The organism is Hydrogenophaga aromaticivorans (assembly GCF_013387465.1).
Lineage (GTDB): Bacteria > Pseudomonadota > Gammaproteobacteria > Burkholderiales > Burkholderiaceae_C > Hydrogenophaga > Hydrogenophaga aromaticivorans.
The window spans coordinates 146,579-604,018 of sequence record NZ_VYGV01000006.1 but is presented as its reverse complement, the minus strand read 5'-3'; the positions used below and the strand labels follow the sequence as shown (position 1 = coordinate 604,018).

Below are 457,440 nucleotides of genomic sequence, written 5' to 3'. Positions count from 1 at the left end.
AACGTGGTGCCGTGGCGTGGATCACGCTGAACCGGCCCGATGCGATGAATGCCCTGTCGGAGACAATGTGCGCCGAATTGCGCGATGTGACCGAACGTTGCGAGCGTGACCCGGCCATCCGCGTCATCGTGCTGACCGGTGCAGGCCGAGCCTTCTGCGCCGGCGCCGATCTCAAAGGCGTGTTCGAGAGCAGCGCTGGCGACCCCGGCCCGAGCGACCCGATGGGTGAGTTTCTCGATCTCGTCGGCGGCATGATGGATCGGCTGCGCGTGTGCCCCAAACCCACCATCGCCGCGCTGAATGGCCTGACGATGGCCGGCGGACTGGAGCTGGCCATGGCCTGCGACCTCATCATCGCCGCCGAAAGTGCCCGCATCGGCGATGCGCATGCCAACTTCGGCGTGTTTCCGGGCGCGGGCGGCGCGGCGATCCTGCCACGGCGCATCGGCGCCACCGCCGCCAAATACCTGCTGTTCACCGGCGACACCATGCCCGCACGCGAACTGGTTCCGTTGGGCCTGGTGAATCGCGTGGTGCCGGATGCCGAGCTGGTGTCCGAGGTCGAAAAAATCGCCTTGCGCATCGCCAGCAAGAGCCCGTTGGTGCTGCGCCGCATGAAACAGGTCGTGGCCGACGGGCTGGAGCAGCCACAGGCTTCGGCACTGCGGCTGGAGCGACTGGTGCTCGACGCGCACCGCCATTCGCACGACATACAAGAGGGCCTCGCGGCTTTCGTCGGCAAGCGCACGCCCGATTTCAAGGGCTACTGATTTCACACCGCTTCTTCTGAATGGACGCATTACCATGACCAACCCGCAAGCCGCCGTTTACATAGTCGGCGTCGGCATGACGCCGACCGGCAAGTTTCTTGACCGCGATATCAAGCAACTGACCGCCGCTGCCGTGAACGCCGCGCTGGCCGATGCCGGACTGTCCGTCAGCGACATCCAGTCGGCCTACTTTTCCAACGCAACACAGGGCGCACTCGAAGGCCAGACCATGATCCGCGGCCAGATTGCGTTGCGTTCGATGGGCTTCGAGTCCATCCCGATTTTCAACATCGAGAACGCCTGCGCCAGTGCCAGTTCGGCTTTCAACCTGGCGGTGCAGTATGTGCGCTCGGGGGCAGGAGAGATAGCGCTGGCCATTGGTGCCGAGAAAATGTTTTGCGCCGACAAAGCCAAAATGTTCAGCGTTTTCGATGGTGCCTGGGACGTGGCCACGGTCGAGGATAACAAACGCAGGCTGCTGCAAATGGGGCACGGTATTGAGCCACCGGAAGGGTCCATGTCCAAGGCGCCCTACAGCCTGTTCATGGACATCTACGCCGCCTTTGCTCGCTTTCACATGCGCGAGTTCGGCACCACGCAGCGACAAATTGCCGCCGTGTCCGCCAAGAACCACGGCCATTCGGTGCACAACCCGCTGGCGCAATACCGCAACGCCTACACCATTGAAGAGGTGCTGGCCGCGCCGCCGATCACCTACCCATTGACGCTTCCGATGTGCGCACCCATCAGCGACGGGGCTGCTGCGGTCGTCGTGTGTTCCGAAGCAGCATTGGCGCGTCTGGCCAACCGCGGGCGCGCCATCAAGGTGCTGGCATCAATCATTGCCACCGGCAGCAACCGCCTCCCTGAAAACCTGGATCAACACATCACCGTCAAGGCATCCAAACAAGCCTACGAACTCGCTGGCGTCGGCCCGCAAGACATTTCGCTGGCCGAAGTCCACGATGCCACGGCCATTGGCGAAATCGTACAGAGTGAGAACCTTGGCTTCTGTGCGTTCGGCGAAGGCGGGCCGCTCGCCGAGAGCGGCGGCACCACGATTGGTGGACGCATCCCGATCAACACCTCGGGTGGACTGGAGTCCAAAGGGCACCCGATCGGCGCCACCGGGCTGGGTCAGCTGCATGAACTGGTCGTGCAGTTGCGCGGCGAAGCGGGGGCTCGCCAGGTGCAAGGGGCCCGCCTTGCCATCGCAGAAAACGGTGGGGGCCTGTTCGGAATTGAAGAAGCCGTGGCCGCCATCACCATCCTCGGTCGCTGAAGGACAAAAATGATTCTGCATGACAAGGTGGCCATCATCACAGGTGGTGCTTCAGGCTTGGGGCGCGCGGTGGCTGATGCGCTCGCCGCAGGCGGCGCACGGGTGTCATTGTTCGACCGCGACAGCGAGCGTGGTGTACAGGCAGCCACCGAACTGGGTTCTGCCGCCATGTTCGAGCAGGTAGATGTCACCAGTGAGTCACAGGTGCAGGCGGGCATCGACGCAACCCTGGCCCGTTTTGGCGCCATTCACATTTGCATCAACTGCGCTGGCGTGCCCGACGCAGCCAAGACCGTGGCCGATGGAAAACCCTTTCCCCTGGCACTGTGGGACAAGGTGATTGCCGTCAACCTGACCGGCACGTTCAACGTGCTGCGCCTGGCCGCCGTGGCGATGGCGCGCAATGAGCCTGAGGGTGATGAGCGCGGCGTCATCATCAACCTGTCGTCCGGTGCCGCACAGGACGGCCAGATGGGACAGGCGGCCTACGCCGCCAGCAAGGCCGGGGTGATCGGCCTCACGCTGCCAGTGGCACGGGACCTGGCCGATCTGGGGATCCGCTGCGTAGCGGTTGCGCCTGGCTTGTTCGAAACGCCAATGGTCGCGGGCCTGCCAAAGAAAGTCGCGCAGGCCATTGTTGACCGCATGATTCTGTTCCCCCGCCGCATGGGCCAAGCCAGCGAGCTGGCCCACCTGGTGCGCTCCATCGTCGAGAACCCTTACATCAACGCCACCTGTCTCCACATTGATGCCGGCGCACGCATGAGCTCACGCTGAACGAAATCAACACCACACAAAGACCACAATCATGAACTTTCTCCCGACCGAAGAGCAACGCATGGCCGTCGAAGGCTTCACTCGCTTCCTCGAAACCGAGCTGCGCCCCATCGTTGAACGCTACCAGCCCGACAAGCTGATCGAAAAAGAGCTGATGCTGGAGATATTTCAAAAGATGCTGCCCTACGGCATGGGCGGCAACGGCATCATTGCCGAGGAATATGGCGGCATGGGCATGCCCTGGCTGACCTATGCACTGATGTACGAGCAGCTCGCGCGCATTTCCGGCGACGTGGCCATCTCGCTGCTGATCCAGCAGCTCGGCGCTTACTCGCTACAGGTGTGCACCAACACCGCCATGCGCGAAAAATACCTGCCGCGCATGGTCCGCGCCGAAATCATTGCCTGCAGCGGCATCAGTGAGCCCGGGGTCGGATCCAACGTGGCTGAAGTCACCTGCCGCGCCCAACGCGATGGTGACCACTACATTGTCACCGGTGAAAAAACCTGGATCTCCAACGGCCACTACTCCGACTTTTGCATGGTCATCGTGCGCACCTCACAAGAAGGTTCGGGCGCCATCTCGATGATCCTGGTGGACCGCGCCGAACACGGCTACGAAAGCCGCAACATCGACAAGCTGGGGCTCAACAGCACGTCAACCGCACAACTGTTCTTCGACGGCGCGCGCGTACCGGCCGAGAACATGATGATTGAACCCGGCACCGGTCTGAAGAACACCATGGTGCTGTTCGAGAAGGCGCGTCCCATGGTCGGCATGACTTCGATCGGTATCGCCCAGGCGGCACTCGACAAGGCGGTGGCCTATTCGAAGGAACGCCGCCAGCATGGCAAGCCGATCGGTGGTCATCAATTGATCCAGGGCATGCTGGCCGAGGCGGCCACCGAACTCGACGCCGCGCGATTGCTGGTCTACCGCGCGTTCAACCTGATCGACCATGGCGTGCGCAGCGAGGTGCAAAGCGCCATGGCCAAGTGGTACGCGACCGAGATGGCGGTCAACGTCGCGTCGAAAGCATTGCAGATTCATGGCGGCAACGGCATCACCAAAGACTTCGGCGTTGAACTGTTGTTCAGAAACGCCCGCATGATGCCGATTCCCGACGGCACCACCGAAATCCAGAAACTCATCATTGGCCGCGCCTTGACCGGTATCAACGCCTTCTCCTAACCCATGACCTCTAACTCCTTGAATAGCCCGTCCAGCGAGGCTTCGGTGCTGCAGGCGCGGGACATCACCTTGCGCTTTGGCGGTGTCACCGCGCTGGCCGAGGTCGCCATCGATGTGCGTGACAACGAGCTGCTGGCCATCATTGGACCCAACGGTGCAGGCAAGAGCTCGCTGATGAATGTGCTCAGCGGCTTTTACCTGCCGCAACAAGGCAGCGTGCACTACCGTGGTCAAAACATCAAAGGCCGCGCGGTGCATGAGATCGCGCGCGATGGTGTGGTGCGCACTTTTCAGGGCACCCATTTGTTCTCCAACATGAGCGTGATCGACAACATCCTGGTCGGCCGCTACAGCCAGATGCGATCAAATCTGGCACAGGCATTTCTCTACTTTCCCTGGACCCAGCGTGAAGAAACCCTGCACCGGGAAGCGGTCGAGGAAATCATCGACTTCCTTGAAATTGAAAACATCCGCCACCAGCCGGTAGGCGCACTCGGCTACGGTCTTCGCAAGCGCGTTGACCTGGGCCGTGCGTTGGCGATGGAACCCAAGGTGCTGCTAATGGATGAACCGATGGCCGGTATGAACACCGAAGAAAAAGAAGACCTGGCCCGCTTCATCATCGATGTGCGCGAGGCCAAGCGCATCCCAGTGGTGCTGGTGGAGCACGACATGGGGGTGGTCATGGATCTGGCTGACCGCGTGGCGGTGCTCGACTTCGGCCGCAAGATCGCCGACGGCACGCCGGCACAGGTGCAGGCCGACCCGGCCGTGATCCAGGCCTACCTGGGAGCTGCGGCATGAGCGCGACCTACCCCACCCCGGAAGTCGTCATGACCCTGCCGCAGAAGTTGTTCGCCCACGCCCGGGAACATCCGCAACTGCTGGCGCAGCGCGTCAAGCGCAAAGGTATGTGGCGCTGCCATACATGGGCCGACGTGTTTGATCGCACGCGCAGCATTGCGCTTGGCGCGGCGGCGCAGGGCCTGCAGCGCGGCGATACCGCGATCGTGATCGGCGAGAACGAACCCGAGCATTACTGGGCGCTGTTTGCGGCCCAGTCACTGGGCGCCAAAACCGTGTCGGTCTACCCAGATGCCACCGTCGACGAATTGCATTACCTGTGCGAGGATTCAAAGGCCCGTTTCATCTTCGCGCAGGATCAGGAGCAGGTTGACAAGGCGCTCGCGCTGCTGGAGCCGCTGCCTGATATCCAGGGCATCGCCTACTGGGACAACTCGGGCATGTGGTCGTACCGGCATCCGCTGCTGCAATCCTTTGATGACCTGACCGCTGAAGGTCGGCGTCAGCACGAGAAGCACCCGCTGCGTTTCGAACGTGAAGTCAACGCCGGCCAGGCGGACGATCTGGCGCTACTGACCTACACCTCCGGCACCACCAGCAAGCCCAAGGGCGTGATGATCAGCCACCGTTGGCTGATGGACAACGCGATGCGAATGAAGAGTTCGTTGCCGATACAACCCGGCATGGAATATTTGTCTTACACGCCGCTGGCCTGGATCACCGAGCAGTTGCTGGGCGTGACCCTCGGGCTGATCACGCCCCTGGTGGTCAACTTCCCGGAGGGCCCCGACCAGGTCTTGCCCAACCTGCGCGAACTTGCGCCACACATCGTGCTGTTCGGACCGCGTCAGTGGGAAAACATCGCCGCCACCATCGAGGCGCGCATGCTCGCCGCGAGCTGGATGGCACGGGGCATCTACCGCTGGGGCATTCGCATCGGCCACGACGTGCATGTGGCGCGGCTCGAAGGGCGCACGGCACCGTGGCTGTCGCGCCTGCTGCTGCCGGTGGCCGAAGCGCTGGCCCTGCGTCCGGTGCGCGATCAGTTCGGCTTTGTTCGCAGCGACGTCGCGGTTTCAGGCGGCACCGCCATGGCGCCCGACGTGTTTCGTTTGTTTCACGCCATGGGCGTCCATTTGCGCAATATTTATGGCTGCTCGGAGTTTGGTCTGATTGCTGGCCACCGCGGCGAGCGCTACGACCTCGAAACCGTGGGCCCGCTGCTGGATGTGGACCCAGCCTTCGGCGCGCCGCTGGAATCGCGCATCGAGGACAACGGCGAGCTGCTGCTGCGCGGCGGCACCGGCTTTCTCGGCTACTGGGGCAAGCCCGACAAAACCGCCAGCATCCAGCGCGATGGCTGGTACGTCAGCGGTGACGCAGTGCGCAAGACCGAGCGCGGAGAACTCGTGTACCTCGACCGCGTGGAACACCTGGTCAAACTCGCCAGCGGTCACTCGTATCCCCCGCAGTTCATCGAGACGCGTTTGCGCTTTTCGCCCTTCATCAAGGATGTGATGGTGCTGGGCGACACCACCCGGCCTTGGGTTGGAGCGCTGATCAACATCGACATGGCGGTGACCAGCCGCTGGGCCGAGGAGCGGCGCATTGCATTCTCCACCTTCACCGACCTGTCGCAGCGGCCCGAGGTGCGGCAACTGGTGCAGGGCGAAATCCGCCGCATCAACAAACTGCTGCCCGAGAGCTCGCGGGTGGTGCGTTTCGCCAATTTTCCGAAGGAGCTCGACCCCGACGAAGGCGAACTCACCCGCACGCGCAAGCTGCGCCGAGAGTTTCTCGAGGTGCGCTATGGAGCGCTGATTGACGGACTGTATGCAGGTGTCGCCGACATTGCCTGCGAAATAGCCGTGACCTACCAGGACGGCCGCCAAGGCGCGTTGCGCGCAACCGTGGTGGCCACCGACATTGAAGGAACACACACCCCATGATCATCGAATTCATCAACTACACCATCAACGGCGCGCTGCTCGGCCTGCTGTATTCGCTGGTGGCCATGGGCTTTGTCGTCATCTACCGCGCCAGCAAGGTCTTCAACATGGCGATCGGCGAGATGATCGTGCTGGGCGCCTTCCTGCTGTGGTGGGCGATCCAGTCGCGCGGCATGCATCCGGCGCTGGGCATCGCCGTTGCACTGGGCATTTCGGTGCTGATCGGGCTGGCGATTGAAAGGCTGCTGTTCAGGCGGCTGATTGGCGAGTCGGTGTTCTCGATGATCATGGTCACCATCGGGCTGCTGATCCTGATGCGCGGCCTGGTGCTGGTGATTTGGGGTCCGCAGGAGCGCCAGTTCCCCGCCATCTTTCCCCTCACGCCCATCATCTTGGGCGAGATGATCATCCCGCGCTCGCTCGCCATTGGTGGCCTCATCGCGGTGCTGGCGGCGGTGGCGCTGCACTGGTTTTTCAACCGCAGCCGCACCGGACTGGCGATGTCGGCGGTGGCCGAGGACCACCAGATCGCTCTGGCCATGGGCATCAGCGTGCGCCGCTCCATCGCCTTCGCCTGGGCGCTGGGCGGTGTGCTGTCGGTCATCACTTCGATGGTCTACCTGAGCGGCAAGTCGCTGACATTCCTGTCCTCCGAAATCGGCTTCGCCGCCCTGCCGGTGGCCCTGCTGGCAGGGCTCGAATCCATCGGCGGCCTGCTGCTGGCGGGCATCATCGTCGGGGTCGTGCAGGGACTGACCGCCGCCTACATCGACCCGCTGATCGGTGGCAGTGCCGCTGCCGTCGTCCCCTATAGCTTCATGCTGGTGGTGCTGGTTGTTCGTCCGACCGGCATGTTCGGCTGGAAACGCATTGAAAGAGTCTGACCCATGGATCCATCCGGCATTTTTTCCACCAGCTATGCGCGCGACCGCGCGCTGATCCGCACGCGCGCCCAGTGGGTCACCCTGGCGCTGTTCATTGTCATTCTGCTGATCCTCCCCTGGTTCGCCTCGGAGCGTCTGGTAGCCGTAGCCAACCTGATGCTGGTCACGTCCATCGTGGTGGTCGGGCTGCAAATCACCACCGGCTACGCCGGGCAGATCAACCTGGGCCAGGCTGCCTTCATGGGGGTCGGTGCCTACGCCGCCAGTGTGGTCGAGGTCAAGGCCGGGCTGCCGTTCTGGGTGGCGGTGCCGGTTGCCGGCCTGGTGGCTGCGCTGGCCGGTTGGCTGTTCGGCATGACAGCGAAACGCATCAAGGGTTTCTACCTCGCACTGACCACCATCGCGGCCCAGTTCATCTTTCACTTCGTTGTCCTGAACCTGCCCTCATCCTGGCTCGGCGGCGTCAATGGTTTCAGCCTGGAGCCTGCGAGGCTGGGCACATTTTTGTTCAACACCGACCGTTCTCTGTATTACCTGTTTCTTGTCGTCACCATGGTGATGGTATTCGGCGCTTTCGGCATCCTGCGCAGCCGCCACGGGCGCGCCTTCGTCGCCGTGCGCGACGACGATGTGGCCGCCGGCATGATGGGCATCGACGTGGCCGGCGCCAAGTCGCGCGCCTTTGTGCTCGGCGCTTTTTACGCTGGCATCGGCGGTGCCCTGTGGGCCTACCAGGTGCGCTTCGTCTCGGTCGACCAGTTCACGCTGTTCAACTCGATCTGGTTCATTGCCATGATGATCGTCGGCGGGCTCGGTTCGATCGTCGGGGCACTGATCGGCACCGTGCTCATCCGGGGCGTCCAAGAAGTCATCACCAGTCTGGGCCCCGACCTGGTCGAGCGAATTCCCAGCCTGAGCAGCGACCTGATCTTCGCCAGCATGAATGTGTTTCTCGGCCTCATCATCACGCTGTTCCTGCTGCTTGAACCGAAAGGCCTGATGCACCGCTGGAACATCCTGAAAGCCAACTACCGGCTCTGGCCGTTTCACCACTGAGCCCGCCCGGCACAGCGAGTCGCAATTCCCCCCGCCCCTTTTCCTCACCACCACCACCACTGGAGACAAGCATGCAACGCAAAACCTTTCTGAAACTCACGACCGCCCTGGCCACTGGCCTGCTGCTGAACGCGCCCGCCCACGCGCAAACGACGACGATCAACGTGGCCGCCTTTGCCGACTTCGCCGGCCCCTACGCCAACGTCATGCCACAGATGCAAGGCGGGCGACTCGCCGTGATCGAGTGGTGGAACAAGGAAGTCGGTAGCAAGCTCAACGTGCAGATCGTCGTCAAAACCTTCGACACGCGCTACGACGTGGCTCAAACCGCCAGCCTGTGGCCCGGCATCAAGGCCGAAGTCAAACCCGCGCTCCTGCTCGGCCTCGGCGGCCCGGATGCCGCCGCGCTGCAGCAGCGCTTGCCGGAAGACAAGATCCCCATGCTCATGAGCACCGCCACCTACGGCTTCGGATGGAAACCCAACCAATGGGCCCTGAACCTGCGCCCCACCTACGCCCATGAGGCGGGCGGATTCCTGGAATGGTTCCGCACCACCAAACTCGATGGCAAGCGCCCTGTCAAGGTGGCGATCATCACCTCCGAAGCCACACCCGCCTATGCCGACATGGCCAAGGGCCTGCAAAGCTTCACCAAAGCCAACCCCGACAAGGCCACCTTCGTCGAGGCGGTCTGGACCGAAGTGCAACCGGCCGACGTGACCCTGGCAGTGCGTCGCCTGGTCAACGCTGGCACCGACGTGATCGTGATCCAGACCAACACCGCGCAGGCCGTGGCCACCAAGCGTGCGCTGCAGGCGCTGGGTAAAAACGTCCCGATCATGCTCTCGCTGCACAACGGCTTGGTGGGATCATCCAAGGCACTGGGCGACCCGAACGGCTTTGCCGGTGATTTCGAGGTGGGTGCCATCGCCGATGCCAGCGAAAGTGACTCGACCGCACGCCAGTTCTACAGCATGTTGCAGGAAAAGCACGGCCTGAAATCGACCTGGAATGCCATGACCATCATGGGTCTTGGACAAACCATCGTGGCCGTGCGCGCGATTGAAGCCACCATCAAGGCCAAGGGCGCCGGCAAAGTCACCGGTGAATCCGTGCGCGAGACCTTGATGAACAGCCAGTTCACCAGCAACGACCTGATGGGCATACTGCCAGGCGCGGACTTCAGCAACGACAACCCCTTCCCCACCGGCACCGCCAAGGTCAACATCGTGACCATGAAGGACGGCAAGGTCGTTCGGGCGGCGGGCGATGTGGCCGTCCCAATGGTGCCCAAATGGTGAATTCAGCCCTTGCTGCAGCACCGGATCAACGGACCACGCCCCATGCGGCCGCCAATCCGGCGGTGCTGACGCTGTCCAACGTCGAGGTGCTGTATGCCGAGGTGATCCTGGCGCTCAAGGGCGTGTCGATGCAGGTCCCCGAAGGCGGATGTGTGGCGCTGCTGGGCGCCAACGGCGCAGGCAAGAGCACCACCCTCAAGGCCATCTCCGGCGTCATTGACTCGGAAGATGGCCGCGTCTCAGGGGGGGCGATCACCTTCGACGGCCGACCGATTCAGGGGCACAACCCGGCGACCGTGGTGCGCGGTGGTCTGGTTCATGTGATGGAAGGCCGGCGCGTGCTGCAGCACATGACGGTCGAGCAAAACCTCATCATCGGCGGCCACATGTTTCCATCGGCGCAGGCGATGCGCCGTGCGATGGACAGCGTGTACGAAGCGATTCCGCGCCTGGCCGACCTGCGAAAACGCACGGCCGGTTATCTGTCGGGCGGCGAGCAGCAAATGCTGGTGATCGGGCGCGCGATCATGGCCGAGCCGAAACTCATGCTGATCGACGAGCCGTCACTCGGGCTGGCGCCGCGCATGGTCGAGGAAGTCTTCAGCGTGCTGCGTCACCTGCGTGAGCAGGGGCTGTCGCTGCTCATCGTCGAACAAAACACACGCGTGGCCCTGGAGATCGCCGACTATGGTTATGTCATGGAGAGCGGTCGCATCGTGCTGGAGGGGCAGGCCCAGGAACTGCGCGACAACGAGGACGTGCGCGAGTTCTATCTCGGCCTCGATCGCGAGGGGGTGCGCAAGAGCTTTCGCGAGGTCAAGCACTACAAGCGGCGCAAGCGCTGGCTGGGGTAACAGACGGATGGCTGGTGGTTCTAATTCAGTTTCAGGAGTAACGACAAATGAGTGGTCCCTTGCAGGGGTTGAAAGTGATCGAGTTCGGCGGCATCGGCCCCGGACCGTTCTGCGCGATGATGCTGTCCGACATGGGTGCGGACGTGATCCGCCTGGACCGCAAGGCCGACAAGGGCAAAGACCGCGGGGAAGGCGCCTTCCTGGCCAGTGGTCGGCGCAGCGTGCTGCACCGCGGCCGGCGTTCGGTGGCGGTCGATCTGAAGTCGCCCGCAGACGTACAGCGGGTGCTGGAGCTGGTCGACGGGGCCGACGCGATCATCGAGGGTTTTCGCCCGGGCGTGATGGAGCGGCTGGGATTGGGCCCGGACGTGCTGCTGGCACGCCACCCGCGACTCGTCTACGGACGCATGACCGGCTGGGGTCAGGACGGCCCGCTCGCGCAGGCCGCCGGGCATGACATCAACTACATTGCGCTGTCGGGCGCGCTCAGCATGATTGGCCGCTCGGACGGCGGGCCAGTAGCGCCGCCGGCGATGGTTGGCGACCTGGGCGGCGGCGGCATGATTCTAGCCTTTGGCATCGTTTGCGCTTTGCTTGAAGCGCGCTCCTCTGGCCATGGTCAGGTGGTCGATGCTGCGATCACCGACGGCGCTGCGCTGCTGACCTCCATCGTCTGCGACCTCAAGGCGCTGGGAATGTGGAAGAATGAGCGGCAGGCCAACCTGTTGGATGGCGGATCGCATTTCTACGACACCTATGAGTGCGCTGACGGGAAATGGATCTCGATCGCATCACTGGAACCCCAATTCTATGTGCTGCTGCTGGAGAAGCTGGGCATCAGCGATCCCGAGTTTCAACGGCAACGCGATCCGGCCGTCTGGCCGACACTCAAACGCCAGGTCACCGACATCTTCCGCACCCAGCCGAGCACGCACTGGTGTGCGTTGCTGGAAGGGACCGACGTGTGCTTTGCGCCGGTGCTGACTCTGGAAGAGGCTGCACATCATCCACACAACAGCGCGCGCGGCACTTTCTTTGAGCGAGACGGCGTGCTCCAACCTTCGCCGGCACCAAGGTTCAGCCGGACGGTGACTGATCGCCCAGGCCCCGCACCGTTCATTGGCGAACACGACGACGAACTCTTGTAGTCGAAGAATGGTGGGGGCTGGGGAAAATGGACCACAGGCATTCGACGCAGTTTCAGCCCGACCAAATCGAACGCATCAACCGCGAGCTGAAAATCCTTCCGCCGCCCGATGATCATTTGCATTGAGCGGCAGTGCTTTGCCGGGCGGTCTCCGCCGAGCACCGATCAGACCGCTTTGACCAGTGACTTGGTGTAGATGCGGTAGGTGCCGATGCCGCGCGACACGATGTCTCCGTCGAGTGCGTCGAGCGTGACCTTCACCGACACATAGGCCAGCGTCTTGCCGATGTGGTCAGGCGTTGCCGATGCAAACAGGATTCCTGTGCCGACCGCACGGATGAAATCCACGGTGAGCGTGACCGTTACCGACGACTGGATGAGCTGGCCGCTGCCTGGGATCGGCCGGTCGATCAGGGTTCTGCCCCCGACCGCATCGAGCAAGGTCAGGGGCACGCCGCCGTGGAGCACGCCGTGGGGGTTGAGGTGGTCGCGCCGGATCGGCAGCCGGAAATACAGGCCGCGCTCGTTGGGCAGGATGTCGTACCCGACGAGCTGCTGAAAAGGCCCGTGGGAGTACGTTGCCGACGGAAGAGGGGGCTGTGAGGTCACTCTTGATCGACCTTGAAGTAGTCGGGTTTTCCGGCTGGCCAGAACTCGCCCCACAGCAGCATCCCGCCTTCGACGTTGAGCACCTCGCCGGTGATGAACTTGCCCGAGGGTGCGGCGAGGTAGACCACCGCCTCCGCGATGTCCTGCACGTCGCCGGCCCGTTTCATCGGATTGCACGAGTAGAAAGTGGAAACGTTTTCTTCGCGGTAGTTGTTGAAACCGTTGCTCTCGATGGCGCCGGCGCCAATGCAGTTCAGGCGGATGCCGTGCTCTGCCCACTCGATGGCCAGCGTGCGCGACAGCGCAATGACGCCCGCGCGCGAGGCGGTGGTGTGCGCCATGCCCGTGAGGCCGCGGTCGATGGCGGCGGTGATGTTGACGATGTTGCCGGGCCGGCCTTGCTCCACCCAGCGCCTGGCCGCGCCCTGCATCATGTACCAGCTGCCATTGAGGTTGGTGTCGATCACCGCGTTCCAGCCCTTGACGTTGAAGTCCATCGCATGGGCGGCAAACTGGCCGCCAGCGTTGTTGACCAGCACGTCGACGCCGCCCAAACGTTCCCACACGGCACTGAGCATGGCGTCCACCTGCTCGGGGTCGCGGATGGTCATCGGGTAGGTGATTACCTCACGGCCCGACAGCGCGCGCAGTTTTTCGGCGCAGTCCTCGAGTTTGTCGGCCTTGCGCCCGCAGATGGCGAGCGTGGCACCCAGCCGCGCGAACAGGAAGGCAATCGCCTTGCCGATGCCACTGCCGGCGCCCGACACCAGCACCACTTTGCCGGCGAAAAGGTCGTCGCGATAGACCGTCGGGAGTGCGGCCAGGGCCTCGTCGCCCGGGCCGAACTTGGGGTGTTGCGAGTCAGCCGAATTCATGTGTTCACCTTGAAGTAATCGGGTTTGGCGATGGTCCAGACTTCGCCCCAGAGCACGCCGCCGCCATCCACCGTGAGCAGTTCGCCGGTGACGAACTTGCCGCTGGGCGCGCTGAGGTAGACCGCGGCCTCGGCCACGTCCTGCACGTCACCGACATGTTTCATCGGGTTGGCTCCGGCGAAGGCCTTCACCGCCTCGGGGGAGTACTGACGGAAGCCGGTGCTGGCGATCGCTCCAGGCGCGATGCAATTGACGCGGATGCCGTATTGTGCCCATTCCACCGCGACCGTTTTGGACAGATAAGTCACCGCGGCGCGCGCAGCGCAGGTGTGCGCCACGCCCGGCATGCCCCGCTGGAAGGTGGCGACGATGTTGACGATGTTGCCCCGCGTGCCGGTGCCCTGCCAGCGGCGCGCCATCGCATGCATCATGTACCAGGTTCCGTTCAGGTTGGTGTCGATCACCGCCTTCCAGCCCTTGACGCTGTAGTCCAGCGCCCGCTGCGGGAATTGCCCGCCGGCGTTGTTGACGAGCACGTCGATGCGTCCGAAGTGCAGCCAGGCCACGTCGATCAACTGTTCCACCTGCTCGGGATCACGGATCGTCATGGGGTGCACCAGCACATCAGGGCTGCCGAGCCGGCGCAGCCATTCGGCGCAGCTCTCTAGCTTGGCTGGGTCGCGCCCGCAGATGACCAGCTTGGCGCCCAGGCGCGCGTACAGGAAGGCGATGGCTTTGCCGATGCCGCTGCCGGCGCCGCTGACCATCACCACCTGGCCTTCGAAGAGTCCGCTCTGGTAGACGGTGGGGCGGGTTGCGAGGGCTTCATCGTCGAAGCCGAAGGTGGTGTCTTCTGTCATGTTGTCCCTTCAGAATCGGAAAATTCCGTAGTGCGGGTCGGCGATCGGGGCGTGTGCGGCGGCTGAGAGCGCCATGCCCAGTGCGTTGCGGGTGTCAGTGGGCGCCAGCAGACCGTCGTCCCACAAGCGCGAGGTGGCAAAGTAGGCGTTGGATTCGCGCTCGGCCTTTTCGTACACGCGCTGGCGCAATTGCGCCATCTCGGCCTCATCGGGCGTGTGGCCCTTGCGGCGCAACTGCGCGATTTTCACGTCGGCGAGGGTGTTGGCGGCCTGATCGGGGCCCATCACCCCCATGTGCACGTTCGGCCAGGCCCAGATCATCCGTGGATCCCACGCCCGTCCGCACATGCCGTAGTAGCCCGCACCGAAAGCAGCGCTGGTGATGACGGTGAACTTGGGCACCTCGCTGCCAGCCTGCGCCATCAACATCTTGGCGCCGTCCTTGGTGATGCCTTCCATTTCGTAGTTGCGGCCGATCATGTAGCCGGTGGTGTTTTGCAGAAACACGAGCGGTGTACGGTTCTGGTTGCACAGCGAGATGAAGTGCGCCGCTTTCTTGGAACTGTCGCTGAACAACACGCCGTTGTTGGCGAGGATGCCCACGCGGTACCCCCAGATGTAGGCGTAGCCGCAGATCAGCGTGGTGCCATAAGCGGGTTGGTACTCGTGGAAGCGGCTGCCGTCGACGATGCGGGCAATGAGTTCGCGCTGGTCAAACTGCACCCGGTGGTCGGGCGAGACGATGCCCAGCATTTCGTCGGGATCGTAGTAGGGTGGCTCGGCATCGCGTTCGGGCAGGTAGCTTTTCGTCGCGGGCTTGAACTGCGCAACGATTTCTCGGCAAATAGCGATGGCATGGGCTTCGTTGTCGGCTGGATAATCGACCGTGCCGGATACCTGGGTGTGTAAATCACAGCCTCCGATCTCGTCGGCGGTGTGCTCCTCACCGGTGGCGGCCTTCACGAGCGGTGGCCCGCCGAGGAACACGCCGCCGGTGCCACGCACGATGATGCTGTAATCGCACAGCGCCGGGATGTAGGCACCGCCGGCGGTGCAGTGGCCGAACACCATCGCGACCTGCGGCACGCCGGCCTTGGACAGCAGGCATTGGTTGCGGAACACCCGGCCACCCTCGATGTACACGCCTGACAGTTCTTCAAGGAAGGCGCCGCCGCTGTCGCACAAATGCAGGACCGGCAACTGGTTCTCCAGCGCGATGTCCAGCAGTCGTGCCAGCTTGCGTGGCGTGAGCGTGTACCAGACACCGCCCTTGACGCTGGAATCGTCGGCGTGGATCAGCACCTCGCGGCCACTGACCACGCCCAGGCCAGTGACCACGTTGGCACCCGGGACCTCGCCGTTGTAGTCCTCGCAGGCAGCCAGCGCCGAGAACTCAAGAAAGGGCGTACCGGGATCTAGTAGCAGGTCCAGCCGTTCACGTACCAGTAATTTGCCCTGCGCGCGCACGCGCTTGATCTCATGCGGCGGACGTTGGTGGCGCGTGATTTTCATGCGCTCGCGAAAATTCGCGACGATGGCGCTCATGGCTTGATGGTTTCGCCGGAACGCTTCGGATGCGGTGTCGATGCGGGAGTCGATGCGTTTCATCAATCGGTTCTCAGGGGTCTTGCAGCGTCACGAGGGTGGACTTGAGAGCGAAGGTGTTGCCAACGGCAAAGTGCACAGTCTTGACCCGGGCGTCGCGCGGTGCCGTCAGCGTGGTTTCCAGCTTCATGCTTTCGATCACGATGAGCGGTTGGCCCGTGTGCACGGCATCGCCGGCTGCCACATGAACCGCGATCACCGTGCCGGGCATTGGCGCCTGCAGCAAGTCGGAAGCGGCACCGGCCCGGTCGCCGCCGGAGGCTGCGCTGAGATCGATCACCTCGACTTCAAGGGCACCGGTGGCCGCACTGTGCACGAATCGACTGTCGCCTTGCGCGGCGATCCAGACGGCTTGCGGGCGCTGATCCACGGTGACCCGCCAACGGCCATCAGGCAGCGTCTTCCCCTGCATCTCGAATTTGCGTTCGCCATGGCTGACGTGGAACACGCCATTCGCTCCACGTGTTACCACGAGGTCATGGGTCTGGCCATTGATGACATAGCGGCGGCGCATCGTCAATTCCTCCAGGGTCCCATGGCGGCGTGCATCGCGGGAATGGCGTGCACGGCGCGCAACAGTTCGCGGTCGGCGAGCACCGCCGATGCCAGTACCAGGTCGATGTCATCGGGGGTGAGAGACTCGCGCAGCTCGTCGGCACAGCGTGCCAGCATGCCGGTGTCGGCCTGCCCGGCACGGAACTCGGCATGGCGCAGTGCCCGCGTGAGGTAGCGTGCGTTGGTGGTCAGACCCAACAGCACCGATTGCTCAAGCGCCAGGATGGAGCGTTCGATAGCCTGTGCACGCGTGTTGCCATGGCAAATAATTTTGGCGATCATGGGGTCAAATGCGGCAGTTACCGCCTGTCCTTCGCGCACGCCGACATCAACCCGCACGCCGGGACCAGAGGGTGGTCGCCAGCACAGGATGTCACCGGTGGAGGGGCGAAAATCATGCTCGGAATCTTCGGCGTAAAGCCTGCATTCGATGGCGTGACCAAGCTGCGCAATGTCCGCCTGGGTGTAGCCGAGCGGCTCACCCTGGGCGACGCGTACCTGTTCGCGAACGAGGTCAAAGCCCGTCACCATTTCGGTGACCGGGTGTTCGACCTGCAGACGCGTGTTCATCTCAAGAAAGTAAAACTCGCCACCGGCGCCGTAGATGAACTCCACGGTGCCGGCGCCGCGATAGTTGGCGGCGCGGGCAATGCCGGCTGCGGCTTCGCAGATATCGTGGCGCTGCACCGGTGAAAGGGCCGGGGAGGGGGTTTCTTCAATGATTTTCTGGAAGCGTCGCTGCACTGAACATTCACGCTCCCAGAAATGCACCAACTGGCCATGCGCGTCGCCCATCACCTGCACCTCGATGTGTCGCGGGCGCTCCACATAGCGCTCGACAAACAGCCGACCGTCGCCAAAATAGCGCTCACCTTCGCGCCGTGCGGTCTCGATCTCGCGCTCCAACACGGCGAGGTCACGCACGATGCGCATGCCCTTGCCGCCACCGCCGGCTGAAGGCTTGATCAGCAGCGGCGTACCCACCTGGCGGGCGCGTTCGACGAAGGTCGCCGGGTCGTCGTCCTCGATCACGCCGGGGGCAACCGGAAAGCCGCGTTCGGCCACGAAGTTGCGGGCACGCACCTTGTCGCCCATCAACTCGATGGTGTCGGCGCGCGGGCCGATGAAGACGATGCCGGCTTCATCGAGCGCGCGGGCGAAACCGGCGTTCTCCGACAGAAAGCCGTAACCGGGATGCACCGCCTGTGCCCCGCTGTGCCGACACGCTTCGACCAACTGCGCGATATCGAGGTAGGCAGCCACGGGTGTCGAGCCGTGCAATTCGACCGACTCGTCAGCCTCCAGCACGGCCGGGCTATCGGCGTCCACCGCGTGGTGGGCCACCACGGTGGCGAGCCCCATGCCCTTGAGTGTGCGCAGGATCCGCAGCGCGATCTCGCCACGGTTGGCGATCAGAACTTTTTGAAACACGGGCAGGACCCAGTTGTACGGCGGGTGACGGTCAATGCATGCAACGGCGTCTGGTGTCAATCGAGCACGGGGATGGGGTCGGACACGCGCTCGAAGCGGGAGTTTTTGGCGTCCGAACGCAACACGAGCACGCTGCTCGGCGAGTGCCGGTCATTGGGGCCAAAACTGATTGGGGAAGCCAGCCCATCGGTGCTGAAGTTCTTGGTTGTTTCCAGCTTCTCGACGACACAGGCGCGGGTCAGTGCCTTGCCACAGCGGCGGATCGCGTCCTCCATCAGCAGCGCACCGACGTAGGCCGTGATCGAATAGCGGTTGAGCAACTTTTGCTCGTCGGCCGGCAAGTATTTTTGTGCCAGCCCCATGAACTTGGCCATGCCTGGCACGGACAGGTCGGTCAGAGGTGGGACATAGTCGGCGACGAAGTAGCCGTCGCCCGCGGCACCGGCGAGCGCCTGAACAGGGGTCAGGTGGGCCGAGTGGATTGCAAGGATGGTCAGTGGCATCTGATTCTTGGCGGCTTCCTTCATCAGCATCGAATGCTCGGCCACTACGCCGCCCGACGCGAGAAAGGTCGCACCCACCTGCTTCAGACTCAGCATCTCGGCTGAGAAGTCCTTGGTGCCACGTTTGAAGGAAATCTCGGACACGCTGTTAAGCCCCATATCCTTGATCGCCTTCTGGTAGCCGCAACGCACGTCGCTGCCAAACTCGTCATCCTGATAGACCAGTGCAAACTTCTCCTTTTGCAGCTTCTTGCTCGTCACCATGTACTTCATGGCGGAGCTCAACTCCTGACAATAGGTTGGCCCCACCACGAATACCGTTTTGTTCGGTGGCGTGAAGTGCGCCGCTGCCACGGCCATCGCGTTGATGGTTGGCAAGCCTTGCTCGTTGATGTAGGGCAGCATGGCTTGCAGCATGGCTGAACCCGAGGTGCCGATCAGGCCGAAGATGCCTTCCACGTCGACCAGCCGCTTGACGCCTTGCACAGCACGCTGGGGCACATAGCCGTCGTCGTCCTGGCGAATTTCCACCTTGCGGCCGTTGATGCCACCGCGGGCGTTGACATCCTGCTCCCATACCCGCAAGGCGGCCATATGGGCCTTGCCCAGCAGGCTAGGGGGGCCGCTGACGGGTGTTACCGAGCCGAGGATGATCTTGGTGTCGGTCACACCGGGGTCGGCAGCTGCGGCGGTCGTGGCCGTCAGGCCGATGACCATGCCGAGCAGGCTGGAGGCGGCGTATCGAAAGTATTTGCGTGTCATGAAAAGGCACTCCTGGTTGAGTAATGGGGGGTGGGGCTAATGGCGCGTCGTCAGGATCACTTGGCGCTCAGAAATTCAGAGGCTCGCTCGAATTTCCCGGCGCTGGCATTCGCCTTGAGCAAAATGGGGCGGGTCCCCGACTGTCGAATATTGGGCCCGAAGGTCAAGGGGGCCATGATGCCGTTGCTGGTGAAACTTTTGGTCTGCTCGAGCTTTTCGACCACGCAGGCACGCGTGAGGTTTTTGGCACAGGCGTTGAGCGCTGATTCGAGCAACTGGACACCCACATAGGCGGTCAATGAATACCGGTTCATGTCCTTGACCTCATTGGCTGAAAAATATTTGTAGGTCAGTGCGGTGAGTTTGCCAATGCCCTGTGTTTGTGTGTCGGTCACTGGAGGCACATACTCGGCGACGTACACGCCGTCTGCTGCCGGGCCGGCCAGGGCCAGTACCGCAGGCAGATGCGAAGGGTGAGCGGCCAGGCGCACGGCTTGCATCTGGTTCTTCGCGATCTCTTTGAGCATGGCGGCGGTTTCGGTGATGATGCCGCCGGTCAGCACGAAGGTGGCGCCGGCGCGCTGCACGCTCAACACCTCGGCGGAAAAATCCTTCGCCCCGCGTTTGTAGGCAACTTCGATGCTGCTTTTCAAGCCGAGCTCTTTCAGGGCCTGTTCGTAGCCGCATTTGACGTCGGTGCCGTAATCGTCTTCCTGGAAGATCAGGCCGAACTTCGATCCCTGCAGCTTCTGGGATGTGACCAGATGCTTCATGCTGGCAGAGACCTCCTGGCAGTAAGTTGCCCCGATATTGAACAGCGTCTTGTGCGGTGGGTTGAAGTGGGCGCTGTTGACGGCGATATGGTTGATGGCGGGAATTTTCTGCTCGTCGATGATGGGCAGCATGGCCAGCAACTGCGACGAGCCGGAGGTGCCGATCAATGCAAAGATCTGTTCGACATCAATCAGTTTTTTCAGACCCTGGACAGCGCGCTGCGGCACATAGCCGTCGTCCTCGATGCGAATGTCGACTTTGCGTCCGCCGATGCCGCCGCGCGAATTGACGTCCTGCTCCCAAACTTTCAGGGTCGTGGCAATGGCCTTGCCAATGATGCTGGGCGGGCCGCTCAGCGGGATGACCGCGCCAAGCACGAGTTTCTCGTTCGTGACCCCGGGATCTGCCGCCAGTGCGCTGCCGAAGGTCAGTGCGGCGAGGGCGCCGAGGCAAAAGCGCTGGGTCAGCTTCTGTAGTGTTCGCATCGCAGGTCTCCTATGGAATAAGCAGCGCGTGTGCTGCGGGGTCAGAATCGGAAGGGCCAATGGGTCCAGTAATGCTTGATGTCGCGCCATCGCCCCATCAGGCCATCGGGCTCAAAACGCAGGAACAACACAATCGCGAGTCCATAAATGACGCCTTTGATCTCATAGGCGGCAGTGGAGCCCGACCCGCCGAAGCTGGCGCCGATCATGCCGAACACGAAGCCCAGGCTTTCGTTGAGCAGGACGATGAAAGCCGTTCCGAGCAAGGCGCCGGCTACAGAACCCAGGCCGCCGACGATGAGCATGGAGAGCGCCTCGATCGAGATCAGCAGGCTGAAACTGTCGACATTCAGGTAGCGTGTGTAGTAGGCCAGCAAGCCCCCGGCGATGCCGGTGTAGAAGGCGCTGACCATGAACGCCAGCAACTTGTAGCGCACCAGGTTGACGCCCATGGCCTTGGCTGCGATGTCGTGCTCCCGAATCGCCAGGAACGCTCGGCCAATGCGGCTGCGCAGGATGTTCAGGGTGATGAAGGTGAACACCACCACAAAGCACAGCACCACGTAGTAGTAGCCACGTTCTGCCCCCAGCGCCTGGCCGAACAGCGAGGGTTGCGGCACCGTCAGTCCTTCCGAGCCTCCGGTCAGGTCGCCACCGTTGAGGATCAGGTGGTTGATGATCACGGCAAATGCCATCGTCGTGATGGCCAGGTACAGCCCTTTGAGACGCAGCGAGGGTATGCCCACGATGATCCCGGCGATGGCCGCGCTCACGCCACCGGCGAAGATGGACGCCAGCATTGGCCAACCAAGTTTGCTGGCCACGATGCCGGCCGTGTAGGCGCCGACCGCCAGAAACCCCGAGTGCCCGAGCGAGATCAGCCCGGTGGTCCCGGTCAGCAGGTTCAGGCCCAACACCCCCACCGCTGTGATCAGCAGCAGCAGAATGACGGAGACATAGTACTTGGCCAGCAGCAGTGGCGCGGCCGCCAGCAGCGCCACCAGCAGACACGACCAGACGATGACAGGAACCGAGTCGGTCAGTGCCAGCAGCTGACGATAGTTTTGTTTGAAGTTTCCGCTACGCATCAGACACGCTCGATTTCAGGTTTGCCGAACAGGCCATAGGGTCTGACCATAAGGACGACGAGGATCAAAACAAAACCGGCGATCTCCTTCATGCCGCGGCCGATATAGCCTTCCGACAGATTCTCGACCACCCCGATCAGGATGCCGCCGAGTGCGGCGCCGAACACCGAGTCCAGCCCGCCCAAGATGACCGCGGGAAAGCTGCGCAGACCTGTCGTCCACATGCCGGGATTGACGTCGTAGATCACGCCGATCAACACGCCCGCAATGGCGGCGAGCCCCGCCGACAGGGCCCAGGACAAGGCGAAAATGCGCTTGACATTGATGCCCATCAGCAGGGCTGCAGTTTGCACGTTGGCGGTGGCACGCATGGCGATACCGACCCGCGAATAGCGAAAGAAGGTCCACAGGCCGAGCAGTACGGCCGCCATCAGCCCAACGGAATACAGCTGCGCCGGGTACAGGCCGGCCGGGCCGATCTTGATGACCTCCGTTGGCAGGCCGGCATTGAGCGGCATGGGGTCTGCGCCCCAGATCAGCACCACCACCGAGCGCAGGATCACGGCCAGGCCAATGGTCACCATCACCGTGGAGAACACCGGCTGACCAAGCATCGGACGGATCAGCAAGACCTCGATCAGCAGGCCGATCAGCACCGAGGCCGCGACAGTTGCTGCCAGCATGAGCCAGAAGCCAAATTGGAAGGTGCCGGCCAGGGTGAAGGCGATGTAGGACACCAGCATCATCAGCTCGCCCTGGGCGAAGTTCACCACGCCGGTGGCGCGGTAGATCATGGCAAAGCCCATGCCGATGAAGCCGTAGACCAGGCCGACGGCGATGCCGGAAATGACCAGTTGCAAAAAATAGTCCATCAGCCCGCCCCTCCACCGTAGATGATCGCGATCTCTTTCGCGAAAGTTTTTTCAATGACGTTGCGGCGCACCTTCTGGGTGGCGGTGAGTTCGCCGTCGTCGTGGTCGAGTTCCTTCTCCAGAATCAGGAACTTGCGGATGTTCTCGACCCGGGCAAACAGCTTGTTCACACGCTTGACGTCCTCGTCGATCAGTTCGCGCACCTCGGGCAGCGCGGCCAGGCTCTTGTAGGTGGTGTAGGCCAGTTTGCGTTCTTGTGCCCACTTGCCGACTGTTTCGTAGTCGACCTGGATCAGCGCCGCCAAATAGTGGCGTCCGTCGCCCAGGATGATCGCCTCGCGCACATACAGGCTGTCCTTGAGCGCGTTTTCGATCTCCGAGGGCGCGATGTTCTTGCCGCCGCTGGTGATGATGATGGCCTTCTTGCGGTCAACGATCATCAGCTCGCCGTTGTCGGCCAGTGCCACGATGTCGCCGGTGTGCAGCCAGCCGTCCACCACGGTCTTGGCGGTGGCGCCTTCGTCGTGGATGTAGCCCTTGAACACGGCGGGGTGCTTGACGACGAGCTCGCCGTCCTCCGCGATCTTCCAGTTCAGGCCGTCGATGGGCAGGCCGGTGGCGCCCAGTTTGATCGCTTTTTCATGCTGGAAGAAGATCACCCCGCCGGACTCGGTCATGCCGTAGACCTGGTACACCGGAATGCCGAGGATGCGGAAGAACTTCAGTACCTCGGGCGAGACGCTGGCGCCGCCACAGAAGCCGCACTGCATGCGGTCCAGGCCGACGAATTTCTGCAGATTGCGAAACATCAGCAACCACAGAACGAAGAAGTGCAGGCGATCCGACAGACTGCGCTGGCCCCCTTGCGCCTCGACCTTTTCGAACAGACGGCGCCCGGCATCGAAGCAGCGCTGGAAAGCCCAGCGCTGAAAGCGCGAGGCGTCCTGCATGCGGATCAAAATGCCTTGCTGCAGCTTTTCCCAGATTCGCGGCACGCCCAAAAACACCGTGGGTGCGATCTCGCGCAGATTGACGGCCACTGTGTCGATCGATTCGGCGTAATTGACCACGCCACCGGTGAGCAGGTGCATGACCGTCGAGAAGGCACGCTCGGCCACGTGGCACAACGGCAGGTAGCAGACCACTTCGTAGTTGTGCCGGTCGAGCTTGAAATGCTCTTTCATCTTGTCCACGGAGATGATGAGGTTGCGGTGCGAGAGCATCGCGCCCTTGGGCGGACCCGTGGTGCCCGAGGTATAGACCAGCATGCAGGTGTCATCGGGCTGGGTGTCCTCGATGGCACGATCAAAGGCGCTCGCGTGCTGGGGCGATGCCGCGGCGTATTGGTCGCCAAGCTCAAGCACGTCCTCGAACGACATCAGCTTGTCGTGTTTGTAGCCGCGCATGCCCTTCATGTCGACGCAGATGATCTTCACCACATCGGGCAGGCCGGTGTCGTGCTTGGCCATGGCGTCGAGCACCTTGTCGACCTGTTCTTGATCGCCGCAGACCACGAACTTGCTGTTCGAATGATGCACGATGTATTGCAGTTCCGGCCACGGGTTGGTGGGGTAGATACCCACCACGACACCGCCGATGGCTTGCGTGGCCAAGTCGGTGAACATCCACTGCGGACTGTCCTCGCTGGCAATCGCCAGCCGGTCGCCCTTGTCGAAGCCCAGAGACTTGAGACCGAGTGCGAAGCGGCGCGCCGTTTCGAAATAGTGCTGCCAGGTCATCCGGTTCCAGATGCCGTAATCCTTCTCGCGAAACGCGAGCGCATCCGGAAAGCGCTGTGCCCAGTGCTGGAGCAGCTTGGGGAATGTGGTGTTGCCGTCGCGCAGCAACGCGTCCAGGTTGTCGATCACGCGGCCTCCTTGGTCTTGCTGCCCAGGTAGGCGTCGATCACCGCCGGGTTGGCCGATATCTCGGCCGGCGTGCCTTCGCCGATCTTGCGGCCGAAGTTGAGCACGCAGACGCGGTCGGAGATGTCCATCACGATGCCCATGTCATGCTCGACCATGAGGACCGAAATGCCGAGTTCGTCGCGGATGTCCAGCACGAAGCGGGCAATGTCTTCGGTCTCCTCGCTGTTCATGCCCGACACCATTTCGTCCAGCAGCAGCAACTTGGGCTCGGTGGCCAGTGCGCGCCCCAGCTCGACCCGCTTTTGCAGGCCATAGGACAGGGTGCCCACCGGCATGTCGCGAATTTCCTCGATTTCGAGAAAGTCGATGATCTCTTCCACCTTGCGACGGTGTTCGAGCTCCTCGCGCCGCGCCCGTCCGAAGAACCACGAGGCATCCAGCACGTTGGTGGCCATGTGGCAGTGGCGGCCGACCAGCAGGTTGTCCACCACGCTGGCATGTTTGAACACTGCCAGGTTCTGGAAGGTCCGACCGATGCCGATGGCGGCAAGGCGGTGCGCCGGCATGCCGGTGATGTCGTGGCCATCGAAATGCACGGTACCGCTGCTGGGCTTGACGACGCCGCTGATCATGTTGAAGGTGGTCGTCTTGCCGGCCCCGTTGGGGCCGATCAGGGAATAGATTTCGCCGCGCCGGACGTGAAAACTGACACTGGCAACGGCTTCGACGCCGCCGAAGCGCTTGGACAGGGTTTCGACCCTTAACAATGTGTCGTTCATGTTTTTTCTCAGGAGAGCCAGCGTTTGCGCCGCTTGTAGTGCTTCACGTCGCGCATGTTCTTGCGCGATCCGCCTTCGCCGAAGCCGAGGTAGAACTCGCGCACGTCGTCGTTGCGCAGCATCTTGTCGGCCTCACCGTCGAGCACCACGCGGCCGTTTTCCATGATGTAGCCATAGTCGGCAATGGCCAGCGCCATCTGTGCGTTCTGCTCCACCAGGAGAATGCCCATGCCTTCCTGGCGGCACAGGCGGGTGATGATGTCGAAAATCTCTTCGCTGATCTGTGGCGCCAGACCGAGCGTGGGCTCGTCGAGCATCAGCAGTTTCGGGGACGACATCAGCGCGCGGCCGATGGCCACCATCTGCTGTTCGCCGCCCGACAGGTAGCCTGACACCGTGCTGCGTTTTTGCACCAGACGCGGGAACAGCCCATACACCATCTCCATCTGGCGCCTGGCGTCGGTCACACTGCGCGTGTAGCCGCCCATCACGAGGTTTTCCTCGACCGTCAACTGGTCGAACAGGCGGCGCCCCTCGGGCACCATGACCACGCCGGCGCGCACGATTTCGTCCGGAGCCAGGCCGGTCAGCTGGCGGTTTTCAAACGTGATCTGGCCACCCTTGATCTCACCGTCTTCCGGATACAGCACGCCCGAAATGCCTTTGAGCGTGGTTGATTTCCCGGCCCCGTTGGAACCGAGCAGGGCGACTATGCGACCTTTGCCGACGGCCAATGAGGCCTCTCGCACCGCCTCGATGGTGTTGTCGTAAACGATCTGGACATTGGTGAGATTCAGCATGACAGGCCGTTACTTGCGCTGTGCTGCGGCGACTTAACCATTGAACGGGTATGCCGGTCGAGCGTAGTGGAGGGGTGCGCCAGGATGGCAGCCGCAGTCGTGCAGACCTTCGGCTCGGATGGGCCGGGTGCATGGGCGCGACCAGGGTCTCTGGTTGCCAGGGTGCCGGTCGAGGGGGCAGTTAATTTTCTCAAAGGTTGTCCCGTGTTGGCCGTGTTGGGCAGCGTGCCTGCCATGTGCCTTGCCGTTCGGTAGGCGCCATGCCTTGTTTGCATGGCGCTAATCTAACGGTAGTTAGGCTGGCGTCAACTCGGGAAATCCCTATGCAGGTGCCATCACGTCCGGGTGCAAGTGCGGGCGGCAACTTCTGGCCAGGCTCGCTACAGCATGAATGCCGGTGATTCACCGTCGGCGGATTCAAGACTGAAGTGCAACACCTGCCCCCGAGTACGGTCCGCAGATGCAAAGCAGCCCACCCAAGCGCAAACGACTACCTCGCAACAAAGGAAAAGGCCGAAGAGCTCAGATACTATTGCTCCGGCCCCATGAATTTTGAACTTTCGTGGATCGTTTGCCTGTGGCAGTCCGTCCACGACTCGCGACTTCAAAGTGCCGGATCAATAGATGGACATGGTGAGCATCCAGGTGCGTCCGCCCGAGATTGAAGACCGGCAGTTGCCCGGGCACGGGGAGGGTGACCTGATCAAGGGTGCTGCGAACGCCAGTGCGGTGGGCACCCTGGTGGAGTGCACCAGTCGGGCTGCTCATGCTCATCAAGCTGCACGGGTTCAAGCCCGCCAGCGCGGTCAATGTCCTGCAGGCCTTCTCTGACAAGCTGCTGAGGCTCGCTGAGCCTATGTGCCAGAGCATGACGTACGACCAGTGCCGGGAGAAGGCGATGCACAGGGAACTGAGCCGACGCACGGACATTGCGGTGTACTTCTGTTACCCCCACAGCCCTTGGCAGCGAGGCTCTAACGAGAACTCCAACGAGCTGGTGCGCCAGTACCAGCCCAAGGGCTCGGACCTCTCAGGGTACAGCCAGGAGCAGCTCGATGCGATTGCCGATCAGATCAACAACCCGCCCTGGAAGGGGTAGGGCGCACGATCCCCCTCTGGCAGTCTATCGGGACCTCCTGCTCAATAGCACGCAACACCCACCCTCGTTCATTGAAACCCAGGGTATTGCACTTTAGATTTGAATCACTCTCGGCTACATTCCCGCGTAGTTCGGCCCGCCGCCGCCTTCTGGCGTGACCCAGACGATGTTCTGCGTCGGATCCTTGATGTCGCAGGTCTTGCAGTGCACGCAGTTCTGCGCGTTGATCTGCAGCCGGTCCGAGCCGTCGTCGTTCTTTACGAATTCGTAAACGCCGGCCGGGCAGTAACGGCTCTCGGGGCCGGCGTATTTCGCCAGATTGATCTGCACCGGCACGCTGGCGTCCTTGAGCGTCAGGTGCGCGGGCTGGTTTTCTTCGTGGTTGGTGTTGCTGACGAACACGCTGGAGAGCCGGTCGAAGGTGAGCTTGCCGTCGGGCTTGGGGTAGCTGATCTGCGGCATCTCGGCGGCCGGGCGCAGGCTGGCGTGGTCGGCCTGGGTGCGGTGGATCGTCCAGGGCGGACGCTTGATGCCAAGCCTGGGCAGCAGCCACTGCTCAATGCCGGTCATCAGGGCTCCGACGAGGCTGCCCTTCTTGAACCACTGTTTGAAGTTGCGCGACTGGTCGAGTTCGGTGTGCAGCCAGCTGTTTTCGAACGCAGCGGGGTAGGCGCTGAGTTCGTCGCCGCTGCGTCCGGCGGCCAGGGCTTCAAACGCGGCTTCGGCGGCCAGCATGCCGCTCTTGATGGCGGCGTGGCTGCCTTTGATGCGTGCGGCGTTCAGGTAGCCGGCATCACAGCCGATCAGCGCGCCGCCCGGGAACACGGTCTTGGGCAGGCTGAGCAGGCCACCGGCGGTGATGGCGCGCGCGCCGTAGCCGATGCGCTTGCCGCCTTCGATGTGGGCGCGAATGGCGGGGTGGGCCTTCCAGCGCTGCATTTCCTCAAAGGGGCTGAGCCATGGGTTCTTGTAGTCGAGCCCGGTGACGAAGCCCAGCGTGACCTTGTTGCCTTCCAAGTGGTAGAGAAAACCGCCGCCGTAGGTCTGGCTGTCCATCGGCCAGCCGGCCGTGTGCACCACCCGACCAGGTTGGGCGCGGGCCGGGTCGATCTCCCACAGTTCCTTGATGCCGATGGCATGGCTTTGTGGATCGCGGCCTTCGTCGAGCTTGTATTTCGTGATGAGCTGTTTGCCCAGATGGCCGCGCGCGCCTTCGGCAAAGATGGTGTATTTGGCATGCAACTCCATGCCGAGCTGGAAGCCGTCGTGCGGCAGGCCGTCCTTGCCAATGCCAAGGTTGCCGGTGGCGACACCCTTTACCGAAGGTAAATTCCCGCTCTCCGAACCGTTGTCGTTGTACAGCACCTCGGCGGCTGTGAAGCCGGGGAAGATTTCCACGCCCAGGGCTTCCGCCTGCTCGCCCAGCCACTGGGTCAGGGCGCCCAGGCTGATGACGTAATTGCCCTCGTTGTCGAAGCAGTCGGGCACCAGGAAGTTGGGCGTGCGCCTGGAGCCGGTTTCGCTCAGGAAAAGCACGTCGTCACCGGTGACGGGTTGGTTCAGCGGTGCGCCCAGCTCCTTCCAGTTGGGGAAGAGTTCGTTCAGCGCGATGGGGTCCATGACCGCGCCGGAGAGGATGTGAGCACCGGGCGCGGCGCCTTTCTCCAGCAGCACCACGGAGACGTCCGCGCCCTTTGCTGCCGCGAGCTGCTTGAGACGGATGGCTGTGGCCAAACCGCCGGGGCCGGCACCCACCACCACCACGTCGTATTCCATCGCCTCGCGCGGGCCGTATTGTTCGAGCAGGGAGGTGGGCTTCATGCGGAGAGAGTCAAAAAGTTGGCGACCCTGGGGCCGAAGTTGACGAAAAAAAAGGGGGGGTCAGGGTCGGCTGTCGACCGGCAGCGGCGGTGCGGTGCGCGGTGCGCCGTCACGTTTGTAGACCATCACCGTGCGTTTGAAGGTGCAGACAATGACGCCGCTCTGGTTATAGCCTTCGGTGCGCACCGTGACGACGCCGACATTGGTTCGCGACCGCGACTCGCGCCTGTCCAGCACCGTGGTGCGGGAGTAAATCGTGTCGCCTTCAAACACCGGATGCGGAAGTCGAACTTCGTCCCACCCCAGGTTGGCCATGACGTTTTGCGAGACATCGCTCACCGTCTGCCCCGTCACGAGGGCCAGCGTGAGGCAGGAATTGATGAGCGGGCGGCCGAACTCCGTCTGCGCGGCGTAGTGGGCATCGAAGTGCAGCGGAGCCGTGTTTTGCGTCAGCAACGTGAACCAGATGTTGTCGTTCTGGGTCAGGGTGCGGCCGAGGGCATGCCGATACTCGTCGCCGACCTCGAAGTCTTCATAGAACCGGCCGCGCCACCCTTCCTTGACAGTCATTTTTTGATCCTTCGGTGTGTTGTTCAATTTGCGAGTTCCCAGATGCAGTCGGTTGGCGTGCCACTGAGCCACGTAGGCGACATGGGGACCATGGTTGTCCGTCTCTCGGCCCGGCCTATTGAAGTTGCCGGCAATGCATTGCGGCTATGCTTTGTCATGCATGAGAATTCCATCGAACACGATCGCTGTGATTTGGCGTGAGAAATCCTGAAAAGAGCCTCGTTGGGGGTTGTACCACTCGACGGTCCAGTTCAATGCCCCAATCACGAAAAGCCGAATCATGGCCGTGCTGGTGTCCTGGCGCAACTCGCCGCTGGCGAGCGCTGATTCGAACAGCCGATCCCAATAGTCTGCGTAAGCCCGCCGCACGATCCGGTGGCGATTTTTTGCGCTGGTCGGGATTTGGCCGTAGATGCGGATGTTGGCTGACGTAAAGTCGCCATAATGCAGCATTCCCCAGAGATGGCCTTCAATGCCAGCGGCGATTCGGTCTCGCCAGGGTGCACTTTCGGGAAGAGCCGCAACACGGGTGCGCACGGCATCGGCGACGATGGTGATGCCTTTGTCCAGTACCTCGCCCAGGATCTGCTCTTTCGATTCGAAGTGATAGTAGATGCTGCCGGCTTTGACGCCGGCAGCATCCGCAACCTCGCGCAAAGTAGTTGCCGCATAGCCATGATGCCTGAACAGCCGTGCAGCTTCGAGCAGCACCCGTTCACGTGTAGCGGGGCCATCTGCGTTATCTTTGCTGAGCTTTGCTTCTGTACTTGGCTTCATATTGACCGTTAGTTAGATCCAAAAAAAAGCAAATCGTATCAAACTTGGCTTTGGTCGAAGGGGCAGACTCGTGCATTGGCGCGTCGCAAGGGGTTGCTCACTTGCTCCCGTTGGTCCACTGCCTGAAATCAGGCCGGCGTTTTTCCAGGAAAGCGCTCACGCCTTCTTTGGACTCTGCCGTGTCGTAGTACAGGCTCAGCGCTTGAAGTCCCAGGCTGCCGATCCCGCGAATGTGCTCGGTGGATGCGTTGAAAGAGCGTTTCGCGATCGCCAGAGCGGTCGGGCTTTTTTCGACAATTTCCTTGCACCAGCGGACGACTTCGGCGTCGAGCTGGTCGTGGGGCACGACGGCGTTGCACAGCCCCATGGCCAGGGCTTCCTGCGCACTGTAGCGGCGGCACATGTACCAGATCTCGCGTGCTTTTTTTTCTCCAACCACATGGCTCAGGTACGCCGTGCCCCAGCCAGGATCGACCGAGCCAACCTTTGGGCCGACCTGGCCAAACACGGCCTTTTCCGAGGCAATGGTCATGTCGCACAAGGTGGCCAAGACATTGCCACCGCCAATGGCGTAGCCCTGCACGCGGGCGATCACGGGCTTGGGTACGTCACGAATGGCGCTGTGAAACTCTTCCACCGGGATGCCGATGGTGCCGCGGCCGTCGTACTGGCCGGCATGAGCCGACTGATCGCCGCCGGTGCAGAAAGCACGGTCACCCGTTCCCGTGAGCACAATGGCGGCGATTCGCTTGTCCCAGCCTGCTTTCATGAATGCCTGCAGCAGTTCCTCGACGGTCTGGCCGCGAAACGCATTCATCACTTCGGGGCGGTTGATCGCGATGTAGGCCACCGAGTCGAGTTCTTCGTAGAGGATGTCCTTGAATTCCATGGGTTTTCCTTTTTGTCTGCTATTTCAATGCCGCATGTCTTTCGACCGTGCCCGGGCATTTACCCAATCATGCTGTAACCGCCAGACACTGAAAGAACCTGTCCGGTGACATGGCCCGCAACCTTCGCTGAAGACAGGAAGACGACCGCATTGGCAATATCCTGTGGCCGCCCCACCTTGCGCAGTGGCAGCGCCTTGGCGACTTTTTCCAGTTGCTCCGGCGTGAACATGCTGCCGGCATCGATCCACATGCTGCTTCCGCCCACTTCGTCGGTGGTACTGGGGATAGTGACGCCGGGGCAGACCACGTTGCAGCGAATGCCATAACGACCGTTTTCCTTGGCGATCGTTTTCATGAAGCTGTTGATGGCGGCCTTGACGCCGCCATACACCGCTTCACGTGGCTCACCTTGCCGACTGGCGTCAGAGCTGATGGAGACGATGGAGCCGGCGTTGCGAGGAACCATGACTTCAAGCGCGGCCTTGGTGCAGTTGAGTACGCCGAGGTAGTTGATGTTGATGATCTTTTGCCACAGATCGGGGGTCGTCTGCGTGAAGAACATCAACTGGTCCCAGCCGACGTTGTTGACGAGGACATCGACGCCGCCGAACTTGTCCGTGGCCGCCTTGAACATGGCTTGCACCTGGTCAAGTTGGGTGACATCGGTCTTGACAACCTGCGCCGACGCCGCGCCGCTCGCCAGCGCAAGTTCTGCCGTCTTTTGCGCCTGCTTGTCGTCGATGTCGCCGATGGTGATGTTGGCGCCTTCCGCGGCGAAGCCGAGCACGATGCCGCGGCCAATGTTCGAGCCACCACCCGTGACGATGACCGATTTTCCTTTTAGTTCGAGATCCATACTGATTGCTCCTTGCGCTTTTGGCGCCACATTGGTGAGGATGAAATTATAACTATCTAACGATAGTTAGATCAGGGGGCGAGATTTCCTGTGTTGGATGGTGCGCCTGGCAGCTACCACTGCAATCCACTGTGGCATAGGCTGCCACCTGTCGATTCAAGAGAGGGATGAAAATCCGAGAAACAAGATGGGATGGTTCACGGTCAGTGCGCAACGCGCCTGACCGTGAACCATCCCAAGGGAAGGCAATTACTGTTTGTTCTTGGCGAACTCGCCAGATTCTTTCTTCACGATGTCCTGGATCACGTCGTCATATGCCGAGAACCAGTCAGTCTGAGGCACCCACTTGGCGCCATCCCACATGTCGATGCGGGTCTTGCCTCCGCCGCCATGGTCCTTGGTGGTCACCGTTACGGGGGCAAGCAGGCCTTCGGCGTCAAAGTTTTTCAAGCTTTCCAGACCGCGCTTCATTTTGTCAGGCGTGATGGGCCAGCCATTTTGTTTGATGGCCAGGCGAGCGCCCTCGAAAACGCTGGCATAGATGGCCAGACCAGTGTTGTAGTAAACATCGTTGAGATGCTTGCGGTCACCGCTGCCCTTGTTTTTCTCATACAGGTCCTTGATGATCTGCTGCATCAGCGGGTGGCTCTGTCCACCCGTCACGTTGGTGCCGCGCTTGAGGCCTTTTGCGTTTTCCAGACCAATGTTGGCAAGGTCAACTTCGTTGAGCCAATTGACGGAAAGGTACTTGTCCATCGGGATGCCGTTGCGCTTCATTTCGCGCGAGGCGACGACGTGCATGCCGGCCAGGTTCCAGCTGATCACCCAGTCGGGGTTGTTGCGGCGGATCTGGGACCAAGCGGCGGCCTGGTCATTGCCCGGCATCGGGTTGGGAACCAACTGCAGGTCAAAGCCCTCTTTGGCCGCGAGTGTCTTCAACACGCCGATCGGTTCCTGCCCGAACGGATAGTCGGGGTAGATGAACGAAATCTTCACGCCCTTGAGGTTGTTGTTGGACTTGGTTTTGATGTAGTGGATATTGTTGGCCATTTGACCCCAGTAGGTCGGCCCAATGGGGAAAATCCACTTGAACACATCACCATCGACCGCATCGCCACGACCTACAAAGGATTGCACCATCACATTGCCATCCGCCATGGCGCGCGGCAGAACGGCGCGGGAAACCGGCGTGGACAGGAAATCAAAGGCAATGGCGCCTTCGCGTTTCATCTTTTCGTAGCACTCGATGCCACGCTGCGGCTCGTTGCCATGGTCTTGAACCAGTATCTCGATGGGGTGGCCTTCAATGCCGCCTTTCTGGTTCAATATCTTGGCATAGTCATTCGCCGCCTGGGCGATTTGTGGCGTCACAAAGCCGTATGACTTGCTCAGGTCATAACACAGCGCGAATTTAACGGGCTGGGCTTGCGCCTGTGCAGACTGCAGACAGGCAAACGCCAATCCCAGACCTGCGACGATGGAAAGCAACTTGGATCTCATGTCTCTTCTCCTAATAATCGTACGGATAGAAAAAAAAGTCCAACGGGCACGCCGTACAGTACGGCCCATGACTGAACGTGAAATCAGGTATCGACGTGGACAAGGTAACCACGGGGGGTCAGGTCAGCCAACGTTTGCGCCGGCTATAGTGTTTGATGTCATGGAAACTGCGGCCTTCGGTGCCGCCGAGGTAAAATTCTTGGATGTCCGGATTTTTCTTCATGGCTTCTGCGCTGTCATGCATCACCACGCGTCCGTTCTCGATCATGTAGCCATGCGAGACGACCTCCAGAGCGGCGATTGCGTTTTGCTCCACCAGCAGAACGGACAGACCTTCTTCATTGTTGATGCGCCGGACAATGTCGAAAATCTCGGCCACCAGAAAAGGCGCGAGACCAAGACTCGGCTCGTCAAGCATCAGCAGCTTGGGTTGCGTCATCAAGGCACGGCCAATGGCGAGCATCTGCTGCTCGCCGCCTGACAGGTAGCCGGACTGCGCGGTGCGCCGCTGGTGCAAGCGCGGGAAGTAGCTGTAAACCATATCCTTGTTACGCAGCATGTCTTGGCGGGTGCCACGAACCGCCGAGGCCGCCACCAGGTTTTCGTCAGGCGTCATGTGTTCGAACACACGCCGCCCTTCCAGCACATGCACGATACCGAGCTTGACGCGCTCCTGCGGCGCCAGCGCATCGATGTTCTGACCCAGGAATTGCACCTCACCGCGGGTTACCAGGCCGCGCTCAGGGCGCAGCAGGCCGCTGATCGACTTCAGCGTCGTGCTTTTGCCAGCGCCGTTGGCGCCCAGCAGTGCCACCATGGCGCCTTGCGGCACATCGATCGAAACGCCCTTGATGGCGAGCGATACATGATCGTAGATGACCTCGACATTGTTCAGTGACAATATCAAGGCAGGTTCCGCAGTCTGGTTTTGCATCAGCGTTGGGGTGGAAGTCAAGTTGTCAGTCGCCATGATGTCGTTTTTACTTTCGGGCGTAGCCGAAGGGCCAGACCAGCAGGTAGTTGCGCAGATTGGTGTACATCTTGCCCAGCCCCATAGGCTCAACCAGCAGGAAAATAATGATCAGCGCGCCATAAACCGCATGTGGAATGTGGGCCAGCGTTTCGATCCCGAGCGAGATGCCCAGGAGCTGCGCCAGCCAGCCGATCAGACTGTTCATCAGGCCGGGCATCAACAGAATGAAGGCGGCCCCAAAATAGCTGCCGATGATGCTGCCCAGTCCGCCGACGATCACCATGGCCAGCAACTCGATGGAGACATTGACGGCAAACTGCTCCGGTGTGGCTGCTCGGTAGAAGGTGAAGATCAGGATGGCGCCGCTGATGCCGCCAATGAAGGACGAGGTGGCGAACGCCACCAGCTTGTAATACAGGCTGTGCACGCCAATGACCGCCGCAGCGAAGTCCTTTTCACGCACCGCAATGAGCGCGCGGCCAAGCCCGGTGCGGCGCAAGTTGAGCATGAACACGGTGACGATCAGGCACCAGCCCAGCGCCACGTAATAGAGTCCGGTATCCGAGGTGATGGCCTGGCCGAGCAGGCTGATGTCAGGTGCCTGCAGTGTGGCCTGGGTGCCGCCGCTGATGGCCGGCACGTGGGAGATCACCCAGTCCATCACGAACTGCAGGGCCAGCGTGCTGAGCGCCAGATACAGGCCTTTCACGCGCAGCGCCGCGAAAGCGAAAACGATGCCGATCACAGCGGCCATCACGCCGCCGAGCACCATCGCGATCTCCCAGGGAATGCCGTTGCGTACGCCGTGCACCGCCGTGTAGGCGCCGATGCCCATGATGGCGGCATAGCCGAAGTGGAACTGTCCGGTCCAGCCCAGAATCAGGTTCAAGCCGAGCACGGCCGCAGTCCACACCAGCCACGGTAACAGCTGGGTGCTGAGGACGAGCGTGCTCATGGTGAATGGCGCAGTTAACGCAAAGGCCAGCAACAAGCCGATCATCCAGCGATCCGCGGGGAGCGGAAAAAGCGAGCGCGCGTTGGCGTAATTGGTATGGAAAATTCCTGATTGACGAAATAGCATGACCTTCAGATCCTTTCAATGTCGTGGCGCCCGAACAGGCCATGCGGCCGAATCAGGATGGTCAGAATCAGTATTGTGGCAACCACCAGGTCGCGGCTGCCACCGCCAACCAAGGGGTCGAGATAGCCAGATGCAACGCCTTCAAGAAGGCCCAGCAGCAAGCCGGCCAGAATGGCGCCGCCGATGCTGTCAAGACCGCCCAAAACGGCGACGGTCAAGCCCTTGAGCAAAAGCAGCGCCAGCGCCTGGCTGACCCCTTGAACCGAGCCCCACAACACGCCGGCCGTGGTGGCCAGAACCGAGGACATGGCCCAGGAAAACGCCACCCCGCGTTCAACCGAAATACCGATCGACCACGACGCGATGTAATCGTCGGAGATGGCGCGCAGAACAATGCCCCTGCGCGTGCGAAAGAAGAACATCAAGACCAAAAACAGCGCGATGGCCACCACGGCGCCCACCACATAAGCCCGACTGAGCAGCACCGGCCCCAGAAACAGCGGGTCGTCGCTGATGCCAATGGACAGCGGAAGGCCAGAGCCGCCCCAGATGGCCATTGTTGTCGCGCGTATAAAAATGTCCAGCCCCAGTGTCATCATCAGGATCATGATGATGGGGCGGCCCGCCAGCCGGCGCAACGCCACCCGCTCGATGCCCATTCCGACAAAGAACATCGTTCCCATGGCCAGCGGGATGGCGACCCACATCGACACGCCCAATCCATTGGCGATGGCCAGCACGACATAGGCACCCAGCATGGTCATCGCACCTTGCGCCAGGTTGGGCACCGAGGATGACTTGTAGATGATCACGATGCCCATGGCGACCAGTGAATACATGAGCCCCGACAGCGCGCCATTGATGGCCAATTCGGCAAACAGTGAAAAATCCATAATTTAAATCTCCTGCACCGAGAGTTGGCGCTCGATGGTGCCGACTTCACCGGATTCATACGTGATCTGCGCCTTCATCGTGACCGTCTGCTGGCCGCCGTAGATCGCATCAATGATGGGCGCATAACGCTCCTCGACCACGTTGCGGCGCAGCTTGCGGGTTCGCGTGACCTCTCCGTCGTCGGGGTCGAACTCCTTGTGTAAGGACACGAAGTGATGCAGTTTCAACCCGTCTGGCAGGATGCTGTTGACGCGCTTGACCGCTGCCGTGACCAGTTCGATCACCTCGGGTTTTTGCGACAGGTCGGCATAGGACATGTAGGAAATGCCCCGTACCTCAGCCCAATGGCCCACCGGCTCCATGTCGATGCAGATGATGGCCGCCAGCGTGTCGCGGCCGCTCCCGAGCACGGCCACATCCTTGATGTACGGACTGAATTTGAGGCGGTTCTCAATGTAGTTCGGAATGTAGCGTTCGCCTTTGGAGGTATACACCACCTCCGACAACCGTCCGAGCACCACCATGTGTCCATCAGGCTCGATATAACCGGCATCGCCCGTGTGCAGCCAGCCGTCCTCAAGTGCTTCACGGGTGGCATTTTCAAGTTTGTAGTAACCGGAAAACACGCTCCCGGAGCGAATCAAGACCTCTCCGTTGTCGCCGATCTTGACTTCCACACCGGGCAGCGGTTTGCCGACCGTGTGCAGGCGTACTTCTTCGGTGTCCTGCAAGGCAGTGAAGGCGCTGCTTTCAGTTTGACCATAGAACTGTCGCAATTTCACGCCCAGTGCGCGGTAAAAAACAAAAGTGTCTTCGCCAATGGCCTCGCCGCCGGTGAAAGCACCTCGCAGGCGGGTGAGGCCCAACTGGTCCTTGATCGGTCCGAAAATCAACCACTCTCCCAGTTGCCGCATCAGACGCTCTGTCAGGCTGGGCTGTTTTCCCTCGAGCTTGCGTCGTTCGGACGCCAGCGCCGAGTTCATGAAAACATCGTAGAACCATTTCTTGAGCGGCGTCGAATCCTCCATGCGAACCTGGATGGTGGTCAGCATGTTGTCCCAGCTGCGGGGTGCCGCCAGATAGAAAGTGGGAGCCACCTCGCGCAGGTCGTGCAGCACCGTTTCCTGGCGTTCGGGGATATTGATGGTGAAGTGCAGCGCAACACCGGCGCCGACCGTGATGGCAAAGTCGCCCACCCAGGCCATGGGCAGATAGGCGAGGATGGTCTCGCCAAATGTGAAGGCGCCCCCGCGATGGGCGTTGCGCACCCCCGCGAGGAAATTGCGGTGGCTCAGTACCACGCCCTTCGGCTTGCCCGTGGTCCCCGACGAGTGCACGAACACCGCCGGTCCGTCGGGCAGCGCCCGTTCGATCAAGGAATTTCGCAGTTTCGGCTCGGCACGCAAGCGATCTGCACCGATGGCCTGCAACTTTTCCCACGAAATCAGTCCGGGATTCGAATAGTTGGTCAAGCCGCGTGGCTCGTCGTAAATGATGTTCTTGATCGTTGCACCCTGATCGCCCAGATCAAGCACCTTGTCGACTTGCTCCTGGTCTTCAGCCAGGACAAAGCGGACATGCGTCTCATGCATGAAGTGACGGATTTCGTCGGGTGTTGCAGTAGAGTAGACGGGCATCGCGTAGCCGCCCAGCACGCCGGCCGCGAGCATGCCCATGTAGAGCCGGGGTCGGTTGTCGCCCAGGACCAGCAAGGCATCCTCTGCGCCAAAACCCAGGCTTTCCATGCCGGCCGCGCAGGCGAGCGTGGTATCCAGCATCTGCGACCAGGTGGTCTCCTGCCATATTCCCAGGTGCTTTTCGCGCATGGCCACGCGATTGCCCAGCAACTCGGCGTTGCGAGCCAGAATGTGGATGAGGGTGGTGTCGGTGCCCATATCCCATGTGGTCTTGCTGCCCTTGGCAGTATTGGTTTCAGTGCTTTGCATGCGCACCCCCCAGGTAGGCCTTGATCACACGTTCATCCTTCATCACGTCGGCAGGAATACCGGTTCCGATGGTTTCACCATAGCTGAGCACCATCATGCGGTCGCAGATACCGGTGATCACATCCATGTGGTGCTCGATCAGCAGCACAGTGACATTGCGCTCGGCACGCGCATCGAGAATAAAACGGGCCATGTATTCCTTTTCCTCCTGGTTCATGCCAGCCATCGGTTCGTCAAGAACCAGAAAGCTGGGTTCGGCTACCAACGCGCGTGCCAGTTCGACGCGCTTTTTCAGTCCGATCGGAATGCTGTCCACCAGCTCGTCGCGCACGCTCTGAAGCTGCAGGAAATCGATAATCTCTTCGACCTTGAGCCGGCTCACCATCTCATCCTTACGACCCAGCCACCAGTAGAGGGCGGTTTTTGCCACGCCGGGCTTCATGTGGATGTGACGCCCCAGCAGGATGTTGTCAAGCACGCTCATGCCGTTGAAGAGCGCCAGGTTCTGGAACGTGCGCGCGACGCCCAGAGCTGCGACCTTGTGCGGCGCCATGCCGGTGATGTCGCGGCCATTGAGCCATATGCTGCCGACCTGGGGTGGAAAGAAGCCGGTGATGGCGTTGGTCATGGTCGTCTTGCCGCTGCCGTTGGGGCCGACCAAGCCGAAGATCTCCCCACGCTCAATGCGCAAATTGGCATCCTTCAACGCGACGAGGCCGCCGAATCGCCGCTCCAGCCCTCGGCATTCGAGGGCGGGCACTGCCGCCGCGTTGCTGGCTTTCATCGGAGTTGGCCGCTGCTCTTTGGTACTGATGGTGTTTATCACTGAGGGTGCCTATGACATAGCACGGTCGACCACCTGCCTGTGCGCAGCTTGCCGATCCGATTTTCTGTTCTGCATAAAAGTTTTCATTTTCGCACCTAACATTAGTTAGGTATATGGGGTTTCCCCTAATCTCTGGCAGGCAGAGTTCATGTTGCAACGTGTTCTACGATGCTTCCCCGTGCGATCAGGGCATCAATGGTGGCGGCGCCGTAGCCGTGCTCCGTCAGCAGCTCACGTGTGTGTTGGCCGAAGCGCGGCGGCGCGCTGTGGGCGCGCCCCGGTGTGCGTGACAGCTTGACCGGGATGCCGATGCCAGGCACACCCTCGACCTGCACCACCATGTCCCGATGCAGGGTGTGGGGGTCCGTCAATACCTGCGGAATGGCCCTGACGGCGCCGGCCGGAATACCGGCGGCCAGTAGGTCACGGCACAGCTGTTCGCCATCCACCTCTTGCAACTGCGCCTCTAGCAAGGCGCGCAGTTCGTCGCGATGGCGAAAACGCTCGGCGTTGGTGGCAAAGCGCGGCTCGCTGGCCATGTCGGGATGGCCGAGGAACTCGCACAGTTTTTTCCACTGCCCGTTGTTGCCGATGCCCAGGAAGACCTCGCAGGTCCGGGTCGGAAACTTGTCGTAGGGCACGATGTTGGAGTGCGCATTGCCGCTGAGCCTGGGTGTCTGGCCCGACTGCAACCAGTTTGCACTTTGCGGATGCAGCAGCGACACGGCGGTGTCGTACAGCGTGGCCTCGACGAACTGCCCGCGCCCGGAGCGCTGCCGCTCAATCACCGCCAGTAGCACGCCTATCACGGCCGACAGGCCGGTGGTGATGTCGACCACTGGGACACCGACCCGCAGCGGGCCGGTGTCCGGCGTGCCGTTGACGCTCATCAGGCCGCCCAGTGCCTGTGCCACCGCGTCGTAGCCAGGCGCGCCGCCGAGCGGCCCATCGGCGCCGAAGCCGCTGACCCGGCAGTGGATCAGGCGCGGGAAGCGCTCGCGCAGCGTCTGTTCATAGCCGATGCCCCAGCGCTCCAGCGTGCCGATCTTGAAGTTCTCGATCAGCACGTCGGCGTCCGCCAGCAGCTTGAGAACGATCTCGCGCCCTTCGGGCTTGGACAGGTCGATCACGATGTCGCGCTTGTTGCGGTTCAGGCCGTTGTAGTAGGCCGCCGTGCCGTCGTCGGCAAAGGGTGGGCCCCAGGCGCGGGTCTCGTCGCCAGCGGGTGGCTCGACCTTGATGACCTGCGCGCCGTGGTCGGCCAAAATCTGTCCGCAGTACGGGCCACCGAGCACGCGTGAGAGGTCAATCACCTTCAGGCCGGCCAGGGCACCAAAGGCGGGCAGGGGAGCGTTGTTACCCATGGTGGCCTGTCAATAGGAGCGCGGCAGGCCCATCACATGCTCCGCGATGTAGTTCAACACCAGCTCGCGGTTCAACGGAGCCGTGCGCAGCAGCCGCACCAGACCGTACAAGTCGTAAATGCCGTATTCCTTGGTGAAACCGTTGCCGCCATGGGTCTGGATGGCCGCGTCAACGGCATGGATGCCGGCTTCGGCACCCGCGTACTTGGCGATGTTGGCAAACTCCCCGGCAGGCAGACCCTGGTCGAAGGCCCAGGCGGCCTTGAGCGCCATCAGCGAGGCCATCTCGATCTCGCTACGGGCTATCGCGAGCGGGTGCTGAACGCCCTGGTAGGCGCCGATGGGGGTGTTGTTGAACACCTTGCGGTCGTTGGCGTAGGCCACCGCCTTCTTCAAGGCGAAGCGCCCGACACCGGTACACAAGCCAGAGAGGATGATGCGCTCGGGGTTGAGCGTGTCGAACAGGATGTTGAAGCCTTTGCCGACTTCGCCCAGCACATCGGCCTCGGTGAGCTCCACGTTGTCGAAGAACAGTTGCCATTGTGTTTCGGGCACCGGGAAGGCAACTTCAATCAGCGTCTTGCTGATGCCTTTTTTCTTCATGTCGACCATGAAGATGGTGAAGCCGTCGGTTTTCTTTTTCACGTCAGCGCGCGCTGTGGTGCGGGTCACGACCATGGCGTAGTCGGCGCAGTTGGCGTCGGTGATGAAGACCTTCTGGCCGTTGAGCTTGAAGCCGCCCTTGCCGTCGGACTTGGCGATGCTGGTGATCTCGATCGAGTTCGAGCCGGCGTTCGGTTCGGTGATGGCGAAGCAGAACTTGATGTCGCCGGTGCAGCCGCCCGGCAGAAAGCGGCGCTTCATGTCCTCGCTGGCGTGCTTGGCCAGCAGACCCATGGTCATGGTCGGTCCGACAACCAGGTTCAGCAGCGGAATGCCGTTGTTGGCCAGTCCCTCCATGAACAGCAGCATCTCGGTCATGCCCTGGCCGGCACCGCCATAGGCTTCGGGCACCATGATGCCGAGAAAACCGTCGTTGGTGATCTGCTCGTACAACTCGGTGGGGCGTTCGTTCTTGTTGGCGTAGCCGCGCCAGTAATTGTGGTCGAACTCCTTCGAGATACGGTCGCCGTACTCGTAGATCATCCGTTGTTCTTGGGTCAGCGCGAAATCCATGGGGTGTTCTCCTGTGTGTTGGGGCGTTCTGGCTCCTTCCCCCAGAGGGAGAAGGAGCGAACTCAATCAGTTCTGGGCCGAGGGGAACTTGGGCGCGCGCTTCTCGCGCACCGAGGCCACGCCCTCCTTGGCGTCTTCGCCCAGGAAGCACAGCATTTCCATCGCCAGCGAGCTCTCGAAGATCGGGCGTGCCATGTTCATCCAGCCGTTGAGCGAACGCTTGGTCAGGCGAATGGCTTGCTGGCTGCCATTGGCCAGCTTGTTGGCCACGGCCATGGCCTTGTCCATCAGCTCGGCGCGCGGCACGCACAGGCTGACCAGACCGATGCGCTCGGCTTCCTTGCCGTTCACGAACTCGGCCGTCATAAGGTAGTACTTGGCCTTGGCCATGCCGCACAGCAGCGGCCACAGAATGGCTGCGTGGTCGCCGGCGGCTACGCCGATCTTGACATGGCCGTCGGTAATTTTGGCCTCCTCGGCCATGATGCTGATGTCGGCCAGGAAGGCGACTGCCAGACCGGCACCGACGGCCACGCCGTTGATGGCCGAGATGATGGGCTTGTCGCAGGCCATCATGTTGTAGACCACGTCCGAAGCCTCGGTCATGGTGTTGGCGATTTCCTTCGGGTTGCCGACCATGCCGGCCACCCATTCCAGGTCGCCGCCGGCCGAGAAAGCCTGGTCGCCCGCGCCGGTGATGACCGCCACCTTGGTCTTGGCATCGTCAGTGACCACGCCCCAGATCTTGGTCAGCTCCCAGTGCAGCCGGCCATTGGTGGCATTCATGACCTCTGGGCGGTTGATGGTGATGACCAGCACGCCGTTGGGCTTGTGGTCGAACTTGAGGAATTGAAAGTCAGCGTAGTTCATGTTGAGGCTCCTTGAAAAAAATTGAAAACGAAAACGAAAATGAAAGGCAAAGGACGGTCAGCGCAGCTCGGCGCGTCCGTTGTTCAGCACGACGATGTCGCGTTCGACGGCGCGGGCGCGAAAGGAAACGACCTTGCCATCCACCCAGAGCTCGGTGCGTATCGTTTCACCGGGGTAAACGGGTGACGAAAAACGCACATCCAGCGACTGCAGGGCGCTCGGGTCGCCGCCGCAGACGCGCTGGGTGAGTGCCCAGCCGGCGATGCCGTAGGTGGCCAGGCCGTGCAGGATGGGCTGCTTGAAACCAGCGGCGCTTGCCACCGCGGGTTCGGCGTGCAGCGGGTTGTAGTCGCCCGAGAGGCGGTAGATCAGCGCGGCACGCGGTTGGGTGGCGAAATCGTCGCTGTGATCAGGCGCGCGCGTGGGCAGCTCATGCACGGTTTTGACTGGCCCGGTGGGGCCGCCAAAGCCACCGTCGGCGCGGCAGAAGGTGGTCGAGGTCAGCGTGGCCAGCAGTTCGCCGCTGGCGGCGTCCGTCACCGTGCGCTCGGTGTAGATCAGAGCCCCCTTGTCCGGCCCCTTGTCGATGATCTGGCTCACCCGCGTGCGCCCGATCACTTCACCCTCGGGCGGCACCGGCCGGTGCAGGCGCAAGCCCTGTTCGCCATGCACCAGCCGCACCCAGTCAACGCCGGTGGCCGGGTCCTTGAGCCACATGCCGGGATAGCCCAGCACCACCGGCAGCGTGGGCAGCGCCAGCAGGTTCTTTTCATAGACAAAGCGCAGCTCGGTCTCGTTGGTCGGGTCGGTGCCCAGGCCCACGCCCAGTGCGTAGAGCATGGTGTCGCGCTGGGTGTAGCGATGGCGAACGTCCTCGAACGGCCATGCCATCAGTTTCTCGTAGTTGATCGCCATGGCAGATGACGTCAGACGGGATCCCAGGAGAACACGATGTTTGAGCTCTCCAGCGGATAGAAGTTCTGCTTCATGGCGGGCAACACGCGCTCGGCGATGGTCTCGGGTGTCCAGCCCTCGGCGGTGTGCATGCCGCGGATCGGGCGCGACTGGCTCATGAGGAAGATCTCGTTGCCGCGCACGGCGAAGATCTGGGCCGTGACGTCGGCTGCGGCATTGCTGGCCAGGAAGGTGGCCATGGGCGCAATCTGCTCGGTACCGAGTTTTTTCAGTTTTTCCACGCGTGCCTGCTGCTCGGGTGTGTCGGTGGGGATGGCGCCGATCATGCGGCTCCAGGCGAACGGCGAGATGCAGTTGGAACGCACGTTGTAGCGTTGCATGTCGCCGGCGATGTGGCGCGACATGGCCACGATGCCCAGCTTGGCAGCGGCGTAGTTGGCCTGGCCCAGGTTGCCGATCAGGCCGGACGTGGAAGTCATGTGCACATAGGCACCCGACTTCTGCGTCTTGAAGTGCGGGGCGGCGGCGCGCGAAGTGAAGAAGCTGCCGTTGAGGTGCACGTCGATGACGGCGCTCCACTCCTCGGGCGACATGTTGAAGAACAGGCGGTCGCGCAGGATGCCGGCGTTGTTGACGACGATGTCGATGCGACCGAAGGTGTCGGCCGCGCATTCGATGATGCGGTTGGCCGTGGGCCAGGTCGAGACGCTGTCGGTGCTGAGAACGGCCTGGCCGCCAGCGGCCTTGATCTCGTTGACCACCTGCTGGCCGTGGCTGGCGTCATTGCCTTCGCCGCCGACCGAGGCGCCGATGTCGTTGACCACCACCTTGGCGCCTTGCGCCGCCATCATCAGTGCGATGTCGCGGCCGATACCCCGGCCCGCGCCGGTGACCACGGCGACTTTGTCTTGCAGCATGTTGCCCTTGTTCATGAAATGACTCCTGGTTGTTGATGTGAAAAATCAGACGGTGGCGGCCGTGCCCAGCAGGGCCGTCACCTGGCTGGAAAGAACGCCGCCGTTGCCGTGGCACAGGGCGATCTCCGCATTCGGCACCTGGCGGTCGCCGGCCTCGGCGCGCAGTTGCTGCACGGCCTCGATCAGCAGGAACATGCCGTACATGCCCGGGTGACAGCACGACAGGCCGCCGCCATTGGTGTTGACCGGCAACGCGCCCCCCGGTGCGATGCGCCCGTTGCGCACGAAAGCGCCGCCTTCGCCCTTGGCGCAAAAGCCCAGGTCTTCGAGGAACAGCAGCGTGTTGATGGTGAAGGCGTCGTACAACTCCAGCACGTCCACGTCCTTCGGGGCCAGCCCGGCCATGGCGAAGGCGCGCGGCCCGGACTCGGCGGCGGCGGTGACCGTCAGGTCGGGCATGGAGCCGATCTGGCGGTGCCAGGTGGCCGCGGCCGCGCCGAGCACATAGACCGGCGGTTTGGGAAAGTCGCGCGCCCGCTCGCTGCGCACCAGCACCAGGGCGCCGCCGCCGTCGGTGACCAGGCAGCAATCGAGCACCGACAGCGGGTCGCTCACCAGACGCGAAGCCAGCACCTGCTCGATGCTGAGCGGATCGCGTGCATGGGCCAGCGGATTGAGTTGCGCCCACTGGCGCGCCGCCACCGCGATGTGCGCCAGGTCCTCGCGCGTGGTGCCGTACTGGTGCATGTGGCGAGCGGCCGCCAGCGCGTAGCTGGAGATCGGGTAGCGCGGCTCGTAGGGGGCTTCGTACAAGGGCGTTTCGGCCATCGACTTGAGCTTGCCGAAGCCCGAGCCCTGGTTGCTGCCGTAGCAAATGAGCGCCACTTCGCACTGGCCGGTGTGCAGCGCCATGGCGGCGGTAAGCAGGTGGCTCACATAAGACGAGCCGCCAACCATCGTGGCTTCGCAGAACTTGGGATGGATGCCCAGGTATTCGGCCACCGATAGACCGGCGAGGAAGTGGTAGGACGAGCCGGTGAACAGGCCATCGACATCGGACAGCTTCAAGCCGGCATCGGCCAGCGCGCCGTGCACCGCTTCGCCCAGAATTTCGAGCGCGCTGCGACCGGGGGCCATGGGCACGCCGCCCAGGCTGGCACCCACGATGGCGGCCGCGCCGCGCAGGGGAGATGTGGTGCTCATGGAGGACCTTCGTGCTGCGCACTGCGGTGCGAGCTTGCTTGGGAACGGCCCGACGCGGCGCTCATGGTGTGGCGCCCTCGGGGATGAAGACCAGCAACTTGCCCTTGGCCGGATCGTCGATCACGCGCGCCTGCACGCGCATGCCGATGCGCACCTGGTCAGGCGCAATGCCATCGATGCGCGACATCAGCCGCGGCCCTTCGGCCAGGTCCACCAGCGCCACGTTGTAGTCGCCACCGGCTTGCGGCTTGCGGCGCACCGTGGTGCTGGAATAGACGCAGCCGACCCCGCTGGGTTCAATCCAGTCGAGCTGGGCCGAGCCGCAATGGGTGCACAGCGCGCGCGGATAAAACACATGCTGGCCGCAGGCCGTGCAGTGCTGGATCTGAAAGCGGCCTTGCGCCAGCGCCTGCACGAACTGAGCGTCCGGGCCGGGGCCGTCAAATGCCGGATAGCCCGATGCGCTCATGACGGCAGCTTCAGCACGCTGGCAGCCAAGATGTTGCGTTGCACCTCGTTGCTGCCGCCGTAGATGGTGGCTGGGCGCGCGTTGTAGAAGCTGGTCAACGCATCGGTTTTGCCACCGGGCAGGGCGGTGGATCCGGGCGTGCCACCACTCGATCCCATGACATCGACCAGCAGGTCGGCCAGGCGCGAATAGGTTTCGGTGCCGAACAGCTTGAGCATGGAGACATCGGGGCCCAGGGTTTCGCCGCGTTTGACCTGCTCGATGAAGCGGCCATAGAGCGCGCCCAGGTCGGCCACGTCCAGCGCCAGCTTGGTGTAGCGGTCCACGAAGCCGGTGTCTTCGAACAGGCCGAGCCGCTGCGCGGCTTCCTGCACGCGCGCCAGCGCGTACTGGCTTTGCTTGGGGCTGCCCAGGAAGATGCGTTCGAAGCCGAGCAGCGCCTTGGCGATGGTCCAGCCCTTGTTGAGCTCGCCCACGATGCTGCTGCGCGGCACGCGCACGTTTTCCAGGAAGACCTCGCAGAAGTCTTCGCTGCCCGCGATGTTGCGGATGGGGCGCACCGTGATGCCCGGCGTTTTCATGTCGGCCAGCAGGAAACTGATGCCTTCCTGCTTCTTGGCCGATTTGTCGGTGCGCACCAGCAGGAAGATGTGGGTGGCGTCCTGCGCCAGCGTGGTCCAGGTCTTTTGCCCGTTGACGATGAAATCGTCGCCATCGACCACCGCCTCGGTGCGCAGGCTGGCCAGGTCGGAGCCCGAATTGGGTTCCGAGTAACCCTGGCACCAGATGTGCTCGCCGGCAATGATTTTGGGCAGGTAGTAGGCGCGCTGGGCGTCGTTGCCGTGGTTGATCAGCAGCGGGCCGACCATGGTGATGCCCATGTCGGGCGCGCGCGCCACGCCCCAGCGCTCCTGCTCTTCGATGAAGATGATGAGTTTCTCGGGCGAGAGTCCCATGCCGCCGTGCTGCGTGGGCCAGCTCGGCGCGACCCAGCCTTTTTCCGAAAGCTTCAGGTACCAGTGACCGATTTCGGACCAGCGCAGGCGCCGCTGCGGGTAGCGCCATTCGCTGGGGAAATGCTTTTCAAAAAATTCGCGCACGGTGGCGCGAAAGCTGGCGTTGTCGAGTGCATTCCAGTCGGTGGCCGTGGAGGCGGTGGTGTTCATGCGTGCTCCTGCGCGGTGGCGTTTTGGGTGAGGTTGGCGTAGCGGCGGCGCTGCTGGGTGCCATTGCCCAGCCAGGCGGACAGCACCAGGGCGCGCTGCAGATACAGGCCGAGGTCGTATTCGTCGGTGACGCCAATGGCACCGTGCAGTTGCACCGCTTCGCGCGCCACTTGCAAGCCGGCGTCCGACGCGCGCGACTTGACGCGGCTGGCCATGGCCGAGCGCGCGTTGGCGTCGGCGTCCGGGTCGTCGAGCAGGGCCAGGGCCTGCTCCATCACGCTGACGGTCAGTTCCTGCTGAAGCAACAGGTCGACAGCGCGGTGCTGCAGTGACTGGAAAGTGCCAATCGGCTTGCCGAACTGAATGCGCGCGCGCAGGTAGCCTTGCGTCATGGACAGCATGCTGCGCACCAGAGCCAGCAGTTCAACACTGGTCAATACCAGGGTTTCATCGTAGGCGCGGGTCAGCGCGGCCTCGGCGGCGGCCCCTTCGGCCAGCAGGTGGCTGGCGGGCAGGCGAACGCTGTTCAAGTCGATCTGTGCCGCATAGCTGCCGTCGGCCAGCGGCTGGCCCGACAGGGTCAGGCCGGCCGCATCGGCCTGCACCCACACCAGGGCCAGACCTTGGGGGCCGGTGGCGCTGACGATGTAGCCGTCGGCCCCGGCGCCGGGGCGCACATGGCGCTTGCAGCCATTGAGCAGCAGGGCGTCGGCCTGGCGCTCCAGCCTGGTCGCCGCCTGGCCCGGCCGGTCTTTCGTGCCGGTGACGTCTTCCTGCCAGGCCACGGCGGGCAGGGTGCGACCCTCGGCGAGTTCGGTCAGCAGACGTGTTGAGAGCTCGTTGGCACCCGCATGGGCCAGCAGCCGACCGGCAAACACCAGCACCGGCACCACCGGTTCCGGCGCGACCTGCGTGGCGAGCGCGGCGACGACCTCGGCCATCTCAGTGAAGCCTTGCGCGTATCCGCCCAGTTGTTCGGGCACCAGCAGCCCGGTCCAACCCTGTTCGGCCAGGGCGCCCCAGAAGCGGCGGTCGTAGCCTGGCATCTGCTGGCGCAGGGCGCGGGCGCGGTTGAGTGGTGATTCTTTGGTGACGAAACTGAGCGCGCTTTCGCGCAGCATGGTCAGTTGTTCAGCGCGTTCGCTGTTGTGGGTGGTGGTCATGATGGGGTGGGTGCTGGTCGTGAATGTCAATAGGATTTGGGCAGCCCCAGCACCTTCTCGGCGATGAAGCACAGGATGAGTTGCGGGCTGATCGGCGCGATGCGCGGAATCATCATCTCGCGCAGGTAGCGTTCGACGTGGTATTCCTTGGCGTAGCCATAGCCGCCCAGCGTGGCCATGGCGCGCTGGCAGGCGTTGAAACCAGCCTCGGCCGCCATGTACTTGGCGGCATTGGCATCGGCGCCGCAGGGCAGGCCGTTGTCGTATTTCCAGGCCGCGCGCATCGCCATCATTTCGGCGGCTTCCAGCTCCATCCATGATTGCGCCAGCGGATGCTGGATCGACTGGTTCTGCCCGATAGGCCTGTCAAAGACCACGCGCTCGCGGGCGTAGTTGACGGCCACCTGCAGCGCCGCCCGACCCAGGCCGACGGCCTCGCCCGCGATCAGCACCCGCTCCGGGTTCATGCCATGCAGGATGTACTCAAAGCCGCGGCCCTCTTCGCCGATGCGGTCCTCCACCGGCACCCGCAGGCCGTCGATGAAGAGTTCGTTCGAGTCGACCGCCTTGCGCCCCATCTTTTCGATTTCGCGCACCTCGACAAAACGGCGGTCGAGGTCTGTGTAGAACAGGCTCAGGCCGAAGGTCGGTTTTTTGCATTCCTCAATCGGCGTGGTGCGCGCCAGAATGAGCATCTTCTCGGCCACCTGGGCGGTCGATATCCAGACCTTCTGGCCGAACAGCACATAGTGGTCGCCAACCCGTTCCGCACGGGTTTTCAAGCGGGTGGTGTTCAGGCCGGTGTTGGGCTCGGTGACGGCGAAACAGGCTTTCTCCTTGCCCTGGATCAGCGGAGGCAGCATGCGGCGTTTTTGCTCCTCGTTGCCAAACACGGCCACGGGCTGCAAACCGAAAATGTTCATGTGCACCGCCGATGCGCCAGACAGTCCGGCGCCCGACTGTGAGATGGTCTGCATCATCACGGTCGCTTCACTGATGCCCAGTCCGCCACCGCCATACTCCTGTGGCAGGCAAACGCCGAGCCAGCCGCCGTCGGCCAGAGCGCGGTGCAGCTCATGTGGAAAGCCACCGACCCGGTCACGTTCGAGCCAGTAGCTGTCGTCGAAGCGGGCGCAGATCTTGCCGATGGCTTCGCGGATGGTTTCGTGTTCCGGGTTGGGTGTGAAATTCATGGATGAGAACGCTGTTCAACGCCCGCTGAAACGTGGGGCGCGCTTTTCCAGAAAGGCCTGCACGCCTTCACTTGCATCGCTACTTCGGGCGCGAGCTTCAATCAGAGACTTCTCGAGCGCCATTTGCTCGTGCAGGTTGCGTCGCGCGGCGCCTTCGCACAGTTGCTTGATGCCAGCCATCGAGGCGGTGGGCGCACGGGCCAGTCGCTCGCACAGGGTTTGGGCGCGAGCGCCCAACTCGGCGTCAGGCACGACTTCGTCCACCAAGCCGAAGTCGAGGCATCGGCGAGCGTCGATGGGGTCACTGAGCATGAGAAGCTGACGCGCGCGCAGCGAGCCGATGCGTCGGGTGATGAAGTGGGATGCGCCCATGTCAGGGGACAAGCCGATGGCTGCGTACCCCGTGCGCAGCTTCATTGATGCTGCCGCCAGAGCGAAGTCGCCGCAAAGTGCCCAGCCGATGCCGCCACCGCCGACCGGGCCGTTGATGGCCGTCACCACCGGCACCGGCAGTTCCGACAGTCGCAGTAGCGCCGGGTGCGCGATGCCCACGAGCTCGTCAATATAGACGTCGAGCGTTCCAGCGTGTTGGCGCATCTCGGCGATATCCCCGCCGGCGCAGAATATCGTTCCGCTGCCGGTCAGCAATACGACCCGCGGCTTTGCTGCGGCAATCTCGGCAACTGCGCGGGCCAGTGCAGCAGTGGACGCGAGTGAGATCGTGTGAGGGCCGTCGCTGCGGTCGAGCACGATCCGGCCAATATCCCCGGCCACACTCCAACGTACGTTGTCAGCAGTTTGTTCTTCCATCAGTTGCTCCAGTTTTGAACCCGGCGCGAGAATGCGGTGTTGTCGCATTCGAAATGAAGTGGTTTCAGATGATCGCCAGACCGAGGCGTGTGCCCTGGTCAATGGCGCGCAAGGCGTCGAGTTCGGCGGCCAGCTCGGCACCGCCGATGACATCGGGCGCGAGGCCGAGCGCGCGCAGTTCGGCAACCAGTGCGTTCTCGCTGTCCTGGCCGGCGCACAGGACGATGGTGTCCACGGCCAGCGTTTGCGGCATGCCGTTGATGCTCAGGTGCAGGCCGGCATCGTCGATGCGTTCATAGGTGCAGCCCGAGAGCGTGCGCAGGCCGCGCCGCGCCAACTCGGCCTTGAGCGCCCAGCCGGTGGTCATGCCCAGGCTGCGTCCGGGTTTTTCCGGCTTGCGCTGCAACAGGGTAACTTCGCGTGGCGAGCTGACCGGCTGCATCGGTTTCAGGCCGCCAGCGGCTGAGGGCGAGGTGTCGACACCCCATTCAGCGTGAAACTGCTCGACCGTCTGGGGCGCGTTGGTCGCCTTACCCGCATGCTCGTCATGCAGCAGGAAGGTGGACACGTCGAAGCCGATGCCCCCGGCACCGATGACCGCGACCCGGTGGCCCGCCTGCGCCCGGCCCGACAGCAGGTCGGCATAGCTCACCACCTTGGGGTGGGTGACACCCGGGATTTGCGGCAGGCGCGGGCGCACGCCAGCGGCGATCACGATGCGGTCGTAGTGACCGGCAGCGAGAGAGGGGGCGTCCGCTCGGTTGTTGAGCTTGAGCGTCACACCGTGCCGCGCCACGCCCTGCTTGAAGTAGCGAAGCAGTTCATTGAACTCCTGCTTGCCTGGCACGGCCCGGGCCAGGTTCAACTGGCCGCCGATCTCGGGTCCGGCCTCGAACAGGGTGACCGCATGACCGCGTTCGGCAGCGGTCAGCGCGCAGGCCAGCCCGGCCGCGCCGGCGCCGATCACCGCCACCTTGCGCGGCACGGCCCGTGGCGGCAAGAGCGAAAACTCCAGCTCGCGGCCGGCGCGTGGATTGACAAGGCAGGTGGCGGGGCGGTCGGCGAAGATGTAGTCCAGACAGGCCTGGTTGCAGGCGATGCAGGTGTTGATCTCGTCGGCGCGCCCCTGCGCCGCCTTGCGCACGAAGTCGGCATCGGCCAGGAAGGGGCGCGCCATCGACACCATGTCGGCGTCACCGCTGGCCAAAATTTCTTCGGCCACTTCCGGGGTGTTGATGCGGTTGGAAACGATGACCGGAATCGTCACCGCTTTCTTGATGCGGGCCGCCGCAAAGCGCCAGGCGGCACGCGGCACCACGTAGGCAATGGTCGGGATTCGTGCTTCGTGCCAGCCGATGCCGGTGTTGAGGATGTCGGCGCCTGCGGCCTGCACCGCCTGGGCGAGCTGGATGATGTCGTCAGACGGGGCGCCGCCCTCGACCAGATCGAGCGCCGACACCCGATACATGAGCAGAAACGGCGGCCCCAGGCGCTCGCGCGTGCGCCGCACGATCTCCACCGGCAGGCGGTGGCGACTTTCCATGCTGCCGCCAAATTCGTCGCTGCGGTTGTTCGTGCGCGTGACGGTGAACTGGTTGAGCAGGTAGCCCTCCGAGCCCATGATCTCGACGCCATCGAAGCCGGCGCGTTGCGCGAGTTCGGCGCAGCGGACATAGTCCTCCACCGTTTGCCAGACTTCGGCCGTGCTCAAGGCGCGCGGCGCCCGCGGGTTGATCGGGGAGGGGATGTCGGAGGCGCCCACGGGTCTGGCGATTTTTGCGTAGCGCCCGGTGTGCAGGATTTGCAGAATGATCTTGCCGCCCTCGGCATGCACCGCCTGCGGGATCGGTCTGAGCGCATCGGCTTGTGCCGTCGTGACCAGCAGGGGACCGGTTTCATCCAGCAGGCCATCCTGGCAGGGGGCATAGCCGCCCGTGACGATCAGGCCAGCGCCACCGCGTGCGCGCTCGGCATAGAACAGGGACAGCCGGTCGATCGACCGGTCCAGCGACTCCAGGCGGGTGTGCATCGATCCCATCAGCGTCCGGTTGCCAAGGGTGTGCGCGCCGACCTTCAGCGCGGAGAGCAGCGTCGGAAAGAAAACGGTGGCTTCGGTGGACATGGAGAACGCCTTTTTAATAATCTAACTAACACCTGTTCGATGATATATCATACGGCGTCGACCAGCCATGCAATTGGCGAGCACCTCAAATTCTTCTTCCCGATTGACGGTGCGATGCAGGCGGCGACTTCGACTACAGACAACAGTCAATCAGGAGATTTCCCATGATGTTCGACGACGACCAGATGGCGCTGCGTGACGTGGCGCGCCGCTTTGCACGAGAGAAGCTCAGGCCCGATTACCAGAAGCGCGAATCGCAACCTGGCATCGACCGGGCCTTGTTCAAGGAAATGGGTTCGCTCGGTCTGATCGGTGTTGATCTGCCCGAGGAATATGGCGGCTTGGGCCTCAGTGGCGTCACGGCCGGCATGATCACCGAGGAAATTGCCTATGGTGACTTCAACGTCAGCTACATGCAGCTGCTCAGTTCGCTGATGGGCGCCATCATCCATGCCAATGCGTCCCCCGAGCTGGCGCGCACCTGGAACAGCCGGATCGTGGCGGGCGAGGCCATCGTCGCGCTGGGTCTGACCGAACCACGGGGCGGCTCGGATGCCGCCAATCTGCAACTCAAGGCGCGTCGCGTGGGCGACGAGTACGTGCTTTCCGGCGAGAAAACCTCCATCACTTTTGCCGACCAGGCCGATGCCATGGTGTTGTTCGCACGCACCGGCAAGCCCGAGGATGTCGCACGAGGCATCAGCGCCTTCCTGGTCGATCTGAATCAGCCCGGCGTGCAACGCACGCGCTTCAACGATGTTGGTAGCAAGATCATCGGCCGTGGTTCGGTGTTTTTCGACGATGTGCGGGTGCCGGTCGAGAACCGGCTGGGCGAGGAGGGCAAAGGCTTCACGCAGGTGATGCAGGGCTTTGACTTCAGCCGCATCCTGATCGCGCTGCAGTGCGTGGCCGCCGCGCAGGCCTCGATCGACGAAGCCTGGGAATACGTGAAGGAACGCCAGACCTTTGGCGCGCCGCTGGCGCAGTACCAGGGCGTGAGCTTTCCCCTTGTCGAGTTCGAGACCCTGATCGCCGCTTGCCGCCAGCTCTGCTACCACGGCCTGGCCCTGCGCGATGCCGGTCAGCCGCACACCGCGGAAGCGGCCATGGTCAAGTGGATGGGCCCCAAGACCGCTTTTGACGCGATTCACCAGTGCCTGCTGACCTTTGGGCACTATGGCTGGTCGATGGACCTGCCTCACCAGCAGCGCCTGCGCGACGTGATGGGCCTGGAAATCGGCGACGGAACGGCGCAAATCATGAAGCTGATCGTTGCCCGCGAGCGCGTGGGACGCGCCGCCGTGCAGTACGCCAAGGAGAGCAAGAAATGATTCAGACATCCCCAGTGGAGATCAGCCGTGCCGGCGCCGTTGGAATTATCGAGTTAGCCCGCCCCGAAAAATTCAATTGCCTGTCGATGTCCGTTCATGCGGCCATCGAGGCCGCCATCGACGGGTTCGAGAAATCCGACTCCGGTGTGCGCGCCATTCTGATCCGGGCGCAAGGCAAGCACTTCTGCACCGGCGCCGACCTGGATGAGGTGAAGTCGCTGCGTGGCGATCCAGCCAGGCTCAAGCACTTCATCAGCTATGGTCACAGCGTGCTCAAGCGCCTGGAACGCAGCGATTTGCCGGTGGTGGCGGCCTGCCAGGGTCTGACCCTGGCCGGTGGCTGCGAACTGATGCTGGCCTGCGACATCATCTTTGCGGCCAAGGACGCGCGCTTTGGCGACCAGCATGCCCAGTTCGGCCTGATTCCCGGCTGGGGCGGCAGCCAGCGCATGCCACGCATTGCGGGTCTGCGCCGTGGCCTGGACCTGTTCTTTTCGGCGCGCTGGATCGATGCCGCCATCGCCGAGCAGTGGGGGCTGGTGAACTATGTGGTCGAGCCTGAGCAGTTGGGTGAAGCGGCGCTGGCGTATTGCAGCAAGATCGCCACGCGCAGCCGCATCGGCATGGCCACCATGAAACGTTTGGCACGGCAAGGCATGGAGGGTTCGTCGGAGGTCGGTCTCCAGCTTGAGGAAGACCTGGCCAGCGCGGCTCTGCTCGATGACGACGTCAGCGAAGGTCTGGCGGCCTTCGAGGCACGCCGTACACCGGTGTTCAAGGCCTGAGCGGCTGAATGCTTTGTCTCGCGAATAGGCGCAATCACATATGACCATCCTTTCCTCCCGCATATCGACTTCCGACGACGAATTTCGGCTCAACCAAAAAGCCTACCAGGCCGTGATTGCGGACCTGCAAAGCCGTCGCCAACTGGCGCTGGCCGGTGGCCCCCCGAAAGCGCGGGAAAAACACCTGGCGCGCAACAAGATCCTGCCGCGCCATCGCGTCGAAGTGCTGCTCGATCCAGGTTCGCCTTTCCTAGAGGTCGGCATGCTTGCCGGCGAGGGCATGTACGACGGCGTGCCGCCGGGTGCCAGCATCATCACCGGGATCGGTCTGGTGCAGGGCCGTCCGTGCATGATCATTGCCAACGACGCCACCGTGAAGGGTGGCACTTACTACGGCATGACCTGCAAGAAGCATGTGCGGGCGCAGCAAATTGCTTGGGCACACCGCTTGCCCTGCATCACGCTGGTGGACAGCGGTGGCGCCTTCCTGCCGGAGATGGCCAACATTTTTCCCGACGTGGGGCAGTTCGGCAGCATTTTCAACAACCAGGTCCGCATGTCGGCCGAAGGCATCCAGCAGATTGCCGTGGTGATGGGGCCTTGCACGGCGGGTGGCGCCTACATCCCGGCGCTGTGCGACGAGGCGGTGATTGTCAAGGAGCAGGGCTATATGTACCTCGGCGGCCCCGAGCTGACCTTTGCCGCCACCGGCGAGACGGTGGATGCCGAGTCGCTGGGCGGTGCCAAGATGCATTGCAGCGTCAGCGGCGTCACCGATCACATTGCCGAAGATGACCGCCACGCGCTGGCCATCACGCGTGAAATCGTACGGGACTTGGGTGAGCAGCCCAAGCCACGCTGGACGCGTCAGCCGTCGGTGCCTCCGCGCTTCGATCCGCGCGAGATTTACGGCATCATCAGCCGCGACACCAAAATCCCGACCGACACGCGCGAGATTCTGGCGCGTTTCGTCGATGACAGCCGGTTCCAGGAATTCAAGCCGATGTACGGCGACACCCTGCTGACCGGCTTTGCTCGCATCCATGGCCACGAGGTTGGCATCCTGGCCAACCAGGGCGTGCTGTTCCCGGAAAGCGCGATGAAGGCGGCGCACTTCATCGATCTGTGCTGCCAGCGAGACATCCCTCTGCTGTTCATGGCCGACGTGACCGGCTTCATGGTCGGGCGCGCCGCCGAGCAGGCTGGCATTGCCAAAGCCGGGGCCAAGATGATCACGGCGATGGCCTCGGCCAACGTGCCCAAGTACACCATCATCATGGGCGCCTCTTACGGTGCAGGTTACCTTGCGATGTGTGGCCGCCCGTTCAACCCGACCGCGATGTTTGCTTGGCCGACCGGCCGCGCGGCCATCATGGGTCCGGATCAGGCCGCCACGGTGATGGCACTGGTGCGCAAACAGATCAACAAGACCGAGGGAAAAGAGTGGACGCCCGAGGAAGAAGAGGCGTTCAAGGCGCCGGTACGCAAGATTTACGAAGACTTCCAGCCTGCTGCGAACTTCTCCTCGAATTTGTGGGTGGACGGCATCATCGATCCGGTGGAAACACGCGACGCCATGGGACTGCTGCTCGACCTCGCCTCCCGTACTGCCGCCAAACCGACGCCGTTCGGTGTCTTCCGTTTTTAACCAGGACGCCAGCCATGCAACGCATCCACACCGTCTTGATGACCCACTTCGCCGCAGGAGTTGGGCATGCTTAAGAAAGTCCTCATTGCCAACCGCGGCGAGATCGCCTGCCGCATTGCCCGCACCTGCCGCAAGCTCGGCCTGGAAGTGGCCACCGTGCACTCCAGTGCCGACCGGTTTGCCCGCCATGTGCGTGAGATCGGTGAATCGGTCGAACTCGGGGGTGCAGCGCCCAGCGAGAGTTATCTGAACATCGATGCCATCATCGCGGCGGCCCGGCGCGTCGGCGCAGACGCCGTTCATCCGGGCTATGGTTTTGTCTCGGAGAACCCGGCCTTTGTGCGCGCACTGGATGCGGCTGGCTTGACCTTCATCGGCCCTCGGGCCGAGACCATCGAGCGCGTTGGCGGCAAAGCCAATGCCAAGCGCGAGGCAGCCCGCCTCGGCGTGCCGGTCATTCCCGGCAGCGAAAGCGGCATGACCGACCCAGCCGAGGTGTTGAATCTGGTGCGCGGTATGAAGCTGCCCGTGCTGCTCAAGGCCGTGGCGGGTGGCGGTGGCCGCGGCATGGCGGTGGTCGACACGCTGGACGGCCTGGAAGGGCGCATCGAGAGCGCCATGCGCGAGGCCGAAAAAGCCTTCGGCAACGGCGAACTGATCGTCGAGCGCTACCTGCCGCAGGTGCGCCACCTGGAGGTGCAGGTGGCCGGTGATGGCCAGGGCCACGCCATCCACCTGTTCGAGCGCGAGTGCACCTTGCAGCGGCGCCACCAAAAAGTGATCGAAGAAGCGCCGTCCAGCGGTCTCAGCCCGCGCCTACGCGCGGCCATCCTGGCCGACGCGGTCAAGCTGGCTTCTGGCGTGAACTACCGCGGCCTGGGCACGGTGGAGTTTGTCGTCACGGGCGAGGAACATTATTTCCTGGAAGTCAATCCGCGCCTGCAGGTCGAACACCCGGTGACCGAAGAAGTCACCGGCCTCGATCTGGTCGAGCTGCAATTGCGCATTGCCGCCACCGGCACCTTGCCGCTGGCGCAAACCGACGTGCAGTGCACCGGCCACGCCTTCGAGGCCAGGCTGTGCGCGGAAGACGCCGCCGCGGGCTTTTTGCCGGCCACCGGGCAGCTGCAGGTGGTCGATTTTTCGCGTGCTGGCGTGCGCATCGAGTCCGGGGTGGACAGCGGCGACGAAATCTCGCCGCACTACGACTCGATGATCGCCAAGCTCATCGCCCATGGTGCCGACCGCGAGTCGGCGCGCCGGGCGCTGGTGGCCGGATTGCGCGAAAGCACGGTGATCGGCCTGGTCACCAACCTGGCATTCCTGCATGAACTGCTGGAATGGCCGGAGACCCGCGATGCCACCTTTCACACCCGACTGATCGACGAGCGCCACGCGCAGCGCGGCGTGGTGGCGCCCACCGCGCCGCCGCTGGAGCACCTGGCTGCGGCCGCGCTGCACTGGCTGACGCAACGGCGTGCCGAGTCGCCCGCGCTGGGCTGCTGGACCCTGGGGGACGGTTTCACGGGCTGGCGCCTGCGCAGTGGGCCGATTCAGGCCGCACCCCAGCCGACACTGGTTTTGAAGGCCGGCGCGGCGGAGTGGCCCGTGCGGTTTTCGATGCGCGATGACCAGGGCAGCAGTGTGCTGGTCATAGGCGAGCAGCAGGTCAGCGCTGCGCTGCAGTCACTCGCGGCTGGGCGCTCCCTGTTGCAGTGCGGCGGGCGGGCGCTGGAGCTGACGATCCGGGGCGACGCGGGGCAAGTGGAACTGGCCAGCGCGCTGGGCAGCAGCGTGTTCACGGCGCAACCCTATCTGGGCGGAGACGCCGGTGACGCCGCCGCCAGCGGCCAGCTGGGCGCGCCGATGATGGGCAAGGTGGTGGCAGTCAAGGCCGCGGTCGGCGAGACGGTTGTCCTCGGCCAGACCGTGATCGTGCTCGAATCGATGAAGATGGAATTGCACGTCACGGCGCCGTTCGACGGCAGCCTGAGCGGCCTGCGCTGCCGGGTCGGCGACATGGTCGAGCGCCACCAGGTGCTGGCCGAAGTCAGTCCGGTTTGATCAAAGGAGATGTTAGCAATGAGCAACTTACCTACCTCCGTCGAGTTCCATGAGGAGGGCCCGCGCGAGGGCTTCCAGATGGAGCCAACAACCTATCCACTGGCTGATCGCGCCGCGCTGATTGATGCTTTGAGCGCCTCGGGCCTGAAGCAGATCCAGGTGGCGTCCTTCGTCAGTCCGCGCGCGGTGCCGCAGATGGCCGACGCATCCGAACTGTTTGCCGCCATCACCAAGCGCCCTGGCACCCGCTACACGGCGCTCTGGCTCAACGACAACGGTTTCGAGCGCGCGCGTGCCTGCGAACAGGTGGACCTGGACGGCAAGCTGATGTTCTACACCACCGAGCCGTTTTCGCAGCGCAACAACAACTGCAGCGTGGCCGAGATGCGTGAACGCCAGCTCGGTTGGCTGGACCGCTACATCGCCCTGGGCATTCCGGTGGAGAAGGCTTACGTGATCACGGCCTTTGGCTGCAATCTCGGTGGTGCCGTGCCGCTGTCGGCCGTGACCGATCAGGTGCGCTGGCTGGTCGATGCCTGCGCCGACCGGCGTGTGCCGCTGCCGGCGGTCTACCTGGCCGACACCATGGGCTGGGCCCATCCCGAGGAGATCAAGCGCCGCGTCGGCGCGGTGCGCGAGATCGTGCCGCAGGCGCAGATGGGCCTGCACCTGCACGACACGCGCGGCGTCGGCGGTGCCAACGTTTATGCCGCCTTGCAAATGGGCGTGCGGCTGTTCGACAGTTCGGTCGCCGGTCTGGGCGGTTGTCCGTTCGCGGGTCACACGCACGGTGGCGCGGCCGGCAACATCTGCACCGAAGACATGGTCTTCATGTGCCAGGAACTGGGCATCGAGGCCGGGATCGACCTGGAGGCGCTGATCGAGGCGGCGCGGCTGGCCGAACGCATCATCGGGCGCTCCCTGTCAGGCCATGTGATGCACAGCGGCTCGCTCGCTGCAACGAAAAGATGACACAGATGACATCCCTAGAAAGCCGTATCGACACCCGCAGCGATTCCTACCACCAGGCGCTGGCGCACGGCCGCACCCAGGTCGAGACCTTGCGCACACGCCTGTCCGGGGTGGCCACTGGCGGGCGTGATGCGCACATCGGGCGCCACCACGCGCGCGGCAAGCTGCTGGTGCGCGAGCGCATCGACTTCATCGTCGATGACGGCAGCGCCTTCTTGGAACTCTCGCCGCTGGCGGCCTGGGATCAGTATGGCAACGAGGTGCCGGGTGCGGGCATCGTCACCGGCGTCGGCATGGTGGCCGGGCGGCCGTGCATGTTCATCGCCAACGACGCCACCGTCAAGGGCGGCTCGTTCTTCCATGAAACCGTCAAGAAACACGTGCGGGCGCAGGAAATCGCCGAGCGCCTGCGACTGCCCTGCCTGTACCTGGTGGACTGCGGCGGTGCCTTTCTGCCGGAGCAGGACCGCGTGTTTCCCGACAAGGACCACTTCGGCAACAGCTTCCACCGCCAGTGCCGCATGTCGCAGGCCGGCCTGCCGCAGCTCTCGGCCGTGTTCGGCGGCTGCACCGCGGGCGGCGCCTACATTCCCGCGCTGTCGGACGAAGTGGTGATGGTGCGCGGTAACGCACGCATTCATCTGGGTGGCCCGTCCATCGTCAAGATCGCGATCAACGAAGTGGTCGACGGCGAAACCCTGGGCGGCGCGGAGATGCACAGCCGTGTCTCCGGTGTCAGCGACCACCTGGCCGAGGACGAGCATCAGGCGCTGGCCATGCTCCGTCAGATCGTCGCCAGCCTGCCGCCCGAGCCGCCCATGGTGCCGCCGCTGCCGCCCAGCGCACCACGTTACGACCCGATTGAGCTCGATGGCGTCGTACCGGTCGACCCCAAACAGCCCTACGACGCGCGCGAAATCATTGCGCGGCTGCTCGACGGCAGCGCTTTCCACGAGTTCAAACCGTTGTGGGGAGATACGCTGGTGACCGGCTTTGGCGCGATCCACGGCCAGCCGGTCGCCATCCTCGCCAACAACGGCGCGCTGCTGGCCGAGTCGGCCCTGAAGGGCGCGCATTTCATCGAACTGGCCAACCAGCGCGGCGTGCCGCTGCTGTTCCTGCAAAACATTCCCGGCTTCATGGTGGGCACCGAGGCCGAGCGTGGCGGTATTGCCAAGCACAGCGCCAAGATGGTGTATGCCATGGCCTGCGCGCGCGTGCCCAAGCTCACGTTGGTGGTTGGCGGCTCTTATGGCGCCGGCAACTACGGCATGTGCGGCCGCGGCTTTGAGCCCGAATTCCTGTTCGCCTGGCCCAGTGCCAGAGTGGCCACGATGAGCGCCGACATTGCCAGCAACGTGATGGTCGAGCTGGCGCGCTCTAACCTGCGCGGCCCGGCTGATGAGGCGCGGCTGCTGGATATCGAACGCAAGGTACGCGAGCAGTACGCGCGCCAGAGCGATCCCTATTACGCCACCTCCCGGCTGTGGGACGACGGTCTGATCGAACCCTCGGCCTCGCGCGACGTGCTGGGCCTGGCGCTGGCGCTGGCGGCGCGCCGTGCGTTGCCGAGTACGGCAACCCCTGTTTACCGCATGTAAGAGAACCTCTATGAACACCCCCACCTACGAGACCCTGCAACTGGTCGTCGACGCGCGCGGCGTGGCCCGCCTCACGCTCAACCGCCCCGACACTCATAACGCGCTCAACGCCACCCTGATCAGCGAGCTGCGTCGTGCCGTCGATTGGCTGGCCGCAGCGCCGGGCGTGCGCGCGGTGGTGCTCACCGGCACCGGCAAGACCTTTTGCGCCGGCGGCGACCTGGGCTGGATGCAGGACAACATGAAAAAGAGCCGGACCGAGCGCGTGGGCGAAAGCGGCGATCTGGCGCTCATGCTGCGCGCCCTGAACGAGCTGCCTATGCCTGTCATTGGCCGCATCAATGGCCCCGCGTATGGCGGCGGCGTCGGCATGATCTCGGTCTGCGACATCACGATCGCGGTCGATACCGGTGTCTATTCGCTGACCGAGGTGCGCCTGGGCCTGCTGCCGGCCAATATTGCGCCCTACGTGGTGGCGCGCATGGGCGAGGCCAACGCCCGGCGCACCTTCCTGACGGCGCGCCGCATGGGCGCGGCAGAGGCGCAGCGCCTGGGCCTGCTCTCAGAAGTGGTGGCCGCCGATCAGCTCGACGCTGCCATTGAACGCGAACTCGCCGACCTGCTGCAGTGCGCGCCCGGCGCGGTGGCGGCCACCAAGAAACTGGTGGCCTATGTGCAGGCGCACGACCTGCCCACCAACATGATCTACACCGCCGACAAACTGGCCGACGCCTGGGAAACCGAAGAAGGGCGCGACGGCATCGCCGCCTTCTTTGGCAAGCGTCTGCCGGCGTGGCGGCAGGCCTGAGGTCGAGCGCAAGGCGCCCAACAGAGACACATTGACTATGTTTGAAACTCTACTGATTGCCAACCGCGGCGAGATTGCCTGTCGCATCGCCCGCACCGCGCGCCGCATGGGCTTGCGCACGGTGGCAGTCTATTCCGACGCCGACCGCGAGGCGCTGCACGTGGCCCTGTGCGACACGGCCGTGCGCATCGGAGCGCCCGAGGCCGCGCGCAGCTACCTCGATGCCACGGCCATCGTGGCCGCGGCCCGTGCCGCCGGTGCGCAGGCCATTCATCCGGGTTACGGCTTTTTGTCGGAAAGCCTGGCCCTGATCGATGCCTGCGAAGCCGCCGGGCTCATTTTTGTCGGTCCCTCGCGCGACGCGATCCAGCGCATGGGCTCGAAGATCGAATCCAAGCGCATCGCGCTCGACGCCGGCGTGCCGGTGGTGCCGGGCTACCACGCCGACGACCAGGACCCTGCGGTCTTGCAGGCGGCGGCCGATGGCATTGGCTACCCGGTGCTGATCAAGGCCTCGGCCGGCGGCGGCGGCAAGGGCATGCGGGTGGTGCGTAGCGCGGCTGAATTCGCGGCCGCGCTGGCCACCGTGCGACGCGAAGCCAAGGCTTCGTTCGGCGACGACCGCGTGCTGCTGGAACGCTACCTGGACGAGCCGCGCCACCTCGAAGTGCAGTTGCTGGGCGACAAGCACGGGCACTTGGTGCATCTGTTCGAGCGCGAATGTTCGATCCAGCGCAACCACCAGAAAGTGATTGAGGAAGCACCCGCGCCGCACCTGCCGCCCGCCGTGCGCGAGACGCTGTTCGCGCACGCGCTGACGATGGGGCGCGCCATCGGCTACGACAGCACCGGCACCATCGAGTTCATCCACGACAGCCGCAGCGGAGACTCCTTCTTCCTGGAAATGAACACCCGGCTGCAGGTCGAGCACCCGGTGACCGAGTTGACGGTCGGCATCGACCTGGTCGAATGGCAACTGCGGGTGGCCGCAGGTGAGCCGCTCGGCTTTGCCCAGCCGGACCTGTCGCAGCGTGGCTGCGCGATCGAGGCGCGTGTTTGTGCGGAGAATCCGGCGGCCGGTTTTGCGCCCGAGATCGGCGCCCTGATCGGCTACCACGAGCCGCGCGGCGAGGGTGTCCGGGTGGACAGCGGCGTGCGCAGCGGCAGTCAGGTGACGCCCTACTACGACTCCATGCTGGCCAAGGTGATTGCCCATGCCGACGACCGACCAACCGCCGCACGGCGGCTCGCCGCGGCATTGGACGACACGGTGCTGCTCGGCGTGCACAGCAACCTCGGTTTTCTGGCCGATCTGCTGCGCCACGACCACTTCGCGCAAGTACTCAGCACCCACTACATCGAACGCGCCTTTCCCGCAGGCTGGCAGCCGCGCGCGGACGATGGGCTGGCCATCGCCGCTGCCGCCGTGCACGGCGTGCTGACCCAGCAGGCGGCGGCCGGGCGCTCGGCCTGGCAGTCGCTCGGGGCCTGGCGCGCGACCGGCGCCGGGAGTGGCACTGGCAGCACGCAGGTGCTGCTGGAAGACGAGCAGCGCTGCGTGCATGAAGTCAGCGTCTCGCCGCAGGGTGACAGCTGGCGCGTGCACGTCGGCGATCTGGAACTGAACCTGGCAGCGACGCTGGTTGGCGACACCCTGGCGCTGCAGCGCGACGGCCTGACGGTGCGCTTCACGGTGGCACTGGAACAGCACGCTACGCAGGGCGAACGCGTGTGGCTGGCCGGGCCGGGCAGCACGTGGGCCTGGCGCCGGCTCGACCGCTGGCAGCGCGCACTCAAGGGCGCGGCGGGCGCCGATGATGAGCGGGGCGGCAATCGCCTGCTCGCGCCCATGCCCGGTCTGGTGACGCAGGTGCAAATCAGTGTGGGCATGACGGTGAACGCGGGCGACACGCTGGTGCAGATGGAGGCGATGAAGATGGTGCACACGCTCAGCGCGCCCGCGGCGGGCCGGGTCAGCGAGTTGCGCTGCCGCGTCGGTGACGCGGTGCGCGGTGGCGATGTGTTGGTGATCATGGAAGCAATGGAATCTGAGGAAAAGCAATGAACGAGCCGATTTATTTTGACGAGCAACACCGGCAGTTCCGGGACAACCTGCGCCGCTTTGTCGAGCAGGAGGTGGTGCCACAGGCAGCGCCCTGGGAAGAGGAAGGCATGGTGCCGCGTGCGGTGCTGAGAAAAATGGGTGAGCTCGGCTACCTCGGCGTGCGTTACGCCGAGCAATACGGCGGCTCGAATCTTGACACGGTGTACAGCGCGATCCTGGCCGAAGAACTCGGTCGCTCCACGTACGGCGGCTTTGCCGTGACGGTGATGGTGCACACCGACATGGCCTCGCCGCACCTGGCCAACTTTGGCACGCCAGAGCAGCTCGCGCGCTACCTGCCCGCCATCATGCGCGGCGAGAAGATCTGTGCCGTGGCGGTCACTGAGCCCGATGCAGGCTCTGACGTGGCTGGCATCCGCACCCGCGCGGTGCGCGACGGAGACCACTGGGTTATCAATGGCAGCAAGATGTTCATCACCAACGGCGTGCATGGTGACGTGTACTTCGTCGCCGCCAAGACCGACCCGACGGCCAAGGGCTCGCGCGGTATCTCGATCTTCATCGTCGAGAAGGGTACGCCGGGCCTTCGAGTCGGGCGCGCGTTAAAGAAAAGCGGCTGGCTGTGCAGCGACACCGCCGAACTGGTGTTCGAAGACTGCCGCATCCCGGCCGCCAATCTGCTGGGCGAAGAGAACAAGGGCTTCTACCAGATCATGCGCAATTTCCAGAACGAGCGCATGGTGCTGGGTGCGCAGATGATGGGCGAAGCCGCGCGTGCGATCGAGCTGACGCTGGCCTATGTGCGCGAGCGCAAGGCCTTCGGCGCCACGCTGTGGGACAAGCAGGCGATCCGCCAGCGCCTGGCCATGCGGGCAGCGCAGGTCGAGGCGGCCCGTCAGTTGGTTTACCACGCTGCCTGGCTCGATGCGAAGGGGCGCGAGTGCGTCAAGGAAGTGTCGATGGTCAAGGCGCTGTGCGGCGAGCTGCTCAACGACGTGGTCTATGACTGTCAGCAGTTCCACGGTGGCGCTGGCTATATGCGCGAGACGCCGATCGAGCGCATGGTGCGCGACGCCCGTGTCCAGGCCATCGGTGGCGGTGCCACCGAGGTCATGCTCGAAGAAGTGGCGAAACGGTTGTGAACATGAGCACCTCTCAAGCTACTTCAGTCATGGAAGAGCCGGTCGAGCTGCCGCTGAAGGAGGTCTTGCCCGGCATCCTGATGTTCACGCTGCCGGTGGACTATGGCATCGACCACGTCAACATCTACCTAATTCGCGAAAGCGAGGGTTGGTGCCTATTCGACACGGGTGCCGACTGCGAAGCCGCCCGTGCGCTGTGGCTGCGCGCCCTGGAGGGACCACTAGCGGCCGGCCTGACGCGCATCATCGTCTCGCACCACCACCCCGACCACCTCGGGCTGGCAGTGTGGCTGCACGAGCGCACCGGCGCTACCATCCTGATGCGCGAGGAAGAACGGACGGTGGCGGGGCAGACGCACGTGCCCAGCGCCGACGACCGCGCCTACTGTATCGACTTCATGTGCCGCCATGGGGTGGCGCCGGAGGATGCGCAACAGGTGGTGGGCGGGGTCTTGCAAAGCAACATGGCCTGCGCCGTGCCGGCGCGCGTCGAGCCGCTCGAAGCCGGCCAGACGCTGCGCATCGGCGAGCATGTGTTCGAGGTGCTGGTGCTGGGCGGTCACAGCATTGCACAGATTTGCCTGTATGCGCCCAAGTTGAAGCTGCTGCTCACGGGCGACCAGTTGCTCGAACGCATCACGCCCAACATCGGCGTCTGGCCCTATGGCGAAACCGATCCGCTGCCGCGCTATCTGGACAGCCTGCGCACCATTGCCACGCTGGATATCGAGCACGTGCTGCCGGCCCATCACGACGTCTACCACGCCGGGGTCAAGCGCGCGCACGGACTGGTGGCGCACCATCAAAAAGCGTTGCGCAAGTTCATGGCGCGCCTGGGCGCGGGGGGCATGAATGCCACCGAACTCGGCTACGCCGTTTATGGCGCGCAGAGCGACCCGCTGCATGCTTACCTGGCCATGGGCGAAACCCTGGCGCACCTGCTGTGGCTGGAGCGCTCCGGCTACGTGCGCCATGAAGAAACGCCAGCCGCGACCCGCTGGTATCCGGTGACGGCGGCCGGCGAAGAGCCCACCCTCACCTTGTCTGGAGATATGTCGAGATGACAGAAACACACACCATCAACGAAGAAGAAATCGCCAAGCGATGGCAGAAGTTTGCCCATGTGTCTCCGTATAACCGCGAACTGGGCCTCCTGCCGCACGCGGTGCGAACCGACTGGTGCGTGCTCAAGGTCGAGTATCAGGAAGCGCTGGTGGGCGATCCGCAGACCAGGGTTTTGCATGGCGGCGTGATCACTGCGCTGCTCGACGCAGCGTTCGGATTCGCGATTTTCGTCAAGCTGCCGGAGATACGGCCGATGGCCACGCTGGACTTGCGCATCGACTACCTCAAGCCCGCCACGCCCGGGCGTGCGATTCTGGGAGGGGCCGTTTGCTACAAGCTGACTGCAGAACTGGCGTTCGTCCGAGGCGCTGCTTACCACGACACGCCGGACGACCCAATTGCCACCGCCGTCGGCATTTACATGTTTACTTCCGGGCGACCGGTATTGCGCAACGAGGATGTGCCACGATGAAATGGACCGAACAAATTGACCATGCGCGCGCCCAGGGTGACTGGAGCGAAGTGATCCGGGCGGTGCCCTTTGCGCGTTTTCTGGACTTGCGCATCGATGTCAAGGGCGAGGAGTTCACCTGCGTCCTGCCATTCCAGGAAAAACTGATAGGCAACCCCATCCTGCCGGCTCTGCATGGCGGAGCCACCGGGGGGTTTCTGGAGTGCGCCGGATTGTTCTACCTGCTGTGGCACATGGACAGCCGGGACTTGCCCAAGACCATCGATTTCAACATCGATTATCTGCGCTCGGGCCGTCCGCAGGACACCTATGCCAACGTCGTGATGGTCAAGCTGGGCCAGCGGGTGGCGAATCTGCGCATCCAGGCATGGCAATCCAGCCCCGATAAGCCCATTGCCCTTGGTCACGGCAATTTCATGCTGCGAGCCTGAGCTCATTACGAAGGAGACAAGTCCATGAGTCAATCTGTTTACAAATCCGTGTTTCGCCCCGGCCTCTTTGCCGGTCAGACGGTGATCGTCACCGGCGGCGGCAGCGGCATCGGCCGCTGCACCGCGCACGAGCTGTCCAACCTGGGCGCCAGCGTGGCGCTGGTGGGCCGCAAGATCGAGAAGCTGCAGGCGGTGCAGGCCGAGATCGAAGCGGCGGGCGGCAAAGTCAGCATCCATGTCTGCGACATCCGCGACGAGCCGGGCGTCAAGGCCCTGGTTGCCGACGTGATTGCGCAGCACGGCCGGATCGATGGCCTGGTCAACAACGCCGGCGGCCAGTACCCGCAGCCGGTCAAGGACATCAGCCTCAAGGGCTGGGAGGCGGTGGTGCGCAGCAACCTGACCGGAGGCTTTCTCGTCTCGCGTGAGGTCTACACGCAGTGGATGGAGGCGCACGGCGGCTCCATCGTCAACATCATCGCCGACATGTGGATGGGCATGCCCACCATGGGACACAGCGGCGCCGCGCGCGCCGGCATGCTGTCGTTCACCGAAACGGCTGCCTGCGAATGGGGCGAGTCGGGCGTGCGCGTCAACGCGGTGGCGCCGGGCTTTGTGGCCAGCAGCGGCTTTGACACCTACGAGCCCGAGATGCAGGCCAAGTTCAGCATTTTGATGAAGAGTGTGCCGCTGCAGCGCTACGGCACCGAGGCCGAAGTATCGGCGGCCATCGTGTTCCTGCTGTCCGAGGCGGCGGCCTACATCACCGGCTCCTTCATCCGCGTCGATGGCGGTGTGCCCAATGCCCGTCAGACCTGGAAGCTGAAGCCGACGGATCGCTCCAAACCCTTCAACGGCTTTGCCCTGGCCAAGCCGCCGAAGTGCCTGAGCGTCAAGGATGAATGACATGGACGCGACGATGCAAACCACAAACACGAACGATCCGTCGGCTTATCTCGCGCCCGGCCGCTACGTGGACAGCGATCACCCGGCGGTGATCGCGTTCGCGCGCCGGGTGGCCGACCCCGCGATGACGCCGCGCGAGATCGCTGTCAAGCTCTATTACGCCGTGCGCGACGAGTTTCTCTACGACCCCTACTACTTTGACATCACGGTCGAGGGCTTGAAGGGCAGCCGCGTGATCGAGGCCGGGCGTGGCTTTTGCGTGCCCAAGGCGGCGCTGCTGGCAGCGGCTGCCCGTGTGCTGGGCGTGCCGGCACGGCTGGGCTATGCCGACGTTCGCAACCACTTGAGCAGCAAGCGCCTGCAAGACATGATGGGCACCGATCTGTTCGTCTTTCACGGCTACACCGAGCTGTGGGTTGACGGGCAGTGGCTCAAAGCCACGCCCGCCTTCAACCGCTCCTTGTGCGAGAAGGCCGGCATCCATCCACTGGAATTCGATGGCCGTGCCGATTCGGTCTTTCATGAATTCGATGTCAGCGGCCGCAGGCACATGGAGTATGTGCACGACCACGGCACTTACGCCGACTTGCCGCGCGATGAGCTGCTGGCCTCGTGGCGCGCACATTACAAAACGTTCGCCGACTGGGGACAGATAGTGGACAGCGGGGCCGACTTCGCGCAGGAAGTGGGCGCGTCATCATGACGACGCGCCGGGAATTTCCCGGCTTCGCCGGCGGCTCCCTGGTGGCCGATGTCTATGGCCCGGTCGGGGCGCCCGCGGTGTTGCTGCTGCACGGTGGCGGACAAACCCGCCATGCCTGGGGCAAGGCGGCGCAGGTGCTGGGCGATGCCGGCTGGTACACCGTGGCGCTGGACTTGCCGGGCCACGGCGACAGTGCCTGGTCCAAGGATGGCGACTACCGCATCGAGACGCTGGCCGACACCATGTGCTGCATCTGGCGCGAACTGGGCACGCCGCTGGCGGTGGTCGGCGCTTCGCTGGGCGGCCTCATTAGCATGGCCGCAGTCGGCCGCGCCGATGCGCCGTCGATCAACGCGCTGGTGCTGGTGGACATTGCGCCGCGCATGGAAGAAGCCGGTGTCGATCGCATCGTCAGTTTCATGCGGGCGCGGCCCGATGGTTTTGCGTCGCTGGAAGAAGCCGCGCAACACATCGCTGACTACCGTGGGCGGCCAATGGAAGGACCGATCGAGGGCCTGAAGAAAAACCTGCGCATGAATGTGCAAGGCCGCTGGAATTGGCATTGGGACCCGCAACTGATGAGCGAGGCCAACCACAACCACCGGCGCGACGCGGATGGCTACGAGCGCGCCTTGCGCGGTCTGCAGGCGCCCACCCTGCTGCTGCGCGGCCAACGCAGCGACGTGATCAGCGAAGAAGATGCGCGCGCCCTGGTGCAAACCTTGCCGCGGGCGCGCTTTGTCGACCTCAAGGGCGCCGGCCACATGATCGCCGGTGATGCCAACGACGCCTTCGCCGCCAGCGTGGCGGCGTTTCTGCACGAAGTGATGCCGCCGGCGCCGCCTCCGGCGAGTCGAAGCTGAATCTGAACGAGGAGCATGGAATGAGTTTGCGATCTTTTACGCTGCACGATCTCATCAACCGTAACGCGAAATTGTACGGATCGAACACCGCCCTGCTGTTCGGCGATCAGCGGGTCACGCACGCCCAGTATGCCGAGCGCACGGCGCGCTTGGCGGCTGGTCTGGCGGCCGCAGGCGTAGGGCAGGGTGACCGGCTGGCGATACTGGCCCCCAACGGCCTGGAATACGTCGACCTGTTCGGCGCCGCCGCCCAGTTGGGCGCGATCGTGGTGCCGATCAACTGGCGGCTGTCGGCCGAGGAGGTGGCCTACGTCATCGAGGACGTGGCACCGCGGGTGCTGATCGTCGCCGATGAATTCCAGGCCCTGCTGCCGCAGAGCGGCCTGGACGACACGCTGCGCTACACGCTGGGCGCCGCGCCAGCGCCCTGGCAACCCGTCAGTGCGCTGTATCTCGATCGCACCGTGCCGCCCGCCGATCTGAATGACGATGAGGGGCTCGTCATCATCCACACCGCCGCCGTGGGCGGGCGGCCGCGCGGCGCGCTGCTCTCGCACCGCGGCCTGATCGCCGCCAGCCTGCAGACGCAACTGGCCTGGCGGTTGACCACGTCAGATGTCAATCTGGGCGTCTTGCCGCTGTTTCACGTGGCCGCCATCGGCTTCATGCTGGCCACGCATCAGGCGGGCGGGGCGACGCTGCTGCTGACACGTTTCGATCCGCCCAGCCTGGTCAAGCATATCGACGAGGACGGCGGCAGCCTGATCGGCACCTTCCCGCCGATGCTGGGCGCCCTGCTGGACGCCGCAGCGGCCCAGGGCTCGGCACTGGACAGCCTGCGCGTGGTGTCGGGAATCGACGTGCCCGAGACCATCGCGCGCTTGCGCACCACCTGCCCCCAGGCGACTTTCTGGAGTGCCTACGGCCAGACCGAGACCTCGGGCTCGGTCAGTCTGGCGCCATTTGACGAGCGCCCCGGCAGCGCCGGGCGGCCCACCGCGCTGAACACGGTCGCAGTGGTGGACGAACTGGACCGCCCGTTGCCCACCGGCGCCACCGGCGAGATCGTGGTGCGGGGTCCGATGGTGTTCCAGGGCTACTGGCGCTGCGAAGCAGACAACGCTTTCACGCTGCGCAACGGCTGGCACCACACGGGCGACATGGGGCGCATCGATGCCGAGGGCTACCTTTGGTACAGCGGGCGTTCACCGGCCAAGGAGTTGATCAAGCCGGGGGGCGAGAACGTCTATCCGGCTGAAGTCGAGCGGGCCATTCTGGAGCACCCGGCGCTGGCGCAGGTGGTGGTCCTCGGTGTGCCGGACGTTCAGTGGGGCGAGGCGGTCAAGGCGGTCTGCGTGCTGAAGGCAGGGTGCACGCTGAGTGCCGAGGAGTTGATCGAGTTTGTGGGCGGTCGCATCGCACGCTACAAAAAACCCAAGCACGTGGTGTTTGTACCGGCACTCCCCTTGGGCGGTGCCGATAGCATTGACCGCGCGGCCGTCAAGGCCGCGCACGGTGGCGCCTGATGGCCATGTCAGCCCGGTGTGCTCAAACCGCCGTTGACGCTCAGGGTCTGGCCGGTGATGGCATCGGACTCCGGTCCGGCCAAGAACGCCGCCGCGTTGGCGATGTCCTGGCAGAGCACGGGGAACAGCATGCGCTTGCGCAGGTTCTCGATCATGCCCTTGCCGTGACCGCCTTCGAGCGCTGGCGAGCCCGGGCCCCAGCGCGGCTCGGCATCCCAGATGTAGCTCATCGCCACCGCGTTGACCCGAATGCCGTCGCGCCCCAGTTCACGCGCCAGCACGCGGCACATCTGCATCATGCCGGCGGTGGCGCCGCCAATGAAGGATTCGCCGACCGTGGCCACGCGGCCCGCGTCGGTGCCCACCGCGACGATCTTGCCGCGGCCGTGCAGTGCCATGACGCGGGCGGCAGCCTGGATCGCAAATGCGCGGGTGAGCCAGTGGGCGCGGATGTAGTTGTCGAAGTCGCCGTTGCTCATTTCCTTGAAAAGGCGAAAGGACGGCGAGTCGGCACTGGCGCCTGCGCCGCTGGCCACCAGGATGTCAAGGCGACCGTGGCGCTCGGCAACTCGATCCACCATGGCACGAACCGCGTCGCTATGGGTCAGGTCGGCTTGTTCAAACGCGGCGCAGTAGCCGTTCGCAGCGATCTCGTTGATCACTGCCTGTCCGGCTTCGGGATTGCGGCCGTTGACGATCACGTGCGCGCCGCGCCGCGCCAACTCCAGCGCAATGGCACGACCGATGAAGGCCGTGGCACCGGTGACGAGGGCGATCTGGCCCTGAAGTTGACCGCCAGGCAAGGGTGCTGGGTTCATCCGCTGTTCTCCTGCGCTAGACGACATAAAAACCCAATTATGTCAAAACAGCGGGCCAGGCCGATAGAAGGATTGCCCGCAGAGAACCATTTTCATCCATCACCACCCATCAATCACCGGACTTCAAAATGGCCAACCTGACCGACAGCGCCAAGTCGCATCATTTCAAGACGCACCGACGCACCATCACCGAAACCGACATCGTCACCTTCGTCAATGTGGTCGGCTTGCATGAACCATTTTTTATCGACATGGAGTACATCCGGGAGAACATGACCGGATCGCATCGCAGCCGCTTTGCGCCCGGCCCGATGGTCATTTCGCTCGGCATGGGGCTGCTGGCAACCTATGTGTCCGACATCATCAAGCAGGTGCTGGAAGGGCGCGAGGTTGGCCCGTTCGGCGGTATGACCGGCGTACAGGCACGCCTGCGCGGTGCGCTGTTTCCGGGCGACACCATTCATGTCGAAGGGGAGGCCCGACTGCTCCCCACGACCTCGCGCGGCTATACCCTGATGGAGTTGCAACATTTGGTGATCAATCAGCGTGGCGAAACCATTGCCGACTTCACTGAAACCATTACTTTTTTGCCTGCTGCTCCGGCTCCATGAATTTTGAACTTTCGTGAGTCGTTTGCCTGTGGCAGCCCGTCCACGACTCGCGACGTCAAATGGCCGGATCAATAGTACAGACCGCACAGACCGGGATATCCAACACCAGGAGATTTCTACATATGACAAAACGAGAAGCTGTGATCGTCGGCGTTGCCGACCTGCCACTGAAGGACGGCAAGGTCCTTGCGCCCATGTCGGTCCTGCAGGCCCAGGCGCTGGTCGCCCGCGACGCCTTGAAGGACGCCGGCATCGCCATGCACGAAGTCGATGGGTTGCTGACCGCCGGTATGTGGGGGCTGCCCGGCCCGGGCCAGTTGCCGACCGTGACGCTGTCGGAGTACCTGGGGATTACGCCGCGCTTCGTCGACGGCACCAACATCGGCGGCTCGGCCTTCGAGGCGCATGTGGCGCATGCCGCCACCGCCATCGAGGCTGGCCGCTGCGAGGTGGCGCTGATCACTTACGGTAGCCTGCAGAAGAGCGAGATGAGCCGAAACCTCGCCGGGCGCCCGGCGGTGCTGACCATGCAGTACGAAACCCCCTGGGGCATGCCCACGCCGGTGGGCGGCTATGCGATGGCGGCCAAGCGCCACATGCACGAATATGGCACCACCTCCGAGCAGCTGGCCGAGATCGCGGTGGCCACGCGCAAGTGGGCGGCGCTCAATCCGGCGGCCACCATGCGCGAGCCGCTGTCGATCGAGGATGTGCTCCAGAGCACGATGATCTCCGACCCGCTGCACCTGCTCGATATCTGTCTGGTCACCGACGGCGGTGGCGCGGTGGTCATGACCACCGCCGAGCACGCCAAGGCGCTCGGTCGCAAGCCGGTGTTCGTGCGCGGTTACGGCGAATCACACACCCACTGGACCATCGCCGCCATGCCCGACCTAGCGCGCCTGACGGCCGCCGAAGTGGCCGGTCGGGACGCCTTTGCCATGGCGGGCATCCGGCATGACGCCATTGACGTGGTTGAGGTCTATGACTCGTTCACCATCACCGTGCTGCTGACGCTCGAAGCGCTGGGCTTTTGCAAGCGTGGCGAGGGTGGAGCCTTTGTCGCCAACCAGCGCACCGCGCCGGGCGGTGTATTCCCGCTTAACACCAACGGCGGCGGTCTGTCTTACGCACACCCCGGCATGTACGGCATCTTCCTGCTGATCGAGGCGGTGCGCCAGCTGCGCGGTGAATGCGGCCCGCGCCAGATCCAGGACGCCGTGACCGCGCTGGTCCACGGCACCGGCGGCACGCTCTCCAGCGGTGCCACTTGCATTCTCTCCACCCGGTGAACACCATGTACGACAAACCCCTGCCCGTCATCGATGGCGAGAGCCGCTCCTATTGGGACGCCCTGAAACAACATCGCCTGACACTCAAGCGCTGCCATGACTGTGGCAAGCACCATTTCTATCCGCGCGTCCTGTGCCCGCACTGCCATTCCGACGCCGTCGAATGGGTCGATGCGCGCGGCACCGGCACCATTTACAGCTACACCATCGCGCGTCGGCCGGCCGGTCCGGCCTTCAAGGCCGACACCCCCTACGTGGTGGCGGTGATCGACCTCGACGAGGGCGCGCGCATGATGACCAACATCGTCACCGACGATGTGGAGGCGGTGCGCATCGGCCAGCGTGTGACGGTGCAGTACGACGATGTGACCGACGAGGTCACGCTGCCGAAGTTCCGGCTGTTGTAGCGCCGAGGTTTCCCATATGGACTTCACCATCGATCCCGATACCGTGGCGATTGCCGAGGCAGTGCTGCGCTTCGTGGAGCGCGAAGTGCTGCCGCTGCAGCAGCGCCACCACGACCTGCTGGGCAGCGAACGCAGCTTGTTCGATGCCAGCGGTCGTTATGTGCCCGAGGCGCTGGCGCTGCGCCAGCAGGTGCGCAAGCGCTCGGCCGAGTTGGGTTTTTACACTCTGTTTGGCGACGAAACACTGGGCGGCGGCGGGCAGGGCGCGCAGGTCATGGCCCATGTGCAGGAGGTGCTCAACCACCGCGTGGGTCCGGCCCAGCCGCTGGTGCAGACGGTGGTGCTGCCCTCGCCCTTCACCAACGGTCTGTCGCCTGTGCTGCGGCATCTGAAGCCGGACATCTTCGCGCAGTACCGCGACGACATCGCCAGCGGCGACAAGACCCTGTGTTTTGGTCTGAGCGAGCCCGATGCGGGCTCCGATGTATTCGGCATGCAAACCCGCGCCGTGCGCGACGGTGACGAATGGGTGCTCACCGGCACCAAGCAGTGGATCACCAACTCGCCCTACGCCGATTACGCCATGGTGTTCGCGCTGACCGACCCCGAAGCCGCAGCGCGCCACAAGGGTGGTGTCACCGGTTTCTTCGTCGACACGCGCGCGTCAGGTTTTTCAGTGCCGCGCATCATCAACACCATGGGTCACCTAGGCGGCGACACCGGCGTCATCGTGCTCGACGGCGTGCGTGTGCGCGACGACCACCGGCTCGGCGACGTCGGGCACGGCTTGGCGGTGGCCATGGACGGCGTCAACGCCGGGCGCATGGGCATGGCTGCATCCTGCCTGGGCTTGGCCCGCTGGGCGCTGGACCAGGCGGTGGACTACGCCAAGGTGCGAAAAACCTTTGGCGTGCCCATTGCCGAGCACCAGGCCATCCAGCTCATGCTGGCCGACAGCGCGATGGACATCTACGCTGCCAAGACCATGATTCAGAACTGTGCCTGGCGCCTGGACAGCGGCCGCTCAGCCAACGCACAGGTCAGTATGGTCAAGGCATTTTCGACCGAGATGCTGGGGCGCGTGATGGACCGCAGCATCCAGATCCACGGCGGCATGGGCCTGACCAACGAACTGCGCCTGGAAGAGGGCTACCGCTTCGCCCGCGTGATGCGCATACCCGACGGTACGGGCGAAATCCAGCGCCGCACCGTCGCGCGCCAACTGCTGACTGGACAGGCCGACCTGTAGGCTGTGTGGATCCTCTGCAATGCCCAACCCGGAGGCAGATTGACATGATGAAAAAGAACGAAATGAAGGAACACGAACTGTTTGCGGGAGGCCATCGGCTGGCCGCCACCACCTGGGGTGATGTGGGCAACGGGCAGCCGACCATCGTGATGATGCATGGCGGTCTGGACTGCATCACCACCTGGAAAGACCTGCCTCAGGTGTTGGCCGAAGCCAGCGGCTGGCCGGTGCTGGCCTATGACCGGTATGGTTATGGGCGATCCGAGAGTCTGGTGGGTGGGCGCGAGCCCAGCTACCGGCGTGAAGAGGCTGGGCCGGTGCTTGGCGAGGTGTTGCGCCACTTTGGAATCCACAAGGCGTTGATGTTCGGCCACAGTGATGGAGGAGCCATGTCGGTGCTGGCTGCGGCGGCGCATCCTGAGCTGGTATGCGGCGTTTTTGCCTGCTCGCCAACCATGGCTGTGGATCAGTTCATGGTGGATGCCATGGCCGTCGCGCGGCGCGCGTTTGAGCAAGACGGCTTGCGCGAAAAACTTCGTCGCCACCATGGCGACAACACCGACACCATGTTCTGGGGCTGGTACGAGCCCTGGGCCAGCCCGCAGGCACTTCAATGGGACATGAGCGTCGAGCTTGCCGCAGTGCGTTGTCCGGTCTCCGTGTTGTTCGGCAATGACGATGAATATGGCTGGCGGCCCAGCGCGATTGCCTTGTTTCGCCACGGTCTGATGCCGCTTGAAGTGACGGCGCTGCCTGGAGTTGGTCACCATCCGCAGCAGCGGGCCCGTGGGGAGACCAGGAGCATGTTGCAGCGCTTGTTTTGCCGCATTGGGCGCAGCCCTTCCGCGGAGAGCAAAAACGCCGACCAATGAGGGGTATTGCACGTCTCTTTTTTTTCCGCACGCCAGCCTGCCCGCACCAATAAACGCTGTTAGTGTCGATCAGCGCACGCTTGGCGAGCCAGCATGCCTGCCAGCGGCGAGAGGTCGGTCAGTTCGTCGAGCCGTGCCACCAGGTCTATCAGCTCGTCGCACTCGTCAGGTATGAGCACAGACTTGACCAGCAGGCGAAACTTTTCCTCCAGGCGCTGCTGCTGCTCCAGCAGGTCGCTGGCTGGGCGCCCACTGTCGTAGCGTTGGCGCAGCACTGTGCCGCTCTGAGTCTCGATCACCACCTCGCTGAGGGTGAGGTCCGGGCATTGAGGTGCGAGCAAAACCTGCACCCGATCACGCAGCGCCACCACCTCGGGCGCGTATACGGCTTCGTCACTGAACGCGTCCAATCCGGCGGTGTCGACCCCGGCCAGCGCCATCGCTACCGTGTGACGGAGACTGAACTTGGCCTCCAGCCCGGTGCGCGGCTCCGCGATGTTGCATACACCCTCGCAGGCGGAACTGGCACGCACCGTCACGCGGCACACGTCATCAACCCGCAGTGCGTGTTGCAGGCGCAAGTGGCTCGCGGCCTCAATGGCGGCATGTGTGCCATAACAGGCGGCGTGGAACTTGAACAGGTTGTGGCGCAGATGCCAGCCGCCGTTCGGCGTGGCCACCGCAGCTCCCAGCGATGCGGTGCCACCGTGCGTGGCGATGAGGCCTTGCGGACATTCAATCGCATCGGCACTGCTGGTGAAGCCGCGCGCGGCCAACTGGGCCGCCTGCAACGGCTGCCTCACACGCTGCGCTGGCGCCGGACACAGCCAGATCGCTAACCGCACCTACCAACCGCCTTCCCGCGTAGCTGTCAAAAAAACGCTGCGACCGAGCAGACACCTAGGGTTTTCACTGGGCATATATGTCGAATGTCGATAATAATATCGACATTATGACGAGCCGCGTGCTACCGAATCCTGAGTCAGTCGGTTCAGGAATGTTGGGAAGTTTCTGTAATGACCATGTGAGAAATGCAATGAATGCGAGAACTCCAAACAGCCAGACCATGGGGGGCGACAAGTCATTTGGGGATGCGTCGCCAGCGCCTGGCGCGAGCGTGCGAAGCCTGATTGAGGCGACGTTTCAGCGGTTGCGGGCGGACATCGTGGAGGGGCGACTCGCTGCTGGCTCCAGACTCGCCATTGAAGATCTCAAGTCGCGCTATGAGGTGAGCGGCGGGACCGTGCGGGAGGCGCTTTCCCTGCTGGTGGCCAATAACCTGGTGCAGACGCAGGCCCAGCGTGGATTTCATGTGACCCCCATGTCTCTGGATGACATGCGTGATCTGGCAACCACGCGGATCGCGCTTGAGTGCGAAGCGCTGCGCCAAAGTGTGCTGAATGGCGACGCCGAATGGGAGGCGCGGGTCGTCAGTTCGTATCACCGGCTCTCGCTCCTCGACGAGCGCACCATGCGCGATCCAGTTCACTTGTTCAATCAGTGGGAGCAAGCTAACCGCGACTTTCACGAAGCCCTGATCTCAGCGTGTTCATCCGCCTGGACCCAGCGGTTCCTGTCCATCCTGTATTTGCAAATGGAGCGCTACCGCCGATTGACGGCAATGCACAACCAGCCTGCCAGAAACGTGCATGAGGAGCACTTGGCACTTCGTGACAGCGTACTCGCGCGTGATGTCGAGCGCTGTACTCAGTTGTTGCGGGCCCATATTGAGTCATCGATTTTGGTGGTTCGGCAATTCGGTTTGTTGCGGTGACGCCAACATCACAGGTATTTTTTTGGTGTGATGGAAAAGCTAGGTATTTTTTCAGCCCTGCCAAGGGTATTTCAACGGAGATATTAAGTCATGAGTTCAGCAATCAAAGAAGTGCAGGAGTCCCCAATGAAGTGGACGCGCAATTGGACGCCCGACGCGATCCGGGCGCTGGTCGATCAGGAAAAGGGGCTGCTTGACCCACGCATCTATGCCGATCAGGGTCTTTACGAGTTGGAGCTTGAGCGGGTTTTTGGCCGCTCCTGGCTGTTGCTCGGGCATGAGAGTCACATTCCTAAAACCGGGGACTTCCTGACCACCTACATGGGCGAGGACCCGGTCGTCATGGTGCGGCAGCAAGACAAAAGCATCAAGGTTTTCCTGAATCAGTGTCGGCATCGCGGCATGCGCATCTGCCGCACGGACGCTGGTAACGCCAAGGCGTTCACCTGCAGCTACCACGGCTGGGCCTACGACATCGCGGGCAATCTGGTGAACGTGCCGTTCGAGAAAGAGGCGTTTTGCGACAAGAAGGAGGGCGATTGCGGCTTTGACAAGGCCGACTGGGGTCCGCTGCAAGCGCGCGTGGCCACCTACAAGGGCCTGGTATTCGCCAACTGGGACGCCGAAGCGCCTGATCTGGAGACCTACCTTGGTGACGCGCGTCCCTACATGGACGTCATGCTGGACCGTACGCCGGCGGGAACCGAGGCCATTGGCGGCATACAAAAGTGGGTCATCCCGTGCAACTGGAAGTTTGCCGCCGAGCAGTTCTGCAGTGACATGTACCACGCCGGCACGATGTCGCACCTGTCCGGCATTCTGGCGGGCATGCCGCCAGAAATGGACTTGTCGAATGCTCAAGTGCCAACGAAAGGGAATCAGTTCCGGGCCAATTGGGGCGGGCACGGCACGGGATGGTTTGTTGACGAGCCGGGCATGCTCATGGCCGTGATGGGCCCCAAGGTCACCCAGTACTGGACTGAGGGTCCGGCCGCAGACCTTGCAGAAAAGCGTCTGGGTCAAACCATGCCGGTTCGACGCATGTTTGGCCAGCACATGAATATCTTCCCAACCTGTTCATTCCTGCCCGCCATCAACACCATCCGTAGCTGGCACCCGCGTGGCCCCAACGAAATCGAGGTGTGGGCTTTCACTCTGGTCGATGCCGACGCACCCGAAGAGATCAAGGAAGAGTATCGCCGGAACAACATTCGCACCTTCTCTGCAGGGGGCGTTTTTGAGCAGGACGATGGCGAGAACTGGGTCGAGATTCAGAAAGTGCTGCGCGGTCACAAAGCCAAGAGCCAGCCGCTCAATGCCCAGATGGGCCTGGGTCGGTCAAAGACCGGTCATCCTGATTTTCCCGGCAAGGTCGGCTACGTCTACGCCGAAGAAGCGGCGCGGGGCATGTACCACCACTGGGCTCGCGTGATGTCGGAGCCAAGCTGGGCCACGCTCAAACCCTGATCAGGGCGCAATCGTTAAGTCTTTCAATCGGATGAAAAGTTCATCATGGGGCGGACGTGCGTGTGTCGACAGCGCGCCGAGGTTTCGCTCCCTGATATTCACTAGGAGATAAGCAGTCATGACAAACCCATCCCCCCATTTTTTCAAAACATTTGAATGGCAAAGCAAGGCCGTTGGTCTCGAGTTGCAGAACGAGATTGAGCAGTTTTACTACCGCGAAGCGCAGTTGCTCGACCACCGGGCTTACGAGGCTTGGTTTGCCCTGCTTGAAAAAGACATCCGCTACTTCATGCCGCTGCGCACCAACCGCACGCTCCGGGAGAGCAAACTCGAGTATTCCGGCGACCAAGATTTCGCTCATTTCGACGAAACCTATGAAACCATGTACGGTCGCATCCGCAAGGTGACCTCGGAACTGGGCTGGGCGGAAAACCCACCGTCCCGCACGCGCCACTTGGTCTCCAATGTCCTCATCAATGAGGCGGCTGAGCCCAACAGCTTCGAAGTGAGTTCCGCCTTCATCCTCTACCGCAATCGCTTGGAGCGCCAGGTCGACATCTTCGCGGGCGAGCGGCGGGATGTGCTGCGCCGCGCCGACAACGGCCTTGGCTTCAAGATCGCCAAGCGTACCATCCTGCTAGACCAGAGCACGTTGTTGTCGAACAACCTGAGCATCTTCTTCTAAGCAAGCAACCTGCACCCGCCTGAACCGAGGAAGCTGCCATGACGAAAGTGCGTCTGTTTTTAATCGCCATCGGCCTTTTTTACATCATCAACCTCATTGGCACGCTTCCTTTTAGCACCTTGGGTTTGTTCGGCACGATGTACCCAGGCGTCGAACTGCACGTCGGTGAGCCTATCTTCACCTTGCTGCAAGATGCCTGGGCGGTTGTCGGTCTTCAGTTGGGTGCCATCGGGGCCGTCGCCTTGTGGGGCGCACGCGACCCGGGTCGCTATGAGGCCGTCATTCCCGTGGTCATTGCAACGGAAGTTGTCGATGGCCTGTGGGATTTTTACAGCATCGTGTGGAGTCACGAGGCCTTGTGGTTCGGGCTTGTCACGTTGGCGATCCATGTGATGTGGATTGGCTGGGGCCTGCTTGCCTGGCGTGCCGTGGCGTCGAATCGCTGAGGACATTGAATCACTCACCAGCTCCCCACCAACAGCCGACGAAGCGCCTGCTGGCCAGTGACTGTTCGCCCAAGGCGATTTGAATCTTTCGAACCAGTGACAAGAAGCGATATGAAATTTACCCGAGTTTGTGAGCGAAGCGATGTACCTGAAGGCGAAGCCCTGAAGGTCGAAAGTGGAGACACCTCCGTTGCGATTTTCAATGTGGATGGCGAGCTGTTCGCCACACAAGACCGCTGCACCCACGGCGACTGGTCCCTGTCTGAGGGCGGTTATCTGGATGGCGACGTCGTGGAATGCTCGTTGCATATGGGAAAGTTCTGTGTGCGCACGGGCAAGATCAAATCCCCGCCGCCCTGTCAGGCATTGAAAGTATTCCCGATCCGCGTCGAAGGCAATGAAGTGTTTGTCGACTTCGATGCTGGGTATCTGGCGCCATGATCGAAACAATAGAAACCATCGCCATCATCGGCGCCGGCTTGACCGGGGCGATGGCTGCGCACGCACTGCGCGCCCAGGGGTATGCCGGGCGCCTCCACCTGATCGGGGACGAGTCGCGGCAGGCCTATGACCGGACCACCCTGTCCAAGGCGGTGCTGATGGGCGAACCGCCCGAGCCGCCCGCGATCATGGACACATCCTGGTACGCATCGGCCCATGTGGATGTCCAGCTCGGACGGCGGGTGAGTTGCCTGGATGTGGCCAGTCGCCAGATTCAGTTCGAATCGGGCGCCCCGCTGGCTTACGACCGGCTGCTGCTGGCCACCGGCGCGCGCGCCCGGCGCGTGGCGATTTCGGGTTGCGAATTGGAAGGTATCCATACCTTGCGCGACCGCGCCGACAGCTTGGCACTGCGGCAGGCGCTGCAACCGGGCCAGTCGCTTGTCATCGTCGGCGGCGGCCTGATCGGTTGCGAGGTGGCGACCACCGCCCGCAAGGCTAGCGTCAATGTCACGATTCTGGAAGCCGGCGACGAGTTGCTGCTGCGCGTGCTGGGCCACCAAACAGGGGCGTGGTGCCGGGCTGAACTGGAACGCCTGGGCGTCCAGGTTGAGCGCAACGCGCAGGCCTCGTGTTTCGAAGGCGAAGAGCGTGTGCGTGCCGTCGTCTGCGCCGATGGCCGCAAGGTGGCGGCCGACCTGGTGCTGGTCAGCATTGGCGCCGATCCGGCAGACGAGCTGGCCCGGGCGGCTGGCATCGCCTGCGCGCGCGGCGTTCTGGTTGACGCCACGGGCGCAAGCTCGTGTCCGAGGGTGTTCGCCGCCGGTGACGTGGCCGCTTGGCCGCTGCGGGGCGGCGGCCAGCGCTCGCTGGAAACCTATCTGAACAGCCAGGCGCAAGCCGAAGCCGCCGCCAGCGCCATGTTGGGCAAGCCCGTGCCGGCGCTACAGGTGCCGACCTCGTGGACGGAGATTGCGGGCCACCGCATCCAGATGATTGGCAATGCCGAAGGACCAGGAGAAATCGTCTTGCGCGGCGAGGCGCAGACCGGACAGCCGCTGGTGTTGTTCAGGTTGTTTGATGGCTGCGTTGAGGCCGCGACGGCGATCAACGCTGCGAAAGAATTTTCCGTGGCGACCCGTCTGGTCGGCGCACGGGTTCCAGTTTCCGCCGGGCAGTTGCAGGACGCCGGCTTGAACCTGCGGGATTTGCTGAAAGCCAAACCGCAGTGATGATCTCGACCGGCGATTTGCCTTAACTTAACGACAAGGAGATTGAAAATGAAACTGACAGGTGAAGTGGTGTTGATTACAGGGGGCGCTGCCGGGCTGGGGCGCGCCTTGGTGGACCGGTTCGTGGCCGAAGGCGCCAACGTGGCAGTGCTCGACAAGTCGGCGGATCGTATCAAACAGCTGGAATCCGATCATGGCGACAACGTGGTGGGCATCGTCGGCGACGTGCGCTCACTGCGAGACCAGAAACAGGCCGCCGAGCGCTGCGTGGCCAAGTTCGGAAAAATCGACACCCTGATCCCCAACGCAGGCATTTGGGACTACTCGACGGCACTGATCGATCTTCCCGAAGACAGCATCGATGCCGCGTTCGACGAGGTCTTTCACATTAATGTCAAAGGCTATATCCACGCTGTCAAGGCTTGCCTGCCAGCCTTGGTCGCTAGCCGTGGCAGCGTGATCTTCACGATCTCGAATGCGGGTTTCTATCCCAATGGCGGAGGCCCCCTTTACACCGCAGCCAAGCACGCAGTCGTGGGCCTGGTGCGCGAGCTGGCGTTCGAACTGGCGCCATACGTGCGCGTCAACGGTGTGGCTCCAGGCGGCATGAATACGGATCTCAGAGGCCCTTCCTCGCTGGGAATGAGCGGGCAATCGATTTCGACCGTGCCGCTGGCCGACATGCTGAAGTCCGTGCTGCCGATTGGTCGCATGCCTGAGACCGAGGAGTACACCGGTGCTTATGTGTTTTTTGCCACACGAGGCGATGTGGCACCCGCGACCGGTGCCTTGCTGAACTACGACGGCGGCATGGGCGTCCGTGGATTCTTCTCGGCAGCCGGGGGCGCGGACTTGCTCGAAAAACTGAATATCAGTCATTGAACTTCGACGAAGGAGACAGAGATGAGTATCAAAAGCTTGGGGTACATGGGATTTGCTGTCAAGGATGTGTCCGCTTGGCGTTCGTTTCTGACGCAAAAACTGGGCCTGATGGAAGCGGGTGCCACCGATGACGGCAGCCTGTTCCGCATCGATTCGAGAGCCTGGCGGATTGCCGTTCAGCCGGGCGAAGTTGATGATTTGGCCTACGCGGGCTACGAGGTGGCCGATGCGGCTGGGCTGGCCCAGATGACCGAAAAACTCAAACAGGCCGGTATCGCAGTCACCTCGGGAGATGCCTCGATGGCCAGGCGCCGCGGTGTCATGGGATTGATCTCGTTTGCCGATCCTTTTGGCCTGCCCTTGGAGATTTATTACGGCGCCAGCGAGGTGTTCGAAAAGCCGTTCATGCCCGCTGCAGCGGTGTCGGGTTTCTTGACCGGGGAGCAAGGGCTGGGTCATTTCGTGCGCTGCGTTCCGGATTCGGACAAGGCGCTGGCGTTTTATACGCAGGTGCTCGGCTTCCAGTTGTCGGACGTCATCGACATGAAAATGGGACCGGACGTGACGGTTCCGGCGTATTTTTTGCACTGTAACGAACGCCACCACACTCTCGCGATCGCAGCTTTTCCGCTGCCCAAGCGCATTCACCACTTCATGCTCGAAGTCTCGTCGCTCAATGACGTCGGTTTTGCGTTTGACCGGGTTGACGCTGACGGCTTGATCACCTCCACGCTGGGGTGCCACACCAACGACCATATGGTGTCGTTCTATGCAGCGACCCCGTCCGGAGTCGAGGTCGAGTACGGCTGGGGCGCCCGCACCGTGGACCGCTCCTGGGTGGTGGCACGGCACGACAGTCCGAGCATGTGGGGCCACAAGTCGGTGCGCAACAAACCATGAACAGCAACCTGAACATCATGGGAGTCCCTGCATGAAGCTTTACTACAGTCCTGGCGCCTGCTCCCTGTCACCGCACATTGCGTTGCGCGAGGCGGGCCTGAACTTCGAGTTGGTACAGGTCGATCTGGCGAGCAAGAAGACTGCCTCCGGGCAGGACTACCTTGAAATCAACCCGTTCGGCTACGTGCCTTGTCTGCAGCTTGACGACGGCCGCATGCTGGCCGAAGGCCCCGCCATCCTGCAATACGTGGCCGATCAGGTGCCCGGCAAGCTACTGGCGCCGGCCAACGGCAGCTTTGAGCGCTACCACTTGCAGCAATGGTTGAACTTCATCTCGACCGAACTGCACAAGAGCTTCAGCCCGCTGTTCAACCCTGCCGCCAGCGAGGACTGGAAAAACGCGGTGCGGCAGACCCTGAACGCCCGGCTGGGGCAAGTGGCGCGGCAACTCGAGCGTGCGCCTTATCTGCTGGGCGATCAATTGAGCGTGGCTGACATCTATCTGTTGGTCGTGCTCGGTTGGGGCGCCTATGTCAACCTTGATCTTTCGCCCTGGCCCGCGCTGCAGGCCTTCATGGGCCGAGTCGGAGGCCGCGAAGCGGTGCAGGCAGCACTGCGAGCCGAAGGCTTGATCAAGGGCTGAACAGGCTCCCAAGGCCGCTGAAGCGGCCCGCTCGGCGCACTGCCGCCCAAAACATGCGCCAACTATTTCTGGAAAATCCGAACCGACATGACCCCTGAACTGATCGAAACCCTGGGCGACGAGCTCTACAGCGCCCTGTGCGCGCGCACCGTGGTCGAGCCGCTGACCAGCCGCCATCCCGACATCACCATCGAGCACGCCTACCACATCCAGCAGCGCATGATCTCGCGCCGCCTGCAGGCCGGCGAGCGCGTTGTCGGAAAGAAAATCGGCGTCACTAGCGCGGCCGTGATGAACATGCTGGGCGTCTACCAGCCCGACTTCGGCTACATGCTGGACGGCATGATCGTCAGCGACGGCGGCAGCATCGCCATGTCCTCCCTGATCCAACCCAAGGCCGAAGGGGAAATCGCCTTTGTCCTGAAAAAGGACCTCATGGGCCCCGGCGTCACCAACGCCGACGTGCTGGCTGCCACCGACTTTGTCATGCCCTGCTTCGAGATCGTTGACTCGCGCATCCGCGACTGGAAAATCAAGATCCAGGACACCGTGGCCGACAACGCCTCCTGCGGCATGTTCGTGCTCGGCAGCACCGCCGTCGACCCGCGCAAGATCGATCTGAAGACCTGCGGCATGGTGCTGGAGAAAAACGGCGAGATCATTGCCACCGGCGCCGGCGCCGCCGCGCTGGGTTCGCCGGTCAATGCCGTGGCCTGGCTGGCCAACACCCTGGGCCGCCTGGGCATCGGTCTGAAGGCCGGCGAGGTGATTCTCTCCGGCGCGCTGGCCGCCATGTTCCCGGCCCAGGCCGGCGACCACTTCCGCATCAGCATCGGCGGCATCGGCGACTGCTCGGTGCGTTTTCACTGACTTTTCCGGACATTCAGCACATGACAAAAAAAATCAAATGCGCCCTGATCGGCCCCGGCAACATCGGCACCGATCTGCTGGCCAAGCTGCAGCGCAGCGCGGTATTGGAGCCGGTCTGGATGGTCGGCATCGACCCGGAATCCGACGGCTTGAAGCGCGCCCGCGAGATGGGCATCAAGACCACCGCTGACGGTGTTGACGGTCTGATTCCCCACATGCAGGCCGACGGCGTGCAGATCGTCTTCGACGCCACCAGCGCCTACGTGCACGCCGAGAACTCGCGCAAGGTCAACGCCGAAGGTGCCCTCATGATCGACCTCACGCCCGCGGCCATCGGCCCGTTCTGCGTGCCGCCGGTCAACCTCAAGGAACATGTCGGCAAAGGCGAGATGAACGTCAACATGGTCACCTGCGGCGGCCAGGCCACCATCCCCATGGTCGCGGCCGTCAGCCGCGTGCAGCCGGTGGCCTACGGCGAAATTGTGGCCACGGTGTCGAGCAAGTCCGCCGGCCCGGGCACCCGCAAGAACATCGACGAATTCACCCGCACCACCGCCGGCGCTGTGGAAAAGGTGGGTGGCGCCAAAAAGGGCAAGGCCATCATCATCCTCAACCCGGCCGAGCCGCCGCTGATCATGCGCGACACCGTGCACTGCCTGCTGGAGAGCGAACCCGACCAGCCAAAGATCACCGAGTCCATCCACGCCATGATCAAAGAGGTGCAGAAGTACGTGCCCGGCTACAAGCTGGTCAACGGCCCGGTGTTCGACGGCAAGCGCGTCTCGGTCTACCTCGAAGTCGAAGGCCTGGGCGACTACCTGCCCAAGTACGCCGGCAACCTCGACATCATGACCGCCGCTGCGGCCCGCACCGCCGAGATGTTTGCCGAAGAAATCATCGCCGGTCGGCTCACGCTCAAGCCCGTCCACGCCTGAACCACTCAAGAGAACCACCATGAAGCTACAAGGCAAAAAAGTCAGCGTTCACGACATGACGCTGCGTGACGGCATGCACCCCAAGCGCCACCTGATGACGCTGGAGCAAATGAAGAGCATTGCCTGCGGCCTGGACGCCGCCGGCGTGCCGCTGATCGAAGTCACCCACGGCGACGGCCTGGGCGGCAGCTCCGTCAACTACGGCTTTCCGGCGCACAGCGACGAGGAATACCTGGGCGCCGTGATTCCGCTGATGAAGCAGGCCAAGGTCAGCGCACTGCTGATCCCCGGCATCGGCACCGTCGAGCACCTCCTGATGGCCAAAGACCTGGGCGTGGCCACCATCCGCGTCGCCACCCACTGCACCGAAGCCGACGTGTCGGAGCAGCACATCACCCAATCGCGCAAGCTGGGTCTGGACACCGTGGGCTTCTTGATGATGGCGCACATGGCCAGCCCGGAAAAACTGGTCAGCCAGGCACTCTTGATGCAAGGCTACGGCGCCAACTGCATCTACGTCACCGACTCGGCCGGCTACATGCTGCCCGACGACGTGAAAGCGCGCCTGAGTGCCGTGCGCGCCGCGCTCAAGCCCGAGACCGAACTGGGCTTTCACGGCCACCATAACCTGGCCATGGGCGTTGCCAACTCGATCGCCGCGATTGAGGCCGGAGCCACCCGCATCGATGCCGCCGCCGCTGGCCTGGGCGCCGGTGCCGGCAACACACCGATGGAGGTGTTCATCGCCGTGTGCGCGCGCATGGGGATCGAGACCGGGGTCGATGTGTTCAAGATCCAGGACGTGGCCGAAGACCTGGTGGTGCCGATCATGGACCACATCATCCGCATCGACCGCGACTCGCTCACGCTGGGCTATGCCGGGGTCTATTCGAGCTTCCTGCTGTTTGCCAAACGCGCCAGTGCGAAGTACGGCGTGCCGGCGCGCGACATCCTGGTCGAACTGGGACGGCGCGGCATGGTTGGCGGGCAGGAAGACATGATCGAAGACACCGCCATGACCATGGCGCGTGAACGTGGGCTGACCTTGACCGTCGCATGAATTCAAACCCGGCGCGGCATGAAGCGCGCCACCTGACTGGTTTTCACTCCATTCACTTAAAGGATAAAAAATGACAGCACTCACCGAAAGTTCCACCAGCAAGTTCGTGAAAATCAATGAAAAAGGTTTTTCCGATTTCAAGATTCACTACAACGAAGCGGGTAACGGCGAAACCGTCATCATGCTGCATGGCGGGGGCCCCGGCGCTGGCGGCTGGAGCAACTACTACCGCAACATCGGCCCCTTTGTCGACGCCGGCTACCGGGTGATCCTGAAGGACTCGCCCGGCTTCAACAAGTCGGACGCGGTGGTGATGGACGAGCAGCGCGGCCTGGTCAACGCCCGTGCCGTCAAAGGGCTGATGGATGCACTGGGCATCGACCAGGCGCACCTGATCGGCAACTCGATGGGGGGCGCCACGGCGCTGAACTTCGCTATCGAATACCCTGAGCGCATCGGCAAACTGATCCTCATGGGACCTGGCGGCCTTGGCCCCAGCATGTTCGCGCCGATGCCGATGGAAGGCATCAAGCTGCTGTTCAAACTGTACGCCGAGCCATCCTATGAAACCCTGAAACAGATGATTCAGGTGTTTTTGTACGACCAGTCCCTCATCACCGAAGAGTTGCTGCAGGGCCGCTGGGAAGCCATTCAGCGCCACCCGGAGCACCTGAAGAACTTCCTCATCAGCGCGCAAAAGGCACCGCTTTCAAGCTGGGATGTGTCTGCCAGGCTTGGAGAAATCAAGGCCAAGACATTCATTACTTGGGGGCGCGATGACCGCTTCGTTCCGCTGGACCACGGCTTGAAGCTGGTCTGGAACATTGATGACGCGCGTTTGCATGTGTTCTCCAAGTGCGGCCACTGGGCGCAGTGGGAGCATGCCGATGAATTCAACCGCTTGGTGATTGATTTCCTGCGACAGGCCTAAGGTGCAAGCCTTGCCCGTTCTATGGATGGGCGGGCCAATAGAGATGCTTGTTCGTTAAAGAGTTAATTATTTTTAAGGAGACAAAATGAAACATGGATTTATTGGCCCGATCACTGTGGGTGTATTGGCAATCACATCTCAGTCGGCACTGGCGGTCAGCGACGTTTTTCGGTTCGTTGGGCATGGCCCGGTGTCGGCGGCGATGGGCGGTGCTGCCACCGCGTTCGACGTGGGTGCTGCCGGCATGATGACCAATCCGGCGACACTGTCGCTGATGCCCCAAGGGTCGGAGTTCCATCTCGGCATGGATTTCATTTTTGCTGACCTTTTAATCAGGAACCCAGAGACAGGGGAGGTTGCCCGCTCCAAGACTCACTCCAACAACCGCGGCCCCTATGCCGCACCCCAATTGGCCTATACCCATCGCAGCGGCTCCTTGGCGCTTGGCGTCGGTCTCTTTCCGCAAGGTGGGGTTGGAACAGAATATGGAAACAGCAGTTTTCTTTCCCGCGCCACCGGTGGCCTGGCTACCGGGCTCGAGAACTCGAGTCGCCTGCTGACCTTGAACATTCCCTTTGCGGCGAGCTACGAAGTCGATGACAAGCTGACCGTGGGTGCAAGTCTCGATGTGATGTGGCAGGCCATGAACCTCGAGATGCTGCTTGGCGCGGATCAGGTTGGTTCGCTGATCGGATCGGGCCGCGCGAGCGGTAGCCTTGTGCCCGTGCTCGGGGGCTTGCCTGACTTGCGCGGTGCGCATTTAAGCTTTACCAAGAACCAGCCCGTGGCAAGTGGTGCTGATGCTTGGGGTATTGGCGGGCGCTTGGGGCTGACCTACAAGGCCTCCAAAGAGACGGTTCTGGGTGCTGCGTATTCCATGAAGAGCCGCATAGGTGACATGAAAGGTGATGCCACCCTGACTGCGATCGACGCCGTGGCCGGACAGGTTCCGCTCAAAGGCATGATCAGCGTGCGTGACTTTCAAACGCCGGCGCAATTGAATCTTGGCATAAGCCACCGGTTGAATGAGAAATGGATGATTGCTGCCGACGTCTCCCGGATCTTCTGGAAGGACGCCATGAAGAACATCAATGTCGGGTTTGTGGCGGATAGCGGCGCCAATATCGACATATTGTTGCCGTTAAATTTCAAGGATCAGACCGCCCTGTCGCTCGGAGCCGCTTACCAAACCGGCAAGTGGACGCTGCGAGGTGGCGCCCGTTTCACGACCCAGGCGCTGCGTTCCGAGACCATGCTGGCGGTCATGCCTGGCATTACGACGACGTTCGGCTCGGCTGGGTTTTCTTATCAGTTCTCGCCGGCAAGCAAGCTGGATTTTGCCTGGACCCATTCCTTCAAGAAGAAGATGACTAACGCCAGTTTGCCCAATACATCCGCGCCGATAAGGGCAGAGCATGCCCAAGACAGCATCGGTCTGGCCTATTCACACAGGTTCTGAAAAAGCCGTAAAAAACGGGGCTTATTCAAATCTGAAGTGCAACACCCTGGGTTTCAATGAACGAGGGTGGAATTTTGTGTGCTGTTGCGCCGGAGTTCCCGATAGACCGCCAGTGGGGATCGTACGCCCTGCCCATTCCGGGGCCAGGTTGTTGATCTGATCGACAATTGATTCGAGCAGCTCCTGGCTGTATCCTGAGAAGTGCGTGCCCTTCGGCAGGACGCACCTGGATGCTCACCATGTCAGGTATCTGAGCTCTTCGGCCTTTTCCTTTGTTGCGGTTTGTGTGGGCGTGACGCTGGGTGGCGGTCAGTTCGCGCTTGAGCTCGCCCACGGGCTGGGCGTAGATGCAGTTGTAGATTGCCTCGTGTGACACGCGCTGCTCATGGCCTTTGGGGAAGATGCGGAGCCGGTGTCAGGGCAATCTGTTCAGGCGACCAGAGAAGTGGCGCATCAAACCGAACAGGATGCCATCGCGATGGAGCTTGTTTGGCGGACGGCATTGTCGACGGCGCTGCGGGGCACAGGTACGAGCTGCAGTGTTGGCGTAGTCTGCGGGCTGTGCGTTGCTCCGCAGTTTCCGGCTGATGATGGTGCTCGGGGAACGTCCCAAGACTTGGACCATGGCGCGAACGCTGTACCTTTGCTGGACTTGGCTGGCCAGTGTCTCTCGGATGTTACTTGCTTCGCCTCAAATGTCCATAAGGTATCAGCACCGCGCAACTGAGCCAACAGTGTTTACGCGGGGAATTTCAACAGCCTGTTAGTGTCGATCAGCGCACGCTTGGCGAGCCAGCATGCCTGCCAGCGGCGAGAGGTCGGTCAGTTCGTCGAGCCGTGCCACCAGGTCTATCAGCTCGTCGCACTCGTCAGGTATGAGCACAGACTTGACCAGCAGGCGAAACTTTTCCTCCAGGCGCTGCTGCTGCTCCAGCAGGTCGCTGGCTGGGCGCCCACTGTCGTAGCGTTGGCGCAGCACTGTGCCGCTCTGAGTCTCGATCACCACCTCGCTGAGGGTGAGGTCCGGGCATTGAGGTGCGAGCAAAACCTGCACCCGATCACGCAGCGCCACCACCTCGGGCGCGTATACGGCTTCGTCACTGAACGCGTCCAATCCGGCGGTGTCGACCCCGGCCAGCGCCATCGCTACCGTGTGACGGAGACTGAACTTGGCCTCCAGCCCGGTGCGCGGCTCCGCGATGTTGCATACACCCTCGCAGGCGGAACTGGCACGCACCGTCACGCGGCACACGTCATCAACCCGCAGTGCGTGTTGCAGGCGCAAGTGGCTCGCGGCCTCAATGGCGGCATGTGTGCCATAACAGGCGGCGTGGAACTTGAACAGGTTGTGGCGCAGATGCCAGCCGCCGTTCGGCGTGGCCACCGCAGCTCCCAGCGACGCGGTACCACCGTGCGTGGCGATGAGGCCTTGCGGACATTCAATCGCATCGGCACGGCTGGTGAAGCCGCGTGCGGCCAACTGGGCCGCCTGCAGGCCGTCGGCACTGGCCCGCCCGGCATGCAAGGGTTTGCACATGGTGCCGAACATCGATTTCAGCCCAGCCGCCATGGTGCTGGCGATGCCCAGCGCGGTCGCGGTGTCGTCGGCATCGAGTTGCAGCAAGCGTGCGCAGGCGGCGGCCGCACCGAGCGTGCCTAGCGTGGCTGTGGTGTGGAAGCCGTTGGAATACTGTGCGTCGCCGCACACCAACCCCAACTGGCACATGGTTTCGTAGCCGGCGGCGAAGGCCGTCATGAAGTCGCGTCCGCTGGCGCCGCGCGATTCGGCCAGGGCGAGCAAGGCCGGGATCAGGACCACCGAGGGGTGGCCGGTGCAGGCCATGTTGACGTCGTCATAGTCGAGTGCGTGCGAGGCCGAGCCATTGATCAATGCCGCCTGCCGGCTGGAGGTCGTCATGGCGTGCCCGACGACGGTGGCCTGGGCATGCCCACCCTGTTCACGGGCTTCTTCGGCCAGCATGTGAACCAGTGGCTCGCACGCGCCAGCCAGCGTCACCCCGATCCAGTCGAGCAGGCATTGCCGGACCCGCAGGCGCACGTCCTCCGGGAGATCGGTGTAGCACAGGTCAGCGCAGCGCGCGGCCAGTTCCCGCGTGATGTCAGCGATTTGGATAGCGGACGACGGTGCGGGTTTTCTGGTTGTGGTCATGCTCATTTCAGTGCCCCTTCCAGACCGGTTTGCGCTTTTCCCGGAAAGATTGCGGGCCTTCCAGGGCATCTTCACTGAGGTAGACGGCATCAAACGCTCGGTTGGAGGCGCGCAGCGCGGCGGTGCGGCCCATCTCGGTGGACAGGCGCACCATTTCTTTGGCCGCGCGCACCGTCAGTGGCGCATTGGCCATGAGCCGGGTCGCCAGCTCTTTGGCCCCTTGCAATGCTTGCCCCTTGGGCATCAGGCGGTTGATGTAGCCGAGTTCGTAGGCGCGCTGCGCTGTCAGCGGGTCGCCGGTCATCGCGACTTCCATCAGAATGCGCTGCGGCAGCATGTGGATGACCGGCGAGGCCCACGGCATGCCGCGCCCGACCTTGGCCTCCGTGATGGCGAATTTGGCGGTTTCGTCGGCCACGCACAGGTCGCACATCTGCGAGAGCAGCCAACCGCCTGCATAGGCATAGCCCTGCACGGCAGCGATGACGGGCTTGGTGACCTCGATGTTGTCGCCGAGCACGGCGATGAAGCCCGCTGGCGGGATGCGCAGTTGAGTGTCTGCGGCTTCCACCAGGTCCATGCCGGCGCAGAAATTGTCACCGGCGCCGGTGAGGATGGCCACCTGCGCCTGCCCGTCAGCTTCGAAGCGGCGCCAGACCTCAAAAAAGCCTTCGCGCACGGCGCGATTCAGCGCATTGCGGCGCTCGGGCCGGTTGATGGTGATGACGGCAATGCCGTCGTTCACTTCGTAAAGCAGTTCATTGTTCATGGGGGTGTCTCCTTTTGAAGTTTGTGCCTGTTACCGCGAGCGGCGGGTCTGGGGCATTGGTCTGGCTTGATTCGTTGCCACCTCACGCGATTCCGGTCCCGCACGGTAGCCGAGTGCCCCCGAGATGCTTGCGGCGAGTTCCATCACCAGGTGCTGCAGCGCATCGGCGACGGCGCGACCGCGCTCGATCGGCGCGGCGATGATCAGCGCTGCGTTCACGCGCCCGTCAGGTTCGAAGATCGGGGCCGAAAAGCCGGCAACGTCAGGTGTCACTTCTCCGAATGTGACCGCCACCCCTCTCACCCGGGCTTCCTCGATGATCCGCGCCAGTTGCGCCGGGTCGGTGACCGAGTGCTCGGTCATGGCCCGCAGATCGGCCCGGCGCAGGTAGTCACGCCGCCATGCCTCTTCCTGGAACGCGAGCAGCACGCGCCCGGCGGACGAGGCAAACAGCGGCCGTGTCGTGCCGACTGGCACGGCGTATCGAATCGTCCGGGTGCTCTCGAAGATCGGGTTGTAGACGAGCCGATCTGCGGTGCGGTCGATTCTGGCGATCAGGGCGGTCTCGCCGGATCGCGCCACTGCCTCCCGCAGGAAGGGCAGGGCCACAACGTCGAGCGAGCGGGCCGACACCAGAGATGCCCCTAGTGAGAACGCCTCGGGGCCCAGTTCATACAGGTCATTGCTGCGCTGCAGGTAGCCATGCGCCGTGAGGCCGCGCAACAGCGAGAGTACGCTGGTTTTTGGTGCATTCAACGCCAAGCACAACGGGGTCAGGGCCAAGCCAGCAGGGCGGTCGGCCAGTATCCGCAGCAGCCGCAGCACGCGGGTCACGGCCATGGGAGAAGCCTCCGCGCGGGTATTGATGCCTGCGCATTCGCGCAAGCTGGCCGTGGGCATGTTCATAGAATCGAAGCCTCCTTATGTTCTGATATGAGAACATTTGTTTGGTAATCAGAATATCGTTAGGATGGACGGTCGTCAATCCGGTTTTTCCTCAGCACTCGGCGCTGAGGCAGCCTGGCATCGAGAAATCAGAGGAGACACAGATGACAAGCCAACACAAGCAGGCAGCACCCGCCGGGCCACTCGAGGGCGTGCGGGTGATCGACCTCAGCGCGGTGCTGATGGGGCCCTACGCCACCCAGATCTTTGGCGACCATGGCGCGGACGTGATCAAGATTGAATCCCCTGAGGGCGACTCGACACGCTGGATCGGCCCCGGACGCCATCCCGGCATGGGTCCGCTGTTCCTGCACCTGAACCGCAACAAGCGCAGCGTGGCGCTTGACCTCAAATCGCCGGAGGGCGCGGCTGCGATGCGGCGCCTGATCGAAGGCGCCGATGTCTTCGTGCACAACCTCCGCCCGGCCTCCATCGCCCGGCTCGGGCTGGACTACGAGAGCATCTCGATGATCAATCCACGCATCATCTGGTGCGGCGTGTACGGTTACGGCGAGGACGGTCCCTACGCCGGCCGCCCGGCCTATGACGACCTGATCCAGGGCGCGGTCGGCATCGCCGCCTTACAGCAGCAAAGCGGGGCGAGCGAGCCGCGCTACGTGCCGCTGACGATTGCCGACCGCATGGTCGGCCTGCATGCAGCGCACAGCGTGGCCATGGCGCTGTACGGGCGCGAGCGCAACGGACGCGGCTGCCGCATCGATGTGCCGATGTTCGAAACCATGGCCAGCGTGGTGCTTTCGGACCACCTATATGGGCGCACCTTCGAGCCGCCCAGTGGTGACGCTGGCTACGTGCGGCTGTTGTCGCCCGGGCGCCGGCCATACGAAACCAGCGACGGCTACATCTGCGCGCTGGTATACAACGACGGTCACTGGCAGCGTTTTCTGCATGCCATCGAGCGCGACGATTTGCGGGTCGATCCGCGCTTCGCCGACCTGGCCAGTCGAACCCGCCACATTGACGAGGTGTACGGCTTTCTGGGCCAGACGCTGCGCGTGCAAAGCACCGCGCACTGGCTGGCGCTGTTCGAACAAATCGATGTGCCGGCGGTGCCCCTGAACACCGTCGAATCACTGTTGGATGACCCGCACTTGGCGGCGGTGGGCTTCTTCCGCCAGGTCGAGCACCCGAGCGAAGGGGCGATGCGCACCTTTGGCGCGCCGGCGCGCTGGGTGGGTTACGACGTCAGCAAGCTGGCGCCCGCGCCGCGGCTGGGGGAGCACACCGAATCGGTACTGCGCGAATGCGGCTTTGATGCCAGCGCGCTGGCGTCCTTGCTGGGCAGTGGCGCAGCGGCTCCGTTCCTCACCGATGCGGAGGTGTCAGCATGAGTGCCCCGGCATTGACCGTGACCCGGCTGGCCGGCGCGCTGGGTGCGGAAATCTCCGGGCTCGACCTGTCCCGGTCGCTGCGCCAGGATGACCTGGCGGCGCTGCGTAGTGCGTGGCTGGCGCATGGCGTCATCTTTTTGCGCGACCAGCCGCTGACGCCCGGGCAGTTCCTGGCCTTCGCCCAGGCCATTGGCACGCCGGTGGAATACCCATTTGTCAGCGGCATCCCGGGCTTTCCGGTCATCATCGAAGTGAAGAAGCTGGCGCACGAAATAGTCAACTTTGGCGGTGTCTGGCACAGCGATACTGCCTACTTGGAGCAGCCTCCGATGGCCACGCTGCTGCTGGCGCGCGAAGCGCCGCCTTACGGCGGTGACACGCTGTTTGCCAACCAGGTGCTGGCCTATGAGGCCTTGTCGGAGGGGATGCAGCGGCTGCTCGACGGCTTGGTGGCGGTCAACACCTCGGCCAAGGCAGATGTGTCACGCACCCGCGAAGACCGTCTGGCCGAAGCCGGTCGCGCTGACCAGCACACCCATTACGAGGCCGAACATCCCGTGGTACGCACCCATCCGGAAACCGGTCGCAAGGCTTTGTATGTCAACTGCGCCCATACCGCGCGCTTCGCCGGCATGACCGAAGAGGAGAGCGCGCCGCTGCTGCAATTTTTATTCACGCACCAGAAGAAGGAAGAGTTCACCTGCCGCTTCCGCTGGCTGGTGGGTTCCCTGGCGCTCTGGGATAACCGCTGCACGCACCACTACCCGGTCAACGATTACCACGGCTTCCGCCGGGTCATGCACCGCATCACGTTAGCGGGTGACCGGCCTCGTCACTAGTACATTGACACGTAAGTAACGGAACATAAATACAATCTCGTCATCATTACTTGATTTACTTGATTTAGTCGTCCGAATAACCCCCAGAACCCGCATGAACACTGGGTTTGTGGGGTGATTGCAGATATCCAGAACTCCCAGTTTGAATTCCAATAGGGGCAGTTTTCTGGGAGTTCTGCAGTGGCGTTTGCCTGCCCCGCCACCGACGATTTTTTCCGTTCGCGCATCGACCACATGATCGACCTGCGCCTCCCGCTGGCCGTGCTGGCCTCGCGCATGCCCTGGCAGGAGATCGAAGCGCGGGTGGCCCAGGTCTTCTCTCACAAAGGCCGCGCCGGTGTGGCCATGCCCGACCTGGACCTCTTCGGTGAACAGGTACAGCGCGCTGCTGTTTCCAGCAACGCAGCGCGCCCTCGCGTGCCGCTGCGCATCATGATTGCGCTGCTTTACCTCAAACACGCCTTCAACGACTCCGACGAGGGCGTGGTGGCCCGCTGGGCCGATACGCCGCGCTGGCAGTTCTTCTCGGGCTGTGCTTATTACGAAGACCGCCAGCCCCGCGACGGCACCACCCTGGTCAAGTTCCGTCAGTTGTTGGGCGAGGAAGGTATGGAAGAACTGCTGGCGCAGACCATCAACGTGGCCGTCGAACTCAAACTGATCAAACCGCAGGAGCTCTCCCGCGTGATCGTGGACAGCACGGTGCAGCACAAGGCGATTGCCCATCCCACCGACAGCCGTTTGCTGGAGACCGCCCGGTTGAATTTGGTCCAGGCGGCCAAGGAGACGGGCATTGATCTGAAGCAGACCTTTGCCAAGGAAGGCAGGGACCTGAGCCGCTAGGCCGGGCGCTATGCCCATGCCCGGCAATTCAAGCGCATGCGCCGCACCATCAAACGCCAGAGAACCATCGTCGCTCGCCTGCAGCGCGAGATCGACCGCAAGGCCAGTGCCATCGGGGCGGCAGTGCGCGAAGCACTGGGCGAGACCTTGAACAAGGCCCATCGCATCGTGGCCCAGAGCGGCCAGCGCAAAGCGGTGGATGGACAGCCCAAGCTCTACGCCTGGCATGCGCCCGAGGTGGACTGCATCAGCAAGGGCAAGGCCCGAACGCCCTACGAGTTCGGGGTCAAGGTGGGCATTGCCAGCACGCTGCAGGGCAACCTGATCGTGGGCTCACGAGCCTTCCAAGGTAACCCTTACGACGGCCACACCCTCAACGAGCAACTGGAGCAGGCGAGCATCCTGATGCAAGACAGCCGGTCAAAGCCAGCGACGGCGTTCGTTGATCTGGGCTATCGGGGTGTGGACGCACAACCCGGATGTGCATATCGTGCACCGGGGCAAGGCCAAGCGGATCAGCGAGCAAGAGCGACGCGAGCTCAGGCGTCGTCAGGCCATTGAGCCGATCATCGGCCACCTCAAAGCCGATCACCGCATGGACCGTTGTCACCTCAAGGGAGAAACCGGCGACCGGCTGCATGCGGTGCTGTGTGCGGCGGGCTACAACATCCGCTGGCTGCTGCGCATGATCGCCCGCAAGGGCATCATCTTCTTGCAAAGCCTTTATTTGCGCCTGTGCTCGGTAGCGAGCTTGTCACTGAAATGGCAACACGCGTTGGACTCTTGGTCCACTCGAGCTCTCACCCGACCTGCACAGCGCCCTGTCTGGGATCGGATTTGAATAAATCAGGGCCGACGATTTACTTGATGCTTGGAGGTGTTGTCATGAGGCAGACGGAGTTGCATTTGACCGACGAGGATCGCTCGCTGGTGGACGAGATTCGCAGCAAAGGGGCGCACCAAGCGAGAGAGGTCAATCGGGCTCATGTTTTGGCCTCACAGGACAGGGGCGTGCCAGAGGCCCAGATCATGGCGGTACTGGGAATAGGGCGCACGGCTGTGTGGCATACGCGCGCAGCGTATCTGCAAGGCGGTGTGGAGTTGGCGGTCTTCGGCGTAGCACGCTCGGGGCGGCCACGCCAGTACGACACAGACGACGAAGCGCGAGTGACGGCGCTGGCGTGTTCGACGCCGCCTGCGGGCCGGCAGCGCTGGACGATGGTGGAACTCGAACGGGCGGCTCGGCAGGAAGTCGGCATGGCCAACGTGAGCCGAGAAACCGTGCGGCGCATGCTCAAAAAAACGATCTCAAGCCCTGGCGCAAGCTGATGTGGTGCATTGGCGCGTTGACTGAGGAGTACCGCAGTCGCATGTACGCCTTGCTTGAGCTGTACGCGCGGCCGATGTCGCGCGCAGAGCCGGTCATCTGCATCGACGAGAAGAGCTTGCAACTCATCGGTCACAGTCGTGCACCACTGCCGATGAACTCGCGCAGCCCCGAAAAAGTGGACTACGAGTACGCGCGTAACGGCACGACCAATCTGTTCGTGGCCGTAGAGCCCAAAGCCGGGCAGCGGACCGTCTCGGTCACAGAGCGACGGGGCAAGGCCGACTTCGTGGTCTTCGTCGGCGACTTGCTGACCCACACGTATGCCAAGGCTCGCCGCGTTCATCTGGTGCTCGACAACCTGAACATCCACTTCAGAAGATGTTTTGACGACGTGTTGGGCAAACGTGCAGCGAACAAGCTCTTGCGCCGAGTGCAGTTCCACTACACGCCCAAGCACGCGAGTTGGCTGAACTGGCGGAGATCGAGATCGGTATCCTCAGTCGTCAATGTCTGGACCGGCGAGTTGAAAGCCGAAACCGCCTGCAATGCGAGGTTGACGCCTGGCAGCAGGCCCGTGACGTCGCACAGCGAACCATCGGGTGGACGTTCACCCGTCAGGACGCAGATCAGAAGCTCAGTCGACATTACGTTCCGAAACTTGCGTGTTGATGCACTAGGGCCACCAACTGACCCATGAGCAACTCCCTGAGCACTTCAGGAAACCAGGTGGCCAGGGAGTCGGCATTCACCGCAATGGCCAGGGACACGGGCGCGTGTGGTTTGGCGGTTGGCCCAAGTTCTTGGAGTGCCGATCCTTCAAGGATGCGCAGCGCCTTCACATGGCGCAGCAGCACCTCACCGGCATGCTTGGCCGCTACCGGCCGTTCGCGCTTGACCAGTACCGTGGACAGCGATTCTTCCAGCGCCTTGATGCGTTGGGAGACAGCGCCCCGCGTGATGCTGAGCACGCTGGCCGCGCGGTCAAAGCTTTGCTGCTCGAGTCGCTGGGCCATCAATCGGCATACGCTGCCCGCATCTATGGTACACGCGCTGTGTCAACATGGCCCGATATGCCACACCAAACTGTCTGGAACCCACACATGAACGAGTCCCCCACCTAGATGCGTTTTCACGTCGAGTCCGAGCGCATCGATGCCCACCTGAGCCAGTCCTTGTGCAAATCGGTCCGGATCGGCCTGGACACCGACATGGCCGGCAACCCCGACGCCTTCAACCCGGCCGAGCTGCTGCTCGCGGCGCTGTCGGCCTGCATGATCAAAGGCATTGAGCGCGTGGTGCCCATCCTCAAGTTTGAGTTGCGTGGCGTGAAGGTGATCGTGGACGGTGTGCGCCAGGACGTGCCGCCCAAGATGGACAGCATCCGCTATCAGATCGTTGTGGACACCGACGAAACGGACCGCCGCATCGACCTGCTGCACGACAACGTCAAGAAGTACGGCACGGTGTACAACACGGTGGCGCCGGGGACCGATCTGGCGGGCGCGATGCGCCGCGCGTGAGAAAGGCCAAGCGATGAGTGCCGGACACGAGCACAGCCACACCCCCGCCAATTTCAACAAGGCCTTTGCCATCGGCATCGGTCTGAACATCACCTTCGTGGCGATCGAAGCCTTCTACGGCTGGAAGATCAACTCGCTGGCCTTGCATCGCGGATGCCGGGCACAACCTGAGCGACGTGGCTGGTCTGGTGCTGGCCTGGGGCGGTGCACTGGCAGGCAAGCTGCGACCCAACCCCCGTCACACCTACGGTTGGAAGAAGGGTAGCATCCTGGCGGCGTTCGCCAATGCCTTGCTGCTGCTGGTGGCGATGGGAGCGCTGGTCTGGGAGGCCGTCGGCCGCCTGCTCGCGCCCGAACCGATGGCGGGCAGTGAAGGTCTGACCATCATGGCCGTGGCGGGCGTCGGCATCGTGGTGAACACGGCGACGGCCCTGCTGTTCATGCGCGGACGCGAGCGCGACCTGAACATCCGGGGCGCGTTTCTGCACATGGCCGCCGATGCGGTTGTGTCGGCCGGCGTGGTGGTCGCCGGTGCGCTCACGCTGTGGATGGGCTGGTTCTGGCTCGACCCGGTGGTCAGTCTGCTGATTGCGGCGGTGATCCTGTGGGGCACCTGGAGCCTGTTCCGGCAATCCCTGCACCTGCTGTTTGACGGCGTGCCTGACGGCGTGGACCCGCAGGCGGTGCACGACTACCTGGCAGGTCTGCCAGGTGTGAGCCGCGTGCACGACCTGCACATCTGGGCCATGGACACCTCGCAGGTGGCCATAACAGCCCACCTGGTGATGCCCGGCAGCCATCCGGACGACGCATTCCTGCAGGCGGCTACCGATGGCTTGCATGACCGGTTCGAGATCACCCATGTGACGCTGCAGGTGGTGCAGGTGCCGTTCACCGAACCCTGTGGATCGTGGGCCGCCCCGGGTATGCTTGGGCAGCCGTAACACCCCTGCCTGCCCCGGCCCCCGTCCATGTCCCGCGCCACCGCTCCCGCCCCCGCTTGTCCCATCGCCCCGCCCGCCGAGGAGGCGCGTGCGCGCGCCGAGGCGCTGGATGGCCTGCTGCACGCACAGGCAGCGGAACTCTGGGGCGGTCTGTCGCCCATCACGCTGGCGCTGGCCGCCACCGACTGGGCGCTCCACCTGGCCACCCAGCCCGCACAGACGTCGCGGCTCGTCAGTGAGGCCCTGGGAATGGCCACCCATTCCGCCAGGGCCGCGTTGACGCAGAGCCACCTGCCGCGCGGCGCCAGCGAGCGGCCCGATGACCAGCGCTTCCAGGCCGACGCCTGGCAGGCGTGGCCCTATGCATGGATCGTGCGCAACTACCTGGACGCCGAGCGCTGGTGGCGCGACGCCACCCACCGGCGTGGCATGACGGCCCACCACCGCGACGTCGTCGCCATGTTCGCGCGCCAGTGGCTGGACATGCTTTCACCGGCCAACGCCGGCCTGGCCAACCCCGAGGTGCTGGCACGCACGCTGGAACGTCGCGGGGACAACCTGCTGGAGGGCTGGGCGCACGCCTTTGACGACTGGCGCCGCCGCCAGGGTCTGGCGCAAATGTTTGACCACGGCCAACGCTTTGAGCCCGGCGTGGACGTGGCAGTGAGCCCAGGCCGCGTCGTGCACCGCAACCACCTGGTAGAGCTCATCCAGTACCGCCCGACGACGCCCGCCGTGCACGCCGAGCCGGTGTTCATCGTGCCGAGCTGGATCATGAAGTACTACATCCTGGACCTTTCGCCGCACGACTCGATGGTGCGCTGGCTGGTCAATCAGGGGCACACCGTGTTCATGCTCTCCTGGCTCAACCCCGACGAGAGCGACGCGCTGCTGGACATGGACGACTACCTGCAACTCGGCGTGTTCGACGCGTTGGCGGCCATCGGGCGGCGTGTGCCCGGCGAAGCGGTGCATGCGGTGGGGTACTGCCTGGGCGGCACGCTGCTGGCCATCGCCTCGGCGGCGCTCGCGCGGCCCGGGCGGGTGGCCGACGTCGAAGCGCTGCCGCCACTGGCGTCCTTGAGTTTTCTCGCCGCAGAGACCGATTTCACCGAGCCCGGCGAGATGGGCGTGCTGATCGACGAAAGCCAGGTCGCGCTGCTGGAGGAGATGATGGCCGAGCGCGGCTACCTCACGGGCCGGCAGATGGCCGCGAGCTTCCAGTTCCTGCACTCGCGCGAGCTCATCTGGTCGGCCACGCTGCGAGAACTCTGGATGGGCGAGCCGCTGCGGCCGAACGACCTGATGGCCTGGAACGCCGACACCACGCGCATGCCGGCGGCGATGCACAGCCAGTACCTGCGGCGCCTGTACCTGCACAACGAATTGGCCGAGTCGCGTTACTGTGTAGAGAGCCGGCCGGTGTCGCTGGACGATGTCCACCAGCCGATGTTTGTGGTGGGCACGGAAAAGGATCACGTGGCGCCCTGGCGCTCGGTCTACAAACTGCACCAGCTGACGGACGCCGAGATCACGTTCGTGCTGACCAGCGGCGGCCACAACGCCGGCATCGTCAGCGAACCCGGCCATGCGGGCCGACGCTGGCGCGATGCGGTGCGCCGCCCAGGTGACCCGTGGCTGTCGCCGGACGAATGGGAAGCCGCAGCCAAGCTACACGAAGGCTCGTGGTGGACCGCCTGGGACACCTGGATCAAGGCCAAGGGCAGCGGCCGAGAGGTGTCGGCGCGCCAGCTGACTGGACGCGACGGCCTGTGTGGCGCACCGGGAGCCTACGTGCACCAACGGTGTGAGGACTGAGCGCCGGCCCCGGCGGCAGCGTTCTTCAGGCTTCCGGTACGCTGACCCGCACCTGCCCGGACTTCACGCTGACCTTGTAGGTCTGCAGCGCCTTTTCGCCGCGCACGACGTTCAGCAGTTGGATGCCCGGCGGGAAGTTCGCCCAGTCCAGCACCGCGCCGGTGCGGATGTCGAAGCGCGCGCGGTGCAGCGGGCATTGCACCTTGCAGTCTTCCAGCAGCTTGCCGCGCGCCAGCGGCGCGAAGGTGTGGGTGCAGCTGGCTTGTGTCGCGAAAAAGCCATCGCTGAGGTGGTACAGAACGATCTTGTGCTTGTCGACGATAAAGGACTTCATCTCGCCGACGGGCAGTTCGTCCGAACGGCAAAGGGTGTGCCATGTCATGCTGGGGCTCCGTTTGCAGGGAATGGTTGATTGTTGGGCCACGGTGCGCGTCTGGCTGCGATGCGGCCTCTCTTGCGCAGGGCGTGCGGCGGGGCAGTTAGACCGACTGTCACGATGCCATCAACCGCACCGGCATGGACGCCAGTCGGTCGAAGAGGCGCGCTTCGGCGCGGATCGGCCACCAGTCGTAGAGGAATAGTTCCATCGGCCGCCACATCGCGACCCAGCCGGCGATCGACAGGCTGGCGCGCACCACCTCGAGCATGCCGCCCGGATCGAGCCAGTTCTCGGCCAGCTTGCTCGCGGCGAGGGTGGCGGCCAGGAACGCCAGGCCGATCAACAGGCTGAGCCTGCCGCGGCGGAACAGTTCGCGCAGTCGCCGCCGCGCCGAGGCGCCCTGCAGGTGGAAATGCGCGTGGACCGCGTCGCTGACGGATGCCGTTTCGGAAGACGGGTGTTCGAGATGCACGACCAGGCCGAGCGCCTCATCGCGCGGCAGGTCCTTGGCCGCGTCGACGATGAAGCGCTCGGCGCGCGGATCGAGGTTGCGGGTCGCGAGCGGCGACGCGTCCATGTGGTCGAAGAACTGCTCCAGCTCGGCCACATGCACTTCGATCTCGTTCACCGCCCGGCCTCCCGCGACCGCAGCATGCGCACGGTCTCGCTCTCGCCAAGAGGTGCGGCGCGCTTGACCCTCATGCTGTCCTGCCACTCGCGCGCGAAGTCGCGGCGCAGGCGGGCGTTGATGAGCGCAGTCAGCAGCATGGCGATGAACGCGCCGAGACCGGCCAGCGACATGTCCTTGTGCGCATCCCAGACGTCGCCCTGGGTTCCGAGGTAGGCCACCCCCAGGCCGCCGCCGAAGATCTCGGCCGCGGCCCACTCGAACAGTTCGAAGAGTGCAGAGGTCGAGAGGGTCATGTCCAGAGGCAGGAAGTAGCCCCAGAAGCCGCGGGCGTCGGCCACGCGCAGGAACAGCTCGCGCATCGGATAGGCCAGCAGCAGCCCGTACATCAAGTGCACGAAGCGGTCGAAGTGATTGCGCTCCCAGCCCATCACTTCGTTGAGCGAGCGTCCAGTCAGCGCCTTGATCCATGCGTCGTATGGAACCTCGGCGTAGGTGTAGTGCGCACCCACCGTGTGCAGGCAGAGAAACAGGAAGATCAGCGTATAGGACAGGCGCGACATCACAAAGCGGCGACGCGACGCCGACAGCGCGACCGCGAACACGACGACCAGCACGTTCTCAAGCGCCCAGTCGTCCCGGTACCAGGGGTCGATGGCGAGCGCGACCCACACCACGGCGAACAGCGCAGCGAGGAGGGCGAGGTAGCGACCGTGGGAGATCATGCGGCACGATACTTGATTTCAAGGTGGCCGCTGGTATCGATCAAGCATCAGTTGCCGCGAAAAATGGCATTTCATCGGGCGGAGGCGCGAGCCAATGGCATACGCTCTCCCAACATGGGCGCGAGCACATTCTGCAGCCAATCCGCGCAGCTACTTGGCATCAAGCTTTCGCGCGATCGCGATGAACACCCAGACAAGTGCCAATGGAACGAGCACGACGAGCAAGTACGGCAGCGAAAGCGCCACCCAGACGAGCCCGACGAACATGGCGCCACCCACGACAAACACGCCGACTCCAGCAAACACAAAGAGCAGGAGGATTGCGACACAGAACAGAGCAACGAGGTCGGCGATCAAACCCGCCAGACCAACGCCACCTTTGAGCGGTCCGGTGATCTCCTGACCGTTGATGACGATCCGTGTCGATCCCGAATCGATGAAGAACCCCCAAACAACGATCGCCAGAATGGCTACTGCAAGGGCGATGGCTGCTTTCTAGGTCATTCGAACGCCTTCAATGATGATTTGCACCAAGGACCGTTTTGCGGCCACCGACCGCCCCGGCGAAACCGGGCACGGAAGGCCCAGGCAGTGGTGTCGGTTCTGGCGGCGGTAGTCATGGTGGGTCCGAATTGTTCTGGATAGATTGTCTTCGTTGGTGTCGGTAGCCGAAGATGATGTGCGTCGATTTCGATAGTGCGTCCCGGCGTACCGCCGTCGGGCTCTGCGGGCTGCGCCCCGCGCCCCGTGCTGGGTCGCGGCCATTCGGCTCCGATCCCTTGACGCCTCCGGCCGAGGGCATGCCCCCGGCCTGCGCGCTTCGCTTGCCTTCCTCACGCCTGCAGTTGTGGAGGGGCTGGCTTGCTGATCCCTTCATCCTTGCACACCGGTCTCGCCGTCAAGGTCTGCGCGCACTGCATGCGCTGGCGGCCGTTCGGCCGTCTTCGAACCTGTGACCGCTGCGCTGCGGCGTGCCGGTTCCGGTCTCGGGCAATCCCGCCCGATCACTGGAGTTGGTCATGCAGCACGATCTGTTTTCTTCCCTTGATTCCTTCCAGGCACTCTCGGTTGCCGCTTCCGCCTTGCTGGTGCGCGATGTCGCGGGCCAGTACCGTCCGGCCGAGGCCAACGAGGTGCTGCTGGCGGCGCAGCAGTTGCTGGCCGCCCAGGTGCGTGGCAGTGACCTGATGGACTCGCCCGCTGTGGTGAAGGATTTCCTGCGCTCGCGTCTGGGTCATCTGCCGCACGAGGTGTTTGCCGTGGTGCACCTGGACGCGCAGAACCGCGTGGTGGACTACGTGGAAATGTTCCGGGGCACGGTGAGCCAGACATCGGTGTACCCGCGTGAGGTGGTGCGTGATGCGCTGCTTCGAAACAGCTGCGCGCTGGTTCTGGTGCACAACCACCCTTTATGTTGATTTCAAGGTGTTCACCGAGGAAGCGTGTCAACGCGCCAGAGATGGATGGGGAACACAGCTTCGCTCCACTGCGCCGCGCGGAATCACGTCAATGGCGCCGCGCCAGCGAGATGAACCGAGGCGATCATTGGACAGCTCACCTTGCCCCGAACGGCGCGGCAGCGTCCGACCATCTCGTCGAGCACCGCCTCGATGCGTTGCAGGTCGCCGATCTTGCTTCGAATCTCACCGAGCTTGCGCTCGGCGAGCTGCCGCGCCTGGCTGCAATGGGTTCCGTCCTCCAGCCGCAGCAGTTCCTGCACGTCATCGAGACTGAAGCCCAGCCGCTGCGCAGCCTTGATGAAACGGATGCGCGCGGTGTCTGCATCCGAGTAGCGCCGGATGCCACCGGTGGGGCGATCGGGCTCTGACAGCAGAGCGCGGCGCTGGTAGAAACGCACCGTTTCGACGTTGACCCCCGCCGCGCGGGCGAGCTGGCCGATCGTCAATGCAACTTCGTTCGACATGGTTGACTCCGTACTCAGGTACGGAAATATTATTCCAGCCATGGAGCTTCGCACACGAACAGAAGGAAGTCGCATGTCCAGCCATGGATCCGGCCGATGGGCCTTGGTCAGCGGTGGGTTGGCCGCCGGCCTCGCATCGGCCTGTTGCCTCGGGCCGCTGGTGCTGGTCAGCGTGGGCCTGGGCGGTGCGTGGATCGCCAACCTCACCGCGCTGGAGCCGTACCGACCCGTGTTCATCACCGTCGCATTGGGGGCACTGGTGCTGGCCTATCGGCGCGTATATCGGCCAGTCGAACAGTGCCGGCCTGGCGAGGTGTGCGCGGTGCCGGCCGTGCGCCGCGGGTACCGCATCGTGTTCTGGGTGGTCGTCGTGCTGGTGGCGATTGCGCTGGGCTTCCCGTACGCGGCGCCGTTGTTCTACTGAAAGGGCTTGTCCATGAAACCTCGCCACATCGCCATCCTCCTTGCCGTGCTCGTCGCGCCGGCGTGGTCTGCGACGAAAACCGTGACACTGTCGGTGCCGGGCATGAACTGCGCAGCCTGCCCGATCACGGTGAAGAAAGCCCTCACCAGGGTCGCAGGCGTGGCCAAGGTCGACGTGAGCCTGGACAGGCGCGAAGCGGTGGTCACGTTCGACGACAGCCAGGCCGCTGTCGGGCAGCTCACTGGCGCGACGACCGACGCGGGCTACCCGTCGACGATCAAGGAGGCGGCACGGTGAGCGCCGTTGTGCCGCAGTCCACGCTGACCTGTCCGTCGTGCGGGCACTCGAAGGCCGAGACCATGCCAACCGACGCGTGCCAGTTCTTCTACGAATGCGAGCGCTGCCACGAGCTGCTTCGGCCGAAACCGGGCGACTGCTGCGTGTACTGCTCGTACGGCTCGGTGCCATGCCCGCCGGTGCAGCAGCAAGTGAAGTGCTGCGGTTGATCGTTCGCATGCACGGCTGCGCGCCCGCGTCAGCGCTCATGGCCTGCGCTGCCGGGCTCACTTGTGCTGGATCGAAACCAGCTTGGGTTTGACGTGGCGGCGCAGCTCAGCGAGCTCGCGCTCGCGACGTTCCAGCAAGGTTTGGCTCTCTTGCCAGGCACAGAAATAGTGATCGACCAAGGCGGCGATCATGGCCACTTGGTGGTGCAGGCTCCGGTTGTCGGCGCGCAGTTGCTCCAACGCCAGTGCGGAGGGGCCCGATGTTCGCCGTCGACGATGTTGCAGTCGGTGAAGCTCGATCAGGATGTCGGGGTGGTAGCGGTACAGCGCGTTGCGCGAGACGCCAGCGAGTTCGCACAGCGCCTTGGCCGTCGGCGCGGCACCCCCATCCGCCGCCGTCAACTGCGCGAGGGCATCGCGAAGCCGCTGCGCCGGTGCGACCTCGGTCGGATCATGGGGCGGTGTGTGGGCCATGACCGGTTCCCGGGTTGTCCGCGTCGATCGAGTGGATCAAGGCACGGGCCTCGTTGAGCCGCTCGCGCACGATGCGCAGCGTCTGCAACGGCAGCGCAGGCTCGTCGAGCAGCGCTTCGTGCCGACGGACCTGCTCGACCCAGTAGGCGCGATGCTGTTGCGACACCACGAAGTTCTTGCAACGCCCGCAGGTGGAGGGCTCACGGCGCGCCGGATTCGGTCCGGCGGCGTTGCCCAGGCAGGCGCTGTGTTCCTCGCGGTAGACACAAAATCCCCAGTCGCACACGCCGAGCACGAGGCCGGCGTCCACCAGCAGCCGGGCGTAGCTCTTGAGGTCCTGTTTGAGCCGGGCCCCCCGAAAGTGCGGGCGTTTGGCCACGATCTCGGCGCCGGCGCGCCCGCCCAGGCCGGGTGCGGCGAGCATGTGCTCCCAGGCCGCAGTCGATTGTTCGAGGATCTCGGTCTCGATCTCCTGGTTGAGCCGGTAGTCGGAGCCGGCGTAGCCACAGTCGGTGACGGCGCGCTCGCGATGGCCCAGGTGCTGCGCGAGAGCGAACAACGCCGATCCGTCGCGCAATGCCGCGAACCGTGCGAAGGTCTTGCGCCCCTGGTGCGTGGAAAGTTGCCAGGTTCTGCCCTCATGCTGCGGCAGCCCGAGCCACACCGCAAAGCGCTTGAGCAGCAGTCGCATGCGCCTGGTCGACACGATACCCAGCGTGCCGGGGCATGGGCGCTGCCACTCCGTGGCACCTGGGGTCTGGCCACGGCGCAGCCACAAATGGGGCCGCCCAGACTGAGCGCGATGCCCGGCCGACAAGGCTTCGAGGACGGCGATGGCGGTCGCGGCCACCGGCGGTGCAACCCATTCGTGTGGCCGCCCGGCGTACTCCGGTTGGCGCTTGAAAATCGCACCGACGATCACGGTGATCTCTTCGGCGGCGGCGCCGCCACGGCGCTGCACGCAGCCCGCCTGGAGGTGCAGGATCTCACTGGCCCGCGGTCCGACGAGGTACGAGATGACGACGAAGCATGCCGCGTAGAGCATGTCGATCGCCTGCGTGAGCGCACCGACCGTCAGGATCGGCTGCGGCTGGCCAGGCACCCGGACACGTGCGTGACGTAAAGCGCGCGTTGCCGCATTGGTGCAGGCGTCGGTGAGGTAACCCTGCTGTTTGGCGGCTCCTACGGCCTCGGCATAGACATCCCTGGCCTGCAGGATCGGCGTTGCACCACGTTTGACCAGATCGATGGCGCCCTGGACCAGCGCCACCGCAACGGCCTGCGGGGTGTACGGCCAGCGACGGACATCGGCGTCGTGCACGCCAGCGACATCGCCTTGGCTGCGCCCCGGAAAAGGGTCGATGCGCAACCCGTCGTCGAGTTCATCGCGAAAGCGATACAGATACGTGAGCAGGTAGAGGTACTTCTGCACCGTCGTGGGGGCGAGCGTGGGGCGCCGAGTTCCCGGTCTCAGGGCAAGCGCGCGCTGGAATTGCAGCAGTGCTGTCGCGTCGAGATCGGTGAAGCGAGAGAAGCCGGCCTGATCCATCCAGCGCACGAGTTCGCGCAGGTAGTTGAAGTAGCCTGCAGCCGTGCTCGCACGCTGCGGCAGGCCGGTGCCCAGCGAGCGACTGCGGATGAGCGCGATGAGCTGCTTGCTGCTGTGCAGCAGCGCTGCATACCGATGTCCCACGAAAACTTGCCCGCCCGGGAGCTTGAAGCGCCAGTCAACGCGCACCGGCTTGGCCTCTTCGAGCGCGTTCGTCGGTTTGAAGACCCAGACCGGGTCGTCCCAATCGGCGTCGAGGAACCACGCACGCGCTTCGGGCGCCTGTGCGCGGGTTCGGCTCCTTGGGGTCGGACTGCCGAGAAGAAGGTTTGCCGCTGCGCGCATGGGGCCAGCTCATCGAAGATCGGGCAGCGGTGGCAGCTGTGCCACCAAGGGCAGGGCGGCCGCGAGTTCGCGGCTGGCAAAGCGAGGAAGGATGTCTTCTTCCAGGATGCGCAACTGCGGCGCGTAGAAGGCCTGCCAGCGCGCTGGATGCAGCAAGGCGGCGGCAGCCCTCATGTGGTCACGCGCCTGGAGCAGCCGAGCCAGCGTCGGCGGATCCGGCGTGATGATGGCGTTTGGACAGGTGAAGCAGCCCATGAAATTCGTGCACAGTTCACCGGGGTGCGTCCCCGCCGCCGCACCGGCGAAGGGGTCCTTGCAGCCGAAGCCGAACATCGACACGACTTCGCCACCGGGCACCGGTGAGCGGTAGCCCCTGGGATTGATGGGGCGACGCTGGGATGCGCTGGCTGCGGCGCGCTCGATGTGCCCGATGAAGGCCTGTTGGAGGGCGGCCATGCGAGAGCGGTGCTGCGCCTGGACCTCGGGCGTCTGGACGTAGCGCACGGTGGTGGACAAGTGCGCATGGTTGGCGATCGCCTTGACGCGGCGCAGGTCGCCCGAGGCGCGGTAGAAGCTCGCGAGCACCCCGGGACGGATCGACACGAGAGAGAACCGCGGCAGGCCGTGCCGCTCGCAAAATGCCTTGACCAGGTGTTTGGCTGCGCCACAAGTGAGTGCCGTCACGCCGCGCAGGGCTTTGTAGAGGAACAGGCGATCACGCTCGGTCACGCGCGCCAGGGGTCGCAGCCGTTCGTTCCACGCGAGCAGTTCCTCAATGAGCGCTGGCGGTTCGAAGCAGTCGGCGCTGCTGAACGTGCGCCGCTGGATGCGGTGGGAGCGGGCCTTGAACCACACGAGCGCCTGGCGGTCATCGAGCAGTGGCAGGGACTGCAGGCAGTCGCGACCGAGTTCGGCGATCGGTTCGGGGTTGCCCGCTGCGTGAGCCATGATGGCCAGGTAGTACGGTAACAGCAGTTCGGCGCGCGGATAGAGGCACGGTTCGACCTGCCTCACGCCACCGAAGCGCTGGAGGGTCGTCCGCACGGTGCACTGCCCGGGTCGCGACAGGTCGCGCGCGCTGGGCACGATGCCATCGCATTGCCGATCGATGTGTTCGAGCAGCCAGCCGAGGGTTCCCGGCTGGCCGGCGTCGGCGATGCGTTGCGCCGCAGCGGCCTCACGGCCAGCACGGATGCGAACAATGTCTGCTTCGCAGGCCTTCAGCAACGCCCGCAGTTCGCCCGCAGGCATCTTGTCGTGGGGTCGGGCATCGCGGTTGCGCCAGGGGAACGGGTTGAATGGGTACTCGATGCTCGCAACACGCCCGGGGCGGCAACGCTCGATCCACTGCAGCAGTTTGCGCAGGGTCGTGAACGCGCTCGCCCGACTCGACTTGGTCCACGGCTGGCCATCTCGCCGGCACTGGGTGTTCAACCACTCGACGTAGCGCAGGAGCGTGCCACCATGAACGTCGGCCAGGCACCTGATGGCGCCGGATTCTCGAACGAAGCGCTCGAAGACCAGGATGTGGAACCAGCGCACGGGGATACAGCGCTCGGCCATCGCGCCAAAGTGGCACCAGAAGGCCTCGGCCAGAGCACCCTGGACGTCCGCGGGCAGGTCGAGCGAGCCGAAGTCGATGACGGTGCGTCGCACCTGGCGAGGCGCCTCGAACCGAGCGGGCGCTGCTCCGCCCTCAACGAGATCGGCGCTGTGCGTGAACCCGCGAGGCATTGGGCGGCGGCGAGTGCCCACGGTCACGGCACCTCCGACAACAGCGTGTCCAGCACTTCTCTGAGCGTGCCGGCCTCCACGGCAATGGCGCGCAGGTAGCGATCGGTGGTCTCGATGCGCTCGTGTCCCATGAGCACCTTGACGACCATCAGCGGGTTGATCGCGGCGCCCGCGCTGGCGAGCTGCTCCAGGCGAGCCAGCAGCATGCACGCGAAGGTCGCCCGCAGCAGGTGCGTGGTCGCCTTGAATCCGCAGGCCTGGCCGGTTCGGCTGATGACGCGCTGATAGGCGTTCTTGCCAACGTGCGCACCGCGCGCGTTGACGAACAAGGCGGCGGGATCGGCAACGCGTCCTCGGCGGTGGGCGGCACGCTGCAACCAGGCCCGCCGGTGCCCGGAGCGATACGCTGCCGTCTCGTCGAGCAGGCTCGCCGGGGCGACCACGTAGCCGGGCTTGCGGCCCTTGCGGATCACTTCGATGGTGTGATGCGACACCGTCCGTACTGAAGGCTTGCTGACGTCCTGGACGCACAGGCGCAGCAATTCGCTCACGCGCAGCCCCGTATAGAGCTGCCAGCGCGCCATCAGGTCGTACGGCGGTGGCAACGTGGCCAGTAGTTCCCGCGCCTGCTCCGACACGAGCGGACGCGGCAACGGCTCGAACTGGCGCAGCACGAACAGACTGTGATCGGTTGGCCGGCTCGCATCGGCGCTGCAGGGGCGCAGCTGCCTTGCTACGCGGAAGTTGTGCTCCGTGCCGGCCAAGGGGGACGCCACCAACCAATGCGTGCGCACCGCCCAGTCGTAAAACCGCAGCACGCCGCGCACACGGTGGTTGATGGTGGCGATGCGATACGGTCTGCCGGTGTGCGCGCTCGGCTGCGTGAGCATCCGGTTGCGATAGGCCACCAGGTCCACGGCGTCAGCGCCATCCCACCGAACACCGTTCTGCTCCAGGGTCTCGAACCAGTCGTAGAGCACCTCGGCATAGGTCCTGAGCGTATCGATCGTGTGGGCGCGCTGCACGAAGTGTTCGTGCAGGAAAGCGACCGCCGGCTCGATCAGCTGCCACTGCGCCGTGAACAGGAGCGGGAAGCCCGTCGGCCTTGGTTCGCGCAGCGCAACTGCAGGCGCTCGCGCCGCTGCCGGCGCTAACCGATCGATCACCTCGGACGGATCCGGCAGTGCCGACTTGCGAACGACCTGGACCACGCCGACCTACCTTGCGGTCAGCCGCTTGACCGCATCGACAAACGACAGACCGAGCACATGCATCGCCAGATCGATGGCGCCGCCTCCGCCAGCGCAAGCTCGCGTGTCGTACCACTTGACGCCCGTGGTCAGTATCTCGAAATCGCCGAGCGCGGTGCTCGCGTGCCAACGGCAGCTGTGACGGTCCTTGACGGGCAGGTAGGTTGGATCAAGCTTGACGTGATCAGCCAGCAAAGCCAAGGCATCGCTGGCTGGCATCTGGCGAAGCCGTGCCAACGTTGGAGCACTGAACGATCTGCGAGCCAGCATCACCGCGAACCCCCATGGATTTGCCGCAAAACGCGGGGCGCGCCGGGCTACTCGCCTCTGAAAGAGGCTTGGGCTGCTCGGGCATGCGCCAGTCTATGCAGCTCTCCTGAGAAAGCCAATCGTGTTGACACACGCGAATGCAACCTAACATCCCAGCGGCGCTGCCCGTCCTTCTCGTGCAGATGAGTATCTGACGCAGACACTCAAGCAGGCGGCGGCGCTGGTCGATGTGCGGGTGCTCGACCACTTCATCGTGGCGGGCGACTCGGTGAATTCGATGGCCGAATTGGGAATGGTCTAAACCTTGGGGCCTTCGGCCCCAATTTCTTGTTATTGATCAGCGCGCTGTGCGCGGACAAAGGGGAGGGCGGAGCATGGCCGGTGTTCACCGGCAGCACAGGGAGCAGCGGCCCTGTCCCGTGCCCGGGGATCGCGGTCTGGTTTCCTTCCCGCTGCGTGGGAACGCGCCCGCTGAACGAACTGACGTTCGGTCCACTCCCGCCGCTGCGCTGTGGTCCCATCCTGCCCGCCAGATCGTCCCCCCGGTCACCCGCCAAACCCGAAGCCGGGCCGATGGAAATGCCACGGACCGCGAACCCCTGAAATGATCGCAGCGGCTCGAACGCCGCGCCAGTCGCTGCGCTTGGTGTCACGCCGTCCGCAGAGCCGCCGCTGCTCAGTTCACCCGGGCGCCTGCGCTGCGCTGGTCGCCCGAAGAGGCTCGGGCAGCGCGTGCGCCAATGGGCCCACCGTTATCCCCCCACGGCGCCCCCATCCACAGGTGAGGGGGACTTGTGGGGGGATCTTTCAGCGGTGGGCCAGGTGACGGGCTCACTGCTTCGTGCTGCAAGGTTTCCCCATCCCCCACCCCTTCCCGAGGGAAGGGGCCTTGCCCACCCCCCGCCCGCCCGTGGGCGGGAGCGAGGGAGTCCGAGCGAGAGGATCGGTTTTGAGGAGCCCGAATCGGGGTCCGGCTGGTCGCTCTTGCAAGGAGTTTCAACATGGCCAACGTTCAAGTCATCCAGCGCCACGCGCACCTGGCTGCTGCCGTCAAGCTCGAATTCGTCAACGGGCGCGAAGGCAAGGTCGCCAAGGCGGTGTTGACCGCCATCAGCAACCAGCACCGCGGTAGCGGCGAAGACCGCGAGGAGCGCGCGGTGTCCATCCGCTGGACCCTCTGGGGCAAGCAGGCTGAGCACGCCGCCGAGTACCTGGGCAAGGGTTCGCACGTCAACCTCGTGGGCCGGCTGCACAACAACAACTACCAGGACGCCGAGGGCGGCGAGGTCTACGCGATCGAGTTCACGGTCGAAGACATCGACTACCTCGACAGCAGGGCCGAGAGCGAAGCACGCCGCAGCCGCAACGCGCAGTCCCGCCAGCCAGCCACCGCCTGAGGCCACCCACCGGGCGGTTCGGCCGCTCGGTTTCTCTCATCCCACAAATCTCTATTCACCGAACCAGGAGCATCACCATGATCTCTACCGCCCATTCCCCCCGTCTGGCCGCCCGCTTTGGCCAGAACACCTTCGTCATCCGCAGCGAGACCCCGCTGGCCGAAGACCAGATGCGCCGGGCCGCACCGTCCATCTTTGCCGAAGGCAAGCACGGCAGCCGATCCGAGCGCTACACCTACATCCCCACCATCGACGTGCTGCGCGGTCTGCGGCATGAAGGCTTCGAGCCTTTCATGGTGGCCCAGAGCAAGAGCCGCATTGAAGGCAAGACCGAGTTCACCAAACACATGATCCGCATGCGCCATGCGGGGCAGGTGAACACCCGGCCCGAGGCCAACGAGATCATTCTGATCAACAGCCACGACGGGGCCAGCAGCTACCAGATGCTCGCAGGCGTGTTCCGCTTTGTCTGTTGCAATGGGTTGGTGGTCGGCGACGTCACCAACGACATCCGCATCCCGCACAAGGGCAACATCCAGGACGAGGTGATCGAAGGCGCGTTCCGGGTGCTGGACGACTTCGAAGTGGTGGACGCGTCCACCGACAGCATGAAGGCCCTGCCGCTGCAGCGTGAGGAACAGCAGGCCTTTGCCACCGCAGCCCTGGCGCTGCGCTACGGTGAGCGAGGGGAGGGCGAACCACCGGCCCCGGTGACCGCCGAGCAGCTGATCGAAGCCCGCCGCCCTGAAGACTTCGGCAACAGCCTGTGGACCACGTTTCAGAGGGTGCAGGAGAACGCCTTGCGCGGTGGTCAGCCTGGGCGCGGTGCCAAGGGTCGGCGCCTGCACACCCGTCCTGTGGCCAGCATCGACCGCAGCGTGAGCTTGAACCGTGCGTTGTGGGTGCTGGCCGAAGAGATGCGCAAGCTCAAGGCCTGATCCACAAGGTCTGAACGAAGCCGGTGCTGGATTCAACCCCGAATCCAGCGCCGCCCATGCGCTGCAACGCTCTCATCATCGGACGGTGCGTGCGCGTGAAATTCCGAAACGCGCTCGCCGGCCGGCGCCGGCTCGCGCGATCCCGGCCGCTGGCGCATCGAGCGCGGCGCCCGGGAAACGTCCTCCGCCTCGACCACCCTTGTCGGTCGCGCTGGAGGAAACCCCATGAAGACCCTTGTGCTCGCCAACCAGAAGGGGGGCGTCGGCAAATCCGCCGTCGCCACCTTGCTGGCCCACTACTTCCGCAAACTCGGCTGCCGCGTGCTGGCCATCGACCTGGACCACCAGGGCAATTTCTCCGACCCGTTGCGCAAGTCCCAGCGCGTGGCCGTGGCCGAAGTCCCGGCCAGCGCCTTGCTCACGCAGGCGAGTCCGGTCATCCCGGCTGCGGACTTCGTCCTCGTCGCCGCTGACCAAGGTCTCTCCGGGTTGGAGCGCCAGCCCAGCCTGCACAACGATTTCGCGAACCACCTAAGGGTCTTCCTCAAGGCCATGGACGCCCGGTTCGATGTCTGCCTCATTGACACCAACCCCAACCCGGACATCCGCATGATCGCGGCGCTGGCTTCGACCGACTGCGTGCTCTCGCCGATCCAGCTCAACCAGGAAGCCCTGGACGGCGTGCACGCACTGCTCAACCACCCTCGGGTGGGGGTGCGAAAGATCACGTCGATGCTCAACCCGAAGCTGCACCTGATTGGGCTGCTCCCGGTGATGGTGGAGGCCAACCCGTTTCAGCGGGAGAACTTCTTGCAACTGGTGCAGAAGTTCCACCCCATCCTGATCCCCTACGGACCCAAGCCGGGACAGTACGCGTCCATGCCGCGCCGCTCGGCCGTGGCCGAAGCGCAGGCGGAAGGCCTTGTGCTGTGGGAGATGAAGAAGACCGCCGCGCGAGACGCCTGGCGCGAGATCGAGGTGGCCATGGTCGTGATCGCCAAAGCCGTGCTGGATGGAGCGCCGACACAGAAAACCCCCGTCACCCCCATCAATGGAGCGGATCATGGCCCTGTCGCTGGATAGCCTCGACCTGCTGCCGCCGACTGGGGGCGAGGGCGGAACCCCCTTGCGGATTCCGCTGGACGCCATCGACGAAGACCCAGATCAGCCCCGACAGGAGTTCGACGATCAGAGCCTGGACGAACTGGCCGAAACCATCCGGGAGCGTGGCGTGCGCCAGCCCGTCTCGGTGCGCACGCACCCCACACAGCCTGGTCGCTGGATGCTCAACTTCGGCGCCCGGCGCTTGCGGGCCTGCAAGCGGGTCGGACTGTCCGAGATACCCGCCTTTGTGGACCAGACCGCCAACAGCGTGGACCAGTTCATCGAGAACGAACAGCGCAAGGGCCTGAGCCCGCTGGAGATTGCGCTGTTCGTGCAACGGGCGTTGAACCAGGGGCAGACGCAGGCCGACATTGCACGGGCCATCGGCAAAAGCCGGCAGTACGTGACACTGGCGACGGCGTTGATCGATCCACCCGACTGGTTGCTGGCCGCATACCGGGACGGTCGCTGTCGGGGACTGGCCGAACTGTACGACCTGCGCAAACTGGCGGGTCAGCATCCCCAGTACGTCGAGGCCTGGGCATCAGATCGGGACGCTATCACCCGTGAGAGTGTCGCTGCTCTGCGAAACGATCTCACGGAAGGTTCGGGCAGTGTCCGCCGTGGAACGTCGGCGCTGATCGAATCCATGGAGGCCAGTCTGGGGCTGGGCGCAGACCAGGGCCAATCTGTGAAGGGGTACCCATCACCCCCCGTTGCGCCCGAGCCTGTGACTCGTTCGCCTCGGCCCTCACCACTGAGGCTGATGGCCAGTCTGGACGGTGGGTTGGTCGTGGTGAACACCCTGCAGGCGCCACAACAAGAAGGGCAGGTCTACGTGACCACCGAAATTGGAGGCTCGGTGCGAGCGGTGCAGGCCAGTCAGCTGACCCTCGTGGGCTGGTCGGCGAAGTGAGTTGTCAAACGGTTTGACAACTCACTCGGTCACAACACCAGAAGTTCGACGTTCTCCCAGCAGCAGGGCCCTGGCTTTGACGCCATCGAACTGCTGCAAATCTCCCTCTGATCACGGTCCCTTGCCTCACCGGTTGTCAAACGGTTTGACAACCTGGTGGGCGGGAGCTTGCCTGCGTTCTGCTGGATTTTGGGGTGAATCCAGCACCTCGGATCGGTCGATCCTCGGAGAGCATAGGTGCATGGTTGATTGCAGGATAGGCGGCACGCCGCCGGTTTCACAAACGACTCGCTTCGCTCACGTTTGCACCTTTCGGTTGGCCCATGAACACCCACAACCCGGACTTCGTCACGGTCGATATGCGCGGTCTGAAGGCCGCGTTGGTGGCCCATGCTCAGGCTCGGCGTGAGAGCGTGTCTGTGCTGGTTCGTCGGGCTGTGGCCCACGAAATAGGGCAGGCTGAATCGCTTCCACCGCCGATCACAGGTTCCGAGAGCATCGCCCCTTTGCGCCAGTCCCAGATCAAGTTGTCAATCAGATTGACAGCCTCTGAGGCCGAGAAACTGGCAGCCGGTGCGCGCGCAGCAGGTCTGTCACGCGGGGCCTACCTGGCAGGGCTCGTCGCCGGTATCCCCGCGTTGACCACGGACGCAAACCGCACCGAGCTGCTATCTGTGCTTACCACGTCCAACGCGCAGCTCTCCGACCTCAGCCGCAACATCCACACCCTCACGCGCCTGCTGATCCAGAGCAACGTACAGAAGGCGCTGGTCTACCGAGACATGCTCGACACGCTGTACGGAGACATCCATCGCCACCTCACCCAGGCGGCGGCCCTGATGGCCGATCTGCGCCCGCGTGGGTCATCCACAGAGACCATCCCCCGGCCCAGCCGGTGACTACCTAGGAGAACGCCATGAGCCAAGCGCTGGACATTGATGGGGTGCTCGTCCAGTGGGGGGATCGCCTGTTCTACCCGGGCAACCGGGTGGTCAAGATCAGGCCGCAGCCCACGTTGGGCGATGGGGGCATGCACCAGCGCGCAGACGCCATCCGCAAGCGCATTGAAGCCACCGTCGTCAAGAGAGCACCCCAGGTCATGGTCAAGGTCACCGGGGGAGGGCGGGGCATGCTGGCCATTGCGGCCCACTTCCGGTACATCAGCAAGAACGGCCGACTCGATATCGAGACCGAACATGGCGACACGGTGCGCGGCAAATCGGCTGTGCACGAGCTGGGGGAAGACTGGCGCTATGGAGGCAGCCTGATCGGTGATGAAGGCTACCGACGCGAGGCCTTCAACATCATGTTGTCCATGCCCAGGGGCACCGACCCGCTGATCGTCCAGCGGGCAGCGCGCGAATTCGCGCAGACCGAGTTGGCGGATCACAAGTACGTGATGGTGCTGCACGACCACCAGGCCAATCCGCATGTGCACATCAGCGTGCGGGCCGAGTCCATGAGCGGTAGACGACTCAACCCGCGCAAGGCCGACCTGCAGCGATGGCGCGAGACCTTTGCCGAGAAGTTGCGCGGCTATGGGGTGGAAGCAGAAGCCACCCGGCAGGCCACCCGTGGTCGGAACGTGAGCCACCCGGAACTATGGCAACTGAAAGCCGACGAGGCAGGCCGTTTGAGAAAGGTGCGCCCGAGCACCGCTTCGGGAGACAAAGTGCGTACCAGCAGGGCCGAAGCATTGAAGGGCTGGCTGCACATAGGGCGTGCCCTGGCGGGATCACCTGATGCGCGGGACGTGAAGCTGGCTGGATCGATTGCTGTCTTCATTCGGGAGGCAAGTTCGTCCTGGAATGTGCAGAAGACGGCACATGAGGTCGTCAGGGGGCCTCAGCGCCTTGGTCCGGCTGTGGATTCGCAGATTCGCCGTTGACTTCAACGCATACCGTGCCTCGATGTGGTTGCAGGCTGGCCGGCCGGTCAAGGCTGACTGCCGACATCCATAGCGCGCGTTTGCGACGGCAGCGGCAAGGTCGAAACTACGAAAACTCGTCCCGAGTCCGTTTTGTCGTAGCTACGGGCTATCAAACTTCGATCTGCGACCGGTCTTGTAGCGGGGCGTGCACGTGACCAACGGTGGCGAAAGCCCGTGGCGGACGAGTCTTGCCTTCTTCGCTAGATATAGAACTTGAAAGGCAGCATGGGCTCGCTGCTTTGTGGCGCTGCCACCAAAATCTCGCCGATGGCGTCTGCAAACTTGATAGTCACAGGAGATCGGTCATTGAACAGGCAAGTATTGAAGTTAATTTTTGACAATGCAAGCACATCACGCATCACAGTCTGGAGTTGTGCTTTCCCGCGTCGGACTGTCACCTGCAACGGATTTGGAGTGTCTGGCCCCATGTAAGTACCGAGGCGCGGCACGAAGCCTGAAGTCCATAGGAACCCCGCCCTCTCGCTTGTAATCAGCGCTGTACCTCGAATGACGGGATACGCTCCAGGGCGGAACAGTTTGAGCTGGTCCCAGGCGTCGGAGATTTGAACTCCTACGACGTTTGTGGTTGCTCCTAGGCAAGCAGATTGAAATCCTGCCCATTCATCGTCGTTGAAGGACGACTTGGCATGAATGAATAGTTCCGCCGGGTCTTTTCCATGGCGCGTCCGGTACTCATTCAGGACGGTCGCAACGAGTCGAGTTGCTGAATCAGCGTCGAGGTGAAACTGCTTGGTGTCAGGGTGAAACCATGGCCCCAAGGCCCCCCGGAATACGACGCCCTCCCCATCGGAGAGGAACATCTGCGCCGCGCATACTGAGAACCGAGAGGCGTCGGCGTCGGATTGTTTTTTGTAGACAAGGCCCACGTAGCAGACACCGGGCCTCATGGCTGCGATTTGCCAGGGGCGGCCACCGCTTTTGTAGTAAGACCCGGAGCAGAGCTTCCAAGCCAACGTCGCGGGATCCTCGACATTGCGCTTTGGCTGGCCATTGGACTTCAGAAAGTCGCCCGGCGCCAATGTGCTCTCGCGGACCAACTGAGTGACGATCTTGTGATCCAGCAGCCTGGCCTTGAGTTGGCGCCGGAAGTTGCGCTCGTACTTGTAGACCTCTGCATCTTCTTCATCGAAGCCGAACAAGTTTGGTTGCTTGGCAAGTTTCAGTGCGTCGCGCTCTTTCAGAGTGATCTTCCCGTCAACTCGATCGGCTATGCGGACAACAGACTGAGGACGGCCGAGTTCATAGATGAACTCCGGAATTACTACGTACCAAAAAGCTGGAGGGTCTTCGTCGCGCCGCTGATCGGCGACAAGGCGTTCAACATATGCATCAACCACCGACTTGATGGCTTCGTGGCGATTGGCAATATGTATACGTCGACGTAGCTCTTCCTCGTCTAGGTCGTCGATGACCTTCGACGGTTTGGTAGACCAGAGTGCATTGAATGCCTCTGAAAAGCCAGGAAATGGAACATGGTGCGGCTCTACGGCTTTCGAGCCGCGTCGAGGCGGTGGAGTTGCTATGAACGATGAAACCTGTATGGCCCATCGCTCGAATCGTTCGAGGCCGGCTCTGGTGCCGATGAATCCATATCGCACTGGCCTCGGATTCAGGGAGGCATCTACAGGCCCGTACAGATAGAGACCATCCCGGGAATACTCCAACATCTGGCCGTACCGAAACTCAAGCTTGGGCTCTTCGATGTATTGAATTTGGGGTCGAAGCGGTCGGCTCATTCATCCACCTCTTCGAAAGGCTCTTCAGACCACACCTCATCGGGGACGTCCGGATCGTCATCGTCCTGACCGTCATCTTCGCTCTCCAGGATACTCACAGGACAGCTGAACTGCATCGGAGGCACGCAGACTGCGATATGCACACCTTCACCCACGGAAAGGAGCAACTCACCCTTCCCGTCCGACATCCACCAAACGTAGGCACAGAGCATGTCGCGCCACCGCGCGTTGCGCCATCCTTTTGCGAAAGACCGACGTAAAGAATGGGATCGCTTCGCGTCCTCGATCGGATCCAAACCGTTCTCGCTGAAAACGAGCCGTGGAGAAAGTCTGATGTGCGGCAGCGGTGCGGTCCGCAACTGCGCATTGACCGCATAGTGCCAGTAGACGGCTCGCTTACCCGATTGCCCAATGATCTGGCGCGAGCCCCGCCGGTAGCTCCAATCGAACTTCACTTGGCTCTTGGGCGTGGACTTGATGTCCCCCCACCAACTGATTCGCCTTCCCGACCCAATCGAACCTTTTAGACCGCGTCCGCGGCAATAGAGGTCGAACGCTTGGCTTCCGAGATCAGCGTACAGCCGGCGCGCGTGGAATTGATCGATACCGATCTCAGGCCATCCCTCTTCTAGGAAATCCAGGGTTGACTTGGACGCCACCAGTTTTCCTGGAACGGTGGGTGCCATCTCACCTGCATCGTCGGGTCTGGCGAACGCGATGACTCCAGCGCGGTGCGGGACGACAGGCCAAGGATGTACCGATCTATTCTGGAAGCGTTCCAGCGAGGTGCCGACGAGCGACTCAACATAGTGGATGCGTTCCGGTACCTGGCCAATTTGAAGCCAGTTTGAGACAAGTGGTTCGGGCTTTCCCTGCAGCAGGTCGGCCCCCTCAGCTTGGGTCTCCAGCCAAGTCTGCATCGCTCCAGGGGCGCCGCGCGGGACTTCTTGGGCGCGCAGCAACTCAACCAGTTCGGCCAAGCCTGCGGCCCAACTGCGCTTGTAGTCGATGTATTGGGCCTGAGCGATCCGAAATGGAGGATCGTAGGCCTCAAGGCGCAGAGGGATGATGAAAGCTTCATCATTGAGCTGGCGGCTCAGCGCGACGCCGATCTCAATTTCGTTCCGCACACCTTGCTTGTCCAGCCCGTTGGGCGTGCACACCAGCAGCATCTTTATTGCGCGCTTCCGTAGAGCGCTTTCAAGCTCTCTAGCCCAATCAATACCACCATGTAGCCGCATGACATCGGCCCAAACTTCGTAACCCATCGCGGTGAGCTTGGCACCAAGCCATCGGACAAAGTGGTTGTCTTCGGGGGTGGCGTGTGAGATGAAAAGCGCAGTTCGCGATGGAGTTTTAAGTTCGACCATTTTTCGGATGGAGCTAGTGAGAGCACATTGTTCGCAAGTTGGACGTTCCGAGCAGGGTAGCACCTGCCCTCACTCAACGCCGTCCGTAGAAAGGTTGGCTTTCGGTTGCCGACGTTTAACTCGATCGACCGTGATTGCCCGAGACTCAATGAGTATCAAAGATAGAATCTGATTCCAAGTGAAATGCTCCGCTAGTTGAACGCAGTCAAACTGCGGTTTGAAGGGCGTTCTCGAAGGAAATAACACTAGGTTCTTACCACCCTGATTCGCTGCGCTTCGGAAGACCACTCCGTCGATAGATGTTTCGTTCGAGTCTCCAAAGGCCTGCGCTAGGTATTCGGACACGACCTGCGTAGGAACATAGTGGATGTCCGAAGGCAACGGGCGGTCGACCGGCTGGGAGATTTCGCGGACGAACCCGCGCAAGAAGTAAAAGTACGGGTGCAGATGCCGCCGTTCTGGGTCAAATAGCGATGGTTCTTCTGGTAGGTCGGAAAAGTTGACGACGCGCAGCGCACGCGTTGTTCGAAAAGATGCGCCGCGAATCACCTCATCCTTTCGCAGCTCTCCGACTTCCGCCACCATCGTCGTGACATCGAAGGCCAGGTACAGATACGGAATACCAGCTGGGTTCATTCGGCCTGACCCTGCGATGCTCGGCGGTGGGGCTCCCATCGAGTCCGCATTTGGTTCCCATGTCGAGCCCGGCTGGACGATGCGCCCGCGGTAGAGGGTGGTTCCGGTCGGTAGATCGGTCACGAGTGATGTGCTGCGGATCGTTGAACCGATTGCTTCGAGCATGTCGCCGGGAGCTATCCCGTCTTGTGGATGGTCGTGAAAACGCGTGTGGAAATGGAAGCGAGTCTGATGACGCACAACCTGGCAGAAGTGGTCCCATGCGCCCTTCAGTTCTTTACCGAAAGGGAGTTGCCCCCAACTGCCATTTGGGGCCTCAACCCAGTCCTCGACAATGAAATCTTTGACAACTGCGTCCCACACGCAACCGCTGCATTCGAACCCGATAGCTGCGAGCACTTCCTCTGTGGTGAGCACCTCGGATAGGTAGCTTCCCTCCGCGTAGGGTGTACCGACTTCATCGACTTGGCCATACATTGTGAACAGCGTTTCCGCAATTCTTTCCAACAGGCGGTTGAAGGGTGCGGCGATCGGCTCCATGGCGGTTCGGCCGCAGAAGTCGCAAACAAGAGTCTCTGCAGTTTCGTGGATTAGCTTCTTGAGTGCAGTGTCCTCGACGCAATCTCCGCAAACATGGCGATCGTCGGAGCGCCAACCTCTACCTTCTTCTTCAATCCATTCCTGTTTCGCGCGGCCCATTCGTCATTTCCTCCGTCTTCTTTCACCTTCGGGTGAATAATCTTCTTTGGATACTATAGCTATCCTCCATTCTGCTGATGCCTCTACGAGGACCACTCCCGCTGCAAAGCTGAACATCAATCTGAGATTTTCAAATTCAGTGGCGGGCAATACCTCAGTCAAACAACACACAGTCCGGGGTATCAATACCCCCACTCATGATGCCGAACCGGCAACGCATTCAGCAGTTCCCGCCGCTGCTGCCAGTGCGGCAAAAAGTGGTCCATCAGTTGCACAAATCGCGGGCCGTGGGTGGGTTCGAGCAGGTGGGTCAGCTCGTGCACCACGATGTACTCAAGGCACTCTGCGGGCTTCTTGGCCAGTTCGGTGTTCAGGCGGATCGTGGCAGCCGTCGGGTTGCAGCTGCCCCAGCGGGTCTTCATGCGTTGAACGAATACCTTGTTGACCTTCACGCCCAGCACAGGTGACCAGTTGGCGATCAAGGCGGGCGCCGTCGCCCGAATCTGATCGCGGTACCAGCCGTCCAGCAGTTCCTGGCACCGTGCTTCGTCCGTTCCAGGCCGCACCCACATGCCCAACTGGTTGCGGTTCAGCTCCACTTTTGCTGCGCCATCGTGTTCGTGTCGGGTCAGCAGGTAGCGCTGGCCCCAGACGTAGTGGCTCTCGCGGGTCAGGAACTGGCGCGGTGCCTCGCGTGGCTGCGCCTGCATCTTGTGCTGCTCGGTCTTGATCCAGGCCAGCCGCGAAATCGCGAACACGCGGATCGTGTCCAGTTTCATGTGTTGCGGCGCTGAAATGCGCACACGCCCCATGGGCGGCAGCACGCTCAGGTGCAGGTGCTTGATGTCCTTGCGGATCACCTCGGCCTGTATGTCACCCAGCTCGATGTGCACCGCCATCAGTATTCCTTGTGGGCGAACACGATGGGGTAGATGCGGTTCACCGCGTCGATGTCTTTGATCACGTTGTAGATCGCCTGTTTGACGAGCTGCTCCTTGGCTGTCACGCCGCGCCAGCTATCGGGCCGGTGTTCCTTGATGGACGCGTCGAGCGCCATCACCATGGCCACAGTCGCGTCGTTGCCGCCATAGGGCGCGTGCGGCTGCCCCGCCGTGTTGGTGGTCACCCAGACCTTGAGGTTGTTGTACAGCGCCAGGCGGCCGGGCGTGTTCAGCTGCTTTGGGGTGTCGTCCGTCTTGCCGCTCATGACCTGTCGGGTCAGGGTGGCGATACGCTGCAGATATTCCTCGTACTCGATGGCTTTCTGCTTGCGCAGCCGGATGATCTCGTCCAGCAGCGCCGACATCCGTTCAAAGAACGCCGGGTCGGTCAGCTGCTCCTTGATGAGCTTGCTGCGCACGTTGTTCTCGATGCTCTCGGCCACGGCCTCGTGGTTGTTCTTCACGTTGGCCAGCTTGTTGGCGATGGCTTCGGCAATGCCGGTCTTGACGATCAGGTCCAGCAGGCCGATATCGTCAAACGGCGAAATCTTGCGCGGCGCCGATGCTTCGATGTAGGTGTCGATCAGGTGGCGCATGTCGGCCTCGTAGGCCTTGAGGTCCAGCGTTTCGCCCGCTGCCTGTCGCACCAGGTCGCGCAGGTCCAGGTAGTGCTTCAGCTGGGCCTTCATGCGGTCCACGTCCTGAGGCGAATATCCAGCACCCTCCAGTTCGTCGGCCGCGTTGGCCCAGGCGCGGATCAAGGCCACCACGGCCTTGTACATCGCCACGCGCTGCGGTTCCCGCTCCTGCAGGTCCGTAGCCATCTCCGTGTTGCCGCAGAAGTAATGGATGTGGTCCAGGTCACCCTGCGGCGGTAACACCGGCTGGCACAGCAGGTGCAAGGCCTCGAACGCCGCATCCAGCCGCTCGCGGGCCAGGTCCAGCCGGTCCTTGAGCATCACCTGCGGGTCGCTGCCGCCTGCGCTGGTGTCCAACTCAGAGGTGTAAACCACTATCGCTTTCTCCACCCGTTTGAACAGGTCTTTGTAGTCCACGATGTAGCCAAAGTCCTTGTCGTCACCGTCCAGCCGGTTGGTTCGGCAGATGGCCTGGAACAGGCCATGGTCCTGCATCGACTTGTCGATGTAGAGGTAGGTGCAGGGCGGGGCGTCAAAACCGGTCAGCAGCTTGTCCACCACCACCAGCAGCTGCATGTTGGCCGGCTCCTTGATGAAACGTTCTTTGGCCTGCTGCTCATAGGTTTCGGTCTTGGTCTTGTGGGGATCTGCCACCACGTCCTTGAGCAGCTCGGTGTAGGTGTTGTAGATGACCTGCTTGTCGCTCTCGGTGTGGGCGCCGGTTTCTTCCAGCGTGATGTGGCTGGTCAGCGGGTTGTACGACGTGACGATGGCGCAGCGCCCCTTGAATGGCGTCTTCTGCAGCAGCTCGAAATACTTGGAGGCCTCGTAGATGCTGGCCGCCACCAGCATGGCGTTGCCCCGCCCGTTGGACAGGCGGCGCTTGGTCGCGAAGTCGAACACGATGTCGGCCACCACCCGGTCCATGCGCGAGCGGGAACTCAGCACCTTCTGCATGGTGCCCCATTGCTTCTTCAGCTCGTCGCGCTGCCAGTCGTTCAGGCCCTTGGTCTTGGCGGCAAACCACTGGTCGATCTGGTCGGTCGAGCCCAGCCGCTGGTCGATGTCGCGCGCCTCGTACACCAGGTCCAGCACCACCTTGTCTTCCACCGCTTCGGCGAACTTGTAGGTGTGGATGTAGCCGCCAAACACCTCCTGGCTGGTGGCCTTGTCTTCCTTGAGCAGCGGGGTGCCGGTGAAGCCGATGAACACCGCGTTGGGCATCAGCGCCTTCATCACCCGGTTCAGCCGGCCGCTCTGGGTGCGGTGGCACTCGTCCACAAACACGAACAGCTCGCCGTAGGTGGCGCTGGGGGCGGCCTGCACGTCCTTGATGAACTGCTCAAACTCCGCCTCGCTCTTGCCGCGCGCCTGGCCGCCAAACTTGTGCACCAGCGAACACATCAGCCGGGGTGAGGGCAGTGCCAGCTGGCGCATCAGGTCCTTGCCGCTGTCGGTGCGGTACACCGTTTCGCCCGCATCGCCCAGCACGCGCTCGATCTGCTGGTCCAGCTCGTCCCGGTCGGTCACGATCAACACGCGTGCCTGCGGCAGGTTCTCCAGAATCCAGCGCGCCAGCAGCACCATCAAAATGCTTTTGCCCGCGCCCTGCGTGTGCCAGATGATGCCGCCCTGGCGGCGTTGTACATGCGCCTGCGCCGCCTTGATGCCGAAGTACTGGTGCACCCGTGGCAGCTTCTTGATGCCGGCGTCGAACAGCACGAAGTCGTGAACGATCTCCAGCAGCCGCTGCTTGCTGCACAGCTTGCGCAGGTACTTGTCGAGCTTGTAGCCAGCGTTGTCGGCTTCGTCTTCCTTCCACTTCAGGAAGTACTTTTCTTGCGTGGCAATGGTGCCGTACTGCAGGCCCTCGCTGTCGTTACCCGCCATCACCAGCTGCACCGTGCCAAAGAAGCCCTCGTTGAACTCCGGCAACTGGTTCGACAGGTTCTGCCGTATGCCGTGGCCAATGCTCACCCGGCTGTTCTTCAGCTCCAGCACGCCCACGGCCAGCCCGTTCAGGTACAACACCACATCGGGCCGGCGCTCCAGGCCGCCGTTCAGCGTCACTTCTTCGGCCACCGCAAAGTCATTGGCTTCGGGGTGTTCCCAGTCCACCAGGTGCACCGTCTCGGCCTGTTCGCCCGCGCCGGTTTTCACCGGCACGCCGTAGCGCAGCAGGCTGTACACCGCCTGGTTGTTGCCGTACAGCGTGCGGGTGGGGTTTGCGGCCTCGCTGCGCAGCGTGTTCAGCGCCCGGCTCATCTGTTCGGGCGTGTAGCCCTTGGTCTGCCAGAAGGCGGTGAGCAGGGATTCTTCAATCGGGGCGTTGCCAGCGCGCTCCGTCCAGTCGCCCAGGTAGCGGTAACCCAGTTCTTGGCACAGCAGCTGCACCACCCGGTGTTGGGTGGCGCGCTCCGGTTTGCTGACATCGTTCACGACGGGCTCCCTGATTTTTGTGTCGTCGGTTGTGGGTCAATGCGTTGTAGCAGCGGGCTACTCGGTGTCTGGCAGCAGGTTGCCTTGCCGGCTCAGCGGTGGCCAGGTGCCGGCCGCTGCCCGGGTTTCATACCAGCGGTGCATGGCCGCGTCTTCCACCGCGTATTCACCCCGGGCCGATTTCCACACCAGCGCTGGCGTGCGCTCGCGCAGCGACTCCAGCGCGTTCTGCGCTTGCGGCGGCGTCACCGCCTTGTCGCGCCCGGTCTTCTCGCGGTAGAAGCGCAGCGCCTCGGCGTCGTAGGGCCGGAAGCGGGGGCCTTGCTCCAGCATGCGCCACAGCACCGCCTGTTCCAGCGGCTTCAGGCCCAGGTAGTCGGATTCCATCTGGCCTTCGTCGTCCTGCTGGCGCTGCGCGGCGGCCTGCAGCATGGCGGGCTCAAAGCGGCCCGTCAGCGCCGCCAGCGGGCTGAGCACCTGGCCCAGCGCTTCCATGAAGAACTGCGGCCGGCTGCCAAAGCCTTCAAATGCAGCTTGCAGCGTGGCCTGGTCCACTGGGGCCAGCTCCGGGCGCTGCGCTTCGATCAGCTGCACGATGTGCGCCATGAAGTCCTGCCCCAGCGCCGGCATGGTCTTGATCTGCGAGCCATAGAAGGGCGAACCGTTGGTGTTCACCAGGCGCAGCAGCTTGTCGCGGTCCGAGCCCGACATCACCAGCATCAGGTTCACCACTCCGGGTCGGTTCAGCTGGTCGCGGGCCGACTTCAGCGCGGTCATGGCAGCCTCGCCCGCTTCGCTTGTGAGCGCGTGCTGGGCTTCGTCAATCACCAGCGCCACCGGTTTGTCTGCGGTTTCGTGCAGGGCGCGCAGGGCGTCCACCAGCGTCAGCCCGTCCAGCTTGCCGATGCGGCTGGTGTCCACATCCAGCCAGCCGGCCAGGCTCACCTTGTTCAGTCCGGTCTTTTTGGCGGCGCGGGCGATCACGCCCAGATGCGGCTGCAGGGCGCGGCCAATGGCGTCGGCAATCAACACGCCGGGGTCGCGCGTGGCTTCGGCCCACAGGTCCACGTACACCACCACCACGCCCGCTTTCTCCAGCGCGGGGCACAGGTCACCCCGCAAGAAGGTGGTTTTGCCGGTTCGCCGGGGCGCGGCCAGAAACAGGCCGTTCTGGGCGTCGCCAAAGGCGGTCTTACCCTGAAGCTGGTGCACCAGCTCGTCGGCCAGGGCTGTGCGGGGGTAGGCGATCATGTTTATCTCGTTTTATTTTGACTTGGATAATTTATCGAAATCAAAATAAAAGTCAATAAAAGAGGGCCCGGTGGCGTCAAACGAGGCGGATACGCCCGATCCGCAGAACCGGTTGAACGCCAGGCCCATTTCACGGCGGCGGCGGCGCAGCCGGCGGAAGCCTTGCGAAGGCAGCAAGTGCGACCTGTTCAAACTGAGTGGCTTGCGGACATATTTGTTTGACCACACCCCAGTTGTTTTTGACGGCGGGAGCGCGCGTGCGATATGCCAAAGTCTGTTTCTTTATGCGGTGCGCCTTGATCACGGCCGTTGACCCCAACCGATCTTCCGCTTGTAAGTTGCATTCCAGGTCCACCAACAAAGCATGGTCTTGTGGCAAAACAGCCGCAGCCAACCAAGCCCCCGTGGACTGGGCGGGCACACACCAAATGGTGCGCTGCGCAGGTATCGCAGGGTTTAGCCAGTTGCTCAGAAGAAGTTCAAGTCGGGCACAGGTATCGGAGGCTGGTGGGCATGGCAAGTTGCACGGCATGGCTGGCCAATTTCGAGCCAAGGCCTTGGCCTGCAAATCGGGGCCATAGTCTGAATACTGTTTGTGAGCTACATCGGCATCCAGGTGAATGATCAGCAGATCAAAGCCGGTGAGAGTGGGGTCCAGATCCAAAGCACCCGTGTGCCGGTTACCCGTCGCTTCACACCATTTCAGCACACCACCCCAGCCAGTGCCCAGATCGGGCAGGGTCGGTTCCGGTTGAAGTTGTGTCAGCACAAAAGACACCGGCAGCAGCGCGCTCAATGCGGCTTGGATCACCTCGTAATCCGTCGGTCCTTCGGCGACCAACGCAATGCGCAGCTTAGACATTGGGCACCGCCCCCAGGTGCCCCATGAGCCACAACCGAGACAGTGGATAGTCGGCCCGAAGGGTCAACAGCTCGGGTGTTACTTCAATCCGTCGGACACAGGTCTTTCCTGTGTTGTCACGCTCCACCGCAAAAAGTCGGATCTCCGGGTCGGACAGGTCTAAACCGTCGAGCACCGCAGGGTTGTGGGCTGTGAAGATCAGTTGCTTGTCAGAGGCAGCCACGCTCAACCATTCAGACAGGCGTGCCGTCAACCGGGCGACCAAGCGCGGATTCAGAGCCTGGTCCAGGTTGTCAATCGCAAAGAGCTTGGGGCCTTTGGGCAGCAGACACAAAACAGCACAGAAGATTACGTACAAAGCCCCCTCGCTGGCGTCGTATGCTGTCAGTTCGTTCCGGCTCGTTTTCATGTACCGATCGGTGAACTTCAGCAACCATTTGGTTCGGGGAACCTTGGGCGATAGCAAGTCGGCGCCTTTGCTGGTGGCTTCGACGCCTGACACCCAGTCGATTAACTCCAGTACTGAATCCAGTGTGCCGCGCTCGTCATCACGATACAACTTGCTCAACTCGTCAAAAGCCTCGGCCAATTGACCGCCACTGAGACCGACCGGTGACCGTGGTTGTGTATCTGGTACCGTGCCGCGCAGGGTGGGCGTGTTGGGGCAATAGATGGCATAGTCCTGCAAGCGTTGCATCAGCTGAGCCGCAGGGTTGGTGGGCTCTTCGTCCACCAGTTTCAGCGCCGCCAGACCAGCCTGAGGATTCAGATTCTTTTTGTTCCGGACGCCATCGCTCACGATGTCTCGTACACCATCGGTTAGTACCTCGGTCTTGTAGGACCAGGCAGGTTCTGGTGATTCCAGCGGATTGAGCAGCGAAACCCGGTAACTGGCCTGCCTGTCATCGGTAACGCCCACGCCGATATGGACAGGTGTGCGCTCTTCAGCGAAAGAACTCTTGAACAAGCGTGGCAAACCCGCTCGGACACCCCTGCGCAGAAGCGCTTCGTCATCCACCACGCCGTTTGCTGCAGCACCGAGCACGCCCAGGGCCTCCAGCACGTTGCTCTTGCCAACCCCGTTGGCGCCGATCAGGCAATTGACTCGTCCCAGGGAGATGCTCTCGCTGTGAATCGATTTGAATCCGTCAATGTCAAGTGTGCGGATCATGATGAACCTTTGTGTCTGGCCGGAGGGCAATGTACGAATGCTAGTTCACTAGCCGGATGCGCCCGGTCAGCAGGGCCTGGGCCATGCCTTGTTTGAGCTGGCGGGCTTTGGTCAGTCGGGCTTCGAGGGCGGTGATTTCGGTGTCCATGTCGGACAGGATGGTAGCGATGGCGGTTTGCTCTGCGATCTCGGGAGTACGCACAGATATTTGAGCCAAGGCGGCCGCGTTGATGTGAACAACCGCGTCCCCTTGACCTTTGCTGGCCTTTTGACGGTTGACTTCGGCGGCATTCAGCGCATAGCCCAGATAGCGTGAATCGAAACCCCGAGGCCGCAAGATCACGATATCGCCGCCGGCATAGGCCTCAAAGTCATCTAGAAACGCGACGCACTTGCCGATGTCTTCTTTCGTTTCGCCAGACCCAGCGAACAGAATGTCCCCTTGTCGCAAAGGTGTGGCTGTTGCAGCGACAGCGGGAGAAATTCCAGACTCGAAAGACCGGACGTGGTCTGTGTGGGTCGTGTAAATCTCACCGTAGCGAACGCAAGGAATGGCGCCACTTTGGGCCTGTTCTCGCGTGATGCCTGAGCCCTTCAAGAACGTACCTATTTCTCCCAAAGACACGGAACACCACTCAGATTGGAATCCCGGCAAACGTCGCTGGCCGGTGAGCAGTTCCTGCATCGCGCCTTGCTTGATCTGGCGTTTCTTGGCCAACAACTGCTCAAGCGATTCGATCAGGGCGTCGGCATCTGCAAGCGCAATAGCAATCGCACGTTGCTCATCAAGTGCGGGAGCCGCCAGCGGAAATGCCCGCACATCTTTGCTTGTGATGTTGGGGTCTTTCCTGCTGCTACTTGCTACGGCTTTCCAGTAGTCCACCCGAAAGTTGAGCATGCGCAGCAAGTAGCCAGAGTCGAGCTGATCTTGCTTGGGGCGAACGGCAGTGATCGCTTGATTGACCGCTGCGGACTGAGTCAAAAGACCGGTTCTACCAATTTGGTTGTACCCACCGTACATGGCAACCAGCACGGAACCGGCGGGATACGGTTGCAAGCTTGTTTCCTTCAGTGCAGCTTCGGTCACCTTTTCGTCAGTTTCATGAATCAGGCCGTTGTTCAAATCGAGGGTCTTCACCCAAGGTACGGTGCCATTGAGGTAGTAACGCTCTGGCTGACTTCGGGATGGTGTCGTTCCGGACGAAGTCACCGCCAATGCTCCAATGGTTGATACGTTCCATTCCACAGGAATATCACCAACTTCCGATCGCTTGAAGCCCGTTGAAACCAGGTACTTCGCACTCGGCTCGTTCAGTTCCATGTGAACCCCATCCGGGCCAGGTGCGCGTCCACCCGGGCCTGCTGTTCATCCGCCCGTTTCGCCACGGCAGGCAAGGGCGCGTCGTACCGGTTGGCCAGCTCTATCACCCGCTGCGTCAGGCGCTGGGTGATGCGGTCCAGCTCGCCGCGCACAGCGGCATCCAGTGCGGTCAGCCATTTGTCGTCCACCACCAGGGTCTGGATCTCTGCCTCGCTCAGCCGTGGGTATTGGTCGTGGGCCAGCTGGTCCACGTGGGCGTCCAGCTCCTTGAGGGTTTTCTTGAGCTGGGCTTCCTGGTCGCTGAGTTGCAGCCACTGCCGGAGCACGGCCGCTTCGTCTTGCGCGTCGGCGTCGCGCTGAATCTCTTTCAGCCGTGCGCTCACCTGGGCCTTGTTCACCTTGTCCAGCTCGGCAAAGGCGCCGTCGTCGCCGCCGTGTTCCTCTTCAAGCTCGGCGAGCTGCGCGGTCATGGCGTCGAGCTGGGCGCTCATTTCGTTCATGAGCGCCTGCTCTTTGGCGCAGTACCGGGCCACCAGCGTGGCCTTGGGCACGAGGTCGCAGGCCCAGCCCTTGTCCACCTGCTTGCCGGGTTTGCCGTCTTTGCCCTTCTTGGTTTCGATCACGCGGTAGGTGGCAGCCTTCCAGCCGTCAGCCGCCAGCAGGTAGGCATCGTCTTGCCAGGCGCTGGCCCACAGGTCCATGAAGCGCTGGTACACGTCGTAGGCGTTGAGCAGCGGCTGGCCTTGGTAGTGCGCCAGCAGGTCTTCGGCCAGCTCCACGATCAGCGCCTTGGGCTTGAAGCCAGGTTTGAGCTTTTTCAGGCGCTGGCTGGTGCGGCTGCGCCAGGCGTCAAAGTGCGCGGCCATGCGCTGGGTGTAGGCCACGAACTCGGGGTGCTGGTGGATGCTGGTCTGGATGGCGGCTTTGTCCACCGCCAGGGCCAGGTAGCCGGGGCGCAGCGACTTGAAAAGGGTGGCGCGCAGCTGCGGGCAGGTGGCCCAGTAGGCTTGCAGGGCGTCCACATCGGCCTGGGGAATGCCGCCGCGCAGGTGGCCTTCAATGTCTTGCCGGTCTTCCGTCTGGCGGCTTTGCAGGTAGCGCGGCAGGTTGAGGTTGAAGTCGTTCTTTTCGATCTCGGCCAAGGGCACGAGGCGGGCGTAGGTCGGGTCGCTGCCGTCTTGCTTGCTGTAGGCGTCCACGATGCGGTGGATGTCTTGCTCGCGCAGGCGGTTCTTGGGGCCGTCTTTCATGAAGGCTGCGCTGGCGTCCACCATGAAGATGCCACGCCGGGCCTGCGCGTCCTGTTTGTCGATGACGACGATGCAGGCCGGTATGCCGGTGCCAAAGAACAGGTTGGCCGGCAGGCCGATGATGCCTTTGATGAGCCCGCGGCGAACGAGGTTCTTGCGGATGTCGGCTTCGGCATTGCCCCGGAACAGCACGCCATGCGGCAGGATGCAGGCGGCTTTGCCCTGGGGCTTGAGCGAGCGGATGATGTGCAGCAGGTAGGCGTAGTCGCCCTGTTTGGTGGGCGGAATGCCAAAGCCTTTGAAGCGCTCGAACTTGTCGCTGTCGGGCGTGAGGCCGGTGCTCCAGCGCTTGTCTGAAAACGGTGGGTTTGCGACCACGTAGTCGAAGGTTTTGAGCGCAGCGCCGTCGAGGTGCTTGGGGTTGGCCAGGGTGTTGCCCTGGGTGATGAGGGCGCTGGCGTTGTTGTGCAGCACCATGTTCATCTGGGCCAGGCCGCTGGTGGCCTCGTCCATCTCTTGCCCGTACAACGTGACCGGTGTGGGCGCGGCGTCGGCCACTTTCAAAAGCAGCGATCCGGACCCGCAGGTCGGGTCGTACACGGTGGTGTCGGGCGTGGTCTTGGCCTGGTGGATGCCGATGACCTGCGCGAGGATGCGGCTGACTTCGGCGGGCGTGTAGAACTGTCCCTTGCTTTTGCCGCTCTCGGTGGCGAAGTGGCGCATGAGGAATTCGTACGCGTCACCCAGGATGTCGTCACCATCGGCCCGGTTCTTGGAAAAATCGAGCGCCGGGTTTTCAAAGATGGCGATCAGGTTGCCCAGCTTCTCGACCATTTCCTTGCCCTGGCCGAGCAGGGCGGTGTCGTTGAAGTCGGCCTTGAGGCGGATCTTGTTGGCTTTCTCCAGCGGTTGCAGGATGTGCTTGTTGATCTGGTCGCCAATGTCGGACTTGCCCTTCAGGGCCACCATGTCGGCAAAGCTGGCGCCAGCGGGAATCTGGATCGGAGCGAAGGGCTGACCGGTGAATTTGTCGCTGATGTATTTGATGAACAGCAGGACCAGCACGTAGTCCTTGTACTGGCTGGCGTCCATGCCCCCGCGCAGCTCGTCGCACGAGGCCCAGAGGGAGGAATACAGCTCGGATTTCTTGATGGCCATGGGGAACGCAAAAAAGGTGCCTTCGGGCACCTGAAAAAACGGGGTTGAACCGGGTAATGTTACGGCAGCGGGGTGGCTGGTTGCCTGTGCTGATGTGGCGGCAGGGCGGGCATGTCGCCATCGGCCGGGTTCCACCGCCAGAGGGGTGTGTCTCCACGGGTGGCTTGCGCCATGAAATCGGGCGGCATGTGGTCGCTTTGGCCATGGTCGCGGGCGATGAGCAGGGGCCGTGGGGCATCACCACAGTCCAGCAGGCTGGCGGCGACCAGGGGCTGGTCGGGCGCTTCGTTGTAGCGGAGGCCTTTGATGAAGCTGCGACCGCTCCTCACCAGCGCGCCCACGAGTTGCTTCTCCCACCCGTCTTCCACCGGCAGCCACTGGGCGGTGGCCAGCATCAGCGACAGCTCGACGAGGCTCGGAACGCCAGCGTCGTCCACCCGGAAAGTGGCGATCATGAGCAGGTGCAGATCACCGTCTGTGCCCCAGGCCGAGAGTTCTTGCTCGAAACACCGGCCCAGCCGGCGGTACAGCGTTTCGTCCAGCGCAAAGGCCTGATCGGGGATGTGTTTGAGGATGGCTTTGTGGCCATACCGGGAGGGCACGATTTCTTTGACCTCGGCCACCAGCAAAAGCAAGGGCTGTGGTTGACCCGGTTTGGGCCGGGCGCGCGCCCATTGCCGCAGGCGCCTGGCGGTGATGGCCTCGCGCTGTTCGACCGAGAACACTTCCGGGATGTAGAGACTGGCCAGCATGGCATGGCCGTGGGTGAACTTGTTTTCTGCTGCCTGCAGCAGGTGCTTGCGCACGGTGCCCCAGGTGCGGCGGCCGGCGAAGCCCGGTGTCCAGTGGGTCAGTTCGGCTTGATCCCACAGGTAGTGCAGCAGGGCGCGCAGGCCGAGGCGGCTGCCGTGCGCAACCACGCTGCTGCTGGTGCCGGCTGAGGGGGGCTGCGCGGCCCTGCCGGGCAGCTTGGTCATCGGGAAGTCGAGCTTGAGGGTCGTGATGCCGGTGGCCGGGTTCTCGACGATGGCCGTGCCGACCAGCGGGCCGAGGCCGCTGAACTCGGCCGGTGGTTCGTAAGACGGGCAGGTGGTGGCGTGCTGGCTGCCAGTATTGGGCATGCGTTTGACGGTGTAACCGTTCAGGACGCGGGCCACGTACATGTCAACGCCCGGCTCGCCGTGCTGGCAAAGGCAGCGGGGGCGCAGGTGGTTCTCGTGTGCCTGGGCGATGGCGTCTGCGAAGCCGGGAGCGCCTCGTGCCCAGTGCCGGCCACCGATCTCATAAAGGGTGGTCGGTTCGGTTGGGCTGTTCACTGCGCAGACCTCAGCGCGCGGGTGCAGCCCGTTCGCGCGTGCGTTGCTGATCTTGCTGAGGGACGACCGCTGGACGCTGTGAGGGTGCGTTCTTGTCGTAGATCCGAACCTTGGGGTTCTGGCCATCGCGGATGCGCTGGGCGAGCTTGTCGGCAGCCGCCACCATGACGGCTTCGCGCCGTTTCTCCGGCACGCGGTTGGCGACGAGGATGGCTTCGATGGCGGCCAGCACGGTCTTACGGCCACCGCTGCCGCGACCCGACGGTTTGTCGGTGTTGGTTGCGGCCGTGGGTGCGCTGGCGTCTCGACTGGGCTCGATGCGGTTGATCTGGCGCAGTTCGCGTTCCACCTTGAGGCGTTCCATGTCGGTTGGGTTGGGCTCGTAGCCCAGGGTCTTCACACCGCGCGCGGCGGCTTCCAGCCAGACCAGGCGCCGGAAGTCCTCGCTGCCTGTGACCCGCAGGGACCGCCAGTTGCGGGCTTCGGCCACATCGACCATGGAGCGGGCCACCGAGGGGCTGTTGGTGTCGGTGGCCAGCCGGAAGGTGGATTCGGTGAAGGCAACGCGAGAGGTGTCGCCCCGGAAGCGGTATTCGGTCAGACCGAAGCTGACATCGCCCAGCGTGACTGGGGCGCGTTTGATGATGTAGCGGTCCACCAAAGCGGCTTCCAGTCGGGCGACGAGGGCTTCGCGTTCGGCCTGCGCGTCCACGCGGGCGCTTGTTTGCGGGCTGGATGCGTCAGGTGTTTCCAACCCTTTTTCTTTGGCGGGCAGGGGGATGACGTTCGACTCCGCGGGCTGACGTGCTGGATCGGTCTTTACCCGTTTGGATTGAGGGGCTGCCGCGGGTGGCTGGGCATCACGGGCTTGATCCCGCTGCCATTGGCCGTCGATCTTGTGGACGAATGACTTTTGCCCTCGCACATCCACGACGACGAACCGGTTGGCACCGAGCTGGTCGGCCTTGGCCACCATGTCCTGGTAGCGGTCGGTGCGGTAGGTGAGCTCGGCAAACGGATCGCGCAGTTCGTACCGCTCACCCGGCTCCGGCTCGGGTGCCTGGAATGTCCGGATGGCGATGGCTGCGCGATCCACGGGTTCCACCGTGCCGCCCAAGGTGGCGTTGGTGTCCGCCGTGGTTGTGTCCACGCGCCGGGCCGGTGCAGGTCTTTCATCCATGGTGGTCTCCTTCGGTGGCTATTGCCAGCAGGTGGGGTGTCAAGGTTGGGGTGGGGCTGAGGCCTGGACGGAGACCGGTGGCACCCGGTACACCTCGATCTCGACGCGGCGGTTGAGGTTTCTGCCTCGCAGGCTGGTGTTGTCAGCGAGGTGGTCACCACTGGGCTGGTGAGTGGTGCGGATGCGAGCGGCGTCCACGCCGGCAGCGATCAGGTAGTCACGCACAGCGTTGGCCCGGGCCTGTGCAATTCGGCTTTCGGCCGACGAATCGGTGGTGCCGTCGGTGCGCCCCCTCAGCACCACGAGTGGCGCGGTCTTGGCTTCTTCCACCAGAGCCGATGCCTCCTCGGCGGGTATCGACAGCCGGGTGCTGTTGAAACCGAAGTGGACGTTGCGAACGCTGTTGGCTTGCTCCTTCTCCTGAATCGACGCCATCAACTGCTGGCGCGCAGCCATGTGGGCCAGCGTGGCGGTGGTGGTCTCGGCGAGGCGGCTGGATTCATTGGCCTGGATGCGGGTGTTCTGCAGATCGTTCTTGCACACCTGCAAGTCGACGGCCATTTGCGCATTGGCGGGCCGCTTCTGAGATTCGTCCACTGTGGGGGGCTTGAGCGGTGAGCTGCAGGCGCCCAGCAACGCAAGGCTGGTTAGGGTCAGCGTTATGCGCGGGGTCGGGTGGGTGGTCATGGCTGTTCCTCCAGGGTTTCGAGCCGGATGGGTTCTGTGTTGCTGGTAGTGGGCTGCGCGGAAGGAATGGCTGGGTTGGACTCGACCTCATCGATCTCTTCGATCGGCTCGATGGACCCGCCTTCACCGACAGCTTCCAGCCCGTCGTCAAAGAAGCCGATACAGGTTTCTGCCAGCTTCTCGGGTGGACCTTCCATCTGGTCTTTGGTCAGCTTGACGTCGTGATTCAGAACGCCGATGTCCATGCTGGTCTGCCCGGGCGGAAGTTCGTCTTCGGCAAAGCGCCACCGTTGCTGGACTTTGGCGAGGTGCTGATCCATGTTCATCTGCGGCACCTTGGGGGCGGGTAGCAGGCGGTCTGTGAACGCCTGGTCCTGGAAGTAGCGGATTTTTTCGCCGAGGATGGGTTTGCAGTTCTCGCAGATCACCACCAGCCGTTCGGAGCCCAGTTCCTTGAACTCTTGCGGCAACAGCAGGGAACGACGCTGCTCGCTTTCGTTGCGGCTGACGGTGCTGTGTCCGTGTCCGCTGAAGGAGCGGCTGCGTCCACGGGTTGTGACCCGTTGGGTAAAGTGACCCAGCATGGCGCTGTATTCGTCGGCGTCACGCTGCTCGCGCGGGGCGAAGAGGATTTGCAGGCCGTGGTTGGTGGCGAAGGTGCGGGCCTCTTTGTCGCCATAGACCGCGTCCAGCTGCGACATGGCCTGCACCACGGTGAGCAGGCGCAGGTTGTAGCCGGCCAGGAAGGCAGCTGAGTGCGTGATGATCCCCACGCGGCCCATGGCCGTGAACTCGTCGTTGACCAGCAGGCACTGGTACTTGAGTGATTGGTCGTGCTCCGGCAGGTGCTGCGTGTTGAGGCTGACGAGCTGGGAAAAGAACAGGGTGAGCAACGGCCGGGCATTGGCCAGCCGATGCGGCGGGATGCGCACGTAGACCGACATGCGTTGGCGGCGCAACTGGCTCAGGTCGAAGTCGTCGGCGCTGGTGGCGGCATCGACCACGGCATCCGCGAAGATCGTCAGCGGCGCGTGAAAGGTGGCCACCACGCTGGCGAGCGTGTTCTCCGAGTTGCACAGCAGGCGCTGCAGAGCATCCAGACATTCTTCGGAGAACGGCTTGCCGGCTTCCTTGCGTTGCTCGATCAGCCCGCTGAGGTGCTCTTTCAATGGTCGCCCTTGCCCGGAAGACTGCCGCAATAGTTCACCCACCGTGCGCGGCAGCTCGGGCGTTTCCAGCAACAGCAGGCCCAGGCCGAGAAAGAGGTTGCGTGCCTGGTCGTTGAAGAAGGCTTCGGACGAGGTGCCGCTGCCATCGTTGGGGTAGAAAACCTGGCCAATGCCGAGCAAGTCACCTACCCGGTGCAGTGGGCTGGTGCGGACAGCGGTGAGCGGATTCCAGCGGTGGCTGCGGGCTTCTTCGTCAAAAGGGGAGAAGGCGTAGACCGTCTGTTGGTGCTTCACCCGGTAGCCCGCGGTGATGGCGTGGTTCTCGCCCTTGATGTCGAGCACGACCACCGAATCCGGCCAGTTCAGCAGGTTGGGCACCACCACACCGACACCCTTGCCACTGCGGGTGGGTGCTGACAGCATGACGGAGAGTTGCCCGGGCAAGGCCAGAAACTGGCCATGGAAGCGGCCAATCAGGATGCTCGGTGCGACGGCTTGTTTGTCGGTCAGCAACAGACCTGCCTTTTTCACCTCAGAGGTGGAGGCGAAACGGGCGTCACCATGTAGTGGACGACGCGGACGGCTGGCCGATACCAGGGCTACAGGCAAGAGCACCAGCGTGACCAGGTAGGCCGTGGCGATGGAAACCAGCAGCCGCTTGCGCAACGCGGGCTCATCGGCATAGATCTGCCAGTAGTCCACGATGCTGTTCCAGGTCGCCAGCTTGGGGTGTGCCTTGCTGAAAACCAGAAACAGCACGCCCGACAGGTAGAGGGCAGCGATCACCAACAGGGACACGCCGAAGACGGCGATGATGCCCAGGGCGGTCTGGCGCACATACGGCCTGGACACGGTGGGCCAGAGCAGTTTGGCGTTCATGTGCGAAATCCGCCAAAAGGGCCGGCTTGAATATAGGTCATGGCGTCACGTGCGCCGTCGTCGGTGTGTTGCTTGCGGCGCGGCTCGTAGGCAATCTCGGAGATGAAGCGGCCCCGTTCATCCCGGTTGAACTGCACGATGACATCGATCACGATGCCCAGAAGGCCCTTGATTTCGTCCAGTCGCAAGCCGCCCCCGGCGCTACTCTCGCGGATCATGAGCGACATCTGTTCCAGCGCCAGAGAACAGCTGCCCGCGTGCACGCTGGTGATGCTGCCGGGGTGGCCGGAAGCGGCCAGGCGAATGAAAGAGAAACATTCTTCGCCACGCAGCTCGGCCAGAAAGATGCGGTCGGGCTTCATGCGCAGACAGGCTTCCAGCAACGACTTGGCCGTCACGCGAGCCGTGCCCTGTGCATCCTTGCTGTAGAACAGATGCACCACGTTCGGGTGATGAGGGATGGTGAGTTCGGCCGTGTCCTGGATAGTGATCAGGCGCTCATGGAGGGGGACTTCCTCGATCAGTGCTTTCATGAAGGTGGTCTTGCCCGATCCGGTCTTCCCACTGACCACGATGGTCTGGTGCTTCCGGACCGCGAGGCGCAGGAACTCGGCGTATCGGCCCGAGGCCTTCAGTGCGAGCAGTTCTCTCTGGAAGGGTTGCAGACCGTCGTCTTCGGCGTCCAGTGCCGCGCACTCGTCGATGCGGTCGAACAGACCCTCGCATTCGAAGCTGAGCAGGCGCCTGATCAGTTCCGATGGCTTGCGCACCGTGATGGATACGGTGCCGCGCGTCACAGCCGGGGGAATGACAAACTGGATGCGCTCGCCGCTGGGCAGTGTGGCCGACAGCAGAGGGCGCTCCTGGTTGATCTGCTGGTCGCAGTAGGTGGCCACGGCCGTGGCCAGCGAGAGGCAGCGTTCCAGCGTCATGGCTGGCGCTTCCACCTGCTGCCAACCGCGAAGGGTCTCTACCTGCAGTTCGCCGGGGCGGTTCACACAAACCTCCAGCACGCCCGGTGCATCCAGCTGTTCGCGCAGCGGGCGCAGGAACTCGACCACCGAGGTGGCGTCGCCACACCAGCCGTCAGGCTGTGGGTCTACGAAGAAGGACATGAGGTCAATCGCGGGGTTCATCGCGCCACCGGTTGAAGTGCGTAGACCGATGAGAAGTCCACGTCGCGCGCGACGTAGATGCCGACGATGCCGCCCTGGTTCTGGTAGATCAGCGGTGGGATGTTGATAGTGCTGTCCAGCACCTTCTCGGCCAGCTTGCTGGTGTTCTCGGTGGTGGATGGCAGCACGATGGTGTCTGCATCCCGGTCCTGCATCTGGTTTTGTATGACCAGCTTGACCGAGTCGTCGATCAACGACAACAGCATGGCAGCACCGATGCGGTCGCCCCACCGGTTGTCAACATGGCCGTCAATGCCCGACTCGCCCAGCTGCCCGGTGCCGGGCGACTCAACGTCCACCGTGACGCCATTCGGCGTTCGGATGCGGGTCCACAACACAGGAATGCGGACCGTGCCGGGTCGTACGGACGCGATGCGGTATTCGCCGTCCAGGTGGGATCCGCGTTCGATCAGCAGCACCCGGCCGTTGTCGCTGTACACGTCGCGCTGCACCTGGCAGCCCACCAGGCCCGAGGTGGCGCTGATGACCCGGGTTTTGAGTGCGCAGGTGAAAGCCGTGCCCTTGGGTAAAGTGAGGCTGCGGTCGCCCAGCGTGGTGGCCTTCACCCTGGGTGTGGCGGAGCCCTGCAACTCGCCACCGAACAGGCCGGCCGCCGCGGAGCGAAGGCTCGACCCGATGTCCGGTGATGGCGTGGACTCGGTGGTTGAACCACCCAGACCTGCTGGCAGGGCATTGCCCTGGGTCAGGTTGTCCAGAAGCCCTTGCAGTCGGCGCTGGTAGTCCTGTAATTGCTTGGACGTGGACGCCGCCGGATCGCTGGACGACTGCGTGGTGTCGCCGTTGGCGCCAGCGATGCCGCCCGGGCGGGACGACACCACCAGCACAGGTGCGTCATCCGGGGACAAGGTTTTGGGTCCGGATGGCGTGCCCGTTCGTGTGTTTCGCAGTCCGATGGGGTCGACGGCTTCCGTGGGGGAGGAAATCAAGGCCGGGACGCGGGGTGTGGCGGGCGGGGTCATGTCCAACTGCCGGGTGCCTGCACCCGCTGCCGATGGACGGTCCCGCAGCATTGACTTGTCCTTCTCTGAATCGCCGCTTTCGGCAAAGAGGCGGTACAGGTAAGAGAAGGTTATGCCTCCAACCATGAACAACACCAGGCCAATGATCGAGATGTTCTTCCAGGACAGGTTGACAGTCTGCCGCCGAGCCACATTGGGAATGCCCGCCTCACCCGGCAAGGGGCTGATGGTGTTGCCGCCGTCCTGCGGCGATGGCTCGTCGTTTGGCGCTGGTGAAGCCTGGGCTTGATCGGTCATGGCTGTGCTCCTGCCGTTGAGGAGGAGGAAATGAATGCATCGGGCTTCAGAACCCGCTGCACACCCGGCACCGTGGTGGAGCCTTTGGCCGGCGATCCCTCCAGATCAAAGGCTTCGTTCCAGATCCCCACCACGGCAGACCCAGCTCGCAACATCAGGCGGCGGCTGACGCGGTCCACCACCAGGGTGTCGTCCTCCATGCGGGCGTTGACCAAGGTTTCGCTGCCGTCGCCCAGCACATGGAAGACCGCTGGCACCTCGCGATTGCCGGGGAACTGCAAGTAGGTGAACCGGCCGTCGTCGTAGACCAGCGTGGGGACGATGTCCGACGAACCGACGCCTTCCGCCAGCGCGTACTGGGTGTTGAGCACGGTGGGTTTGGCCGCCAGCCGCTCCGCCACGATCTGCTGGGCCGTCGGTGGGGGTGGAATTGGCGGCAGGCTCGCCAGCGCGGCCATTTCCCTTTCCGCCAGACTGGGCGGGGCTGCTGCGGGTTTGGGGGACCGGATCGCCAGGCGATAGACCGGTGGCTGGCGATCGCCGTCTGGCAAAACCACAAAGCGCAGCGTGTGTGAGCGCCGGTCGGTGATGACCGCCAGGTTGTTGGGCGCATCGGCGGCGCTCTTGGCCTTGACGTACAGGTGGCTCCCTCCCGGCTGGGCGGCCACGCACCAGGCGGCATCGGGCTTGCTGCAATCACCGCCCTGGCCGACCGCCACTTCGGTGATGACCTCGCCCTTGTCGAACTCCACCAGCGTCACCATGCCGCGCTTGACCGGGACCGTAACCACTGCATTGGCGTCGTAGACCACCTCGCGCAAACGCGGATCGGACTTGTCTGTGGGCTGCGCTGCAGAGGCATGCAGAGGAGTCAGGGTCAATGAAGCCAGCACAATGGGAAGTACCGGGAGGTTCATGGTTTCACTCCAGTGGTTGGTGTATTGATCTCGGGGTCGGAGCGGTAGGCCGTGACCACGAAACCGAAGGGGTTCTCCAACCGGTCCGACTCTTTGGCCAGCACCTTGGGCTGGTACTGGTAGACCACGCTGGCCACGTGCCGAGTGGTCACATCGGGCAAGTTTCGGTCGGTCATGCGGACGACCTTGTCGTAGGTGACCGTGGCGTCGCTCTGGTTGCCGCTGCGGCCCGATGCGCGCAGCCGCACACCGACGATGTTGATGCGCCACTCTTCGGTAGAGCCCACCTTCTTCTGCAGCGCCCCGTCGCCTTCGAACTGCCGGTTGTATTCGGAGAAGACGGCGGGCACCGCCATGCGGGCCACCTGGTCGAAGTCCCGCTGCAGGAACATCCAGCTGTAGGCCTCGCGGGAACGCACGAAGGTGGCCAGGTTGTGTTTGTCCAGCGCCTCCATGGCGGGAATGGTTTCTTCGCTCAGGCGCTGCTGGATGGTCGTTTCACCGGTGACCCGGTCCACCACGATGGGGATCTCCACCACCTTGCGCAGCGGTCCCTGCACGAAGACGGCGGCGATGCCGATCAGACCAATCGCCAGACCGGCAGCAGCGGCCGCCCAGGCCCGGCGCTCGGAGCGCTCCAGCATCAGGGCGCGGTCGATTTCCCAGTCTCGGTTGGCCTGCAATGACGGGGCTTCAGACACTGGGGGAGGCGTCTTCGGCTGTTTCGGCCATGCGGCGGCCTCACCTGACATCAGGATGGCACTCATGGGGGACTCCGGTGGGGTGGTGGTTACGGCAGGAAGTCGGAGACCTTGCCGGTCCGGCCCAGCATCTGGTACTGGCGTTCGCGCTCACGGGACCGGGCGATGCGCTCCTCGCTGTCGGCCATGCCTTGCAGCATCTGGATTTGCGAGGACTCGTGTGCCAACAGGGCGTTCTCGGCGCCGATGCGGGCCTGAATTTCCTGTACCGATTTCTGGTCGGTGGTGGCGTTGATCTGCGTCATCAGCGACTGGATCTGGTCCAGCCGCTGTGCTGCAGATTTCATCGCGTCCTGCAGCAGGCCTTTCTGTTGGTACGGCTGAGCCAGGGTGGCCTGGCACTCGGTGCGCGCGTCGCCCGTGCGGTCCATGCAGTTGTAGAGCATCCCGACATCGCGCAGCACCTTGGCCGTGGCATTGAGCCCGTTGTACCCCGATGTGTTGATGGCGTTGAAATAGGTGTAGGCCTCGGCCGGGATGTAGTCCTTGAGCAGCGGGTTGTTGAACACGTCGCCCAGGCTTCGCATGCCGTTGATGCTGTCGATCTGGGTCTGCAGTTGTCGGATCTGCTGGATCTGGTTGTTGATCTTGGTGATGTCGTTGATCACCTGTTGCACCGCCTGGAACAGGTTGGCGACATCGATCACGGGGATACCGGTCGCTCGCGCATGGCTGGCTCCCAGCGAAATCAACACGGCGGCGGCGACCTTGAGGCGGTACTTCATGGTGTGCTCCTTGGCAAGTGGGAGATCAAGACCGGCCGCGCAGGGCGGCGAGTCGGTATGCCGCAGACCGTGCGGCTCCGTAGCCCCTGCGGGCCATGTTTCCGGCGTAACGACCCGTGGCCGCTGCGGCGGTTCCCGCCGTGGCAGCCGCGCCAGCGCCTGAACGGATCACGCCCCCCGCGCCTGTACCGCCTGCAGCTGATCGGGCGGAGGAGGCTGAGCGCAGGCCCGAGACCATCATCGCGTTCTGGATCATCTGTATGCCTTGTTGAATCGCTGCGCCACCCGTCAGGGCCGAGGCGAGGCTGGGCGCCTGGAAGCAGAGGATGGCCATGAGGATCATGAGCACGCAGTAGCGGGTGGCTTCACCCAGTACGTTGAAGGTGCTGCCGAGGAAGCCGCCACCGTCGTTGATGGCCTTGAACATGGCGGCGCCCATGTAGGCGCTCAGGCCCAGTGCAAAGAAGGCGAACCACGTCAGCACCACAGCGTTCAGCACCATGGACAACCAGCTGTCGAAGAAACGCGCAGTGGGGCGCCAGGCCAGGCACAGGATGAACAGCGGCCCGATGGCGATCACGAAGGTCAGGAACAGCTTGGCCAGCGTGACGACGAAGAGGGCGATGCAGAGGAAGAAGACGGTGCCGATGGAGAAGATACCCCCGGCCAGCAACAGGTCCAGCCGGAGCACGCTGGCCTCTTTCATGATGTCGGCTACCTGGGCGCTGGCGTCGTCGTTGAACTTGTCGAGCAGGGCGTAGGGCGAGCTGATCGTGGCGGGGTCCACGGCGGAAGGCAGAAAAGTGCTGGCCACGCCCATGGCCAGCGCGTTGGCAGTGTCCGACACGTTGCTGATGTAGAACCCTGACTGCAATGCGAAAGCCAGCACCAGTCCGATCTTGAACACCTTCCACACGAAGGTGGGAACGGTTTCGGACACCTCGTTGCGCAAGACCGCCCAGCCGTAGAGGGCCACCCACAGCGTCATCGCCGACAGAGCAATCGGCGTGATCGCCGACATGAGCGAGGACACCACGCCGAGCACGTAGGTGCTCAGAATCGCGTCGAAGTTAGAACCGACCCAGGCGAACATGACAGCGCCTCCTTATTGCAAGGCCGGGTAGGGCAGATTGGTTGGAGGCGGCGCAAAGACCTTGACGCACTTGCTGCCCAGGTCAGGGTACTGGCACTGCAGCCATTGGCCGCCAACCTTCACCACCCAGATCCGCGAGAGCTTGGTCGTGCCGTAGCTCGACTTGCGGCAGGTGCCTTCGCGCGCATAGACCTCGGTGCATTCTTGCAACCCGTAGCGCGTCTCCACCATGTGCCAGGGGCCTGCGTGGCAACCCGCTTGAGCCAGGCAGGGCTTGGACTTGCGGATGGGACCCGTGCGGGGTAAGGGTGCGACTTCGATCAACCGTTCGCCGGTGGCAGAGGTGTTTACCGCCTCATTGCCCTTCACGAACTGGGCACTGGCGTTCGCGCTGAAAATGGCAAGCGCCAACACGACCTGCAGTGTTTGAAACTTGTTCATGTCGCTCTCCTGGAGTTTCGGGATTTGCGATCCTGAACCTCGCGCAGCAGCACGGGAAGCCAGAGAAACGGATCGTTACCGTGTTGTTCGCGAACGGTGTCCAGCAGGGCGACGTTGTCGGTGGTGGCCGACAGCACGGTCACAAAGTCCTGCAGGCCGCTGAGGTCCAACTCGCAGATCGCACTGCTGTGGCCTTGCTTGACGAGGAAGCGCCGGCCACCCTGCGCGCCCAGGCTGCGCACGATGCCAAGTTCGGCCTCGCTGAGACCGAAGCCCTCCACGTATTCCTCGCGCACCGCTTCCGGGTTGGCCAGGAAGATTTTGGTGACACTCTGTTCCACCATCGTGCGGCCGATGGGGTGGCGCAGCACGTCGGATGGGCTCTGGGTGTCGAAGATGCCCAGCCCGTTCTGCTTGCGGATCGTCTTCTGCTTCTGTTTGGCGAAGTCGCTGAAGATGTCGTGGTCCAGCGCTTTCCAAAACTCCGAGATCACGTAGATCAGCCGTTCACCGTTGACCAGTTCCTCCATCACCTGAAGCAGGTACAGCATGACCGGCGTACGGACCTCGGGCAAGTCGAGGAACTCGGTGGTGTCGAAAGCAATGACAGATGCGGACTGCAGGTCCATCAGCTGGTCGTTGGCTTGGTCGAACACCCAACCGAGCGCGCCGCCCTCGCACCAACGGCCCAGCCGTTCGTATAGGCTGTTCTCGCCAGACTTGGGTAGGTTCTGGCGAATGGTCGAGAACCGGCGCAGGGCGGTCGGCATCATCGTCACCGTTTTGACGGCATCGGCGATGGCGCGCTCATCGGCCGGTAGCAGGGGCAGGGCGGGTGTGGCGATGCAGGTGCGCACCAGCTGTTCCCAGAACTGGATGCGGGCCGGCGTGGGGTCGCGCTGCAGCGGGTTGAGGTGCGTGGGCTTGCCGGCTTCGAGAGTGAAGTACCGACCATTCATGGCCCGGATGGCGATCTCGCAACCCCGGTCCAGATCGAACAACACCAGTCGCGGTGCTGGGTCCCACTTCCGCGTCAGCGTCAGCAGGAACATCTCCAACGTGGTTTTTCCGACCCCGGTGGACCCGATGATGATGGTGTTGCCGGGCAGCTTCTTGTCGGCCGAGTCTTCGCCGTCAGGACTGCTGTGAAAGTTCAGGTAGAACGGCTGGCCGGAGGGCGTCCTCAGCAGAGCCAGCGCTTCGCCCCACGGGTTGCCGTCGCGCTTGCCACGGGCGAAGTTGTGCCCACTGGCCAGGGCAGCGAAGGCGCGGGAAGACAACTTGGCATCGCGCGGGCGCCACTGCCAATTGCCGGGCATCTGCGCGAACCAGGCGGCGTCGGCCACCAGGTCCACCGGCGACATCTGCAGGCTTGACGACTCACCCACGGCGCCGATGGCCTGCGCCGCACGGCGGCCGGCATCAGCCAGACTGTCTTCACCCGGAATGCCGAAGACCACCAAGCTGTAGTGGTACTCGCCCATGCAGAACTGGCCGTCGCCCAGTTCGTTCAGCGCTTCGTCCATGTCGGCGATCTGGCTAGACACGACATCGTCGCTGGCGATCAGCTGGTCGCGCTGCAACTCCAGTGCGCGGGTGGCCTCGCGGCGAGGCAGTATCGAAAAACTCTGCGTCTCGATGAACTCGCTGTCTTCGTACAGCAGGGCGTTGAGGATGCCGGGTTCAACGGCATCGGCGTATTCCTTGATGTCCACCAGGGCTGCACAGCGGCGCTGATCCCCACTTCTCAGCTCCAGCTTGTCTCCACCAAACGAAAGTCGGGTCGAGGGCAGTGTGCGGTGCAGCGGTCCAGCCGTGAAAGGCACAGGCTTCCAGTACCCGTTGACCAGGTAGCCCAGAAACTCGGCGACTTCCGAATATAGGCGGCCCCGTTGTTCACGCACGCCCAGCAACTGTGGTCCAAACCCGCGCAGCACCCGGTGCACGAACGCGGTGCGCTCCTCCATCACCCGCAGCGCCTCGGCATGGGCCTCTGCGATGGCGGCCTTGGACCGCTGCGGCGATTGCAGCGCACGGCTGATGCGTGAGGTGGTGGGCCGAAAGACCAGGGTCAGGTACAGCTCGTTGCTCATCATCGCCCGCTGGTTCAGGTGCGCCTGATAGGCCTGTGACAGGTCTTTGGCAAACCCGTCCTCCGCTGGGTCGGTCAGAGCGTCCTGAATCTTGCGGTGCAGTCGGTGGGTCCAGACGGCCCACTGGCCACCGGAGAGGTTGCGCAGCAGGCTGCAGAGCGCTTCGTGCCGTTCCGTGACCAGGTAGTCGTCGGCGCACTCGAACGCCACGCCATCAAGCCGCCAGACCCGCAGAAAATCGCCACCACGGGTGATGACATCGTGGCCGCTCAACAGCGATGAGAACGGCACGAACCTGGTCAATGGGTTCTCCACCAGAGCCTGCGACCAATGTCGAGGCTGCGGACTACCAGCCACAGGGCGTCGCTTCGCGCGGCGAGGGCCCTTGCCCAAGCGGTCAAAGATGCCAGACATCGGACGCTCCCCGAAAGAGGGTGGGTGAGTAGCTGCGCGCGCGCCAGAACCGCCGGTTGCGGTCATGCAGGCGCAGCTTGAGTGCGATGAAGATTTGCCGAAACCGCTGGTCGTCCCGGGATGTCACCCAGCGCATCCAGAAGAGGGTGGGCACGAAGGACATCAGCACGCCCAGCGCGATCCACCAGCTCACGAGGATGCCGCCCCACATCATCAGCAGCATCCCGCTGCCGAAGAGCACTACCAATGGCACCAGCGGAATCCCCAGCTTCATGGCGGGCCGGGTCGCGCCCTTGTAGATGGTTTCGGCTTGCATGGCGGATGCCTGCTGTGAGATCAGCTGACGATGTAGCTGGCAAACGCAGCGGCGCCACCGACCAGGGTTCCACCGATCAGGATGTTGGCCACATCCGCCAGCCGGGCGCCCTGGAAGATCATCTTGAAACCGGCCCAGATGATCGCAATCGTCACCACGGCCACGGAGATCGTCACCAGGATGGCGTTGACGTTGGTGACCGTTGTGTTCACCTTGTCGAAGCCTTGCCCCCAGACCTGGGGTGGAAGCAACATCAACAGGCTGAGGGCACGGACCTGGCCTTGAGACAGTTTCTGGCGATTCATGACGGCTCCTTGGATGACGGGGTGGAACGAGGGAGGGAAAGAGATCGGACAGCAGCGACAACCTTCTGTACATAGCCATGGCGAAAGCCGGTCGAGAAGTTGCCGCTGTAGTAGCAGGAGAGGGTTTTGCGCAGGGCGGACTGACGAGTGTCCGCACCACTCTGTGACAGGCCTGCTCGGTCGAAGCATTCCGTCAACACGGACTGCATGGCCGACAGGTTCTGACAGGGGTCGAAGGCACTGCTGGTGTTCAAACCCAGGCGCTGGAAGTTGCCCACGTTGATCTGCCCCAGGCCGACGCTGAAGTTGCGTCCGTCGGTCAGCAACTGGTTGGCAGTGGCCAGTGCTTCATCCCGGTTGTTGGGCTGGCGGCGCAACGCACCACCCACGACGCCGATGGCCCAGGGATTGAAGGCACTCTCGACGGAGACGAGCGCCTGCGTCGTGGTCAGATGGACCTCTGGTGCGCAGGCCAGAGCCAGCGCCGTGAACGTGGAGGCTTCCATGGCACAGCCCTCAAGGACGTGAGCGAAGCCAGGCCGCCCGGTCTTCGTCGTACCGGGTATCCCAGATGCCGAGCTGAGACTTCGCGACCGGGCTGAAATCCGTCACCGTGTCGCCACCCATGTCCCACCAGGTGCGCGTGAATTGCTTGCCGTCGATGGTGACGGAGATCGCCCCGGTGTAGTCGCAGGTGTAGATGGGTCCGCTCTCGGCCTCATGCACCCGCGTGTACTGAGGTGGGCAGTTGCGCGGTGCACGTGCCCACGCATGCCTGGCCGAATTGCCAGCGCCGGACATCCCACATGTGGGGAACGCCTTGCCCCGGGCCAGATCCCGAAGCACCTGCCGGATCGGTGGCACGCACTGCGGGATCGACTGCCAGCTGGGCGCAGCGAAGCACAGCAACACCAGACAACCGTCCACGGCATGCGCGGCCGTGGGGGCGAGAAGGCACAGAGAAAGCAACGCGGCAGAAGCCCCTGTCGCGCGCAATTCCCGGTTCTTGGGTGCCACGGGTGTTGCTCCGGAGCGCGACGCCGATTGCCGAATACTTGAAAGGATGAAGTCCACTACACACCTCACAGTTCCTGCATCCGCTGGCGGTGAAGGTCACTTCATCTCGCCGGGTGCTGTGAGGTCAATGTAGGACTGAGAGGAGCCTGTTCTGCTGCTGGATTTGGGCTGTTTTCCAGCGCTTCCGTTTAGGGCGTATCAGGGGTTCTGTAAGCCACACACACCCGAAAAAGAAAGCCCGGCACAAGTGAACTGCACCCCAAAAGTTGGACACCGATCCAACCTTTTGGGTGTTTTTTGACGTCTCCCCCGAATTGCGGACTTTTCCAAACTAGAGGTACGGTTGCCCAAGAGTCGGCATGGTGAACGACCCGTTGCGGCACGTTGAAACAGCCCATTCGTCAAATTCGAATGTCCGCCTAAAGCAGGCCGTAAAGGCGGGCGATGCGTACGGCAGTGCGTCTGTCCGGCGCCCCCAGCTTTGCATTGACGCGCTGAAACCGGCTGTCTATGGTTTTGGCCTCAAGATTTATGGCAGCACCGATCACTTTGCTGCTGTGTCCGGCGGCCTCGCAGCGCAGAAGATGCAGGTCGGCTTCTGTGAGGCTCGCTCCACGGAGCAGTTCCTCACGCATTGACTTTGCAATCGAGTGATGCAACTCCATGGAGAGTGCGCGCGCCAGCACTCGCACCTGTGGGTATTTTTCGCCCTCGAACCTTTCGGGGTCAGCAGATCCCAGGCACAGGACGCCTACCCTTGAGAGGCCAACCGAGCTGGGGGCAGGTGCAATCAAAGCAGAGGCGAATCCATGCTCCGCCGCTGCGCGGATGAAGGCGACTTCTTTGGGTGATGAAAAGACCAGGTTGCTGGAGCGGGTGGGTTCTGCGTCGCACGATGCATAGCGCAACCAGGGATCGTGTTCGAACCATCGGTGAAGAGCGTAGTCCGCCGCCCATGATGGATCGCAGGCCCACAGCGACCGAAGAGAGGTTCGGGTTGCATCGTCACGAAGGCAACTCAAGAAGACGCCAGCATCAGCACCAAGGCCCACAACGGCCTCGCGAAACAGTGAGATCACTTCGCCTGCGGACCTCGCATCTGTGATCAATGGGAGGATCTGAAAAACGCGCGCGTTGTCGAACATCGAAGGTCCGCCTGAAGTCGGATTGATGCGATCAGACGTGGATTGCAAGGGCCGCATGACCCGCCCGTCCCAGCTTGCTGAACAGCAGGCCATCATCAAAACGCAGCGGCTCAACCGCACACCAGTGGTCGAAGCTCTTCACGTCGTGAAAGACCATCGTCTGCACCAGCCGCATGCCCGAAGCCTGGCGTTGGGTGCGCTCCATCAACAGACCGTAGCTGGTGGCGCGCAGGAGGAAGGTCACGGTGCCATCGAGGTTTGCCAGCAAGGTATCGCCCGCAGCGATGCGGACTGCATTGCGATCTGACGTCGATGCGGCAGCGTTGGTGCGCTTTGCAATCAGCGCCAAACGTTTGGAGCCCAGTGGGCGTGCGAGCGCGTCGATAGGGTCGATACGGCGTTTGACCGAACGGCGTGGCACAACCGCAGATGCCGACGGTGTCACCTCGGGAAGTTGAAGGTTGTTCATACCCACTCCTGCAGGTCTGGTTGACCGACAGGCCACGCAGTGCTGACACCGCGTAACCCAAGCACTAAGTCTCAAGAGACTGGATAGAGGGTAGGGTAGACAAACGCGTCGCGCGATGTCAAAGGAAATCCGGGCAGGGCGCCCAAATCTGCAGCAGGTTCAGTCGCGCTAAACGACGAAGACCCTGCGTACGCAGCGCGTCAAATCGCTGCCGGTGCGCTGCTGTGGCTCAATGCGTTGAGCAAAGAGAACGCGTCATCGGCTCGCTCAACCGGGATGAACAGGTGATCGTGGTGGAAGGCGGCGACCGCATTGCAAGGGATGCCTGCTTTGGCCAGGGCTGTGGCGATCATGGCTAGAAAGCCAATGGCCTCCAGCGACGAGTGCACGGTGAGCGTGATAAGTTTGACCTCAAAGATGAAGGGCACCTTGGCCTGAATGGCTTGAGAGCGCTCAACAATGGCCGTTAGTCCTTCGGTCTCCCTGAACGTGCAGATGGGAGAGAGGTCAACAGGGAGGCGATGGTCTTGGAAGGTGCAGTAGACGTAGGTCTCTGGCCGAAGGTCAGGGGCCATCATTTGCTGCAGCCGAACTTGGTCTTTTTCTCCGCTCACTCCGATGTCCTCCTGCACAGGGAAATGGTGTTGGCTTTCGGCGTTGATTATGGGCGGCTGGCGTTGACCCGGCGTGTGCACAAGTGCTCAGGTGCAACCCAGAAGGGACTGGTTTAGCTGAATTGACGCGAGGCCAAAGTTCCTAAACCACCGCGCTGTGTTGGTATCTCCTGCTACCGTTTGGCGCGGCCTGGGCCTTGTGCTCCGACATTCGCTACCGTGCGTTGCGAGGCCGTCTGCAGCCGCACGCCGTTAGGAAGGAGTGTCCACCATGACAACGACTTCGCATGTCCTTTCGGACATGGCCGCGCTTCGATCAGAGCTGCGCCAACAGGGTGACCCGCACTGTGAACTTTTTCGGCTGGCACCTTGGCGCGCCGTGCTCGACATTGCCTTCGACTGGCTCATCGTTCTCAGTTCGGTGGCGCTGGTCGTATGGTGGAGTGAGTTGTTCGCGCCGCTGGCTGTTGTGCTGATCGCTAACCGCCAACGGGCACTCGGCAACATTCTTCACGACGCGGGGCATCGCAATCTGTGGCGGGATCGACGGCGAAACGACCTGGTAGCGCGCCTTTTCATCGCGCCCTTGTTGTTCGCGAGCCTGGCTCGCTACCGCGAAACGCACTTCAAGCACCACATGGAACTCGGGACCGATGGGGGTGACCCTGATCTCCTGTTTTTCGCTCGAAGTGGGCCAACGAACTGGTTTTTGAACTACCTGGACCAAATCTTTTCTTTGAGCGCTTGGCTGTCGTCGATGGGTGGGCACCTGTTTTCGCGCCAAGTTCGCGCGGCCAGTCAGCTCTACATCCTTGGGTGGTGGGCCGGGGCTCTGGCGTTGATGTTGGCAATAGTCGGCCCCGACTTCACGATCACATTCCTGGTGCTGTGGCTGCTGGCCAGGGCAACAGCTTTCCATCTGATCACCACCTTCCGAGAGATGTGTGATCACTTCGGCCTTCTGCCGGGTGGCGTGTTCACCTTTACGCGAGACATGGTTTGCCACGGTGTCTGGCGCTGGCTGATCCACCCGCGTAACAACGGGTACCACCTCACCCATCACCTTTTGCCAGCGGTGCCTTACTACCGACTGCCCGAGGCGCACCGGTTGCTGAAAGGGCAAGAAGTATTTCGGGACCGCGGCAAGGTCTGCTCTGACTACTTCACCGGCACCGATCCAGTCACGGGCGCTTGGCAGGCGCAAGGGCGGATTCCATGAACAGGGCGCTGGGGAGCTTGCAGGTCGCGGCACTCCTGGTCTCGGCCAGCTACGGGATTGGATTCCTTTTCGGGTCGGGCGAACTGGCACTTTCCCACGGCATGGCAGGCAGCATCTATGGGGTGGCCACCGGCTTTGGCATGCTGGTGTTGGCCTTGTTCGCACGGCAACTGTGGGCAACAGGGCTTCCGGTCTGGGATTTGTTTGGCCGTGCCTACGGCAAGCAGCTTCAAGGCGTGGTGGCGTTGCTGTCATTGATCTGGATGTCGGGCGTACTGGCTGCCCAGATTCAGGGTGGTGTTGCGGTGTTGGAGCTGTTGGGCCTTGAACAGACACACAGCCACCTGGTGATCTTGCTGTTGATCTACGGCGCATCGCGATTGGATCTGCGGTTCGCATCGGCCCTGTTCGCCATGTGTCTTCTTGCGAGCGCCGCTGTCCTGGTCTACGCGCTGGTCGTCGCGAACGGTATGGGCGTCTACCTGCAGGCGATTCCCGCATTTACCGAAGACCTGTCCACGTTCAGTGCATCCCGCGTGGTGGCCATTTCTTTGGCCGTCGGCTTGTTGGTGTGTACCGGTGCCGATTACCAGCAATTTGTATTGGCCGCGCGCTCACCTTTGGCCGCCGTGGGTGGATGCGTTCTGGCGGGGCTGCTGCTCTTCGTGATTGCATTCTTACCGTCGGCCGTGGTGGTCGCCATGCAGAGCGGTGGCATGTTGGGCGACTTGGTGGACACCAAGCAGGTGGTTCCCTGGGTGCTGGGTCAGGTCGCTGGGTCGGTGGGACAGGACGCAGACAAGCTCATGCTCATCGCCCTGTCCGTGGCAGCGTTGGGTGCAGGCGCAGCGATCTTGCGCGCCATGACGGAGGCGTTGGCGTGCGCCGCTTCTAGCAGTCGTTTTGCGGGTCACCCGATCTTTGCGCCCATTGCCTTGGGTTTGAGCGCGTTGCTGGCCTCACGTGACCAGGGCATTGTGGACACCATGGTGTCCGTCAACGTGGTCTACATTGCAAGCATCGGCGTTTGCTTTGCCACCATGGTCTCAGGCATCGTCGTACCGCCGCAGCACGCAAGGTGGATCGTGGCGGTTGGCTTTGCTGCTTCAGTCTCCGTGCATCTGGCTGGCTGGTTGGGCCAGCATGGTGAAGACACCGACGTGGTGTCACTGCTGCTCGGATGCTTCTTGTCCGCTGGCACCGCCCTGTGGTTCCGCTTTGCGGCCGGGGGGTGGACTGGCCGATTCTCCGGCCTGCGCCGTTGATGGCTCGAACACGACCGAAGGCTCCAGGCTGCTCCTGGCCACCTTGACGATCAGGGCAGTGATGTCACTGGCCATCGGTGGTTCAAGGTCCCAGTGGTGCCAGAACAAGTCCACCATCTCTCGCTCATCTGGGCAGACGTCCACGAGCTGTCCCGCTTCCACCAAGGGATCCGCCTGCCAGCTGGGAATCAGGCCATAACCAGCGCCCATGGCAATCCCTTCGAGCAAGGCGACGGGCGAGGGCAGGTAGTGTCTGGCGTACCGCTCAACGGCAAACCCAAAATGCCTTTTCAGGAAGTCGTCGTGCAGAGAGTCCTTGCGGTTGAACAACACAGCCGGTGTTGACAGCACTGCTGGGACCGTGAGTCCGCTCGGAAAGTGCGTGGAGGCGAAGGCTGGCGTCGCATAGCAGCGGTATTCCATGGCGCCCAGGCATTCGGCCAAGAAGCCATCGGCGGGTTTGGCAGACGTTGATATGCACCCAATCACATCGCCGCGAGCCAGCAGGGCAGATGTGTGATCTTGATCGTCTGCGATTACCTCCAAGGCCACCAGCTGACCCATCAGCAGCTCCCGGAGCACTTCGGGAAACCAAGTGGCCAGGGAATCGGCGTTCACCGCAATGGCCAGGGACACGGGTGCGTGTGGTTTGGCGGTTGGCGCAAGTTCTTGGAGTGCCGATCCTTCGAGGATGCGCAGTGCCTTCACATGGCGCAGCAACACCTCACCAGCATGCGTGGCCGCCACTGGCCGTTCTCGCTTGACCAGCACGGTAGACAACGATTCTTCCAGCGCCTTGATGCGCTGGGAGACTGCGCCTCGCGTGATGCTGAGCACGCTTGCCGCGCGGTCAAAGCTTTGCTGCTCGACCACAGTGGCGAACGTTTCCAACTGATCACGATCCAGCATAGGGGGCTGCTCCGGCAGTGCCAGCGACGGCGGATCGCTGACTGCATCCATTTAGTGGGGTGCTGCGAATTCCTGTCTAGATGGTGCGGGTATCGTGCGCGTCTCAATGGTTTCCAGTCGTATCCGTCCGTCGGAGCCTATTGGAACGAATTGATGGCACGCGGCATTTTACGAACCGAGATTCAGGGAGCCGAGTGCCCACTATGTGGACGGTCCCACCAGCGATCTCCTCAAGGTGCCGCACCAGATGTTTCGCCGCTCGCCGACTTGCGAACCATAGCGCTGCCGGCGCAAGCGCCAAGGCCTTTCGCGGCATAGACGGCCGCCTTCCCACCGTCGTTTCACTCTGGTGGGCCCCTTCCATTTATCCCACGGTGCCCAGGCGCTCGCACCTCAATGCAGCGCTTTGAGTGTCGCACGGCGACCGACGAATGCGGGGCAGGGTGCGCACCTGAGCAGCCTCGATGACCGAGGGACGTAATCCCAATCCGGCTCCCTCGGAAATTGGGGCAGTGTTCCTTGGGGCGCAGATGACACGATTTTTTGGATCACTGGGCAGGCCAGGAGCCCGCGAGCGATGAAACATCTTTTACGGTTGTTTGCCGTGTGAATTCAACCACCGGGTGCAACGTGGCAATCTTTTAGCGCTTGTCGGGTGACATTCCATTCTGGGCAGTGCCATGGGCCGAATGGACGGGAAGAATAGTGGATTGAATCTGTGAGCATGCAGTGACTGGAGGTTTGGTATGTGGCTGCTCGTTGCGCGTGAACCCCAGGCCAATGCACCGCACTGGACCGGTCGACGATGGCTCGCGGCCATCGATGCGGTGGCCTGGCCGCTGTTCTGGGTATTCCTCTTGAGCCAGATTGATGCGCCTGTCGGAATCGTCGGCCCCATGGTCGTTGCGATTGCGCTTCTGGTTTCAGCAGCGCGAATCCATCGCGCGGTGTGGGTCAATCATCGCTACTGGTTCACAACCTGGCGCTGGGGCCGCATTGCCGCCTCGCTGTTCGTGATCGGGATGGTGCTGAAGCTCGCGACGGGACAGGGTGCTTGACACTGATCGAGGCAGGTCAACTGTGTCGCTGGTGTACCCGAGGAGCACAAAACTTGGTTGTCGCCATGAACCTGCACCCCATACCGCACACTGGCCGGCGACTTTAGGCTGGGCGGATTCAAGTCTGAAGTGCAACACCTGCCACCGAGTAAGGTCCGCAGATGCAAAGCACCCCATCCAAGCGCTATCAACAGCTTCAGCCTGAAGACCGCGTGACCCTGGCCAGTCTGGCCCAGCAAAAGTACAGCGTTCGCGCCATGGCCCAAGTCTTGGGTCGTTCACCAAGCACCATCAGCCGGGAGCTGCGGCGCAACGCTCAGCCCGCAGGCTACGCGAGCACCACAGCGCGTGCCTGCGCCCGACGGCGACGCCTGCAAGGCCGCCCACAGGGCAAGCTCCATCGCGATGGCATCCTGTTCGGGTTGATGCGCCACTTTCTGGGCGAGCGCTGGTCGCCTGAACAGATTGCCCTGACACTGGCCTGCATCCTCCCCAGAGGCCATGAGCACCGCGTGTCACACGAGACCATCTACAACTGCATCTACGCCCAGCCCGTGGGCGAGCTCAAGCGCGAGCTGATCGCCACCCTGCGCCACGCCCACAACAAGCGCGTACCTCGCAGCAAAGGGCAAGACCGGCGCGGTCAGATCCCCGACATGGTGAGCATCCACCTGCGTCCGCCTGAGATTGAGGATCGGCAGTTTCCGGGCCACTGGGAAGGCGATCTCATCAAGGGAGCGGCCAACGCCAGTGCGGTGGGCACCTTGGTCGAGCGCACCAGCAGGCTGCTCATGCTCATCAAACTGCCTGAGTTCAAACCTGCCAGCGCAGCCAACGTGATGCAGGCCTTCTCTGACAAGCTGCTGGGGATCGCAGCGCCCATGCGCCAGAGCATGACGTACGACCAGGGCCGGGAGATGGCGATGCACAAGGAGCTCAGCCGCCGCACGGAAATCGCGGTGTACTTCTGCGACCCGCACAGCCCATGGCAGCGCGGCTCCAACGAGAACACCAATGGGCTGGTGCGTCAGTACCTGCCCAAGGGCACCGATCTCTCAGGCTACAGCCAGGAGCAACTCGATGCCATTGCCGATCAGATCAACAACCGACCTCGCAAAGGTCTGGGCGTACGATCCCCGCTGGCGGTCTATCGAGAACTCCTGCTCAACAGCCCGCAACATTCCACCCTCGTTCATTGAACCCCAGGGTGTTGCACTTCAGACTTGAATCCGCCCTGATCTGAGTCACTCGCTGCTGGAGGGTCCAACGCACGCGACGTCAATGACCCGACATTCGACCAACCGCGAGTGGGATGAACACGTGCAGGCGAAACCAGTCGCTCGGTTTCTATCGTTCCTTAGGGAGACGCTTTCTTCACGCTGCCGAAGTCGTAGTCACCTCCTTGGATCTTCTTCTGAGCAGCCGTGAAATGCCGATCCGGGATGGTCGGATTCGCTGACCGGGCATCATCCATGCGCTTCATCAACGACGTGAACTGCTCTTCCAAATCTTCGGTCTTGCTCGTGGCGCCGATGCGGGAGGCCTGACGGAAACCGTCTTGCAGTGTTTTGAACCGATTCGCGCTGTCGGCGATAGTCGCTAGGCTCACATCAAGGTCGAGCGCCTTGAAGATGGCGGGGAACAAGCCCGCAATCAACGACAGGATCGCAACAGCCCAGTCATAGCTCGGATCTCGCACGAGGATTCTTGCACTGGCGAACGAACCACAGATGATCGGCACAACGATGAAGACGATGCGCAGCTTGCGCGTCTCTTTCTGCCAACTGAACAGCGCCGTGGATGTGTACAGACAGGATTCTTCCTGCCGCTTGCATTCGTCAATGATTTCTTGCGCGCGCGGGTCCATCAGGTCCATTTCGGAATGTCGAGGCCATAGATTTTCTGCCATTCGTCGCCAGCATTGCCTTCTTCATTGGCACGCTCGCAGTCACAGGCCTTAACTGCCCGCGCATACGCTGATTCGGCACGAGACTTCCACGCCTCACCGAGCCACAGCAGTTCGTACGTTCCAGGTGCCCACAGGTGTGTGTTCGCCTTCGTAATCAACCACTTGAAAAAGTCGCGGCTGATCCAATCGTAGTAGAAGTAGTCGGTATTGCGCCATTCGCACTGGTCAAGGAACTCGATGGCGAGTAGCTCAAGGTAGAACGACTTGATCGGGACCGAGCACCACGCCTGCCATGCCTTCAGCATGCGGATCAGGCGGCGCACGTTGTTCGAGTTGCGCGCATCGGCGGCGGTGATCGCATCGACCTCGTGCAGCGGCATCGTCTTCTTGTATGAGCCGCCGTTCTTGGTGTCGCAGACATAGTACGAGCGCTCGGTATCGTCATATAGGAAGGCAGGAACGACCTCGACGCTGAAACTTGTGAAAGCCGCGAGCACGACTGGCCCATCACCTTTGATTTCGCTAGTCGGGTTCGTTGCCAGCAGCTTCCCTTTGACATCTTGCAGTAGCGCCGATTGTTTGTTGCCGTTGTACTGCTCGAACCGCTTGTGGACCTCTAGGGGCAGCAGGAAGTACAGATCAACGTCGCGCGGCGGTCGAATTCGAGTTAGCTTTGCCCAGGAACCGATGTAGAACGCGTGATCGGTATCCGAGTTCGAGTTCCAGTACGCCTGGTTCAGCGTCTTGACCACGCCCTTGAACTTCGTTTCGCCGTCGTTGCGTTGTACATCGGTCAGCTCCAGGTTGTTCAAGAACGACTTGAACCGCTTTGTGACAAAGATCCACTTCGGTGCTTCTTCGGCCGCAGCCACTTGCAGCGACATCAGACCACCGATGTTGCTTGGCGCGCCAAGGCCGAGATTGGTCGATGCGGAGAAGAGCCCGAGGCCTCCTTCGTGCCTGGGCGGCGCACCATTTCCGAGCACGGTGGCACCGAGGCCGAGCCCTTGCGGCTTTGGCTGGGTAGCGAGGGCCTTTGCGAGAGAAAGCAAGCTGTTCAATGGGAGTTGGCTCACGATATCTCCAAAGACTTCAGTTGTGCTGATTAAATGTACAGCATATTGCGCCACTGGGATCGCCGAAATCATCATTGCACCAACTTGTCGGGACGAAATGGTCACTCTAATGTTCACCCCATTCCACATCGGGGGCGACTATCGGCGGTACTGTCAGCGATTCTTCAACTTCTTTTGAGCCTGTCCGCATCAGTGCGAAGTCACTGGGCGTGTCTGGCTCCACAGATCCAGTTCGCTGCGGCGCCAGGCCACTGCGCGCGCACCGAGACGAACCGGGCAGGGGAACTGTTGTTGGGCCATGAGCCTGTAGATCGTAGATCGACCCAAGCCCGTCATCTGCATGACGGATGGCATGCGCAGAAACACGGTCGACAATTGATCGTGAGAGTCAATCGGTGCGGCGGAGGTGTGTTGCAAGGCATTCTCCCGGTGGAGGTATGTTGGCAACTGTAGGGCGCGGCGAGCACTTTGGTCATGCTGGATTCGCCGTCAAATCTTGTGCGCAGCGCTCTCGCAGCTATCTGACGGTCATCTGGAAAAGAACTCGGGGCAGTGCGTGCCTTGCGATGGTCCGTGCAGATGCCTTGATGCGGCGCTCGCACAACAGATCGGAGCGAACCCCTGGACTATGTGCATCAAACCTGAAACTGGCACCAGACTGGCACCAGCCAAATCCAGAAAGCAAAAAAGTCAGCAGGCGCTAACCTGCTGACTCTCGTGTTTCTTGGCTCCCCGACCTGGACTCGAACCAGGGACCTGCGGATTAACAGTCCGTCGCTCTACCGACTGAGCTATCAGGGAACAGCCTCAAATTATAGTGTGATTTTTCCCATTTTTGGAGGTCGGCGCATTTTTGTCAAAAAATGTCGCCGCATCCAGCGATGGCGGTCCTCAGTCAAACACCGGTGATTCCACACCCAGCACCTTGTGCAGCTTCGGGCTGGTGGTCGTGTATTGGAGGAACACTTTCTTGTCCGGAAAGATGATGGGCATGGCGCCAAACGCGGCAAGTGCGCATTCGTGGAAGCCGCAGAGGATGAGTTTCTTCTTGCCGGGGTAGGTGTTGATGTCGCCCACCGCGAAGATGCCGGGAATGCTGGTGGAGAACTTTTCGGTGTCCACCACGAGCTGCTTGCGCTCGATCTCCAGCCCCCATTCGGCGATGGGCCCGAGTTTGGGGGACAGGCCGAAGAACACCAGCAGGATGTCCAGTGGGACCACGCGCGTGACGGCATCGGAACCGGTTACCTTGATGCCGGTGAGCCGGCCGTCCTTTTCTTCGCAGCCGGTCACCTGGCCGACGATGAATTGCATCTCCAGCTGCTCGCACAGTTCGCGCATCTTCGCCACGTTGGCGGGCGCGGCCTTGAAGCCGTCACGGCGGTGGATCAGGATCACGCTCTCGGCCTTGTTCGGGCCCTCGGCGACGAAGTTCAGCGCCCAGTCGAGTGCGGAGTCGCCGCCGCCCACGATCACCAGGTTCTTGCCGGCGAAGTCGGCGGGGTTTTTCACCCGGTAGAACAGTTGCGAGCCTTCGAACGGATCCAGGCCTTCGACCTTGAGCGTGCGCGGCTGGAAGGCGCCCACGCCAGCGGCGATGAAGATGGTCTTGGTGAGGAAGCGTGTGCCCTTGGACGTTTCCACGAAGAAGCGGCCGTCGTCCTGTTTCTGGACCGTGGTGACTTCCTGTCCGAGGTGGAAAGTGGCCCCAAAGGGCTCGATCTGCTTGAGCAGGGCATCGGTGAGTTCCTGACCGGTGCAGACCGGAACCGCCGGGATGTCGTAGATGGGCTTGTCGGGGTACAGCTCCACCGGCTGGCCGCCCGGGTAGGCGAGCGAGTCGATCACGTGGGCCTTGATTTCGAGCAGCCCGAGCTCGAACACCTGGAACAAGCCAACCGGCCCGGCGCCGACGATGACGGCGTCGGTTTCAATCGGCCCGTCGTGGGCCACCGCGGTGTCCACCACTTGCCGGTTCAGCTGGGGTTCCATGGCGGGCGCTGCTTCAGCGGATCAGCTGGCTCAGCTTGCCCGTGCGGTCTTTCCACTCTTCGGCGTCGGGCAGCGCGTCCTTGCGCTTGGTGATGCTCTTCCAGCCCGGCAACAGCGCCAGTTCGGCATTGAGGGCCGTCATGTGCAACTGGTCTTTGGGCAGGTCTTCTTCGGCGTAGATGGCGCTCACCGGGCATTCCGGAATACACACCGCGCAGTCGATGCACTCGTCGGGGTCGATGGTCAGGAAGTTGGGACCTTCGCGGAAGCAGTCCACAGGGCAGACATCAACACAATCGGTGTATTTGCAGCGGATGCAGGATTCGGTGACGACGTGGGTCATGGTAATGGTGAGAAATCGGTAAGACCCCGGATTTTAGGGTTTCCGGAGCGTAAGGCAGGGCCTAGGCCCTTGCCATGACATAAGTTAACCGGTTTGGCCGGCTGCGGGAGCCGGAGCGAACCCCGTGGGACTCAGTTCACGAGCACCGCGCCCGAGGTCCTGTGGCTGGCCGTGTCGACCAGCACCAGCGAGCCGAGCGCACGCGATTGGGCAAAGGGCAGGGTGACCAGCGGCTCCTGCAGGGCCAGTTCGATGTGGCCGATGGCGTTGGGCTCCAGCTGGGTGGCATCTTCCTCTGCCAGGGTGTTGATGTCCAGCTTGTGCACGATGCGCTTGACCTTGGCCTTGACCCAGCGGTGGCCGTGCAGCGCCCAGTACACGCGGCCTGCGACCAGGGTTTCGTCGTCCATCCAGGCCACGGTGGCGCGGATCTCGCGGCTGGCATCGAGCGCAGCACCTTCACCATCTGCGGCAAGGAGCCAGTCGCCACGCGACACATCGACCTCGCGGTCGAGCACGATGCCGGCGCTGTGACCGGCCTGCACGACCTTCGGATGGCGTGCGTGGTCGAGCACCTGGGCCACGGTCGCGGTCTGGCCGCTGGGCATGACCTTGACGGGCTGGCCGGGCACCACGCCACCGGTGGCCACACGGCCCCAGAAGACGCGACGACCCTGGCTGGTGTCGGACGAGGAAGAGAACTTCTCCACCCACTGCACCGGGAACGCGAACGGCAGCGCGGTGTCGGCCGCGGTCACAGGCAGGTGCTCCAGGATGTCCAGCAGCGTGGGGCCGCTGTAGCCGCACCAGGCGGCGTCGGCCGCGGCGTCCACCACGTTCCAGCCCTTCAGGGCCGAAACCGGCACGGTGGCCGTCACGGTGATGCCGGCTTCGGCCGCGAAGGCGGCGAGCGCGGCGCTGATGTGGGCGAACGCGAGCGCGCTGTCGGCCACGGCGTCGAGCTTGTTGACCGCGAACACGATGGACGGCACGCGCAGCAGCTTGAGCAGCAGCGAGTGGCGGCGGGTCTGCACCAGCAGCTTGAGGCCAGCGTCCTGCCAATCGAGCTTGGTGGCATCGACGAGTACCACCGCTGCGTCGGCGGCGGAAGCTGCGGTCACCATGTTGCGGGTGTACTGCTCATGGCCCGGCGCGTCGCCGATGATGAACTTGCGGGTTTCGGTGTTGAAGTAACGGTAGGCCACATCGATGGTGATGCCCTGCTCGCGCTCGGCCGACAGGCCGTCGGTCAGCAGCGCGAGGTCGGTCTCACCCTGGCGCTGTACGCCGGCCAGATGGTCCTGCAGCACAGCCTTGCTGTCCACCAGCAGGCGACCGATCAGCGTGCTCTTGCCGTCATCCACCGAACCGCAGGTGATGAATTTCAGGGCGGGGCGGGTGTCGGAACCCACAGCGGAGGGAGCGGAAATGATCGTGTTCATAAAAACTCTCGAATCGAAGTGTCTTAACCAAGAACACCGCGGAACCGGCTTTGCCGGGCCGCAGGTGTTGCCCCCCAGTGGGGGGTGAAGCGCCGCAGGCGCGGCGCGGGGGGCGTCAGAAGTACCCGTCTTTTTTCCGCTTCTCCATCGAAGCTTCCGAGGTCTTGTCGTCCATGCGCGTCGCGCCACGCTCGCTCACGTCGGCGGCCAGCGTCTCGATGACGATGTCGCCGGCCGTGGCCGCGAGGCTCTCCACCGGGCAGGTGCAGGTGATGTCGCCCACGGTGCGGAAACGCACGTCGCGCACCTGCACCGTTTCGCCGTCTTTCGGCGGAGTCAGCTCGGTCACGGGCACCAGCAGGCCGCGGCGGTCCACCACCTTGCGCTGGTGCGTGTAGTAGATCGAGGGCAGGGCGATGTTCTCGCGCTCGATGTATTGCCACACGTCCAGTTCGGTCCAGTTGCTGATGGGGAATACGCGGAAGTGTTCGCCTGGGGCCAGGCGCGTGTTGAACAGTGTCCACAGCTCGGGGCGCTGGGCCTTGGGTTGCCACTGGCCGAAGCTGTCGCGGTGCGAAAAGATGCGCTCCTTGGCGCGAGCCTTTTCTTCGTCGCGGCGCGCACCGCCGATCAGGGCGTCGAAGCGGAATTCTTCGATGGCTTCGAGCAGCGTGACCGACTGGTGCACGTTGCGGCTTTCGCCCGGGTGGGCCAGGCGCACGGTGCCGCGCTTCATCGAGTCCTCGACGTTGCGCACGATCAGTTCGGCCTGCAGCTCGGCGGCGCGGCGGTCGCGGAAATCGGTCACTTCGGGGAAGTTGTGGCCGGTGTCGATCATCAGCAGCGGGTAGGGGATGCGGCCGACGCCAAAGGCCTTTTCGGCGCAGCGCAGCATGACCAGCGAGTCCTTGCCGCCCGAGAACAGCAGGGTGGGGCGCTCGAAAGCCGCGGCCACTTCGCGCAGGATGAAGATGGTTTCTTCTTCGAGCGCGTCCAGATGGGCGTTGCTCAGGTGGTGGCCGGCGGCGGCCTGCAGGGCGGTATGGATCACTTCGGGTTCGGTGCGTGCGTTCATGGTGTGTTCTTCTTCAGGCGGGCTGTTTCAGCGGGCTGGTTTCGCCGATGGGCTCGACGTGCAGGCCGCATTCCTTGGCGCTCTCCTGCTCCCACCACCAGCGGCCGGCGCGGAAGTCTTCGCCGACGCTGATGGCGCGGGTGCAGGGCTCGCAGCCGATGCTGGGGAAGAACTGGTCGTGCAGGGCGTTGTAGTCGAGCTGGTGCTGGGCGATGAAGTGCCACACGTCGCCCCAGGTCCATTCGACGATGGGGCTGATCTTCACGCGGCCCGGTTCCTGCACGATGTCGGCCACTTCGGCGCGGGCATTGGACTGTTCGCGGCGCAGACCGGTGATCCAGCCGTCCTTGCCGGCCAGGGCGCGCGCGAGCGGTTCCATCTTGCGGATGTCGCAGCACTGCTTGCGCAGCTCGATGCTGTCGTACATGGCTTTTTCGCCGTGGTGGCGAACGAACTTGATCACCGATTCGTTCTTCGGGCGGTAGACCTCGACGCTGCGGGTGTAGCGCTTCTCGATCAGACCGATCAGGGCCAGCGTCTCGGCGTGCAGCTTGCCCGTGTCGAGCACGAAAACGCCGGAGGAGATGCCAGCGAGGTGGATCAGGTGGGTGACGACGATGTCTTCGGCGCCCAGGCTGGAGGCTTGGGTCAGCGCGGGGTACTGCGCAGCGGCGCGCTGGAGCAGCGCGATGCTGTTCGCGACCTTGGCATCAAAGTCGGCCGAGGGCTTGTTGTAGAGGTCGATGGCGCTCATGGCTGACCTCCGCCGAGCCGCCTCAAGGAGGGCAACACCCCCTTGGGGGGCAGAGAACGAATGTGAACGTGGGGGCTCATGGTTTCTCCGTTCAGGCTGCGACGGCAAAGTGCGGTTGCGTGTCCACCGCATCACCCTGGTAGAAGGCGGGGTAGTGGGCCAGCAGCTTGCGGCCGTGGTCCAGGTTCTGATCGTTGCGCAGCACGGCCTGGCTGAAGCCGCTGCGCTGCATCTGCGCCAGCTGGTCGATCAGCACGTCGCCGGTGGCGCGGATCTCGCCCGTGAAGCCGAGGCGGCGGCGCAGCAGGAAGGCCTGGCTGAACGCGCGACCGTCGGTGAATTTGGGGAACTGCAGCACGACGGTGGTGACGCCGTCGAGATCGGCCTCGCGCGGATCGGCATCGTTGGCCAGCGTCAGGGTGCCGGCTTCGTCTGCAGGGACGGCTTCGGCCTGGAAGAGTTGGAGCGTGGGTTTCATGCGGGTCTCGGATGCTGGGCTCAGGCGGCGACGGGTGTGCGGGCGGTGGCCACGCGCACCGCGTTGGCGGCGGTCTTGAAGGGATCGATGCCGACGCGTTTGACGGTCTGTGTGAAGGTTTCGGCCGTCTGGCGCTCAGCGCGGTAGGTGGTGAGCAGGGCTTCGATCACGTCGGTCATTTCATTGGCGGCGAAGGACGGGCCGATCACCTTGCCTGGCACGGCTTCGCCCGACAGGCGCGTGCCGTCGGAGCCGCCCAGCGTCACCTGGTACCACTCCTGGCCGTCCTTGTCGACGCCCAGGATGCCGATGTGGCCGCTGTGGTGGTGGCCGCAGCTGTTGATGCAGCCGCTGATGTGCAGGTCGATCTCGCCCAGGTCGTGCAGTTCGTCCAGGTCCTGGTAACGCGCCAGCAGAGCCTGCGCGATGGGCAGCGAGCGGGCGTTGGCCAGGTCGCAGAAATCACCGCCGGGGCAGGCGATCATGTCGCTCAGCAGGCCGATGTTGGGCTTGGCCAGGCCGAGGCGGCGCGCTTCGCGCCACAGCTCGGGCAGCTGGTCGCAGCTGACCCAGGGCAGCAGCAGGTTCTGTTCGTGCGTCACACGGGCTTCGCCGGCGGAGAAGCGGTCGGCCAGGTCGGCGGCGCGTTCCAGCTGATCGGCACTCGCGTCACCAGGGGCCGAGCCCAGGCGCTTGAACGACAGCGTGACGGCGCGCAGGTCGGGGTTCTGGTGTGGCTTCACGTTCTGCGTGAGCCAGCGGCTGAACTCCACGTCGTCTTCGGCCGCGGCCTTGAGGATGTGGGCGATCTTGGCGTCGGCGCTCTTGCGGTCGCAGCGCAGCTCAGGCTGCACGAAGAAGGCGCTCACGCGGTCCAGTTCGGCCTGGGTGATGGTGTGGGGCGCGCCGTCTTTCTCGATGATGTCGGCGTATTCGGCTTCCACCTGGTCGGTGAAGGCCTGGCCCTCGGCTTTCACGAGAATCTTGATGCGCGCCTTGTAGATGTTGTCGCGGCGACCGAAACGGTTGTAGGCGCGCACCACGGCTTCGAGGTAGTTGAGGATCTGGTTCCAGGGCAGGAACTCGCGGATCACTGTGCCGATGATCGGCGTGCGGCCCATGCCACCGCCCACGCGTACCTGGAAGCCCAGGTCGCCGTCCACGTTGCGCAAGAGGCGCAGGCCGACGTCGTGCCACGGCGTGGCGGCGCGGTCTTCGCGGGCGCCGGTGATGGCGATCTTGAACTTGCGCGGCAGGAAGGCGAACTCGGGGTGCAGCGTGCTCCACTGGCGCATGATTTCGGAGAACGGGCGCGGGTCGGCGACTTCGTCCACCGCGATGCCGGCGAGCGCGTCGGTGGTGATGTTGCGGATGCAGTTGCCGCTGGTCTGGATGCCGTGCAGGTTGACGCTGGCCAGCAGGTCCATCACGTCGGCCGCGCGGTGCAGCGGAATCCAGTTGTACTGCACGTTCTGGCGCGTGGTGAAGTGGCCGCAGCGGTCGGGCAGGCTGGGCACATCGGCCAGGGCCGCGTTGGCCTTGGACACGTCGTGGTCTTCCTTGTGGTCGTAGTCGCGCGCGATCTTCGCCAGCACGCGCAGCTGGGCGCTGGAGATTTCGCCGTAAGGCACGGCCACGCGCAGCATGGGCGCGAAGCGCTGGATGTACCAGCCGTTCTGCAGGCGCAGGGGCTTGAACTCGTCGCCACCGAGCGTGCCCGCTTCTGCGCGTTCGAGCTGGTCGCGGAACTGGGCAGCGCGCTGCTGGACGAACTGGCGGTCAAAGTCGGAATACTGGTACATGGGCTTCGTGGGATAGAGGTATCAGAAGGCGATCAGCTTGGTGCCGGCATAGGCCAGCAGCAGCGAGAGCACCGAGCGCACCAGGCGCTCGGGGGTGTGGCGCATCAGGCGTGTGCCGAGCCAGATGCCGGGCAGCGAACCCGCCAGCAGTTGGGCCAGCAGTGGCCAGTCCACCGAACCCAGGCTGGCGTGGCCCAGACCGGCCACCAGCGTGAGCGGCACGGCGTAGGCGATGTCGGCCGCCACGATGCGCGGCAGCGGCAGCAGCGGGAACAGGATCAGCAGCACCGAGACGCCGATGGCACCGGCGCCGACCGAGGTGAGCGTGACCAGGGTGCCGATGACGGCACCAAACAGCACCGGCAGACTCCAGTGGCGGGCGCGGGTCGCGTCCTGCAGCTGGCCTTCGGGCAAGGTGCGTGGCAGCTGTTTGCCGCGGGCGGCTTTGTAGAGCATGGCGGCGGCGGTCAGCAGCAGGGCGATGCCCAGGGTGTGCGTCATGACCGACTGCACCTGGGGGTTGGCCGGGCCGACCCGGTGCAACACGGCCAGTGTGATCAGTGCGGCCGGGATGCTGCCGGCGCAGAGCTGGCCCACCACGCGCCAGGGAACCAGGCGCTGCTTGGCTAGGCTCAGCGTGCCTCCTGCCTTGGTGACGGCAGCGAACAGCAGGTCGGTGCCCACGGCCAGGTAGGGCTTGATGCCGAAGAAGAAGATCAGGATCGGCGTCATCAGCGAGCCGCCACCCACGCCGGTCAGTCCGACGATGAGTCCCACGGCAAAGCCGGCAAAGATGATGGCGAATTCGGGCATGGACGCGACTGTAGTTTTGACTCCATATATTCCAAACGATTTTTTTCTCATTCACTTATTCCATAATCGAATAAGCGATCGACGCCACGTTTTCTATGCCCGCGCTCCAAGCCCGGGCAAGGGGAGCATGCAGGCGGTTCAGGCGACCTGCATCTGCCCAGAAAGACGGTGCCGAGGTACCATGACCGTCATGCAAAAACAGCGGATATTTGTCGGCGTTGTGGGCTTTTCGGATGTCGAAAGGCACGCACTCAACACCGTGTTCCGTCTGTCGGAGACTCGCGAGCTGTCGTATGCACCCTGGGTGCCGCTCGTCGCTCCCGGCGCCAAACCACCCGCCATGAACGCTGAAGTGATGCTGGTGGACGGGGAGAGCGCGGAGGCAGTGCTCTCTCATGCCAAGGGCTTGCCCACCGGGCAGCGCCTGATCTGGGTCGGCCCGGGTGCACCGGCCCATGCCTGGCGAGTGCTGGATCGCCCCATTCAGTGGGCCAGCGTGCTGAACGATCTTGACGCCGTGTACGCGGCGCGGCAGGCCGATTCAGGTCTTCTGGACCTGGATGTCACCCGGCCGGTCCCGCTGGATCTGGAACTTGAGTCCAGCCCCGAGCCCGTGCGGCGGGCATTGCTCGTCGGGCTCAACGGACAGGAGCGGTTGACTTTGCGTGCCGGGCTGACGGCGATGGCTGTGCCGGAGATCGATGAGGTCGACAGCACCGAGGCCACGATGAACCTGATGCGACGCCATCCCTATTGCTGTGGCGTGTTCAACCTGGACAACCCGCATCTGGATGCCTGGTCACTGGCCCGGTATTTCGGGCAGGGCAATCCACAGGCCCTGAACATGGGCATCAGCGAACACGCGGGGCCCTTGGCCGCCTGGTGGCGCCGTCGGCGGGTTGTGCGCGACGCCCAGCGGACCGGTATCCACGCGCTGCTGGGGCGGCCGTTGCAGACGACCGATCTGATGCAGGGCCTGGAGCGTCTGCGCTAGGCGGGCTGGCGCCGGGCCTGCTTCCAGGCGAAACGCGCCGGGTCGAGTGCACGCAGCAGATCGGCCTCCAGGTTCGGGTCTTCGCCCTCGATCAACCGGGCCAGCAATTCGCCCATTGCGTGGGCCAGGGTCAGGCCACGGGAACCCAGCGCGCCCAGCATGAAGAGACCGGGCCAGCGTGGCGTGTCGGCCATGGGCACCCTGCCTCGTCGCGCGCCGGCTTGCTGCATCAGCGCTTGTAGATCCTGCACATGGGGCACCGCGCCCACCATGGGCACCCGGTCCAGCGAGGCGCAACGCACCTGCGCCCAGCCGAGCAACTCACCCCGGGCGGCGGTTTCGCGCTGGCGCAAAGCGGCCGCGGGACTGATGCTCTCCAGGCTGTGGGCGTTGCGCTCGTGCGCTGCAGCGTTCACGTGGCTGGAGTTGTCGCCCCGCTCGTAGGTGGAGCCCATGGCCCAGATGCGTGCCGGCCACTGGGGTGGCAGGCCAGCGTCTTCATAGACCGGCACGAAAACGCCGTTGTTGCGCTGGGGCCGTTCGGCCAGCGGTTCACTCTGCAGGGCGGCCAGGCTCATCTGCCCTTTAACCGGGCGCAAGGGCAGGGCCTCGGGCGCCATCGGGCTGTTTTCGTGCGTGAGCAGGGCATGGCTGCCAAACGCGGCGGCAATGACCACCACCGGTGCCTCGGCGAGCACCAGGCCCTCTGCATTCAGCGCCTGCCACAGCGGCTGGTCCGGGGTAGACCGGTTGACCAGGCGATCGACAGGGCTCTGCCAGCGCGTCGTGAGGGTTGTTCGCCGCCGGCATTCGTCGAGCCAGGCTTCAACCAGCGCGGAAGGTCGCACCAGCGCGGCGGGCCATCGCCCGGGGTCGTGCCCCAGGTTGTCGACTTCGCAGGGCTGCCAGCCCCGGCCTGGCGGAACCAGCCGCTCCAGCTGGTCGCGCATGTCGGACACGCCCAGCGCGCACAGGCGGGAGAGCGGCGTGGGGGCGCGAGTGACGTGCGGGCTCAGCATGCCCACGGGCAGCGCCGATGCACCCAAGGAAGGACCATCGGCAGCGTCCAGCAAGGTCAGTTGCCAGCCACGTCGGGCCAGCGCCACACAACTGGCGGCTCCAGCGAGTCCGGCCCCGATCACCAGGGCAGAAGGCATCGGCCGGCCTCAGCTGGCGTCAGCCGGCGGAACATAGCCCGCGGCGGCGTCGGCGCCCTCGCCGAAAAAGTGCTTTTCCATCTGGCGGGCCAGGTACTGGCGCGCACGCGCGTCGGCCAGGTTGAGGCGGTTTTCGTTGAGCAGCATGGTCTGGTGCTTGAGCCAGGCGGCCCAGGCTTCCTTGCTCACGTTTTCATACAGGCGTTTGCCCAGTTCGCCCGGGTAGGGCGGAAAGTCCAGGCCTTCGGCTTCTTTGCCGAGCTTGATGCAGTTGACGGTGCGTGCCATGGGGTTTCCTGTTTAAGATGGATTTCCGTATAACCGAAATGAAAATTTATTCTTTCCGGTTTTATAAGCTTGTGGGCATCATGCGAACGCCTGAACGTTTGAGACGCGCCGGGGGCGCTGGGTGCCCGAGTCCCCGACTGTATCAACGAATGAAGGCCCTCGGGGCGACTTCCGGTCGTGGCCGATCCGGTTCCTGACATATCGCAAAAGGGACGGTCGGCAAGACTTTTACAATCGCTGGTTATCCGCGCGGTGATCGATCAGGGTTTTCCCTGTCCGCTTGCCCAGTTTTTTCACAGGCCAGCCAAGGGGCGGCCGTTCATCTGACCCAAGACCATGAGTGCATTTCTGGAAGAGCGCGTGTTGAGCGTGCACCACTGGACCGACCGCCTGTTCAGTTTCACCACCACCCGCGACCAGGCGCTGCGTTTCTCCAACGGGCACTTCACCATGATCGGCCTGCGCGTGAACGAGAAGCCGCTGCTGCGCGCCTACAGCATCGCCAGCCCCAATTACGCCGAACACCTGGAGTTCCTGAGCATCAAGGTGCAGGACGGTCCGCTGACCTCGCGCCTGCAGCACATCCAGGTGGGCGACAGCATCGTGGTGGGCCGCAAGCCCACGGGCACGCTGCTGATCGACTACCTGCTGCCCGCCAAGCGCCTGTACCTGCTGGCCACCGGCACCGGTCTGGCGCCGTTCCTGTCCATCGTTCGCGACCCCGAGACCTACGAAAAATTCGAACAGGTGGTGCTGATCCACGGTGTGCGCGAGGTCAAGGAACTGGCCTACCGCGAGATGCTGGAACACACGCTCAAGCAGGACGAGTTCCTCGGCGAGATGGTGCAGCAGCAGTTCCTGTATTACCCCACCGTCACGCGCGAGCCCTTTGTTCACCAGGGCCGCATTCCGGTGATTCTTGAAAACGGTCAGGTGGCCAAAGACCTGGGCCTGCCCGAACTGAACCCCGCCGAAGACCGCGTCATGATCTGCGGCAGCCCTGAAATGTTGCGCGACCTGAAGGCGCTTTGCGAGAAGCGCGGCTTTGCCGAAGGCAACACGACACGCCCGGGCCAGTTTGTGATCGAACGCGCTTTCGCCGATAGCTGATCGCATCGGAACGGCTGGAACTCCGAGGCGCCGGCCGGGTCCACCGGGGCGCCTCGTTTCATATTCAGGAGATCCCTTGACCACCGCTGCCCCCGTTCTTGCGCTGTTTGACCGCCACCCGCGCCGCCTGTTGACCCTGGTCTCGGTGGGCTGTGTGGGGTTGCTGGCCTTTGGCATCTACCTGCAGCATGTCGTGGGCCTGGAGCCTTGCCCCATGTGCATCGTGCAACGGTATGCTCTGATTCTGGTGGCCCTGACGGCGGGTGTGGCGGCGGCCAGCAGCGGGCGCAGCACCCGGCAGCTGGGTGTGGGCCTGATGGGGGCGCTCGCATTGGGTGGCGCCTTTGTGGCGGCGCGCCAGACCTGGTTGCAATGGAACCCTCCCGAGGTCATGACCTGCGGTCGTGATTTTTATGGAATGATCGAATCGTTCCCGCTCAAGCGGGCCATTCCCATGATCTTCAAGGGCAGTGGTGATTGTTCGGCCGTGGACTGGACCTTCCTGGGCCTGTCGATCGCCAACTGGTCGTTCCTGTGTTTCTCGGCCATTGCCTTGCTGGCCCTGGTGTTGCTGGTGCGCCCGCGGTCTGCCTGATCGAAAGCCGGTGTGTCGCCCATGAAAAAGCCGCCCTCGGGCGGCTTTTTTGTCTGCGCCTGAGCAGGCTCAGAGAATCGCGTTGCCCGGGCGCTCTCCGCGCTCGTAGACCACGTGCGCGCGACCCACGATCAACGAATCCAGCGAACCGATGTTGGCCGTGTCCTTGTTGGTGTAGGGCAGCTTCTGCAGCACGTAGCGCATGGCGTTCAGCCGAGCGCGCTTCTTGCAGTCGCTCTTGATCACGGTCCAGGGTGCGTCGGCCGTGTCGGTCTCGAAGAACATGGACTCCTTGGCCTTGGTGTAGTCGTTCCACTTGTCGAGCGACGCCAGGTCGATCGGGCTGAGCTTCCACTGCTTGAGCGGGTGGGCCTTGCGCTCCTTGAAGCGGCGGCGCTGTTCTTCGCGACTGACCGAAAACCAGAACTTGATCAGGTGCACGCCGCTGCGCACCAGCTGGCGCTCGAACTGGGGCGCCTGGCGCATGAACTCCTCGTACTCGGGGGTGGAACAGAACCCCATCACACGTTCGACCCCGGCGCGGTTGTACCAGCTGCGATCAAACAGCACGATCTCGCCCGCGGTGGGCAGGTGTTGCACATAGCGCTGGAAATACCACTGACCACGTTCGACCTCGCTGGGTTTCTCCAGCGCGACCACGCGCGCGCCGCGCGGGTTCAGGTGTTCCATCATGCGTTTGATGGTGCCGCCCTTGCCGGCCGCATCGCGCCCCTCGAACAGGATCACGACGCGTTGCCCGGTTTCCTTGGCCCAGGCCTGCAGCTTGAGCAGCTCGACCTGGAGCAGGTATTTCTGCGACTCGTACACCTTGCGCGAGAGCAGGTTCTTGTAAGGGTAGGCGCCACTGCGCCAATCGGCTGCCAGCAACTCGTCCGGGTTGACGACTGCCCTGGCTTTGCTGCGCGCCACATCGGTTTCCTGGCGCAACAGCCGGCGGATCGCCTTGGCGTCGTCCGGGGCAGCGCCTTCGAGGATCGCGCGCAGGGATTCAGCCTTGGCTTTTTTGCTGGTGCCGGGCTTGCCCAGGATGTCGCGCACGGCGGCGAACTTGGCTTGTTGACGGGCTTCGGTGACCGCAGCCGTGCTGATCCTGGCGATCTTCCCGGGCTGCTGGCTCCCGGTGACGTCACCCAAGCTGGTGCGGCGCGGCTTTTCGACAGGCGCAGCGCGCGTCTTGCTGGTTTTGACCGCTTTGGCGGCCATGGCTTTTTTCGGCAGAGGCTGGGCTTTTGCGGTTTTTCGGGCCGCCGGTTTTGCAGCGGGTTTATGGCCGGAACCGTTGGCGGACACGGGCGTGGTGCCGGCGGGTGGGCTTCGATCGGTCATGTTTTTCAGCTCCTGTCATCAAACATCCCAGTATGTTGAGATGCAGGATGGGCTGCTTGATATTTGTCAAATCGGCCCACTCAAAAGCAGGGTCAACCGATTTTTTTCACGAGCACCTGGCTTTTGCGATCCCAGTTGTATTTGCGTTTGCGCGCCTCGGGCAGCCAGTCGGGGTTGACCTGCACAAAGCCGCGTTTGAGGAACCAGTGCATGGTGCGTGTGGTGAGCACGAAGATGCTCTGCAGGCCCTGCGCCTTGGCGCGGGTCTCAATGCGCTTGAGCAGTCGCTCGCCATCGCCTTGGCTCTGTGTGTCGGGCGACACGGTGAGCGCGGCCATCTCGCCGGTGCGGGCCTCGGGGTAGGGGTAGAGCGCGGCGCAGCCGAAGATCACACCGTCGTGTTCGATGATGGTGTAGTTGCCCGCGTCGCGTTCGATCTCGGTGCGGTCGCGCTTGACCAGGGTGCCGTCTTTCTCGAACGGCTCGATCAGCGCCACGATGCCACTCACGTCGTCCATCGTCGCTTCGCGCACGCTCTCCAGCTTTTCGTCCACCACCATGGTGCCGATGCCGTCGTGGGTGTAGATCTCCAGCAGCAGCGCGCCGTCCACCGCAAACGGCAGGATGTGGCTGCGCTCCACGCCGCCTTCGCAGGCGCGGATGCAGTGCTGCAGGTAGAACGCTGTGTCGGTGGGCTGCGTGGCCTGGGGCAGCGCGGTGAGCAGCTTTTTGGCGTCCGCCAGCGGCAGTTCGGTGTCGATCTCACTGTCTTTGGCCGGGTGTGGCGCTCCCGCGTCGAGCGCGATGCCGGGCACCTCGGTCAGGAACATCAGCTTGTCGGCCTGCAGCGCCACGGCGATGGAGGTGGCCACGTCTTCCATGGTGAGGTTGAAGGCCTCGCCGGTGGGTGAAAAGCCGAAGGGCGAGAGCAGCACCATGGCGCCCATGTCCAGCGTGCGCTGGATGCCTTCGGTGTCCACCTTGCGCACCAGGCCGGAGTGGATGAAGTCCACGCCATCGATCAGGCCCACAGGGCGTGCGGTGATGAAGTTGCCAGAAATCACGCGCACCGTGGCACCGGCCATGGGGGTGTTGGGCAGGCCCTGGCTGAAAGCGGCCTCGATTTCGTAGCGCAGCTGGCCCGCAGCTTCCTGCGCGCAGTCCAGCGCCACCGAGTCGGTGATGCGCATGCCGTGGGAGTATTTGGCTTCGTGGCCTTTGGCCTGGAGCTGTTCGTTCACCTGCGGGCGAAAGCCGTGTACCAGCACGATCTGCACGCCCATGCTCTGGATCAGCGCGAGGTCTTGCGCGATCAGCGGCAACTTGCCGGCCGCGATGGCCTCCCCGGCGACGCCCACCACCACCGTGCTGCCGCGCAGCTTGTGGATGTAAGGCGCGACCGAGCGGAACCAGGGCACGAAGGTGAAGTTGAAGACGTTGGACATGGGCAGCGGATCGGACAGACGTTGGGCGCGGCGCGGATAATCGCCGGTTGCCTGATTTTGACTGAAGTTCCCCCTTGTCCTCCACGCCGCTGCACATCGAATTCCCCGAGTCCCTGCCCGTCTCTGCCCGCCGGGACGAGATCGAGGCCGCCATGCGTGAGCACCAGGTGGTCATCGTCTGTGGCGAAACCGGTTCCGGCAAGACCACGCAGTTGCCCAAGATCGCGCTGCAGATGGGGCGCGGCAAGCTCAACGCGAAACCGGGCCAGCGCCCGCAATGGATCGGCCACACCCAGCCGCGGCGCATCGCGGCCTCCAGTGTGGCCAAGCGCATCGCCGAGGAGCTGAAGACGCCGCTGGGCGACGTGGTGGGTTTCAAGGTGCGCTTCCAGGACCGGCTCTCCAAGGACGCCTCGGTCAAGCTCATGACCGACGGCATCCTGCTCGCCGAGACGCAGACCGACCCGGACCTGCGCGCCTACGACACCATCATCATCGACGAGGCGCACGAGCGCTCGCTCAACATCGACTTCCTGCTCGGTTACCTGCGCCAGTTGCTGCCGCGTCGGCCGGACCTGAAGGTGGTGGTGACCTCGGCGACCATCGACGCGGACCGGTTTGCGCAGTACTTCGCCTCCCAACGCGGTCCTGCCCCGGTCATCCAGGTGTCGGGCCGCACCTTCCCGGTGGAGGTGCGCTACCGGCCTTTTGAAGAGAGCCGCGAATACGACCTCAACAACGCGATCGCCGATGGCGTGGACGAGTTGTGGCGCACACCACAGGGCGGCGACATCCTGATCTTTCTGCCCGGCGAACGCGAGATCCGCGAAGCCGCCGACCACCTGCGCAAGCACCTCAGCCACATCCCCACGCTGCGCAACGCCGAGGTGCTGCCGCTGTTTGCGCGCCTGTCGCAGGCCGAGCAGGACCGCATCTTCCAGGACCACAGCGGCCGTCGCATCGTGCTCTCGACCAACGTCGCCGAGACCTCGCTCACGGTGCCGGGCATCCGCTACGTGATCGACGCCGGCACGGCGCGCGTGAAGCGCTACAGCTTCCGCCAGAAGGTCGAGCAGCTGATGGTCGAGCCCATCAGCCGGGCGGCGGCCAACCAGCGCGCGGGCCGCTGCGGCCGCGTGGCCGACGGCATCTGCATCCGGCTGTACGACGAAGCCGGCTTCAATGGCCGGCCGGCTTTCACCGACCCCGAGATCCTGCGCAGCTCGCTCGCGGGTGTGATCCTTCGCATGAAGGCGTTGCGCCTGGGTGCGGTGGAAGACTTCGCTTTCATTGAGGCACCACAGAAGCGCGCCATCGTGGACGGCTACCAGCTGCTGTCCGAACTGGGCGCGGTGGACGAAGCCAACGAGCTCACGCCCATCGGCCAGACGCTCTCGCGCCTGCCGCTGGACCCGCGCGTGGGCCGCATGATCCTGGAGGCGCAGCAGCGCGGCGCGCTCGACGAAGTGATGGTGATCGCCTCGGCGCTCTCGGTGCAGGACGTGCGCGACCGGCCGATGGACAAGCAGACCCAGGCCGACCAGGCGCATGCCAAGTTCGACGACGAGAAGAGCGAGTTCAGCGGCACGCTTAAGCTCTGGAAGTGGCTGGACGACGCCAAGGGCGGCCACGGCAACGATCACAAATTGAGCCACCGCCAGTACGAAAACCTGCTGCGCGAAAACTTCATCAACGTGCGCCGCGTGCGCGAATGGCGCGACATCCACACCCAGCTGCACACCGTGGTGGCCGAACACAAGTGGGTCCTCAACACGCAGCCGGCGAGCTACGAACAGCTGCATCTCGCCATGCTCTCGGGCCTGCTGGGCAACATCGGCCAGAAGAACGAGGCCGAGGACTGGTACCTGGGCGCGCGCGGCATCAAGTTTTACCGCCACCCGGGCGCGAACCTGAGCAAGAAGCCCGGACGCTGGATCGTCTGCGCCGAGCTGGTGGAGACCACGCGTCTGTTCGGACGCGGCATCGCCAACATCGATCCCACCTGGCTGGAGCAAGTGGGCACGCACCTGCTGAAGAAGCAGCTTCTCGACCCACACTGGGAAAAAAAAGCGGCCCGCGTCTCGGCCCTGGAGCGCGCCACGCTGTACGGCCTGGTGGTCTACCACAACCGGCGCACCGACTACGGCCGGGTGGACCCGGCGGGCGCACGCGAGATCTTCATCCGCGAGGCGCTGGTCGCCGGCGACTGGGAGACGCGCCTGCCCTTCCTGGCAGCCAACCAGAAATTGGTGAAGCAGGTGGCGGAGCTGGAGCACAAGTCGCGCCGGCAGGACGTGCTGGTGGACGACGAGCTGATCTACGCTTTCTACGACCAGCAGCTGCCCGCCGACGTGTGCAGCGGCGCCAGCTTCGAGCGCTGGTTCCAGGGTGCGGTCAAGCTCAACCCCAAGCTGTTGCTGCTGACCAAAGAAGAGCTGATGCGCCACGAGGCGGCCGGCATCACCACGCAAGCCTTCCCCAAGACGCTGCGGCTCGGCGGCGTGGACTGCGCCTGCACCTACCTGCACGAGCCGGGCGACCCGCGCGATGGTTTGAGCGTCACGGTGCCGATCTTCGCGCTCAACCAGGTCAGCGAAGACCGCTGCGACTGGCTGGTGCCCGGTATGTTGAAAGAGAAGCTGCTGGCGCTGTTGAAGACCCTGCACCAGCGCCCACGTTCGCGCCTGGTGCCGCTGCCCGCCACGGCCGAGCGCTTCGCCACCGCGCTCACCGAGCCCGCGGTGTTCGGCGCCGGCAACCTGATGGACGCGCTGCTCAAGCTGGTGCGCGAAGCGACCCAGCTTGACATCGTGCGCAACGACATCAAGGTCGACATGCTGAACGCCCACCACTTCATGCACCTGCGCGTGGTGGACGAACATGGCCGCCAGCTCGGCCAGGGCCGCAGCCTCGCGGCGCTCAAGGCCGAACTGGGTGGTCAGGCGCGCGGTGCGTTTCAGGCGCTGGCTTCGCTGAAGCTGGAGAGTCTGCGCCCGGCATCTCCTGAGCCCAAGGCCGCGCCGGCACCGGCCAGCGCGGGTGGCGCGCGCCGCGTCTCGGCGGAAGCGCCCGCAGCGCCTGCTGCCAGCGCCACCCAACGCCACACCAGCTGGGATTTCGGTGAACTGCCCGAATTGATGGAAATCCGCAAAGGTGGTCAGACGCTGATCGGCTTTCCGGCACTCATGGACCTGGGCGACGCGGTCGGCATCGAAGTGTTCGACGAACCCGAGGTCGCGATGGCACGCCACCGCGAGGGCCTGCGCCGCCTGTTCGCGCTGCAGATCCGCGACGCGCTGAAGTACCTGGAAAAAAACCTGCCCGGCCTGATGAGCATGGCCACGGCCTACATGCAGGTGGGCAAGGCGGAGAATGGGTCGGGTGGCGGCACGCTGGAAGAGCTGCGAAACCAGATCATCGAACTTGCGCTGGACCGGGCCTTCCTGGCCGATCCGCTGCCCACCGACGAGGCCGCGTTCAAGAAGCGGGTGGAAGAGGGCCGGGGCCGGCTCACGCTGATCTCATCCGAGATCGCGCGCAACGCCGGCCTGATCCTCACCGAATACGCGGCCGCCGCGCGCAAGCTGAAGGACAGTCGCCCACCCGTCGACGTGGCGACCGACATCGGTCAGCAGCTGCAGCGCCTGGTGCCCAAGCGCTTTCTGCTGACCACGCCGTATGCGCAGCTGCAGCACTTTCCGCGTTACCTGAAGGCTGTGCAGCTGCGGCTGGACAAGCATCGCGCCGACCCGGCGCGCGACGCCGCGAAACTGGCCGAGCTGCGCCCGCAGGACCAGCGCTTCTGGCGCATGGTGGCCGAGCGCAAGGGCGTGCAGGACGCGCGGCTGCAGGAACTGCGTTGGTTGCTCGAAGAACTGCGCGTGAGCTTCTTCGCGCAGGAACTGCGCACACCGCAGCCGGTGAGCGTGAAGCGGCTGGACAAGGCCTGGGCTCAACTGAACACCTGAAGTCCTGGCCCATGCCGTGCCAGGGGCAAGCTTGACAGCGCATTCCCGAATGCGTTTCACTGCAAGGCGTGCCGGACCCGCGCAGGGACCGGGCGTTTCATGGGGGCCCATTCATGGATCGACGCGAATTCGTGGAAAGCTGTGCGCTGGGGACTGCAGCGCTTTCGGCCTCCTTGGCCAGCGGTGCCTGGGCGGCAAGCGCCGAACCCCGGTCTTACGGGCGGGTGCTGCTGGTGGACGAGCTGGGCGACCCGCTCAAGGCCTCGGCACTGAAGGCGCAGACCAACTACGTGTTTCACTACCCGTTCGAGGCCACGCCGGTGTTCCTGCTGGACCTGGGAAAACCGGCCATGCCGACGAGCTTGCGCACGCGTGGGCAGCAGACCTACCAGTGGCCGGGCGGCGTCGGCCCGGCTCGCAGCCTGGTGGCGTTTTCCGCCATCTGCGCCCACAAGCTGGTCTACCCCACCCGGGATCTGAGCTTCATCAGTTTCCGCAAGGGCGCCGCACTCAACCCGTTGACCCCGAGCAAGGGCAGCGACCTGATCCACTGTTGTGCCGACCACAGCCAGTACGACCCGGCCCGGGGCGCGCAGGTGTTGGGGGGGCCGGCGGAGCAGCCCCTGTGCGCGGTGCTGCTGGAGCACGACGCCAGAGCCGACACCCTGACGGCCACCGGCACGCTGGGCGGCGAGCTGTTCGACGATTTCTTCAGGAAATACGACATGAAGCTCAGCCTGGAGGTGGGCCCCAAGGCCCGCCAGGCCGTCGCTGCCCGCAGCACGGTGCGGGAACTGGACCGCTTCTGTCGCAACGCGGTGCGCTGCTGAGCGGTGTGGCAGGCGCCCGGATCGCCGCTTTCCGGATCAGAGGCGCGCGAGTCGCTGGAGCGCTTCGCGCAAGGTGTCGTCCTTCTTCGCGAAACAGAAGCGCACCACCTTCTGGTCGAACCCGTTGCCATAGAAGGCCGAGAGCGGAATGGCCGCGACGCCGATCTCGCGCGTGAGCCACTGGCAGAAGTCGCCTTCGGGCAGGTCGCGCTCGGGCACCGCCAGGTCGCCGATGCCCACGCACTGGAAGTAGGTGCCCTGTCCGGGCAGCAGGGTGAAACGGGTGCCGGCCAGACCCTCGCGGAACAGGTCGCGCTTGCGCTGGTAGAAGGCCGACAGCTCCAGGTACGGCGCCGGGTTGGCCATGTAGGCCGCCAGCGCGTGCTGCATGGGGGTGTTGACGGTGAACACGTTGAACTGGTGCACCTTGCGGAACTCGGCCGTCATGGCGGCGGGTGCCACCACCGTGCCGACTTTCCATCCGGTGACGTGGTAGGTCTTGCCGAAGCTGCTGATGATGAAGGCGCGCGCCGCCAGGCCCGGGAAACGGGCCGCACTCTGGTGCTGTTGACCGTCGAACACCATGTGCTCGTAGACCTCGTCGCTGATCAGCAGCACGTCGGTCGGGGCCAGCAGCTCTTGCAGCTGCAGCATGTCGGCTTCGGTCCAGACCTGGCCGCTGGGGTTGTGCGGGCTGTTGACGATGATGGCGCGGGTGCGTGGCGTGATGGCCGCGGCGATGGCGCCAAAGTCGGGGCGGAAGCTGCCGGGCGTGAGCGGCACCCGCACCGCCACGCCACCGGCGAGCTCGATGTTGGGCACGTAGCTGTCGTAGCAGGGTTCGAGCACGATCACCTCGTCGCCCGGGTGCACCACGGCGAGGATGGCGGTCAGGATCGCCTGGGTGGCGCCCGCGGTGACGGTGATCTCGGTGTTCGGATCGCAGGCCAGGCCATACAGGGCCAACATCTTGGCCGCCATGGCCTGGCGCAGCGCCGGCACGCCGGGCATGGGCGGGTACTGGTTGTGGCCCGCCTGCATGGCGCGCGTGACGGCGTTGACCAGTTCCGGGTCGCAGTCGAAGTCCGGAAAGCCCTGACCCAGGTTCACCGCGCCGGTTTCGGCGGCCAGCGCCGACATGACGGTGAAGATGGTCGTGCCGAAGTGGGGCAGGCGGGAGGTGAGGGCGGGGGTGTGAGGCTGTGTCATCGGGTTCATGGGGAATGGTCAGGACCGTGCCGAACCGGCCTGTCGGCGCGACATGCCAGCAGGCGCCGCGGAACCGGCTTTGCCGGGCCGCCAGCGCCGCCCCCTTGAGGAGGGATGCGGCCACACGAAGTGGGCAAGCAATGGGGGGGAGTCACAGCTCATAGTCGTCCGGCGTGCCGCTCATGGCCCGCAGGATCAGGTCGCGCGAGAGCCGGTCGCTGAGCAGTTCGGCAAAACGCAGCACGAAGTGACGCAGGTAGGTGCCGCGCTTGAACGCCACGCGCGCCAGGTTGTGGCCGAACAGCTGTCCCGCGGGTCGGGACGACAGATCGGGTGTCTGGTTTTCACCCTGCACGGCCATTTCGGCCACGATCCCCACGCCCATGCCGAGCTTGACGTAGGTCTTGATCACGTCGGAGTCGATCGCTTCGAGCACGATCTCGGGCTGCAGATGGCGCAGTGCAAACGCCTGGTCAATGCGGGTGCGGCCGGTGAAGCTGGGGTGGTAGGTGATCAGTGGCAGGTGCGCCAGGTCTTCGAGCGTGATGCGCTCCTGCGTCGCCAGCGGGTGGTCGAACGGGAACACCAGCACGTGCTGCCACTCGTAGCAGGGCAGGGTGACCAGCTCAGGGTAGTTCACGAGCGACTCGGTCGCCACGCCAATCTCGGCCACTTCTTCCAGCAGCATCTTGGCCACCTGGTCGGGTGAGCCCTGGTGCAGGCTGATGCCGACCTTGGGGTAGGCCTTGCGCAGTTTGGCCACCGAATCGGGCAGCACGTAGCGCGCCTGGGTGTGGGTGGTGGCGATGGAGAGCGTGCCGCTGTCCTGGGCCGAATACTGTTCGCCGATGCGCTTGAGGTTGTTGACCTCGCGCAGGATGATCTCGATGCTCTTGAGCACCTGCACGCCGGGTTCGGTGACGCGTTTGATGCGCTTGCCGTGGCGGGCAAATATCTCGATGCCGAGTTCGTCTTCCAGTTCGATGATGGCCTTGGAGACACCTGGTTGCGACGTGTGCAGCGCTTTGGCGGCTTCGGTCAGGTTCAGGTTGCGGCGCACGGCCTCCTGGACAAACCGGAACTGGTGCAGGTTCATGGGGTGTTTTCCAGCGCGATCCGGGCCAGCAAGGCGGTGAGGCGCGGGTCTTCACCAGCCGCCGCCAACTGTTCGAACCGCACGTCAGGGTGTTGGGTGGCCAGGTCGATCATCAGCTGCGGCAGGTCCTCCCGTGCGTGTTTGCCCATGCCGAAGAACAGCGGGAGCACGCGGATGTGGGTGGCGCCCTCGGCGATCAGGCGCTCGGCGGCCGCCGGCAGGTCGGGCTCGGAGAGCTCGAGATAGGCGCAGGCCACCGGGGCGGACGGATCGGTTCGTGCAATCTGCGCCGCAACCGCTTCCACCGGCAAGCGCCACAAGGGGTCGCGCGAGCCGTGGGCAAAGACAATCACACCACGCATAACGTCAACGCCTTAAAACCAGCCAGCCAAACGCACCGAGCGACACCAGTGAGTAAATGATCGACGGGGAAGCCGCAGCGAACCAGGGCTGCCACTGGTTGAGGTTGCCGATGTAGCCAAACACGTTGTTGAGCAGGAAGAAGCTGATGCCGATCATGACCCCGCCAAACACATAGCCGGTGATCCCGCCGGAGCGGAAATGCAGGTAGGCAAAGGGCAGTGCCAGCACCACCATCACCAGACAGCTCAAGGGGTAGAACACCTTGCGCCAGAACTCGATCTCGTAGCGCTGCGCGGTCTGCCCGTTGCTCTCCAGGTGCTGGATGTAGGCGTACAGGTCGGTGGTGCGCATGCGCTCGGGCTTGAGCAGCGCGACCGACACCATTTCGGCGGTGATGGTGCTGGGCCAGCGGAAGGTCTCCAGATCGCTGCGCAGGATGCGCGCCGACATCTGGCCCGCGGTGTCGAATTCGCGGCGCAGGACTTTGCGCAGCGTCCAGGACTCGTCGGCTTCGATCTGACCTTGCGCGGCTTCCAGCGTCGACACCAGCAGACCCTGGTTGTCAAACTCGAAAATACGCACCTCGCCCAGTTCTCCCTTGGGCGACAGCGAGCCCACGTTCACCGAGAAGTTGCTGTAGAGCTGGCGCTCCTTGAGCCAGGCACCGGTTTGTCCCAGGCTGATGCGGCCCTGGTACCGGGCCTTGAGCAACTGGGCTGTCTTGTCGGCCAGGGGCGCCACGTAGTCACCCACGGCAAAGGTCACCACGACAAAGATCAGCCCCAGGCCCAGCAGGGTGCGCAGCGCCTTCCAGGGGCCCAGGCCACTGGTGCGCAGGATGGTGTACTCCGAGGTTTGCGCCAACCGGGCCAGCACCGCGATCGTGCCGATGAGCACCGAGATGGGCAGCAGCTCGTACACGCGGCTGGGCATCAGCAGCCCGACATAGAGCAGTGCGTGTCGTACCTCGTAAATCACATCCGGCTCCAGCCGCGATGGTTTGCCCAGGGACGAAAGCTCCTCGACGAAATCAAAGAAAAAGAACAACGAAAGAAACGCCAGCAGAACAAAGCCGGTGGCGAGCAGGATCTCCCAGTAGATGAGGCGACGGATGGTTTTCATGCCGTTTGCCCGATCTTTTCAACGGGTTCGGAGCGCAGGCGCCGCTGCAACCAGCCTCTCAGGCTGACGTTGCGCTGGCGCTTGATCAGCCACACCGTGCAAATCAAAAAGACGCTGCCGTGCAACATCAGCAACAGCGAGGACAGCGACAGCTGGCCCGATCCCACCCAGCGCTGGCCGATGTTGAGAAAGTTGAAGTACAGGATGAAGGCAAACAAGGTGAACATCAGGTTGCCACTGCGTCCCGCGCGAGGATTGCTGACGGTGGTGGCCACGGCCAGCAGCACCAGGTTGAGCGCGGTCAGGACAATGCCGATGCGCCACCCCAGCTCACCCTGGTTGGCGGCGCTGGGTTCGGTCATCAGGGCCCAGGTGCTGCGCGCCTTGAGGGCCTGACTGCTGCGGGTCCGGGGTGTCGTGGCACCAATCAGCGCACCATATTCCTCGAACTCGCTGACCTTGATGCGGCCCGGTTTCGTGGGCGTCTGCACTTCCGCTTCCAGTCGCTGGCCGTTGCGGAGCATGAGATACGACTGGTCACCGATCTGCTCGATGCGGCCCGAGTTGGCCGTTGTCACGGTTTCGGTGCCGTTTTTCTCGATGCTGGAAATGAACACGTTGCGGCCTTCGGTGCCATCGGCAGTGTCCTTGTCGATGAAGAACACGCGGCGTCCGCTGGAAGACTCCTGGAACTGCCCTGGCGCTATGCGCTGCAGATCGCCGCGGCTGGCAAACCGGTCACGCAGATCGGCGGTTTGCTGATTGGCCCAGGGCCAGACGAAAAAGACCATCACACTGATCACCAGCAACACCGGCCAGGAGAAGCGCATCACCGGGCCCAGAAACCCGGCGAGCGAGCGACCGCTGGAGAACCAGATGATCATCTCGCTGTCGCGGTACATGCGGGCGAGCGTGGACACGATGGCAATGAACAAGGCCAGCGTCAGGATGGTCTGCGTGTAGCCCAGCACCGTGTAGCCCAGCACGAGCATGATTTCTTCCGGGTTGACGCTGCCCTTGGAAGCCAGACCCAGCGTGCGGATCAGCAGCATCGTCAGCACGATGGTGAGCAGGACCACCAGCGTGGCCCCGAAGCTGCGTGCCAGCTCGGTGCGTAGGGAAGAATGGAATAACATCGAAAAGATACCCAGGAAACCTCAATTATGGACTTTGAACTCAAATCCCTTTCGCATCAGCAAGCCGCCAGGCTGCCCGTGGACGCCCTGCTGGTTCTGGTGCCCGACGGCGCTGATGTGTCCGGCACGGCCGACGCCGCGTTGGTCAACCTGATCCGCGAAGCCAACCGCCGGGGTGATCTGGAGCCGGGTGTCGGCAAGGCCTTGAGTTGCTACCGCCCGCAGGATATCAAGGCGTCGTGGGTGGTGCTGGTCCGCTCAGGCGACGGATCGGCGTCTGCGGTGCGCAAGGCGGTGCTGGCGGGCATGGCCCTGCTCAAGCAGCCTGGTGTGAAAAAGCTGGGTTTGCTGTTGAGCTTGCTGGATCAGGATGCGTTGGCCGTCCGCGTGGCCATAATGGCCTGCGCCGACGCCACCTACTGTTTCACCACCACCAAGCCCTCGGCCAAGGCGCGGACGATCAGTCAGGTCGTGCTGGGTGTGAGCGATGCCACCGCAGCGCGCACCGAATTTGCCGCCGGCAAAGCTCAGGTGACCGGGGTAGAGCTGGCCAAGGAATGGGCCAACCGTCCCGCCAACCACGCCACGCCCAGCATGCTGGCGGACGCCGCACGCAAGCTGGGGCGCAAGCCAGGGATCCGGACCGAGGTGCTGGGTCCGAAAGAAGTTGCAGCGCTCGGCATGGGGGCTTTCATCGCGGTCGCCCAGGGCTCGGCAGAGCCTTTGCGCTTCATCGTCATGCATTACAGCGGCGCGGCCAAGACCAGCGCACCGGTGGTGCTGGTGGGCAAGGGCATCACATTCGATACCGGCGGCATCTCCATCAAGCCTGCGGCTGAAATGGATGAAATGAAGTTCGACATGGGTGGGGCCGCCAGCGTGCTGGGCACCTTTGCCGCGTTGGCCGAGCTGCAGCCCGCCATCAACGTGGTGGGCCTGATCCCGAGTTGCGAGAACATGCCGGATGGCCTGGCGGTCAAGCCCGGTGATGTGGTCACCAGCATGAGTGGCCAGACCATTGAAGTGCTCAACACCGATGCCGAAGGACGCCTCATCCTGTGCGATGCGTTGACCTACGCCGCGCGGTTCAAGCCGCGCAGCGTGATCGACATTGCCACGCTCACCGGTGCCTGCGTGATCGCCCTGGGCGCCGTGCGTTCGGGTCTCTTTTCTGCGCGCAACGAACTCGCGCAAGCACTCGGCCAGGCCGGCGACCAGTCGCTGGATCTGTGCTGGCGCATGCCACTGGACGACGAGTACGCCGAAGGCCTGAAGTCGAACTTTGCCGACATGGGCAACGTGGCTGGTCGGGCAGGCGGAGCCATCACCGCCGCGAAGTTTCTGCAGAAGTTCACGGCCGACCTGCCCTGGGCTCACCTGGACATCGCCGGGACCGCCTGGAAAAGCGGCACGGCCAAGGGCGCAACCGGTCGGCCCGTGCCCCTGCTGCTGCAGTACCTGATCAACGAAGCGGGCGTGGCGACCAAGGCGCCGGCACGGGCCGCCAAGGCGACGGTCAAGGCTGCGCGCCAGAAATAGCCAGACGGTATGGATGCACCTGCAACCGGGGCCAACCCGTCGAGGTGTCCGGCATGACCGAAGTGGCTTTCCACTTCAACGCACCGGACAAACTGGGTTATGCCTGCCGCCTTCTGCGAAAGGCCTACCTCAAGGGCGCGCGTGTGGTGGTGCTGGGTTCGTCCAGGGACTGTGCGTCACTGGACCAGGCGCTCTGGACCATGGCGGCGGGGGAGTTTGTGCCGCACTGTCGCGAGAGCGATTCGGCCTCGCTGTTCAAGGCATCTCCCATCCTCATCGCCAGTGGCCATGTGCCGCCCGCTGATTTTCCAGCCGACGTGCTCCTCAACCTGAGCGACGAATGTCCTGTCGGCTTTGAGCGGTTTGAGCGGCTGATCGAAGTGGTCACGTTCGACGAGGCCGATCGCCAGCGCGCACGCGAACGCTGGAAGCACTACAAGGCAGCAGGATGTGAACCCCTGCGGCACGATTTGAAGATCGCCGGCAGCGCCAGTTGAGTCACGCTGCCACCCGGCTGCCTCGCTAATGCCACATTCGTTGGCGTGATGCAGCTCGGGGCAAACCCTCGAAGCGGCCCCTGTTCTTCTGGCGCGCATGTAACAACCGGGATTTTTGGAGTATCTTTACGGATGTGGAGAAAAAAGTTCCCTCCGCATTCCAATCTTTGTTCCTTCCTGAGGATAACTATGCAACTGAACATGAAACTGGCCGTCATTGCTGCGGCTGTCGCCCTGGCCGCTTGCGGCAAAAAAGAAGAGGCAGCACCTGCAGCCGCTCCGGCCGCTGCTCCTGCAGCTGCTGAAGCCCAGGTCATCAAGATCGGTCACGTTGGTCCCACCAGTGGTGCCATTGCCCACCTCGGCAAGGACAACGAAAACGGCGCCAAGATGGCCGTGGAAGAGCTCAACGCCGCAGGTCTGACCATCAATGGCGCGCCGGCCAAGTTCGAGTTGCTGGCTGAAGACGACGCAGCCGATCCAAAGCAGGGCACGGCCGCTGCCCAGAAGCTGGTTGACGCCAAGGTTTCTGGCGTGATCGGTCACCTGAACTCCGGTACCACCATTCCCGCTTCGCAGATCTACAACGACGCCGGCATTCCCCAGATCTCTCCCTCGGCCACCAACCCCAAGTACACCCGTCAGGGCTACGCAGGCGTGTTCCGCATGGTGGCTGATGATGTGCACCTCGGTGGCACGCTCGGCAAGTACGCTGTGGAAACCCTCAAGGCCAAGAACGTGGCCGTGATCGACGACCGCACGGCTTATGGCCAGGGTGTGGCCGACGAGTTCGAAAAAGGCGTGGCCGCTGCAGGCGGTACCGTTGTCGGACGTGAGTTCACCAACGACAAGGCGACCGACTTCAATGCCATCCTGACCACGCTGAAGGCCAAGAAGCCCGACGTCGTGTTCTTCGGTGGCATGGACGCCGTGGCCGGCCCGATGCTCAAGCAGATGAAGCAGCTGGGCATCAACGCCAAGTTCATGGGCGGCGACGGCATCTGCTCCAGCGAGCTGCCCAAGCTGGCCGGTGACGGCATGGCCGACGACCAGGTCTACTGCGCGGAAGCCGGTGGCGTTGAGGGTGAGCAGAAAGAAGGCATGGATAAATTCCGCGCCGACTTCAAGGCCAAGTTCGGTTCCGACGTGCAGGTGTATGCCCCCTACGTGTACGACGCTGTGAAGGTGATGGCCAACGCCATGGTCACCGCCAACTCGTCCGATCCGGCCAAGTACCTGCCTGCGCTGAAGGCCACCACCTACAAGGGCGTGACCGGCAACATCGCTTTTGACGAAAAGGGCGACATCAAGAACGGTGCCCTGACGCTGATGACCTACAAGGCGGGTGCTCGCACCACCTTGGCCGTGATCCGCTGATGCGGCGAAAGGTCTCTTGATACAAGCCAGTCCCTTCGCCGGGGCTGGCTGGTCAAAAAAAAGCACAAGCCGCCCTCGGGTGGCCTGTGCTTTTTTGCATGAAGACAAATGCCTACTGCTGCAAGATGGTGTGGGGGTCTGGCCTGCCCGGAGGGACTCGAACCCCCGACCTGCTGCTTAGAAGGCAGCTGCTCTATCCGGTTGAGCTACGGGCAGATGGTGCCGGTCTGCTGATACAAAAAAGGCCCACAGAGTGGGCCTTTTTGTTCTTCAATGAATGGTCGGAGCGGCGGGATTCGAACTCGCGACCCTCTGCTCCCAAAGCAGATGCGCTACCAGGCTGCGCTACGCTCCGACTAAGCTGTCGAGTATACCCTGCGAAATGAGGTGCCTCGGTCTATGCGGCCGGGATTCATCGCTTTTTGTACTGATCTTTTCCAAACAGCGCCTCGCGCGCACGCTCGTCGGTGAGGGGTTTGCGCGCATCAGCCAGCACGGCGACACCGCGCTGGACGGCTGGCCGCGCAGCGATGCGGTCAAACCAGTCCTTGAGCCTGGGATAGTCGGCCCAATCAATGCCCTGGTTCTGCCAGCTGCGCAGCCAGGGGAATATGGCGATGTCGGCCACGGTGTACTGGTTGCCAGCGATGAACTTGTGGCCGCTCAGCTGTTTGTCCATCACGCCATACAGACGCCTGGCCTCGTTGGTGTAACGGTCCACGGCGTAGCCGATCTTCTCGGGCGCGTAGATGCGGAAATGGTGTGCCTGGCCGAGCATGGGGCCCACGCCACCCATCTGGAACATCAGCCACTGCAGCACTTCAAACTTCTGCCGGTCCGTTCGCGGGAGCAGCTTGCCGGTCTTGGCTGCCAGGTACAGCAGGATGGCGCCCGATTCGAACAGGCTGATGGGTTTGCCATCAGGGCCCACGGGGTCCACCAGGGCGGGGATCTTGTTGTTGGGGCTGATTTTCAGGAACTCGGGCTGAAACTGGTCGCCCAGCCCGATATTGACGGCGTGAACCCGCCAGTCGCGACCCAGACGGAGCCCGCATTCCTCCAGCATGATGTGGACCTTGTGACCGTTGGGTGTGGGCCATGAATAGACATCGATCATTTCAGGTGCTTTCTTTTGGGGTGAAGCCGATAATTTCTTCACTTTACGGGAGTTCGCAGCGCCATGTTTGAACGTCTGAAGAATGCCTTGGGTGTCGGTTCGACCAAGGTGGAAGCCGACGAGGCGTTGGCCCAATGGGCCACCGAGCGCATGCTGACCTACCGGGCTTTGGGCGGAGGCGGGTGCGCGCTGGAGGGGCGCGTGCTGGATCGACCGTTCCGGGCGGGTTGCACCGCGTCTTCCCGGTCGTACATCCGCGGGATGGAACTGATGGCCCGGGCGGAACTGGGGTTGCGGCCCGATGTGCATGTGATCGTGATGAACCGTGCGCTCAAGCGTTCGTTGGAAGCGCTGGCCCATACGCTGTACGGGGAAGTCACCGGCGCCTTGCAGACCACCGACAAACCGCTGCCTGAGGAAGTCGGCTGGATGTCCGCCTACCGCGACGCAGGCTGGCCCGGCCCGCCGGCAGATTTCTGGGCACAGCACGCGGTGCTGACCGATGCACCGGAGGCGGCGCGCCAGTGGCTGGACGAGGAGAGCATCGCCTTGCTGCGAGACGCACCAGACCAGCTGCATGCGGACACGCCGCGTCTTTTCTGGCTGACCCGGGGCAAAGCCTATCTGCGCATGCAGCTGGACCAACCGGGTGACAACGCCAGCGCACTCTATGCGCTGGATGTTTTTGAACACCTCAGTGCCCGCGCGCTGCGCCTGTTTGCGCGCTGAGGTGTTGGCGCGAGGGTTCAGCAGCCGCGCGTGACGGGCATCTCCACGTCGGTCTTGACGACCATGTGTTTGGCCAGTTCCAGCTTGGCGATCGACTGGCGGTGCACTTCGTCCGGGCCATCGGCCAAGCGCAGCGTGCGCTGGTTGGCGTAGCTGTAGGCGAGTGGGAAATCGTCGCTCACACCACCACCGCCATGGGCCTGGATGGCCATGTCGATGATGTCGCAGGCCATGTTGGGCGCCACCACCTTGATCATCGCGATCTCGGCCTTGGCCACCTTGTTGCCCACGGTGTCCATCATGTAAGCGGCCTTGAGCGTGAGCAGACGGGCCATTTCGATGCGGCAGCGCGCATCGGCAATGCGCTCGTGCCAGACCGACTGGGCCGACACCGGCTTGCCAAACGCCACGCGGTTGTTGAGCCGTTTGCACATGAGTTCGAGCGCGCGTTCGGCAGCGCCGATGGAGCGCATGCAGTGGTGGATGCGACCCGGGCCGAGGCGCCCTTGCGCGATCTCGAAACCACGGCCTTCACCCAGCAGCAGGTTGCCCACCGGCACGCGCACGTCCTTGAGGCGGACTTCCATGTGACCGTGCGGCGCATCGTCGTAGCCAAACACGGACAAGGGGCGCACCACGGTGATGCCCGGTGCGTCGGACGGCACCACGATCATGGATTGCTGCGAGTGGCGCGGTGCATCGGGGTTGGTCTTGCCCATGACGATGTAAACCGCGCAGCGCGGGTCGCCCGCGCCGGACGACCACCACTTCAGCCCGTTGATCACGTATTCGTCACCGTCGCGCACGATGCTGCATTGGATGTTGGTGGCGTCCGACGAGGCCACCATCGGCTCGGTCATCAGGAAGGCGGAGCGGAACTCGCCCTTGAGCAGGGGTTCGAGCCATTGGTCTTTCAGCGCTTCGCTGGCGTAGCGTTCCAGCGTTTCCATGTTGCCAGTGTCCGGCGCCGAGCAGTTGAACACTTCGGCGGCGAACGGGACACGGCCCATGATTTCGCACAGGGGCGCGTATTCCAGGTTGGTCAGGCCTTCGGGCGCGCGCGGGCTGCTCGGCAGGAACAGGTTCCACAGACCGGCCGCCCGGGCCTTGGGCTTGAGCTCTTCAATGAGGGTGGTCGGAATCCAGGCGTTGCCCTTGGCGCGATTGGCGGCGATCTCGGCGAAGAAGCGGCCTTCGTTCGGGTAAATGTGCTCATCCATGAACGCCAGCAGGCGTTCGCGCATGTCTTTGACTTTGTCGGTGTAATCGAAATTCATGGGGTGATCCTTGGGTGCGGGCGAAGCTGGTGGGTTGAATGGGGTCTGGGAACGCCGTTGTCAGGCCTGCTGCGCAAAGCGCCAGGCCATCTCGGCCAGCGGACGGGCTCCGGCTGCGGATGAAACGGCTTGTGCGCTGGAGGCGGTGCCGGTCTCCACGCGCTTGGCGATGCCTTGCAGGATGGCGGCAAGGCGGAACAGGTTGTAGGCGAGGTAGAAGTTCCAGTCGACCTTGAGTTGCGCTGGCGTGGCAAAGCCGGTGCGCTCGCAGTAGAGCGCGATGTAGTCGTCTTCCGTGGGGATGCCCAAGGCCTGCACGTCGAGTCCACCGATGCCGCGGAACGCGCCGGGTGGGATGTGCCAAGCCATGCAGTGGTAGCTGAAGTCGGCCAGGGGATGGCCCAGGGTGGAGAGTTCCCAGTCCAGCACGGCCAGCACGCGCGGCTCGCTGGGGTGGAACATCAGGTTGTCGAGCCGGTAGTCACCGTGCACCACCGACACCATGGATTCATCGCGCGCCATGGCGGGGATGTTCTGTGGCAGCCAGGCCATGAGCTGGTCCATCTCGGGGATCGGCTGCGTGATCGAGGCCACGTACTGTTTGCTCCAGCGACCGATCTGGCGCTCGAAGTAGTTGCCCGGTTTGCCGTAGCCATCAAGGCCGATGGCCATCGGATCCACCGTGTGCAGCGCGGCCATGACACGGTTCATCTCGTTGTAGATGGCGCCTCGCTGCTCGCGGCTCATGCCGGGCAGGGACTGGTCCCACATCACCCGGCCTTCGACGCACTCCATCACGTAGAAAGCGCGGCCGATCACCGATTCGTCTTCGCACAGCGCATGCATCTGCGCAACCGGCACACCTCTGCCGTGCAGCGCGCTCATGACGCGGAACTCGCGCTCGATCGCATGGGCCGAGGGCAGCAGCTTCGCCACCGGGCCGGGTTTGGCGCGCATGACGTACGCACGCTTCGGCGTGATCAGCTTGTAGGTCGGGTTGGACTGGCCGCCCTTGAACATCTCCACGGTGAGCGGACCAGTGAAGCCGTCGACGTGGGTCGCGAGCCAATCCTGCAGGGCAGGCACGTCGAAAGCGTGCTGTTCGGACACCGGGCGGGTGCCGGTGAAGTTCTGGGTGTCGCTCATGCGAGGGGTCTCACTCGTTGGGGTAGGGCGCGACCCTGCGCGGTGGGGCGCGGTGCGCCCTTCAACTGAACCCGCTGGTTCAGGTCTCGGCTTCGGCGATGCGCATCAGCATGTCGCGGTTGCGCACCACCAGACCACCTTGTTCGATGCGGATCGCTTCCTCGCGCTCCATCGACTTGAGTTCCTGGTTGACGCGCTGGCGCGAGGCGCCGAGCAACTGGGCCAGTTCTTCCTGCGCCAGCTGCAGGCCAATGCGCATCTCGTTGCCGTCCGACAGGCAGGGCACGCCGTAGCTGCGCACCAGGTGCAGCAACTGTTTGGCCAGCCGGGCACGCAAGGGCAGGGTGTTGAGGTCTTCCACCAGACCGAACAGCGTGCGGATGCGCCGCGCCTGAAGCCGCATCAGCGCTTCGTACAGCTCCACATGCACGCTGAGGATCTTCTGGAAATCGTTGCGGGCCACGCAGAGCAGCGTGGTCGGCCCGTGTGCATAGGCATCGTGCGTGCGCTGGTCGCCGTCGAACATGGCCACGTCGCCAAACCACACGCCCGGCTCCACATAGGTCAGCGTGATCTGCTTGCCCGAGAGCGAGGTCGAGCTCACACGCACCGCGCCCTTGGCGACCGCCGTCCATTCGGACGGTGGATCGCCGCGGGCGACGATGAGGTCGCCATCCTTGAATCGCTTGACGTAGGCGCATCGGAGTATGTCGTGACGCAGGGAAGGTGAAAGGCTGCTGAACCAGCGACCACTGTTGATCGCCTCGCGTTCTTCCATTGTCAGAATCGGTTCGTCCATCGGCTGTCTTATGAGTGACTGAATTGACTGGCATTGTCGCCACTGGGACCCTGCGCTCGCATCAGGGTTTGCGTGACACCTGTCCCGCAGGCGTCCTTTTGCTGCCCGACCTTGGGCACAGCTGGCCAGGGCCTGCGGGTCAGCGGTAGTTCGCGGGTCGCTTTTCGAGAAAGGCTGCGATGCCTTCGCCCGCGTTGGCGTGGTGCAGGTTGCGCACGAAGTGGTCGCGCTCGGCGCTCAGCTGTGCGTGCAAGGAGCCCGTCAGCGCATCGTTGGCCAGTTCCTTGATGCTGGCGAGCGCGTTGGGCGCACGGCTGTTGAGTCGATCTGCCACGGCCAGCGCAGTGGCCAGCGCCTCGCCTGGGGCACTCACTTGCGTGATCACGCCCATGGCGTGCAGTCGTGTGGCATCGATGCGCTCGCCGCCCATCAGGAGCTGCAGCGCGGTGGCGCGAGGCAGGGCACGCATGAGGCTCCAGGTGGCGCCACCATCAGGCGAAAGACCCACGTTGCTGTAGGCCATGACGAACACGCTGTTGTGCGCGGCCACGATCAGGTCGCAGGCCAGGGCGAGCGAGAAGCCCGCGCCAGCACACGATCCCTCCACCGCGGCGAGCACCGGTTTTGGAAACACGCGAATGCTCTCGATCCAGTTGTGCAGGCCTTCAATGCTTTGCGCCTGGACCTCGGGCGGCAGTTGGCGGTTGGCCAACAAGCGTTGCAGGTTCCCGCCGGCACAGAAATGGCTGCCTTCGCCGGTGATCACCACGCTGCGCACCTCCGGGTTGTTTTCCGCAACGCTGAGCGCCTCCACACCGGCAGCGTAGATGTCCGGGCCCAATGCGTTGCGGTGGTCGGGGTTGCTGATGGTCAGCACCATGGTCTGACCATGGCTGTGGCTTTTGAGGCTGGCGGTCATGCGTGCGGTTGTATCCGTGTCGGCTGGTGGAGTTCAGGCTTCTTCGTGGAGCAGGCTAAGGCCCAGCGCCCCTCGGCGGCGCAGCCAGGGCGAAGGGCGGTAACGCGGGTCGCCGTACACGGTCTGCATGTTGAACAGAATCTCCAGCACATTGGTCGGGCCGATGCGGTCGCCCATGGCCAGCGGTCCCATGGGATAGCCCAGCCCGAGCGTGACAGCGACTTCAAGGTCTTTCGGTGTGCAGATACCTTGCTGGCACATGTCGGCCGCGATGTTGACGATGGTGGCCACCACGCGCTGGGTCACGAAGCCACCACTGTCGCGCACCACGCTCACGGCCTTGCCGTCGCTGGCAAACAGCGCGTGGGCGGCATCGCGCATGTCGGGGCGGGTAGCCGGGTTGGTGGCGAGCACGCGCCGCTTGGTGGCCGCGTCGTCCAGCATCATGTCGATGCCAACGGTGCGGCTGGGGTCGAGGCGCTCCACCGCGGCGAGCGTGGTGACATCCAGCCCCAGCGGGGCGACGAGGATCAGCGCAGCAGAAGAGGGCGCTGCACCGGTCTCGATGCTGGCGCCCAGGTTCTTCAGCAACTGGTAGATCTCGGGGCGGCGCGCCGCCTTGGGCGATACCCAGACCGGTGGCATCGCGGCCACGCTGGGGACGGGCGGTTCGGCCGGCACCTTTGCCACACCCTTGTCATAGGCGTAAAAGCCCTCGCCTACTTTTTTACCCACCACGCCACCGGCCAAGCGCTGCGCGGTGATCACGCTGGGACGGTAGCGCGGTTCATCGTAGTACTGGCGGTAGATCGACTCCATGACCGGGTGCGACACATCCAGCGCGGTCAGGTCCATCAGCTCGAACGGCCCGAGCTTGAAGCCCATCTGGTCCTTGAGGATGCGGTCTATGGTGGCGAAATCCGCCACACGCTCCCCCACCACGCGCAGCGCTTCGGTGCCATAACCCCGTCCGGCATGGTTCACGATAAAGCCGGGGGTGTCTTGTGCCGATACCGGGGTGTGGCCAAACTGACGCGCGTAGTCCGTCAGTTGCTGGCACACAACAGGACTGGTTTTCAGTCCGGCGATCACTTCAACCACCCGCATCAGAGGCACAGGATTGAAAAAATGAAAACCGGCGAGTTGGGCAGGACGCTGAAGGGCCGCCCCGATGGCGGTGACCGACAACGACGATGTGTTGGTGGCGAGCACGGCTTGGGGCGCCACAACCGCTTCCAGTTCGGCGAACAGCCGTTGCTTGACGTCGAGTTTTTCCACAATGGCCTCGACCACCAGCGCGCAGGGCGCGAGGCCCGTCACGGCGCTGGCCAGCGATACGCGTGCCAGGTACGCCGCTTGCATCTCAGGCGTGAGTTTGTTTTTGACCACCAGCTTCTGCCAGGTGTCCGCCAGTGCGGCGCGAGCCGCCTCGGCGGCCCCGGGCAGGAGATCGAAAAGCAGAACCTGACTGCCGGCCTGGACTGCCATCTGCGCGATGCCGCGCCCCATGGCACCCGTGCCCACGATGCCGACGGTTGGAAAAATTGGCTGCATATGAAAGTATTATTTCGAGAGGGACGGCGATAAGCTATGACAAAATGTTCCGACCTAGGAAAGAAGGGATTCTGACGTGCGCCAAATACTGGTTGGCTCTATTTTGCTATCAACTGTCCTGAGCAGTCAGGCGGTGACCTTGGGCCGCCACAGTGGTGCGGCCGTGATTGGTCGCGGTCTTGACGTTCGGGTGCAGGCGCTGGTGGGGCCGGATGAAGACGCGTCGACCTTGTGTATCCAGGCCGAGGTCTTCTTCGGTGATGCCCTGGTGTCACCCGCTTCGGTTCGAACAAGCACGCAGCGGAGCGCACCGGATGCGGAAACCTCGGTGCGCATCCAGACGACGCAGCCGGTGAACGAGCCCGTGGTGACGGTGCTGGTGCGTGCCGGCTGCACGATGCCGTTTTCTCGTCGGTATGTGTTGCTGGCCGACCCCTTGAGTGAGCCGGCCGTCGGTGCTGCCCCGGCATCGACTGAAACAGGCGGATCCGCAAGAGCCACGATCTCGTCCTTGCCGGCTGTTCCCCGAAGCGGTGAGGGCGCGCCGTCCGCGAGCCCAGCAGCAAGCGCCGGCGGCAGGGGGGCCGAGGCCGCGCCGGTTGCAGGACCGCAAGCGGCCGGTGCGGCGCCTTTGCCCAGGGCCGCGGCTTCCCGGTCCGTGGTGCGCAAACCCGCCGTTGTGGCGCCTCAGGCCGCGGTTCCCCGGCTGCAGCTTGACCCGGTCGATTTGAGTCTGAGCATCGAACGCGATCCGGTGCTCAAGCTCTCGCTGTCAATGTTGAGCGAGCCCACCACGTCAGAAGAAACGCGTGCCGTGGCCGGGTTGCTCTGGAAGGCCATCAACGCCTCACCCGAAGAGATCCTGCGCGATGCCCAGAAGCTCTCGGTGCTGGAGGCCGAGTCCAAGGGCTTGCGCGAGCAGGAGGCACGCAACAAGGTGGCCTTGCAGGCGATGGAGGCACAGCTCGAAAAAGCGCGCTACATGACCTGGCTGGCCTATCTGTTGGGCGCGCTGCTGTTGCTGTCGCTGTTCGCCTTTCTGTTTGCCCGCCGTCGTCGCGGACGCCAGGATGATGTGCCGGCAAACGCGGCCTGGTGGGCGGGCGCTGAAAAGCCGGGGAAAAGCGCCGCTGTGGCGAAAGCCGGCAGCGCTGACCGGGCCGATCCATCGGGGCTGGACATTGATTTGAATCTCGAGCGCGAGTCTTCGTTTGACGGATACCGCTCCTTGCACGACTCCGGCATCGACGTCAACAGCCTGCCCGCCATGGCCGACAGCGACCGTCGTGAATACCCGGCCAGCCAGATCGGCGTATCGCGGTCGGTGGCGACCGAGGAGCTGTTCGATGTCCAGCAGCAGGCCGACTTTTTCGTTTCGCTTGGGGAAGCCGACAAGGCCATTGGGGTGCTCAAGGACCATCTGATAGAAAGCCACGAGCCCAGCGCGCTGGCTTACCTCGACCTGTTCAAGCTGTACCACCAGCTGAACCGCCGTGCCGAGTACGACGCCCTGCGCGTGGAGTTCAACCACCTCTTCAACGCTGGCGCACCGCCCTTTGACCAGTATTCAGACGACAGCCAGGGGCTGGAGGCCTATGAAACGGCTTTCAGCCGCATTCAGGCCCTCTGGCCGCAGCCCCGTGTGCTCGACGTCATTGAACAGTCGATCTTTCGCGAGGCGAACGAAGTCGACGGCGAGGTTTTTGACCTGGAGGCTTATCGCGAACTGCTGTTGCTGCACGCCATGGCCAAGGACATGATCAAGCGTGACATGGTCGACAGCGCATCACAGGTCGACTTCCAGCACACGGCGATCAAACCACTGAAGGCAGCGGGCAACAAGGGGCTCGCTGCTGCAGTGGCCGCAGCCTCGATAGAAGGGCGAGTCACTCAGCCGCTGGATGACATCCCACCCGCTTCGCCGCGTCTGGGACTGGATGTCGATCTGGACGCGCTTTCCGAGATTTCTGCGTTCGAGGCCTCGTTGCCCGAGGTCCCTGTACCGGTGGAACCAACGGCCAAACCGGCGCCGCCACCGAACGCTTCGGTTCAGGAAGAGGGCAACCTGATCGATTTTGAGGTGCTGGACTTCATGCCGCCCGACGGAGGAGAGGACAACCCACCGGCCAAGAAGGGCCGTTGAGCAGCCTGCCAGACCACCCAAAAAAAGCGCCCGGAAGTTCTTCCGGGCGCTTTTTTTTGGCCTGAGGATTGATCGTTTCAGCGGCGAACCTGCAGCGCGCCCGGGTTCAGGATGTGCGTGGGCGTGCCCTTGATGAAGTTGACCACGTTGTCGAAAGCCGATGAAAACAGGATCTCGTAGTTGTCGAGTTCCACATAGCCGATGTGCGGCGTGCAAATGCAGTTCTCCAGTCGCAGGAGGGCATGCCCCTGCAGGATGGGTTCGGACTCAAACACGTCGATGGCGGCCATACCGGGCCGGCCCCGGTTGAGCGCTGCCAGCAAGGCATCAGACTCCAGAATCTCGGCGCGCGATGTGTTGACCAACAGCGATGTGGGTTTCATGCGGGAGAGGTCTTCCAACGTGACGCAGCCGGCACTTTGTTCGCCGAGTCGCAAATGCAGGCTCAGCACATCCGACATCTCGAACAGCGCCTCACGGCTGGTGGCGAGCTCGTAGCCGTCGGCCGCGGCCTGTGCCTGGGTGGGCTCGCTACCCCAGACGATCACGCGCATCCCGAAGGCTCGGCCATAGGACGCGACCAGCTTGCCGATGCGGCCGTAGCTCCAGATGCCCAGCACTTTGCCACTCAGCACCATGCCCAGGCCAAAGTTGGCGGGCATCGATGCCGCCTTCAGTCCGGATTGTTGCCAGGCACCGTGTTTGAGGCTGGCCACGTATTGCGGAATCCGGCGCATGGACGACATGATCAGTGCCCAGGTCAGTTCGGCGGCGGCGATCGGTGAACTGACGCCTTCGGCCACCGCGATGCCGCGCTCGGTGCAGGCATTGACGTCGATGTGGGGCCCGACGCGGCCCGTCTGCACGATCAGCTTGAGGCGCGGCAGCTTTTCAACCAGCTGCCGCGTGATCTGTGTGCGCTCTCGGATCAGAACCAGCACATCGGTATCGCGCAATCTGACCGAAAGCTGGCCCACGCCCTTGACGGTGTTGGTGAAAACCTTGGCGGGATAGGGTGCCAGCTTGCTGGCACACGGCAGTTTTCTGACCACATCCTGGTAGTCGTCAAGGATCACGATATTCATGGTCCCTATTGTGCCCGCAGGAACATCGTGATCTTTGGGTCACGACGGGCTTGAACCCGCCGTGCGGCGCAGTCGCGCAGGGTCAGGCGCGCAGTTGCGGGTGGCTCGACTGGAGCTCCAGGGCCGCCAGCCGCTCGAGCTCTGCGCAGACATCGTTGATGCGACCGGAGATCACCAGCCGCCCATCGGCGCGTGGGCCGCCTGAAGTGTCCGCGGTTCTCAGCACCCGCACATGGCGGGCTCGAACGACGGCATGTCCGGTGACGCGGTGCCCGGTGACAGCGACCTTGTTGCCATCCACAGCGCACTTTGGTGGGCGCGCCAGCCAGCCGGCACGCACGAAGCGTTGCAGGATTTGCGGAAGCATGCGAGCGGCGCCCACCCGCTCAAAGGAGGGCGGCAGCCAGCTGTCGATGAGCAGCAGCGGCGCGCGCCAGGTGTTGGTGTTGAAGCGGATTCCCATGCGAAACTCCAAAAAAGGGGTTGAACACAGGCAGGATTGCGAATGAAGTCGCCAGCGCAGGGATGTGCCAGGCGCGTGTGAATCACGCACCAGACCAAACGCCCGCCACCTGCTGAGGCGACGCAGACCCGACGGGTCAGAGCTGGAAGCTGTTGCGGATGAGTCCCACGGCAAGGCCTTCGATTTCAAAGGGCTCACCCGGCTCGACAACGATGGTCTTGTAGTCCGGGTTTTCGGCGTGCAGTTCGATCAGGTGCTGGCGGCGCATGAAACGCTTGACGGTCACGTCCTCGCCCAGACGGGCCACCACGATCTGGCCATTCTTGGCTTCCTTGGTCGACTGCACGGCGAGCAGGTCCCCGTCCATGATGCCGACGTCGCGCATGGACATGCCGCGCACCTTGAGCAGGTAGTCGGGCGTGCGCTGGAACAGGCTGCGCTCGACGTGGTAAGTCTGGTCCACGTGTTCCTGGGCCAGGATGGGTGAGCCGGCGGCCACACGCCCGATCAGGGGCAGCATCAGCTGCGACAGACTGGGCAGCGGCAGTGTAAGCTGGCGCCCCCGCGATTCGTTGATGGATTGCAGGTCTTCGTTGCGCAGGCGGATGCCGCGCGAGGTGCCGCTCACCAGTTCGATGGCACCCTTGCGTGCCAGGGCCTGCAGATGCTCCTCGGCCGCGTTGGCGGACTTGAAACCCAGCTCATGGGCAATTTCTGCGCGCGTCGGTGGCGAACCGGTGCGGGCAATGGCGCTCTGGATCAGTTCCAGAATCTGCTGCTGGCGGGCGGTGAGCTTGGGCGGGTAAAGCGGCGACTCGATCATGGGGACCTCGTGAAGATGCGGGGAGAAACTCACTCGGGTGAGGCTCGCCACCGGGACTGGTCAGAACAACAAGCTGTTTTCTTATCCAGTGCCTGTATTTTTAACCAGTTTTGGAGACTTGGCAAGTGGCAGATGCAATGGAAATCCGACGTCACGTCATTTTGGGCACAGGCGGCACCATCGCTGGCCGGGCAAGCCGGCCCGGGGATGGTGTCGGGTACGTGGCGGGTCAGGTCGGTGTTGAGGAACTGCTGGCATCGATTCCGTCCATGGCGGGATTGCCCCTGGAAGTGGAGCAGGTGGCCCAGGTGGACAGCAAGGACATGGGCTTTGCACTCTGGCAGCAACTGGCCACCCGGCTGGCCTTTCATCTCAGCCGGCCCGAGGTGGACGCGGTGGTGATCACGCACGGCACCGACACCATCGAAGAAACCGCGTTCTTCCTGCAGACCGTGCTGCGACCGGCCAAGCCGGTGGTGTTCACCTGCGCGATGCGACCGGCCACGGCGCTGGTGCCGGACGGGCCACAGAATCTGGTCGACGCGTTGGCTGTGGCCAGCCACCCCGGGGCGCAAGGCGTCGTGGTGGTGTGCGCCGGGCAGATCCACAGCGCGACCGACGTGAGCAAGGTGCATACCTACCGGGTGGATGCGTTCGACTCGGGTGATGCCGGACCGCTGGGTTGCGTGGAAGAAGGCCGGGTTCGGCTGTTCCGACCCTGGCCATTGGCCTCTGAAACGGGGGGCTGGGACCCGGTTGCGTTGCAGCGCATCCAGTCGGTTCAGGCGATGCCGCCGGTGGTGGTTCTGACCAGTCACGCCGACGCCGATGGCACGCTGGTGCGCGCGCTGCTGTCCGGCAGCGATGCGGCGCAGAGACCTGCCGTGCGCGGCATCGTGGTGGCCGGTACCGGCAACGGCACGGTGCACCATGCGCTGGAGGCGGCGTTGCTGGAAGCGCAGGCCAAGGGTGTGCGCGTGGTTCGAACCAGCCGGTGTGTGCATGGCCCTTTGTTGACGCATCCGGGGCAGTTGTTGGCGGATGCCCGCAGCCTCACGCCGGTCAAGGCGCGCATCGCGCTGGCGCTGGAGTTGCTGGAGGACTGAGCCATGTTCGAGGCGCTGGGCGCCCATCCCTGGGCCTATCCCATGCTGGAGGTGGCGCACATCCTGGGCATTGCGCTGCTGCTGGGCAACCTGATCTTGCTGGAGTTGCGTGTGTTTGGCTGGGGCGCGGCCTTGCCGGTGGCGCCGCTGGCCCGCCTGAGCCTGACGCTGGTCGGAGCGGGTTTTGCGCTGGCGGCGGCGTCGGGCCTGTTGATGTTCTCGACACAGGCCGGGGAACTGTTGGTCAACCGGGTGTTCACAGCCAAGATGCTGTTGCTGCTGTTGGCAGCCTGTAACGCCGCCTGGTTCCATGCCCGGGGTTCGTTGCAGCGGCTCGATGTCACCGCGCGTGCACTCATGGCGGCCTCGACCGTGATCTGGCTGCTGGTATTGACCTGTGGGCGCTGGATTGGCTACATGTGAAGGAGACCGTGATGCACAGACGACGCTTCCTCCAGACCAGCACCGCGCTGGGTTTTTCGGGTCTTGGCTCCGCCGCGTGGGCGCACCATGGCTGGAGCAGTTTTGACCAGAACCGTCCCATTTACCTGGAAGGACGGGCGGTGGAGGTGAAATGGCGCAACCCCCACGCCGAACTGGTGCTGGAACTGCCTGAGAAGCTGGCGCTGCCCGCCGACCTGGCGCAACGCGCCTTGCCCGCGCAGTCCGCCGGTGTGGACGGGCCGGCTCTGCTGGCGAAGACGGTGTTGCCCACGCGGCGCGATCGGCGCTGGGCGATCGAACTGGCACCGCTGTTTCGCCTGGGCCAGTGGCAGATGCCTGAAATCAGGAACGGGGCTGCACTCTCGATGGTCGGGTTCACGTTCAAGGACGAACAAGGGGCCGCGGTCCTGCGGGCTGAATACGTCTTTCTGGACGGCAAGACGTACGGCTTGCGATCGGGTCCCGCCTGACGCAACCGGACACAAAAAAACCCGGCACATGACCGGGTTCCTGTGGATCGCGGTGCGCGATTATTTCGAGAGGGCTTCAAAGGCGCGCGCGGTGATGTCATCCACCGAGCCCATGCCGCTGATGGCGCGGTACTTCGGTGCGGCAGCGGCATCGGCCCTGGCCCAGTTGCTGTAGTAGTCCACCAGCGGACGGGTCTGGGCGCTGTACACCTCCAGGCGCTTCTTGACCGTTTCTTCCTTGTCGTCTTCGCGCTGGATCAGCGGCTCGCCGGTCACGTCATCTTGGCCGTCCACCTTGGGCGGGTTGAACTTGACGTGGTAGGTGCGGCCCGACGCCGGGTGCGAGCGGCGGCCGCTCATGCGTTCGATGATGGCTTCGAACGGCACGTCGATTTCGAGCACGTAGTCGAGCTTCACGCCGGCGGCCTTCATGGCGTCGGCCTGGGGGATGGTGCGGGGAAAACCATCGAACAGGAAACCGTTGGCGCAGTCCGGCTGGGCGATGCGTTCCTTGACCAGGTTGATGATGAGATCGTCGCTGACGAGGCCGCCGGATTCCATCACGGCCTTGGCCTGCATGCCCAATGGAGTGCCCGCCTTCACGGCGGCGCGCAGCATGTCACCGGTCGAAATTTGGGGGATGCCGTATTTCTGGCAGATGAACGTGGCTTGGGTGCCTTTGCCAGCGCCGGGAGCGCCCAACAGAATCAATCTCATCGCTGTCCTTTTTTCAGAGTTTCAAATGGAGAGGCCGCTTGTCTCTGGCGGCTGCCCTTCCGGCCCGGGGCCCGGGGGCGACCGGTCGAGGATAGCATGCGCTAACCGGGCTCTGGCTTACAGCGTGGGAAGGCCAAAAGGCGCTGAAAACAGCCCATCAGCCGAGGGCAAAGAGCGCGCGCACCCGCGCCAGATCGTCGGGGGTGTCGACGCCCTGCCCGGGGGCCTGTGCACTCACATGGACCGCGATGCGTTCGCCATGCCACAGCACACGCAACTGCTCCAGCGATTCGGTCAGTTCCAGGGGCGCGGGCTCCAGCGTCGGAAAGTGGCGCAGAAATCCCGAGCGGTAGGCGTAGATGCCGATGTGGCGCAAAGGCGCGGGCGAGGGCAGGGTGTTCCGGCCCGATGCATCGGCCATGCCATCACGCCACCATGCAATGGGCGCCCGGCTGAAATACAAGGCGGTCTGTGCGCGGTCGAGCACCACCTTGACCACGTTCGGGTTGAGGAAATCGGCCATCTGGTCGATGGCGTGCGCCGCGGTGCTCATCACGCAATCGCTGCGGCGCTGGAGATCCAGCGCCACGGCGTTGATCAGCGCCGGGTCCATCAGCGGCTCATCACCCTGCACGTTGACCACCACGGCGTCGTCTGCCAGGCCGAGTTGTTCGCAAGCTTCGGCCAGGCGGTCGCTGCCGGAGGCGTGGTCGGTGCGCGTGAGCAGGGCGGTGATGCCGTGTGCTTCGCAGGCCGCGACGATACGCGCGTCGTCCGCCGCGACCACACACCGGCTGGCCTGGCTGCGCTGCGCACGTTGCGCCACGCGCACCACCATCGGCCGACCGCCGATGTCGGCCAGCGGCTTGTCGGGCAGGCGGCTCGACGCGAGCCGCGCCGGAATCAGCACGGTGAACGGACCCGGGGCCCCGCTCGGGCTCATGGGGCTGGCGACGGCTTGGGCGGGCGGGCCGCTTCCTCTTCCGTGATCGGGCGGGCTTCGTGCTCCAGCAGGATCGGGATGCCGTCGCGCACGGGGTAGGCCAGCCGCGCACTGCGGGAGATCAGTTCCTGTTTCTCCCGGTCAAAGATCAGAGGGCCCTTGGTGACCGGGCAGACCAGCAGTTCAAGCAATTTGGTGTCCATGCGGGAATGATAGTCGGCCGCTTGTCAGCGGGCGCGCGGGATCGACGCAAGGCGATGGTCCAGCGCCTCAAAGAAGGCCGCATCGGCACGCAATTCCAGCGGGACCGCCCAGGCCTGCGGGTCATCGCCTGCGGGCGGTTCAGGGCAGCAGGCGAACAGCTTGACGGCGTCCTTTTCGGTACACAGGATCGGCCCCTTGCAGCCCTGCAGCAAGGCGGCATAGGTCGCTTGCTCGGCGTGATCGGGCAGCGCCAGGGTCTTGGTCAGGGTGAGCCCACGGGCGCGCAGCATGTCGAAGAAAACCGAAGGGCGTGCGATGCCGGCCAGCGCCGTGACGGCGTGCCCCTGGAATTCGCGCAGGGGCCGGCGCTGTCCCTGCGGTCCAATGGCGTGATCGGCCAGGCGCCGCGTGGCTTCAAAAACAGGCAGATCGGACGGCCGTTCCAGCGGGGTGGTCGACGGGACCACGGAGGCGGACTCGCTGCGCTGGTTCAGCACCAGATCGGGTCGAAAAGGGTTGCCTGCGCCCGGCGGCCAGGGCTCGCGCAAGAGGCCGGCGGGCAGCAACCAGCCGTTGCCGGTGCCGCGGTCGTCGAACACCGCCACCGACAGGTCGCGGCCCAGCGCCAGGTGTTGCAGGCCATCGTCGCAGAGGATCAGGTCCACCCCGGGGTGCGCGGCCAGCAGGGCCTGGGCGGCCTCGGCCCGGCGCGCCGCCACGAACACCGGCATGCCACCGCTGCGCCAGATCAGGGCAGGCTCGTCGCCGCTTTCGGTGGCTGGCGTGTCGGGCTGTACCTCCAGCACGCCCGTGCCACGGCGACCATGTCCGCGTGACACCACGCCCGGGTGCCAGCCACGCTGTTGCAGATGTTGCAGCAGGGCCAGCACGGTCGGCGTCTTGCCGGCGCCGCCGACCACCACGTTGCCCACCACGATAACCGGCACCGGCAGCCGGGTGATCTTCAGCATTCCGGCGGCATACAGCCATCGCCGCAGACCGGTCAGCGCTCCGTACAGGACCGAAACGGGCCAGAGCACATGGGCCAGCGGACCGCGGGTCCGCCAGATGCCCTGCCAGCGGGCCTGCCCTTGGTCGAGGCGCTGTGGCTGGGCAGCGGGCACGGTCAGGACTTGCCGCGCGCGCGCTGGGAGCCGGACTGCTGGGTGGCGAAGGTGATCTGCACCAGGCCGGCACGGCGGGCGGCGTCCATCACGTTGATGACCGACTGGTGGGTCGCGGCGGCGTCCGCGCTGATGACGATGACCACCTCACGGCTGTCCTGCGATGCCTGGGTGAGTGCGCGGGTCAGCATCTCCACACCCGAGCCTTCGAGCACGTCCTTGTTGATCGCATAGCGACCGTCGCTGCTGACGGAAACGATCACTTCTTTGGGTTCGGTGCGCTGCGCCTGGGCGTCGGCCACCGGCAGGTTGACCTGCAACTGCGTGAATTTGCTGTAGGTCGTGGTGAGCATCAGGAAGATCAGCACCACCAGCAGGATGTCGATGAACGGGATCAGGTTGATCTCGGGTTCGTCGCGGGAGCCGGGCCGGAAGTTCATGCGGTCTCCCGGGCAGGCCGCGCCGCGCGGTGGTTGCGAGCGGGGGTGTGAAGCGTCATTTGCGCAGGGTCAGCAGGTGGCGGGCGAAACGCTCGGAAGCGATCTCCATGGTCAGCAGGTAGTCATCGACCCGGGCGCGGAAGTAGCGCCAGAAGATCAGGGCCGGGATGGCCACCATGAGGCCAAAGGCGGTGTTGTACAGCGCGATCGAGATGCCGTGTGCCAGTTGGCTGGGATTGCCCCCGCCGGGAACCGTGCCCATGCCGCCATCGCCGGCCTGTGATCCGAAGATTTCGATCATGCCAATGACCGTGCCCAGCAGACCCAGCAAGGGTGCCGCCGACGCGATAGTGGCCAGGGCACCCAGGTAGCGCTGCAGTTTGGCGGCGGTCTGGCGACCAGCCCCCTCAAGGCTGGAGCGCAGATCGTCTTCGCTGACCCGGGGGTTGCTGTTGAGAGCGCGGAAACCGCTGGCGAGCACCTCGCCAAGCGCCGAGTTTTGCTCCAGCTGGTTGACCACATCGGCTCCGGGCACCCCGTTGCGCGACACCATGATGGCTTCGTCGAGCAGCTTCGGCGGGGCGATCTTGACGGCTTTGAGGCTGATGAACCGCTCGATGACGAGGGCCATGCCCAGGACGGAACAGATGATCAGGGGCCAGATCGGCCAGCCAGCGGCTTGTATGATGGAAAACAAATCAGGGCTCCAGACAAAAGCCGCCTGCTTGGCGGCCAGAGTGCAATCTCCCGGATTATGTCTCACCATCCGGTGGTGAATGGCCGGAAAACCTCCAGCAAGGATCCGACTGCCTGTCCGGCCCGATGCACAGATTCTGTGGATAACTTTGTGAAGAACCGGTATCCCAACGCCCGCCAGCCCGCTGTGGTCGCGGCTCCCGACAGTTCGATGAGAAAACAGGCAGTGCAAAACGCATTGAAATCAAGCGCTTGGCGTTCAGCCCAAGCACCATGGGGTCTTTCAGGCTACAAGCCCAGAAATCTCGCGGCTTGTGGACAGATTGGGTCTGGAGAGCCCTGTGTCTGAGCCATTTCTGGATGCCGAAGCCCCATCGGCGCGGCGTGTGTGGGCGGTTGGTCCGCTCATGCGCGCGATTGCTGACACCCTGGCCGCACGTTTCAATCCGGTCACCGTCCGGGGCGAGATTTCGGGTTTTTCCCGCGCGGCCAGCGGGCATTGTTATTTTTCACTCAAGGACGATACCGGCCAGGTGCGCTGCGCCCTGTTTCGCCGTTCGGCCGACCAGCTGGACTTTGCACCGCGCGATGGCCAGGTGGTCGAGGCGCTGGGCAAGCTCGATGTCTATGGCCCCCGCGGCGATCTGCAGCTCATCGTCGACAGCCTCAAGCCGGCCGGGCAAGGGGCCTTGTTCGAACAGTTCCTGCGCCTGAAAGCCCGACTGGAAGCGGAAGGGCTGTTCGACGCGGCGCGCAAACGCCCCTTGCCTGCCCAGCCACGCAGCATTGGTGTGGTGACCTCGCTCGGCGCAGCCGCCTTGCGCGATGTGGTCACGGCGCTGCGCCGGCGTGTGCCCCATGTGCCGGTGGTGATCTACCCGGCGGCGGTGCAGGGTGCCCAGGCGCCGGCAGAGCTGTGTGCGGCCTTGCAGTCAGCCTACCGGCGCCATGCGACCACCGGTGAGAGCGAGGTGCTGCTGCTGGTGCGGGGCGGCGGCTCGCTGGAAGACCTGTGGTCGTTCAACGACGAGACGCTGGTGCGTACCGTGGCGCAGTCGCCGATGCCGGTGGTTTGCGGGGTGGGTCACGAGACCGACTTCACCCTGGCCGATTTTGTGGCCGATCTGCGAGCGCCCACGCCCACGGCTGCCGCAGAGTTGTGCGCGCCTGCGCGCGAGGTGCGGGTGGGTGAGCTGGCCTATTTGCAGGAACGGCTGAGCGAAGCGGTTCTGGGCGGCATCGACCAGCGCGCGCAACGGCTGGACCGGCTGGGTCAGCGCCTGGGGCGGCCTTCCGTTCGTGTGCACGACAGCCGCCAGCAGCTCACCGGCCTGCAGCACCGGCTGCGCGGCGCGTTGCTTCTGGCGGCTCAGCGCGCGGACAGCCGCCTGCAGGGCTTGCAGAGCCTGATGCCCCAGGCGCTGCGGCGCGCGGTGGCGCAGCACACCCAGCGCCTGCAGCGGTGCGAAAGCGCCCTGGGGCATCTGGACCCCCAGCTCGTGCTGGAGCGGGGTTACACCTACCTCACCGACACCCAGGGTCTTGCCATCACCCGGTGCAGCCAGACCCAGCCTGGCCAGTCGGTGCGGGCCCGTCTGGCCGATGGTGAGCTGGAACTCACGGTCAACCGCTGAGAGGCTGAGGCGGCGGACCAAGAAACCCTGGACGCACAAACAATAGCGTCCCTGCCTACAATGGCGCGGTTTCGGGCTGCCGGCGATCGCCTTCAGCCACCCGCCTTTCCACAACGCCAACCGAATGAGGAACCCCATGGAACACACCCTGCCCGCATTGCCCTACGCGATCGACGCCCTGGCGCCGCACTACTCCCAGGAAACGCTGGAGTTCCACCACGGCAAGCACCACAACGCCTACGTGGTCAACCTGAACAACCTGCAAAAGGGCACCGAGTTTGAAGCGATGGACCTGGAGTCCATCATCAAGAAGTCCAGCGGTGGTATCTACAACAACTCGGCCCAGATCTGGAACCACACCTTCTTCTGGAACTGCATGAAGCCCAACGGCGGCGGCGAGCCGTCCGGCGCGCTGGCCGCAGCCATCAACGCCAAGTTCGGCAGCTACGCCGCCTTCAAGGAAGCCTTCGTCAAGAGCGCCGTGGGCAACTTTGGCTCGGGCTGGACCTGGCTGGTGAAGAAGGCCGACGGTTCGGTCGACATCGTCAACATGGGCGCCGCCGGCACCCCGCTGACCACCGGCGACAAAGCCCTGCTGACCGTCGACGTGTGGGAGCACGCCTACTACATCGATTACCGCAACATGCGTCCGAAGTTTGTCGAGACCTTCCTCGACAAACTGGTGAACTGGTCGTTCGCCGAAGCCAATTTCGCCTGAGCGGACCTCCTGATCGCCGCACAAGGGCTCGAAGGCCATGCCTTCGGGCCTTTTTTGTTGGTGCGTCCAAGGGTGCTTTTTTTGTGGCGCTCACCCTGGCTGTTGAGCGCTTTGGGCCGATGGATCCGTACGAGAACAGTCGGGGGGCAGACCCGCAGAGGTGAAAAAAAACAGAAATTTTGTCTGCAATTTTCATATTGCAAGATAGGAGTTCAAAAAATGGTGTCTGGGTCAGAGCGATGAAAGCAAAATCCCAGACTATCCGGCGGTTCTGCGGTTGGCACCTACCGATCAGCGGGATTCCTACAACGATCTACGGAGCAAACACATGAGCACCCAGCAGCCCACCATCATCTACACGCTGACCGACGAAGCCCCGCTGCTGGCGACCAGCGCCTTTTTGCCCATCATCCGCACCTTCACCGCACCTGCCGGGATCAATGTCGAGTCCAGCGACATTTCGGTGGCGGCTCGCGTGCTGGCCACGTTTCCTGAATGCCTGACCGAGGCGCAGCGTGTGCCCGACACATTGTCCGAACTGGGCAAGCTGACGCTGAAGCCCGAAGCCAACATCATCAAACTGCCCAACATCAGCGCCTCCGTCGGCCAGCTGGTCAGCGCGATCAAGGAGCTGCAGTCCAAGGGTTACGCGCTGCCCGACTACCCCGAAGCGCCGAAAACCGAGGAAGAGAAGGCCATTCGCGCCCGCTACGCCCGTTGCATCGGCAGCGCGGTGAACCCGGTGCTGCGCGAAGGCAACTCCGACCGCCGCGCGCCGCGCGCCGTGAAGGAATACGCGCGCAAGAACCCGCACAGCATGGCCGAGTGGAGCCAGGCCTCGCGCTCGCACGTCTCGCACATGCACCACGGCGACTTCTACCACGGTGAAAAGTCCATCACCCTGGACAAAGCCCGTGACGTCAAGATGGAACTGATCACCCAGAGTGGCCAGACGATCGTCCTGAAGCCCAAGGTGTCGTTGCTGGACCGCGAAGTCATCGACAGCATGTTCATGAGCAAGAAAGCCCTGGAGGCTTTCTACGAGAAAGAGATTGAAGACGCACGCAAGACCGGCGTCATGTTCTCGCTGCACGTGAAGGCGACCATGATGAAGGTGTCGCACCCGATCGTGTTCGGTCACTGCGTGAAGATCTTCTACAAGGACGCGTTCGAGAAGCACGCCAAGCTGTTTGAAGAACTGGGCGTGAACGTCAACAACGGCATGGCCGATCTGTACGGCAAGATCGCCAGCCTGCCGCAGAGCAAGCAGGACGAGATCAAGCGCGACCTGCACGCCTGTCACGAGCACCGCCCCGAGCTGGCCATGGTGGACTCGGCCAAGGGCATCACCAACTTCCATTCGCCCAACGACGTGATCGTGGACGCCTCGATGCCCGCCATGATCCGCAACGGCGGCAAGATGTGGGACGCCAACGGCCGCCTGAAGGACGTCAAGGCCGTGATGCCCGAATCGACTTTCGCCCGCATCTACCAGGAGATGATCAACTTCTGCAAGTGGCACGGCGCCTTCGACCCCAAGACCATGGGCACCGTGCCCAATGTCGGCCTGATGGCCCAGCAGGCCGAGGAATACGGCTCGCACGACAAGACCTTCGAAATCACCGAAGACGGCGTGGCCAACATCACCGATCTGGCCACCGGCGAAGTGCTGCTGTCGCAGAACGTGGAGAAGGGCGACATCTGGCGCATGTGCCAGGTCAAGGACGCCGCCATCCGCGACTGGGTGAAACTGGCCGTGAACCGTGCGCGCAACTCCGGCATGCCGGTCGTGTTCTGGCTGGACCAGTACCGTCCTCACGAGGCACAGCTGATCACCAAGGTCAAGATGTACCTGCACGAGCACAACACCAACGGTCTGGAAATCCAGATCATGAGCCAGGTGCGTGCGATGCGCTACACGCTGGAGCGCGTGATCCGTGGCCTGGACACCATCAGCGCCACAGGCAACATCCTGCGCGACTACCTGACCGATCTGTTCCCGATCATGGAACTGGGCACCTCGGCCAAGATGCTGTCCATCGTGCCGCTGATGGCGGGTGGTGGCATGTACGAAACCGGAGCCGGCGGCTCGGCGCCCAAGCACGTGCAGCAACTGGTGGAAGAAAACCACCTTCGCTGGGACTCGCTGGGTGAGTTCCTGGCGCTCGCCGTGTCGCTGGAAGATCTGGGTCTGAAGACAGGCAACAACGCAGCCAAGATCCTGGCGAAGACGCTGGATGCCGCCACCGGCAAGCTGCTCGAGAACAACAAGAACCCGTCGCCCAAGACGGGGCAGCTCGACAACCGCGGCAGCCAGTTCTACCTGGCCATGTACTGGGCCCAGGCCCTGGCGGCCCAGACCGACGATGCGGCCCTGGCGGCCCGTTTTGCGCCGCTGGCCCAGCAACTGGCCGACAACGAGCAAACCATCGTTGCCGAACTGGCGGCTGTGCAGGGCAAGCCGGTCGACATCGGGGGCTATTACCTGCCGGACTTCGAGAAGCTGGCCGCGGTGATGCGTCCCAGCCAGACGCTGAATGCGGTGCTGGCCGCTGCTCAAGGCTGAGCATCCCTCTCGTCAGGCTTCGACACCCCGAAGCGATCCAGGCGGCGCGAGCTGTCCGGGTCGCTTTTTTCTTGCCTGGGTGGCGGATCTGCAGGGGCTGGCAGATCGCCCGCGAACTTACTTGCGTCCGTCGAACGGTGAACCGCTCAGCCGGGAGCCGGCCTGGATGCCCCGCTTGGCAAACCAGCCCTGGTGCATCTCCAGCACATAACGCACCGGTCGTGCCGAGCAGTGCGAGTCCAGGCTTTGCGGCTTCATGTCGACCAGGTTGACGATGGTGCCGTCATCGGCCACGAAGGCGGCGGTCAAGGGCAGCAGGGTGTTTTTCATCCAGAAGCACTGGCCCGCGGGTTGCTCGAAGACAAAGAGCATGCCTTCACCGGCAGGCATGTCCTCGCGGAACATCAGCCCGATGGATCGCTGTTCCGGGGTGGCGGCCACCTGGGCCTGGATCAGGTGCATACCCGCCGTGAGGGTGACGCGGGGCAGCTGGAGCTGGGGTGCATCGCGGGACCACGCAGGCCCGGTCAACAGGGCCAGCAGGCAGGACAGGCAAACGAGCAATCGGTTCATGGGCAGACGATGTGATCGGGTGAAAAACGCATTGTCCGTCAAGCGCCGCGCACAGGTCAGTGATCGGCGATTTCCACGGATAGATCCGGCGTCCGGGCCGCTCGATCAGGACTAGAATTCTTGAGGTCCATCCCGGCGCCATGCCCGGGAACTCTGGATTCAGAAGCGTTCGACAATGCATCCCATACGGAGACCCGTTTCCATGTACCAGCACATCAAGGTTCCAGCCCAGGGTGAAAAAATCACCGTCAACGCCGACATGTCCCTGAACGTGCCGGATGAACCGATCATTCCTTACATCGAAGGCGATGGCACCGGTCTGGACATCACCCCCGTGATGCTCAAGGTGGTCGATGCGGCCGTGGCCAAAGCCTATGGTGGCAAGAAAAAAATTCACTGGATGGAGGTGTTTGCCGGCGAGAAGTCGACCCAGGTGTACGGCCCCGACGTCTGGCTGCCCGAAGAAACCCTGGCGGCGCTGCGTGAATACGTGGTCTCCATCAAGGGCCCGCTGACCACCCCCGTGGGCGGCGGCATCCGATCGTTGAACGTGGCGCTGCGCCAGGAACTTGACCTTTACGTCTGCCTGCGCCCGGTGCAGTACTTCAAGGGCGTGCCTTCGCCCGTGAAAGAGCCCGAGAAAACCAACATGGTGATCTTCCGTGAGAACTCGGAAGACATCTACGCCGGCATCGAATACGAGGCCGAGTCCGACAAGGCGAAGAAGCTCATCAAGTTCCTGATGGAAGAGATGGGCGTGACCAAGATCCGTTTCCCGAACACCTCGGGTATCGGCATCAAGCCCGTGTCGCGCGAAGGCACCGAACGCCTGGTGCGCAAGGCCATCCAGTACGCGATCGACAACGACAAGCCCAGCGTGACCATTGTGCACAAGGGCAACATCATGAAGTACACCGAAGGCGGCTTCCGCGACTGGTCGTACGCGCTGGCCCAGAAGGAGTTTGGTGCCGAACTGATCGACGGCGGCCCGTGGTGCAAGTTCAAGAACCCCAGGACCGGCAAAGACATCGTCATCAAGGACAGCATTGCCGACGCCTTCCTGCAGCAGATCCTGCTGCGCCCGGCCGAGTACTCGGTGGTCGCGACGCTCAACCTCAACGGCGACTACATTTCTGATGCGCTGGCGGCCCAGGTGGGTGGCATCGGCATCGCCCCGGGCGCGAACCTGTCCGACTCCGTGGCCTGCTTTGAAGCCACACACGGCACGGCGCCGAAGTACGCCGGCAAGGACTACGTGAACCCCGGCTCCGAAATCCTGTCGGCTGAAATGATGCTGCGCCACATGGGCTGGACCGAAGCCGCTGACCTGATCATCAGTTCGATCGAGAAGTCCATCGCCAGCAAGAAAGTCACCTACGACTTCGCCCGCCTGATGGACGGCGCCACCCAGGTGAGCTGCTCGGGCTTTGGCCAGGTCATGATCGACAATATGTAACGCGCCAATTCCGCTCGTCGCCGGTCAATGAAGCCGGTGCCGGGCAGAACGTTTGGAAAAACCGCCCGGAAGCAGCCTTCCTCGGCGGTTTTCTTTTGCATCGAAACGACACAATGGGACATGCCGCGTCGCGTCTTTGCCCCTGCCAATGTCGCCCCTTCACCGACTGGGTGGGCAACAACGCCGTGTTGTCACGGCAAATACATATCCCGAGCAGCACATAGGGACGCGTGCACCCCGCTAGAATGATTTTCATGGCTACCCAGAACCCCAAGAAACCCGAAACACCCGTCGCGCCTCCCAGTGTGGGCAACGACGATTCGGTGGTGCTTGAGCGGCGTGCGCAGCGCACCAAACCCCCCCAGATGTTCCAGGTGGTGCTGCTCAACGACGACTTCACCCCCATGGAGTTCGTTGTGCACGTCATTCAGGAATATTTCAGCAAGGACCGTGAAACCGCGACCCAGATCATGCTCAAGATACACCTCGAAGGCAAAGGCATTTGCGGGATATACACGCGCGATGTGGCCAGCACCAAAGTCGACCAGGTGTCGCAGGCTGCCCGGAACGCGGGGCATCCGTTGCAGTGTTTGAGCGAGCCGATTGAATAAAGCCAGATCCGCCCCATTTGATGGCCATCCACCCGATACAACTTACGTACCCGGACCCCAGCGTTTCAAACCACCACCAGCCCAAAGGATGTGTCCATGATTGCCCAGGAACTTGAAGTCAGCTTGCACATGGCCTTCGTCGAGGCCCGGCAACAGCGACACGAATTCATCACGGTGGAGCACCTGTTGCTCGCCCTTCTCGACAACCCGAGCGCCGCCGAGGTGCTGCGCGCCTGCTCCGCCAACGTGGACGATCTGCGCAAGTCCCTGACGAATTTCATCAAGGACAACACACCCCAGGTCGCCGGCACCGACGAGGTGGACACGCAGCCCACGCTGGGCTTCCAGCGGGTGATCCAGCGCGCCATCATGCACGTGCAGTCCACCGGCAACGGCAAGAAGGAAGTCACCGGCGCCAACGTGCTGGTGGCGATCTTTGGCGAAAAGGACTCCCACGCCGTGTACTACCTGCACCAGCAGGGGGTGACCCGGCTGGACGTGGTCAACTTCATCGCCCACGGCATCCGCAAGAGCGATCCACCCGAGGCGAGCAAGCCCGGCGAGAGCGCGGCCGAAAACGAAGAGGCGGGCGAAGCCAAGCAGAATGAAAAGGCGTCGCCGCTGGAGCAGTTCACCCAGAACCTGAATCAGCTCGCCAAAGACGGCAAGATCGATCCGCTGATCGGGCGCGACTACGAGGTCGAGCGCGTGATCCAGATCCTGTGCCGCCGCCGCAAGAACAACCCGCTGCTCGTCGGCGAAGCCGGCGTGGGCAAGACCGCCATCGCCGAGGGCCTGGCCTGGCGCATCACCCAGAACGACGTGCCGGAAATCCTGGCCGAAGCCCAGGTGTATTCGCTCGACATGGGTGCACTGCTGGCGGGCACCAAATACCGCGGCGACTTCGAGCAGCGTCTGAAAGGTGTTCTCAAGTCGCTCAAGGACAAGCCCAACGCCATCCTGTTCATCGACGAGATCCACACCCTGATCGGTGCTGGCGCGGCATCGGGCGGCACGCTGGACGCGTCCAACCTGCTGAAGCCCGCGCTGTCCAGTGGCCAGATGAAGTGCATCGGCGCGACCACCTTCACCGAGTACCGCGGCATCTTCGAAAAAGACGCCGCGCTCAGCCGCCGCTTCCAGAAGGTCGACGTGGTGGAGCCGACGGTGGAGCAGACCGTGGACATCCTCAAAGGGCTGAAATCGCGCTTTGAAGAGCACCACAACGTCAAGTACGCCCTGGCGGCCCTGCAGGCCGCGGCCGAACTCAGCGCCAAGTACATCAACGACCGTCACCTGCCCGACAAGGCCATCGACGTCATCGACGAGGCCGGTGCGGCACAACGCATCCTGCCCGCGTCCAAGCGCAAGAAAACCATCAGCAAGACCGAGGTCGAAGAGATCGTGGCCAAGATCGCGCGCATCCCGCCCGCGAACGTGTCCAACGACGACCGCGGCAAGCTGCAGACGCTGGAGCGCGACCTCAAGAGCGTGGTGTTCGGCCAGGACAAGGCCCTTGAAGTGCTGGCTTCCAGCGTCAAGATGGCGCGTTCGGGCCTGGGCAAGAGTGACAAGCCGATCGGTGCTTTCCTGTTCAGCGGCCCCACCGGCGTTGGCAAGACCGAAGCCGCCAAGCAGCTGGCCTACATCATGGGCATCGACCTGATCCGCTTCGACATGTCGGAGTACATGGAGCGCCACGCCGTGAGTCGCCTGATCGGTGCGCCTCCCGGCTATGTGGGTTTTGACCAGGGTGGCCTGCTGACCGAAGCCATCACCAAGAAGCCCCATTGCGTGCTGTTGCTCGACGAGATCGAAAAGGCGCACCCGGACATCTTCAACGTGCTGCTGCAGGTCATGGACCACGGCACGCTGACCGACAACAACGGACGCAAGGCCGACTTCCGCAACGTCATCGTGATCATGACGACCAACGCGGGCGCCGAGACCATGAACAAGGCGAGCATCGGTTTCACCAACCCGCGCGAGGCGGGCGACGAGATGGCCGACATCAAGCGCCTGTTCACGCCCGAGTTCCGCAACCGGCTCGATGCCATGGTCGGTTTCAAGGCGCTGGACGAAAACGTCATCATGCGCGTGGTCGACAAGTTCCTGCTGCAGCTCGAAGGCCAGCTGACCGAGAAGAAGGTCGAGGTCACGTTCACCGACGCGCTGCGCAAGCACCTGGCCAAGAAGGGCTTTGATCCGTTGATGGGCGCGCGGCCGATGCAGCGCCTGATCCAGGACACCATCCGCCGTGCGCTGGCCGACGAGTTGCTGTTTGGTCGACTCACCGACGGCGGTCGCCTCACGGTGGACCTGGAGACCAAAACCGACGAAGCCGGCAAAGAGACCCAGGAAGTCAAGCTGGACATCCAGCCGTTGCCGAAGAAAGAAGGCAAGGCCAAGCCAGAGGAAGCCACGGCGGGTTGATGCCGGGCGCCTTGGCGCACTCAAGAAGGCCCGGACATCCGGGCCTTTTTTATTTCACAACCAGAAGGAGAAGGCGGCCAACCGGTCAGCGAGTCCGCCAGGCCAGCACGGTGTCGGCCCATTGATTCCCGAGTTTGGCCTCGCCAGTGGCGTTCGGGTGAACGCCGTCGTAGTTGTCTGCCACCGAGTAACCCGCCGCCTGGTTCACCACGGCGATGGGGGAGAGCACGGTGTTGCGCGACGCTGCCAGACCATCGATACCCCGGTTCAGGGCCGCTGTTCCCGCCGTGTCGGGGGCGGCGGGAATGATCTTGGCCAGCACGATGTGGGTGTCGGCCTTGCCGGCCCGGATGGCGTCGATCACGCTCCCCAGTTCCCCGATGATGCCAGTGGTGCTTTGGCCATCGAGCACGTCGTTGGTGCCCAGATGGAGGAGGACCACGTCGGGGCTGGCGCTGCCGACCTTGCCGGCCACCTGGGGCGCCAGCTCGTGGGCCCGGTAGTCCCAGTAGCCCTCATGGTCCGGATCGAAGTCCGGGTCGGGGGCGCTGGTTTGTGGGCTGTCGCGGTAGCCGCTGGAGACGCCGGAGCGGCTGCCCACCAGGTCCACCGAACAGCCCGCGGCGTTCAGGCGTTGCCAGAGCACCCGGCGGTAGCTGTTGTGCCCCGCCTCGGCCTGGGTGATCGAATCGCCCAGGGGCATGATGCGCAACGGGCCACCTTCGCGGCCACAGCTGGCGACTTTGAGCGCCGACGTGGCGTCACCCGAACCGTCGTCAGAGTCGCCACCGCCGCAGGCGCTGAGCACCGCGGTCAGCACCAGCAGGGCGGCACGGGTGGGAGGCATTTTTCGAGGCATGGAACATCCAGAAAAGTCGGTTGATCGGGTCGCCGATGGTGTTCGGCTGCACAAATGATTCATTGGCGCAGGTAGGCGGCGCGGATGTTTTCCATGCGCCGGCGGTTCAGTCCGGCGTCTTCGCGACCCAGGCGGCTGGCACTGCGCACCTCGATCACGCCCCGCGCCGGGTTGAACCAGAACTCGAGGTCGTCCACGAACCTGAGCCAGCGCGTCTGGGCCTGTGCGTAGAGGTAGTCCGGTCGCTGTTCCACCAGCGTGACGCCGGGCTCGGTCTGCAGCACGGTGGCCAGCGTGCGCAGCGAGGTCGCGGCGTCACCGTGCCTGAGGGGCAGGGGCACTATGAGCGCGTGGGCCCTTTGCGGGTGGTCCGGATACAGGTCGGCCTGGCTGGAGACGCTGTTGCGCGTGAGGGACGGTGGTTTCAAGCGTCCCTGTGTCACCCCGAGATCGGAAGGCCGATGGCCACCGAACCCGCCGAACTGGGCCCCGATCAGGACCAGAACGACCAGGGCGAGCAGGCCGTACAGCAGCGCTTTGAGCAGACCCACGCGGGGAGCCGAAAAGAACTTGGGAAGGGGCAGGGGGCGCCGGTTCAGCGCTTGCCGCCCAGCAAGCTTCCCAACACCCCCCGCACGATCTGGCGCCCGATGCCACTGGCCACGCTTCGCGCAGCCGTCTTGGCCATGGTCTGCACCAGCCCATCGTACTGACCGCCTCGTGGGCCGGTGCGGCCGAACAGGGCTTCGTTGACCATGCCGCCGAAGCCACCGCCTTCGGCCTCGGCTTCTTTTTTGGCCGCGCCGGGAATGCGCGGTGTCTTCACGCCGCCAGCTTCAGCAGGCGTGGCCTCGGCCGTGCGCGCGTCCACATGGGCACGCAGGATTTCGTGGGCGCTTTCGCGGTCCACCGTCTTTTCGTACACCCCCGCGACCAGAGAGTCGCGCAGCAGTTGCTGACGTTGTGCGTCGGTGATCGGGCCGAGCTGGCTGCCGGGCGGCACCACATACACGCGCTCGGTCTCGCTCGGGCGGCCTTTGGGGTCGAGCAGGCTCACGAGCGCCTCGCCCACGGCGAGTTCGGTGATGGCGGCCTCGATGTCCAGACCGGCCTTGGGGCGCATGGTCTCGGCCGTTGCCCTCACGGCCTTCTGGTCGCGCGGGGTGAAGGCGCGCAGTGCGTGCTGGATGCGGTTGCCAAGCTGACCGAGCACGCTGTCGGGAATGTCCAGCGGGTTCTGCGTCACAAAATAGACGCCCACGCCCTTGGACCGCACGAGGCGCACCACCAGCTCGATGCGCTCGATCAGCACTTTTGGCGCTTCGTTGAACAGCAGGTGGGCCTCGTCGAAGAAGAACACCAGCTTGGGCTTTTCCGGGTCGCCGATTTCGGGCAGTTGCTCAAACAGCTCGGACAGCATCCACAGCAGGAAGGTGGCGTAGAGCCGGGGCGAGTTCATCAGCTTGTCGGCCGCCAGGATGTTCACCACGCCCTTGCCGTCGACCGTCTGCATGAAGTCACTGATGTCGAGCATGGGCTCGCCAAAGAACTTGTCGCCACCTTGTTGTTCGACCTGCATCAGGCCACGCTGGATGGCGCCGACGCTGGCCGCGCTGATGTTGCCGTATTCGGTGGTGAACTGTTTCGCGTTGTCTCCGATGTGCTGCAGCATGGCCCGAAGGTCTTTCATGTCGAGCAGGAGCAGGCCGTTGTCGTCGGCGATCTTGAACACCAGGTTGAGCACGCCGGCCTGCGTGTCGTTGAGGTTCAACATGCGCGCCAGCAGCAGCGGCCCCATGTCGCTCACGGTCGCGCGCACCGGGTGGCCCTGTTCGCCGAACACGTCCCACAGCGTGGTGGGACAAGCCTGCGAGGCGGGCAGGGTGATGCCGCGGTCCTTCAGGACGGCGCTGATCTTCTCGCCGAAGCTGCCCATCTGGCTGATGCCGGTGAGGTCGCCTTTGACGTCGGCCATGAAGACCGGCACGCCGATGTTGGAGAACTGTTCCGCCAGTGTTTGCAAGCTCACGGTCTTGCCGGTTCCCGTGGCGCCGGTGATCAAGCCGTGCCGGTTGGCCAGCCCGGGCAACAGCTGGCAGGTGGTGTTCGCGTTCTGGGCAATCAGCATCGGTTCGGCCATGGCGGCGTCCTTCCTGTGGGCAGGGGAATGGGAGAAGTGGGTAAAAGTAAAATCGCTGGTTATTAGACCAAATCCTGGTCAGACAGAAGGACTCACTCGTGGCTGGACACAGCAAATGGGCCAATATTCAACACCGCAAAGGCCGTCAAGACGAAAAGCGGGGCAAGATCTGGACACGCGTCATCCGTGAGATCACCGTGGCCGCGCGCACGGGCGGTGGCGATCCGGCGATGAACCCACGTTTGCGCCTGGCGATCGACAAGGCCAAAGCCGCGAACATGCCCGCGGACCGCATCAAGTACAACGTGGACAAAGCCTCGGGCAACCTTGAAGGCCAGGCGCTGGAAGAGATCCGCTACGAGGGCTACGGCATCGGCGGCGCAGCCATCATCGTGGACACCATGACCGACAACAAGGTGCGCACCGTGGCCGAGGTGCGCCACGCGTTCAGCAAGTACGGCGGCAACCTGGGGACCGACGGCTCGGTGGCGTTCCAGTTCAAACACTGTGGCCAGATCATCTTCGCGCCCGGCACCTCGGAAGACAAGGTCATGGAAGTGGCCCTGGAAGCCGGTGCCGAAGACGTGATCACCGACGACGACGGCGCCATCGAGGTGCTGACCGCTTACACGGACTTCGAGGCGGTGAAGAACGCGCTGGAAGCGGCCGGACTGAAGCCCGAAGTGGCCGAAGTGACGATGCGTGCCGAGAACAGCATTCCCCTCGCGGGAGAAGACGCTGCGCGCATGCAGAAGCTGCTCGATGTCCTGGAAGACCTGGACGATGTGCAGGAAGTCTTCCACAACGCTGAGATCAACGAATGAAAGTCCTGGTGATTGGCGGCGGAGGCCGCGAGCACGCGCTGGCGTGGAAGCTCAAACAGTCCGAGGGTGTGGAGCAGGTGTTCGTGGCGCCCGGCAACGCCGGCACAGCGCGTGATGCGCAGTTGACCAACCTGGCCATCACCGACAAGGTGGCCCTGCGCGAATGGGTGCAGGCCAACGGCATCGCTCTGACGGTGGTCGGCCCCGAGGCGCCGCTGGCGGCGGGTGTGGTCGACGAGTTCCGCGCCCATGGCCTGGCCATCTTCGGCCCGACGCAGAAGGCGGCGCAGCTGGAAAGCTCGAAGGCGTTCAGCAAGGCGTTCATGCAGCGCCACGGCATCCCCACGGCCGAGTACCAGACCTTCACCGATCCGGTTCTGGCGCATGCCTACGTGGACGCCAAGGGCGCGCCCATCGTGGTGAAGGCCGACGGGCTGGCCGCTGGCAAGGGCGTGGTCGTGGCCATGAGCCCGGCCGAGGCGCACGAAGCCATTGACTTCATGCTGCTGGACAACACCCTGGGCGTGGCGCACAACGAGGGCGGTGCCCGCGTCGTGATCGAAGAGTTTCTGGAAGGCGAAGAGGCCAGTTTCATCGTGCTGTGCGACGGCGTGAACGCGCTCCCGCTCGCCACCAGCCAGGACCACAAGCGGCTGCTCGACGCCGACCAGGGCCCGAACACCGGTGGCATGGGCGCGTATTCGCCCGCGCCGGTGGTCACGCCCGCGGTTCACCAGCGCGCGATGGAAGAGGTGATCCTGCCCACGCTGCGCGGCATGGCGGCTGACAGCATTCCTTACACCGGCTTTCTGTATGCCGGCCTGATGATCACGCCCGACGGGCGCGTGAAGACGCTGGAATTCAACTGCCGCATGGGCGACCCGGAAACCCAGCCGATCATGATGCGGCTCAAGAGCAACCTGGCGCAGGTGCTGCTGTCGGCCACCCGCGCCGAGCTGGACACAGTGACGCTGGACTGGGACCCGCGCGTGGCGCTGGGTGTGGTGTTGGCCGCGGCGGGCTATCCGCTCAACCCGCGCAAGGGTGATGCCATCACCGGGTTGCCGACGGATGTGGCCGATGCCATGGTGTTCCACGCGGGCACCACCAGCGGTTCTGGTGGAGCGGTCGAGGTTTCGGGTGGTCGGGTGCTGTGTGTCACAGCGCTGGCCGACACCGTGGCCGCCGCACAGAAAAAGGCCTATGGGGTGGTGGACGGCATCCGGTTCGACGGCATGCAGTGCCGCCGCGACATCGGCTTCCGGGCCGTCTGAGGCCTGCGGAGCTTCAGACTACAAAAGAACAACATGAGCCAACAGACGCAGCGCGTGCGCGACTACCTGACGGGTCTGCAAGACCGCATCACCTCGACCGCGGCCATGGTCGATGGCGGCCGCTTTGTGGTCGATCACTGGAAGAAGCCCGCTGGCGAAACCCTTCAGGGACAGGGCATCACCCAGATCCTGGAAGGGGGCGCCGTGTTCGAACGCGCCGGCTGCGGTTTCTCGCACGTGACCGGGCCGCGTCTGCCGCCCTCGGCCACGCAGCACCGGCCCGAGCTCTCGGGGGCACCGTTCGAGGCCATGGGTGTTTCGCTGGTGTTCCACCCGCGCAACCCCTATGTGCCCACGGTGCACATGAACGTGCGCATGATCGCGGCCACACCCGAAGGCGGGCAGCCCGTGTGCTGGTTTGGCGGCGGCATGGACCTCACGCCCTATTACGGTTTTGAAGACGATGCGGTGCATTTCCACACCAGCTGCAAAACCGCTCTCGACCCCTTTGGTGTCGACAAGTACCCCCGGTTCAAGCGGTGGTGCGACGAGTATTTCTACCTCAAGCACCGCGACGAACAGCGCGGAGTGGGCGGTGTGTTCTTTGACGATTTTTCCGAGTTCGGCTTTGATGGCAGCTTCGCCATGCTGCGCTCGGTGGGCGACGCGTTTCTGGACGCCTACCTGCCCATCGTGGCGCGCCGCCAGGACGCGCCCTATGGCGAACGGGAGCGCGACTTCCAGCTCTACCGCCGCGGCCGGTATGTGGAGTTCAACCTGGTCTGGGACCGCGGCACACACTTCGGCCTGCAGTCGGGCGGGCGCAGCGAGTCGATCTTGCTGTCCATGCCGCCGCTGGTGAGCTGGTCCTACCAGCGCCAGGAACCGAAAGGCTCGCCAGAGGCGCGCCTGAACACCGACTTCCTGGTGCGCAAGGACTGGATTTGACGGGCGATTCCAGCACCGAGGCGAAATCGGATCCATCTCCTGCTGCATCCTTGCGCGTGGGCATGTTCGGCGGCGCGTTTGACCCGCCGCACCGGGCGCACCGCACGCTGGCGGAAACGGCATTGAGCCAGCTGGATCTCGACGTGTTGCACATTTTCCCGACCGGTCAGGCCTGGCACAAATCGCGCTCGTTGACGTCGGCCGAGCACCGCCTGGCGATGTGTGAGCTGGCCTTCGGCGATCTGCCCCGCACCCGCATTGACCGCCGAGAAATCCAGCGCGACGGCCCGAGCTACACCGCCGATACCCTTCGCGAACTGTCGGTTGAATATCCCGGGGCCGAACTGTTTCTGGTGCTGGGCGCTGACCAGCTGCTGGCTTTCAAGCGCTGGGTTCGGTGGTCCGAAGTGCTGGAGCTGGCCACCCTGGCCGTGGCCAACCGGGCCGCAGAGATCGGTGCCGATGCCTTGCGCGAGCATGCGCTTGAGGCGGACCTTTCCTCTGTGGACCTGCCTTTCCGGCGCCTTGAAATGCCGCTCCAAAACATCAGCGCCACCGCGGTGCGCGCCCACGTGGGGCAGCCCGTTGACCGCAGCAACTCGCTGTCGCTTCTGGTGCCCGAAGCCGTCGCAAGCTATATTTCACTCCATCACCTTTATCAAGAGCCTTCATGACCAGCGAAACCACCGCCAAAAAAGACATCCAGAAACTCCAACGTGCCATTGTGGAGGGGCTTGAGGATGTCAAGGGCCAGGACATCGTGGTCTTCAACACGGAACACCTCTCGCCACTGTTCGAGCGGGTGATCATCGCCAGCGGCACCTCCAACCGGCAGACCAAAGCGCTGGCGTCCAGTGTGCGCGATGCCGTGCGTGAAGCAGGCTTTGACAAGCCACGCATCGAAGGCGAAGAAAACGGCGAATGGATCATCGTGGACTGTGGTGCGGCCGTGGCCCATGTGATGCAGCCGGTCATCCGGCAGTACTACCGCCTGGAAGAAATCTGGGGTGCCAAGCCGGTGCGTCTGAAGCACGGCGCCGAAAAGGTTGCGGAAGCCAAGCCTGTGGCCAAAACCGCGGCCAAGAAGGCCACGAGCAAGACCACCAAGAAGGTCGAGAAGAAGGACGTGAAACCGATCGACGCGAAGTCGGTGGCCCGCAAGGCGGCGAAGGCGGTTTCCGCTGCGGCCGCTGCTGCGCCAGCCAAAACCGCCGCCAAACCCGGCACACAGGCCGGTGTCAAAGCCGTGGCCAAGACCGCGGCCAAAACAGCTGCCAAGACCGCCGTCAAGAAGACCGCGCCCACCGCCGCCCGCAAGACCGCAGCCAAGGCAGCGCCCACCAAGGCGCCGTTGAAGACCGTGGTGGTCAAGCCCAAGACCGCTCGAACCACGGCCAAAGGTGCGAGCAAGCCGGCGGCCAAGCGTGCCCCAGTGGCCAAAGCGGCACCCAAGAAAAAGGCATGAAGCTGCTGATCGTCGCGGTCGGGCAGCGCATGCCCGACTGGGCCCAGACCGCCTACGACGATTACGCCAAGCGCTTCCCGCCCGAGTTGCGGGTGGAGATCAAGACCGTCAAGACCGAGCCTCGCGGCTCCAAGAGCCTGGAAACGCTGCTGGCTGCCGAACGCGAGCGCATCCAGGCGGCCTTGCCGCGCGGTTGCCGTGTGGTCGTGCTCGACGAACGCGGCACCACGTTCACCACCAAAGCCCTGGCCCAACAGCTGCAGCAATGGCAGCTGGAAGGCGACGACGTGGCCTTGGTCATTGGCGGGCCCGACGGTCTGGAGCCAGCGTTTCGAGCCGCGGCGCACCAGCGCATCCGTCTGTCGGATCTGACTTTGCCCCACGCAATGGTGCGGGTGCTGCTGATCGAGCAACTGTACCGGGCGTGGTCCGTCAATGCCAATCACCCTTACCACCGAGAGTGAACGCGGCACCCGGCCGGAGCAGCCCGACGGTGGAGAGATCTCATTTTGTAACCGACATGTCTGAATTCATTTACCTCGCCTCTCAAAGTCCGCGCCGTCTGCAGTTGCTGGCGCAATGGGGCGTGCGCTGTGAACTGCTGCTGCCCGATGCGGACGAAGACGTCGAGGCGCTTGAAGCGGTGTTGCCCGGCGAAGCGCCGGCCAGCTACGTGCAGCGGGTGACCGGGCTCAAGCTCCAGGCCTCGCTCGCCCGGCTCAAGCGCCGGGGCTTGCTGTCTGCGCCGGTGCTGTGTGCCGACACCACGGTGGCGCTGGGACGGCGCATCCTGGGCAAGCCGGGTGACGCAGACGAGGCATGCCGCATGCTCGCGGATCTGGCGGGACGCCGTCATCGGGTGCTGACCGCCGTGGCCGTGGGCAAACCGACGGGTCGCGGTCTCCGTCAGTGGGCTGCTTTGTCCACCTCGTGGGTCAGTTTTGCACCCCTGACGGCGGCTCAGATACGCCGCTACGTCGACAGCGGTGAACCCATGGGCAAGGCCGGCGCCTACGCGATCCAGGGCCACGCGGCGCTTTGGACCCGCCACATCAGTGGCAGTTATTCGGGCATCATGGGCCTGCCTGCGCACGAGACGGCGCAGGTGCTCAGTGCGGCCGGTGTGCGGCTGGTCTGACACCGCCAACACACAGAATTCGAGACAAACGATCCCCATGAGCCAGGACATCTTGATCAATTGGGCGCCCCAGGAAACCCGGGTGGCGGTGGTGGAGCAGGGCGCGGTGCAGGAGGTGCATCTGGAACGCACGCTGGAGCGTGGCCTGGTGGGCAATATCTATCTGGGCAAGATCTCTCGCGTGCTGCCGGGCATGCAGTCGGCCTTCATCGACATTGGCCTGGACCGGGCGGCGTTTTTGCACGTGGCCGACCTGATGCCCAACATTGCCGCCAAGCACGCAGCGCCCCGCGACCGCAACCAGGCGCCAGTGTCTGCGGAAGGGGGGGGTGACAACGTCCGTGCCGAAGGCGGCGCCCATGGCGAAAACGGCTCCAGCAACAGGGTGCTCACACCCAACCCCGTGTTGCCCATCGAGCGGCAGATCTTTGAGGGCCAGGCGCTCATGGTGCAGGTGCTCAAGGACCCGATCGGTACCAAGGGCGCTCGCCTCACGGCACAGATCAGCATCGCCGGGCGGTTGCTCGTGTTTCTGCCGCAGGACAACCACATCGGTGTGTCGCAAAAAATTCCGCCGACCCAGCGCGAGGCCCTGCGCCAGCGTGTGCTGGGCCTGGCCGTGCCGCAGGATGGCAGTGCCACCGGGGGCTTCATCCTGCGCACCAACGCCGAAGACGCAAGCGACGAGGAGCTGAGGGAGGACATCAGCTACCTGCGCAAGACCTGGCAGCGCATCAAGGAGGCTGCCACGCGCCAGCCGGCGGCCACGCTGCTGCACGAAGACCTGAACCTGATGCAGCGCGTCTTGCGGGATCTGGTGAGTGCGCAGACGCAGTCCATCCGCATCGATTCGCGCGAGCAGTTTGGTTTGCTGCAGACTTTTGCCGCCGAGTTCATGCCGGACACCGCCAAGAAGCTGCAGCTCTACACGGGTGAGCGCCCAATTTTTGACCTGTTCAACATCGACGAAGACATCGCAAGGGCACTGAGCCGCCGGGTCGACCTGAAGTCGGGTGGTTATCTGGTGATCGACCAGACCGAAGCGCTGACCACCGTGGACGTGAACACGGGTGGGTTCGTGGGCGCGCGCAACTTTGACGACACCGTGTTCCGCACCAACCTGGAAGCCGCGCAGACGATCGCACGCCAGCTGCGGCTGCGCAATCTGGGGGGCATTGTCATCGTCGACTTCATCGACATGGTGCGCGAAGACCACCGGGACGCGGTGTTGACCGAGTTTCGCAAGCAACTCGCGCGTGATCGGGTGAAAACCATGACGGGCGGTTTCTCCCAGCTCGGACTGGTGGAGATGACGCGCAAGCGCACGCGCGAATCGCTGGCGCACATGCTGAGTGAAGTGTGCCCGGCGTGCAGCGGAAAAGGGGTGGTGAAGACCGCGCGCAGTGTCTGCTACGACATCCTGCGCGAGATCCTGCGTGAGGCCAGAGCCTTCAACCCGCGCGAGTTCCGTGTGGTGGCGTCGGCCAAGGTGGTCGAGCTCTTCCTTGACGAAGAAAGCCAGCACCTTGCGGGACTGTCCGACTTCATCGGCAAGCCCATTTCCCTGCAGAGTGAAAGCTCGATGACGCAGGAACAATACGACATCGTCTTGCTCTAGAACACCCTCGTTGCCCCCTCGGGAATACCGTGCATATCCTTCCAAAGCGGGGCTGTCTGTGCGGTAGCAAACACAGTTGCGTTTAGCCCCTTGTTACATGTGATCGCGTACCGAGGACTTGATAATTCCAGTTGACGAGAGAAGGGCGCGCTGTCATCCAGCGTGTTTCATTTCGCAAAATCCCTTTGTTTTTTGTCTGGAGAAATCATGAAACTCACACCATTGAATTCGGTGCTGCTGACCGGCGGTTTGTTGGTAGCCTCGATCGGCCATGCCGGTATGGTCAATGACGACCGAGGGAATGTGGGATATGACACCGCCGCAGAATGCGACGCTGCGGTGCAGGCGGGCCAGGCCCGTTTCTACGAACCATCGACCACCATGCCCACCCAGCGCCGCAAGGGTGAAGCGACCGTTCGCACCGCGCGCCTGTCCGACCTCGGACCGCAATACAAGCTGGGTGCTTGCGACGTGGGCGTGGGTCGCCAGAACGGCCGCAATGGTGTGGCCAAGGCGCTGGTTGGCAAGTACGTGCCCTACAGCCCCGACATGCCCATCAACCTCTACGCCGACCAGTCGGGCATGCCCGTGCGAGCCAGCATGGCCAAGTGCGACAACCGCTTTTCGGACGTGATGCCGCGCGCCGTGCCATTGCCGGTGGTTGCGCCTGCGCCCGCACCGGTTGCGGTGGCTCCCGCACCTGCCCCAGAGCCAGCACCAGCGCCGGTGGCCGCGGCCCCTGTTGCCGAACCCGTGGTGGCGCCACCACCACCACCGGCTCCCGGTATGACGCCCTACGTGTTCGGCACCTTGGGTTTCGTCAATGACAGCGTGGTGCACCGCGGTCAGGATGGCAGCATCCTCGTTGGCGACAGTGATCGTCAAATCGGTCTGCAAGTGGGCGCAGGTCTTCAATTCAACAGCATCCTGGGCGCCGAGGTTTTTTATCAAACCGGCAAGAGCCATGAGTACACCGCGCTGAATGGCGTGGACTTGTCCGCGAAGGCCAAAGTGTTTGGCGCCCGTGTGACGGCTGGCAGTAACGTGACTGAAAAACTGAGGTTGTTTGGCAAGCTGGGTGTGGCCAGTGTGAAGCACACCAGTGGCCAGTTTGCGGATCTGCCGAGCCATTCCAGCTCGCAGACCCGACCGACTGTGGGTGTGGGCTTCACCTACGCGCTGAGCGAAACCCTGATGTTGCGCGGCGATGCGGACCACTACAAGCTTCGCGGATCCAACAACCCACGCTGGGGTAACGTCGACTACTTCGGTCTGGGCCTGCAGTACAACTTCTGAAGTTGATGGCATCTCTGGATGCCCTGGAAGCCGGAAGCACCCTGGAGGTGCTTCCGGCTTTTTTACGCACCGGCTTCGGGGCTGAGTTTTTGTGCATGCAGCCGGGCATACAAGCCGTCGCTGCGGAGCAGTTCTTCGTGGCTGCCCATTTCGCTGATCTGCCCGTCGGCCAGCACGACCACGCGGTCGGCATGTTCGATGGTAGAGAGCCGGTGGGCGATCACGATCGTGGTGCGCCCCTTCATGAGCCGCGACAGGGCATCCTGCACCAGCCGCTCGGACTCGTTGTCCAGCGCTGAGGTGGCTTCATCGAGGATGAGGATGGGCGCGTTCTTGTAGATGGCCCTCGCGATCGCCAGTCGCTGGCGCTGGCCGCCGGAGAGTTCAGCCGCGTTGTGTCCCACCGTGCTGTGCATGCCCCTGGGCAGGCGCTCCAGCAGATCGAGCAGGTTGGCCGAGGCCAGCGCTGCGCGCACGCGCTCTTCGTCGATCTGGTCGTCGGCCGCCCCCAGCGCCACGTTGGCCGCCAGGCTGTCGTTGAGCATGATCACTTCCTGGCTGACCATGGCGAACTGGCGCCGCAGGCTGGCCAGATCCCAGCTGGGCAGGGGCACGTCATCCAGCAGCACTTCGCCGCGGTCCACTTCGACAAAGCGTGGCAGCAGATTGGCCAGCGTGGTCTTGCCCGAACCCGAGGGGCCCACCAGGGCCAGCACCTCACCCGGCTGGATGCTCAGGTTGATGCCGCGCAGCGCGCTGCGGTTGATGTGGCCGTCGTCCGGTTGCTCATCGCGCGTCGGGTAGCGCACCCAGACGTCGCGCAGGGTGATGGCGCCCCTCACCTGATCGGCCCGGTGGGTGCCGGAAGCTTGTGGCGGCGTTTCATCGATGAGTTCCAGACCCCGTTCCAGCGCGGCGAGACCCCGGGTGATCGGGCCAGCGATTTCGGCCAGGTGCCGGATCGGTGCAATCAACATCAGCATGGCGGTGACAAAGGCCACGAAGTTGCCCACGGTCACACCGCTGCTGGCGCTTTGCCACAGCGCCACCGCAATCACGGCCGACAACGCGGCGGCGGCGAGCATCTGTGTCAGTGGCGTCATGGCGGCGTGGGCCACCGTGGACTTGAGGGCCAGGCGCCGCAGGGAAACGCTGAGTCCGTCAAAACGCTGGGTCTGGCGCTGCTGGGCACCGTGCAGGCGCACCATGCGGTGGGCCAGCGCGTTTTCTTCCACCACATAGGCCAGTTCGTCGGTGGCCTGCTGGCTGGAACGCGTGAGGCGGTACAGACGGCGCGAGAGCACACGCATCACCAGAATCAGGCCTGGAAACAGCAGCAGCACGATCAGTGTGAGCTTCCCGTTCAGGTACATCAGATAGCCCAGCAGGGCCAGCAGCGTCAGGCTGTCCTTGGTCAGGCTCAACATGGCGTTGACCAGCATGGTCGACCCCGTCTGCACCTCGTAGACCAGGGTGTTCGAGAGTTTGCTGGCACTTTGCCGGGCGAACAGCGTCATTTGGGCATCGTTGAGCCGGACAAACATGGCCCGCCGCAGGTTCAGCAGACCCAGGCTGGCCGTGTAGGACAACGCATACTGGGCCAGAAATCCCGCCAGACCCCGCACACCAAACAGCCCCAACAGGGCAACGGGCACCATCCACAGATCGATGTTCCCCTCGGCAAAGCCCCGGTCCAGCAAGGTCTTGAGCAAAGCGGGGATCAGGGGTTCGGTCAAGGCACCCACGATGGTGCAGATGGCGGCCAACACGATACCGCTCTTGGCGGAGCGGAAGTACGGCCAGAACTGGCGCAGTCGCTGGGTGATGGTTCGGGCGGGCGGCGTGCCGGGGGCTTTGGAATCGGTCAAGTCTGCGCGGCCTGGGACGGCGGGGTAGGGTGGCTGGGCTGGGCACAGTGTGCCTGTGGGCACGGCCTGTACAGAAAAAGCACAACTTGTCACGGGTGCAGAAAGTGCTTCCGGTATTATCTGCTGGCAACCGGAAAACAGGATTCACAATCCGGTTTCCAGCCACATCACCCAACCTATCAAGAATGCAGGCATTGAATCGATCTGACTGGCAACCTTCGCGGCGGTCCCTTCTGGCCCACGCCACCGCACTTCCCCTGATGACCTGGCCACTGCAGGACGCACTGGCCCAATTCCGCGTCGAGGTTTCCGGTGCCGGGGTGACCCAGATTCCGGTGTCGGCGGTCAGCTTCCGCGACAACGGCCTGGTCAACCAGGACATGGCCGCGATCGTGCGGGCCGACCTGGAGCGCAGCGGGCAGTTCCGCTTTGTGGAGCCCTTGCCAGCGAGGCTCGACGAAACCTCGCGTCCCGAGTTCGCTTCCTGGCGCAGCAAGGGCAGTGACGCCCTGCTGACCGGCAGCGTTTCGCGTCTGGCCGATGGCCGCTTTGACGTGCGATTCCGGCTGTGGGATGTGGTGCGTGGCCAGGATCTGGGCGGGTTGAGCTACCCGGTGTCCACCGCGGATCTGCGTTTTGCGGCGCACCGGATCGCTGACTACGTGTACGAAAAACTCACCGGTGAAAAGGGCGTCTTCTCGACCCGCATCGCCTATGTGGCCAAGGCCGGGCAACGGCACACCTTGCTGGTGGCCGATGCCGATGGCGAGAACGCCCGCGCGACCCTGACCAGCCCCGAGCCCATCATCTCGCCGAGCTGGGCACCGGGCGGTGCGCAGCTGGCCTACGTGTCGTTCGAATCGCGCAAGCCCGTGATCTACTCGCACGACGTGGCCACGGGCAAACGCCGCCTGCTCGCCAACTTCCGGGGATCGAACAGTGCCCCAACGTGGTCGCCCGATGGCCGTCAGCTGGTCGCGACGCTGTCGATCTCCGGCAATGCGCAGATCTACGCCATGGACGCCAACGGCAGCGCACCGCGCCGCCTGACCCAGTCGGGCAGCATCGACACCGAACCCGTTTTCAGCGCCGACGGCAACAGCATCTTCTTCGTCAGTGACCGGGGTGGTTCACCGCAGATCTACCGCATGGGTGTGCAGGGCACGAATCCGCAGCGTGTGACCTTCACCGGCAACTACAACATTTCACCGGCGCCCAGCCCGGATGGCCGTTGGCTGGCCTTCATCTCGCGTGTTGGTGGTGCGTTCCGCCTTCACGTCATGGAGCTGGCCTCGGGCAATGTCACGGCACTGAGCGAAACCAGTGCCGACGAAAGCCCCAGCTTTTCGCCCAACAGCCGACTGATCATCTACGCCACCCGTGACCGCGGGCAGGAGGCCCTCATGACCAGCACGGTGGATGGGCGCATCAAGACCCGCCTTGCCAGTGCCGGGGGAGACATTCGCGAGCCCGAATGGGGCCCGTTTGCCCGTTGACCTCAGAGTCCTCCGTTCTGCCATCCATCCTCCATTCAAACCTGCCCAGAAAGGGATACACCCATGAACAACAAATTCCAACCTGCTCCATCCTCCGTCCAGCGTGGCAACCGCGTGTGGCTGAACCGTTTCGCCGGCCTGCTGGTCGTCGCCTCGCTGGCCGCCTGCGGCTCCAGCGTCAAGCTCGACGACGTGCCCGTTGAAGACCGCACCGGTGGTGCGGCCGGGCAGGCGGGTCAAGGCGGAGCCGGAAGCGGCGTGGACCCCCGCGGCGTGTCGGGCGTGGAAGTGCCTTCCATGGATTCGCAACAACCCGAGGCCATGGCCCGCGTGGTGTACTTCGATTACGACAGCTTCGAAGTGCGTGGCGAATACGCCGCAACCCTGGAAGCCAACGCCCGTTACCTGAAGGCCAACAGCAGCCGCAAGATCGCTCTGGAAGGCCACACCGACGAGCGCGGTGGTCGTGAATACAACCTCGCACTCGGTCAGAAACGCGCCGAAGCCGTGCGCCGCTCGCTTTCCCTGATGGGTGTGAGCGAGTCGCAAATGGAGCCGGTGAGCTTCGGTGAAGAAAAGCCCGCGGCACTGGGCATGGACGAGGCCTCCTACGCCAAGAACCGCCGGGTCGAACTGACCTACCGTTGAACCGATGTCCCTGATGAACCGTTCTGTTCCCTCGCTCCTGAGTGCCGCGGCCCTGCTGGTCGGCAGCCTGTGGCCCCTGCAGGCGCACGCCCTGTTTGACGACGATGAGGCGCGCAAGGCCATCATCGAGTTGCGCAACAAGTTCGATACCCATAGCCAGTCGACTGCCGCCAGCTTGTCTCGCATGGCCCAGGAGGTGAGGGACAGCCAGGCCACGACCCAGCGCAGCCTGCTGGAACTGTCCAACCAGAACGAACAGTTGAGTGGCGAGATCGCGCGGTTGCGTGGGCAGAACGAGCAACTGGCGCGTGAAGTTTCCGAGCTTCAGCGTCAACAGAAAGATGCACAGGCCGGCGTGGATGCCCGCTTGCGTCAGGTTGAACCGGTGCCCGTTTCTCTGGATGGCCGCGAGTTCACGGCTTCACCCGAGGAAAAACGCGACTTCGACGCGACCATGGAGCTGCTGCGCCGTTCGGAGTTCGGTCCAGCCGCTGCGGGGTATGCGGGCTTGTTGCGCCGTTATCCCGACAGCGGCTACACGCCATCCGTGCTGTACTGGCTGGGCAACGCCCAGTACGCCAACCGCGCCTACAAGGAGTCGATCGAGAGCCACCGCCGTCTGGCGACCCAGTTCCCCGATCATCCCCGCACGCCCGAGGCTTTGCTGGCCATGGCCAACAGCCAGATCGAGCTCAAAGACAGCAAAGCCGCACGGCGCACGCTGGAAAACCTGATCAAGGTCTATCCCCGATCCGAGGCCGCAGCGGCCGGACGCGAGCGTCTCGCCCGCCTGCGCTGATCGCGGCGGGTTCTTGCATTCGCCTTCCGGTCCGGGCGACCGGAGGGCTCCTCCTACAATGTCGGCCATGATGGACATCGCCGATATTCAAACACTGCATACCCAAGTTCTCTGGGCCGCCTTCGCGGTTTCGGTGGTGTTTGGTTTTATTGCCCAGCGCACCCAGTTTTGCACCATGGGCGCCATCAGCGACATCATCAACATGGGGGCCTGGACGCGCATGCGCATGTGGGGCATGGCGGTGGGGGTGGCGTCGATCGGCTTTTACTTCATGGGCTGGCTGGGCTGGATCGACACCAGTCAGACCATCTACGGGTCTGGCCGCATCATCTGGCTGTCCGCCATCGTGGGTGGCACCCTGTTCGGCTTTGGCATGGTGCTGGCTTCGGGGTGTGGCAGCAAGACGCTGGTGCGCATCGGGGCTGGCAGCCTGAAGTCGCTGGTGGTCTTTTTTGTCATGGGCTTTGCCGCATATGCCACGTTGCGCGGCGTGCTCGCGGTGCTGCGCGTCAACACCGTTGACCTGGTGGCTTTTGATATCGCGGCGGGTGGCACGCTGCCGATGTGGATGGCTTCCGCCCTGGGGCTGGAATCTGGCACCGCAGGTCTGCTGGCCGCATTGATCCTGGGAGGCGCACTGGTCATCTGGGCCTTGATGGACGAAGATTTCCGCAGTGCCAACAACCTGCTGGGCGGTGTGGGCCTGGGTCTGGCGATTGCTGCGATGTGGTGGGTCAGCGGTCACATGGCGTTTGTGGCCGAGCATCCGGAAACGCTGGAATCGATGTACCTCGCCACCAACACCGGGCGCATGGAGTCCCTGACCTTCACCGCACCCATGGCCTACGCCCTGGACTGGCTGATTCTCTTCAGCGACAAGTCCAACGTGCTGACCCTCGGCGTGGTCACCGTGGCGGGCGTGGTGGTCGGGGCCTTTGTACAGGCCTGGCTGGGTGGCAGTTTTCGCTGGGAGGGTTTTCGCAGTACGCAAGACACCGCTTTGCACATGGGGGGTGCGTTCTGCATGGGCGTTGGAGGTGTGACAGCTTTGGGGTGCACCGTGGGCCAGGGTCTTTCAGGCTTGTCCACGCTGAGCCTCACCAGCGCCATCGCGGTGGTGGGCATCGTGCTCGGCGCCATGGCCGGTGTGCGCTTTCAGCTCTGGTTGCTGGAGCGCGAGTGAGTGATCAGAACGGGACGACCGCGCCTGTCATGACCCCCGATTTTGAACGCCGCTTCGGAGGTTTGCGCCGGCTCTATGGCCAGGAAGGCTCCCAACGCATCTTTGACGCACACGTGGTGGTGGTTGGCATCGGCGGTGTCGGTTCGTGGTCCGTCGAAGCCCTGGCACGCAGCGGCGTTCGACGCCTCACCCTGATCGATCTGGATCATGTGTCCGAGTCCAACATCAACCGCCAGATTCACGCCTTGGACGCTACCTTGGGTCAGAGCAAGGCACTGGCCATGCGCGAGCGCATCGCGATGTACCACCCGGCCTGTGTGGTGGACGTGATCGAGGAGTTTGTGACGCCAGAAAACTGGCCCATGCTGCTGAATGGTGCACCGGGCGAGGCGGGCATGCGGCCCACGGGGCTCATCGATGCCTGTGACCAGATGCGGGCCAAGACGAGGCTGGCCGCCTGGGCCGTGGGCAACAAGCTGCCGTTCGTGACCGTCGGAGCAGCGGGTGGAAAGCGACTGGCCCATGCGATGGAAGTGGCCGATCTGGCCGTTGTCACACACGACCCCTTGTTGGCGCAGTTGCGTTACCAGCTGCGAAAGCACCATGGCGGCGCACGCAGCGGTTCCATGGGCGTGAGCTGTGTCTTCAGCCGTGAGGCTGTGTCGCCGCCCGATGCCTCGTGTGCACTGGCTGGGGCGGTTGACGGATCGTTGAATTGCCATGGCTATGGATCGGCAGTGAGTGTGACCGCCAGTTTCGGCATGGCTGCGGCAGGGGCCTTGATGAACACGATCGCGAGCGTTTCAAAAAGTACTGCCAGCCTTGAAAACAGCTTAAAAATAACGCTATAATTTGAGGCTTGGCGACGAGGCGAAAGCCAACTTTGCGGGGCCAAATGGGGCGTTAGCTCAGTTGGTAGAGCAGCGGACTCTTAATCCGTAGGTCGAGTGTTCGAGTCACTCACGCCCCACCAGACGCTGGTATCTGGGGTCTCGCATTCGGTTTGTCGTTGATGTTTTTTGTATGTTGGGACGTTAGCTCAGTTGGTAGAGCAGCGGACTTTTAATCCGTTTGTCGTGGGTTCGACCCCCGCACGTCCCACCAGATTCCCCTCGCGGGAGTTGAAAAGCCTGCTACTGATTCGGTAGCAGGCTTTTTCATTTCTGGTCGCGTCACCAGCCCGTGCCCGTTTTATCTTGAGTGCACCCGCCAAAAAGCCGGATTCGCGCAGTGCTACCAGCGCGGGGTGGCAAACCGTTGCACCAGAAAATCCAGCAGGGCGCGCACGGCGGGCGACAAGTGCTTGCGTGACGGGTAGAGCGCATAGATCGCCATGTCCGGTGGTTTCCAGTCCGGTAGCACCGCCAAAAGACTGCCGTCGGCCAGGTGGGGGTTGGCCAGGTAGGTGGGCTGCAGGGCCACGCCACCGCCCGCCAAGGCGGCCTGCAGCAGGGCGGTGGCCTCGTTGGCGCTGAGCTGGCTGCGCACATGCACCTGACGGTGCTCCTCGCCCCGGCTGAGCGCCCAGGTGCTTTTGCCGAAGTTGGCAAAACTCAGGCAGCGGTGGGTTTCCAGATCGGCCGGAACCTGTGGCACACCGTGCTCGGCCAGGTACGCGGGCGAGGCCACCAGCACCGAAGCGCAGGGCGCCAGCACGCGGCCGATCAGCGCGGGGTCGGGCTCGGCGCTGATGCGGATGGCCAGGTCGATGCGGGTCTCGACCAGGTTGAGCGCGCCCTCGCTGGCGTTCAGGTCGATCTTCAGCTGCGGGTGCAACTTCAGGAAGTCGGCCATCGCGGCGGCCAGTTGCGCGTAAGCGAAGGAGATGCTGCAGGTGACGCGCAGTTGCCCACGCAGCGCCGTGTCGTGGCGGCTGGTTTCCTGCTCCACGTCGTCCATCAGCGCCAGCATCTGCTGGCTGCGGCGCAGGCAGGTCTCGCCCGCGTCGGTAAGCGTGACGCTGCGGGTGGTGCGCTGCAGCAGGCGCGCACCCAGCCACTGCTCCAGCGCGCCCACATGGCGCGTGACCATGGCGCGCGACATCTCCAGCTTGTCGGCCGTGGCGCTGAAGCTGCCGCTCTCGGTCACCGCCACAAACACGCGCATGGCGGTCAACCGGTCCATGATTTGCTCTGATATTGAAACATATATGGCCGGATTATGCGGTTTATCTGTTCGGATATTGAAATTACAGTTCGTTCCAGCGCTGAACAGTGCCACCTTAAACACATCCCACAGGAGCCTTCCATGATCCGCACCACCGTCATCGCCGCCTCGCTGGCCATCGCCTTCACCAGCGCCCAGGCCGCCCAGCCGCTGACCGTCAAGGTCTACAACGCCGCCGGCAACAGCTTCAACGTCAACTCGACCCTGGTCTATGGCGAAAAAGAAGCCATGGTGATCGACGCCGGCTTCACCCGCGCCGACGCCCTGCGCATCGCCGCCAATGTGCTCGACAGCGGCAAGCAGCTCACCACCATCTACGTGAGCCAGGCCGACCCGGACTACTACTTCGGCGTCGAAACGCTCAAGGAAATCTTCCCCCAGGCCGACGTGGTGAGCACGCCCGCCGTGCTGGAAAAACTCAACGCCAAGATGGCGGGCAAGGTGGCGTTCTGGGGCCCCAAGATGGGCGCCAACGCTCCGCGCAAACCTGTGGCGCCGCGCGCACTGGAAGGCAACAGCCTGAAGCTGGAAGGCCAGACCATTGAAATCCGCGGCACGCAAGGCCTGCTGGCCCACCGCCCCTACGCCTGGATCCCGTCGATCAAGGCCGTGGTGGGCGACATCGGTGTCTTCGGCAACATGCACGTCTGGACCGCCGACACGCAAAGCGCCGCCGAGCGCGCTGCCTGGGTGGCCCAGCTGGACGAGATGGCCGCGCTCAAGCCCGAGCTGGTGGTGCCCGGCCACATGAAGGCCGGCTCCGCCGTGGACGCCAGCGCCATCACCTTCACCAAGGACTACCTGCAGACCTTCGAGAAGAACCTGGCCGCCAGCAAGAGCAGCGCCGAACTGATCGACGCCATGAAGAAAGCCTACCCGCAGGTGACCGACGGTGCGATGTCGCTGGACATCGGCGCCAAGGTCAACAAAGGCGAAATGAAGTGGTGAAGAGATAAAGCCATGAGCACCACCGTCACCTATCTGTTCGATCCCCTGTGCGGCTGGTGCTATGGCGCTTCGCCCGCGGTGCAAAAGCTGGGGCAGCAAAGCGGCGTCACGCTGGAACTGGCACCGACGGGGCTGTTTGCCGATGGTGGCCGCCGCATGGACGCGGCCTTTGCCGAATTCGCCTGGTCGAACGACCTGCGCATCGCCCAACTCACGGGCCAGCGCTTCACCGAGGCTTACCGCCAGAACGTGCTGGGCCGCCACGGCAGCCCCTTCGATTCGGCGGCCATGACACGGGCCCTCACCGCGGTGTCATTGACCGAACCGCAGCGCGAACTTGACGCGTTGAAGACGTTTCAGGAGGCCCGCTACGTGGACGGTCTGGACACCGGGAACGCACTGGTGGTCGGCGTGCTGCTGCGCGGTCTGGGTCTGGTTGCAGCGGCCGACCGGCTGGCGGCGGCCGACGCCGAGCTGATGGAGCGCAACGCGGCGCGTCTGGGCCAGGCGCGCCGCCTGATGCGGTTGCTGGGCGTGCAGGGTGTACCGGCCTTGGTGGTGCACAGCGCGTCAGGCGACCGGCTGCTGGGCGGTCATGTGGTGTACGGCGATACCGAGCACCTGCTCGGTCAGATCGAGGCCAGCTGAAGGAGCGATCCCTGCGCGTTTATCAAACCGTGCTGGACCACCTGAAAGGCCCACGTTGAAACACCGCAGGATCAAAGGTTCACTTCTTCCGGATCAGGCCGACGACCACGAGCAGGATCACGGCGCCCACCACCGAGGCGATGAATCCCGCGGCTTGTCCCGGGGCGTAGAGGCCCAGTGCTGCGCCCCCATAGCTCGCGAGGAACGAGCCTGCCACGCCCAGCAAGGCGGTCATGATCCAGCCCATGTTGTCGTCGCCGGGTTTGATGGCGCGGGCGACGAAGCCCGCGATCAGGCCAATGAAGAGGGTGATCAGGATGGACATGTGCGGACTGCCTTTCGATGTGCCGGGTTGAACAAGGTAAGGTGCCCACTGTAGCGTCAAGCCCGCCTGTCCGCTCCCACCGCTCTCTTGCAGCACGCCTGCCTGTGAACGCCGTCACTGCGCCGTGCATTCCGCAGACAGAACGAGCGCTTGTCACCCGTTGGCGCTGGCGCCTTCGATCTGTTCGGTGAGGTCCAGCCAGCGCAACTCCAGCGCTTCGATTTGATCGTTCACCGCTTTGAGCTCGCGCCCGGCATCGGCCATGTCCTTGGGATTCGCGGGCTGGCTCAGGCGGGCCTCCAGCTGGTTTTTCTGCAAGTTCAATGCGGCGGTGCGCTTTTCGTTGTGCTCCAGCTCTTTCTTCAACGGGCGCAACTGCTCGGTGAGCTGTTGGCGGCGTTGGGAATCCTGCTTGCGCTGTTCGGGGCTGCGGTTGGCCGCGGGGGCCGGCGCGGCCGCGGCCACCACAGCGGGTGCCGCCGCGTTGCCCCGCTGCAGGTCTTTCTGCTCCTGGCGCTGGGCTTCCCGTGACTGTTTGGCCATGTCCAGCAGGTAGCGCTGGTAGTCGTCCAGATCGCCGTCGAACGGCGCAATGCCGCCGCGGGAGACCAGCCAGAATTCGTCGCACACGGCGCGCAGCAGGGCACGGTCGTGGCTGACCAGCATGACCGTGCCTTCGAACTCGTTGAGCGCCATCGACAAGGCTTCGCGTGTGGCGAGGTCCAGGTGGTTGGTGGGCTCGTCGAGCAGCAGCAGGTTGGGGCGCTGCCAGACGATCATGCACAGCACCAGGCGCGCCTTCTCGCCGCCGCTCATGCTACCGACCGCCTGCTTCACCTGGTCGCCGGTGAAGTTGAAGCTGCCGAGGAAGCTGCGCAGGTCCTGTTCGCGCGTGGCCTGGCCGCTCAGGCGGCCTTGCGCCGTGCACTCGCGCACCAGGCGGATCATGTGCTCCAGCGGGGTGTCGGCCGGACGCAGCACGTCCAGTTCCTGCTGGGCGAAGTAGCCGATGTTCAGTCCCTTGCCCTCAATGATCTCGCCGCTGATGGCCTTCAGGTCGCGCGCGATGGTCTTCACCACGGTGGATTTGCCCTGGCCGTTGGCACCCAGGATGCCGATGCGCTGCCCGGCCAGTACCGAGCGGCTGACGTTGCGCACAATGGTGATCGGTTCGCCGCCCGCGGCGGGTGGCGGATAACCAAAGTTCACCTCGTTCATGGCCAGCATGGGGTTGGGCAGGTTCTGCGGCTCGCTGAACTCGAAAGTGAAGTCGGCGTCGGCCAGTACCGGGCCGATTTTCTCCATGCGCTCCAGCGCCTTGACCCGGCTTTGCGCCTGTTTGGCCTTGCTGGCCTTGGCCTTGAAGCGGGCGATGAACTTCTGCAGGTGTGCGACCTTCTCCTGCTGTTTGGAGTACGCCGTGGCCTGCAGCGCCATCTGCTCGGCGCGCATGTCTTCGAACTTGCTGTAGTTGCCGCCGTAGCGCGTGAGCTGGGCGCGTTCGATGTGAATGGTGACGTCGGTGACGGCATCGAGGAACTCGCGGTCGTGGCTGATCACGAGCATGGTGCCTTCGTAGCGCTTGAGCCAGGCTTCCAGCCAGACCAGGGCGTCCAGATCCAGGTGGTTGGTGGGTTCGTCGAGCAGCAGCAGGTCGCTCGGGCACATCAGTGCGCGGGCCAACTGCAGGCGCATGCGCCAGCCGCCCGAGAAGCTGTTGACCGGGTTGTCGAGTTCGTCGGTGCGGAAACCCAGGCCCAGGATGAGCGCCTGCGCGCGGGCGGGTGCATCGTGAGCGCCCGCGTCGTGCAGCGCCATGTAGGCGTGGGCCATGCGCTCGCCGTCGTTGCTTTCTTCCGATGCGGTCACTTCCTGCTGCGCGGCGAGCAGGGTCACGTCGCCTTCGATGACGAACTGCGTGGCGGGCATGTCGGTCTCGGGCATGTCCTGCGCGACCTGGGCCATGCGCCACTGGGCGGGCACGTAGAAGTCACCCTTGTCCTCGTGCAGTGTGTGGTTGAGCAGACCGAACAGGCTGGACTTGCCGGCCCCGTTGCGACCCACGAGGCCGACCTTTTCGCCGGGGTTGATGGTGGCGGAAGCGCCATCGAGCAGGACCTTCGTGCCACGACGAAGGACCAGGTTTTTCAGTGTGATCATGGGCGGGGCGCTGGCGGCTGGGCCATTGCCGAAAGGGATTCGGAGGTGAGAAGAAGGACCTGGTCGTCGCCGGCGCTGGTGGACAGCCACACGGCTTCGAGTTGCGGGAACGCGGTTTCGAAGTGTTCGCGTTCGTTGCCGATTTCGAGCACCAGCACGCCGTGGGGCGACAGGCGCGAGGGCAGGTCTTGCAAGAGGGTGCGGATGAAGTCCATGCCGTCGACACCGCCCGCCAGCGCGAGTGCGGGCTCGGCGCGGTATTCGGCGGGCAGGGCGTCCATGCTCTGCGCGTTGACATAGGGCGGGTTGCACAGCACCAGATCCCAGGGGCCGGGGCAGGCTTTGAGCCCGTCGGACTCGATGAGCGTGATCCGGTCCTGCAGGCCGTGCTGGTCGACGTTGATGCGGGCTACCGCCAGAGCATCGGTGGAGAGGTCGGCGCCGGTCACTTGCACCTGCGGCCAGGCCAGGGCCGCCAGCACAGCGAGACTGCCGTTGCCGGTGCACAGGTCCAGCACGCGGGTCGTGTGTTCGCCCAGCCAGGCGTCGAAGCCGCCGTCGGCGATCAGCTCTGCGATGAAGCTGCGCGGCACGATGGCGCGCTGATCCACATAAAACGGCACCCCCTGCAGCCAGGCTTCGTGCGTGAGGTAGGCGGCCGGTTGGCGGGTCTCGATGCGGCGTGTGATCAGCTCGGCCACGGCCAGCGCGTCTTCGTCAGAGACGGGCGTTTCGGCCATCTCTTCCAGGTCGCCGTCCAGCGGTAGATGAAGTTGCCACAGCACGAGCCAGGCGGCTTCGTCGCGGGCGTTGGTGGTGCCGTGGCCATAGGCCAGATGGGCGGCTTCGAGGCGTGCCGTGGCCCCGGCGAGCAGGTCTTGCAGAGTCATGGGTTCAGCCCGCGCAGGCCTGCTGTTGGGCAAGGTTGTGAAGCACGCGGCGGTAGATGTTCTTCAGGGGCTCGATGTCGGCCACGGCCACGTGTTCGTCGATCTTGTGGATGGTGGCGTTCGGCGGGCCGAGTTCGATCACCTGGGGGCAGATCTGGGCGATGAAGCGGCCGTCGCTGGTGCCACCGGTGGTGGAGAGCTGGGTTTCTATGCCGGTCTCGGTCTGGATGGCGGAGCGCACGGCGTCCACCAGCGTGCCGGGCTGGGTCAGAAACGGTCGCCCGCCGATGGTCCAGGTGAGGTCGTGGTCGGCGCCCGCCTGCAGGCCGTGGCGCTGCAGGATGTCGACCACGCGCTGCTGCAGGCCTTCGGGTGTGGACTCTGTGGAGAAGCGGAAGTTGAAGTCGATCACCACGGTGCCGGGGATCACGTTGCTCGCACCCGTGCCACCATGGATGTTGCTCACCTGCCAGCTGGTGGGCGGGAAGTAGGCGTTGCCCATGTCCCAGACCGTCGCGGCGAGTTCGGCCAGGGCCGGGGCGACCATGTGGATCGGGTTCTTCGCCAGTTGCGGGTAGGCGATGTGGCCCTGAATGCCCTTGACCGTGAGCTTGCCGCTCATGGTGCCGCGGCGGCCATTTTTGATCATGTCACCGGTGCGCTCGACTGAGGTGGGCTCTCCGACGATGCACCAGTCCAGGCGTTCGCCGCGCTGGCGCAGTGCGTCGCAGACGATCACCGTGCCGTCGTTGGCCGGGCCTTCTTCGTCGCTGGTCAGCAGGAAGGCGATGTCGATCGGCGGCTGGGGGTTCGACGCCACGAATTCCTCGCAGGCCACCACCATGGCGGCGAGCGAGGTTTTCATGTCGCTGGCGCCGCGGCCAAAAAGCTTGCCGTCGCGGTGCGAAGGCACGAAGGGGTCGCTGCCCCAGGCGTCCAGCGGGCCGGTGGGCACCACGTCGGTGTGGCCCGCCCAGACCAGGGTGGGCTGCTGGCCCGTGCCCAGGCGCGCCCAGAGGTTGGTCACGCGGAAATCGGCCGGGCCGCTTTCGATGGTTTCACAGACAAAACCCAGCGCTCGCAGGCGGTCGGCGATCAGGGCCTGACAGCCTTCGTCCAGCGGCGTGACCGAGGGGCGGGCAATCAGTTCTTCGGTCAGGCGCAGGGTGGCGTTCATCAGAATTTGACGTCGAGCGAGAACTCGGTGAAGGTGGCGTTGTCGCTCTGGTCGTCATCAGACGGCTTGGCGTCCAGGTTGGACTTGGACGCATTGAAGTCGTTCTGCAGGCGCCACAACAGGTTGTTGGGCGAGTCGGCGTGGGCCAGGCCCTCGTTGCGCGAGACGATGCCGTCGCGCACCAGCCGGGCCAGGTCCTGCTCGAAACTCTGCGAACCCACGGCCAGCGACTTTTCCATGGCCTCGCGCACGCCGGAGAAATCGGCTTTCTGGATCAGGTCGGCGATCAGGGCGGTGTTGAGCATCACCTCTACGGCGGGCACACGGCCGCCCGTGTGGGTGCGCAGCAGGCGCTGCGAGACGATGGCGCGCAACGCAGCGGCCAGGTCGCCGAGCATGGTGGGACGCACTTCCACCGGGTAGAAGCTCAGGATCCGGTTGAGGGCCTGGTAGCTGTTGTTGGCGTGCAGCGTGGCCAGACACAGGTGGCCCGACTGCGCGTAGGCGATGGCGGCCGACATGGTTTCGCGGTCGCGGATCTCGCCGATCAGGATCACGTCGGGCGCCTGGCGCAGCGCGTTTTTCAGGCCGACTTGCAGCGAAGCGGTGTCGGGACCGATTTCACGCTGGTTGACGACCGACTTCTTGTTGCGGTAGACGTATTCGATCGGGTCCTCGATGGTGAGGATGTGGCCGGTGTTCAGCTCGTTGCGCAGGTCGATCATGGCCGCCAGCGTGGTGGTCTTGCCAGCGCCCGTGGCACCGACCATCAAGACCAGACCCCGCTTCTCCATCACCAGATCCGACAGCACGGGCGGCACGTTCAGGGAGTCCAGCGAAGGCACATCGCCCGGGACGTAGCGCAGGCACACGGCGTAGGTGCTGCGCTGGCGCATCGCACTGATCCGGAAGTTGCCCACGCCCTCCAGCGGCACGGCCATGTTGAGTTCCCCGGTATCCCGCAACTCCTCGATGCGCGTGGCCGGCACGATCTCGGACAGCAGGTTCAGCGGCGCCTCCGGCGGCATCACCTGGCTGTTGATCGGCAGCGTCTGCCCGTTGATCTTGATCATGGCCGGCGCGTGCGCCGACAGGTACACGTCCGAGGCCTTCTTCTCGGCCATCAGGCGCAGGATGCGCTCCATCGTTCCGCTGCTCATGCCAGACCTTTCAAGAACTCAAAACAGAAAATCTCATCGGCGAGAGTGCCCAAACCCAGAACACCGCGGAACCGGCTTCGCCGGGCCGCAGGTGTTGTCCCCCCGGGGGGAAGACGCGAAGCGGCGCAGGGGGGACTCAATCCCTCAACAAGTCGTTCAGGCTGGTCTTCGATCGCGTCTGCGCATCCACGCGCTTGACGATGATGGCCGCGTACAGGCTGTATTTGCCGCCGTCCTTGGGCAGGCTGCCGCTGATCACCACCGAACCGGACGGCACGCGACCGTAGCTCACGGTATCGGTCGTCCGGTCGTAGATCGGGGTGCTCTGGCCGATGTAGACGCCCATGGAGATCACCGAGTTTTCTTCGATCACCACGCCTTCGACCACTTCGGAGCGGGCGCCGATGAAACAGTTGTCTTCGATGATGGTGGGGCCGGCCTGCAGCGGCTCCAGCACGCCGCCGATGCCGACGCCACCGGACAGGTGCACGTTCTTGCCGATCTGGGCACAGGAGCCGACGGTGGCCCAGGTGTCGACCATGGTGTTCTCGTCGACGTAAGCGCCGATGTTCACGTAGCTGGGCATCAGGATCGCGCCCTTGGCGATGAAGCTGCCGCGGCGGGCCACGGCCGGTGGCACCACGCGCACGCCGGTGGCCTTCATCTCGGCTTCGCTCAGGTGGGCGAACTTGGTGGGCACCTTGTCGTAGAAGGCCAGGTCGCCACTGCCCATCATCTCGTTGTCTTTCAGGCGGAACGACAGCAGCACAGCTTTCTTGATCCACTGGTGCACCGTCCACTGGCCCACGCCTTCGCGGGTGGCGACGCGCAGCTTGCCGGTGTTGAGTTCGCTGATCACGTGCTCCACGGCGTCCAGCACTTCCTTGGGTGCGGAGGCGGGGGACAGGTCGGCGCGCTGGTCCCAGGCGTTGTCGATCAGGGTTTGCAGTTGTTGGGTCATGTTGTCTCGAACGGTCAGAAAGAGTTGGATGGAACGGAAAGGGGTCTCAGGCGCGCGGCGAGAGGAACTCGACGATGCGGCCGGCGGCTTCCAGGCATTCGGCGGGTTCGGCCACCAGGGCCATGCGCACCCGGCCGCGGCCCGGATTGACACCCTGGGCCTCGCGAGCCAGGTAGCTGCCGGGCAGAACCGTCACATTGTATTGAGCCAGCAACTCGCGGGCGAACGCTTCGTCGGCACTCAGGCCCGGAATCCGGTGATTGAAGGCCTCAGGAACGCCGGCCCAGAGGTAGAACGCCGCGTCGGGCAAGGCCACCTCCATCACCGAGGCCAGCAGCGGCGTGACCTGGGCAAATTTCTCCCGGTATTGCCGGCGGTTGTCGATCACGTGGTCTTCGTCGCCCCAGGCGGCCACGCTGGCGGCCTGCACCGCCGGGCTCATGGCGCCACCGTGGTAGGTGCGGTAGAGCAGGAAGGCCTTGATCAGCGCCGCATCTCCGGCCACAAAACCGCTGCGCAACCCGGGCACGTTGCTGCGCTTGGACAGGCTGGTGAACATCATGAGGTTCTTGAAGTCGGTGCGTCCGAGCTTCACCGCCGCTTCCAGCCCACCCAGCGGCGGTTCGTCGCGGAAGTAGATTTCGGAGTAGCACTCGTCGGAGGCGATCACGAAGCCGTGGCGGTCGCTCAGTTCGAACAGCTTTGCCCACTCGTCCAGCGGCATCACGGCGCCGGTCGGGTTGCCGGGCGAGCAGACGAAGATGAGCTGCGTGCGGGCCCAGACGTCTTCCGGCACGCTGTCCCAGTCCACCGCGAAGTTGCGCGACGGCACGCTGGGCACGTAGTACGGCTGGGCGCCACCCAGCAGGGCCGCGCCTTCGTAGATCTGGTAGAACGGATTGGGAAACACCAGCGTGGCACCGGCTTGGGTCGGGTCCAGCACCGTCTGGGCGAAGGCAAACAGCGCCTCGCGCGAACCGTTCACCGGCAACACCTGGTTGGCGGGGCTCACGGTGACGCCGTAGCGCCGCTGCAGCCAGGCCGCACAGGCTTCGCGCAGCGCTGGCTCGCCGGCGGTGGCGGGGTAGCCGGCCAGACCGGTGTCCAACGCGGCGGCCAGCGCGTCCTTGAGCATCTGGGGTGTGGCGTGTTTCGGTTCGCCGATGCCCAGGCTGATGGCGCGGTAGGCCGGGTTGGGTGTGACGCCCGCAAACAGCTGGCGCAGCCGCTCGAACGGGTAGGGCTGCAGGAGGGACAACTTGGGATTCATGGCGCCGATTATCCCAAGGCCGCTTCAGGCCCTCCCGGGACGGGCTCAAGGCCAGGCGGACACGGTATCATGCGGCTTGCGGTCCGGCCCCGCTCGGGGGAGGATTATCGTTACAAATCAAACAGTTAGCTTCCCGCGACCGAATTCCCGTGCGCCTCAATTCGATCAAGTTATCGGGCTTCAAGTCCTTCGCCGAGCCGACCAACTTCATGCTGCCCGGGCAACTGGTGGGCGTGGTGGGGCCCAACGGCTGCGGCAAGTCCAACATCATGGACGCGGTGCGCTGGGTGCTGGGCGAGAGCAAGGCGTCCGAGCTGCGTGGCGAGTCCATGCAGGACGTGATCTTCAACGGCACCAACAACCGCAAGCCGGCCAGCCGCTCCAGCGTCGAGCTGGTGTTTGACAACGCCGACCACCGCGCGGGTGGTCAGTGGGGCCAGTTCCTGGAAATCGCCGTCAAGCGCGTGCTCACGCGCGACGGCACCAGCAGCTACTACATCAACAACCAGCCGGTGCGCCGCCGCGACGTGCAGGACGTGTTCCTCGGCACCGGCCTCGGCCCGCGCGCCTACGCCATCATCGGCCAGGGCACGATCAGCCGCATCATCGAGAGCAAGCCCGAAGAGCTGCGCCTGTTCCTCGAAGAAGCCGCCGGGGTCTCCAAATACAAGGAACGCCGCCGCGAAACGGCCAACCGCCTGGCCGACACGCGCGAGAACCTGACCCGCGTAGAAGACATCCTGCGCGAACTCAACGCCAACCTCGACAAGCTGGAAAAGCAGGCCGAGGTCGCCGCGCGCTACAACACCCTGCAGGCCGGCGCCACGCTCAAGCAGCACCAGCTCTGGTTCCTGAAACGCAGCGAGGCCGAGGCCGACCAGATCAAGGTCAAGACCGATGCGGCCCAGGCGCTGAACGACCTGGAATCGCGCACCGCCGACCTGCGCCGGGTCGAGTCCGAGCTGGAAACCATCCGCCAGGCGCACTACGCCGCGGGCGACCAGGTCAACCAGGCGCAGGGCAAGCTCTACGAAGCCAGCGCCGAGGTGGGCAAGCTGGAAGCCGAGATCCGTTTCGTGATCGAAGGCCGCACCCGGGTCGAACAGCGGCTGGTGCAGTTGAAGGAACAGATGGCCTCGTGGACCACGCGCAGCCAGGACGCCGGCGTGGAGCTGGAGCAGCTGGCCGAAGCCATGGTCGAGGCCGAAGAAAAGTCGGTGGTGCTCGCCGCCCAGGGCGAAGAGCAGGGCGCGGCCCTGCCCGCGCTGGAAGACGGCCTGCGCCAGGCGCAGAACCGCGCCAACGAACAGCGTGGCAGCGTCACCCAGGTGCAGCAGCAGATCCAGGTGCTGGCCGCCGAGCAGCGCAACATCGAAGAACAGAGCCGCCAGCTCAACCAGCGCCGCGAACGCCTGGCCGCCGACCGCAACGCCCTGGCCGCGCCCGACGAGGCCCGCCTGCTCGACGCGCAGAGCCAGCTGGTGGTGGCGCAGGAAGCCGCCGAACTGGCCGACGCGGTGTTGCACGAGCTGCAGGACAGCGTGCCCCAGCTCGACGATGACCGCCGCGCCGCCCAGCAGGCGGTGAACCAGGAATCCGCGAAACAGGCCGACCTGTCGGCCCGCATGGAGGCGCTCAAGGCGCTGCAGGAGAAGGTCAAGACCGACGGCAAGCTGCAGCCCTGGCTGGCGAAGCACGGGCTCGATGGCCTGCAGGGCCTGTGGAGCCGCATCCACATCGAGACCGGCTGGGAAAACGCGCTCGAAGCCGCGCTGCGCGAGCGCCTGGGCGCGCTCGAAGTGTCGCGGCTGGAGATGGTGCGTTCGTTCGGCAACGATGCCCCGCCCGCGAAACTCGCGTTTTACAGCCCGTCCGCCGTGGCGTCGGGCAGCGCCAGCGGCAGCGGGCTCAAACCCCTGGCCGACTGGCTGCGCCTGAACGACGCCGGGCAGAAGGCCCTGCTGGGTGACTGGTTGCAGGGTTGCCTGACGGCGGCCAGCCTGGACGAAGCGATGGCGCAGCGCGCCCAGCTGCAGGCCGGCGAAGTGATCTACGTGCCCAGCGGCCACGCGGTCAGTGCCCACAGCGTGAGCTTCTACGCACCCGACAGCGAGCAGGCGGGCCTGCTGGCGCGTGCGCAGGAAATTGAACACCTTGAGAAAGAGCTGCGGGCCCAGGCGCTGATCGCCGAGCAGGCCCGGACCGCGCTCGTGCGCGCCGAAGCCGCCTACAGCGATGCTTCGCAGCGGCTCGTGAGCGCGCGCCGCGAAGGCGCCGAAACGCGTGGCAAGGCCCACGAGCTGCAGGTCGAGGCCCTGCGCCTGACGCAATTGGCCGAACAGACCCGCGCGCGCAGCGAGCAGATTGCCGCCGACCTGGCCGAGGTGGACGCGCAACTCGAAGATCTGCAGGAGCGCCGTGTGACGGCCGAGGCCCGCTTCGAAGAGCTGGACATGCAGCTCGCCGACTGCCAGGAGCGCCACGCCCAGTTCGACGACAAGGTGATCGATGCCGAGCGCGCTTTGAACGCGGCGCGCGAGCAGCAGCGCTCGCTGGAGCGCAGCGCGCAGGAGGCCACCTTCACCTTGCGCAGCCTGCAGGCCCGTCAGGGGGAGCTGCAGCGTTCGTTGGAAACCGCGGCCTCGCAGGAAAAATCGCTCGCCGACGAAGAGCGGCGGGCCGCCGAAGAGCTGGCCCGCCTGAGCGCCGCCGCCGCCGAGGCCGGGCTGCAGAACGTGCTGGCCGTCAAGCTCGAACGTGAGCAGACCCTGGGCGCCCTGCGCAGCCAGTACGACGACCTCACGATGAAGCTGCGCGCCAGCGACGAGCACCGCCTGAAGCTGGAGCGCGAACTCGACCCGCTGCGCCAGCGCATCACGGACTTCCAGCTCAAGGAACAGGCCGCGCGCCTGGGGGTGGAGCAGTACAGCCAGCAGCTCGAAGAAGCGCAGGCCGATCTGGCCGCGGTGGCGCAGAGCATCACCGAAGGCAATGTGCGCTTGACGGGCCTGCAAGGCGAGATCGACCGCATGCACCGCGAGATCCAGGCGCTGGGTGCTGTGAACCTCGCGGCGCTGGACGAACTCACCGCCGCACGCGAGCGCAAGACCTTCCTCGATGCGCAGTCGGCCGACCTGGTCGAAGCCATGACCACGCTGGAAGACGCGATCAAGAAGATCGATGCCGAGACCCGCGACCTGCTGGGCAGCACCTTCAACACCGTCAACGAGCACTTCGGCCGCATGTTCCCCGAGCTGTTCGGCGGCGGCAACGCCCGGCTGGTGATGACCGGCGAGGAAATCCTGGACGCGGGCGTGCAGGTGTTGGCGCAGCCGCCCGGCAAGAAGAACCAGACCATCCACCTGCTCTCGGGCGGCGAAAAGGCGCTCACCGCCATCGCGCTGGTGTTCGCCATCTTCCAGCTCAACCCGGCGCCGTTCTGCCTGCTCGACGAGGTGGACGCGCCGCTGGACGACGCCAACACCGAGCGTTACGCCCGCCTCGTGACCAGCATGAGCAAGCAGGGCACCCAGTTCCTGTTCATCAGCCACAACAAGATCGCCATGGAAATGGCCGAACAATTGATCGGCGTGACCATGCAGGAGCAGGGCGTTTCGCGTATCGTCGCGGTGGACATGGAGTCCGCTGCCGGCATGCTGGAATCCGTCTGACCACGCCACCCACCGCTGAACACACATGAGCACTCTGCAAATCAGTCTGGCCATCATCGGAGGCCTCGTGCTGGCGGGCGTGGTCGCCTACAACGCCTGGGTCACGAGCAAGAGTGCCCCGCGCACCGCCAGCGAACGCCCAGGGCTGGACGGTGCGGGTGAACCGCAGAGCTTTGAAAGCCCGCTGACCGGCCCGGTGATCGAGCCCGACCACGATGGGATATCGGAGCGCATCGAACCGGTCATGGGACACCCCTTCGAGGCCCCGCGCGAGCCGGAGCCGCCGGTGGCGGTGGACGGCGAAGCGCGTGTGCCGGTGGTGGTGCCCGTCACGCTCAACAACGTCGTCAGTCCCCCCGAAAAGCGGCCCGGGCTGGACGCCCTGATCGACGTCATCACCCCGCTGGCGGTGGAAGGCCCGGTGTCGGGCGATGCCTTGCTGGCGGCGCTGCCCGGTACGCGCCGGGTTGGCAGCAAGCCGTTTGCCGTCGAAGGCCTGAACGAAACCAGCGGTGAATGGGAAAGCCCGCGGCCGGGGCAGCGCTACCACGCGCTGCAGGCCGGCGTGCAGCTGGCGAACCGTGCCGGCGCGCTCAACGACATCGAGTTTTCCGAGTTCGTCGTCAAGGCGCAGGCCTTTGCCGACGCGGTGGGCGCCGCGCCCGATTTTCCCGACATGCGCGCCGAAGTGGCCCGCGCCCGCGAGCTGGATGCTTTTGCCAGCGGCCACGATGCCCAGTTGGGTTTTATGTTGCGTGCCCGTCGCAGCGCCTGGAGCCCCGGTTATGTGGCGCAGAACGCGGCCCGGCTAGGCTTCGTTGCGGGCGTGCTGCCCGGGCGCATGGTGCTGCCCGCCAGCGCGGCGGGTCAGGCGCCCATCCTGAGCCTCGCCTTTGATTCGCAGGCCGCCATGGCCGAAGACCCGGAACAAAGCGCGTTGCGCGAGGTCGCGCTGTCGCTCGAAGTGACCCACGTGCCGCGCAGCGAGCAGCCGTTTGTGCGCATGCGCCAGGCCGCCGCCGCGCTGGCCGAAGCCATGGAGGGCGTGATCACCGATGATGGTGGGCAGTTGTTGTCCACCGACACGATGGACGGCATCGGCGCCGACCTGGAGAGCCTGTACGACGCGCTGGACAGCCACGATCTGTCGGCGGGTTCGCCGCAGGCGCGCAGATTATTTAGCTAACCCCCGCGCCGCGCTTTAAGCGCGTCACCCCCTTCCAGGGGGCGATGCTGGCGGCCTGGCAAAGCCGGTTCCGCGGCATCCTGGGTTGAACTCACTTCTCTCGCTGCATGAGCACTTCTGATCTTTTTTCCTCTGAGCCCGCGCCGGCCGAACGCGCGGCCGAGTTGCGCGAGCAGCTGAACCACCACGCCCACCTGTACTACACGCTGGACGCGCCGGAGATTCCGGATGCCGAATACGACCGGCTGTTCCGCGAATTGCAGGCGCTCGAAGCCGCGAACCCGGAGCTGTTGACGCCGGATTCGCCGACCCAGCGTGTCGGTGGTCGGGTGCTGGACGCGTTCACGCCGGTGCGTCACGCCGTGCCCATGCTGTCGATCAACACCGAGACCGACACCGAACCCAGCGGCGCGCGCCAATTCGACACCCGCGTGCGCCGCGCGCTGGGGCTGGCCGAGGCCGACCCGCCGGTGGCCTACGTGGCCGAGCTCAAGTTCGATGGCCTGGCCATGAGCCTGCGCTATGAAAACCGCGTGCTGGTGCAGGCCGCCACGCGGGGTGACGGTGAGGTGGGCGAGGACGTGACGAACAACATCCGCACCATCGGCCAGATTCCCCTGCGCCTGCCGTCCGACGCTCCGCCCGTGCTGGAGGTGCGTGGCGAGATCTACATGCGCCGCGATGATTTCGACGCGCTCAACGAGAAGCAGCGCGCCAAGATCGCCGCCGGTGCCAAGGGCGAGAAGACCTTCGTGAACCCGCGCAACGCCGCGGCCGGCGCGGTGCGCCAGCTCGATTCGGGCATTGCCGCCCAGCGCCCGCTGAGCTTCTTCGCCTACGGCCTGGGCGAGATCACGCCGCCGGAGCAGGGCGGCCCGGCGTTCGACACCCACTACGCATTACTCATGCAACTCAAGGCCTGGGGCTTCCCGGTGGCCGAGCAGACAGCGGTGGCCACGGGGGCCGACGAGCTGGTCGCCTTCCACCAGCGCATCGGCGCCAGCCGCGACCAGTTGCCCTACGACATCGACGGCGTGGTCTACAAGGTCAATTCGCTCGCGTTGCAGCGCCGGCTCGGTTTCGTCACGCGCGAGCCGCGCTGGGCGGTGGCGCACAAATACCCGGCGCAGGAACAGCTGACCACGGTGCTCGCCATCGACGTCCAGGTGGGGCGCACCGGCAAGCTCACGCCGGTGGCCAAGCTGGCGCCGGTGTTCGTGGGCAACGTGACGGTGACCAACGCCACCCTGCACAACGAAGACGAGGCGCGCCGCAAGGACGTGCGCGTGGGCGACACGGTGATCGTGCGCCGCGCGGGCGACGTGATCCCCGAGGTGGTGGCTGTGCTGCCCGAAAAGCGGCCCGAAGGCGCCGAGGTGTTCACCATGCCGCGCCAGTGCCCGGTGTGCGGCAGCGATGCCGTGCGCGAGGACGGCGAGGTCGACTACCGCTGCACCGGCGGCCTGTTCTGTGGCGCCCAGCGCAAGGAGGCGATCCTGCATTTCGCCCACCGCCGTGCGGTGGAGGTCGAGGGCCTGGGCGACAAGCTGGTGGAACAGCTGGTGGACTCGGGCGTGGTGAAGACCCTGCCCGACCTGTACCGCCTGGGCTTCACCGCGCTGGCCAGCCTGGACCGCATGGCCGACAAGTCGGCGCAGAACATCGTGGCCGCGCTGGAGAAATCCAAGCAGACCACCTTGCCGCGTTTCCTGTTCGGCCTGGGTATTCGCCATGTGGGTGAGGCCACGGCCAAAGACCTGGCGAGGCACTTCGGCCAGATCGACCGCATCATGGACGCCACGGTCGAGCAGCTGCTGGAGGTGAACGACGTGGGGCCGGTGGTGGCGCAAAGCATCCGGACCTTCTTTGACCAGCCGCACAACCGCGAGGTGGTGGAGCAGCTGCGCGCCTGCGGCGTCACCTGGGAAGAGGGCGAGCCCGCGGCGCAGGCGCCCAGACCGCTGGCGGGCAAGACCTTCGTGCTCACCGGCACCTTCCCCACGCTCAGCCGCGACGCGGCCAAGGATCTGCTGGAAGCCGCGGGCGCCAAGGTGGCCGGCTCGGTGAGCAAGAAGACCGACTACGTGGTGGCGGGCGCGGAAGCCGGCAGCAAGCTGGAGAAGGCGCAGTCGCTGGGTGTCGCCGTGATCGACGAGGCCGCCATGCTGGCCTTGTTGCAGGCTTGAATTCAGCGCCGGGCCGCCCCAAGCTGAATTCGCACCCCCTCGGGGGGGCAGCGACCCGCGTCAGCGGCGGAGCGTGGGGGCCTGGTTTCGGTTCACTTGAACTTGTAGTGGTCCCGGTTCAGCACCGCGGCCACGGCGCTGACTTCCTCCGGGAACATGCCCAGGTTCATGGTGGTGTTGCACATCTCGACCATGCCGCGCAGCAAGCCCGCGGAGTTGATCTTGCCCTTGGGTTTGTACATGGCACTGCCGTCGCCGCCCACCTTGCTGACGTGACAGGCCACGCACTTGTGCTCGGCGATCATCTTTTCGCCCAGCGCGAGGTCGGCACCCTTGAAGATGTCGGCGCCTTGCGCGTTGGCCGGCTGGCTGAAAAAAGCCAGCAAACCGCCCAGCAGCAAGGCGCTGGCGGTGCAGCGCAGCTGACGGGACATGAGAGGCAGGGTGGTCGGACGCGATTGCATGGAAAATCCTTCTGAACAGGCCAGACCTGACTGTAGCCCGCGAAGGCCTGAACACCCCACGGGGTAATCCATGACACCACCATGACCATTCATACGATTCTGAAAATGGGCGATCCCCGGCTGCTGAGCGTGGCCCGACCCGTGTCCGAGTTCGACACGCCAGCGCTGCATCAACTCGTGGCCGACATGATCGAGACCATGACCGCGGCCAACGGGGCGGGCCTTGCTGCGCCGCAGATCGGTGTGGACCTGCAGCTCGTGATCTTCGGCACCGGCGCGGCGAACCCGCGCTACCCGGAGGCGCCGGTGGTACCGCGCACCGTCCTGATCAACCCGGTGATCACACCGCTGGGTGACGAGGAGGAAGAGGGCTGGGAGGGCTGTCTGTCGGTGCCCGGTCTGCGCGGCGTGGTGCCGCGCTGGCGGCGGATCCGTTACCAGGGCTTCGACGTCCAGGGGCGGGTGATCGATTGCGACGCCGAGGGCTTTCACGCCCGGGTGGTGCAGCACGAGTGCGACCACCTCTGGGGCACGCTGTACCCGATGCGGATGCGCGACTTTGCACGGTTCGGGTTCACCGATGTGTTGGCCCCCCAGATCGCCGGTGTTGAAAAAAACTGAAACAAAAATAGTTCAAAAACGGGTCGCAGCCTCGCTATGCTCATTCCCTTTGCTGCGCTGCAACGCAGTGTGAGACCCGCATGGAAATGAAACATCTCCTGATTCTGGCGATGGCATCGGGGCTGACCGCCTGTGCCGGCATGGGCCCACCGGCCGAGCACACGGTGCATTCGGTCGAGACCACCCTGCCCAAGGTCTGGTACGCGCCTCCATTGCCGCATCAGGGCCAGACCGCATCGATGACCGACTGGTGGGCCCGTCTGGGTGATGCGCAGCTGCCAGCGCTGATCGCCGACGCCCAGCGAGGCAGCGCCAGCATCATGACCGCCCGTGCCCAGGTGTTCGCCGCGCGAGCGGCACTGGCCGGCGCCGACAGTGCCACCTTGCCGCAGGTGGCGCTCGAAGCTGGGGCCTACCGGGGCGTCAGCGCCAGTGCGCCGCTGGGCACCGGCATGAACGCCGGACTGCAGGCGTCGTGGGCGCTGGATGTCTGGGGCCAGAACGCCTCGTCGGTGCGCCAGGCTTCGGCCCAGGCCGCTGCAGCGCAGGCGGGCTGGCACGAGGCGCGGGTGCTGATGGCCGCCGAAACGGCGCGGCTGTACCTGGGCTGGCGTTCCTGTCTGGCGCAGAAGGCCGTCATCGACAGCGACCGGGCCTCGCGCAGTGTGACCGCTCAGAGCGCTGCCGACACCGAACGCGCTGGCTTGCTCGCACCGGCGACCGCCGCGCTGGCCCGCGCCGGCCAGGCCGACGCCGAGTCCAGGCTGGCGCAACAGAACCGGCAGTGCGAACAACAGTTCAAGGGCATTGTGGCTTTGGTGGGGGCCGACGAGCCACGGTTGCGCGAGCGGCTGGGCACCGCCACGGCGCTGCCCGACCCGGCTGTTGCCGGATCGGTGCTCAGTGTGGCGGCGGTGCCGCTGGAGGTCATTCGTCAGCGTCCCGACGTGGCGCGCGCGCAGCAAGAACTGGTGGCCGCGGCCGAGGGCGTGGGCGTTGCGCGCGCTGCGCTCTGGCCCAGCCTGAGCCTGACGGGCAACCTGCTGCGCAACCGCTTCACCACGGGCGGCGAGAGCACCACGTTCAACACCTGGTCGGCCGGCCCGCTGACGCTGAACCTGCCGCTGATCGGCCGAGCCGGACTGAATGCCTCCTCTGAGGCCGCGTCCGCGCGCTACGAGGCCGCGGCGCTGGGCTATGCCAATGTGTTGCGGCGCGCGATCGCCGAGGTCGAGCAGTCGCTGGTGGCGCTGGTGGCGCTGCGCACCCAGCTCGCGACGAGCCAGCAGGCCGTGGCCGGCTACACGCGCTCGTTCGAGGCCACCGAAGCCCGTTACCGCGTCGGCCTGGCCAACCTCAACGAACTGGAAGAAGCGCGCCGGCTCAAGCTCAATGCCGACAGCGGCGCCGTGGCGCTGCAACTGGACCACCTCAACACCTGGATCGCCCTTTACGTCGCCCTGGGCGGCGGCTTCGATCCGCAGATCGCACCGGAGCCGGTGCGCAAAGACTCATGAAGACCCTGCGCCATTTTTCCGCTGACCCGACGACCCGGCTGGTGGCCGCCCTGTTGCTGACCTCGGTGCTGGCCGTGGCCTGCGGCAAGGACGAGAAGGCCGCTGCCGCCGAGGGTGCCGCTGCTTCGCCGGCAGCGACAGCGGCCGAACCCGGCGCCGCGCCGGCTGCCGCCAAACCCGCGATGACGGTGACGACGGCCAAACCCGAGACCGCCAGCCTGGCCCTGCAGCTGCTGGCCAACGGCAACATCGCGGCCTGGCAGGAAGCCAGCGTGGGCGCCGAAGTGCCGGGTCTGCGGCTGGCGACGGTGAGCGTGAACATCGGTGATGTGGTGAAGAAGGGCCAGGTGCTGGCCACTTTTGCCCGCGAGACCGCCGAGGCCGAGAACCTGCAGGGCAAGGCCGCGCTGATGCAGGCCGAGGCCGCTGCCGAGAGCGCGAAGGCCGACGCCGATCGCGCGCGCTCGATCGAGAACACCGGGGCGCTGTCCAGGTCGCAAATCGCCCAGTACCTGACGCAGGAGAAGGTGACCCGGGCGCAACACGAGGCCGCCAAAGCCGCCTACGCGGCCACCCAGGTCCGGCTGGGCTACACCCAGGTGCGCTCGCCGGACGAAGGCGTGATCTCGGCTCGCACGGCGACTGTGGGGGCGGTGGCCGGCGCCGGGCAGGAACTTTTCCGTCTGGTGCGCCAGAGCCGCATGGAATGGCGTGCCGAGGTGACACCGTCCGAGGTGGGACAGGTGAAGGTGGGCCAGAAGGTCGAAGTCACGGCCGCCAGTGGCCTGAAGGTGGCGGGCACGGTGCGCGCCATTGCGCCGACGGCCGATCCCCAAACCCGCAACGTGCTGGTGTTCGCCGATCTGCCGAAACATGCCGAACTCAAGGCCGGCACCTTCGCACGCGGGCAGTTCCAGATCGGCGCCAGCCAGGCGCTGACGGTGCCGGCGCAGTCCATCGTGGTGCGCGACGGCCACAACTATGTGTTCGTGGTCGGTGCCGACAGCAAGGCGACGCAGCGCAAGGTCGAAACCGGGCGCCGTGCCGGCGACCGCGTCGAGGTGCTGCAAGGGCTCCAGGCCGACGAGGCGGTGGCGGTGCAGGGTGCGGGCTTCCTCAACGAGGGTGACCTCGTGAAGATCGTGCAGTGAAGGACCGGCCATGAACGTTTCCGCGTGGTCCATCCGCAACCCGATCCCGGCGGCGATGCTGTTCGTCATGCTCACGCTCGCCGGTCTGTTCTCGTTCCAGGCGATGAAGGTGCAGAACTTCCCCGACCTGGACGTGCCCAACATCACCATCGTGGCCAGTCTGCCGGGCGCCGCGCCCAACCAGCTGGAAAACGACGTCGCGCGCAAGATCGAAAACAGCCTGGCCTCGCTGCAGGGCCTCAAGCACATCTACACCAAGGTGCAGGACGGCACGGTGTCGATCACGGCCGAGTTCCGCATCGAGAAGGCCACGCAGGAGGCGCTGGACGACGTGCGCTCGGCGGTGGCCAAGGTGCGCAGCGACCTGCCGACCGATCTGCGCGAGCCCATCGTCAACAAGATCGAGCTCGCCAGCGGGGCGGTGCTGGCCTACACGGTCAGCTCGGACAAGATGGACGACGAAGCCATTTCCTGGTTCGTGGAAAACGACATCACCAAGCTGTTGCTTTCGGTGAACGGTGTGGGTGCGGTCAACCGCGTGGGTGGCGTGAACCGCGAGGTGCAGATCCTGCTCGATCCGCTGAAGCTGCAGTCGCTGGGTGCCACCGTGGCCGACATTTCGCGTCAGCTGGCCAAGGTGCAGATCGAGAGCGCGGGCGGCCGGGCCGACATCGGCGGCAGCCAGCAGCCGCTGCGCACGCTGTCCTCCATGAAGTCGGCCGAAGAACTGGCTGCGCTCGAGTTGTCGCTGTCCGATGGCCGCCGCATCCGGCTGGACCAGATCGCCACGGTCAGGGACACCATCGCCGAGCCGACCGCGGCGGCCTTCCTGGACGGCCAGCCGGTGGTCGGTTTCGAGGTGGCGCGCAGCCGCGGCGCCAGCGAAGTCGAGGTGGGCCGTGGCGTGCGCGAGAAGCTCAAGGCGCTGCAGGTGGCGCGCCCGGACCTCGCGATCACCGAGTCCTTCGACTTCGTGACGCCGGTGGAGGAGGAGTTCAACGCCTCCATGACACTGCTGTACGAGGGGGCCATCCTGGCGGTGCTGGTGGTCTGGCTGTTCCTGCGCGACTTCCGCGCGACGGTGGTTTCAGCCGTGGCGCTGCCGCTCTCGGCGATCCCGGCCTTCATCGGCATGCACTACATGGGCTTCACCATCAACGTGGTGACGCTGCTGGCGATGTCGCTGGTGGTGGGCATCCTGGTGGACGACGCCATCGTCGAAGTCGAGAACATCGTGCGCCACATGCGCATGGGCAAGACCCCGTACCAGGCCGCGATGGAAGCGTCCGACGAGATCGGGATGGCGGTGATCGCCACCACCTTCACACTGATCGCGGTGTTCCTGCCAACAGCCTTCATGTCGGGAATCCCCGGCAAGTTCTTCAAGCAGTTCGGCTGGACGGCGTCATTTGCCGTGTTCGCCTCGCTGATCGTGGCGCGCGCCCTCACGCCCATGATGGCGGCCTACATCCTCAAGCCCGTGGTGACCGCGAAAGAGCAGCCGGCCTGGGCGCGCAGCAACCGCTTCTTCGGTGCCATCTGGTCCTGGATGTCGAACCAGAACGAACCGGGCTGGCTCAACACCTACCAGCGCTGGGCCGCGGCCTGCATCCGCCACCGCTGGCTGACCCTTGTGGGCGCCATCGCCTTCTTCATCGGTTCGCTGGCGCTCATCCCCTTGTTGCCCCAGGGTTTCGTGCCGGCGGACGACAACTCGCAGACCCAGGTGTATCTGGAGCTTCCCCCGGGCAGCACCCTGGCCCAGACCGTCGCAACGTCTGAACGGGCGAGGGTGATGGCCTCTGGGGTGAAGCACATCAAGTCGATCTACACCACGATCGGCTCAGGCTCCGCCGGTTCCGATCCATTCGCGCCCCAGGGCGCGCAGGAGTCGCGCAAGGCGGCGTTGACCATCCAGCTTGACCCGCGTGGCCAGCGCCCGCGCAAGCAGGTGATCGAAAGCCAGCTGCGCGAGGTGATGTCCGGGCTGCCAGGCGTGCGCTACAAGGTCGGTCTTGGCGGCTCGGGCGAGAAATACATCCTCACGCTCACAGGCAGCGATGCCAACGCCCTGTCGACAGCGGCCCGCGCCATCGAACGCGACCTGCGCACCATCAACGGCGTGGGCAGCATCCAGTCCTCGGCCGCCCTGGTGCGAACGGAGATCATCGTCACACCCGACCTGCAGCGCGCCGCCGACCTGGGCGTGACCAGTTCCGCCATCGCCGAGACACTGCGCATCGCGACCGTTGGCGACTACGACAGTGCCCTGCCCAAGCTGAACCTGCCGCAGCGCCAGGTGCCGATCGTGGTCAAGCTCGACAGTGCCGCGCGCGAGAACCTGGACGTGCTGGGCCGCCTGTCGGTGCCTGGCGCCAGGGGCCCGGTCATGCTCAGTCAGGTGGCCACCCTGAGCTTCGGCGGCGGCCCCGCCGTGATCGACCGCTACGACCGCTCGCGCAACATCAACTTCGAAGTCGAGCTGGCCGGTATCCCGCTGGGCGACATGAAGACGGCCGTGGACGCGCTGCCCAGCATCCAGAACCTGCCGCCGGGCGTGCAGGTGCTGGAGATCGGCGACGCAGAAGTGCAGGGCGAGCTGTTCGCCAGTTTCGGGCTGGCGATGCTGACCGGCGTGCTGTGCATCTACATCGTGCTGGTGCTGCTGTTCAAGGCCTTCCTGTTGCCGGTCACCATCCTGCCGGCCTTGCTCATGTCGTTCGGTGGCGCCTTTGTCGCGCTGCTGCTGACCAACAAGAGCTTCTCCATGCCCTCGCTCATCGGGCTCGTGATGCTGATGGGCGTGGCGTCGAAGAATTCCATCCTGCTGGTGGAATACGCGATCGAGGCGCGCCGCCAGCGCGGCATGCCGCGGCTGGAGGCGATCCTGGACGCCTGCCACAAGCGCGCTCGGCCGATCGTCATGACCACCATCGCCATGGTGGCCGGCATGCTGCCGGTGGCGGTCGGTTCGGGAGCGGCGGACGGCAGCTTCCGTTCCCCGATGGCGGTGGCGGTGATCGGCGGACTTGTGACCTCAACGCTGTTGAGCCTGCTGGTCGTGCCAGCGGTGTTCACCATGGTCGATGACCTGAGCATCCTGTTCGCCCGCCTGGTCGGCCGCAAGGTCCAGGACGAGCGGGCCCATGAACGGGATCCGAACGCCCTGTCCGCGTCCCACCCCGCCTGACGCCTGGAGGGCGCTCAGCCCTCCAGCGTCTCCAGCAACTCGGTTTCGATCTCGATCTGCCGTTTGTTGACCTGCAGTTGCGGGCCGCTGATGAGGAAGGTGTCTTCCACGCGCTCACCCAGCGTCGTGATTTTGGCCAGTTGCACGCTGACGTCGTAGCGGGCGAGCACGCGTGTGATGCAGTACAGCAGGCCGGCGCGGTCGCTGGCCGAGACGCTGAGCAGCCAGCGCTGGGCCTTTTCGTCGGGACGCAGGTCCACGCGCGGCGTGATCGGGAAACTCTTGACGCGGCGAGACAGGCGGCCCTTGCTCGGCGCAGGCAGCGGGCCACGCTGGTCGATGGCCTGGGCCAGATCGTTCTCCACCATGGCGGTCAGCGCGCGGTAGTGCTCGGACAGCGTGGGCGCCACGACCTGGAAGGTGTCGAGCGCGTGGCCGGTGTGCGTGGTGTGGATGCGGGCGTCCAGGATGCTGAAGCCGGCGTTGTCGAAGTAGCCGCAGATGCGGGCAAACAAATCGTTCTGGTCGGGCGCGTACACCAGCACCTGCAGGCCCTCGCCCTCGGGCGACAGGCGGGCGCGCACGATGCTGTTGTCCGGTTCCTGCGCTTCGCGCTCGACAACTTCAGGGCTGGCGGACTTTGAAGCCGCGGCGCGAACCGCCAGCTCGCGGGTCAACACCCGCGTGTGCCAGGCGATTTCGTCGGCCTGGTGGCGCATGAAGTAGCTCACGTCCAGCGTGTCCCACAGCGCTTTGTGCGCCAGGTGGGGCAGGGCGTGCAGGGCCAGCATCGACAGGGCTTCGCGCTTGCGCGCCTCGATCACGGCGTCCGGGTCGGGCGCGCGGCCACCGAGCGAGCGCAGGGTGTAGCGGTACAGGTCTTCCAGCAGCTTGCCCTTCCAGGCGTTCCAGACCTTGGGGCTGGTGCCTCGGATGTCGGCGACGGTGAGCAGGTAGAGCGCGGTCAGGTAACGCTCGTTGCCCACACGCTGGGCAAACGCGTTGATCACGTCCGGATCGCTCAGGTCTTCCTTCTGCGCCATGCGGCTCATGGTCAGGTGCTCGGCCACCAGGAACTCGATCAGCTTCGCGTCTTCGCGCTCGATGCCGTGCTGGCGGCAGAAGCTGCGCACGTCCTTGGCGCCGAGGTCGGAGTGGTCGCCGCCGCGGCCCTTGGCGATGTCGTGGAACAGCGCAGCGATGTAGAAGATCCAGGGCTTGTCCCAGCCCGCGGCGAGCTGCGAGCAGAACGGGTATTCGTGCGAGTGGTCGGCGATGAAGAAGCGGCGCACGTTGCGCAGCACCATCAGGATGTGCTGGTCCACGGTGTAGACATGGAACAGGTCGTGCTGCATCTGGCCCACGATGTGGCGGAACACCCAGAGGTAGCGCCCGAGCACCGAGGTCTGGTTCATCAGGCGCATGGCGTGCGTGATGCCCTCGGGCTCCATCAGGATCTGCATGAAGGTGGCGCGGTTGACCGGGTCGTTGCGGAACTTCGCGTTCATCACCGGCCGCGCGTTGTACAGCGCGCGCAGTGTGCGCGCCGACAGGCCCTTGATGCCCACCGTGGTCTGGTAGATGTGGAAGGTTTCCAGGATCGCGTGCGGGTGCTGCACGTAGAGGTTGTCGCTGGCCACTTCCAGCATGCCCGCCTTGTCAAAGAAGCGCTCGTTGATCGGGCGCATGCGGTCCACGCCGAGGTCGTCGCTGGCGAGACGTTCTTCGATGTTGAGCAGCAGGATCTGGTTGAGCTGGGTGACGGCTTTGGCGGCCCAGTAGTAGCGCTTCATCAGCACTTCGCTGGCGCGCCGCGCACCGCGCACGACGGGGGCCGCGTGCGGGCCAGGTCCGCCCGGGGTGATGACGGCCGGCACCTGTGGTTTGAAGCCGAACGATTCGGCCACCGCGTTCTGCAGGTCGAAGACCAGCCGGTCTTCGCGCCGGTTGGACAGCAGGTGCAGGCGCGCGCGGATCAGGTTGAGCAGGGCCTCGTTGGCCTTGATCTGGCGTGCTTCGAGCGACGTGGCCAGGCCCTTGCGCGCCAGCTCGTCCCAGCTGCGGCCGAGCCCCGCCGCCTTGGCCACCCACAACACGATCTGCAGGTCGCGCAGGCCACCGGGTGATTCCTTGCAGTTGGGTTCCAGCGAATAGGGCGTGTTTTCAAACTTGTTGTGGCGCTGGCGCATCTCCAGCGTCTTGGCGACGAAGAATGCCTTGGGGTCCATCGCTTCGTTGAGCTGGTTCACGAGCGTGGTGAACTGCGATTTGCCGCCGCAGATCAGCCGGCATTCGAGCAGCGAGGTCTGCACCGTCACGTCTTTGGATGCCTCGGCCACACAGTCGGCGGTGGTGCGCACGCTGGAGCCGATTTCCAGGCCCACATCCCAGCAGGCACCGATGAAACTTTCCAGACGGCTCTTGAGCGCCTCGTCCTGATCGGGTTCGCTGCCGTCGGGCAGCAGCACGAGCACGTCCACGTCCGAATACGGAAACAGCTCGCCGCGGCCGTAGCCGCCCACCGCGATGAGCGAAAACGTGGGCCCGAAGCCCGATCGGGTCCAGAGTTCGCGCAGCGTCTGGTCGGTCAGGCGGGACAGTTTCTGCAGGGCGCTGCGCACCCCCCGGGTGGAGGTGCCCTGCACGCCCAGCCGGTTCATCAGGGTGGCTTTGTCGCTGCGGTATTGCAGCCGCAGTGCGCTCAGATCGCCCATGGCGCGCTCCTGTTGGCCCGTCACGGGTCAGGCGGTGGTGGAAACCGCTGGCGTGACGAACGCGGGCAGCGGGGGGCTGCCGGCCGAGAGCGTGAGCACCTCATAGCCGGTCTCGGTGACCAGGATGGTGTGTTCCCACTGGGCAGACAAGGAGCGGTCCTTGGTGACGATGGTCCAGCCGTCGCCCATTTCCTTGATGTCGCGCTTGCCGGCGTTGATCATGGGTTCGATGGTGAAGGTCATGCCGGGCTTGAGCTCTTCGAGGGTGCCTGGCTTGCCGTAATGCAGCACCTGAGGTTCTTCGTGAAACTTCTGGCCGATACCGTGGCCACAGAACTCGCGCACCACGGAGAAGCCGCTGCCTTCGGCAAACACCTGTATCGCGTGGCCGATGTCACCCAGGCGCACACCGGGCCTGACCATGACGATGCCTTTCCACATGGCGTCGTAGGTGATGGCGCACAGGCGTTTCGCCGCGATCGAGGCCGCGCTTTCGCCACCGATCATGAACATGCGGCTGGTGTCGCCGTGCCAGCCGTCCTTGATGACGGTCACATCGATGTTGAGGATGTCGCCCTTCTTGAGCGCTTTCTCGTTCGGGATGCCGTGGCAGACCTGGTGGTTGATCGAGGTGCAGATGCTCTTGGGGTAGGGGATGTAACCCGAGGGCGCGTAGTTCAGCGGGGCCGGAATGGCGCCCTGCACGTTCACGATGTAATCGTGCGCCAGCTTGTCCAGCGCGCCGGTGGTGACACCGGGTACCACGTGGGGTGTGAGGTAGTCCAGCAGTTCGGAGGCCAGTCTGCCGGCGACGCGCATGCCCGCGATGCCGGCTTCGTCTTTGTAGGTGATGCTCATGGAGAGCGATTATCCCGCGGACTGCAACGCTTTGAAACGAAGGGTCAATGCGGGCCCGGACCGCCGGGTGCACACCTATACTCGCGCGCAGTTCCATCCATCCAGTGAGGTTTCCGATGAAAAAAGTGCACGCAGCGGGTCTGGTTTTGGCTTTGATATCGGGTTCTGCGATGGCCCAGGGCATCGGTGTGTATGGCGTGGCCGGCACCGGTGGCCTCGGCCTGGGCCTCAACCTGCCGGTGGGACCGGCTTTCGGTCTGCGTGGCGAACTGGCGCAGCTGACGACGTCCGACACCTACACCGAAGACCAGATCACCTACAAGGGCGACCTCAAGCTGCGCGGCAACGGCGTGTTCGCCGACTTCCGCCCGTTCCTCGGCACCTTCCGCCTGGTCGCGGGCGCCACGTTCACCGGTTCTTCTGCTGCGTTGCAGGCCCAGACCACCGACGGCACGGTGACCATCGATGGCCAGACCTTCAGCGCCACCGGCAACTCGTTGCTGGCCACCATCAAGTACCCGAACACCATGCCTTACCTGGGCGTGGGCTGGGGTCATGGCCGCTTCAACCAGCCGGGCTGGACCTTTGGTCTGGACCTGGGTGTGTCCATTGGCAAGCCCAAGGTCACTTTGACCGGCTCCGGCGGCCTGATGGCGCAGCCGGGCGCCTCCGCCGCCATCGCGGCCGAAGAGCGCAAGGTGCAGGACGATCTGGACAGCGCGAAGGTGTTGCCGGTGATCAAGGTCAGCGTCGGGTATAACTTTTAACCCCCCTGCGCCGCTTCGCGGCTTCCCCCCAGGGGGACCACACCTGGGACCGGCGGAGCCGGCTCCTCGGTGTGTGCTGGGGAGGACACGCGCTCCGGAAGCTGGGTTGGTGGCACTTTCGACGCTGAAAGCGTCGGGGCACCCCGGGTAAAATGTCGGGTTTCCACCCATCCCCCGGGCCATCCCGCGCCCGTCAGCCCCAAGGCCACCCACCGTGACCCTGCACCTGCGCTTCTTCGACGGCGGCAACGCCGTCAGCGACTTCAAAGTCCAGCAAATCCTGCCCCGTCTGCAGGGCATTTCCGACAAGATCACTGGCCTCTCGGCCCGCTTCGTGCACCTGGCGTCGTTCGACGCCGCGCCCGACGCGGCCACGCTGGAGCGCGTGGGCCAGCTCATGGCCTATGGCGAGCCGACCACCGAGGCGCACCTGGCGCTGGAAAAATCCGGCGCTCCGGCGCTGCTGGTGATGCCGCGCCTGGGCACCGTGTCGCCCTGGGCGTCCAAGGCCACCGACATCGCGCACAACTGCGGCCTGGCGCTGCACCGCGTGGAGCGGCTGGTCGAGTTCCGCATTGGCCTCAAGAGCGGTTTGCTGGGCAAGGCCAGTCTGAGCGCGGAACAACTGCGCGCCGTGGCCGATGTGCTGCACGACCGCATGACCGAGGCCGTGACCACCGAACGTTGCCAGGCCGAAGCCCTGTTCACCGAGCTGCACCCCGCGCCGATGGAGCACGTGGACGTGCTGGCCGGTGGCCGCGCGGCATTGGAAAAGGCCAACGTCGCATGGGGCCTGGCCCTGGCCGATGACGAGATCGACTACCTGGTCAACGCGTTCAATGGCCTGAAACGCAACCCGACCGACGTCGAGCTGATGATGTTCGCGCAGGCCAACAGCGAACACTGCCGCCACAAGATCTTCAACGCGCAGTTCACCATCGACGGCGTGGCGCAGGACAAGAGCCTGTTCGGCATGATCCGCCACACGCACCAGACGGCGCCGCAGCACACCATCGTCGCCTACTCCGACAACGCCTCCATCATGGAAGGCAGCGCCGTCGAGCGTTTCGTGGCGCGCGCCGGGCAGGGCGCATCGCCGGCCTACGCGAGCCAGGCCGCCACCAACCACATCCTGATGAAGGTGGAAACCCACAACCACCCGACCGCGATTTCCCCGTTCCCCGGCGCCGCCACCGGCGCGGGCGGCGAGATCCGCGACGAAGGTGCCACCGGCCGCGGCTCCAAGCCCAAGGCCGGCCTGACCGGCTTCACCGTCTCCAAACTCTGGGGTGGCCTGAGCGACCAACCGGGCGGCAAACCCGAGCACATCGCCAGCCCGCTGCAGATCATGACCGAGGGCCCGCTGGGCGGTGCCGCGTTCAACAACGAATTCGGCCGGCCCAACCTGCTGGGCTATTTCCGCGAATACGAGCAGGACGTGGCGGGTGTGACCCGGGGTTACCACAAGCCCATCATGATCGCGGGCGGCCTGGGCGTGATCGACTCGAAGCTCACGAAGAAGATCGATTTCCCGGCCGGCACGCTGCTGATCCAGCTCGGCGGCCCGGGCATGAAGATCGGCATGGGCGGCGGCGCCGCCAGCTCCATGGCCAGCGGCACCAACGCCGCTTCGCTGGACTTCGACTCCGTGCAGCGCGGCAACCCCGAGATCGAGCGCCGCGCGCAGGAGGTCATCAACCACTGCTGGGCGCAGGGCGAGCAGAACCCGGTGCTGTTCATCCACGACGTGGGCGCGGGCGGCCTGTCCAACGCCTTCCCCGAGCTGGTGAACGACGCTGGCCGGGGTGCCCGCTTTGATCTGCGCGCCGTGCCGCTGGAAGAGAGCGGCCTGGCACCGAAAGAAATCTGGTGCAACGAGAGCCAGGAACGCTACGTGCTGGCTATCGCGCCGGAGTCGCTGGAACAGTTCAAAGCCTTCTGCGAACGCGAGCGCTGCCCGTTTTCGGTGGTGGGCGTGGCTACCGAAGAGCGTCACCTCTCGCTGGTCGATGAAGGCAACGAGAGCCCCGTCGACATGCCGATGGATGTTCTCTTGGGCAAACCGCCCAAGATGCACCGCGACGTGACAACCGTTCAGCGCACTGGCCAGCCCATGGACCTGACCGGCGTGGACCTGCAGCAGGCCGTGATCAACGTGCTGAGCCACCCGACCGTGGCGTCCAAACGTTTCCTCATCACCATCGGCGACCGCACCGTGGGTGGCCTCTCCCACCGCGACCAGATGGTCGGCCCCTGGCAGGTGCCGGTGGCCGACTGCGCCGTGACCCTGGCCGATTTCCAGGGCTTCGCGGGCGAAGCCATGAGCATGGGCGAGCGCACGCCGCTAGCCGGCATCAACGCCGCGGCGTCGGGCCGCATGGCGGTGGCCGAGGCCATCACCAACCTGCTCGCCGCCCCCATCGAGCTGCCACGCGTGAAGCTCTCCGCCAACTGGATGGCCGCCTGCGGCGAACCGGGCGAAGACGCCGCGTTGTACGAAACCGTGAAGGCCGTGGGCATGGAGCTGTGCCCGGCGCTGGGCATTTCCATCCCTGTGGGCAAGGACAGCCTGTCGATGCGCACGCAGTGGAACGACGGTGCGGACAAGAAAAAAGTCACCTCACCGGTGAGCCTGATCGTCACCGGCTTCGCCACGCTGGCCGATGTGCGCGGCACCCTCACGCCGCAGCTCAACAACCAGATCGAAGACACCACCCTGGTGCTGATCGACCTCGGCAAGGGCCAGAACCGCATGGGCGGCAGCGTGCTGGGCCAGGTGCTCGGCCAGTTCGGTGACACCGTGCCCGATCTGGACGAGGCTCAAGAACTGGTCAATCTCGTCAACGCCATCAACACCTTGCGTGCCCAGGGCCGCATCCTGGCCTACCACGACCGCTCCGACGGCGGCCTGTTGGCCACCGTGGCCGAAATGGCCTTCGCCGGCCACGTGGGCGTGGCGCTGAACGTGGACATGCTGGTGACCGAAGGCGACGGCATCAGCGACAGCCGCATGGACAGCGGCGACGCCAAGAACTGGGCCACCCAGGTGGCCGCGCGCCGCCAGGAGCTCACGATCAAGGCCCTGTTCAGCGAAGAGCTGGGCGTGGTGCTGCAGGTGGCCACCGAACACCGCAACGACGTGATGCAGACCTTGCGCGAGCACGGCCTCTCCAAGCACAGCCACTTCATCGGCAAGACGCGACCCGCTTCGTCCGGCATGGATGTGGGCAAGGGCCAGCTGCAGGTCTGGCGCGACACCAAGGCCGTGTTCAGCGCCGACCTGTTCGACCTGCACCAGGTCTGGGACAGCGTGAGCTGGAAGATCAACCAGCAGCGCGACAACCCGGCCTGTGCCGACAGCGAACACGCCGCGGCCGGCCTACCCGCCGATCCGGGCATGCACGTCAGCCTGACGTTCGACCCATCGGACAACGTGGCCGCGCCGTTCCTGAACCTGAGCCGACCCAAAGTCGCCATCCTGCGCGAGCAGGGCGTGAACTCGCACGTGGAAATGGCCTACGCCTTCACCCAGGCCGGCTTCGAGGCCTACGACGTGCACATGACCGACCTGCAAAGCGGCCGCGCGAAACTGGCCGACTTCCAGGGCGTGGTCGCCTGCGGCGGTTTCAGCTACGGCGACACGCTGGGCGCCGGCATCGGTTGGGCGCGCAGCATCACCTTCAATCCATTGTTGTCCGAACAGTTCCAGGGCTTCTTCGGCCGCGCCGACACCTTCGGCCTGGGCGTGTGCAACGGCTGCCAGATGTTCGCCGAGCTGGCCGACATCATCCCCGGCGCCGAAGCCTGGCCGCGCTTCACCACCAACCAGAGCGAGCGTTTCGAGGCGCGCCTGTCCATGGTGGAAGTGCTGGAATCGCCCAGCCTGTTCCTGCAGGGCATGGCCGGCAGCCGCCTGCCGATCGCGGTGGCACACGGCGAAGGTTTTGCCAATTTCAAACACCGTGGCAACCCGGCCCAGGCCATCGCCGCCATGCGCTTCGTGGACAACGCGGGCGCCGCCACGGAGCAGTACCCGTTCAACCCGAACGGCAGCCCGGGCGGCCTGACGGCGGTGACCACGGCCGACGGCCGCTTCACGGCCATGATGCCGCACCCCGAGCGCGTGTTCCGCAACATCCAGATGAGCTGGACCAGTGGCGATATCAACGCCCACAGTCCGTGGATGCGCATCTGGCGCAACGCCAGAAAGTTCGTCGGCTGAACGCATGCCGCGTCAACACCCGATCGCCGCCGATGCCGTCCAGGCCTATGCCCGCGACGGCGCGGTGGTGCTGCGGGGCGTGTTGAACGCCGAAGAGTTGCGCAAGCTGGAAGCCGGCATCGAGCACAACCTCGCGCACCTGAGCCCGCTCGCGCTGGTGGCCAGCGAGCCCGACGATCCGGGCCGCTTCGTTGAAGATTTCTGCACCTGGCAGAACAACCCGGCCTACCAGCAGATCCTGTGCGACGGCGCATTGCCGCACATCGCCGCCCAGCTCATGCAGAGCCGGGCGGTGCGTCTGTACCACGACCACCTGCTGGTCAAGGAAGCCGGCACGCGCCAGCCCACGCCCTGGCACCAGGACCAGCCCTACTACAACGTGGGCGGCGCGCAGAACGTGAGCTTCTGGATCCCGGTGGACCCGGTGCCGCTGGCCAGCACGCTGCGCTTCGTGGCGGGTTCGCACACGGGCACCTGGTACATGCCCCGCACCTTCCGCGACCAGCAGGCCAGGTGGTTTCCGGACGGCACGCTGGCCGAACTGCCGCCCATCGATGCCGAGCCGGACCGCTACAAGCGGCTGGCCTGGGCGCTGGAGCCGGGCGACTGCGTGGCCTTTCACATGCTCAGCCTGCACGCCTCCAGCGGGACGGGGCCCGGTTCGCGGCGCCGGGTGTTTTCGGCCCGCTACCTGGGCGACGATGCGGTGCATGCACCGCGACCCTGGCGCACCTCGCCGCCGTTCCCGGGACTGGAAGAGCGCCTGCCCGAGGGTGCCCCCATGGACGCACCGAACTTTCCGCTGGTCTGGCCTGTGTCCTGAGGGTGTCCCTGTGCTGCGGCGCTGCATCCACCATGCGGCGCTGATAGAGTCGCGTTTTCACATTCTTTTCTGAGAATCATCCACCATGGCTTCCAGCCTCCTCCTGCTGCTCGACGACATCGCCACGATCCTCGATGACGTGGCCGTCATGACCAAGGTCGCCGCCCGCCAGGGCATGTCGGCCGCCGACGATGTGGCCGCCATGACGCAGATGGCCGCCAAGAAGACGGCCGGTGTGCTGGGTGACGACCTTGCGCTCAACGCCCAGCAGGTCACCGGCGTCAAAGCCGACCGCGAACTGCCCGTGGTGTGGGCCGTGTGCAAAGGGTCCTTGCTCAACAAGGCGATCCTCGTGCCAGCAGCACTGGCCATCAGCGCGTTCGTGCCCTGGCTCATCACGCCGCTGCTCATGCTCGGTGGCCTGTTTCTTTGCTTCGAAGGCGCTGAAAAGCTGTTGCACAAACTCTTTCACAAGCCAGAGGAAGTCGACGCACACCATGCCGAACTTGTGAAGGCCGTGAGCGATGAAAAGGTGGATCTGGTGGCCTTCGAAAAGGAAAAAATCAAGGGCGCGATCCGCACAGACTTCATCCTCTCGGCCGAGATCATCGTCATCACGCTGGGCACGGTGACGGCCGCCAGTTTTGGGCAGCGCGTGTCGGTGCTGGTGGGCATTTCCATCCTGATGACGCTGGGTGTTTATGGCCTCGTGGCCGGTATCGTGAAGCTGGACGACGCTGGCCAGTACCTTGCGCGCCAGGCTGCCAGCTGGAAGCAGGCCTTTGGCCGCGGCCTGCTGGCCTTTGCGCCCTGGCTCATGAAAGCCTTGTCGGTGCTCGGCACCGCAGCCATGTTTCTTGTGGGTGGGGGCATCCTGGTGCACGGCATACCCGCCATCGGTCACGGCATCGAACAGTTTGCCGAAGGCCTGGGCTGGGCCGCCGGCCTGACGAACAGCCTGCTGGGCGGCGTCGCCGGTTTCATCGCCGGCGCTGCCGTGGTGATGGTGTTCAACGCCTGGAACCGCATGCGTGGCAAAGCGGCCGTCGGTGCGCACTGAGACGGTGCAGCCCTTGACATGCGTCAAGGTCGACAAACCGCCAGTCTCTAGACTGGCTCCTGCACCGTGAGTATGCTGTCGAATTTCCGCGGCAGATTCACGGCACAACGCCCATGAGGAGCCACCATGAACACCCCCGTCAACACCGACGAACCCCTGAACAATTTCTCCGACTGCCACGCCGGTATCGTCAAGCGCCTGACAGCCCTGGATGAACTGCCCGCCTTGCTGGAGCCCGCCGCCAGGGCCCGCCAGATCGCCGAAGAGTCGCTGGAGTTTTTCCGCGAAGCCATCTTCGAACACCATCTGGAAGAAGAACGTGAACTCTTTCCCGCGGTGATCGCCAGCGCACAACCGGGAGCCGAGCTGGAGCGCGTCAAGGCCATGGCCAAGCGCCTCACCGACGAGCACCGCGCCATCGAAATTCTGTGGAAACAACTTGAGAAGGGCCTGAAGCCGGTGGCCAAGGGCCAGAGCACCAAGCTCGATGTGAGCGAGTTGCACCGTCTGGTGACTGAATACAAGGCGCATGCCGCCTACGAAGAGACCGAGTTCCTTCCCTTGAGCGAAGAGATCCTGGGCCGCAACAGCAACCACATGGCCGCGCTGGGCCTGTCGCTGCACATGCGGCATGCGAAGCCGGTGAACGCGTACATCTGAACGGGGTCAGCAGAAGGGGGCGGCTGCCGGCCAGCGGCAGGGCCACGGCACGGAGCCGTTCCTGAGTCACCGCCTTGGGCTATGGGCCTGTGACACAAAGTCCCGGATGGCCCGGGTCAGTTCATCGGGGCGGTCGCGGTGCGGCGAATGACCGCAGCCCGCCATGACGTGCATTGTGGCCAACGGTGCCAGGGCGCCGATGCGCTCAATCTGGGCCAGCGTGCCGTACTCGTCGGCGCTGCCCTGAACTGCCAGCACCGGGCAGCGGATGAGCGGCAGCAAGTCTTCGATCGTCCAGCCGCGGAACGCCGGTGACAGCCAGACGTCGTTCCAGCCCCAGAAGGCCGAGTCCGGGTCCAGGTGATGCCGGGCGAGCCGGGCTTTCAGGTCGGTCTGGAGGTAGGCTTCGCGCGCCTGCTGGATGCTGCGGATGGAGATGTCTTCCACCATCACATGGGGTGCGACCACGATCAGGCCCTGCACCGACCCGGGGTGGCGCGCGGCGTGGATCAGCGCGATCGACCCGCCGTCGCTGTGGCCCAGCAGCCAGACTTCGCGGTAGGTCTGGTGCACGCCGAGTTCGCGCAGCAAGGCCGGCAACACCTCGCTCGCCTGGCGCTCCAGAAAGTCGGGTTGCCAATGCTGCTCGGCGGGCCGTGGGGTCGAGCGGCCGTAGCCGGGCCGCGAATACACCAAGCCATGCCAGTCCAGCGCCTGGCAGAGCAGGGCGGGGTAGTCCCGCCACATGCTGACCGAGCCCAGCCCCTCGTGCAGGAACACCAACAGGGGCCGGTCGGCGGCGCTGGCGGGAATCCACCGGGTTTCGATGTCGACGGCGCTGCCGGCCCAATCCACGCGGCAAAGGGGGGTGGTGTTCATGGGGTTCTTTTTCGCGGCGGGCAGTGGCTCACTGGGTGAATTCGATGCGGCCTTCCGGCAGCAGGTACAGGACCAGCGCACGACCGCGGGCCACGGTGGGCGAATGCGCCGAGCCCGGGCCATAGACCAGCCAGCCCGCGCCCCGGCCGTCGAAGGTGGCGGTGTCGTCCAGCGGCATGATCAGATCGATTTCGCCCAGGGGGTGCGCATGGTGGGGGCCGGCGAGGGTGTTCATGTCCACCACGTCCACCGAAAAGCGCTGCAGAGCGTCGTCGGGTTTGAAGATCCGCCCGTACTTGAGGCCGCCCCCCTCGCGCTGGCAGAGCCAGCCCTCGGCCACCCCTTGTTCGCACGCGGCCTTGAGCTGGCGGTAGGTGGGCGAGTCGGCACCCAGTTCCTGGTTGAGCCACGTCTGTAGCGAGGTGTCGAGCGCACGGTCGCCGATCTGGCGCGTCACGTCTTGCAGCAGGGTCTTGAATGCGTCGGGGTTCACGGGCGTCTCCTGGTGGTTCATGGGGTATGCACTATTGTGCAGTTCGGCAAGACTATCGAAATGTGGTGATCTGTCAAGCAGTATGTTGCATTTCAGGAGGATGCGAGTCGCGCTTGGGTCATGAGTTATGGGGTAATTGGCGCATTAAAATGCTTGACCTAGTGCAATATCATGCACTATGATGCATCAAATCCAGCTTGCAGCATCTTGCATTTACCAAGGAATGGCCCCATGAACGCTCCCGATCCCTTCGTCACGCGCCAGGCTCAGATGGTCGATTACCGCACCGCCCCCAGCGAGTACCGCCACTGGAAACTCACCTTCGATGGCGCGATTGCCACGCTGGCGATCGACATCGACGAAGACGGCGGCATCCGCCCGGGCTACAAGCTCAAGCTCAACAGCTACGACCTGGGCGTGGACATCGAACTGCACGACGCCCTGAACCGCATCCGCTTCGAACACCCCGAAGTGCGCACCGTGGTGATCACCAGCGGCAAGGACCGCGTGTTCTGCTCCGGCGCCAACATCTTCATGCTCGGTGTCTCGACCCACGCCTGGAAAGTGAATTTCTGCAAGTTCACCAACGAAACCCGCAACGGCATCGAAGACACCAGCAAACATTCCGGCCTCAAATTCCTGGCCGCCCTGAACGGCGCCTGTGCCGGTGGCGGCTACGAGCTGGCCCTGGCCTGCGATCAGATCCTGCTGGTCGACGACCGCTCCAGCGCGGTCAGCCTGCCCGAAGTGCCGTTGCTGGGTGTCCTGCCCGGCACGGGCGGCCTGACCCGCGTGACCGACAAACGGCACGTGCGCCACGACCTGGCCGACATCTTCTGCACCACCAGCGAAGGCGTGCGTGGTCAGAAGGCCGTGGACTGGCGCCTGGTGGACGCCGTGGCCAAGCCGCAGCAGTTCGCCGCCGCCGTGAGCGAACGCGCCGCCCAGCTGGCCGCCCAGAGCGACCGCCCAGCCGATGGGAAGGGCGTGAGCCTGCCCCGCATCGAACGCACGGACAGCGATGACGGCATCGCCTACACCTACGTGAACGTGGTCATCGACCGCGCCAAGCGCAACGCCACCATCACCCTCAAGGCCCCGAGCGGCGCGCAGCCAACCGACATCGCCGGCATCGAAGCCGCGGGTGCCGCCTGGTACCCGCTGCAGATGGCGCGCGAACTCGACGACGCCATCCTCAACCTGCGCACCAACGAACTCGACATCGGCACCTGGGTGCTCAAGACCGAGGGCGATGCTGCGGCCGTGCTGGCCAACGACGCCCTGATGCTGGCGAACAAAGACCACTGGTTCGTGCGCGAGACCATCGGCGCACTGCGCCGCACCTTCGCACGCCTGGACGTGTCGTCCCGCAGCCTGTTCGCGCTGATCGAATCGGGCTCCTGCTTCGCCGGCACCCTGGCCGAGCTGGCCTTCTGCGCCGACCGCGCCTACATGCTGGCCCTGCCCGACGACGCCGACAAAGCACCCCAGCTGCAGCTGAGCGAATTCAACTTCGGCTACCTGCCCATGGTCAACGACCAGTCGCGCCTGCAGCGCCGCTTCTACGAAGAGGCCGGCCCGATGGAAGCCGCGCGCGGCGCCATCGGCCAGGCCCTCGACGCCGACGCCGCGCTGGCCCTGGGCCTGGTGACCGCGGCGCCCGACGACATCGACTGGGCCGACGAAGTGCGCCTGGCGCTGGAAGAACGCGCCGCCATGTCGCCCGACGCCCTGACCGGCCTGGAAGCCAACCTGCGTTTCGCGCAGAAAGAAAACATGGCCACCCGCGTCTTCGGCCGCCTCACGGCCTGGCAGAACTGGATCTTCCAGCGCCCCAACGCCGTCGGCGAAAAAGGCGCCTTGAAGGTCTACGGCAAAGGCGACAAAGCCCAGTTTGATATGAACAGGGTGTGACCCCCCGCGCCGCGCTGCGCGCGTCACCCCCCAGGGGGCGATGCGAGTGGCCCGGCGAAGCCGGTTCCACCGCATCCCCGATTAAAGACACCTCACCCCACCGTTCCGTCCACCCGCAGGAGACCAACATGTCCACCATCGACTACAGCGACAAGATCCCCAACAACGTCAACCTGAGCGAAGACCGCACGCTGCAGCGCGCACTGGAGCAGTGGCAGCCCAACTACCTCAAATGGTGGGACGACATGGGCCCGGACGGCTCACAGAACTTCGACGTCTACCTGCGCACGGCGATCAGCGTGGACCCGCAGGGCTGGGCGCAGTTCGGCCACGTCAAGATGCCCGACTACCGCTGGGGCATCTTCCTCAACCCGGCCGAAGCCGACCGCAAGATCCACTTCGGTGACCACAAGGGCGAAGCCGCCTGGCAGGACATCCCCGGCGAATACCGCGCCAACCTGCGCCGCATCATCGTGACGCAGGGCGACACCGAGCCGGCATCGGTCGAGCAGCAGCGCCACCTCGGCCTGACCTGCCCGAGCCAGTACGACCTGCGCAACCTGTTCCAGGTCAACGTCGAAGAAGGCCGCCACCTCTGGGCCATGGTCTACCTGCTGCACAAGTACTTCGGCAAGGACGGCCGCGAAGAAGGCGAAGCTCTCTTGGAACGCAACAGCGGCAACGCCGACAACCCGCGCATCCTCGAAGCCTTCAACGAAGAAACGCCCGACTGGCTGAGCTTCTTCATGTTCACCTACTTCACCGACCGCGACGGCAAGTTCCAGCTCTGCGCCCTGGCCGAGTCCAGCTTCGACCCGCTGGCGCGCACCACCAAGTTCATGCTCACCGAAGAAGCGCACCACATGTTCGTGGGCGAGTCGGGCGTGAGCCGCGTGATCAACCGCACCTGCCAGGTGATGAACGAGCTCAAGACCGACGACCCGGCCAAACTGCGCGCGGCCGGCGTGATCGACCTGCCCACCATCCAGCGCTACCTGAACTTCCACTTCTCGGTGACCATCGACCTCTTCGGTGCCGACGAATCCAGCAACGCCGCCACCTTCTACAGCACCGGCCTCAAAGGCCGCTATGAAGAAGGCAAACGCACCGACGACCACCAGCTGCGCGGTCAGTTCTACAAAGTGCTCAACGTGCAGAACGGTCAGCTGATTGAGAAAGAAGTGCCGATGCTCAACGCGCTCAACGAGGTGCTGCGCGACGACTACATCAAGGACAGCATCGGCGGTGTGGAGCGCTGGAACAAGGTCATCGAGAAGGCCGGCATCCCGTTCCGCCTGACGGTGCCGCACAAGGCCTTCCACCGCAACATCGGTCTGCTCAAGGGCGTGAAGGTCGCGCCCGATGGCCGTGTGATCTCCGAGTCCGAATGGGCCGCCAACCGCGACAACTGGCTGCCCAGCGAAGGCGACCGCGCCTTTGTCGCCAGCCTGATGGGCCGCGTGGTCGACCCGGGCAAGTTCGCCAACTGGATCGCGCCGCCGGTCATGGGCATCAACCGCCAGCCGGTGGACTTCGAGTACGTAAGGTTTGCGTGACACCCCCCTGCGCCGCTTCGCGGCTTCCCCCCTCTCTGGCGCGCCTTCGGCGCTTGGAGGGGGGACGACGCAGAACAAGGCCCACCCCCGTCGCTTGCCCACTTCGTGTGGCCGCTCCGCCCCTCAAGGGGCGATGCCTGCGGGCCGGGAGACCCGGACCCGCGGCATCCCCGGTTGGAGCACGAGCTCCGGAGTGGCGACAGACTTCAAGGAGGAGGTGGGGTTTCCTCTTCCCCCGTGCGAGCGCCCACCAGCGCGACGCGGTGTGGCTGGCGCAGTGAGGTAAAGGAGGAGCCGGCCGCAGGCCGGCGGGGGACACGAACGGAGTCAGCCGCGCCGTGTCGCGCGGCGCCACGCCAACGCAAAAATGCCTCCTCAAACCTGCTGTCGAACTCAGAACTAAACTGCCAAAAAACCACCGGAGACACCCCATGAACGCGCCTGCCCCAGCGGCTGTGATCAAGCAGCACCTGATCGACCCGGAAATCTGCATCCGCTGCAACACCTGCGAATCCATCTGCCCGGTGCAGGCCATCACCCACGACTCGCGCAACTACGTGGTCGATGCCGAGAAGTGCAACTGGTGCAACGACTGCATCTCGCCGTGCCCCACCGGCTCGATCGACAACTACCGCACCATGCCGCGCATCAAGGCCTATTCGCTGGCCGAGCAGCTGACCTGGGACACACTGCCCGTCGAGCTGTCGGCGGCCGAACGCGCCGCGCTCGTGGGCGATGAAGCAGCCGACGTGGCAACCACCGAGACCGAGCCAGAACCCGTCTCCGAAACGCCGATGGACCCCACCGGCCAGGAGACCTTCAAGTCCGCCGCCTACGGATCGATCATCCCGCCCTGGAGCGCCGCCCACGCCTACACCAACCTCTACGGCCCCAAGGCTGCGCAGAAGACCGTCACAGCCACCGTCACCGGCAACGTGCGCGTTACCGAAGTCGGCCAACAGGTCGGCCACGACTACGACACCCACCACATCGTGCTCGACTTCGGCGCCATGCCCTTCCCCGTGCTCGAAGGCCAGTCCATCGGCATCGTGCCGCCCGGCACCGACGCCCAGGGCCGGCCGCACCACCCGCGCCAGTACTCCATCGCCAGCCCGCGCAACGGCGAGCGCCCGGGCTACAACAACCTCTCGCTCACCATCAAGCGCGTGCTCGAAGACCATTCGGGTCAGCCGGTGCGCGGTGTCGCGAGCAACTTTATGTGCGACCTGCAGGTGGGCGACACGGTGGAGGTGATCGGCCCCTTCGGCACCAGCTTCCTGATGCCGAACCACCCCAAATCGAACATCGTGATGATCTGCACCGGCACGGGCTCGGCGCCCATGCGGGCCATGACGGAATGGCGCCGGCGCCTGCGGCAGTCGGGCAAGTTCGAGGGCGGCAAGCTGATGCTGTTCTTCGGCGCGCGCACACAGGCAGAGCTGCCGTACTTCGGGCCGCTGCAGAACCTGCCCAGGGTCTTCATCGACACCCACTTCGCCTTCAGCCGCACGCCGGGCCAGCCAAAGCGCTACGTGCAGGACGCCATGCGCGAACGCGCCGCCGACCTCGCCGTGCTGCTGCAGGATCCGAACACGTATTTCTATGTGTGTGGCCTCAAAAGCATGGAAGAGGGCGTTGTGCTCGCGCTGCACGACGTGGCCACCCAGGCCGGGCTGAACTGGGACGCCATCGGCGCCGCGCTCAAGCGCGAAGGGCGGCTGCACCTGGAAACCTACTGAATGATGGACCGTGAAGGACCGATGGACATGAGCATTTTTGACACCTTGGTCGTCTCGCGGCGCGCCCCTGGCGTGGCCCAGGTCACCATGTCGCGCCCGGCGGTGTTCAACGCCTTCGACGAGACCATGATCGGCGAGCTCGACGCTGCGTTCGCCGAGCTGGAGGCCGACCCTACCGTGCGCGTGATCGTGCTGGCGGGCGATGGCAAACACTTCAGCGCGGGGGCCGATCTGCAGTGGATGCAGCGCGCCAGCGCGGCGAGCCACGAATGGAATCTGGCCGACGCACGCCGCTTTGCCGGCATGCTGGCGCGCATCGAAGCCTGCGCCAAACCCACGGTGGCGCGGGTGCAGGGCGCGGCTCTCGGCGGGGGCGTCGGCCTGACCTGTGCGTGTGACGCTGCGGTGGCCGCCGACAACGCCAGCTTCTCCGTCAGCGAAGCCAAGTTCGGCATCCTGCCGGCCGTGATCGGCCCCTATGTGACCAACGCGGTGGGCAAGCGCCAGGCGAAGTGGCTGGCCCTCACCACCAAGCGCATCGATGCCGCGAAAGCGCTGGCCATCGGCCTGGTGCAGCAGGTGGTGCCCCTGGAAGCGCTGGACGCAGCGGTGGATTCGACCGTCCAGGAGCTGCTCACCGGCGGCCCCCACGCGCAAACCGAGATCAAGCAGCTGTTTGCCCAGTTGCAGGTCGGGCCGATCACGCCCGAGGCGCGCGAGCTGACCGCGCAGACCATCAGCCGCGTGCGCGGCACCGACGAGGCGCGCGAGGGCTTCGCCGCCTTCCTCGCCAAACGCCCCGCCCACTGGATTCCGAGCGCAACATGACCTCTCTCAACAACGCGCCGGTGCTGGTCGTCGGCGCCGGCATCATGGGGGCCGGCATCGCGCAGGTGGCGGCCCAGGCGGGCCACCCGGTGTTCCTGTTCGACATGCGCGAAGGCGCCGCGGCGCAGGCCAAGGCGAAACTCGCGGCGACGCTCGACGGCCTGGTGGCCAAGGGCAAGATCACCGCCGAGGCCGCGGCGGCCACGCTGGCCCGCATTGAGCCGATTCCCTCACTGGACGCGGCCGCGGGCGCCGCGCTGGTGGTCGAGGCCATCGTGGAGAACCTCGATGCCAAGCGCAGCCTGTTCCGGCAGCTGGAGTCGGTGGTCGGTGAGGCTGCCATCCTGGCGAGCAACACCTCGTCCATCTCCGTCACGGCCATCGCCAACGGCCTGCTGCATCCCGAGCGTTTCGTGGGCATGCATTTCTTCAACCCCGTGCCGCAGATGAAGCTGGTCGAGGTGGTGTCCGGACTGCAGACCGATGCGGCGGTGGCCCAGGCCATCGAAGCGCTGAGCGTGGCCTGGGGCAAGGTGCCGGTGCATGCGCGCAGCACGCCGGGTTTCATCGTCAACCGCATCGCGCGGCCGTATTACGCCGAGACCCTCGCCCTGCTGCAGGAGCAGGCGGCCACGCCGCAGCGCCTGGACGCCTGCCTGAAGGCAGCGGGTTTTCGCATGGGGCCTTGTGAGCTGATGGACCTGATCGGCCACGACACCAACTTCGCGGTCACGAACTCGGTCTTCGAGGCCAACTTTGGCGACAAGCGCTACGTGCCTTCGCTGGTCCAGCGCGAGCTGGTGGACGGTGGCCTGCTGGGCCGCAAGAGCGGGCGCGGTTTCTACACCTACCCCGAGGGCGCACCGGCGCTGCCCGCGACGGCGCACGAGGTGCCGCTGGCGATGGGACCCGTCACCGTGCACGGCGACGGCGAGATCGCCGACCGGCTGGAACAGCTCGTCGCTCAGGGCGGGTTGTCCGGCGACGCCGCACCCTCGCGCCAGCGACAGACCTGGGTGGGCCTGGACATCGGCGGCGCCCGGCTCGTGCTCACGGATGGCCGCACCGCGGGTGACATCGCGGCGCGTGAAGGGGTGGCCGATGTGGCGGTGTTCGACCGCCCGCTGCTGTGGCCGGCGGCGCCCGGCGGCGCGCTCGCTTATGCGGTGGCGCCCCAGGCCAGCGCCGGCTGGCGCCAGCAGGCCCCGGCGTGGCTCGCCGCGCTCGGCTTTGCGCCCGTGCCCCTGGCCGATGCGCCCGGGCTGGTGGTGGCGCGCACGATCGCCATGCTGATCAACGAGGCCGCAGACGCCGTGCAACAAGGCGTGTGCACCCCCGAAGGCGCTGACGCCGCGATGAAACTCGGCGTCAACTACCCGGCCGGGCCGTTCGAGTGGCTGGCGCGCTGGAGCGTCGCGGGCGTCACGCAGGTGATGGAATCTCTCGATGCGTATTACCGCGGGGAGCGCTACCGCATCAGCCCCTGGCTCAGGCGGCAGCGGGCATGACGCTCGCTGAATTGTCGACCCAACTGTTCAACCCGATTTCGTGAAACACAACATGACCCAGGCCTTCATCTGCGACGCCATCCGCACCCCCTTCGGCCGCTACGGCGGCGCGCTCTCCAGCGTGCGTACCGACGACCTCGGCGCCATCCCGCTGCGCGCCCTGATGGCACGCAACCCGAACGTCGACTGGGCCGCCGTCACCGACGTGCTCTTCGGCTGCGCCAACCAGGCCGGTGAAGACAACCGCAACGTCGCCCACATGAGCAGCCTGCTCGCCGGCCTGCCGCTGGAGGTGCCCGGTGCCACCATCAACCGCCTGTGCGGCTCGGGTCTGGACGCCGTGGGCACGGCCGCGCGCGCCATCAAGGCTGGCGAAGCCGGCCTCATGATCGCCGGCGGCGTGGAAAGCATGAGCCGCGCGCCCTTCGTCATGCCCAAAGCCGAGTCAGCTTTCAGCCGCAACAAAGCCGTCTACGACACCACCATCGGCTGGCGCTTCGTCAACAGGCTGATGAAGGCCCAGTACGGGGTGGATTCCATGCCCGAAACGGCAGAGAACGTCGCCACCGACTACGGCATCGAACGCGAAGCCCAGGACCGCATGGCGCTCTCAAGCCAGATGAAGGCCGTCGCCGCCATCAAGGCCGGCCACCTGGCGCGCGAGATCTGCGCGGTCACGATTCCGCAGAAGAAGGGCGACCCCCTCGTCGTGGACACCGACGAACACCCGCGCGAAACCAGCCTCGAAACACTCGCCAAGCTCAAGGGCGTGGTGCGGCCCGACGGCACCGTGACGGCCGGCAACGCCAGCGGCGTGAACGACGGCGCCTGTGCCTTGCTGCTGGCCGACGAAGCCACGGCGGCGAAGAACGGCCTCACCCCCAAGGCCCGCATCGTCGGCATGGCCACGGCCGGCGTGGCCCCGCGCATCATGGGCATCGGCCCGGCGCCGGCCACGCAGAAGGTGCTGGCGCTCACCGGCCTCACGCTGGACCAGCTCGACGTGATCGAACTCAACGAAGCCTTTGCCGCCCAAGGCCTGGCCGTGCTGCGCACCCTGGGTCTGAAAGACGACGATGAACGCGTCAACGCCTGGGGCGGCGCCATCGCGCTGGGCCACCCGCTGGGCGCCAGCGGCGCGCGCCTGGCCACCACGGCGGTCAACCGCCTGCACGCCATGGGCGGGCGTTACGCGCTGTGCACCATGTGCATCGGGGTGGGGCAGGGCATCGCCTTGATCATCGAACGCGTCTGAACCCGCGACCCTGAGAAGGCTTAAAGAGACGTTGGATCAACAAGCCGGGAGCTGCCCAACGCCAATTGGGCAGTGATCGGATCCGGGGGAGGCATCACAACGCCAAAGGCTTCACCCGGCGGCGGGCCGCTGCGTCCAACGGTTTGACGCACTGGCCGTTTCAAGGGTGATTCAAACCATTTCAGCGTGAAGGGAGCGCGCCCTCTACAGTAGTGCCCCTATGCCACGCACCGACGACGACCTGTCTCCCATCGCGCCGCTTCGCCAACCGGTCTTTCGCATGCTGTGGATCACCTGGCTCATGGCCAACGTGTGCATGTGGATGAGCGATGTGGCGGCGGCCTGGATGATGACCTCGCTCACCACGACGCCGCTCTGGGTCGCGCTGGTGCAGACAGCGTCCACCCTGCCGGTGTTCCTGCTGGGCCTGCCCAGCGGCGCGCTGGCCGACAGCCTGGACCGCAGGCGCTTCTTCCTCTTCACGCAGCTGTGGGTGGCGGTGGTGGCGTCGATCCTGAGCGCCTTCATCTTCCTGGACGCGATAACCCCGGCCCTGCTGCTGGCGCTGACGTTTGTCAACGGCATCGGCATGGCGATGCGCTGGCCGGTGTTTTCGGCCATCGTGCCCACGATCGTGCCCCGGAACCAGTTGCCGGCGGCGCTGGCGCTCAACGGCGTGTCGATGAACGCCTCGCGCATCATCGGTCCGCTGGTGGCCGGCGCGCTGATCGCCAGCGCTGGCAGCGCCTGGGTGTTTCTGCTCAACGCGGTGTTGTCCGTGGTGGCCGCGGTCATCATCAGCCGCTGGAAGCACGAGCACAAGCCGCATCCGCTGGGGCGCGAGCGCCTGGGCACCGCGATGCGCGTGGGCCTGCAGTACGTGGGCCAGTCCTACCACCTGAAGGGCGTGCTGCTGCGCATCTCGATCTTCTTCTTTCACTCGACTGCGCTGCTGGCCCTGCTGGCCCTGCTGGCGCGCGGCATGCAGGGCGGCGGTGCTGGCACTTTCACGCTGTTTCTGGCGGCCATGGGCGCGGGCGCCATCGCTTCGGCGGCGTTCCTGCCGGCCTTGCGCCGCCGTTATCCGCGCGACGGTCTCGTCCTGCGCGGCACGGCTCTGCAGGCGGGTGCCATGGCGACCATGGCGTTGACCGACCAGGTCTGGGTGGCGGTTCCCGCGATGTTTCTGGGCGGCGCGGCCTGGATCACCTCCGCCAACACGCTCAGCGTCTCGATCCAGATGGGCCTGCCCGACTGGGTGCGCGCGCGCGGCATGTCCATGTACCAGATGGCGATCATGGGCTCCAGCGCCCTGGGTGCCGCGATCTGGGGCCAGGTGGCCACCTGGACCAGCGTGCCGGTCAGCCTGGGCATCGCTTCCGTGACAGGGCTGCTCTCCATGTTTCTGGCCAACCGCCTGATGCCGGACTCCGGGCTGGAGGACGACCTCACGCCCAAGCGCATTTTTCCGGCGCCACAGATCACAGAACCACCGCCCCGGGGTCATGTGATGGTGATGGTCGAGTACCGCATCGATCCGGCACGTTCGGCCGACTTCCGCGACCTGATGCTGGGCGAAGGGCGCCGCAGCCGCCTGCGCCACGGAGCCTTGTCGTGGGAGTTGCTGCACGACATCCACGACCCCAGCCGCTTTGTCGAGGTCATCGTCGACGAGTCCTGGACCGATCACCTGCGGCGCTTTGACCGCGTCACCGCCGCCGACGTGGCGCTGCGCGACCGCAAGCTGGCCTTTCACCTCGGTGAGGAGCCGCCGCGCGTCACCCGCAGCCTGATGGAAACGACGACGGGGTCCTCCTGAACGATCGAGGGTGCCAACCCGCTTGCGAGGAAAACCTGGGATGGCAATTACCGCTACGGGATGCCCGGAAACAAAAAAGCCCCGGAACACTTGGGTATTCCGGGGCTTTCAGGGTGTCTTGTGAGGCGTTGTGGGACGCTCTGAGACTCATTTTTGGCGGGAGGGCGTCGTTCACATCATGGGCTACAGGCCTCATGAATTCTCGGTTTTCTGTGGTTTGAGTTTCGAGATACCACCGAAAATACCACCAGGCCAAACGGTCTAGCCTTCACAAGCTGCCCGGTCAGTTCAAGTGTGTGCAAGTAAGCACGGAGCATGTTGCGATGAAACATCACACTGGAACTCTCTCCAGGTACGGCCGCATCACATTGGCCACGCGGTTGACCGCAGCGTAGTGCCACAGTGCATCCATGGTCAGCTTACGCTGCGCCCAGCCATCGCGCAGTGCCTCCATCCCCACGTCCAGGCCGATCTTGTTGCGGAACTTGAAGCAGTCGGCCACCGTCTTGTTGGCGTTTAACACCGGGACGGCCACGCCATCGATACCTATGGGTTCAACACCTTCGGAGAGGGCCGGGCCCGACATGCGCACCACACGCAGCGCCGGTTGCTCCAGTCTGGGTGTGTGCGGAGGAATCACCAGCCAGACCTCGAACGGCGCCTGGGTGCCGATGCCATGGACGCGCAGTGCCGACAGCAGGCACACGACACCACGCGGTGCCCGCAGGGCCACTTCGGCCAGGAACCGGTGTTCACTGAGTGCACGTTGTAAATGCTAGTTACTTGTCAATAAATAACTAGAGAAATAAACAAGCGCCGCGATTCGGTCAAGCGTCCCGGTTCAGTGTCTATGCAGTGGCGATTCACTCCCTGTTCAGTTTGTGCACTGTCGGTTCGCTGGTGGTTCAGCTTGTTCAGTCTTCGTGCTGCTGAGTCGACCGTATCGATGGATTGAGGCGATCTTAGATGCCTCTGCGCCCAAGTTCCGCACTGGATTTACGCCCGAATCCAGCACGTCAGGGTGCTCGATCCAGGGACAGACTGTCTGCATGGGTGAGTGCAGAGATAGGCGGCCCGCCGCCGATTTCACAAACCACTCGCTTCGCTCTCGTTTGAACTTTGGGGGATCCATGAACACCCGCAACCCTGACTTCATCACGGTCGATCTGCGCGGCCTCAAGGCCGCGCTGGTGAGCAGCGCCCAGGCCCGCCGGGAGAGCGTGTCGGTGCTGGTTCGTCGGGCTGTGGCCCGTGAACTCGGACAGTCCGAGTCCGTCCCTCAGTTGGTCTTCGATACCGGGTGCCTTGGCGCGTCGCATGTGCCCCGGGTCAAGTTGTCAATCAGATTGACAACCCCAGAGGCCAAGCGACTGGCTGTCGGTGCGCACATCGCGCAGATGTCGCGCGATGCCTACCTGGCAGGCTTGATCACGGGTGTTCCTGCCTTGACCACAGGAGCAAGCCGCACCGCGGAAATCGTTGAACTCATCAAGTCCAACGCGAAGCTCTCCAGCCTCAACCGGAACATCCACACCCTCTCGCGTCTGCTGGCCCAGAGCAAAGTGCAAAAAGCAGTGGCCTATCGCGACATGCTCGACACGCTGGACGGAGACGTCCGGCGTCACCTCGCCCAGGCGGCGGCCCTGATGGCCGATCTGCGCCCGCGTGGGTCACCCACCGAGACCTCCCACCGGTCCAACCGGTGACTTCAAGGAGAGCGCCATGAGCCAAGCGTCGAACATCGACGGGGTACTCGTCCAATGGGGTGATCGCCTGTTCTACCCAGGCAACCGGGTGGTCAAGGTCAGGCCGCAACCCAAGCTGGACGATGGGAGCATGTACCAGCGCGCAGACACCATCCGCAAGCGCATTGAATCCACCGTGGTGAAAAGGGCGCCTCAGGTCATGGTCAAGGTCACCGGGGGAGGGCGGGGCATGCTGGCCATTGCGGCGCACTTCCGGTACATCAGCAAGAACGGCCGTCTCGGCATGGAGAACGAACAGGGCGAGGTCCTGCAAGGTCGGTCCGCTGTCTACGAGCTGAGCGAGGAGTGGCGCTATGGCGGCAGCCTGATCGGGGACGAAGGACACCGGCGCGAGGCGTTCAACATCATGCTGTCCATGCCACGCGGCACGGACCCGCGGATCGTCCAGCGGGCGGCGAGCGAATTTGCAAAGACCGAGCTGGCGAACCATAAGTACGTGATGGTGCTGCACGACTACCAGGCGCACCCGCACGTGCACCTCAGCGTGCGGGCGGAGTCGTTCTACGGAAAACGACTCAACCCGCGCAAGGCCGACTTGCAACGATGGCGCGAGACCTTTGCCGAGAAACTGCGTGGTTACGGGGTGGAGGCCGAGGCCACCCGGCAGGCCACCCGGTTTCAGACCAGGAACTCGGAACATCTTTGGCGACTGAAGGCCAGGGAGGACGGGCGGTTGAGGAAAGCCAGACCAGAGGGCAAGAGCAGCCCGAAATCGCGGACCACCCGTACAGAGGCGTTGCGTGCCTGGTTGCACATCGGCCAGGCCCTGGCCAAGTCGCCGGATGCCAGAGACGTGAAGCTGGCCGGATCGATCGCATTGTTCCTGCAGGGATCATCCCTTCCGGTCGGGCTGTCCAGGATTCCGCCAGACCGCACACAACCGACACGAATGGGGGCGGTTGTTGATCATGAGGTCAGGCGATGATGGGGGTTGCACTTTGATGTTGGCCTGATACGGCGGTTCACCGGCACCAAGATATATGCCCGTTCCAGGCTGGGTGCTGACGGTGACCAAGCACGCCTGAATGTCAGCAGCGAGCGAGGTCACCTGTCATTCAAGGATGAACGGATCGAGCGACCGCTGCACCTCCGTTACCGGCCTCACAACACATACCAGCCGGGTCGCGCTTCGAGAATGACTTCTTGCGCCCGAGGTGAGCGGCTGAACCCGACCCGTTGCAGCTGGTCGATGTCTCGAAGGCAAAGATCGATGTGCAGTGAAAAGCGATCTTTGTTCTGAATGCGGAAATTTTGCACATACGGATATTTCCAAAAACGGCCTTGTCGTAGCACGCTTTACCCATGCTCTATCGCTCAAGTTTGGGCACGATGGAGTTCAATGCTCAAATTGCATGCGTGCTGCGAAACGTGAGACAGAAGGTGGTCTGCCCTTGGGTCGAGGTGACCGAAACGGAACCGCCGTGGGCTGCCATGATGGCTTGTGTGATGGACAGGCCGAGACCTGTGCCATCGGATTCCGGATGGCTGCGCGATTTGTCCACGCGAAAGAATCGATCGAACAACCGTGGCAAGACCTCGGGCGCGATGGTCAATCCACTGTTGGTGATGCAAAGAGTGGCTTCGCCAGTCCTCTTTCCGATAACCACCTCGACTTCGGCTTCAGCAGGCGAGTGCCTGATTGCATTCGACAACAGGTTGCCGATGGCACGCCGGACCATCAAGCGGTCCCCCATGACCTGGGCTTCTCCCGTGATTTTCAAGCGGATGCGCTTTTCATCGGCCACGGCATCGTAGAAATCGAACAGATCCAGCGCTTCCTGATCCAGCGAGATCGCCTCCGTGTTAGGGAGTTCGAGCCCGTGTTCGGTCTTGGCCAGGAACAGCATGTCGGACACCATGCGCGCCAGTCGCTGGAACTCTTCTGCGTTGGAAGCGAGGATGTCCCGGTAGGCTTCGGCATCCCGTTTCTGCGCCAGCGACACCTGGGTCTGGGTCAGCAGGTTGTTGATGGGGGTTCTCAGCTCATGAGCCAGGTCACTGGAGAATTCCTGCAGACGCGCAAAGTCCGTCTGCAGGCGCGCGAGCATGGTGTTGAGGCTTTCGGCGAGATCGGCAAACTCCACCGGCACGGCTTCGACGGGCATGCGCTGGTCCAGCTTCTGCGCGGTGACCGTCATGGCACGCTCTTTCATGATGCGCAGTGGCGCCAGGCCGCGGCGCGCGGCCCACCAACCCAGCAGGCCGCTGACCAGGATGGCCCCCAGCGAGTAGAACGCCAGCGTCTGGCTCAGGGACCGCATGAAATGCAGGTGGTGCCCGGTATCCAGGGCGATCAGCAGTTGCATAGTCGCACCGTCCGCGTCCGGCGCGCTTGGCGAGGACGAGGGCGGCTCGATGCGCGCGCTCAGCCCGCGCAGGGTTTGGTCGCCCCGAGTCCAGTCGGTGGGAGTGGCGCCTTGTGGCGCCAGGTCTGAGGGAAACACCATGCCCTCGGTTCCGTACACCCGACGATCGCCCTGGCGCAAGTCGATGAAGAGTCCGTGGTGACTGCCCAGCAGCTCATCCAGCCGGCCAGACAGCAGATCCGGCGACGGGGATTCTGTGACGATCTTCTGAACCAGTCCGATCTTTTCCTGCAGGTAACCCCGGTCGAGTTCGACAAAGTGCCGGCTCGTGGCGAACGCCACCAGGATCGCCAGCCCCACCAGCACAGTGGCCGACACCAGCGCGTAGAAGGCGGTCAGGCGCGCGGTCAGGGACAGTCTCCCGAGCATCAGTTCGAAGCCTCCGGCACTTCCAGCACATAGCCCATGCCGCGCACGGTCTGGATCAGGCGGGGTTCAAAGGGATCGTCCACCTTGCCCCGGAGGCGGCGCATGGCCACCTCGATCACATTGGTATCGCTGTCGAAATTCACGTCCCACACCTGCGAAGCGATCAAGGAGCGCGGCAACACCTCGCCATGGCGGCGCATCAGCAGCTCCAGCAAGCCGAACTCTTTGGCCGTCAGGTCGATACGTTTGCCCGAGCGGGTCACGCGCCGGCGCAACAGGTCCAGCTCCAGGTCGGCCACCTGCAGCGTGGAGGCTTCCAGACCTGAGCGACCGCGCCGCATGATGGTGCGTACCCTGGCCAGCAGTTCGGCAAACGAAAACGGCTTGACCAGGTAGTCGTCGGCCCCCAGCTCCAGACCCTTGACGCGGTCTTCCACCTGGTCGCGGGCGGTGAGAAACAGCACCGGCATCTCCCGCCCCTGGCTGCGCAGGCTGCTCAGAACCTGCCAGCCATCCATGCCGGGCAGCATGACGTCCAGGATCACCAGGTCGTGGTCGCCTTCGAGCCCATGGTGGAGACCGTCAACACCATTGGTGACGAGATCCACCACATAGCCGGCCTCCCGCAAGCCTTGCCTCAAATAGTCGCCCGCCTTGGGCTCGTCCTCAACAATCAGAATCTTCACGGTCGTGCTCCTGACCGCTAGTTTGCCCGCGCGGGCGGCTGTGCGGAGAAAAATGACAGTTTTGTAATCAACTCGACATGGAGTTGACGGACGACCACCCGCAGAATTCGCCCCGTTTGATCTATATCAAAAAGGAGCGACTGCAGTGAGATCTTCGTCTAGTAACCGAGCCACGAGCCAACTGCTGGTGGCGGGCCTCTTGGCCCTGCCGCTTGCGCTCTCCGCGCAGACGGCCAGCCCTTCACAAGAATCCGACTGGCGTCAGGCCAATGACGCAGTGGGTGCGCTCAAACGTGGCCATGCGGACGTGCTCAAGTGGGAGCAGGCCCATCCGAGTGCATCGACCACGGCGCCAGTCAGCACCACGGGTGTCGCCATCCCTAACGCAGAGGCCGCGGTTCGCATGGCCTGGACGGTCCATCGCGAACTGGCCCGTCCGTTGTCGAAACTGGGTTCGAAGAACGTGCAATTGATCGCTGAGGGCCGCTGGACGGAACTCGACCCCAGTCTTCAGCGTCGCGTCGAGGATGCCGGCGAGGTGCTGGAGGTGGCTGCAGCAGGGCGCAAAGCCTGGATGGAGGCTGTAGCGGCTCAGCAGGTCCTAAAGCATCAGCGCGACATGTTGGAGGCCGCCGAGGCTGCCCATGAACTGGGACAGCGCATGGTGACGGTGGGCAACTGGAGCAAGTTGCAGCTGTCGCCCGTTCAACTGGCCGCATCAAGCGCACGTATGAATCTCCGGCGTGCGCAGCAAGTCGCCGCCCAGGCCCAAAGCCATCTGGTCAAGACCATGGGGCAAACGGGCCTTCAGGATGACTTTTCGCTCCCGGACCAACTTCCCGCCATCCCGGCGCAGCCCATGGCCGATGCCGATCTGCAAAAGCGCGCCGAAGCCGTTCGCCATCTGCTTCCTGTTGCAGAGCGCCTTCGCAACAGGGCACTGGCCAAGGGGGCCATGAACGCCTACATGGCCGCCCATGCGCTGGCGCTCGACAGCCAGGGGGATGTCCTGAAAACCCGTGAGTTCATCACCGAAGAAACGGTCCTTCACTACAACGGCATGCTCAAGAGCGTCTGGGACCTGCTGGACGAAGTGCGCAACCAGTCCCAGGCGACGGTGGATGCCATCGGCGCGCAGCGCGACTTCTGGATCGCTGAAGCCGATCTTCAGTGGGTTTTGCAGGGCGGAGAGCCCGACAGCTTCGTATCACTGGGGGGCGCTGGTGAAGTGGCCTCGGCAGCAGCGCATTGAAAGGACAGCATTCATGACAAACAACAACTCCAGACGCCAGTTTTTTGCCGGTGCCGCCGCTTCCGTGGCCGGCCTGGCCGTGGCCCGCTCCGCCCTGGCGGGTTTGCCAGAGCCCGTCATCCAGACCTCCGTCGACACCGCGCCGCCACTCGTTCCCACGACCGGCCGGCCGTACAACCCCGTGGTGACCCTCAACGGCTGGACCTTGCCCTGGCGCATGAACGATGGCGTCAAGGAATTCCATCTGGTGGCCGAGCCCGTGGTGCGCGAGGTGTCACCAGGCTTCAAGGTGAACATGTGGGGTTACAACGGCCAGAGCCCGGGACCCACCATCGAAGTGGTCGAGGGTGACCGCGTGCGCATCTTCGTGACCAACAAGCTGCCCGAACACACCACCATCCATTGGCACGGTCAGCGGCTGCCCAGTGGCATGGACGGCGTGGGCGGACTCACCCAGCGGGCCATCCCCGTGGGCAAGACCTATGTCTATGAGTTCGAAGCGCGCCGCCCAGGCACCTTCATGTACCACCCCCACGCGGACGAGATGGTGCAGATGGCCATGGGCATGATGGGCATGTGGGTGACCCACCCCAAGGCCAAACACCCGCACATCAGCGCCGTGGACCGGGACTTCTGCTTCCTGCTCAACGCGTTCGACGTGGAGCCCGGCAGCAAGACGCCCAAGATCAACACCATGACCGACTTCAACATCTGGTGCTGGAACAGCCGCGTCTTCCCGGCCATCGACAGCCTGAACGTGCGCCTGAACGACCGCGTGCGCATCCGCATTGGCAACCTGACGATGACCAACCACCCCATCCACCTGCATGGGCACGAGTTCCTGGTTACCGGCACCGACGGTGGCCCGACCCCGCCCAGCACGCGCTGGTACGAAGTCACCACCGATGTGGCCGTGGGACAGATGCGCCAGATCGAGTTGATTGCCGATGAAGAGGGCGACTGGGCCATGCATTGCCACAAGAGCCACCACACCATGAATGCCATGGGGCACGATGTGCCGACCATGATCGGCGTGGACCACCGCGGCCTGGTCAAGAAGATCCAGAAGGTCGCACCCGACTACATGCTGATGGGCGAGCGCGGCATGGCCGACATGGGCGAGATGCAGATGGCCATTCCCGACAACACGGCCCCCATGATGACCGGCACCGGCCAGTTCGGACCGCTGGAGATGGGCGGCATGTTCACGGTCTTCAAGGTCCGCAAGGATCAGAAACCGGGTGACTACAGGGACCCGGGCCCCTACAAATTCCCCGAAGGCACCGTGGCCTACGAGTGGAACGGAGCGCTCCCGCCGACGCCGCGCCCCGCGGCCAGCAGCGACACGACACCCGCGACCGCCAAGGCGATAAAGCCCACCGCCAACGGCATGTCGCATTAAAGAGAATCCCCCCTCCTGCGCCGCTTCGCGTCTTCCCCCCAGGGGGACGACACCAGTGGCCCGGCAAAGCCGGTTCCACGGTGTATCTGGGTTGGAACCGCTTATCCAGCGCCTTCCCCATTTTTCCTGCAGTTCCCCCGTTGTCAGTCCCTCACTTGAAAGAAGCCCCATGACATTTTCAGTTTCCATCCTGCCCTCTCGCGCTGCGCTGCTTTTCTCTGGCGCCATGTTGGCCACCACGGCCGCCATGGGCGCCGGCAACCACGCTGGCGGGCACCACGAGTCCCCGATTGGAAAGCCGGGTGTGGTCTCGAAGGTCACTCGCACGATCCAGGTCGACATGAGCAGCGGCATGCGGTTCAAGCCCTCGGACATCCGTGTCAAACAAGGCGAAACGATCCGCTTCGTGCTGAAGAACACCGACAGCGTCAAACATGAGTTCAGCCTGGGAACGCCAGAAGAACTGCTGGAGCACTACGAGGTGATGAAGAAATTCCCCGATATGGAGCACGATGAACCCAACAAGATTTCACTCGCTCCCGGCAAACAGGGTGAGGTGATCTGGCAGTTCACCAAAGCTGGAGCCGTTGACTTCGCCTGTCTGCACGTGGGTCACTTCGACGCGGGCATGAAGGGGCAGGTCAAGGTGGCTGCCAAGTAAGGGCGTCGCGCATCAGGCACAGTTTCATCTCACCATTTCAGGAACCAACGATGACCAAAGTACAACGGATTCTGGGCACAGCCGCCTTGACCCTCTCCTCCCTTCTCGGAAGTCCCGTGTTCGCTCAGATGAACATGGACCACGGAAAGATGGGCATGGCGGAAACGCCCGGCATGACCGATGGCGAAGTCCGCAAGATCGACAAGGAAGCGGGCAAGATCACCATCAAGCACGGTGACATCAAGCACATGGACATGCCCGGCATGACCATGGTCTTCGTGGTCAAGGACAAGGCCCTGCTGGACAAGACCACCGTCGGTGCCAAGGTCCAGTTCATGGCCACGAACGAGAACGGTCAGATGACGGTGACCGACATCCAGCCCGCGAAGTGATTCTGCGATCCCGGTCCTTCCGTTTTGCTGCGGCCGGTCTTGCACTGGCAGGGGTGGCGGCAGCCTTTCTGGTGTGGCGATCTGCCGATCCGATTGGGTCGAACCCACCGGGCGTGCTTCGCCTGGATGACCCGGTGATGCTCCAACGGGGAGAGCAGCTGTATCAGGCACGGTGCGCCAGTTGTCACGGCGCGAATCTGGAGGGGCAGGCGAACTGGAGGGAGCGGGGGGTCGACGGGCGTCTGCCTGCGCCACCCCATGACGAGAGTGGTCACACCTGGCACCACCCCGACGATGTGCTGATTCGGATCACCAAAGAGGGTGTGGCCAAGGCCGCAGGCTTGCCGGACTATGTCTCCAACATGCCGGCCTTTGGCGATTCGCTCAGCGACGCCGACATCGTGGCCGTCCTGTCGTGGATCAAGTCCCGGTGGTCGCAAGATATCCAGGGCCATCACGACGGCATCAACCGCCAGGCGAACCAGCCGTCGCAACCCTGATCCTGACTTTTTTGTCATCTTCGGGTCATCTTGCCGACTCCAGCCGATGCCTACATTGACTGCATGGCGTGAGGGGGCCGACAGACCCCATGGTTGTCGATCACCTCAAAGCCTGCTCTGGCAATCCCGCCAGAGGCCAGTCATGAAAGGCAATTGACATGTCCAAGTGGATCCCCACCCTGCTGATGGTCGTCGTCACGGGTGTGACGTTCTCTGCTTCAGCGCAGCAAGCCGCTGATCACAGCCTGCACCATCCTGCCGCCACGGCGACCACAGCGCCCCCGACCGCCGTTGCACCGCCGGCCGGCATGCCCATGGGCATGGCTTCGATGCCGCAGATGCAACAACACATGCAGCAGCACATGGCCACCATGCAGGCAATGCGCACCAAGATGGCAGCAGCCCAGACGCCGGTCGAACGCCAAGCCCTGATGGCCGAACACACGAAGGCCATGCATGAGGGTATGGACATGATGAACGGCATGAAGGCAATGGGCGGCATGCCCGGCATGGGCGCCCCGGGTGCCGCGCCAGCGGACCCCTCACAGCGTCAACAGATGATGGAAATGCGCATGGACATGATGCAGAACATGATGGACATGATGATGCAGCGCATGCCAGCCGCAGCCACCCCTCCCGCCGGCAAGTGACGGGCGACGGCGGCGTTGAGCGTGCAACGCGGTGCCCGCGAAAACTGGGTGACAGGATCAGGGTGTCATCGACACCGTGCACGTGTGGCCCGGCGAATCGGCGCGGGTTGCCATCGACTTCGCCCACCCGCTCGTGGGCGATCAGGACCACGTTTTTCACTGCCACTCACATGAACACGCCGAAGCGGGAGTGATGCTGCGCTTCACGGTGAAAGCCTGAAACGCCTCTCGGCCCATTGACAACGTCCGGCACCAACGGACGCTCACCCACGACCATGCAACGGCATCGATCCTTCAACCCGGAGACACCTGTGAAACCCCAATTTTCTGCCTGGACACAGGCCCTCGTATCAGCAGTGCTGCTGGCCGGCAGCCTGTCTGTTCACGCCGCCGATCGCAAGATATTCGTGGCCAATGAAGGTGCCGGCACCGTCAGCGTGATCAACGCCGAAACCTTCAAGCTCACTCGGCACGTTGCGGTGGGTGCGGGAGCGCACAACGTCCAGGTGTCACCCGATGGAAAGCTGGCCTGGGTCACCAACAACGGCACCCCTAAATCCGCCGCTGCCGGCATGGCCCATGCGGGCATGTCGACCGCCGAACACGGCGCCATGTCCCAAGCTGGCGAAGTCTGGTCCATCGACACGGAAACCGACGAGGTGGTCGCCCGCGTGGTGGTGGGCAAACACCCGGCCCATGTGGTGGTGTCTGCCGACGGCCGCTGGGCTTACGTCACCAATGGTGGCGACAACACCCTCAGCGTGGTGGATACCAAATCGCTCAAGGTCGTCGACACCATTCCGACCGGAGAATTTCCTCACGGCATCCGGCTGAGTCCGGATGGCAAGCAGGCGTATGTCGCGAACCTGAAGGGCGGAACGGTGTCGGTCATCGACACGGAAAGCCGCAAGGAAATCAGCCAGATCCCCGTGGGCAAGGGCCCCGCTCAGGTGGGCTTCACGTCCGACAGTCGGCTGGCCTTCGTGTCCCTGTCGCAAGAGGCCAGCGTCGCCGTCATCGACCCGGTCAGCCGCAAGGTGATCCACAAAGTGCGGGTCGGCAATGTGCCGATCCAGCTCTATGCGACACCCGACAACCGCTTCCTCTTTGTGGCCAATCAGGGCAGCCGCAAGAGCCCCGGCAATACTGTGAGCGTGATCGATCTCTCCACCTTCAGCACGCAGCGCATCCAAACGGGCATCGGCGCCCACGGCGTGGTGGTGGGAAACGATGGGCGCCATGCCTACGTGACCAATCTCTATGCGAACACGGTGTCGGTCATTGATGTCCGGTCGCGCAAGTCCGTTGCCACCGTCGCCGTGGGCGTCGGACCCAACGGGATCAGCGTGAGTCCTTGAAAAACAAACGGGGTCATGCCATCGGGTCGCCCTGGTGTGCAGCGGCCTGGAAGGAGAACGCCATGGATATGACAGCGCACCGGCACCCGGCCGTGCATTCCCCTGACCACCGGACCGATCCGGCGGCGCTCAAGGACCCCGTGTGCGGCATGGCCGTCACCGAACAATCGCTTCACCAGGCGGAGCACGTAGGCCGGACCTTCTATTTCTGCAGTGCCAAGTGCCAGGGCAAGTTCGCGGCAAACCCGCTGCAATACCTCGCCCCGGCGCCTGCGCAGGAACAAGCCCCGGCGGTGGCTGGCACGGTCTACACCTGCCCCATGCACCCGGAGATCCGGCAGGACCACCCGGGCAACTGCCCCAAGTGCGGCATGACGCTGGAGCCCTTGTTGCCCGAACTGGATGAGCAGGAAAACCCCGAACTCCAGGACTTCCAGCGCAGGTTCTGGTGGACCCTGCCGCTCACCGTGGTCGTCACCGTGCTGGCCATGTTCGGCCACAGCCTGGGCTGGTTCGACATGGCGGTGCAGAGCTGGATCGAACTTGTGCTCACGGTGCCGATCCTGTTGTGGGCGGGCTGGCCCTTCTTTGTGCGTGGAGCGCAGTCGATCATGAACCGCAGCCCCAACATGTGGACCCTCATCAGTCTGGGAACGGGCGCGGCCTTTGTGTACAGCGTGGTGGCCACGGTGACCCCGCAGGTCTTCCCCGATTCGTTTCTTTCCATGGGGCGCGTGGCGGTGTATTTTGAAGCGGCCGCGGTGATCATCTCGCTTACCTTGCTGGGGCAATTGCTGGAACTCAAGGCGCGTTCGCAGACCTCGGCGGCGATCCGCTCGCTGCTGGGCCTGGCGCCCAAGACCGCCCGCCGCATCGGTGCCGACGGCCAGGAAGAAGACGTGCCGCTGGGCCACGTGCACGTGGGTGATCTGCTGCGTGTGCGTCCGGGCGAAAAAGTGCCGGTGGACGGCTCCGTGGTCGAGGGCAGCAGCGCACTCGACGAGTCCATGCTCACCGGCGAGCCGCTACCGGTCACAAAGCGGGTGGGCGACAAGCTCATCGGCGCCACGCTCAACACCAGCGGTGCGCTGGTGATGCGCTCCGAACACGTGGGATCGGCCACCGTGCTGGCGCAGATCGTGCAGATGGTGGCCATGGCGCAGCGCTCGCGAGCGCCCATGCAGCGCATGGCCGACCAGGTGGCGGGCTACTTCGTGGTCGGCGTGGTGGGCGCCGCCTTGCTCACCTTCCTGGGCTGGGGCCTGTTCGGGCCCCAGCCGAGCTGGGTCTACGCGCTGATCAACGCCGTGGCCGTGCTGATCATCGCCTGTCCTTGTGCGCTCGGCCTGGCCACGCCGATGTCGATCATGGTGGCAACGGGGCGTGGCGCCACGCACGGCGTGTTGTTCCGCGACGCCGCCGCGATCGAGAACCTGCGCAAGGTCGACACCCTGATCGTGGACAAGACCGGCACCCTGACCGAAGGGCGGCCGACCTTCGAGCGAGCGATCGGCTTCGGTGGTTTTTCCGAAGACGAGGTGTTGCGCCTGGCGGCCAGCCTCGATCAGGGCAGCGAACATCCGCTGGCTGCCGCCATCGTGGCCGCCGCGAAGCAGCAGGGGCTGGTGCTGGAAAAGCCCGAGCAGTTCGACTCCGAATCCGGCATCGGTGTGCAGGGTGTTGTGGGTTCGCAGCAGCTGGCGCTGGGCAACACCGCGCTGATGCAGCAGCTCGGGGTGGATGTGTCACCGTTGGCCACCGAAGCCGAAGCGCTGCGAGGGCAGGGGGCCAGTGTCATGCACCTGGCAGTGGACCGGACACTGGCTGGTCTGCTGGCGGTGTCGGACCCGGTCAAGGCCACCACGGCCGATGCCCTGGCCTCGCTGCGCCAGGCCAACATCCGCGTGGTGATGGCCACCGGCGACGGCCTGACCACGGCGCGCGCCGTGGGCCAGCGGCTGGGCATCGACGAGGTCCATGGCGAGGTCAAACCCGCCGACAAACTCAAGCTGGTCGAACGCCTCCAGGCCGAGGGCCGCGTGGTGGCGATGGCGGGCGACGGCATCAACGACGCACCAGCACTGGCGCGAGCCGATGTCGGGATCGCCATGGGCACCGGCACCGATGTGGCGATGAACAGCGCCCAACTCACGCTGGTGAAGGGGGACTTGCGCGGTATCGCCACCGCGCGCGACCTCTCGGTGGCCACCGTAGCCAACATGAAGCAGAACCTGGCGTTTGCCTTTGTCTACAACGCGCTGGGTATTCCACTCGCCGCGGGTCTTCTGTATCCGTTCACCGGCTGGCTGCTCTCTCCCATGATCGCCGCGCTGGCCATGAGCCTGAGTTCGGTTTCGGTCATTGGCAATGCCCTGCGCCTGCGGGCGGCCCGAATCCAGCCGGGCGCATCACACCCGAGTCCTTGACCGTGGACATCCTGGCACACGGTCTGTGGGTGGGCGTCGGTGCCGCGTGGATGCATCGGCATCGGCGCCTGGACCGCCGAACCACGGTGTTGGCGTTGGGTCTGGCCGTGGTGCCCGACCTCGCTCAGTTGTTGCCGTTGCTTTATCTCGCGCTGTTCTCGCACGACGGCTGGACAGTCCTGCTGGCCTACGCCAACGCTCTGCCGGGGTATGAGCCTGCGCTGTCTCCGGTCGTCACGGAACTCACCCACCACCTGCATTGTGTGATGCACAGCGCCCTGGTGGCCGGTGTGGTCACTGCCATCAGCTGGATGTGGTTGGGCCGTTTCTGGATTCCCTTGTTGGGCTGGTGGTCGCACATCCTGATCGACGTGTTCACGCACTCCGCTGAGTTCTATCCCTCCCCCGTTTTTTATCCGGTGACCTATTGGGGTTTTGATGGGCTGGCCTGGAACACGCCGTGGTTCATGGTTGCCAACTACCTGTCGATGTCGATCGTTGCAGTGCTTGTCTGGCGCCGTCGCTGAGCCATATCAAACGCAAAAAAGTACGACGCGTTCTCCACACCCACCTAAAATTCCTTCATGCGTTTGCTCATTGCCCTCTTGCTGTGCCTGGCCATCCCGCTCCAGGGCTGGGCTGCGGGCGCGGGCGTGCAAGCGCCTTGCCCCATGGGCGACATGGTGGCGATGCAAGCCGACGCCGCCAGCGGAGAAATGGCCGACCTCGGTGAGATGGACGACATCGTAGACTGCTGCAATGACGCGGCGACCGTGGCGTTGACCGGCAAACTCTGCAAAACCGGCCAGGAGTGCCAGGCGCCCACCGGCTGGCTCACAGCGCCCTTGCAGCCCATCGTTCAGGCCTTGCCGACGAGCGTGCTGCTCGTGACCGCCACGCCCACGCCACCGCGCGGCGCTCCCGCCAGCGTCTGGCGCCCACCCACCCTCTGACTCCGTTGATCCGGACCGCGCGCCGCTGCTGAGGCTGGTGCGCCTTCCGTGATGTGGCTGCCCGCCTGTGTCGTGCGCAGCCCATGTTCATCTTCATGGAGCAGAGATATGTCAACCCTTCCAACGGCCATGAGCCGGCCCGAGAGGCCGGTGGTACGCGCCGTCGCGCCCAACCGCCTTTTCCAAGCCACCGCCCTGCTGATCGCCCTGTGGCTGGGCGTCGCATCGCCCGTCCGGGCATCGAACAACGAGCCGCTCGTTCTTGCTGCGGCTGTTCAAGCCGCACTGGCGCGCTCGCAGGCCCTGAACGCGCAGGATGCGGCCGCCCGCTCGGCCAGAGAGGCTGCCGTGGCAGCGGGTCAGCGACCCGACCCGGTGCTGCGGTTCTCGCTCAACAGCCTGCCCATCGAAGGCGACAACCGCTTCAGCACATCGGCCGAGCCCATGACCAGCAAAGCCGTTTCGCTGATGCAGGCGTTCCCCGCCGAGGGCAAGCGCCAGGCCCGCTCGCAACGCTTCGAGCGCGAAGCAGACGTGGCCCTGGCCACGCGGGCACAGCGCGCGGCCAGCCTGCGGCGCGACACCGCCATCGCCTGGTTTGAAAGGCACGCCCAGGAACAGCGGGTCTCGCTGCTGCGTGCGCAACTGAACGAGAACCGCCTGCAGCTCCAGGCCGCCGAAGCGGCCACCCGCGGCGCTCTGCCCGCTGGCGCCAACAGCCCGTCGGTGGACTGGTTGAATGCGCGCGACGCGGTCACCCAGGCGCAGCAAGCCCTGCTTGGTGCCGAGGCCGGTCTGGTCAACGCGCGCCAGGCGCTGGCCCGCTGGACCGGAACCAACCCCGATCAACCCTTGGGCGATGCGCCCGCGCTGACCCCATTGGCGCTGTCGACCAATGGCTTCGCGCCCCAGCTGCAGCAACACCCGGACCTCGCGCTGGCAAGCGCGCGTCTCGCCAGCGCCGAGGCCGACGCCGAGCTGGCGCGACAGGATCGACAGCCCGACTGGAGCGGCGAGCTGATGTTCAGCCACCGGCGCCCGCGCTTCGACAACATGGTGTCGCTGGCGGTGTCGGTGCCGCTGCAATGGGACCGGCCGCAGCGTCAAGACCGTGTGCTCGCCGCGCGCCTGGCGCGCGTGGACGAACTGCAGGCCGAGCGCGAAGAACGGGCGCGCGAGGCGCTCGCCGAGACCGAGCGCTGGCTGGCCGCCTGGCGGGCCGGTCTGGAACAGCTGGCGCTGATCGACCGCGAGCGCCTGCCCTGGGCGCGCCAGCGCGTGGACCTGGCACAGGCGGCCTACCGCGGCGGCAACGCCCGGCTGGGGGATGTGCTCGCCGCACGACGCATGGCGCTGGCCCTGGAGATGGAGCGCGTCGAGCTGCACCTCTCGACCGCCCGCCTATGGGCCCGGCTGGCGTACCTCCTGCCCGACGCTTCACCCACAGACGCCGCGCCCCTCGCCCCGACTGCAGCCGCAACCCAAAAGGACTGACCCCATGAAAACATCCAACTGGATCGGGCTGACGGCTGTCGCCCTGGCCACCTTGAGCGCCGTGGGTTACGGTGCCTGGACCGTCGGCATGAACGCCGGCATGTCCATGGCCATGCCCCAGGGTGCGCCCACGAGCGCAGATGGGACCACCCCATCCACCCAGGACCCCGGCGCCTGGACCATCACGCAGGGTTTCGAAGCCACCGAGCGCCACATGCGCGACGGATTGAAGGCCGGAGACGTGGACCCGGTGACCGGGCTGAGAATCCTCAACTACCACGACCCCATGGTGCCGGGCAAGAACTTCGACGCACCCGGCAAGTCGCCCTTCATGGACATGCTGCTGGTGCCCCGCTACGCCGGCGGCCAAGCGGCCGATGCCAGCGGCGTCACCGTGAGCGCCCGCACGCAACAAAACCTCGGGCTGCGCACGGTGGAAGTGACCGAAGGCCGGCTGGACAGCTCGGTGTCGGTGGCCGGCAACGTGGCCTGGAACGAACGCGACCAGGTGCTGGTCAGTGCACGATCGCTGGGTTTCGTCGAACGCCTGCACGTGCGCGCCACGCAGGACCGCGTCGCACAGGGTGCGCCGCTGGCCGACATCTACGTGCCCAGCTGGGTGGCGGCGCAGGAAGAGTACCTGGCGGTGGCCCGCATGGCCGAACAGGACCCGCAGTTGGTGCCCCTGCGCGACGCCGCCGCGCAGCGCATGCGCCAGGCGGGCATGAGCCCCGCCCAGATTCAGCGCGTGCTGCGCAGCGGCAGCCTGCAGCCCCGCTTCACGCTCACCGCGCCTCTCGCCGGCGTGGTCACGGAACTGATGGTGAGCGAAGGCGCTACCGTGATGCCGGGCATGGCCTTGCTGCGGCTGCAGGGCACAAACGCCGTGTGGGCTGAAGGCCAGGTGCCCGAGAGCCAGGCCGCCCAGCTCCAGCCGGGCACGCAAGTCAGCGCCACCAGCACGGCCGCCCCAGGCCAGACCTTCACCGGTCGCCTGCAGGCGCTGCTGCCCTCGGTCGACCCGGCCACGCGCACGATCAAGGCGCGGCTCGAACTTGCCAACCCCCAAGGCCGGCTGGTGCCGGGCATGTTTGTGCAGATGCGCTTCGCCAACCCCAGCGCCAGGAACGTGTTGCTGCTGCCCAGTGACGCGGTGATCCACACCGGCCAGCGCAGCGTGGTGATGCTGGCCGAGGGCGAGGGCCGCTTCTCGCCGGTCGAGGTGCGCACCGGGCGCGAAGCGGGCGACCAGACCGAGATCCTGCAAGGTCTGCAAGCCGGGCAAAAGGTGGTGCGTTCGGGCCAGTTCCTGATCGACTCTGAGGCCAGCCTCAACGGCTTGCTGGCGCGGTTGAGCCCGGCGCCAGAGGCTGGTTCCGAAAAACCAGCGGCCAGCCTGCCCACGACCCACCAGACGGATGCCCTGGTCGAAGCGGTGGACGGCAACACGGTGACCTTGCAACACCCGGCCATACCTGCCCTCAAATGGCCGGCCATGAGCATGGATTTCCAGTTGCCCCCGGCCGACCAGCGGCCCAAGAACCTGTCTGCAGGCAGCGCGGTGCGCATCGAATTTGAAACGCGCGACGGCGACGTGCCGCAGATCACGCGCATCGAACCCGCGGCCACCGGAGCGCAACGATGATCGCGCGCCTGATCCACTGGAGCATCGCCAACCGCTTCCTGGTCCTGATGGCCACGGTGATGATCACCGCCTGGGGCGTGGTGTCGATGCTGCGCACGCCGCTGGACGCGCTGCCCGACCTGTCGGACACGCAGGTCATCATCCGCACCAGCTGGCCCGGGCAGGCGCCGCAGCTGGTGGAAAACCAGGTCACCTACCCGCTGACCACCACCATGCTCTCGGTGCCCGGCGCCAAGGCGGTTCGCGGGTTCTCCATGTTTGGCGACAGCTTCGTCTACGTGCTGTTCGACGACGGCGTGGACCTGTACTGGGCGCGCTCGCGGGTGCTCGAATACCTTAACCAGGTGCAGTCCCGCCTGCCGGCCACAGCGAAGTCATCGCTCGGCCCCGACGCCACGGGTGTGGGCTGGATCTACCAGTACGCGCTGATCGACCGCACCGGGCGGCAGGACCTGGCCCAGCTGCGCTCGCTGCAGGACTGGTTCCTGCGCTTCGAGCTCAAGACCGTGCCGGACGTGGCCGAGGTCGCCAGCATCGGCGGCATGGTGCGACAGCACCAGATCGTGCTCGACCCGGACAAACTGGCGGCCAACGGCATCACGCAGCAGATGGTGAGCGAGGCCGTGGACCGCGGCAACCAGGAGGCCGGCGGCTCGGTGCTGGAACTCGGCGAGGCCGAATACGCGGTGCGCGCCAACGGCTACCTGAAAACCCTGGACGACTTCCGGGCGCTGCCATTGAAGACCACCGACGCCGGTGTGTCGGTGCGCCTGGGCGACGTGGCGCGCGTGCAGATCGGGCCCGAGATGCGGCGCGGCATCGGTGAGCTCAACGGCGAGGGCGAAGCGGTCGGTGGGGTGGTGATCATGCGTTCGGGCAAGAACGCCTTGAAGACCATTGGAGCCGTCAAGGCGCGGCTGGCGGAGCTGCAGCGTGGTTTGCCCGAGGGGGTGGAGATCGTGCCCGTGTACGACCGCTCTGGGCTGATTCATCGCGCGGCCAACAATCTGGGGATCAAGCTGCTGGAAGAATTTGGTGTGGTCGCCCTGGTGTGCGCGCTGTTCCTGTTTCACCTGCGCAGCGCCCTGGTGGCCATCGTCTCGCTGCCGCTGGGCATTCTGGCGGCCTTCATCGTGATGCACCAGCAGGGCGTGAACGCCAACATCATGTCGCTCGGCGGCATCGCCATCGCCATCGGTGCCATGGTCGATGCGGCGGTGGTGATGATCGAAAACGCCCACAAGCACCTGGAGCGCTGGGCGCACGAACATCCGGGTGAGACGCTCGAAGGCGAAAGACGCTGGCAAGTGATTGGCAATGCTGCGGCAGAGGTCGGCCCGGCCTTGTTCTTCTCGCTGCTGATCATCACCCTGAGCTTCATTCCGGTGTTCACCCTGCAGGCGCAGGAGGGGCGGCTGTTCGCGCCACTGGCTTACACCAAGACCTACGCCATGGCTGCGGCTGCGGGCCTTGCGGTAACCCTCATCCCTGTGCTGATGGGCTACCTGGTGCGTGGGCGCATTCCCGAAGAAACCGCCAACCCACTGAACCGGGGCCTGATCGCGCTGTACCGACCTGTGCTGGACGCCGTTCTCAAGGGGCCGAAGCGCACGCTGCTGGTGGCCGCCGTGCTGCTGGGTTTGAGCGTCTGGCCGCTGCAGCACATCGGCGCCGAGTTCATGCCGCCGATGGACGAGGGCGACCTGCTCTACATGCCGACCGCGCTGCCCAGCCTGTCGGCCGCCAAGGCCGTCGAACTGCTGCAGCAGACCGACCGCCTGATCAAGACCGTTCCCGAGGTGCACAGCGTGTACGGCAAGGCCGGCCGCGCCGACAGCGCCACCGACCCGGCGCCGCTGGAGATGTTCGAGACCACCATCCAGTTCAAGCCGCGCGAGCAATGGCGCGCGGGCATGACGCCGGGCAAGCTGGTGGACGAGCTGGACCGCACGGTGCGTGTGCCCGGACTGGCCAACATCTGGGTGCCACCGATCCGCAACCGCATCGACATGCTCGCCACCGGTATCAAGAGCCCGGTGGGTGTGAAGGTCGCTGGCGCCGACCTGGCCACCATCAACCGCCTCACGCAGCAGATTGAAACGGTGGTCAAGGGTGTGCCTGGTGTCACCAGCGCGCTGGCCGAGCGCCTGAGCGGCGGGCGCTACATCGACGTCGACATCCGCCGCGACGAAGCGGCGCGCTACGGTCTGAACATCGCCGACGTGCAGGACGTGGTCTCGGGCGCGGTGGGTGGCATGAACATCGGTGAAACCGTGGAGGGGCTGCAGCGTTATCCGATCAACCTGCGTTACCCGCGCGACGCGCGCGACTCGCTCGCCGCCCTGCGTGATCTGCCCATCGTCACCCCGCGTGGCCAGCGGCTCGTGCTCGCCGACGTGGCGCGCCTGCGCATCGCCGACGGCCCGCCCATGCTGCGCAGCGAAAACGCGCGCCTGGCAGGGTTCGTTTATGTGGACATCCGCGACCGCGACCTGCGCGGCGCCGTGCTGGACATGCAAAAGGCCGTCACCGAAAAAGTGGTGCTGCCGGCCGGCTATTCGGTGTCATGGTCGGGCCAGTTCGAGTTTCTGGAGCGCGCCAGCGCGCAGCTCAAGCTGGTGGTGCCGTTCACGCTGCTGGTGATCTTCCTGCTGCTGTACCTGACCTTCCGCCGCCTCGACGAGGCCCTGCTCATCATGGCGACGCTGCCCTTCGCCCTCATCGGTGGCATCTGGCTGCTCTGGGCGCTGGGACACAACCTGTCGGTGGCCAGCGTGGTGGGCTTCATCGCGCTGGCCGGCGTGGCGGCCGAGTTCGGCGTGATCATGCTGCTGTACCTGAAGCAGGCCTGGGCCGCGCGGCTGGAGCAGGGGCTGGACAGCGACACCGACCTGCTCGACGCGATCCGCGAAGGCGCGGTCTTGCGTGTGCGGCCCAAGGCGATGACGGTGGCGGTGATCGTGGCCGGCCTGCTGCCCCTGTTCTGGGGCGAGGGTGCAGGCAGCGAAGTGATGCAACGCATCGCCGCGCCCATGATCGGCGGCATGCTCAGCGCACCGCTGCTGTCCATGCTGGTGGTGCCTGTGGTTTACCGGCTGATGCGCAAGCCCAGGGGGGCGGTGGCCGCGAAGACGGATCGATCCATCCACTGAAGCCCCCTTGGACCTCAGCCTCTCCTGTGCCAAGCCCGCAGCAGCAGTGCATTGCTCACCACGCTCACGCTGCTCAGCGCCATGGCCGCGCCGGCCACCACCGGGTTGAGCAGGCCGGCCGCCGCCAGCGGGATACCGATCACGTTGTAGGCAAAAGCCCAGAACAGGTTCTGGCGGATCTTGCGGTAGGTGCGGCGCGAGATGTCGATGGCGTCGGCCACCAGCGCCGGGTCGCCGCGCATGAGCGTGATGCCGGCGGCGTGCATGGCCACGTCGGTGCCGGTTGACATGGCGATGCCCACGTCGGCCGAGGCCAGTGCCGGTGCGTCGTTGATGCCATCGCCCACCATGGCCACCGAGCGGCCACCGTCTTTCAGGCGGTTCACGATGGCAGCCTTGTCCGCGGGCAGCACCTCGGCCTCAATGTGGTCGATGCCGAGCACACTGCCCACCGCCAGGGCGCTGCCCAGGTTGTCACCGGTGACCATCACCGTGCGAATGCCCAGGGCCTGCAGGCTTCGGATGGCGTTGATGGCGCTGGCCTTGGGCGCATCGCCAAAGGCCAGCATGCCCACCAGAGCAGGTGACTCGGTCACATCGGCGAGCCACGATACCGTGCGCCCGTCGTCCTGGAGCTTGCGTGCTGGCTCGGCCAGGACCGATGTGTCCACGCCCAGTTCCTGCATGTAACGCGGGCTGCCCAGACGCAAGGCACGGCCCTGCACTTCGGCCGACATCCCGCGTCCAGGCACAGCGCTCACTTTGGCGGCCGAGAGCAGGGCCAGGCCAGCCTGTTCGGCGGCGTTCATCACGGCGCGTGCCAGCGGGTGTTCGCTGCCGGCCTGGATGGCGGCACTCCAGGGCAGCAGCTTGTCATCGTGACCGGTCGCTGCCACTGCTGCGACCAGCGTCGGTTTGCCTTCGGTGAGCGTGCCCGTCTTGTCGAACGCGACAGTGTCGATGCGGTGCGCCACCTCCAGCGCTTCCGCGTCCTTGATCAGAATGCCCTGGCGCGCGGCCACACCGGTGCCGGCCATGATGGCGGTGGGCGTTGCCAGGCCCAGGGCACACGGACACGCAATCACCAGCACCGCCACCGCATTCAGGATGGCCTGCTCCCAGTGGCCGGTGGCCAGGCCCCAGCCGAGCAGGGTGAGCGCAGCGATCACCAGCACCACCGGCACGAAGACGGCGCTCACGCGGTCCACGATGCGCTGAATGGGGGCCTTCTTGGCCTGGGCCGACTCGACCATGCGCACGATGCGCGAGAGCGTGGACTCGGCGCCCACGGCGGTGGTTTCAACCAGCAACAGGCCCTCGGCATTGACGGCGCCGCCCGTGACCTTGTCACCCGCGTGCTTGGCCACCGGCAGGCTCTCGCCCGTGATCAGCGATTCGTCCACCTGGCTGGAGCCGATGGTGATGACACCGTCCACCGGGATGCGTTCACCCGGGCGGATCACCACCGTGTCACCGACCTTCACGCGCGCCATCGGCACGTCCAGGTCGCCGGAGGGCGTGCGCACCCGCGCCACCTCGGGCTTGAGGGCGTTGAGCGCCGCGATGGCGGCGGTGGTCTGGCGCTTGGCGCGCGACTCCAGCCATTTGCCCAGCAGCACCAGCGTGACGATCACCGCCGAGGCCTCGAAGTACAGGTGCGGCGTGCCGTGTTCCGCGTGTTTGAACAGCAGGTAGACGCTCAGACCGTAGCCGGCGCTGGTGCCCAGGGCCACCAGCAGATCCATGTTGCCAGCGCCAGCGCGCACCGCCTTCCAACCCGCGCGGTAGAAGCGCGCGCCCAGCCAGAACTGCACCGGCGTGGCCAGTGCGAGCTGCATCCAGCCGTTGACCGTCCATTCGGTGCCAAAAAGCATGGCGAGCATGGGAAGAACCAGGGGCAGCGACAGCGCGGCGGCCAGCGCCACGGGCCACCAGGGCTCGCCCTTGCTTTTGGACGGTACGCCAATACCGTCCTCGGTCGACTCTGTGCCAACGCTGTAGCCGGCCTTCTGCACCGCGGCCACCAGACTGGCCCCTGTGGTGGATGGCGCCGCGTTCACCGTGGCCCGCTCGGTGGCCAGGTTGACGCTGACGGCCTTCACGCCGGCCACGGCCTTCAAGGCCTTTTCAACGCGGCCAACGCAAGAGGCGCAGGTCATGCCTTCGATTGGGAACTGATGCTCGATGAGCGACAAGGTGGCGGTGTTCATGACAGGCTCCAGTGATTGAGGGTGGAGCGGATGTTTGGCCTTGACACGGTGTCAAGCGCAACCGCCGATGCGGCTTGACCTTGCCCCCGTGGCAATGCGCAGAGTGCGGGTTCTCTCAACCCTCTCTGGAGTCATCCATGCACGAATTCCACCTCCCCGACATGACCTGCGGCCACTGCGCCTCCAAGGTCAAAGTGACCCTCAAGCGGGTCGATCCAGCCTGCGAGATCCAGCTCGATCTGCCACGGCAGCTGGTCAGCGTGAGGAGCGGTGAAGATCGCGAGGCCCTGGTCGAAGCGCTCACCGAAGCTGGCTACCCGCCGCGCTGACCCGCGATGGTCAAGACCCTCCAGGTGAGGGTCTTGACCTTCCCACCATGACAAGCTACATCCTTCTGACCATGCACTCACGCTGCCCACGGAGCACACCATGTCCACACTCATGAACATCGGCGAAGCGGCTGCCGCCGCAGGCGTCTCTGCCAAGATGATTCGTCACTATGAGCAGATCGGCCTGCTGCCTGAGGCCGAACGCAGCGAATCGGGTTACCGTCTCTACGGCGATCGCGAAGTCTCGGTGTTGAGATTCGTCCGCCAGTCGCGCCATCTCGGGTTTTCGGTGGCCCAGATCGCCGAGCTCATCGGACTGTGGAGCGATTCACAGCGCACCAGCCGCGAAGTCAAGGCGGTGGCCCAACGCCACCTGGCCGACCTCGAAGAAAAGCGACGCGAAATCGATCAGATGATGGACGGCCTGTCGGTGCTGGTGAACGCCTGCCACGGTGACGACCAGCCGCATTGCGCCATCCTTGAAAAGCTTTCACTGGGCAGCTCGGCCCAACACCAGCCGCAGCACAAACCCCAGCTCAAGAAAACCCTTGCCAAGGCCGAGGCATCCGGCGCTGGCACTTCCAGCCATATCGATCTGATGGCTTGGATTCGCGGCGTTCGCGTTCACCACGGTACTCACTGAGGCTGGCAAGCCCAACAAGGCAGGGACGCGATTTGTTTGACCACGTGCGAATTCTGTCCACCTGAAACCGGCCGTTGATTCTTCGAGTATCGCTTTCCTTTGGACGACCGCTGCTGGAAACAGACCGTGAGGTCACGATGCGCCCACCGCTGACAGCCATCGCTGCAAAGCCGTACATGGAAATTCGAAGGTCGCTTCAGGCTGCTTGCTGCCGCTGACCAGGCTCGCCTGAATGTCAGCCGCCGCGGTCATCTGTCATTCGAGGATGGAGGGGTCGATCGACAGCTGTGCCTCCGTCACCGGCCACTCGACACAGGCCAGCCAGATCGCGCTTTGAGAACGTCTGTTGACGCCCGAGGTGAGCGGCAGTGCTCGACCCAAACGCACCAGTGAAAATTCCCCGGTGCAACGACAGGCCCACTTTCGACGCAGTCGTTCGCCAACCACATCGAAAAGTTAGGGCCCCACGCAAGCAGCCGTTTGCTCCTGGCAATGACCGACCGAGACAAAATCGCGATCGAACGGTTGCATCAGAATATTGCGAACTGGCGACCAAAGCGGTAATCCAACTCACCCCCAAGGGTCAATTTTTCCTCCGTCGGCGCCAACAATCTCGGCAAGCGTCTCAGCAATGCGATGCATCCAACGCCGCCTGCACTTGCGCAAAGGTCATCACATCGGCGTATTTCGCTTGTAAATCAAAAAGACTGGCGTTGTGCGGTGCGGAATGACGATCCCCACAGGCGTCAGCCACTACGATGGGAATGAAGCCATTTTGAATAGTGTCAAGCGCTGAGGCGCGCACGCACCCGCTGGTGCTCATTCCGGCAATCAACACACAATCTACTCCCAAGGTGCGAAGCGTGCTGGCTAGCGAAGTACCGAAAAACGCGCTGGCATATTGCTTAGTCACGACAAGCTCGTCTGGAAGCGGTCGCACCGCGGGTTCAAAATCGCCGAGGGGGTTCCCGGCGCAGAACACCTGTAACGCAGGCACCTTACGGAAAAAATAGCCGCCATCGATACCTTGTGCGTTGTATTCCACACGGGTATGCAATACAGGTATTGCGCGGCTACGTGCCCAAATCAGAAGGGAGCTGGCGCACTCCAGAGCAAGAGGCGCCTCTGCGTACAGTGGGGACTCCCTCACGAAGTAAGCCTGGGCAAAATCGATCATCAACAGCGCTTGGCGAGTTCCCATGCCTAGGCTCGCCCCAAAGGCTCCTTGCGCCGCATAGTTGGCAATCAGATCGTCTCGGTTCATGGCAAGGATCCGGCAGCGGCCGGTACTTCAGGGTGGAGGACGGCGTTCTTTGCCGCGTGAATGTGGCATCGCATGATGGCCACTGCCCAGTCGGGGTCGTGGGCCCGAAATGCGTCGATCAGCTCGCGGTGTTGAGAAAAGCTGCGCTGCATTTGCTGCGGGCTGTAACTGCGGAAGGTGCGGTGCACCACAGGCACTTCGATGGCCTTGGCCAGAACCGACACCATCCGCACTTGGAGGCTGGCAAGGCCTATGAGGTCGTGGAACTCCCTATTCAGACGGCTCACCCGTGTGGTGTTGGCCTCACTGTTGTCGGTTCCCCCGAGCTCGATGGCATCCTGTATCACGCACAACCGATCGATTTGCTCTGCGGTAATGTGCCGCGCCGCGCTGCCGCAGATGTCTGCTTCAAGGCGCGCACGAAGGCGGAATATTTCCAGCAATTCTGTCTCGCTCCAAGAGCGCACTACCGCGCCGCTGTTGGGCCGGAAGACCACGTAGCCTTCGGACGCTAGCTGGCGGATGGCTTCTCGAGCGGGAGTGCGCGAGGCATCAAACTCGTCGGCAAAGCTTTGCTCGGTTAGGCGCTGGCCAGGATGGTATGTGCCATCAATGATCCGCTCCTTGATCACCGCGTAGATGCGGTGCGGGGCTGTCGGCTTGGAATTCGACGAGGCGATGTCGGTTGCTTTCATGGGGCGAGAGATCTTGGTATCAGTACTTTTCAAGCAAGGAACCAAAACCTGCCATCTTGTCCTCAATGCCCGACGTGCGCAATGCATCCCAGTAGATAGCCGTGTTGATCGCCACCACCGGTTTGTCGAGCCAGAGTTCGGCCTGCGCTGCCAAACGCGCCATGGCGAGGTTGGTGCCAACCTGGATGATGCCATCGATGTCGTCGCCATCGATCTCGCGCAGGGCGCGGGCCAGTTCCACTTCGCTGACGTGGGCGATCTTCACGGGACTTTCGCACTTCAGCCCCTTGATGCGTTTGACGTGAAAACCCGCTTCTTCAAAAAAACGCGTTACGTTCTCATCTCCCACAGGCTGGTAGGGCGTGATCACAGCAATGGTTTTGACACCGAGTCGCTCGAATGCGCGGCCGCAGGCCTCTGAACCCATGGATACCGGGAGCTGGGTGCGCTCTTCAAGTTCTGCCTTCAGGCGGATGCTGGCTTGCAATCCGTCCCAGAAGGTTTCGGCCGAAATGCCCAGCACCAGGCGAGTGGGCTCGCAGGACATGACGGCGTCCACAGCCTCGTTTTGCGCCGCCGCGATGAGCTCGATCAGGCGGTTGAAGTCTTCATTCGTATGCAAAGGAATGTTGGGAATGCGGATGCGGCTGATGTGGTTTGTCACGCCCACCGGACGCATCGCGTCGAACTCGGGTTGAACCGAGGTGTTGGTGGACGGAATCAAAACCGCGAATTTTTGGCGCCAGCCCAGTGAATCGGTCATATGCATGTTCCTTCGGGATGCTGTCCCGGTTGTTTCTTGTCACTTGAGAATTGCGTTACTGAGGGACGCACGCTGTGCTTGCCTCTCTCGTGAATGGCGTCGCCAACGTCGGCAGATTCTGCCGAATCCAGCGCAGGCTGCGTCCCCCCACGGGGTAACCAACCAGGGTTTCGGCCACGTCGATGGCTCGCACCAGCCCATCCATGTTGAGCTGCGTATCCAGGCCCACTTGCGCACACAAAAGCGCCAGATCTTCGGTGGCCAAGTTGCCTGCAGCGCCTGGCGCAAACGGGCAGCCGCCCAGCCCGCCAATGCTCGAGTCGAAGCGGCGCACGCCCATTTGCAGGCCCTGCCAAGCATTCGCCAGGGCCATGCCGCGGGTGTCGTGCAGGTGCAGGCCCAGCTTCTGCTCCGGCAGCGACTGGAGTAGGGCCTGCACCACGCGTTGCACGTCAGAAGGAGCCGCCGCGCCAATGGTGTCGGCAATCACGATTTCACCGGCTCCGGCTTCGGCCATGGCCACGCTGAGTGCGTGGACCCGTTCCGTAGGCGTATTGCCTTCGAAGGGACAGGCGAAAGCTACGGCGATGTAGGCGCGCGTGGCAAGGCCTTGAGCCTGGGCGTCTCTCAATGTGTCGCGCGCCGTGGCGATAGCCTCATCCAGCCCCATGCGGATATTGCGCTGGTTCATGGTTTCGGTCGCCGAAAGGACGACGGCAATTTCGCGGCAGCCCGCCCGCACCGCGCGCTCGAGTCCGCGCTGGTTGGGCACCAGAGCCGAAAGTCTGCGGCCCGTCGGCACGGCGACAGCGGGCATCAGCTCGTCGGCATCGGCCATTTGGGGCACGGACTTTGCCGAGACAAAGCTCGTCGCTTCGATGGCAGGCATTCCTGCATCCCAGAGCGCATTGATGAGGGCCAGCTTGCCGGCCACGGGTACCAGGGTTTTCTGACTTTGCAAACCGTCGCGTGGGCCCACGTCGGTGATGTGAACCTGCTCAGAAGCGCTGCTCATGACAGCATCCCGAGGGCACCGCTGCCCGCCAGTTCGCCGATTTTGGTGTCGCTGTAGCCCAGCAGGTCGCGCAACACGGCCTGCGAGTCTTCGCCCACACGCGGCGGCGCGGTGAAGTACTGTGCATTGGTGGAAGAGAATTTCATAGGCACCCCCGTGGTGGGGATCTCATCTCCACCGACCAGACGCACTTTTTTGACCATATCGCGAGCAACCACTTGGGGATCGGCGAGGGCCTGGGCGAAGTTGTTCACCGGGCCGCAGGGAATGCGGTGGCTGCGCAGCATTTCTAGCAAATGAGCCGTGGACTCGCGTTGGAAAGCCACACCAATCGCCGCGTCGATCTTTTCCTTGTCGCGCAGGCGCGCCGGCTGCTTTTCGTACTCCGGATTCTGCAGTTCCGGCAGCGGCAGCATTTCGCGGAAGCGAGCGAAAAATGCGTCGCCGATACAGGCCACCACGACGTGGCCATCCACGGTGGGATAAACGTTGTAGGGCACATGCACGAAGTGGCTGTTGCCTATGCGGTCCGGTACGTCGCCTGACATCAGATACATGGTTGCCATGTAGTTGAGTAGCGAGATCTGCACGTCCAGCATCGAGACGTCCACATGTTGGCCTTCCCCCGTGCGTTCACGGGAGATCACGGCCGCGAGCACGCCCATGGCGCCAAAAATGCCACCACCCAAGTCACCGATCGGAATGCCAGAACGGGTGGGCAGGCCCGCCCCATCGCCTGTGATCGACATGCCGCCTCCCATGGCCTGCACGACCTGGTCAAAGGCTGGACGCTGAGTGTCGGGACCGGTTTCACCAAACCCGGTGACCGTGCACGTGATGATGCGCGGGTTGATGCTCGCGAGCGTTTCGTGGTCGATGCGTAGACGTTTTGTGACGCCTGCGCTGAAGTTGTCGAACACGATGTCAGCATGGCGCACCAGGTCGTAGAAGACCTGCAAGCCTTCTTCACTCTTCAGGTCGAGCGCCACGCTCTCCTTTCCTCGGTTGAGAGTCAAAAAGTACGCGCCCATGCCATCGCGTGAATATGCCGGCGTGTCCGCCAACAGCTGGCGCGTTCCCTCGCCTTTGCCTGGTGGCTCCACCTTGATCGTGCGCGCGCCTAAATCTGACAGAGTCATGGTGCCATAGGGGCCCGACAGCATGTGCGTCAGGTCCAGTACCACGAGCCCGGACAGGGGGGAGTTGTTTTTTTTGATCGTCATCTTTCTCACTACATTCACAAAAGTTGGACAGCTCAGAGGGGCTGCTCACTGCGGCGAAAATGACGCCGGGTTGAGCAACTCGTTGTGCATTTCCTGGATCAGCGGCAGCACCTTTGGAGCGAATGCGGCCCATTCGGGCGATGCGGCCAGTTGCGCGCGGCGCTGCTGGCGGTCTTCAAAGGACGCATAGCGCCATAGGTGGATGACTTTGTTGATGGACCCAACTTCTGTGCTGTAGAAGCCCAGCATGTCGCCCAGGACAGGACGCTCGATGTCAATGCCTTCGCTGCCCATCAGGCGCATGAACTCGGGCAGGGTGCCGGGGCGCAGCACGTAAGAACGCATCTCCACGATCACGGCATTTGCTCCTTCATGCCCACAGCACGAGGCGGTTGTCGGGCATGCGCCCGACGAAAGAGCCAATCGACACTCGGCTGCCGTCCGGTTTGGCGGTGCCGGGCGCGATCTCGTGCGGATTGCGGGTGTTGAAGATCACCACGTCGCCCGTGGTGGCGCGGTAGACGAAGTTGGGCGCTCCCTCGATAAGGGCACGATCCAGCCCATAACTTTTCGGAATTTCGCCTGGCACGACTTCGGGGTCCCATGGGTTGTTGTGTACCGTGGTATGGCCGCCAGATTCGAGTTCTTCGGCAAAGAAGTTCCAGCCCAGCTGTGCGTCGATAGCGCCGATTGCGTAATCTGGCGAGTTGACGGGAGCCCAGTCGACATGCAGATCGATCTTGTCGCTGGTGGAGCGGATGATTCCAGCGAAATACTCGCGGCCACCTTCGCTGGCCAGCTCCACCGGCTGGGGCCAGACAGCGCGCAGGCGCTCCATCAAACGCGACAGGGCATCAAAGGATTCGTTGAATACGGCTTGTACGTCAGCTTGTGCCTTGACGGTGTCATCCAGAAACTCCTGCTTGGTCTTGGTCCACCTGTACTGGTATTGCGCCAGCCCGATATAGCCAATCCGGTCGCTCACGTTGTAGTACTGCATGTTTCCCTGTTTGGCAGCTGCGGCGAAGCGGGTGCACTCCTCGGACGTGGCAAACCCACGAATGCGGATGGCAGGGATCTTGTTGTCGAGCAACAGGCGCAGATTTTCTTCAGTGAGTTCGTACTCCTGGGCACTGGTCCACGTGGACATGGGGGACTCCTTGGTGGTCATTTCAGGACGCATTTATTTGCTGGCGACGGCCTTGAGATCGACGACCTTGCCGACGCTGTCGTTCCAGTTCTTCACGCAGTCTTCGCCGCAGCGTGCGGCCCAGCGAGGCAAAACGCGCTCCATCAAGGCCTTGCGGCGCAGTTCGAGGTCGACGGGCTTGACATCGACCAGCACCATCGAGGCGGCGGGGCCTTCAGTACATTTGCCCTTGCCGGTGTTGCAGGCGATCCCGATTTCGTTCTCGCGAACGTTCTGGGCATAGATGTCCTTTTCCAGTTTCTGATACTGGTCGGTGATGACTTTCTGTGCGGCAGGGCTGAGCTTGTTCCAGGATTTCATATTCGCGGCGGCAAAGCTCGCGGCGAAATTGATCGGAAGGCGATACAGGTAGGTCGCGCCCTCGTACCACTTGGCTTTGTAGCCGCCCAAGATGCCAGTGATAGCGCAGTCGAGCACACCGTTTTGCAGGGCTTGCTGCACATCACCGAAGGGCATATTGATACCCGAACCGCCAAAGTACTCCACAAAATCCGCCTGAGAGGAGCCGGAAACGCGCACCTTGCGTCCCTTCAAATCGGCCAAGCCGTTGAACTCTTTGCGGCAGAAAAAGACCTGGTCTCCGTAGCTCGTGACGGCCAGCACCTTGACTTGCTGGTTCTTGGCGTAATACGCATCAAGATGAGGACGGAAAGCCTTTATGGCGTCTTGCGACATGTCGATAGATGTGGACACACCGGCCAGGTCGAGGGCGTCGTTGATAGCCGCCTCACCTGCCAAAAAACCCAACACAGTGGTTCCAACATCAAAAAGTCCCTGTCTCAACAGTTTGATCACTTCACCGCCCTTGAGACCCATTTCGTTCCAAGGCTTGAAGGTGACGGTGATGGCTCCGCTCGAAGCAGCGGGAATAGCCTGCGTCCACATGGGCGCTTCCAGTTCTTTTGATTGGGTCGTAATACCGAGGTTGCCCACCACATTCAATGTGGCTTTGGGCATGGCTTGGGCCAGCGCCGCTCCGCCGAAGGCGAGGCAACTGGCAGCGAGCAGGGAGCGGATCGGGAAGGTGGTCATGGTTGTCTCCTCTGGAGGGTTGGGGAAATCCGAAAGCAAAAGTGCAGTGCGCCGCAGCCTGTGCCTGCGACGCGGGTTACGACTATTTGAAGGCGTTGTAGGTTGTCGGCAGCCAGGTGGCGACTTCGGGGAACGCCAACAGCAGGAAGATGACGCACAGCATCACAGCGGCGAATGGCAGTGAGCCAAGCGCCACGTCGCGAAACGCGCCGCTGGTGCGCACGGACTGCACCACGAACAGGTTCATGCCGATGGGCGGAGTGATGAGGGCCAGTTCGATCAGGATCACGAAGACCACACCAAACCAGACCGGGTCGTAGCCCAACGCGACAACGATCGGAACGATGATGGGAGTCGTGGCGACCATCAAGGTGAGCGTCTCAACAAAGCAGCCCAGCAGCAGATATACCGCGATGATGGCCAGCATGACGTAGACGGGATCCCAGGTCAGTGAGCCCACTGCCTGGACGGCGATATCGGTCAGCCCGATGGTGGACATCACGAAGTTCAGGAAGTACGCGCTGATCACGATGAGCATGACCATGGAGGTGGTGCGCACCGTGCCCTCCAGCGCCGTCCACAGTCGGTCCCAGCTGAACTTGCCAGTGGTCACCACATACAGAAACGTACCGACCACGCCGAGCGCGGATGCCTCCGTGGGTGTGGCCCATCCCAGATAGATAGAACCCACCACCAGCATGAACAGGTAGAGCGGTGGGCCGAGCGACCACAGTGCGCGGAACCGCTCACCCCAGGACGCGCGTGGCTTGCGCGGGGCAAGCTTGTCGTTGACCAGGCAGACCACCAAGACGAGTGCAGAAAACAGCACTGCCATCAACAACCCAGGAATGAAGCCAGCCAAGTACAAGTCCGACACCGACGTTTCGGACAGAGCGCCATACAGCACCATATTGATGCTGGGCGGAATCAGGATGCCGAGCGTGCCGCCAGCGGCGATGGAGCCCAGAAACAAGGCGGGACGGTAGCCGTGCTTGTGCATGTTGGGAATCGACACCGTTCCCACGGTGGCGGCCGTGGCCACACTCGAGCCTGAGGTTGCAGCAAACAGCGTCGAAGCAGCGATGTTGGTGTGCATGAGTCCGCCAGGGATGTGGCCCACCCACTTATCCAGCGCGTCAAACATCTTTTCCGCCAGGCCTGAACGCAGTAGCATCTCGCCCATCAGAATGAACATTGGAACGGCGACCAGTGTGAAATCGGACGAGGTGCCCCAAGCCATTTCACCCACCCCGCGCAAAAGCGGTAGGGAGGAGTAGAGACTTGAAAGCGAAGCACCCAACACGCCAATTGCCGCACCGACATAGAGGCTGCTGGCAATGAAAAGCAGCAGCAGAATCGTAGAAACAAGCAGCATGTCAGGCTCCTGTCCGGACAGCAGATGCGTGGCCGGCTATGTGTGGACCGTGCGTTACCTTCACGCCAGTCCCGTCCATGGAAGCCTCGACCTCTTCCGATACGGTCGCAATTCCGAACATTCCCTGTACCTCTAAGTGCCGACCGCGCACCACGGCGTTCAATGCAACGATCAGGAGCACGGCAGTGCACACCGCGAACCATGCCAAGCCCAGTAGCCACAGGCCTTGCGGAATGACCAACGGCACATGCAGAGTAGAGTTGGAGTGCGCGTCCAGTTCCCAGTTGTCCAACACGACGAGGGCGCCGTAGTAAACAAGCGCAGCAGCGATGACCGACAGCGCAGCCAGGGCGCAGATGTCAAGGTAGGCGCGTGGCTTGACTCCCAGCATGTTGTAGAGCACCTCGATGCGGATGTGCGCCTTGGTGACCAGCGCCCAAGATAGACCGAACGCGGTAGCCAACGCGATGCCGTATCCGGTCAGCTCGTAGCTCTCGAAGATGGCCAATTTGAAGAGGTTGCGGAAGACAACATCCAGCGACACCAGGAAGGCGCAGACGAGGATCAACGCACCCCCCAGGCGAGCCAGAAATCGCGATACCGAGGTGACGAATAGCATGCTCATGTTCATGTGGCGCTCCGTTCGAGCGATTACTCGCTGACCCAGGTTTTGGTGGGCGGCGACTTGATCTCCAGCTGTTCACAGTCCTCCAGCGCTTCGCTGAAATGCTCCACGCCCACCGGGTGAATCCACGAAGTGCCAGGCCCTGCGATGAACTCTTTGCCGCCGATCACCAAGCGCAGCTTGCCGCGGATTAGGTAGGCCACGGTTTCGTGATCCATATGCTTGTGCACGGGATCAATCAAGCCTTTTTCACGGAATACATGGAGCATCAGGATTTCCTTGCCCACCATGGCGCGACGCACTTCCACAACCCCCTTGGGTTTGACACCCTCCACGGCAGCAAGTCGCTCCACGGGAAGATCGTCCTTGACGGTGATGAAGCCTTCGGTCAAAGGCAGGGAACGGGTTGGATCGATCATCAAAAGCTCCTGTAAAAATTTATGTCACCCGTGTATGAGCGGGTTTTCGTCAGCGGTGAACATCAGGTTATGCAAATCACAAAAAAACTTCTGACGGCTTGATTGTGTGCAATCAGCAAATTCTCTGGCAAAAGTGCAGCGAAAATAACAGGGTTAACCCTAGTTATTGCTATGTTTGTTGAATTTTCTACTTTATTTGTACACAATCAGGGTGTTGGCGCCTTGGCAGAACACGGACCATGGGGTGTCTGACATAGAGATTCATAGAGAGGGCAGGGTGCGCTTAAACAGTCGATTGCACTGCATGCCGCCAGCGCCCAAACTATCTTGCGCGTCCAGCAAAAACGGAGTGCCCCAGCAAGCTCCAAAAGCACCTGCCAGACAACGGCTACGAGTTCACATCCCCGCTCCGGTGCCCATATGACCTGCTGCACATCCTCCTGAAAAAACAGAGTGCAAAGAGCTATGAATCACGATCAACAAGCAACCCAATGCTCCGATGCACGCAGTGAAAGATTCAGAAAACCCGCGGACATCGCAAGGGGCCCGAAGGGTGGCTGATGAGGCCCCCGGACTGGCCGTACCGGATGCAAACTCCGGTCACGACTCAGAAGTGGCGTCGCGCGACCGACGTCTTCAGCACACCAATGCCGACGAGCGCCGCATTTTTCAAGCTGCCGAACGCTGCACCAAGTCCGGCTCGATCGATGCGCTGATGCGCCACGAGGACGCTTACTCACCCTCCCTGATCACCTGGCGACGTCAGTGGGAGGTGGCCGATCTGGCGGCCATGGCCACAGTAAAGCGTGCCCCCAACGCTGAGCCGAAACGCGCGGTGACCTCGCACATGACCCTACTCACCCGGGAGCGGAATGGCTTCAAAAGCCGCCTTGCAAGGGCTTCTGACCGACTGCGCCAAGCCGCTGTGATGGCCGTCGCCCTCAACCCGCATCGCTGCCCAACGCTGCATGGATCAATTCACCGCCATCGGAGGAAGCCGCACAGAAAACAAGCTGATCCTGGAAGGCCGGTTCATGACATCAGGTGCAGCAAGGTCATTGACACGTTCCGCCTTGTTGACCTGCGACATGTCGCCCGCTGCTGGGTCGATGTACTGACAGGGGAGATGCGGTGCAAGGACCAGGTGATGCTGTGTGATGGCGATGAAACCGATGTCGCTGTCATGTGGCCTGACTGCACATCATTTGAGGGAGCGGACAAGTGCGGTTCGCCATTCTTTCGACGGATTTAAAAGGAAAATCAATATGACACTAGCTAGAAGCCTGTTTGACAAGATTTGGGAGAGCCATACCGCAAGCATCCTGCGAAACGGTCAAGCCCAACTTTTCATTGACAGTCACCTTATCCACGAGGTCACCACCCCGCAAGCGTTTGGCATGCTGCGTGACTTCGACCTGCCCGTACTGATGCCCGAGCGCACCTTCGCCACGGTCGACCATATCGTGCCAACCGACACGCGCGTTGGGCCTTTCTCCGACCCCTTGGCTGAGCAGATGATTCAGGAGTTACGCGCCAATTGTTCGTCAAGCAACATTGTCTTTTTCGACCTTGATAGCGGTCGCCAAGGCATTGTTCATATGATCGGGCCGGAACAGGGCATCACCCAGCCCGGCACCACGATCGCTTGCGGAGATAGCCACACCTCAACACATGGCGCATTTGGGGCCATTGCCTTCGGCATCGGTACGAGCCAAGTCCGTGACGTCCTTGCAACCCAGACGCTGGCCATGACCAAGCCCAAGCTTCGGCGTATCGAGGTCAACGGCCGGCTCGGGCCTGGTGTTTACGCCAAGGACGTCATCTTGCACATCATCCGCAAGCTTGGCGTCAAGGGCGGCGTCGGCTATGCCTATGAGTACGCTGGTGACCTCTTCGAGCGCATGTCGATGGAGGAGCGCATGACGGTCTGCAACATGACCATCGAGGGAGGGGCACGCTGCGGCTACGTCAATCCTGACGAAACCACTTTTGCGTATCTCCACGGGCGGCCGTTCGCTCCCGCAGGGGCCGATTGGGATGCAGCGGTGCAGCGGTGGAAAGCGGTCGCTTCGGAGCCCGGCTGCCACTACGACGACGTGGTCGTCATGGATGCTGCGGACGTGCCACCGACGGTGACTTGGGGCATCAATCCGGGGCAAGCGATCGCCGTCACCGAAGAAATCCCGACTATTGAAAGCTGTGCCGAACTTGATCGTGCCAGTGTGGCGGAGGCACTTGCACACATGAAGCTGAAGCCCGGCGCGCCGATCGCGGGGACTCCGGTGAATGTCGCATTCTTTGGCTCTTGCACCAACGCACGCGTGTCCGATTTTGCGGAGGTCGCAAAATACCTCGTGGGACATAAGGTTCACCCCAGCGTGCATGCAATTGCGGTTCCCGGCTCTCAGCTTGTAAAACGCGAGTGCGAAAAGCTGGGTATTGACCGCATCTTCAAAGAGGCGGGATTCGAGTGGCGGCACCCTGGCTGCTCCATGTGTCTGGGAATGAATCCCGATAAGCTGGTCGGTGATCAGCTCTGCGCAAGCACCAGCAATCGCAACTTCATTGGCCGGCAAGGTAGCCAGAGTGGTCGAACGGTACTGATGAGCCCTGTGATGGTTGCTGCGGCGGCGATCACGGGTGCAGTGACCGACGCGAGAGAGTTTTTCAACATCAAGAATAGAACGGAGGTCTGATATGGCACTCGATCCCATCAGTTTGATCAAGGGCCGCGGTGTGGTCATCTCAGGCGACGATATAGACACCGATCGCATCATTCCCGGCCGATACCTTCGGTGTCTCACTTTCGCAGGACTTGGGGAAGCGCTTTTTCGCGATGTTCGGTACCTACAAGATGGCAGTTTGGCAGGCCATCCGCTCGACGATCTGCGCTTCAGCGGCGCAACTGTGATGGTCGTCTCAGGAGCCAACTTTGGCTGTGGTTCCAGCCGTGAGCACGCGCCCCAGTCCATCCACCGGGCGGGATTTCGCGCCGTCATCGCTGAGAGTTTTGCGGAGATCTTCTTTACCAACAGCACGATGATCGGTCTTGTTTGCGTGACTTTGTCCAGGGAAGAAATTCACCACATCGCTGAGCGCATCCAGGCAGAACCGCACCGGGAGCTTCGCGTCGACATCAGCGACCGCGAACTGTATTTGGGCGATAAGCGCTTCAGCGTTGGCCTGCCCGAGTCTGCCCGCACAGCGTTAGTGACCGGCTATTGGGACCCCATCGGGGAACTCCTCGAGAATATCCAGAGCGTTAAGACCACCGCCATTCGTCTCGGCTACAGCTCCGTTTGAGAGTAGCGTTGTACGTCGCCTTGCGCTCATACTGCGGCGAGGTGCGATTGTTTACCAACGCTCTCCCCAACTGCGCTGCTCGCGCGTCAAACGCGCAACCTCGATCAGCACCAGCTCGGACGGAGCGAGCTTCACCAGCGCCTTGGCGAGCTGGCGGTTGAGCGACGTCGAAGCGAGGCTGCCAACGAAATATCCGACCTTGTATGTGGCCATGGGATGCTCCCGGGAAGTTGAGGTTGGGGCCTGCAGTAAACCGAGGCTGGCCTGTCTGCAAGACGCGGCAGCGGCGGGCCGCCGGTCACCGATAGACCAGCACCGGAATCGTGGAATGCGTCAGCACCTTCTGGGTTTCGCCCCGGCGAAGGCTGCGCCACTCCAGCCAAAGCGCTGAGGCTGGCGCACCATGCAAAACGGCGCCCGAAGGCGCCGCGGCTTCGCTGACATCGACAGCGACTCAGTCAATCTTGAGCCCGGTCTGTGCGATCAGGTTCTTGAAGAATGCCGTTTCCTCACGGATACCGCGCCCAAAGGCTTCAGCACCCTTGTAATCCGGGTACTGGCTGAACTTGGCCATCAGGGCACGGGCGTCCGGTGCATTGACCGCCTTGCCGACTTCGGCGTCCATGCGGGCAATAATCGCCGGCGGCGTGCCACGCGGCGCAAAAACGCCGAACCAGGTGCCTCCGGGTATGTCCAGTTTCTGCTCGCGCAGCGTAGGCACGGCCGGCAGCTCGGGGTGGCGCTCGGGGCTGGTCACGGCCAGCGCCTTGAGGTTGCCCGACTTGATCTGGGCAAGCGCCACCGGGTCGTAGATCACGTCGATGCGCCCGCCCAGCAGGTCGGCCAGCGACTCGGCAGATCCTTTGTACGGCACATGGGTGAGCTGGATGCCGGTCTTGAGGTGCACGATCTCGCCGTTGATGTGCGTGGCCGTGCCCGCCCCGACCGAGCCGAAGTTCAGCTTGCCGGGATCCTTCTTCGCCAACGCAATGAATTCGGCCATGGTGTTGGCCGGTAGATCCTTGCGTGCGGCTACCAGACCGTAGCTGCTGGACATCATGGCGACCGGCAGCAGGTCCTCCAGGGGGTCATAGGGCACCTTGCGCAACAGGGGGGTCAGGTTGACCACGGCATTGGGCGTCATCAGGAAGGTATAGCCATCGCTGGGACTTCGTGCGGCCTGCTGGGCGCCGATGGTGCCACCGGCGCCGGCCTTGTTCTCGATCACCAGGCTCTGGCCTAGGCCGGCCGCGACCTTGCTGCTGATGAGCCGGGCGATGGCATCGGCGTTGCCACCGGCCGGGTACGGCACGATGACCTTGATGGGCTGGGCTGGCCAGGCGGCCTGCGCCTGGGCTCCGGCGGCGGCCAGCGCGGCCGTCAGGCCCACGGCCGTAAGCATGCCCAGACGGGTGAAGCGGGAAGTGACTTGCAGCAGTTTCATGGTTCGGGATCTTTCTTTGGTTCGATAACGTCGGTGCCAGGCTTTCGGCCTCTCAGTCCTCGGCGTTCAGGCCGATGGCGGGCAGCAGTTCGCCGTAGAAGCGGAAGTCGTTGTCCACCCCGCGCATCAGTTCGGCCGGCGAGCCCCAGGCGGGCAAGGCGCTGATGCGCTGCATGCGTGCCTGTGTGTCCGGCTCGGCCAGAGCGCGCTCCAGCGCCTTGGCCAGCTTGTCGGCAATGGCCTTGGGTGTGCCGGCGGGTGCAAACAGCCCCCACGACGCGCCGGTGGGGCGCTTCACCTGCAGCCCGGTCTCGGGCAGGCTGGGCACGTTGGGTAGCTCGGGATGGCGCTTGTCGGAGAAAGCAAACAGCGCCACTGCCCGCGCACCCTTGGCCAGTTGCACGGTGGTGCCGTCGATCAGGAAGTCGATCTGCCCGCCCGTCAGCGCTGCCGCCGCGTCGGCCGAGCCCTTGAAGGGAACGTGCAGCATATCGATGCCGGCGTCGCGCTTAATGATTTCACCAGCGATATGCCCGAAGGACGACAGGCCGGCCGAGCCATACGTCAGCTTGCCCGGGTTGGCCTTGGCGACGCGGACCAGATCCGTAAGCGTGGCCACGCCTAGGTCCTTTCGCGCAGCAGCCACCGCCACGTAGTCGGCAATCGCGCCCAGCGGTTCGAAGCTGCGCTTGGGATCAAAAGGCAATTTCTTGCGCAGGTGCGGCAGCACGGTGAAGGCGGTGATCGCGCCGAGCAGCAACGTGTAGCCATCCGGAGCGGCACGTGCCACCAATTCGGTACCGATCTGGGTCGTGCCGCCGGGTTTGTTGTCCACGATGATGGTAGCGTTAAGCTGGGCAGCGACCCGCTCGGCCACGATGCGGCCCAGGTTGTCGCTGTTACCGCCCGGTGGGTAAGGCACCACCAGTTTGATCGGCCGGCTGGGCCAGTTTTCCTGCGCGAAGGTCAGGCGTGTTGCGGGCAGGGCCAGCAGCAGGGCGGTGGCGTGGCGGCGTGAAATGGAAAGGGTCATGGTGCGGGTTCTTTCTTTCAGTTGGAGGTTCATCGGCCCTGGAAACTGGGGCGGCGCTTTTCCTTGAAGGCCCGCAGCGATTCCTCGGCGTCGGCGCTGTCGCGCACGATGGCGAGGTCGCGGTTGGCCCGGGCCATGCGCTCGGACGGGCCCTGCGGCAACACGCCCTCGTTCACAAAACGCTTGAGCGTCCTGAGCACCAGGGGCGAGAAGGTGGCGATCTCGCGCGCCATGGCCAGCGCACGCTCCACCTGCTGCCCGGTGGGAACGATTTCGTTGGCCAGGCCCACGTGGTAGGCGCGCTGTGCGTCCAGCGTCTTGCACAGCAGGATCATCTCCATAGCCACCTTGTGCGGGATGCGCGCGGCCAGACCGGCGATCATCCCGCCGGTGAACCCCACGGCCGCCTCGGGGTAGGAGAACTTCGCGTTGTCGGCGGCGACCAGCAGGTCGCACATCATCACCAGCACCAGGGCCCCGCCGACGCAGTGCCCGCCCACGGCGGCAATCACGGGCTTTTCAGTGGTGATACCCACCGTGGGAATGCAGCGCCAGAGCTCGGGAATGTTGGTGAGGTCAGCGCCACCGGAAAAAGCAGCGTCACCGGTGCCCGTGACGACGGCCACACGCTGGCTGTCGGTGGCGTCAAAGGCGGCGAAGGCCTGTTGCAGTTTGATGGCCGTGGTGGCGCAGATGGCGTTGCGCTTTTCCGGGCGGTTGATGGCGATCAGCGTGGTGCCGTCGGGGAAATCGGTGATGGAGACTTTTTCCATGAAGGACTCCTTGCGTCGTGAATGGGCAGTGGAAGGGTGAAGGTTCAGACGACGCCGACCTGGTGCAGGCGGGTCACCTCGGCCTCGGGGTAACCGAGTTCGGACAGGATCTCGTCGGTGTTGGCGCCCGGCAGCACGGCCGGCCGGTCGATGCCGCCGCTGCCATGCGCCAGAGTGAAGGCGGGCCCGACCAGTTGCACCGGGCCGTGGGGGGTTGCGGTCTCGCGCAGCAGGCCGCGATGCACCACCTGCGGATGCGCCAGGATCTCCGGCAGGGTGTACACGGTGGCGCAGGGCACGTCGGCGGCGGTCAGGCGTTGTTCCCAGACCTTGGGGTCGCCGCCATCCATCGCGCTTTCGATGATCTCGCGCAACACCTGGGCGTTCTCGGTACGGGTGAACCAGTCGGCAAAGCGCGCGTCGTCCAGCAGGTCGGCACGCCCCAGAGCTTCCAGCATCTTGTTGAACTGCTTGTCGGTCAGCACCGCCAGCACGATGAAGCCATCGCCGCAGCGGAAGCGGTCCGCGGTAGGCTTGCGGCTTACCGAGCGGTTGCCGAACTGGGTGTGCCGGAAACCATCCACCGTGTACTCGGCCACAGGCAGGCTGAGGAAGTTCAGCATCGAGTCCAGCATGGACACGTCCACAAACTGCCCTTCGCCGGTGTGGGTGCGCTGGTAGAGCGCCGTGGCCACGGCGAACGCGGCCATCATGCCGGCCGTCACGTCGGCGGCGGCAAAGCCAGCGCGCATGGGACCGCCCTCGGGGTCTCCCGTGAGCGACATCAGCCCGGACATGGCCTGGATCTTGCCGTCGAAGCTGGCCGTGCCCCGCTCGGGCCCGGTGCTGCCGAAGCCGGAGATGGCGCAGTAGATCAGGCGCGGGTTGAGTGCGCTGAGCTGCTGGTAGCCCATGCCCAGGCGCTCCAGCACGCCGGGGCGGAAGTTCTCGCAGACCACGTCGGCCTCGGCCGCCAGTTTGTGGATGATCTCCACGGCCTCGGGCTTGGACAGGTCCAGCACCATGCTGCGCTTGTTGGCATTGACGGCCATCCAGCCGGGTGACAGACCGCGATCCGACCAGGTCTTGGACACCGGTGACAGGCGCATGCCGTCCCCGCCCTGCGGCTCGATCTTGATCACATCGGCGCCCTGCAGCGCGAGCTGGAACGTGCCAAAGGGGCCGGCCAGGTAGTGGGTGAAGTCCAGGATGCGGACGTTGGAGAAGGCTTTGGCGTTGTTCATGGGTCGGGCTTTCAGGCGCGCAGTGCGGCCAGGTAATCGGTCATGCGTTGTTTCAGTCCGGGCCGCGCAGCGGAGGCCACCAGTTCGTCCATGTCACGCCCGGCGGCATCGGCCCGGGTGAGTCGCCGGATGGCGCCGGCGGTGGTGCGGTCGATGGGTCCGGGCAGGTGCTCGCGCCATGCCTCGGCGAGGTGCTCCGCCTCCACGAGGTCCGTGGCCAGCCCCGCCGCGCAGGCGGCCCCGGCATCGACGTGGGCGCTGTCGAGCACCCAGCGGCGCGCGGCGTCGCCACCGACTCGCTCGGCCAGCCGCCGCGTGCCCAGCACGATGCCGAAGCGCGCGCCGGGAAAACGGAAGCTGGCTCCTGGCGTGGCCAGGCGCAGCTCGCAGGCGGCAAACAGGTCGGCGCCCGCACCCCAAGTGCGACCCTGCGCCAGCGCGATGGTGCGGATGGGCGCCTGCCAGACGGCCTGCAGCAGTTGCTCCACCCGCACGAAGCGCTGCAGCAGGTCGGCCTCGCTGCTGGTGGCCAGGTCGGAGAGATCGAAGCCGGTGCAGAAATGCGCGCCGCTGGCCTGGAACACCAGGCTGTCGACGCCGGGGTCGCTGCTGAGTTGCAGCACCTGTTCCAGCAACGCGTCCACCAGCTCGACCGACAGCGCGTTGCCTCGCGCGGGACGGTCCAGCGTCAGCACCGCCGTGCGGTCATGCCGTTCGTGCCGCAGCATCAGGACACCGCCTTGCGGACTTCGGTCGATCGGTCCCACAGGTTGGGCACCACGGTGGACGAGTAGCCCGAGACGAAAGGACGTTCCACGCCATCGGCGTCGAGCAGGCTGCGGTGGATCGCTCCAATGTTGCCGCCATAGACGTGGATGCTGATCGAGGACTGGTCCTCCAGCGCATTGCCCACGCGGTGCCAGTCGCCCACCGTGGGCGAGACGGCCTCGATGGCCCCGGCCTTCAGCGCGTGGGTCAGGCCCTTGGAGCGCACGCCATCGACCGTGGGCTCGAACTCGTCGCAGGTCTCCTGCCCGCGCAGCACGCCGACCACGCCCCAGACGGTGTGGTTGTGGACCGGCGTGCGCTGCCCCGGCCCCCAGACAAAGCTCACCACGGAGAAACGCTCCAGCGGATCGCAATGCAGCAGGTGCTGGGCGTAGGTGCCCTGGCCGGGCTGGGCAAAGACCTCGGGCAGCCAGCGGTCACTGGCGATCAGTTGGGCCATCAGCGTTCGGACCTTGGGCAGCAGCGCGGCCTCGGGCAGGTCCTGCCCGACCATCGCGGTCATGCCGGTCACGAACTCGCGCAGCGGGCGGATGGTGTCGGTCTCGGTGTCCATCGGGTTCGTCATGGCTCAGTCTTTCCGGAGCAAGGCCTTGAGGGCCTCGGTGTCTTCGCCCAGGGCGGGCGGACGGGTTTCGTGCGGGATGGGTTCGCCGTTGATGCGGATCGGCGAACCCACGGTGCGCGTGGCGCGGCCGTTGGGCAGCGTCATGTCGCGCACCAGCTGCAGGTGCACGGTCTGCGGATCGGCCAGGGCCTCGGCATAGCCGTTGATCGGCGCGCTTGGCACGCCGGCCGCGGCGAAGTGTTCGAGCCAGTGGGCCACGGGCCGGGCCGCGAAGGGGCCGTCGAGCAGCGCCTTCAGGGCAGCCTGGTTGGCGGCGCGCAGCGTGGGGGTGGTGAAACGCGGGTCGTCGAGCAGTTCGGCCGTGCCGACGACATCGCACACCGAACGCCACAGCTTGTTGTTGCCCGCGGCGATCGCGAACCAGCCGTCGCTGGCCTGGTAGGCCTGGTAAGGCGCGTTGCGAGGATGGGCCGACCCCAGCTTGCGGGGGTTCTGGCCGGTGCCGAAATACTCGCTGGTCTGCAACGCCGAGATGGCGATGGTCGCGCCGACCATCGGCACGTCGATCCAGCCGCCCGGGCCACCGGCGCGCACCCGGCTGAGCATGGCACTGATCGCATAGGCCGCATACAGCCCGGAAGCAAAGTCGGCGATAGGCACGCCAGCCTTGACCGGTGCGCCGTCGGGCTCGCCCGTGACGCTCATGACGCCGGCACCGGCCTGGATGGTCAGGTCGAACCCGCCTTCGGCTCCGCGCGGGCCGTCCTGCCCGTAGGCCGAGATCGAGCAGTAGATCAGCGACGGCTTGCGTGAAGCAAACCAGTCCCAGTCCAGCCCCAGGCGCCGCATCACGCCGGGGCGCGTGTTCTCGACCAGCACGTCGGACCGCAGTACCAGCTCGCGCGCCAGGTCACGGTCCACGGGATTCTTCAGGTCCAGCACCACCGATTTCTTGCCCCGGTTGATGGAGGCGAAGTTCTCGCTGTAGCCCTGGGTCAACGGTGGCCACTGGCGCATGGCATCTCCCTCGGGCGGCTCGACCTTGGTGACCGAGGCGCCGAAGTCGGCCAGCAACATGCCGCAGAAGGGCCCCGCGGCAACTTGGCAGAACTCGACCACCTGGACACCTTGCAGAAGTGGGAGTGCACCGGTCATCGGGACACCTGCCTGCGCGCCACATCGGGTTGGCGCATCCGGATTGAGATTGGAGGGTTCATGCCGAAAATTTACGTCGTTCCCAAATAAGGGACAAATGTTCCGTTTTGTAGAACTTCATAGAATTTGCATATGCACCAAATATCTGAACGAACCACCGGATCTGCCACCGGGAGGGTGGGGCCATGAACAACACGCTGATCAAGGGCCTGGCACTGCTGGAGGTCGTGGCCCGCGCGCAAAGGCCCCTGGGCGTCACGGAGCTGGCAGCACAGCTGGGCATCGCCAAGAGTCATGCGCACCGCCTGCTGCATGGGCTGGTCGAGCTGAAATACGTGCAGCACGACCCGGACACCCGGGGTTACGCCGCGTCGGTGCGGCTGTGGGAACTGGGCAGCTCGGTGCTGGAGGGGCTGGACCTGCGACGGATTGCTCAGCCGTACATGGAAGCCCTGCTGGAGCAGACGCGTGAGACCGTCCACCTGTCGGTGCTGGATGGCGCCGAAGTCGTGTACGTGCACAAGATCGAGAGCCACGAACCGGTGCGCGCCTACAGCCAGATCGGCGGCCGCGCGCCGGCGCATTGCGTGGCCACGGGTAAGGCCCTGCTCGCCTGGCTGGGCGCGGCGCGCCTGGCCGATCTGGCGAGCGGCATCGAGCGCTACACGCCCCGCACCATCGTTGAAGAAGCGGCCTTCCTGCGCGAGATGGATCGGGTGCGCAAGCAGGGCTACGCCGTCAATCGCGGCGAGTGGCGCGAGAGCGTGGGCGGAATCGGCGCACCGATCCGCGACATCCAGGGGCATGTGATCGCCGCCGTCGGCATCTCGGGCCCCATCGCGCGCATCAAGCCGTCCATGTTCAAGGCCCTCGCAGGCCCGGTGGTGGCGGCGGCACAGTGCATTTCCGTGGGCCTGGGGGCCAACCCCCTGGCCAACCAGCAGCTCTGGAACACCTGAGCATGTTGCGCGCCCCCTGGAACCATGCCCGGCGCCTAGCCCCGGGCCTGCTGTTGTGCGCCGTGGTGGCGCTGTCGGCCACCTTCGTGGCCGAGCACTACGGCGGCCCTCAGCTGCTCTATGCCCTGCTCATCGGACTGGCCTTTCACTTCCTCTCGCGCGACCCCAAGATCCGGCCCGGCATCGATTTCTGCGGGCGCACCCTGTTGCGCGCCGGCGTCGCCCTGCTGGGCCTGCGCATCACGTTCACCCAGATCTCCGCCTTGGGCTGGGGTACCGGCGCACTCACCGCCCTGGGCGTGGCCTCCACCATCGTCCTGGGCCTGTTGCTGGCCCACCTGCTGCGCCGCCCGGTGGCCGAGGGTCTGGTCTCAGGCTGCGCAGTGGGCATCTGCGGCGCCTCCGCCGCCCTGGCCGTCTCCTCCGTGCTGCCCCAGACTCGCGAAAACGAGCGCTTCACGCTGCTGGCCGTGGTCGGCGTGACATTGTTGTCTACCCTGGCCATGGTGCTGTATCCCTTGGTTTCTTCCCTGATGGGCCTGACACCCGCACAAGCCGGCGTGTTCTTCGGCGCCACCATCCATGACGTGGCCCAGGTGGTGGCCGCCGGCATGATGCTGTCGAATGCAGGCGACACGGCCGCAGCCGACAGTGCCACCGTGATCAAGGTGTTCCGCGTGATGCTGCTGATGCCCGTGGTGCTGCTCGTGGCCATGGTGACGCGCCAGCCCGCCCGCGCCGCCGGTGCCGACGACCCGGAGCCCGAAGAACTGTCGATGCCGTTGGTACCGGGTTTTCTGCTGGCGTTCATCATGTGCATGCTGCTCGCCACTTCGGGTCTGGTACCCGCGGCGGTTTCCAGCATGGCCAGCCACGCTTCACGCTGGCTGCTGGTGGTGGCGATTGCTGCGGCCGGCGTGAAAACCAGTTTCGAGGACTTGTTCCAGCTCGGCTGGACGCCGGTGGCCATGCTCGTCACCGAGACCCTGTGGATCGCCCTCTTCGCCGGCTCCGGGTTGCTGCTGATGGCGCGTTTGAGCTGAGCGCCGGCAGCCGGCTGGACCGGTGTCAACAAGGAGCCTGGGGCGCCCGATACTGCCGCAACCACTCTGCCTTGTCGGCGGGCTCCTCATCAACCGACTTGAGCACTGTCTTTCCGTCCACCAACTCGTTGAGCATGTCGATATGGGACTGGAAATAGGTGCCCAACAACACCCGGATTCTTGTCTTGGCCGGGACGTGAATCACGCGGCGCCAGATGCCCTGTCCGTTCTGATCCCCCTCGGACGGGTCGATGAAGGTACAGCCATGTGGGAATGATCACGACTTGAGGATGATCGGAGGTGTTGTTGAAGCGGACCTAGAGTCGCACCAGATTGCCGTCATCCAGGCGCTGGTCGACCGCACCGCCACCCCCCGCAGAGACATTGCCTTCGATGTTCACGTGCTCTGGTAGGACGAATGTCTTCGTCTTCCGCCCCCCCCGGGAGGGCGTGCTTGGTGTTGCCGAATACAAGGGGCACTCAAATCGGGCAATGTCCGAGCGGTTGTCCTGGGTACGCCGCTTGGCAGAGTGTCCCAATGTGTTTGTCAAGCTCGGCGGATTGGGAACGGCGGTATTCGGGTATGGGTTTGCCCAGCGACCAACCCCAGCCTCGTCGCAAGAGCTGGCCGACGCCTGGCACCCGTGGATATTGCCGGTGCTTGAAAACTTTGATGCGGAGCGCTGCATGTTCGAAAGTAATTTTCCGGTGGACCGCAGTGCGGCTGGGTATGGCGAGGTGCTGGAGGCCGTGCAGCGCCGTCTGGACCAGTCACCCAAATCCATGACCATCCGACGCAGAACGGTCGAGCATTTGTTCGGCACCTTCAAGAGCTGGATGGGGTACACCCACTTCCTCACCAGAAGGCTGGTCAACGTCGGGACTGAGATGAGCCTGCATGTGCTGGCCTACAACCTGCTGCGTGTGATCTCCATCTTGGGATTCGCAGGAGCAATCAGGGCGATGAGGTTGGCGGGGGCGTGAGCCTCGCTTTGCTGCCAAATCTGGCCGCCAAGAACCGTTTGGAAGCTCATTAGACCTCCCACGTGACTCGGAAACGGTACGCAGCCGGTCTGCGCGAAAGGTGCCCTTGCTGGAGAGCGCTCAACGCTGTTCGAATGCGTTTACACACAGCCTCGGTCGGTACCGACAGTCCAGGTGAGGGGGAAGCGGTCGGCCTCGCCGCGCCATCCGGGTCGACGGAGCCCGATGTCCACAGTACCCCATACAGCCGACATTCATGAATTCGCGTGCGACGAGGTCCGACGACTGCTTGGTGCCAGTCAGCGGGAGTACCCCCGCCGTCGGCGACCGACTCCAATCGTTAAGGCTTGTGTGACACCTGCCCAGCCGCACAAGCGGTCGAGCACCCTCACTGCTGTCGGGCAGGTGTTGCATAAGCCTCGAGGGAGGAAACCGCGGCGACCGCCACGGTAGTTGTCGAGCGCGGTGACTATGGCGATTGCTCTACGCTCGCGTCGCGAGTTGGCGGCCTACGACTGAGCATCGACACCCCATCGATGACCGCAGGCGCCCGTGCGTGTGCCACTTCGATACGGCAGCAGCTCTTTGCCGAGCCTGCGCAGACGCTGACCAAGCGACGCACGCAGCAGCCCACCGGACGCCATGTCCAGCGTCGAGTTGATCGGGAGTGCTCGAGCGTGGTCATGGTGCCGGCGGCGCCCGAATCGAGCAGTCGCGCAAGAAGACCTGCAGCACCACCATCGCGTGGCCGCAGTGCGCGCAGACGAAGGTCGGACGTGGCGAGTCCAAGCCATCTGCGGCCGCCGCCTCGGTCGGTGGCGCTGCGACCTGCAACAACTGACGCGCCAGCGCCAAGTTGTCCCGCCGGTTGCTGTTGGCCAGCAGGCCGTAGTGCCGAATCCGGTGGAAGCCGCCCGGCAGCACATGCAGCAGGAAGCGGCGCATGAACTCCTGCGGGCTCAGCGTCATCGCCTTGTGGCGCGTCTTCCCTGTGGCGCGATAGTCCTTCCAGCGGAAGGTGACACCGCGCTCGTCCATCGCCAGCAGCCGGCTGTTGGAGATGGCCACGCGGTGCGTGTATCGCGACAGGTAGGCCAGCACCGCCTGCGGCCCGGCGAATGGCCGCTTGGCATAGACCACCCACTCGCACTGGCGCAGCGGCGCAAGCCAGGCCTTGAAGGTCACGGGCTCAGCCAGCGCCGCGTGTTCACCGAAGAACCTGAGTGCGCCGCCATCGTGCAGCCGCTGCAGTTCCTCCAGGAAGCGGCGCCTGAACAGCCGCGACAGCACGCGCACCGGCAGGAAGAACCCCGGGCGGCAGGCTACCCAAGTCTTGCCGTCGGGCGCAAACCCGCCGCCTGGCACGATGCCGTGCACGTGCGGGTGGTGGGTCAGTGCCGAGCCCCAGGTGTGCAGCACCAGCGTGGCGCCAATGTGGGCGCCCAGGTGCTTGGGATCAGCTGCGATACGCAGCAGCGTCTCGGCGGCGATGTCGAACAGCAAGCCGTACAGCGCCGCCTTGTTCTGGTGTGCAATGTCGGCGATCGGCGCTGGCAGCGTGAAGACCACGTGGTAGTACTCCACCGGCAGCAGATCGGCCTGGCGCGCATCCAGCCACCGCTTGGCTGCGCTGCTCTGGCACTTCGGGCAGTGCCGGTTGCGGCACGAGTTGTAGGAGACCTCGTCTTGGCCGCAACCGTCGCAGCGCAGGACGTGGCCACCCAGTGCCGCCGTGCGGCACTGGGTGATGGCCGACATCACCTTGAGCTGCGCCAGGCTCAGGTGACCGCGCTGGGCGTCACGCCAGGCGGGTCCATGGGCACGGAAGATGTCGGCGACCTCCAGGGCGGGTCGCGCCTGCACGATGGCGTACGACTACAGGGCCGGCGGTTGCGGTGCAGGTTCGGGCGCTGGTTCGCCTGCGGGCTTGGCGGACGTGTGATCCAGCGGGCTGATGACCCGGCGCAGCAGGTCGGTGGCCACGGCGGCGTACAGGGTCGTGGTGTCCAGCCGCTTGTGCCCGAGCAGCACCTGGATGACGCGGATATCGACCTTCTGCTCCAGCAGATGGGTGGCAAAGGCATGGCGCAGGCCGTGCGGGGTGATGCGCTTGTCGATGCCGGCCGTGGCGGCGGCCAGGTGTACGGCGCGGTTGAGTTGACGCGGGGTGACGTGGTCGGTGGGGTCCAGGCCCGGGAACAGCCAACCACCGTGGCGGATCTTGCCCTGGGCATGGCCCAGTCTCCACCAGGCGCGCAGCCGCTCCAGCAGCACGGGGCTGAGCATGGCGTAGCGATCCTTGCGGCCTTTGCCCTGCTCCACGCGCAGTGTCATGCGCTCGCCGTCGATGTCGCCGACCTTGAGCGAGACGACTTCGCTGACGCGCAGGCCCGCGCCATAGGCCACCGACATGGCAGCCTGGTGCTTGAGGTTGGGCGCGGCGGCGATCAGGCGGCCGACTTCCTCGGGGCTCAGGATCACCGGCAACTTGCGCGGCACGGCCACGTTCGTCATCTTGAGCATGAGCTCCGGCCGGCCCAGCGTGATGTCGAAGAAGAACTTCAGCCCGGTGATGGTGGCGTTGATGGTGACTGGGCCGGTGCCGGTGTCCACCAGGTGCAACTGGAAGCGGCGCAGATCCTCGGCGGTGGCGGTGTGCGGCGAGCGGCCCAGGAAGGTGGAGAGCTTGCGCACGGCGCGGATGTAGCCGTCTTGCGTGTGCTCTGCGAACTGGCGCATGCGCATGTCGTCGAGCATGCGTTGGCGCAGCGGCGAGACGGCCGCGGATGGGGTCGGGGTGCAAATGTCCATGATCCTGCTCCTGCGTGACCGAGGCGGATTGCCTCGACCGCCAACATCGCAGAATCACGGGCGCAACGAAACGCCACCAACGTAGCCGGAGCGTCTACCGCGCGAGCGGTTTAGTCCACACGCTGCAAAGCCGTCGGTCCGATTGGAGACCAAAGAGTCTTCCGGATAGGCAGTGGTGACCGAGCTGCGGAGAGTGCTAAGCCCGTTTCCCCCTGAATGGCACCACATTTCCAGCCACGCAGGCATCTAGGTAGTTGCTCCAGGCCTGCATCATCTGGGCTCGCGCTTGAAGGTACATCGCGTGGTTGTACGAAGCGCTGACCTGGTTGCGCTCCTGGTGGGCGAGCTGAAGCTCGATGTGCTCGTGCGGCCAGCCCTGCTCGTGGAGCAAGGTGGACGCTATGCCCCGGAATCCATGGCCCGTCATGCGTCCAGCGTAGCCCATGCGGTCCAGAGCGCCCAAGATGGTGTTGTTGCTCATCGACTTTTGATGGTCGCGCTCTCCGGGGAAGAGCAGGGCGCTGTGACCAGTCAGGGTGTGCAAGCTTCGCAGGAGGGTCACGGCCTGGGTGGAGAGGGGCACCACGTGCGGCGTCTTCATCTTCATGCGTGACGCCGGTATGTCCCAGCGTCCGCCGTCGAGGTCAAATTCTTCCCAGCGCGCGCCGATCAGCTCGCTGGTGCGCACGAAGGTCATGGCCATGAGTTTGATGGCCACGCGGGTGACGGTGCTCCCGTTGTAGACCTCGATCTTGCGCAACAGCTCTGGTAGTTCCTTGCCGTCCAACCTGGCGTAGTTTTCTTTTTTGCGCGAGGCGAGCACATCGCTCGGGCGAATTTCCACAGCCGGATTGCGTTTGGCCAACCCGTGGGCGATGGCGTAGCGAAAGATCTGGGAGCAGGTCTGCAGGGCGCGTTTGGCAATGTCGAGGGCGCCACGTTTTTCGATGGCCTTCATCATGGCGACTAGCTCGGGGGCCTCGATTTCCGCGATAGGGCGCAAGCCGATGGCCGGAAAGACATCCGCCTCCAGGCGGCGCCACACGTAGACCGTGTGGCTGTCGCTGCGCGCGGCTTTCCAGCTTTCCCACCATTTCTTTGCCACAGCCGCGAAGGTGTCTTCGACAGCCAGACGGCGGGCGATCTTCTCGAACTTGCGGGCCGCCATCGGGTCGGAGCCCGCTGCGAGCTGCTTGCGGGTCTCGTCCACCTTGTCCCTTGCCTGGGCGAGTGACACGTCTGGGTAGGCGCCGACAGCCATCAGTTTCTCTTTGCCCAGAAAGCGGTACTTCCAACGCCAAAGCTTGGAACCTGCCGGCGTGATCAGCAGGTACAGGCCCCTGCCGTCAGCCATCTTGATGGGTGATGGGCCTGCTTTTGCCTTCAGAACTTCGGTATTGGTCAGCGCCATTTCGAGCTCCAAACCGTACCCCGAAGGTGAAATACCCCCAACTAGTGGGGTACGGACCCCCAAAGATACCCCCAAAAATCCTGGGATGGCAAGAACCGTTACGAGACGCCCGGAAACAAAAAAGCCCCGGAACACTTGGGTATTCCGGGGCTTTCAGGGTGTCTTGTGAGGCGTTGTGGGACGCTCTGGGACTCATTTTTGGCGGAGAGGGCGGGATTCGAACCCGCGGTGGGGATTAGCCCACACACGCTTTCCAGGCGTGCGACTTAAACCACTCATCCACCTCTCCGCGCAGCCTCGCAGTATAGCAGGCCGGGTTCCCTGTTCTGGAACTCAGGACGCCTTGCTGGTGCCGATCATTTTCATGGCCGATGCGATCAGGGCGGAAACTTCCGTCATGTTGCCGGGCACGATGAGCGTGGTGGTGGCGTCTGCGGCCACCTTGCCGTAGGCGTCAACCGCGCGTTCGGCCACCTTCAGCTGCACGGCCTGTTCGCCGCCCGGTTGCTGAATGGCCACAGCAATGCGTTCGATGGCCTGGGCGGTGGCATCGGCCACGGCGGTGATGGCCGCAGCTTCGCCCTGGGCCTGGTTGATGGCGGCCTGTTTTTCGCCTTCTGAGCGGGCGATAAACGCTTCGCGCTCGCCGGTGGCGATGTTGATCTGCTCCTGGCGCCGGCCTTCAGACGCGGCGATGAGCGCACGCTTTTCGCGCTCGGCGGTGATCTGGGCCTGCATGGCGTGCAGGATTTCCTTCGGTGGCGTCAGGTCCTTGATTTCGTAGCGCAGCACCTTCACACCCCAGTTCAGGGCGGCTTCGTCGATGGCCTGGACGATCTGGGCGTTGATGATGTCGCGTTCTTCGAAGGTCTTGTCCAGTTCGAGTTTGCCGATCACGGAGCGCAGCGAGGTCTGGGCGAGCTGGGTCACGGCCATGATGTAGTTGGACGAGCCGTAGCTCGCGCGCATCGGGTCGGTGACCTGGAAGTACAGGATGCCGTCGACCTGCAGCTGCGTGTTGTCGCGCGTGATGCAGACCTGACTGGGCACGTCCAGCGGAATTTCTTTGAGGCTGTGCTTGTAGGCCACCTTGTCGATGAAAGGCATGAGGAAGTTGAGCCCCGGCGACAGGCTGCCGTGGTACTTGCCCAGGCGTTCAACCACCCAGGCGTTCTGTTGCGGCACGACCTTGACGGCGCGCGTGATGAAGATGGCGGCGATGACAAAGAGGACGACGGCGATTTCCATGAGAGGTGTTCCGTGGTTGAGGTAACTGGGTGTGCATCATGCCGGAGCAGCGTGCACTTCAGGCAGCCATTCAGGCTTTTTCGACCAGCAGACGGTTGCCCACGAGTTCGGCCACGCGGTAGGCGCCCGGTATGGGCGGGTTGCCCGGCCGCTGGATCACAGTCCATTGCGCACCCCGGTATTTCACGCTCGCGGTGCCATCGGCCAACCATTCTTCGATCTGTATGACCTCGCCCACATCGAGGTTCACGCTGCGCAGGGCGCGCACCGACGGGTCCGACGGGCGCCGCCGCTTGATCAGGTGCCAGCCGAAGACGGCCGCGGAACCGACCACCGCCGCCACGATCAACTGGGCGCTCAAGCCGGCGCCGGCATGGGCGGCCAGCGCCGCGGCGACCATGCCCACGGCCAGCATGAGCAGGTAGAAAGTCCCGGTGAACAACTCCAGCGCCACGGCCGCGCCGACCAGCAGCCACCAAAGGGTGGAATCCGACATGTAAGCTCCCCAATGCGGCAGGCATTCCCCTGAATGTCTGACCCGTGCCACATTCTGCGACAAATGCCCTGCATCAAAAGGGCAGGGTCACTCGATTTCCGTACACTTCGCGCCTGTTTCGATTCCTTTTGCCCCTGATGGCCGCGTCCGCGGCTGGAGACCGCCATGAAATTCCGTTTTCCCATCGTCATCATCGATGAGGACTTCCGCTCGGAGAACTCCTCCGGTCTGGGTATTCGCGCCCTGGCGCAGGCCATCGAGACGGAGGGTTTCGAAGTGGTCGGTGTCACCAGCTACGGCGACCTCAGCCTGTTTGCGCAACAGCAGAGCCGCGCCAGCGCGTTCATCCTGTCCATCGACGATGAAGAGTTCAGCCCGGGTCCGGACCTGGACCCGGTGGTACTGAACCTGCGCAACTTCATCCAGGAAGTGCGGCGCAAGAACGCCGATGTGCCGATCTACGTGCACGGAGAAACCAAGACCAGCCGCCACCTGCCCAACGACATCCTGCGCGAGCTGCACGGCTTCATTCACATGTTCGAGGACACGCCGGAATTTGTGGCCCGCCACATCATCCGCGAGGCCAAAAGCTACCTCGAAGGCATCCAGCCACCGTTTTTCAAGGCCTTGCTGGACTACGCCGAAGACGGTTCCTACTCCTGGCACTGCCCTGGCCATTCGGGCGGCGTGGCGTTCCTGAAGAGCCCGGTGGGCCAGATGTACCACCAGTTCTATGGCGAGAACATGCTGCGCGCCGACGTGTGCAACGCGGTGGAAGAGCTGGGTCAACTGCTGGACCACAACGGCGCGATTGGTGCGAGCGAGCGCAACGCCGCGCGCATCTTCAACGCCGACCACTGCTACTTCGTGACCAACGGTACGTCAACGTCGAACAAGATGGTCTGGCACCACACGGTGGCGCCGGGCGACGTGGTGGTGGTGGACCGAAACTGCCACAAGTCCATCCTGCACTCGATCATCATGACGGGGGCCATTCCCGTTTTTCTCAAGCCCACGCGCAACCACTACGGCATCATCGGTCCGATCCCGCAGGCCGAGTTCGAGATCGATGCGATCAAGGCCAAGATTCGGGCCAATCCGCTGCTGGCCGGCGTGGACGCAGATCAGGTCAAGCCGCGCATCCTGACGCTGACGCAGTCCACCTACGACGGTGTGCTCTACAACACCGAGACCATCAAGAACCTGCTGGACGGCTGGGTGGACAACCTGCACTTCGACGAGGCCTGGTTGCCGCACGCGGCCTTCCATCCTTTCTACGGCAGCTTCCACGCCATGGGCAAGAAGCGCGCTCGCCCGCAGCACTCGGTGGTGTATGCCACGCAGTCTATCCACAAGCTGCTGGCCGGCATCAGCCAGGCGAGCCATGTGCTGGTGCAGGACTCGCAGACCACCAAGCTGGACCGCCACCTCTTCAACGAGGCCTATCTGATGCACACCAGCACCAGTCCGCAGTACAGCATCATCGCCAGCTGCGATGTGGCCGCGGCCATGATGGAGCCGCCCGGCGGCACCGCACTGGTGGAAGAGAGCATCGCCGAAGCCCTGGATTTCCGCCGCGCCATGCGCAAGGTCGAGGCCGAATTCGGTGAAGACGACTGGTGGTTCCAGGTCTGGGGACCCGACAACCTGGTGGAAGAGGGCATCGGCCGCGCCAGCGACTGGGTGCTCAAGCGCACCGACGCCGATGGCGTGCAGCCTTCGGATGGCGAAGAGGCCTGGCACGGTTTCGGCGACATGGCGCCGGGTTTCAACATGCTGGACCCGATCAAGGCGACCATCGTCACGCCAGGCCTGAACATGAACGGCGACTTTGCCGCCACCGGCATCCCGGCCTCGATCGTGACCAAGTTCCTGGCCGAGCACGGCGTGGTGGTCGAGAAGACCGGGCTCTACAGCTTCTTCATCATGTTCACCATCGGCATCACCAAGGGCCGCTGGAACACGCTGCTGACCGCGCTGCAGCAGTTCAAGGACGACTACGCCAAGAACCAGCCCATGTGGCGCATCCTGCCCGAGTTCTGCCAGAAGCACCCCCGTTACGACCAGATGGGCCTGCGCGACCTTTGCCAGCACGTGCACGAGCTCTACGCCAAGTACGACATCGCGCGCCTCACGACCGACATGTACCTGAGCGACCACACGCCGGCCATGAAGCCGAGCGACGCGTTCGCGCACATCGCGCACCGCACCACGCAGCGCGTGCCGATCGACAACCTGGAAGGCCGGATCACCACCAGCCTGGTGACGCCGTACCCGCCGGGCATTCCGTTGCTGATCCCGGGTGAGGTGTTCAACAAGAAGATCGTGGACTACCTCAAGTTCAACCGCGAGTTCGCGCGCGAGTGCCCCGGGTTCGAAACCGACATCCACGGGCTCGTGCAGGAGCGCGGGGACGACGGTGTGCTTCGCTACTTTGCCGACTGTGTGGGTGTCTGAGACCGCCGGATACGGTGATCCGGGGGCTGCACGGTAAGATGTTTCGGCAACCCGCTCATGGCGGGAAGCACCAAGGAACGTGCACCGTGCATGCCCACCATCCTTTCGGAGGCTTACCGATGTTCCCTGAATACCGCGATCTCATCACCCAGCTCAAGGGCCATGACGTCCACTTCACGCGCCTGTTTGACAAGCACAACGAACTGGACCAGGTGATCAAGAACAAGGAAGCGCACATTGAACCCGGTTCGCAGGCCGAGATTGAACAGTTGAAAAAAGAAAAACTGCTGCTCAAGGACCAGATCTACGGCATCCTGCGGCAGGCCAGCGCCTGAGCGGCGCGGCCTGCTTCCTGATCAGCGCAGGCCGGTAGGCTGCGTTTTGACCGGTGCCGACAAGTCGGCGTCGCTGCGGATGCGCAAAAAGGTGGCGAAGCGCGGGAGACCGCTGTCGTGCAGACCGCGGTAGCGGTAAGTCACCCAGGTACCCACCTGCGGCGGCTGTTTGCGCAGGGCATCGCTGAAGCCACTCCCGATCCGGAACCGTCGACCATCCGGTGACTGCACCAGCAGGGCGCCCATGGCGCCCGCGTATTTGCCCTGACCGGGCACAGCCCCCAGCACCTGGGCTTCGGCGTCTTCGTGGGTCTTCACCTTGAGCAGGTCGTCGCTGCGCACGGCACGGTACAGCGAGTCGCCCCGGTGCAGCATCAAGCCTTCGCCGCCCGAGCGCACCATCTGGTCCAGCCGATGGCCCAGCGCCTCGTGGCTGGCCACCCGTTCCTGCGGCACGGCCATCACCCAAGGCTGGCCCATGCCTTGCACCAGCAACCGGTAGGCCTGGAAGCGCTCATTGAAAACGCCAGCGTGCGCCGGCAGATCAAACACCATGAAACGGATGCGTCGCCAGGCCGCGTCGTCGGGCGTTTGCTGGCGCACGGTGGAGACGGTTTCTTCAAACCGGCCACGACCGGCCCAGAGTTCACCGTCCATGGGTTCGTCGGGCCAGTCCTGGGTGAACCAGGCCGGTGCCTGGATCTCGGTCCCGCCGCGGGTCAACAGCCGCCGACCATCCCAGAAACCACGCACACCGTCGTACTTTTCGCTGAGCCAGTAGGCACCCAGGTCGATGCTCGGGCGGTAGACGTTGGCCAGCATCAGGGCCGGGGTGTTGTTGGGGGCGGCTGCCTCGGCGCCGCCGAACGCCAGCAGGCCGAGCGCCGCCAGCATCCATGCCCGCCGGCTAACGAGAGGCTGGCCGGACGCTTGCACGGTCAGGAACCTGCCGGTTCGCTGTCGCGACTGGCGCCCCCCGTCTGGCTGAAGCCCCCGTCCACATAGGTGATCTCGGCGGTCACCCCCGAAGCCAGATCGGACAGCAGGAACGCCGCCACGTTGCCCACGTCTTCGATCGTGATGTTGCGTCGCAGGGGGGATGCGGCAGCCACCATGCCCAGCAGCTTGCCGAAATCCTTGATGCCGCTGGCGGCCAGCGTCTTGATCGGTCCGGCGCTGATGCCGTTGACACGCATGCCGCGCGGACCCAGCGACTCGGCCAGGTAGCGCACCGAAGCTTCCAGGCTGGCCTTGGCCAGGCCCATGGTGTTGTAGTGGGGAATGATGCGCAGCGCACCGAGGTAGCTCAGCGTGAGCAGGGCGGCGCGGTCGTTGAGGTAGGGCAGGGCGGCCTTGGCCATGGCGGGGAAACTGTAGGCGCTGATGTCGTGGGCGACGCGGAAGGCCTCGCGCGACAGGCCATCGAGAAAGTCGCCGGCGATGGCCTCGCGTGGTGCAAAGCCGATGCTGTGCACGAAGCCATCGAACTTCGGCCAGGTTTTCGACAGACCGGCAAACATCTGGTCAATCTGGTCGTCGTCGCTGACATCGCAGTCGAAGATCAGCGTCGAGTCGAACTCGGCCGCAAACTCGGTGATGCGGTCCTTGAAGCGTTCCCCCACATAGCTGAAAGCGAGTTCGGCGCCCTGCTGGTGGCAGGCTCTGGCGATGCCATAGGCGATGGACCGGTTGGACAACACCCCCGTGATCAGCAATTTTTTGCCGGCCAGAAAACCCATGTCGCGACCTCCGATGAAATTTCCAGCAGAATTGTCGCATGCACCCACCGCTTCACCGACTCCGTTCACGCCTGGCTGGTCTGTGTTCGGTGGCCGTGCTGGCGCTGTCTGCCAACCCGGCCTGGTCAGCGCATGGCTACGCTCTCTGGGGTGATCTCAGATACCCACCAGGGTTTGCGCATTTTGCCTATGTGAACCCTGCTGCGCCCAAAGGGGGCGAGTTGCGGCTGGTCAGCAACCTGCGCGTTTCCACCTTCGACAAATACAACCCGTTCACCTTGCGGGGCAGTGCACCGGCCTACCTGTCCGACCTGATGTTCGACTCGCTGCTCACGGGCGCGCTGGACGAAACGGGTGCCGGCTACGGGCTGCTGGCCGAAGACGTGGACGCCGCGAGCGACGGCCTGTCGGTCACTTTCCGGCTGCGACGAGAGGCGCGTTTCCACAATGGCCAACCGGTACTGGCCGCCGACGTGAAGCACAGTTTTGACACCCTGATGGGGCCGCACACTTCGCCCGCCTACAAGACCATCCTGGAAGACGTGGCCGGGCTGGACGTGATCGACGAGCGCACGGTGCGCTACCGCTTCAAGAAGCCCAACCGCGAAATGCCGTTGACGGTGGGCGGCCTGCCCGTGTTCAGCCGCGCCTGGGGCGATGCGGTGGATCCCAAGACCGGGCAACGCAAGAGCTTTGACCAGGTCGTGATGGACTTTCCCATCGGCAGCGGGCCCTACAAGATCGGTCCGGTGCAGTTCGGCAAGGACATCACCTACGTGCGCGACCCGGCCTACTGGGCGCGCGACCTGCCGGTGCGCCGGGGCACCGCCAATTTCGACCGCATCACGGTCAAGATCTACAAGGACAGCACGGCGCGCCTGGAGGCGCTGAAGGCCGGCGAGTTTGACTTGATGCGGTTCTTCTCAGCCGGCGACTGGGCGCGCCGCGTCAACGGCAAGCGTTTCAACACCGGCGAGCTGGTCAAGGCCGAGTTCAGCCACCGCCTGCCCATGGGTTTCCAGAGTTATGTGCTCAACACCCGCCGCAAGCCGCTGGACGACATCCGGGTGCGCGAGGCGCTGGGGCTGGCGATGGACTACGAGTGGATGAACCGGCAGATGTTTTACGGCGGCTACCAGCGGGTGCGGGGCCTGTTCGGCAACACCGATTGTTCGCCCACGAACGGGCCCGGCCCCGACGAGCTGGCGCTGATGCAGCCCTGGCGCAGCCAGTTGCCTGCCGCGGCCTTTGGCCCCATGTACGCACCGCCGCGCACCGACGGCCAGGACTCCCTGCGCGGCAACTTGCGCAAGGCCCAGGCGCTGTTGCGTGAGGCGGGCTGGACGGTGCAGGGGGGGCAACTGCACAACGCCCAGGGACAAGCCATGGTGCTGGAATACCTGGACAGCGCCGAAACCGGGGCGAGGGTCGTCACACCGTGGGCGCGCAATCTGGAAAAGCTGGGCATCGAACTGAGGTTCCGGCCGGTGGATTTCGCGCTGTACCAGCAGCGCCTGCGTGGCTTCGACTTCGACATCATTTCCATCGCCTACGGCGGCACGCCCAACCCCGGCGCCGAATACGCCGACCTGTTCGGCAGCCAGGCCGCCAAGACCGAGGACTCCGGCAACTTCGCGGGCGTCAGCAGCCCCGCGGTGGATGCGCTGCTGGCCCGGATGGTCAATGCGCGCATCAAGCCCGACTTTCTGGCCGCCTGCCGTGCGCTGGACCGCGTCATCAGCCACAGCCACTACCTGATCCCGCAGTGGTCAGCGACCACCCACCGTATGGTCTACAACGCCTGGCGGCTGGACCGCCCGAAGGACATGCCGCCCTACGCGGCTGGCGAAGCCTGGGCCATCGACACCTGGTGGGCACGATGATGGCCACCCCCGCGCCGCGCTTCGCGCGTCACCCCCTCAAGGGGGCAACGCCAGCGGCCCGGCAAAGCCGGTTCCGCGGCGTTCCCGGTTGGCGTGACGCGCTTCGGATACATGCGGGTACAGCTCCTTCATCGGTTACAAACTGACCATGTGGGTCTACATCCTCAAACGCCTCCTGCTCATGATCCCGACGCTGTTCGGGGTCTTGCTGCTGACCTTCTTGGTGATCCAGTTCGTGCCGGGCGGGCCGGTGGACCAGTACCTGGCCGAGGCGCGCACAGGGCAGGGCGGTGGGGCGGAAGGCGGCTCGGTGTACCGGGGCGCACAGGGCGTGGACCCGCAGCGGCTGGAGCAGATCAAGGCGCTGTACGGCTTTGACAAGCCGGCGCACGAGCGTTTTTTCCAGATGCTCGGGCAGTTCGCGCGCTTCGATCTGGGCACCAGTTTTTTCCAGAACAAGGCGGTGTCCGAACTTATCGTCGAGAAGCTGCCGGTGTCCATCAGTCTCGGCATGTGGACTTTTTTCATCAGCTACCTCGTGGCGGTGCCGCTGGGCGTGGCCAAGGCGGTTCGCGCCGGCTCCCGTTTTGATCTGGTCACCACGCTGCTGGTGCTGGTCGGTTATGCCATTCCCGGCTTCGTTCTGGGCGTGGCGCTGCTGGTGATCTTTGGCGGACAGCTGCAGTGGTTTCCGCTGCGCGGACTCACCTCATCGAACTGGGACGAACTGAGCTGGGGCGCGCGCATCCTGGACTACCTCTGGCACATCACCCTCCCGCTAACGGCCATGGTGCTCGGGAGTTTTGCGGTCACGGCGATGCTCACGAAAAACGCGTTCCTGGAAGAAATCCGCAAGCAGTACGTGATGACGGCGCGCGCCAAGGGCCTGAGCGAGCGCCAGGTGTTGTGGAAGCACGTCTTCCGCAACGCGCTGATCCCCATCGTCACCGGGTTTCCATCGGCCTTCATTGGGGCCTTTTTTGCCGGCTCGCTGCTGATTGAAACCCTGTTCTCGCTCGATGGCCTGGGCCTGCTGAGTTATGAAAGCGTGATCCGGCGCGATTACCCCGTCGTGCTGGGCACCTTGTTCCTGTTCACGCTGATCGGGCTGGTGACCAAGCTGGTGTCGGACCTCTGTTATCTCTGGGTCGATCCCCGGGTGAAGTTCGATTGATGGCCGTCGCATCCCTCTCCCCGTCCCGCCGCGCCTGGCAGCGCTTCAAGCGCAACCGCCTGGGTTACTGGAGCCTGGTGGTCTTCTGCGTGCTGGTGGTCGCCAGCCTGTTTGCCGAGCTGCTGTCCAACGACCGGCCGCTGATCGTGCGCTACGAGGGCAGCACCTATTTCCCCATGGTGCAGGACTACCCGGAAACCACTTTCGGCGGCGACTTTGAGACCACCACCGATTACCTCGACCCGTTCATCCGCGAGCAACTGACCCGCGGAAACAACTGGGCGGTCTACGCGCCCAACCCCTATGGCCCCAAGACGCTCAACTACTTCGCGAAAGAGCCCAATCCTTCGGCCCCGACCCTCGACAACTGGCTCGGCACCGACGACCGCGGGCGCGACCTGCTGGCCCAGCTGATCTACGGCTTCCGGGTCAGCGTGCTGTTTGCGCTGGCACTCACCTTCATCGGCGTCGTCCTCGGCGTGATCACCGGCGCCATCCAGGGCTTTTTCGGCGGCAAGACCGACCTGGCCTTCCAGCGCTTCATCGAAATCTGGGGTTCGATGCCCGAGCTCTACCTGCTGATCATCTTCTCCGCCGTGTTCGCTCCCAGCATCAGCCTGCTGCTGATCCTGCTCAGCCTCTTCGGCTGGATGGGCCTGTCCGACTACGTGCGTGCCGAGTTCCTGCGCAACCGCCAGCTGGACTACGTGCGCGCGGCGCGCGCGCTGGGCCTGTCGAACGCGCAGATCATCTGGCGCCATGTGCTGCCCAACAGCCTCACGCCGGTGGTCACCTTCCTGCCGTTCCGCATGAGCGCGGCCATCCTGGCGCTGACCTCGCTGGACTTTCTGGGCTTGGGCGTGCCGCCCGGCACGCCGTCGCTGGGCGAACTGCTCAGCCAGGGCAAGAACAACATCGACGCCTGGTGGATTTCCATGTCCACCTTCGCCGTGCTGGTGATCACGCTGTTGCTGCTCACCTTCATGGGCGATGCCCTGCGCGACGCGCTCGACCCGCGGAAGGCTGAAACATGACGGCGCCGCTGCTCCAGGTGCAGAACCTGCAGGTGGCCTTCAACGGCCAGCCGGTGGTGCATGGCATCGATTTTTCGATCGCTGCGGGCGAAAAGCTGGCCCTGGTGGGTGAGTCCGGTTCGGGCAAGACGGTCTCGGCGCTCTCACTGCTGCGCCTGGTGCACAACGCCGAGGTCAGCGGTTCGGCGCTGCTGGCGGGGCGCGACCTGCTGCAGATGAGCGAGCACCAGTTGCGCGGCGTGCGCGGCGACGAGGTGGCCGTCATCTTCCAGGAGCCCATGACAGCGCTCAACCCGCTCTACACGGTGGGCGACCAGATCGCCGAAGTGCTGCAGCTGAAAAAGGGGTTGACGGCGGGCCAGGCCCGGTCGGCCACCGTGGAGCTGCTGGCCTCCACCGGCATCCCAGAGCCGGCCCGCCGCGCGGGCGCCTACCCGCACCAGCTCAGCGGCGGCCAGCGCCAGCGCGCCATGATTGCCATGGCGCTGGCCAGTAACCCGAAATTGCTGCTCGCAGACGAGCCCACCACCGCGCTGGACGTGAGCCTGCGCGGCCAGATCCTCGACCTGCTGGCCGATCTGCAGCGCCAGCACGGCATGGCGGTGTTGCTGATCACGCACGACCTGAACCTGGTGCGGCGTTTCGCCGACCGCGTGGCGGTGATGGAACGCGGTCATCTGGTGGAGCAGGGCGGCGTGGCGGAAGTGTTCGCCTCGCCGCAGCACGCCTACACCCGCATGCTGCTGACGAGCAAACCCGGGCGTGACGTGGTGGAAGCGCCGGCTGAGGCGGGTGAGCCGGTGCTGCAGGCGCGTGGCCTGCGCGTGAGCTACCCGGTGCCGCTGCCGGGTCTGCGCGGCTGGTTCAAGAAGGGCGATTTCGTGGCGGTGCAGGGCGCCGATCTCGACATTCCTCCCGGGCGCACGCTGGGCGTGATCGGCGAGTCGGGCTCCGGCAAGTCCACGCTTGCGCTGGCCGCGCTGGGCCTGTTGCCGCACGGGGGCAGCCTGCGGGTGTCCGGGACCGACTGGAGCGATGCCCAGAAAACGGGTCAGAGCCGCGCCCTGCGCCAGCGCATCCAGGTCGTCTTTCAGGACCCGTTTTCTTCGCTGTCGCCGCGCATGACGGTGGAGCAGATCGTGGGCGAAGGCCTGCTGGTTCACGAACCCGGGCTGTCCTCCGCCCAGCGCCGGGAGCGGGTGGTCATTGCGCTCGCCGATGTCGGCCTGGTGGACGACCCCCGCCATGGCGGTGACTGGCTGCAGCGCTACCCGCACGAGTTTTCCGGCGGCCAGCGCCAGCGTCTCGCCATTGCGCGCGCACTCATCGTGGGGCCTCAACTGCTGGTGCTGGACGAGCCCACCAGCGCGCTGGACGTGACCGTGCAGAAACAGGTGCTCGCCTTGCTGCAGCGCTTGCAGCGCGAGCGCGGCCTGAGCTACCTGCTGATCACGCACGATGTCGACGTCATCGCCGCCATGGCCCATGAGGTGGTGGTGATGAAAGACGGTGCCCTGCTGGAACAAGGCAGCGTGGAGCGGGTGCTGCAGCACCCGCAGCATCCCTACACCCAGGCCCTGGTGAGGGCGGCCGCCTGAGCTGCGGGTCGGGCATGAATTAACATCACCCGCCGTCCCAGGCCGCCGTGGCGCGTCTGAGCGCGAACCCATTCCACCTCCATGACCCAGACCCTACCGCCAGCGCCTTCCCCAAACGCCGTCGTGCCCGTCGACATGATTTCGCCTGTCCGCTGGATTGAAAAAGGTTGGGACGATCTGCGGGCCAACCCTGTGCCCGGCCTGGTCCACGGCGCGCTGATCACCCTGTTCGGCTGGTTGCTGATGTGGGCCGCGCGCGAAAAGTTCTGGCTGCTCGCGGGGGCGTTTTCCGGTTTCCTGATCGTCGCCCCGGTGCTGGCGACCGGCCTGTACCACGTCAGCCGCGAACGGGCCGCCGGGCGCATGGCGGGTCTGGGCGATGTGCTGGCGCTCTGGCGCTCGTTTGACGGGCGTCTGGTGCGCTTTGGCCTGCTGCTGGGGCTGGCGGGCACGGGCTGGGTCTTGACCTCGGCCGGCCTGATCACCTTGTGGTCTGAAGTGCCGATCAACAAGCCGATGGATTTTTTGAAGCACGTGGTGCTGGTAAGGGAGCCGGGGCTGTTTGAAGTCTGGCTCCTCATGGGTTCGCTGCTCGCAGCGCCGGTTTTCGCCTCCAGCGTGGTCGCCATTCCGATGCTGGTGGACAAGAGCGTGCCCGTCAGCATGGCGGTGACCGCGAGCTGGCGCGCCGTGGCCGATCATCCCGGGCCGCTGGTCTGGTGGGCGGTGCTGATCGGCATGCTCTTCGGCATGGGTCTGATCACCGCCTTGCTGGGCCTGATCGTGGTCATCCCCCTGGTGGCCCATGCCAGCTGGCACGCCTACCGCGATCTCTGCCCCGAAACTTCTACTTCTAGCCCCACGGCGCCAGCCGCCTGAGCCGCAACGCGGCACTTTTTCATGGAAACCACCCTTTTCGGCTACACCGAGGGCCAGATCGCCCAGTTCGGGCTGACCTTCGGCGTCGGCGCGTTCATCCTCTACATGCTTTTCATTGTGTTCAACCTCGCGCTGGAGTCCAAGGCGGGTAAATTCGGCTCCTTCATCCTGTTTCTGGTGCTCTCGCTGGGCATGCTGGGTTTCGTCGCCAAAAACATCATTCAATGGGTGTTGGGTATTTGATGGCGTCGGTGGCTCGGATATTGCAATAGGGGTCCCAGACAGGTTACAATGCGAGCTTCACGACCAAATGGGCGGGTTACTACCGGCCCATTTTTTTTGGCCGAACGCTTTTCCAACCAACACCGAACAAGGCAGATACCGCACCAATGGCCTGGCAAGAAACCGTCACGCAAACCGTCACTGGACTGGGTTTTGACCTGGTGGATCTGGAGCGTTCCGCCGGTGGTTTGTTGCGCGTCACGATCGATCTGCCCTGGCAACCGCCAGAAGCGGGCCAGCCCGCACCGGCGCCCCAGTTCGTGACGGTGGAAGATTGCGAGAAGGTGACGCGCCAGCTGCACTATCTGCTGGAAGTCGAAGGTCTTGAGTACCGCCGGCTGGAAGTGGGTTCGCCGGGCATTGACCGTCCGCTCCGTCACGAAGTGGATTACATCCGTTTTGAGGGTCACGTGGTTGACCTTACGCTGAAGGCGCCGATCGGCGCCACGGATTCGGGCATTTCGGCCAGTCGTAAAAAGTTTCGCGGCACGCTGGAGCGGGCCGCTGATGGGGTGTCCTGGCAACTGGTCTGGAGCGATGCGCCCGAACCCAAGCCGGGGCAGCGCGTGAGCAAGAAGCGTGTGCCGCCGCCGCTGCAGGCGCTGGGCTTTGTGCTGGACGATGTCCAGCAGGCCCGGTTGGCGCCCATTGTGAATTTCAAGGGTCGTCAGACAGCTTCAGACGGATCGGATCCGGTTTGAAGTTGTTGTTGTGCGATCCATTCATGCAAAAAATTGTTTGTGACTCTGGAAAAGAGCTTCGGAAAGGTGGGCGAGTGATATGAACCGCGAAATGTTGATGCTGATCGATGCCATCTCGCGCGAGAAAAATGTCGAACGTGACATTGTGCTGAGCGCTGTGGAACTGGCGCTGGCCTCGGCCACCAAAAAACTCTACAAGGGCGACGTGGACATCCGCGTGGCCATGAGTCCGGACGATGGTTCTTACGAGACCTTCCGCCGCTGGCTTGTCGTGCCCGACGAAGCGGGTCTGCAAAATCCCGATGCCGAAGAGCTGCTGTCCGATGCGCGCGATGAAATTCCCGACATCGAAGAAGGCGACTTCATCGAGAAGCCGGTTGAAAGCGTACCCATCGGCCGCATCGGCGCCATGGCCGCCAAGCAGGTGATCCTGCAGAAGATTCGCGACGCCGAGCGCGAGATGCTGCTCAACGACTTCATGTCGCGTGGCGACAAGATCTTCGTCGGTACCGTCAAGCGCATGGACAAGGGCGATCTCATCATCGAAAGCGGCCGTGTCGAAGGCCGTTTGAAGCGCAGCGAGATGATCCCGAAAGAAAATTTCCGGACCGGTGACCGTGTGCGCGCCATGATCATGGATGTGGACCTGACGCTGCGTGGCGCGCCCATCCTGCTGTCGCGTTCGGCACCATCGTTCATGATCGAACTCTTCCGCCAGGAGGTGCCCGAGATCGAACAGGGGCTGCTGGAGATCAAGACCTGCGCCCGCGATCCCGGTTCGCGCGCCAAGATCGCCGTGCAATCGCACGACAAACGCATCGACCCCATCGGCACTTGCGTTGGCGTGCGCGGTTCGCGTGTCAACGGCGTGACCAACGAACTCGCCGGTGAACGTGTCGACATCGTGCTGTGGTCCGAAGACCCGGCCCAGTTCGTCATCGGCGCGCTGGCACCGGCCAACGTGGTCTCCATCGTGGTGGACGAAGAACGCCACGCCATGGACGTGGTGGTGGATGAAGAAAACCTCGCGATCGCCATCGGCCGTGGTGGACAGAACGTGCGTCTGGCCTCCGAGCTGACCGGCTGGCGCATCAACATCATGACCGCCGACGAGTCGGCGCAGAAGCAGGCAGAAGAAGCCGACGGCATCCGCAAGATCTTCATGGCCAAGCTGGACGTGGACCAGGAAATCGCCGACATCCTGATCGAGGAAGGTTTCACCAGCCTCGAAGAAGTGGCCTATGTGCCGCTGCAGGAAATGCTCGAGATCGAATCGTTCGATGAAGACACCGTGAACGAACTGCGCACCCGTGCCAAGGATGCCCTGCTGACCATGGAAATTGCCCGGGAAGAAAGCGTCGAGGAAGTCTCGCAGGATCTGCGCGACCTCGAAGGCATGACCCCCGAGCTGGTGGCCAAGCTGGCCGATGGCGGCGTGCACACCCGTGACGAACTGGCCGACCTGGCCACCGACGAATTGACCGACCTGACCGGCCAGACGCCTGAAGAGGCCACGGCGATGATCATGTTGGCCCGCGCTCACTGGTTCAACAGTGACGAAACGCCTGCATCCAACTGAACCGAGCAGGCCAGAGCGGAGAAAAAACACCTATGACCAGTACCACTGTCGCCGAATTGGCTGCCGAGCTGAACAAGACCACCTCATCGCTGCTGGAGCAACTCTCCTCAGCCGGGGTGCCCAAAAACGCGGGGACCGACCCGGTCACCGAGTCCGACAAGCAGAAGCTGCTGGGTCACCTCAAGGCCAGCCATGGCACCTCGGGTGGCGAGCGCAAGAAAATCACCTTGGTCAAGAAATCGACCAGTGAAATCAAGCAGGCCGATGCCACCGGTCGTGCCCGCACGATCCAGGTCGAGGTGCGCAAGAAGCGCACCTTCGTGAAGCGCGACGACGATGTGATTGCACCGGAAGTCGTGCCCGAGCCACAGGCGCCTGCCGTCCCCGTCATCGATGAGGCCGAATTGGCCCGTCGCGAAGAGGATGCACGCCACCAGGCCGAGTTGCTGCGTCGCCAGGAAGAAGAGCTGTTGCAGAAACGCCAGCAGCGCGAAGCCGAAGAAGCCCGCGCGGCCAAAGCCGAACAGGACCGGGTGGCTGCCGAAGCGGCCGAGGCCGCGGCGCGCGCCGAACGCGAAGCCGTTCAACCCGCAGCAACCCCCGTCGATGCCGCTGGCAGCGCTGCAGCCCGCATCGTCGAGCACGAAAAAGCCCAGGCCGCGTCGCTGGAGCGTGAATCTGCCGCCCGTGTGCTGGCCGACAAGAAGGCCGAGGTCCAGAAGGCCGACGACCTGCGCGCCCAGGACCTGATCGAGCGTCGCCGCAAGGCGGAAGCCGAAGCCGCCAACATCCGCGCCATGATGGCTGCACCGGCCAAGACGATGGTGGCCAAGAAGCCTGAGCCCACGCCGGATCCCAAGGCCATCAAGGGCACGCTGCACAAGCCCGCTGGCACACCCGGTGCCAAACCCGTGGGCACGACCGCCGCTGTGGCGTCTGTCGCGGGTGCGGCGGGCAAGAAAGAAGTCAAGTCCGAAAACCTGTCTTCCACCTGGAAAGACGACGCGGCCAAGAAGAAGGAAATCAAGACCCGCGGCGACACCAGCGCCGGGCGTTCCAACTGGCGCGGTGGTCCGCGTGGTGGTGGCCGTCGCAGCGACCGCGACAGCCGTGACACGGGTCAGAGCAGTTTCGTGGCGCCGACCGAATTCAAGGTCATCGAGGTGCACGTGCCGGAGACCATCACGGTCGCCGAACTGGCGCACAAGATGAGCCTGAAGTCGTCCGAGGTCATCAAGCAGTTGATGAAGCTGGGCCAGATGGTCACCATCAACCAGCCGCTGGACCAGGACACCGCCATGATTCTGGTGGAAGAACTGGGTCACAAGGCCATCATTGCCGCACTGGACGACCCGGAAGCCTTCACGGACGAAGACACCGCACAACTGGAAGCCGAGCTGCTGCCGCGTGCGCCGGTCGTGACCGTGATGGGCCACGTGGACCACGGCAAGACGTCGTTGCTGGACTACATCCGCCGCGCCAAGGTGGCGGCGGGCGAAGCGGGCGGCATCACGCAGCACATTGGTGCTTACCACGTGGAAACCCCGCGCGGCGTGATCTCGTTCCTCGATACCCCGGGTCACGAGGCGTTCACCGCCATGCGGGCCCGTGGTGCGCAGGCGACCGACATCGTGATTCTGGTGTGTGCAGCCGATGACGGCGTCATGCCTCAGACCAAGGAAGCCATCAAGCACGCGAAAGCGGCAGGCGTCCCCATGGTGGTCGCCCTCACCAAGATCGACAAACCCGGCGTCAACCTGGAAAAGGTGCGTTCCGAGCTGGTGGCCGAAGAAGTCGTGCCCGAGGAGTTTGGCGGCGACGTGCCCTTTGTGAACGTGTCGGCCAAGACCGGCGAGGGCGTGGACGCTTTGCTGGAGCAGGTGCTGCTGCAGGCCGAAGTGCTGGAACTCAAGGCGCCGGTCGATGCCATGGCCAAGGGTCTGGTGATCGAAGCGCGTCTGGACAAAGGCCGCGGCGCCGTGGCCACGGTGCTGGTTCAGAGCGGTACGCTCAAGACCGGCGACGTGATCCTGGTCGGTCAGACCTCGGGCCGCGTGCGCGCCATGCTGGACGAAAACGGCAAGACCATCAAGTCCGCGGGTCCCTCCATTCCGGTGGAAATCCAGGGTCTGTCGGAAGTTCCGCAGGCCGGTGACGACTTCATGGTGATGACCGACGAGCGCCGTGCGCGCGAGATCGCCACATACCGTGCCGGCAAGTTCCGCAACACCAAGCTGGCCCGGCAACAGGCCGCCAAGCTGGAGAACATGTTCACCGACATGTCGGCGGGCGAGGTCAAGGTCCTGCCCATCATCGTCAAGGCCGATGTGCAGGGTTCCCAGGAAGCCCTGGGCGCTTCGCTGCTCAAGCTGTCGACCGACGAGGTCAAGGTGCAGCTGGTGTTCTCCGGCGTGGGCGGCATCAGCGAGTCCGACGTCAACCTGGCCATCGCGTCCAAGGCCGTGATCATCGGCTTCAACGTGCGAGCCGATGTGGGCGCGCGCAAGCTGGCCGAAGGCAACGACGTGGATCTGCGCTACTACAACATCATCTACGACGCCGTCGATGAGTTGAAAGCGGCCATGTCCGGCATGCTGGCGCCCGAGAAGCGCGAAGAGATCATCGGTTCGGCCGAGATCCGCACCGTGTTTGTCGCGTCCAAGATCGGTACGGTGGCGGGTTGTATGGTCACTTCGGGCCAGGTCACCCGCAACGCACACTTCCGTCTGCTGCGCGAAAACGTGGTGGTCTACACCGGCGAGATCGACACCTTGAAGCGTCTGAAAGACGACGTGCGCGAAGTCAAGGAAGGCTTCGAGTGCGGTATCAAGCTCAAGAATTACAACGACATCAAAGAGGGCGATCAGCTCGAGTTCTTTGAGATCAAGGAAGTGGCGCGTACCCTCTGATCGGGGCACGTTTCGAACACTGTATGGCTGTCAAGAAGTCTTCCACTCCCAACCGCGGTTTCCGCGTGGCCGACCAGATCCAGCGCGATCTGGCCGAGCTGATCGCGCGCGAGCTGAAGGACCGCCGGGTGGGTATGATCACGATCAACGCGGTCGAGGTCACGCCCGACTACGCGCACGCCAAGGTGTTCTTCAGCCTGCTGACCGGCGACCCCGAGGAAACCCAGCAGGGCCTGAACGCGGCTGCCGGTTTCCTGCGCAGCGGGCTTTTCAAGCGGCTGCACATCCACACCGTGCCCACGCTGCACTTCATCTTTGACCGCACCACCGAGCGCGCGTCAGACATGAACGCCTTGATCTCCAAGGCGGTGGCGTCGCGTTCCAAAGACGAGGAATGAGCATGCAGCGCCAAAGCACCAGGGTGCAACGGCGCCCTGTGCACGGGGTGCTGTTGTTAGACAAACCGCTGGGTCTCTCCAGCAACCAGGCTTTGCAGAAGGCCAAGTGGTTGCTGCGCGCGGAAAAAGCCGGCCACACCGGCACACTCGATCCACTGGCCACTGGTGTGCTGCCCCTGTGTTTTGGTGCTGCCACCAAGTTCAGCCAGTTGCACCTCGACGCGGACAAGACCTATGAAACCACCGTGCGCCTGGGGCAAAAAACCAGCACCGGTGACGCAGAAGGGGACGTGATCGAAACCCGGCCTGTGACCTGTACCGCGGGTCAGGTGGTCGAGGTGCTCGACCGCTTCATGGGCCCGATTGCGCAGGTGCCACCCATGCACAGTGCGCTGAAGAAAGACGGCAAGCCGCTGTACGAGTACGCCCGCGAGGGCCAGACGGTCGAGCGCGAAGCGCGCCAGGTGGTGATTCACGATCTGGACCTGCTGGACATGCAACTGGACGGCGACGCTCCCAGCCTGCAACTGCGCGTGCGCTGCAGCAAGGGCACCTACATCCGCACCCTGGGCGAAGACATTGGCGAAGCGCTGGGCTGTGGCGGGCACCTGACCATGCTGCGCCGCACCGCCACCGGGCCTTTTGATGCCACACAGTGCATCACCCTGGATGCCCTGGCCTCGGAAACCGAAGACCAGCGGCTGGCGCACCTGGCCCCGGTCCAGGTCTTGCTAGAAGGACACGTGCCGGTCACGCTGGACGCCGACAATGCCGGGCGCTACCTCAGTGGTGTGCGCCGGCGAGGCGAATGGCCTGATCAGAACCAGGTGGCTGTGTTCGGCCCGGCGCCGACGACCTCCACCGAAACCTCAAACCCCTCGACGGTCCTGCTTGGCAGCGGCCACACCGAGGGAGGTGAACTCATCCCGGGGCGGCTGCTGAGCCCCATTGAAATACAGCAAATCCTGGAAACCGCAACATGAGCAAACAGATCCGCAACATCGCCATCATCGCCCACGTCGACCACGGCAAAACGACCATGGTGGACCAGCTGCTGCGCCAGTCGGGCACCTTCGCCGAACACGAAAAAGTGGTCGACACGGTCATGGACAACAACGCCATTGAAAAAGAGCGTGGCATCACCATCCTGGCCAAGAACTGCGCCGTGAGCTGGCAAGGCACGCACATCAACATCGTTGACACCCCCGGCCACGCGGACTTCGGTGGTGAAGTCGAGCGCGCCTTGTCCATGGTGGACGGCGTGGTGCTGCTGATCGATGCCCAGGAAGGCCCGATGCCGCAGACCCGCTTCGTGACCAAGAAGGCACTGGCCCTGGGTTTGAAGCCCATCGTGGTCGTCAACAAGGTGGACAAGCCCGGTGCGAACCCCGACAAGGTGGTCAACGCCGCCTTTGACCTGTTCGACAAGCTGGGTGCCAACGATGAGCAGCTGGACTTCCCGGTGGTCTACGCCTCCGGCATCAACGGCTGGTCCTCGCTTGAAGAGGGCGCGCCCGGTGAGCAATGGGGCCCCGACATGTCGGCCCTGTTCGAAACCGTGCTCAAGCACGTGCCCGCACAAACGGGTGATGCGGCCGCACCACTGCAGTTGCAGATTTCCGCGCTCGACTTCTCGACCTTCGTCGGCCGCATCGGCGTGGGCCGCATCAGCCAGGGCACGATCAAGCCCAACATGGACGTGCTGGTGATGGAAGGCCCCGATGGCAAGACCATCAAGGGCCGCATCAACCAGGTGCTGACCTTCCAGGGTCTGGACCGTGTGCAGGCGACCGAAGCCGGCCCGGGCGAGATCGTGCTGATCAACGGCATTGCCGACATCGGCATCGGCGTGACCGTGACCGATCCGCTGAACCCTGCACCGCTGCCCATGCTCAAGGTCGACGAACCGACCCTGACCATGAACTTCTGCGTCAACACCAGCCCGCTGGCAGGCCGCGAAGGCAAGTTCGTGACCAGCCGCCAGATCTGGGACCGTCTGCAAAAGGAACTTCAGTCCAACGTGGCGCTGCGCGTCAGCGAAACCAGCGAAGACGGCATCTTTGAAGTGATGGGTCGCGGTGAACTGCACCTGACCATCCTGCTGGAAAACATGCGCCGCGAAGGCTACGAGCTGGCTGTGTCCAAGCCGCGCGTGGTGTTCCGTGATGTGGATGGTGTGCGGCATGAGCCCATCGAGCTGGTGACGGCCGACATCGAAGAGCAGCACCAGGGTGGCGTGATGCAGGCCTTGGGCGAACGCAAGGGTGAGCTGGTCAACATGGAGCCGGACGGCCGTGGCCGCGTGCGCCTTGAATACCGCATCCCGGCCCGTGGCCTGATCGGTTTCACCAACGAATTCCTGAACCTGACCCGCGGTTCCGGCCTGATCTCCAACATCTTCGACAGCTACGAACCACACAAGGGCGACATCGCCAGCCGCAAGAACGGCGTGCTGATCTCCATGGACGATGGTGAAATCTTCACCTACGCCCTGGGCAAGCTGGACGACCGCGGCCGCATGTTCGTGAAGGCCGGTGACCCGGTGTACGAAGGCATGATCGTCGGCATCCACAGCCGCGACAACGACCTGGTGGTCAACGCCACGCGCACCAAGCAGCTGACCAACTTCCGCGTCTCCGGCAAGGAAGATGCGATCAAGATCACGCCGCCGATCGACCTGAACCTGGAATACGGTGTCGAGTTCATCGAAGACGACGAGCTGGTTGAAATCACGCCTAAGTCGGTCCGTCTGCGCAAGCGCTTCCTGAAAGAAAGCGACCGCAAGCGCAACCGCGACTGATGTTTCAGCAACACGGCCTGGCGCCGTGTTGTTGTTTCAGGCCATGCCCTTTCGCGCCCTCAGCCGCCTGAGCCACACCCAGGCGGTGTTCATGATGATCGCGGTGACCCTCATGTGGTCGATCGCCGGCGTGGTGTCGCGCCAGCTCGAATCGGCGGCCCGTTTTGAGGTGACTTTCTGGCGCAGTGCGTTCACCGCGCTGTCTTTGCTGGTCATCTTGCCGGTCTGGCGCGCTGCAGACCGGGCTTCCGGCGTGCTCGTCGCACCTGCAGGGCAGGGCAGTCTGGAACGCCACTGGGGTGTGCTGCCTGCCTCGCGCGCCTTCTGGGTCTCGGGGGTTTGCTGGAGCGTGATGTTCACCGCTTTCATGCTGGCGCTGACCTTCACCAGCGTGGCCAACGTGCTGATCATCATGTCGGTGGGGCCTTTGTTCACCGCACTGCTGGCGCGTTTTGCCATCGGCCAGCGCCTGCCGTTGCGCACCTGGATGGCCATCGTGGCCGCCGGTGCGGGCATCGCCTACATGTACGGCAGCCAGATGCTGAGTGCTTTCACAGACCCCGCAGCCAATGCTTCTGGCCTGCTGCTGGGTTCCATCGCGTCGCTCTGCGTGCCGATCGCCGGCGCCATCAACTGGACCGTCGTGCAACGCAGCCAGTCGCATGGACAGCAGATTGACCTCGTGCCCTCGGTCCTGCTGGGAGCGGTCATTTCCTCGCTGGTGACCCTGCCGTTGGCCGCCCCCTTTGCGGCGACGGGCACCGACGTGGCTTGGCTGGCCCTGCTGGGCTTGGTGCAACTGGCCATTCCCTGCGCCCTGGCCGTGGTCTGCGCTCGCTCGCTCAAGGCGCCCGAGGTCTCGCTGCTGGCGCTGCTGGAGGTGATCTTCGGCATCGTCTGGGCCTGGCTTTGGGCCAACGAGACCCCCGGGCACGAAGTGTTGTTGGGTGGTAGTGTGGTCATCGTGGCGCTGCTGCTCAACGAACTCCTGGCTTGGCGCGACCGCAACGCCAGACCAATGCCGACCCAACCCGACGAAAGCGGCGCCACGCCGCATTGATTTCTCCAGGAAACACCGCCATGAGCCAGACGCCCGTTGAAAAGCACGTCATCACCGAAGTCCGTGGCCGCGTCGGCTGCATCACGCTGAACCGGCCCAAGGCGCTCAATGCGTTGTCGCTGGGCATGATCCGCGACATCACCGCCGCCCTGATCGCCTGGCGCGACGACACCCATGTGCTGGCCGTGGTGGTGCGCGGCATGGGCAGGGAAGGCCCGTTCGGGGCCTTCTGTGCGGGTGGCGACATCCGTTTTTTCCATCAGGCAGCGCTGGCCGGCAACCCCGAGCTGGAGGACTTCTTCACCGAAGAGTACGCGCTCAACCACCTGGTCCACACCTATCCCAAGCCCTATATCGCCCTCATGGACGGCATCGTCATGGGCGGCGGCATGGGCATCAGCCAGGGCGCCAGCCTGCGCATCGTCACCGAGCGCAGCAAACTGGCCATGCCCGAAACCGGTATCGGCCTGTTTCCTGACGTGGGTGGTGGCTATTTCCTGAGCCGTTGCCCCGGGCGCCTGGGTGAATACCTCGGGCTCACGGGACACGTGCTGGGTGGCACCGAAGCCATGAGCATGGGCCTGGCCGACGCCTTGATGGACAGCGGCCGCCTGACCGGTTTGTGGGAGACGCTGGGTCAGACGCCGTTTGAAAGCGGAGAGGCTGTCGAGCGCTGGTGCCGCAACCACGAACAAAAGGTTTTCACCCGGGTGGTCTGGCCGTTGGCCGAGATCGACCGGGTGTTTTCGCTGCCCAGCGTGGGGGCGATTGTGTCAGCACTGGCCGCGACTCCAGGCGATTGGGCGGCCCAGACACTGGCGATGTTGAACAAGCGCTCGCCGCTGATGCTGCATGTGGTGCTGGAGCAGGTGCGCCGGGCTCGTCGCATGGGCCTGGCCGACGCCTTGCGCCTGGAGCGTGACATGGTGCGCCATTGTTTCCAGCTGCGTCCTGGCGCGGCGAGTGAAACGGTGGAGGGCATCCGCGCGCTGGCCGTGGACAAGGACCACAGCCCGCGCTGGAACCCCGCCCGCGTTGAAGACGTGACGCCCGAGATGGTTGCGCCGTTCTTCGTCAGCCCCTGGCCTGCGCACGCACACCCGCTGCGGTCACTGAGCTGATCGGAGGCATGGCTCGGACGCGGCCGCCTGGCCGAACCATCAGAGCCCGGCAGACAGGCTGTGCACCCAGGCCAGCTGTTGCGGCAGGCACACGCGGCTGAGATCGTAGTGGGATCGCGCGAAGGCGCGCGCTGCGGTCCCCAACCGCTGGCGTTCTGCGGCATCGTCCAGCAGCGAGCCAATGGATCGAACCAACCCCGTTCCATCGAAAAAATCCACGAGGCGTCCAGTTTCACCTGGCGCGATCACCTCGCGCACCGGCGCGGTGTCGCTGGCCACGATCGCAGCGCCCACACTCATGGCCTCCAGCAGGCTCCAGCTCAGCACAAAAGGGTAGCTCAGGTACACATGCACCCGCGACACCTGCAGCAGCCGTGTGAACGCCTCGCGTTCCAGCCGCCCGAGAAAGTGCACCCGGGCCCAGTCCGTTTCAGGGATCTGGTCTTTCACTTCGCTGCAGAACACCTCCCGCCAGGTGCGCCCGGCAGGGGCAGCGGCCCCATAGCCCGTCTCTTCGCCGCCCACCAGCAGCACCTGCGCGTTCGGTCGCTCGCGCAACAAGGCGGGCAAGGCCCTCATGAGCACATGAACGCCGCGATAGGGTTCCAGATTCCGCGCCACATAGGTGATCACCTCGTCGTCACGGGTCAGCGCCCGCGCACCGCCCGGCAACGGAAAACGCGCATCGGGGTCGGGGCACAGCACGTCGGTGTCAATGCCGTCGTGCGCCACGCAGATGCGGTCGCGCCAGGTCGGGGGAAAGGTGGCGGCCTGCCAGTGGGTCGGGCTCAAGGCCCCATCGGCCTGGTCCAGGTGGGCCAGGTGGTTGAGGTTTTTCATCTGCAGACGGCAGGCATCGGCTTCCGCATCGGGCGGCGCGAACTCGGGGTCAAAACCCACGTCGGCGCCGTCGAGCTGGTAGAAAAACTCGGCGTACAAGCCCAGCCGGGCCCGGGGCCAGACCTGCTTCACGAACAATGGTTCACCCCATCCCGGGTGTGCCACGATCACGTCGGGCACAAAGCCCTGGTTGCGCAGCGATCGTGCCGCCTGCCAGCAGGCCGTGGCCCGCAGCGTCTTGGTTTCGATATCGACCAGCCAAGGGTGTAGCCCCAGCGTGTTCGCGCCCTGAAGCGGGTAGGGCAGCACCCGCACCCCACGCCAGGTCTGCGGCTCGCCCTTGGGTTGCACCATCAGCGCCACGACTTGGTTGCCTGGTTGCGCGGCCAGCGCAGGCGCCAGATGCCGGAATTGACCCGGAAAGTTCTGGTGGATGAACAGGTATTTCAAAGGCGCCTTCCTCCTGAGTTCATCGGCATACGCCATTGATCGACCGCCCGGTCTCAGCGGCTGCGGCTCTTCATCGCCCGTTCGACCTCGCGCTTGCCTTCGCGCTCCTTGATGGTGTCGCGCTTGTCGTGTTCGGCCTTGCCCTTGGCCAGTGCCATTTCACACTTCACCTTGCCGTTTTTCCAGTGCAGGTTGAGCGGCACCAGGGTGTAGCCCTTCTGCTCGATCTTGCCGATGAGGCGGCTGATCTGGTCGCGGTGCAGCAGCAGTTTCTTGGTGCGCACCGAGTCCGGGCTGACGTGGGTCGAGGCCGTGTTGAGCGGGTTGATCTGGCAGCCGATCAGGAACAGTTCGCCTTCGCGGATGACGACATAACCATCGGTCAGCTGCACCTTGCCCTCGCGCAGCGCTTTGACCTCCCAACCTTCGAGCACCATGCCGGCCTCGAAACGCTCCTCGATCGCGTAGTTGAAGAGCGCCTTTTTGTTGTCGGCAATGCGGCTGTCGACGCCCTTGGTGGGCGCGCTTTTACTGGGTTTGGTGGCCATGGAGTGTCAGTTGCGGCCGTTTCTGGCCAATACAATGGCAGCGAAGAAGCTGCCGGGCGGCATGTCATTGTTGGCGGCTTGCCTGAAATGCCCGCCTGATTGTATGAAAACGATTCAAAAGTCTGTTTTGCTCTGGCACAGCGCCCACGAGATGTTCGCGCTGGTGACCGATGTGCACCACTATCCGCAGTTTTTGCCCTGGTGCGACCACGGTGAAGTGGTTGAACGCGGCGAAGAAGGCATGGTGGCCAAAGTGGGCATATCCATCAGCGGCCTGCGCCACAGTTTCACGACTCGCAACACCCATGTGGACGACCGCCAGGTGCTGATGGAGCTGGTGGACGGACCGTTCTCACACCTGGAGGGTTGCTGGGATTTCACGCCGCTGGGTGACGGGACCGAAAAGGCCTGCAAGGTGGCGTTTCGCCTCACCTACGGTTTCTCAAGCCAGACACTGGCCAAGCTGGTGGGTCCGGTGTTTGACAAGATCGCGGGCAATCTGGTGGACGCCTTCGTCAAGCGCGCCGACCAGGTGTACGGCGCATGAACATCACGCTGGTCTACGCCAGTGCGCCCCGCAAGGTGCATCAGCTGGCGTTGCAGGTGACCGACGGCTGCAGCATCGCCCAGGCCTTGGAGCAAAGCGGCTGGCTGGCCCAGTTCCCGGACATTCGGCGTGAGCCCCTGGCACTGGGCATCTGGGGGCACAAGGCCACGCCGTCCATGGCACTCCGGGAGGGCGATCGGGTGGAGGTGTACCGCGCGCTCCGGGTGGATCCGAAGGTGGCGCGCCGGGAACGCTTCGTGGGGCAGGGCGCTCGGGGCACCGGCCTGTTTGCACGGCGCAGGCCGGGCTCCAAAGCGGGCTACTGACCCGTCCCCGGAAGGCCGATTCCACTCTCCACAGCGGTCTTACTGTGCCTGGGGAGCCGGACCACAATCGGCGCGGATGATTTCGTTGAGCCGTTGGGTTTCGGAAGCCCTGGCCTTGTCGTCCATGATCTCCCGTTCACCCTTGGCGTTGGTGGTTGCCACACGAACGCCTGAATCCAACGTCGCTTTGGCACGCTGGGCCCGATCGCAGTTTTCTGCCCGTGCCTTGGCAACTTTTTCAGCCTCGGCTTTTTTCTTCGCCAATTCGGCTTCTTCAGCCTGTTTTTTCTTGGCTTCCAGCGCCGCGTCGCGCCCGCTGGGTTTGGGCGGGCTCAAGGGTGGGGCCGCCTGGGGCGCAGCGGCTGCGGAGTCGGCCTCCACCGCTGCGGGGGCGCTGCGCGTGCCCGGCCGCTTCAGAATGTTTTTTTCTGGCACCTCGGGTGCCGGGGCGGTGTCGCTGAACACCTTGTTGCCGGAGGCATCAATCCACAGCCATTGCGCGGGCGCGCTGCTGCAAGCCAAAACCGTCAGCGCGGCGAGCGCGAACTTGAAGACGCCGGACAGGGAAGAGGTTGAGTGTTCCATTCGGCCAGTTTACTTCCCCAGCTGGCGCGCAGCATGTCTGGCCTGCCGCGCCAGCGATCGAGTTGATGCTGCAGAGGCATTTTTGCCACGCTCAGGTGCTGCGTGCGAAGCCATCGGCGCTCCCCGGTGCCGCCGGGCGCCCGGATACAATAGTGTTTTTGGAGCTTTACCCCATGCGCCTACTCGGCAAAGCGCTCACCTTCGACGACGTGTTGCTGGTGCCAGCTTACTCCCAGGTCCTTCCCAAGGACACCTCCCTCGCCACCCAGTTCTCCCGCAACATCAAGCTGAACCTGCCTCTGGTGTCGGCCGCGATGGACACCGTGACCGAGGCCCGGCTGGCGATTGCCATTGCCCAGGAAGGCGGCATCGGCATCATCCACAAAAACCTCACGCCGCAGGAGCAGGCCGCCCACGTGGCCAAAGTCAAGCGCTACGAGTCGGGCGTGTTGCGCGATCCGGTGGTGATCACGCCCCAGACCACGATCCGTCAGGTCATGAAGATGTCGGATGACTTGGGCATTTCGGGCTTCCCGGTGGTGGAGGCGGGCCGTGTGGTCGGCATCGTCACCGGCCGTGACCTGCGCTTCGAAACCCGTTACGACCTGCCCGTGAGCGAGATCATGACGCCGCGTGAGCGCCTGATCACCATGCCCGACGGCACCACGCCGGCCGAGGCCAAGACCCTGCTCAACAAGCACAAGCTGGAACGCCTGCTGCTGGTCAACGAGGCGTTCGAGCTCAAGGGTCTGATCACGGTGAAGGACATCACCAAACAGCTCAACTTTCCCAATGCCGCGCGCGATGCGTCGGGCAGGCTGCGCGTGGGCGCGGCGGTGGGTGTGGGTGAAGGCACCGAAGAACGCGTTGAAGCGCTGGTGAAAGCCGGTGTGGACGCCATCGTGGTGGACACGGCCCACGGCCACAGCAAGGGCGTGATCGACCGCGTGCGCTGGGTCAAGCAGAACTACCCGCAGGTGGACGTGATCGGCGGCAACATCGCCACCGGCGGTGCGGCCATGGCGCTGGTGGAAGCCGGCGCTGACGGAGTCAAGGTCGGCATCGGCCCGGGTTCGATCTGCACCACCCGCATCGTGGCCGGTGTGGGCGTGCCCCAGATCATGGCCATCGACAACGTGGCGACCGCCCTGCAGGGCACGGGCGTGCCGATGATCGCCGACGGTGGCATCCGCTACAGCGGCGACATCGCCAAGGCCATCGCGGCAGGCGCCAACACGGTGATGATGGGCGGCATGTTCGCCGGCACCGAAGAAGCGCCGGGCGAGATCGTGCTGTACCAGGGCCGCAGCTACAAGAGCTACCGCGGCATGGGCTCCATTGGTGCCATGCAGCAGGGCAGCGCCGACCGCTACTTCCAGGAGTCCAGCACCGGCAATCCGAACGCCGACAAACTGGTGCCCGAGGGCATCGAAGGCCGCGTGCCCTACAAGGGCTCGGTTGTCTCCATCATCTTCCAGATGGCCGGCGGCCTGCGCGCCTCCATGGGCTACTGCGGTTGCCCCAGCATCGAACACATGCGCCACAAGGCGGAGTTCGTCGAGATCACCTCGGCCGGTATCCGCGAGAGCCATGTGCACGACGTGCAGATCACCAAAGAGGCGCCCAACTACCGGGCGGAATAAGGCTCCCCCCGCGCCGCCTGCGGCGTCACCCCCCAAGGGGCGGCACTGGCGGCCCGGCAAAGCCGGTTCCGCGGTGCCCTGGGTTGGGGCAGCCTCTCGCCACCACGGGTCGTCTTACAAGGCGACCTTTGTTTTTTTCTGAAGTCCACCGACCGCCATGCAACACCAGAAAATCCTCATACTCGATTTTGGTTCCCAGGTCACCCAGCTCATCGCCCGCCGCGTGCGCGAGGCGCATGTGTACTGCGAGGTGCACCCTTGCGATGTGAGCAGCGAATGGGTGCGCGAGTTCGCCGCCGACGGCCAGCTCAAGGGCGTGATCCTCTCGGGCAGCCATGCCAGCGTCTACGAGGTGGACGACAAGGCGCCCGATGCGGTGTTTGAACTGGGCGTGCCGGTGCTGGGCATCTGCTACGGCATGCAGACCATGGCGCAGCAGCTGGGCGGCAAGGTCGAGGCGGGCACCACGCGCGAGTTTGGCTACGCCGAAGTGCGCGCGCGTGGCCACACACCGTTGCTGAAAGACATCGCCGACTTCCACACCCCGGAAGGCCACGGCATGCTCAAGGTCTGGATGAGCCACGGCGACAAGGTCACCGAGATGCCAGCGGGGTTCAAGCTCATGGCCAGCACCGACAGCTGCCCCATCGCCGGCATGGCCGACGTCGATCGCGGCTACTACGCCGTGCAGTTCCACCCTGAAGTGACGCACACGGTGCAAGGACGGGCGCTGCTGGAGCGCTTCGTGCTCGACATCTGCCAAACGCGGGCCGACTGGGTGATGCGCGACCACATCGAAGAGGCGGTGCAGAAGATCCGCGACCAGGTGGGCGACGAAGAGGTCATCCTCGGTCTGTCCGGCGGCGTGGATTCTTCGGTGGCCGCGGCCCTGATTCACCGCGCCATCGGCGACCAGCTGACCTGCGTGTTCGTCGACCACGGCCTGCTGCGCCTGAATGAGGGCGACATGGTGATGGACATGTTCGTCGGCAAGCTGCACGCCAAGGTCATCCGTGTCGATGCGGCCGACCAGTTCCTCGGCCACCTGGCCGGCGTGAGCGATCCGGAAGCCAAACGCAAGATCATCGGCCGCGAATTCGTCGAGGTCTTCAAGGCCGAAGCCGCCAAACTGATCTCAAGTGGTGCATCAACAAAAGGCGCCAAGTGGTTGGCACAAGGCACTATTTACCCGGATGTGATCGAGTCCGGTGGCGCCAAGAGCAAGAAGGCCGTGACCATCAAGAGCCACCACAACGTGGGCGGCCTGCCCGAGCAGCTGGGCCTGAAATTGCTGGAGCCGCTGCGCGATCTGTTCAAGGACGAGGTGCGTGAACTCGGCGTGGCGCTCGGCTTGCCGCACGACATGGTGTACCGCCACCCGTTCCCCGGCCCCGGTCTGGGCGTGCGCATCCTGGGCGAGGTCAAGAAAGAATATGCTGACCTGCTGCGCCGGGCCGACGCGATTTTCATCGAGGAACTGCGCTCCACCCTCGATCCCATCAGCGGCAAGAGCTGGTACGACCTGACCAGTCAGGCCTTCACCGTGTTCCTGCCGGTCAAGAGCGTGGGCGTAATGGGCGACGGCCGCACCTACGACTACGTGGTGGCGCTGCGCGCAGTGCAGACCAGCGACTTCATGACCGCCGACTGGGCCGAGCTGCCTTATGCGCTGCTCAAGAAGGTGTCCAGCCGGATCATCAACGAGGTGCGCGGCATCAACCGCGTGACCTACGACGTCAGCTCGAAGCCGCCGGCCACCATCGAGTGGGAGTGAGCGACGCGATACCGTCTCGCGGAACATGAAACCATGTGTCAAGGGACATCTTCCGCCGAGACCACCGTCGGTGGTATTTTTGGGGCCATGAGTCACCAGTTGTCTTTGCTTGACCCCGTGGAGGCCCCGCCAGTGCACGGGCGGCACAACCTGTTCTTCGCACTCATGCCGCCTCCGGCAGTCGCCGAACAGGTCAACCGGGCTGCCGTGCAATTGCGCAGTACCCACGGGTTGACGGGCAATCTGATCGGCGCGGACAGATTGCACGTGTCCCTGCATGCCGTGGCGCCGGATGTTTCGCCCCTGACGGTTGATGCGGCACGGTTCATCGCGGCACGCGTGGACGCTCCAAGATTTGAGGTGGTGTTTGATCGGGTGCAGAGCTTTGACATCCATCGCGCAGGCACCAATCCGGTCGTCTTGTGGCATTCGGACCACCGTTCCCTGACCGACCTGCATCGACTGCACAAGCTGCTGCACCTGGAAGTTCGCCGAGCCGGTTTGCCCTTGCCGGCGAACCATGGTTTCAATCCTCACATGACCCTGCTGTACGACCGCAAGCTCGTCCCCGCGCAGGCCATCGAACCCGTTCGCTGGACGGCCACCGAATTCGCGTTGATTGACAGCCACGTTGGCGATGGCTACTACGAATGCTTGGGTACCTGGCCTTTGCGTCCATGAGGGGCCGGATCAACCGCCGCGTGTTCGTGGCAGGGCTGGCGGCCACGTCCTGGGCCCGGGCGTGGGCCCAGAGCGGCTCACCGGCCGAACTGCGCTGGAAGGCCGAACTTGACGCCTTCGCCGCGGCCGACCGGCAACAGCTGCCGGCACCCGGGGGGGTGCTGTTCGTGGGCAGTTCGTCGGTCCGGATGTGGACCGGCCTGGAATACACCTTCCCCGAGCAGTCGGTGGTGATCCGGCGCGGCTTTGGCGGCTCGCGCCTGTCGGACTGCGCCGACCTGGTGCATCGCCTGGTGTTGCCTTACCGGCCGCGGCTGGTGGTGCTCTACGCGGGTGAAAACGATCTGACCGAGGGTGCCGGACCGCAGGACCTGCTGACCCACTTTGTGCGGTTCGTGCAGCTGGTACAGACCGCGCTGCCGAACACGCGGATCGCCTACCTGTCGATCAAGCCCAGCCCCTCGCGGCTGGCGCACATGATGACGATGCGCGAAGCCAACCTGCTGATCCAGACCCATGTGCTGGCTCATGACGACCTCGACTACATCGATGTGCACACCGCCATGCTGGACAACGACGGCCGGCCGAGAGCCGAACTGTATGTGCGCGACCAGCTTCACCTGAGTGCCGAGGGCTATGGCCTCTGGCGCCAGATCGTTTCAGCGCACCTGCGGCCCTGAAGGCCACACCAGCGCAGGGCGCCAGCCGGTGCGCTCAAGGGTCTCCACGGCCATCGCCACCGCCAACAGACCGGCAAATGCGCTGGCCAGCAGCGCGACATCGGTGGTCCAGGGCCTCACGACCTCGGTGGATCCGAAAAAGGCGAGGGTGAAGAGCGCGATCACCACGTGTGCACAAAACACCGACAGCGAGTTGCGCCCCAGCAGTTCCAGTGGCAAGGGGCGAGGCAGCACCCGTTTCAACCAGGGGCCCGCCGACACCAGCAAGACAAACACGCTGGCAAAGTTCAGAACCCGCAGCGGCCCGAGCGACCATTTGTCAAGCAACTGGCCGACCGCGGGCACACCGGGCATCGGGTCCTGGCCCACCATGTGGCGCCACAACAGCATGCCCGCTGCATAGAGCGTCGCCGGTACCAGCAGCCACCACGGGAAACGTGGCAACGGCTGCTGCCGCGCGCCGAGCCACAGGCCGGCCACCCACAGCGCCTGCCAGGCAAACCCATGGAAGGCGCCCATGTCTTTGTAGGGCACGGAAAAACCGGTGCCTTGGACGAACCCCTCGTACAGCGCCTGACCCAGCCCCCATTGTTGTGCCAGCCAGAGCAGGGCGCTGACCGCCAGCACGCCGTGCCAACCCCGCTGCAGGCCACGGCGCAGCAACCAGGGACTCAGCAGCATCAGGGCGATGTACAGCGGCAGGATGTCCAGCAGTGGCGGGTTGTGCAGCAGCAGGACCGCTGCCACCACCGCGGTGCCGGGATCGATGAAAAAGAACTCCAGCAGCCCCGTCACTCCACCTTGCTGGTTGTACACGCCGAGCCAGGCGATCAGCGTGAACGCCAGCAGCAACAGGCCGACCTGGCACAGGTAGAGTTTGAGCGCGCGGCTGTGGAAGGCGGCCTGCATGGCCGGCAGGCCATCGCGCCGGGCCCGGCCTCCGTACACGCGGCCGGCCATGTAGGCCGACAGGAAGACGAAGCCCTCGGCGGCCGAGACAAAGCCGAATGGCTGGCCCGATGGCAACGAGTACATCGTCGGCATGTGGGTCAGCGTCATCAGGACGAGCATGAGGCCGCGCAGGGCGTCCAGCTCCCAGCGGCGTTGGTGGGCGTTTGACATCAGGGTAAACCAGAAGAACCCACGATCATGCCAGAGCCGGCAGACCCTGACCTACACTCGCCGCATGCCCGACACCGCCGTTCCCGATCACCATTTCATGCGTGAGGCCCTGGCCGAGGCGCAGCGGGCGGCCCAGGCCGGGGAGGTGCCCGTGGGCGCGGTCGTGGTGCAGGGCGGACGCGTGATCGCCACCGGCCGCAACGCGCCGATCGACGGTCTCGACCCCACCGCCCATGCCGAAATCGTCGCACTGCGGGCGGCGGCCCGGGCACTGGGCAATTACCGGCTGGACGACTGCACGCTGTACGTCACGCTGGAGCCCTGCGCCATGTGCAGCGGAGCCATGTTGCATGCGCGGCTGCCGCGCGTGGTGTTTGGCGCGGCCGACCCCAAGACCGGTGCGGCCGGCTCGGTGGTCAACCTGTTCGCGGAACCCCAGCTGAACCACCAGACCACTGTGCAGGGCGGGGTGCTGGCCGACGAGTGCGGCGCGCTGCTCAGCGACTTTTTCCGGCGGCGGCGTGAAGACCAGCGCCGCGCCGCGCATCCGTTGCGGGAAGACGCCCTGCGCACGCCCGACACGCGCTTCGCCGGTTTGCCCGATTACCCGTGGGATTCGAACTACGTCAGCGACTTGCCGTCACTCAACGGCCTGCGCCTGCACTACCTTGATCTGGGTCCCAGCGATGCGCCCATCACCTGGCTGTGCCTGCACGGCAACCCGGCCTGGAGCTACCTGTACCGGAAGATGATCCCCGTGTTCGCCGCCAGCGGCGCCCGGGTGGTCGCACCCGACCTGATCGGTTTTGGCAAGAGCGACAAGCCCAAGAAGGAGGGCGCCCACAGCTTCACCTGGCACCGGCAGGTGCTGCTCGAGCTGGTCGAGCGGCTCGATCTGCACCACGTGGTGCTGGTGGTGCAGGACTGGGGTGGTCTGCTCGGCCTGACGCTGCCCATGGCGGCTCCCGAGCGTTACCGCGGCCTGCTGGTGATGAACACCACGCTGGCCACCGGTGATGCCCCGCTCTCGCCCGGCTTCCTGGCCTGGCGAGAGATGTGCGCCAAGAACCCCGAATTCGACGTCGCCCGCCTTTTCGCGCGTGGCAACCCGCAGATGAGCGCCGAGGAATGCGCGGCCTACAACGCACCCTTTCCGGACCGGGGCCACCGCGCCGCGCTGCGCGCCTTCCCGGCGATGGTGCCCGAACAGCCCGATGACGATGGCGCAGAAGTCTCGCGCCAGGCCCGCGAGTTCTGGCGCCACGACTGGCAGGGCCGGACCTTCATGGCCATCGGTCAGCAGGACCCGGTGCTGGGCGAGCCGGTGATGCGCGCGCTGCAGCGCGACATCCGCAATTGCCCTGAACCGCTGCTGCTGCCCCAGGCCGGGCATTTCGTCCAGGAGCACGGCGAACGCATCGCCCACGAGGCCTGCGCTTTTTTTAAGCGATGATCCTGCCCTTGACCGTTTTCGACCCATTCCCATGAGCCACATCTACATCTATTCCCCGTCCAGCGCGGTACGCGACAAGGCAGCGTTCAAACGTGGCGTGAACCGCCTCAAAACGCTGGGGCATGAGGTCGAGGTCGACGAGGCCGCGCTCACCAGCCACACGCGTTTTGCCGGCGACGACGCCACGCGTCTGGCGGCCGTCGCCCGCGCGGCGGCCAGCGGTGCGGATGTGGCGCTCATCTCCCGCGGTGGTTATGGGCTCACACGCCTCCTGCCCGAGCTGCCCTACAAGCAGATCGCCAAAGCCGTCGAAAAAGGCACCCAGTTCGTGGGGCTGAGCGATTTCACCGCGCTGCAGTGCGCGCTGCTGGCCAAGACCGGTGCCACCACCTGGGCCGGTCCGGCGCTGGGAGAAGACTTCGGCTGCGAAGGCACGCCCGACGACATCATGGAAGCCTGCTTCGACGACATGGCCTGCGGGCAGGGTGAGGGCACGGGCTGGCAACTGCCCAAGTCGGATCTGCCGTCGCTGGCGGCACGGGCCAAAAAACTGGTCGAGGAAACGCCACCCCTGCAGGTGCGCAACGCCATCCTCTGGGGCGGCAACCTGTCGGTGCTGTGTTCGCTGGTGGGTACGCCGTGGCTGCCCAAGGTCAAGGGCGGCATCCTGTTTCTGGAAGATGTGAACGAACATCCCTACCGCATCGAGCGCCAGCTCACGCAGTTGCTGCACGCGGGCATCCTGGGCGAACAGAAAGCGGTGTTGCTGGGCGCGTTCAACCGCTACAAGCCGAGCCCGCACGACCGCGGGTTCAAGTTGCAGACGGTGGTGGACTGGTTGCGCAGCAAGACCAAGACCCCGGTGCTGACCGGTTTGCCCTTTGGTCACGTGCCCACCAAGGTGATGCTGCCCGTGGGGCAGAAGGTGGAGCTGCTGGTGCAGGGCAGGGACGCCCTGGTTTTCTGGGGTTGAAGAGGGTTGAACCGGGCCGTATCGCCGCTCAGTGGCGCATGCGGCAGGCGTCCATCAGGCTCTTGGGCAACAGGCCCTGAAACACATATGACAGGCTCTTGACGGCATTGACCGCGTGGGCCTCGCCGTGCAGGCTGCTGAGCACGGCCACCATTTCCGAACGGGCGTACCACAGGCCATGGGCATCGTGCAGGTATTGCAGCCGGTGTTTGAGTCGTGGGTTGAGTCGCGCACCGTCTTCGCCCAAGGCGGCGAGCATGGCCTGGCGAACGGGTTCCAGCGATTCCGGAGAGTGCTTGCGCACCTCGTTGCCCAACAGGGCTGAAATGCTGTTCCTCAAAGCGGGTTTGATCCAACGCATGGTGAAACCTCAACGACTGGTTTTTTCTATTGGCCCTCAGAATACGACAGTCAACACCTTGAATGCAATCGCAGCAACTTGAGCCAAGTCAAGAAAACAACAGGCAAATCATGGAGTTAGCAGAATTGCTTAAGATGACGGATGCGTTTTATGAGTACCTTGGAGATAGAAAATCACCACCAGCAACTTGGTTTTACTTTGAAACTAAGTCTTTTTTGCGCTAACCGGATCGACCTTTGGAACAGCGGGTCGGATCAGGGTCTTGTCCGGCCCTTGGGCAGCTGGTCTTGTGATAAATATCACGCAGCCTTGGCGAGGCCCGCACTGAATCCGTGGTGTTTGTGGGCGAGGGCGGTGTGTTGTAATTCCACGCAGATGTTGATCATTCATGGCTGAACTGACGATTGCTTTTGTCGACCTCACCGGCAGTGTGTCCGTGTTCGAAACACTGGGCAACGACCGTGCGGCGAGAGCCGTGACCAAGCTGACCCAGTGGATCGGGTCGGTGGGCCTGGCGCACAGCGGCAAGGTGGTGAAGATGCTGGGAGATGGCGTGCTGCTGTCTTTCACCAACAACCGGCTGGCCGTCGAGTGCATGAGCCAGATCCAGCAGGAGCACGCAGAGCGTGTGGCCCGGTGGCCCAACCGGCTCAAGCTCATGATGCAGATCGGCATGGCCCGCGGCCAAGTGGTGCAGGTCGATGGGGACTGTTTTGGCGATGCCGTCAATGTGGCGTCGCGCTTGAGTGATCTTGCCGGGCCCGAGCAGATCCTGGTCACCAGCACGGTGATCCGCAAGCTGGGTGCGCGCAACGGCGTGCGCAGCCGCAGCCTGGGGCCCATGCGCATCAAGGGCCGGGCCGAACCCTGCGAGGTGTTCCGCATTGAGTGGCAATCGGAAATGCTGTCCGAGTTCCTGACTCTGCCGGCCGATCTGCACGCCCTGCGCAAATCCGCCGAGTCGGTCTACGGAGGCATCGAACTCGGCTGGCTGGACATGAGCCACGCGTTCAACCTGACCGATCTGCCGGTGAAGATCGGTCGCGTGCCCGAAGCCGATTTTGTGATCAACGATCCACGCGTTTCCCGCCTGCACGCCAGCATCGACATCCGTTCGGGCAACTACCTGCTCGAAGACACCAGCAGCTACGGCACTTGGGTCCGTTTTGCCGGAACCGACAACGTGATCGCGCTGCGCCGCCAGGAGTGCCTGTTGCACAGCGATGGCGAGTTCGCCCTGGGTGCACCGTTCACCGACATCAGTACTCCCACCGTCAGTTTCAAGCTGGTGGACGGGCACATGCTGCTGGGTCACGGCCCTCTGCGCGATTGAGTCTCCCCACCCCGTCTCCCCGATGACGGTGGGGCGGTGGACGTCATGGCAACATGGCGGCCCTCAAGGAGACATTCATGCGCTGGTTGAAAAGAACATCCTGGGCCGTGGGCCTGTTGCTGTCGCTGCTGGTGATCGCCGCGGCCATCTACGCCAATCGCAGCCTGCCACAGACCGATGGTGAGCTAGCGATCAAGGGTTTGCGGGCCAGCGTCCAGGTGCAGCGCGATGCCAGCGACGTGACCCACATCCAGGCCAGCGATCCGCGCGACGCCTGGATGGCCATGGGCTACGTTCACGCGCAGGAGCGTGGCTGGCAGATGGAATTCAACCGCCGCGTCATGCGCGGCACGCTTTCCGAAGCGCTCGGCCCCGCCACGCTGGACACCGACCGCCTCATGCGCAGCCTGGGCATCCACGAGGCCGCCCGCGCGCAGCTGGCGGGGTTGACCGACGAAGCCCGTCAGGCCTTGCAGGCCTACAGCGACGGGGTGAACGCGTTTTACGCGCAGGGCAAGCAGGCGCTTTCGCCGGAGTTCCAGATCCTGGGGATCAACCCGCGCGACGATGCGGCCGGCGGTCGCTACTGGGAGCCGGTGGACAGCGTGGCCTGGTCGATCATGATGGCGCTGGATCTGGGGGGCAACTGGGGCAACGAAATCGCGCGCCTGACCGCCTTGCAGGTGCTGGACACGCCCCAGCTGTGGGAACTGTTCCCGCCCTATCCGGGTGAACCACCCGCGGCGAGTGCCGACCTGGCCCGGCTGTACCGCGAACTCGGGGTCTACAGGCCCCAGCCGCTGGCGACCTCCGGGGCGCAACCCGGCGTGACCACGTTCGCCACCCGCATCGGGCAGGACCTGCGCGAATGGACCCGCGAACTCGGCAACATCGAAGGCAAGGGCTCCAACAACTGGGTGGTGGCTGGAACGCGCAGCGTCAGCGGGCAACCTCTGCTGGCCAACGATCCCCATCTCGGCCTGAGTGCGCCGGCCATCTGGTATTTCGCGCGGCTGCAGGCACCCGATGCGAACGGGCTCAAGGGCATGGATGTCATGGGCGCCACGCTACCCGGCACACCCTTCGTGGTGCTGGGCCGCACGCGCGAGGTGGCCTGGGGTTTCACCAACACCGGGCCCGACGTGCAGGACCTGTACCTGGAGCAGGTCAACCCCTCGAATCCAGCGCAATACCGCGTGCCGGCGGAGCAGGGCAGTGCCTGGGCCAACTTCGAGACCCGGGTGGAAACCATCCGGGTCAAGGGGCAGGCCGACGTGCAGCACACCGTGCGCCGCACGCGCCACGGCCCGGTGATCAGCGATGTGCCGGGCCGCACCCAGGCGCTGATCGACACCGGGCGCTACGCTCTGGCGCTGCGCTGGACCGCGCTTGATGCGGACAACCTCAACGTGCAGGCCACACTGGCTTCGAACCGCGCGGGTTCCGTGGCCGATCTGCTGGAGGCCTACCGCGACTTCCACGCACCGATGCAGAACGTGTTGGCGGCCGATCGCAGCGGACGCATCGCCTTCAAAGCGGTGGGCAAGATTCCCCTGCGCCAGCCCGGCAACGACATCCGTGGTGTCGCGCCCGCGCCGGGCTGGGAGGCTCGCTACGACTGGGCGGGCTGGCTGCCCTACGAACTTACGCCGCAGGACGATGGCAGCAAGGGCTGGATCGCGACCGCCAACCAGCGCATCCACGGCCCGGACTACCCGCACTTTCTCACCCAGGACTGGGCCGCGCCCTACCGCCAGGAACGCATCGAGACCTTGCTGGCGCAGACACCGAAGCACGACCTCGCCAGTTTCCAGGCCATGCACGCCGACCAGCAATCGGCCGCCACCTTGCGGCTGCTGCCGTTCCTGCAGAAGACCGCGTCCACCCACCCGCTGGCCGCTGCGGCGCAGGCCACCCTGAAAGGTTTTGACGGTGGCATGCGCGCCGACGGAGCGGCGCCGCTGATCTACACCGCGTGGATCGACGAATTCACGCGCGGGGTCATCGGTGGTCGGCTGGGCCAAGAACGTTTCGAGGCGATTTACGGCAAGCGGCTGTTTCGCAACGCCGTCGAAGACCTGCTGGAACGTGACGATGCCGGCTGGTGTGGGGCGGGTGGCTGTGCGGCCGCGAGTGGCGCCGCCCTGAACCGCGCGCTGGACCGCCTGTCGGCGATGCAGGGGCAGGACGTTTCGGCCTGGCGCTGGGGGACCGCGCACCCGGCGATCTCGATACACCGGCCGTTCAGCAACGTGGGCGCACTGGCGACGCTGTTTGAGGTGCGCACGCCCACCGGTGGCGACCCGTTCACCCTCAACGTGGGGCAGTACCACCTGGACAAGGCCGACGCACCCTTTGCCAACCGCCATGCGGCGAGTCTGCGAGCGGTCTACGACCTGGCCGACCTCGACAAGTCGGTGTTCATCTACCAGACAGGGCAGAGTGGCAACGTGTTTTCAGGCCGTTACCGCGACATGAGCGATGACTGGGCGGCGGTGCAATACCGTCCTCTGCAGATGCATCCCGAGCGCTGGGTCAGCAGCCTGAAACTGGTGCCCTGATGGCTGTTGCCGGGTCAGGCTGCTTCGTCGAGGGTCTTGGCGCTGCTGGCTGAGGCCAGCGCCACGTCGTTGTATTTCTTCGAGGCGGCCTCCAGCTGACTGCTCAGCTGGGCCACAAAGGTGTTCAATTCGGCGCCGCTGATCTGGCCATCGCCGTCGCTGTCGACCGAGCCGATCAGTTCCTGCAACGGGTCGGCCGCTGCGGTCACGGTGGCGGGTTCTGCGGCAGCTTCGGACGCCCCCGTGGCCGCCGCCAGTGCTTGCGCTGCATCGGTGCCCGCGACCGCCTCGGCGCCGCTGGCGGTTTCACCCGCGGTGTTGACGTAGGTCGTGGTCGTTGTGGTGGTGCTGACCATGGACATCTCACCCGTCTGCGCCGGGTTGATGCCGAACTCGGCCATCGAAATGCTGCCGTCACCATCGGCGTCGAGTTCGGTAAAGCGCGCTTCATCACCCCGCGACTGCACGAAGGCCTGCGTGTTCTCGGGCGGCATGAACACATTCTTGATCGCCTGACCCACTTCGGCGGCGTTCAGCGCACCGTCGGCGTCGGCATCAAAACTGGCAAACAGGCTCGCAGCGCCGTCTTCACCCATGTCGATGCCCAGTTTGCCGGACACCTTCTCCATGGCCGCCTGGAATTCACTCTGGCTGGCGGATCCGTTGCCATCCGTATCCATCTTCTTGAGCGCCTTGTCCTGCAGGTGTGTGGACAAGGCGGCGCTGATGGAGGACAGCAGGCCGCTGGCGATGTTGCCAACCGATTCGGTGGTGCTCATGGGGAAATCCTTTCGTTGGGGCGTACAAGGTGCCAATCAGGCTGGACCTATGTTCCAACAAAAGGGTGGCGGGCAAGCCGGTCATCAGCGGGTGAAGAACCCCGCTGTTTGGCCGATTGACCGGCCGCGTACGCGGCTTACTTGAGGTTGCCGGAGAGGAACTGCGCCAGCCGCTCGCTCTTGGGCCGGGCCAGCACCTCGGCCGGCACGCCCTGTTCTTCGATGCAGCCTTTGTGCAGGAAGATCAGGTGGTTCGAGACCTCGCGCGCGAAGCCCATTTCGTGCGTCACCACCAGCATGGTGCGGCCTTCTTCGGCCAGCAGCTTCATGACGCGCAGCACCTCACCCACGAGTTCGGGGTCGAGTGCGCTGGTGGGTTCGTCGAACAGCATCACCTCGGGCTCCACGGCCAGCGCCCGGGCGATCGCCACCCGCTGCTGCTGGCCGCCCGACATGTGCGCCGGGTATTTGTCCTCCACGCCGCGCAGCCCCACCTTTTCCAGGTACTTGCGGGCCGCGGTCACGGCTTCGTCCTTGCTCTGACCGAGCACATGCATCGGCGCCTCGATGATGTTTTCGAGCACCGTCAGGTGCGACCAGAGGTTGAAATGCTGGAACACCATGGCGAGCCGGGACCTTGCGCGCTGCAGCTGTTTTTCGTCCGCTGCCTTGAGCATGCCGTCTTTGGCAGTCACCAGCCTGAGCTCTTCGCCGGCCACGATGATCCGGCCGTGCTGGGGGCGCTCCAGCAGGTTCATGCAGCGCAAAAAGGTCGATTTGCCCGACCCCGAAGAGCCGATGATGCTGATCACGTCGCCCGCGTGGGCCGTGACCGAAACACCCTTGAGCACTTCGTTGCTGCCGTAGCTCTTGCGGATGTCGATGGCTTCGAGTTTGGTGGTCATGGGTAAGGGGGATGATTCAAGGGCTGAGCAGATTGCCGGACCGGATCGGGGTGGCGCCGGCGACGCGGCAGATCTCCATGCCGCTGGTGGCCCAGCGCAGGTTGTGACGGGCGTACACCACGCCGGCTATCGAACTCTGGATGGGCGTGGTGCGCGGCGTCAGCGGGTCGACCACATGGGCGAGTGTCTGCCCGGCCTGGACCACGTCACCCACCTGGGCGACGAACACGATCACGCCCGGATGGGGCGCATGCAGCGACTCCGTGCCGGCCAGCGGCGTGGCGTCGCACAGGGCTGACGGGAGTTCGGGAAGTGGGCCAGCCAGCACACCGACATGTTGCAGGTAGTGAAAAATCGCCTGCGCGTCCTGGCGCGCCAGCGGCTCGGACACATCGGTCTGGCCGCGCAGCTCCACCGTGGTGCTGGCACAGGCCAGAGGCACCGGAAACCGGTCGGTGAAGTGCTCGCGCAGACGCCACCAGGGACCCGAAAGCGCCTCATCAAACGAGATCGATGGCCCGGAACCCTTGGCCCACAGGAGCGCCCGCGCCCCCAGGAAGCACGCCAGCGGTTCGATCTGGTCAAGCATGGGCCGCTCCACGTAGAGGTGCACCACCGCTTCGTAGTCGCAGTGCAGGTCGAGCACGATGTCGGCGTCGTGGGACAGCTGCATCAGTGTCAGGCGCAGGCTCTGCAGCTCCGTTTCTGGCTTCTGGGCGTCCAGGGCGCGGCGCATGGCCGCGCGGATCAGGTGCTTGTTCTGCCCGGCGTCGGGCCCCAGCTGGGTGGCCACGTCGTCTTTCACCAGGGCGAAAAAGTCCGGGTAGTTGCGGTTGAAGTTCTCCATGCTGGCCAGCTCGAAGCGTCCGAGCTGGTGGTGCATGGTGGTCTGGTCCAGACCGATCGGGTTGGCCATCGGCACCAGCACGACCTCACCCAGCAGCTGGCCGCTCTGTTCGGCCACTTCAAGCAGGCCGCGCAGATGGTGGGCGACCAGCATGCCCGGCAGCTCATCCGCGTGCAGGCTGGCTTGGACATAGACCTTGGGACCTTGGCCTGGCTGCCCGAAATGCCAGCTGCTCAGGTGGCGCTGGGTGCCCAGTGCGGGCGAGAGGAGGGGGTGGTTGATCTGTTGCATATCGACGTTCAAGGCGCACCAACACGCTGCGGGACGGGCATTGGCCAGGCCATGCCCAAGGACAAGTGCAAGGCTACCCCAGGAAGGGTGGTCGTGTCAGTGGGCAATGGGGCGCAGATAGGCGAGAAAGCGGCGTTCCAGCAGCCGGAACACGTACACCAGCGCGAAGGTCAGCATGAAGTACAGGACCGCGACGAAGATGAACGGCTGGAACGCCAGGTAGTAGGTCTTGTAGATCGCGTAGGCCGCATTGGTCAGGTCGTACAGCGCGGGCACCACGCTGGCCAGCGAGGTGGCGTGCAGCATCATGACCACTTCGTTGGAATAGCCCGGCAGGGTGCGGCGCATGGCGCTGGGCAGGATCAGGCGGAACATCATGTTCCATTTGCCGAAGCCCGCCGCCTGGGCTGCCTCGATTTCACCCGCCGGGGTTTCCTTGATGGCGCCCGCCAGCATTTCGACCGTGTAGGCACAGGTGTTGAGCGTGAACGCCAGCACGGCGCAGAAAAAGGGGTCTTTGAACCAGGTGAACGGCCAGTGGGTGTCCCACAGGCCTTGCACCCACTCCAGCTGCGCGATGCCGTAGTAGATGAAATAGACCTGGATCAGCAGCGGCGTGCCACGCACCACGTAGGTGAACAACCAGACCGGCGACGACACCCAGCGGTTGCGCGACACCCGCATCAGCGTGAGCGGCAACGTCAGCATGGCGCCCGCAATCAGGCTGACCCCGAGCAGCTCCATGGTGGCAATCAGGCCGGTCCAGTAGAGCTGCAGGTTCTGCGGCTGGAAGATGATGGCGAACTTGTCCATCAGAAATCCCCCCGCTTGACGCCGACCGAATAACGTTTTTCAGCGCGTCGCAGCAACAGCAGGCTGATGCTGGAAATCAACAGGTAGAGCAGGCCGGCAAAGGCCATGAAGATGATGGCGGCGCCCGGGATCTGGCCACGCGCCGCGGCGCCCGCCTGTTTGGCCAGGTTGGTGATGTCGGCCAGACCAATGACCGAGACCAGCGCGGTGGCTTTCAACAGCACCAGCCAGTTGTTGGTGAAGCTGGGCAGGGCGAAACGCACCATTTGCGGGAGCACCATGCGCCGAAACGTGTAGAACCGGCTCATGCCAAAAGCCCAACCGGCTTCCGACTGGCCCTTGGGCACACTCATGATGGCGCCACGGAAGGTTTCCGTCATGTAGGCGCCATAAACAAAACCGATGGTCAGCACACCCGCCACAAACGGGTTGATCTGCGGACCGCTGCGAAAACCCAGGGCTTCTGCGATGTCATTGACCAGAATCTGGCCACCGAAATACAGCAAGAGCATCCACACGAGATCCGGGACGCCCCGGATCACGGTGGAATAGATGTCGCCCACCCAGTTGAGCCATTTGTGGTGCGACAGCTTGGCTGCCGCGCCGGCCAGACCCAACAGGGCGGCGACCACCAGCGCGCCCAAGGACACACCGAGTGTGACCAACAGTCCCTGCAGGATATTGAGAAAGTAGGTCGTCATCGGATCAGAACCTCCGGGCGCTCAGGCTCAGGAACCCCAGATGTCCACGCCAGGCACGTGCTTCTCGGCCAGCTCTTTCCATTTGCCGCTGTCGCGGATGGCCTTGATGCCGGCATTCAGGGCGTCGCGCAGAGCCGTGTCTTCCTTGCGGATGGCCACGCCAGCGCCAGCACCGAAGTACTTGGCATCGAATTCAACCGGGATGCGGGTGCCCGCACAGGCGTAGTCTTTGCCATCGGGCGTGGACAGGAAACCGCCGTTGACTTCGACCACATCGGCCACGGTACCGTCCAGGCGGCCAGACTTGATGTCCAGGTAAACCTGATCCTGAGCGTCGTAAGGCACGATGGTGGCACCTGCGGGCTGGAGCTCACCCATGGCGTATTTCTCTTGCGTGGACGCTTTGAGCACGCCGATCTTCTTGCCCTTGAAATTCGCAGCTTCCGCGCCCAGGTTCAGCGCCGACTTCACCACCACGCACGACGGCGTGTTGTAGTACTTGCCCGTGAAGTCCACGGCCTGCTTGCGTTCTTCGGTGATCGACATCGAGGAGATGATGGCGTCGTACTTCTTGGCCTGAAGGCCGGGGATCATGCCGTCCCAGGCTTGTTCGACGAAGACACACTTGCTCTTGAGTTCATCACACAGGGCCTTGGCCACGTCGACGTCAAAACCGGCGGGTTCGCCAGATTCTGTCTTGTAGGTGAACGGCTTGTAGGTCGGGTCGATCGCGACGCGCAGTTCAGGCCACTGGCTGGCGGGGGCCGCCGGTGCTGCAGCTGCAGCGGGTTCGGCCGGAGCGGCCGGTGCCGGGGTTTCGGTCTTGCTACAACCAACCAGCGCGGCTGCACCAATCAGGCTCAGGGAAAGAAACAGGTTTTTCATGTAAGTCCTTGGTCATCAAGCATGTGGATCGACAGGATTGGCCTCCTGACGGGCGCACCAATTGTAGGTCTGGGCAGTCCAATTTCGGGGCATCGCCAGCAGGTGTTTCCCCGCATAGGCGACACCTGAAAGCTTGTATGCAATATCTGGGCCGAAGAGAGGTCCTCTTTCATTCGACATTAACTATACATAATATACATCGTGGAATGTAGTATAAAGGCAAAGACGGTCACGTCAAGCGGCTGCAAACCCGCGCTCTGCTTGGTTCACGGTTCAAGCTCACGCCGGACGGTCAAAGCTGTGGTCGCTGGTAGTGGGTCAGGCGTGTCTGTTCCGTGTGGGAGCAAAAAAAGCCCCCTTCTTTGGAGGGGGCTTTTAATGATCAGGAAAACCTGACCGGTGGAAATCGCAGTGTTGTTTTGTCAGGCGAGGATGAAGTCCTGCTGGGAAACCGTGCCAAGGCCGATGACACCCACCAGTGTGATGCTGTCAGACCCGATACTGATCAGGGTGTTGCCCCCGACCTCCGAGAACGACACGCTGCCCCCGAAGTTGCCCGCGTTGATACCCAGCGCCGAGATGTCCAGCAGGTCCTGCCCTCCCGTCGGGTCTGCATCAAACCCGATGATGCTGTCCTGGCCAAAGGCGTTGCCAAAGATAAACACGTCGTTACCCAGTCCACCATTCATGGTGTCGTTGCCGCCGAGCCCCGAGAGCCGGTTTGCCCCTTCGTTGCCTGTCAGCACGTTATCGGAGTCGTTGCCGGTGCCGTTGATGTTGCCAAAGCCACTGCGCAATATCAGGTTTTCCACGTCGGCGCTGAGCGTGTAGGTGGCCGCCGAATTCACGGTGTCGATGCCCTCAGCCGCCAGCTCCACCACGACATCGGCGGTGTCATTGATGAGATAGAGGTCGTCCCCGGTGCCCCCGATCATCAGGTCCACGCCGATCCCACCACCGATCGTGTCGTTGCCCGCACCACCCTCCACCGTGTCATTGCCCTGGCCTGCAGCGATGTTGTCGTTACCGTCGCCGCCCAGGATCTGGTTCGCCGATGTATTGCCCGTGAGCGTGGCGCCCACGGCGTTGGTGGACACCAGGTTCTCCACGTTGACGCCCAAGGTGTAGGACGTTCCGCTGAAGATGACGGTATCGATTCCAGCACCCACCGCTTCCGTGATCACATCACCAACGCTGTCCACGTGGTAGGTGTCGTCGCCGATACCGCCTGCCATGGTGTCATTGCCAGCGCCTCCATCCAACGTGTCGTTACCGCCGAGCCCCGAGAGCTGGTTGGCCCCTTCGTTGCCCGTCAGCATGTTGGCGGAGGCGTTGCCGGTGCCGTTGATGTTGCCAAAGCCACTGCGCAATATCAGGTTCTCCACGTTGGCACTGAGCGTGTAGGTGGCCGCCGAATCCACGGTGTCGAGGCCTTCATTCACCAGCTCCACCACAACATCGGCGGTCGTATTGACCAGATAGAGGTCGTCCCCCGTGCCGCCCACCATCGAGTCCACGCCAATCCCGCCACCGAGTGTGTCGTTGCCCGCGCCACCGATCAGGGTGTCGTCGCCAGCGAGTGCCTGGAAGAGGTCAGGCAGGTCCGTTCCAATCAAGATCTCTGAAGCAGCGGTGCCGGTGATGTTGTTGACCAATGCAGTCACCAAGCTCGTGGGGGCGGAAACCACTGTTTCGGTGAACCCAAGGCCATCGACGTATGAGGCTTCCACGCGCAGGCTTGCACCGACTTCGGCCTCGGTCACGGTGTAGGTGTCCAGAACAGCACCCGCAATGTCCTCCCAGATACCGTCGATGTCGTTGAACACCTGCCATTGGTAGCTCACCACTCCGAAGATGCCGTCTGCATCGGCCAGGGTGTTGGTGACGGTCAGGACCTGGTCGAGCACTGGGGTGGTGTCGTCAATGATCACACTGCCCGTGGGTGCGGCATTGTTGGCTTGAGATCGGTTCAGGACAAGGAAGTCCTCATAACCCAACTCTTGCGTCACCCCTTCGAGCATGACGATGTCAAAACCGTCCAGGTCAATGTACAGATCGCCATCTATCACCAGTTGGTTGACCAGTTGAGAAAAGTTGCCCTCGGTCACGCCGAAATCGATGAGACCCAGCGTATCCACGCCAACCTGGAAGTCCATGATCGTGCTGCTGAGAATCTGGGCCCAGTTGTCTCCGGCACCATAAGCAAGGACAAAAAGGTCCTCCCCTTCGATGGCGGTGCCGAAGTCGCCTGTGAAGATGTTTCCACCCATGCCGACCAGGTAGTCAGATCCTTCCCCACCCTCGATGGATTGGCCGAGGCCATAGATCGCAAGCTCTTCGTAGGTCATCACGAGCGTGGTGTCGTAGAGCGTGGCGGGTTTGATGTCGCCTTTCACATAGAACGCGACATCAAAGTTGTCGGTCATGTTCAGACCGTTGATAGAAGTCGTTCCCGAGAGGTTCTGGAAGCCTGCGCTGATGGACAGCGGCGAGATCGGAAGTGCCCAGTCGAGCAGGTTGATGACGGTCGTGGTGTCGGTGCCCGACTCGTACTTCAGCTCATCCTTCGTCGGTGGGGGTGGCAGGCTGGGATCAAGGGGGATATCCACACTGGGCAGGTCCTGACCGTATTTGTCGGGCTGCAGGCGCCAGCGGGGACCGACGATGTAGTCGGTGCCATCTTGATTCAGCACCGCCTCGAAGGGCTCGCGGTCCATGGTGGTGTACCAGGCATTGGTGAACCCCATATCCAGATCCGATGAGGTTGCCCCGATCGCAACCAATGTGGATCCTGCAATCGCCGTAACGAGCGCGGGATCCCTCAGCACCGTTCCGGCGGGGTAGAGCGTGCCGTCGCCAGCGTAGTAAGCATCCGTCGTGACCCACTTGCCGTCGGGCAGGATTTCATAGGTCGGCAGGGTCCCGATGGCGGATTCGTTCTCAAAATCCTCGGGGCGGATCTGGTCGTTCGGGTTGTTGGTGATCGTGTGATTCGTGACCAGTTCGGCCTGCGTGATCCGGAACAGCGGGATCAATCCGTTATCTTCTGGTTCGGTGCTGCGTTGTAACCATTCATCGGGCAAATCCAGGCTCGTTTCGATCCGGACGTCATTGGGCTTCTTGATCACATTGCCCCACCGGTACAAAAGCTTGCCGTCGTCCTTCATGGTCACCGAGTAGTCGGCCCCCACAAGGATGTTTTCGGCAATCTGCGTCTCGTTGGGTTGCAGGATATCCTTGATATCGACAACACCATCGCCATTCACGTCGCCCACGAGGGGCAGGATATCGACGACATACTGGCCGTCGTATTCGCCGCCAACCATCTTGAGGTTGTCGTCCAACGGATAGAGCGCCAACGGATCTCCCGGATAGCGTTGGTCGGACAGGATGTTCTGCATGACCACGTAGTGCTCGGTCGAAGCCTTGATGGTTTCCCCGCCAAGGCCCGCCAGCCAGGTACCCAGCAGCGCGGGCGTCTTGAAGCTGTCGGTCGGGGAGTTGGAGATGACCAGCCCCAGTTGTTCACCGCCTGCGCCCGTCAGATCGCCCACCCAGCCTTCTTCATATTCCGGGTCGGCCACGAAGTCCTTCTCCTCCGCGCCGACGAAATCGGTCACGTTGTAGCCGAATTCGCTGTTGATGGGATAGAGGAAAACGCCTTCTTTTGTGATCTCGGGAACGGCGTTGAAATCAACCACCGGGGTCCCATCGCCCACGGTGCCCTGCGTGAGTCCGTCGAAAGTCCCCGTGACATCGTTCGTGCTGAACACATGGGTGGATGTGAAGGTGGGCGTCTGGTTCAAAAGCGGGTCTGCCATGTTGTGGTCTCCAGGTTGATGAACCTCAAAGGTACTGAGAAACCTGTAGTAAAAATTGAGTCAACTCAATGCTCCCTCCGGTATTCTTGGCCCGCTGAAAATGATGTGGGTGGCGGCCCTGTCAGGCCACCACGCTGGGAGATCAGATGACCAACAAAAAAGCCCGATCAGATATCTCTGATCGGGCTCTCCAGGCGTGTCCGCCAGGTCGATAGATCGGCCTCAGTCTTCGACGAAGGCCTCTTCGCGTTTCTTCTTGATCGAAGGCAGCAGCACCACCACCAGCAGGACCGCGGCGACAGCCAGCAGGCTGGCCGACAACGGCCGGGTCACAAAGACCGACCAGTCACCGCGGGAGATCAGCATGGCGCGGCGCAGGTATTCCTCCATCATGGGTCCCAGGATCAGGCCCAGCAGCAGGGGCGCTGGCTCGCAGCCGAGCTTGATGAACAGGTAGCCGATGAAACCGAAGATGGCGACCATCCAGATGTCGAAGCTGTTGTTGTTGGTCGAGTACACGCCGATGGCGCAGAACAGCACGATGGCCGGGAACAGCCATCGGTACGGCACGGTCAGCAGCTTGATCCAGATGCCGATCAGCGGCAGGTTCAGGATCACCAGCATCAGGTTGCCGATCCACATCGAGGCGATCAGGCCCCAGAACAGCTCGGGGTTGCTGGTCATGACCTGCGGACCCGGCTGGATGTTGTGGATGGTCATGGCACCGACCATCAGCGCCATCACGGCGTTGGGCGGAATGCCCAGGGTCAGCAGCGGAATGAACGAGGTCTGCGAGCCGGCGTTGTTGGCCGCTTCGGGCGCGGCCACGCCGCGGATGTTGCCCTGGCCAAAGGGCACTTCACCCGGCCGGAGTTTGGTCTTCTTTTCGAGGGTGTAGGCCGTGAAGGCCGACAGCAGCGCCCCACCACCGGGCAGGATGCCCAGCGCCGAACCCAGGGCGGTGCCGCGCAGCACGGCCGGTATCATGTTCCTGAAGTCTTCCTTGGTCGGCATGATGCCTTCGACCTTGCCGGTGAAGACTTCGCGGTGTTCTTCGGGGCGCGACAGGTTGCTGATGATCTCGCCGTAACCGAACACGCCCATGGCGATGGCCAGGAAGCTGATGCCGTCGGTGAGCTCGGGGATGTCAAAGCTGTAGCGCGCCACACCCGAGTTCACGTCGGTCCCCACCAGGCCGAGCAACAAGCCCAGCACGATCATGGCCAAGGCCTTGATCAGCGAGCCTGAGGCCAGCACCACGGCGCCGATCAGGCCCACGATCATGAGCGAGAAGTATTCGGCCGGGCCGAATTGGAGTGCCACTTCGGTCAGCGGTGGCGCAAAAGCGGCCAGGATCAGGGTGCCCACGCATCCGGCAAAGAAGGAGCCCAGGCCGGCTGCGGCCAGCGCCGGGCCTGCCCTGCCCTTGCGCGCCATCTGGTAGCCGTCGATGACGGTGACCACCGATGAAGCCTCACCCGGCAGGTTGACCAGGATGGCGGTGGTGGAGCCGCCGTACTGGGCGCCGTAGTAAATGCCGGCCAGCATGATGAGCGCAGCCACCGGCGGCAAGCCGTAGGTCGCGGGCAGCAGCATGGCGATGGTGGCGAGTGGCCCGATGCCGGGCAACACGCCGATCAGCGTGCCGAGCAGACAGCCGATGAAGGCGTAGACCAGGTTCTGGAAGGTGAAGGCGACGCCAAAACCCAGTGCGAGGTTGTCAAACAATTCCATGGTGGTGCCTTGTGATCAGTTCGTGAGGAACGCAGGCCACACCGGGAACTGCAAGCTCAGAAGTTTGACAAAAGCGCCGTAGCTGCCAGCAGCCAGGATCGTCGCCAGGATGAACGTTGCCTTCAGTTTGCTGCCGGGCTGCGCCTGGCTGGCGATGAACACCAGGGCGTAGATCGCCACGATCAGGCCCATGGCCGGAAATCCAATGGATGGCAGCCCCACCAGCAGGGCTCCGAAGGCCAGGTTGGATCCCAGAATGAAACCCAAGGGGCGCCAGGCGAAGGCGCCGATCTTGTCGCCACCCGGGTTGCCTTTCACGAACGACTGGAGCGTGATGACGGTGCCAAGAATGGCCAGCAGAATGCCCAGCATGAGCGGGAAGTAACCCGGTCCCATGCGAGCACCCTCTCCCACGGTGTAATCCGTGGCGCCCCATGCAAACGACCCACCCACCGCAGTGAACATGAGTCCCGAAAAGAAATCCTTCTGACTGGCCAGGGCCACGGTGCATCTCCTCAAGTTTGGAATGTGGGGCATTCTGGAGGACTGTTAACGGTATATCGATGTGGGTTACACCTACCGAGGGATTACACCTACTTGAGTCCGGGCGGTGCCCCTGCCCTGCCCCGGGCGCGGAAACGGGCCGTCCGGGCCGCGTTCACCAGGTGCCGGTGGGGCGTTTTCGGCGCACAAAGGCCGCAATGAGGTCGGCCGATTCCTGTCGTTCGCCCCGCCGGGCGAAGTCGATCGCCGTCAGCCCCTGCTCATTGCGCAGCAGGGGATCTGCGCCCTCTTCCAGCAACAGCTTCACCACGGCCGGATGGCCGTAATGCGCCGCCATCATCAAGGGTGTGGTGCGGTTGGGTGATTCCGCGTCGATGTAGGCGTGGTGTTCCAGCAGCAGGCGAACCATCTCCTGGCTGGCCTGGGTGGTGTTGGACGCGGCGTAGTGCAAGGCCGTCCAGCCGGGCTTGTTGACCTCGGCTTTGCGCTGGATCAGGCGTCTGGCCATGTCCAGATCGCCTTTGAGTGCGGCGAGCATCAGCGGGCTCTCCCCTTTGGGGTTGCGGGCTTCAACTTTCACCGAGGGCTGCTCCAGCAGGAACAGGGCCACCTTGCGAGACCCCTCGCGCACGGCGATCAGCAGGGCGCTGTCACCGCGTGGGTCAACGGTGTTGAGGTCAAAACCACGCAGTGTGAGCCCAACCATCACGGACTCGTTGTCGAGTTTGGCCGCGCTGAAAAAATCCTCGAAGGTTCCAGCATTGGCGGCCAAAGAAGATGAAAAAAATACTGTAAAAACAAAACACTTATGCCAAAACTTAAAGTGTTTCATGAATATTTTCACGCCATGACCCGGTTGAAGAGTTGCTCAAAATTGCGGCTGGTTGCCTCGGCCACCGCCTCCACGGCCACGCCCCTGACCTCGGCAATCTGCTGCGCCACAAAGGGCACGAAGGCCGGGTTGTTGGTCTTGCCCCGGTGGGGCACCGGCGCCAGATACGGGCTGTCGGTTTCAATCAGCATGCGGTCGAGCGGGACAAAACGGGCGATCTCACGCAGATCGCTGGCGTTGCGAAAGGTCAGGATGCCGGAGAACGAGATGTAGAAATCCAGCTCCAGCGCGGCCCGGGCCACCGCCTCGGTTTCGGTGAAGCAGTGAAACACCCCCCGCGAGCGCGGCAGATCGGATGGGGCAGCACTTTCAAAACCACCCTCCTCGCGCAGGATGGTGAGCGTGTCCTCCGATGCGCTCCGGGTGTGGATCACCAGCGGCAGGTCGGTCTGGCGACCGGCGCGGATGTGGGTGCGGTAGCGCTCGCGTTGCCAGGCCATATCGGCCACGCTGCGCCCATTCAGGCGGTAGTAGTCCAGGCCGGTCTCGCCGATGCCCACGACGCGTGGCAGATCGGCGCGCCGCAGCAGATCGTCCAGCGAGGGCTCCTGCACGCCTTCGTTGTCGGGGTGCACGCCCACCGTGGCCCACAGGTTGGCGTGATCACGGGCCAGCTCGTGCACATCGTCAAACTCTTCGAGCGTCGTGCAGATGCACAGGGCGCGGTCCACCTGGGCTTCGCTCATGGCGGCCAGGATCGCGGGCAAGTCTCCGCGCAACTCCGGGAAGTTCAGGTGGCAATGGGAATCGGTGAACATGTTGGGCGGGAAAATGGCGAGATGGCGGTTGGCCCGCCCAGCGTGGCGCTGGCCACACCGCGGCTCAGATGGTCTGAGTGGGCTTGTCCGAGCCCAGGCTGGCGCCCAGAATCTCTTCAATCTTGAGCTTGAGCAGGCGCGATTTTTCGTCAGCCGGGAAACGGATGCCCACACCTTGCGTGCGTCCACCCTGCGCCTTGGCGGGTGTGACCCATGCAACTTTGCCGGCGACCGGGTAGCGCTGCGGGTCGTCGGGCAGGCTGAGCAGCACATAGACGTCGTCGCCGATGCGGTACTCGCGCGAAGACGGAATGAAAATGCCCCCGTCGGCAAACAACGGAATGTAGGCCGCGTACAGCGCCGCTTTCTCCTTGATGGAGAGCTGGATCACGCTCGGGCGAGCTGAGGCGTTGGATGCGGGGGGGCTGGTGCTCATGGCCGACAAGTTTAGCGGGAAACCAGCGCCTGCCGCGTGCGTGCGGCCCAGGCTTCCTGCATCAGACCGGGGTTGTACGGGTGCTCGACCGAGCGCGCCGCGTCCAGCAGCTCGCGTGACCACCGGGCCAGCACGCCCCAGCGCGGCGCCACCGGCAGGTTCGCTGCGCTGAAGAAGCGTGGTGTGCCGCCGGCCGCATGCACCATCAGGTCGTGGCAGAGTTTCTGCAGCAGTTCAAGCTGCTGCGCTGCGGGCCAGCCCGCCAGCGTGCTCCAGTCGCCGCGGGCCAGCGCGGCGGGCAGCTCGGCCCAGGCCTTGGCGTTCAGGCCGGTGCCGGCCCAGGCCAGGGCATCCACCGGTCGCCCACCGGCCGCGCGCAGCCAGACCTGCGCTTGCTCGGGTGTGGGGCGGCTGGCCGCGTTGTCCTGGAGCCACTGCAGCGCTTCCGGTTCCGGGGGCCAGTCCATGGCATGGGTCTGGCAACGGCTGCGGATGGTGGGCAGCAGCTGGTGGGTGGCCTCGCTGGCGAGCACGAAGCGGGTGTCCCCGGGTGGCTCCTCCAGGGTCTTGAGCAAGGCGTTGGCCGTCACGTGGTTCATGCGCTCGGCCGGGTACACCAGCACCGCCAGGCCCCGCCCCCGCGCACTGGTGCGCTGGGCGAAGGCGACCGTGTCGCGCATGGCCTCGACCCGGATTTCCTTGCTGGGCTTGCGCTTCTTGTCGTCGATCTCTTTCTGCGCGGTTTCGGCCAGGGGCCAGCCGCGTTCGAGCATGACGGTCTCGGGCATGAGCACCACAAAATCGGGGTGGGCGTGGGTATCGACCATGTGGCAGCTGGCGCAGACCCCACAGGGGCCCGACGCCGTGGGCTGCTCACACAACCACGTCTGCGCCAGCGCCAGCGCCAACTCGTATTGCCCAAGGCCCGACGGCCCCTGCAACAGCCAGGCATGCCCCCGCTGCGCGAGCAGTGCCTGCAGCTGGCGCTGAACCCAAGGGGCCCGGGTGGCCATGGGCTGGGCGACGGTGTCAGGGGGTGTAGAACGGGTGGCCATGGCTTGCGCGTCAGCTGGATGAAGGGCCGGATTCAGCCGGTGCCGGCAACCAGCCCCGCTGGGCGAACGCCCCCGCGATGGCGGCCCAGACCCGCTCACGCGGCTGGTCGGCGTTGATGCGCGCAAAGCGCCATGGCTCGGCTTCGGCACGCGCCGCATAGCCCGCGGCGACGGCCTGGAAAAACGCCACCGGCTGGGCTTCGAAACGGTCGGGCGCACGGGCGTCGGCCAGCCGGGCCGCGGCGGTCTCGGCCGGCAGATCGAACCACACCGTCAGATCGGGCTGGCGGATGCCTTTGCCCTGCAGGGCGGGTGTCGCCTGCACCCAGCGCTCCAGCGTGCCCAACGTCTGCAGGTCAAAACCACGACCGCCACCCTGGTAAGCGAAGGTGGCGTCGGTGAAGCGGTCGCACAACACCACATCGCCGCGCGCCAGCGCCGGTTCGATCACAGTCATCAGGTGGTCGCGCCGGGCGGCGAACACCAGCAGCGATTCGGTGAGCGGGTCCATGGCGTCGCCGAGCACCATGGCGCGCAGCTTTTCGGCCAGTGGTGTGCCGCCGGGTTCGCGCGTCAGGGTCACGTTGCGGCCCTGGCCGCGGAAAGCGTCGGCGAGGTTCGCGATGTGGGTGGACTTTCCCGCACCGTCGATGCCCTCAAAAGAGATGAACAGGCCTGTCGAACCAACCGTCATTTCAGGGCTCCCTCGTGCCGACGAAGGACGTGGCCCAGCACACACCGCCGAACCGGCTTTGCCGGGCGGCTGGTGTGGTCCCCCCTGCTCAGTGGGGAAGACGCGAAGCGGCGCAGGGGGGTCATTTGATTTGATAGCGGCGCACCGCCAAATTGTGTTCGTCCAGCGTGGCGCTGAACTGGCTGCTGCCGTCGCCGCGCGCCACAAAGTACATCGCGGGCGTGGCCGCCGGCTTGACCGCCGCCAGCAAGGAGTTCCAGCCGGGCATGGCGATCGGCGTGGGCGGCAGGCCGGCGCGGGTGTAGGTGTTGTAGGGGCTGTCGGTTTCGAGGTCCGCCCGGCGCAGGTTGCCGTCGAAGCGTTCACCCAGGCCGTAGATCACCGTGGGATCGGTCTGCAGCCGCATGCCGATGCGCAGACGGTTGCTGAACACGCCGGCCACCATCGACCGGTCGACTTCGGCGCCCGTCTCCTTTTCGACGATGCTGGCCAGGATGAGCGCTTCTTCGGGCGAGCGCAGCGGCGAATCTGGCGCGCGCTGGGCCCAGGCTTCGGCCAGGCGCTGATCCATGGCCTGGGCCGCCTGGCGCAACACGCTGGACGCCGTGGCGTGTTTGACCATGCGGTAGGTGTCGGGGAAAAAGCGGCCTTCCGGGTGCCGCCCGGCGTAGCCGATGCGGGCCATGATGTCGGCCATGCCCAGGCCGTCAATATCCTGGTTCAGGTCGGGCGAAGCACGCACCGCCGCCAGCACCTCGCGCACGTTCCAGCCTTCGACCAGGGTCAGGCTGCGCAGCGCCTGCTCGCCACGCACCAGCTGGTCCAGCAGGCTGCGCGGCGTGGCGCCGGGTTTGACTTCGTAGACGCCGGCCTTGATCGACCGGCCCTGCCCAGAGGCTCGAAACCAGGCGTAGAGCAGGACGGTCGGCACCCTGACCCCGGCACTGGTCACGGCTTGGGCCACCACGCGCGCCGAGCTGCCCGGCTGGATGTTCAATTCCACCGGCGTTTGTGCGCTGGCATCGGCTGGCAGCATCAGCGGCTCGTGCAGCCACCACCAGGCAGCGCCCGTAACCAGTCCGATCGCGAGCAGCGGCAGCCAGAACAACAGGAACAACAGGCGTTTCACGGGTCGGGGGTGTGCGAGGAGATGGGTGGCGGCGCCGGCAGAGACCCGGGCCAAAGATGATAATCGACCGCTGTTCCCCTGCTCGCCACACCCCCACGCCACACCACCCACGCCATGAACCCGCCCACCTTGCCCAGCGTTCCCCTGACCGCGCTCCACGGCGCGACCCCGCTGCCCCAACTGGGGATCATCCGCGTCCAGGGCGAAGACGCTGCGAAGTTCCTGCACGGCCAGTTGACGCAGGACTTTGCCCTGCTCGGCCTGTCCGAAGCGCGGCTGGCGGCGTTCTGTTCGGCCAAGGGCCGCATGCTGGCGAGTTTTGTGGGCTTCAAGCTCGCGCACGACGACCTGCTCCTGGTTTGCAGCCGCGACCTGCTGCCGGCCACACTCAAGCGCCTGTCGATGTTCGTGCTGCGGGCCAAGGCCCGGCTGAGCGACGCGAGCGCAGAATTTCAGGTCTGGGGGCTCAGCGGTTCCGCCGCGCTTGCAGACGCCAAACCCTGGAGCAAGTCCGGCGAACCGGGCGGCGCCCAAACCATCGCGATTTACCCGTCACAAGGCCTGCCCCGCGCACTGTGGGTGGCACCGGCCGGCCACCCGCCGCCCGCGGGCGATGCCCTGCCCGAAGCCCACTGGGCCTGGCTGGATGTGATGGCCGGCGTGGCCACCCTCACCCAGCCGATCGCGGAAGCCTTTGTGCCGCAGATGCTGAACTACGAATCGGTGGGCGGCGTGAACTTCAAAAAAGGTTGTTACCCCGGGCAGGAAGTGGTGGCGCGCAGCCAGTTCCGCGGCACACTCAAGCGCCGTGCGTTTCAGGTGCAGGCCGATGAACCTTTGACCGTGGGGCAAGACGTGTTTCACAGCAGCGACGCCGAACAGCCCTGCGGGACGGTGGCCGCTGCTGCCGCCAACCCTGCGGGCGGCTGGAGCGCCACCGTGTCCATGCAGACCAGCGCGGCAGCGGGCGGCAGCCTGCATTCCGGCAGTGCCACGGGCCCGGTGTTGCACCTGTTGCCCCTCCCCTACCCGCTGCTGGAAGACGTCTGACCGCCTCGGGCGGGTCCCGCCATGTGCCTGATCGCCTTTGCCATCGATGCCAGCCCGGTCTGTCCGTTGCTGATCGCGGCCAACCGCGACGAATTCCTGGACCGGCCGACGGCTCCTCTGCACCGCTGGACCCTGCCCGACGGCACCGGTGTGGTGGCCGGGCGCGACCTGCGGGACGGCGGCACCTGGCTGGGGGTCAGCGAAACCGGCCGCGTGGCCATGCTCACCAATGTGCGCAGCGTCCAGGCCGGGCCGGGCCAGCGCAGCCGGGGCGAACTGGCCACCCGCTGGCTGAACGGCGGGCTGAGCTGGGAAGCGCTGCTGGATGACCTCGATCCGGCCGCGTACGGTGGCTTCAACCTGGTGGTGGGTGATTTCCACAACAAATTCTGGGCCTGGGCCGGCAACCGCGACCCCGAGCATCCGCACGACGAACATCCCACCGGTTTGCACAGCCGGCGCTTGCAGGCGGGTGTCTACGGCTTGTCCAACGCAGCGCTCGACACCCCCTGGCCCAAGAGCGAACGGCTGAAGCAGGCGCTCGGTGATTGCCTGGCACAGCCCGCTTCTGCGCCCTTGCCAATGGCCAGCCTGACTGTGGCGCTGGCCGATATCCGGCGAGTGCCCACACACGAACTGCCGGATACCGGTGTGCCCTTGGAGCTGGAACACGGCCTGTCCAGCCCCTTTGTCAGCCTGCCCGAGCGCGGCTACGGCACCCGCAGCAGTCTGGTCCTGAGCGTCCAGACCTCAGAAACCCGTGCGGCGCCGGCGGCCTGGCGGGTGGCCGTGGACGAATGGACCCATGCACCCGCAGCCGGTCAAGGGCATGCCTGGAACCCGCACAACCGGCGCAGCGAAACCCTGTTCTGGTGATTCAGGTCAGCGGCTTGAACATCTCCAGATGTTCAATGCCCGCTTCTTCGAACGACGCCCCCCGGGCCAGATAACCCAGGCGCTCGTAAAAGCCCACGGCGCTGCGCTGCGCATGCAGCATCACTTCGCGTTCCCCGGCGTCGCGGGCAGCGTCCGACAGCGCCTGCAACACCTGGCGCCCCAGGTGACCGCCGCGCAGCACGCGGTGCACCGCCAGGCGCCCGACCTTCACCACCCCCGGCTCGTGCGGCACGAAGCGCCCGGTCGCCACCGGCCGGCCCAGGCGGTTGTAGGCCACGGCGTGCACCGCCGTCAGGTCGGCTGCGTCGCTCTCCAGATCTTTGGGAATGCGCTGCTCTTCCACAAACACCGCGGTGCGGATGCGCCGGGCATCGTCGCCGAGCTCGCTCCAGTGACCGACCTGGATCGTCACCATGGCCTCACCCGCCTCGTAGCCGAGCACGGTGTCGCGCAAGGCCTGGGGCACCGGGCGTGACGTTTGCGTGGCCGGGTCGGCGAACACGTAGACCAGTTCGCCCGAGATCAGGTGTTCCTCGCCGCGGAAGATCGCGCCGGTGAAGGTCATGGACGAGGTGCCGATGCGGCTGCACTGCATGGCCACCTCGATCTGGTCGTCCACCCGCGCCGAAGCGTGGAACTCCACCGTGGCTTTGACGACGTAGAGATCACCGTCAAGCTGCTGCATCGACTCTTCATACGGCAGCGCCAGCGCACGCCAGTAGTCGGCGATGGCGGTGTCGAAATACATCAGGTAGTGCGCGTTGAACACGATCTTCTGCATGTCCACCTCGGCCCAGCGCACGCGCAGGCGGTGGAAGAAGCGGAAGTCGGCGCGTTTCATCGTGGGCATCTCAGTGGTCTCCAAAAGCATGGCGCAAAGCGCGGGCAGCGTCGTTGTGCGCGGTCAGGGCCTGCGGGATGGCGCGGCCAAACTGGATGAAGCCGTGCACCACACCGGCGTAGATCTCCAGGTCGACCGGCACACCCGCCATGCGCAGGCGGTCGGCGTATTGCACGCCTTCGTCGGTGAGTGGGTCGCATTCGGCCAGACCGATCCAGACCGGCGCCACGCCTTCGAGGTCGCGCACCTCGCCCGCTTCGTCCACGCCGTCCAGCGGGGCGAAGCGCCAGTCGTCGCGGTCTTGCGGCGAGCGCAGGTAGTGGTTGAAGAAGTAGGTGATGTGGGCCTCTTCGAGCAAGAAGCCTTTGGCGAAGGTCTTGTGGCTGGGGGTGTTCTGGTGGCCGGCGGCGCCGGGGTAGAACAGCAGTTGCAAAGCCAGCGGCCAGCGGGCGTCGCGGGCGCTGATGGCCGTGACGGCGGCGAGGGTGCCGCCCGCGCTGTCGCCGCCCACCGCGATCCGGCTGCCGTCCAGGCGCAGCGTCGCAGCGTTCTCTCGCAACCAGGCCAGGCTGTCCCAGGCGTCGTGCACGGCGGTGGGAAACTGCCACTCCGGTGCGAGCCGGTAGTCCACCGAGACCACCGCGCAATGCGCGAGGTGGGCCAGGTGGCGGCACAGCGGTTCGTGCGTGGCCACGCTGCCGACGGTGAAGCCGCCGCCGTGAAAGTACAGCAGCACCGGCAGCGGGTGCTCCGATGCGGGGGCGAACAGCCGGGCAGGCAGCTCAAAGCCGTCACGCGCCGGGATCTTCAGATCGTCCACGCGCACCTGTTTGTGCGAGGGGATATCGAGCACTCCGGCGCCCGCCTCGTAGGCCTGCTTGGCCTGCGCGGGTGAAAGCGCGTGCATGGGCGGGTGGCCGGCGCGGGCGATGCGGTCGAGCACGCCGCGCATGGTGGTCGTGAGCAGGGATCGGGGGTTGGGGTGGTGCGACATGGGTGGAAAAAGTATGCGCCGGATTGTGGCTGTCTTTTGTGCGACCGGCGGTCACCCCGGTGGCATTGGCCTCCAGAGAGCGCGGCCGTATATTCGCCGCAGTGCTGCGCTGGGCAACACCCTCGCCCTCGAACAACCCGTCGCCACCCAGCGCGTACCGTGGAACCGGCTTTGCCGGGCCACTGGTGTGGTCCCCCTTTGGGGGATGACGCGAAGCGGCGCAGGGGGAAAGCGGAACCTTATGGCCCAGATCCTCTACGTGACCAACATCCTGATCGACTTCGGCGCGCTCGCGCAGCTGCAGGCCGAATGCGAACGCGTGGGCATCCGCCGCCCGCTGATCGTGTCCGACGCGGGTGTGAAGGCCGCTGGGCTGCTGGACAAGGCGCTCGCCGCCCTGCCCGGCCAGAAGCCTGCCGTGTTTGACCAGACGCCGTCGAACCCGAACGAAGCGGCGGTGCGCGCGGCCGTGGCGGTGTACCAGGCCGAAGGCTGCGACGGCCTGATCGCGCTCGGTGGCGGCAGCTCCATCGACTGCGCCAAGGGCGTGGCCATCGCCGCGGTTCACGAGGGCCCGCTCAAGACCTACGCCACCATCGAAGGCGGCTCGCCCAAGATCACCGACCGCGTGCCGCCGTTGATCGCCGTGCCCACCACCGCGGGCACCGGCAGCGAGGTGGCACGCGGCGCCATCGTGATCGTGGACGACGGCCGCAAGCTCGGCTTTCACAGCTGGCATCTGGTGCCCAAGACCGCCCTGCTCGACCCCGAGCTCACGCTCGGCCTGCCGCCCCTGCTGACCGCCGCCACCGGCATGGACGCCATCGCCCACTGCATGGAAACCTTCATGGCGCCGGCCTTCAACCCGCCGGCCGATGGCATCGGCCTGGATGGCCTGATGCGCGGCTGGGCACACATCGAGCGCGCCACCAAAGACGGCAGTGACCGCGAGGCGCGGCTGAACATGATGAGCGCCAGCATGCAGGGCGCGATGGCGTTCCAGAAAGGCCTGGGCTGTGTGCATTCGCTCAGCCACAGCCTGGGCGGCGTGAACCCGCGCCTGCACCACGGCACGCTCAACGCCATGTTCCTGCCCGCGGTGATTGCATTCAACGCCGAAGCCGAGTCGATGAAGAAAGACCGGCGGCTGGATCGCATGGCCCACGCCATGGGTCTGGCCAGCGGCAGCGACATCGGCGAAGCGATCAAGGACATGAACGCCCGCCTGGGTCTGCCCAGCGGCCTGGCCGCGATGGGCGTGACGCCCGATCTGTTCGACAAGGTCATCGAAGGCGCACTGGCCGACCACTGCCACAAGACCAACCCGCGCATCGCCAGTCCGGAGGAATACCGCCAGATGCTTGAAACGGCCATGTGAGGTGCTCGGACTTGGCCGGGTCGCGGCCTGCAAGGTGTTTGCAGACAGGGGATACTGGCGCCCTTCGACACACCCCAGGAGCACCGCATGAAGGCCCAGAACATCCTCGACACCATTGGCAACACCCCCCACGTGCGCATCCAGCGGCTGTTTGCCGGCGCCTCGCAGCAGGTGTGGATCAAGTCCGAACGCGGCAACCCTGGCGGCTCGATCAAGGACCGCATTGCGCTGGCGATGGTGGAAGACGCCGAACAGTCGGGTGCCCTGCAGCCCGGCGGCACCATCGTCGAGCCCACCTCGGGCAACACCGGCATCGGACTGGCCATGGTGGCGGCCGTCAAGGGTTACAAGCTGGTGCTGGTCATGCCCGAAAGCATGTCCGTCGAGCGCCGCCGCCTGATGCTGGCCTACGGCGCGAGCTTCGACCTGACCCCGCGTGAAAAAGGCATGAAAGGCGCCATCGCCCAGGCCGAAGAGATCGTCGCCAGCACGCCCGGTGCCTGGATGCCGCAGCAGTTCAACAACCCGGCCAACGTCGCGATCCACGCCAAGACCACCGCCGCCGAAATCGCCGCCGATTTCCCCGACGGTGTCGATGTGCTGATCACCGGCGTGGGCACCGGGGGACACATCACCGGTTGCGCAAAGGTGCTGAAGGCGAAATGGCCCCAGCTCAAGGTGTATGCGGTGGAGCCGGTGGCCTCTCCGGTCATCTCGGGCGGCAGCCCGGCGCCCCACCCGATCCAGGGCATCGGTGCGGGCTTCATCCCCAACAACCTCGACACCGCCCTGCTCGACGGCGTGATCCAGGTGGACGCCGAACCGGCCCGCGAGATGGCGCGCCGCTGCGCGCGCGAAGAAGGCATGCTGGTCGGCATTTCGTCGGGCGCGACGCTGGCCGCCATCGCGCAGAAACTGCCCGAACTGCCGGCCAACGCCGTGGTGCTGGGCTTCAACTACGACACCGGCGAGCGCTACCTGTCGGTGGACGGCTTCTTGCCCGCCTGACGCCGGTCGTCAGCCCAGCAGCGCCAGAGCCGCCAGCAGCCAGAGCACCAGCAACACCACGTTGCTGGCGGCGAACACCGCCAGCCGGTGCAGCACATTGTTGTAGGTCAGGTGGACCAGACTGTGCACCAGGCGCAGCACCACATAGGCCCAGGCCAGCCCGAGCATGGCCGGACTGGCGATGCGGGTCACCACAACCATCAAGCTCACCACGTAGAACAGCACCGGCAGTTCCAGGAGGTTCATGTAGTTGCGGTTGGGGATGCTGACGTGGCGCGGCACCCGTTCCGACTCGCCATGGCAGAAGTCATCCGGCACGATTTCGCCACACTGAGCTGCGCCGATGCGCACCACCGCCACGCGGATGAGGACCAGAAAGGTCCAGAAGGCCAGCACAAAAGCTGGCGTCAGCATGGCCGCGGTGGTTGGCATGGTGTTTTTCCCTCCCCAGAGAAAAGCCCGGCGCCCTCCCTGTTGGGGCCACCGGGCTCAGACCTTCATCGGTCTTGCGTCGATCAGATGCGCGTCATCGACTTGTCGTAGAACGCGTTGGGGTAACCCTGCGCGTCTTTGCTGGCATCGGGGTCCCCGATCTGCAGGGTGTTGCCGTTCACATGCAGCAGCACTTTTGCGGAGCCCTGATCGGAAGTCCCGGCGAACTTGTCGGCTGTCACGCTGCCGACGGCCTTGGTGCCGTCGTGCGACATGACCATGTGGGTGAACACCTTTTCGTTCTTCACGCTGGGGCCGGAACACGAGGTGCCGATGTAGAGGTAGGCCACCACCTCACCGGTGAAGCCCGTGGCGGAGGCCTTGGTGAAGTCGGCGCGCAGATGGGCCGACGCGCCACTGTCTTCATAACACGCGCTCTCCCAGGAACCGATGTATTTGGCCACCGGATCACCCGAGGTGTCACCCGGCTTCGGATCGTCGTTGCCGCCGCAGGCGGTGAGCGCGGCGATGGCCAGGCTCAGCCCGGCCAGTTTGAATGCATGGCGGATGGGGGTTGTCATAAGGTGTGTCCTGAAATGAAATGGGGTGAGTCGAACAATAACAAGGGTTGGGATCCGCAACCGTGTGGAAACGAACAGACACCCCTTGGGGATTCTGGCCCAAAACCACCCGGCATCCGGAGCGCGGCGGTTCCGCGCATGTAACAAAAGCCACCGCTGAATTCAGCCGCCTCGCACCATCGCCAGCACCTTGCCCATGTCCAGCGACTGGGCCTGTGCCTGGATCTGCGGCAGGTATTGCGCCTGCAACTGCTTGGCCGGGGTGAGCAGGTTCTGGAAGGTCTCCTGCAACAGCGCCGTGCTCATCACCCGACCACCCGCGTAGTAGCGTTTGGCCACCTGGCCGAGGGCGTAGGTGGTGGCAAACGAAAACGCCACACCGGTGGCTGCGCGGCCCAGACCGCCCACGGTGCGCCCGGCCATCTTACCCAGCAGGCCCCCGAGCAGCTTGCGACCGAATTGCTCGATGTACTGCGAGGTTGCGCCCACGCCCGCGGCCGCGATGAACTCGCGGATGTGGCCCTGGTCGAGTTCCACGCCGTGGGCCTTGCCGATGTTGTAGACCAGCCGCACCTGCAGCGGGATGATGGCCATCGAGGCCCAGGATTGCGGCAACAACTCCAGCGCGCCGTTCAGCATGGCGGCGTTCAGGATGGTCTTGTCGAGCTGGGCATCGAGAGCGGCATCCAGCGGCGCAGCCTGCGGCACAGTTCGCGCCGCAGAAGCGGCCACGACCACGGGCACGGCCAGCGGTGCGGCCTGGTCGGCCGCATCGAGCACAGCCGTTTCCTCGCGCTCGAACGCCGAGGCCTCGGCCGCGTCCAGTTGCAGACGGGCTTTCAGGTCGGTCAGGAACGTGGTCTCGGCGGGACTCTGGCGCCCGTCCGCATCACAAACACACACCGCCATTTCATAGGCCAGCTGGCGCTGGCCGGCGTCCGTCAGGCCGGCCACGGCGTCGGCCAGCGACACGCGTTTCAGCAGCACATCCTGGTAGAGCTGAGCCAGCCCGGCGCCACCGCTCTCGTGCCCCAGCGTCTCGGCCAGCCTGCGGATGGCTTCGCGCTCGGTGTCGGCCTTGTGGCCATCGGCAAAGGCGGCCAGCAGGGCGATGGTGAGGATGGACTGTTGTTCGTTGGCTTGCATGGGGTGTTTCGAGTGGGTTGTGACCAAGGGACCCCGGTAGAGCCCGTTGCGTGTTTCAAGTTCCGGCGCTGGCCCGGGCCGGTTGTGATACCCCCTGCCACGCAGCGCCCGCAGCGCAAGCCCGATAATCGGCCCATGCGTTTTCTCATCGACTTCTTTCCCATCGGCCTTTTTGTGGCGGCCTACAAGCTGCACGACATCTACACCGCCACCGCGGTGCTCATGGTCGCCACGCTGGTGCAGACGGGCCTCATCTACGCCATCGACCGCCGGCTGCAGACCCTGCAGAAGGTCACGCTGGTGCTGGTGATCGTGTTCGGCATCCTGACCCTGGCGCTGCACGACGAACGCTTCATCAAGTGGAAACCCACCGTGCTGTACGCGAGCATGGCGATCGTGCTGGGTGCGGCGCTCTGGATCTGGAAAAAGAACTTCCTGCAGATATTGCTGGGCAGCCAGCTGTCGCTGCCGACCGCGGTGTGGGCGCGGCTCACCGTGATCTGGATCGGCTATTTCCTCTTCATGGCGGGCATCAACGCCTATGTGGCGGCCTACTACTCCACCGAAGACTGGGTCAACTTCAAGCTCTGGGGTTATGTGTTCCCGATCGTCTTCATCGTCGGTCAGGGTCTCTACATCGCGCGCTACCTGAAAGACGGCGACACCCCCGGCGACGGAGCCCAGAAACCATGAACGCAACACCCACCCCTGTGATCAGCACCGCCCCGGCTCTGGAAGCTGCGCTGCGCGAGGCCCTGGCGCCCGCGGTGCTGCAAGTGATCGATGAAAGTGCGGCCCACGCCGGCCATGCGGGCGCCAACGGCCTGGGCCACGGCACGCACTTCCGGGTGCGCATCGGCGGGGCGGCCTTCGCGGGCAAAAGCCGCGTGGCGCAACACCGGCTTGTGTATGATGCGCTGCAAAAATTCACCGACGCGGGCCTGCACGCGCTGGCGATTGAAATCCAGGCCTGACCGGCCAGCACACGGGCTTGGCACCCCTGCCCGTTGGCCCCCGTTTTTTTCACCCGAGGAACACCATGAAATTTTCCCTGTCGGCCCTGACCGCGGCCGTCCTTCTTGCAGCCGCTCCCTGGGCCGCTGCGCAAAACGTGGCCATCGTCAACGGCAAAGCCGTGCCGACCGCGCGGGTTGAGGTGCTGGCCAAGCAGCTCGCGGCATCGGGCCGCCCGGTGACCGACGAGGTGCGCGCCCAGCTGAAAGAAGAAGTCGTGCTGCGCGAAATCTTCATGCAGGAAGCGCAAAAACGCGGCGTGGCCGCGCTGCCCGAATACAAGGACCAGATGGAACTGGCCCGCCAGACCATCCTGATCCGCGCGCTGTTTGCGGACTATGAAAAGAAGAACCCGGTGACGGACGCTGAAATCCAGGCCGAGTACGACAAGTTCGCCGCCAGCAATGGTGGCAAGGAATACCGCGCCCGCCACATCCTGGTGGAGAAGGAAGACGAAGCCAAAGCGGTCATCGCGTCCATCAAGGGCGGCGCCAAATTTGAAGACATCGCCAAGAAGCAGTCGAAAGACCCGGGCTCCGGTGCCAACGGCGGCGACCTCGACTGGGCCAATGCGTCCAGCTACGTGGCCGAGTTTTCCGAGGCCATGGTCAAGCTCGAAAAAGGGCAGATGACGCCGGCGCCGGTGAAGAGCCAGTTTGGCTGGCACGTCATCCGCGTGGACGATGTGCGCCAGGCCCAGCTGCCCAAGTTCGAAGAGATCAAGGACCAGATCGCCCAGCAGATGAAACAGCAGAAAGTGGCAGCGTTCCAGGCCAGCCTGCGGGAAAAGGCCAAGGTGGAGTAAGCAGCTGACGCTGGCTTACCCAAGCGCGACCTCCGGGTCGCGCTTTTTTTCGTCTCATCGTCAGATTTGATCAAATATTCTCGGTAATTCAGAAAAGTGACAGAATCGCAGTCACTTTTGATCAAATCAGGCTGCATATGAACGTTTCAACCGACAGCTTGCGCGAGTTTCTCGCCCAGCACCGCATCCACGAGGTGGAGTGCGTCATCCCCGACATGACAGGCATCGCGCGCGGCAAGATTTTGCCCAAGGACCTGTTCCTCAACTCTGGCCACATGCGCCTGCCCAAGAGCGTGCTGCTCAACACGGTCAACGGCCAGCAGCCCGACAACACCGCCTTCGTCGGCGACACCGACCCGGACATGGTCTGTGTGCCCGACCTCGCCACCGCGCGCATGGTGCCCTGGGCCGCCGAGCAGGTGGCGGTGATCATCCACGACTGCGAAGAGTTCGACGGCACGCCGGTCGCGCTCGCGCCCCGCAGCGTGTTGCGGCGTGTGCTGGCGCTCTACGAAGCGCAAGGCTGGCAGCCGGTGGTGGCGCCCGAGATGGAGTTTTACCTGGTGGCGCGCCACCAGAACCCGCACGAACCGCTGCAGCCGCCGCTGGGCCGCACCGGCAAGCCCGAGGCCGGCCGCCAGTCGTATTCCATCGACGCGGTCAACGACTTCGATCCCTTCTTCCTGGAGCTCTCGCGCTTCTGCGAGGTGCACCGCCTGGGCGTGGAAACGCTGATCCACGAAGCCGGCGCTGGCCAGATGGAGATCAACTTCACCCACGGCGAGCCCATGGACCTGGCCGACCGCGTGTTCCTGTTCAAGCGCACGGTGCGCGAGACTGCGCTGCGCCACGGCATCTTCGCCACCTTCATGGCCAAGCCCATGGAAGCCGAGCCCGGCAGCGCGATGCACATCCACCAGAGCATCCTGGACGCCGAGACGAAGCAGAACATCTTCAGCGACGCAGACGGCTCGCCCACGCCCGCCTTCCACCACTACATCGCCGGCCTTCAGCGCTACGTGCCGCAGATCATGCCGATGCTGGCGCCCTATGTGAACTCCTACCGCCGGCTCTCGCGCTTCATGTCGGCGCCGATCAACGTGCAGTGGGGCTACGACAACCGCACCTGCGGCATCCGCGTGCCCGAGTCCGACGCCGCCAACCGCCGGCTGGAAAACCGCGTGCCGGGCGTGGACGTGAACCCCTACCTGGCCATGGCCGCCACGCTGGGCGCGGGCTACCTCGGCATGGTGGAAAAACGCCAGCCCAGCGAGCCCATGAAAACCAGCGCCTGGGACATGGACTTCGAGCTGCCCAGCCACATGGAGGACTCGATCCGCCGCATGCGCGAATGCGAGCCGGTGCGCGATGTGTTCGGCGGCGCCTTCATCGACGCCTTCCTGGCGGTGAAGGAGCTGGAATACGCCACCTACAACCGCGTGATCAGTTCCTGGGAACGCGAGCACCTTCTCCTGCTGGTTTGAGGTGGTGCCCATGAACGCTCACCCCCTTCAACCGGCCAGCCGCCATGGCCTCGACTGGACCCGCGCCCTCGCCTTCCTCGCCCGCGAGCGCCAGTCGTTTGCGGAGCGCAACCCGGCCTCGGCCGCCCTGGCGGCCCAGGCCAGCGAACACCTGCTGTTCGGCGTGCCACTGCACTGGATGAACGACTGGGGCACACCCTTCGCCCTGCATGTCTGTCAGGCCAACGGCGCCCAGGTCACCGACGTGGACGGTCACACGCTGGTCGATTTCTGCCTGGGCGACACCGGCGCCATGTTCGGCCACGCGCCCGCGCCGGTCGCCGCCGCTCTGGTGAAGCAGGCCATGCGCGGCTACACCACCATGCTTGCCACGGCCGACGCCGCCGCCGTCGGCGCCCTGCTGGCCGAACGCTTCGGCCTCCCGTTCTGGCAGTTCGCCATGAGCGCGACCGACGCCAACCGCTACATCGTGCGCTGGATCCGCGCCGCCACCGGACGCAAGAAGCTGCTGGTGTTCAACGGCTGTTACCACGGCACCATCGAAGACGTGTTCGTCGATCTGGTCAACGGCCAGCCCGTGCAACGCGACAGCCTGCTCGGCCAGGTGTACGACCTGACCGAACACACGGTGGTGGTCGAGTTCAACGATCTGCCTGCACTCGACGCTGCCCTCCAACAGGGTGATGTGGCCTGCGTGCTGGCCGAGCCGGTGATGACCAATATCGGCATGGTGCTGCCCGAGCCTGGGTTCTGGGGCGAGGCGCAAGCCCTCATCAAAAAGCACGGCGCCTTGCTGGTCATGGACGAGACCCACACCATCAGCACCGGCCCCGGCGGCTACGCCCGCGCCCACGGCATCGAGGCCGACGCGCTGGTGCTCGGCAAGCCGGTGGGCGGCGGCGTGCCCTGCGCGGTCTACGGCATGAGCGCCGATCTGGCCGCCCGTGCCGTGCAAGCCAAGCAGGATGCACCGCCCGGCCACAGCGGCATCGGCACCACGCTCACCGGCAACATGCTGGCCATGGCCGCGATGCGCGCCACGCTCGCCGAGGTGATGGCGCCTGCGGCCTACGCGCACATGCTGTCGCTCGCCGAACGGCTGGCGGGCGGCCTGCGCGGTCTGATCGCACGCCACAGCCTGCCCTGGTGCGTGACCCAAGTCGGCGCGCGCACCGAATTCCAGTTCTGCTCGGCACCGCCCCGGAACGGCAGCGAAGCCGAGGCCGTGCTGGACCCCGAGCTGGAGCACCTGATCCACCTGGCTCTGCTCAACCGCGGCGTCATGATCACGCCCTTCCACAACATGATGCTGGTCTGCCCGCAAACGACCGATGACGACGTGGGCCAGCTGCTGCGTGCGCTCGACGAGGTGCTTTCGCAGATCACCCTGACGGCATGAAGACACCCACCCCGACCCAGCAGGACAGCACCTACGCGCGCCTGCGGCAATGGGTGACTGTGGGCCAGTTTCTGCCGGGTGAACGGCTGAAAATCCACGCCATCGCCGAGAAGCTCGGCGTGGGCGTCATGCCCGTTCGCGCAGCCCTGCAGCGGCTGGCCGCCGAAGGCGCGCTGGTCAATGTGCCGCACAGCGGCATGATCGTGCCCAAACTGTCGCTGGCCGAGTTCGACGACGTGCTGCAGACACGGCTGCTGCTCGAAGGCGAGGCCGCCGAGCGCGGCGCCCACCGGCTCGGCGCCGCCGGCGTGGCCGAGCTGCTGGCACTGGAGCAGCAGATGCGCGACGCGCTCAAGGTCAACGACGCCAAGGGCTACCTGGACGCCAACGAGCTGTTCCACCTGCGCCTGTACCAGGCGGCCGCCTCGCCCACCCTGCTCTCGCTGATCGAAACCGTCTGGCTCAAGGTCGGGCCACTGTCCAACAAACTGTTCGAGGTGCCGGCCTCGCTGCGCGTGATCAACGAGGCGCACGGCGACGCGGTGATGGCGCTGCGTCTGAAGGACAGCGCGGGCGTGCGCCGTGCCATCGAGAAAGACCTGTTTGTGGCCGGGCAGTTTCTGCGGCCTTTCTGCGCCGGCTGATCAGCCCCGCAACCAGACCACCGCCGCCAGCAAGCCCATCAGCACCGGCTGGTGCAGCAGGTAGTAACTGAGGCTCCAGCGCCCGAGCATCACGAGCCGTCTCTTCGCGCCGCTGGCCGGCGCATCCACCGAGCCCAGCCAGTGCGGCCGGTGCCGCAGCGCCCACTGCCCCGCCGCCAAGCCCCACCACATCACCCCCAGCCAGGGCAGCAGCGGCACATAGTCCTCGGTCACGGGCAGGCGGCTGATGAAACCCAGGGCGTTCCAGCCCGGGGCGTTGAGAAATTCCAGCACTGGCATCGCCGCGATCGCCGTCGATGCGATGAACTTGGCCGCGATGACCAGTGCGCCGGCCGGCCAGAGCCAGCTGCCCCAGCCCGCCGTGAACCGCACCACGATCAGCATTACCGCGATGCCGTGTAGCACACCGAAGTAGATGAAGCTCCTGGGGAACATCAGCGCCGAACCCGCCGTGACCAGCAGCGCCGCGACAGCCACCTGCGACCAGCGCCTCCAGAAGCGTGGCCAGTCCAGGCCCTGCGACAGCGCCACGGCCTGAGACAGTCCGGCGGTGAACAGGAAGCCGCTCACGATGGCGCTGCGCTGCCAGGTCCAGAACGGGTCGCGGGCGAAGTTCTCATGGATCAGGCCGAAGTGATCCAGGTCGAAACAGAAGTGGTAGGCCGTCATCCACAACATGGCCGCTGCGCGCAGCAGGTCGATGCGGTTCAGCCGCTGCGTGGAAAGCGGGGTCACCGGCGGCATCAGCCTTGGCTCGACCGATGGTGGATCGCCAGCAGCAACTGCGCCAGTTCGCGCGGCGCGCTCACCATCGGGTCGTGCCCCGTGGCCAGTTCGTGCACGGTCCAGCCCGGTTCGCTGCGCACGCGCTTTCTGGCGGCATCAATCGTCGGCAGCGGCGGATTCGTGCAATCGATGAAGCTGTGCGGAATGGCCCAGACCAGCGCCGGGTCGAAGCTCAGCGGCTCCTGGTAGAGGCGGAAGGGCTGCGGCGTCTGGCGGCGATTGACCCAGTCGCGGTCGGCGCCGGTCAGGCCGAACACGCTGGCATCCGGCGGCGGAAAGCTCAGGCCACCGCTGGCCTGGCCCTCGGCCACGCGCCTGGCCACGGTTTCGGAGGAATGGGGTGTGCTCCAGCTGCTGCCCGGCGTCGGAATACCCGCGTCCAGGTAGACTAGGTGGCGCAGCAGACCCGGGCGCGAGCGCTGCAAGCGGTCGGCCACACAGGTGATCAGGTTGCCCGCGTAGCTGTGGCCCACCAGCACCACGCGCTGCAGTTCCTCGGCCTCGATCAGGCCGATCACGTCCTGGATGTGGGTGTCAATGCCCACCGACGGGCTCAGCAGGTGCGCCCGCTCGCCCACGCCGGTGAGCGTGACGGCGTGGGTTTCAACGCCCACGCCACGCAGCAGCGGCAGGACGCGCTTCCAGCACCAGGCGCCGTGCCAGGAGCCGTGCACCAGCACCATGGCCGTGCTGGAAAGATCAAGGGGTGCAGACATGCGGGTTCTCCGGGACAATATCGGGCTGTTTTCAGCGGGTGTTTTCCGCCCGATTCTGCACTGCCCTTTTGTCGATTCACCATGCTGCCTCACCAACTCGAACTTCTCTCCCCCGCCCGCGACGCCGACATCGGCATCGAGGCGGTGAACCACGGGGCCGACGCGGTCTACATCGGCGGGCCGTCGTTTGGCGCGCGCACCAGCGCCGACAACTCGGTGAAAGAGATCGCCCGGCTGGCGAAACACGCGCACCGCTTCGGCAGCCGCATCTTCACGACGATGAACACCATCCTGCGCGACGACGAACTGGAGCCGGCGCGCAAGCTGGCCTGGCAGTTGTACGACGCGGGTGTGGACGCGCTGATCATCCAGGACATGGGCCTGCTGGAAATCGACCTGCCGCCGATCCAGCTGCACGCGAGCACGCAGACCGACATCCGCACACCCGAGAAAGCGCGTTTTCTGCAGGACGTGGGCCTCTCCCAGATCGTGCTGGCGCGCGAACTCACGCTGCAGCAGATCGCCGACATCCGCGCCGCCACCGACCCGGAGCGCTGCACGCTGGAGTTTTTCATCCACGGCGCCCTCTGCGTGGCCTACAGCGGCCAGTGCTTCATCAGCCACGCCCACACCGGGCGCAGCGCCAACCGCGGCGACTGCTCGCAGGCCTGCCGCTTGCCATATGAAGTGAAGGACAGCCAGGGCCGCATCGTTGCGCACGACAAACACGTGCTCTCGATGAAAGACAACAACCAGAGCAACAACCTGCGCGCCCTGATCGACGCCGGCGCGCGCAGTTTCAAGATCGAAGGCCGCTACAAGGACATGGCCTATGTGAAGAACATCACCGCGCACTACCGCGTGCTGTTCGACGAGATCCTGGAAGAACGCCCCGAGCTGGCGCGTGCGTCCAGCGGCGAATGCACCTTCAGCTTCCAGCCCGACCCGGACCAGAACTTCAACCGCGAGTTCACCGACTACTTCGTGCAGGGCCGGCAGGAAGACATCGGCGCCTTCGACACGCCCAAGAACCCGGGCCGCCCGATCGGCTACGTGACGAAGGTTGGCCCCAACTTCGTGGAACTCGAAACCGACGATCCGGCCACGGTGATCCACAACGGCGACGGCCTGTGTTACCTCGATTTGCAGAAAGAACTGACCGGCCTGCAGATCAACCGGGCGGAGTCGGCTGGCAACCCGGGCCTCTGGCGCGTGTTCCCCAAAGACGCCCTGGACAGCTTCAAGGACTTGCGAAAAGGCGTGCAGGTCAACCGCAACCGCGACATGGACTGGGTGCGCGGGTTGGAGAAAAAGTCGGCCGAGCGGCGAATCGGCGCCTGGCTGAAGCTGGACGAAACACCCGAAGGCCTGAGCCTCACCGCCACGGACGAAGACGGCCACAGCGCCACCACCACCCTGCCCTGCGGGCTGGAAGCCGCCAATGACCCGGCCCAGGCCGGCGCCAAGCTGCGCGAAGCGCTCGCCCGGCTCGGTGAAACCATCTTCCAGCCGCTGGACGTGGCGCTGAACCTGCAAGGCCCGCGCTTTGTGCCCGCTTCACTGCTCAACCCGCTGCGCCGCGAAGCCATCGACGCGCTGGAAGCCGCGCGCGCCGCCGCTTGGACCCGCCTGCCCCGCGCGAAGCCGGTGGAGCCGCCCGTGGCCTACCCGGAAGACACGCTCACCTACCTCGCCAACGTGTTCAACCACAAGGCGCGCGACTTCTATGCGAAACACGGTGTGAAGGTGATCGCCGCGGCCTACGAGAGCCACGAAGAAGAAGGCGAAGTGAGCCTGATGATCACCAAGCACTGTGTGCGCTTCTCGCTCAGCCTCTGCCCCAAGCAGGCGAAGGGTGTGACCGGTGTACAGGGCACGGTGAAGGCCGAGCCCATGCAGCTCATCAACGGCCATGAAAAGCTCACGCTGCGCTTCGACTGCAAACCCTGCGAGATGCACGTGGTGGGCAAGGTGCGGCCATCGGTGCTGAAGGCCGGGCAGAGCAGCCCGCTGAAGTTTTACCGGACGCGACCGGGCTCGGCCATCCCGCTTTGAGCGCTTCCGTTGGCTGGCTGCGCCCAGCGCGAGCGTGCCTTGGTATCCGCTCGTTCGCGGCTAAACCAAGGGTTTCTGCTAGCTGGCGGATGGGTGATATGCAGTATATTGCCTGTGAGCGCGCGGCGATTGGGGGCGGTTTTCCGGCACTTTAATTCCTGTTTTTTGTCGTGCTTTCCTTCCAGTCGGGGGTTTCAACCCAGCTGCAACCGTTGGAATGCAACCGCCCCAGGCTTCAGGGCTAAATAGTTTAGACATCAAGTACGGGTAATTCACTATCCACACGTCCGCACCAGCCGCATACATTGAGCCGGTCCATACACACCACCAACAGGAGAAAGACCATGACCACCCGCCGAGAAATCCTTACCCGCAGCGCCGCCGTGATCGGTGCTGCGTCCAGTGGCTTGCTGCTGCCGCAGATCGTGCATGCCCAGTCCGACAAGGTGCGTGTCGGCTTCATGCTCCCCTACACCGGCACGTTTGCCCAGCTCGGCGTGGCCATCGAGAACGGCTTTCGCATGGCGCTGAACGAACAAGGCGGCAAGCTCGGTGGTCGCGAGGTGGAGTTCTTCAAGGTGGACGATGAGTCCAACCCGGCCAAGGGCATCGAAAACGCCAACCGCCTGGTGCAGCGCGACAAGGTCGACGTGCTGGTGGGCACGGTGCACTCTGGCGTTCAGATGGGCATCCACAAGGTGGCGCGCGACAGCGGTGTGCTCAGCCTGATCCCCAACGCCGGTGTGCACGTGGCTACCCGCGCCCAGTGCTCACCCAATGTGTTCCGCACCTCGTTCACCAACTCGCAACCCACGCTGGCGTTGGGCAAGGCCATGGTGGACCGCGGCCACAAGAAGGCCGTCTGGATCACCTGGAACTACGCCGCTGGCGAAGAAGCCTTCGAAGGCTTCGAACAGAGCTACACCGCCGCGGGCGGCACCATCGTCAAGAAACTCGGCCTGCCCTTCCCGAACGTGGAGTTCCAGGCCCTGCTGACCGAGATCGCCTCGCTCAAGCCCGACGCCGTGGCCTGCTTCTTCGCCGGTGGCGGCGCCGCCAAGTTCCTGCGCGACTTCCATGCGGCCGGCCTCTCCAAGAACATCCAGCTCTACGGTTCGGGCTTCCTGACCGAGGGTGTGCTCGAAGCCGCCGGCCCGGCCGCCGACGGGGTGCTGACCACCATGCACTACAGCGATGCGCTGGACACACCGCGCAACAAAAAATTCCGCCTCGACTATGCCAAGACCTTCAAGGCCCAGCCCGACGTGTACGCCGTGCAGGGTTACGACACCGGCCTGCTGCTGATCAAGGGCGCCAACGCGGTCAAGGGCGACCTGTCGAACAAGAAGGCGCTGTACGCCGCCATGGAGGGCGCGACCATCGACAGCCCGCGTGGCCAGTGGACCATGAGCAAGGCCCACAACCCCATCCAGGACATGTACCTGCGCAAGGTGGAAAACAAGGAAAACAAGGTCATCGGCATCGCGCAGAAAGCCGTGGCCGATCCGGCCACCGGCTGCCGCATGGGCTGAGCCCGGTTCTGAAACCTTGCCCGTGGTCTGCGCCTTTCGAGGTGCAGGCCCTGTCTGCGCCCAATCACCGATCCGATGGACTTCGCCAACTTCCTGATCCAGTTGCTCAACAGCCTGCAATACGGCCTGTTGCTGTTCATGCTGGCCGCTGGCCTGACGCTGATCTTCGGCATCATGGGCGTGGTCAACCTGGCGCACGGCAGCTTCTACATGCTGGGCGCCTACCTGGCCTGGTTCCTGGCATCGCAGTTCGACAGCCTGGTGCTGGCCATCGTGGTTGGCACGCTGATCGCCGTGGCGCTGGGCTGGGCGCTGGAGTGGCTGCTGTTCCGCCACTTCTACCACCGCGACCACCTCGACCAGGTGCTGCTCACCTTCGGGCTGATCTACATCTTTGAAGAGGTGCGCTCCATCCTCTGGGGCGACGACGTGCACTCGGTGCCCGTGCCCGAACTCGTGAACTGGTCCATTCCGCTGACCGAGAACCTGTCTTACCCGGTCTACCGGCTGGTGATCTCGGTGGTGTGTGTGGTGCTGGCGCTGGGCCTGTATTTCCTGATCTCGAAAACCCGCCTCGGCATGAAGATCCGCGCCGGCGCCTTCAACCGCGAAATGACCGAATCGCTGGGCATCAACATCCGCCTGATCCACGGCGTGGTGTTCGCGCTCGGCGTGGCCCTGGCGGCCATCGCCGGCATGATCGCCTCGCCGATCTCCAGCGTCTACCCCGGCATGGGCAGCTCGGTGCTGATCATGTGTTTCGTGGTGGTCGTCATCGGCGGCATCGGCTCGGTGCGCGGCGCGCTGGTGTCGGCTTTGCTGGTGGGCCTGGTGGACACCTTCGGCAAGGTGCTCGTGCCGCAGATCGCCGGCATGGCGGTCTACATGCTGATGGCCGGCGTGCTGCTCTACAAGCCGGAAGGCTTGTTCAAACAATGAACACGGTCACCTTCGCATGAGTTCCCCCAAAGCCACTCTGGAAACCTTGCCCAAGGGCGTGCAGGCGCTGCTGGCGCTGGGCGCGATCGCCCTGGCCGCGTTCCCGCTGATCCCGTCCGACAGCTCGGACTTCTACCTGCAGATGCTCTCGCAGATGATGATCCTGGCCATCTTCGCCATGAGCCTGGACCTGCTGCAGGGCGTGACCGGTCTGGTCTCGCTCGGCCACGCGGCCTACTTCGGCCTGGCGGGTTACGCCCTCGCCTTCCTGACACCGGCCGACGTGCCCGTGAGCCTGTGGTGGTCGCTGCCCGTGGCGGCACTGGGGGCTGGCCTGGCTGCCCTGGTGATCGGCTTTTTCGTGGTGCGCACGCACGGCATCTACTTCATCATGGTCACCATGGCGTTCGCGCAGATGGTGTTCTTCCTGTTCTTTGACAACAAGGAACTGGGTGGCTCGGACGGCCTGTACGTGAACTTCCGGCCCGACGCCAGCCTCTTCGGCTGGACCGGCATCGACCTGGAAAACAAGACCACATTCTTCTACTTCACGCTGGTCATACTGGTGGGCATCTACGCCTTCCTGCGCCGCCTGCTGTTTTCGCCCTTTGGCCGCGTGCTGGCGGGCATCCGCGTCAACGAGCACCGCATGCGCGCTGTGGGCTACGGCACCTTCGGCTACAAGCTCGCCGCCTTCGGCCTGGCCGGCACGCTGGCTGGCGTGGCGGGCTACCTGTGGGCCGCTCAGACCGGCTTCGTGAACCCCGAACTGATGGGCTTTCACATGAGCGCACACGCCATCATGATGGTCATCCTCGGCGGCATGGGCAACTTCGCCGGTGCCATCGTCGGCGCCTTCGCCTTCGAATACGTGATGCACTTCTTCAAGGACCTGACCAAACACTGGCAGCTGCTCATGGGCAGCTTCATCGTGCTGGTCGTGGTGTTCGCCCCGCGCGGCCTGCTGGGTCTGGGTGAGCGTTTCATGAAAAAGAAGGACGCGGCATGAGCGAACTTCTGCTGTCAGCCCAGAAGCTCGTCAAGCGGTTCGGCGGTCTTGCCGCGGTGAACGATGTTTCCGTGGACCTGTTCCGCGACCGCATCCACGCCGTGATCGGCCCCAACGGCGCGGGCAAGTCCACCCTGACCAACCTGCTCTCGGGCGACCTGCCACCGACCTCGGGCCGCATCACGCTCAACGGCGCGGAAACCGCCGGCCACAGCCCGGAGAGCATCTCCCGCCTGGGACTGGGCCGCAGCTACCAGAAGACCAACATCTTCCTGCCGTTCACCGTGTGGGACAACGTGCGCCTGGCCGCCCAGTCGCGCGAACGCCATGCGCCCTGGAACCCGCTGCGCTGGCTCAGCGCCGCCTCCGGCATGACCCAGGTGAACCAGCGCTGCGAACGCGCCATCGAGCTCGCGGGCCTGACGCAACGCAGCCAGACCGTGGCCGCCACCATCAGCCACGGTGAACAGCGCCAGCTCGAAATCGCCATGACGCTGGCGACCGAACCCACCGTGCTGCTGCTGGACGAACCGCTCGCCGGCATGGGGCAGGCCGAGGCCGAAAGCATGATCGCCCTGCTGCAGAAGCTGAAGAAAGACCACGCCATGATGCTGGTCGAGCACGACATGGACGCCGTGTTTTCGCTGGCCGACCAGCTCACCGTGATGGTCAACGGCCAGGTGATCGCCAGCGGCACGCCGGCCCAGGTGCGCAGCGATCCGCTGGTGCAGGCCGCCTATCTGGGCGAGGAACACTGAACATGAGCGAACCGCTGATCCAGGCCACCGGCCTGCACACCCACTACGGCGCCAGCCACATCCTGCGCGGCGTGGACTTCACCGTCGGCCAGGGCCAGACCATCGGCCTGATGGGCCGCAATGGCATGGGCAAGACCACCCTGCTCAAGTCGCTCATGGGCATCGTCAAGCCCAGCGGCGGCGGCGTGCTGATCAAGGGCCGGCCCATGACGGGTGCCTCGACGTTCGAGATCGCGCGCTTGGGGCTGGCCTACGTGCCCGAAGGCCGCGGCATCTTCGGCAACCTGAGCGTGAAGGAAAACCTGGTCATGTCGGCCCGCGCCGGCACGAAGGGCCAGCGCGACTGGACCTACGACCGCGTGCTGGAGACCTTTCCCCGCCTGGCCGAGCGCCTGAACCACGGCGGCCAGCAGCTCAGCGGCGGCGAGCAGCAGATGCTGACCATCGGCCGCGCGCTGATGACCAACCCGGACGTGCTGATCCTCGACGAAGCCACCGAAGGCCTGGCGCCGCTGATCGCGCGCGAAATCTGGCGCATCTGCGGGCTGATCCGCGAAAGCGGCATCAGCAGCGTGATCGTGGACAAGAACTGGAAACACGTGACCCAGATCACCGACCGCAACGTCATTCTGATCAAGGGCGAGGTGGTGTTCGAGGGCAGCTCGGACGAACTGCTTTCAAAGCCTGAGTTGCTGGAGCAATACCTCGGGGTGTAGGTCCACCCCTGCCGCGCTTCGCGCGACCCCCTCAAGGGGGCAACGCGGTGCGGCCCGGCAAAGCCGGGACCAAAGCGTTCTGGCGTAAAGACGCCTGCGCCGGGGATGGCGCTGCTTTTAAAGCAGCGGTCTGAGTTCCCGCGCCGCGTCCAGCAGCAGCGGCAGCAGGTCTTTGTGCATCACATCGGGTGCGAGCCGGTCGGGCGAGGCCACCACGTTGAGCGCCGCCACGGTCTGGCCTTTCATGTTGCGCAGCGGCACCGCCAGCGCATGCACGCCCAACTCATGTTCCTCGCTGGCGACCGCGAAGTCGTCGGCCCGCACCCGGGCCACGATGGCTCGAAAAGCCTTGTGGTCGATGGTTGTCTTGGGCGTCAGCCGCGCCAGTTCGCGGCCCTTGAGCCAGGCGCTGAATTCTGCACGCGGCAACGCGGCCAGCAGCACCCGGCCGGTGGACGTGGCGTGCACCGGCAGGCGTGCACCCAGGTGCAGGCCATAGGCCATCAGCCGCTGGCCCCCTACCGAGGCGCTGCGCGCCACGATCACCACCTCGTCCACGTCGAGCACCACGGCCGAGAACGACTCGCGCGTCTGCGCGGCCAGCCGGTTCAGCGTCGGCTGCAACAGGCGCGGCAGGCGCGCCGACGACAGGTAGCTGCCCGAAAACCGCAACACTTTGGCCGAAAGCCAGTAGTGGCTGCCGTCGGTGTCGAGGTACCCCAGATAGGCCAGTGTCAGCAGGTGGCGCCGCGCCGCGGCCCGGGTCAGGCCCGCGCGCTCGGCGGCCTGGGTGGCGTTGAGGCGCTGGCGTTCGGTGTCGAAACTCTCCAGCACGGCCATGCCCTTGGCCATGCCCTCGATGAAGTCGGCTTTGGCGATGTGTCGGGTGTCGCTGGTCATGCCGGGATTATCGGAGTTTTCAGGTGTATTGCGCGGTGATCGCACAACCGATCTGATGATCGCTCATTGCTGGTGCCCTACCCTTGCCACCGCAAGCAGCAAAAATTACGCTGTCTGCTGATCCCAATTTTCAGGAGACAACACCATGCGAACCCAAGTCGCCATCATCGGCGCCGGCCCCTCCGGCCTGCTGCTCGGCCAATTGCTGCACAAGGCCGGCATCGACGCCATCATCGTGGAACGCCAGACGCCCGAGTACGTGCTCGGGCGCATCCGTGCCGGTGTCCTTGAACAAGTGGCGACCGATTTGCTGGACGAAGCGGGCGTGGGCCAGCGCATGCATGCCGAAGGCCTGGTGCACACCGGCTTCGACATGCTGTTCAACGGAACGCGCCACCGCATCGACCTGGAGAAGCTCACCGGCGGCAAGAAGGTCATGGTCTATGGCCAGACCGAAGTCACCCACGATCTGATGGATGCGCGCAAGGCCGCGGGCCTGCCCACGGTCTACGAGGCCGCCAACGTGCAGGTGCACGATTTCGACACCACCCAGCCGCGTGTGACTTACGAGAAAGACGGCCAGACACACACCATCGATTGCGACTTCATCGCCGGTTGCGATGGCTTTCACGGCGTGTGCCGCGCCAGTGCGCCGCGCTCGGCCATCAAGGAATTCGAAAAGGTGTACCCGTTCGGCTGGCTCGGCCTGCTGTCGGACACACCGCCGGTGCACCACGAACTGATCTACGTGAACCACCCACGCGGTTTTGCCCTGTGTTCGCAGCGCAGCGCCACGCGCAGCCGCTACTACCTGCAGGTGCCGCTGACCGACAAGATCGAACAGTGGAGCGACGACGCTTTCTGGAACGAGCTGAAACTGCGCCTGGACCCGGAAGCGGCTGAAAAACTGATCACCGGTCCCAGCCTGGAGAAAAGCATTGCGCCGCTGCGCAGCTTCGTCACCGAGCCATTGCGATTTGGCCGCATGTTCCTGGCCGGTGACGCGGGCCACATCGTGCCACCCACCGGCGCCAAGGGCCTGAACCTCGCCGCGACCGACGTGAAGTACCTTTCCAACGCCATCGTCGAGTTCTACCAGGACAAGACCGAGGCCGGCATCGACAGCTACTCCGAGCGCTGCCTCAAGCGCATCTGGCGCGCCGAACGCTTCAGCTGGTGGTTCACGTCCATCATGCACAACTTCCCCGATGACGGCGCCATCACGGGCAAGCTGCAGCAGGCCGAGCTGGATTACCTGATGCACTCCGAGTCGGGCCTGAAAACCATTGCCGAAAACTACGTCGGTCTGCCGCTGAATTTCGGCGAGTGAGTGCGGCGAGACTGCGGGTGTCACCTGCGCGCAGATCTCGAAGTGACTTGGCGGTACATTGACGTGAACGTCAATCCGTAGCGCCATGTCCAAACCCGCCCCCACCTCGATCAAACCCCTCAAGCCGCTGCGCGGTGTCCGAATCCTCAGCCTGGCGCTTAACCTGCCCGGCCCGGCCGCGCTCATGCGCCTCAAGGCCATGGGCGCCACCTGTCTCAAGGCCGAGCCACCCGGCCCCAAGGGTGCGCCCACCGGCACCAGCGGTGACCCGATGGGTCAGTACAACCCGACCGCTTACGCCACGCTTCACGATGGCATCAAGGTGCTGGGCATCGACTTGAAATCGGACAAGGGCCGGGCCCGCCTGCACCAGGAACTGGCGCGCAGCGACGTGCTGCTCACCTCGTTCCGACCTTCGGCGCTGGCCAAGCTGGGCCTGGGCTGGAAGGCGCTGCACAAGGCCCATCCGCAACTTTCTGTGGTGACCATCGTGGGTGCGCCGGGCGCGCGCGCCGAAGAGCCGGGCCACGATCTCACCTACCTCGCCGACGCGGGACTGATCACAGGCCTGGACCTGCCGGCCACGCTGTTCGCGGACATGGGTGGCGCCCTGATGGCCAGCGAAGCGGTACTCCAGTCGATGCTGGCGCAGAAAACCAGCGGCAAGGGATCGTTTCAGGCCGTAGCGTTGTCGGATGCCGCATCCTGGCTCGCCCTGCCCCGCAGCTGGGGTCTGACGCAAGCGCAGGGGGCCGTCGGCGGCGCGCACGCCGGCTACCGTGTCTATCCCTGCAAGAACGGTCGCGTGGCCGTGGCCGCGCTGGAGCCGCACTTTGCGGCCGCACTCTGCGCCGCCGCTGGCATGCCCTTTGAGGGCATGGGCACGATGTTCAAGCCGGACACCCACGCCGCCATGGCCCGCTTCCTCGCGGGCAAGACGCGCCAGCAGCTTGACAAGCTGGCTGTCGCGAAAGACATCCCACTGCACACGCTGGCAGCCTGACGCCAGCGCGTCAGGGCAGCGGCGCTGGCGACTGCGCCAGGTAGCGAGCCACGCCCTGACCCGCCAGCCGTCCGCTGGACAGGCAGGCCGTGAGCAGGTAGCCCCCGGTGGGCGCTTCCCAGTCGATCATCTCGCCGGCACAAAACACACCGGGCTTCTCGCGCAGCATGAGGGCGGCATCCATCGTCTCAAAGCGCACGCCGCCCGCCGTGCTGATGGCTTCGTCCAGCGGACGTGCCGCCACGACCGTGACCGGCAAGGCCTGGATCGCGGCGGCCAGCAGCGCGGGCTGGTTGAGGGTGTCCCGGGGCAGCAGCTCGTTGAGCAGGGCGAGCTTGATGCCGTCCAGGCCCAGCCGGCTTTTCAGGTGGCTGGAGAGGCTGCGCGAACCGCGCGGGTGGCTCACGTGGGCCAGCACCTGCGCCGCGCTGTGGTCGGGCAGCAGGTTCAGCGTGAAGGTGGCCGATCCCTGGGCAGCGATCTGATCGCGCAACAGGCTGGACACGGCGTAGATCAGGCTGCCTTCGACGCCGGTGGCGGTGGCCACGAATTCGCCCCGGCGATCGAAGCGGTGGCCCTGGCTGTCGGTGAAGTGCAGCGACACGGACTTGAAGGGCTGCCCGGCGAAGCGTTCGCTGAAGTAGCGGCTCCAGCCAGCGCTCACGCCGTGCACCGCCGAGCCGGCCACGTCGAAACCGCAGTTGCTGGGCTGCAAGGGGGCCAGGTCCACGCCTGCGGTCCGAAGCACGGGCCACCAGGCGCCGTCGGAGCCCAGCCGCGCCCAGCTGGCCCCGCCGAGCGCCAGCACCGTGGCGCGGGCCTGTACCCGCTTCTCGCCTTCGGGGGATTGAAACACCAGCGTGCCGCTGCCATCGACCCAACCGGTCCAGCGGTGGCGCATGTGGAAACGCACCGGTGCCCTCCCCTCCGCTGGATGCCGCAAGCGCTGTAGCCAGGCGCGCAGCAGCGGCGCGGCCTTCATGTCGCTCGGAAAGACCCGGCTGGAGCTGCCGACGAAGGTGTCGATGCCCAAGCCAGCCGCCCATTCGCGCACTTCGTTCGGCCCGAAGGTTTCAAGCAGCGGGCGCAGCGCGTCGGCGCGTTCGGCGTAGCGGCCGATGAAAGCGGCCAGCGGCTCGGCGTGGGTCAGGTTCATGCCGCCCTTGCCGGCCAGCAAGAACTTGCGGCCCACCGAGGGCATGGCGTCGAACAGGTGCACCGCCACACCGGCACGCGACAGCACCTCGGCGGCCATCAGCCCGGCCGGGCCGCCGCCGATGACGGCGACGTCCACCGTCAGCGCAGACTCGGGGTTCTTCAAGGGTTCGGAATCGGTCATGAAGCCAGTTGTTCGGGTGAAAGCGGGATGAGCTGGCCCAGGGGATTGATGAAGGCCAGCCGCACCGGCTCGCCCGGTCGGGCCAGCGCCATGGCCTGGCGGTAGCGCTGCATCTGCGCCAGGTATTCGGGCTGGCGCTCGGGGTGTTCGTGGCTCTTGAAGTCGAGCACCCACCAGGTGCTGGCCGAACCGCTCTCGCCGCGCCGGCGCACCAGTCGGTCCAGCCGCAGCAGCTCGCCCTGGTGGAACAGCTCGACCTCGTTGCCCCAGTGGTCGAGCTGCATGGCGTCCCAGGCCCAGGCGGCAGCGCCGTTCACGATGCGGCGCGCCATGGCCAGCGCTTCGGCGGCTTGGGCCGGGCTCAGGCCGAACTCGCGCGCAGCGGCCTGCGTGTGGGTCGTGGTCCAGTCGAAACCCTCGGCCGGCGTGGGGAACCACTGCAGCAGGCGGTGCAGCGCGAGGCCGATGCGGGTGTGCTCGTCGTCCGCGCCGACCCCGGTGTGCTCTGTCGGGGCGCTCGGCACCGCACTGCTGGGCGATGCGGTGCAGACCGGCAACTGGGCCAGCGCGAAGTCGGCCGCAGCGGCGGGCGCGGCCACGGCGCTGGCCGGCTCGGGGGCGTCGATGGGTGTGGCCAGGGGTTGCAGGCGCTGGTACCAGCTGGCGCTGCTGCCGCGCTGGTGCGGCTCGAAGCTGGACAACACCAGGCGCTCTTCGGCCCGCGTCAGCGCCACGTAGAGCGCATTGAGCTCTTCGAGCGCGCGCGCCTGCTGCTCCACCTGCAGCACCGCCACCGCACAGGCGGGCGGCGATTTTTCGCTGGCCAGGAACACGAAGCGGCGCGGCGCGGCGTCTTCACCGGGCCAGTCAACCAGCACGCCCATGCTCTCGGGGCGGCTGGGCGGAGCGTCGGTGTCGAGCATGAGCACGGTGTGGGCCTCCAGCCCCTTGGCACCGTGGATGGTGAGCAGGCGCACGGCGCCCGGTGTCTGGACCGGCGTGGCCTTGATGCCACCCGCCTTGAGCGCGCGCACCAGGCGGTAAGGCGTGAGAAAACGCCCGCCGTCCTGCGCCAGCGACTGCGCCAGCAGATCGCGCAGCTGGGCCAGCACGCCGCTGCGCTGGCTGGCGGGCGCGGCCTGCGCGAAACGCGCCAGCACGTCGCCGTGGTCGTACAGCGCCGAGAGCGCGTCGTGCGGCGGCAGGCATCGCACCCAGCCCTGGTACAGCGCCAGGCGCTCGGCGGTTTCGCGCAGAAGGTAGGCCTGTTCCGGTGCGGGCGGCTGGCCCGGCAACTGCAGCAGGTCAACCTGCTCGGCGGGCGGCAGACCGGCGAAGCGCTGCAGCAGATCCCACCACGAGGGGCGCACCGGCGCGGTCGCGGCATCGGTGGAGGTGTCGGCCCGCAGCGTCCAGCGCAGGCGCAGGCGCAGGCGCGCCAGCTGGGCCAGCGCATCGTCGCTCCAGCCAAACAGCGGCGACTTGAGGGCGCGTGCCAGACTCAGGTCGTGGCGCGGTGAAACCAACGCGTCCAGCAGCGCCACCACGTCCTGCACCGCGGGCGCTTCGCACAGGTCGAGCTTCTCGGGCTGTTCGCTGGCGATGCCGCGCTCGCGCAGCGCTTCGAACATCCAGGCCAGCCGTTCGCGCCGGCGCGAGAGCACCATGACCTGCTCGGGTTTCAGATGCCCCGATGCGATTTGTGCCACCACCCAGTCGGCCGCCTGGCGCGCTTCCAGCGCGGACATGGTGTCTTCGGGCAAGACACGCGGCGTGGTGAGGCTGTCGCGCCAGACCGGCTCGTCGCCCCCTGCGGCGTCGCGCTCGCGCAGACTGCGTGGCAGCTGGGGCAGCGCCATCACGGCGCCCGCCTCGTGGCTTTCGGTGGTGTGGGCGCGGTAGTCGCTGCCGTATTCACCGGCTTGCACGGCCGACAGCATGGCGCTGTTGAGCGCCTGCACCACGCCCTGCGCACAGCGGCGCGTGTGGTCGCAACTGAGCAGTGCACCCGCGAGGCCCTGCACCACGAAAGCCTGCGCCGCCTTGAACACCTGCGGTTCGGCGCGGCGGAAGCGGTAGATCGACTGCTTGGGATCGCCGACCAGGAACACGCAGGGCGCCTCGCCCGACCCGGCGCCGGCGTAGGCCGAGAGCCAGCCGTAGAGCGCCTGCCACTGCAGCGGGTTGGTGTCCTGGAATTCGTCGATCAGCACGTGGCGCACGCGGGCGTCGAGCCGCTGCTGCAGCCAGCCCGAGAGCTCAGCGTCGGCCAGCAGGCGCTGCGCGGCGCCTTCGACATCGTTCATGTCAACCCAGCCACGCTCGCGCTTGAGATCGGCGTACGCGACCAGCAACACGCGGGTCAGGCGCGCCAGGCGCTGGTGGTGCAACCACGCGGCGTGCTGGCGCCGCGCATTGCACAGATCCTGCAGTTCGGGCTCGGCCTCCTGGGCGGCGACGAACTTGGTGAGGTTGGTGTTGAGCCGGTCTTCGCTGGCGACGAAGAAACCCTTGCGCAGCAGCGCAAGGCGGCGGGCCATCAGCGCCGGTTCGTCGGCGAGTTCAAACGCATCGACCACCGCACTGGCCGCCGTCTTGGGCGTCTTGTTGGTCTCGCCGCCGAGCAGCTTCGCACGCGCCAGCCAGCGCTCGCGGGCGCCGGGCTGCAGCAGGGCCAGTTCGGGCACGGCCAGGCCGGCCCAGCCCGGGTACAGGGCAGCAAACGGCTGCACCGACGCCTCGACCACGCCGGCGGCGTCCGCCAGCTTGAACTCCACGCGCTTCTGCAACGCCTTTTCCAGCGCCTTGAGCGTCTGGTGGCGGCCGTGTTCGGCCACTGCGTCGAGGAAGTCCTGTTTGTCCTCAGCGCTGGCGGCCAGCGCGGCGTAAAAGCGCGGCCAGACCAGGGCCACGGCGGGCGCGTCGTCTTCCAGCAGTTCGTACTGGGCCGGCAGCTGCAGCTCCTGCAGCACCGCCAGCGGCGCGCCACGCAGCAACGCGGCGAACCAGCTGTGAAAGGTGCGCACCTGCACCGGTCGGCCCAGCGCCGTCATCCGCGCATGCAGGCCTCGGGCCTCGGGCAGGCGGCGCAACGCTTCGGGGTCTGACAACCCACGCGCGCGCAGTTCGCCCGCCAGTTCGCCGTCGGGCAGGCGGCTCCAGCGGCGCAGCTCGGCGTTGAGACGGTCGCGCATTTCACCGGCGGCTTTCTTGGTGAAGGTGATCGCCAGGATGTCCTGCGGCGCGCAGCCGTCGAGCAGTGCGCGCAGGATGCGCGAGACCAGCATCCAGGTCTTGCCGGCGCCGGCGCAGGCCTCCACCGCGATGCTGCGCGCGGGGTCGCAGGCCAGCGCGTAGAAGGCCTCGCGCGCCACCTGGGTGCCGTTGATGCGGTAGGCGGCTTCGGTCATGCGGCGCTCCAGAAGTCCTTGCGGCACAGGCCGCGCGCAGCGCAGAAGTCGCACACCCGGCCCTCGCCCAGCGCGGGCATGGGCTGGCCGGCGGCCACGCGCGCCATGTCATGCGCCAGGCCTTCGCGCAGTTGCTCGCGCGCCATCAGCACCTCGGGCTGCTCGACCAGCAGGGTGGGCGCATCCCGGGCCGTGTCGCCGCGTTTGTCGGTGATGCTGAGGTAGGCGGCGCGCAGGTTTTCGTCGGGCAGCAGCGCGGCGTAGAACGCGAGCTGCGTGTCTTCCAGCGGCTCCTTCACGCGCTCCAGCGTGCCGGGGCGGCCCTCGGTCTTGTAGTCGATCACGAAAGGAATCGCGCCTTCGGGGCTGTCCTGCACATCGATGCGGTCGAGCTTGCCGTACAGCTTCCAGGGCCCGGCCTGGGCGGTCAGCGCGGTCTCGGCTTCCTGAAAGCGCGGTCCGGCGCGTTCGGGTGTCGATTCAAAGCCGGCCAGCCAATCCAGGTAACCCTCGCGCAGCGCCGGCCAGACCGCCTGGTAGGGCAGGAACCCGGCCCCACCTTCGCCCGCGTTGAGGCCCATGCTGTCTGCGGTGGCGTCGGCCAGGCGGTTCAGCTCGGCGCGGTCGACCTCCCGACCGGGCCGGCGGTCGCCGCGCTGTTCGTGAAAGGCCCGCAACACGGCGTGCAGCCAGTTGCCCATGTCGCGCTGGTCGGGCTCGGCTTCCAGCTCGGGCGCGTCCACCAGCCGCAACTGGCGCAATGCAAAGAAACGGTAGGGGCAGTCGCGCAGGTCCTGGTAGGCGCTGGCCGAGAGCGACTCGGGCAGCACGTCGCCCGCGGCCGGCTGGGGCCGTTGTTGCGCCAGCGGCTGGAGCGTGCGCTGGGGGCGTGGATCGGCGCTGGCGTCCGCCCCGAAGCCGGGCAGCGCCTGCACCCAGGGGCTGGCCTGCAGGGTCTCGCCGCGCTCCTGCGTGCGCCACATCAGGTCGAGTTGCGGCAGCGCCAGCGTGGCCTGCCAGGCTTGTGCGGCGGCCAAGGCCAGGACTTCGCGGGTGGGCAGCCCCAGGGCTTCGCGCTGAGCGGCCGTCCATTGTCCGGGCGGCTCCGGGCTGGGGTTGAGATGCACCTCGTCGCAACCGGGCACGACGGTGGCGGCGAACGCGCGGCCCAGCAGCTGCGCCATGGGCAGGATGACCACATCCGGCTCGCCCTCGCCACGCGGCATGAAACTCGCGCCCTCGAGCACATCGCGCACCCAGGCGGTGAATCCCGACAACGACAGCTTGCTACCGGAACGTGTGGCGGTCCGGGCCGGGGTGCCGTCTGCCGCGGTGGCGGCCAGCGCATCGGTCACCCGCACCAGTTCCTGCGCGGCGCCTTCGCCCAGCCGCAAGGCCTGGATCATCTGCTGCCCCGCCGGGTCGCTGGTGAGGTTGTCCCACAAACCACATTGCGCCAGCGCCAACGCCAGGCTCTCCAGCCAGCCCACCAGCGGGCGCGCCGGTTGAAGCCCTTCGAGCAAGGCCGGCAGGCCTTCGGGCAGCGCGGGCAACAGGCGTGGCGACTGCAGCGCCGAGCGCCAGAGCGACACGCCGGCTTCGCGCGCCAGCTGCTCCAGCGCCTGCACCTGGGCTTCGGGCCAGGCCGGACTTTGTTTGAGCAGGTCGAGCACGTCGTCCATGCGGGCCCGGGCATCGGCCGCGCGCAGCAGACTCATGAGCCGGGCGGCGGCGTGCGTGGTGGAGAGCTTCCAGCCGGTTTCGTCGCGAACGCCCAGGCCGGCGTGGTGGAGCATGGCGCTCACGCGGCGGGTGAGCAAGCGGTCGTTGGCCACCAGGGCCACCGGCCGCTGCGCAGCATTGACCCGCGCGATCACGCAGGCGGCCGCGCGCTGGGCTTCGTCTTCGGCATCGCTGCAGGCGTGCAGAACCGCTGACGGCATGGCCGGGTCCGCTTCGCCCAGGGGCAATGGCAGTTCGGCGCCCTGAGCACCCCAGTGCCGCGCCAGCGCCGAGGCCAGCGGGTCCTGCTGAAAACCCTGCAGCACGATCAGCGTCTGCACGCCCGACACCGAGCGGGCCAGCGGGCTCCACAGCACGTCGGTGGCGTAAGCGGACGTGCTGGCCCAGACCAGGGCCAGCGAACCCAGCATCGACTCCCAGTGCAGCGTCTGCACACCGGTTGCCAGCGCTTCGCTCAAAGGTTCGGCCCAGGCCGTGCGCTGGTCTGGCGGCACCGCAGCAGCGAGGGGTGCCAGCTGGCGCGCCGCTTCGACCAGACGCGCCACCATCACGGCACGCAGGGAGGCATCGGGCCGCCCCTGCGCCACCCGGTCGATGAACGCGGCTGCCACCAGGCTGTCGCGGGCCATGTCCAGGCTCAGATCGGTGGGGCCGGGCGCGAAAGGCTGCAAGGACGCGGCCCAGTTGCGGGTGGATTCAAAGCGCGGCGAAAAACCACTCGGACAGGCCTCGGCCCAGGCGCGCCGCCCTGCGTCCATGAGCTGGGCGTAGGGCACCAGGACCAGTGCCCGTGAAGGGTCGATACCCGTCTGGCGGATCAGGGCATCGATGCCATCGATCCAGACCCGCCATTGGTGGCGGGTCGGGTGTTCGCCCGCACCTGTGGGCTCCTGTGGACCCGGCCCCGGCTGCGCCCCTTGCGCCAGTCGGGCAGACGCTGGTGGTGGTGTTCGGTTCGAAGGCATCGGGTCAGGAGCGTTTCTGTCACAATCAAAAGCTTGCAGCTGACGGCCAGTGCGCCAGCGCTTTGACTTTAACTCCCCCGTTCAACGTTCCTTAGGATGGACCATGGCCAGTGACCTGATCAAACACGTTTCTGACGCAACTTTCCAGGCCGATGTGCTTGAAGCCCAGGCACCGGTGCTGGTGGATTTCTGGGCCGAATGGTGCGGCCCCTGCAAGATGATCGCCCCGATCCTTGACGAAGTCGCAGGCTCCTACGACGGCAAGCTCAAGGTCGCCAAGATGAACGTCGACGACAACCGCGACGTGCCCGCCAAGTTCGGCATCCGTGGCATCCCCACGCTGATGCTGTTCAAGGATGGCCAGCTGGCCGCCACCAAAGTCGGTGCCATGAGCAAGGCCCAGCTCACCGCCTTCATCGACCAGCAACTCGCCTGATCGGTCAGCCGGAAAGACCGGCCCGGGTGCAACGCCCGGGCCCTGTTCTCAAGCGGCTTTTTTTCCTGTCATAATCCGGCCCAATAGCTGGCCCGACACTGCCCAGCCCCTCTCGACAGCGCCAGTCCGCCATCCGGACGCCAGCGCCCCCTCCCCCGGTTTTTGACTCGACTCCCTCCCGGAGTGAATTCCATGCACCTCAACGAACTCAAGGCACTGCATGTGTCTGAAGTCCTCAAGCAGGCCGAAGCGCTTGAGATCGAAAACACCGGCCGCATGCGCAAGCAGGAGCTGATGTTCGCCATCATCAAGAAGCGCGCCAAGGGCGGCGAACTGGTGAACGCGGACGGCGTGCTCGAAGTCCTGCCCGACGGCTTCGGCTTCCTGCGCAACATGGACACGAGCTTCACCGCGTCCACCGACGACATCTACATCTCGCCGAGCCAGATCCGCCGCTTCAACCTGCACACCGGCGACATGATCGAGGGCGAGGTGCGCATCCCGAAAGACGGCGAGCGCTACTTCGCACTGAACAAGCTCGACAAGATCAACGGCCTGCCCCCCGAGGACAACAAGCACAAGATCATGTTCGAGAACCTGACGCCGCTGTTCCCCAAGGAACAGATGCGCCTGGAACGCGACATCAAGACCGAAGAGAACATCACCGGCCGCGTGATCGACATCATTGCGCCCATCGGCCGCGGCCAGCGCGCCCTGATCGTGGCGCCGCCCAAGAGCGGCAAGACGGTCATGATGCAGCACATCTGCCATGCCATCACCGCCAACCACCCCGAGGTGGAACTGCTGGTGTTGCTGGTGGACGAGCGTCCTGAAGAAGTGACCGAAATGCAGCGCACGGTGCGCGGCGACGTGATCGCTTCGACCTTCGACGAACCGGCCGCACGCCACGTGCATGTGGCCGAGATGGTGATCGAGCGCGCCAAGCGCTTGGTCGAGCTGAAAAAAGACGTGGTGATCCTGCTCGACTCGATCACCCGCCTGGCCCGTGCCTACAACAACGTGCTGCCCTCCTCCGGCAAGGTGCTGAGCGGCGGTGTGGACTCCAACGCGCTCCAACGCCCCAAGCGTTTCTTCGGCGCGGCGCGCAAGATCGAAGAAGGCGGTTCGCTGACCATCATCGCCACCGCGCTGGTCGACACCGGCAGCCGCATGGACGAAGTGATCTTTGAAGAATTCAAGGGCACCGGCAACTGCGAAATCCACCTCGACCGCCGCCTGTACGAAAAGCGCGTGTTCCCCTCCATCCAGCTCAACCGGAGCGGTACCCGCCGCGAGGAACTGCTGCTGGCGCCCGAGATCCTGCAGAAGACCCGCATCCTGCGCCAGTTCATGTACAACATGGACGAGATCGAGGCCATGGAAATGGTCCTGAAGAGCATGAAGGCGACGAAGAACAACTCGGAGTTCTTCGACATGATGCGAAGAGGCGGCTGACCCCCCTGCGCGCCTGACGGCGCTTCCCCCTGTGAGGGGGACAACACCAGAGGCCCGGCAAAGCCGGTTCCTCGGTGTTCTTGGCTTAAGGCACTTCACGCCGGCAGCCAGGTCGGCTTTCCCGGCTATAATCACAGGCTTTGCAATTTGCGACAAGTACAGCGGAATGGTTCCGCTGCGGCTGCCGCACCTGAACTCAAGGAATCGTCATGAAAGACGGCATTCACCCCAACTACCGCGAAGTTTGCTTCCAGGACATGTCCAACGGCTTCAAGTTCGTGACACGTTCCTGCGCCAACACCAAGGAAATGACCAAGATGGAAGACGGCCGCGAGTTGCCGCTCTTCAAGCTGGACACCACCAGCGAGTCGCACCCTTTCTACACCGGCACGCAAAAGAGCGTGGACAACATGGGTGGCCGCGTGGAGCGCTTCCGCAACCGCTACGCCAAGCCCGCTGCCAAGTAAGCAGGTGCCGGACCCGGCCTCAGGGCGGCGGGTCTCCAACGCAGATTCTGCAGAAAAGCAGCCGGTTGACCGGCTGCTTTTTTTTCGCCCGGCACTTTTGTGACCCGCGCCTGAAACGACAGGCAACCTGCCCTGACGGCCCTGTATATTCCCCGCAGTGAATTCAACAACCCCCGCCATCGTGACCCAGTCGGCCGTGCGCCGTCTGCCCAGGGTCGCACTCGTCCTGTTCTGCCTCGCCTATGTGCTGCCGGGGTTCCTGGGCCGTGAGCCCTGGAAAAATGCCGACGTTTCCGCGCTCGGGGTGATGCTGGAGATGGCCTCGGGAAACAGCAGCTGGTGGCAACCCCAGGTGCTTGGCGTGGCCGCCGATGTGGCCGGTCCCCTGCCCTACTGGCTCGGCGCGGTGTTCATCCGGTTCCTGCCATTCCTGAACGCCGACAGCGCAGCCCGCATCCCGTTTGCCCTGCTCCTGGCGCTCACCCTGGTCTGCACCTGGTACGCGGTGTACCACCTGGCGCGTCAGAAATTGGCGCAGCCGATCGCCTTTGCCTTCGGGGGTGAAGCCAACCCGGTCGACTACGCGCGCTCGCTGGCCGATGCCGGCCTGCTGGCGCTCGTGGCCTGTCTGGGTCTGGCCCAGATGTCGCATGAAACCACGCCGGACCTGGCCCGTCTGGCCATGGTCAGCGCCTTGTTGATGGCCGCTGCGCGACTGGCCCACGCGGATGACCGACACCCCTGGCGCAGCGTGCTGCTCTGGAGCGTCTCGACGCTGGCGCTGGTGCTCAGTGGGGCGCCCTGGGTGGCCATGAGTCTGGGCGCGGGTTTGCTGCTGGCCTTGCTGATCATGGGCAAGCGTCCTGGGCGAACCCTGCACCCCTTGCTGCCGTCTGCGGCGGCCCTGCTGGCCTTGGCCGTCGGGATCGGCGCCTTCACCGGTCAGATGAGCTGGCCCACACTGGGCCTGCCGGCGGGTTTTGACGACTGGCGGCGCTGGGGACGCCTGCTGGTCTGGTTCACCTGGCCGGCGTGGCCCCTGGTGCTGTGGACGCTCTGGGGGTGGCGGCGTCAACTGCTCAGTCCGCATGTGGCCCTGCCCCTCTGGACGGTGCTGGTGAGCGCGGTCAACAGTGCGATCAACGCCGATTTTGATCGCGCCCTGCTGCTGGCGCTGCCCGCCATGGCAGCGCTGGCCGCCTTCGCCCTGCCCACGCTGCGGCGCAGCGTTTCGGCGCTGATTGACTGGTTCACGTTGATCTTCTTCACGATCTGTGCGCTGGCGATCTGGGTGATCTGGCTGGCCATGCAAACCGGCATTCCGGCGAAACCCGCTGCGAACGTGGCGCGCCTGGCGCCCGGCTTCGTGCCCGAGTTTTCCCTGCTGCTTTTCCTGGCGGGCCTGTTGGCCACGGTGGCGTGGGTCTGGCTGGTGGTGTGGCGCGTCGGCAGAAACCGGCAGGCGATCTGGAAGAGCCTGGTGCTGCCCGCGGCGGGTGCCACGCTGTGCTGGTTGCTGCTGATGTCGCTGTGGCTGCCACTTCTGGACTTTGCACGCAGCTACGGACCCGTTTCGCGCAGCATCGCGCGCCTGGTGCCCACCAGCAGCTGTGTTCTGGTGGACGGGCTGTCCCAGGCCCAGATTGCCGCGCTGCAGTACCAGGGCGGCCTCCAGCTGGTGCGCAGTCTTGAAGATGTCAGTCTCACCGCTCGCTGCCGCAGCATGGTGGTTTCGCCGGAGAGCCAACCCACGCTGGACCAGCGTGTGCAATTGACCCATTGGGCGTTCAGGGCCAGCGTCAGCCGCCTGAGCGACCGCAAGGAACGCCTGCTGGTCTACCGCCGCGTGGCCAACTGAACGGGGTTCAGTTGACCGCGTGCTCGCGCACGCGCACCGGCGGCAAGGCGATCACAAAAGTGGAGCCCTGGCCCACGACGCTGTGCACGTCGATCTGCCCGCCGTGGCGCTGGGCCACGTGTTTCACGATGGCCAGACCCAGACCGGTGCCACCGGTCTCGCGCGAGCGGCTGCGGTCCACGCGGTAAAAACGTTCGGTCAGGCGCGGGATGTGCTCGGCAGCGATGCCGGGTCCGGTGTCGTTGACAAAAAACTCGCCCCAACCGTCTGCGCGCAGCCGCCAGCCCGCCTCGATCCGTCCGCCACCCGGCGTGTAGCGCACCGCATTGCTCAGCAGGTTCGACATGGCGCTCAGCAGTTCGGTCTTGGCACCCGACACCCAGAGACCGGCCACCGAGGACTGAACGATCTCATGGGGCGGGTCTGAAATCACCGCCGTCAACCCGCGCGCTTCCTGCAACACGTGGCCCAGCAGTTCGTCGCCATCGATCCATTCACCCGGCCCGGGCGCCGGGCTGCCCTCCAGGCGCGACAGTGTCAGCAGATCGCTCACCAGCGTCTGCATGCGGTGCGCCTGCTGGCTCATCAGCCCGAGGTAGGTGATGCGCTCGGACTCTTCCAGCGACAGGCTCTGCATGGTTTCCACGAAACCGCTGAGCACCGTCAGGGGGGTTCGGATTTCGTGTGAGACATTCGCCACGAAGTCGCGGCGCATGGCCTCAGCCAGCTGCACCGCGGTCACATCGCGCGTGATCATGAGCTTGCGCTTTTTGCCGTAGGGGTGGATCTGCAGCGAAATCCGGGTCGGCTGTGACGGGCGCGGGCCCGGGCCGTCGATCTGGATTTCGTGGCCGAAATCACCTTCGGCAAGGTAAGACATGAAAGCCGGTGCACGCACCATGTTGCGCACATACTGGCCCAGGTCGCGCTGCGGATCGAATCCGAGGTGGTTGGCGGCCGTGAGGTTGGACCATTCGATGCGGCCCGCTGAATCGAGCAGCACCACCCCGTTGGGAGATGCCTGGATGGCAGCGAGAAAATCCTCCAGCCGGGCATCGCTGTTGCTGGCCTTCTTCTCCAGCTTCTTGATCAGTTTGCGATTGCGGTCCAGCAATTCGCCCCAGAGGCCCGAGAGGCCCGGTGTGCGGGCCACGTCGGCCTTGTTGAGCCAGTTGAGCAGACGGCGTGCACGCAGGCCATCGAACACGCTCCAGCCCAGCGCGCCCAGCAAGGCGCCCACGAACGACCAGTCCGCGGCGTCCTGCGTCCAGCCCCAGACCGCCCCCAGCGCTACCAGGAGCAGCAGTTCGACGGAGCGCCGGATCATGCGGCGGAAATGGAGGTGCCTTGCGCCGGACGTCCGGTGTTGTTGATGGCCGTGAGGCGGTAGCCGGCGCCACGCACCGTCTCCACCATGCCGGCGGCCTCACCCAGTGATTCCCTCAAACGCTTGACATGCACGTCCACGGTTCGCTCCTCGATAAAGACATGGTCCCCCCATATCTTGTCGAGCAGCGTACCACGCGTGTGCACCCGTTCCGCGTGTTTCATGAGGTAGTGCAGCAGCTTGAACTCGGTCGGTCCGACCTTGAGTTCCTGGCCCCGGAAGGTGATGCGGTAGGTACCGGCGTCCAGCGCGAGCTCGCCCACCTGCACCGAGTCGTTGACGATCTCGGGCGCACGGCGGCGCAGCACGGCGCGGATGCGCGCGAGCAGTTCCTGGGTGGAAAACGGCTTGGTGATGTAGTCGTCGGCGCCCGCGTCAAGCCCTTGCACCTTGTCCGACTCGTCGCTGCGCGCGGTGAGCATCAGGATCGGGACCGTCTTGGTGCGCTCGTGCTTCCGCCACTGGCGCGCTAGCGAAGCGCCACTCTCGCCCGGCAGCATCCAGTCGAGCAGGATGACGTCGGGCAGCACCGCGTCGACCTCGCGCTGCGCCGCCGCGCCGTCAAAAACGACCGTGGGCGCAAAGCCGTTGTGGCGCAGGTTGACGGCGATCAGCTCGGCGATCGCCGGTTCGTCTTCCACGACGAGCACGCGTGGCAGTTTTCTCATGCTGAAGCCTTTGTGTTCATCCGACCACCGACTCCACTTTGTCCATCGAGGTGTGGCGCACGTCTTCGCCCTTGACCACGAAGATGATTTGTTCGGCAATGTTCTTCGCGTGGTCGCCCACGCGCTCCAGCGACTTGGCCAGGAACAGCAGGTTCAGGCTCGGTGAAATGGTGCGGGGATCTTCCATCATGTAGGTGATCAGCTTGCGCAGAAAGCCGTCGTATTCAAGGTCGATGGCATTGTCGTCTTTCATGATCGCCAGGGCCATGGTGGTGTCCAGGCGGGCGAAAGAGTCCAGCGTCTTGCGCAGCATGCCGGCGGCGAGATCGGCGGCCAGTCGCAGCTCCGACACCGGCAAGGAGCGCGGCGAGCCGCTTTCGATGATCGATTTGACCATGCGCGCAATGCGGGCCACTTCATCGCCTGCACGCTCCAGATTTTGCGTGGTGCGCGAGATCGCCATCAGGAAGCGCAGGTCGCGCGCTGTGGGCTGGCGACGGCCGATGGTGGAAATGATCTCGTGATCGATGTTCACTTCCATCTGGTTGATGCGGTTTTCGGCTTCGAGCACCTGCTCGGCCGTCTCCAGGCTCATGTGGATCAGCGCGTAGACCGCCTGGTGCAGCTGGGACTCGACCAGGCCGCCCATCTCCAGCACATGGGTGGAGATGGAGTTCAGCTCGGCGTCGAACTGGCTGGAGATGTGTTTGTCGCCCATGAAGGTCTCCTGAAAGGCCGCCTTCCGGCCAGCCTGCGCCCCCGCGGGGGCAATGAATGAGAGAAACGAAACGGAGGAAGCTGGAACAGGGTCAGCCGAAACGGCCGGTGATGTAGTCCTCGGTCTCCGTCTTGGTCGGCTTGAAGAAGATCTGTTCGGTGGAACCGAATTCGATCAACTCGCCCAGGTACATGTAGGCGGTGTAGTCGCTGCAGCGGGCGGCCTGCTGCATGTTGTGTGTCACGATGGCGATGGTGTAGTCCTGCTTGAGCTCGTGCACCAGTTCCTCGACCTTGCCGGTGGAGATCGGGTCGAGTGCCGAGGTGGGCTCGTCGAGCAGCAGCACCGAGGGCTTCACCGCCACGCTGCGTGCGATGCACAGGCGCTGCTGCTGGCCACCGGAGAGCGACAGGCCGCTCTGGTTGAGCTTGTCTTTCACCTCGCCCCACAGGGCGGCCTTGGACAGCGCCCATTCGACGCGGTCGTCCATCTCGCTCTTGCTGAGATTTTCGTAGAGCTTCACACCAAAGGCGATGTTGTCGTAGATCGACATCGGGAACGGCGTGGGCTTCTGGAACACCATGCCGATGCGCGCGCGCAGCAGGTTGATGTCCTGCTTGTCGTCGAGGATGTTCTGGCCGTAGAAGTTGATCTCGCCCTCGGCGCGCTGGCCGGGGTAGAGGCTGTACATGCGGTTGAGGGTGCGCAGCAGGGTGGACTTGCCGCAGCCCGACGGGCCGATGAAGGCCGTGACCTTGCGTTCTTCAATATTCATGTTGACCCCCTTGAGGCCCTGGAACTTGCCATAGAAGAAGTTCAGGTTGCGCAGCTCAAGGGCGTTTTTGGTGGATGCAGCGGTTTCGGTCATGGGTCGGATCCGGAAAATTGATGAGATGACGGCGTGGCGCAGGGCGTGCGCTCAGCCTGGCGTCTTCTCGCGCAGGAACACGCGCGCAACGATGTTGAGCAGCAGGACGGACAGGGTGATGAGCAGTGCGCCACCCCAGGCCAGGCGGATCCAGTTGTCGTAGGGGCTCATGGCGAACTGGAAGATCACCACCGGCAGGTTGGCCATGGGTTTGCTCATGTCGGTGCTGAAAAACTGGTTGTTCAGCGCGGTGAAGAGCAGCGGCGCGGTTTCGCCGCTGATGCGGGCCACGGCCAGCAGCAGACCGGTCATGACACCGCTCTTGGCCGCGCGCAGCGTGACCAGGGTGGCCACTTTCCAGCGCGGCGCGCCCAGGGCAAAGGCCGCTTCGCGCAGGCTGCCGGGCACCAGGCGCAGCATGTTCTCGGTGGTACGAACGACCACCGGCACCGCGATCAGCGACAGCGCCAGCGTGCCGGCCCAGCCCGAGAAGGTGCCCATGGTGGCCACCGCAATGGCGTAGACGAACAGGCCCAGCACGATGGAAGGGGCCGACAGCATGATGTCGGTCACGAAGCGGGTCACTTCGGCTGTCTTGCTCTGGTCGCCGTATTCGGCCAGGTACACCCCGGCGAAGATGCCGATGGGGGTGGAGACCAGCACGGAGAAGCCCACCATCATCAGGCTGCCCACGATGGCGTTGGCCAGGCCACCGCCTTCGGTGCCGGGCGCTGGCGTGGACTGGGTGAACATGTTCCAGTCCAGCGCGGCAAAGCCGTTGCTGAACAGCACGAACAGAATCCACAGCAGCACGGTCAGGCCCAGTGCCATCGAACCCATCGAAAGGGACAGGCCGACGGCGTTGGACCAGCGGCGCTGGCGGTAGAGCGATTGATTGAAGTCCATGGTTGTGCCTTTGGGTGGGGGTTCAGAGGCCCTTGGCCTTTTCGGCCCGCACGAGCATCCACTTGGCAAAGCCGAGCACGATGAAGGTGATGACGAACAGCAGGAAGCCCAGCGCGAACAGCGCGGAGATGTGGAAGTCGGCAGCTTCGCCGAACTCGTTGGCCAGCGTGGAGGCGATCGACGTGCCCGGCGAGAACAGCGAGGTGGGCATGCGGTTGGCGTTGCCGATCACGAAAGTCACAGCCATGGTCTCGCCCAGAGCGCGGCCCAGGCCCAGCATCACACCGCCGACCACGCCTTTTTGCGTGTACGGCAGCACGACCTTGCGCACCACTTCCCAGGTGGTGCAGCCGAGCCCATAGGCCGATTCGCGCAGGATGGGCGGCACGATCTCGAACACGTCGCGCATCACCGCGGCCACGAAGGGCAGCACCATGAAGGCCAGCACGATGCCCGCGGCCAGGATGCCGAAGCCGTTGGTGCTGCCACCAAACAGGAAGCCGATCAGCGGCATGCCACCGAGAACGTTTTGCAGCGGCACCTGAACGTAGTCGGCGAACAACGGCGCAAACACGAACAGGCCGAACATGCCGTAAATGATGGACGGCACGGCGGCCAGCAACTCCACTGCGGTGCCCAGCGGGCGACGCAACCAGGTGGGGCAGGTTTCGGTGAGGAACAGCGCGATGCCAAAAGCCAGCGGCACGGCGATCAGCAGCGCAATGCCCGCGCTGGCCAGGGTGCCGACGATCGCGATCGCGGCACCAAATTCTTCGTTGATGATGTCCCATTCCACATACCAGATGAAGTTCACACCGAACTTCTGGAACGCGGGCCAGGCATTGATGAACAGGGAAACGATGATGCCCATCAGGGCGACCAGCACCAGCAGCGAAAACGACTGCGTGATGCGGTGAAAAAAGACATCCTGGAGCCGCTGCCGCCTGGCGATCGACACCATGCTGGCGCTGCCCGTTTCAAGGGACACTGGTTGCGAACTCATGGTGGTACCCACGCTCATGTTGACTCCCGTCAGGTTACTCTCGTTCACTGAAGTGCGTCATGCGCCGGCAGGCACTGGGGGCCAGCCGGCGCATGACACGGGTCAACGCAACTTATTTGGCAACCTGCGACCAGACCTTGGAGCGGATCTGCGCGGTCAGGCTGTCAGGCAGGGCCACGTAGTCGAGGTCGGCCGCCATCTGCTTGCCACTCTTGAACGCCCAGTCGAAGAACTTGAGCGCTTCGGCCGAAGCGGCCTTGTCGGCGGGTTCCTTGTACATCAGGATGAACGAAGCGGTGCTCACGGGCCAGCTGGCTGCGCCCTTGGCGTTCACCATGGAGATGCCCATGCCGGGCACGCTGAACCAGTCGGCGCTGGCGGCGGCGGCGGCGAAGGCGGTGTCATCGGGGCTGACGTACTTGCCATCGGCGTTCTGCAGCTGCATGAAGTTCATGTTGTTCTTCTTCACGTAGGCGTATTCCACGTAGCCCAGCGCGCCCTTGACGCGGTTCACGTTGGCGGCCACGCCTTCGTTGCCCTTGCCACCCACAGACGAGGCAGCCGGCCACTTGACGGCAGCGCCCTTGCCCACCTTGTCGGCCCATTCCTTGCTCACGGCGGTCAGGTAGTCGGTCCAGTTGAAAGTGGTGCCCGAACCGTCGGCACGGTGCACGATGGTGATGGAAGCGTCAGGCAGGGCCTTGCCGGGGTTCAGGGCGACCAGCTTGGCGTCGTTCCACTTGGTGATGTTGCCGAGGAACATGTCGGCCAGCACGGGGCCGGTCACGCGCAGTTCGCCCGGCTTGAAGCCTTCCAGGTTGATCACGGGCACGGTGCCACCGATGATGGCCGGGAACTGGATCATGCCGTCCTTGTCCAGCTCTTCGCCCTTGACCGGTGCATCGGAGGCACCGAAGGTCACGGTCTTGGCGCGGATCTGCTTCAGACCGCCCGACGAACCGATCGACTGGTAGTTCAGGCCAGTACCGGTTTCCTTCTTGTAGGCCTCGGCCCACTTGGCATAGACCGGGAACGGGAAGGTAGCGCCAGCGCCCGTGATGTCGGCGGCGAAAGCGTTGCCCATGGCCATGGTGGCCAGTGCGGCAGCGGCGACGGTCTTCAGAAGGGTGCGTTTGGTGTTCATGAGTGTCCTCTGTGTTGGGGAAAGAAAATCCACAACCGGGACTCTAGGGGGGCAATGTGACAAGACTGTGACAGTCACAAAACCGTTTTGGAAACAGCGCCTTGCCGCGGCATGTGTCGATAATGAACCCGGTACCCACACGAAAGAAGTCAATGGAACTCGTGTTGAAACTGTTGACCGGTGGCGCTGGCAGCCTGGCTGCCTACCTCGCCGCTCACGTGTTGCTGTGCCTGCTGCCCGCGTTTTTCATCGCGGGCGCCATGGCAGCCCTGATCCCCAAGGCCAGCATCACGCGCTGGCTGGGGCGCAGCACGCCGGCCTACGTGTCCTACCCTGCGGCGGCCGCGGCCGGGTCGCTGCTGGCCGTGTGCTCCTGCACCATCGTGCCGCTGTTCGCCGGCATTTACCGCAAGGGCGCCGGCATCGGTCCCGCCATGACCTTTCTCTTCTTTGCGCCGGCCGGCAACATCATGGCGCTGGCCTACACCGGCAGCATTCTCGGGCCCGAGTTTGCCGTTGCACGCGTGGTGTTCTGCCTGATGTTCGGCATCGGTATCGGCATCCTGATGGCGCTGGTGTTCTGGCGCGACGATGCGAGCCACGACGCGCAGACCGACACTCTGTTCGCCGCCCAGGCCAGCATCGCCCCGGCGGCGCTGGGGGTGCTGTTGTCGCTGGTGGCTCTGCTGATCGCGGGCACCCTGAAGCTGTGGCCACTGATCACCACCGTGGGCACCTTCACCCTGCCGCTGCCCTGGGCCATGGCCTGGCAGGAGACCCTGTTCGGCTGGGTGCCCTTTGACGACGCCAAAGGCGAAGAAGGTGTGAGCTTCCAGGGTTCGGTGCTGATCGGCTTGCTGCTGCTGATTTCAGCCACCGCCTGGAAAGGCATGGAAGACATCATCGAAGGCGCCAACCGCTGGACCTGGGTCGCGCTGGGCTTGGCAGCCACCACCCTGCTGGTGGCGGCGTTGCGCCTGACGCCCACACCAGACGGGCTGGAAATCGCCCTCACCGGCCGCGCCCTGGGGGTCGCACTTGCGCTGTGGGCGATCTGGTTCTATGCCCGGCAACTGCCCGCCGACGACTGGCGCAGCTGGTTGTGGGAAGCCTGGCGCTTCGTCAAGCAGATCTTCCTCGTGCTGGTGATCGGCGTGTTTGTGGTCGGCATGGTGCGGCAGCTCATCCGGCCGGAATGGATCGAATCGCTGGCCGGCAGCAACACCCTGATGGCCAACGTGGTGGCGGTGGGTTTCGGCGTCTTCATGTACTTTCCCACGCTGGTCGAAGTGCCGGTGGCCCGCATGTTCCTGGACCTTGGCATGCACCCCGGCCCGCTGCTCGCGTACCTGATGGCCGACCCGGAACTCAGCCTGCAGAGCATGCTGATGGTGGCCGCGGTGATCGGGCGGACCAAGACCGCGGCCTACGTGGGCTGGGTGGCGTTGTTCAGTGTTTCCGCGGGCCTGATCTTTGGCGCCTGGGTCGACGGTGCGGCCTGGACGTCACTGGCTGCGGTGATGGGCGCGTGTCTGGCCGGCCTGGCTGTTGCACTGGCCTGGTTGCGTCGGCGGCAACGCATGGTTGTCGCCGCCTGATCCCTTTCATGTATTCAAAGGAGAAACACCATGTTGACCGTCAAGATCCTGGGTTCCGGCTGTGCCAACTGCAAGAAGCTCGAAGCCGTGGCCCGCGAAGCCGCCACCGCCAGCCACATCGAGGCCGAGTTCCTCAAGGTCACCGACATGCAGCAGATCATGGCCTACGACCTGCTCTCCACGCCGGGCCTGGTGGTCAATGAAAAACTGGTCAGCAGCGGGCGCATTCCCACCGTGGCGGAAGTCCAGAAGTGGTTGTCCACCTGACTTTGCGGTGACTCCAGCCCTTCAATGACTGTGGACATGGCTGACTGGCCCCTGCTGCGCAGGGGAAGTGTCCGACGCCGCATGCCAGTCTCCACAGGGTTCAGTGAACGGAGCGTTCACCACCTGCAATGTGGCATGGGTGATCTCGAAGCGGTGATGCAGTTGCTCCGTGGCTTCTTTCAGAAACCCGTCGTCGGCATGTCCATGCGGCATCACCAAGTGGGCCGTCATGGCCACCTGAGACGTGTCCATGGCCCAGATGTGAAGGTCGTGCACATGGCTGATGCCCGGCAGCGCCGCCAGGTAGTCGTGCACCGCCTGCGGGTCCACGCTGTCCGGAACGCCATCAAACAACAGGTGCAAGGACTGCCGGAACAGGTTCCAGGTGCCCCACAGAATCACGGCGGCGATCAGCAAGCTGACCACTGGATCAAGCCAGGTCCAGCCCATCCACAGGGTGAGTGCACCCGCCACCACCACACCGGCCGACACCAGCGCATCGGCCGCCATGTGCAGGAAAGCGCCGCGGATGTTCAGGTCGCTCTCGCGTCCCCGCATGAACAGCAAGGCGGTGGCGGTGTTGACAACGATGCCCACGCCCGCCACCACCATGATCGTCACGCCTTGATTGCCGACCAGCGGGTCGGGTGACATCAGGCGCCCACCAGCCTCCCAGACCAGCGCGCCCATGGCCACGAGCAGCAGCAAGGCATTGGCAAAAGCCGCCAGGATGCTGCCGCGCTTCCAGCCGTAGGTGTGGCGGGAGTTGGGCTTGAGCTTCCCAGCCAGTGCGCCGCCCCAGGCGAGCACCAGTCCGGCGACATCGCTCAGGTTGTGTCCGGCATCCGCCAGCAAGGCCAGTGAGTTGATTTTCCAGCCGTAGAACGCCTCAATCGCCACAAAGGCGAGGTTCAGGCCGATACCGATGGCAAAGGCCTTGTTGAAGTTGGCGGGGGCATGGCTGTGGTCGTGTCCGGCACTCATCTTTCGTCTTGGCTTTCCTGCTCTCGAAGGGCCTGACTCAGTTGATCTGCCAGTTCGGCCCAGTCCGAATCCTGAAGCAGGGCTTCTCGCAAAAAGCTGGCCTGCGAAGACGACCAGAAAGGGGCATCGGGCAGGCTGACGCCATTGGCCAGCGGCGTGTGGTCGACCAGAAACTGGCGGATGGCCGCTGGATCGTTCGGTAGCCCCAACTGGGCAAACAGCTCGCTGAACCGGTGGATGGAAGATTTCATGGTGAACTCCTTAAGCCCGGCGCATCACACCCGACAGATCGGTGCCTGGCGCCACGGTGTTGAAGACGGTGCCGAACTTCTTCACGTTATCGTGAAGCAAATCCAGACGGCGATCCGATTCGTCGGTGTCCACCACGATCTCATAGCGGATGCTTTCCATTTTTGGCGGTACGTCCTGACGAACCCCGTCCACGATCACCTGCACGCCGCGCAGCTCGAACTTCAGGACCGGCACGACACGCTCGATGCCTTTGATCATGCAGGCCGACAGCGCGGCCAGCAGCAACTCGGCTGGGTTGAAGGCCTCTGCATTGCCGGCCATGTCGGTGTCCAGTGCAATTTCGGCGTTCTTGCAGAGAGAGAGGCTGCCGTGTGCATCCACGCGGCGCGAGCTCACGTGAAAGGTCATCTTGGTAGGGGTTTCGGTCATGTCTTGCCTGCTGGAAAGGGTGAAGCCGAGGATGGGTCGGGCAACGGCACAGCTTCATAGCGTTGCCCTTTTTGAGGGTACCCCTTTTGCATCCACAGATGAATGCCTCCGCGCTGGGCTACTTCCCGCGCGGTTCAGCTGTTTCAGGCACCGAACCACTGTTCGACCATCTCACGGGCGGGCACACCACCAGCATGCACCACCTTGCCATTGATCACCACGCCGGGCGTTCTCATGACGCCGTAGCCCATGATGTCGCGCAGCTCTTCCACCTTTTCCAGCTTGACCGCCACACCCTTGGCTTTCGCCACCTGGTCGATCAGCGCGATGGTGTTCCTGCAGTTGGCGCAGCCGGTTCCGAGTACCTTGATGTCCATGATTCACTCCTGTTCCATTTCGAGATAGGTGAGATTGGCGATCTGGGGCAGCCAGACCTCCACGTGCTTGAGATGCTGGTAGGGCCTGGCGTCAAAGCTCTTGATCGCTGTGCTCATGTCGGTGCCCGCCTCCACCGCCTGGCCCATGTGGGCGCGCAGGGCCTTGAGCAGCTTGCCGGTGTCGGACTGTGCCTTCGCGAGCGTGGTCACGCTGCCATGGCCCGGCACCACCACCTTCGGGTTCAGCGCCTCCAGCGCCTCAAACGACTCCACCCAGGTTTTGGTCTTGCTCACCGGGTGCAGGCCCAGGATGCGGTCCACATAGACCACATCACCGGTGAAAACCACACCGACCTGCGGCAACCAGACCATGCTGTCGCCCGGCGTGTGGCCGCCTTGACGGTGCACCACCTGCACGGCCACGCCGCCCAGGTCCAGCGTCGTGTCGGCATCCTTGAGCCAGCGGGTGGGCAACACGATCTCAGTGCCGTCCATCTTCTCCTTGAGCACGGGTGCGTTGGCCTTCAGGTGCGCCGGCCCGCGGGCCCTCATGTCGGCCTCTGCATCGGCGTGCGCCATGATCTGTGCGCCCTGAAACTTGAAGTAGCCGTTGCCCAGCCAGCGGTGGTCCTGGCCACCGGTGTTGATGACCCATTTGATGGGCTGCGCCGTCACCTTCTTCACCGCTTCGGCGATCTGCTTCGCACCCTGGAAGCTCGCGCCGCTGTCGATCAGCAGCGCACCAGCAGGCGTGACCACCAGGCCCAGGTTGGCGTTGATGGCTTCGTTCTCAAAGGTGCGGCCTTCAGTGTCGCCGACGTAGGCGTACACATCGGGTGCCACGGGTTTGAAGACGATCTCCACCGCCTGGGCAGACCAAGCCAGGGTGGCAGCCAAGCCTGCGATCAGCAGGTGTTTGTGTCGGATGGTTGGAATGTGCATACCGGTTGGTCTCCGTTGGTTTGAGGAAATGAATGTCAAAGTACCGCGTTGAACACAAAGCCCACGATCAGGATGCCGGTGGCGACCACGCCCACGAAAGTGGCGATAAGGCGCACCTTCAACACCTTGCGCAGGATGATCAATTCGGGCAGCGAGAGCGCGATCACGCTCATCATGAAAGCCAGCACCGTGCCCAGCGCCGCACCCTTGGCCAGCAGGGCCTGCACGATCGGTATCACACCGGCTGCGTTGGTGTACATGGGCACACCGATCAGCACCGCCAGCGGCACCGACCACCAGGCGTCCTTGCCCATGAAGCTGGCCATAAAGTCCTGCGGCACCCAGCCGTGGATGCCGGCGCCGATGGCGATGCCGGCCAGGATGTAGGGCCAGACCTTGCCAACGATCTCGCGCACCGAGGCAAAACCCGCCTGCACCCGGTCGGCCAGCGTCGTCTCGGCCGCTTCAAAGCCGGCCGACATCCTGGGCATGTCGCGCACCCAGTCTTCCAGGTGCGCTTCCATTTTCAGCCGGCCGATGATCCAGCCTGCCACGATGGCTACCGACAGGCCCAGGCCCAGATACAGCGCGGCGATCTTCCAGCCGAACATGCCGAACAACAGCGCCAGCGCCACCTCGTTGACCATGGGCGCGGAGATCAGGAAAGAGAAAGTCACGCCCAGCGGCACGCCCGCCTGCACGAAGCCGATGAACAGCGGCACCGCCGAACAGGAACAGAACGGGGTGACGATGCCCAGCGAGGCGGCCATCACGTTGGCCACGCCCTCGGTGCGACCGGCCAGCAAGGCCCGGGTGCGCTCGGGGGTGAAGTAGCTGTTGACCATGCCCATGACGAACACCACGCCTGTCAGCAGCAGCAAGACCTTGGGGGTGTCGTAGAAGAAGAACTGCAACGCGCCACCCAGATGGCTGTCGCGCTCCACCGGCAGCGCCGCGACCAAGGCCTCGGAGACCGGGATCAGCGACTGGTACAGGCCCCACCAGAGGGCGGCGGCGATCAGCAAAAACATCACCGGCTGCTTCTGCGGCCAGCGGGTCAGGGTCGATGTGAGGGTGCTCATGCCTCAGAAGACGAGGCACCTCTCCAAAAGATGCAGGCTGGTCAGAAAAAAATTTGCAGCCTCTCAGCCTCTTAGATCAGCCCGGCGATGGCTTCCACGTCTTCGGCAAACATCTGGCCTTTTTCGGCCAGCAGCAGCTTGCCGTCGCGACCGCGCAGCAGCGTGATGGGCAGGCCGCGGGGTTTGGGGAAGGCCTTGCGCCAGTCCGGGCTGGCCCAGGCGGCCGGAAAGCTGTAACCCTTCTTTTTCAGGTAGGCCACGGCGTCCTCGGGCTTCTTGTCGATGGACAACGCCACCATCTGCAGCCCCCGGGCCTTCTGGCTCTGCCAGAGCTGGTCCATGCTCGGGCTCTGCAGCGCGCAGAACGGGCAGGTGCTGGACCACCAGTACACCAGCAGCGGCTGGCCTGCGCTGGCGGACGGTTCGTAGACCGTGCCGTCCAGCAACGTTATGCGCGGCAGCGCCAGCGGCGAGCCCAGCGCCGGCAAGGGCGGCGCCTTGGCCTCTTCGGCCGCGGCCGAAACGGGCTGGGCCAGGGTGGGCAGACTCATGCCCGCGAGCAGGCCGGTGGCACCGCTGGCGCGCAGCCAGTCGCGGCGGGTCCAGCGGCTGTTCGCATTCACCGGGTTGATTGCTGGGACGCTGGCTTGAGTTTTCATGGGGTGTTGCAGGGAATGGGTGAAGCGCGGGCGGCGCTTGTGGGGTCTGGTGTCGCAGTCGCCAACGCCGGCCGGGGTACAAAATCCGCCACACGCCCGCCCGGGTCGAACGACACCTGGCAGCCCAGCGCCATGCTTTCGCGCATGCGCTGGCGGGCGCGCTGCACGCGCGACTTGGCCGCGGGCAGCGTCAAACCCTTGAGGCGCGCAAACTCGGCCTGAGGCAGGCCCTGCAGGTCGCACAGTTCAATGGCCTCGCGGTCCCTGGCGTCCAGTTCCGACAGCACACGCGGCAAACAGGCCACCAGGGCATCGACCGTCTCCAGCTGCGCCGGCTCGTCCGGTATCTCCTCCCAATCGGGGGGCATGGGTGCCAGCGGCTTGTGTGCCCGTAGCCGGTCGATCAGGGTGTTGCGGGTGATCTCGAACAGCCAGGCGCGCGGCTGTTCCACGCCCCGAAAACGATCGCCCTGGCGCAGGGCCTTGATGAAGCTGTCCTGGAGGATGTCTTCCGCCTCGCTCGCCACGGGCGTACGCGCGCGCAACCAGCCGCGCAGTTCGGGCTCGTGACGGGTCCAGACAGACACAAGTTGTTTCATGGCATCGCTGTAAAACCGCTAGGGTACCGGGAAAGGACGCGGGGTTCAAACGGTGGTCGAAGCCCTGGCCATGGCGGCGGCGGTGTCGCACCGGTATGCGTCACAATCCCGGCAACGCTACAGAACCCGAACCTCCAGACCCGCCACCTGCGCGGCTCTGACGCAACATGCAAAACGGAACCCTCCTCGCCGCGATCGATCTCGGCTCCAACAGCTTCCGGCTGGAAATCGGCCGTTTCCACTCCGGCCACATCGAACGCGTCGAATACATCAAGGAAACGGTGCGCCAGGGCAACGGCCTGGACGAAAACAAGGTGTTGAGCGAAGCCGCCATGCAGCGCGGCTGGGACTGCCTGGCGCGCTTTGCCGAGCGCCTGCACGGCTTCAAGAAACAACAGGTCCGGGCCGTCGCCACGCAGACCCTGCGCGAGGCCCAGAACCGCGACGAGTTCATGCGCAAGGCGCAGTCCATCCTGGGCTTCGCCATCGAGGTGGTGTCGGGCCATGAAGAAGCGCGCCTGATCTACCAGGGCGTCTCGCGCCTGCTGCCGCAATCCGAAGAAAAACGCCTGGTGGTGGACATCGGCGGGCGCTCGACCGAGATGATCCTGGGTCAGGGCTACGAGGCCCGCAAGATGGAGTCGTACCGGCTGGGCAGCGTGGCCTGGTCGACCAAATACTTCCCCCGCGGCCAGCTCACGACGGTGGCGTTCAAGACCGCCGAAGTCGCGGCCAAGGCCGTGCTCGATGAGGCGCTCGACACCTTTCCGCCCTCCGAATGGATGGTGTCCTACGGGTCCTCGGGCACCGTGGGATCGGTCGCCGACATCCTGGCGGCCAACGGCTGGGCTTCGGGCGTGGTCACCCGTTCGGGTCTGGACTGGCTGGTGGACAAGCTGATCAAGGCCGGCAACGTCGACAACCTGCGCATCGAGGGCATGAAGGACGACCGCCGGGCCGTGCTCGGTGGCGGCGTGAGCGTGCTGCGCGCGATCTTCGACCTGTTCGACATCCAGCAGATGCTGCCCGCCCAAGGCGCCTTGCGCCAGGGTGCGCTCTACGACCTGATCGACCGCGAGTCCCACGAGGGCGACGTGCGCGAGCGCACGGTGCGCTGGCTGGCCGAGCGTTTCTCGATCGACGAAGCGCAGGCGCAACGCGTGAGCACCGTGAGTACGGCCCTGTTTGCCCAGATCGCGGCCGCCGACACGCCCAACGAACGGTATTCGCAAAAGCTCGCCTGGGCAGCCCGCCTGCACGAGATCGGCACGCACATTTCGCACGACCGCTCGTACCACCACGGCGCCTACATCCTGGACAACGTGGACGCACCGGGTTTCTCCTTTCCCGAACTGCACCGCATGAGCCAGCTGGTGCTCGGTCAGCGCGGCAAGTTGCGCAAGCTGGAGCAGTCGCTGGAAGACGAGCTCTTCGCCAAGCAGCTCATGAGCCTGCGCCTGGCGGTGCTGCTGTGCCATGCCCGCCAGATGCCCGAGCACCAGTCGGTCAAGCTCAGCTACAAATCGGGCGCCTTCAAGCTGGCGACCAATCCGGGCTGGTCGCGTCGCTACCCGCAGTCGGCCTGGCTGCTGGGCGAAGAGGTGCTGGCCTGGCAGAAAACGGCCTGGAAGTTCAGCGCCGATCTGCGCTGACCCCAGCGCACGCCCACAGGCAATCCGTCACGGAGTCACCCACCCGCACACCGGGCGCCGCCGAAAGCCGGACCGGCCGGTCTACGATGCCCGATTCCATGTGTACCCGGAGACAGCACAGCGATGGCCTTGATAGTGGTAGCGGAAGACGATGGCGGAACACTCAAACTCATCAGCGTGGTGCTGAAAAACCAGAGCCACGAAGTGCTCGAAGCCAGCAACGGACTCGCCGCCTGGCGCCTGATCCAGGAACACCATCCCGACCTGATCGTCAGCGACGTCAACATGCCGGGCATGAGTGGTTTTGACCTGCTGCAGCACCTGCGTGAACACCCCCGACTCGGCCAGACACCCCTGATCCTGCTGACCTCGCTGCAGGAGCGGCGCGACATGCGTCAGGGCATGCTTCTGGGTGCCGACGACTACCTCACCAAACCCTTGCGCCCCAAGGAACTGACCGAGGCGGTCCGGGCCCAGTTCAACCGGCAGAACCTGCGCACCGCCGTGCAGGACATGCACCTGCAGAAAGCCCTGTCCGAGGCCCTTGAAGAGCAGGCCTGGGACCTGCATGAACAATACGAAAAGCGGCTCGCACGCGAGCTCAGCGAACAGTGGCCGGGCGATGCGCGTGGCCAGCAGGCCCTCAACTACCCCGAGGCCACCGTGCTGTTCGCCGACATCCGTCACTACCCGCAATGGCTGGCCGCGCTGGACCCGGCCGAACTCGGCCGGATGCTCAAACGTTTCTACGAAAACAGTGGCGACACCGTTCACCTGTTTGGCGCCAGCGCCATGCAGTTCGTGGGCGAAGGCGTGCTCGGCATCTTTGCCGACGGGGTCAACCTGGCCATGAGCGCGCCCCACAGCCTGCGGGCGGCCAAGGCCGCGCTGGGCCTGCGCAACGCCGCCGCCAGCATGGCCGACTTCGTGCAGGCGCAGTTTCCCGGCCGCCGCCTGCCGCCGTTCGAAGTGGGGATTGCGCTGCACGGGGGACCGGTGGCGATGATGCAGCTGGACGGCCTGCTCGGCGGCAGCCGGCAGCTGATCCCGGTGGGCGAAGCCGTGGTGGACGCCATGGCCATGCAGCGCCACGCGCCATCCGAACACGGCGCCATCACGGTTTCGATCCCGGTGCTGCGCAGCATCACCGGCGCCGTCCGGCCCGTTGCCCGTTACCTGCTCACACTGCCCCACCGCAGCGAACCCATGGACGTTTGTGCCGTGGAACCGCTGCACTTCTGAATCCAGTCCTGGCCCGCCGCCGTGCCCACCACCCTCGCCCACCGCCGCCGGCTTTCGCTCGGCCCTGCCCTGATCGCTGCGCTGGTGCTGGCCGCGCTGGTGCCGGCTTTGCTGGTGTCCTGGCTGCTCTCGTCCAACAGCGCGCAGGCCATCGACACCCTGGCCGAAAACGCCATGAGCCAGGCGGCCCACCGCGTGGACGTCGGCGCGCTGGCACACCTGGGCGAATCGCACACCGTGGTCAACGCGCTGGTGCCGCCCTTCGTGACCAGCGGCGCCGAGGCCGAACGCACGCGCAACTGGCTGAAGGACACCACCGCGTTCGAGCTGATGGCCCACGCGCTCACGCAGCAGTCGGCCAACGTGCCCTACCTGTATTTCGGCACCGAAGACGGCAGCTTCTTCGGCCTTGAACGCGAAGAGGCGGGTTTCATCGTGCGCAGCATCCGGCCCGGCGAGAGCGGCCGGCGGCACTTCCTGATCGCGCAACCGGGTGACCGCAGCCGCCTCGTCAAGACCGAAACCACGGTCTACGACCCGCGCCGCAGACCCTGGTACCAGCTCGCGGCCAGCACCGGCCAGCGCGTGTTCACCAACGTCTACCGCTCGGCGGTCAAGGACCAGTTCGACCTGACCCTGGCGCAGCCGATCTACGGCGCGGACGCAAAAACCCTGCTCGGCGTGATGGCGGTGGACATGAGCCTGGCGCGGCTGACCGACCTGATCCGCAGCACCCGCGTGAGCGACCACGCCGTGACCTACCTCGTGGACGCGCAGGGCCTGATGGTGGCCAGTTCGGGCGAAGAAGCGCTCCACCACCTCGTCGATGGGAAACAGCAGCGCATCACCCCCACGCAGAGCCAGGACGCGCTGGTGCGGGCCTCCTACAGCCAGCTCCAGGCGCGATTCCAGCAAGGCCAGCGCACCCAACCCGGTCTGGTGCGGCTGGAAACCCGGCAGGACTGGCTGCAACGGCTCGGCCTGACCAACAACCGGCTGATGGCCTTGCAGCGTCCCTTTGGCAAAAAGTACAACCTCGACTGGCAGCTCATCGTGGTCGCGCCCGAACAAGACTTCACCCACCAGGTCACGCAGGCCCGGCAATGGGCGCTGATGGCGATGGGCGCGCTGATGGGGGTGAGCGCGCTGGTGGCGTACACCGTGGCCCGGCGGCTCTCGGGCCAGTTCCGTCAGCTCAACACCTCGGCCCTGCAACTGGGTTCGGGCGGCGTGCCGCCGGTGCAGCGGCTCACCCGGTTTCGCGAGGTGCACAACCTGTCGCAGGTCATGCACGACAGCGCGGTCCAGCTGCAGGCCTACAACGCGGAGATTGAACAGAAAAACGAAGCCCTGCGCGATGCGGCCCAGATGCTGGAAGCCCGCGTGAACCTGCGCACCGCCGAACTCGCCGCTTCGCGCGAAGAGGCGCTCGCGGCGGTGAAGGCCAAGGCGGGTTTCCTCGCGGTCATGAGCCACGAAATCCGCACCCCGCTGCACGGCGTGGTCGGCATGAGCGAACTGCTGAGCGAGTCGCCGCTCACACCAACCCAGCAGGAGCTGCTCGGCGTGCTGAAGGTGTCGAGCGACCAGTTGCTCGCCGTGGTGGACGACATTCTGGATTTCTCCAAAATCGAATCGGGCCGCCTGCACCTGGAACAAGAACCGCTGGACGTGCGCGCCGCCATCGGTCACGCCACCGGCATCATGCGCCTCAAGGCGCAAGAGAAAGGCCTGCATCTGGCCATCCAGATCGCGTCCGAAGTGCCCGCGGCCATGATCGGCGACGTGGTCCGCCTGCGCCAGATCCTGCTCAACCTGTTGTCCAACGCCATCAAGTTCACCGAACACGGCGAGGTCGAACTGCGCGGCTGGCTGGACCAGACGCAGACGCCGCCGCAGCTGTGTTTCAGCGTCACCGACACCGGCGTCGGCATCCCGCCCGAGCGCCTGCCCGACCTGTTCCAGCCCTTCGCCCAGGGCGACACCTCCACCACCCGCGTCTACGGAGGCACCGGCCTCGGACTGATGATCTGCAAACACCTGGTCGAGATGATGGGTGGGCAGATCAGCGTGATCAGCGCCCCGGGCGCGGGCTCCACCTTCCGTTTTTCGGTCCACTGCGTGGTCGCCGATCCCGCGCTGGTGCGCGCACCCGCGACCACCACCCTGCCGCACCACATCCAGCCCCACCGGGTGCTGGTGGTCGATGACAACCCGGTCAACCTCAAGGTGGCGGCGGCCATGCTGGACCGGCTGGGCTATCCCCACCACAGCGTCAGCGATGGCGCCGCAGCGCTGCAGGCCCTCACCAGCGCGCAGGCCGCGCAGCAGCCGTTTGCCCTGGTGCTGCTCGACAGCCACATGCCCGGCATGGACGGCCAGGCCACCGCGCAGGCCATCCGGGCACAGCTGGGCGACCTCGCGCCGGTGTTGATCGGCATCTCCGCCTCGACGCTGGGCGAAGACCGCCAGCGTTGCCTGGATGCGGGCATGTCGGACTACCTGCCCAAACCGCTGGAGCTCGAACGCCTCGCCGCCGCCCTGCACCGCTGGAGCCCGGTGGCCACCCCGGCGCCTTCCACAACCGTTGCACTGTCCGCACCGGTCACCCCCCTGGCTGCGCCCGATCCCGCCTGGCTGGACCCCGCGCGCTGGGCAGAACTGGCCGAATGTGACGATGCGGCGGGCTCGCTGCGCCGCGACATCTTCAACGATTTCCTGCAGACCCTGCCCGCCCGCTGCGATGCCATCCAACAGGCCGCAGCGGTGCCCCGCTTCGAGGACCTGCATGACGCCGCGCACCGACTCAAGGGCGGTGCCGACAACGTGGGCGCCGCCGCGCTGGGGGTTGCCTGCGCGCAGATCGAACAGGCGGCGCGCGACCGGACGGTGGACACACAGGCGCTGGAGCAATTGCAAACCGCCGCGCTGGGCACGGCGCGCGCACTGGCCGGATTCATGGCCCGGGCCTGAAGCGGGCGGGTTCTGCGCTGGAAAAGCGGCCGGATTTTTTGGTATAAACGGTTTATACCGTTTAACTCAGAAGGAAAATTCATGGCATCCAAGAACACCGGCAAATCCAGCAAACTGGTCCGCGACAGTTTCACGATCCCCAAGGCCGAGTACGCCTCCATCGATGTCCTCAAGATCCGGGCCATCGGCCTGGGCACCAGCGTCAAGAAGAGCGAGCTCCTGCGCGCCGGCCTGATGGTGCTCAAGGGCATGAGCGATGCGGCCTTCAAGACCGCTGTTGCCGCTGTGCCCACCCTGAAGACCGGCCGCCCCAGCGCCGAAGTGACGCCGCCCAAGGCGACCGCACCGGTGGCCAAACCTGCCGCCAAAGTGGCCACGAAGAAGGCGGCGAAGCCCGCAACCAAGGTCGAGCCAGCTGCCAAGGTGGCGCCCAAGGCGCTTGAAAAGAAAGTGGTCGCCAAGAAGGCCGCTGCCCCGGCAGCACGCAAGCCGGTCGCCAAGACGGTGGCAGCGAAGCCCAAGGCCTCCGCACCCGCCAAAGCCGCTGTGCCCGCCAAGCAGGCCGTCGCTGTGGTCAAGCCTGTCACCGCCACCAACGCCTGATGCTTCAGCGCACCCTGAACGGTGCGCTGAACCCTGTCTCGCAGACGCTCAGATCAGCTCGGGCGTCTGCACCGTGACCAGCACCGTCTGAAGTGCACCGTTGCGCTCCCGGTGGCGCAACCACCAGAGCGCCCCCTTCTTCATCGGGCAGTACTCTTCCGGCAAGCCGAGCAGGCGCGCGATCACGCTGCCCAGCATCGGCTGGTGACCCACCACCACCACCGGCGATTTGCCGTTGGGCCACTGCACCAGTTCCAGCAAGGCGAGCGGGTCTCCATCCGGGGCGAGTTCATCGCGCAGCTTGAATTTGCGCCCCAGTGCCTGTGCCGTCTGTTCTGCGCGCGCCGCGGGGCTGGCATAGATGCGGGCCCCATCGGGCAGCTGGCGGTCGAGCCAGGCGGCCATGCGGGCAGCCTGCTTGTCGCCCCGCGGCGTCAGGCGGCGCGCGAGGTCGAGTGGGTCGCCCTGCTGGCCATTGACCAGGTCGGGGTGATCGTGGGCTTCGGCGTGTCGCCAGAGGATGAGATCCACAGCCTGGCCCTTTCGTGTTTCAGCCCTTGCTGCCGTAACGCGCCATCAGGCTGGCCTGTGCCGACTGCGGCACCGCACTGCGTCCCTTGGCGCCAGCGAGCACGGCGGCCGGCACGTACCGGCCGTCCGGCTGCAGCAGCCAGGCGTCTTTGGTGTCGTGCAGACAGGCCGACAGGCACTCGTCCATGATGCGGTGGCGCAGCGCGCTGTCGGTCACGGGCCAGGCCAGTTCGACCCGGCGCAGCATGTTGCGGTTCATCCAGTCGGCGCTGGACAACCAGAGTTCTTCGACCTCGTCGGTGCGGAAATAAAACACCCGCGAGTGCTCCAGCAACCGACCGATGATCGAGCGCACGCGCACGTTGTCGGTCACACCCGGCACCTGCGCCGGCAGGATGCAGCCACCGCGCACGATGATGTCGATGCGGGCCCCCTGCTGCGAGGCCGCGGCCAGCGCCCGGGCCAGGGGTTCATCGGTCAGGGCATTCATCTTCAGGATGATGCGGGCTTCCTTGCCGGCCTTGGCGGCCGCACCCGCGGCCTCCACCTTGTCCAGCATGGACTTGTGCAGATGGAACGGGGCGATCAGCACCTTGTTCAGTTTGGGCAGGCGGTTCTGGCTGGCCAGGTGCAGGAACACCTGCTCCAGATCGGCGGTGAGCGCGTCGTCGGCGGTGAGGTAACTCAGGTCGGTGTAGAGCCTGGCGGTGCCGGGGTTGTAGTTGCCGGTGGAGAGGTGGGCGTAGCGTTTGAGCCGGCCGTCTTCCCGCCGCGTGATGAGCATCATCTTGGCGTGCGTCTTCAGGCCCACGACGCCGTACACCACCTGTGCGCCCACGGATTCGAGGCGTTCGGCGTAGTTGATGTTGGCCTCTTCGTCAAAGCGTGCCTTGAGCTCCACCACCGCGGTGACTTCCTTGCCCCGGCGCACCGCTTCACGCAGCAGCTCCATCAACTCGGACTTGGCGCCCGTGCGGTAGATGGTCTGCTTGATGGCCAGCACGTCCGGGTCTTCCACCGCTTCGCGCAGGAAGGCGAGCACCGCATCAAAACTCTCGTAGGGCTGGTGGATCAGCACATCGCCCTGCTGCAACTGCTCGAAGTACGACTGCCCGGGCGCCAGCTGGACCGGCCAGCCGGCGTTGTAGCGCTCGAAGCGCAGCGCGGGCGCGTCGATCTGATCGATGAGCTGGTTCAGCCGCACCAGGTTCACCGGGCCGGGCACCCGGAACAGGGCCTCCTGCGGCAGCGCAAACTGCGCCAGCAGAAAACCGGCGAGGTAGTCGGAGCAGCCGGCCGAGATCTCCAGACGCAGCGCTTCACCATAGTGGCGTTGCTGCAGGCCTTTGCGCAGCGCGGTGCGCAGGTTCTTCACCTCTTCTTCGTCCACCGCGAGGTCGGAGTGGCGCGTGACGCGGAACTGCGAAAACTCGGTCACCTGCCGGCCCGGGAACAGGTCGGCCAGGTGCGAGCGGATCAGGCTGGAGATGGAGACAAAGTGGCTCTGCTTCGAGCCCTTGACCGGCGGCATGCGGAAAAAGCGCGGCAGGATGCGCGGCACCTTGACGATGGCGATCTCGTTCTCGCGGCCAAACGCGTCCTTGCCGGTGAGCCGCACGATGAAGTTGAGCGACTTGTTCGCCACCTGGGGAAACGGGTGCGCCGGGTCCAGGCCCACAGGCAACAACAGGGGTTGCACTTCGCGCTGAAAGAACTCCTTGACCCAGCGGCGCTGGCGCGGGTTGCGCTCACCGTGGGCCACCAGCTTGATGCCCTTCTTCTCCAGCAAGGGCAGCAGTTCGTCGTTGTAGATGGCGTACTGCTGCGCCACCAGGGCGTGCACCTTGGCGGACAGCTGTTCGTAGGTTTCGACGGTGTACAGGCCGCGCTGCTCATGGGTCTTGTGCGCGTTGAGCTGGGGCGCCATGCGCACCTCGAAGAACTCGTCGAGGTTGCTGGAAACGATGCTCAGGTAGCGCAGGCGTTCCAGCAGGGGCACATCGGTTCGGCGCGCCCAGTCCATCACCCGCTCGTTGAAAGCCAGGATGCTGTGGTCTCGGTCCAGAAAAGTCAGGCGGGTCTGGGGGTTGCTGGCGCTCATGAAAACCGTGGGTATCAGGGGATGCGGCAAGGTCCAGCCGGTTTTGGCTGGCGTCCATGTCACATGATCTTGACGATTATTCAACAGCTGGATGACGTTTGTGTGACAGTCTGACCGCCTCCATGCCCGGCAAGGACCGCACGGCAGCGGCCGCGTTCAGCGGCGACGGCCGGGGTTTGCGCTGCCGCGGCGGGAACAGCACCAGGAAAGAGGCGAACAGGGTCGTGGCACGGCCCCAGCTGAACTGCTGGGCGCGGGCGCGCGCCGCATGGCGCTTGACCTTCAGCGCCTCGAACCAGGCCTCGCGCAGGTCCTCGCGCATCGCGCCGGCTCCGGCATCACCCAACACCTGCAGCGGCCCGTGCACCGGATACGACGCCACCGGCACACCGCAGGCCATGGCTTCGAGCATCACCTGCCCGAAGGTTTCGTTGCGGCAGGGAAACACGAACACGTCGGCCGCGGCGTACACCTGCGCGAGTTCCTGGCGCGGCAACACACCGAGCCAGTGCACATTGGGATAACGCTCCTGCAGCGCGGTCTTCAGCGGCCCCACCCCACACACCACCTTGCTGCCCGGCACGTCGAGCGAAAGGAACGCCTCGATGTTCTTTTCTGCAGCAACACGCCCCACGTACAGGCTCACCGGCCGCGCCAGGTGGCCCAGGGGCGGGAACTCGGTGGCCTCGGGGGCGAGCGCAAACAGGCGCGTATCGACCCCGTGTGTCCACTCGCGCAGCTTGCCAAAACCCCGTTGTTCCAGCAGGTCGAGCACACCGCGGGTCGGCACCATGACGCCGCTGCTGGGCCGGTGGAAACGGCGCAGCAGCGCATAGCTCCAGGACAGCGGCACACGCAGCATCGTCTGCAGGATCTCGGGAAACCGGGTGTGGAAGGCGGTGGTGAAAGGCAATCCGCGGCGCAGGCAATGGCTTCGCGCCGCCCAGCCCAGCGGGCCTTCGGTGGCGATGTGGATGGCGTCGGGGTTGGCCGCGTCGACCATGCGCGCCAGTTGCCGGCCCGGGAACAGCGCCAGCGCGATGCCCGGAAACCCAGGGCATGGCCGGGTGTGGAACTGCCCGGGCTGGATCACCACAACCTCGTCGCCGCGCGCCTGGAGCTGGCGCACCAGCTCCACCAGCGTGCTCACCACGCCGTTGACCTGGGGCAACCAGGCGTCCGTCACCAGAACCAGTTTCATTTTTGCCTCCCTGGGTGTCTCTTTCAGGCCGTCTGGCGCAGCTGCGGCTCTGACGGCCGTTCAGCGATGGAGGGTGTCCAGTGCACCAGCTCCAGCCGGCCGTCCATGTGCTCGACCAGCGCCGACAGGCTTTCCACCCAGTCGCCATCGTTGCAGTAGAGCGTGCCGTCGATGTGGCGCATCTCCGGGCGGTGGATGTGACCGCAGACCACGCCCTGGTAGCCCTTGTGGCGCGCTTCGGCGGCCACGGCGCGCTCGAAATCGGTCACGTAGTTCAGCGCGCTCTTGACCTTGTGCTTGAGGTATTGCGAGAGCGACCAGTACGGCAGGCCCATGCGCGCGCGCAGCGAGTTCAGGTGGCGGTTCAGGCGCAGCGTGAACTCGTAGAGGTTGTCGCCCACGTAAGCCAGCCACTTGGCGCACTGGATCACGCCGTCAAAGTGGTCACCGTGCACGACCCACAGCCGCTGCCCGTCGGCCGTGGTGTGAACGGCCTCGTTGCTGACCTCGATACCGCCAAAGTTGTGGCCATGGAACTGGCGCGCAAACTCGTCGTGGTTGCCCGGCACGAACACCACCCGGCAGCCCTTGCGTGCACGGCGCAGCAGCTTCTGCACCACGTCGTTGTGCGCCTGCGGCCAGAACCATTTGCGGCGCAGCTGCCAGCCATCGATGATGTCGCCCACCAGGTACAGCGTCTGGCTCGGGTGGTGCTTCAGGAACTCCAGCAAGGCACTGGCCTGGCAGCCCGCCGTGCCCAGGTGCAGATCGGAAATGAAAACGGCCCGAAAACGGGGCCGTTCTCCGCCCTCGTTGGGATGCTCGTCATCGGTTTCGAAGCCTGCAGACAGATTCCCCACCTGCCCCCAACCGCCCAGTGCTTCGAAGGCCGTGCGCATCTCAAGCGCCCAGGAAGTGCTTGCGGTAGCGCGCTGGCAGATCGGCGATGCGCATCATCATCGGCAGGTCGGCGGCGTTGAAGTCCGGGTCCCAGGCCGGTGCGCCCAGCACCTTGGCGCCGAGGCGCAGATACCCTTTGATCAGCGCGGGCGGATCCACATCCAGCGTGTCGTCGAGTTGTTCGATGGGCAGCGGCAGGCGCGGGCGCACGTGGAATTCGATGGAAGCGAGGTGCTTCTCTTTCACCTGGCGCCAGATGCTGGCCGCGGCGTGACCGCCGCCGACCATGCCGTGTTCGCCCTGGTGCTGCATGGGGATGCTGGCGCAACCGATCATGGTATCGAGCTGGTTGCGCACCATGAATTCGGCCAGTGCACCCCACAGCGCCATGATCACGCCGCCATGGCGGTGATCGCGGTGCACGCAGCTGCGGCCCAGTTCCACCATGCGCTCGCGCACATTGCGCAGCCGCGTCAGGTCGAATTCGGTGTCGCTGTAGGTGCTGCCCACGCGCCGTGCCTGGGCCGGCGTGAGCACGCGGTAGGTGCCGATCACCTGCCGCGTGGCGCTGTCGCGCACCAGCAGGTGTTCGCAAAAGTCGTCGAACAGGTCCACGTCGTGCCCGGGCACGGCGTTCGAGAGGATGGCCCCCATCTCGCCGGCAAACACCGCGTGCCTCAGTCGTTGCGCTTCACGAACCTCGTCCAGGTGGCGGGCCCACGAGACTTCGATACCACCAGCCGCGGGCGTTTCCGCCAGCGGCCTGGCCACCAGGGGCTGAGACTGAGCAGGTGAGCGCGGATGAAGCAACCCCCGGGGCCGGCTCACCGGCGAGAGGTTCAGTGTGGGGGTGGGCAGTTCTCTCATGGCAGGCTCCTGGTGGATGCGCCCATCGCAGGCGCTGTGGTCGGTGTGCTCGTGTTCATGAACCTGCATTCTGGGAATAGCGCATGTCCCGTCTGTGGCAGCGGCATGAAGTTTTGATGACACCCTCCGGCCCATGTGGGCATGGAAAAAACAGGCATCGATTTCACGTTTCAAGTAATATTGAAATATGGAAATCACAACACCCTTGGAATCCCAGGCCCTGAGCGCGCTGGCCGCGCTCGCCCAGGTGCAGCGCCTGCGCGCCTTCCGTGCGCTGGTTGTGGCCGGCCCCGACGGCCTCACGCCCGGCGTCCTGGCCGAACAGCTGGGGGTGTCGCCCAGCGCGCTCTCGTTCCACCTCAAGGAACTCGCCCACGCCGATCTGGTGAGCGCCGAGCCGCAGGGGCGCCACCTGATCTACCGCGCCAGCTTCGACCGCATGAACGCCCTGCTCGGCTACCTCACCGAACACTGCTGCGCTGGTGAGCCCTGCGAAATCCCGGTGGATGCCGGTTGCACCGGTTGCGGGACGGCGCCATGAACCTGGCCGACGCGATCAACCTCGGCTGTGCCTGCCAGACCTTGCAGCCCAACCGATTGCGCGAGCAACTGGAAACCAGCCCGGCGCTCGGCGGTCTGACCGCGCGGCTGGCCAAGAGCCACCCGCACCTGTTCTCGGCCAGCGCGGTTTTCCTCGACCCCGGGGTGCAGCAGCAGATCGTGATGGCCGTGCAGACGCTGGAGCGGGTGATCGCCCTGCCCGCCTGGCACGCCCAGGCCCTGGCGCGAGCGAACCCGATCGCGGCGCTGGACTGGGGCCCGGCCGGTGTCTTCATGGGCTACGACTTCCACCTCGCCGCCGACGGGCCCAAGCTGATCGAGATCAACAGCAACGCTGGCGGCGCCCTGCTCAACGCCGCGCTGGCGAGGGCGCACCGCGCCTGCTGCACGGGCTTCGAGCCATTGTTCGACCCGGCGGATACGCTGCAACGGCTCGACGAGGTGTTCGTCGCCATGTTCCGCGCCGAGTGGCAGTCGCAGCGCGGCGATGCACCGCTGCGCAACGTGCTGATCGTGGACGACGCGCCCGGCGAGCAGTACCTCGCGCCCGAGTTCCAGATGGCGCGCGCGCTGTTCGCCGCGCACGGCCTGATCGCCGTGGTGGCCGATGCGCGCGAGCTGCAATGGCGCGACGGTGCGCTCTGGCACCCGGCCCTGCCGGCCGGCATGCCGGTGGACCTGGTCTACAACCGCCTGACCGACTTCTACCTGCAGGACGGCAGCCACGATGCGCTGCAACAGGCCTACCGCGCCGGCGCGGCTGTGGTCACGCCGCACCCGCGCACCCACGCGCTGTACGCCGACAAACGCAACCTGATCGCGCTGTCCGACGCCGCGCTGCTCGAAACCTGGGGGGTGAGCGAGAGCGACCGCGCCGTGCTGCGCCAGGTGGTGCCCGCCACACAGCGCGTCACGGTCGATAACGCCGATGACCTCTGGACCCGGCGGCGCACCCTGTTCTTCAAACCCGCCGCCGGTTTCGGCGCGCGCGCTGCCTACCGCGGCGACAAGCTCACCCGGCGCGTGTGGGGCGAGATCCTGGCGGGGGACTACGTCGCCCAGACCACCGTGCCGCCCAGCGAACGGCGGGTGTCGGTGGACGGCCAGACCACGCTGCTCAAGCTGGACCTGCGCGCCTACACCTACCGCGGCCAGGTGCAGCTACTGGCCGCGCGCACCTGGTCGGGCCAGACCACCAACTTCCGCACCGAAGGCGGCGGTTTCTCACCGGTGGTGGTGCTGCCGGCCGCCGCCACGCTCCCCGAACCCCTTCCCTTTCAAGCCTGACTGGAGATTCTGATGAAACGTTTTCACGTCCACCTGCACGTCAACGACCTAGACAAGAACATTGGTTTTTACTCGGCCCTGTTCAACCAGCCGCCCACCCGCACCGAAGGCGATTACGCCAAGTGGATGCTGGAAGACCCGCCGGTGAACTTTGCCATCTCCACGCGCGGCACCAGCACCGGGCTGGACCACCTGGGCATCCAGGTGTCGTCGGCCGACGAGCTCGGCGCACTCAAGGCCCAGGCGCAGGCGGCCGACATGGCCCTGCTCGACGAAGGCGAAACCACCTGCTGCTACGCCCGCAGCGACAAGTACTGGATCACCGACCCGCAAGGCGTGGCCTGGGAGCAGTTCCACACGCTGGGCAACATCCCCGTGTTCAACGAAGCCGCGGCACCTGCGGCCACAGCGTGCTGCGCGCCAGCGCCCGCAGCCTCTTCGGCCAACGTCTGCTGCAGTCCGGCAGCAGCTCCGGCGTCAGCCGCCGGCTGCTGCGGGCGCTGATCCCCGGCGTGGCCGCTGTGTGACACGCCGGACGGTGTCACACGTTCGTCACATGGACACCAGACAATTCAATATTCATTGAAGCGTCCGCACCCGATCTGATTCCCGATTTTTCCCCTTCACTGGACCTGTCAACATGAAAGTTGGTATTAACGGCATGGGCCGCATGGGCCGCCTGGCCCTGCGCGCCGCGTTCGGCGCGATCGAACGCGAAGCCATCGACCCCCGCGCGGGCAACCGCCTCGAGGTTGTGCACCTGAATGAGATCAAGGGCGGCGCTGCCGCCACCGCCCACCTGCTGGCCTTTGACACGGTGCAGGGCAAATGGCGCGCCGACATCGCCGCCGAGGGCGACAACGCCATCCGCATCAACGATCAGCGCCTGGGCTTTTCCGAATACGCCACAGCTGCTGAGATTCCCTGGGGCGACCTCGGCGTGGACCTGGTGCTCGAATGCACCGGCAAGTTCCTCACGCCCGAAACGATCCAGGGCCACCTGGACCGCGGTGCCAAGCGCGTGATCGTGGCGGCGCCGGTGAAGGTCGGCGAGGTGCTGAACATCGTGGTCGGCGTCAACGACCACCTGTACGACCCGGCGCGCGACCGCATCGTCACTGCCGCGTCCTGCACCACCAACTGCCTGGCGCCGGTCGTGAAAGTTGTGCACGAAGCCATTGGCATCAAGCATGGCCAGATCACCACGCTGCACAACCCGACCAACACCAACTTGGTGGTGGACGCACCGCACAAGGACCTGCGCCGCGCGCGCAGCGCCATGGTCAATCTGGCCCCCACGACGACCGGTAGCGCCACCGCCATCGCGCTGATCTACCCCGAACTCAAGGGCAAGCTCAACGGCCACGCGGTGCGTGTGCCGGCGCTCAACGCCTCGCTGACCGACTGCGTGTTTGAGCTCAACCGCGCGACCACAGCGGAAGAAGTCAACGCCCTGTTCGAAGCCGCCGCCAAGGGCCCGCTGGCCGGCATCCTGGGTTACGAGAGCCGCCCGCTGGTGAGCGCCGATTACGCGCGCGACACACGCAGCGCCATCGTGGACGGCCTCTCCACCATGGTGACCGACGGCACGCTGCTCAAGGTCTACGCCTGGTACGACAACGAGATGGGCTACGCCACGCGCATGGTGGATCTGGCTTGTCACCTTGAAGCCCAGGGTATCTGAAGCCATGCAGGCCCAAGCATCAACACCGTTCGGGCTGAGCCTGTCGAAGCCCTCACCATGACCACCGCCTCTTCTGGCGCCAGCAGCGCCACCCGCAACTACGCCATCGTCACCGCCGCCTACTGGGGTTTCACGCTCACCGACGGCGCGCTGCGCATGCTGGTGCTGCTGCACTTCTACCGCCTGGGCTATTCGCCGTTCACGCTGGCCTTCCTGTTCCTGCTCTACGAAGCGGCGGGCGTGCTGGCCAACCTGATCGGCGGCTGGCTGGCCACACGCTACGGCATCCAGCGCATGCTGACCGTGGGCCTGGTCACGCAGATCACCGGCTTCACCCTGCTCTCGCTGCTGAACCCGGCCTGGACGGCGGTCATGTCGGTGGCCTGGGTGGTGGTGGCGCAAGGTATCTGCGGCGTGGCCAAGGACCTGACCAAGACCGCCAGCAAGTCGGCCATCAAGATCACCGCCGACCAGGCGAAGAACCAGGGCTCGGGCCAGTTGTTCAAGTGGGTCGCCTGGTTCACCGGCAGCAAAAACGCCATGAAGGGCTTCG

Annotated in this window: 418 protein-coding genes, 6 tRNA genes and 6 pseudogenes (2 of these 430 only partly in view); 209 read left to right on the top strand and 221 right to left on the bottom strand. The window is 64.4% G+C overall.

The features are described 5' to 3' along the window. The 11 genes from F3K02_RS07195 to F3K02_RS07145 form a co-directional block, all read left to right on the top strand. Positions 1-770, top strand: the 3' portion of a protein-coding gene (locus F3K02_RS07195) for an enoyl-CoA hydratase/isomerase family protein (RefSeq protein ID WP_050813860.1). Its footprint begins 31 nt before the window's first position; 770 of the gene's 801 nt are visible here — the last part of the coding sequence; its start codon lies beyond the left edge, outside the window; it ends in the stop codon at positions 768-770. 34 nt (positions 771-804) lie between these two features. Next, entirely contained in the window at positions 805-2,052 is a 1,248-nt protein-coding gene (locus F3K02_RS07190) for a thiolase family protein (protein ID WP_008905426.1), read from the top strand. Positions 2,053-2,061: 9 nt separating this feature from the next. Next, positions 2,062-2,829 carry an SDR family NAD(P)-dependent oxidoreductase gene (locus F3K02_RS07185; protein WP_008905427.1) on the top strand — a complete coding sequence of 256 codons (768 nt, stop codon included), beginning with the start codon at positions 2,062-2,064 and terminating at the stop codon, positions 2,827-2,829. Between the two features lie 31 nt (positions 2,830-2,860). Further along, a complete protein-coding gene (locus F3K02_RS07180; RefSeq protein ID WP_127806062.1) occupies positions 2,861-4,021 on the top strand; it encodes an acyl-CoA dehydrogenase family protein in 1,161 nt (386 codons plus the stop codon). Positions 4,022-4,039: 18 nt separating this feature from the next. Further along, positions 4,040-4,825, top strand: a complete 786-nt coding sequence (locus F3K02_RS07175; protein ID WP_246309217.1) for an ABC transporter ATP-binding protein — start codon at positions 4,040-4,042, stop codon at positions 4,823-4,825. Then, the gene (locus F3K02_RS07170; protein WP_241559556.1) at positions 4,822-6,774 is read left to right on the top strand and encodes an AMP-dependent synthetase/ligase; all 1,953 of its coding nucleotides are present in this window, start codon (positions 4,822-4,824) and stop codon (positions 6,772-6,774) included. The genes F3K02_RS07175 and F3K02_RS07170 overlap by 4 nt, the downstream gene beginning before the upstream one ends. Further along, on the top strand, positions 6,771-7,658 hold the full coding sequence (locus tag F3K02_RS07165) for a branched-chain amino acid ABC transporter permease (protein ID WP_177134665.1): 888 nt from the start codon (positions 6,771-6,773) through the stop codon (positions 7,656-7,658). The genes F3K02_RS07170 and F3K02_RS07165 overlap by 4 nt, the downstream gene beginning before the upstream one ends. 3 nt (positions 7,659-7,661) lie before the next feature. After that, entirely contained in the window at positions 7,662-8,714 is a 1,053-nt protein-coding gene (locus F3K02_RS07160; protein WP_008905432.1) for a branched-chain amino acid ABC transporter permease, read from the top strand. A 71-nt stretch (positions 8,715-8,785) separates the two neighbouring features. Then, positions 8,786-10,015, top strand: a complete 1,230-nt coding sequence (locus F3K02_RS07155; protein ID WP_127806060.1) for an ABC transporter substrate-binding protein — start codon at positions 8,786-8,788, stop codon at positions 10,013-10,015. Continuing rightward, a complete protein-coding gene (locus tag F3K02_RS07150; RefSeq protein WP_127806059.1) occupies positions 10,009-10,869 on the top strand; it encodes an ABC transporter ATP-binding protein in 861 nt (286 codons plus the stop codon). The genes F3K02_RS07155 and F3K02_RS07150 overlap by 7 nt, the downstream gene beginning before the upstream one ends. A gap of 47 nt (positions 10,870-10,916) precedes the next feature. Beyond that, positions 10,917-12,017 carry a CaiB/BaiF CoA transferase family protein gene (locus F3K02_RS07145; RefSeq protein WP_008905435.1) on the top strand — a complete coding sequence of 367 codons (1,101 nt, stop codon included), beginning with the start codon at positions 10,917-10,919 and terminating at the stop codon, positions 12,015-12,017. 164 nt (positions 12,018-12,181) lie between these two features. Here F3K02_RS07145 and F3K02_RS07140 read toward each other — a convergent pair whose 3' ends face one another. The 13 genes from F3K02_RS07140 to F3K02_RS07080 are packed head-to-tail and all read right to left on the bottom strand — an operon-like array spanning position 12,182 to position 25,882. After that, on the bottom strand, positions 12,182-12,625 hold the full coding sequence (locus F3K02_RS07140; protein ID WP_127806058.1) for a PaaI family thioesterase: 444 nt from the start codon (positions 12,623-12,625) through the stop codon (positions 12,182-12,184). After that, positions 12,622-13,500 carry an SDR family oxidoreductase gene (locus tag F3K02_RS07135; protein ID WP_056278294.1) on the bottom strand — a complete coding sequence of 293 codons (879 nt, stop codon included), beginning with the start codon at positions 13,498-13,500 and terminating at the stop codon, positions 12,622-12,624. Before F3K02_RS07135 ends, F3K02_RS07140 begins: the two co-directional genes overlap by 4 nt. Beyond that, complete coding sequence (locus F3K02_RS07130) at positions 13,497-14,360, bottom strand: SDR family oxidoreductase (RefSeq protein WP_127806057.1); 864 nt, start codon at positions 14,358-14,360, stop codon at positions 13,497-13,499. The genes F3K02_RS07135 and F3K02_RS07130 overlap by 4 nt, the downstream gene beginning before the upstream one ends. A 9-nt stretch (positions 14,361-14,369) precedes the next feature. After that, positions 14,370-15,968 (bottom strand): acyl-CoA carboxylase subunit beta, encoded by a 1,599-nt coding sequence (locus tag F3K02_RS07125; RefSeq protein WP_177134663.1) that lies wholly within the window; start codon positions 15,966-15,968, stop codon positions 14,370-14,372. 10 nt (positions 15,969-15,978) lie between these two features. Further along, positions 15,979-16,479 carry a biotin/lipoyl-containing protein gene (locus F3K02_RS07120; RefSeq protein ID WP_206610672.1) on the bottom strand — a complete coding sequence of 167 codons (501 nt, stop codon included), beginning with the start codon at positions 16,477-16,479 and terminating at the stop codon, positions 15,979-15,981. A 2-nt stretch (positions 16,480-16,481) separates the two neighbouring features. Further along, entirely contained in the window at positions 16,482-18,011 is a 1,530-nt protein-coding gene (locus F3K02_RS07115) for an acetyl-CoA carboxylase biotin carboxylase subunit (RefSeq protein ID WP_241559555.1), read from the bottom strand. Beyond that, on the bottom strand, positions 18,008-19,216 hold the full coding sequence (locus F3K02_RS07110) for an ABC transporter substrate-binding protein (RefSeq protein WP_177134662.1): 1,209 nt from the start codon (positions 19,214-19,216) through the stop codon (positions 18,008-18,010). The genes F3K02_RS07115 and F3K02_RS07110 overlap by 4 nt, the downstream gene beginning before the upstream one ends. Positions 19,217-19,272: 56 nt before the next feature. After that, positions 19,273-20,475, bottom strand: a complete 1,203-nt coding sequence (locus F3K02_RS07105) for an ABC transporter substrate-binding protein (protein ID WP_177134660.1) — start codon at positions 20,473-20,475, stop codon at positions 19,273-19,275. Positions 20,476-20,516: 41 nt separating this feature from the next. Then, entirely contained in the window at positions 20,517-21,563 is a 1,047-nt protein-coding gene (locus tag F3K02_RS07100) for a branched-chain amino acid ABC transporter permease (protein WP_177134658.1), read from the bottom strand. Next, positions 21,563-22,435: a branched-chain amino acid ABC transporter permease gene (locus F3K02_RS07095; protein WP_177134655.1), complete on the bottom strand. Its 873-nt coding sequence runs from the start codon at positions 22,433-22,435 to the stop codon at positions 21,563-21,565. Before F3K02_RS07095 ends, F3K02_RS07100 begins: the two co-directional genes overlap by 1 nt. Next, on the bottom strand, positions 22,435-24,303 hold the full coding sequence (locus F3K02_RS07090) for an AMP-dependent synthetase/ligase (RefSeq protein WP_177134653.1): 1,869 nt from the start codon (positions 24,301-24,303) through the stop codon (positions 22,435-22,437). The genes F3K02_RS07095 and F3K02_RS07090 overlap by 1 nt, the downstream gene beginning before the upstream one ends. Beyond that, positions 24,300-25,082 carry an ABC transporter ATP-binding protein gene (locus F3K02_RS07085; protein WP_177134651.1) on the bottom strand — a complete coding sequence of 261 codons (783 nt, stop codon included), beginning with the start codon at positions 25,080-25,082 and terminating at the stop codon, positions 24,300-24,302. The genes F3K02_RS07090 and F3K02_RS07085 overlap by 4 nt, the downstream gene beginning before the upstream one ends. Before the next feature lie 8 nt (positions 25,083-25,090). Continuing rightward, the gene (locus tag F3K02_RS07080) at positions 25,091-25,882 is read right to left on the bottom strand and encodes an ABC transporter ATP-binding protein (protein WP_127806049.1); all 792 of its coding nucleotides are present in this window, start codon (positions 25,880-25,882) and stop codon (positions 25,091-25,093) included. 627 nt (positions 25,883-26,509) lie between these two features. Here F3K02_RS07080 and F3K02_RS07075 point away from each other — a divergent pair. After that, positions 26,510-26,969 (top strand): annotated as a pseudogene (locus F3K02_RS07075) (IS30 family transposase); the annotation flags it as partial. A 126-nt stretch (positions 26,970-27,095) separates the two neighbouring features. Here the strand turns inward: F3K02_RS07075 and F3K02_RS07070 are convergent. The 23 genes from F3K02_RS07070 to F3K02_RS06960 all read right to left on the bottom strand — a co-directional run bounded on the left by F3K02_RS07070 (position 27,096) and on the right by F3K02_RS06960 (position 52,483). Next, entirely contained in the window at positions 27,096-28,802 is a 1,707-nt protein-coding gene (locus F3K02_RS07070) for an electron transfer flavoprotein-ubiquinone oxidoreductase (RefSeq protein WP_177134645.1), read from the bottom strand. Between the two features lie 60 nt (positions 28,803-28,862). After that, complete coding sequence (locus F3K02_RS07065) at positions 28,863-29,372, bottom strand: MaoC family dehydratase (RefSeq protein ID WP_127806047.1); 510 nt, start codon at positions 29,370-29,372, stop codon at positions 28,863-28,865. A 144-nt stretch (positions 29,373-29,516) separates the two neighbouring features. Continuing rightward, positions 29,517-30,149, bottom strand: coding sequence for a TetR/AcrR family transcriptional regulator (locus F3K02_RS07060; RefSeq protein WP_127806046.1), 633 nt, complete (start codon positions 30,147-30,149; stop codon positions 29,517-29,519). Between the two features lie 97 nt (positions 30,150-30,246). Then, entirely contained in the window at positions 30,247-31,038 is a 792-nt protein-coding gene (gene badI / locus F3K02_RS07055) for a 2-ketocyclohexanecarboxyl-CoA hydrolase (RefSeq protein WP_177134643.1), read from the bottom strand. 59 nt (positions 31,039-31,097) lie between these two features. Continuing rightward, a complete protein-coding gene (locus tag F3K02_RS07050) occupies positions 31,098-31,895 on the bottom strand; it encodes an SDR family NAD(P)-dependent oxidoreductase (RefSeq protein WP_177134641.1) in 798 nt (265 codons plus the stop codon). 249 nt (positions 31,896-32,144) lie between these two features. Then, complete coding sequence (locus tag F3K02_RS07045) at positions 32,145-33,395, bottom strand: ABC transporter substrate-binding protein (protein ID WP_177134639.1); 1,251 nt, start codon at positions 33,393-33,395, stop codon at positions 32,145-32,147. 118 nt (positions 33,396-33,513) lie between these two features. Continuing rightward, a complete protein-coding gene (locus tag F3K02_RS07040) occupies positions 33,514-34,365 on the bottom strand; it encodes an ABC transporter ATP-binding protein (RefSeq protein WP_177134637.1) in 852 nt (283 codons plus the stop codon). A 10-nt stretch (positions 34,366-34,375) separates the two neighbouring features. Beyond that, positions 34,376-35,323 carry a branched-chain amino acid ABC transporter permease gene (locus F3K02_RS07035; protein ID WP_235501455.1) on the bottom strand — a complete coding sequence of 316 codons (948 nt, stop codon included), beginning with the start codon at positions 35,321-35,323 and terminating at the stop codon, positions 34,376-34,378. Between the two features lie 131 nt (positions 35,324-35,454). Continuing rightward, on the bottom strand, positions 35,455-36,342 hold the full coding sequence (locus F3K02_RS07030) for a branched-chain amino acid ABC transporter permease (RefSeq protein ID WP_056278238.1): 888 nt from the start codon (positions 36,340-36,342) through the stop codon (positions 35,455-35,457). A 3-nt stretch (positions 36,343-36,345) separates the two neighbouring features. Beyond that, positions 36,346-38,289, bottom strand: coding sequence for an AMP-dependent synthetase/ligase (locus tag F3K02_RS07025; RefSeq protein ID WP_127806041.1), 1,944 nt, complete (start codon positions 38,287-38,289; stop codon positions 36,346-36,348). After that, positions 38,276-39,073 (bottom strand): ABC transporter ATP-binding protein, encoded by a 798-nt coding sequence (locus F3K02_RS07020; protein WP_127806040.1) that lies wholly within the window; start codon positions 39,071-39,073, stop codon positions 38,276-38,278. The genes F3K02_RS07025 and F3K02_RS07020 overlap by 14 nt, the downstream gene beginning before the upstream one ends. Before the next feature lie 188 nt (positions 39,074-39,261). Beyond that, positions 39,262-40,479, bottom strand: coding sequence for a CaiB/BaiF CoA transferase family protein (locus tag F3K02_RS07015; RefSeq protein WP_056278232.1), 1,218 nt, complete (start codon positions 40,477-40,479; stop codon positions 39,262-39,264). Between the two features lie 9 nt (positions 40,480-40,488). Beyond that, entirely contained in the window at positions 40,489-41,655 is a 1,167-nt protein-coding gene (locus tag F3K02_RS07010; RefSeq protein WP_177134634.1) for an acyl-CoA dehydrogenase family protein, read from the bottom strand. Positions 41,656-41,721: 66 nt separating this feature from the next. Continuing rightward, positions 41,722-42,525, bottom strand: coding sequence for an enoyl-CoA hydratase/isomerase family protein (locus F3K02_RS07005; RefSeq protein ID WP_177134633.1), 804 nt, complete (start codon positions 42,523-42,525; stop codon positions 41,722-41,724). 57 nt (positions 42,526-42,582) lie between these two features. Further along, the gene (locus tag F3K02_RS07000) at positions 42,583-43,440 is read right to left on the bottom strand and encodes a MaoC/PaaZ C-terminal domain-containing protein (RefSeq protein ID WP_177134631.1); all 858 of its coding nucleotides are present in this window, start codon (positions 43,438-43,440) and stop codon (positions 42,583-42,585) included. Positions 43,441-43,451: 11 nt separating this feature from the next. Beyond that, positions 43,452-44,372, bottom strand: coding sequence for an SDR family NAD(P)-dependent oxidoreductase (locus F3K02_RS06995; RefSeq protein WP_177134629.1), 921 nt, complete (start codon positions 44,370-44,372; stop codon positions 43,452-43,454). A gap of 30 nt (positions 44,373-44,402) precedes the next feature. Continuing rightward, positions 44,403-45,560, bottom strand: coding sequence for a thiolase (locus F3K02_RS06990; protein ID WP_177134626.1), 1,158 nt, complete (start codon positions 45,558-45,560; stop codon positions 44,403-44,405). Positions 45,561-45,621: 61 nt separating this feature from the next. Then, positions 45,622-46,029: a Zn-ribbon domain-containing OB-fold protein gene (locus F3K02_RS06985; protein WP_177134624.1), complete on the bottom strand. Its 408-nt coding sequence runs from the start codon at positions 46,027-46,029 to the stop codon at positions 45,622-45,624. After that, the gene (locus tag F3K02_RS06980; RefSeq protein WP_177134622.1) at positions 46,026-47,195 is read right to left on the bottom strand and encodes an acyl-CoA dehydrogenase family protein; all 1,170 of its coding nucleotides are present in this window, start codon (positions 47,193-47,195) and stop codon (positions 46,026-46,028) included. Before F3K02_RS06980 ends, F3K02_RS06985 begins: the two co-directional genes overlap by 4 nt. Then, positions 47,192-48,358, bottom strand: a complete 1,167-nt coding sequence (locus tag F3K02_RS06975) for an acyl-CoA dehydrogenase family protein (RefSeq protein ID WP_177134620.1) — start codon at positions 48,356-48,358, stop codon at positions 47,192-47,194. Before F3K02_RS06975 ends, F3K02_RS06980 begins: the two co-directional genes overlap by 4 nt. Positions 48,359-48,384: 26 nt before the next feature. Beyond that, entirely contained in the window at positions 48,385-49,551 is a 1,167-nt protein-coding gene (locus F3K02_RS06970; protein ID WP_177134618.1) for an acyl-CoA dehydrogenase family protein, read from the bottom strand. 15 nt (positions 49,552-49,566) lie between these two features. Next, complete coding sequence (locus F3K02_RS06965) at positions 49,567-50,361, bottom strand: enoyl-CoA hydratase/isomerase family protein (RefSeq protein WP_177134616.1); 795 nt, start codon at positions 50,359-50,361, stop codon at positions 49,567-49,569. 64 nt (positions 50,362-50,425) lie between these two features. Beyond that, positions 50,426-52,483: an NADPH-dependent 2,4-dienoyl-CoA reductase gene (locus F3K02_RS06960; RefSeq protein ID WP_177134614.1), complete on the bottom strand. Its 2,058-nt coding sequence runs from the start codon at positions 52,481-52,483 to the stop codon at positions 50,426-50,428. 164 nt (positions 52,484-52,647) lie between these two features. Here F3K02_RS06960 and F3K02_RS06955 point away from each other — a divergent pair, with 164 nt between their 5' ends. From F3K02_RS06955 to F3K02_RS06880, 16 genes are all read left to right on the top strand, one after another. Next, positions 52,648-53,814 carry an acyl-CoA dehydrogenase family protein gene (locus F3K02_RS06955; protein ID WP_008905474.1) on the top strand — a complete coding sequence of 389 codons (1,167 nt, stop codon included), beginning with the start codon at positions 52,648-52,650 and terminating at the stop codon, positions 53,812-53,814. Further along, positions 53,811-54,599 (top strand): enoyl-CoA hydratase/isomerase family protein, encoded by a 789-nt coding sequence (locus F3K02_RS06950; RefSeq protein WP_177134612.1) that lies wholly within the window; start codon positions 53,811-53,813, stop codon positions 54,597-54,599. Before F3K02_RS06955 ends, F3K02_RS06950 begins: the two co-directional genes overlap by 4 nt. Before the next feature lie 40 nt (positions 54,600-54,639). Beyond that, the gene (locus F3K02_RS06945; RefSeq protein ID WP_008905476.1) at positions 54,640-56,247 is read left to right on the top strand and encodes a carboxyl transferase domain-containing protein; all 1,608 of its coding nucleotides are present in this window, start codon (positions 54,640-54,642) and stop codon (positions 56,245-56,247) included. A gap of 66 nt (positions 56,248-56,313) precedes the next feature. Continuing rightward, on the top strand, positions 56,314-58,311 hold the full coding sequence (locus F3K02_RS06940; protein WP_177134610.1) for an acetyl/propionyl/methylcrotonyl-CoA carboxylase subunit alpha: 1,998 nt from the start codon (positions 56,314-56,316) through the stop codon (positions 58,309-58,311). An 18-nt stretch (positions 58,312-58,329) separates the two neighbouring features. Then, positions 58,330-59,283, top strand: a complete 954-nt coding sequence (locus tag F3K02_RS06935) for a hydroxymethylglutaryl-CoA lyase (protein WP_127806028.1) — start codon at positions 58,330-58,332, stop codon at positions 59,281-59,283. A gap of 5 nt (positions 59,284-59,288) precedes the next feature. Beyond that, the gene (locus F3K02_RS06930) at positions 59,289-60,884 is read left to right on the top strand and encodes a carboxyl transferase domain-containing protein (protein WP_127806027.1); all 1,596 of its coding nucleotides are present in this window, start codon (positions 59,289-59,291) and stop codon (positions 60,882-60,884) included. 10 nt (positions 60,885-60,894) lie between these two features. Then, the gene (locus F3K02_RS06925; RefSeq protein ID WP_127806026.1) at positions 60,895-61,692 is read left to right on the top strand and encodes a crotonase/enoyl-CoA hydratase family protein; all 798 of its coding nucleotides are present in this window, start codon (positions 60,895-60,897) and stop codon (positions 61,690-61,692) included. Between the two features lie 37 nt (positions 61,693-61,729). Further along, positions 61,730-63,757: an ATP-binding protein gene (locus F3K02_RS06920; RefSeq protein WP_177134608.1), complete on the top strand. Its 2,028-nt coding sequence runs from the start codon at positions 61,730-61,732 to the stop codon at positions 63,755-63,757. Beyond that, positions 63,754-64,899: an acyl-CoA dehydrogenase family protein gene (locus tag F3K02_RS06915; protein WP_177134606.1), complete on the top strand. Its 1,146-nt coding sequence runs from the start codon at positions 63,754-63,756 to the stop codon at positions 64,897-64,899. The genes F3K02_RS06920 and F3K02_RS06915 overlap by 4 nt, the downstream gene beginning before the upstream one ends. A gap of 2 nt (positions 64,900-64,901) precedes the next feature. Further along, complete coding sequence (locus F3K02_RS06910) at positions 64,902-65,963, top strand: MBL fold metallo-hydrolase (protein WP_241559554.1); 1,062 nt, start codon at positions 64,902-64,904, stop codon at positions 65,961-65,963. Then, entirely contained in the window at positions 65,960-66,436 is a 477-nt protein-coding gene (locus tag F3K02_RS06905; RefSeq protein ID WP_127806023.1) for a PaaI family thioesterase, read from the top strand. The genes F3K02_RS06910 and F3K02_RS06905 overlap by 4 nt, the downstream gene beginning before the upstream one ends. After that, on the top strand, positions 66,433-66,867 hold the full coding sequence (locus tag F3K02_RS06900) for a PaaI family thioesterase (protein ID WP_008905485.1): 435 nt from the start codon (positions 66,433-66,435) through the stop codon (positions 66,865-66,867). Before F3K02_RS06905 ends, F3K02_RS06900 begins: the two co-directional genes overlap by 4 nt. A 24-nt stretch (positions 66,868-66,891) precedes the next feature. Beyond that, positions 66,892-67,773 carry an SDR family oxidoreductase gene (locus tag F3K02_RS06895; RefSeq protein WP_127806022.1) on the top strand — a complete coding sequence of 294 codons (882 nt, stop codon included), beginning with the start codon at positions 66,892-66,894 and terminating at the stop codon, positions 67,771-67,773. 1 nt (position 67,774) lies between these two features. After that, the gene (locus tag F3K02_RS06890; protein WP_177134604.1) at positions 67,775-68,476 is read left to right on the top strand and encodes a transglutaminase-like domain-containing protein; all 702 of its coding nucleotides are present in this window, start codon (positions 67,775-67,777) and stop codon (positions 68,474-68,476) included. Beyond that, positions 68,473-69,339: an alpha/beta fold hydrolase gene (locus F3K02_RS06885; RefSeq protein ID WP_127806020.1), complete on the top strand. Its 867-nt coding sequence runs from the start codon at positions 68,473-68,475 to the stop codon at positions 69,337-69,339. Before F3K02_RS06890 ends, F3K02_RS06885 begins: the two co-directional genes overlap by 4 nt. Before the next feature lie 20 nt (positions 69,340-69,359). After that, a complete protein-coding gene (locus tag F3K02_RS06880) occupies positions 69,360-70,865 on the top strand; it encodes an AMP-binding protein (protein ID WP_127806019.1) in 1,506 nt (501 codons plus the stop codon). An 8-nt stretch (positions 70,866-70,873) separates the two neighbouring features. On the opposite strand, the gene F3K02_RS06875 is transcribed toward F3K02_RS06880, so the two are convergent. After that, positions 70,874-71,683, bottom strand: a complete 810-nt coding sequence (locus F3K02_RS06875; protein ID WP_164868397.1) for an SDR family NAD(P)-dependent oxidoreductase — start codon at positions 71,681-71,683, stop codon at positions 70,874-70,876. Between the two features lie 128 nt (positions 71,684-71,811). On the opposite strand from F3K02_RS06875, the gene F3K02_RS06870 reads away from it, so the two are divergent. From F3K02_RS06870 to F3K02_RS06850, 5 genes are all read left to right on the top strand, one after another. Then, positions 71,812-72,294 carry a MaoC family dehydratase gene (locus F3K02_RS06870; RefSeq protein ID WP_127806017.1) on the top strand — a complete coding sequence of 161 codons (483 nt, stop codon included), beginning with the start codon at positions 71,812-71,814 and terminating at the stop codon, positions 72,292-72,294. A gap of 122 nt (positions 72,295-72,416) precedes the next feature. Further along, complete coding sequence (locus tag F3K02_RS06865; RefSeq protein ID WP_177134602.1) at positions 72,417-73,586, top strand: acetyl-CoA acetyltransferase; 1,170 nt, start codon at positions 72,417-72,419, stop codon at positions 73,584-73,586. A 5-nt stretch (positions 73,587-73,591) separates the two neighbouring features. Next, positions 73,592-73,993 (top strand): Zn-ribbon domain-containing OB-fold protein, encoded by a 402-nt coding sequence (locus tag F3K02_RS06860; RefSeq protein WP_034694630.1) that lies wholly within the window; start codon positions 73,592-73,594, stop codon positions 73,991-73,993. 16 nt (positions 73,994-74,009) lie between these two features. Further along, positions 74,010-75,242: an acyl-CoA dehydrogenase family protein gene (locus tag F3K02_RS06855; RefSeq protein WP_177134600.1), complete on the top strand. Its 1,233-nt coding sequence runs from the start codon at positions 74,010-74,012 to the stop codon at positions 75,240-75,242. Positions 75,243-75,286: 44 nt separating this feature from the next. Continuing rightward, positions 75,287-76,114, top strand: coding sequence for an alpha/beta fold hydrolase (locus F3K02_RS06850; RefSeq protein WP_177134598.1), 828 nt, complete (start codon positions 75,287-75,289; stop codon positions 76,112-76,114). A 59-nt stretch (positions 76,115-76,173) separates the two neighbouring features. Here F3K02_RS06850 and F3K02_RS06845 read toward each other — a convergent pair whose 3' ends face one another. Next, complete coding sequence (locus tag F3K02_RS06845; RefSeq protein ID WP_177134596.1) at positions 76,174-76,917, bottom strand: MmgE/PrpD family protein; 744 nt, start codon at positions 76,915-76,917, stop codon at positions 76,174-76,176. A gap of 314 nt (positions 76,918-77,231) precedes the next feature. On the opposite strand from F3K02_RS06845, the gene F3K02_RS06840 reads away from it, so the two are divergent. From F3K02_RS06840 to F3K02_RS06775, 14 genes are all read left to right on the top strand, one after another. Next, on the top strand, positions 77,232-77,888 hold the full coding sequence (locus F3K02_RS06840; protein ID WP_343067020.1) for a GntR family transcriptional regulator: 657 nt from the start codon (positions 77,232-77,234) through the stop codon (positions 77,886-77,888). 90 nt (positions 77,889-77,978) lie between these two features. Next, positions 77,979-79,355, top strand: coding sequence for an aromatic ring-hydroxylating dioxygenase subunit alpha (locus F3K02_RS06835; RefSeq protein ID WP_177134594.1), 1,377 nt, complete (start codon positions 77,979-77,981; stop codon positions 79,353-79,355). A gap of 118 nt (positions 79,356-79,473) precedes the next feature. Continuing rightward, positions 79,474-80,040: an aromatic-ring-hydroxylating dioxygenase subunit beta gene (locus F3K02_RS06830; RefSeq protein WP_177134592.1), complete on the top strand. Its 567-nt coding sequence runs from the start codon at positions 79,474-79,476 to the stop codon at positions 80,038-80,040. A 38-nt stretch (positions 80,041-80,078) separates the two neighbouring features. Further along, entirely contained in the window at positions 80,079-80,486 is a 408-nt protein-coding gene (locus F3K02_RS06825; protein ID WP_177134590.1) for a BphX family protein, read from the top strand. 111 nt (positions 80,487-80,597) lie between these two features. Continuing rightward, positions 80,598-80,927, top strand: a complete 330-nt coding sequence (locus F3K02_RS06820) for a non-heme iron oxygenase ferredoxin subunit (RefSeq protein ID WP_056270864.1) — start codon at positions 80,598-80,600, stop codon at positions 80,925-80,927. Beyond that, complete coding sequence (locus F3K02_RS06815) at positions 80,924-82,159, top strand: NAD(P)/FAD-dependent oxidoreductase (protein ID WP_056270867.1); 1,236 nt, start codon at positions 80,924-80,926, stop codon at positions 82,157-82,159. Before F3K02_RS06820 ends, F3K02_RS06815 begins: the two co-directional genes overlap by 4 nt. A 48-nt stretch (positions 82,160-82,207) precedes the next feature. Next, a complete protein-coding gene (gene bphB, locus F3K02_RS06810) occupies positions 82,208-83,041 on the top strand; it encodes a cis-2,3-dihydrobiphenyl-2,3-diol dehydrogenase (protein ID WP_056270871.1) in 834 nt (277 codons plus the stop codon). Positions 83,042-83,062: 21 nt separating this feature from the next. Beyond that, positions 83,063-83,941 carry a biphenyl-2,3-diol 1,2-dioxygenase gene (gene bphC / locus F3K02_RS06805; protein ID WP_177134588.1) on the top strand — a complete coding sequence of 293 codons (879 nt, stop codon included), beginning with the start codon at positions 83,063-83,065 and terminating at the stop codon, positions 83,939-83,941. A gap of 31 nt (positions 83,942-83,972) precedes the next feature. Then, on the top strand, positions 83,973-84,584 hold the full coding sequence (gstA, locus tag F3K02_RS06800) for a glutathione transferase GstA (RefSeq protein ID WP_177134586.1): 612 nt from the start codon (positions 83,973-83,975) through the stop codon (positions 84,582-84,584). Positions 84,585-84,671: 87 nt separating this feature from the next. After that, the gene (gene dmpE, locus F3K02_RS06795) at positions 84,672-85,454 is read left to right on the top strand and encodes a 2-oxopent-4-enoate hydratase (RefSeq protein WP_056270877.1); all 783 of its coding nucleotides are present in this window, start codon (positions 84,672-84,674) and stop codon (positions 85,452-85,454) included. Between the two features lie 20 nt (positions 85,455-85,474). After that, entirely contained in the window at positions 85,475-86,389 is a 915-nt protein-coding gene (gene bphJ, locus F3K02_RS06790; RefSeq protein ID WP_020206178.1) for an acetaldehyde dehydrogenase BphJ, read from the top strand. Between the two features lie 19 nt (positions 86,390-86,408). Beyond that, the gene (bphI, locus tag F3K02_RS06785) at positions 86,409-87,449 is read left to right on the top strand and encodes a 4-hydroxy-2-oxovalerate aldolase BphI (RefSeq protein ID WP_056270880.1); all 1,041 of its coding nucleotides are present in this window, start codon (positions 86,409-86,411) and stop codon (positions 87,447-87,449) included. A gap of 70 nt (positions 87,450-87,519) precedes the next feature. After that, complete coding sequence (gene bphD, locus F3K02_RS06780; protein WP_056270883.1) at positions 87,520-88,380, top strand: 2-hydroxy-6-oxo-6-phenylhexa-2,4-dienoate hydrolase; 861 nt, start codon at positions 87,520-87,522, stop codon at positions 88,378-88,380. Positions 88,381-88,465: 85 nt separating this feature from the next. Next, on the top strand, positions 88,466-89,839 hold the full coding sequence (locus F3K02_RS06775) for an OmpP1/FadL family transporter (RefSeq protein WP_177134585.1): 1,374 nt from the start codon (positions 88,466-88,468) through the stop codon (positions 89,837-89,839). A 211-nt stretch (positions 89,840-90,050) separates the two neighbouring features. Here F3K02_RS06775 and F3K02_RS27955 read toward each other — a convergent pair. The 4 genes and pseudogenes from F3K02_RS27955 to F3K02_RS06760 form a co-directional block, all read right to left on the bottom strand. Next, positions 90,051-90,515 (bottom strand): annotated as a pseudogene (locus F3K02_RS27955) (transposase); the annotation flags it as partial. A gap of 87 nt (positions 90,516-90,602) precedes the next feature. Further along, entirely contained in the window at positions 90,603-92,009 is a 1,407-nt protein-coding gene (locus F3K02_RS06770; RefSeq protein ID WP_177134583.1) for an MmgE/PrpD family protein, read from the bottom strand. A 7-nt stretch (positions 92,010-92,016) separates the two neighbouring features. Continuing rightward, positions 92,017-92,778, bottom strand: coding sequence for an enoyl-CoA hydratase-related protein (locus F3K02_RS06765; protein ID WP_056272141.1), 762 nt, complete (start codon positions 92,776-92,778; stop codon positions 92,017-92,019). A gap of 30 nt (positions 92,779-92,808) precedes the next feature. After that, on the bottom strand, positions 92,809-93,684 hold the full coding sequence (locus F3K02_RS06760; RefSeq protein ID WP_246309215.1) for an IclR family transcriptional regulator: 876 nt from the start codon (positions 93,682-93,684) through the stop codon (positions 92,809-92,811). A 143-nt stretch (positions 93,685-93,827) separates the two neighbouring features. Between F3K02_RS06760 and F3K02_RS06755 the strand changes: the two genes are divergently transcribed. The 5 genes and pseudogenes from F3K02_RS06755 to F3K02_RS27445 all read left to right on the top strand — a co-directional run bounded on the left by F3K02_RS06755 (position 93,828) and on the right by F3K02_RS27445 (position 98,784). Next, positions 93,828-95,075, top strand: coding sequence for a CaiB/BaiF CoA transferase family protein (locus tag F3K02_RS06755; protein WP_177134580.1), 1,248 nt, complete (start codon positions 93,828-93,830; stop codon positions 95,073-95,075). Positions 95,076-95,092: 17 nt separating this feature from the next. After that, a complete protein-coding gene (locus F3K02_RS06750; RefSeq protein WP_291187879.1) occupies positions 95,093-95,914 on the top strand; it encodes a TauD/TfdA dioxygenase family protein in 822 nt (273 codons plus the stop codon). Positions 95,915-96,148: 234 nt separating this feature from the next. Further along, positions 96,149-97,598 (top strand): annotated as a pseudogene (locus F3K02_RS06745) (IS5 family transposase). After that, positions 97,520-98,086, top strand: a complete 567-nt coding sequence (locus tag F3K02_RS27875) for a helix-turn-helix domain-containing protein (protein ID WP_343067017.1) — start codon at positions 97,520-97,522, stop codon at positions 98,084-98,086. Before F3K02_RS06745 ends, F3K02_RS27875 begins: the two are co-directional and overlap by 79 nt. After that, positions 98,086-98,784: a transposase gene (locus tag F3K02_RS27445; RefSeq protein ID WP_210825722.1), complete on the top strand. Its 699-nt coding sequence runs from the start codon at positions 98,086-98,088 to the stop codon at positions 98,782-98,784. Before F3K02_RS27875 ends, F3K02_RS27445 begins: the two co-directional genes overlap by 1 nt. Here the strand turns inward: F3K02_RS27445 and F3K02_RS06735 are convergent. After that, a complete protein-coding gene (locus F3K02_RS06735; protein WP_177134574.1) occupies positions 98,732-99,100 on the bottom strand; it encodes a LysR family transcriptional regulator in 369 nt (122 codons plus the stop codon). The genes F3K02_RS27445 and F3K02_RS06735 overlap by 53 nt on opposite strands. A 108-nt stretch (positions 99,101-99,208) precedes the next feature. Here F3K02_RS06735 and F3K02_RS06730 point away from each other — a divergent pair, with 108 nt between their 5' ends. The 3 genes from F3K02_RS06730 (at position 99,209) to F3K02_RS06720 (ending at position 102,369) form a co-directional block, all read left to right on the top strand. Beyond that, positions 99,209-99,607 (top strand): OsmC family protein, encoded by a 399-nt coding sequence (locus F3K02_RS06730; RefSeq protein WP_177134571.1) that lies wholly within the window; start codon positions 99,209-99,211, stop codon positions 99,605-99,607. Positions 99,608-99,783: 176 nt separating this feature from the next. Further along, the gene (locus F3K02_RS06725) at positions 99,784-100,551 is read left to right on the top strand and encodes a cation diffusion facilitator family transporter (protein ID WP_291187868.1); all 768 of its coding nucleotides are present in this window, start codon (positions 99,784-99,786) and stop codon (positions 100,549-100,551) included. A gap of 27 nt (positions 100,552-100,578) precedes the next feature. Then, entirely contained in the window at positions 100,579-102,369 is a 1,791-nt protein-coding gene (locus F3K02_RS06720) for a PHA/PHB synthase family protein (RefSeq protein WP_177134568.1), read from the top strand. 25 nt (positions 102,370-102,394) lie between these two features. Here the strand turns inward: F3K02_RS06720 and F3K02_RS06715 are convergent, their stop codons facing one another. The 4 genes from F3K02_RS06715 to F3K02_RS06700 form a co-directional block, all read right to left on the bottom strand. Continuing rightward, a complete protein-coding gene (locus F3K02_RS06715; RefSeq protein ID WP_177134566.1) occupies positions 102,395-102,751 on the bottom strand; it encodes a Rieske (2Fe-2S) protein in 357 nt (118 codons plus the stop codon). Between the two features lie 109 nt (positions 102,752-102,860). After that, on the bottom strand, positions 102,861-103,376 hold the full coding sequence (locus F3K02_RS06710; RefSeq protein WP_177134564.1) for a hypothetical protein: 516 nt from the start codon (positions 103,374-103,376) through the stop codon (positions 102,861-102,863). Then, entirely contained in the window at positions 103,373-104,101 is a 729-nt protein-coding gene (locus F3K02_RS06705) for a DUF2238 domain-containing protein (protein WP_177134562.1), read from the bottom strand. The genes F3K02_RS06710 and F3K02_RS06705 overlap by 4 nt, the downstream gene beginning before the upstream one ends. 150 nt (positions 104,102-104,251) lie before the next feature. Further along, positions 104,252-104,458: a hypothetical protein gene (locus tag F3K02_RS06700; RefSeq protein ID WP_177134560.1), complete on the bottom strand. Its 207-nt coding sequence runs from the start codon at positions 104,456-104,458 to the stop codon at positions 104,252-104,254. 662 nt (positions 104,459-105,120) lie between these two features. Here F3K02_RS06700 and F3K02_RS06695 point away from each other — a divergent pair. Continuing rightward, the gene (locus F3K02_RS06695) at positions 105,121-105,519 is read left to right on the top strand and encodes a JAB domain-containing protein (protein WP_177134558.1); all 399 of its coding nucleotides are present in this window, start codon (positions 105,121-105,123) and stop codon (positions 105,517-105,519) included. Positions 105,520-105,602: 83 nt separating this feature from the next. Here the strand turns inward: F3K02_RS06695 and merR are convergent, their stop codons facing one another. Continuing rightward, on the bottom strand, positions 105,603-106,025 hold the full coding sequence (gene merR, locus F3K02_RS06690) for a mercury resistance transcriptional regulator MerR (RefSeq protein WP_177134556.1): 423 nt from the start codon (positions 106,023-106,025) through the stop codon (positions 105,603-105,605). Positions 106,026-106,098: 73 nt separating this feature from the next. Between merR and merT the strand changes: the two genes are divergently transcribed. Genes merT through F3K02_RS27440 form a run of 3 tightly spaced genes read left to right on the top strand, consistent with a single transcriptional unit; the run spans position 106,099 to position 106,955 of the window. Further along, complete coding sequence (gene merT / locus F3K02_RS06685; protein WP_177134554.1) at positions 106,099-106,449, top strand: mercuric ion transporter MerT; 351 nt, start codon at positions 106,099-106,101, stop codon at positions 106,447-106,449. Between the two features lie 12 nt (positions 106,450-106,461). Beyond that, positions 106,462-106,746, top strand: coding sequence for a mercury resistance system periplasmic binding protein MerP (gene merP / locus F3K02_RS06680; RefSeq protein WP_177134552.1), 285 nt, complete (start codon positions 106,462-106,464; stop codon positions 106,744-106,746). Beyond that, entirely contained in the window at positions 106,743-106,955 is a 213-nt protein-coding gene (locus F3K02_RS27440) for a GDCCVxC domain-containing (seleno)protein (RefSeq protein ID WP_291189302.1), read from the top strand. The genes merP and F3K02_RS27440 overlap by 4 nt, the downstream gene beginning before the upstream one ends. Positions 106,956-107,012: 57 nt before the next feature. Here F3K02_RS27440 and F3K02_RS06675 read toward each other — a convergent pair whose 3' ends face one another. The 5 genes from F3K02_RS06675 to F3K02_RS06655 form a co-directional block, all read right to left on the bottom strand. Beyond that, a complete protein-coding gene (locus F3K02_RS06675) occupies positions 107,013-107,429 on the bottom strand; it encodes a hypothetical protein (RefSeq protein ID WP_177134550.1) in 417 nt (138 codons plus the stop codon). Beyond that, positions 107,407-109,323, bottom strand: coding sequence for a hypothetical protein (locus tag F3K02_RS06670; protein ID WP_177134548.1), 1,917 nt, complete (start codon positions 109,321-109,323; stop codon positions 107,407-107,409). The genes F3K02_RS06675 and F3K02_RS06670 overlap by 23 nt, the downstream gene beginning before the upstream one ends. 9 nt (positions 109,324-109,332) lie before the next feature. Next, on the bottom strand, positions 109,333-110,979 hold the full coding sequence (locus F3K02_RS06665) for a hypothetical protein (RefSeq protein WP_177134546.1): 1,647 nt from the start codon (positions 110,977-110,979) through the stop codon (positions 109,333-109,335). 101 nt (positions 110,980-111,080) lie between these two features. Continuing rightward, entirely contained in the window at positions 111,081-112,268 is a 1,188-nt protein-coding gene (locus F3K02_RS27750; RefSeq protein WP_177134545.1) for a tyrosine-type recombinase/integrase, read from the bottom strand. A 6-nt stretch (positions 112,269-112,274) separates the two neighbouring features. Next, a complete protein-coding gene (locus tag F3K02_RS06655) occupies positions 112,275-112,526 on the bottom strand; it encodes a hypothetical protein (RefSeq protein ID WP_210829844.1) in 252 nt (83 codons plus the stop codon). 199 nt (positions 112,527-112,725) lie between these two features. On the opposite strand from F3K02_RS06655, the pseudogene F3K02_RS06650 reads away from it, so the two are divergent. The 7 genes and pseudogenes from F3K02_RS06650 to F3K02_RS06620 form a co-directional block, all read left to right on the top strand. After that, a pseudogene (locus F3K02_RS06650) lies at positions 112,726-112,878 on the top strand (JAB domain-containing protein); the annotation flags it as partial. A 700-nt stretch (positions 112,879-113,578) separates the two neighbouring features. Beyond that, positions 113,579-113,974, top strand: coding sequence for a single-stranded DNA-binding protein (locus F3K02_RS06645; protein ID WP_177134541.1), 396 nt, complete (start codon positions 113,579-113,581; stop codon positions 113,972-113,974). 77 nt (positions 113,975-114,051) lie between these two features. Next, on the top strand, positions 114,052-114,912 hold the full coding sequence (locus tag F3K02_RS06640) for a DUF932 domain-containing protein (RefSeq protein ID WP_177134539.1): 861 nt from the start codon (positions 114,052-114,054) through the stop codon (positions 114,910-114,912). 225 nt (positions 114,913-115,137) lie between these two features. Then, entirely contained in the window at positions 115,138-115,995 is an 858-nt protein-coding gene (locus F3K02_RS06635) for a ParA family protein (RefSeq protein WP_177134537.1), read from the top strand. After that, positions 115,976-116,932, top strand: coding sequence for a ParB/RepB/Spo0J family partition protein (locus tag F3K02_RS06630; RefSeq protein WP_177134535.1), 957 nt, complete (start codon positions 115,976-115,978; stop codon positions 116,930-116,932). Before F3K02_RS06635 ends, F3K02_RS06630 begins: the two co-directional genes overlap by 20 nt. Before the next feature lie 323 nt (positions 116,933-117,255). Continuing rightward, the gene (locus tag F3K02_RS06625; RefSeq protein WP_177134533.1) at positions 117,256-117,831 is read left to right on the top strand and encodes a hypothetical protein; all 576 of its coding nucleotides are present in this window, start codon (positions 117,256-117,258) and stop codon (positions 117,829-117,831) included. Between the two features lie 17 nt (positions 117,832-117,848). Next, the gene (locus F3K02_RS06620) at positions 117,849-118,820 is read left to right on the top strand and encodes a relaxase/mobilization nuclease domain-containing protein (RefSeq protein ID WP_177134531.1); all 972 of its coding nucleotides are present in this window, start codon (positions 117,849-117,851) and stop codon (positions 118,818-118,820) included. A 242-nt stretch (positions 118,821-119,062) separates the two neighbouring features. Here the strand turns inward: F3K02_RS06620 and F3K02_RS06615 are convergent, their stop codons facing one another. The 29 genes from F3K02_RS06615 to F3K02_RS06475 form a co-directional block, all read right to left on the bottom strand. After that, the gene (locus tag F3K02_RS06615; RefSeq protein WP_177134529.1) at positions 119,063-120,619 is read right to left on the bottom strand and encodes an argonaute/piwi family protein; all 1,557 of its coding nucleotides are present in this window, start codon (positions 120,617-120,619) and stop codon (positions 119,063-119,065) included. After that, on the bottom strand, positions 120,616-121,989 hold the full coding sequence (locus tag F3K02_RS06610) for a toll/interleukin-1 receptor domain-containing protein (RefSeq protein ID WP_177134527.1): 1,374 nt from the start codon (positions 121,987-121,989) through the stop codon (positions 120,616-120,618). The genes F3K02_RS06615 and F3K02_RS06610 overlap by 4 nt, the downstream gene beginning before the upstream one ends. Positions 121,990-122,058: 69 nt before the next feature. Next, positions 122,059-123,324: an RES domain-containing protein gene (locus tag F3K02_RS06605; protein WP_177134525.1), complete on the bottom strand. Its 1,266-nt coding sequence runs from the start codon at positions 123,322-123,324 to the stop codon at positions 122,059-122,061. 182 nt (positions 123,325-123,506) lie between these two features. Further along, positions 123,507-124,223, bottom strand: coding sequence for a M48 family metallopeptidase (locus tag F3K02_RS06600; RefSeq protein WP_177134523.1), 717 nt, complete (start codon positions 124,221-124,223; stop codon positions 123,507-123,509). Beyond that, positions 124,223-127,342, bottom strand: a complete 3,120-nt coding sequence (locus tag F3K02_RS06595) for an HsdR family type I site-specific deoxyribonuclease (RefSeq protein ID WP_177134521.1) — start codon at positions 127,340-127,342, stop codon at positions 124,223-124,225. Before F3K02_RS06595 ends, F3K02_RS06600 begins: the two co-directional genes overlap by 1 nt. A 57-nt stretch (positions 127,343-127,399) precedes the next feature. After that, positions 127,400-128,593 carry an ATP-binding protein gene (locus tag F3K02_RS06590; RefSeq protein WP_177134519.1) on the bottom strand — a complete coding sequence of 398 codons (1,194 nt, stop codon included), beginning with the start codon at positions 128,591-128,593 and terminating at the stop codon, positions 127,400-127,402. A gap of 130 nt (positions 128,594-128,723) precedes the next feature. Beyond that, entirely contained in the window at positions 128,724-129,455 is a 732-nt protein-coding gene (locus tag F3K02_RS06585; protein ID WP_177134517.1) for a hypothetical protein, read from the bottom strand. Then, positions 129,448-130,626, bottom strand: a complete 1,179-nt coding sequence (locus F3K02_RS06580; RefSeq protein WP_177134515.1) for an AAA family ATPase — start codon at positions 130,624-130,626, stop codon at positions 129,448-129,450. Before F3K02_RS06580 ends, F3K02_RS06585 begins: the two co-directional genes overlap by 8 nt. Before the next feature lie 40 nt (positions 130,627-130,666). Further along, positions 130,667-131,947 (bottom strand): restriction endonuclease subunit S, encoded by a 1,281-nt coding sequence (locus F3K02_RS06575; protein ID WP_177134513.1) that lies wholly within the window; start codon positions 131,945-131,947, stop codon positions 130,667-130,669. After that, positions 131,938-134,355 (bottom strand): type I restriction-modification system subunit M, encoded by a 2,418-nt coding sequence (locus tag F3K02_RS06570; RefSeq protein WP_177134511.1) that lies wholly within the window; start codon positions 134,353-134,355, stop codon positions 131,938-131,940. The genes F3K02_RS06575 and F3K02_RS06570 overlap by 10 nt, the downstream gene beginning before the upstream one ends. Before the next feature lie 59 nt (positions 134,356-134,414). Further along, positions 134,415-135,671, bottom strand: coding sequence for a DUF1173 domain-containing protein (locus tag F3K02_RS06565; protein WP_343067016.1), 1,257 nt, complete (start codon positions 135,669-135,671; stop codon positions 134,415-134,417). A gap of 10 nt (positions 135,672-135,681) precedes the next feature. Beyond that, positions 135,682-136,851 (bottom strand): LPD7 domain-containing protein, encoded by a 1,170-nt coding sequence (locus tag F3K02_RS06560; RefSeq protein ID WP_177134507.1) that lies wholly within the window; start codon positions 136,849-136,851, stop codon positions 135,682-135,684. 39 nt (positions 136,852-136,890) lie between these two features. Next, a complete protein-coding gene (locus F3K02_RS06555) occupies positions 136,891-137,538 on the bottom strand; it encodes an OmpA family protein (RefSeq protein ID WP_177134505.1) in 648 nt (215 codons plus the stop codon). Then, complete coding sequence (locus F3K02_RS06550; protein ID WP_177134503.1) at positions 137,535-139,586, bottom strand: type IV secretory system conjugative DNA transfer family protein; 2,052 nt, start codon at positions 139,584-139,586, stop codon at positions 137,535-137,537. The genes F3K02_RS06555 and F3K02_RS06550 overlap by 4 nt, the downstream gene beginning before the upstream one ends. Further along, positions 139,583-140,701, bottom strand: coding sequence for a P-type DNA transfer ATPase VirB11 (gene virB11, locus F3K02_RS06545; protein ID WP_177134501.1), 1,119 nt, complete (start codon positions 140,699-140,701; stop codon positions 139,583-139,585). Before virB11 ends, F3K02_RS06550 begins: the two co-directional genes overlap by 4 nt. A 17-nt stretch (positions 140,702-140,718) precedes the next feature. After that, positions 140,719-142,038, bottom strand: a complete 1,320-nt coding sequence (virB10, locus tag F3K02_RS06540; RefSeq protein ID WP_177134499.1) for a type IV secretion system protein VirB10 — start codon at positions 142,036-142,038, stop codon at positions 140,719-140,721. Continuing rightward, positions 142,035-142,955 (bottom strand): TrbG/VirB9 family P-type conjugative transfer protein, encoded by a 921-nt coding sequence (locus tag F3K02_RS06535; RefSeq protein WP_177134497.1) that lies wholly within the window; start codon positions 142,953-142,955, stop codon positions 142,035-142,037. The genes virB10 and F3K02_RS06535 overlap by 4 nt, the downstream gene beginning before the upstream one ends. Continuing rightward, entirely contained in the window at positions 142,952-143,722 is a 771-nt protein-coding gene (locus F3K02_RS06530) for a VirB8 family type IV secretion system protein (RefSeq protein ID WP_177134495.1), read from the bottom strand. The genes F3K02_RS06535 and F3K02_RS06530 overlap by 4 nt, the downstream gene beginning before the upstream one ends. Positions 143,723-143,745: 23 nt before the next feature. Then, entirely contained in the window at positions 143,746-144,441 is a 696-nt protein-coding gene (gene virB5 / locus F3K02_RS06525; RefSeq protein WP_177134493.1) for a P-type DNA transfer protein VirB5, read from the bottom strand. Positions 144,442-144,466: 25 nt separating this feature from the next. Beyond that, on the bottom strand, positions 144,467-145,534 hold the full coding sequence (locus F3K02_RS06520; RefSeq protein ID WP_177134492.1) for a TrbL/VirB6 family protein: 1,068 nt from the start codon (positions 145,532-145,534) through the stop codon (positions 144,467-144,469). A 12-nt stretch (positions 145,535-145,546) separates the two neighbouring features. Continuing rightward, entirely contained in the window at positions 145,547-145,975 is a 429-nt protein-coding gene (locus F3K02_RS06515) for a hypothetical protein (RefSeq protein WP_177134490.1), read from the bottom strand. After that, positions 145,972-148,371, bottom strand: coding sequence for a VirB4 family type IV secretion/conjugal transfer ATPase (locus F3K02_RS06510; RefSeq protein WP_425485567.1), 2,400 nt, complete (start codon positions 148,369-148,371; stop codon positions 145,972-145,974). The genes F3K02_RS06515 and F3K02_RS06510 overlap by 4 nt, the downstream gene beginning before the upstream one ends. Positions 148,372-148,465: 94 nt before the next feature. Further along, entirely contained in the window at positions 148,466-148,798 is a 333-nt protein-coding gene (locus F3K02_RS06505) for a VirB3 family type IV secretion system protein (protein ID WP_177134485.1), read from the bottom strand. Between the two features lie 20 nt (positions 148,799-148,818). Beyond that, the gene (locus F3K02_RS06500; protein WP_246309213.1) at positions 148,819-149,103 is read right to left on the bottom strand and encodes a TrbC/VirB2 family protein; all 285 of its coding nucleotides are present in this window, start codon (positions 149,101-149,103) and stop codon (positions 148,819-148,821) included. After that, positions 149,100-149,609 (bottom strand): lytic transglycosylase domain-containing protein, encoded by a 510-nt coding sequence (locus F3K02_RS06495; protein ID WP_177134483.1) that lies wholly within the window; start codon positions 149,607-149,609, stop codon positions 149,100-149,102. The genes F3K02_RS06500 and F3K02_RS06495 overlap by 4 nt, the downstream gene beginning before the upstream one ends. A 10-nt stretch (positions 149,610-149,619) precedes the next feature. Next, a complete protein-coding gene (locus F3K02_RS06490) occupies positions 149,620-150,120 on the bottom strand; it encodes a hypothetical protein (protein WP_343067015.1) in 501 nt (166 codons plus the stop codon). Between the two features lie 419 nt (positions 150,121-150,539). Further along, positions 150,540-151,265, bottom strand: a complete 726-nt coding sequence (locus F3K02_RS06485) for a helix-turn-helix transcriptional regulator (protein ID WP_177134481.1) — start codon at positions 151,263-151,265, stop codon at positions 150,540-150,542. Between the two features lie 31 nt (positions 151,266-151,296). Further along, positions 151,297-151,734: a hypothetical protein gene (locus F3K02_RS06480; RefSeq protein ID WP_177134479.1), complete on the bottom strand. Its 438-nt coding sequence runs from the start codon at positions 151,732-151,734 to the stop codon at positions 151,297-151,299. A gap of 200 nt (positions 151,735-151,934) precedes the next feature. Further along, on the bottom strand, positions 151,935-152,348 hold the full coding sequence (locus tag F3K02_RS06475) for an ACT domain-containing protein (RefSeq protein WP_177134477.1): 414 nt from the start codon (positions 152,346-152,348) through the stop codon (positions 151,935-151,937). Between the two features lie 271 nt (positions 152,349-152,619). On the opposite strand from F3K02_RS06475, the gene F3K02_RS06470 reads away from it, so the two are divergent. Together F3K02_RS06470 and F3K02_RS06465 are read left to right on the top strand one after the other, a co-directional pair. Beyond that, positions 152,620-153,567: a fatty acid desaturase family protein gene (locus F3K02_RS06470; RefSeq protein WP_177134475.1), complete on the top strand. Its 948-nt coding sequence runs from the start codon at positions 152,620-152,622 to the stop codon at positions 153,565-153,567. Then, positions 153,564-154,832, top strand: coding sequence for an SLC5/6 family protein (locus F3K02_RS06465; protein WP_177134473.1), 1,269 nt, complete (start codon positions 153,564-153,566; stop codon positions 154,830-154,832). Before F3K02_RS06470 ends, F3K02_RS06465 begins: the two co-directional genes overlap by 4 nt. On the opposite strand, the gene F3K02_RS06460 is transcribed toward F3K02_RS06465, so the two are convergent. After that, complete coding sequence (locus tag F3K02_RS06460) at positions 154,734-155,741, bottom strand: HTH-type transcriptional regulator ArgP (RefSeq protein WP_218179368.1); 1,008 nt, start codon at positions 155,739-155,741, stop codon at positions 154,734-154,736. The two genes, F3K02_RS06465 and F3K02_RS06460, sit on opposite strands and share 99 nt — an antisense overlap. Before the next feature lie 746 nt (positions 155,742-156,487). Between F3K02_RS06460 and F3K02_RS06455 the strand changes: the two genes are divergently transcribed. Continuing rightward, positions 156,488-156,799 carry a hypothetical protein gene (locus tag F3K02_RS06455; RefSeq protein ID WP_177134469.1) on the top strand — a complete coding sequence of 104 codons (312 nt, stop codon included), beginning with the start codon at positions 156,488-156,490 and terminating at the stop codon, positions 156,797-156,799. Positions 156,800-156,960: 161 nt separating this feature from the next. Continuing rightward, positions 156,961-157,998 carry an IS30 family transposase gene (locus F3K02_RS06450; protein WP_177134467.1) on the top strand — a complete coding sequence of 346 codons (1,038 nt, stop codon included), beginning with the start codon at positions 156,961-156,963 and terminating at the stop codon, positions 157,996-157,998. Positions 157,999-158,156: 158 nt separating this feature from the next. On the opposite strand, the gene F3K02_RS06445 is transcribed toward F3K02_RS06450, so the two are convergent. The 12 genes from F3K02_RS06445 to F3K02_RS06390 form a co-directional block, all read right to left on the bottom strand. After that, positions 158,157-158,675 carry a hypothetical protein gene (locus F3K02_RS06445; RefSeq protein ID WP_177134466.1) on the bottom strand — a complete coding sequence of 173 codons (519 nt, stop codon included), beginning with the start codon at positions 158,673-158,675 and terminating at the stop codon, positions 158,157-158,159. Then, positions 158,666-159,889: an SMODS domain-containing nucleotidyltransferase gene (locus tag F3K02_RS06440; protein WP_218179367.1), complete on the bottom strand. Its 1,224-nt coding sequence runs from the start codon at positions 159,887-159,889 to the stop codon at positions 158,666-158,668. Before F3K02_RS06440 ends, F3K02_RS06445 begins: the two co-directional genes overlap by 10 nt. An 84-nt stretch (positions 159,890-159,973) precedes the next feature. Then, positions 159,974-160,138, bottom strand: a complete 165-nt coding sequence (locus tag F3K02_RS27430) for an AlpA family phage regulatory protein (RefSeq protein WP_177135411.1) — start codon at positions 160,136-160,138, stop codon at positions 159,974-159,976. A 371-nt stretch (positions 160,139-160,509) separates the two neighbouring features. Further along, positions 160,510-160,585: transfer RNA gene (locus F3K02_RS06430), tRNA-Asn, on the bottom strand. A gap of 90 nt (positions 160,586-160,675) precedes the next feature. Beyond that, entirely contained in the window at positions 160,676-161,776 is a 1,101-nt protein-coding gene (locus tag F3K02_RS06425; protein WP_177134462.1) for an NAD(P)/FAD-dependent oxidoreductase, read from the bottom strand. Between the two features lie 13 nt (positions 161,777-161,789). Further along, the gene (gene fdxA / locus F3K02_RS06420) at positions 161,790-162,119 is read right to left on the bottom strand and encodes a ferredoxin FdxA (RefSeq protein WP_177134460.1); all 330 of its coding nucleotides are present in this window, start codon (positions 162,117-162,119) and stop codon (positions 161,790-161,792) included. 131 nt (positions 162,120-162,250) lie between these two features. After that, entirely contained in the window at positions 162,251-163,561 is a 1,311-nt protein-coding gene (locus tag F3K02_RS06415) for a sulfate adenylyltransferase subunit 1 (RefSeq protein WP_177134457.1), read from the bottom strand. A gap of 115 nt (positions 163,562-163,676) precedes the next feature. After that, positions 163,677-164,636 (bottom strand): sulfate adenylyltransferase subunit CysD, encoded by a 960-nt coding sequence (cysD, locus tag F3K02_RS06410; RefSeq protein ID WP_177134454.1) that lies wholly within the window; start codon positions 164,634-164,636, stop codon positions 163,677-163,679. Between the two features lie 13 nt (positions 164,637-164,649). Further along, the gene (locus tag F3K02_RS06405; RefSeq protein WP_177134452.1) at positions 164,650-165,390 is read right to left on the bottom strand and encodes a phosphoadenylyl-sulfate reductase; all 741 of its coding nucleotides are present in this window, start codon (positions 165,388-165,390) and stop codon (positions 164,650-164,652) included. Between the two features lie 91 nt (positions 165,391-165,481). Further along, positions 165,482-165,868, bottom strand: coding sequence for a DUF934 domain-containing protein (locus F3K02_RS06400; RefSeq protein WP_177134450.1), 387 nt, complete (start codon positions 165,866-165,868; stop codon positions 165,482-165,484). A gap of 20 nt (positions 165,869-165,888) precedes the next feature. Continuing rightward, positions 165,889-167,670: a nitrite/sulfite reductase gene (locus F3K02_RS06395; RefSeq protein WP_177134448.1), complete on the bottom strand. Its 1,782-nt coding sequence runs from the start codon at positions 167,668-167,670 to the stop codon at positions 165,889-165,891. A 21-nt stretch (positions 167,671-167,691) separates the two neighbouring features. Next, complete coding sequence (locus tag F3K02_RS06390; RefSeq protein ID WP_177134446.1) at positions 167,692-168,483, bottom strand: sulfite exporter TauE/SafE family protein; 792 nt, start codon at positions 168,481-168,483, stop codon at positions 167,692-167,694. 181 nt (positions 168,484-168,664) lie between these two features. On the opposite strand from F3K02_RS06390, the gene F3K02_RS06385 reads away from it, so the two are divergent. Beyond that, positions 168,665-169,477 carry a hypothetical protein gene (locus tag F3K02_RS06385; protein ID WP_177134444.1) on the top strand — a complete coding sequence of 271 codons (813 nt, stop codon included), beginning with the start codon at positions 168,665-168,667 and terminating at the stop codon, positions 169,475-169,477. Here the strand turns inward: F3K02_RS06385 and F3K02_RS06380 are convergent. Both F3K02_RS06380 and F3K02_RS06375 read right to left on the bottom strand, forming a co-directional pair. Then, a complete protein-coding gene (locus tag F3K02_RS06380; protein WP_177134442.1) occupies positions 169,474-170,634 on the bottom strand; it encodes an FAD-dependent oxidoreductase in 1,161 nt (386 codons plus the stop codon). The two genes, F3K02_RS06385 and F3K02_RS06380, sit on opposite strands and share 4 nt — an antisense overlap. 9 nt (positions 170,635-170,643) lie before the next feature. After that, on the bottom strand, positions 170,644-170,922 hold the full coding sequence (locus F3K02_RS06375) for an oxidative damage protection protein (RefSeq protein ID WP_177134440.1): 279 nt from the start codon (positions 170,920-170,922) through the stop codon (positions 170,644-170,646). 336 nt (positions 170,923-171,258) lie between these two features. Between F3K02_RS06375 and F3K02_RS06370 the strand changes: the two genes are divergently transcribed. After that, positions 171,259-172,032: a ferredoxin--NADP reductase gene (locus F3K02_RS06370; protein WP_177134438.1), complete on the top strand. Its 774-nt coding sequence runs from the start codon at positions 171,259-171,261 to the stop codon at positions 172,030-172,032. Positions 172,033-172,108: 76 nt separating this feature from the next. Beyond that, positions 172,109-172,627 carry a disulfide bond formation protein B gene (locus F3K02_RS06365; RefSeq protein ID WP_246309211.1) on the top strand — a complete coding sequence of 173 codons (519 nt, stop codon included), beginning with the start codon at positions 172,109-172,111 and terminating at the stop codon, positions 172,625-172,627. A gap of 69 nt (positions 172,628-172,696) precedes the next feature. Here the strand turns inward: F3K02_RS06365 and ppk2 are convergent, their stop codons facing one another. Further along, entirely contained in the window at positions 172,697-173,851 is a 1,155-nt protein-coding gene (gene ppk2, locus F3K02_RS06360) for a polyphosphate kinase 2 (protein WP_246309209.1), read from the bottom strand. Positions 173,852-174,066: 215 nt separating this feature from the next. After that, positions 174,067-175,419, bottom strand: a complete 1,353-nt coding sequence (gene argA, locus F3K02_RS06355) for an amino-acid N-acetyltransferase (protein WP_177134434.1) — start codon at positions 175,417-175,419, stop codon at positions 174,067-174,069. A gap of 74 nt (positions 175,420-175,493) precedes the next feature. On the opposite strand from argA, the gene hrpA reads away from it, so the two are divergent. Next, the gene (gene hrpA / locus F3K02_RS06350; protein WP_177134432.1) at positions 175,494-179,387 is read left to right on the top strand and encodes an ATP-dependent RNA helicase HrpA; all 3,894 of its coding nucleotides are present in this window, start codon (positions 175,494-175,496) and stop codon (positions 179,385-179,387) included. A 113-nt stretch (positions 179,388-179,500) separates the two neighbouring features. Next, on the top strand, positions 179,501-180,217 hold the full coding sequence (locus F3K02_RS06345; protein WP_177134430.1) for a Rieske (2Fe-2S) protein: 717 nt from the start codon (positions 179,501-179,503) through the stop codon (positions 180,215-180,217). A gap of 36 nt (positions 180,218-180,253) precedes the next feature. Here the strand turns inward: F3K02_RS06345 and F3K02_RS06340 are convergent, their stop codons facing one another. The 5 genes from F3K02_RS06340 to lptF all read right to left on the bottom strand — a co-directional run bounded on the left by F3K02_RS06340 (position 180,254) and on the right by lptF (position 185,143). Next, positions 180,254-181,426 (bottom strand): pyridoxal phosphate-dependent aminotransferase, encoded by a 1,173-nt coding sequence (locus F3K02_RS06340; protein WP_177134428.1) that lies wholly within the window; start codon positions 181,424-181,426, stop codon positions 180,254-180,256. 151 nt (positions 181,427-181,577) lie between these two features. Further along, the gene (locus F3K02_RS06335) at positions 181,578-182,522 is read right to left on the bottom strand and encodes a CysB family HTH-type transcriptional regulator (RefSeq protein WP_177134426.1); all 945 of its coding nucleotides are present in this window, start codon (positions 182,520-182,522) and stop codon (positions 181,578-181,580) included. Beyond that, a complete protein-coding gene (locus F3K02_RS06330; RefSeq protein ID WP_177134424.1) occupies positions 182,519-182,884 on the bottom strand; it encodes a sirohydrochlorin chelatase in 366 nt (121 codons plus the stop codon). The genes F3K02_RS06335 and F3K02_RS06330 overlap by 4 nt, the downstream gene beginning before the upstream one ends. A gap of 4 nt (positions 182,885-182,888) precedes the next feature. Then, on the bottom strand, positions 182,889-184,007 hold the full coding sequence (gene lptG / locus F3K02_RS06325) for an LPS export ABC transporter permease LptG (protein WP_177134422.1): 1,119 nt from the start codon (positions 184,005-184,007) through the stop codon (positions 182,889-182,891). Next, positions 184,004-185,143 (bottom strand): LPS export ABC transporter permease LptF, encoded by a 1,140-nt coding sequence (gene lptF, locus F3K02_RS06320; RefSeq protein ID WP_177134420.1) that lies wholly within the window; start codon positions 185,141-185,143, stop codon positions 184,004-184,006. The genes lptG and lptF overlap by 4 nt, the downstream gene beginning before the upstream one ends. A 27-nt stretch (positions 185,144-185,170) precedes the next feature. Here lptF and F3K02_RS06315 point away from each other — a divergent pair, with 27 nt between their 5' ends. The 3 genes from F3K02_RS06315 (at position 185,171) to F3K02_RS06305 (ending at position 188,556) form a co-directional block, all read left to right on the top strand. Further along, positions 185,171-186,682, top strand: coding sequence for a leucyl aminopeptidase (locus F3K02_RS06315; RefSeq protein ID WP_177134418.1), 1,512 nt, complete (start codon positions 185,171-185,173; stop codon positions 186,680-186,682). A gap of 53 nt (positions 186,683-186,735) precedes the next feature. Then, complete coding sequence (locus tag F3K02_RS06310; protein WP_177134416.1) at positions 186,736-187,179, top strand: DNA polymerase III subunit chi; 444 nt, start codon at positions 186,736-186,738, stop codon at positions 187,177-187,179. Positions 187,180-187,368: 189 nt separating this feature from the next. Continuing rightward, positions 187,369-188,556: a branched-chain amino acid ABC transporter substrate-binding protein gene (locus tag F3K02_RS06305; RefSeq protein ID WP_177134414.1), complete on the top strand. Its 1,188-nt coding sequence runs from the start codon at positions 187,369-187,371 to the stop codon at positions 188,554-188,556. Positions 188,557-188,695: 139 nt separating this feature from the next. Here F3K02_RS06305 and F3K02_RS06300 read toward each other — a convergent pair. From F3K02_RS06300 to F3K02_RS06290, 3 genes are all read right to left on the bottom strand, one after another. Beyond that, a tRNA-Arg gene (locus F3K02_RS06300) sits at positions 188,696-188,772 on the bottom strand. A gap of 62 nt (positions 188,773-188,834) precedes the next feature. Further along, positions 188,835-188,911 (bottom strand) — tRNA-Pro (locus F3K02_RS06295). Positions 188,912-188,968: 57 nt separating this feature from the next. Further along, positions 188,969-189,673, bottom strand: a complete 705-nt coding sequence (locus tag F3K02_RS06290; protein ID WP_177134412.1) for a glutathione binding-like protein — start codon at positions 189,671-189,673, stop codon at positions 188,969-188,971. Positions 189,674-189,736: 63 nt separating this feature from the next. Between F3K02_RS06290 and F3K02_RS06285 the strand changes: the two genes are divergently transcribed. Then, positions 189,737-190,402: a hypothetical protein gene (locus F3K02_RS06285; RefSeq protein ID WP_177134410.1), complete on the top strand. Its 666-nt coding sequence runs from the start codon at positions 189,737-189,739 to the stop codon at positions 190,400-190,402. 17 nt (positions 190,403-190,419) lie between these two features. Here F3K02_RS06285 and F3K02_RS06280 read toward each other — a convergent pair whose 3' ends face one another. The 5 genes from F3K02_RS06280 to F3K02_RS06260 all read right to left on the bottom strand — a co-directional run bounded on the left by F3K02_RS06280 (position 190,420) and on the right by F3K02_RS06260 (position 196,097). After that, positions 190,420-191,679, bottom strand: coding sequence for an acyl-CoA dehydrogenase family protein (locus F3K02_RS06280; RefSeq protein WP_177134408.1), 1,260 nt, complete (start codon positions 191,677-191,679; stop codon positions 190,420-190,422). 60 nt (positions 191,680-191,739) lie between these two features. Continuing rightward, on the bottom strand, positions 191,740-192,825 hold the full coding sequence (locus F3K02_RS06275; protein WP_177134406.1) for a phosphotransferase family protein: 1,086 nt from the start codon (positions 192,823-192,825) through the stop codon (positions 191,740-191,742). A gap of 79 nt (positions 192,826-192,904) precedes the next feature. Beyond that, positions 192,905-193,624, bottom strand: coding sequence for a Crp/Fnr family transcriptional regulator (locus tag F3K02_RS06270; protein ID WP_177134404.1), 720 nt, complete (start codon positions 193,622-193,624; stop codon positions 192,905-192,907). A gap of 139 nt (positions 193,625-193,763) precedes the next feature. Next, positions 193,764-194,543 carry an oxepin-CoA hydrolase, alternative type gene (locus tag F3K02_RS06265; protein ID WP_177134401.1) on the bottom strand — a complete coding sequence of 260 codons (780 nt, stop codon included), beginning with the start codon at positions 194,541-194,543 and terminating at the stop codon, positions 193,764-193,766. A gap of 33 nt (positions 194,544-194,576) precedes the next feature. After that, positions 194,577-196,097 (bottom strand): 3-hydroxyacyl-CoA dehydrogenase, encoded by a 1,521-nt coding sequence (locus F3K02_RS06260; protein WP_177134399.1) that lies wholly within the window; start codon positions 196,095-196,097, stop codon positions 194,577-194,579. Positions 196,098-196,173: 76 nt separating this feature from the next. Here F3K02_RS06260 and F3K02_RS06255 point away from each other — a divergent pair, with 76 nt between their 5' ends. Then, positions 196,174-198,240 (top strand): type IV pilus assembly protein FimV, encoded by a 2,067-nt coding sequence (locus F3K02_RS06255; RefSeq protein ID WP_177134397.1) that lies wholly within the window; start codon positions 196,174-196,176, stop codon positions 198,238-198,240. 77 nt (positions 198,241-198,317) lie between these two features. On the opposite strand, the gene F3K02_RS06250 is transcribed toward F3K02_RS06255, so the two are convergent. From F3K02_RS06250 to lexA, 3 genes are all read right to left on the bottom strand, one after another. Beyond that, positions 198,318-199,325, bottom strand: a complete 1,008-nt coding sequence (locus F3K02_RS06250; protein WP_177134395.1) for a D-2-hydroxyacid dehydrogenase family protein — start codon at positions 199,323-199,325, stop codon at positions 198,318-198,320. An 82-nt stretch (positions 199,326-199,407) separates the two neighbouring features. Next, positions 199,408-199,788 carry a hypothetical protein gene (locus F3K02_RS06245; RefSeq protein ID WP_177134393.1) on the bottom strand — a complete coding sequence of 127 codons (381 nt, stop codon included), beginning with the start codon at positions 199,786-199,788 and terminating at the stop codon, positions 199,408-199,410. Between the two features lie 136 nt (positions 199,789-199,924). Continuing rightward, positions 199,925-200,611, bottom strand: a complete 687-nt coding sequence (lexA, locus tag F3K02_RS06240; RefSeq protein ID WP_177134391.1) for a transcriptional repressor LexA — start codon at positions 200,609-200,611, stop codon at positions 199,925-199,927. Positions 200,612-200,748: 137 nt separating this feature from the next. Between lexA and F3K02_RS06235 the strand changes: the two genes are divergently transcribed. Genes F3K02_RS06235 through F3K02_RS06225 form a run of 3 tightly spaced genes read left to right on the top strand, consistent with a single transcriptional unit; the run spans position 200,749 to position 202,631 of the window. Next, positions 200,749-201,717, top strand: coding sequence for an asparaginase (locus F3K02_RS06235; RefSeq protein WP_177134388.1), 969 nt, complete (start codon positions 200,749-200,751; stop codon positions 201,715-201,717). A gap of 3 nt (positions 201,718-201,720) precedes the next feature. After that, a complete protein-coding gene (locus F3K02_RS06230; RefSeq protein WP_177134386.1) occupies positions 201,721-202,140 on the top strand; it encodes a hypothetical protein in 420 nt (139 codons plus the stop codon). 11 nt (positions 202,141-202,151) lie between these two features. Further along, complete coding sequence (locus F3K02_RS06225) at positions 202,152-202,631, top strand: DUF6152 family protein (RefSeq protein WP_177134384.1); 480 nt, start codon at positions 202,152-202,154, stop codon at positions 202,629-202,631. 60 nt (positions 202,632-202,691) lie between these two features. Here the strand turns inward: F3K02_RS06225 and adk are convergent, their stop codons facing one another. The 6 genes from adk to F3K02_RS06195 form a co-directional block, all read right to left on the bottom strand. Further along, positions 202,692-203,348 (bottom strand): adenylate kinase, encoded by a 657-nt coding sequence (adk, locus tag F3K02_RS06220; protein ID WP_177134382.1) that lies wholly within the window; start codon positions 203,346-203,348, stop codon positions 202,692-202,694. Positions 203,349-203,505: 157 nt separating this feature from the next. After that, complete coding sequence (gene kdsB / locus F3K02_RS06215; protein ID WP_177134380.1) at positions 203,506-204,291, bottom strand: 3-deoxy-manno-octulosonate cytidylyltransferase; 786 nt, start codon at positions 204,289-204,291, stop codon at positions 203,506-203,508. After that, complete coding sequence (locus F3K02_RS06210; RefSeq protein WP_177134378.1) at positions 204,288-204,494, bottom strand: Trm112 family protein; 207 nt, start codon at positions 204,492-204,494, stop codon at positions 204,288-204,290. Before F3K02_RS06210 ends, kdsB begins: the two co-directional genes overlap by 4 nt. Positions 204,495-204,518: 24 nt before the next feature. Further along, positions 204,519-205,619, bottom strand: a complete 1,101-nt coding sequence (gene lpxK, locus F3K02_RS06205; protein WP_177134376.1) for a tetraacyldisaccharide 4'-kinase — start codon at positions 205,617-205,619, stop codon at positions 204,519-204,521. A 2-nt stretch (positions 205,620-205,621) separates the two neighbouring features. Beyond that, the gene (locus F3K02_RS06200) at positions 205,622-206,059 is read right to left on the bottom strand and encodes an ExbD/TolR family protein (RefSeq protein WP_177134374.1); all 438 of its coding nucleotides are present in this window, start codon (positions 206,057-206,059) and stop codon (positions 205,622-205,624) included. A gap of 55 nt (positions 206,060-206,114) precedes the next feature. Next, on the bottom strand, positions 206,115-206,756 hold the full coding sequence (locus F3K02_RS06195) for a MotA/TolQ/ExbB proton channel family protein (protein WP_177134372.1): 642 nt from the start codon (positions 206,754-206,756) through the stop codon (positions 206,115-206,117). Positions 206,757-207,162: 406 nt separating this feature from the next. Between F3K02_RS06195 and xseA the strand changes: the two genes are divergently transcribed. The 3 genes from xseA (at position 207,163) to F3K02_RS06180 (ending at position 211,673) form a co-directional block, all read left to right on the top strand. After that, positions 207,163-208,389, top strand: a complete 1,227-nt coding sequence (gene xseA, locus F3K02_RS06190) for an exodeoxyribonuclease VII large subunit (RefSeq protein ID WP_177135409.1) — start codon at positions 207,163-207,165, stop codon at positions 208,387-208,389. 136 nt (positions 208,390-208,525) lie between these two features. Beyond that, the gene (locus F3K02_RS06185; protein ID WP_177134370.1) at positions 208,526-209,107 is read left to right on the top strand and encodes a superoxide dismutase; all 582 of its coding nucleotides are present in this window, start codon (positions 208,526-208,528) and stop codon (positions 209,105-209,107) included. A 328-nt stretch (positions 209,108-209,435) separates the two neighbouring features. Further along, positions 209,436-211,673, top strand: coding sequence for an NADP-dependent isocitrate dehydrogenase (locus F3K02_RS06180; protein ID WP_177134368.1), 2,238 nt, complete (start codon positions 209,436-209,438; stop codon positions 211,671-211,673). Between the two features lie 117 nt (positions 211,674-211,790). On the opposite strand, the gene F3K02_RS06175 is transcribed toward F3K02_RS06180, so the two are convergent. Beyond that, a complete protein-coding gene (locus F3K02_RS06175) occupies positions 211,791-212,246 on the bottom strand; it encodes a DUF192 domain-containing protein (protein WP_177134365.1) in 456 nt (151 codons plus the stop codon). Between the two features lie 202 nt (positions 212,247-212,448). On the opposite strand from F3K02_RS06175, the gene icd reads away from it, so the two are divergent. The 3 genes from icd to clpA all read left to right on the top strand — a co-directional run bounded on the left by icd (position 212,449) and on the right by clpA (position 216,746). After that, positions 212,449-213,702 (top strand): NADP-dependent isocitrate dehydrogenase, encoded by a 1,254-nt coding sequence (icd, locus tag F3K02_RS06170; RefSeq protein WP_177134363.1) that lies wholly within the window; start codon positions 212,449-212,451, stop codon positions 213,700-213,702. Between the two features lie 254 nt (positions 213,703-213,956). Next, positions 213,957-214,313: an ATP-dependent Clp protease adapter ClpS gene (clpS, locus tag F3K02_RS06165; RefSeq protein WP_177134361.1), complete on the top strand. Its 357-nt coding sequence runs from the start codon at positions 213,957-213,959 to the stop codon at positions 214,311-214,313. A gap of 96 nt (positions 214,314-214,409) precedes the next feature. After that, positions 214,410-216,746 (top strand): ATP-dependent Clp protease ATP-binding subunit ClpA, encoded by a 2,337-nt coding sequence (clpA, locus tag F3K02_RS06160; protein WP_177134359.1) that lies wholly within the window; start codon positions 214,410-214,412, stop codon positions 216,744-216,746. 85 nt (positions 216,747-216,831) lie between these two features. Here clpA and F3K02_RS06155 read toward each other — a convergent pair whose 3' ends face one another. The 3 genes from F3K02_RS06155 to F3K02_RS06145 all read right to left on the bottom strand — a co-directional run bounded on the left by F3K02_RS06155 (position 216,832) and on the right by F3K02_RS06145 (position 219,745). Further along, the gene (locus F3K02_RS06155; RefSeq protein WP_177134357.1) at positions 216,832-217,593 is read right to left on the bottom strand and encodes an SGNH/GDSL hydrolase family protein; all 762 of its coding nucleotides are present in this window, start codon (positions 217,591-217,593) and stop codon (positions 216,832-216,834) included. 71 nt (positions 217,594-217,664) lie between these two features. Then, positions 217,665-218,156 (bottom strand): DUF1499 domain-containing protein, encoded by a 492-nt coding sequence (locus F3K02_RS06150; RefSeq protein ID WP_177134355.1) that lies wholly within the window; start codon positions 218,154-218,156, stop codon positions 217,665-217,667. Between the two features lie 44 nt (positions 218,157-218,200). Then, positions 218,201-219,745, bottom strand: a complete 1,545-nt coding sequence (locus F3K02_RS06145; protein WP_177134353.1) for a helicase HerA-like C-terminal domain-containing protein — start codon at positions 219,743-219,745, stop codon at positions 218,201-218,203. Between the two features lie 98 nt (positions 219,746-219,843). Here F3K02_RS06145 and F3K02_RS06140 point away from each other — a divergent pair, with 98 nt between their 5' ends. The 9 genes from F3K02_RS06140 to F3K02_RS06100 all read left to right on the top strand — a co-directional run bounded on the left by F3K02_RS06140 (position 219,844) and on the right by F3K02_RS06100 (position 228,308). Next, positions 219,844-220,569, top strand: a complete 726-nt coding sequence (locus F3K02_RS06140; RefSeq protein WP_177134351.1) for a YebC/PmpR family DNA-binding transcriptional regulator — start codon at positions 219,844-219,846, stop codon at positions 220,567-220,569. Then, on the top strand, positions 220,566-221,843 hold the full coding sequence (gene purD, locus F3K02_RS06135) for a phosphoribosylamine--glycine ligase (protein WP_177134349.1): 1,278 nt from the start codon (positions 220,566-220,568) through the stop codon (positions 221,841-221,843). Before F3K02_RS06140 ends, purD begins: the two co-directional genes overlap by 4 nt. A 33-nt stretch (positions 221,844-221,876) precedes the next feature. Further along, positions 221,877-222,791: an oxygen-dependent coproporphyrinogen oxidase gene (gene hemF / locus F3K02_RS06130; protein WP_177134347.1), complete on the top strand. Its 915-nt coding sequence runs from the start codon at positions 221,877-221,879 to the stop codon at positions 222,789-222,791. Further along, the gene (nadD, locus tag F3K02_RS06125) at positions 222,788-223,465 is read left to right on the top strand and encodes a nicotinate (nicotinamide) nucleotide adenylyltransferase (RefSeq protein WP_246309207.1); all 678 of its coding nucleotides are present in this window, start codon (positions 222,788-222,790) and stop codon (positions 223,463-223,465) included. The genes hemF and nadD overlap by 4 nt, the downstream gene beginning before the upstream one ends. Then, complete coding sequence (rsfS, locus tag F3K02_RS06120) at positions 223,462-224,256, top strand: ribosome silencing factor (RefSeq protein ID WP_177134345.1); 795 nt, start codon at positions 223,462-223,464, stop codon at positions 224,254-224,256. The genes nadD and rsfS overlap by 4 nt, the downstream gene beginning before the upstream one ends. Next, entirely contained in the window at positions 224,253-224,720 is a 468-nt protein-coding gene (gene rlmH, locus F3K02_RS06115) for a 23S rRNA (pseudouridine(1915)-N(3))-methyltransferase RlmH (protein ID WP_177134343.1), read from the top strand. The genes rsfS and rlmH overlap by 4 nt, the downstream gene beginning before the upstream one ends. Before the next feature lie 56 nt (positions 224,721-224,776). Continuing rightward, the gene (locus tag F3K02_RS06110) at positions 224,777-225,394 is read left to right on the top strand and encodes a Maf family protein (RefSeq protein ID WP_177134341.1); all 618 of its coding nucleotides are present in this window, start codon (positions 224,777-224,779) and stop codon (positions 225,392-225,394) included. 37 nt (positions 225,395-225,431) lie between these two features. Beyond that, positions 225,432-227,012 carry an Rne/Rng family ribonuclease gene (locus tag F3K02_RS06105; RefSeq protein ID WP_177134339.1) on the top strand — a complete coding sequence of 527 codons (1,581 nt, stop codon included), beginning with the start codon at positions 225,432-225,434 and terminating at the stop codon, positions 227,010-227,012. 207 nt (positions 227,013-227,219) lie between these two features. Further along, positions 227,220-228,308, top strand: coding sequence for an outer membrane beta-barrel protein (locus F3K02_RS06100; protein WP_177134337.1), 1,089 nt, complete (start codon positions 227,220-227,222; stop codon positions 228,306-228,308). Positions 228,309-228,370: 62 nt separating this feature from the next. Here F3K02_RS06100 and msbA read toward each other — a convergent pair whose 3' ends face one another. Further along, positions 228,371-230,176 (bottom strand): lipid A export permease/ATP-binding protein MsbA, encoded by a 1,806-nt coding sequence (gene msbA / locus F3K02_RS06095; protein ID WP_177134335.1) that lies wholly within the window; start codon positions 230,174-230,176, stop codon positions 228,371-228,373. Between the two features lie 260 nt (positions 230,177-230,436). Here msbA and tolB point away from each other — a divergent pair, with 260 nt between their 5' ends. The 7 genes from tolB (at position 230,437) to F3K02_RS06060 (ending at position 235,406) form a co-directional block, all read left to right on the top strand. Continuing rightward, positions 230,437-231,672 carry a Tol-Pal system beta propeller repeat protein TolB gene (gene tolB / locus F3K02_RS06090; protein ID WP_246309205.1) on the top strand — a complete coding sequence of 412 codons (1,236 nt, stop codon included), beginning with the start codon at positions 230,437-230,439 and terminating at the stop codon, positions 231,670-231,672. Positions 231,673-231,735: 63 nt separating this feature from the next. Further along, a complete protein-coding gene (gene pal, locus F3K02_RS06085; protein ID WP_177134330.1) occupies positions 231,736-232,320 on the top strand; it encodes a peptidoglycan-associated lipoprotein Pal in 585 nt (194 codons plus the stop codon). A 13-nt stretch (positions 232,321-232,333) separates the two neighbouring features. After that, positions 232,334-233,119: a tol-pal system protein YbgF gene (gene ybgF, locus F3K02_RS06080; RefSeq protein WP_246309204.1), complete on the top strand. Its 786-nt coding sequence runs from the start codon at positions 232,334-232,336 to the stop codon at positions 233,117-233,119. A gap of 67 nt (positions 233,120-233,186) precedes the next feature. Beyond that, positions 233,187-234,302, top strand: coding sequence for a YeeE/YedE family protein (locus F3K02_RS06075; RefSeq protein ID WP_177134326.1), 1,116 nt, complete (start codon positions 233,187-233,189; stop codon positions 234,300-234,302). Positions 234,303-234,331: 29 nt separating this feature from the next. After that, positions 234,332-235,153: a tRNA threonylcarbamoyladenosine dehydratase gene (locus F3K02_RS06070; RefSeq protein ID WP_177134324.1), complete on the top strand. Its 822-nt coding sequence runs from the start codon at positions 234,332-234,334 to the stop codon at positions 235,151-235,153. Positions 235,154-235,199: 46 nt separating this feature from the next. Then, a tRNA-Lys gene (locus F3K02_RS06065) sits at positions 235,200-235,275 on the top strand. Between the two features lie 55 nt (positions 235,276-235,330). Further along, positions 235,331-235,406 (top strand) — tRNA-Lys (locus F3K02_RS06060). Positions 235,407-235,535: 129 nt separating this feature from the next. On the opposite strand, the gene F3K02_RS06055 is transcribed toward F3K02_RS06060, so the two are convergent. Next, positions 235,536-236,426: a LysR family transcriptional regulator gene (locus F3K02_RS06055; RefSeq protein WP_177134322.1), complete on the bottom strand. Its 891-nt coding sequence runs from the start codon at positions 236,424-236,426 to the stop codon at positions 235,536-235,538. A gap of 123 nt (positions 236,427-236,549) precedes the next feature. Here F3K02_RS06055 and F3K02_RS06050 point away from each other — a divergent pair, with 123 nt between their 5' ends. Beyond that, entirely contained in the window at positions 236,550-237,416 is an 867-nt protein-coding gene (locus tag F3K02_RS06050; protein WP_177134320.1) for an MBL fold metallo-hydrolase, read from the top strand. Between the two features lie 12 nt (positions 237,417-237,428). Further along, positions 237,429-238,064: a DsbA family protein gene (locus F3K02_RS06045; protein WP_177134318.1), complete on the top strand. Its 636-nt coding sequence runs from the start codon at positions 237,429-237,431 to the stop codon at positions 238,062-238,064. Positions 238,065-238,143: 79 nt separating this feature from the next. On the opposite strand, the gene F3K02_RS06040 is transcribed toward F3K02_RS06045, so the two are convergent. The 7 genes from F3K02_RS06040 to dapC form a co-directional block, all read right to left on the bottom strand. Beyond that, complete coding sequence (locus F3K02_RS06040; protein ID WP_177134316.1) at positions 238,144-238,389, bottom strand: GlsB/YeaQ/YmgE family stress response membrane protein; 246 nt, start codon at positions 238,387-238,389, stop codon at positions 238,144-238,146. Between the two features lie 153 nt (positions 238,390-238,542). Continuing rightward, complete coding sequence (locus F3K02_RS06035) at positions 238,543-240,549, bottom strand: ATP-binding cassette domain-containing protein (RefSeq protein ID WP_177134314.1); 2,007 nt, start codon at positions 240,547-240,549, stop codon at positions 238,543-238,545. Beyond that, entirely contained in the window at positions 240,546-241,439 is an 894-nt protein-coding gene (gene prmB, locus F3K02_RS06030; protein WP_177134312.1) for a 50S ribosomal protein L3 N(5)-glutamine methyltransferase, read from the bottom strand. The genes F3K02_RS06035 and prmB overlap by 4 nt, the downstream gene beginning before the upstream one ends. Before the next feature lie 4 nt (positions 241,440-241,443). After that, positions 241,444-242,616 (bottom strand): succinyl-diaminopimelate desuccinylase, encoded by a 1,173-nt coding sequence (gene dapE / locus F3K02_RS06025; protein WP_177134310.1) that lies wholly within the window; start codon positions 242,614-242,616, stop codon positions 241,444-241,446. Then, a complete protein-coding gene (locus F3K02_RS06020; RefSeq protein WP_177134308.1) occupies positions 242,616-243,776 on the bottom strand; it encodes a PilT/PilU family type 4a pilus ATPase in 1,161 nt (386 codons plus the stop codon). Before F3K02_RS06020 ends, dapE begins: the two co-directional genes overlap by 1 nt. A 136-nt stretch (positions 243,777-243,912) precedes the next feature. After that, positions 243,913-244,737 (bottom strand): 2,3,4,5-tetrahydropyridine-2,6-dicarboxylate N-succinyltransferase, encoded by an 825-nt coding sequence (gene dapD, locus F3K02_RS06015; RefSeq protein WP_177134303.1) that lies wholly within the window; start codon positions 244,735-244,737, stop codon positions 243,913-243,915. Between the two features lie 46 nt (positions 244,738-244,783). Beyond that, positions 244,784-246,007 (bottom strand): succinyldiaminopimelate transaminase, encoded by a 1,224-nt coding sequence (dapC, locus tag F3K02_RS06010; RefSeq protein ID WP_177134301.1) that lies wholly within the window; start codon positions 246,005-246,007, stop codon positions 244,784-244,786. A gap of 149 nt (positions 246,008-246,156) precedes the next feature. Here dapC and smc point away from each other — a divergent pair, with 149 nt between their 5' ends. The 3 genes from smc to ligA all read left to right on the top strand — a co-directional run bounded on the left by smc (position 246,157) and on the right by ligA (position 253,050). Continuing rightward, positions 246,157-249,678 (top strand): chromosome segregation protein SMC, encoded by a 3,522-nt coding sequence (smc, locus tag F3K02_RS06005; protein WP_177134299.1) that lies wholly within the window; start codon positions 246,157-246,159, stop codon positions 249,676-249,678. 25 nt (positions 249,679-249,703) lie between these two features. After that, a complete protein-coding gene (locus F3K02_RS06000) occupies positions 249,704-250,864 on the top strand; it encodes a cell division protein ZipA C-terminal FtsZ-binding domain-containing protein (RefSeq protein ID WP_177134297.1) in 1,161 nt (386 codons plus the stop codon). Between the two features lie 107 nt (positions 250,865-250,971). Beyond that, positions 250,972-253,050: an NAD-dependent DNA ligase LigA gene (ligA, locus tag F3K02_RS05995; protein ID WP_177134295.1), complete on the top strand. Its 2,079-nt coding sequence runs from the start codon at positions 250,972-250,974 to the stop codon at positions 253,048-253,050. Positions 253,051-253,142: 92 nt separating this feature from the next. Here ligA and F3K02_RS05990 read toward each other — a convergent pair whose 3' ends face one another. Next, positions 253,143-253,514 carry a hypothetical protein gene (locus tag F3K02_RS05990; protein ID WP_246309202.1) on the bottom strand — a complete coding sequence of 124 codons (372 nt, stop codon included), beginning with the start codon at positions 253,512-253,514 and terminating at the stop codon, positions 253,143-253,145. A gap of 81 nt (positions 253,515-253,595) precedes the next feature. Between F3K02_RS05990 and def the strand changes: the two genes are divergently transcribed. The 4 genes from def (at position 253,596) to F3K02_RS05970 (ending at position 259,993) form a co-directional block, all read left to right on the top strand. Further along, on the top strand, positions 253,596-254,135 hold the full coding sequence (gene def, locus F3K02_RS05985; protein WP_177134291.1) for a peptide deformylase: 540 nt from the start codon (positions 253,596-253,598) through the stop codon (positions 254,133-254,135). A gap of 80 nt (positions 254,136-254,215) precedes the next feature. Then, a complete protein-coding gene (locus tag F3K02_RS05980; RefSeq protein ID WP_177134289.1) occupies positions 254,216-255,652 on the top strand; it encodes an efflux transporter outer membrane subunit in 1,437 nt (478 codons plus the stop codon). Next, complete coding sequence (locus tag F3K02_RS05975) at positions 255,649-256,803, top strand: efflux RND transporter periplasmic adaptor subunit (protein ID WP_177134288.1); 1,155 nt, start codon at positions 255,649-255,651, stop codon at positions 256,801-256,803. Before F3K02_RS05980 ends, F3K02_RS05975 begins: the two co-directional genes overlap by 4 nt. A 10-nt stretch (positions 256,804-256,813) precedes the next feature. Next, positions 256,814-259,993, top strand: coding sequence for an efflux RND transporter permease subunit (locus tag F3K02_RS05970; protein ID WP_177134286.1), 3,180 nt, complete (start codon positions 256,814-256,816; stop codon positions 259,991-259,993). 14 nt (positions 259,994-260,007) lie between these two features. Here the strand turns inward: F3K02_RS05970 and F3K02_RS05965 are convergent, their stop codons facing one another. Together F3K02_RS05965 and map are read right to left on the bottom strand one after the other, a co-directional pair. After that, the gene (locus tag F3K02_RS05965; RefSeq protein ID WP_177134284.1) at positions 260,008-262,707 is read right to left on the bottom strand and encodes a [protein-PII] uridylyltransferase; all 2,700 of its coding nucleotides are present in this window, start codon (positions 262,705-262,707) and stop codon (positions 260,008-260,010) included. Between the two features lie 27 nt (positions 262,708-262,734). Beyond that, positions 262,735-263,565, bottom strand: a complete 831-nt coding sequence (gene map / locus F3K02_RS05960; RefSeq protein WP_177134283.1) for a type I methionyl aminopeptidase — start codon at positions 263,563-263,565, stop codon at positions 262,735-262,737. Between the two features lie 116 nt (positions 263,566-263,681). On the opposite strand from map, the gene F3K02_RS05955 reads away from it, so the two are divergent. The 5 genes from F3K02_RS05955 (at position 263,682) to F3K02_RS05935 (ending at position 271,097) form a co-directional block, all read left to right on the top strand. Beyond that, a complete protein-coding gene (locus F3K02_RS05955) occupies positions 263,682-264,332 on the top strand; it encodes a hypothetical protein (protein WP_177134281.1) in 651 nt (216 codons plus the stop codon). A gap of 214 nt (positions 264,333-264,546) precedes the next feature. Next, positions 264,547-268,554, top strand: coding sequence for a phosphoribosylformylglycinamidine synthase (gene purL, locus F3K02_RS05950; RefSeq protein WP_177134279.1), 4,008 nt, complete (start codon positions 264,547-264,549; stop codon positions 268,552-268,554). Positions 268,555-268,558: 4 nt separating this feature from the next. Beyond that, complete coding sequence (locus F3K02_RS05945) at positions 268,559-269,377, top strand: phytanoyl-CoA dioxygenase family protein (RefSeq protein ID WP_177134277.1); 819 nt, start codon at positions 268,559-268,561, stop codon at positions 269,375-269,377. 85 nt (positions 269,378-269,462) lie between these two features. Continuing rightward, entirely contained in the window at positions 269,463-270,437 is a 975-nt protein-coding gene (locus F3K02_RS05940; RefSeq protein ID WP_177134275.1) for a DUF808 domain-containing protein, read from the top strand. A gap of 126 nt (positions 270,438-270,563) precedes the next feature. Continuing rightward, on the top strand, positions 270,564-271,097 hold the full coding sequence (locus tag F3K02_RS05935; protein ID WP_177134273.1) for a hemerythrin domain-containing protein: 534 nt from the start codon (positions 270,564-270,566) through the stop codon (positions 271,095-271,097). A gap of 66 nt (positions 271,098-271,163) precedes the next feature. Here F3K02_RS05935 and F3K02_RS05930 read toward each other — a convergent pair whose 3' ends face one another. Both F3K02_RS05930 and F3K02_RS05925 read right to left on the bottom strand, forming a co-directional pair. Further along, positions 271,164-271,976, bottom strand: coding sequence for an alpha/beta fold hydrolase (locus tag F3K02_RS05930; RefSeq protein ID WP_177134271.1), 813 nt, complete (start codon positions 271,974-271,976; stop codon positions 271,164-271,166). A gap of 28 nt (positions 271,977-272,004) precedes the next feature. Then, positions 272,005-272,469 (bottom strand): DUF4863 family protein, encoded by a 465-nt coding sequence (locus F3K02_RS05925; protein ID WP_068175497.1) that lies wholly within the window; start codon positions 272,467-272,469, stop codon positions 272,005-272,007. Between the two features lie 231 nt (positions 272,470-272,700). Between F3K02_RS05925 and boxC the strand changes: the two genes are divergently transcribed. The 7 genes from boxC to F3K02_RS05890 all read left to right on the top strand — a co-directional run bounded on the left by boxC (position 272,701) and on the right by F3K02_RS05890 (position 283,088). Then, positions 272,701-274,383 (top strand): 2,3-epoxybenzoyl-CoA dihydrolase, encoded by a 1,683-nt coding sequence (boxC, locus tag F3K02_RS05920; protein WP_177134267.1) that lies wholly within the window; start codon positions 272,701-272,703, stop codon positions 274,381-274,383. Positions 274,384-274,511: 128 nt separating this feature from the next. Further along, positions 274,512-275,939, top strand: a complete 1,428-nt coding sequence (gene boxB / locus F3K02_RS05915; protein WP_177134264.1) for a benzoyl-CoA 2,3-epoxidase subunit BoxB — start codon at positions 274,512-274,514, stop codon at positions 275,937-275,939. A gap of 431 nt (positions 275,940-276,370) precedes the next feature. After that, entirely contained in the window at positions 276,371-277,678 is a 1,308-nt protein-coding gene (gene boxA, locus F3K02_RS05910) for a benzoyl-CoA 2,3-epoxidase subunit BoxA (RefSeq protein WP_177134262.1), read from the top strand. Positions 277,679-277,705: 27 nt separating this feature from the next. After that, positions 277,706-278,506: an enoyl-CoA hydratase-related protein gene (locus F3K02_RS05905; RefSeq protein WP_177134260.1), complete on the top strand. Its 801-nt coding sequence runs from the start codon at positions 277,706-277,708 to the stop codon at positions 278,504-278,506. Next, positions 278,503-280,014, top strand: a complete 1,512-nt coding sequence (locus F3K02_RS05900) for a 3-hydroxyacyl-CoA dehydrogenase (protein ID WP_177134258.1) — start codon at positions 278,503-278,505, stop codon at positions 280,012-280,014. The genes F3K02_RS05905 and F3K02_RS05900 overlap by 4 nt, the downstream gene beginning before the upstream one ends. A 52-nt stretch (positions 280,015-280,066) precedes the next feature. Then, a complete protein-coding gene (pcaF, locus tag F3K02_RS05895; RefSeq protein WP_177135407.1) occupies positions 280,067-281,269 on the top strand; it encodes a 3-oxoadipyl-CoA thiolase in 1,203 nt (400 codons plus the stop codon). A gap of 220 nt (positions 281,270-281,489) precedes the next feature. Further along, on the top strand, positions 281,490-283,088 hold the full coding sequence (locus F3K02_RS05890) for an MFS transporter (RefSeq protein WP_177134256.1): 1,599 nt from the start codon (positions 281,490-281,492) through the stop codon (positions 283,086-283,088). A 331-nt stretch (positions 283,089-283,419) separates the two neighbouring features. Here F3K02_RS05890 and F3K02_RS05885 read toward each other — a convergent pair. Then, positions 283,420-283,854, bottom strand: a pseudogene (locus F3K02_RS05885) (type IV toxin-antitoxin system AbiEi family antitoxin domain-containing protein); the annotation flags it as partial. Between the two features lie 364 nt (positions 283,855-284,218). Between F3K02_RS05885 and F3K02_RS05880 the strand changes: the two are divergent. Together F3K02_RS05880 and F3K02_RS05875 are read left to right on the top strand one after the other, a co-directional pair. Continuing rightward, complete coding sequence (locus F3K02_RS05880; RefSeq protein WP_177134254.1) at positions 284,219-284,794, top strand: hypothetical protein; 576 nt, start codon at positions 284,219-284,221, stop codon at positions 284,792-284,794. Between the two features lie 16 nt (positions 284,795-284,810). Beyond that, a complete protein-coding gene (locus F3K02_RS05875) occupies positions 284,811-285,779 on the top strand; it encodes a relaxase/mobilization nuclease domain-containing protein (RefSeq protein WP_246309199.1) in 969 nt (322 codons plus the stop codon). Positions 285,780-286,197: 418 nt separating this feature from the next. On the opposite strand, the gene F3K02_RS05870 is transcribed toward F3K02_RS05875, so the two are convergent. After that, positions 286,198-287,589, bottom strand: a complete 1,392-nt coding sequence (locus F3K02_RS05870) for a heavy metal sensor histidine kinase (protein ID WP_177134252.1) — start codon at positions 287,587-287,589, stop codon at positions 286,198-286,200. Beyond that, positions 287,589-288,275: a heavy metal response regulator transcription factor gene (locus F3K02_RS05865; RefSeq protein ID WP_177134250.1), complete on the bottom strand. Its 687-nt coding sequence runs from the start codon at positions 288,273-288,275 to the stop codon at positions 287,589-287,591. The genes F3K02_RS05870 and F3K02_RS05865 overlap by 1 nt, the downstream gene beginning before the upstream one ends. A gap of 199 nt (positions 288,276-288,474) precedes the next feature. Between F3K02_RS05865 and F3K02_RS05860 the strand changes: the two genes are divergently transcribed. From F3K02_RS05860 to F3K02_RS05795, 14 genes are all read left to right on the top strand, one after another. Further along, entirely contained in the window at positions 288,475-289,527 is a 1,053-nt protein-coding gene (locus tag F3K02_RS05860; protein WP_177134248.1) for a TolC family protein, read from the top strand. A 13-nt stretch (positions 289,528-289,540) separates the two neighbouring features. Then, a complete protein-coding gene (locus F3K02_RS05855; RefSeq protein ID WP_177134246.1) occupies positions 289,541-290,929 on the top strand; it encodes a multicopper oxidase family protein in 1,389 nt (462 codons plus the stop codon). Between the two features lie 169 nt (positions 290,930-291,098). After that, positions 291,099-291,590, top strand: coding sequence for a cupredoxin domain-containing protein (locus tag F3K02_RS05850; RefSeq protein ID WP_177134245.1), 492 nt, complete (start codon positions 291,099-291,101; stop codon positions 291,588-291,590). 134 nt (positions 291,591-291,724) lie between these two features. After that, positions 291,725-291,982 (top strand): copper-binding protein, encoded by a 258-nt coding sequence (locus F3K02_RS05845; protein ID WP_425485566.1) that lies wholly within the window; start codon positions 291,725-291,727, stop codon positions 291,980-291,982. Beyond that, positions 291,982-292,482, top strand: a complete 501-nt coding sequence (locus F3K02_RS05840; protein WP_425485572.1) for a c-type cytochrome — start codon at positions 291,982-291,984, stop codon at positions 292,480-292,482. The genes F3K02_RS05845 and F3K02_RS05840 overlap by 1 nt, the downstream gene beginning before the upstream one ends. 158 nt (positions 292,483-292,640) lie before the next feature. Then, the gene (locus F3K02_RS05835; protein WP_177134240.1) at positions 292,641-293,132 is read left to right on the top strand and encodes a hypothetical protein; all 492 of its coding nucleotides are present in this window, start codon (positions 292,641-292,643) and stop codon (positions 293,130-293,132) included. Between the two features lie 67 nt (positions 293,133-293,199). Next, entirely contained in the window at positions 293,200-293,352 is a 153-nt protein-coding gene (locus F3K02_RS27950) for a multicopper oxidase domain-containing protein (RefSeq protein ID WP_425485571.1), read from the top strand. 136 nt (positions 293,353-293,488) lie between these two features. Then, positions 293,489-294,490: a YVTN family beta-propeller repeat protein gene (locus tag F3K02_RS05825; RefSeq protein WP_343067008.1), complete on the top strand. Its 1,002-nt coding sequence runs from the start codon at positions 293,489-293,491 to the stop codon at positions 294,488-294,490. A 62-nt stretch (positions 294,491-294,552) separates the two neighbouring features. After that, positions 294,553-296,916: a heavy metal translocating P-type ATPase gene (locus F3K02_RS05820; RefSeq protein WP_425485565.1), complete on the top strand. Its 2,364-nt coding sequence runs from the start codon at positions 294,553-294,555 to the stop codon at positions 296,914-296,916. Positions 296,917-296,918: 2 nt separating this feature from the next. Continuing rightward, positions 296,919-297,443, top strand: coding sequence for a metal-dependent hydrolase (locus F3K02_RS05815; protein WP_218179366.1), 525 nt, complete (start codon positions 296,919-296,921; stop codon positions 297,441-297,443). A 57-nt stretch (positions 297,444-297,500) separates the two neighbouring features. Further along, on the top strand, positions 297,501-297,869 hold the full coding sequence (locus F3K02_RS05810) for a hypothetical protein (RefSeq protein ID WP_177134234.1): 369 nt from the start codon (positions 297,501-297,503) through the stop codon (positions 297,867-297,869). A 108-nt stretch (positions 297,870-297,977) separates the two neighbouring features. Further along, entirely contained in the window at positions 297,978-299,363 is a 1,386-nt protein-coding gene (locus F3K02_RS05805) for a TolC family protein (protein WP_177134232.1), read from the top strand. Positions 299,364-299,367: 4 nt separating this feature from the next. Continuing rightward, the gene (locus F3K02_RS05800; protein ID WP_177134230.1) at positions 299,368-301,008 is read left to right on the top strand and encodes an efflux RND transporter periplasmic adaptor subunit; all 1,641 of its coding nucleotides are present in this window, start codon (positions 299,368-299,370) and stop codon (positions 301,006-301,008) included. Beyond that, on the top strand, positions 301,005-304,160 hold the full coding sequence (locus F3K02_RS05795) for an efflux RND transporter permease subunit (protein WP_177134228.1): 3,156 nt from the start codon (positions 301,005-301,007) through the stop codon (positions 304,158-304,160). Before F3K02_RS05800 ends, F3K02_RS05795 begins: the two co-directional genes overlap by 4 nt. A gap of 14 nt (positions 304,161-304,174) precedes the next feature. Here the strand turns inward: F3K02_RS05795 and F3K02_RS05790 are convergent, their stop codons facing one another. Continuing rightward, a complete protein-coding gene (locus F3K02_RS05790; protein WP_177134226.1) occupies positions 304,175-306,370 on the bottom strand; it encodes a heavy metal translocating P-type ATPase in 2,196 nt (731 codons plus the stop codon). Positions 306,371-306,507: 137 nt separating this feature from the next. On the opposite strand from F3K02_RS05790, the gene F3K02_RS05785 reads away from it, so the two are divergent. Both F3K02_RS05785 and cueR read left to right on the top strand, forming a co-directional pair. Next, positions 306,508-306,699, top strand: coding sequence for a heavy-metal-associated domain-containing protein (locus tag F3K02_RS05785; RefSeq protein WP_177134224.1), 192 nt, complete (start codon positions 306,508-306,510; stop codon positions 306,697-306,699). Positions 306,700-306,811: 112 nt separating this feature from the next. After that, positions 306,812-307,342, top strand: coding sequence for a Cu(I)-responsive transcriptional regulator (cueR, locus tag F3K02_RS05780; RefSeq protein ID WP_177134221.1), 531 nt, complete (start codon positions 306,812-306,814; stop codon positions 307,340-307,342). Between the two features lie 625 nt (positions 307,343-307,967). Here cueR and F3K02_RS05775 read toward each other — a convergent pair. The 11 genes from F3K02_RS05775 to F3K02_RS05725 all read right to left on the bottom strand — a co-directional run bounded on the left by F3K02_RS05775 (position 307,968) and on the right by F3K02_RS05725 (position 316,963). Beyond that, on the bottom strand, positions 307,968-308,606 hold the full coding sequence (locus F3K02_RS05775; RefSeq protein WP_177134219.1) for an isochorismatase family protein: 639 nt from the start codon (positions 308,604-308,606) through the stop codon (positions 307,968-307,970). Beyond that, entirely contained in the window at positions 308,603-309,301 is a 699-nt protein-coding gene (locus F3K02_RS05770) for a GntR family transcriptional regulator (RefSeq protein ID WP_177134217.1), read from the bottom strand. The genes F3K02_RS05775 and F3K02_RS05770 overlap by 4 nt, the downstream gene beginning before the upstream one ends. 19 nt (positions 309,302-309,320) lie before the next feature. Further along, positions 309,321-310,064, bottom strand: coding sequence for a maleate cis-trans isomerase family protein (locus tag F3K02_RS05765; RefSeq protein ID WP_177134215.1), 744 nt, complete (start codon positions 310,062-310,064; stop codon positions 309,321-309,323). Positions 310,065-310,119: 55 nt separating this feature from the next. Continuing rightward, a complete protein-coding gene (locus F3K02_RS05760; protein WP_177134213.1) occupies positions 310,120-311,079 on the bottom strand; it encodes a hydroxymethylglutaryl-CoA lyase in 960 nt (319 codons plus the stop codon). Beyond that, a complete protein-coding gene (locus tag F3K02_RS05755) occupies positions 311,076-312,302 on the bottom strand; it encodes a CaiB/BaiF CoA transferase family protein (RefSeq protein WP_177134211.1) in 1,227 nt (408 codons plus the stop codon). The genes F3K02_RS05760 and F3K02_RS05755 overlap by 4 nt, the downstream gene beginning before the upstream one ends. Positions 312,303-312,347: 45 nt before the next feature. After that, positions 312,348-312,659, bottom strand: a complete 312-nt coding sequence (locus F3K02_RS05750) for an NIPSNAP family protein (RefSeq protein ID WP_177134209.1) — start codon at positions 312,657-312,659, stop codon at positions 312,348-312,350. A 13-nt stretch (positions 312,660-312,672) separates the two neighbouring features. Then, on the bottom strand, positions 312,673-313,452 hold the full coding sequence (locus tag F3K02_RS05745; protein WP_177134206.1) for a 2OG-Fe(II)-dependent halogenase WelO5 family protein: 780 nt from the start codon (positions 313,450-313,452) through the stop codon (positions 312,673-312,675). A 33-nt stretch (positions 313,453-313,485) separates the two neighbouring features. Continuing rightward, on the bottom strand, positions 313,486-314,544 hold the full coding sequence (locus F3K02_RS05740; RefSeq protein WP_177134205.1) for a TRAP transporter substrate-binding protein: 1,059 nt from the start codon (positions 314,542-314,544) through the stop codon (positions 313,486-313,488). A gap of 82 nt (positions 314,545-314,626) precedes the next feature. After that, entirely contained in the window at positions 314,627-315,919 is a 1,293-nt protein-coding gene (locus F3K02_RS05735; protein ID WP_177134203.1) for a TRAP transporter large permease, read from the bottom strand. Between the two features lies 1 nt (position 315,920). Further along, positions 315,921-316,550, bottom strand: a complete 630-nt coding sequence (locus tag F3K02_RS05730) for a TRAP transporter small permease subunit (RefSeq protein ID WP_177134201.1) — start codon at positions 316,548-316,550, stop codon at positions 315,921-315,923. A gap of 20 nt (positions 316,551-316,570) precedes the next feature. After that, complete coding sequence (locus tag F3K02_RS05725) at positions 316,571-316,963, bottom strand: cupin domain-containing protein (RefSeq protein ID WP_177134199.1); 393 nt, start codon at positions 316,961-316,963, stop codon at positions 316,571-316,573. Positions 316,964-317,516: 553 nt separating this feature from the next. Between F3K02_RS05725 and F3K02_RS05720 the strand changes: the two genes are divergently transcribed. The 3 genes from F3K02_RS05720 to F3K02_RS05710 are packed head-to-tail and all read left to right on the top strand — an operon-like array spanning position 317,517 to position 320,266. Continuing rightward, positions 317,517-318,215, top strand: coding sequence for a hypothetical protein (locus F3K02_RS05720; protein WP_218179365.1), 699 nt, complete (start codon positions 317,517-317,519; stop codon positions 318,213-318,215). A 13-nt stretch (positions 318,216-318,228) separates the two neighbouring features. Further along, positions 318,229-319,659, top strand: coding sequence for a 3-isopropylmalate dehydratase large subunit (gene leuC / locus F3K02_RS05715; RefSeq protein WP_177134195.1), 1,431 nt, complete (start codon positions 318,229-318,231; stop codon positions 319,657-319,659). 1 nt (position 319,660) lies between these two features. Then, positions 319,661-320,266: a 3-isopropylmalate dehydratase small subunit gene (locus tag F3K02_RS05710; protein ID WP_177134193.1), complete on the top strand. Its 606-nt coding sequence runs from the start codon at positions 319,661-319,663 to the stop codon at positions 320,264-320,266. Between the two features lie 51 nt (positions 320,267-320,317). Here F3K02_RS05710 and F3K02_RS05705 read toward each other — a convergent pair whose 3' ends face one another. The 8 genes from F3K02_RS05705 to F3K02_RS05670 all read right to left on the bottom strand — a co-directional run bounded on the left by F3K02_RS05705 (position 320,318) and on the right by F3K02_RS05670 (position 327,269). Next, complete coding sequence (locus F3K02_RS05705) at positions 320,318-320,479, bottom strand: hypothetical protein (protein WP_218179364.1); 162 nt, start codon at positions 320,477-320,479, stop codon at positions 320,318-320,320. A gap of 241 nt (positions 320,480-320,720) precedes the next feature. Beyond that, the gene (locus F3K02_RS05700; RefSeq protein WP_177134191.1) at positions 320,721-321,710 is read right to left on the bottom strand and encodes a tripartite tricarboxylate transporter substrate binding protein; all 990 of its coding nucleotides are present in this window, start codon (positions 321,708-321,710) and stop codon (positions 320,721-320,723) included. A 52-nt stretch (positions 321,711-321,762) separates the two neighbouring features. Then, positions 321,763-322,743 carry a Bug family tripartite tricarboxylate transporter substrate binding protein gene (locus F3K02_RS05695; RefSeq protein WP_177134189.1) on the bottom strand — a complete coding sequence of 327 codons (981 nt, stop codon included), beginning with the start codon at positions 322,741-322,743 and terminating at the stop codon, positions 321,763-321,765. A gap of 29 nt (positions 322,744-322,772) precedes the next feature. Then, positions 322,773-323,516, bottom strand: coding sequence for an enoyl-CoA hydratase/isomerase family protein (locus tag F3K02_RS05690; protein WP_177134188.1), 744 nt, complete (start codon positions 323,514-323,516; stop codon positions 322,773-322,775). A gap of 44 nt (positions 323,517-323,560) precedes the next feature. Continuing rightward, on the bottom strand, positions 323,561-324,760 hold the full coding sequence (locus F3K02_RS05685; protein ID WP_177134185.1) for a CaiB/BaiF CoA transferase family protein: 1,200 nt from the start codon (positions 324,758-324,760) through the stop codon (positions 323,561-323,563). 11 nt (positions 324,761-324,771) lie between these two features. After that, complete coding sequence (locus tag F3K02_RS05680; protein WP_177134183.1) at positions 324,772-325,488, bottom strand: enoyl-CoA hydratase/isomerase family protein; 717 nt, start codon at positions 325,486-325,488, stop codon at positions 324,772-324,774. After that, positions 325,488-326,114: a cysteine dioxygenase family protein gene (locus F3K02_RS05675; RefSeq protein ID WP_246309197.1), complete on the bottom strand. Its 627-nt coding sequence runs from the start codon at positions 326,112-326,114 to the stop codon at positions 325,488-325,490. Before F3K02_RS05675 ends, F3K02_RS05680 begins: the two co-directional genes overlap by 1 nt. A 3-nt stretch (positions 326,115-326,117) precedes the next feature. Further along, positions 326,118-327,269: a CaiB/BaiF CoA transferase family protein gene (locus F3K02_RS05670; protein ID WP_177134181.1), complete on the bottom strand. Its 1,152-nt coding sequence runs from the start codon at positions 327,267-327,269 to the stop codon at positions 326,118-326,120. Between the two features lie 185 nt (positions 327,270-327,454). Between F3K02_RS05670 and F3K02_RS05665 the strand changes: the two genes are divergently transcribed. From F3K02_RS05665 to F3K02_RS27425, 3 genes and pseudogenes are all read left to right on the top strand, one after another. Continuing rightward, a complete protein-coding gene (locus F3K02_RS05665) occupies positions 327,455-328,228 on the top strand; it encodes an IclR family transcriptional regulator (protein WP_177134179.1) in 774 nt (257 codons plus the stop codon). Between the two features lie 2 nt (positions 328,229-328,230). Further along, the gene (locus F3K02_RS05660; RefSeq protein ID WP_177134177.1) at positions 328,231-329,271 is read left to right on the top strand and encodes a YeiH family protein; all 1,041 of its coding nucleotides are present in this window, start codon (positions 328,231-328,233) and stop codon (positions 329,269-329,271) included. Between the two features lie 447 nt (positions 329,272-329,718). Then, positions 329,719-330,255: pseudogene (locus F3K02_RS27425) on the top strand (amidohydrolase family protein); the annotation flags it as partial. A gap of 681 nt (positions 330,256-330,936) precedes the next feature. On the opposite strand, the gene F3K02_RS05645 reads toward F3K02_RS27425, so the two are convergent. The 6 genes from F3K02_RS05645 to F3K02_RS05620 form a co-directional block, all read right to left on the bottom strand. Further along, positions 330,937-332,118: an IS91 family transposase gene (locus tag F3K02_RS05645; protein ID WP_177134175.1), complete on the bottom strand. Its 1,182-nt coding sequence runs from the start codon at positions 332,116-332,118 to the stop codon at positions 330,937-330,939. Positions 332,119-332,130: 12 nt separating this feature from the next. Beyond that, the gene (locus F3K02_RS05640; protein ID WP_177134173.1) at positions 332,131-333,066 is read right to left on the bottom strand and encodes a tyrosine-type recombinase/integrase; all 936 of its coding nucleotides are present in this window, start codon (positions 333,064-333,066) and stop codon (positions 332,131-332,133) included. Positions 333,067-333,262: 196 nt separating this feature from the next. After that, positions 333,263-334,612 (bottom strand): tyrosine-type recombinase/integrase, encoded by a 1,350-nt coding sequence (locus tag F3K02_RS05635; RefSeq protein ID WP_343067007.1) that lies wholly within the window; start codon positions 334,610-334,612, stop codon positions 333,263-333,265. A gap of 64 nt (positions 334,613-334,676) precedes the next feature. Further along, positions 334,677-334,766, bottom strand: a tRNA-Ser gene (locus F3K02_RS05630). A 44-nt stretch (positions 334,767-334,810) separates the two neighbouring features. Beyond that, positions 334,811-335,725 carry an SPFH domain-containing protein gene (locus tag F3K02_RS05625; protein ID WP_177134171.1) on the bottom strand — a complete coding sequence of 305 codons (915 nt, stop codon included), beginning with the start codon at positions 335,723-335,725 and terminating at the stop codon, positions 334,811-334,813. Between the two features lie 70 nt (positions 335,726-335,795). Beyond that, positions 335,796-336,221 carry an NfeD family protein gene (locus F3K02_RS05620; protein WP_177134169.1) on the bottom strand — a complete coding sequence of 142 codons (426 nt, stop codon included), beginning with the start codon at positions 336,219-336,221 and terminating at the stop codon, positions 335,796-335,798. A gap of 165 nt (positions 336,222-336,386) precedes the next feature. Between F3K02_RS05620 and F3K02_RS05615 the strand changes: the two genes are divergently transcribed. Beyond that, a complete protein-coding gene (locus F3K02_RS05615; RefSeq protein WP_177134167.1) occupies positions 336,387-338,678 on the top strand; it encodes an arginine/lysine/ornithine decarboxylase in 2,292 nt (763 codons plus the stop codon). Positions 338,679-338,797: 119 nt separating this feature from the next. After that, positions 338,798-339,013 (top strand): HP1242/YdcH family protein, encoded by a 216-nt coding sequence (locus F3K02_RS05610; RefSeq protein ID WP_177134165.1) that lies wholly within the window; start codon positions 338,798-338,800, stop codon positions 339,011-339,013. A gap of 21 nt (positions 339,014-339,034) precedes the next feature. Here F3K02_RS05610 and F3K02_RS05605 read toward each other — a convergent pair whose 3' ends face one another. Further along, positions 339,035-339,907, bottom strand: a complete 873-nt coding sequence (locus F3K02_RS05605; RefSeq protein WP_177134162.1) for a DNA ligase — start codon at positions 339,905-339,907, stop codon at positions 339,035-339,037. 44 nt (positions 339,908-339,951) lie between these two features. Continuing rightward, positions 339,952-340,752: an enoyl-ACP reductase FabI gene (gene fabI, locus F3K02_RS05600; protein ID WP_177134160.1), complete on the bottom strand. Its 801-nt coding sequence runs from the start codon at positions 340,750-340,752 to the stop codon at positions 339,952-339,954. Between the two features lie 38 nt (positions 340,753-340,790). On the opposite strand from fabI, the gene F3K02_RS05595 reads away from it, so the two are divergent. The 14 genes from F3K02_RS05595 (at position 340,791) to F3K02_RS05530 (ending at position 358,170) form a co-directional block, all read left to right on the top strand. Beyond that, entirely contained in the window at positions 340,791-342,635 is a 1,845-nt protein-coding gene (locus F3K02_RS05595) for an extracellular solute-binding protein (protein ID WP_177134158.1), read from the top strand. A 148-nt stretch (positions 342,636-342,783) separates the two neighbouring features. Then, positions 342,784-343,809, top strand: coding sequence for a microcin C ABC transporter permease YejB (locus F3K02_RS05590; protein WP_177134156.1), 1,026 nt, complete (start codon positions 342,784-342,786; stop codon positions 343,807-343,809). Further along, positions 343,809-344,843 carry an ABC transporter permease gene (locus F3K02_RS05585; protein ID WP_177134154.1) on the top strand — a complete coding sequence of 345 codons (1,035 nt, stop codon included), beginning with the start codon at positions 343,809-343,811 and terminating at the stop codon, positions 344,841-344,843. The genes F3K02_RS05590 and F3K02_RS05585 overlap by 1 nt, the downstream gene beginning before the upstream one ends. Beyond that, positions 344,840-346,441 carry an ABC transporter ATP-binding protein gene (locus F3K02_RS05580; RefSeq protein ID WP_177134152.1) on the top strand — a complete coding sequence of 534 codons (1,602 nt, stop codon included), beginning with the start codon at positions 344,840-344,842 and terminating at the stop codon, positions 346,439-346,441. The genes F3K02_RS05585 and F3K02_RS05580 overlap by 4 nt, the downstream gene beginning before the upstream one ends. Before the next feature lie 135 nt (positions 346,442-346,576). Continuing rightward, the gene (locus tag F3K02_RS05575) at positions 346,577-347,320 is read left to right on the top strand and encodes a DUF2189 domain-containing protein (protein ID WP_246309195.1); all 744 of its coding nucleotides are present in this window, start codon (positions 346,577-346,579) and stop codon (positions 347,318-347,320) included. A 21-nt stretch (positions 347,321-347,341) separates the two neighbouring features. Further along, on the top strand, positions 347,342-347,563 hold the full coding sequence (locus F3K02_RS05570; RefSeq protein ID WP_177134148.1) for a DUF2788 domain-containing protein: 222 nt from the start codon (positions 347,342-347,344) through the stop codon (positions 347,561-347,563). A gap of 146 nt (positions 347,564-347,709) precedes the next feature. Next, positions 347,710-348,303: a ribosome maturation factor RimP gene (rimP, locus tag F3K02_RS05565; protein WP_177134146.1), complete on the top strand. Its 594-nt coding sequence runs from the start codon at positions 347,710-347,712 to the stop codon at positions 348,301-348,303. A gap of 79 nt (positions 348,304-348,382) precedes the next feature. After that, on the top strand, positions 348,383-349,882 hold the full coding sequence (gene nusA, locus F3K02_RS05560) for a transcription termination factor NusA (RefSeq protein WP_177134144.1): 1,500 nt from the start codon (positions 348,383-348,385) through the stop codon (positions 349,880-349,882). Positions 349,883-349,914: 32 nt separating this feature from the next. Further along, positions 349,915-352,791: a translation initiation factor IF-2 gene (gene infB, locus F3K02_RS05555; protein ID WP_177134142.1), complete on the top strand. Its 2,877-nt coding sequence runs from the start codon at positions 349,915-349,917 to the stop codon at positions 352,789-352,791. A 23-nt stretch (positions 352,792-352,814) separates the two neighbouring features. Further along, positions 352,815-353,189, top strand: coding sequence for a 30S ribosome-binding factor RbfA (rbfA, locus tag F3K02_RS05550; RefSeq protein ID WP_177134140.1), 375 nt, complete (start codon positions 352,815-352,817; stop codon positions 353,187-353,189). 2 nt (positions 353,190-353,191) lie between these two features. After that, positions 353,192-354,172, top strand: a complete 981-nt coding sequence (gene truB, locus F3K02_RS05545; RefSeq protein WP_177134138.1) for a tRNA pseudouridine(55) synthase TruB — start codon at positions 353,192-353,194, stop codon at positions 354,170-354,172. Then, entirely contained in the window at positions 354,169-355,989 is a 1,821-nt protein-coding gene (gene typA / locus F3K02_RS05540) for a translational GTPase TypA (RefSeq protein WP_177134137.1), read from the top strand. The genes truB and typA overlap by 4 nt, the downstream gene beginning before the upstream one ends. A gap of 43 nt (positions 355,990-356,032) precedes the next feature. Further along, positions 356,033-357,049 carry a DMT family transporter gene (locus tag F3K02_RS05535; protein ID WP_246309193.1) on the top strand — a complete coding sequence of 339 codons (1,017 nt, stop codon included), beginning with the start codon at positions 356,033-356,035 and terminating at the stop codon, positions 357,047-357,049. A gap of 20 nt (positions 357,050-357,069) precedes the next feature. After that, the gene (locus tag F3K02_RS05530; RefSeq protein WP_177134135.1) at positions 357,070-358,170 is read left to right on the top strand and encodes an enoyl-CoA hydratase/isomerase family protein; all 1,101 of its coding nucleotides are present in this window, start codon (positions 357,070-357,072) and stop codon (positions 358,168-358,170) included. A 39-nt stretch (positions 358,171-358,209) separates the two neighbouring features. Here the strand turns inward: F3K02_RS05530 and F3K02_RS05525 are convergent, their stop codons facing one another. Both F3K02_RS05525 and smpB read right to left on the bottom strand, forming a co-directional pair. Continuing rightward, complete coding sequence (locus tag F3K02_RS05525) at positions 358,210-359,460, bottom strand: glycosyltransferase (protein ID WP_177134133.1); 1,251 nt, start codon at positions 359,458-359,460, stop codon at positions 358,210-358,212. 53 nt (positions 359,461-359,513) lie between these two features. Further along, entirely contained in the window at positions 359,514-360,008 is a 495-nt protein-coding gene (gene smpB, locus F3K02_RS05520; RefSeq protein WP_177134131.1) for an SsrA-binding protein SmpB, read from the bottom strand. Positions 360,009-360,111: 103 nt separating this feature from the next. On the opposite strand from smpB, the gene F3K02_RS05515 reads away from it, so the two are divergent. Next, positions 360,112-360,555 (top strand): type II toxin-antitoxin system RatA family toxin, encoded by a 444-nt coding sequence (locus tag F3K02_RS05515; protein ID WP_177134129.1) that lies wholly within the window; start codon positions 360,112-360,114, stop codon positions 360,553-360,555. Then, entirely contained in the window at positions 360,552-360,881 is a 330-nt protein-coding gene (locus F3K02_RS05510) for an RnfH family protein (RefSeq protein WP_177134127.1), read from the top strand. Before F3K02_RS05515 ends, F3K02_RS05510 begins: the two co-directional genes overlap by 4 nt. 39 nt (positions 360,882-360,920) lie before the next feature. Here F3K02_RS05510 and F3K02_RS27870 read toward each other — a convergent pair whose 3' ends face one another. Beyond that, complete coding sequence (locus F3K02_RS27870) at positions 360,921-361,217, bottom strand: hypothetical protein (RefSeq protein WP_343067004.1); 297 nt, start codon at positions 361,215-361,217, stop codon at positions 360,921-360,923. 422 nt (positions 361,218-361,639) lie between these two features. Between F3K02_RS27870 and guaB the strand changes: the two genes are divergently transcribed. The 4 genes from guaB (at position 361,640) to F3K02_RS05485 (ending at position 366,244) form a co-directional block, all read left to right on the top strand. Next, the gene (gene guaB, locus F3K02_RS05500) at positions 361,640-363,109 is read left to right on the top strand and encodes an IMP dehydrogenase (protein ID WP_177134125.1); all 1,470 of its coding nucleotides are present in this window, start codon (positions 361,640-361,642) and stop codon (positions 363,107-363,109) included. Positions 363,110-363,266: 157 nt separating this feature from the next. Further along, the gene (guaA, locus tag F3K02_RS05495) at positions 363,267-364,883 is read left to right on the top strand and encodes a glutamine-hydrolyzing GMP synthase (protein ID WP_177134122.1); all 1,617 of its coding nucleotides are present in this window, start codon (positions 363,267-363,269) and stop codon (positions 364,881-364,883) included. A gap of 87 nt (positions 364,884-364,970) precedes the next feature. Further along, on the top strand, positions 364,971-365,564 hold the full coding sequence (locus tag F3K02_RS05490) for a 2'-5' RNA ligase family protein (RefSeq protein ID WP_177134119.1): 594 nt from the start codon (positions 364,971-364,973) through the stop codon (positions 365,562-365,564). Next, positions 365,561-366,244: a GDSL-type esterase/lipase family protein gene (locus F3K02_RS05485; protein ID WP_218179362.1), complete on the top strand. Its 684-nt coding sequence runs from the start codon at positions 365,561-365,563 to the stop codon at positions 366,242-366,244. Before F3K02_RS05490 ends, F3K02_RS05485 begins: the two co-directional genes overlap by 4 nt. Here the strand turns inward: F3K02_RS05485 and opgC are convergent. Further along, positions 366,224-367,366 carry an OpgC domain-containing protein gene (gene opgC / locus F3K02_RS05480; RefSeq protein ID WP_177134115.1) on the bottom strand — a complete coding sequence of 381 codons (1,143 nt, stop codon included), beginning with the start codon at positions 367,364-367,366 and terminating at the stop codon, positions 366,224-366,226. The genes F3K02_RS05485 and opgC overlap by 21 nt on opposite strands. Positions 367,367-367,430: 64 nt before the next feature. Between opgC and tadA the strand changes: the two genes are divergently transcribed. Together tadA and F3K02_RS05470 are read left to right on the top strand one after the other, a co-directional pair. Further along, positions 367,431-368,819 (top strand): tRNA adenosine(34) deaminase TadA, encoded by a 1,389-nt coding sequence (gene tadA, locus F3K02_RS05475; RefSeq protein WP_177134113.1) that lies wholly within the window; start codon positions 367,431-367,433, stop codon positions 368,817-368,819. A gap of 31 nt (positions 368,820-368,850) precedes the next feature. Beyond that, positions 368,851-369,792, top strand: coding sequence for an LD-carboxypeptidase (locus tag F3K02_RS05470; RefSeq protein ID WP_177134111.1), 942 nt, complete (start codon positions 368,851-368,853; stop codon positions 369,790-369,792). A 28-nt stretch (positions 369,793-369,820) separates the two neighbouring features. On the opposite strand, the gene F3K02_RS05465 is transcribed toward F3K02_RS05470, so the two are convergent. After that, on the bottom strand, positions 369,821-370,153 hold the full coding sequence (locus tag F3K02_RS05465; protein ID WP_177134109.1) for a hypothetical protein: 333 nt from the start codon (positions 370,151-370,153) through the stop codon (positions 369,821-369,823). 388 nt (positions 370,154-370,541) lie between these two features. Between F3K02_RS05465 and F3K02_RS05460 the strand changes: the two genes are divergently transcribed. Both F3K02_RS05460 and F3K02_RS05455 read left to right on the top strand, forming a co-directional pair. Continuing rightward, the gene (locus F3K02_RS05460; protein ID WP_177134107.1) at positions 370,542-371,486 is read left to right on the top strand and encodes an adenylate/guanylate cyclase domain-containing protein; all 945 of its coding nucleotides are present in this window, start codon (positions 370,542-370,544) and stop codon (positions 371,484-371,486) included. A 77-nt stretch (positions 371,487-371,563) separates the two neighbouring features. After that, positions 371,564-374,047 (top strand): penicillin acylase family protein, encoded by a 2,484-nt coding sequence (locus F3K02_RS05455; protein WP_177134105.1) that lies wholly within the window; start codon positions 371,564-371,566, stop codon positions 374,045-374,047. A gap of 14 nt (positions 374,048-374,061) precedes the next feature. Here F3K02_RS05455 and F3K02_RS05450 read toward each other — a convergent pair whose 3' ends face one another. The 15 genes from F3K02_RS05450 to mltG form a co-directional block, all read right to left on the bottom strand. After that, on the bottom strand, positions 374,062-374,826 hold the full coding sequence (locus tag F3K02_RS05450) for an EF-hand domain-containing protein (RefSeq protein ID WP_177134103.1): 765 nt from the start codon (positions 374,824-374,826) through the stop codon (positions 374,062-374,064). A 137-nt stretch (positions 374,827-374,963) separates the two neighbouring features. Beyond that, the gene (locus tag F3K02_RS05445; RefSeq protein WP_177134101.1) at positions 374,964-375,731 is read right to left on the bottom strand and encodes an ABC transporter ATP-binding protein; all 768 of its coding nucleotides are present in this window, start codon (positions 375,729-375,731) and stop codon (positions 374,964-374,966) included. Positions 375,732-375,747: 16 nt separating this feature from the next. Beyond that, a complete protein-coding gene (locus F3K02_RS05440) occupies positions 375,748-376,869 on the bottom strand; it encodes a succinylglutamate desuccinylase/aspartoacylase family protein (protein WP_177134099.1) in 1,122 nt (373 codons plus the stop codon). Between the two features lie 96 nt (positions 376,870-376,965). Continuing rightward, entirely contained in the window at positions 376,966-377,682 is a 717-nt protein-coding gene (locus F3K02_RS05435) for an ABC transporter permease (RefSeq protein WP_177134097.1), read from the bottom strand. Then, positions 377,682-378,383, bottom strand: coding sequence for an ABC transporter permease (locus F3K02_RS05430; RefSeq protein ID WP_177134095.1), 702 nt, complete (start codon positions 378,381-378,383; stop codon positions 377,682-377,684). Before F3K02_RS05430 ends, F3K02_RS05435 begins: the two co-directional genes overlap by 1 nt. A 27-nt stretch (positions 378,384-378,410) precedes the next feature. Beyond that, a complete protein-coding gene (locus F3K02_RS05425; RefSeq protein WP_177134092.1) occupies positions 378,411-379,268 on the bottom strand; it encodes a transporter substrate-binding domain-containing protein in 858 nt (285 codons plus the stop codon). A gap of 422 nt (positions 379,269-379,690) precedes the next feature. Beyond that, on the bottom strand, positions 379,691-383,089 hold the full coding sequence (locus F3K02_RS05420) for an autotransporter outer membrane beta-barrel domain-containing protein (RefSeq protein WP_177134090.1): 3,399 nt from the start codon (positions 383,087-383,089) through the stop codon (positions 379,691-379,693). Positions 383,090-383,311: 222 nt separating this feature from the next. Further along, entirely contained in the window at positions 383,312-384,823 is a 1,512-nt protein-coding gene (locus tag F3K02_RS05415) for a tripartite tricarboxylate transporter permease (protein ID WP_177134088.1), read from the bottom strand. Positions 384,824-384,838: 15 nt separating this feature from the next. Continuing rightward, on the bottom strand, positions 384,839-385,327 hold the full coding sequence (locus tag F3K02_RS05410; RefSeq protein ID WP_177134086.1) for a tripartite tricarboxylate transporter TctB family protein: 489 nt from the start codon (positions 385,325-385,327) through the stop codon (positions 384,839-384,841). Between the two features lie 154 nt (positions 385,328-385,481). Then, positions 385,482-386,159 (bottom strand): ankyrin repeat domain-containing protein, encoded by a 678-nt coding sequence (locus F3K02_RS05405; protein WP_177134084.1) that lies wholly within the window; start codon positions 386,157-386,159, stop codon positions 385,482-385,484. Between the two features lie 8 nt (positions 386,160-386,167). Next, complete coding sequence (locus tag F3K02_RS05400; RefSeq protein WP_177134082.1) at positions 386,168-386,977, bottom strand: TatD family hydrolase; 810 nt, start codon at positions 386,975-386,977, stop codon at positions 386,168-386,170. 64 nt (positions 386,978-387,041) lie between these two features. Beyond that, positions 387,042-387,413 (bottom strand): PilZ domain-containing protein, encoded by a 372-nt coding sequence (locus tag F3K02_RS05395; protein WP_177134080.1) that lies wholly within the window; start codon positions 387,411-387,413, stop codon positions 387,042-387,044. An 11-nt stretch (positions 387,414-387,424) separates the two neighbouring features. Further along, entirely contained in the window at positions 387,425-388,468 is a 1,044-nt protein-coding gene (locus tag F3K02_RS05390) for a DNA polymerase III subunit delta' (protein ID WP_246309187.1), read from the bottom strand. A gap of 10 nt (positions 388,469-388,478) precedes the next feature. Then, the gene (gene tmk / locus F3K02_RS05385) at positions 388,479-389,162 is read right to left on the bottom strand and encodes a dTMP kinase (RefSeq protein ID WP_177134078.1); all 684 of its coding nucleotides are present in this window, start codon (positions 389,160-389,162) and stop codon (positions 388,479-388,481) included. Positions 389,163-389,283: 121 nt separating this feature from the next. Beyond that, positions 389,284-390,291 carry an endolytic transglycosylase MltG gene (gene mltG / locus F3K02_RS05380; RefSeq protein WP_343067002.1) on the bottom strand — a complete coding sequence of 336 codons (1,008 nt, stop codon included), beginning with the start codon at positions 390,289-390,291 and terminating at the stop codon, positions 389,284-389,286. A 114-nt stretch (positions 390,292-390,405) separates the two neighbouring features. On the opposite strand from mltG, the gene ygfZ reads away from it, so the two are divergent. Both ygfZ and F3K02_RS05370 read left to right on the top strand, forming a co-directional pair. Further along, positions 390,406-391,341 (top strand): CAF17-like 4Fe-4S cluster assembly/insertion protein YgfZ, encoded by a 936-nt coding sequence (gene ygfZ, locus F3K02_RS05375; RefSeq protein ID WP_177134076.1) that lies wholly within the window; start codon positions 390,406-390,408, stop codon positions 391,339-391,341. A 21-nt stretch (positions 391,342-391,362) separates the two neighbouring features. Continuing rightward, a complete protein-coding gene (locus F3K02_RS05370) occupies positions 391,363-392,217 on the top strand; it encodes an NRDE family protein (protein ID WP_177134074.1) in 855 nt (284 codons plus the stop codon). Position 392,218: 1 nt separating this feature from the next. Here the strand turns inward: F3K02_RS05370 and F3K02_RS05365 are convergent, their stop codons facing one another. Beyond that, complete coding sequence (locus tag F3K02_RS05365; protein WP_177135396.1) at positions 392,219-393,079, bottom strand: YbgC/FadM family acyl-CoA thioesterase; 861 nt, start codon at positions 393,077-393,079, stop codon at positions 392,219-392,221. Between the two features lie 10 nt (positions 393,080-393,089). Then, positions 393,090-394,073 (bottom strand): alpha/beta hydrolase, encoded by a 984-nt coding sequence (locus F3K02_RS05360; protein WP_177134072.1) that lies wholly within the window; start codon positions 394,071-394,073, stop codon positions 393,090-393,092. Positions 394,074-394,314: 241 nt separating this feature from the next. Between F3K02_RS05360 and F3K02_RS05355 the strand changes: the two genes are divergently transcribed. Continuing rightward, a complete protein-coding gene (locus F3K02_RS05355; protein WP_177134070.1) occupies positions 394,315-395,451 on the top strand; it encodes an iron-containing alcohol dehydrogenase in 1,137 nt (378 codons plus the stop codon). An 87-nt stretch (positions 395,452-395,538) separates the two neighbouring features. Then, complete coding sequence (cysK, locus tag F3K02_RS05350) at positions 395,539-396,459, top strand: cysteine synthase A (protein WP_177134068.1); 921 nt, start codon at positions 395,539-395,541, stop codon at positions 396,457-396,459. Positions 396,460-396,468: 9 nt separating this feature from the next. Here cysK and F3K02_RS05345 read toward each other — a convergent pair whose 3' ends face one another. From F3K02_RS05345 to F3K02_RS05335, 3 genes are all read right to left on the bottom strand, one after another. Beyond that, a complete protein-coding gene (locus F3K02_RS05345) occupies positions 396,469-396,891 on the bottom strand; it encodes an MAPEG family protein (protein WP_177134066.1) in 423 nt (140 codons plus the stop codon). An 83-nt stretch (positions 396,892-396,974) separates the two neighbouring features. Then, a complete protein-coding gene (locus F3K02_RS05340; RefSeq protein WP_177134064.1) occupies positions 396,975-397,472 on the bottom strand; it encodes a hypothetical protein in 498 nt (165 codons plus the stop codon). A 162-nt stretch (positions 397,473-397,634) separates the two neighbouring features. Next, positions 397,635-398,813, bottom strand: coding sequence for a DUF533 domain-containing protein (locus F3K02_RS05335; protein ID WP_177134062.1), 1,179 nt, complete (start codon positions 398,811-398,813; stop codon positions 397,635-397,637). On the opposite strand from F3K02_RS05335, the gene F3K02_RS05330 reads away from it, so the two are divergent. From F3K02_RS05330 to F3K02_RS05305, 6 genes are all read left to right on the top strand, one after another. Continuing rightward, a complete protein-coding gene (locus F3K02_RS05330; protein ID WP_177134060.1) occupies positions 398,754-399,311 on the top strand; it encodes a septation protein A in 558 nt (185 codons plus the stop codon). The two genes, F3K02_RS05335 and F3K02_RS05330, sit on opposite strands and share 60 nt — an antisense overlap. Continuing rightward, positions 399,308-399,592 carry a BolA family protein gene (locus F3K02_RS05325; RefSeq protein ID WP_177134058.1) on the top strand — a complete coding sequence of 95 codons (285 nt, stop codon included), beginning with the start codon at positions 399,308-399,310 and terminating at the stop codon, positions 399,590-399,592. The genes F3K02_RS05330 and F3K02_RS05325 overlap by 4 nt, the downstream gene beginning before the upstream one ends. Positions 399,593-399,657: 65 nt before the next feature. After that, positions 399,658-400,437 (top strand): peptidylprolyl isomerase, encoded by a 780-nt coding sequence (locus tag F3K02_RS05320; protein WP_177134056.1) that lies wholly within the window; start codon positions 399,658-399,660, stop codon positions 400,435-400,437. Positions 400,438-400,574: 137 nt separating this feature from the next. After that, entirely contained in the window at positions 400,575-401,921 is a 1,347-nt protein-coding gene (locus F3K02_RS05315) for a glutamine synthetase family protein (protein ID WP_177134054.1), read from the top strand. 10 nt (positions 401,922-401,931) lie between these two features. Then, positions 401,932-403,320, top strand: coding sequence for an aspartate aminotransferase family protein (locus F3K02_RS05310; protein WP_177134052.1), 1,389 nt, complete (start codon positions 401,932-401,934; stop codon positions 403,318-403,320). Then, positions 403,317-403,964: a GntR family transcriptional regulator gene (locus F3K02_RS05305; protein WP_177134050.1), complete on the top strand. Its 648-nt coding sequence runs from the start codon at positions 403,317-403,319 to the stop codon at positions 403,962-403,964. The genes F3K02_RS05310 and F3K02_RS05305 overlap by 4 nt, the downstream gene beginning before the upstream one ends. On the opposite strand, the gene F3K02_RS05300 is transcribed toward F3K02_RS05305, so the two are convergent. After that, complete coding sequence (locus F3K02_RS05300; protein WP_177134048.1) at positions 403,965-404,729, bottom strand: acetyltransferase domain-containing protein; 765 nt, start codon at positions 404,727-404,729, stop codon at positions 403,965-403,967. It abuts the gene before it with no gap. After that, on the bottom strand, positions 404,729-405,487 hold the full coding sequence (locus F3K02_RS05295) for an alpha/beta fold hydrolase (RefSeq protein WP_177134046.1): 759 nt from the start codon (positions 405,485-405,487) through the stop codon (positions 404,729-404,731). Before F3K02_RS05295 ends, F3K02_RS05300 begins: the two co-directional genes overlap by 1 nt. A gap of 81 nt (positions 405,488-405,568) precedes the next feature. On the opposite strand from F3K02_RS05295, the gene F3K02_RS05290 reads away from it, so the two are divergent. The 6 genes from F3K02_RS05290 to F3K02_RS05265 all read left to right on the top strand — a co-directional run bounded on the left by F3K02_RS05290 (position 405,569) and on the right by F3K02_RS05265 (position 412,496). Further along, on the top strand, positions 405,569-407,542 hold the full coding sequence (locus F3K02_RS05290; RefSeq protein WP_177134043.1) for a peptidase U32 family protein: 1,974 nt from the start codon (positions 405,569-405,571) through the stop codon (positions 407,540-407,542). Positions 407,543-407,886: 344 nt separating this feature from the next. After that, positions 407,887-409,074: an ABC transporter substrate-binding protein gene (locus tag F3K02_RS05285; RefSeq protein ID WP_177134041.1), complete on the top strand. Its 1,188-nt coding sequence runs from the start codon at positions 407,887-407,889 to the stop codon at positions 409,072-409,074. 75 nt (positions 409,075-409,149) lie between these two features. Then, entirely contained in the window at positions 409,150-410,013 is an 864-nt protein-coding gene (locus tag F3K02_RS05280; RefSeq protein ID WP_177134039.1) for a branched-chain amino acid ABC transporter permease, read from the top strand. Positions 410,014-410,029: 16 nt separating this feature from the next. Next, positions 410,030-411,022: a branched-chain amino acid ABC transporter permease gene (locus F3K02_RS05275; RefSeq protein WP_177134037.1), complete on the top strand. Its 993-nt coding sequence runs from the start codon at positions 410,030-410,032 to the stop codon at positions 411,020-411,022. Beyond that, positions 411,019-411,780, top strand: a complete 762-nt coding sequence (locus F3K02_RS05270; protein ID WP_177134035.1) for an ABC transporter ATP-binding protein — start codon at positions 411,019-411,021, stop codon at positions 411,778-411,780. The genes F3K02_RS05275 and F3K02_RS05270 overlap by 4 nt, the downstream gene beginning before the upstream one ends. A gap of 2 nt (positions 411,781-411,782) precedes the next feature. Then, positions 411,783-412,496, top strand: a complete 714-nt coding sequence (locus tag F3K02_RS05265) for an ABC transporter ATP-binding protein (RefSeq protein ID WP_177134033.1) — start codon at positions 411,783-411,785, stop codon at positions 412,494-412,496. Positions 412,497-412,613: 117 nt separating this feature from the next. On the opposite strand, the gene F3K02_RS05260 is transcribed toward F3K02_RS05265, so the two are convergent. Next, positions 412,614-413,396 carry an IclR family transcriptional regulator domain-containing protein gene (locus F3K02_RS05260; protein WP_177134031.1) on the bottom strand — a complete coding sequence of 261 codons (783 nt, stop codon included), beginning with the start codon at positions 413,394-413,396 and terminating at the stop codon, positions 412,614-412,616. 145 nt (positions 413,397-413,541) lie between these two features. Here F3K02_RS05260 and pobA point away from each other — a divergent pair, with 145 nt between their 5' ends. Next, on the top strand, positions 413,542-414,726 hold the full coding sequence (gene pobA, locus F3K02_RS05255) for a 4-hydroxybenzoate 3-monooxygenase (RefSeq protein WP_177134029.1): 1,185 nt from the start codon (positions 413,542-413,544) through the stop codon (positions 414,724-414,726). 85 nt (positions 414,727-414,811) lie between these two features. Beyond that, positions 414,812-415,729 (top strand): CoA transferase, encoded by a 918-nt coding sequence (locus F3K02_RS05250; protein WP_177134028.1) that lies wholly within the window; start codon positions 414,812-414,814, stop codon positions 415,727-415,729. Positions 415,730-415,739: 10 nt separating this feature from the next. Here the strand turns inward: F3K02_RS05250 and F3K02_RS05245 are convergent, their stop codons facing one another. The 3 genes from F3K02_RS05245 to F3K02_RS05235 are packed head-to-tail and all read right to left on the bottom strand — an operon-like array spanning position 415,740 to position 423,186. Beyond that, positions 415,740-417,068, bottom strand: coding sequence for a TIGR03862 family flavoprotein (locus F3K02_RS05245; protein ID WP_177134026.1), 1,329 nt, complete (start codon positions 417,066-417,068; stop codon positions 415,740-415,742). After that, the gene (locus F3K02_RS05240) at positions 417,065-420,478 is read right to left on the bottom strand and encodes a UvrD-helicase domain-containing protein (RefSeq protein ID WP_177134024.1); all 3,414 of its coding nucleotides are present in this window, start codon (positions 420,476-420,478) and stop codon (positions 417,065-417,067) included. The genes F3K02_RS05245 and F3K02_RS05240 overlap by 4 nt, the downstream gene beginning before the upstream one ends. Further along, a complete protein-coding gene (locus tag F3K02_RS05235) occupies positions 420,475-423,186 on the bottom strand; it encodes a PD-(D/E)XK nuclease family protein (protein WP_177134022.1) in 2,712 nt (903 codons plus the stop codon). The genes F3K02_RS05240 and F3K02_RS05235 overlap by 4 nt, the downstream gene beginning before the upstream one ends. A gap of 103 nt (positions 423,187-423,289) precedes the next feature. Between F3K02_RS05235 and trxA the strand changes: the two genes are divergently transcribed. The 4 genes from trxA (at position 423,290) to F3K02_RS05215 (ending at position 427,402) form a co-directional block, all read left to right on the top strand. Continuing rightward, positions 423,290-423,622 (top strand): thioredoxin TrxA, encoded by a 333-nt coding sequence (trxA, locus tag F3K02_RS05230; RefSeq protein ID WP_177134020.1) that lies wholly within the window; start codon positions 423,290-423,292, stop codon positions 423,620-423,622. A gap of 192 nt (positions 423,623-423,814) precedes the next feature. Next, complete coding sequence (gene rho, locus F3K02_RS05225) at positions 423,815-425,077, top strand: transcription termination factor Rho (protein WP_177134018.1); 1,263 nt, start codon at positions 423,815-423,817, stop codon at positions 425,075-425,077. Positions 425,078-425,286: 209 nt separating this feature from the next. Beyond that, the gene (locus F3K02_RS05220) at positions 425,287-425,544 is read left to right on the top strand and encodes a type B 50S ribosomal protein L31 (protein ID WP_177134016.1); all 258 of its coding nucleotides are present in this window, start codon (positions 425,287-425,289) and stop codon (positions 425,542-425,544) included. A 157-nt stretch (positions 425,545-425,701) separates the two neighbouring features. Beyond that, positions 425,702-427,402: a hypothetical protein gene (locus F3K02_RS05215; RefSeq protein WP_177134014.1), complete on the top strand. Its 1,701-nt coding sequence runs from the start codon at positions 425,702-425,704 to the stop codon at positions 427,400-427,402. A gap of 7 nt (positions 427,403-427,409) precedes the next feature. On the opposite strand, the gene phoR is transcribed toward F3K02_RS05215, so the two are convergent. The 7 genes from phoR to pstS form a co-directional block, all read right to left on the bottom strand. Beyond that, positions 427,410-428,729, bottom strand: a complete 1,320-nt coding sequence (gene phoR / locus F3K02_RS05210) for a phosphate regulon sensor histidine kinase PhoR (RefSeq protein ID WP_177134012.1) — start codon at positions 428,727-428,729, stop codon at positions 427,410-427,412. After that, positions 428,726-429,457: a phosphate regulon transcriptional regulator PhoB gene (gene phoB / locus F3K02_RS05205; protein WP_177134010.1), complete on the bottom strand. Its 732-nt coding sequence runs from the start codon at positions 429,455-429,457 to the stop codon at positions 428,726-428,728. The genes phoR and phoB overlap by 4 nt, the downstream gene beginning before the upstream one ends. Positions 429,458-429,473: 16 nt before the next feature. Beyond that, the gene (gene phoU, locus F3K02_RS05200) at positions 429,474-430,175 is read right to left on the bottom strand and encodes a phosphate signaling complex protein PhoU (RefSeq protein WP_177134008.1); all 702 of its coding nucleotides are present in this window, start codon (positions 430,173-430,175) and stop codon (positions 429,474-429,476) included. Between the two features lie 91 nt (positions 430,176-430,266). After that, on the bottom strand, positions 430,267-431,043 hold the full coding sequence (gene pstB / locus F3K02_RS05195) for a phosphate ABC transporter ATP-binding protein PstB (protein ID WP_177134006.1): 777 nt from the start codon (positions 431,041-431,043) through the stop codon (positions 430,267-430,269). A gap of 51 nt (positions 431,044-431,094) precedes the next feature. After that, the gene (gene pstA, locus F3K02_RS05190; RefSeq protein ID WP_177134004.1) at positions 431,095-431,949 is read right to left on the bottom strand and encodes a phosphate ABC transporter permease PstA; all 855 of its coding nucleotides are present in this window, start codon (positions 431,947-431,949) and stop codon (positions 431,095-431,097) included. A gap of 22 nt (positions 431,950-431,971) precedes the next feature. Continuing rightward, entirely contained in the window at positions 431,972-432,952 is a 981-nt protein-coding gene (pstC, locus tag F3K02_RS05185) for a phosphate ABC transporter permease subunit PstC (protein ID WP_246309185.1), read from the bottom strand. Between the two features lie 112 nt (positions 432,953-433,064). Next, a complete protein-coding gene (pstS, locus tag F3K02_RS05180) occupies positions 433,065-434,096 on the bottom strand; it encodes a phosphate ABC transporter substrate-binding protein PstS (protein WP_177134000.1) in 1,032 nt (343 codons plus the stop codon). Between the two features lie 161 nt (positions 434,097-434,257). Here pstS and F3K02_RS05175 point away from each other — a divergent pair, with 161 nt between their 5' ends. Both F3K02_RS05175 and F3K02_RS05170 read left to right on the top strand, forming a co-directional pair. Next, complete coding sequence (locus tag F3K02_RS05175; RefSeq protein WP_343067052.1) at positions 434,258-435,694, top strand: permease; 1,437 nt, start codon at positions 434,258-434,260, stop codon at positions 435,692-435,694. A 30-nt stretch (positions 435,695-435,724) separates the two neighbouring features. Further along, complete coding sequence (locus F3K02_RS05170; RefSeq protein ID WP_177133996.1) at positions 435,725-435,961, top strand: thioredoxin family protein; 237 nt, start codon at positions 435,725-435,727, stop codon at positions 435,959-435,961. A 21-nt stretch (positions 435,962-435,982) separates the two neighbouring features. Here the strand turns inward: F3K02_RS05170 and F3K02_RS05165 are convergent, their stop codons facing one another. From F3K02_RS05165 to F3K02_RS05130, 8 genes are all read right to left on the bottom strand, one after another. Continuing rightward, positions 435,983-436,945, bottom strand: a complete 963-nt coding sequence (locus tag F3K02_RS05165) for a cation diffusion facilitator family transporter (protein ID WP_177133994.1) — start codon at positions 436,943-436,945, stop codon at positions 435,983-435,985. Further along, entirely contained in the window at positions 436,942-437,196 is a 255-nt protein-coding gene (locus tag F3K02_RS05160; protein WP_177133992.1) for a DUF2789 domain-containing protein, read from the bottom strand. Before F3K02_RS05160 ends, F3K02_RS05165 begins: the two co-directional genes overlap by 4 nt. 10 nt (positions 437,197-437,206) lie before the next feature. Continuing rightward, on the bottom strand, positions 437,207-437,626 hold the full coding sequence (locus F3K02_RS05155) for an OsmC family protein (protein WP_177133990.1): 420 nt from the start codon (positions 437,624-437,626) through the stop codon (positions 437,207-437,209). A gap of 143 nt (positions 437,627-437,769) precedes the next feature. Next, positions 437,770-438,003 (bottom strand): thioredoxin family protein, encoded by a 234-nt coding sequence (locus F3K02_RS05150; protein ID WP_218179360.1) that lies wholly within the window; start codon positions 438,001-438,003, stop codon positions 437,770-437,772. A gap of 3 nt (positions 438,004-438,006) precedes the next feature. Further along, positions 438,007-438,945 carry an MBL fold metallo-hydrolase gene (locus tag F3K02_RS05145; protein WP_177133989.1) on the bottom strand — a complete coding sequence of 313 codons (939 nt, stop codon included), beginning with the start codon at positions 438,943-438,945 and terminating at the stop codon, positions 438,007-438,009. A gap of 35 nt (positions 438,946-438,980) precedes the next feature. Next, the gene (locus F3K02_RS05140; RefSeq protein ID WP_177133987.1) at positions 438,981-440,027 is read right to left on the bottom strand and encodes a permease; all 1,047 of its coding nucleotides are present in this window, start codon (positions 440,025-440,027) and stop codon (positions 438,981-438,983) included. Between the two features lie 71 nt (positions 440,028-440,098). Next, positions 440,099-440,686 carry a TlpA family protein disulfide reductase gene (locus F3K02_RS05135; protein WP_177133985.1) on the bottom strand — a complete coding sequence of 196 codons (588 nt, stop codon included), beginning with the start codon at positions 440,684-440,686 and terminating at the stop codon, positions 440,099-440,101. Next, positions 440,683-441,285 (bottom strand): sigma-70 family RNA polymerase sigma factor, encoded by a 603-nt coding sequence (locus F3K02_RS05130; RefSeq protein ID WP_177133983.1) that lies wholly within the window; start codon positions 441,283-441,285, stop codon positions 440,683-440,685. Before F3K02_RS05130 ends, F3K02_RS05135 begins: the two co-directional genes overlap by 4 nt. Positions 441,286-441,452: 167 nt before the next feature. Here F3K02_RS05130 and F3K02_RS05125 point away from each other — a divergent pair, with 167 nt between their 5' ends. The 4 genes from F3K02_RS05125 (at position 441,453) to F3K02_RS05110 (ending at position 447,755) form a co-directional block, all read left to right on the top strand. Then, complete coding sequence (locus F3K02_RS05125; RefSeq protein WP_177133981.1) at positions 441,453-442,937, top strand: Ppx/GppA phosphatase family protein; 1,485 nt, start codon at positions 441,453-441,455, stop codon at positions 442,935-442,937. Between the two features lie 123 nt (positions 442,938-443,060). Then, complete coding sequence (locus F3K02_RS05120; RefSeq protein WP_177133979.1) at positions 443,061-444,179, top strand: response regulator; 1,119 nt, start codon at positions 443,061-443,063, stop codon at positions 444,177-444,179. A 21-nt stretch (positions 444,180-444,200) separates the two neighbouring features. After that, a complete protein-coding gene (locus F3K02_RS05115; protein ID WP_177133976.1) occupies positions 444,201-447,152 on the top strand; it encodes an ATP-binding protein in 2,952 nt (983 codons plus the stop codon). A gap of 81 nt (positions 447,153-447,233) precedes the next feature. Beyond that, positions 447,234-447,755: a hypothetical protein gene (locus tag F3K02_RS05110; RefSeq protein WP_177133975.1), complete on the top strand. Its 522-nt coding sequence runs from the start codon at positions 447,234-447,236 to the stop codon at positions 447,753-447,755. Between the two features lie 48 nt (positions 447,756-447,803). On the opposite strand, the gene F3K02_RS05105 is transcribed toward F3K02_RS05110, so the two are convergent. The 5 genes from F3K02_RS05105 to F3K02_RS05085 all read right to left on the bottom strand — a co-directional run bounded on the left by F3K02_RS05105 (position 447,804) and on the right by F3K02_RS05085 (position 453,355). Then, entirely contained in the window at positions 447,804-448,286 is a 483-nt protein-coding gene (locus F3K02_RS05105; protein WP_177133972.1) for a SixA phosphatase family protein, read from the bottom strand. Positions 448,287-448,305: 19 nt separating this feature from the next. Then, a complete protein-coding gene (gene ppk1, locus F3K02_RS05100) occupies positions 448,306-450,387 on the bottom strand; it encodes a polyphosphate kinase 1 (protein ID WP_177133969.1) in 2,082 nt (693 codons plus the stop codon). Between the two features lie 76 nt (positions 450,388-450,463). Next, the gene (locus F3K02_RS05095; protein ID WP_177133967.1) at positions 450,464-451,588 is read right to left on the bottom strand and encodes a glycosyltransferase family 4 protein; all 1,125 of its coding nucleotides are present in this window, start codon (positions 451,586-451,588) and stop codon (positions 450,464-450,466) included. Between the two features lie 23 nt (positions 451,589-451,611). Then, a complete protein-coding gene (locus F3K02_RS05090) occupies positions 451,612-452,487 on the bottom strand; it encodes a UDP-2,3-diacylglucosamine diphosphatase (RefSeq protein ID WP_177133966.1) in 876 nt (291 codons plus the stop codon). Position 452,488: 1 nt separating this feature from the next. Then, entirely contained in the window at positions 452,489-453,355 is an 867-nt protein-coding gene (locus tag F3K02_RS05085; protein ID WP_177133964.1) for a GNAT family N-acetyltransferase, read from the bottom strand. A 187-nt stretch (positions 453,356-453,542) separates the two neighbouring features. Between F3K02_RS05085 and F3K02_RS05080 the strand changes: the two genes are divergently transcribed. The 5 genes from F3K02_RS05080 to arsJ form a co-directional block, all read left to right on the top strand. Further along, entirely contained in the window at positions 453,543-453,896 is a 354-nt protein-coding gene (locus tag F3K02_RS05080; RefSeq protein WP_177133962.1) for an ArsR/SmtB family transcription factor, read from the top strand. Beyond that, complete coding sequence (locus F3K02_RS05075; RefSeq protein WP_177133961.1) at positions 453,893-455,203, top strand: hypothetical protein; 1,311 nt, start codon at positions 453,893-453,895, stop codon at positions 455,201-455,203. Before F3K02_RS05080 ends, F3K02_RS05075 begins: the two co-directional genes overlap by 4 nt. 12 nt (positions 455,204-455,215) lie before the next feature. Next, positions 455,216-455,707, top strand: coding sequence for an ArsI/CadI family heavy metal resistance metalloenzyme (locus F3K02_RS05070; protein WP_177133959.1), 492 nt, complete (start codon positions 455,216-455,218; stop codon positions 455,705-455,707). Positions 455,708-455,843: 136 nt separating this feature from the next. After that, positions 455,844-456,887, top strand: a complete 1,044-nt coding sequence (locus tag F3K02_RS05065) for an ArsJ-associated glyceraldehyde-3-phosphate dehydrogenase (protein WP_177133957.1) — start codon at positions 455,844-455,846, stop codon at positions 456,885-456,887. Positions 456,888-456,944: 57 nt separating this feature from the next. Further along, on the top strand, positions 456,945-457,440 hold the 5' portion of the coding sequence (gene arsJ, locus F3K02_RS05060) for an organoarsenical effux MFS transporter ArsJ (RefSeq protein WP_177133955.1). It continues 773 nt past the right edge of the window; only the first 496 of its 1,269 coding nucleotides appear in the window; the start codon lies at positions 456,945-456,947; its stop codon lies beyond the right edge, outside the window.

Bases quoted from the DNA above. Each gene is read 5' to 3' on its own strand.
- F3K02_RS05775 (WP_177134219.1), bottom strand. From the start codon at position 308,606: ATGAACCGAGACGATCTGATTGCCAACTATGCGGCGCAAGGAGCCTTT.
- F3K02_RS05745 (WP_177134206.1), bottom strand. From the start codon at position 313,452: ATGTCCACGTGGACCAGTGCCCAGGAGTACGAACTCACTGAAGAAAAT.
- F3K02_RS06940 (WP_177134610.1), top strand. From the start codon at position 56,314: ATGCTTAAGAAAGTCCTCATTGCCAACCGCGGCGAGATCGCCTGCCGC.
- F3K02_RS05530 (WP_177134135.1), top strand. From the start codon at position 357,070: ATGAGCCAGACGCCCGTTGAAAAGCACGTCATCACCGAAGTCCGTGGC.
- F3K02_RS06995 (WP_177134629.1), bottom strand. From the start codon at position 44,372: ATGAACAAGGGCAACATGCTGCAAGACAAAGTCGCCGTGGTCACCGGC.
- F3K02_RS06555 (WP_177134505.1), bottom strand. From the start codon at position 137,538: ATGACCACCCACCCGACCCCGCGCATAACGCTGACCCTAACCAGCCTT.
- F3K02_RS07020 (WP_127806040.1), bottom strand. From the start codon at position 39,073: ATGAAAGCCAGCAACGCGGCGGCAGTGCCCGCCCTCGAATGCCGAGGG.
- F3K02_RS05280 (WP_177134039.1), top strand. From the start codon at position 409,150: ATGGACTTCGCCAACTTCCTGATCCAGTTGCTCAACAGCCTGCAATAC.
- F3K02_RS05845 (WP_425485566.1), top strand. From the start codon at position 291,725: ATGGACCACGGAAAGATGGGCATGGCGGAAACGCCCGGCATGACCGAT.
- F3K02_RS05455 (WP_177134105.1), top strand. From the start codon at position 371,564: ATGCGCTGGTTGAAAAGAACATCCTGGGCCGTGGGCCTGTTGCTGTCG.
- F3K02_RS07015 (WP_056278232.1), bottom strand. From the start codon at position 40,479: ATGGGTAACAACGCTCCCCTGCCCGCCTTTGGTGCCCTGGCCGGCCTG.
- F3K02_RS06655 (WP_210829844.1), bottom strand. From the start codon at position 112,526: ATGCCAGCCAGCGATGCCTTGGCTTTGCTGGCTGATCACGTCAAGCTT.
- F3K02_RS05090 (WP_177133966.1), bottom strand. From the start codon at position 452,487: ATGCGCACGGCCTTCGAAGCACTGGGCGGTTGGGGGCAGGTGGGGAAT.
- F3K02_RS06265 (WP_177134401.1), bottom strand. From the start codon at position 194,543: ATGACCGCCAGCCTCAAAAGCCACAGCCATGGTCAGACCATGGTGCTG.
- F3K02_RS05510 (WP_177134127.1), top strand. From the start codon at position 360,552: ATGAACATCACGCTGGTCTACGCCAGTGCGCCCCGCAAGGTGCATCAG.
- F3K02_RS07060 (WP_127806046.1), bottom strand. From the start codon at position 30,149: ATGAAGCCAAGTACAGAAGCAAAGCTCAGCAAAGATAACGCAGATGGC.
- F3K02_RS06395 (WP_177134448.1), bottom strand. From the start codon at position 167,670: ATGTACCAGTATTCCGACTTTGACCGCCAGTTCGTCCAGCAGCGCGCT.
- F3K02_RS05330 (WP_177134060.1), top strand. From the start codon at position 398,754: ATGCGTTTTCTCATCGACTTCTTTCCCATCGGCCTTTTTGTGGCGGCC.
- F3K02_RS06450 (WP_177134467.1), top strand. From the start codon at position 156,961: ATGCAAAGCACCCCATCCAAGCGCTATCAACAGCTTCAGCCTGAAGAC.
- F3K02_RS06035 (WP_177134314.1), bottom strand. From the start codon at position 240,549: ATGATCACACTGAAAAACCTGGTCCTTCGTCGTGGCACGAAGGTCCTG.
- F3K02_RS07095 (WP_177134655.1), bottom strand. From the start codon at position 22,435: ATGGACTATTTTTTGCAACTGGTCATTTCCGGCATCGCCGTCGGCCTG.
- F3K02_RS07085 (WP_177134651.1), bottom strand. From the start codon at position 25,082: ATGAACGACACATTGTTAAGGGTCGAAACCCTGTCCAAGCGCTTCGGC.
- F3K02_RS06500 (WP_246309213.1), bottom strand. From the start codon at position 149,103: ATGAATCGCCAGAAACTGTCTCAAGGCCAGGTCCGTGCCCTCAGCCTG.
- F3K02_RS06400 (WP_177134450.1), bottom strand. From the start codon at position 165,868: ATGAAACCCACGCTCCAACTCTTCCAGGCCGAAGCCGTCCCTGCAGAC.
- bphD (WP_056270883.1), top strand. From the start codon at position 87,520: ATGACAGCACTCACCGAAAGTTCCACCAGCAAGTTCGTGAAAATCAAT.
- F3K02_RS05930 (WP_177134271.1), bottom strand. From the start codon at position 271,976: ATGAACACCACCCCCCTTTGCCGCGTGGATTGGGCCGGCAGCGCCGTC.
- F3K02_RS05615 (WP_177134167.1), top strand. From the start codon at position 336,387: ATGAAATTCCGTTTTCCCATCGTCATCATCGATGAGGACTTCCGCTCG.
- guaA (WP_177134122.1), top strand. From the start codon at position 363,267: ATGCAACACCAGAAAATCCTCATACTCGATTTTGGTTCCCAGGTCACC.
- ygfZ (WP_177134076.1), top strand. From the start codon at position 390,406: ATGAACCCGCCCACCTTGCCCAGCGTTCCCCTGACCGCGCTCCACGGC.
- F3K02_RS06000 (WP_177134297.1), top strand. From the start codon at position 249,704: ATGAGCACTCTGCAAATCAGTCTGGCCATCATCGGAGGCCTCGTGCTG.
- F3K02_RS07120 (WP_206610672.1), bottom strand. From the start codon at position 16,479: ATGCGCCGCCGCTATGTCATCAATGGCCAGACCCATGACCTCGTGGTA.
- F3K02_RS27875 (WP_343067017.1), top strand. From the start codon at position 97,520: ATGGCAACACGCGTTGGACTCTTGGTCCACTCGAGCTCTCACCCGACC.
- F3K02_RS06645 (WP_177134541.1), top strand. From the start codon at position 113,579: ATGGCCAACGTTCAAGTCATCCAGCGCCACGCGCACCTGGCTGCTGCC.
- rimP (WP_177134146.1), top strand. From the start codon at position 347,710: ATGGCCTGGCAAGAAACCGTCACGCAAACCGTCACTGGACTGGGTTTT.
- F3K02_RS06730 (WP_177134571.1), top strand. From the start codon at position 99,209: ATGCGTTTTCACGTCGAGTCCGAGCGCATCGATGCCCACCTGAGCCAG.
- F3K02_RS06885 (WP_127806020.1), top strand. From the start codon at position 68,473: ATGACGACGCGCCGGGAATTTCCCGGCTTCGCCGGCGGCTCCCTGGTG.
- rlmH (WP_177134343.1), top strand. From the start codon at position 224,253: ATGAAGCTGCTGATCGTCGCGGTCGGGCAGCGCATGCCCGACTGGGCC.
- F3K02_RS05400 (WP_177134082.1), bottom strand. From the start codon at position 386,977: ATGTTCACCGATTCCCATTGCCACCTGAACTTCCCGGAGTTGCGCGGA.
- F3K02_RS06570 (WP_177134511.1), bottom strand. From the start codon at position 134,355: ATGGCCATCAAGAAATCCGAGCTGTATTCCTCCCTCTGGGCCTCGTGC.
- F3K02_RS06290 (WP_177134412.1), bottom strand. From the start codon at position 189,673: ATGATCGATGTCTATTCATGGCCCACACCCAACGGTCACAAGGTCCAC.
- F3K02_RS05595 (WP_177134158.1), top strand. From the start codon at position 340,791: ATGCACCCACCGCTTCACCGACTCCGTTCACGCCTGGCTGGTCTGTGT.
- rbfA (WP_177134140.1), top strand. From the start codon at position 352,815: ATGGCTGTCAAGAAGTCTTCCACTCCCAACCGCGGTTTCCGCGTGGCC.
- F3K02_RS06590 (WP_177134519.1), bottom strand. From the start codon at position 128,593: ATGATCGCCTACCCCCGCACAGCCCTGGCCGACGAGCTGGTGCACCAG.
- F3K02_RS06210 (WP_177134378.1), bottom strand. From the start codon at position 204,494: ATGGACACCAAATTGCTTGAACTGCTGGTCTGCCCGGTCACCAAGGGC.
- F3K02_RS06050 (WP_177134320.1), top strand. From the start codon at position 236,550: ATGATCCGCACCACCGTCATCGCCGCCTCGCTGGCCATCGCCTTCACC.
- F3K02_RS06455 (WP_177134469.1), top strand. From the start codon at position 156,488: ATGTGGCTGCTCGTTGCGCGTGAACCCCAGGCCAATGCACCGCACTGG.
- truB (WP_177134138.1), top strand. From the start codon at position 353,192: ATGCAGCGCCAAAGCACCAGGGTGCAACGGCGCCCTGTGCACGGGGTG.
- F3K02_RS05345 (WP_177134066.1), bottom strand. From the start codon at position 396,891: ATGCCAACCACCGCGGCCATGCTGACGCCAGCTTTTGTGCTGGCCTTC.
- F3K02_RS05080 (WP_177133962.1), top strand. From the start codon at position 453,543: ATGGAAATCACAACACCCTTGGAATCCCAGGCCCTGAGCGCGCTGGCC.
- F3K02_RS06225 (WP_177134384.1), top strand. From the start codon at position 202,152: ATGCACAGACGACGCTTCCTCCAGACCAGCACCGCGCTGGGTTTTTCG.
- F3K02_RS05820 (WP_425485565.1), top strand. From the start codon at position 294,553: ATGGATATGACAGCGCACCGGCACCCGGCCGTGCATTCCCCTGACCAC.
- F3K02_RS05680 (WP_177134183.1), bottom strand. From the start codon at position 325,488: ATGCTGCGGCACGAACGGCATGACCGCACGGCGGTGCTGACGCTGGAC.
- cueR (WP_177134221.1), top strand. From the start codon at position 306,812: ATGAACATCGGCGAAGCGGCTGCCGCCGCAGGCGTCTCTGCCAAGATG.
- F3K02_RS06920 (WP_177134608.1), top strand. From the start codon at position 61,730: ATGTTTGAAACTCTACTGATTGCCAACCGCGGCGAGATTGCCTGTCGC.
- F3K02_RS07100 (WP_177134658.1), bottom strand. From the start codon at position 21,563: ATGCGTAGCGGAAACTTCAAACAAAACTATCGTCAGCTGCTGGCACTG.
- F3K02_RS06945 (WP_008905476.1), top strand. From the start codon at position 54,640: ATGACCATCCTTTCCTCCCGCATATCGACTTCCGACGACGAATTTCGG.
- tolB (WP_246309205.1), top strand. From the start codon at position 230,437: ATGACCTGGCCACTGCAGGACGCACTGGCCCAATTCCGCGTCGAGGTT.
- F3K02_RS06345 (WP_177134430.1), top strand. From the start codon at position 179,501: ATGGATCGACGCGAATTCGTGGAAAGCTGTGCGCTGGGGACTGCAGCG.
- F3K02_RS06775 (WP_177134585.1), top strand. From the start codon at position 88,466: ATGAAACATGGATTTATTGGCCCGATCACTGTGGGTGTATTGGCAATC.
- gstA (WP_177134586.1), top strand. From the start codon at position 83,973: ATGAAGCTTTACTACAGTCCTGGCGCCTGCTCCCTGTCACCGCACATT.
- F3K02_RS27430 (WP_177135411.1), bottom strand. From the start codon at position 160,138: ATGCCATCCGTCATGCAGATGACGGGCTTGGGTCGATCTACGATCTAC.
- dapE (WP_177134310.1), bottom strand. From the start codon at position 242,616: ATGAACGCCACCCTGCGCCTGACCGAAGAACTGATTGCCCGCCCCTCG.
- F3K02_RS27445 (WP_210825722.1), top strand. From the start codon at position 98,086: ATGTGGTGCATTGGCGCGTTGACTGAGGAGTACCGCAGTCGCATGTAC.
- F3K02_RS06915 (WP_177134606.1), top strand. From the start codon at position 63,754: ATGAACGAGCCGATTTATTTTGACGAGCAACACCGGCAGTTCCGGGAC.
- F3K02_RS05325 (WP_177134058.1), top strand. From the start codon at position 399,308: ATGAACGCAACACCCACCCCTGTGATCAGCACCGCCCCGGCTCTGGAA.
- cysK (WP_177134068.1), top strand. From the start codon at position 395,539: ATGAAGGCCCAGAACATCCTCGACACCATTGGCAACACCCCCCACGTG.
- F3K02_RS06535 (WP_177134497.1), bottom strand. From the start codon at position 142,955: ATGAACCTCCCGGTACTTCCCATTGTGCTGGCTTCATTGACCCTGACT.
- F3K02_RS05585 (WP_177134154.1), top strand. From the start codon at position 343,809: ATGGCCGTCGCATCCCTCTCCCCGTCCCGCCGCGCCTGGCAGCGCTTC.
- F3K02_RS05440 (WP_177134099.1), bottom strand. From the start codon at position 376,869: ATGCAACAGATCAACCACCCCCTCCTCTCGCCCGCACTGGGCACCCAG.
- ppk1 (WP_177133969.1), bottom strand. From the start codon at position 450,387: ATGAGCGCCAGCAACCCCCAGACCCGCCTGACTTTTCTGGACCGAGAC.
- F3K02_RS06755 (WP_177134580.1), top strand. From the start codon at position 93,828: ATGACAAGCCAACACAAGCAGGCAGCACCCGCCGGGCCACTCGAGGGC.
- pcaF (WP_177135407.1), top strand. From the start codon at position 280,067: ATGACCCAGGCCTTCATCTGCGACGCCATCCGCACCCCCTTCGGCCGC.
- prmB (WP_177134312.1), bottom strand. From the start codon at position 241,439: ATGACTCTGCAAGACCTGCTCGCCGGGGCCACGGCACGCCTCGAAGCC.
- F3K02_RS05310 (WP_177134052.1), top strand. From the start codon at position 401,932: ATGAACGCTCACCCCCTTCAACCGGCCAGCCGCCATGGCCTCGACTGG.
- F3K02_RS05790 (WP_177134226.1), bottom strand. From the start codon at position 306,370: ATGAACACCGCCACCTTGTCGCTCATCGAGCATCAGTTCCCAATCGAA.
- boxA (WP_177134262.1), top strand. From the start codon at position 276,371: ATGAACGCGCCTGCCCCAGCGGCTGTGATCAAGCAGCACCTGATCGAC.
- fabI (WP_177134160.1), bottom strand. From the start codon at position 340,752: ATGGGTTTTCTGGCCGGCAAAAAATTGCTGATCACGGGGGTGTTGTCC.
- dapC (WP_177134301.1), bottom strand. From the start codon at position 246,007: ATGAATCCCAAGTTGTCCCTCCTGCAGCCCTACCCGTTCGAGCGGCTG.
- F3K02_RS05735 (WP_177134203.1), bottom strand. From the start codon at position 315,919: ATGCTGCTTGTTTCTACGATTCTGCTGCTGCTTTTCATTGCCAGCAGC.
- F3K02_RS06425 (WP_177134462.1), bottom strand. From the start codon at position 161,776: ATGGAACCCCAGCTGAACCGGCAAGTGGTGGACACCGCGGTGGCCCAC.
- F3K02_RS06980 (WP_177134622.1), bottom strand. From the start codon at position 47,195: ATGAACACCACCGCCTCCACGGCCACCGACTGGAATGCACTCGACAAC.
- F3K02_RS06310 (WP_177134416.1), top strand. From the start codon at position 186,736: ATGACCGAAGTGGCTTTCCACTTCAACGCACCGGACAAACTGGGTTAT.
- F3K02_RS05700 (WP_177134191.1), bottom strand. From the start codon at position 321,710: ATGAAACTGCTGCAAGTCACTTCCCGCTTCACCCGTCTGGGCATGCTT.
- F3K02_RS06765 (WP_056272141.1), bottom strand. From the start codon at position 92,778: ATGAACAATGAACTGCTTTACGAAGTGAACGACGGCATTGCCGTCATC.
- F3K02_RS06315 (WP_177134418.1), top strand. From the start codon at position 185,171: ATGGACTTTGAACTCAAATCCCTTTCGCATCAGCAAGCCGCCAGGCTG.
- F3K02_RS05340 (WP_177134064.1), bottom strand. From the start codon at position 397,472: ATGACAACCCCCATCCGCCATGCATTCAAACTGGCCGGGCTGAGCCTG.
- clpS (WP_177134361.1), top strand. From the start codon at position 213,957: ATGGCTACCCAGAACCCCAAGAAACCCGAAACACCCGTCGCGCCTCCC.
- F3K02_RS06445 (WP_177134466.1), bottom strand. From the start codon at position 158,675: ATGGACCTGATGGACCCGCGCGCGCAAGAAATCATTGACGAATGCAAG.
- F3K02_RS07025 (WP_127806041.1), bottom strand. From the start codon at position 38,289: ATGCAAAGCACTGAAACCAATACTGCCAAGGGCAGCAAGACCACATGG.
- F3K02_RS06480 (WP_177134479.1), bottom strand. From the start codon at position 151,734: ATGAACAACCTTCAACTTCCCGAGGTGACACCGTCGGCATCTGCGGTT.
- F3K02_RS05945 (WP_177134277.1), top strand. From the start codon at position 268,559: ATGCCGCGTCAACACCCGATCGCCGCCGATGCCGTCCAGGCCTATGCC.
- icd (WP_177134363.1), top strand. From the start codon at position 212,449: ATGTACCAGCACATCAAGGTTCCAGCCCAGGGTGAAAAAATCACCGTC.
- F3K02_RS06970 (WP_177134618.1), bottom strand. From the start codon at position 49,551: ATGAATTTCACACCCAACCCGGAACACGAAACCATCCGCGAAGCCATC.
- F3K02_RS07110 (WP_177134662.1), bottom strand. From the start codon at position 19,216: ATGACACGCAAATACTTTCGATACGCCGCCTCCAGCCTGCTCGGCATG.
- F3K02_RS05360 (WP_177134072.1), bottom strand. From the start codon at position 394,073: ATGTCGCACCACCCCAACCCCCGATCCCTGCTCACGACCACCATGCGC.
- F3K02_RS05085 (WP_177133964.1), bottom strand. From the start codon at position 453,355: ATGAGAGAACTGCCCACCCCCACACTGAACCTCTCGCCGGTGAGCCGG.
- smpB (WP_177134131.1), bottom strand. From the start codon at position 360,008: ATGGCCACCAAACCCAGTAAAAGCGCGCCCACCAAGGGCGTCGACAGC.
- F3K02_RS06880 (WP_127806019.1), top strand. From the start codon at position 69,360: ATGAGTTTGCGATCTTTTACGCTGCACGATCTCATCAACCGTAACGCG.
- leuC (WP_177134195.1), top strand. From the start codon at position 318,229: ATGACACTAGCTAGAAGCCTGTTTGACAAGATTTGGGAGAGCCATACC.
- F3K02_RS05250 (WP_177134028.1), top strand. From the start codon at position 414,812: ATGTCCAAACCCGCCCCCACCTCGATCAAACCCCTCAAGCCGCTGCGC.
- pal (WP_177134330.1), top strand. From the start codon at position 231,736: ATGAACAACAAATTCCAACCTGCTCCATCCTCCGTCCAGCGTGGCAAC.
- F3K02_RS06520 (WP_177134492.1), bottom strand. From the start codon at position 145,534: ATGTTCGCCTGGGTCGGTTCTAACTTCGACGCGATTCTGAGCACCTAC.
- typA (WP_177134137.1), top strand. From the start codon at position 354,169: ATGAGCAAACAGATCCGCAACATCGCCATCATCGCCCACGTCGACCAC.
- F3K02_RS06625 (WP_177134533.1), top strand. From the start codon at position 117,256: ATGAACACCCACAACCCGGACTTCGTCACGGTCGATATGCGCGGTCTG.
- F3K02_RS05810 (WP_177134234.1), top strand. From the start codon at position 297,501: ATGCGTTTGCTCATTGCCCTCTTGCTGTGCCTGGCCATCCCGCTCCAG.
- dmpE (WP_056270877.1), top strand. From the start codon at position 84,672: ATGACCCCTGAACTGATCGAAACCCTGGGCGACGAGCTCTACAGCGCC.
- F3K02_RS06715 (WP_177134566.1), bottom strand. From the start codon at position 102,751: ATGACATGGCACACCCTTTGCCGTTCGGACGAACTGCCCGTCGGCGAG.
- F3K02_RS06930 (WP_127806027.1), top strand. From the start codon at position 59,289: ATGACATCCCTAGAAAGCCGTATCGACACCCGCAGCGATTCCTACCAC.
- F3K02_RS06235 (WP_177134388.1), top strand. From the start codon at position 200,749: ATGGAAATCCGACGTCACGTCATTTTGGGCACAGGCGGCACCATCGCT.
- F3K02_RS06330 (WP_177134424.1), bottom strand. From the start codon at position 182,884: ATGCGTGGTGTGATTGTCTTTGCCCACGGCTCGCGCGACCCCTTGTGG.
- F3K02_RS07030 (WP_056278238.1), bottom strand. From the start codon at position 36,342: ATGGATTTTTCACTGTTTGCCGAATTGGCCATCAATGGCGCGCTGTCG.
- F3K02_RS06070 (WP_177134324.1), top strand. From the start codon at position 234,332: ATGACCCCCGATTTTGAACGCCGCTTCGGAGGTTTGCGCCGGCTCTAT.
- F3K02_RS05760 (WP_177134213.1), bottom strand. From the start codon at position 311,079: ATGAGCAGCGCTTCTGAGCAGGTTCACATCACCGACGTGGGCCCACGC.
- F3K02_RS06470 (WP_177134475.1), top strand. From the start codon at position 152,620: ATGACAACGACTTCGCATGTCCTTTCGGACATGGCCGCGCTTCGATCA.
- F3K02_RS05875 (WP_246309199.1), top strand. From the start codon at position 284,811: ATGAGCCAAGCGTCGAACATCGACGGGGTACTCGTCCAATGGGGTGAT.
- F3K02_RS06465 (WP_177134473.1), top strand. From the start codon at position 153,564: ATGAACAGGGCGCTGGGGAGCTTGCAGGTCGCGGCACTCCTGGTCTCG.
- F3K02_RS05955 (WP_177134281.1), top strand. From the start codon at position 263,682: ATGAAAAAAGTGCACGCAGCGGGTCTGGTTTTGGCTTTGATATCGGGT.
- F3K02_RS05355 (WP_177134070.1), top strand. From the start codon at position 394,315: ATGGCCCAGATCCTCTACGTGACCAACATCCTGATCGACTTCGGCGCG.
- F3K02_RS06635 (WP_177134537.1), top strand. From the start codon at position 115,138: ATGAAGACCCTTGTGCTCGCCAACCAGAAGGGGGGCGTCGGCAAATCC.
- F3K02_RS05970 (WP_177134286.1), top strand. From the start codon at position 256,814: ATGAACGTTTCCGCGTGGTCCATCCGCAACCCGATCCCGGCGGCGATG.
- F3K02_RS05805 (WP_177134232.1), top strand. From the start codon at position 297,978: ATGTCAACCCTTCCAACGGCCATGAGCCGGCCCGAGAGGCCGGTGGTA.
- F3K02_RS07125 (WP_177134663.1), bottom strand. From the start codon at position 15,968: ATGAAACGCATCGACTCCCGCATCGACACCGCATCCGAAGCGTTCCGG.
- argA (WP_177134434.1), bottom strand. From the start codon at position 175,419: ATGTCCAACGTCTTCAACTTCACCTTCGTGCCCTGGTTCCGCTCGGTC.
- virB5 (WP_177134493.1), bottom strand. From the start codon at position 144,441: ATGAAGTACCGCCTCAAGGTCGCCGCCGCCGTGTTGATTTCGCTGGGA.
- F3K02_RS06950 (WP_177134612.1), top strand. From the start codon at position 53,811: ATGATTCAGACATCCCCAGTGGAGATCAGCCGTGCCGGCGCCGTTGGA.
- F3K02_RS06185 (WP_177134370.1), top strand. From the start codon at position 208,526: ATGGAACACACCCTGCCCGCATTGCCCTACGCGATCGACGCCCTGGCG.
- F3K02_RS05490 (WP_177134119.1), top strand. From the start codon at position 364,971: ATGAGTCACCAGTTGTCTTTGCTTGACCCCGTGGAGGCCCCGCCAGTG.
- F3K02_RS05575 (WP_246309195.1), top strand. From the start codon at position 346,577: ATGATTTCGCCTGTCCGCTGGATTGAAAAAGGTTGGGACGATCTGCGG.
- F3K02_RS05625 (WP_177134171.1), bottom strand. From the start codon at position 335,725: ATGGAAATCGCCGTCGTCCTCTTTGTCATCGCCGCCATCTTCATCACG.
- F3K02_RS06865 (WP_177134602.1), top strand. From the start codon at position 72,417: ATGACAAAACGAGAAGCTGTGATCGTCGGCGTTGCCGACCTGCCACTG.
- F3K02_RS06835 (WP_177134594.1), top strand. From the start codon at position 77,979: ATGAGTTCAGCAATCAAAGAAGTGCAGGAGTCCCCAATGAAGTGGACG.
- F3K02_RS06105 (WP_177134339.1), top strand. From the start codon at position 225,432: ATGAGCCAGGACATCTTGATCAATTGGGCGCCCCAGGAAACCCGGGTG.
- F3K02_RS06515 (WP_177134490.1), bottom strand. From the start codon at position 145,975: ATGAACAAGTTTCAAACACTGCAGGTCGTGTTGGCGCTTGCCATTTTC.
- F3K02_RS07185 (WP_008905427.1), top strand. From the start codon at position 2,062: ATGATTCTGCATGACAAGGTGGCCATCATCACAGGTGGTGCTTCAGGC.
- bphC (WP_177134588.1), top strand. From the start codon at position 83,063: ATGAGTATCAAAAGCTTGGGGTACATGGGATTTGCTGTCAAGGATGTG.
- F3K02_RS06900 (WP_008905485.1), top strand. From the start codon at position 66,433: ATGAAATGGACCGAACAAATTGACCATGCGCGCGCCCAGGGTGACTGG.
- F3K02_RS05265 (WP_177134033.1), top strand. From the start codon at position 411,783: ATGAGCGAACCGCTGATCCAGGCCACCGGCCTGCACACCCACTACGGC.
- F3K02_RS05905 (WP_177134260.1), top strand. From the start codon at position 277,706: ATGAGCATTTTTGACACCTTGGTCGTCTCGCGGCGCGCCCCTGGCGTG.
- F3K02_RS05935 (WP_177134273.1), top strand. From the start codon at position 270,564: ATGAACACCCCCGTCAACACCGACGAACCCCTGAACAATTTCTCCGAC.
- F3K02_RS05315 (WP_177134054.1), top strand. From the start codon at position 400,575: ATGAACGTTTCAACCGACAGCTTGCGCGAGTTTCTCGCCCAGCACCGC.
- F3K02_RS05405 (WP_177134084.1), bottom strand. From the start codon at position 386,159: ATGAAACACTTTAAGTTTTGGCATAAGTGTTTTGTTTTTACAGTATTT.
- virB10 (WP_177134499.1), bottom strand. From the start codon at position 142,038: ATGACCGATCAAGCCCAGGCTTCACCAGCGCCAAACGACGAGCCATCG.
- F3K02_RS05980 (WP_177134289.1), top strand. From the start codon at position 254,216: ATGGAAATGAAACATCTCCTGATTCTGGCGATGGCATCGGGGCTGACC.
- F3K02_RS07080 (WP_127806049.1), bottom strand. From the start codon at position 25,882: ATGCTGAATCTCACCAATGTCCAGATCGTTTACGACAACACCATCGAG.
- F3K02_RS06705 (WP_177134562.1), bottom strand. From the start codon at position 104,101: ATGATCTCCCACGGTCGCTACCTCGCCCTCCTCGCTGCGCTGTTCGCC.
- F3K02_RS05665 (WP_177134179.1), top strand. From the start codon at position 327,455: ATGAACAACACGCTGATCAAGGGCCTGGCACTGCTGGAGGTCGTGGCC.
- F3K02_RS05065 (WP_177133957.1), top strand. From the start codon at position 455,844: ATGAAAGTTGGTATTAACGGCATGGGCCGCATGGGCCGCCTGGCCCTG.
- F3K02_RS07010 (WP_177134634.1), bottom strand. From the start codon at position 41,655: ATGGATTTCGCGCTGACCCAAGAACAACGGATGATCTACGAGTACGGC.
- xseA (WP_177135409.1), top strand. From the start codon at position 207,163: ATGCGCGCGATTGCTGACACCCTGGCCGCACGTTTCAATCCGGTCACC.
- F3K02_RS07150 (WP_127806059.1), top strand. From the start codon at position 10,009: ATGGTGAATTCAGCCCTTGCTGCAGCACCGGATCAACGGACCACGCCC.
- F3K02_RS05430 (WP_177134095.1), bottom strand. From the start codon at position 378,383: ATGACGACCTACTTTCTCAATATCCTGCAGGGACTGTTGGTCACACTC.
- F3K02_RS06370 (WP_177134438.1), top strand. From the start codon at position 171,259: ATGAGTGCATTTCTGGAAGAGCGCGTGTTGAGCGTGCACCACTGGACC.
- F3K02_RS06610 (WP_177134527.1), bottom strand. From the start codon at position 121,989: ATGGTCGAACTTAAAACTCCATCGCGAACTGCGCTTTTCATCTCACAC.
- F3K02_RS05850 (WP_177134245.1), top strand. From the start codon at position 291,099: ATGACATTTTCAGTTTCCATCCTGCCCTCTCGCGCTGCGCTGCTTTTC.
- F3K02_RS05610 (WP_177134165.1), top strand. From the start codon at position 338,798: ATGTTCCCTGAATACCGCGATCTCATCACCCAGCTCAAGGGCCATGAC.
- F3K02_RS05855 (WP_177134246.1), top strand. From the start codon at position 289,541: ATGACAAACAACAACTCCAGACGCCAGTTTTTTGCCGGTGCCGCCGCT.
- F3K02_RS06270 (WP_177134404.1), bottom strand. From the start codon at position 193,624: ATGGACGAACCGATTCTGACAATGGAAGAACGCGAGGCGATCAACAGT.
- F3K02_RS07035 (WP_235501455.1), bottom strand. From the start codon at position 35,323: ATGAGCACGCTCGTCCTCAGCACCCAGCTGTTACCGTGGCTGGTGTGG.
- F3K02_RS05445 (WP_177134101.1), bottom strand. From the start codon at position 375,731: ATGACCACCAAACTCGAAGCCATCGACATCCGCAAGAGCTACGGCAGC.
- F3K02_RS06825 (WP_177134590.1), top strand. From the start codon at position 80,079: ATGACGAAAGTGCGTCTGTTTTTAATCGCCATCGGCCTTTTTTACATC.
- lptF (WP_177134420.1), bottom strand. From the start codon at position 185,143: ATGTTATTCCATTCTTCCCTACGCACCGAGCTGGCACGCAGCTTCGGG.
- F3K02_RS05755 (WP_177134211.1), bottom strand. From the start codon at position 312,302: ATGACGATCAAAAAAAACAACTCCCCCCTGTCCGGGCTCGTGGTACTG.
- F3K02_RS06965 (WP_177134616.1), bottom strand. From the start codon at position 50,361: ATGGAAGAACAAACTGCTGACAACGTACGTTGGAGTGTGGCCGGGGAT.
- F3K02_RS07160 (WP_008905432.1), top strand. From the start codon at position 7,662: ATGGATCCATCCGGCATTTTTTCCACCAGCTATGCGCGCGACCGCGCG.
- F3K02_RS05425 (WP_177134092.1), bottom strand. From the start codon at position 379,268: ATGAAAAACCTGTTTCTTTCCCTGAGCCTGATTGGTGCAGCCGCGCTG.
- F3K02_RS06375 (WP_177134440.1), bottom strand. From the start codon at position 170,922: ATGGCACGCACCGTCAACTGCATCAAGCTCGGCAAAGAAGCCGAAGGC.
- cysD (WP_177134454.1), bottom strand. From the start codon at position 164,636: ATGAACGCACGCACCGAACCCGAAGTGATCCATACCGCCCTGCAGGCC.
- F3K02_RS06020 (WP_177134308.1), bottom strand. From the start codon at position 243,776: ATGAGCAGCGGAACGATGGAGCGCATCCTGCGCCTGATGGCCGAGAAG.
- F3K02_RS06275 (WP_177134406.1), bottom strand. From the start codon at position 192,825: ATGAGCGACACCCAGAACTTCACCGGCACCCGCCCGGTGTCCGAACAG.
- F3K02_RS05270 (WP_177134035.1), top strand. From the start codon at position 411,019: ATGAGCGAACTTCTGCTGTCAGCCCAGAAGCTCGTCAAGCGGTTCGGC.
- pstA (WP_177134004.1), bottom strand. From the start codon at position 431,949: ATGGACTTCAATCAATCGCTCTACCGCCAGCGCCGCTGGTCCAACGCC.
- F3K02_RS05640 (WP_177134173.1), bottom strand. From the start codon at position 333,066: ATGGACATTTGCACCCCGACCCCATCCGCGGCCGTCTCGCCGCTGCGC.
- F3K02_RS05305 (WP_177134050.1), top strand. From the start codon at position 403,317: ATGAAGACACCCACCCCGACCCAGCAGGACAGCACCTACGCGCGCCTG.
- clpA (WP_177134359.1), top strand. From the start codon at position 214,410: ATGATTGCCCAGGAACTTGAAGTCAGCTTGCACATGGCCTTCGTCGAG.
- F3K02_RS06055 (WP_177134322.1), bottom strand. From the start codon at position 236,426: ATGGACCGGTTGACCGCCATGCGCGTGTTTGTGGCGGTGACCGAGAGC.
- F3K02_RS07045 (WP_177134639.1), bottom strand. From the start codon at position 33,395: ATGAGATCCAAGTTGCTTTCCATCGTCGCAGGTCTGGGATTGGCGTTT.
- F3K02_RS05235 (WP_177134022.1), bottom strand. From the start codon at position 423,186: ATGCCTTCGAACCGAACACCACCACCAGCGTCTGCCCGACTGGCGCAA.
- F3K02_RS06340 (WP_177134428.1), bottom strand. From the start codon at position 181,426: ATGACACAGCCTCACACCCCCGCCCTCACCTCCCGCCTGCCCCACTTC.
- F3K02_RS05795 (WP_177134228.1), top strand. From the start codon at position 301,005: ATGATCGCGCGCCTGATCCACTGGAGCATCGCCAACCGCTTCCTGGTC.
- F3K02_RS06145 (WP_177134353.1), bottom strand. From the start codon at position 219,745: ATGGCCGAACCGATGCTGATTGCCCAGAACGCGAACACCACCTGCCAG.
- F3K02_RS05295 (WP_177134046.1), bottom strand. From the start codon at position 405,487: ATGTCTGCACCCCTTGATCTTTCCAGCACGGCCATGGTGCTGGTGCAC.
- F3K02_RS05900 (WP_177134258.1), top strand. From the start codon at position 278,503: ATGACCTCTCTCAACAACGCGCCGGTGCTGGTCGTCGGCGCCGGCATC.
- F3K02_RS05135 (WP_177133985.1), bottom strand. From the start codon at position 440,686: ATGAAAACTCAAGCCAGCGTCCCAGCAATCAACCCGGTGAATGCGAAC.
- F3K02_RS05095 (WP_177133967.1), bottom strand. From the start codon at position 451,588: ATGAAACTGGTTCTGGTGACGGACGCCTGGTTGCCCCAGGTCAACGGC.
- map (WP_177134283.1), bottom strand. From the start codon at position 263,565: ATGAGCATCACCTACAAAGACGAAGCCGGCATCGCGGGCATGCGCGTC.
- F3K02_RS05460 (WP_177134107.1), top strand. From the start codon at position 370,542: ATGGCTGAACTGACGATTGCTTTTGTCGACCTCACCGGCAGTGTGTCC.
- F3K02_RS05940 (WP_177134275.1), top strand. From the start codon at position 269,463: ATGGCTTCCAGCCTCCTCCTGCTGCTCGACGACATCGCCACGATCCTC.
- F3K02_RS06975 (WP_177134620.1), bottom strand. From the start codon at position 48,358: ATGACCACCACCCACAACAGCGAACGCGCTGAACAACTGACCATGCTG.
- F3K02_RS06815 (WP_056270867.1), top strand. From the start codon at position 80,924: ATGATCGAAACAATAGAAACCATCGCCATCATCGGCGCCGGCTTGACC.
- F3K02_RS05170 (WP_177133996.1), top strand. From the start codon at position 435,725: ATGTTGACCGTCAAGATCCTGGGTTCCGGCTGTGCCAACTGCAAGAAG.
- phoU (WP_177134008.1), bottom strand. From the start codon at position 430,175: ATGGGCGACAAACACATCTCCAGCCAGTTCGACGCCGAGCTGAACTCC.
- F3K02_RS06850 (WP_177134598.1), top strand. From the start codon at position 75,287: ATGATGAAAAAGAACGAAATGAAGGAACACGAACTGTTTGCGGGAGGC.
- F3K02_RS06720 (WP_177134568.1), top strand. From the start codon at position 100,579: ATGTCCCGCGCCACCGCTCCCGCCCCCGCTTGTCCCATCGCCCCGCCC.
- F3K02_RS06230 (WP_177134386.1), top strand. From the start codon at position 201,721: ATGTTCGAGGCGCTGGGCGCCCATCCCTGGGCCTATCCCATGCTGGAG.
- F3K02_RS06760 (WP_246309215.1), bottom strand. From the start codon at position 93,684: ATGAACATGCCCACGGCCAGCTTGCGCGAATGCGCAGGCATCAATACC.
- F3K02_RS05450 (WP_177134103.1), bottom strand. From the start codon at position 374,826: ATGAGCACCACCGAATCGGTTGGCAACATCGCCAGCGGCCTGCTGTCC.
- boxB (WP_177134264.1), top strand. From the start codon at position 274,512: ATGTCCACCATCGACTACAGCGACAAGATCCCCAACAACGTCAACCTG.
- opgC (WP_177134115.1), bottom strand. From the start codon at position 367,366: ATGTCAAACGCCCACCAACGCCGCTGGGAGCTGGACGCCCTGCGCGGC.
- F3K02_RS06925 (WP_127806026.1), top strand. From the start codon at position 60,895: ATGAACACCCCCACCTACGAGACCCTGCAACTGGTCGTCGACGCGCGC.
- F3K02_RS05300 (WP_177134048.1), bottom strand. From the start codon at position 404,729: ATGCCGCCGGTGACCCCGCTTTCCACGCAGCGGCTGAACCGCATCGAC.
- F3K02_RS06530 (WP_177134495.1), bottom strand. From the start codon at position 143,722: ATGAGTGCCATCCTGATGTCAGGTGAGGCCGCCGCATGGCCGAAACAG.
- F3K02_RS05990 (WP_246309202.1), bottom strand. From the start codon at position 253,514: ATGCAATCGCGTCCGACCACCCTGCCTCTCATGTCCCGTCAGCTGCGC.
- F3K02_RS06200 (WP_177134374.1), bottom strand. From the start codon at position 206,059: ATGAACTTCCGGCCCGGCTCCCGCGACGAACCCGAGATCAACCTGATC.
- F3K02_RS05800 (WP_177134230.1), top strand. From the start codon at position 299,368: ATGAAAACATCCAACTGGATCGGGCTGACGGCTGTCGCCCTGGCCACC.
- F3K02_RS05710 (WP_177134193.1), top strand. From the start codon at position 319,661: ATGGCACTCGATCCCATCAGTTTGATCAAGGGCCGCGGTGTGGTCATC.
- F3K02_RS05675 (WP_246309197.1), bottom strand. From the start codon at position 326,114: ATGACGAACCCGATGGACACCGAGACCGACACCATCCGCCCGCTGCGC.
- tadA (WP_177134113.1), top strand. From the start codon at position 367,431: ATGCCCGACACCGCCGTTCCCGATCACCATTTCATGCGTGAGGCCCTG.
- F3K02_RS05125 (WP_177133981.1), top strand. From the start codon at position 441,453: ATGCAAAACGGAACCCTCCTCGCCGCGATCGATCTCGGCTCCAACAGC.
- F3K02_RS06935 (WP_127806028.1), top strand. From the start codon at position 58,330: ATGAGCAACTTACCTACCTCCGTCGAGTTCCATGAGGAGGGCCCGCGC.
- F3K02_RS05245 (WP_177134026.1), bottom strand. From the start codon at position 417,068: ATGACCGATTCCGAACCCTTGAAGAACCCCGAGTCTGCGCTGACGGTG.
- F3K02_RS06615 (WP_177134529.1), bottom strand. From the start codon at position 120,619: ATGAGCCGACCGCTTCGACCCCAAATTCAATACATCGAAGAGCCCAAG.
- F3K02_RS06550 (WP_177134503.1), bottom strand. From the start codon at position 139,586: ATGAACGCCAAACTGCTCTGGCCCACCGTGTCCAGGCCGTATGTGCGC.
- F3K02_RS07040 (WP_177134637.1), bottom strand. From the start codon at position 34,365: ATGGCGACTGACAACTTGACTTCCACCCCAACGCTGATGCAAAACCAG.
- F3K02_RS06990 (WP_177134626.1), bottom strand. From the start codon at position 45,560: ATGAGCACCACATCTCCCCTGCGCGGCGCGGCCGCCATCGTGGGTGCC.
- F3K02_RS05835 (WP_177134240.1), top strand. From the start codon at position 292,641: ATGTCCAAGTGGATCCCCACCCTGCTGATGGTCGTCGTCACGGGTGTG.
- F3K02_RS05130 (WP_177133983.1), bottom strand. From the start codon at position 441,285: ATGAAACAACTTGTGTCTGTCTGGACCCGTCACGAGCCCGAACTGCGC.
- F3K02_RS06910 (WP_241559554.1), top strand. From the start codon at position 64,902: ATGAGCACCTCTCAAGCTACTTCAGTCATGGAAGAGCCGGTCGAGCTG.
- F3K02_RS05730 (WP_177134201.1), bottom strand. From the start codon at position 316,550: ATGAACATGAGCATGCTATTCGTCACCTCGGTATCGCGATTTCTGGCT.
- F3K02_RS07190 (WP_008905426.1), top strand. From the start codon at position 805: ATGACCAACCCGCAAGCCGCCGTTTACATAGTCGGCGTCGGCATGACG.
- F3K02_RS06245 (WP_177134393.1), bottom strand. From the start codon at position 199,788: ATGGGAATCCGCTTCAACACCAACACCTGGCGCGCGCCGCTGCTGCTC.
- F3K02_RS05275 (WP_177134037.1), top strand. From the start codon at position 410,030: ATGAGTTCCCCCAAAGCCACTCTGGAAACCTTGCCCAAGGGCGTGCAG.
- F3K02_RS06280 (WP_177134408.1), bottom strand. From the start codon at position 191,679: ATGAATTTCGATTACACCGACAAAGTCAAAGACATGCGCGAACGCCTG.
- F3K02_RS05580 (WP_177134152.1), top strand. From the start codon at position 344,840: ATGACGGCGCCGCTGCTCCAGGTGCAGAACCTGCAGGTGGCCTTCAAC.
- pstS (WP_177134000.1), bottom strand. From the start codon at position 434,096: ATGAACACCAAACGCACCCTTCTGAAGACCGTCGCCGCTGCCGCACTG.
- F3K02_RS06955 (WP_008905474.1), top strand. From the start codon at position 52,648: ATGATGTTCGACGACGACCAGATGGCGCTGCGTGACGTGGCGCGCCGC.
- F3K02_RS05695 (WP_177134189.1), bottom strand. From the start codon at position 322,743: ATGACCCTTTCCATTTCACGCCGCCACGCCACCGCCCTGCTGCTGGCC.
- trxA (WP_177134020.1), top strand. From the start codon at position 423,290: ATGGCCAGTGACCTGATCAAACACGTTTCTGACGCAACTTTCCAGGCC.
- F3K02_RS06405 (WP_177134452.1), bottom strand. From the start codon at position 165,390: ATGAGCGCCATCGACCTCTACAACAAGCCCTCGGCCGACTTTGATGCC.
- F3K02_RS05465 (WP_177134109.1), bottom strand. From the start codon at position 370,153: ATGCGTTGGATCAAACCCGCTTTGAGGAACAGCATTTCAGCCCTGTTG.
- F3K02_RS06495 (WP_177134483.1), bottom strand. From the start codon at position 149,609: ATGGAAGCCTCCACGTTCACGGCGCTGGCTCTGGCCTGCGCACCAGAG.
- F3K02_RS07065 (WP_127806047.1), bottom strand. From the start codon at position 29,372: ATGACTGTCAAGGAAGGGTGGCGCGGCCGGTTCTATGAAGACTTCGAG.
- F3K02_RS05770 (WP_177134217.1), bottom strand. From the start codon at position 309,301: ATGAAAGCAACCGACATCGCCTCGTCGAATTCCAAGCCGACAGCCCCG.
- F3K02_RS06180 (WP_177134368.1), top strand. From the start codon at position 209,436: ATGAGCACCCAGCAGCCCACCATCATCTACACGCTGACCGACGAAGCC.
- F3K02_RS05290 (WP_177134043.1), top strand. From the start codon at position 405,569: ATGCTGCCTCACCAACTCGAACTTCTCTCCCCCGCCCGCGACGCCGAC.
- F3K02_RS06960 (WP_177134614.1), bottom strand. From the start codon at position 52,483: ATGTCCACCGAAGCCACCGTTTTCTTTCCGACGCTGCTCTCCGCGCTG.
- F3K02_RS06580 (WP_177134515.1), bottom strand. From the start codon at position 130,626: ATGATCCGCACACTTGACATTGACGGATTCAAATCGATTCACAGCGAG.
- F3K02_RS05165 (WP_177133994.1), bottom strand. From the start codon at position 436,945: ATGAGTGCCGGACACGACCACAGCCATGCCCCCGCCAACTTCAACAAG.
- adk (WP_177134382.1), bottom strand. From the start codon at position 203,348: ATGAGATTGATTCTGTTGGGCGCTCCCGGCGCTGGCAAAGGCACCCAA.
- F3K02_RS06605 (WP_177134525.1), bottom strand. From the start codon at position 123,324: ATGGGCCGCGCGAAACAGGAATGGATTGAAGAAGAAGGTAGAGGTTGG.
- F3K02_RS06735 (WP_177134574.1), bottom strand. From the start codon at position 99,100: ATGGCCCAGCGACTCGAGCAGCAAAGCTTTGACCGCGCGGCCAGCGTG.
- ppk2 (WP_246309209.1), bottom strand. From the start codon at position 173,851: ATGGCCGCCAAAGCGGTCAAAACCAGCAAGACGCGCGCTGCGCCTGTC.
- F3K02_RS05660 (WP_177134177.1), top strand. From the start codon at position 328,231: ATGTTGCGCGCCCCCTGGAACCATGCCCGGCGCCTAGCCCCGGGCCTG.
- F3K02_RS05670 (WP_177134181.1), bottom strand. From the start codon at position 327,269: ATGACCGGTGCACTCCCACTTCTGCAAGGTGTCCAGGTGGTCGAGTTC.
- F3K02_RS05155 (WP_177133990.1), bottom strand. From the start codon at position 437,626: ATGACCGAAACCCCTACCAAGATGACCTTTCACGTGAGCTCGCGCCGC.
- pstB (WP_177134006.1), bottom strand. From the start codon at position 431,043: ATGACCGAAACCGCTGCATCCACCAAAAACGCCCTTGAGCTGCGCAAC.
- F3K02_RS05370 (WP_177134074.1), top strand. From the start codon at position 391,363: ATGTGCCTGATCGCCTTTGCCATCGATGCCAGCCCGGTCTGTCCGTTG.
- F3K02_RS05705 (WP_218179364.1), bottom strand. From the start codon at position 320,479: ATGGCCACATACAAGGTCGGATATTTCGTTGGCAGCCTCGCTTCGACG.
- F3K02_RS07000 (WP_177134631.1), bottom strand. From the start codon at position 43,440: ATGGCGATCAACTACGAGAAACTGATGGCATGGCCGTTCGAGGACGTT.
- F3K02_RS06390 (WP_177134446.1), bottom strand. From the start codon at position 168,483: ATGCCCGAATTCGCCATCATCTTTGCCGGCTTTGCCGTGGGACTCATC.
- F3K02_RS05285 (WP_177134041.1), top strand. From the start codon at position 407,887: ATGACCACCCGCCGAGAAATCCTTACCCGCAGCGCCGCCGTGATCGGT.
- lexA (WP_177134391.1), bottom strand. From the start codon at position 200,611: ATGATCGAGTCGCCGCTTTACCCGCCCAAGCTCACCGCCCGCCAGCAG.
- F3K02_RS06830 (WP_177134592.1), top strand. From the start codon at position 79,474: ATGACAAACCCATCCCCCCATTTTTTCAAAACATTTGAATGGCAAAGC.
- F3K02_RS07135 (WP_056278294.1), bottom strand. From the start codon at position 13,500: ATGAATTCGGCTGACTCGCAACACCCCAAGTTCGGCCCGGGCGACGAG.
- F3K02_RS06460 (WP_218179368.1), bottom strand. From the start codon at position 155,741: ATGCTGGATCGTGATCAGTTGGAAACGTTCGCCACTGTGGTCGAGCAG.
- F3K02_RS05420 (WP_177134090.1), bottom strand. From the start codon at position 383,089: ATGGCAGACCCGCTTTTGAACCAGACGCCCACCTTCACATCCACCCAT.
- F3K02_RS06335 (WP_177134426.1), bottom strand. From the start codon at position 182,522: ATGAACCTGCACCAGTTCCGGTTTGTCCAGGAGGCCGTGCGCCGCAAC.
- F3K02_RS06870 (WP_127806017.1), top strand. From the start codon at position 71,812: ATGGCCAACCTGACCGACAGCGCCAAGTCGCATCATTTCAAGACGCAC.
- rho (WP_177134018.1), top strand. From the start codon at position 423,815: ATGCACCTCAACGAACTCAAGGCACTGCATGTGTCTGAAGTCCTCAAG.
- F3K02_RS07105 (WP_177134660.1), bottom strand. From the start codon at position 20,475: ATGCGAACACTACAGAAGCTGACCCAGCGCTTTTGCCTCGGCGCCCTC.
- F3K02_RS06175 (WP_177134365.1), bottom strand. From the start codon at position 212,246: ATGAACCGATTGCTCGTTTGCCTGTCCTGCCTGCTGGCCCTGTTGACC.
- F3K02_RS05880 (WP_177134254.1), top strand. From the start codon at position 284,219: ATGAACACCCGCAACCCTGACTTCATCACGGTCGATCTGCGCGGCCTC.
- F3K02_RS06855 (WP_177134600.1), top strand. From the start codon at position 74,010: ATGGACTTCACCATCGATCCCGATACCGTGGCGATTGCCGAGGCAGTG.
- virB11 (WP_177134501.1), bottom strand. From the start codon at position 140,701: ATGTCCTTCTTCGTAGACCCACAGCCTGACGGCTGGTGTGGCGACGCC.
- F3K02_RS06585 (WP_177134517.1), bottom strand. From the start codon at position 129,455: ATGTCTAAGCTGCGCATTGCGTTGGTCGCCGAAGGACCGACGGATTAC.
- F3K02_RS06575 (WP_177134513.1), bottom strand. From the start codon at position 131,947: ATGGAACTGAACGAGCCGAGTGCGAAGTACCTGGTTTCAACGGGCTTC.
- bphJ (WP_020206178.1), top strand. From the start codon at position 85,475: ATGACAAAAAAAATCAAATGCGCCCTGATCGGCCCCGGCAACATCGGC.
- F3K02_RS06985 (WP_177134624.1), bottom strand. From the start codon at position 46,029: ATGAGCGCATCGGGCTATCCGGCATTTGACGGCCCCGGCCCGGACGCT.
- F3K02_RS05685 (WP_177134185.1), bottom strand. From the start codon at position 324,760: ATGAACAACGCCAAAGCCTTCTCCAACGTCCGCATCCTGGACTTCACC.
- F3K02_RS06100 (WP_177134337.1), top strand. From the start codon at position 227,220: ATGAAACTCACACCATTGAATTCGGTGCTGCTGACCGGCGGTTTGTTG.
- F3K02_RS05365 (WP_177135396.1), bottom strand. From the start codon at position 393,079: ATGAAACGCGCCGACTTCCGCTTCTTCCACCGCCTGCGCGTGCGCTGG.
- F3K02_RS07130 (WP_127806057.1), bottom strand. From the start codon at position 14,360: ATGACAGAAGACACCACCTTCGGCTTCGACGATGAAGCCCTCGCAACC.
- badI (WP_177134643.1), bottom strand. From the start codon at position 31,038: ATGGAATTCAAGGACATCCTCTACGAAGAACTCGACTCGGTGGCCTAC.
- pstC (WP_246309185.1), bottom strand. From the start codon at position 432,952: ATGAGTTCGCAACCAGTGTCCCTTGAAACGGGCAGCGCCAGCATGGTG.
- ligA (WP_177134295.1), top strand. From the start codon at position 250,972: ATGAGCACTTCTGATCTTTTTTCCTCTGAGCCCGCGCCGGCCGAACGC.
- fdxA (WP_177134460.1), bottom strand. From the start codon at position 162,119: ATGACCCACGTCGTCACCGAATCCTGCATCCGCTGCAAATACACCGAT.
- lptG (WP_177134422.1), bottom strand. From the start codon at position 184,007: ATGAAAACCATCCGTCGCCTCATCTACTGGGAGATCCTGCTCGCCACC.
- tmk (WP_177134078.1), bottom strand. From the start codon at position 389,162: ATGACGGTTGGTTCGACAGGCCTGTTCATCTCTTTTGAGGGCATCGAC.
- F3K02_RS07050 (WP_177134641.1), bottom strand. From the start codon at position 31,895: ATGGATCTCGAACTAAAAGGAAAATCGGTCATCGTCACGGGTGGTGGC.
- F3K02_RS06600 (WP_177134523.1), bottom strand. From the start codon at position 124,223: ATGGCGGTGCACATCGAGCTGGGTGACATACAGGCCGAGGTGATCCGC.
- F3K02_RS05240 (WP_177134024.1), bottom strand. From the start codon at position 420,478: ATGACCGAAGCCGCCTACCGCATCAACGGCACCCAGGTGGCGCGCGAG.
- F3K02_RS06380 (WP_177134442.1), bottom strand. From the start codon at position 170,634: ATGCCTTCTGCCCTGGTGATCGGGGCCGGACTCGCTGGAGCCGCCAGT.
- F3K02_RS06040 (WP_177134316.1), bottom strand. From the start codon at position 238,389: ATGTCCATCCTGATCACCCTCTTCATTGGCCTGATCGCGGGCTTCGTC.
- F3K02_RS05395 (WP_177134080.1), bottom strand. From the start codon at position 387,413: ATGAGCACCAGCCCCCCCGCATCCAACGCCTCAGCTCGCCCGAGCGTG.
- merT (WP_177134554.1), top strand. From the start codon at position 106,099: ATGTCCAGCCATGGATCCGGCCGATGGGCCTTGGTCAGCGGTGGGTTG.
- F3K02_RS05690 (WP_177134188.1), bottom strand. From the start codon at position 323,516: ATGGAAAAAGTCTCCATCACCGATTTCCCCGACGGCACCACGCTGATC.
- purD (WP_177134349.1), top strand. From the start codon at position 220,566: ATGAAAGTCCTGGTGATTGGCGGCGGAGGCCGCGAGCACGCGCTGGCG.
- infB (WP_177134142.1), top strand. From the start codon at position 349,915: ATGACCAGTACCACTGTCGCCGAATTGGCTGCCGAGCTGAACAAGACC.
- F3K02_RS06305 (WP_177134414.1), top strand. From the start codon at position 187,369: ATGCAACTGAACATGAAACTGGCCGTCATTGCTGCGGCTGTCGCCCTG.
- ybgF (WP_246309204.1), top strand. From the start codon at position 232,334: ATGAACCGTTCTGTTCCCTCGCTCCTGAGTGCCGCGGCCCTGCTGGTC.
- F3K02_RS05220 (WP_177134016.1), top strand. From the start codon at position 425,287: ATGAAAGACGGCATTCACCCCAACTACCGCGAAGTTTGCTTCCAGGAC.
- F3K02_RS06675 (WP_177134550.1), bottom strand. From the start codon at position 107,429: ATGGCCCACACACCGCCCCATGATCCGACCGAGGTCGCACCGGCGCAG.
- F3K02_RS07145 (WP_008905435.1), top strand. From the start codon at position 10,917: ATGAGTGGTCCCTTGCAGGGGTTGAAAGTGATCGAGTTCGGCGGCATC.
- F3K02_RS06110 (WP_177134341.1), top strand. From the start codon at position 224,777: ATGTCTGAATTCATTTACCTCGCCTCTCAAAGTCCGCGCCGTCTGCAG.
- F3K02_RS07155 (WP_127806060.1), top strand. From the start codon at position 8,786: ATGCAACGCAAAACCTTTCTGAAACTCACGACCGCCCTGGCCACTGGC.
- F3K02_RS07005 (WP_177134633.1), bottom strand. From the start codon at position 42,525: ATGAACTACGCTGACTTTCAATTCCTCAAGTTCGACCACAAGCCCAAC.
- guaB (WP_177134125.1), top strand. From the start codon at position 361,640: ATGCGCCTACTCGGCAAAGCGCTCACCTTCGACGACGTGTTGCTGGTG.
- dapD (WP_177134303.1), bottom strand. From the start codon at position 244,737: ATGACCCAACAACTGCAAACCCTGATCGACAACGCCTGGGACCAGCGC.
- F3K02_RS05535 (WP_246309193.1), top strand. From the start codon at position 356,033: ATGCCCTTTCGCGCCCTCAGCCGCCTGAGCCACACCCAGGCGGTGTTC.
- F3K02_RS05470 (WP_177134111.1), top strand. From the start codon at position 368,851: ATGAGCCACATCTACATCTATTCCCCGTCCAGCGCGGTACGCGACAAG.
- F3K02_RS05070 (WP_177133959.1), top strand. From the start codon at position 455,216: ATGAAACGTTTTCACGTCCACCTGCACGTCAACGACCTAGACAAGAAC.
- rsfS (WP_177134345.1), top strand. From the start codon at position 223,462: ATGACCAGCGAAACCACCGCCAAAAAAGACATCCAGAAACTCCAACGT.
- phoB (WP_177134010.1), bottom strand. From the start codon at position 429,457: ATGAGAAAACTGCCACGCGTGCTCGTCGTGGAAGACGAACCGGCGATC.
- bphB (WP_056270871.1), top strand. From the start codon at position 82,208: ATGAAACTGACAGGTGAAGTGGTGTTGATTACAGGGGGCGCTGCCGGG.
- F3K02_RS06045 (WP_177134318.1), top strand. From the start codon at position 237,429: ATGAGCACCACCGTCACCTATCTGTTCGATCCCCTGTGCGGCTGGTGC.
- F3K02_RS06890 (WP_177134604.1), top strand. From the start codon at position 67,775: ATGGACGCGACGATGCAAACCACAAACACGAACGATCCGTCGGCTTAT.
- F3K02_RS05140 (WP_177133987.1), bottom strand. From the start codon at position 440,027: ATGAGCACCCTCACATCGACCCTGACCCGCTGGCCGCAGAAGCAGCCG.
- F3K02_RS06560 (WP_177134507.1), bottom strand. From the start codon at position 136,851: ATGGATGAAAGACCTGCACCGGCCCGGCGCGTGGACACAACCACGGCG.
- F3K02_RS06670 (WP_177134548.1), bottom strand. From the start codon at position 109,323: ATGCGCGCAGCGGCAAACCTTCTTCTCGGCAGTCCGACCCCAAGGAGC.
- F3K02_RS05740 (WP_177134205.1), bottom strand. From the start codon at position 314,544: ATGACCACCTTCCCGATCCGCTCCCTGCTCGCTGCCAGTTGCCTCGCC.
- F3K02_RS06155 (WP_177134357.1), bottom strand. From the start codon at position 217,593: ATGCCTCCCACCCGTGCCGCCCTGCTGGTGCTGACCGCGGTGCTCAGC.
- F3K02_RS06250 (WP_177134395.1), bottom strand. From the start codon at position 199,325: ATGAATATCGTGATCCTTGACGACTACCAGGATGTGGTCAGAAAACTG.
- F3K02_RS06905 (WP_127806023.1), top strand. From the start codon at position 65,960: ATGACAGAAACACACACCATCAACGAAGAAGAAATCGCCAAGCGATGG.
- def (WP_177134291.1), top strand. From the start codon at position 253,596: ATGACCATTCATACGATTCTGAAAATGGGCGATCCCCGGCTGCTGAGC.
- F3K02_RS05725 (WP_177134199.1), bottom strand. From the start codon at position 316,963: ATGATCGATCCAACCCGTTCCCTGCCTTTGACCGAAGGCTTCATCACC.
- F3K02_RS05320 (WP_177134056.1), top strand. From the start codon at position 399,658: ATGAAATTTTCCCTGTCGGCCCTGACCGCGGCCGTCCTTCTTGCAGCC.
- F3K02_RS05570 (WP_177134148.1), top strand. From the start codon at position 347,342: ATGGAAACCACCCTTTTCGGCTACACCGAGGGCCAGATCGCCCAGTTC.
- F3K02_RS06620 (WP_177134531.1), top strand. From the start codon at position 117,849: ATGAGCCAAGCGCTGGACATTGATGGGGTGCTCGTCCAGTGGGGGGAT.
- merP (WP_177134552.1), top strand. From the start codon at position 106,462: ATGAAACCTCGCCACATCGCCATCCTCCTTGCCGTGCTCGTCGCGCCG.
- F3K02_RS06505 (WP_177134485.1), bottom strand. From the start codon at position 148,798: ATGCAAGCCGAAACCATCTACAAGGGCGCGACCCGGCCCGCCATGAAG.
- F3K02_RS06415 (WP_177134457.1), bottom strand. From the start codon at position 163,561: ATGAACACGATCATTTCCGCTCCCTCCGCTGTGGGTTCCGACACCCGC.
- nusA (WP_177134144.1), top strand. From the start codon at position 348,383: ATGAACCGCGAAATGTTGATGCTGATCGATGCCATCTCGCGCGAGAAA.
- F3K02_RS06385 (WP_177134444.1), top strand. From the start codon at position 168,665: ATGACCGTCATGCAAAAACAGCGGATATTTGTCGGCGTTGTGGGCTTT.
- F3K02_RS07165 (WP_177134665.1), top strand. From the start codon at position 6,771: ATGATCATCGAATTCATCAACTACACCATCAACGGCGCGCTGCTCGGC.
- F3K02_RS06640 (WP_177134539.1), top strand. From the start codon at position 114,052: ATGATCTCTACCGCCCATTCCCCCCGTCTGGCCGCCCGCTTTGGCCAG.
- F3K02_RS05075 (WP_177133961.1), top strand. From the start codon at position 453,893: ATGAACCTGGCCGACGCGATCAACCTCGGCTGTGCCTGCCAGACCTTG.
- F3K02_RS05890 (WP_177134256.1), top strand. From the start codon at position 281,490: ATGCCACGCACCGACGACGACCTGTCTCCCATCGCGCCGCTTCGCCAA.
- F3K02_RS06260 (WP_177134399.1), bottom strand. From the start codon at position 196,097: ATGCAGCCAATTTTTCCAACCGTCGGCATCGTGGGCACGGGTGCCATG.
- F3K02_RS05620 (WP_177134169.1), bottom strand. From the start codon at position 336,221: ATGTCGGATTCCACCCTTTGGTGGCTGCTGGTCGGCGCGGCCGTGGCG.
- F3K02_RS07170 (WP_241559556.1), top strand. From the start codon at position 4,822: ATGAGCGCGACCTACCCCACCCCGGAAGTCGTCATGACCCTGCCGCAG.
- F3K02_RS05785 (WP_177134224.1), top strand. From the start codon at position 306,508: ATGCACGAATTCCACCTCCCCGACATGACCTGCGGCCACTGCGCCTCC.
- F3K02_RS05110 (WP_177133975.1), top strand. From the start codon at position 447,234: ATGGCATCCAAGAACACCGGCAAATCCAGCAAACTGGTCCGCGACAGT.
- F3K02_RS06860 (WP_034694630.1), top strand. From the start codon at position 73,592: ATGTACGACAAACCCCTGCCCGTCATCGATGGCGAGAGCCGCTCCTAT.
- F3K02_RS05590 (WP_177134156.1), top strand. From the start codon at position 342,784: ATGTGGGTCTACATCCTCAAACGCCTCCTGCTCATGATCCCGACGCTG.
- F3K02_RS05515 (WP_177134129.1), top strand. From the start codon at position 360,112: ATGAAAACGATTCAAAAGTCTGTTTTGCTCTGGCACAGCGCCCACGAG.
- hemF (WP_177134347.1), top strand. From the start codon at position 221,877: ATGAGCCAACAGACGCAGCGCGTGCGCGACTACCTGACGGGTCTGCAA.
- F3K02_RS06285 (WP_177134410.1), top strand. From the start codon at position 189,737: ATGTTTGAACGTCTGAAGAATGCCTTGGGTGTCGGTTCGACCAAGGTG.
- kdsB (WP_177134380.1), bottom strand. From the start codon at position 204,291: ATGAGCCCGAGCGGGGCCCCGGGTCCGTTCACCGTGCTGATTCCGGCG.
- F3K02_RS07070 (WP_177134645.1), bottom strand. From the start codon at position 28,802: ATGAAGCCCACCTCCCTGCTCGAACAATACGGCCCGCGCGAGGCGATG.
- F3K02_RS05150 (WP_218179360.1), bottom strand. From the start codon at position 438,003: ATGGACATCAAGGTACTCGGAACCGGCTGCGCCAACTGCAGGAACACC.
- F3K02_RS05765 (WP_177134215.1), bottom strand. From the start codon at position 310,064: ATGACCGATTCACTGGGCTGGCGCCAAAAATTCGCGGTTTTGATTCCG.
- F3K02_RS05485 (WP_218179362.1), top strand. From the start codon at position 365,561: ATGAGGGGCCGGATCAACCGCCGCGTGTTCGTGGCAGGGCTGGCGGCC.
- F3K02_RS06485 (WP_177134481.1), bottom strand. From the start codon at position 151,265: ATGTTCGACAACGCGCGCGTTTTTCAGATCCTCCCATTGATCACAGAT.
- F3K02_RS05120 (WP_177133979.1), top strand. From the start codon at position 443,061: ATGGCCTTGATAGTGGTAGCGGAAGACGATGGCGGAACACTCAAACTC.
- phoR (WP_177134012.1), bottom strand. From the start codon at position 428,729: ATGATCCGGCGCTCCGTCGAACTGCTGCTCCTGGTAGCGCTGGGGGCG.
- F3K02_RS05870 (WP_177134252.1), bottom strand. From the start codon at position 287,589: ATGCTCGGGAGACTGTCCCTGACCGCGCGCCTGACCGCCTTCTACGCG.
- F3K02_RS05260 (WP_177134031.1), bottom strand. From the start codon at position 413,396: ATGACCAGCGACACCCGACACATCGCCAAAGCCGACTTCATCGAGGGC.
- merR (WP_177134556.1), bottom strand. From the start codon at position 106,025: ATGTCGAACGAAGTTGCATTGACGATCGGCCAGCTCGCCCGCGCGGCG.
- F3K02_RS05975 (WP_177134288.1), top strand. From the start codon at position 255,649: ATGAAGACCCTGCGCCATTTTTCCGCTGACCCGACGACCCGGCTGGTG.
- F3K02_RS06875 (WP_164868397.1), bottom strand. From the start codon at position 71,683: ATGAACCCAGCACCCTTGCCTGGCGGTCAACTTCAGGGCCAGATCGCC.
- F3K02_RS06895 (WP_127806022.1), top strand. From the start codon at position 66,892: ATGAGTCAATCTGTTTACAAATCCGTGTTTCGCCCCGGCCTCTTTGCC.
- F3K02_RS07180 (WP_127806062.1), top strand. From the start codon at position 2,861: ATGAACTTTCTCCCGACCGAAGAGCAACGCATGGCCGTCGAAGGCTTC.
- F3K02_RS05435 (WP_177134097.1), bottom strand. From the start codon at position 377,682: ATGGACAAGTTCGCCATCATCTTCCAGCCGCAGAACCTGCAGCTCTAC.
- F3K02_RS06770 (WP_177134583.1), bottom strand. From the start codon at position 92,009: ATGACCACAACCAGAAAACCCGCACCGTCGTCCGCTATCCAAATCGCT.
- F3K02_RS05160 (WP_177133992.1), bottom strand. From the start codon at position 437,196: ATGAAATCTTCCATCCACCGGTTCAGCGAGCTGTTTGCCCAGTTGGGG.
- F3K02_RS06075 (WP_177134326.1), top strand. From the start codon at position 233,187: ATGATGGACATCGCCGATATTCAAACACTGCATACCCAAGTTCTCTGG.
- F3K02_RS05965 (WP_177134284.1), bottom strand. From the start codon at position 262,707: ATGGGCGATCTGAGCGCACTGCGGCTGCAATACCGCAGCGACAAAGCC.
- F3K02_RS05415 (WP_177134088.1), bottom strand. From the start codon at position 384,823: ATGGAATTGTTTGACAACCTCGCACTGGGTTTTGGCGTCGCCTTCACC.
- boxC (WP_177134267.1), top strand. From the start codon at position 272,701: ATGAACGCTCCCGATCCCTTCGTCACGCGCCAGGCTCAGATGGTCGAT.
- F3K02_RS06630 (WP_177134535.1), top strand. From the start codon at position 115,976: ATGGCCCTGTCGCTGGATAGCCTCGACCTGCTGCCGCCGACTGGGGGC.
- F3K02_RS05390 (WP_246309187.1), bottom strand. From the start codon at position 388,468: ATGGCCACCCGTTCTACACCCCCTGACACCGTCGCCCAGCCCATGGCC.
- F3K02_RS05605 (WP_177134162.1), bottom strand. From the start codon at position 339,907: ATGCTGGCGGCGCTCGGCCTGCTGGCGTTCGGCGGCGCCGAGGCAGCC.
- F3K02_RS06695 (WP_177134558.1), top strand. From the start codon at position 105,121: ATGCAGCACGATCTGTTTTCTTCCCTTGATTCCTTCCAGGCACTCTCG.
- F3K02_RS05145 (WP_177133989.1), bottom strand. From the start codon at position 438,945: ATGCACATTCCAACCATCCGACACAAACACCTGCTGATCGCAGGCTTG.
- pobA (WP_177134029.1), top strand. From the start codon at position 413,542: ATGCGAACCCAAGTCGCCATCATCGGCGCCGGCCCCTCCGGCCTGCTG.
- bphI (WP_056270880.1), top strand. From the start codon at position 86,409: ATGAAGCTACAAGGCAAAAAAGTCAGCGTTCACGACATGACGCTGCGT.
- F3K02_RS06820 (WP_056270864.1), top strand. From the start codon at position 80,598: ATGAAATTTACCCGAGTTTGTGAGCGAAGCGATGTACCTGAAGGCGAA.